Below are 461373 nucleotides of genomic sequence, written 5' to 3'. Positions count from 1 at the left end.
TCCGGCAAATCGATCCGCTCGCTCGCCGCGCCGACGCGGTGCACGGCGAAGCTGCCGCCGTTCAAGGTCTTGCGCAGCCCGGGCCCGGTGCGCGCGACGAACAATTGCCCGCGAAACGGCGACTGCGGATGGGTGGAGACATACCAGTTGCCGACGACGTAATCGATCTCGCTCTGAAGCTGCGCATCGAACACGTACAAGGCCTGCCAGTCCTCGCGGCTGCGCGCGCGCAAGACGTAGCTGTCGCCGCGCGTGTCCAGGCGATACGGCTCATGCGCGGTCGCTTGTTCGCCGCGCTCGTGCAGCGCCAGCGGCGCGGTCGGCACCATGCCGCCGAAACCGACATCGGCGAGGTATTCCACGCCGTCGATGGTCACCAGCACGACCAGATGCGTTCGCGCGGTGATCGCGTCCTCCGGCCCGCCCATCACCACCCGCCCGGTGAGGCCGCGCGCCTGGAAGCCCAGATCCTGCAGCAACGCCAGGAACATGCGATTGAGTTCGTAGCAATAGCCGCCGCGACCTTCGTGCAACAGCTTGCGCTGCAGCGACGGCAGATCCACCGGCACCGGCGCCTGCAGCAGCGTGGCGATGGTTTCGAAGGCGAATACGGCCGTGTGGCGCCGTTGCAACTCGCGCAGGGTATCCAGGTCGGGCGGCGGCGCGCGCTCGAAATCCAGGCGTTGCAGATACGCGGGAAGATGTTGCAGTTGCGCTGACATCGCAGACTCCCAGGCAGGCGGCCGATGCCTACGGTAACGGCTGCGAACCGCGCGGGTCGAGTGCGCGGATTGTCGATCCGGCGTGCGGCGGCTGTGTAAACGCCGCCGCGGCTTCGCGCATCACCAGATCAGATCGTCAGGCACCTGGAATTTCGCGTAGAACGCATCGTCCTCGCTGACCACGGCCTCGCTTTTGGGCTCGGCGTGATCGAGCACGATCATCGACGGATCGCGGCTGCGGACTTTTTCCGCGGCGGCGCGCGGCAGCAGTTCGTAACCGGGCTCGTGCCGGGCGATCACCAGCGCGCCGCTGGCCAACTGCGCGCGCAGCGCGGCGTTGATCAGCACGGTCTTGATCTTGCCTTCGTCGGTGAAGCCGTAGGAGATCTCGCCCTCGCGCTTGACCTTGTTCGTCTCGACGATCTGGCGGATCTGCGCGCGCTGTTCGTGCGCGCGCGCCTGCGCATTGCGCTCGGCCGCCAGCGCGCGGTCGCGCTCGGCGCGCTCCAGGCGCAGCCGCTCGGTTTCCAGTTGTTCCGCGCTGGGCGGCGGCGGCGCCTTGCCCTGGCGCTGCTTGGCCTGCTCGCGCGCGACCTGGGCGACCTGGGACTTCTTGACCAGGCCGGCCTTGAGCAATTGATCTTGTAGGGGATTTCGCATGGGCCCAGTCTAGTACGGGCCGCGGCCGGCTTAAACCGGCCGGGGCGGCCGAACCTGACTTTTTGCGGGTTTCACGGGGCGCCGCCGCTCAGCCGTCGGCCATCTCGACCAGCTTGGCGACCGTATTCAAATTGCGCGCCGTGCCGGCCTTGGCCGCGGGAATGACCAGCCGGGAATCGGCCATGCCGTCGCCGTAGTGCACGTAGATCTCGCGCTCGCCCAGGGCGATCTCTTCGCCGTTAAGGTGCTTGACCGCGGCCAATGCATCGGCCGGCGGGGCCTGATCGAGGAAGATCAGCACCGCGCGATTGGGCGCGGCATGCGCGAACGGCTGCGCCGCCAGCGCCTTGGCCATCTGCGCGCCGGTGCGCACGATCACCCCGACCGGCTTGCCGGCATAGTCCGCCAGCCGCTTCTCCAACGCCGCCTGCGCCGCGCTCGCGCTCAGGGCGCTGCGAAATACCACGTTGCCGCTAGCGATGTAGGTACGCACATCGAGGAAACCGGCGTCCTCGCACATGGCGCGCAGCTCGGCCATCGGCAGTTTGCCGGTGCCGCCGACGTTCACGGCGCGCAGCAGGGCGATATAGGTGGGCATGGCGCAAGGATACGGCAGCCGCGGGGAATTTCGGACACCGCCTGGAAGGACGTCTGCTCTGACGCTTGCGCGCCGGAGTCACTCGGCCTCGTTGACCACCGCCAGCGCGCGGGTACGCTGCGCATCGCTGCGTGCCCAGAAATAAATCAGCAACCCCGCCACGGCCGTGATCGCACCGACCACGCCGGTCGAAGTCCAGCCGTAACCGGCCGTGATCGCCATGCCGCCGAGCCACGGCCCGAGCGCATTGGCCATGTTGAACGCCGAATGGTTGGACGCCGCCGCCAACGTCTGCGCCGACTTGGCCACGTCCATCAGATGCGCCTGCAACACCGTCGCCAACGCGCCCATCGTGCCGACCGCCAGCACCGCCGGCAGCACCGTCCACACCGAGCGCGCGGCCAGCGGGAACAGCAGCAGGATCGCCGCCGACCACACCAGAATCCACGCCGCGGCGCGGAATTGCAGGCGGTCGAACAACCAGCCGCCGCCGAGCGTGCCGAGAATGCCGCCGATGCCGAACGCGATCAGTCCGAAGGGAATGAACGACTCGCGCACGCCGGTCACGTGCACCAGCGTCGGCGCCAGATAACTGAAGACGCAGAACATGCCCGCGAAGCCGATCGCACCGATGCCCAGGGCCAGCCACACCGGCTTGCGATTGAAGTCGCGCAACTCGCGCATCGCGTCCGGGCGCGGCGCATGCATGCCCGGCGGCAACACCCGCGCGGTCATCGTCACCGTCGCCAGCGCGATCAACGACACCAGTCCGAACGCCCAGCGCCAGCCGAAGGTCTGCCCCAGCCACGTCGCCAGCGGATTGCCCACCAGCAACGCCACCGACAAGCCCAACATCACCCGCCCGACCGCGGCGCCGCGCTGCTCGGGCGGACTGATCCGCGCCGCCACCAGGGCCGCGATTCCGAAATACGCGCCATGCGGCAGGCCCGCGACGAAGCGCGCGAACATCAAGGTGTAGTAACCCGGCGCCAGCGCGCTGGCGAGATTGCCGAATGCATAGAAGCCCATCAGCGCCAGCAGCAGACTGCGGCGCGACATGCGCGCGCCAAGGATCGCCAAGGCCGGCGCGCCGACCACCACGCCCAGGGCATACGCGCTGATGACGTGACCAACCGCGGGCTCGTTCACGCCCATCGCGCGGGCGATGTCGGTGATCAGGCCCATGACCACGAACTCGCTGGTGCCGATGGCGAAACCGCCCATGGCCAGGGCGAACAGGATCAGGGCGATCTGGCGGGGAGACAGGATCGGCGCGGGGCTGTCCTGGCGGACGGGGCTGGCGGGGGTCATGGGGCCATTATTGTGCATCGCAGCAACGGGCGCCACTGCGGGGTTTGGCGTTGTTGATCGCCGCGACACTGGCCGGGTTCGGCCTTCTCGTCGGTCACGTTTCGCGGGTGTTGTAGAAGCAAATCCCCCGGCGCAGGCGCATCCGTCTGAAGCACGCAACGCAGGCGCCAGCCCCCTTTTTCAAAGGGGGCAATGGTTTCGTCGGCGGTTGGCGTTGCGGTCGCCGTTATCGTTGTCGTAATCGCTGCTGATCCCCAGTGAAGTTGCCGTTGCTGTTCCCCCCTTTGAAAAAGGGGGCCAGGGGGGATTCGCTTTTCGCTCCAAACATCAAGCAACACCAAGGCGCAAAACGCACGCGGTCAGCACGGCCATTTCGCCGGCATTCCTTTCGGCTTCGCCAAGATCGATACCGCGAAATGGCCATATCGCCCGGCGATGCCGGGCCGCACTGATCGGCGAAACCCGGCTCGGTGAACCCGCAGGCCGACACGCGATTCCGATCTGCAACGCTCTTCGATCCGGATTCGGATCGGCGCGCTGTCGCTCAGTCGCCGATGCCACGAGGCAACGCCAAGCCCGACGCGCCCGCGACCACTTTGCGCACGCTGGACACCGCGGCCGACGACAGCGAACGATGCACCAGGAATGCCGGCGCGCTGCCGCCGATGTCGGTCAGCGAAGCGTAGGTCAAGCGCGTGCCGGTGCCGCTCGGCGTCATCGTCCACTCGCCGCGCGCGCGCAGCGCAATGCAGTCCGGCATCGGTTTCCTGCCGGCATAGTCGAGCGACACGAACTTCACCCGCATCTCGCCGTTGGCCAGCGCATGCCGCTCGAAGCGCATGGAGTAACAGCGATCACTGGTGACCGACGTGCTGAGCACATCCGACCACAGCGCCATGTCCGGCCCTCGCTGGATGAAGGTGCGGCTGATGTTCTTATTCTTCTCGTCCAGATACTTCCCGAGCAGATAATCCGCGACCGTCTTCGGCGAAGCCTTCAGCGACGTGGTGACACGCAGCTCATCGAAACGCTCACCAGGAATGCGCCGCGCCTCCAGCCGGATGCCGTCCTTGTCGCTGACCAACCGCCACTGCGGGGCCGGTTCGCCGGCGAACGCCGGCCAGGCCGCCGGCAAGAACAGAAGACAGGCCAAGTACCAGCCCTGACCGCGTGAAACCGCCGGAACCCGGCATGAGACTGGAATGCGGAACCTGGCCATCGTCGTCTCCCGGCGTTTGAGCCGTACCGCGGATTCGATGCCACGGGGATGACAGGGTCAAGACAACCGGGATTCGATCGGCAGCGCCCGGCTTGGCCAGGCGCAGGAATCCGGGCTTCGGCGCCGATACGACCAGCGCGCGGCCGAACCACGGGGAAGCGGCTCAGACCGCTTCCCGGTGGTTCGGCGAATCGGAAGATTTGGCGTCGGCTACGGCGCGAAACCGCTGTTCAGCCGCGGCTTCACGCAGAGCCGCCGCGCGTGCCCGATCAGCCGCGGACAGCGGCCTCGATCGTGGCGATATCGATCTTCTGCATCTTCATCATGGCGTCGAACGCGCGCTTGGCCACCTTCTTATCCGGATGGGTGAACGCATCCGTCAACGCACGCGGGGTGATCTGCCACGACAGCCCCCACTTGTCCTTGCACCAGCCGCACTCGCTTTCCTTGCCGCCGTTTCCGACGATCGCGTCCCACAAGCGATCGGTCTCGGCCTGATCGTCGGTCGCCACCTGGAACGAGAACGCCTCGCTGTGCTTGAACATGGGCCCGCCGTTCAAACCGATGCACGGAATGCCCATCACCGTGAACTCGACCGTCAGCACATCGCCCTGCTTGCCATCGGGATAATCGCCGGGCGCGTGATGCACCGCCCCCACCGTGCTGTCCGGAAACGTCTGCGCGTAGAACTTCGCCGCATCCAAAGCGCCGCCGTCGTACCACAGACAAATCGTGTTCTTGCTGACCATCGCCGTTCTCCTGTTTTCAGAGCGGATACGTGCATTCAAGTCGCGCAAAGCGCCGGATTACGCGGGCGCGCTGCCGGCCACGAGGCGTATGCACGATCGTCTCATGGCGCCGCTGCATGCCCGATCACATGTTTAAACGGGGCCCAGGCGAGTGCCGGGCAAAAGTATCATCAAGCGCGCGGAAAACAACGGGACAATGTCACCTGCCCGAGCTGACATTTCGACGATGGCGACAGTCGCTTCTTGAAGCCCGCCGTCGTCCGGCGGCGGCAGTCAGGTCGCGCGAGCGAGCAACACGAGGCCTTCGTCCTGCGCCGACCCTTCGGCGTCGTAATGGAACAGTCCGGACGCGGAGAGCTCGATCATGCAGCCGCGCTGCAGATACGCCCACTCCGCCGCAACGTAGCCAGGCAGCGCCGTCTGTTCGGCGATCATGACCACGACCACGCCGCGCGCATCGTTTCCCCAGCGGACGCTGTCGCCCAGTCGGATGTCTTGGCCGTCTTGATAGTGCAGTGCCGTCATCGCCCCATGCCCGGCCCCTTGGGCGTTTCCTCCGGCGTCTGCCCGAGCGCCTGGGCCTGGGCCGTTTGCCGGGCGATACGCTCGTTGATCGCTTCTACCTTTTCGAACGAAGCCGCCTCCGGCGTGCGAGCGGCCTCATCCGTTTTCATATGCGCCCGCAGGTGCGCCGGGTCATCGAGCCGCCCTTGCACGACGAAGACGTTTTCGCCGGCGGCGACGTGTTCGTTTTTGATGCTGAAGACCACGTGATCCACTTGCGATAGGCCATTTTCCTTAGCCAGTGCCAACAGGCTAGCAGTCATACGCTCACTGGCTTCGTCCCAATGGCGTCCGTGCTGTTGATCCTGTTGTCGGACCTGGGTCGCAATCTGGGAGTACAAGCCGTGATCTGGGTGCGCCTGTTGGCCTGGTATCGGCCGACCGCTGTCTATCGTGCTTAAGGAGTCGGCCAGGACGCTCGACTCGATCGGCACATGTTGATTCAATCTAGCCCCGGTCTTGGTGTGCTCGAAATGATGCAACGCCGGCGGTGATTGGCTGGTGTCGTAATAGGCCTGGGGACGTTCGGGGTGCGGATCTATTTGCAGCCCTAGCCGTTCGATCAGCCGCTCGTTCAAGCGTAGCTTGCCCATATCGATATGCATCTTCGGTTCGACACCACCCACCGAATGCGCATATTCGCGATCAAACTGAATCACGCGTTCGATCGCGTTCCTGCCGTAGTAGTTTTGGTAGTCAGACTCCTTGTGTGGCCCCAGCGTGGCCGTCTCGGCTGATTCGATTCCATCTGCTTTGGGCTTACGGTCGAAGTAGTTCTTACCCATGGCCTCGACGTTACCCGGCGTCGGGTCTATGGTCGAATCCGCGTTGAATTTCAAGCCGGATTTTCCGACCAGCTGTTGTGCGGCATCGTCTCGGCCCAAGAACATATAGGAACGAATGCCTTTTGTTCGACTCATTTCACTAAGGCTGACTTCACTGCCGGCTTGGCGCTTCATGCTTACAACCGCGTTCCAACCTGCAATCTCAGCTCGTGCCTCGTCCTCCCGTGATGCCTGAATGAACTTCCCGATGGGTGGCGTGTAGTCGTTGACGGGATTTTTGTCGCGCGCGATCTGCTTTATCTCAGCGTCGAAGGCGGCCCATGCTTCGCGCTTCTTGTCATGATTGAAACCATGCTGCGTCTCATGCGCCAACGTGAAGACCATCGGCGCGACATCGAATCCCGAAGTATTGGCTGAAGATTTGTTCTGCAGCCGATAGGCCGGAATCAGCATGGCCTTTTCGTCGCCATCGTAAGCGGCCCCGGCTCCCTGTCCATGAGGCAGAATTCCGAAGCTCTTCAGATGCGGTTTTGGCTCGGCGTTGATCGCGGCCCCGATACGCTCCACCAGCATCGGCGAGGCATTTATCGCCGACTGCAGGTTGCCCACCATCTCTTGCGACACAGGAACGACATTGCCGGCTTCGTCTTTGTAAGTGCTGTTGCCGAAACGCAGCGACATTTCCTGAATTTTCAGCGCAGCATCCAACCGCCCCTTCGAACCGGCGTCAGACCCCGCCAACGCGCTGATGGGAAGTCCGACCACACCGCTACGAATGTCGATGTCTCCCACCAAGCTTTCTGACGTGGGTGAGATAGAAAAAGACGTTAGCCGCCCCAGCTTGGCGGCTTTGTTCATCTCCTCCAGCAACTCATCGTCCGAGACCAGCGCCTCGCGCAGGTGCCCGACATGAGCGTCGCTCACACCCGGCGAAGTCGCAAACGCCTTGACGGCAGCATCCAGCTGCTTGTTCATCCTTGTCATGTTCAATCCCTCGAAGAGATCGTCAGCTGCTGAATACAGGAACGGGCGGCTTTTCCATCGATCGGCGCGGACTCGGCGGCAGGCACGATCCGCACTTTCATGTGGGAACGTAGAAAGACATATTCCGTCGCCTGTCCTATTTCGTCGGCTTCCACCTTGCCGGAATAGCCAGCGCCTTTAAGTGCTTTGGATGCCGCCGCGAGGTCAACTTCGCACACCGGCGACATCGATGCCTCATTGATGTCTGCATGGCGGTACGCAAGCTCCACCGCTTTGTAGGACCCGTCCTGCTCGTAGGTAACACCGTAGCTCCACCCAGATTCCGGGAGCTTTATGGCGAAGGCGTGCACCTTGCCCAACGGTGCGTACTTGAGCGGCAAGCCGGTACGCTCCGTCACACTTTCAACGGTGACCTCATCCATCGACTGTAGCGCCTCCGCCAACCGGAGCATCCGTCGTGCGACCTCTCCTGGCGTCAGATCGGGATGCTCGCTGGCAGTGCTGATTCTGTACTGGTCGGACGACGTCATGTCATGAGGCTCCTGAGTTGTAGCGGCGTGGCGTGGTGGTGTCGGGCCGTGAGCGCACGCGCTGACGGCGAGGACATTGAGGACGATCAGCGCGGACGCGACTGCGTGCGGCCGAACGGCTGCAGCGACACAGCGAAACTGAAAGTTGCGCATTGCTTGCACCGCAGGCAGAGGGGATTCGTTGAGCATAAGCGAGCTGTCATCTGATGAACAACAACCGCTGCGATCTTTATGCGCTGGCCGCAGACGACCAGGGCAAAGGCGCTGAAAATATGCGGAATTGGTGGATATGCGTGCACGAGAGTTCTGGCGTTCTCCGTCGCAAGCTCGGGAGCCATTTATCCAGTGCGACACTCTCTCCGTAGTCCATGCTGAGAGCACTCTGATGCGTCCTTTCGTCAAGGTCCCGCTGACTCCGACCACCTGATCTTGGTTTTGATTCATGCAGACTTTTGAAGTCCGCATCTTCGCTAAGGCTTGAGGACAGGCAGATTTTTCGCGGGCAGCTCCAGCTTGTTCTTCATAACGAATTCGGCTGCAGTTTGCACATCCACCAAATGGATTTCCGTCAAGCAATTCTCGCCAGCCGTGAACTTCCCAATGTTCACATCAACGCCATTGGCAATCGCTGAGTAAGTGTCGTAATTAGGGCCTTCCACATAGGGATAGCTGACCGCCGACACGGGCTTGGCACCTGTGATCCTGACGGCATCCTTCAACGTAAAGCATCGGGCTTTGTCCACGCCGATGCTGAGGATGCCGGCGCTGGTGTAGTCGACAACGATATTGATCCGGTGACCGTCGGACAGTGTCAACACTCCTTCTTGACGGAATACGCTGAACTGACCTATCGAACGAAGGCCCTTGGATATGCGGTCGTAGCCATCGGCTCCCTGTTCAAGCGGCAGGCGAAGAATGTCCTCGATCGTCAAACTGGGAGCATCGCTCTGCGGCGCTGACTGAATCGCCCAGGGTTTCGTAGACATCTCGCAGCCATAAACTATGGCTTAAGTGGAGGTGGTTATGAGCGCGAAGCGATACACCGATGAGTTCAAGATCGAAGCGGTCCGTCAGATCGTGGAGTACGGGCGGCCGGTGGCCGAAGTAGCCGAGCGCCTGGGCGTGTCGGTGCACAGCCTGTACGGCTGGCGGCGTCAGCAAGGCAAAAGCGATGTGGTTCGTCGTGTGGAAAAAGATCAGAACGCGGACGTGCGACGCCTGAAGGCAGAACTTCGGCGCGTGACTGAAGAACGAGACATCCTAAAAAAAGCCGCCGCGTACTTTGCCAAGGGGTAAAGGTGAAGTACGCCTTCATGAAGCAGCACGCCGACGAGTTCGGCCTGGCCGCAATGTGCCGTGTCTTGGGCATAAACCGCAGCGGTTACTACGCTTGGCTTCACGCGCCGGCCAGTGCGCGTGCACGCGACGACCAACGTCTGTTGGGATTGATCAAGCACAGTTGGTTGGAAAGCGGCTCGATCTACGGCCATCGCAAGATCACCACGGACCTGCGCGAGTTGGGTGAAACGTGCAGCAAACACCGCGTTGCGCGTTTGATGAAGCAAGAAGGGCTGCGCGCCATGGTGGGCTACGGCCGGCGGCCGCGGCCGTTGAGCGGGCCGATCGGCGCCGTCGCCAACAACGTGCTGGCGCGTGAGTTCACAGCGCAAGAACCCAATCGGGCCTGGGTGACCGACATCACCTACATTCGCACCCACGAAGGCTTCTTGTACTTGGCCGTCGTGCTCGATCTGTTCTCCCGCAGGATCGTGGGCTGGGCCACGCGTCCAACGCAGCACTCCGATCTGGTGCTGCAGGCGCTGCTAGCGGCGGTGTGGCGACGCAAGCCCGCGCCTGGTTTGCTCTTGCACTCGGATCAAGGCAGTCAGTTCACGAGCGAAGACTGGCAGAGCTTTTTGAAGGCCCACGGCATCGTGTGCAGCATGAGCCGACGCGGTAACTGTCACGACAACGCCGCGATGGAAAGCTTCTTCCAGTTGCTCAAGCGCGAACGGGTTAAGCAACGGATCTACCATACCCATGACAAAGCACGAGGCGATGTGTTCGATTACATCGAGCTGTTCTACAACCCCAAACGACGGCACAGTTCCAACAATGGCCTGTCCCCGATAGAGTTTGAAAGGCGGTACGCACTAAACGGCTGACGACTGTCTACAAAAACCTGGGCGATTCACATCAAGTTCATGTCACATATGATTTGAACGACACGGCCCCCCCAGTATCAGTAAGAGGATCTGAAGAATTATTGCTCGGAGCTCTAACGAACCTGATCGACAATAGCCTTTATTGGCTCCGAGTCCGATGGCCAGATCTTGATAAAAACGAAGAGCCCGTGCGCCGTATCCACATAGCGATACTGAGGGAAGCTGGGGAAGGCGTTCAGTTGGTAATTGGAGACAACGGACCCGGCTTCTCGGATGATCCAGAAACCCTGGTGAGGCCGTTTTTTACCCGCCGCCCCGACGGCATGGGATTAGGGCTTTACTACGCCTCAATGGCAACACAATTGAACGGCGGGCAGTTGACCTTTCCCGCTCCTGCAGATATCGATATTCCATCGGATATCAGCGGAGCGATTATTTCCTTCACCTTTCCAGAAGGTCGGATAGAAAAATGATTCCTGCGCCGCGAATTGCTGTAATCGACGATGAAAAGGACGCCATCGATGCTATACAGCGGTCATTGGAATCGATGGACACAAGCTGCCTTCCAGTTTTAGTTACCGCCGGCAAACCTTCGACAAAATCATCAGTCAGGGGGATACGACTATTATTTTTAGACATCCATCTGGTCTCAGGCCATCAAGCGGGCGCGGCACTTTATGACACAACCGCGTCGATCCTCGAGCAGGTCATAGCTCAGGACAATGGCCCTTATGTTCTTGTAATCTGGACTAGTGATAAAAACAAGCGCGATGAGTTAGTATCGCATATAAGCGATCACTATCCGAACATCCCGCAGCCGCTCGCCAGCCTCTTAATGGCAAAGGAAGAGTTTCTTGGCGAAAATGGCTTTGATATGCTTAAAGTCGCAGCTGAAATTAAAAAACTGCTCAGCGATCAACCCCAGGCAACCGCGCTTCTCTATTGGGAAAATGCCGTTGATTTAGCTTGTGGAGAGCTGATAGGAAAGCTCTGCGGCTTCGTTAACCGAAAGAAAATGTTTCTTGGGGAATCAGCAAAACATCTGGAACGTCTTTTGACGTCAGTCGCGCAATCCGCTGTCGGCTCAGATAATGTAAAAGACAATGAAATGAAGGCCATAAACGGCGGCCTGACACCGTTTCTTTTCGATCGACTGCATCATCTGCCTGACGAAGATGGGAAACTCAAAGAAATATGGGCCAAAGCAATATCCAATCCTGCCAAGCGCATTACTTTAGATCAGAATGAAAAAGCAGATTTAAATACAATGCATCACTCAGCGCGGGATACACACGCACCTATTAAGCCTGGAACTAGAGGGGCAGTATACGAGCTCCCTGAGGCCACAATGCTCCAACTATTCCAGGGGCATACCTCAGAACAAATATTGGTCAGCTATCTTCAGCCTAAAGAGGAAGTGGAGGCAAAGCTAGTTGAGCTCGCTTCAAAGTATGAATGGCGCCTTGTAGGTTTACGGGCAGCCTGTGACGAAGCGCAGCCAAAAGCGGGGACGCATCGATTGATTTTAGCTGCTGAAATTTTGCAACCCATCGGCGTAAACGCAGTCGGGCCTCGCAAGGCCTCAGAGGCAATCTTTCCAACGACGGAATTTAAATTTGACGAGAAGATATTCAAGCTCATCCTCAATTTTAATTACACAGCCGCACTCTCAGAAAAACAGTTCTCTGAATATAAATTAATTGCAAAATGGCGTTTGCGAGAAAACATGTGCGCCGCAATCGAATTTGCATTCGCCTCACATGCAAGCCGCCCGGGACTTATTAAGATTGATTAATTCAGACATTAAGTTACAAAAAAAAGCAGCCTTTCGGCTGCTTTTTTTTGTTGCGCATTAGAATATCAAACCCCCAACGGATTCGGCTTCTCCACATCAATCTTGTACTGCTTAATAGCCCTCGCCACATCCTTCCCAGTCATCTTCCCTTCCGCCGCCAGCGCCGCAATGGCCGCATGCGCGATGTAGTAGCGATCAACCTCGAAGTGACGACGCAAGTTGGCGCGGGTATCGGAACGGCCGAAGCCGTCGGTGCCCAGCACGGTGTAGCGCATCGGCACGAAGGCGCGGACTTGCTCCGGGTACATGCGGATGTAGTCGGTCGCGGCGATCGCCGGGCCTTGGCGGCCTTCCAGCAGTTCGGTGATGTACGGCTTGCGCGCGGTCTTGGCTTCGGGGTTGAGGCGGTTCCAACGCTCGGCGTCGCTGGCGTCGCGGGCGAGTTCGTTGAAGCTGGGGCAGGACCAGATGTCGGCGGTGACGCCGAAGTCTTTGTCCAGCAGATCGGCGGCGGCGATGGCTTCGCGCAGGATGGTGCCGCTGCCCATCAGCTGTACGCGCAATTCGCCCTTCTTGGGCTTGCCGGCGTCCTTCAACAGATACATGCCCTTGATGATGCCGTCGGCGCTGCCTTCGGGCATGTCGGGGTGGGTGTAGTTTTCGTTCATCAGGGTGAGGTACCAGTACTCATCCTGTTGTTCGGTCAGCATGCGCTGCATGCCGTGTTGCAGCAGGGTCACGACCTCATAGCTGAAGGTCGGGTCGTAGCTGCGGCAGTTCGGGATCAGGCCGGCCTGGACCATGCTGTGGCCGTCTTCGTGTTGCAGGCCTTCGCCGTTTAACGTGGTGCGGCCGGCGGTGGCGCCCAGCAGGAAGCCGCGCGCGCGCATGTCGGCGGCTTGCCAGGCGCTGTCGCCGATGCGCTGGAAGCCGAACATCGAGTAGTAGATGTAGAACGGCAGCATCTGCAGGTCGTTGGTGCTGTAGCTGGTCGCGGCGGCGAGCCACGACGAGAACGCGCCTGCTTCGGTGATGCCTTCTTCCAGCACTTGGCCGGTGGTGTCTTCGCGGTAGTACATCAGCTGGTCGCGGTCGACCGGCTTGTACTTCTGGCCATGCGGGGCGTAGATGCCCAATTGGCGGAACAGACCCTCCATGCCGAAGGTGCGCGCTTCATCGGCCACGATCGGGACGATACGGGGACCGACCTGCTTGTCGCGCAATGCGATGTTGAGGGCCTGCACGAACGACATGGTGGTGCTGATTTCGCGCTCGCCGGTGCTCTTGAGCAGGCGGTCGTAGGTTTCGAGCTTGGGCACGTCCAGCGAGGTGCTGGCCTTGCGGCGGCGCTGCGGCAGGAAGCCGCCGAGGGCCTTGCGGCGCTCGAGCATGTATTCGACTTCCGGCGATTTTTCGCCGGGGTGGTAGAACGGGACGGCGCCGTCTTTCAGCTGTTCGTCGCTGACCGGGATGTTGAAGCGGTCGCGGAACAGGCGGACGGCTTCGTCGTCCATCTTCTTGGTGCCGTGGGTCGGGTTGAGCGATTCGCCCGATGCGCCCATGCCGTAGCCCTTGACCGTCTTGGCCAGGATGACGGTGGGCATGCCCTTGGTGTTGACGGCTTCCTGGTAGGCGGCGAAGACCTTGTGCGGGTCGTGGCCGCCGCGGTTGAGGCGCCAGATGTCGTCGTCGGACAGGTTGGCGACGAGCGCGGCGGTCTCCGGGTATTTGCCGAAGAAATTGTCGCGGGTGTATTTGCCGCCGAAGGCTTTGCAGTTCTGGTATTCGCCGTCGACGGTTTCCATCATCAGCTGACGCAGCTTGCCGGTGGTGTCGCGCGCGAGCAGCGGATCCCAGTAGCTGCCCCAGATGGTCTTGATGACGTTCCAGCCGGCGCCGCGGAACTGGCCTTCCAGCTCTTGAATGATCTTGCCGTTGCCGCGCACCGGGCCGTCGAGCCGCTGCAGGTTGCAGTTGATGACGAAGACCAGGTTGTCGAGGCCTTCGCGGCCGGCGACGGAGATGGCGCCCAGGGATTCGGGTTCGTCGGTTTCGCCGTCGCCGAGGAAGGCCCAGACCTTGCGGTCGGACTTCGGCATCAGGCCGCGGCCTTCGAGGTATTTCCAGTTGCGCGCCTGGTAGATGGCGCTGATGGGGCCCAGGCCCATCGACACGGTCGGGACTTGCCAGTAATCGGGCATCAGCCACGGGTGCGGGTAGGAGCTCAGGCCGCGGCCGTCGACTTCCATGCGGAAGTTGTCGAGCTGGGATTCGCTCATGCGGCCTTCGAGGAAGGAGCGCGCGTAGATGCCGGGGGAGCTGTGGCCTTGCACGCCGATGACGTCGCCGGGGTGGTCGGCCGAGGGCGCGCGCCAGAAGTGGTTGAAGCCGACGTCGTACAGGGTGGCCGCGGAAGCGAAGCTGGCGATGTGGCCGCCGAGGTCGCCGGGCTTGCGGTTGGCGCGCACGACCATGGCCATGGCGTTCCAGCGGATCAGCGAGCGGATGCGCCATTCCATCGCGGCGTCGCCGGGGCTCTTGGCCTCCAGGTGCGGCGGGATGGTGTTGATGTATTCGGTGGTGGGCTGGAACGGCAGGTGGGCGCCGGCGCGGCGGGTGACCTCGACCATGCCTTCGAGCAGTTGGTGGGCGCGCTCGGCGCCGTCGCGGGCGATGACGGCCTGGACGGATTCGACCCATTCCTGGGTTTCGGTCGGGTCGGGGTCGTTCTGCAGGAGGTCGTGCAGGGAGCTGGCAAGCGGCTGGTTCATCTATCTCGCGGCCCCGTGGCCGCGCCTCGAATGTTGGGGGGCGGATTAGAGCGTCGAGTCTAACAAACGGGGGATGGGGTTCGGCTTGCTTTGGGTGGTCGGTGGGGTGGGATAGTTCGTATTGGCTATGGATGAATGGTGCGGGGGCGGGGGATACGGTGGGGTTTGGTTGGGGGTTGGCGGCTGGAAGAGCAAATCCCCCCTGCCCCCCCCCTTTTTCAAAGGGGGGAATCCTTCGGGTTGGGGGCGTGGTGGGTGATGCGGTGATGTGTCCCGGTTATCCGAAGCAGTGCGGTCGCCGCCACTGAAATCCCCGAGATGGATTCCCCCCTTTGAAAAAGGGGGGCCAGGGGGGATTTGCTCTTGCTGTCCAAGCCATCAAGCCGGCGCCCCGCGCAATACCACTATCCCCGCAACGATCAGCCCCACCCCGCCCAGCTTCATCGGCGTGATGGATTCGCCGAACAGCATCGAACCGATCAGCACCGTGCCGGCGGCGCCGATGCCCGTCCACACCGCATACGCGCTGCCGACCGGCAGGGCGGTCAGCGCGCGGCCCAGCAGCCAGACGAAGGCGATCAAGGTGACCACCGAGGCCGCGGTCCACCACGGCCGGGTGTAGCCCTGCGAGAGTTTCATCGACAAGGCCCAGGCCACGTCGATCAAGCCGGCGGCGATCAGCATCATCCATGCGGTCGAGGCTTTCATGCAGGCGCTCGCTCGGGTTGTGCGCGCGCGTCCTCGCGTTCGCGGCGCAGCGCGTCGCGCACGCTGTCGCGCTGGCCGATGCGGTCCAGATAAGCGTCCAGGGCCGGGTACGGATGCAGGTCCATCTTCAGCACGCGAGCCCAGCCGGCGATGGTGTACAGGTACGCGTCGGCGATGCTGAAGCGCTCGCCCAGCACGAAAGCGTTCTTGGCCAGATGGCGGTCCACCAGCGCCAGGCGCGGCTGCAGGCGTTCGCGGGCGATACGCGCCGGGGCTTCGCCGTACTCGGGGTGGAACAGCCACGGGCTGAAGAGTTTGTGCAGTTCCGAGCTGATGAAGGTCAGCCACTGGTTCAACTCGATGCGCTCGGCGCTGCCCGGCGCGGGGGCGAGGCCGCTGTCGGGGTGCTGGTCGGCGAGGTATTGCAGGATCGACACGCCTTCGTGCAGCACGCGGCCGTCGTCGAGTTCCAGCAGCGGGACGTAGCCGAGCGCGCCGAGTTCGCGGAAGTCGCGGCCGTCGGCGACGACGATGGGGTCCGGGCCGATGCGTACGCGGCGCAGTTCGGCCTCGATGCCCAGTTCGCGCAGGACGATATGCGGGGCGAACGAGCAGGTATGCGGGGTGTAGTAGAGCTTCATGAGCGTGTATCCGTGAGGGAGTGGCGCTACTCTCCTCGAACGCCCCGACGCCCGGAATACGGCGCGACCCCAAGGATTGCTTGCGGATGCGACAACCTCGATTGTCCCTGGAAGATTTCGATCTGCTGCGCGCGATCGGCGCGCACGGCAGCCTCAGCGGCGCGGCCAAGGCGTTGGCGCTGGATCATTCCAGCGCGTTCCGGCGGCTGGCGGCGATCGAGGCGCGCGCGGGCGCGGCGCTGTTCCGGCGCAGCCGCAGCGGCTATACCGCGACCGAGGCCGGGGCGATCGCGATCGCCGCGGCGCAGCGGATTCTCGACGATGCCGATCGCCTGCAACGGCAACTGGCCGGGCGCGATGCGCAGGCCGAGGGGCGCTTGCGCATCACCATTCCCGACACCCTGGCCGGGGTCGCGGCGCGGATGTGCGCGGCATTCACTGCCGAGCATCCGCAGGTGCGTTGCGATCTGATCGTCGCCAATGCCTTCGTCAATCTGCAGCAGCCCGACGCCGATGTGGCGCTGCGGGCGAGCGCGTTGATGCCCGACGGGTTGTCGGTGCGGCGAATCGCTTCGATTTCCACCGCGGTGTATGCGGCTGGCGGTGCGAAGGTCGGCAAGCGCTCGGCGTTGTCCGACGGCGAGTGGGTGGGGTTCGACGATGCCTTGTCGCATTTGTCGTCGGCGCATTGGCTGCGCGCGAACGTGGATGAGGCGCGCATCGCGATGCGGGTGAATTCGTTGCCGGCGGCGTTGGCGGCGTGTCAGGCGGGGATCGGACGTGCGTTGCTGCCGTGCTATTTCGCCGACGCCGCGGGCGGGGTGAAACGGTTGTCGGCGCCGATGGCGGAGGTGCCTACGGAGTTGTGGTTTGCGATCCATCCGGATCTGCGGCGCTCGGCTCGGGTGAAGTTGTTGCGGGAGTTTGCGATGGGGTGGTTGCCTGGGCGGGTTGAGGTGGCTTAGGGGATTGGACGGGAGCTGCGCTGGAGGGGCCGGCTGAAGTCGCTGGATTCCCGCGTTCGCGGGAATGACGAGCAAAAACGTTCGCGGCTCCATTTACTACGTCATCTTCCTACCGTCATTCCCGCGAACGCGGGAATCCAGCGACTTCAGCGAGTAGCCACCCGAAAGCCGCCCCACTCACCCCATCTCCCCATCCAACCACCGCAAGAACGCCTTCACCGGCGGATGCCGTTCCCGGCCGGGCACGCACAGCACGTGATAGCGCTCGCCCGGCACCGTGATCTGCGGCCGATACGGCGCCAGCAAGCCGCGCGCTACCGCGCCGGCGGTCACCACCGAACTGGCCAGTACCAGGCCCTGCCCCGCGCTCGCGGCATGCAGCGCGTAGTGCTCTTCGTCGTAAGCGCGCATGACCACGCCGGGTTTCATCCAGTCCAGGCCGGCGCGTTCGCACCAGGTCTCCCAACTGCATTCGTACAGCCGCGAATCGCCCCACGCCACGGTGATCAAGGTCGGCGACGATTTGGCCGCTTCGATTTCGATATGAGCGGGCGCGCCGTAGACGCCGAAGTGTTCCTGCATGCCGCCGTGCCGATGCAGACCGGCCGGCACCGCGCCGCCGTAGCGGATGGCCAGATCGACGCTGGCGTCCTGGTTGAGATCGATCACCTGCGCGCCGGTGTCGATGCGCACGGCGATGTCGGGATGCTGCTGGTAGAAGCCGCCCAGGCGCGGGATCAGCCACAACGCGGCGAACGAGGCAGTGGTGGTCACGGTCAGGCCGCCGCTGCTGCGGCGCGGGCGCAAGGCATCCAGCGACTGGGCGATGTCGAGCATCGCGCCGTGCAGATCGCGGAACAGGCGCCGGCCTTCAGTGGTGAGGGCGACGCCACGCGGCAGACGCTCGAACAGGGCCTGGCCCAGCCAGTGCTCCAGTTGCTTGATCTGGTGCGAGATCGCGGTCGGGGTGACGTGCAGTTCCTCGGCCGCGGCCTTGAAGCTCAGGTGGCGGGCGGCGGATTCGAAACTGCGCAGGGCGGTCAGCGGAAGCTCGGCGAACATGGTCTGGCCTGAATCTGGCTCATGTCGGAGCGATTATCGTCATTTGTGGCAGGCGTAGGCAGCAAATAGATTCATCGCTCCCGCCACGGAACCGCCTCTATGACCGAAGCCCACACCCCTGCCCGCCTGTTGATCCTGGTCGCCAGTCCGCGCCGCGACGGCAACAGCGCCACCTTGGCCGCAGCGGTGGAACGCGGCGCGCGGGCGGGCGGGATCGATGCGGCGGTGCGCTTTATCGACGATCACCTCGACGGGTTGGTCCGCGATTGCCGGCAGTGCCGCGACGACAACGGGCGCTGCCGGATCGACGATGGGTTCGGCGAGTTGTTCGTCGATCAGTTCTTGCCCGCCGACGGCATCGCGCTGTGCACGCCGGTGTATTGGTACGGGATGTCGGGGCAGGCGAAGGTGTTCTTCGACCGGATGTTTTGTTACTTCGCCAAGAGCCATGCCGGCTCGGCGCAGGTGCGCGAGCGGATCAAGCGCAAGCGCGTGGCGCTGCTGACATCGTCGGAAGAAATCTATCCGGCGATCGCGCTGGGGATCGTGCATCAGTTGCAGGAGTACGCGCGCTACACGCATTCGCAGTTCATCGGCGCGGTGCATGGGTGGGGCAATGGGCGCGGCGAGGTTGCGCGCGATCCGCAGGGGTCGGTGGCGGCGGCGGAACGCTTGGGGCGGCAGTTCTTCGAGCGGCCTTATCTGGACTTGCAGATGGATTCGCCGCGTTGAAGTCTCTGTAGGAGGGCCTTCAGGCCCGATGCTTTTCGATCAGGCCGATGTGTTCTGGCTATCTGATCGAAAAGCATCGGGCCTGAAGGCCCTCCCACAAGATCAAGGGCCAAAGCGGCTTCGAAGCGCGATCAAACCGGCCAGACCTGACGCTCTTCGTTTTCTTCGACCGCCCGCCAACGCAGATGCGCCGCGATGCGCGCGGCCATCGCGTCGTACCACTCCGGCGGTTCGGAATAAGGACAGATCAGTTCGATGATGTCGATGCGCGGAATGAACTTGCCGTCGCTGGCGTAGCCGCCGCGGCCGTTGTCCTTGGCCAGGATCATCAGCATCTGCGGCTGGCCGGGCACGGATTCGAATTCGACCGGGCCGATCTGGCGCAGTTCGGGTTGCGCGGTGAGGTAAGCGGTCAGGGCTTCGGTGTCCGCCGGCTCGGGTTGCGATGCGGCGGGGCGCAGGGTGAGGTACCAGCTCATGCGGGGCGGGGCCTTGGGGGATGGCGATCGGAGCGAAAAGCATCGGGCCTGAAGGCCCTCCCACAACAGCGGGCCACTTCGAGCGCGAATCAGCGCAGGCCGAACCACGAGCGCGGCAGCAGCAGCTTCAAGGCGCGCTCAGCGCTCTTGCGGCGCAGGCCGCGCTGGGCCAGGCCGCGCATCACCGGGCCGAGCCAGCGCCAGCGCGGTTGCGCGATGATGGCTTCGCGCGCGTCGGCTTCGATGCGGTACATCGCCAGCACTTGCCGCGCCAGGCGGCGCTTGGGTTCGGGCAGTTCCGGCATCTGCCGCAGGCACGATTCCAGATCGTCGGCGGTGCCGCGGTAGAACTGCACGGTGCGCTCGTAACGGCGGCGGGTGGCGACCGCGCGCGGTTCGTCGCGCGCGAACACGGTGCCGCTGACGCTGCCGGGATGGCGCCGGTATTGAATCAGCGGCTGGCGCAGGCACAGCGATTGGCCCAGCAGCGCGCCGCGCAGGCTCAGGGCGTTGTCTTCGATCGGGCCGAGCAGCGGGCCGAAGCGGTCGTAGACGCAGCGGCGGAACGCCATGGTCGCGCCGAGCAGGCCGATCAGGCGGCCGATGCGCACGTAGTAATCGAGTTCGTACCGCTCCGGACGCACGCGGAAGCTGACCTTGATCGGTTCGCCGCGCGTGCCGATGCCGTCGAAATCGCTGCCGAGCACCATCGCATCGGGCGCTTGGTCGAACGCGCGCACGATGGTGGCGACGCGTTCGGGATAGGCGATGTCGTCGCCGGCCATCATCACGATGATGTCGCCGTGGGCCAGCGTCATTGCATCGTTGAAATGCGCCGACACGCCCAGGTTGCGCTCGGTGCGGCGCACGCTGACGCGGTGCGGGCCGCGATAGGCGGCGACCATCTCCACCGCGATGTCGAAGGTGGCGTCGTCGGAGCAATCGTTGGAGACGATGATCTGGCACGGCACGGTCTGGGCGAAGGCGCTTTCGATCGCGGCGCGGATGTAGTCCGCGTCGCGAAAGCACAGCAGCAGCACGCTGACCTGCGGCCGCGGCTCGGCCACCGGGGCGAACGTGGGGGCCGCCGATGCCGGCAGCGATTCGCTGGCCAGTACGGCGTTCAGCGCGCCCCCTTCGCCCATGCGCGCGGCATCAGACCCCGCCGAGCTCCGACAGCCCCTTGCGATCGGCTTCGCGCAAGGCGCGGATCTGCGCGTCCACGGCCGCGATCGCGGTCATGTTGACGACGCGGCGCGGGGTCGAGGCCGGGGTCAGGATGTGCGCGGGCTTGTCCAGGCCCATCAGGATCGGGCCGATGGCGACGCCGTCGGTCATCACCCGCACCATGTTGTAGGTGATGTTGGCGGCGTCCAGATTCGGCAGCACGAACAGGTTGGCGCGGCCGTGCAGGGTCGCGTTGGGGAAGATGCGCTTGCGCAGCACGTCGTCCCACGCCGTGTCGGCCTGCATTTCGCCGTCGATTTCCAGCTTGGGCTGGCGCTGTTTGACGATCTGGCGGACCTTGCGCATCTTCGCCGCCGACGGATTGTCGTGGCTGCCGTAGTTGGAATGCGACAGCAGCGCGACCTTGGGCTCGACGCCGAACAGCTTGAGGCGATAGGTCGCCTGCAAGGTCGCTTCCGCGATCTGCTCGGCGCTGGGATCGACCTGCACATGGGTGTCGAGGAAGAACCACGCGCCCTGGTCGTTGATCACGCCGGTCATCGCCGAGGTGCCGGACACGCCCGGGTCGAAGTCGAAGATGCTGCGCATGTAGCCCAGCTTCTTGTGGAAGCGGCCGACAAGGCCCGAGATCATCGCGTCGGCTTCGCCGCGTTCGACCATCAGCGCGGCGATCAGCGTCGGACGCGAGCGCAGCAGGTTCTTCGCCGCCGCCGGGGTCACGCCGCGGCGTTCGGTCAGCGCGTGGTACTGCTGCCAGTATTCGTTGAAGCGCGGATCGTCGTTGATGTTGGTCAACTCGAAGTCCACGCCTTCGCGCATGCGCAGGCCCAGGCGCTTGATGCGGGTGTCGATGACGTCCGGGCGGCCGATCAGGATCGGATAGGCCAGTTCTTCGTCGATCACCGTCTGCACCGCGCGCAGCACGGTTTCTTCCTCGCCTTCGGCGTAGACCACGCGCTTGCGGTCGGCGCGGGCGCGGTCGTAGACCGGCTTCATCAACAGGCCGGTGCGGTAGATGTACTGGCTGAGCTTTTCTTCGTAGGCGTCCATGTCCAGGATCGGACGCTGGGCCACGCCCGAATCCATCGCCGCCTTGGCCACGGCCGGGGCCAGCATCACCAGCAGGCGCGGGTCGAACGGACGCGGGATCAGGTATTCGGAACCGAAGGTGGGGACCTCGCCGCCGTAGGCGCCGCCCAGGTCGGACGATTCCATGCGCGCCAGCGCCGCGATCGCGCGCACGCAGGCCAGCTTCATTTCTTCGTTGATGACGGTGGCGCCGACATCGAGCGCGCCGCGGAAGATGTACGGGAAGCACAGCGCGTTGTTGACCTGGTTCGGGTAGTCCGAACGGCCGGTGGCGATGATGCAGTCCGGACGCACGGCCTTGGCGTCTTCGGGCAGGATTTCCGGGTACGGATTGGCCAGGGCGAGGATGATCGGCTTGTCGGCCATCGTCGCGACCATTTCCGGCTTGAGCACGCCGCCGGCGGACAGGCCCAGGAACACGTCGGCGCCGGCGATGATGTCGGCCAGGGTGCGCTTGTCGGTGTCGCGCGCGTAGCGCTGCTTGTCCGGGTCCATGTTGCCGCGGCCGGTGTAGAGCACGCCGTCGCGGTCGACCGCGAGGATGTTCTCCGGCTTCATGCCCAGCGCGACCAGCATGTCCAGGCAGGCGATGCCGGCGGCGCCGGCGCCGCTGGTGGCGAGCTTGACGTCTTCGATCTTCTTGCCGACCACTTCCAGGGCGTTGTAGACCGCGGCGCCAACGATGATCGCGGTGCCGTGCTGATCGTCGTGGAACACCGGGATCTTCATGCGCTCGCGCAGCTTGCGCTCGACGATGAAGCATTCCGGCGCCTTGATGTCCTCGAGGTTGATGCCGCCGAAGGTCGGCTCCAGCGAGGCGATGATGTCCACCAGCTTGTCCGGATCGCGTTCGTCGATTTCGATGTCGAACACGTCGATGCCGGCGAACTTCTGGAACAGCACGCCCTTGCCTTCCATCACCGGCTTGCCGGCCAGCGGGCCGATGTCGCCCAGGCCCAGCACCGCGGTGCCGTTGCTGATGACGGCGACCAGGTTGCCGCGCGCGGTGAGTTCGCTGGCGGCGTTGGGGTCATCGACGATGGCCTCGCAGGCGTAGGCCACGCCCGGCGAATAGGCCAGGGCCAGGTCGCGCTGGGTGACCATCGGCTTGGTCGCGGTGACCTTGATCTTGCCCGGCGGGCTGAGGCGGTGATAGTCGAGCGCGGCGGTTTTCAGATCGTTGTCGGACATCGCTTGGGGGCTACCGTGGCAGGGGCGCGAACATGGCGTGAAGGTGCAGTCTAATGGATCGTCAGGGCGGATTCGCGCGGCCGCCGGGCGTCATTCATTAGTACTTTGGGGTTGTACACAGTTGTAACCGCGACGCTCGCCGCGGTCTTTGCGCCAGTGGCCGGCCGGAGCCGCCGGGCGCCGCGGCGCGCGTAACCGACGCCCGCGTATGGGCGCTCACGGCGCCGCCGCCCCGGCCTTGCGCTGCGGCTGGACCGTGCTGCGCCAGGCGTCGAGGAACTGGCGGCGCTTGAGCGCGTCCAGGTACACCAGCAGGCCCGGCCCCAGCGGGATCGGCCGCAGCGTCCGCACCCGGGCGCCGTCGCGGGCCTGCGGTCCCAGCGGCGTGCCGTCGCCGGCCACGTTCGCGCGCAGCACCGGCTGCAGGCCGACATGCCGGGCCAGCATGCTCTGGCCGCGCGGCGACAGCAGGTAGTCGAGAAAGCGCCCGGCCTCGGCGGCGTTGGCGGCGGTGCGCGGGATCAGCGCGGTGCGCAGCAGCACCAGGGTGTAGTCCTCGGGCAGGACGATGCCCAGCGGCGCGCCGGCGTCGATCCGCGCCTGTGCGTAGGAGCCCAGCACGTTGTAGGCCAGCGCCAGCTCGCCCTTGGCGACCCGGTCGAGCAAGGGCCCGGTGCGTTCCTCCAGCACCACCCGGTTGTCGCCCAGCGCGGCCTGCAAGGCGCCGGCCATGCTGCCGAGTTGGTGATCCTGGGTCGCCAGCAGATAGCCCACGCTGCTGCGGGCGACATCGTAGGTGCCGACCCGCCCGGACAGCTTCGCCGCCGGATCGCGCAGCAGGGCCAGCAACTGGCGGCGCGTGTGCGGCACCTGCGCGGCCGGCAACAGGCGCTTGTTGTAGACGATGACGACCGGTTCGTAGCTGATGCCGAAGGCTTCGTGGCGCCACTGCGACCACGCCGGCAACGCGGCGGTGGCGGGCGAGCGATGGGCCAGGGCGTGGCCGTCGTTGGCCAGCTTGGTCTGCAGGTCCATGCCGCTGCTGATCAGCAGATCGGCGCTGGCGCGCGGCCCGGCCTGGAGATGGCGCGCGTACACGTCCTGGGCGACCAGATCGGTGTACTCGACTTCGGTGCCGGGATTCAGACGCTGGTAGTCGTTGATGACCGCGGCGAAGTTCTCGATATCGGTCGAGCCGTGGATGCGCAGGCTGGCCGTGGCGGGTTGCGGGGATTGGAAGGTGCGGATGTCGCCGGGGGCGGCGCAGGCGCTGGCCGCGAGGAACGAGTGCAGAAGCGTGAGAAATGAGTAGAGGCACAAGCGGCGCACGGCGGATGACCGCCAGCGCCCGGGCCTTTTCTCGTTTCTCACTCCTCCAAACTCGTTCCTCGCTCTCACGACAAAGCCCTCGGCAGCCGCAACGTCACCACCAGCCCGCCGCCGACGCGATTGGACAGGTCGATCCGGCCGCCATGGCTGTCCACGATGCGCTTGACGATCGCCAGCCCCAGGCCGGCGCCGCCGTCGGCGGCATCGCGGCCGCGGGCGAAGCGTTCGAATACGGTCTGCGCATCGGCCGCGGCGATGCCGGGGCCGTGGTCGGCGACGGTCAGCACCGCGGTCGGCACGGCTTCCCCGTCGCTCACGGTCAGCGCGATCTGCAACGGCCCGCCCTCGCCTTGATCCACATGCTTGCGATCCACCGAGTGCGGCTGGCCGTGCTTGAGCGCGTTGTCGATCAGGTTCTTGATCGCCTCGCGCAGCAGCAGCGCGTCGCCGCGCACCAGCACCGGATGATTGGTCGCGGCCAGGCGCAGGTCCGGACGCGGACCCGATTGCGGGATCGATTCGAAGATCGCCTGGTGCAGCAGCTCGGCCAGATCGACGGTTTCGAACTGCTGCAGATGCGAGCGGTGGATCGCGCTGGCGTCGCTGAGCAGCTGATTCAACAGCCGGCTCATGTGGCTGGCGTTGCGCTCGATCATCACCAGGCTGCGGCGCTGTTCGGCCGGATCGTCTTCGTCCAGCGCCAGCTGCGCCTGCGCGCGAAGCGCCGCCAGCGGCGTGCGCATCTGGTGTGCGGCATCGCCCATGAACGCGCGCAGGGTTTCGTTGCTGGCCGACAGCCGCGCCATGAAGCGATTGAGCGCGCCGACGAGTTGATCGAGTTCCAACGGCACCGCGCCGGTCACCGGCCGCAGATCGGACGGCTCGCGCAGCGACAGATCGCGTTCGAGTTTCTGCACCGGGCGCAGCGCGCGGTGCACGCCGACCCACACCAGCGCCAGCGCCGCCAATGAGGCCGCGATGATCGCCACCAGCGCCCGCAACACCACATCGTCGGCCAGCGCTTCGCGGGCGATGCGCGTCTGCCCCACCTGCACGATCGCCTGCCCCTGCGCGAACGGCCCGGCGACCCAGCGCGACACCGCGACGAAGCGGGTGCGCTCGCCCAGATACATCGCATCGAACAACCGCGGCTTGCCGTCCAGCGGCGGCGACGGCGGCGCGGGCAGGTCGCTGTAACCGGTAATGGTGGCGCCTTCGCGGCTGGCGACGCGGTAGTACACGCGGTCCTCCGGCGCCATCGCCAGCAGGTCCAGCGCGGCATAGGGCAGATCCACCTGCCACTGGCCATCGACCAGGGCCACGCTGTCGGCGATCGACAGCGCCGAGGCGATCAGCAGGTGGTCGTAGGAACGATCCGCGGCGGCGCGGCCGTAACTGCGCGCGGCTGCGAACAGCAGCACCGCGCCGATCAGCGACAGCACGCCCAGATAGATCAGCAAGGTCTTGCCGATGGAGTCGCGGCGTTCGGCCGCGGTGCGCGCGGGCTCAGCCATCGGCGGGCTCCGCGCCGGGCGGCTCGGCGCCGGCCGCGTCGGCCGCTTCGATCAGATAACCGGCGCCGCGCACGGTCACGATGCGCAGCGGCGCCGCCGCCAGGCGCTTGCGCAAGCGGCCGACGTACAGCTCGATCGCGTTCGGCCCGGCCTCGTCGTCGAAACCGAACAGGCCGTTGCCGATCTCGTCCTTGCTGACCACGCGCCCGAGTTTGCCGATCAGGATTTCCAGCAGGCGGAATTCGCGATTGGGCACTTCGATCGCTTCGCCGTCGAGGGTGACGCGATGCGCTCCGGCGTCGAAGCTCAGCGCACCGATCTGCACCACGCCCGCGGCCTGGCCGCGGTTGCGCCGCAGCAGCACCCGGCAGCGCGCTTCGAACTCGCGGAAATCGAAGGGTTTGCTGAGGTAATCGTCGGCGCCCGAATCCAGCGCCTTGACCCGGTCCTCGATGCCGTCGCGCGCGGTCAGCATCAGCACCGGCGTGGTGTCGCCGCGTTCGCGCAATCCGGCCAGCAGGCCCAGGCCGTTGAGCCGCGGCAAACCGATGTCGAGCACGATCAGGTCGAAGGACTGGTAGCGCAATACGTTGGCCGCCTGCAGGCCGTCGGACTGCCAGTCCACGGCGTGGCCGTTGCGGCGCATGCGCCTGACGATGGCGTCGGCCAGATCCGCGTTGTCCTCGACCAAAAGAATGCGCATTAAACGGGCTCCGTCGCCCAGTCAGAAGCCGCACTCAGTCAGCGGCCGTAGTAAAGACCCTTCGCGATGACAGGTCGTTGACAGCTTCGACCGCCTAGCCTGCGCTGGAGGGGTTGGGACAGGCCGTCCGGGCCGACCCAACTATAAGCGCAGTGCGCGCCGTGTGTCGCGCGGAAAACTGCGGGAAAAGCAGGGTCGGGAGAAACATCGATGGCTGTTGTCCACCACGCCGGCGCGTGTGTCGCGCTGTGCCTGTTCGCCGGGTCCGGCGTCGTTCATGCCGATGAAGCCGGCGACAAGCCCGTCACCGCCGAACTCGGCGGCCGAGTGCACTGGGACTTCGCCCAGTTCGACAACGACGATCGCGGCACGGCCAATCCCGACGACAGCGAAGTGCGCCGGCTGTGGCTGGACGTGTCGGGCCGGTTCTACGGCTGGGGCTACAAGATCGAAGGCGACTTCGCCGGCCTGCAGGACAAGTTCAGCGGCGACAACGTCGAGGCCAAGGACGTCTATGTCACGAAGGATTTCAAGGCCGGCAAGCTGACCATCGGCCAGTTCAAGCAGTACTTCACCCTGGACGACCGCATCAGTTCGAACTACGGCGCGTTCATGGAGCGCAGCATGTTCGCCAGTTCCGTCGCGCCGTTGTACCGGCTCGGCGCGGCCTGGATCACCGCCGGCGAGGACTACACCATCGGCGGCAGCGTCTACAGCCTGGAAAGCATCGATGTGTGGCAAGTGAAGGGCCGCGCGTTCGGCGCGCGCGGCACCTGGGCGCCGCGCCACGACGACGGCGACACCTTGCACCTGGGCCTGTCGCTGGCGCGCGAGTATTACGACCACCCCGGCCGCGATGGCGCCAACGGCCTGCGCATCGCGCCGCGTCCGGCCGGACACTTGTCCGACAACAGCCGCGCGACCCTGGTGAATTTCAACCGCGGGCTCGATACCGATGTCGATAAATATTCGCTGGAGTTCGGCTTCACCCACGGCCCCTGGTATCTGCAGTCCGAAGTGAGCGGGGCGAATTTCGACGACGGCTCGCAGCGCGGCGAAATCCGTTCGGCCTACGGCCTGGTCGGCTGGTTCATCACCGGCGAGACCACGCCGTACGACAGCAAGTCCGGCCGCTACGGCCGGGTGAAGCCGACGCGCAGCAGCGGCGCGTGGCAGGTGGCGGCGCGCTACGACACGATCCGCGGCAAGCAGCACCTCAACGGCGCGGCGAGCTTCAGCGATGTGTCGATGGATCAGGCCAGCGTCGGGGTGAACTGGCATCTGCGCTCGAATCTTCGCTTCATGCTGGATTGGATCGGCAGCCGCAATCGCGATCGGTTGGCGGATCGCACGCTCGATCGCACGCGTGCGGTGGTGGGGCGGTTTCAGTACGACTTCTGAGAGCCGCGTTCAAAGTTTCTGATTCGGATTTCGAGTCTCTACGCTTTTTTGCTCGTCATTCCCGCGAACGCGGGCTCCGCTTTACTTCGGCGGAGCCGAACATCTAGTGACTTCAAGCGTTCTCGCACGAAAGGCCCTGGATTCCCGCGTTCGCGGGAATGACGGGGTGAGGGTTTCGTTGTTCGACACGGTGAGAGTCTTGTCGCTCGGCGGGATGAAATCTTCGTTGTTTCCGCGCTGCCGCGCCCTGTCGCATCGGTGCATTCAAAAGGAATAACTTCATGTTGACCGCGCTCGGCTTCGGCATGGTCCTGACTTTCATGTATCTGATCATGAGCAAGCGGCTGTCGCCGCTGGTGGCTCTGATCGTGATACCGATCGGTTTCGCCCTGCTCGGCGGTTTCGGCGCCGGCATCGGCGAGATGATGATCGAGGGCATCAAGAAGATCGCGCCGACCGGCGTGATGCTGATGTTCGCGATCCTGTACTTCGGGGTGATGATCGACGCGGGTTTGTTCGATCCGATCGTCAAGCGCATCCTCAAGCTGGTCAAGGGCGATCCGGTCAAGATCGTGGTCGGCACCGCGGTGCTGGCAATGCTGATCTCGCTCGACGGCGACGGCTCGACCACGTACATGATCACCGTCTCGGCGATGCTGCCGCTGTTCCAGCGACTGCGCATGAACGCCTTGAACCTGACCTGCGTGACCATCCTGGCCAGCGGCGTGATGAATCTCACGCCGTGGGGCGGGCCGACCGCGCGCGCGGCCACCGCTTTGCACGTGGACCCCAGCGAAGTGTTCGTGCCGCTGCTGCCGGCGATGGTGGTCTCGCTGCTCGGCATCATCGCGCTGGCGTGGTACCTGGGCCTGCGCGAGCGGCGCCGGCTCGGCATCGTGACCCTCGACGGCCACGCCGCCGACTGGAATCCCGAACTCGACACCGCCAGCGACAATCTGCCGACCCTGGCCGACAGCGAAGACACCAAGCGGCCCAAGCTGCTGTGGGTCAACGCGACGCTGACGGTGGCGCTGATGGCGGCGCTGATCATGGGCCTGCTGCCGCTGCCGGTGTTGTTCATGATCGGCTTCGCCATCGCGCTGGTGATCAACTACCCGGATCTGGCCGAACAACGCCGCCGCATCGGCAACCACGCCGGCAACGTCCTGGCGGTGGTGTCGCTGATCTTCGCCGCCGGCATCTTCACCGGCATCCTGTCCAACACCGGCATGGTCGAAGCGATGTCGCGCAGCTTCCTGGCGGTGATCCCCGACGCCTGGGGCCCGTACCTGGCGGTGATCACCGCGATCGCCAGCATGCCTTTCACCTTCTTCATGTCCAACGACGCGTTCTATTTCGGCGTGCTGCCGATCCTGTCGGAAGCCGCCGGCCATTACGGCATCACCCCGGTGGAGATGGCGCGCGCGTCGCTGGCGGGCCAGCCGGTGCATCTGTTGAGCCCGCTGGTGCCTTCGACCTATCTGCTGGTCGGCATGGCCAACGTGGATTTCGCCGACCACCAAAAGTTCACCTTGAAATGGGCCGTGCTGATCTCTTTGTTGTTGTTGGCCGCCTCGCTGCTGTTCGCCCTCTATCCTTTTGCCGCCTGACGTTGGTGAGGAATGAGTTCAGAGGAGTGAGGAGTGAGGAGTGAGTAGAAGCCAAAGCTCCCCGCCCTTGCTCTTACTCACTCCTCACTCCTCTGAACTCATTCCTCACTCCCCCCACTCATTCCTCGCTCCAAGGTGAAGCCATGACACTCCGTATCGCCTACGTCACCAGCGGCATGGGCAGCCTGGGCACCGCGATCTGCCAGAAACTCGCGCACAGCGGCCACACCGTGGTCGCCGGCTGCGGCCCGAACTCGCCGCGCAAGTCCGGCTGGCTGCGCGAGCAGCGCGAGCTGGGCTTCGACTTCATCGCCTCCGAAGGCAACGCCGCCGACTGGGATTCCACCGTGGCCGCGTTCGCCAAGGTCAAGGCCGAAGTCGGCGAGGTCGATGTCCTGGTCAACAACGCCGGCGGCACCCGCGACGTGCTGTTCCGGCAGATGACGCGCGACGATTGGAACGCGGTCATGGCCGGCAACCTGCACACATTGTTCAACATCACCAAGCAGGTGATCGACGGCATGGCCTCGCGCGGCTGGGGCCGGATCATCAACATCGGTTCGGTCAGCGCGCAGAAGGGCCAGATCGGCCAGGTCAACTACGCCACCGCGAAGTCGGCCATGCACGGCTTCACCCGCTCGCTCGCACTGGAGTTCGCCGCGCGCGCGGTGACGGTCAACACCGTGTCGCCGGGTTACGTCGCCAGCGCCTCGATCAGCGCGTTCCCGCCCGACGTGCTCGACCGCCTCGCCGCATCGGTGCCGGTGCGGCGGCTCGGCAAGCCGGAAGAGATCGCCAGCCTGTGCGCGTGGCTGGCTTCGGACGATGCGGCGTTCGTGACCGGTGCGGATTATGCCGTCAATGGCGGGTTGCAGATGGGGTGAGCCGCGGCCGCCTGCCTCACGAAGTCCCTCTGCGCAGTGCCGCGACGGGGTGATTTGTGCCGCTCAACGTCAGTCCAATTCGCTACTTTTTTTACAGCGACATCCCTGTCCGTTTCGAAGGCAACCTTGCGTTAGGTGAGGTAACGCCCGACGAGGCGCGACCGCTTCTAGGTCATCGCGACAGGGGAAATCAACATGTTCATGCTATGGAAAGCGCCCGTGGCGCTGGCGGTATGTCTTTGCGCGATGGCGGCCGGCGGCTGCGCCACGTTTCGCGGCGCCCCGCAGTCCCTGGTGACGCCCAAGCAGTTGGAGAGCAAGAGCTCGTTCAAGACCGAGAACCTGATCGAGGACTTGGTCGGGGCGACCAGCGAAAGCCAGCGCACGCTCGCCGCCACCAAGCTGATGGCGGTGTGCGACATCCGCTACATGGAGTTCCGTCACGAGATCGTCGCCAACCGCAAGCATTCGCGCGCGGCGTCCAACGCGCTGTCGCTGATGACCGACGTGGCCGCGTCGCTGACCGATTCGGCCGGCGTCAAGAACAACTATATCGCGCTGTCCGTGCTCATCCAGGGCGGCAATAACATCTACGACAAAGACTATATGTTCGACCGGACGCTCGACGCGCTGGTCGCGCAGATGGACGCCAACCGCAAGACCAAGCTGCTGGACATCCGTCGCGCGATGACCAAGGACATCGTCGAGTATCCCGGGCCTTCGGCGCTGGCCGACGTGATCGATTACTACCACGCCGGCACGATCAACGGCGCCATTCTCGGCGTGCAGAAAGCGGCCAACGAGCAAGAACAGCAGAGCATGGTCGAACTGCGCGAGCTCGAACCGGTGACTCAGGCCGAAATCGCCAAGCGCGAGGCCGATACCGATTGGGTCGGCGCCTTCGTGGACAAGCTCGACAAGGCCGATCTCGACAAACTCGATGCCTTCATCAAGGCCAACGGCGATCAGGTCGCCAGCCATAGCGACGACAAGGACCGCTTGGTCAAGACCAAGCAGGCGATGAACCGGGTGCGCAAGAACAACAAGGCCAAGTTCCCGGATATCGAGACGCTGAAGAAAGAGTTGAAGAAGGCCGGATTACCCATCGATACCTGACCCTTATCGCGGAGATCGCCCGGATGTACAGCACCAAGATCGGCGCTAAATTCACCTTCGAAGAGATCACCAACCGGATACAGGGCGAGGAAGCGGAAGGCTTCGTGTTCGTCGGCTGTGTCATCCGCAACGGCGCCAAGCCCAATAACGAAATCAGTTTCAACGACCACCCCAGCGGCGGTCGCCCGGCGCGCTGCACCATACTGGCCGCCACAGCCACCGCGCCTGCGGCTCACCGGGCGGAATGGGTCGGCCAGATGCTGGTGCAGAACAACGTTCGCAACGTGGTTCTGTATCGGCCCAAATGACGACGGCGCCTGGCGCGGATCGCGCCGGCACCTGCGTTCTCAGCCGATCTCGCTGAAATCGCCCTCCGCCATCTGATCCAGCCGGATCCGATTGGCGAACAGCGAAAACGCCAGCATCCCCGCCAGACCGTTGGCGCGGGTGATCCACGGCGGCATCCAGCGCGGCGGCGCGAGCACGCCGTCCTGGAACAGGGGCTCGAAGCGTTGCACGTCGCCCAGGGTCATCTTGCCGGCGAACAGCCAGCGGCACAGATGCAGTTTCTGCTGGCGCAGCGCCCAGCGGAAGAAGGTGTGCACGCCGACCAGGCCGCGCAGGTACACGGTGTCCTTGGTGAAGGCCGCGCCGCCGTGGGTCGGCACGCCGCGGAACACGCGCTGGGCCGAGGCGAAGCTGTCGGCCGGCGATTGGCCGGCGTCGATGAAATAACGGAACACCTGGATGAAGTCGGCGCCGTCCAGCGCCATCGCGACCGCGTCGATGCGCAGGCTCAGGCGCTTCATGCGGCCGATGTCGATGCTGCCGGTGATCTGTTCGGCGAAGGTCGCCAGGCCTTCCTGGGTCGCGGTGCTGCGCGGCGAGGACAGCGCCAGGCTCGGCAGCACCGGTTGTTCGCGGCCGTTGAGCGCGGTGAGCGAATGCACGAAGGCTTCGTGCTGCAGCAACTGGTGGCGGTCGTAATCGCTGAACGCCGCGCCGCTGCGCAGGCGGATGCGGGTGGAACCGGCGGCGGCCTTGGCGATCAGCTCGGGATCGAGCACGACTTCGATCACGCGGGCGTCGAAGTAATCGTCGAGATCGCGCTGCAATTGCAGGCGCAGCGCGGTGGCGGAAATCTCCACGGTTTCGGCCGGCGACATCAGTTCGCGGTCGAGTTCGTTGGCGATGGAGATGAAGTGGTTGGCCGCCTCGCGCGTGCTCGGGCCCTGCCCGGGCAGGGCGGCGTCGGGCTTGCCGAACAACTGCACCGAGTAGTCGGTGACCGCGGTGGTGCCCAGGCATTCGAGCAGTTGCGCGGCCACGCCCCAGGAATGCGCGGATTCGATCAGGTATTCGCCGATCGGATGATCGCGGTCGGCTTCGGCTGCGATCGCGTCGAGTTCGGCGCGCACTTCGGAGAAGTCGTGTTTGGGGTAGTCGATGACCGGCAGCCGCGCGACGCCGCGGGCGTAATCGGCGAGGAACGGCGCTTCCAGACCGGCCGGCCAGCTGGCCATCGTCAACAGCTTGATGCCGCGCGCGGCGCGGACCATGCGCGCGTCGAGCGCGGCGTGGTGCTGGATGTCGGGGCGCAGGTCGCAGCTCAGGACGCTCATGGGGCGGCCTTGGGGGTTGGGTGAGGGGCGGTAAGAGCCAAGAGCGAATCCCCCCTGCCCCCCTTTTTCAAAGGGGGGAACGGCACGGGGTTTTCAAAGGACGCGGTGTGTGGGCGGGGTGCGTTTGCGATTGCCGCGAATGCCGGCGAACGCACCTGCAACCGACAAACCGTTCCGATCGCCTCCCCCCTTTGAAAAAGGGGGGCAGGGGGGATTCGCTCTTCGTCACGCCCCAGCGGCGCAACCGGCAAGACAACGCAAGCGCGCTCAACGCCGCCCATGCTTGTCGTCCGAGCGCTTGCCGGCCGGCTTGCCGGGCGCCTTGATGTCGGCCTTCTGCGCGCGCCGGTTGGCGAGCTTGCTGGCCGCGCCGGAGACTTCGCCGCTCAATTTCAGATAACTGGCGAAACGCTGCGGATCGAGCTTGCCGTTCTCGATCGCCTCGCGCACCGCGCAACCGGGCTCGCTGGCGTGCGAGCAGTCGCGGAACTTGCATTGCTCGGCCAGGGCTTCGATGTCGCTGAAATTCTCCGCCACGTCCTCTTCGCCGGTCGGCTTGAGTTCGCGCATGCCCGGCGTGTCGATCAGGCAGGCGCCCGACGGCAACGGGATCAAGGCGCGATGGGTGGTGGTGTGGCGACCGCGCGCGTCGCTTTCGCGCACCGCGCCGGTCTTCATGCGTTCGATGCCGAGCAGGCTGTTGGTCAGCGTGGACTTGCCGGCGCCGGAGGAACCGACCAGCACCACGGTGCGGCCGGGCTGCAGCCACGGCGACATCGCCGCGACGCTGCCGTCGCGGTCGCGCGCGTTGACCGCGCGGATCGCCACGCCCTGGGCCAGTTCGATCAGAGCGCCGGTGGCTTCGGCGACGGCGTGCTCATTGGCGGCGATCGCTTCGTCGGCCTTGGTCAGCACGATCACCGGCTCGGCGCCGCCGCGCACCAGCAACAGATAGCGCTCGATCCGGCGCGGATTGAAGTCCGCGTCCAGGCCGCAGACCACGAACACGGTGTCGATGTTGGCCGCGATCAGCTGCTGCTTGTAGTGCTCGCCGGCCGCGCCACGCTTGATCGCGCTGTAGCGCGGCAGCAGCGCCACGACTTTTGCGCGCTCGGGATCGCCTTCGACCAGCATCCAGTCGCCGACCCCGGGCCGCTGTTCGGGCGCCAGCGCGCCTTTCTTGTAACTGGCGGTGCGCTGCCATTCGGGCAGGGACTCCACCCGGTAGCCGCTGTCGGGGCCGTCGGATACGACATAGCCGCTGCGATGCTGCTCGGTGACCCGCGCCGGGCGGGCCTGGGGGTGATCGGCCAAGGCCTGGCGCCATACCGGGTCGGCCGGCAGAAGGTCCTCGGCCGTGATCGGCCATCCGATCGCCTGCAAGGCGGCGAGTTCGGGAGTCAAAGGCGCGGGCAAAGTTCAGGCATGGCGCGATTCTACATAGGCTGCCCACCGGTTTCGTCGCAATTCCCGCCGCTGGCGGGATCCGGCGCCCGAATCGGGACCGGCCCGGCCCGCCGCGCGCCGGATACCCGCCGCCACGGGCCGCCGCGGCGAAATCCGGGAAACGTGCGCCCGGCCCGGGCCAGCGTCGCCGAAACCGGGGTTTTTCGCCGCCGCCAAGCTGCTTAGTCGAGCCGATTCAGCTAGTCTGAAGCCCCATCCACCGACCCTGCCCGCTCCAATGTCCCTTCCGCCCCTGAAAACCCGCGAACGCCTGTCCGAAGTCCGTTACGAAATCCGCGGTGAACTGGCCCGGCGAGCCAGGGAGTTGGAAGCCCAGGGACGCAAGCAGATCAAGCTCAATATCGGCAACCCCGGCGCCTTCGGGTTCCGCGCGCCCGAACACCTGCAGCGCGCGATCGCCGACCACATCGCCGATACCGATCCCTACACCCACCAGCAGGGCCTGCCGGCCGCGCGCGAGGCCATCGCCGCCTTCCACAAGCAGCGCGGCACGCCCAACGCCTCGCCCGAGCGCGTGTTCGTCGGCAACGGCGTGAGCGAGCTGATCGACCTGTCGCTGCGCGCGCTGCTCAATCCCGGCGACGAAGTGCTGCTGCCCTCGCCCGACTACCCGCTGTGGTCGGCCGCGACCATCCTCAACGACGGCCGCCCGGTGTATTACCGCTGCCAGCCCGAGAACGGCTTCCTGCCCGATCCGGACGAGATCGAGCAACTGATCTCCAGCCGCACCCGCGCGATCGTGCTGATCAACCCCAACAACCCGACCGGCGCCGCCTACCCGCGCGAGCTGATCGAACGCATCGTCGCCATCGCCGCCAAGCACAAGCTGCTGCTGATGTGCGATGAAATCTACGACTCCATCCTTTACGACGGCGCCCAGTTCACTCCGGTCGCGCCGATCGCCGGCGATCTGCCCTGCCTGAGCTTCGGCGGCCTGTCCAAGGTCCACCGCGCCTGCGGCTGGCGCGTGGGCTGGGCGGTGCTGTCGGGCGACCCGGTGGCCAGCGGCGATTTTCATCACGCCATGGACCTGCTCGGCGCGCTGCGCCTGTGCGCCAACGTGCCGGGCCAGTTCGCGATCGAGGCCGCGCTCAACGGCACCGACACCATCACTCCGCTGTGCGAGCCGGGCGGACGCCTGTTCGAGGCGCGCCGCGCGGTGATCGAATCGGTGCAGGCCAGCCAGCATCTGGAACTGGTCGTGCCGGCCGGCGCGCTGTACGCGTTCCCGGCGGTGACCGGCGCGGCCGCGCAGGGTTTCGACGATCACAAGTTCGCCCTGGAACTGCTGGAAACCGAGGACGTGCTGGTGGTTCCCGGTTCGAGCTTCAACGTGCCGTACCGCAACCACTTCCGCGTGACCCTGCTGCCGGAACCGGCGCAGGTGCGCGAAGTGTTCGGCCGGATCGAGCGCGTGCTCGACCGCTACGCCGCGCGCGCGCAGAGCCAGCGCGTCGCCGTGGCCTGAGGCCGCGATGGCGCTGACCTACCTCGCGCTCGGCGACAGCTACACCATCGGCGAGGCCGTGCCCGAATCCGGCCGCTGGCCGGTGCAGTTGACCGTGCAGTTGCGCGAACACGGCATCGCCGTGGACGCGCCGCGGATCATCGCCACCACCGGCTGGACCACCGATGAGCTCGCGCTCGCGCTGGATCTGGCCGAGCCGCTGGGCCAATGGGATTTCGTCAGCCTGCTGATCGGCGTCAACAACCAATACCGCGGCCGCAGCGCGGTGCAGTACGCGGCCGAATTCCGCGATCTGCTGCGGCGCGCGATCGGCTATGCGCGCGGCCGCGCCGACCGGGTGCTGGTGCTGTCGATTCCCGACTGGGGCGCCACGCCCTTCGGCGCCACCGACCAGCGCGGCCCGGCCGTGATCGGCGCCGAACTGGACGTGTTCAACCGCAGCGCCGCGCAAGTGTGCGCGCAGTTGGGCGTGGCCTTCGTCGATATCACCCCGGTGTCGCGCGAGCGCGCAAGCGAAGCGATCATGCTGGCCGAAGACGGCCTGCATCCGTCGGCGGCGATGTACGCGCAGTGGACCATGCTGGCGCTGCCGGTGGCGCGCGATCTGCTGCGGGAACCGGCGCCGCGGTGACCGCCGTCATCGACGCCACGCGCCCGCTGCCGCGCGAACGCGCCCTCGCCATCGCGCGCGCCTTCCTGCCCGCGCATCCGCTCGGCAATCGCTGGGACTACTACTACAGCCGCGCCAAGCTCGGCAGCGATCCGCTGTATCCAGGCGTGCTGCAGGCGCTGCGCGGCAGCCATGCGCCGGTGCTGGACCTGGGCTGCGGCCTGGGCCTGCTGGTGCACGCGCTGCGCCTGGACGGGCAGACGATGGCGTATCGCGGCGTCGATAACGACGCGGCCAAGATCGGCCGCGCGCGCAAGGTCGCGGGCAAGGTCGAGCTGACCCGGGCGCGCTTCGATCTGGTCGATCTGGCGCAGGGCCCGCCGCCGCATCGCGGCAGCGTGACGATCCTGGACGTCCTGCAATACCTGGACGCGCCGACCCAGCGCGGCCTGATCGATACCGCGGCGGCGATGCTGGAACCCGGCGCGCGCCTGGTCATCCGCACCGCCCTGGCCGACGGCAGCGGCCGCGGCCGGGTCGGCCTGATCTCCGACCGCCTGGCCAAGATGATCGGCTGGATGCAGTCGGCGCCGCGCTGTTATCCGCAGGCGCAAGCGCTGCGCGAGCAGTTGCAGGGGCACGGACTGAGCACCACGCTGACGCCGCTGTACGGCAATACGCCGTTCAACAACTGGCTGATCGTCGCCCGCGCCTGAGCGGCTGAGCGCTCGCGCTTATTCGGGCACGACCGCGACGTAGCCGGCGTCCTTCATCGCCCGCAACACGCCTTCGACGATCGCCACGTTGTTGCCGTGCGGCGCGCCCTCGTGCAGCAGCACGATCGCGCCGGGGCGGAAATCGGCGACGATGCGCGCCACCACCGAATCGGGCTCGCCGCGCACGCCGTCGAAGCCGCGCGCGCTCCACGCCACCCGCGCCAGCGCCAGTTTCTTCAACGACGCCGACACGAACGGATTGGCCATGCCGACCACCGCGCGGAACCAGCGCGGCGTCACCCCGGTCACCGCGCGCAGGCCGGCCTGCGCCTGCTCGATCTCCGCCGCCATGCGCCCCGGCCCCAACGCCCAGAACCAGGCCTGCGGATGCGACTGGCTGTGATTGCCGATGCCGTGGCCGCGGCGAACGATCTCGCGCGCCAGTTGCGGCCGCGCCGCGGCGCGTTCGGCGACCAGGAAGAACGTCGCCTTGGCGCCGTACGCATCGAGCAGGTCGAGCATCGCCGGGGTGTCGTCGGAGGGGCCGTCGTCGATGGTCAGCCACATCGCCCGCGCCTGCGTCGGCAGGCGCGCGAGCACCGGCCCGAACAAGCGCGAGCGCGGCCACAAGGTGCCCCAGAACATGGCGCCGTGGCTGACCAGCATCGCCAGCAGCCCGGCCGCCCAGCCGAAGCGCCACCACAACGCCAGCATGAGCAGCTGCGAGGCGCCGAACAGCCACAGCCAGGCCCAGGGGCGGCGCGGCGGGCGATGGGGGGCGGCGATGCTGGCGATGCTCATGCGCGGGGGAACGGCTCCAGACGGTAATGCGACGGCGGCTGGCACCGCGGATGCGCCATCCTACCTTGCGGCACCCGCCGGCCGCCCCCATGTGGGCTTCATTCCCGCCAGACCAGACCGTCATGTCCCTCGATCCCGCCCTGCGCTCGCGCATCGAAACCCTGCTTCAGTCCAACCGTGTCGTGCTGTTCATGAAAGGCGACCCGACCGCGCCGCAATGCGGTTTCTCGGCCAAGGCCTCCGGCGCGCTGAACGCGCTGCTGCCGCAGGGCTACGCCCATGTGGACGTGCTGGCCGATCCGGACATCCGCGAGGGCATCAAGGCCTACGGCGAGTGGCCGACCATCCCGCAGCTGTACATCGACGCGCAGCTGGTCGGCGGCAGCGACATCATCGAGCAGATGGCCGCCAGCGGCGAGTTGCACAGCGCGCTCGGCCTGCCTGCGCCCGATCGCAGCCCGCCCAAGCTCAGCATCACCCCGGCCGCGGCGCAGATGCTGCGCGACGCGGTCGCCAATGCCGGCGCCGATTACGCCGTGCAGCTGGAAGTCGATGCGCGCCACAACGTGCGCCTGCAGCTGGCGCCGATCGACGCCAATGCCGTCGCGGTGGAAGTCGAGGGCGTGCGCGTGCAGACCGACTGGATCAACGCCCGCCGCGCCGACGGCGTGTCGATCGATTGGGCCGACGACGAACGCGGCCGCGGCCTGGTGATCACCAACCCGAACGCGCCGCCGGCGGTGCGCGCGATCGTTCCGGCCGACGCCCGCGAGCGCGTGCGCGCCGGCTCGCTGCGTCTGGTCGATGTGCGTCCGCCGGACGAACGCGCCATCGCTCAGGTCGAGCTGGCTTTCGACACCTTCGATCACGGCACCAGCGCGCTGGAAACCCTTCCCAAGGACACGCCGCTGGCGTTCCTTTGCCACCACGGCGGCCGCAGCGCGCAGGCGGCGGAGCATTTCCGTCAGCTGGGTTACCGCGAGGTCTACAACGTGGAAGGCGGCATCGACGCCTGGGCCGATCTGGACGGCGCCATCGCCAAGTACTGATCGCCTTCGTTGTTACTGCGAAAGCCGCGACGTTTGCGTCGCGGCTTTCGCGTTTCTGGCGCCGGCGCATCGGCGTGCGTTATCGCCGACGGCGCGAGCTACGCGCGGACGCCCGGCCCACAGCCGCCTCAGCCCTTGAAGCCGCCGCCGTCGAGATAGGCCTGTTCTTCCGCGCTGCTGTCGCGTCCCAGCGCCGCGTTGCGATGCGGGAAGCGGCCGAAGCGCTCGATGATTTCCAGATGCTTGATCGCCCACTGCGCGGCGTCGGTGCCGTCGGCAGCGGCCGGCAGCGCCTGGTGCAGCTCGACCGAGCGGCGTTGATCGAGCAAATCCTCCGAGTGTTCGAACGGCAGATAGAAGAACGAGCGCAGGGCCGGCTCGATGCTGCGGTCGTGGCCGAGTTCCAGCGCGCGCCGCGCGTAGTGCCGCGCCAGCGGATCGGTCGCGTACGAATGCGCGCTGCCGCGGAACACGTTGCGTGGAATCTGGTCGAGCAGGATCAACAGCGCCAGCGCCGACTCGGCGTCGCGCTCGACCCAGTCGTCGTGCTCGCGCCGCGCCGCGGCGTGGTGGGCGTCGAGAAAGCCGCTGCGGCATTGCTGATCGAAATGGTCGTCGCGATCGAACCAGCGGCCGGGACCGGCCTTGCGCCAGAAGTCGACGACGTCTTGTGCGGTGACGGACATGCGGAACCTGCGCTTGGGGGACAGGGAGCGAACCGTAGCAAAACGGGTGCGGGCGTGTCGCGAGCGTGGATGTGCGTCCGGGTGTATGGCGCGATGGCCGACATGACGTAAGGCTCGATGTGGTGTGCGACCGGCGACGCGCGTTGCGTCATGTCGCGTCATGTCGCGTCGCACCACCATACGCCCGTCATCCCCGCGAACGCGGGGATCCAGCGACTTTGCTCTCACGCCGCGACGAAGCCTGGCATCCCCGCCTTCGCGGAAACGCCGAACCAAAGCCAACCTCGCGCACCGCGCGCCATCACCCCGCCTCATCCTCGCCCAACTGCGTCTCCAGCTCGTTGATCCAGGCCACGGTGAGACTTTCCATAGTCACCGCATAGATCAACGGCCGGATCGGCCCGGACGAATACGACTGCGAAACGAAACGCGCATGGCGTTCGCGAAACGCCAGCCAGGCCTGATGCGCCTGTTCGAACGCGGCCAGATCCTCGCCGTCGATCTGCTTGCGCAGATGCGCGACCAGACCGTCCAGGCGCGTCTGCTCGCGACTGAGCTCGGCGATCGCCTGCTGGCCCATGTCGGCCTGGCTGACCCGATCGTCGTCGCTGTCGCGCGCGATCGCCTCGGCCTTGCCGAAATAATTGTCGGCGATGCGCGCGGCGGTTTCGGCCTTGCCGATCAGCTTGTTTTCGAAACGGCGCAGTTCCTCGACGCTGGTGTGCGCGCCGTCGAGTTCCTGCTTCAGCGCGAGCAACTGCTTGCCGCGTTCGATCGCATCGACCGTGCCGCGACGCTCGGCGATTCGCTGGATGAAGTAGAACGCCCAGGTAAGCAGGGCGCCGATGACGGTGAAGATGAGCTGTTCCATGACCTGTCCTCCGGTCGTGGAGCACAGTGTCGTCCGCGCAGGTCTCAGGCCTTCGGATGTCGCGTGTCGGGCGTCGCAAAACCCCTGTAAATCCAGTGGGTTTTTGCTTGATGCGGGCTAAACCGTTCAGCCTTCCCGGGCGCTTACGGCCGCCGGCAGATCGCGCGACGCGGCCGGCCCCATCGCCGCGAGCACCGCGCGCAAGATGTCCTGCGAACGCCGCTGGCCATAACCGCGACCGTAGGCGGAGGAGGTGATCGCGATCACCGCGCGCAGCGACGGCACCACGTAGATCTTGTTGCCGCCGTTGCCGGAGGCGAACGCGACCGGCACGTCGCGGCCGGCGATGCGCTGGGTCCGCAGATACCAGAAGTAGCCGTAGTGATCCGCGAAAGGATCGACCGCGGCGATGGCGATGCTCGGGGCCAGGATGTCGTCCAGGGTCTTGCGCGAGATCAGCCGGCGGCCGTCGTGTTCGCCGCCGTCGAGCACCCACTCGCCGATTGCGGCCATGTCGCGCGCGCTCAGCGACAGGTTGCCCTGGCCCTTGGCATGGCCGGAGGCATCGCGCTGCCATTGCCAATGTTCGATGCCCAAGGGTTGAAACAGATTCGCGCGCGCGAATTCGTCGAGCGGTTGCGCGACCGCCGCCGCGACCACCCATCCGGCCAGATACGCGGTCAGCGAGTTGTACTGATAGCGCATCCCGGCGACCTCGCGGCGCGGCACGCCGAGCGCGAACGCGGCCGGATCGGCGGCCTCATCGAGGCGATCTTCGTTGCCGGGCGATTGTTCCTGCGTGTCGTCGGCGTCGAGTCCCGAGCGCATCGTCAGCAGATCGCGTACCGAAGTGCCGGCGACCGGCTTGCCGCGCGCGGCGGGCAGATAGCGTTCGATCGGATCGTCCAGCGAGCCGATCCGGCCTTGATCGAGGGCGATCCCGGCCAGCAGCGCGGTCACGCTTTTCCCGGCCGAACGCATGTCGTGCAGGCTGCGCGCGTCGTCGCCGTTGTAGTAACGCTCGGCGATGAGTTCGCCGTCGCGCAGCACGACCACAGCCTTTAGATCGGCGCGGGTATCGCCGTCCCAGCGGGCGAGGACGCGTTCGACGGCGGGATCGGCCGCGAACGCCGGCACGGCGAAGCTCAAGCACGCGAGCAGGCACCAGCGAATTCGTCGAGCAGCGATCATGCGGCAGCTTCCGAGTGGCCGTTCATGGGCCGGAGGATCATGCGCCGCGGCGGCTCTCACCCCAACCCCTCTCCCGCTTTGCGGGAGAGGGATGTGAGGCGCGCCGTTTCTTGCCGGCTTCCTTGCGGCTTCGGCCCTTTACCGCCTGAGCGAGGGCCGCGCCCTGGCTTACTCGTCGAAGCGCAAATGCCGCACCGACTTGCCATGCCGGCGGATCAGCTTCAGCGCCTCGATGCCGACCCCGATGTGGGTATCGACGAAGCTCGCGCTGACCTTGGCGTCGGAGGCCTCGGTCTTCACGCCCTCGGGAATCATCGGCTGGTCCGAGACCAGCAACAGCGCGCCGCAGGGAATGCGGTTGGCGAAGCCGGCGGCGAACACGGTCGCGGTTTCCATGTCGATGGCCATGCAGCGCATCGCGCGCAGACGCTCCTTGAAGGCTTCGTCGTGCTCCCAGACCCGGCGATTGGTGGTGTAGACGGTGCCGGTCCAGTAGTCGTGGCCGAGGTCGCGGATCATGGTCGAGACCGCGCGCTGCAAGGCGAACGCCGGCAGCGCCGGCACTTCCGGCAGCAGGTAGTCGTTGGAGGTGCCTTCGCCGCGGATCGCCGCGATCGGCAGGACCAGGTCGCCGAGCTCGTTCTTGCGCTTGAGGCCGCCGCACTTGCCCAGGAACAACACCGCCTGCGGCATGATCGCCGAGAGCAGGTCCATCATGGTCGCCGCGTTCGGGCTGCCCATGCCGAAGTTGATCATGGTGATGCCGTCGGCCGTCGCGCTGGGCATCGGCCGGTCCATGCCGACGATCTGCGCGCCGGTCAGGCGGGCGAAGGTGTGCAGGTAACCGCCGAAGTTGGTCAGCAGGATGTGCTGGCCGAACTGGTCCAGGGGCACGCCGGTGTAGCGCGGCAGCCAGTTTTCGACGATCTGTTCTTTGTCTTTCATGCCTTGGCCTTTTCTTGTTGTTGTACGGCCATTGTGGCACCGCCCATGACGATAGTCAGGGTTGGCAGCGCACAAAGCGGCCGTTACGGTTCCATGGTTACCCGCCGCTCGACATCTGGCTCCGCTTTCCCCGGGGGAAATCATGCTTCGACCGTTCCTGGCCGGCTGCGGCCTGGCGTTGCTCGCCAGCGCCGCGCAGGCGGCCACGGCCGCGCCCGCCGCGCCCGCTTCGACTTCCCGCTACACCCAGGACCCCTATCCCAGCACCTACAAGGCGCTCGGCTCGGGCCCGGTGCTGCTGCAGCACGCCACGGTCCTGACCGGCACCGGCCAGCGCCTGGACAACGCCGACGTGCTGCTGCAGGGCGGCAAGATCGTCGCGGTCGGCAGCGCCCTGGACGCGCCGGCCGACGCGGCGCGCGTGGATGCCACCGGCAAGTGGATCACGCCGGGGATCATCGACGTCCACTCGCACTTGGGCGTGTACCCCAGCCCCGGCGTCGGCGCCCATGCCGACGGCAACGAGATGACCAGCCCGGTCACGCCCAACGTCTGGGCCGAGCACTCGATCTGGCCGCAGGACCCGGGCTTCGAAACCGCGCTGGCCGGCGGCATCACCTCGCTGCAGATCCTGCCCGGCTCGGGCAACCTGATCGGCGGCCGCGGCGTCACCCTCAAGAACGTGCCGGCCACGAGTTACCAGGCGATGAAATTCCCCGGCGCGCCGTGGGGCCTGAAGATGGCCTGCGGCGAGAACCCCAAGCGCGTCTACGGCAGCCGCAACGTCTCGCCGGGCACGCGCATGGGCAACGTCGCCGGTTACCGCGCGGCCTTCATCGACGCCAGCGAATACCTGCGCAAGACCTCGCCCAAGGCCGCCGCGCCGGCGAAGAAGCGCTGGTGGCAGAGTTCCACCCCCGCGTCCAACAACGCCGACAGCGAAAAAGACACCGGCGGCAAGCGCGACCTCAAGCTCGACACCCTGGCCGGCGCGATCAAGGGCGACATCCTGGTCCACATCCACTGCTACCGCGCCGACGAGATGACCACGATGCTCGATCTGGCGAAGGAGTTCGGCTTCAAGATCGCCGCCTTCCACCACGGCGTGGAGGCGTACAAGATCGCCGACCGGCTGGCGCAGGAGAACGTCTGCGGCGCGCTGTGGGCCGACTGGTGGGGCTTCAAGATGGAAGCCTTCGACGGCATCCAGGAAAACCTCGCCATGGTCGATCGCCCGGCCAACAGCTGCGCGATCGTGCACTCCGATTCCGAGGAAGGCATCCAGCGGCTCAACCAGGAAGCGGCCAAGGTGATGGCGCACGCGCGCCTGGCCGGCATCGACATCGCGCCGGAGCGGGCGATCGGCTGGCTTACCCGGAACCCGGCCAAGGCGCTGGGCATCGTCGAGCGCACCGGCACCCTGGAGCCGGGCAAGATGGGCGATGTGGTGGTGTGGAACGGCAATCCCTTCAGCGTCTACGCCAAGGCCGAGCAGGTCTACATCGACGGCGCGCGCGTCTACGACCGCGCCGATCCCTCGCGCCAGCCCAAGTCCGATTTCATGCTCGGGCAACCGGCCGCGCAGACCGCGACGCAAGCCGGAGGTGTGCGATGAGCCGCGTGTCCGTGCTGCGGCATGCGCCGCTGTTCGCCGCCCTGCTGGCATGCGTCAGTTTCGCCGCGTCCGCGCAGAACGTGTTGATCCGCAACGCCACCGTTCACACCGCCACGGCGCAAGGTTCGCTGGAACACGCCGACGTGCTGGTCTCCGGCGGCGTGGTGCGCGCGGTCGGCCGCGGCTTGAGCGCGCCGGCCGGCGCGCAGGTGATCGAGGCCGAGGGCCGGCCGGTCACGCCGACGCTTTTCGGCGGCATCAGCGAAATCGGCCTGGAGGAGGTGTCCGGCGAGAAGGCCACGGTCGATGAAACCCTCGCGCTCGGCGCCGACACCAAGGAAATGACGGTGCGGCCGGAGTTCGACGTGACCCTGGCCTACAACCCGGATTCGGTGGTGATTCCGGTCACCCGCATCGAAGGCATCGGCTGGACCCTGCTCGGCGCCGGCACCGCCACGGGCGGCTCGATCGTCGCTGGCCAGGGCGGGATCGAGCGCCTGGACGGCGGCCCCGACCCGATCGGCCCGCGCGTGCTGTTCGTGCGCCTGGGCAAGGACAGCCTGGGGCTGAGCGGCAGTTCGCGCGCGGCGCAGTGGATGATCCTGGATCAGCTGATCGACGAACTGCGCGGGCGCATCGGCCCGGACAATCACGCCGCGCTGCTGACGCCGGCCGGACGCAGCGCGCTGCAGAAGTATTTCGGCGGCGGCGGGCGAATCGTGTTCGGCGTGGATCGCGCCGCCGACATCCGTCAACTGCTGCGCTGGTCGGCCAGGCATCAACTGCGCATCGCCATCGCCGGCGGCGGCGAGGCCTGGCGTCTGGCGCCGCAATTGGCGGCGGCGAAGGTGCCGGTGTTCGTCAATCCGCTGTCCAACCTGCCGAGCGATTTCGATCAGCTCGGCGCCAGCATGGAAAACGCGGCGCGGCTGCGCGCGGCCGGCGTCGCGGTCGGTTTCAGCGAAGGCGGCGCCTCGCACAACGCGCGCAAGGTGCGGCAGCTGGCCGGCAACGCGGTCGCCGCCGGCTTGCCGTGGGCCGACGGTCTGGCCGGGCTGACCCGGGTGCCGGCGGAAACCTTCGGCGTGGCCGGCGAAGTAGGTTCGATCGCCCCGGGCAAGCGCGCCGATCTGGTGCTGTGGAGCGGCGATCCGCTCGATGTCAGCAGTGTGGCCTTGCAGGTGTGGATGGACGGCCGCGCGATTTCGATGCGCAGCCGTCAGACCGAGTTGCGCGATCGTTACCTGCATCCGGACAACGGCTTGCCGCGCGCGTATCCGACGCCGGCGGGGCGTTGATCCGGCGCTATCCAATCCGATAGCGCATCCCGCCTGCTTCCCCCTTTGAACTCACCTACCGATTCCCCCCCTTTGAAAAAGGGGGCCAGGGGGGATTTGCTTTTGATTTGGCTCCATCGCATTAAAGCGAAAAGCTAAATCCCCCCTGCCCCCCTTTTTCAAAGGGGGGAACAGCAACGGCAACGGCAAAAGCTGCGGCTACGGCTACCGCTGTCTCGCCGCGCTTGACCTCCCCTCATCGCGCCACGGCGTATGCTTGCCGCCATCGCCGCCCGACCGCTTTGGAGTGCCGTCATGACCCTGCCCATCGCACACGTCAACTGGCTGGCGATCATCGCCGCCACCGCCTCGGCCTTCGTGCTCGGCGGCCTGTGGTACGGGCCCTTGTTCAAGAAGGCCTGGTGCCGCGAGGCCGGCATCGACCCGGACGCCAAGCCCGGCCATCCGGGCCTGACCTTCGCCATCGCCATCGTCTGCGCCTTCCTCGCCGCGACCATCTTCGCCGTGCTGATGCCGCCGCAGGCCAGCGCCGCGGACGGCTTCGGCGTGGGCTTCGTGGTCGGGCTGTTCTTCGTCTCGATGAGCTTCGGCATCAACTACGCCTTCGCCCAGCGCAGCCTGAAGCTGTGGATGATCGACAGCGGTTATCACATCATCCAGTTCATTCTCTACGGCGTGATCATCGGCGCGTGGAAATAAGGAGTCCGGCAATGAGCGACCCGCAACCGGCATTGCGCTGGTACTTCGATTTCATCTCGCCGTTTTCGTATCTGCAGTGGCGCAAGCTGCGCGCGATCGCGCGCGAGCGTTCGATCGCGCTGGTGCCGGTGGCGTTCGGCGCGATCCTGGCCGCGCACGGCAACAAGGGCCCGGCGGAAATTCCCGGCAAGCGCGAATTCACCTATCGGCACGTGCTGTGGCAGGCGCGCCGCGAAGGCGTCGAGCTGCGCTTTCCGCCGGCGCATCCGTTCAATCCGCTGGCCGCGCTGCGGCTGTGCGTGGCCGCCGGCAACACGCCCGAGGCGGTGGATGCGATCTTCGATTGGATCTGGACGCAAGGACAGGCCGGCGACAGCATCGAGGCCCTGAACCCGGTCGTCGCCGCGCTGGGAGTCGAAATCGGCGCAATCGGCAGCGATCAGACCAAGGCGGCCCTGCGCGCGAACACTGAATCGGCTTTGTTGGCCGGTGTCTTCGGCGTGCCTACGTTGAGTATTGGTAATGAGTTGTTCTGGGGCAACGACGCACACGATTTCGCCCTTGACGCACTGCAACACCCCGATTGGCTTGAAGATCCTGAAATGCAACGGCTCAAGCAGCTGCCGGTAGGAGTGCAACGCCGGGCCTGAACGAGGCCGGCGCCGGGTAAGCGCATTCTTGCGTGACACACATCGCGAAACGGTATGCTGCGGAAACATTCGATAACCACGCGCCAAGACCCGGGGGGGACCCATGCGCATTGGAATCGTCGTCGACTCCGCTTGCGATCTGCCGTTGGACTACCTGCAACAAAACGACATCCGTCTGTTGCCGGTCACTGTGCGCATCGGTCAGGCCGTACTCGCCGATCACCGTAACGAACAAGCCACGCTGCAGTTCCTGCATGCGCATCTGGCCGATCGCGGCTTCGAGGCCGAGACCATGCCGTTCAGCGTGCAACAAATACGCGACTTGTTCGTCAGCCAGTTGTCGATCGATTACGACTACGTGTTCTGCATGACGATCACCAAGACCCGTAGTCCGATCTACGAGAACGCCAATCAGGCCAGCTTCGCGATCCTCAACGACTACCGCCCGGTGCGCAGCGCGGCCGGCATCAACACGCCGTTCTCGTTGCGGGTGATCGACACGCTGAACCTGTTCGCGGCGCAAGGCATCACCGCGGTCGAAGCGGTGCGGCTGCGCGAGGCCGGCGAAGGCCCGCCGAAGATCCGCGCCCGGCTCGAACATATTGCGTTGCGCACGCATGGTTATTTGATTCCGCGCGATCTCAACTACCTGCGCGCGCGCACTCGCCATCGCGGCGATCGCAGCGTGAGTTTCCTCAGCGCGACCTTGGGCACGGCGCTGGACATCAAGCCGATCCTGCATTGCAACCGCGGCGAGACCGGGCCGGTGGCCAAGGTCAAGGGTTACGAGAATGCGGTAAGGAAGCTGCTGGAATTCGCCGCGCGAAAAGCCGCCGGCAACGGGAACGAGGGATTGCTGACCCCGACCGTGTGCCTGAGCTACGGCGGCGAACTGGCCGAACTGCATAGCCTGCCCGGCTACGAAACCTTGCGCGTGGCCTGTCGCAACAACAACGTCGAACTGTTCGAGAGCGTGATGAGCCTGACCGGCATGGTCAATATCGGCAAGGGCGCGCTGGCGCTGGGCTTTGCGGCGGAGAAGGCGGATTTTGAGGGGTGATTGGGATTCGGGATTCGGGATTCGGGATTCGGGATTCGGGATTCGGGAGTCGGGAGTCGGGATTCGGGATTCGGGAGTCGGGATTCGGGATTCGGGAGTCGGGAGTCGGGAGTCGGAATCGGCAATCGGCAATCGGCAATCGGCAATCGGCAACAGCGTCCTCACCTACCGTCATTCCCGCGAAAGCGGGAATCCAGGGACTTTCGCGCGAGAACGCCTGAAGTCGCTGGATTCCCGCTTTCGCGGGAATGACGTTCTGGAAAGATGATGCTGAAGGCTCTGGATTCTCGCCTTCGCGGGCATGACGTTCTTGAAGGATGACGCTGAAGACTCTGGATTCCCGCCTTCGCGGGAATGACGTTCTTGGAGGATGACGTCGAAGTCTCTGGATTCCCGCTTTCATGGGAATGACGGTCTGGAGGGATGGCGCTGAAGACTCTGGATTCCCGCCTTCGCGGGAATGACGTTCTTGAAGGATGGCGTCGAAGTCCCTGGATTCCCGCTTTCATGGGAATGACGTTCTGGAGGGATGACGCTGAAGACTCTGGATTCCCGCCTTCGCGGGAATGACGTTCTTGAAGGATGACGTCGAAGTCTCTGGATTCCCGCTTTCATGGGAATGACGGTCTGGAGGGATGGCGCTGAAGACTCTGGATTCCCGCCTTCGCGGGAATGACTACCTCGGAAGATCGCGCTGAAGCCTCTGGATATTCGGCTCCGCCGAAGCAAAGCAAAACTCGCCTCGCCGGACTGACGCCCTGGGAAGATCGCCCTGAAGTCTCTCCCCAAACACGACTTCCAGCCCAGGCCCCCGCACCATCGGCCGGGTTAGCCTGCGGACTTTGTCCGTCCAGGTAGCCGCTCCGATGACCCGTCACCGCTTGCTCGTCCTCGCGCTCGCCAGCGCGCTCGCCGCCCCGGCCCTCGCCCAGACTCCGCCGCAGCCCGCGCCGCAGGAAAAGAAAGACGGCGACAAGCCGGCCGCGCAACTCGAGCAGGACGCTCTCAAGCCGGCCGGCACCGATCCGGCCCGCGCCTCGGTCCAGACCGCCAAGGGCGCGAGCAAACCCGGCGACAAGGACGAGAAGAAGTGGGACGTCAGCGCGCCGCACGGCCAGACCAAGACGGTGCGCTTCGACACCGACGAAGGCACCTGGATGGACCTGGACGTCGCCCCCAACGGCCGCGAGATCGCCTTCTCCCTGCTCGGCGACATCTACCTGCTGCCGACCGGCGGCGGCCAGGCGCGCCGCATCACCAGCGGCCCGGCCTGGGACGTGCAGCCGCGCTTCTCGCCCGACGGCCGCGAGATCGCCTTCACCTCCGACCGCGGCGGCGGCAACAACCTGTGGCGCATGCGGGCCGACGGCAGCAATCCCACCGCGGTGACCAAGGAAGACTTCCGCCTGCTCAACAACCCGGCCTGGACGCCCGACGGCCAGTTCCTGGTCGGGCGCAAGCATTTCACCGGCGAACGCTCGCTCGGCGCCGGCGAGCTGTGGATCTATCACGCCGCCGGCGGCGGCGGCGGTCTGCAGCTGACCAAGCAGAAGAACGACCAACAGGACCTGGGCGAACCGGCGGTATCGCCCGACGGCCGCTATGTCTATTACTCCGAAGACGTCACCGCCGGCCCGAGCTTCCAGTACAACAAGAACCCCCACGACACCATCTACGCGATCAAGCGCCTGGAACGCGCCAGCGGCAAGACCGCGACGGTGATCGACACCGCCGGCGGCGCGGTGCGTCCGCAGCCCTCGCCCGACGGCAAGTCGCTGGCCTTCGTCAAGCGCATCCGCGACAAGTCGGTGCTGCACGTGCTCGACCTGGCCAGCGGCGAAGCGCGGCCGGTGTGGGACGGGCTCTCGCACGACATGCAGGAAGCCTGGGCGATCTTCGGCCCGTACGCGAATTTCGCCTGGACGCCGGATTCCAGATCGGTGGTGATCTGGGCCCAGGGCAAGCTGTGGCGGGTGTCGATGGCCGACGGCAAGCACGAGCCGATCGCCTTCACCGCCAACGTCGAACAGACCGTGGCGCAGCCGCTGCGTTTCGAACAGACCCTCGACGCCGGCCGCTTCGATCCGAAGATGATCCGCGATGTCGCCACCAGCGCCGACGGCAAGACCCTGATCTTCCACGCGGTCGGCCAGCTGTGGCGCAAGCGCCTGCCCGACGGCAAGCCCGAGCGCCTGACCGGCAACGACAACCTCTACGAATACCAGCCCAGCTTCAGCGCCGACGGCAGCAAACTGCTGTACACGACCTGGTCCGACGAAGCGCTCAGCATGATCTACGTCACCGGCGCCAACGGCGGCGGCGGCAAGCGGCTGACGCAGGAGAAAGGCTTCTACTACAGCCCGCGCTTCTCGCCCGACGGGCGCCGCATCGTCTATTCCAAGACCGGCGGCGGCGGCCTCACCGGCAGCCTGTGGTCGATGGATCGCGGCATCTACGTGATGAACGCCGACGGTAGTCGCCCGCTGCGCGTGGCCACCAGCGGCGAGTCACCGCAGTTCAGCGCCGACGGCACCCGCGTGTACTACCTCAGCGGCGGCGGCATGAAGAAGAAGCTGATGTCGGTCGGCCTCAACGGCGAGGACGAGCGCGAAGTCTTCAACCTCAAGTACGTCGATTCGGTCAGCATCAGCCCGGACGGCAAGTGGGTGGCGTTCACCGAGTTGTTCAACGCTTACGTCGCGCCGCTGATGACCGCCGGCAGTTCGGTGGAACTGAGCAAGGACAGCAAGGCGCTGCCGGTCGCGCAGGTCAGCGCCGACGTCGGCAGCTATCTGCACTGGGCGGCCGATTCCAAGTCGCTGCACTGGATGGTGGGCGATCGTTACTACTCGCGCCCGCTCAATCAGGCGTTCTCGTTCCTGCCCGGCGCGCCGGCGACGCTGGCCAAGCCCTCGGCCGACGAACCGGGCATCCGGGTCGGCCTGCAGGTGCCGGTCTACACGCCGCAGGACACGGTCGCCTTCACCCATGCGCGCGTGGTGACGATGCGCGATGCGGAGAAGAGCCAGGACGTGATCGAAGACGGCACCGTGGTCGTGCGCGGCGATCAGATCGTCGCCGTCGGCGCCAGCGCCTCGGTGCCCGTGCCGGCCGGCGCGCGCGTGATCGACGCCACCGGCAAGACCATCGTGCCCGGTTACGTGGACGTGCACGCGCACGCCGCGCACTTCGGCCAGGGCGTGGTGCCGCAGCAGAATTGGGCCTACTACACCAACCTGGCCTTCGGCATCACCACCATGCACGATCCCTCGGCGACCACCGAGTTCGTGTTCTCCGAAGCCGAACTGCTCAAGGCCGGCAAGATGGTCGGCCCGCGCGTGTTCTCCACCGGCACGATCCTGTACGGCGCCGACGGCGACTTCAAGGCGGTGATCAACTCGCTCGACGACGCGCGCAGCCATCTGCGCCGGATGAAGGCCAACGGCGCGTTCTCGGTCAAGAGCTACAACCAGCCGCGGCGCGAACAGCACCAGCAGATCAATCAGGCCGCGCGCGAGTTGAACATGCTGGTGGTGGAGGAAGGCGGATCGACCTTCAACCACAACCTGCCAATGATCCTCGACGGCGTCACCGGCATCGAGCACAACATCCCGGTCGCGCCGCTGTACAAGGACGTGGTCGAGTTGTGGAAGCAGACCGACGTGCGCAACACGCCGACGCTGGTGGTCAGCTACGGCGGTCTGTCGGGCGAGTACTGGTGGTATGCGCGCGACAACGTCTGGGAAGACAAGAAGCTCAACCGCTTCTTCCCGCGCGAGACCCTGGATGCGCGCTCGATCCGCCGCGAGACCGCGCCGGACTGGGACTACTGGCATATCCAGGTCGCCAAGTCGGTGAAAAAGCTGCGCGATGCCGGCGTCAAGATCCAGATCGGCGGCCACGGCCAGTTGCAGGGCCTGTCGGCGAACTGGGAAATCTGGATGCTGACCCAGGGCGGCATGAGCAATTTCGAAGCGCTGCGCGCGGCGACCATCGACGGCGCGGATTATCTGGGCCTGTCCAGGCAGCTGGGTTCGCTGGAGACCGGCAAGAAGGCCGATCTGGTCGTGCTCAACAGCAATCCGCTGGAGAACATCCGCGCGACCATCGACACGCGCTATGTGATGGTGGACGGGCGTCTGTTCGACGTCGATGCCGACATGGCCGAACTGGGCAACCGCGCCGAGAAGGCGCCGAAGTTCTATTGGCAGCGTCATCGCGACGGCCAGACCTTCGGCGTGGAATTCGGCCCGACCTCGGTGTGTCACTGCCCCAAGGGCCATGGACCGCATCAGGCGCACGACGGCGAGGAGGATTGACCGCCGGGTTCGACGATGGCCGGCCTGAGCGAGCGAACCGCGACCTCGGCCGGCAGAATTCCGATCCGGCAACGCCGCATTCACGCCCGGCGTATGCTGGGCTTATTACCCTGAACGCCATTCTTTTGCCGAGACATCCGATGGCCACTCGCTATTACCTCAGCATCCCCGACGGCGAACGCGCGCGCGGCAGCGACGCCGACCTGTCGTTCACCGCGGTCAGCGCCGAGGGCTTCGCCTCGCAATTGCAAGCGGCCTTGCGCGGCGACGCGCTGTTCGAACGCTGGCGCGCGAAGCAGCCCGAACCGGACGAAGTCGATGCGAGCCTGGGTGCGACGGATCCGAACGCGACCGTGCAGGGCGAGCAGCGGGACCTGCGCATGGACCTGGTCGCGGTGACGGCGTTGTCGGGCACGGTGCTCAAGCATCGCCTGCGCTTGCTGGCGGGCAGCGGGTGGGAGTTGCGGGATGTGACTGCGGCTTGATGGGACCTTTGCTGTTCCCCCCCTTGAAAAGGGGGCTAGGGAGGGGATTCGCTTTTGACCGCGCAGCTCCAAGCCTCACGCGAGAAGCAAATCCCCCGGCGCATTGAGGGCTCACCTCGAAATCGATCAACGCAGGCGCCAGCCCCCCTTTTTCAAAGGGGGCGAATTTTATCGACCGCTTCGTGTGTTACCGCTCTCGCCCTGCCTTCGCCTTTGCTGTTCCCCCCTTTGAAAAAGGGGGGCAGGGGGGATTCGCTTTTGACCGCGCAGCTTCAAGCCTCACGCGAGAAGCAAATCCCCGGCGCATTGAGGGCTCACTTCAAAACCGATCAACGCAGGCGCCAGCCCCCTTTTTCAAAGGGGGCGAATTTATTGGCGACTTCGTGTGTGTACCGCCCTCACCCTGCCTTTGCTGTTCCCCCCTTTGAAAAAGCGGGGCAGGGGGGATTCGCTTTTGACCGCGCAGCTTCAAGCCTCACGCGAAAAGCAAATCCCCCGGCGCACTAAGCGCTCACTTCGAAACAAATCACCCCAGGCGCCAGCCCCCTTTTTCAAAGGGGGCGAATTTCAAACGCTTCCGGATGCTCGGAAAGATCCAGCAACGTCTCCGCCATCGTCACGATCTGCTCGCGCATCACCAACTTGTCCAGCCACCCGCGCGGAATCGCATCGACGCCGTAGTAAGCGCCAGCCACCTGACCGCAGATCGCCGCGGTGGTATCGGCGTCGTCCCCCAGATTGGCCGCGCGCAGAATCGCCGCCTCGAACGAATCGGTGTGCAGGAAACACCACAACGCCGCTTCCAACGAGGCGACGCTGTAACCCGACCCCACGATCTCGCTCTCGACCTTCCCCGCATAAGCGCGCGCATGAATCGCCGCGACTTTGTCGCTGTCCGGCGGCGTCATCGCCGGCGTAAGCACCGCTTCCTTGCCCGCGCCCATCAGCGCGGCGCGCACTTGGCTGGCGAACAAACGCGAGCAATCCAGGGCTTCCGCGGCGCCGTGGGTAGTGCGGGTGGATTCGGCCGCGTAATGCCGCGCCAGTTCCGCATCGCGTCGCCACAGCATCGGCACCGGCGCCAATCGCATCAGCGCGCCGTTGCCGGCCGCGCGCGGGCCGGGGTCGCCGGCATAGGGATCGTCGCTCCGGCGATAACGGTCCAAGGCCGCGCTCACCGTCGCGCCGATGTCGAAACACTCGCCGTTGCTGCTCAGGTAACCGTGATCGCGCCAGTTGCAGTAGCGATTCATCTGATCGCGCGCGTCGAAACCGCGGCAATGGATCAGGCTCGCCGCCAGGCACAACGCCATCGAGGTGTCGTCGGTCCACTCGCCCACGCGCAGCGAAAACGGCCCGCCGCCGACCATGTCGGTCAGCGGTTCGAAACTGCCGCGGCTGCGGAACTCCACCGTGGTGCCGACCGCGTCGCCGCAGGCCAGGCCGAGCAGGCAGCCCAGGTAACGCTCGCGCAATCCGCTCATGCCGCCTCCGGTTCGAGGTCGTCGTAGCACTCGGGCACGAAGCGCGGGGTGCAGATCGCAAGGAAGATCAGATCGCCGTCGCCGAGATTGGTAATGCGTTGCGACGCGTCGGCGGGAATAAACACCACATCGCCCGGGCCGACTTCGCCCGGCGCGATGTCGCCGACCTGCATGCGCCCGCGGCCTTGCACGATCACATAGCGCTCGGCGGTGCCGCGCAGGCGATGCAGCCGGGTCGTTACGCCCGGCTCGACACGGATGCGGGCGATCGAGGTCTGCGCGTCGTCGGCGCTGTTCCAGCACTCCACGACGTGGCAGCGTTCTTCGAAGTAATACTCGGCGGTGTCGGCGTTGGATTTGATGCGGGCGGCGGTCATCGGCGGTCGCTGCGGTCGGATCGGCGCAGCTTAGCGCAGGCGATGACCCGCGCTCAGGCGCCCACGCCGTGCGGCTGCACCACGCCGGTGGCGATGCCGACGATCACCAGCGCGATCAGCGCGATCGAAAAACCGATGCGCCGGGTCAGCGCGTTGACCGTGCGCTTGCTGGTGCCCTTATCGACCAGCATGTAGTAAAGGCCGGCGCCCAGGTTGTAGAGGATCACGCCGAGGAAGGCGGCGACGAACAGCAGTTTCATGATTCGACCTTGCCCGTGAGCGGGCCTGTGGTGTCGGGAGAGGCAGTGCGGCCGCGCAACCAGCGCCAGCGCAGCGCGATCGCCGTGGTCATGACCAGCAAGAACAGGCCGTAGGCGATCGAGGTGGCCAGCACCTGTTTCCAGATCGCGCCGGCCTGCGGATCGGCGTTGAGCATGCTCCAGTGCATGCCCCAGAACGCGGCCGCGGTGGCCAGGATCAGGCTGGCGCTGTCGAACAGCGTGCGCGCGCCGCCTCGCGGCTGGCGCGGATAGATCCAGAACAGCCAGGCCAGGATCGAAAACCAGGGGATGAACAGGATCAGGGCGAGGTTGAATTCGACTTGCGGGTTCATGGCGATGAGTAGCGGCGATGGCGCAGCTTTGGCTGCGAGATCCATTGTTCGCCTGCCTGCTCAGATTGCGTAGACTCAGATTCTGCAAGAAAAACCAGATCAGTCTCGGTTGGGGCCGAGATTGGAGATTTGGGATTCGAAAGCGCCGGCCACCGGCCCGTGGCAAGACGCTGTCGTAAGAGGGGCTTCAGCCCCGACGCCCTTCGATCAAGCCACCGCGACACCTGCCAAACCCACATGAAGCGCTACCAGGCCCTGGCCGACGACATCGCCCGCTCCATCCGCCAGGGCCTGCTGCGCCCCGGCCAACGCCTGCCCTCGGTGCGCCAGGCCAGCGCGGCGCGCAAGCTCAGCCCGGCCACCGTGTTCCAGGCCTACTACCTGCTCGAATCCCAAGGCCTGGTGCGGCCGCGCGCGCGTTCGGGCTACTACGTCAGCGAACACGTCCACGCGCTGTTGCCCGAACCCGACGCGGCGTCCGCGCCCGACGGCGAATCGCGCGCGGTGGACATCAGCGCGCTGGTGTTCGAAGTGCTGGAATCGGCGATGGCGCGCGACATCGTGCCGCTGGGTTCGGCGTTCATGAGTCCGTCGCTGTTTCCGCTGGCCAAACTCGGCCGGGCGATGGCGCACGAAGCCGTGCATCTGGATCCGCGCAGCACGGTCGACGACCTGACCCCGGGCAACGCCGAACTGCGCCGACATATCGCCCTGCGCTACCGCATCGGCGAGGTGGAGCTGGGCATCAACGATCTGGTCGTCACCAACGGCGCGATCGAAGCGCTGAACCTGTGCATCGCCGCGACCACCCGTCCCGGCGACGCGGTGCTGGTCGAATCGCCGTGCTTCTACGTCGCGCTGCAGACGCTGGAGCGCCACGGCCTGCATGCGGTGGAAGTACCGACCCATCCGCGCGAAGGCGTCGAACTCGGCGCGCTCGACGCCGCGATCCGCCGCCACGCGCCCAAGGCCTGCTGGCTGATGACCAGCTTCCAGAATCCGCTCGGCGCGAGCATGCCCGAGGCGAAGAAACGCGAGCTGGTCGAACTGTTGGCGCGGCACGAGCTGCCGCTGATCGAGGACGACGTCTACGGCGAGCTGCACTTCGGTGCGCGCCGTCCATTGCCGGCCAAGGCCTTCGACACGCGCGGACTGGTGCTGCACTGCTCGTCGTTTTCGAAAACACTGGCGCCGGGCTACCGCATCGGCTGGGCCGCGCCCGGCCGCTACGCCCAGCGCGTGGCGCGGCTCAAACTCACCAACACCCTGGCCACCTGCGTGCCGGCGCAGCTGGCGATCGCGCGTTACCTGCAGCGCGGCGGCTACGAGCGCCATCTGCGCGGCCTGCGCCAGACCTTGCGGCTACAGCAGGCCGCGTACCTGGAAGCGGTGGCGCGCTATTTCCCCAGCGGTACGCGAGTGACGCGGCCGGATGGCGGTTACTTCCTGTGGATCGAACTGCCGCCCGATCGCGACGCACTGGCCTTGCAGCGCCAGGCCGCGCAGCGCGGCATCAGCATCGCGCCGGGGCCGATCTTCTCCGCGCATCGCGGCCACGGCCACTGCCTGCGGCTCAACTACGGCCACGCACTCGATGCACGGGTGGACGCTGCGCTAAAAGTCTTGGGCGAGCTTTCGGCGGCGCGATCGGCGCCAGCCTGAGGCGCTGCGCCTGGCTGGCATCGGCCAGGGCCTCGGCCTGGCGCTTGCGGCTCAGATTGCCGAGCGCGCGCCGGTACGACCAATCGATCAACTCGCGCAGATACTCCGCGGGCAGGCTGCGCACATCGACCACGGTCACCCAGTGATAGCGGCCCATGAAGCGCGCGGTCTTGACCCCGGGGATGCCGGTGAGTTCGAGGAAGCGGTCGGAGGAGGTCTTGAAGCTGAAACGCCAGCGCTCGGGCTCGCTGGTCTTGAAGTAGGCGAAGAATTTTCCGCCCACGCTGTAGACCAGGATGTTCGACGGCGCGCCGTGCAGGCTTTCTTCCGCGCCGGGATAGGCGCGGCAATGTTTCTTTACGGCGTTGGTGTCCATGACGGAAGCGAATCGGAAGTGCGCGCATGTTCGCATGCGGGGCGGTGCCGCGGCCGCGGTCGCCCCGATGCGCCGGCACTCACATATGCGCGGTCACCTTCGGCGTTTCGAACCAGTTGTTGTTCAGACCGTCCATGTACTTGACCGGCGCCGCCGCCCACACCTGGTGATCCACGTCCAGGCAGGCGACATTGACCGAGTAGTACTTGCCGCCGAGCACTTCCAGATCGCCGCTGCCGTAGGCATGCACGCCGCAGTGCTTGCAGAAGTGGTAGGTGCCGCTGAAGGTGCCGAACTGGTAAGTGCCGACATCTTCCGGCTTGGCGCTGAGCAGACGGAACGCATCGGGCTTCACCAGCGCGCCCCACTTGCGCAGCTTGCTGCACATCGAGCAATTGCAGCGCCCGGTGCCGGCCTCCAGGTCGAGATCGACTTCATAACGGATGGCGCCGCAGTGGCAGCTGGCCTGGTAGGTCTGGACGGTCATCTGGGCTCTCTCCGATAGCGGGGGCGGATCGCCCCGGGACGAATACAGGATACGATCCATTGAGGACAGTTTCTGTCCTCAATAGGTTTTAGACTGGGCCCCATGCTCAAGACCTCGACCCGACTGCTGCGTCTGTTGTCGCTGCTGCAATCGCGCCGCCACTGGACCGGCGCCGACCTGTGCGAGCGGCTGGAAGTGGATGCGCGCACCGTGCGCCGCGATGTCGATCGCCTGCGCGAACTCGGCTATCCAGTGCAGGCCTCCACCGGCGTGGGCGGCGGCTACCGGCTGGCCGCGGGCGCCTCGCTGCCGCCGCTGCTGCTCGACGACGACGAGGCGGTGGCGATGGTGGTGGCGCTGCGCAGCGCCACCGCCAGCGTGGCGCGGATCGAAGACACCGCGGTCGGCCTGCTCGGCAAGCTCGACCAACTCCTGCCGGCGCGGCTGCGGCGCCGGGTCAGCGCGCTGTATTCGGTGACCGTGTCGTTGAAGCAGCGCGAGGAAGGCCCCGACGTCGAGACCCTGACCGAACTGGCCGGCGCCTGCCGCGACCACCTGCTGATCGAGATGGACTACAACGATCGCGGCGGCCGCGCCACGCGGCGCACGATCGAACCCTTGCGCCTGGTCAGCAGCGGCCGCCGCTGGTACCTGCTGGCCTGGGACCGCAGCCGCGAGGACTGGCGGTTGTTCCGCGCCGACCGCATCCAGGCCGCGCGTTGCGGCGGCGGCGGGTTCGTCCCGCGCGTGTTCCCGGAAGATGTGGCCGCGTATGTGCAGCGGGCGATCAGCCAGCCTCTGCACGGGCCGACCGTGCGCGCCAGACTGCGCGGCTCGGCCGAGTCGCTGACCGCGTCGCTGCCGCCGTGGTGCGGCGTGCTCGAACACATCGACGAACACTCCTGCCTGCTGCACGTGCGCGGCGAAACCCCGGAGGAAATACTCGCGCTGCTGGCGCTGACCGGAGTGGAGTTCGAACTGGTCGACGCCGGCGAGCGGCGGCCGGAACTGCGCGCGGTGGCCGAGCGGTTGTTGCGCGCGGTGCAGTGAATTTTGCGGAGGAGGCCGTTGTGGGAGGTCTGTTGTGGGAGGAGGCTTTTGTGGGAGGGAGCTTTAGCCCCGATGCCTTTGTCTCGGCCGATTCGAATCCCAACCCCGTTTCCAGGCGCTTTTAAAGCCATCAGGGCTCTGCTGCCGCTGATCGAAAAGCATCGGGGCTAAAGCTCCCTCCCACTGCAACTCCCTCCCACAACACAATCGCGCAGCCGCAAACACAACGAGGCCGCGTCCTCCCCGGACGCGGCCTCCCCTGCCCTCCCTGCAGCATCCTGCGTCCCGGTGGGGTCAGCCGAGGTCGCTGAGGATATGGTCCGCCGCCTGCAAGGCCAGCGCGGCGATGGTCAAGGTCGGGTTGGCGGTGGCGGTGGACGGGAAAACGCCGCTGCCGACCAGGTACAGATTGGAATGGTCCCAGGACTGCTGACGCGCGTTGACCACCGAATGCTTCGAGTCGGTTCCCATGCGATAGGTGCCGATGATGTGGCCCGCGCCGTAGAATTTGTACGTGTTGCCCTGGTACTGGAAGGTGGTCGGCGAGGCGTCCACCCCGCTCAACACCGGCGCCGCCGGCACCTGGGTGTACTCCGTCGCGCCGAGCGCGGCGAATATCCGCGTCGAAGCCTCCTTCGCCGATGCGAATGCCTTGCGCACATAGTCTTCGCGGATGCGGTAAGTCACCTGCGGACGCGGCAGGCCCAGGTGATCCTTGTAGACGCTGGACAACTGCACGCGATTGTCCGGATCGGGCAACTGCTCGATCAGATAGCCCAGGCGCAACTGCCGCGTGTACACGCCGTTGAGCGTGGCCACCAGCCTGGAGCCGTAAAGCTTGCTGAAAGCCGGCAGCGAAGGGTCGAACCGCAGCGTCTTGCCCTGCTGGTTGACCGAATCGCCGTTCAACTGCGTGTTGTTCTGGCCGAACACGAAATCGGCCAGCGTGGTATTGGGATCGTTGGTGGCCCAATTCCAGCCTTCGTTGCCGATCTCGATGCGGTACGCGGCGCGCTGGCTGCGGAAGGCGCCGTCGCGCAGCGACTCGATGCCCGAGGTCGATAGCGGCCCGCGAAAGGCGTAGATCGGGTCCTTGGACATGCCCCAGGCCAGATACATCACGTGGTCCATCAGATTGCGGCCGACCTGATCGGAACTGTTCGCCACGCCGTTGGCGAAGCCGGGATTGCGATTGGACATCAGCAGCAGCTTCGGCGTCTCGATCGCGTGCGCGGCCAGCACGTAGCGCTTGCCGACCGCGGTGCCGCTGCCGGTGGACGGCCCGGTCTGGCTGTCGTAAGTCAGATAGTCGATGCCGCTGACCTGATCGCCCTGCAGGCGGATGTTGTTGGCGACGGTCTGATACTGGATCTGCACGTTGCCGGTCTGCAGCGCCTGGGCCAGGGTCACGGTGCCGTCGTACTTGGCCTGGATCGGGCAGATCGGAATGCAGTTGGTGTTGCCCGCGCATTGGCGGCGCTTGCCCGGACGCGAATTGCGCCCCTGCGGCGTGGGCGTGACGAACAGCCCGATGCCGTCCACGCTCAAGGACGTGACCTTCTGCTGGTACAGCACGTCGTTCAACGACGGCACGATGCCCGGCATCGGATAGTCGTAGTTGGGTCCGTAATCGCCGCCGGGTTCGACATCGAAGGTCTTGTACAGATCGACCATCGGCGGCTTGTCCGACGACACGCCGATCACCTCGGTGGCCAGGCGGTAGTACGGCAGCAGGTTCTGGTAGAACTGCGCGCCGCCGGGCCAGTCCACGCCCTGGCCGTACTTGGTCCTGAGCTGGAAATCGTTCGGCAGATGATTGAGCGAGGTGCCCAGCCAATGCCAGGTGGTGCCGCCGGCGACGCGCTCGTAGGAACTGCCGAAAGCGAACTGCATGTCCGGGTCGTCGGCGCGCCTGGCCGTCTGCGCGCCGTAGACGAAATAGCATTGCAGCGGCTTCTGCCAGGCGTTGATCTGCAGCACGGTGTAGCGCGGGGTGTTGAGCGAAGCCGGATCGGGTTGCCCCAGCGGATTGCCCTTGCCCGCCGGGCCCTGCATGGTCGGCGGATACGGCGACTCGGGCGTCTTCGCGTTGGCGGTGAAGAAGGTCTGCATGTAGGCTTCGCGGCTCTTAGGCACGGGCGGGCCGCCTTCCAGGATCAGCACCTGCTTGCCCTTGAGCGCGAGTTGATAGGCGATGATCGATCCGGAAATGCCCGAACCCACGATCACCACGTCGAAACCGTTCGCGGGGACGGTGATGCTCATGCCGGGTTCTCCAGATAAGCCTGCAGCGGCGGCGGCGGGCTCGCCCAATAGCCGTAGGTGTAGTTGGAGCTGCCCATCGGATGCGACTGCATCACTCGCCATACCAGCCCTTGCGTGTAGCTGGTGGCCGAGACGACGGCGCTGAAGGTCTGGCCGCGGGTCGGCGACTGGTCGTACAGCACCGTCGGCCACGCGCCCATGTACCACAGGTAGATCAACTGGCGCAGAGCCAGCACTTCGTCGGGATCGGTGCCGTCGAGCAAGGCGCCGGCGATGGCTTCCTGGTTCTTGTCCTGGCCGCCCTCGGCCTCGTTCAGGCCGTAATACTTCGCGATGATCTGGTCGGCCATGCCATTGGCCAGATTGTCGCGGAACACCTGCAGGTACACGGTCTTGATGTCGATCTGATCGATCCGCGGCGCGATCGCATCGCGGGTGAACCCGGTCAGCCCGACGCTGAGGCGGATGAAGTACTCCATGTAATCGATCATGCCGTTCTCCTTATTGCGCGCGCTGCAGCAGATAGGTGAAATCCGAGCTCAGGCCGTTGGTCATGGTCGCGTTGTTGTGGCAGGCCGTGCAGCTGGACGAGGTCTGCGGCACCTTGCCCTGGATGTAGGTTTCCAAGGTCGCGTTGGCGAGGAAGCTCGGCGCCGGATTGCCGGTGGGATCGGTTGGATTGCTGGCGTTGGTCGGCCACTGCGTGCTGATCAGCTCGTAGTTGGCCCACACCGTGCCGGGATAGTTCTTCCGCAGCGCCGCCTGATAACGCGCATTGAGCGCCTTGGTCGATGCGGTCAGCGGGATCTCGCGCACCACCTGGGTCGGCTGGGTATAGGCCGCGTTAGGATTCCACGGCCGCGGCGGCGGCTCGTTGGCGTCGCAGTTCTTCGTGCAGTTCTTGTCGTAGAAGTTGTAATGCGGCTTGTCGATCGGCTCGCCCTGGCTGGGCACGTTGTCCACGTGCTCGAACGTCGACCACACCCACTGCGGCTCGTCGGCGGTCTTGTGCGCGATATGCAAGCCGACCAGGCCCACGGTCTGGCGCTTGCACGCGGCGGCGATGCCCTCGTGTTCGCCCGGATTGGTGTAGACCAGCGCCTGGATGGTATGGAAGCGGCTGACATCGTCGTTGGCGCCCATCACCTTCCACGACGACTTGATCATGATCGCGCCGACATTCTTCGAGCCCTTGGGCTGGGCGAAATTGGCCGGCTGGGCGAACCTGGCCTGGCCGGCCTTGCTGTACAGGCCATCGCTGACGATGGTGTTGAACATGTCCTGATTGGCCATGATCGCGAAGCGCACGTACTGGCCGTTCTGGTCGATCAGCGGACCGGTCTCGAACGGCTCGCCGCTTTCGTCGAGTACGTTCGGGGTCTTACCGATCTGGGTCAGGTTCAAGGTGGCGGCGCCCTGGCCCTTGCACACGTCCGGCGGCGGCGGGTCCTGGCCCCACGGCGGCGGCGTGGCGCCGCCGGGCAGGAAGATGTCGCGGCTTTCCTTCCAGTTCTCCCACACCGTCGGCACGTCCGGACCGATGCTCGCGCCCAGCTTGGGATTGCCGTCGGGTCCGGCCGGCCAGTTCACCGCGACGAAGGACTGCCATGAGAACAGATCGAAATCGTCCTGCAGATCCTGCAGATTCGGTTTTTGCTGCGGCACGCTGATTTCGAGCGGAATCGTCGAACTCAACGGCGGCAACGGCAACGCGTCGGCGCTTTGCGCATGGTTGCCGATGTCGGCGCGCGACAGGGTGTCGTGCGGCTCGGGCCGAAGATGGCTGTCGGTGCACGCGGCGAGCGCTAACACCAGCGCTGTCGCGGCCAGCGGTGTGCGCAACGGCGGGCCGGAGCGGTATCGATGATTCATGGCCTGTCCTGTGTTCTGATGGACCGAAGCGAGAGAGTCGCCGGGTCGCGATGCAGGCAGCCGTCCGCGCGAGCGCGGACGCACAAAGGAACGCAGGCCGAAGTACGGTGGCTGGCGATCGAATCGCTGGCTGCTTCGCGTCGGGGTCGGACGCTACCGACCGGCGCGAGGCGAAAATGCGACGCGCATGGCAGAAGGAAAATATCCGGACTTTCTTTGCCTTGCGCGCGAAAACGCTGTCCTGCGGCCCGCGAGGATTGCGTTCTTGGTTCGGGCGGCACGCAACACGCAAGCCGGACCGGCGGCGAAAACGGTTAGCCCGGGTAGTGCGTTCGTGAGCTTGGGTGAGCGCGCGCAAGACTTGTTTGCGCTGCAGCGCGGCATTGCGCGGCGCCATCGGCGATCAACCGCGACCGAGAAAATGAAAACACCGGGCGCAAGGCCCGGTGCATGGGGGAAGCCTTCGCCGCGAGTCCGCGGCGAAGGCCGGGCCGCGTCAGTTCGCGGCGCAGGTAGCGCTGTTGTCGATGCGCAGTTGCTCGTAGCTCTTCTGTCCGGCCGGCAGCGGCGAGGCCTGCGCGGGCAGCAGCGAGCGATACTTCGCATCGTAGGTCGCCGACAGGAAGCACGACTCGGCGTTGGCGTGGAACTTCAGGCGTCCGTTGCCGTAACTGGCGTCGAAGCCGGCATCGCCCAGGTCGTTGCCGCCGGTGCTGGAGACATAGACCAGCGCGTCGTAGGTGGCATCGGCCAGGTTGACGTTGCGCTGCGTGAGCAAGGCCGCGCGTTCGGCCTTCTGCTGCGCGGTGGCATCGGCCGGCAACGGCGCCGGCACGGTGGCGTCGGTCAGCTGACGCTGATGCTGCAGACCCAGCAGCGCGAGCGCGGCCGCATGCGGCGTCGCCGAGGACGTGCCGTTGAAGGCGTTATCGCCGTAAGACACCGTATCGACGTTGGCGAAGTTGGCCAGGTCGGGCTTGGCGTTGCCCGCGGCCTGACCGGCCGGACGCGCGCCGCCGGCGCCGAGGACCGGGCCGCGCGAGCTGTAGGCTTCCAGATTGGAGGTCGCCGCATCCAGCGCCGCCACCGTGATCACGCTGGCCGCATCGGCCGGATGGATCAGCGAACGCGCGGTCTGCGCGTACTGGAAGTTGTAGCCCGAGTTCATCAGGCGCAGGAAGTTGTTCACGCCCGCGGTCTTGCGGGTGATGCGCACGCCGAACTTGCCGCCGCCGGCGAAGCGCGCGGGGTCGAAGCCCTGCGCATTGCAGGCGGTGGTCCTGGTCGCAGCCGGCGCCTGGTAGGAAATGAATTCCAGCGGCTGTTGACCGGCGGCGCCGGTCTGGGCGAAATCCGATTGCGCCACCGCGACCCAGCCGGCCGGCGTGACCACGCGGCCGTTGCGGGTGACCGCGTCGGCCCAGCGCACCAGCTCCAGCCGGTAGTCGGCGTTGGTGGTGTTGTTCGCGCTGGTCCAGTCGTTCCAGCCCAGCCACAGGTTGAACTCGAAGGTGTCGCGGTCCTTCTGGGTTCTGGCGCCGACCGGGATGCAGCCGTCGTAGCGGCCGCCGATGGTCAGCGGATTGATGCTTTCCACGATCGCCGCGCCGTTGGCGCCGACATTGCCGACCAGGAAATCCTGCAGCACGTTGACGCCCGCGCCGGCGGTGCTATCGTCGTCCCAATGCACCTGCGCCTCGTTGCCGGCGGCGTTGAGCACGATCACGCCGTTGTTCTTGGCCGCGTCGATGGCGTCGTACAGGCCCTTGAGATCGCTGCCGGTGCCGGTGCCGTCGCCGGGCGCGGCGAGGTTGAAGCCCAGCGACGCGGTGATGACCTGCGCGCGCGGCTCGCCCTGCGCCACGTTCTGCGCGTTGAGATTGGCCGCGTCCTGGATCGCGCTGACCCAGTCGGCGGCGCCGGTGTTGTCGTACAGGCGGAATTTGGCCGATGGCGCGATGTCGTAGGCGATTTCGGTGACCGCGTTGCCGTGCGCCGCGCCGCGATAACCGAAGGCGCCGCTGGTGGACGCGGTCAGGGTCAGCTTGTCGGCTTCGACGTCGCTGTTCTGCGGCCACTCCGCGGCGTCCTGCAGCGCCTGGACCGCGCCGTTGAGATTGTTGAAGTGATCCACGATGGCGATGGTCAGGCCTTCGCCGTTGAGCTCCCTGCGCAAGCCGGCGGCGAGCTGATCGTAATTGCCGAGCGAGCGCAGCTGATCGATGTTGCTGGCGGTGGCGCCGTCGCTGAAGGCGGTGGTCTGCGACATCGTCATCAACGACACCTGCGCGACCGACTGCAGGCCGGCGACCCATTCCAGGCGCGCCAGCGGCACCGACGCTTCGATGCTCGGCGAGCCGTTGATCTGATGCGCCTGCATGCCGGCGGCAAGCAAGGTCTCGCGCAGCGACGCGGTCGCGCGGTCGAGCAGGCTGGGGTTCTGCACTTGATCGTAGGTCAGCGACAGATCGACGTTGACCTTGACCTTCTCGCCATCGCGAAAGCGCGAGGGAATGCCGGCGCGGTCGAGCGCGGCGATCTGCTCGGCCACCGAAGCGCCGCGATACGCCGGGCCGCGCTGCGAAGACGCCGACGGTGCGGACGCGCCGCCGCTCTGGCTCTGCGATTGCGACAAGGCCTGCACCGCTTGCAACAATTGGCCGGCGCCGAGCTTGCTTTGCGCGGCGTTGCGCGGCGTCGGCGCGTTCATCGCCACCGGCTGCATCGAGGCGTACACCGAACCGGCGGCGACGCTGGCGGCGTTGGCGCCGGCGAGCGCGCCGACCGACGCGGCATCCGGCGCCTGCGTCTGCTGCCGCGACCACACCAACACCGTGGCGCAAGCGGCGGCGAGGCCGAGCACGGCGAATTTCTTCGAAGACATCTTCTTCATTCGTTCATTCCTGATGCTGATTTCAGACATGGTCACCCGCTGCCGCCGGGCGCAGGCGCCCGCCACGGCCAAGGCATACGGACCTTGATGCGGAGAAATGGAACAGCGATGGCGGCGCGCCGATAAGGGTGGGGAGAGAGGCGTTCTCGGCACGCTCAATCCTCAAACGCAAAAAGAACTACACCCCCCCATCACTCAATATGCATTCGTACAGCACGAAATTTCATAAAGATTTCTTACGCGCAGCGCGCATCAACGCAGGTGCGCGCCAGGCTCCCTACCCTGTTTTCGCAGGCGAGATGGATTCGATTCGCGATGGAGATCCGTTATCGACGCGCGCGTGGCGCAAGTGCGGGTTCGAATCCGGTCGAAACGTTTTTCCTGGAACCAGAGGCGCGGAAATGCGCGCTGACGTACCCGATGAATATCGAGTCGATGTGCGGGTCGATAAGTCGATCGCTCGCGGCGGTGCGCGACCCGTCGCCAAGTCGATGATGATGAATGCACTGAACCGAAGTAACGCAATATCGCCAGGCAGAGGCAAGCACGACGCATCACTTACGGCTGTTGGATACCGCCTCGCTTAAAGCGCCATCGCGACAAAGAAAGGCACCGGACCAAAGTCCGGTGCCTTCGAAACGGCCGGATGCGGCCGGGGCCGGCGGACTATGTCGTCAACGCGCCGCGCACGCCTCGCTGCTTTGGGCCAGCAGCTGGCTGTAGCTCTTCTGGTCAGGCGGCAGCGGATTGGCTTGCGCCGGCAACAGCGCGCGGTTGCTCTCGCTGTACAGCACCGACAGGAAGCACGACTTCGACGCCGCATGGAATTTCAAGCGGCCGCTGCCATAGCCACTGTCGAATCCGGCCGGCCCCAGATCGTTTCCGCCCGTGCCTGCGATCGTCAGCAACGATCCATAGGTCGCTTCGGCCAGATCGTTGCGACGTCGCTGCAACGTGACCACGTCGGACGTCGGCGCCGGCTTTGTCGCGTTGGCCAGCTGCATCTGGTGCTGAAGCCCAAGCAAGGCCAGAGCGGCGACGTGCGGTGTCGCCGAGGAGGTGCCGTTGAATGCGTTATTGCCATAGGACACCGTATCGACGTTGGCGAAATTAGCCAGGTCGGGCTTGGCGTTGCCCACCGCCTGGGTGGTCGTGGGCGCGCCGCCGGGGGCGAGTATCGGGCCGCGCGAGCTATAGGCCTCGAGCCCGGACGTCGCCGCGGCCAGCGCCGCCACGCTGATGACGTCGGCGGAATCCGCCGGCGCGATCAACGAGCGATCGGACACCGAATACCTCGGCTGGTAGTCATCGGTGAAAAGGCGCAGGAAGTTGGCCGTATTGGGCGACTTGCGGACGATCCGCACGCCGAACATCCCGCCGCCCGCGTACCGGCTGCCTTCGATGCTCCCCGCGCCCGACAGCACATTGTCGCAACGAGCAGTCCTTGCTGCCACGGGCGCCGCGTAATCGATCCCTTCCGACGGAGTCTGGCCGAACGCGCCGGTCTGCGCGTTGTCGGACTGCGCCGCCACGACCCATCCGGCCGGCATCACCGCGCCTGCGGGTGTGGTGGTCTGGTCGGCCCAGCGCACCAACTCGAGCCGGTAGTCGGCCGTGGTGTTGCCTGCGCCTGTGCTCCAGTTGTTCCACGTCATCCGTAGATTGAACGCGTAACGGTCCGCGACACCGCGATCGGCGATGCCGACAGGAACGCAATCGCCCCAACTGGCATTGCGGCGCAGGATATTGATGTCGTCGATGATCTCCCGGCCGGTGCCGTCGCGATTGCCGCGCACGAAATCCTGCGCGACCGCGTTGCCCGCGCCGGCCGAGCTCTCGCCGTCCCAGTACGACCGGGCCTCGTTGCCCGCGGCGTTGATCACTAGCACGCCGTTTGCATTGGCCGCGCTGATGGCCTCGTAAAGCCCCCTGAGGTCGCTGCCTTCGCCTGTGCCATCCCCGGAAGACGCCCCGTTCACGCCCATCGAGACGCTGATCACCTGCACTCGCGGCTCGCCCTGCACCTGATTGAACGCATTGAGATTGGCCGCGTCCTGGACCGCACGGACCCAGCCGCCGATCCCGCTGCTCGTGTCGTACAAGCGGTATTTCGCGTCCGGCGCGATGTCGTAGACGATCTCGGTCACCGCGTTGCCGTGTTTGCTTCTGCTCGCCCCGAACGTTACGCCGTCCGCGCTCGCGGTCAGCACGAGCTTGTCGGTCACCGTCGCGCTGTTGTTCGGCCACTCGCCCGCGTTCTGCAGGGCGGCGATGTTGGACGAGTCGAACGTGTCGATGATGGCGATGGCCATATTCTCGCCGCGCAGTTCTTTGCCCGAGGATTTGACTATCTGCACGCCGTTGGCGGTGGCCGCGGCAATGGCAGCGGAAAGCCCCGCGATAGTGACGCCGCCGCTCCCTCCAAACGCCTCCAGCGGCAAACCGATCAGCTGCGCGCGCGGCTCGCCGAGCGCCCGGTTAAGCGTGTCGAGATTGGCCGCGTTGCGGACCGCGCCGACCCAGTCGCTCGCCTGCCTTATGTCGTAAACGCGAAACTTCGCGTTCGGCGCCAGACCGTAGACGTCCTCGACCAATTCATTGCCATGCTTGGCCTCGCCGCTTCCGAACACAGCGGTGCCGGCGATCTGCACGAGCTTGTCGGGCACCGCTTCGGTGTTCGTGGGCCACTTGCCGGCAAGTTGCAGCGCTGGGGGATGCGCCGAGCTGAACCGGTCGATGATCGCGACGGTCTTGTCCGTGCCGTCGAACGCCTCCAGGCTTTCGCTGTCGGAGGATTTGATGATCTGCGCGCCGTTGGCGGTGGCCGCGGCGATCGCATCGGAAAGCCCCTCGATAACGCCGGCGCCCGATTCCCCGAGCGCTTCCAGCGGCAAGCCGATCAGCCGCGCACGCGGCGCGCCGAGCACCTGGTTGAGCGCGTCGAGATTGGCCGCGTCCCGGACGGCTTTGCCCCAATCGCTGGCCTGCACTATGTCGTACAGGCGAAACTTCGCCTTCGGCGCCACGCCGTAGACGTACTGGACCACGCCATCGCCATGCTGGAGCGCGTCGCCGCTTCCGAACGCAATGGCGCTGTTGATCTGCACGAGCTTATCGGTTACTTCCTGCGTGTTCTTGGGCCATTTTTTGGCAAGTTGCAGAGCCTGCAGATCGACCGAGCCGAACTTGTCGATGATCGCGACGGTTTTATTCGTATCGCGAAATTCCACGGCCAAATTGCCGTAGTTGGCCAGGGCGCGCAAATTGCTTACCCCGCTGGCATCGAGCCCATCGCTGGTCACCTTGAGATCGGGCAGCGTCATCAGACGGATCTGCGCGACACCGGCCAGCGCCGCGACCGATTCCAGGCGCGCCAGCGGCACCAGCGCTTCCAGCGTCGGCGAGCCGGCGATGGCGCGTGCTTCCAGCCCGGCCGCGAGCATGGTTTCGCGCAGGCCCGAAGTCGCCCGGTCCAGCAGACCGGCATCGGCGATCTGCGCGTACGGCAGCGCCAGGCGGATATTGATCTTGACCTTCTCGCCGTCGCGATACGCCGCCGGCAGGCCGGCCCGGTCGAGAGCCGCGATCTGCGCCGCGACGGAGGTGGCGCTGTAAGCCGCGCCGAGCGCCGGCCCGCCGCTTCCCCCTGCCGCGGACATGGCGTTATGAGCGAACCATTGCACCGCCTGCAGCAACTGGCCGCTGCCCAACTTGGCTTGCGCGGCATTGCGCGGCACCGGCGCGACCGCCGCCGCCAGACGCACCGGCGCATGCGGATCGGCATCGGGCGCGCCGCCCACGCCAGTGGACGATGCATCGCCATCACTCGCGGAAGGAGCTTGCGTCCGCGCGCCCAGAGGCGTCTGTGTCCACAACAATGTAGCGGCGCAGGCGCTGGCCAGCCCGAGCATTGCGATTTTTTTGCAGGGGATCTTCTTCATTTTTGTGAGTTCCTTAGTGCTGATGGCTGCAAGCGCGCATATCCGGCGCCGGGCACGCGCCCACAGCGCTGCCAAGGCCGCGAGAAGGCTTCAGGGATCGGCGAACGGTTACCTCGGGAACGTCGCCGAAACCCCGCGGTTTCGTGCGCCCCGCCGCAATTCAACGCGTTCCGGACGGCGTCCTGCTATCAGACGCGTCGTAATTCCAAAGAACGATTCGCTATGAGCGATGCGGCATCAAGGAATGATTCGCAATGACGAAGCACATGGGGTGTCGCGCCGAGTCTGCGTTGATCATTCGGCTTGGTCGCGCGCGCGCATCCGCATGGCGGAATTTTTCAGCCTTGCCGAGGCGGCCGGCACAACTGGGATAAAACGCAAAAGACGCCGGCGACACGAATACGCGAAGCGCTCACCCCTGTGGCGCCCCCAGAGCCGACACCACTTCCGACCGCGGCGGCGCATCGCTTGCGTCTGCTGGATTCCTTCTCGCTCAACAAGACATCGACTTCCGCCCCTTACGCTCGGAAACCCTCGCCAGAAAGACACTCGACGCTCTCTCTGAAATCCCAACGAGACAACGACTCGAAGCTGCGACCAGCACTCGTCGCATGCGCGATGGCAAATAGCGGATCTGCGAGAGACTCGATGTCCAAAGGCGGATCCGGCACTACGACAAGCTGATATCCCACATCCTCGAACGAGGCTGCATTGGAGAAATCGATCCAGTCGTATACGAAGAACCCCCTCTCGCCCAGCGATACGGAATCAAGCTGAGAGTAAGCGGGCTCAAGGCTGTCAACGCGGGAAACGACCGGCATGGCCCAGATCAAGGGCTCGATATCGACGACGCTCTTCTTTTTGAGAGCGGCCAGGAACGACATGGGAATCGGCCCGCATCCAGCACTGGTAAAAAGCGCAACCCGGCCGTCTTGGTCCGATGCGAGCCACATGCTGTCGAGTCCTTCCGGATAAATCAGTTCCGTCATTTATCACTCTCCGGACGCCGCCGTGGCGGCACCACCACCGAGTTGCCCGAGCGCCGCAAGAACGGGCCACTCAGGATCGAGTGATCGGGATTTCCCTTCCATCAATGTCATTGCATCGCACAAGCTCGCCGTCAGCCACGGCAGATCGCGACGAAGCAACGCAAGCCGCCTCACGCTGCGGCGCGCGGCACTGGTAAAGAGCGCAACCTGATAGGCACTACGCGAACTCCCGAATCAGATAAGACGCAAGGCCTGATCCAGCGGATAGGCACTCGACAACTCCACCACGCCCCTTCTCGTGTTACCAAAATAGGACCATTTCCGACCAGGGATGCCATGTCCTCTCTGGTCCTGACAAACTCTTCCGAGTTGTAGTAGAAGACTCAGCCCTGATCCACGTCCTCCACCTCGTCCTCTAAGAGCACAAAATTCGCCCCGGCCCTTCGCGATAAAACTTCAACATGCTCTTTGGCCAAGGTCGTTGCGTCTTCAATGTCGACAACAGGCATCAGTTGATCCTCAAAAGCCTGAAATAGGCATCCCCTTCCATGACTGCAGATTTTCCAGTCTGACCATCGCCGGCAGGCATTTCGAAACCGAGGGCTCCAGCGCCGAAGCCCGGCAGCCCGCCCCACCTCACCCCTGCGGCGCACCCCGAGCCAACACCACTTCCGACCGCGGCGGCGCGCCGAACAGGCGCTTGTACTCGCGCGAGAACTGCGACGGGCTTTCGTAGCCCACGCGATGGGCCGCGGCGACGGCTTCGATGCCGCCGACCATCATCAGCCGGCGCGCTTCGTGCAGGCGCAGGTGCTTCTGGAACTGCAGCGGCGACATCGTCGTCACCGCCTTGAACTGGTGGTGCAGCGAGGAGGTGCTCATGTGCACTTCGTCGGCCAGGTCTTCGATGCACAGCGGCTGCAGATAGCGCTGGCGCAGCACTGCGACCGCCTTGGCGACGCGGCTGGAGCGGCTGTCGGTGACCGCCAGCGCGCGCAGGCGATGGCCCAGGTCGCCCATCAGCACGCGATAGAAAATCTCGCGCAGCGCCATCGGCGCCAGCACCGGCAGGTCTTGCGGCGTGTCGAGCAATCGCATCAGCCGCAGCACCGCGTCCATCAGTGTCTTGTTGACCTTGGCCGCATACAGGCCCAGGTCGACGCCGTTGCTTTCGCGGCCGGTATCGCTGGCCAGCGGTTGGCCGGCGTCGACGATCAATCGCGCGATCTCGGCCGGATCGATGTCGATGCGCAGGCACAGATACGGTTTGTCCGGCGTGGCTTCGACGATCTGTCCGATCATCGGCAAGGTCACCGACACCACCAGATAGTTGAGCGGATCGTAGTGATAGGTGCGGTCGGACAGGGTCACGACCTTGCGCCCTTGCGCGACCACGCACAGACGCGGCTCGTAGACCGAGGGCGAGCACTCGGTCGGGCCGCTCATGCGGATCAGGTGCAGCGGCCGCACGACGGTGCTGTGGACACCGTCGCCGCCGCCGTCGGTTAATCGGGCAATCCGATCGACCAGTTCGGCCTGCGCGGCGCAACTGCCTCGGTGCGCGATCGATTCAGCAGAAGTATTGGCGTTCATGGCTTCCCGGGGGGAGTCGGGTTGCTGGGATTATCGGTATGAATCTGGCCTGAGACTGTGCCACTTCGGCTGAATTGCAGAAATAGGCAATGATGCGACAGTAATGTACTAACGCGACGGCGGTTCAGGGACTACTTTAATCGCACTCCCCCAGCGACCCGTCACTCCTTGGTAACGGAGGCCGGGCCGATGGGCGGCGACCCGGCCCCGACGTCCCGCCCCGCGCGGCCGCCGGCGGCCGCGGTCGGCGCGCCGGCCCCGGAGCGGTCCGGACGGGCAGGCGCAGCGAGCGCCGCCGCCCTGTCACCCAGCGAGGCCCAAACCCAGCGGGGAACGATCGCCCTCCCCAGGCCGATGCATTCGAGCGCTTGCGCTCGCGACTGACGATTTTGTCAGCCAAGCGACAGCGCCGCGTTTGTCCGCGCCGCCTAAAGTGCCTGTTCTGGCCGCACGGCCATGCATTCAGGCGCCCGCAGCGTTGCGGCACGCATACGAACCTTTCCACGCGGTACGGCTGCAACCCGGACCTTCCGCGCGGACACTTCGCACCACTCATCCAGCCGTCGGAACCCTCTCACGATGTGGATTGTTCAATACGCGCTGAGCCGCCGTTACACCATCGGCGTCCTGGCGATCCTGATCCTGCTGTTCGGCGTGCTGTCGGCGCGCAAGATGCCCACCGACATCCTGCCCGAAGTCGGGATTCCGTCGATCAACCTGGTGTGGACCTACAGCGGCCTGCCGGCGGCCGACGTCGCGGCGAAGATGACCTCGTTCTCCGAGGCGGCGATCCTCAACACGGTCGATGACCTGAAAGAGGTGCGCTCGGAAACGCTCAACGGCGCCAGCATCGTGCGCATCGACTTCCAGCCCACGGTCAGCCTGGACCGCGCGCTGGTGCAGATCACCGCGGTCTCGCAGACGATCCTGCGGCGCATGCCGCCGGGTACCTCGCCGCCGCTGGTGGTGCGCAACAACGTGTCGAGCACGCCGGTGCTGCAACTGGTGCTGTCGTCGGATTCGCTGACCGAGGCGCAGCTGTACGACTACGCGCGCCTGCAACTGCGCTCGCAGATCCAGACCATTCCCGGCATCCGCATGACCCTGCCCTACGGCGGCGCGCCGCGGCAGATCATGGTCGATCTGGACCCGTCCAAGCTGCAGACCTACGGCCTGACCCCGGCCGACGTCACCAGCGCGCTCGAACGCGGCAGCCCGACCCTGCCGTCGGGTTCGATCCGCGAAGGCGGGCGCGAGATGCAGATCTCCATCGACACCAGCCCGGCGAGCGCGGCCGAGTTCCTCGACATCCCGGTCGCCCAGCGCGGCGGCACGGTACTGTACGTGCGCGATGTCGCCTCGGTGCGCGACGGCGGCGCGCTGCAGACCAACGTGGCGCGCATGGACGGTTCCAGCGCGGTGTCGGTGGCGCTGATCAAGCTCGGCGGCGCGTCCGCGGTCGAGATCGTGCGCGCGGTGCGCGAGCGCCTGCCCGAGATCGAGGCCTCGGCGCCGCCGGGCACGCGCATCCACGCGATCTTCGACCAGTCGGTGTTCGTCGATAACGCCATCGGTTCGATCGAGCACGAAGCGGTGCTGGTCGGCCTGCTGGTGGCGCTGGTGGTGCTGGTGTTCATCGGCTCGTGGCGTTCGAGCATGATCGTGCTGTCGGCGATTCCGCTGGCGCTGCTGGCCTCGGTCGCGATGCTGCATCTGCTGGGCTACACCTTCAACGTCATGACCCTGGGCGGCCTGGCGCTGGCGATCGGCATCCTGGTCGATAACGCGGTGGTGGACGTGGAGAACACCAACCGCAACATCGCCCTGGGCAAGGACGTGCGCACCGCGATCCTGGACAGCGCGAAGGAAGTGGTGTTCCCGGAAATGGTCTCGACCATTTCGATCTGCATCGTGCTGACGCCGATCCTGTTGATGACCGGCCTGTCGGCGTGGGTGTTCACCCCGCTGGCGCTGGCGGTGATCTTCGCCATGCTGGCCTCGTTCCTGCTTTCGCGCACGCTGATCCCGGTGCTGTGCTACCTGCTGCTGCCGGCCGACATCCAAAGCCGCGCCAATCCGCGCTGGGCGCCGGAAAAGCTGCTGCTGAAGATCAACCACAAGGTCGAGCACGCGCTGGACTCGCTGCGCGACAAGCACCACGCGCTGCTGGTCAAGCTGGGCCATCACGGCGCGGTGCTGACCATCGTCGCGCTGCTGGTGTTCGGCGTGGGCGCGCTCGCCGCCGCCTCGCTGGGCCGCGAATACTTCCCGCAGGTCGATGCCGGCCAGTTGCGCCTGCAGGTGCGCCTGCCGACCGGAACGCGCCTGGAGGAAACCGCGGCCAAGCTCAGCCAGATCCAGCGCGAGATCCGCAGCATCATCCCGCCGCAGGAACTGCAGACCGTCTACGAACAGATCGGCGTGCCCGACGCGATCAATCTGTCGCTGGTGGACAGCACGGTGGTGGGTTCCTTCGAAGCCGAAATCATGCTGCAGCTGCGCTCGCCGCACGCCAACAGCCACGACTACCTGGTCAAGATCCGCAAGCGCATCGCTGAGCGCTTCCCCGAGGTGAAGCTGTTCGAGCGCCCGCCGGACGCGACCAGCCGCACCCTGGCCGGTTCGGCCGCGGCCGCGTTCGAAGTGCGCCTGATCGGCCGCGACGTGCCCGGCAACATGGCGCTGGCGCGCGAGATCGAAAGCCGCCTGCACCAGGTGCCCGGCGCGGTAGATATCTCGCTGCGGCAGGTGCTGGACCTGCCCGAGTATCAGGTCAAGATCGACCGCACCCGCGCCGCCCAGCTCGGCCTGGACGCGCAGCAGGCCGCGCGCGCGGTGCTGGCGGTGCTCGGTTCGGCCGGCACGGTGTCGCCGGTGTACTGGACCGACACCGTCAACGCCATCGCCTACACCGTGCAGGTGCAGGCGCCGCTCAACAACATGCAGAACATCGATCAGCTGATGAACTCGCCGCTGCGCATCGGCGCCAACGGCGAGGCGGTGCTGCTGCGCAATATCGCCACCGTGACGCCGCGCAACGTGCCGGCCAGCATCGCCCGCACCACGCTGGCGCCGACCATCAGCGTGATCGCCAACGTGGAAGGCACGGATCTGGGTTCGGTCTACGACCAATTGTCGAAGATCACCGCCGAGCTCAACGCCAAGCTCAAGCCCGGCAACCGCATCGAGATCGTCGGCCAGGCCGGCGAGATGCAGAGCGCTTACGGCGAACTCGCCGCGGGCCTGGTGATGTCGGCGATCCTGGTGTTCCTGGTGCTGGTGGTGAACTTCCAGTCGTGGATTCAACCGGCTGTGGCGATGTCGGGCTTGCCGATCGCCATCGCCGGCGCCGCGGTCGGCCTGTGGGTGACCGGCACGCCGCTCAGCGTGCCCGCGCTGATGGGCGTGATGATGGTGATCGGCGTGTCGACCGCGAACTCGGTCTTGGTGACCAGCTTCGCGCGCGGCCTGATCGCCGACGGCCACGACCCGGAACTGGCCGCGTACGAATCGGCCGCGGTGCGCCTGCGCCCGGTGCTGATGACCGCCAGCGCGATGGTCCTGGGCATCATCCCGATGGCCATCGGCCTGGGCGACGGCGGCGAACAGAACGCGCCGCTGGGCCGCGCGGTGATCGGCGGCCTGCTGTTCGGCACGCCGGCTACCTTGATCCTCGTTCCTTCCATCCTGGCCGTCGTCGGCCGCCGTCGCAAACCTGTCGCAGACGTCGACGCCGACGGCGCGACCGAACCGAACGGCACCCCCGCAGGAGTCGCTCCATGAATCGCTCTAAGCCTCAAGCCAAGCTGATCCGCATCGCCCTGGCCCTGGCCGTTTCCACCGCGCTGCTCGCCGTGCTGTCCGGCTGCGGCCGCAGCTCGGCCGAGTCGGCCCCGGCCAGCGCCGTGCCCGATGTCCTGACCGTGCAGGCCAAGGCCGCCGACGCGGCCTACGACCTGTCGCTGCCCGCGCGCGCGCAGGCCGGCGAGTCGGCGCAGCTGTACGCGCGCGCCACCGGTTTCGTCAGCGAGCGCAAGGTCGAACTCGGCGACAAGGTCGCCGCCGGGCAAGTCCTGGCGACGATCTCGGCGCCGGAAATCGATCAGTCGGTGCGCGAAGCGCGCGCGGTGCTGGCGCAGACCAGCGCCGACCAGGAACTGGCCAAGGTCAACTACGACCGCGCGCAGTCGCTGATCGGCTCGGGCGCGGTGTCGAAGGAGTACTTCAGCGATCGCAAGGGCAACTACGACGTCGCCGTCGCCGCGCGCAACGCCGCGCAGGCGCGGCTGACCTCGGCGCTGGAACGGCAGGCGTTCCAGTCGGTGCGCGCGCCGTTCGCGGGCGTGGTGGTGGCGCGCAACGTCGAACGCGGCGATCGCGTGGTCGGCGATTCGGCGTCCTCGACCGTGCCGATGTTCGAGGTGGCGGTGCTCGATCCGTTGCGAGTGGTGGTGGACGTGCCGCAGAACGTGTCGATGCAGATCGAGAACGGCCTGGAAGCGGAAGTCAGTTTCCCGGAACTGCCGGGGCAGAGCTTCAAGGCCCAGGTCGCGCGCAGCGCGCGCAACCTCTCGCGCGACGCCGGCGTGATGCGCACGGAGCTGCGCCTGCCCAACCCCGACAGCCGCATTCCCGCCGGCATGGTCGGCACCGCGCGTCTGCACCTGCCGCGTGCGGCGCCGGCGGTGGTGCTGCCGGTGTCCACGGTGATCCAGCGCGGCAGCGGAACCCAGGTGGTGACGTTGAAGAACGATTCGACCCTGGCCTATCGCGACGTCACCCTGGGCCGCAACCTGGGCAACGAGGTCGAAGTGCTCAGCGGCGTCAACCCGGGCGACACCGTGGTGCTCGCGCCCAATGCGATGCTGGCCGACGGCAACAAGGTCAATGCGAAGGCATTGCCGCCGCCGAAGAAGTCGTAAGGCGGTTACACACGCTTGCAACCGCGAGCATGAGTCACCGCTTCCCTCTCCCTCTCCCTCTCCCGCTTGCGGGAGAGGGCTGGGGTGAGGGCACGTGCAGCCGTCAATAGCGCCGTAGCCGCAATTCGCGGGCCCTCATCCGGCCCTCCGGGCCACCTTCTCCCGCCTCGCGGGAGAAGGAGAGCAATTACGCAACGCTTTGCTCGACCGCGTGCTCCCCTCTTCCGCTTGCCACCCAAGGTGATTTCCTTCGGGGCGCGGGGTGAGTGGACGCTGCTTGCGAGCCATCGGCTCGCGCGTCCGCGAACGCCCAAACGCTATGCGTTTGGGCCGGTGAGGGTTGGGGTGAGGGCACGCGCTGCCGCCAACACCGTCATTGCCGCAATTCGCGCGCCCTCATCCGGCCCTCCGGGCCACCTTCTCCCGCCTCGCGGGAGAAGCAGAGCAATTACGCAACGCTTTGCTCGACCGCGTGTCCTCGTCCGGCCCCCTACCTTCGCGGAGGCACGGCATCACCCACGCAACGCCTTCGCATGATGCGCGATGTGCTCGCCGATAAAGCTGGCGATGAAGTAGTAGCTGTGGTCGTAGCCCGCCCGGATCCGCAGCTCCAGCGGATGCCCGGCCACCTCGCACGCCACCCGCAGCAACTCGGGCTTGAGCTGCGACACCAGGAATTCGTCGTCGCCGCCCTGATCGATCAACAGCGGCAGCTTTTCGCGCGCGGTGGCGACCAGCGCCGTCGCGTCCCACGCCTTCCACGCCTCGCGATCCTCGCCCAGATACGCGGTGAAGGCTTTCTCGCCCCACGGCGAATGCGAGGGCGCGGCGATCGGCGAAAACGCCGACACGCTGCGATATCGCCCCGGATTTTTCAGCGCGATCGTCAGCGCGCCGTGTCCGCCCATCGAGTGCCCGCTGATGGCGCGCGCGCTGGTGGTCGGGAAATGCGCATCGACCAGCGCCGGCAACTCATCGACCACGTAGTCGTACATGCGGAAATTCGCCGCCCACTTGGGCCGAGTCGCGTTGAGATAGAACCCCGCGCCCTGGCCGAGGTCGTACCCGTCCGCATCGGGAATTCCCTTGCCGCGCGGGCTGGTATCGACTGCGACCAGGATCACGCCGTGCTGCGCCGCGAACTGCTGCGCGCCGGCCTTGGTGATGAAGTTCTGCTCGGTGCAAGTCAGGCCCGAGAGCCAATACAGCACCGGACAGTCCGCGCTTTCGGCCTGCGGCGGCAGATACAAGCCGAAGCGCATCGTGCAGCCCAGCGTGGTCGCGTTGTGGCTCCAGACTTGCTGACGGCCGCCGAAGCAGGCGTGGGATTCGATTTTTTCCATTGTGTTCTCTCGGGTTTTCCGATCGGCGCGGCAACGATGCGCGGCTGCCCTCATCCGCCCCTTCGGGGCACCTTCTCCCGCTCGCGGGAGAAGGGAACAGCTGCCGCGCTTAAGCTTCGTCGCACTCGTGAGCGCTCAGTAATGAATCACGGTGCGAATCGACTTGCCCTCGTGCATCAGATCGAAGGCTTCGTTGATCCGCTCCAGCGGCAGCGTATGGGTGATGAACGGGTCCAGATCGATCTCGCCCTTCATCGCCTGCTCGACCATCCCCGGCAACTGCGTGCGGCCCTTGACGCCGCCGAACGCCGAGCCGCGCCAGACGCGCCCGGTCACCAACTGGAACGGACGCGTGCTGATCTCCTGCCCCGCGCCGGCCACGCCGATGATCACCGACTCGCCCCAACCCTTGTGGCAGCACTCCAGCGCCGAACGCATGACGTTGACGTTGCCGATGCATTCGAAACTGAAATCCACGCCGCCGTCGGTCATCTCCACCAATACGTCCTGGATCGGGCGATCGTGGTCCTTCGGATTGACGCAGTCCGTCGCGCCCATCGCCTTGGCCAGTTCGAACTTGCCCGCGTTGGTATCGACGCCGATGATGCGCCCGGCCTCGGCCTGCACCGCGCCCTGGATCACCGCCAGGCCGATGCCGCCCAGGCCGAACACCGCGACGGTATCGCCGGGCTGCACTTTCGCGGTGTTGTGCACCGCGCCGATGCCGGTGGTGACGCCGCAACCGAGCAGGCAGACCTTCTCCAGCGGCGCTTCGGGATTGACCACCGCCAGCGACACTTCGGCGACCACCGTGTATTCGCTGAAGGTGCTGCAGCCCATGTAGTGATGGATCGGCTGGCCCTGGTAGCTGAAGCGCGAGCTGCCGTCGGGCATCAGGCCGCGGCCTTGCGTTGCGCGCACGGCCTGGCAGAGATTGGTTTTGCCCGACAGGCAGAACTTGCACTTGCGGCATTCGGCCGTGTAAAGCGGGATCACATGGTCGCCGGGCTTGACGCTGGTGACGCCTTCGCCGACTTCGACCACGACACCGCCGCCTTCGTGACCCAGCACCGCCGGAAACAGGCCTTCGGGATCGTCACCGCTGAGGGTGAACGCGTCGGTGTGGCATACGCCGGTCGCGGCGATGCGTACCAGCACTTCGCCCGCGCGCGGCGGTTCGACGTCGATCTCGACGATCTGCAAAGGCTGGCCGGCGGCGAAGGCGACGGCGGCGCGGCTTTTGATGACCCGGCTGCTCATGGTGAAACTCTCCTGCGGTGGCGTCCCGTGTGGCGGGAAGGATGCGGTGCGGCGCGTGCCGCGGTTATCGGTGAAACGTCGCGCCGCGCAGTGATGCGCGACGGCTTCATTTGAGGTACGAACGCACCAGCGCGGCGACTTCGTCGATGCTGGCGCTGCGATGTTTTTGCGAAGCCACCGCCTGCCCGAGTTCTTCGCGGATATGGCTTTCGAGCACTTGCGCCATCAGTCCGTTGATCGCGCCGCGGATCGCGGCGATCTGCTGCAGCACGGCCGCGCATTGACTGCCTTGTTCCAGCGCGCGCTCCAGGGCTTCGGTCTGACCCTTGATACGGCGCACGCGGGTGAGGACGATTTTTTTTTCGGCAGGGGTGTGCGGCATTGAGGCGGCCTCGGGCAGTGCGGGCGGCGGGCGCTGGATACTGGGGGATAGTATCAGGATCTGGGGGCTGGGGCTGGCGAGTGCGGAGCCAATCCCCCGCGCTGGGGGATGCTCAGGCTTCGTGCTGCATCGGGCGCTTGCCCCCTTTTTCAAAGGGGGCACCGGTTGGCGGCGCCGGCCTCGACGCCCATCCCAGAAGGGATTCCCCCTTTGAAAAAGGGTGAAGGGCCGCGCTTGCGAACCGCAGGTTCGCGCGGCACTGAACGCCCGCAGGCTATGCCTGCGGGCCGGAAGGCCAGGGGGGATTTGCTCTTGCTCCAAAAGAAAACGGCGCGCCTGTCAAAGGCGCGCCGCTTCCAATCCCAAAGATGCCAAACCCCTCAACCCGTGTTCTGCACCCCAGCCGCGATCCCATTGACCGTAGCCACCAGCGCCTGCAGCAACGCATCCTCCTGCCGCCCCGCCGCGCGCCAGCGCGCGAGCAGATCGACCTGCAACAGACTGATCGGATCGACATACGGATTGCGCAAACGAATCGACTGCCGCAAGCGATGATCCCCGGCCAGCAATTCATCGCTGCCCTTGATCGTCAACACCGCATGTCGGGTGCGTTCGAACTCCTGCGCGATGCCCGGATGGAAGCGCGTATGCAGATCGCCCTCGGCCAGACCGGCGGCGAGCATCGAATAGCGCTCGAAGATCGCCGGGTCGGACTTGGCCAGCACCATTTCCAGATCGTCGATCAAGGTACCGAAGAACGGCCAGTCGCGCGCCATCTCGGCCAGCGTCTCGCGGCCGTGCCGGTCCAGCGCCTGCGCAAGGCCAGTGCCGACGCCGTACCACGCGGTCAGCCCGGCGCGGTTCTGCGACCAGGCGAACACCCATGGAATCGCGCGCAACGAAGAAATATCGCCGGCGCCGGCGCGCTTGGCCGGGCGCGAGCCGATCCGCAGCCGCTCGATCACGTCGATCGGCGTGGCCGCGCGGAAATACGCCGGGAACGCCGCGTCTTCGTGCACCAGCGCGCGGTAGTGAGCGCGCGCGGTGTCGGCCAGATCGCCGGCGATGCTTCGCCAGCCGGCTTCGCGCGGTTCCGGCGGACGCGGCCGCAGGGTCGCGCGCAGCACCGCGCCGGTGGTCTGTTCCAGATTGCGCAGCGCCAATGCGCGGATGCCGTACTTGCGATGGATGACTTCGCCCTGCTCGGTCAGGCGCAGATAGCCATCGACCGAGCCGCGCGGCGCGGCGATCACCGCGCGCTCGGTCTTGCCGCCGCCGCGGCTGATCGAGCCGCCGCGGCCGTGGAAGAAAGCGATGCGCACGCCGCTGTCGTGGGCCAGCGCGGTCAGCGCGATCTGGGTCTGCTGCAGCGCCCAGCGCGAGGCGACCATGCCGCCGTCCTTGGCGCTGTCGGAATAACCGAGCATGACGACCTGGCGATCGCCGCGCGCGCGCAGATGCGCGCGGTACATCGGATCGGCGAACAAGGCGCGCAGGGTATCGGCGGCGGCGTCCAGGTCATCGACGGTTTCGAACAGCGGCGCCACGTCCAGCGGCACGCGGCCGCTGCCGTCGAGGCAGCCGGCGGTCTTGGCCAACGCCAGCACCGCCAGCGCGTCGGCGGCGCTGCGGCTCATGCTGACGATGTACGGCCCGAACGCGCGCTCGCCGTAACGCGGCCGCAGCCGGGCGACGGCGCGGAACACATCGAGCGTCGGCTGCGCGACCGCAGCGGCGGCGCGCGCCGGCGGCGCCTCGCCGTCGAGCAACTCGTGCAGGCGCGCGGCGCGCGCGGCCACGTCCATCTGTTCCCACTGCGGCAGATCCAGCAGCGCGGCGAGCGCGGCGTCGTGCGTGCCCGAATCCTGGCGCAGGTCGAGGCTGGCCAGATGGAAGCCGAAGCATTCCGCGCGACGGCGCAGGCGCCGCACCGCGAAACCGCCGGCGTGTTCGCCCTGGTTCGCGGCCAGACTGCGTTCGATCAGCACGATGTCGGCCAGGAACGCGGCGGCGTCGGGATACCCGTGCACGCTTTCGTCACTGGTCGCCTGCAGGCGCGCGGCCATCAGCCCGAGCAGGTTGCGATACGGCATGTCGGCGTGACGCGGCTTGAGCAGCGCGGCGGCCTTCGGCAGTTGGTAGCGATAGTCTTCCACCCGCGCCAGCACCGCGTCGTCCACGCGCACGCGGGTGACCGACTGGCTCAGCAGCTCAGCCATCGAGGCCAGATCGCGGCGATAGGCGTTGAGCACCAGCGCGCGCTGTCCGGCCAGGGTCGCGGCGATGGTGTCGGCGCCGACGTTGGGATTGCCGTCCATGTCGCCGCCGACCCAGGTGCCGAAGCCGAGCACGTCGGGCAGCGCGGCGGCGCTGCCGTAGGTTTCGCCCAGCGCTTCTTCGAACATTTCGTAGTAGACCGGCAGCACGCGGTAGAGCACGTCGGACAAATAGAACCCGACGTGCTCGAACTCATCCGCGACGCTGGGCTTGGCCGCGGGCGCTTCTGCGGTTTGCCAGCTCGCGGTCAGGGCCAGGCGAATGCGCTCACGGTCGGCGCGGCGTTCGGGTGGGGTACGGCCTCGGTCTATGTCGGCTACTAAACAGCCGACGATCGTCCTTTCTTTTTCAAGCAGTGCGCGTCGCACCGCTTCGGTTGGATGCGCGGTGAACACCGGCTCGATCCGCAGCCGCGGCAGCAAGGCGGCGACTTCCTCCGCGCTGACGCCCAGGCGCGCGAGCGTGGCGATGGCATCGCGCAACCCGCCGGGCTGGGGATCGGCGCCGCGCCGCTCGTAGTCGCGGCGGCGGCGGATGCGGTGCACGCGTTCGGCCAGATTGACCGCCTGGAAATACGTCGCGAACGCGCGCACCAGATCGCTGGCCTGATCCAGGTCGATATCGGCCAGCGCATCGGCCAGCGCGGCGATCGGCGCTTGCGCTTCGCGGCGGCGGATGGCGGCGCGGCGCAGGCGTTCGACGTCGTCGAGAAAGCCGTCGCCGCGTTGCTCGGCGAGGATCTCACCGACCAGCGCGCCGAGCATCTTGACGTCGTCGCGCAGCAGCGCGTCGGTGGAGGCGAAGTCGATCGCGCGCAGGGGTTCGTCGCTGGTGTCGTTCATGACGTTCATCCGGTCAAGGCTATCTCAGTGGCTTGTGCATTGCAGCAAGTTGCTGGTGATGCTTTGGTTGCAGGTGAAACGATAGGAACGAGTGGAGAGGAGTGAGGAGTGAGTAGAAGCGAGCGCAAGCCGCTTCTCGCTTTTACTCACTCCTCACTCCTGCGCACTCGTTTCTACTCCGGCCCCGTCCGCCCCGAGGCGACGAACGGCCGCCCTCCCCTCTGGCGCGGGCGCCGCCAAACCGTGACACTGTCGCCCGTTTTCGCCCCTCCCTTTCGCAAGGAACGCGTCATGCCGTATCTGGGCCTGGGTTTGCACGTCCTGGTCGCGCTGTGTTTCGCCGTGCATGCGGTGCGCAGCGGACAGGATCGTTACTGGTTGATGATTCTCTTCATGTTTCCGCTGCTCGGCAGCGTGGTCTACGCCTTCGCCATCTGGCTGCCCGAGCAGCGCCACACCCAGCACGGCCGCGCCCTGGTCGGCAATGTGCGGCGGATGCTGGACCCGGGCCGCGAGTTGCGCGAAGCCCAGGACGCCTACGACACCTCGGCCACCACCGACAACCGCATGCGCCTGGCCGATGCGCTGCTGGCCGCCGGCCGCGCCGGCGAAGCGCTGCCGATGTACCGCGCCGCGCTCAGCGGCGTGCATCGCGACGATCCGCATCTGCAGGTCAAGCTGGCCCATGCGCTGCTCGAAGCCGGCGATGCGGCGCAGGCGCGGCAGACCCTCGATGAACTGATCGCCAGGCGCGCGGATTTCCGCTCGCCCGAAGGCCATCTGACCTATGCGCGCGCGGTCGCGGCGCTGGGCGAGAAGGCCAAGGCGAAGGAAGAATTCGAAACCCTGGTCGGTTACAGCAGCGGGTTCCAGGCGCATGTGCGCTATGCCGAATGCCTGATCGGCTGGGGCGAACTGGGCCGCGCGCGCGAGTTGTGCGAGCAGGCGCAGGCCAAGGCGAAGCGATTGCCGGCGTATGCGCGCAAGCTGCATAAGCCGGAGCTGGATCAGCTCAAGGAATTGGCTAAGCGCACGCAGACAGTGTGAGGGGCGCGGTGGGCTGAGACGAAAGCATCGGGGCTGAAGCCCCTCCCACAGCAGACTTCGTCGCCACGCGATCTTTTGTGGGAGGGGCTTCAGCCCCGACGCTTTCCGCTCCGACCGCCGCGGCTCAGCCAGCCGCCTCGCCCCGCAACAACCCCAACAACCAATCGCGCACCCACCCCAGCCGCGCGCCGCCGCCGGCTTCGGGCAACCACGCCAGATACAAGCGCTTCACCGGCCCCGGCCGCGGCGAGGCCAGCACCTGCAATTCGCCACTGGCCAGCCGCCCGGCGATCAACCGCGGATACAACAAAGCGATGCCCTGCCCGGCCAGCGCCGCGCTGATCGCCGGCATCGGCGAAGACAGGCTCAGCTGCGGCAGCGGCCACGCCGCGAGGTCGTCGCCGAACCACGCCGGCCAATCCTGACGCCAACCTTCGCTGACCACATGCAACACGCGCACGCCGGGCGCCGGTTCGAGCCACCAGCGTTGCGAATCCATCCGCGCGATCAACTCGGGCGATGCCACCGGCACCAGCGCCTGTTCGAACAGCAACTCGCCCTGCAATCCCTGCGCGCGCGGATCGCCGTGCATCAGCAGCGCGTGCACGCGCGCCTGGGCCAGATCCGGCGCGGAGGCCGGGCAGAACAACTGCAGATCGAAGCCGGCCTGGGCGGAGAATTCGTCGATCCGCGGCAACAGCAGGCTGACGCTGAGGCTGGTCGGCGCGCCCAGCACCAGCCGCCGGCTTTCGTCGCCGCGCAGGCGCAGGCGCGCGGTCGCCGCTTCGATCTGTTCGAAGCCGGCGATCAGCGCCTCGCCGTACTCGCGTCCCAGCGGGGTCGGCCGCGCGCGTCCGCCGCTGCGATCGAGCAGGCGCAGGCCGAAGGCTTCCTCCAGGTGCTGCACGTGCTGGCTCAGCGCGGCGTGGCTGAGGTGCATGCGCTCGGCGGCGCGGCGCATGCCGTCGTAGCGCACGACGGCGGCGAAGGCCTGCAGGGCGCGCAGCGGCGGCAGGCGGCGGGGCGAGGGGGTGTCTGTGGTCATTTTTACTTACCACTAATCCAGAAATTCCAGATTTTTATACATTTATGGCACAGCTACATTTACCACATGCCTGCCGCCCCCATCGCTTCCCCGGATGTCCCGTCGCCCACCCGTCCCTTGGTCCTCCGCGCCGGCCTCATGGCCGCCGCTTCGACCTGCCTGGCCCTGCTCGGCCTGCTCAGCCGCTACACCCGCGGCCTGCCGCCGGAGCTGGTGACCTGGCTGCGCTTCATGATTCCGGGCCTGGCGCTGATCGCGCTGGCGCGGCGCGAGGACTGGCGCGCGGTGTGGTCGCTGGCCGATCGGCCGGGCTGGGTGCGCGCGGTGTGCGTGGTCGTCTCGCAGGGCTGCTTCGTGCTCGCGGCGATGCGCGGCGACCTGCTGCACGCGGTGCTGCTCTACAACACCGGGCCCTTGTTCATTCCGCTGATCGCGTGGCTATGGCTGGGCGAACGCCTGCGTCCGGCGGCGATCGCCGGGCTGATCGCCGGCTTCCTCGGCGTGCTGGTGGTGCTGCGTCCGGATGCGCGCGGCCTCGACGGCAATTCGCTGGTGTCGCTGTTCGGCGGCTTCGCGATGGCGGCCTCGCAGGTGCTGTTTTATCGCAGCGCCCAGCATCAGCCGCCGTTTCGCAATCAGTTCAAGTTGTATCTGCAGGCGTCGCTGGTCGGATTGCCGTTGGCGCTGTTCGGACTGACGCATCTGCCGGCGCAGCCGTTCGCGGCCGAGCCGCCTTGGGTGCTGATCTTGGCCTTGATCGGCATGGCGACGTGCAGCCTGGGCAGTCAGTCGTTGCGCGATCTGGCTTATCGCGGCATGGGCAATGCTTCGACGCTGGCGCCGTTGATGTACGTGGCGGTGCCGGTCAGCGCTGCGCTGGACTGGCTGTTGTTCGGGCACGCGGCGCGTGCTTCGACCTTGATCGGCGCGGCTTTGGTTATTGCGGGCGCGGTGATGGCGCTGCGTAGCGGGGCCAGGACTAAGCTGAGGTGAGTGGCGGCGGGGCGAAGAGCGAATCCCCCCTGCCCCCCTTTTTCAAAGGGGGGGAACAGCCAGCTTTTCTGGGAGAACGGTCGCGTATGGGAAGGGCAACAGCTGCGCATGCGCCCCCTCCTTTGAAAAAGGAGGGTTGGGGAGGATTTGCTTTTTGCCCCCGCACCAATCAGTACGCAAATTCCTTGAACACCGGATCCACGCTCCCGCCCCAAGCGCCATGGAACAGCTCGAGCTTGCGCTCGGCCGGGCTCTTGCCCATCGCCACGAACTCGGTCAACGGTTCCAGGTAGATCGACTCATCGGCGCCGAGGTGGTTCAAGCGCGCGCGGCGCTTCAAGCCGTGCGCGGAAATCTCCAGCGCGCGGCGCGCCAGGTCCAGCACCTTGCCGTCGCGGAACGGCAGCTGGAATCCGTGCCTGGGCACGCCGTCGCGCAAGGCGTGGCGTTCGGCCGGACTGAAGTCCAGCACCAGATCCCAGGCCGCATCCAGCGCATCGGCGTCGTACAACAGACCGACCCAGAACGCAGACAGCGCGCAGATCCGGTTCCACGGGCCCGAGTCGGCGCCGCGCATTTCCAGATACTTCTTCAAACGCACTTCCGGAAACGCGGTGGTGGTGTGGTCGGCCCAGTCCTTCAAGGTCGGGCGCTGGTTCGGATACGCCGGCAGCTTGCCGTCGAGGTAATCGCGGAACGACTGGCCGGCGGCGTCGATGTATTCGCCGTCGCGGTAAACGAAGTACATCGGCACGTCGAGCAGGTAATCGACGTAGCGCTCGTAACCGAAGCCGTCTTCGAACACGAAGTCGAGCAGACCGGTGCGGTCGGCGTCGGTGTCGGTCCAGATGTGCGAGCGGTACGACATGTAGCCGTTCGGCTTGCCTTCGGTGAACGGCGAGTCGGCGAACAGCGCCGTCGCGATCGGCTGCAAGGCCAGCGAGACGCGGAATTTCTTCACCATGTCCGCTTCGTCGCGCACGTCCAGGTTGACCTGCACGGTGCTGGTGCGGGTCATCATGTCCAGGCCGAGGTCGCCGACCTTGGGCATGTACTCGCGCATGATCTTGTAGCGGCCCTTGGGCATCCACGGCATTTCGTCGCGGCGCCACTTGGGCTGGAAGCCCATGCCGAGGAAGCCCAGCCCCATCGGCTCGGCCACGGTGCGCACTTCGCGCAGATGGGTGGCCGCCTCCACGCAGGTGTCGTGCAGGGTCGCCAGCGGGGCGCCGGACAATTCCAGCTGGCCGGCCGGCTCAAGCGATACCGAGGCCTCGTCGCGGGTCAGCGCGATCACCCGGCCCTTTTCTTCCACCGGCGCCCAGCCGAACTGGGTCAGGCCCTTCAGCAAGGCCTCGATGCCGCGCTCGCCGTCGAAGGTGGGCGGACGCAGATCGTCGGTGCGGAAGCCGAACTTCTCGTGCTCGGTACCGATCTTCCAATCCGACTCCGGGCGCGCGCCCGAGGCCAGGTAATCGACCAGCACGGCGCGCGCGCCGCCCTTGATGTCGGGAATTTCTAGATCCTTGACCTGGCTGGGACCGGACACATCCACCTCGCTGATTGAATCGATCGACTGGACCGGAGCCCGGTCGCGGCCGCTTGGCGCGACGCAACGCCCGTAACCGGCGCTCCGTCACACGGGAGCCGGCTCGATGCCCTGAATCCTACCTTGCGTGAGTACACATGGTTTCTCGGTCTGGATATGCGGCGGGTCGCCTACAATCGCAAGACCCAGGCAGTGTAGAGCCCGTCTTGCGCCGAACAACGTCCGTCCTGCAACGCTATGGTTCGGCCCTGCTACTGGCGCTGGTGGCGCCCGCCGTGCCTGCGCAGACGGCCGCGGCGCAACTGGAACGCGGCAACGGCCCGGAACCGAGCACGCTGGACGCGCACCGCTGCCAGGAAGTGGCCTGCGGCAATGTCCTGCGGGATCTGTACGAGGGGCTGGTCACCGAGGACGCGCAAGGGCGGCTGGTGCCGGGCATGGCGCGTAGCTGGACGGTGTCGGCCGACGGCCGCACCTGGACCTTCACCCTGCGCGAGCGCCTGCGCTGGAGCAACGGCGAAGCGCTGGACGCGGCGCAGATCCTGGCCAGCTTCCGCCGCGCGTTCGCGCCGGCCACCGCCGCGCCGTTCGGGGAATTGTTCGATGCGCTCGACAACGCCCAGGCGGTGCAGGCCGGCCGCTTGCCGCCCGAGCGCCTGGGCGTGGCCGCGCCCGACGCGCATACCGTGGTGTTCACCCTCAACCGCGCCGCCTCGCTGCCGGCGCTGCTGACCTTGCCGATCGCCTTCCCGGTGTATCTGCCGGCGGTGACGCAATACGGCGCGCAGCACACGCAGCCGGGCCGGCTGGTGTCCAACGGCGCCTACCGGCTGCGGGCGTGGACGCCGCAGGCGAATCTGCTGGTCGAAAAGAATCCGCAATTCCACGACGCCGCCGCGGTGGCGATCGAACGCGTGCGCTTCCACGTCACCGAGGACGCCGCCGCCGAACTGCAGCGCTTCGCCGCCGGCGATCTGCATATCACCGAAGTCGTGCCGCCGCAGCCGTTGGCCGCGCTGCGCCGGCGCTTCGGCGCGCAGTTGCGGCTGTCGCCGTATGTCGGCGCGTTCTGGCTTGGCCTCAATCTGACCAAGCCGCCGTTCCGCGACGGCGTGTGCGCCGCGCCGCCGTGCGACGACAAGGCGCTGGCGCTGCGCCGCGCGCTGGCGCTGGCGGTCGATCGCGACAAGCTCACCCGCTATGTCACCGGCCTGGGCGAAACCCCGGCCTACGGCATCGTGCCGCCGGGCATCGCCGGCTACACGCCCGCGGCGATGCCGTGGGCGAAGCTGACGCAAGCCCAGCGCGAGCAGCGCGCGCTCGCGCTGTACCGCCATGCCGGTTATTCGAACGACAATCCGTTGGTGATCGAACTGCGCTACAACACCTCCACCCCGCACCGGCGGCTCGCGCTCGCGGTCGCGGCGATGTGGCGGCAGACGCTCGGCGTGCAGGTACGGTTGCGCAACGAGGAATGGAAGGTGTTCGTGCAGAACCGCAAGCAGCGCGCGATCACCCAGGTGTTCCGCGGCGGCTGGATCGGCGATCTGCCCGACGCGCGCAATTTCCTCGCCGCCTTCGGCAGCGACGGCCCGTTGAACTGGATGGGCTACGACGACGCCGGTTATCGCCAGCGCCTGGCCCGGGCCGACGGCGCGCATTCGGAAGCCGCGCGCAACGCCTGGCTGCGCGCCGCCGAGCAGCGCCTGCTCAACGACAACGCGGCGATTCCCTTGTACTTCTACACCTCCAAACACCTGGTTTCCGAACGCGTGCGCGGCTTCCAGGCCAATGCATTGGACCGCCACGCCAGCCGCTGGTTGAGCCTGTCGCCATGACCCCATCTTCGACCCCACCGTCTGCGCGCAGCGGCGATCCGCAGCCGCATCGCTCCGAACGCGTGGGCTGGCTGCGCGCGGCGGTGCTCGGCGCCAACGACGGCATCGTCTCCATCGCCGGCCTGGTGGTCGGCGTCGCCGCGAGCGGCGCCGACAGCGCGGCGATCCTGACCAGCGGCATCGCCGGCACCGTCGCCGGAGCGATGTCGATGGCGGCCGGCGAATACGTCTCGGTGCAATCGCAGGCCGACACCGAGCGCGCCGACATCGCGGTGGAACAGCGCGAACTCGACGACGATCCGCAGAGCGAACTGCAGGAGCTGGCGCGCATCTACGAACAACGCGGCCTCACGCCCGAGCTGGCGCGCGAAGTGGCGCGCCAGCTCAGCGACCACGATGCGCTCGCCAGCCACGCGCGCGACGAACTGGGCATCACCGACACCTTGCGCGCGCGGCCGGTGCAGGCGGCGCTGACCTCGGCGGCGGCGTTCGTCAGCGGCGCGGCGCTGCCGATCGCCGCGGTGCTGCTGGCGCCGGCTGGACAGACCGAAACCGTGGCGATACCGGCCACGTTGATCGGCCTGTCGATCTCCGGCGCGCTCGCGGCCTGGACCGGCGGCGCGCCGGTGCTGCGCGGCGCGTTGCGGGTGGCGTTCTGGGGCGCGCTGGCGATGGCCGCGGCGACCGTGGTCGGACGCTTGTTCGACGTGCAGGTCTGATGCGCGCCCATCCGCTCGCACGCCTGCTCGCTTCGCGCCTGCTGGAAGCGGCGATCACCCTGTGGCTGCTGGCCACGCTGTGCTTCGCGCTGCTGCGCGCGGCGCCGGGCGGGCCGTTCGACACGGAAAAAGCCGCGCCGCCGGAAGTGCAGGCGGTGCTCGATGCGCAGTACCGCCTGGATCAGTCCCTGCCGATGCAATACCTGGGCTGGCTCGGCGACGCGCTGCGCGGCGACCTCGGGCCGTCGTTCCAGTATCCGGACTATACGGTCAATCAGCTGATCGCCAACGCCTTGCCGGTGTCCGCGCTCAACGGCGGCATCGCCCTGCTGCTGGCGCTGCTGTTCGGCGTGAGCCTGGGCGTGTGGGCGGCGTTGCGCGCCGGCGGCTGGACCGACCGATTGCTGATGTTCGTCGCCGGGCTGGGCCTGGCGATCCCGAAATTCGTGGTCGCCCCGCTCCTGGTGCTGCTGTTCGCGGTGACCCTGCACTGGCTGCCGGCCGGCGGCTGGGGCGAATGGGACAACGTGGTGCTGCCGGCGATCGCGCTGGCGCTGCCCAACATCGCCTATTGCGCGCGGCTGACCCGCGCCTCGATGCTCGACGTGCTGTCGGCCGAGTACCTGCAGGCCGCGCGCTCGCGCGGCCTGTCGGAAACCCGGCTGCTGTTCGCGCACGCGCTCAAGCCGGCGCTGTTGCCGGTGGTGGCGTGGCTGTCGCCGGCGCTGATCAACGTCGTCACCGGCTCGGCCGTGGTCGAGCAGGTCTTCGGCATCCCCGGCATGGGCCGCTACTTCGTCCAGGGCGCGCTCAACCGCGACTACACCCTGGTGCTGGGCGTGGTGCTGGTGATCGGCGCGCTGATCGTGGCGATCAACGTGGCGGTGGATGCGTTGCGGGGGTGGATGGATCCCAGGTTGGAGCAGGGAATGGGAAATTAGGGGAATGGGGAATGGTGGGTTCTCGCGCGTTCCAGGTCGCGAGAACCCACCATTCCCCATTCCCCTCATTCCCGCCTCATCGTTCCCGCTTCAAAGCTACACTGGCCCCATGCGCAGAAAGTCGAAAGCGACCTCGGTCGATATCGCCCACCTGGCCGGCGTGTCCCAGGCCACCGTGTCGCGCGTGCTCAGCGGCAGTCCGCTGGTCAACGCCGAAACCCGCAAGCGCGTGGAAGCGGTGGTGCGCGAGCTCAACTACAAGGTCGATCGCCACGCCTCCAGCCTGCGCCGCCAGCGCTCGGGCACCCTGGCGATGCTGTTGTTCGAAGACCCGACACCGGACGAGTCGCACATCAACCCGTTCTTCCTGTCGATGCTCGGCTCGATCACCCGCGCCTGCGCGCGCCACGGCCAGGACCTGCTGATCTCGTTCCAGCAGTTGTCCGACGACTGGGCCGGCGACTACGAGGACAGCATGAAGGCCGACGGCCTGATCCTGCTCGGCTACGGCGATTACCTGGCCTATCAGGGCAAGCTGCAGAAACTGGTCGAGCAAGGCACGCGCTTCGTCCGCTGGGGCGCGGTCCTGCCCGATCAGCCGGGGCTGTCGATCGGCTGCGAAAACATCGGCGGCGGGCATCAGGCCGGATCGCATCTGGTCGCGCTGGGCCGCAAGCGCGTGGCGTTTCTGGGCGACGCTTCCAGCCATTACCCGGAATTCCTCGACCGTTTCATCGGCTGCGAGCGCGCGCTGGCCGGCGCGGGGCTGGTCCTGGACCGCGCATTGCAGGTGGATGCGGAAAGCTCCGAAGACGCCGGCCACGACGCCGCACGCGAATTGATCTCGCGCGGGTTGGCTTTCGATGCGGTCTTCGCCGCCAGCGACTTGATCGCGCTTGGGGCGATGCGTGCGTTGACCGAGCACGGGCTGCGCGTGCCTGAGGATGTCTCGGTAATTGGTTTCGACGATATTCCGATGGCGCGGTTCGCGCATCCGCCGCTGACGACGATTTTTCAGGACACCAAGCAGGCCGGGGAGCTGCTGGTGGATACGCTGATGCGTCTGGTGCGGGGGGAGGAGGCGGAAAGTATTCGGTTGCCTACGGCGTTGGTGGTGCGTAAGTCGTGTGGGGCTGAGTAGGGGTTGTTCGGACCTTCGCGTTGGCGTTCGTCCTCTGCCTTTCGCTTCTGACGCGTCCCGCGCCCACGCACCCACCTACCGTCATTCCCGCGAAGGCGGGCTCCGCTTTACTTCGGCGGAGCCGAACATCCAGCGACTTCAAACGTTCTCGCACGAAAGGCCCTGGATTCCCGCTTTCGCGGGAATGACGGCTTGAGAGAGCGAAGGCGACTGGGTCAGCCCCAGAAAACTCACCGCCTACGCGCGCGAGCCATCGCCCTATCCAACGCCGTAACCAGATCGCCCCGCACCACCGGCGCATCCAGCACGAACACCTCCACCCCATGCGCCGCAACGGTCGCCTTCAGCACGCCGCCAGCGCCCTCGCCGACTTCAACTTCGCTCCCACCCAAGGCCGCGCGCCAGCGCCCGGCCTGCAGATACTCGCGCACCTCGAAGTCCGCCGCCGCATCGCCCTTGTTGAGCAGCACCAGAGCTATCTGGGACTGCCCGCCATGCTCGTAGACCCGATAGAACGCCGCGCGATCGCCCTGCATCACCACGTTCAAATGCAAGCCGCGCTGCAAGGCTGGCGTGGTTTCGCGAACCTTCGCGATGCGCTTGAGCGCGGCGCGAATCGGATGCTCGCGCGCCGCCTCGATGCGCTGCTGGCCGAAGTAATTGCGATTGCCCGCATGCTCGGCCTTGCCGCGCTCGAAACCGACCTCCGAGCCGTAATAGATCACCGGAATGCCGCGCGCGGTGAACAGCCAGTTGTTGGCATCGATGAAACCCGCGTCGCTGGCATCCAGGCGCGGCATGTCGTGATTGTCGTAGAACGTCATCAGCTCGTACGGATTCGCGTACGGCCCGTCGGTCAGATAAAGACGGTCGGACAGCAGCGCGAAGTCGCCGCGGCCGCGGCCGAACACCTCGGCCATGCGCTGCTTCAACGGGAAGTCGAGCACGCTCACACCGCCGTTGCTGGCCCAGGTGAACGGCGCGATGTTCTCCGCCTTGTAGTCGAAGGCTTCGCCGAACATGAAGAACCCGGGACGCTTGGCGCGGATGCGATCGGCGAACTGCTTCCAGAACGCCGGCGGCATATGCCGGATGGTGTCGATCCGAAAAGCGTCGGCGCCTTGGTCGATCCACTGCGAATACGCGCCGACGAAGTAATCCAGCACCGCCGGATGGGTGTCGTCGATATTCGACAGCTGCACCAGATCCTTTTCGTTATGGAAGAACCGGTGCAAGGGGTTGTGCGCTGGGTCGAGCTTTTCCGGCGGCAGATTCTGGTGATCGGCGACCAGCACGCCATCGCGATAGATCTCGCCGTACTTGGGCTGATCCCTGGGCATGGTGAACGAGGGCGAGCCGTGATTGGCGACGATGTCGAGCACGGTCTTCAAGCCGTGCCGCTTCAAACCCGCGGTCAAGCCGGCGAAATCCAGGTCGCGGCTGGGCAGGTGCTCATCGAGGCGATAGAAATCCACGCCCCAGTAACCGTGATAGCCGGTCTTGCCGCGGTCCTGGAACGCGCCGCCCCAGGTCACCGCGTCGCCGCCGGTGAAGGCTTCATCCGGGTTGTCCACGATCGGCGTCAGCCAGACCGCGCCGAAGCCCATGTCGCGGATGTAATCGGCGTTGTCGAGCAGGCCTTTGAAGTCGCCGCCGAGATAACCGATGTTGTCGCTCTCGCCCTTCGGCGCGCCGGGCACGGGCCGGTCGAAGCTGCGCGTGGCCGGATCCGGCCCGCCCTGATCGCGATGATCGTTGCCGGTGTCGCCGTTGACGAAGCGATCGGTGACGACGAAGTACACCGCGTCGCTGGCCATCGGCTCCAGCGTGCCGTAGTAATCGCGCGACGGCGCCGTGCCGCGCGTGGCCTGCGCGCAACCGCACAACGCCAGCGCCAGGGCGACGACCGGCAAAGCCCTCACGCCCGCGTCTCCGTGCCGGGCTCGCGCACCCACAGCACGCACAGGCCGGCGATGAACAGACTGATGCCGCCGATCACCAGCGCCGCCGCCGGATGCCCGCCGAAGGCGTGCTTGACCAGGAACCCGAGCAGACTGGCCGCGACCAATTGCGGGATCACGATGAAGAAATTGAAGATGCCCATGAACACGCCCATCTTCGCCGCCGGCACGCTGTCGGACAGCATCGCGTAGGGCAGCGACAGGATCGAGGCCCAGGCGAAGCCGACGCCCAGCATCGACAGCAGCAACCATTGCGGGTCGCGGATCAGCGCGATCGAGATCAGGCCGGCGCCGCCGAGGGCGACGTTGAACAAATGGCTGCGGCGCAGGCCCCAGCGCCGCGTCATCGGCGGAATCATGATGGCGGCGAGCGCGGCGAAGCCGTTGTAGGCGGCGAACAGCACCCCGACCCAGTTGGCGCCTTCGTTATACGCCGCCGAGGCGGTGTCGCTGCTGTGGTAATGCAGTTGCGTGACCGCCGGCGTGGTGTAGATCCACATCGCGAACAAGGCGAACCACGAGAAGAACTGCACCAGCGCCAGGCGCAGCATGGTCGGCGGCATCGCGCCCAGATCGTCCATGACCGTGGCGAAGCCACCGCCGTCGCGGACCAGGCCGCGGATAACCAAGGCCAGGCCGAACGCGGCGATCAGCGCGGCCAGCACGTACAGCTGGCGATCCAGCGCCATCATCGAGATCGTGGTCGCGCAGATGCCGCCGACCACCATCCACGACGCGCCCAGCAGCAGACAGCGCACGCGGTCGCGGTCGCGCGGCGGCGGCGGCGGCGCTTCGTCGAAGGCGAGCAATTCCCGCGGCGGATACTCGCGCGTGCGCAGCACCGTCCAACCGACCGACAGCAGCAGCACCGCGCCGCCGAAGTAGAACGCGTAGCGCACGGTGTCCGGCACTTCGCCGGGGCCGGCGGTATTGCCCACGCCGAAATGCGCCAGCGCAAACGGCAGCAGGCTCGCGACCACCGAGCCCACGCCGATGAAGAAACTCTGCATCGCGTAGCCGCTCGCGCGCTGCTGTTGCGGCAGTTGGTCGCCGACGAAAGCGCGGAAGGGCTCCATCGAGATGTTGATGGAGGCGTCGAGCATCCACAGCAGGCCGGCGGCGATCCACAGCGAGGGCGAATTGGGCATCGCCAGCAGCGCGAGCGTGGCCAGCGCGGCGCCAACGAGAAAATACGGACGGCGCCGGCCGAGCCCGGTCCAGGTGCGGTCGGACAGATAACCGACGATGGGTTGCACGATCAGGCCGGTCAGCGGCGCGGCGATCCACAGCATCGGGATGTCGTCGATCGGCGCGCCCAGGGTCTGGAAGATGCGGCTGACATTGGCGTTCTGCAGGGCGAAGCCGAACTGGATGCCGAGGAAGCCGAAGCACATGTTCCAGATCTGCCAGAACGACAGTTGCGGCTTGCGGTGCGGGACGGCGGAGTCGCGGCTATCGGTCATGGGTCGATACTGGCATGGAGGGGGGGCGCGGTGGGTGGGGCCGAAAAGCGAATCCCCCTCAATCCCCCTTTTCCAAAGGGGGAAGACAAGCGGCTACGACGTGCTTCCCCGATCACCGCGAACCCGTTCCCCCCTTTGAAAAAGGGGGGGCCAGGGGGGATTTGCTTTTGCCGTTGCGCCGCGTCAAGAGCGAAAAAGCAAATCCCCCTCAATCCCCCCTTTTCAAAGGGGGAAGACAAGCGGGGATTCGCCTGCGCCCTCAGAACTGCGACGAGAACCGCACCCCATACATCCGCGGCGTATTCAAATACCGGATATTGGTCGCGTTGTTGACGAAGCCCTTACCCGAATACACCTCATCGGTCAGGTTCGACACAAAACCATCGATGCGGAACTGATTGTCGGTGCCGAAATTCACGCCGGCCGAAACATTGACCGTCAGGAACCCGTCCACATCGTCGCGCATCGCCAGCCCATTGGCCGGGCCGCCGCCCGCGGCCGGGTTGGAGCCGTTGTTGAACGGCATGTCCTTGAGCGGAATCTCGATCACCCGGCCGTTCGCATCCAAACCGAAGCCGCGGCTGTTGAACGCGGTCAGGTAGTAGTCCGAACGGTAGGTCAGGTTGATCGTCCAATCGAACGAAGACAGCGCGCCGTGGTTGATGTCGATGGTCTGCGACAGACTGACGTTGGCGTTGTACTTCGACGTGTTCGGCAGACGGTTGCCGTCCAGCGGCACGATCAAACCCAGGCCGCCGGAGCGGGTGTCGAGCACCATCGAGTCGTCGAAGGTCGCGTCCAGATAGGTGAAGTTGTAGCCCAGGTTGAAGCCGTGCGGCAGCCCGACCCGGCCTTCCAGTTCCAGACCCAGCACGCTGGCGTTGGCGGCGTTGTCGTTGAACACCTGGCGGCTGGTCGCGTTCGGGTTGGTCGGCGTCGGCGCCGGCACGTCGATCAGGTTCTGCAGCACCTTGTTCTTGTAATCGTAGAAGAACACCGACGCGTTCAGGCGCACCGGCGTCTCGCCCCACAGATAATCGCCCTTGATGCCGGCCTCGTAGGAGGTCAGCTCTTCCGGCTCGAAGCTCGGCGCCAGCGCGCTGCCGTCGTTGAGCGAGAGCGGACGGTTGATGCCGCCCGAACGCGTGCCGGTGGACACGGTGCCGTACAGCATCACCTGCGGATTGACGTCGTACTCGAAGCCCACGCGCCAATCGACGTAGCTGTCCTTGTAGACGTCTTCGCTCTTGCCGCCGGGGAAGTCCGAGCGCGCGATCACCTGGATCTGGTCGCGGTTCTTCTGCAGGAACTGCGCCCAGTTGTCGTTGGCGCCGAAGCTGTCGAAGCCGCCGAGGAAGTAGTCGAGCGTGTTGCCGCCCGGACCGCAACGCAGGTCGGCCGGCGACCAGCCGGTGCAGATGCTCGGATCGCCGCCGCGGCGGTCGCCCGGAGGCGCCAGGCGGAAGCCGGGCGAACCCAGGATCAGACCGGTGGTGTAGGGATTGGTGGAGGTGTCGATCGGCTGGCCGGTGAACTGCTGGAACAGCTCCTCGGGCACGATGAATTGATACTTGATGTTGGATTCGCGCGCGATCTTCTTGTCGCGGGTGTAGCGGATGCCGCCGATCACGCGCAGCGAATCGGTCGCGGCGAAGCTGAAATCGCCGTAGACCGCGTTCGATTCGACCTTGGAGTTGTCGCCGCGGTTCTCGCCGCCCAGGCCGTCCTGATAGCCGCAGACCGTGCCGGGCGTCCACCAGTCGCAATCGCCGAAGTAGCCGTTGCCGACGTCCCACGATACGTAGTCGTACTTCTCTTCGTAGTTGAACAGGCCCGCCGACCAGATCAGGCGGCCGGTGTCGCCGAAGAAGCGCAGCTCATTGATGGTCGAACTGGATTTGTCCGCCTGATAGAAGGTGTCGTACCACTTCAACCGTTCCGGGTTGAAATAGGCCTCGCGCTCGGACCCCGGGTACACCGGGCCGAGCTGCCACTCGCGCGAAGCGTTGCGGTTGTAGAAATCGTACTTGCGGTAGGAGGTGTTGAACTCCACCGAGACCTTGTCGTTGAAGGCATAGGTGAAGGTGCCGGCGACGCCTTCGATGTCGTTGGTGGTCTTGCCCTGGGTGCGGAAGTATTGCTTGAACGGGTCGTTGAGATCCTTGATGTCGTAGCCCGCCGACAGACCGCGCTCGGCGAACAGGCCCGGGTCGCCGGTGCCGCGCTCGGTCACCTTGTCCAGCATCACGAACGCGGAGAACTTGTCGTTGGGCTCCCACAGCATCGACAGGCGCGCGGCCTGGTTGTCGAGCGCGCTCGGGCCTTCGGCGTCGAACAGCGACTTGGGATAGCCGTTGGTGATGTACGAGGAGCGCTCTTCGTCGAACAGCGCCGCGCGCAGGGCGAAGGTCTCGCCGATCGGCAGGTTCAGCACGCCCTCGGCGGTGGTGAAGTCGTAGTTGCCGGCGCCGATCTTCAGACCGCCGCTGGTCACGCCGAGTTCGGGGCGCTTGGAGATGACGTTGATCGAGCCGCCGGTGGCGTTACGGCCGCGCACCGTGCCCTGCGGGCCCTTGTTGACTTCGATGCGGTCCACGTCGAAGAACATCGGGCCGATCGAACGCGGACGCGGCAGGTAGATGCCGTTGTAATAGGTCGCCACCGACGGATCGGAGGAGAAATCCGAATCGGCCGCGCCGATGCCGCGCAGGAAGATTTCGTACTTGCCTTCCTGCTTGGTGATCTGCAATCCCGGCACTACCGCCTGCAGATTGCGGAAGTCGGTGTTGATGCCGAGCTTGGTCAGGTCTTCGCCGCTGAAGGACTGGATGGTGCCGGCGTATTTCTGGATCGACTGCACGCGGCGGTTGCCGGTGACCTGGACCGCGTCGAGCTCGTGCGCGGCGCTTTGCGGCGCGGCTTGCGCGGCGGCGGGCGCGGCGTCCTGCGGCGCGGGCGCCTCGGCGGCCGATGGCAGTTCCGCGCTCCAGGCGGCCCAGGAGCTGCACAGCCCCAGCGAGGCCAGGGCCACCGTCAACAGGTGGCGATTGAATTGGTGTTGCGATGAAGCCGGCTTCGATCTCGACATGCTCCCCTCCAGAAGCGCTGTGTGTCGGCCGCGCGCGCACTGCGTCGCGCTGCGGTTGCCTGGGCGGCGTGCGCCTTCGGTCTGTGGCGCATGTTAGGCAAGCGGCCGCGTCCGCAGCGGGTTCTGCATACGTATTCATGGGATGAAGTCGCATTCATGTCGCACTTCTTCTGGCGATTGGCGGGTGAATACGTATGCACACGCTCGGGCCGCGAGGGGCGGCGGCGGTAAGCTGGCTCGCATCGCGGCAGTGCAGCACGCAGGCCGCCATCGATCAGGGGCCCGTCTTGTCCGCCGTCCGTATTTCCAGCGATCCGCTCCGCAACGACGCTTGGTGGCGCGGCGCGGTCATCTACCAGATCTACCCGCGCAGCTTCCGCGACCTCGACGGCGACGGCGTGGGCGACCTGCCCGGCATCATCGACAAGCTCGGCTACGTGGCCGACCTGGGCGTGGACGCGATCTGGATCTCGCCGTTCTTCAAATCGCCGATGGCCGACTTCGGCTACGACATCGCCGACTACCGCGCGGTCGATCCGCTGTTCGGCGACATCGACGACTTCGACCGGCTGCTGGCCAAGGCGCATGCGCTGGGCCTGCGGGTGATGATCGACCAGGTGCTCAGCCACACCTCCAACGAACACGAATGGTTCAAGCGCAGCCGCGAGAGCCGCGACAACGAGTATTCCGACTGGTACGTGTGGGCCGACGCGCGCGAGGACGGCACCGCGCCGAACAACTGGATGTCGCTGTTCGGCGGCGTCGCCTGGCGCTGGGAACCGCGCCGGCAGCAGTACTACCTGCACAACTTCCTGTCGGCGCAGCCGGACCTGAATTTCCACAACCCGGCGGTGCGCGCGGCGGTGCTGGACAACGTGCGCTTCTGGCTCGATCGCGGCGTCGATGGCCTGCGCCTGGACGCGATCAATTTCTGCTTCCACGACGCGCAGCTGCGCGACAATCCGCCCAAGCCGGCGGCGCAGCGGGTCGGCCGCGGCTTCAGCCCGGACAATCCGTACGCGTTCCAGTATCACCACTACAACAACACCCAGCCGGAAAACCTCGCGTTCCTGGGCGAACTGCGCGCGCTGCTGGACCGCTATCCGGGCGCGGTGGCGCTGGGCGAGATCTCCTCGGAGGACTCGCTGGCGACCATGGACGACTACACCCGCGACGGCCGCCTGCACATGGGTTACAGCTTCGAGTTGCTGACCGAGGACTACAGCGTCGCGCACATCCGCGGCACGGTGCAGCGCCTGGAAGCGACCATGCGCGAAGGCTGGCCGTGCTGGGCGATCTCCAATCACGACGTGCAGCGCGTGGTCACGCGCTGGGGCCGCGGCGAGCGGCCGGCGCACTTCGCCACCCTGCTCAGCGCGCTGGTGTGTTCGCTGCGCGGATCGGTGTGCGTGTACCAGGGCGAGGAATTGGGGCTGCCCGAGGCCGATCTGCCTTTCGACGCCTTGCAGGACCCGTACGGCAAAGCGTTCTGGCCCACCTTCAAGGGCCGCGACGGCTGCCGCACGCCGCTGCCGTGGGACACCAGCGAGCGCGCCGGCTTCACCAGCGGCGAGCCATGGCTGCCGATTCCGGCCAGCCATCGCGCGCTCGACATCGCCAGCCAGCAGGACGACCCGGCCTCCAAGCTCAACGGCTTCCGCCGTTTCCTGAGCTGGCGCAAACATCATGCCGCGCTGCTCGACGGCGCCATCGGTTTCCTCGACAGCGCCGAGCCGGCGATCGCGTTCGTGCGCGGCGAAGGCAGCCAGGCGATGCTGATGGCGTTCAACCTCGGCGACGCGCCGGCGTCGGTGGAACTGGGCGAACGCGCCGACTGGATCGCCGACGACGGCCATGGCCTGCCCTGCGGCCACATCCAGGGCCAGCGTTTGATCCTGCCGGCCTACGGCATGTACGCGGCGCGCGCTCGCGGCTGAGGCCCGATCGCAGACCGCCGCGCCCCGCTCGCCACGCGTACCGGGGCCTGGGCATACTGGACTGAGCCGGCCCGTCGGCCGCGCCCAGGGGGACATCGGTGCAGATCGTTTATCACGCCGCCCATTCGGCGGATGCGCAGCTCGTGCACGGCCTGCTGGCGCAGGAAGGGATTCAATCGTTCGTGTTCGGCGGCGCACTGGAAGCCGGCGCCGGCCTGCTGCCGGTCGGCGGCTCGGTGCGGGTCGAGGTCGCCGACGAAGAGGCCGCGCGAGCGCGCGAAATCATCGAGGAATGGCAGGCCGCGGCGGTGCCGCTGGACGACGACGAGGGCGAGCCGGCCGACCGCGATTTCGGCGACGACGACACGCCCGAGCATGTCGAAAGCGAGAACGTCTACCGTCCGTTGAACCAGCGCAAGCCGCCGCCCAGCGGCTTCGCCATGGCCGGCACCGTCATCGCCCTGGTGATCGGCGCCCTGCTCGGTGCGCTGGTGACCGGCGTTGTGATGCAGCCGGGCGTGAGCGAACAGGACGTGGACTACAACGCCGACGGCGTCGCCGACGAACGCCTGGTCTATGAAGGCCAGCAGTTGATCCGCACCGAGGCCGACCGCAATAGCGACGGCAGCGCCGATCAGGTCATCCAGTACGATCCGCGCGGCTTGCCGACCGCCGCGGAAGAAGACCAGGATTTCAACGGCGTGCGCGAAACCACCACGAGCTATCGCGACGGCCTGTGGGTCGAGCGCAGCGCCGACTACAACGGCGACGGCGCCCCGGAACTGCAGCAGACCGCGCTGCGCGGCGTGCCGCATACCGACCAGTGGCTGGACGCGCAGGGCCGGGTGATCAAGCGCAACCTCTACACCGGCGGACGCCTGACCGGCGGCGAAATCGACAGCGACGGCGACGGGGTGCTGGATACGGTGCGCATCTTCGATGATCGCGGCGAAATCCGTTCTACGCGGCCTGTCCAGGCGCAGTGATCGGCGGCAAGCGCGGGCCGGTTGAGCCGGCGTAACGGGATCGGGCTTGCACGGCGGCCGGCGCAAGCCGCGATACGACGATGGCGTTCGATCGCGGCGCCAGCGGAGCCTCGGCGAGGTTGCGCGCGCGCCTGAAACCACGCGCCAGCCTCTCGTCACGCGGCGCCGGTCGCGGGATACTCGCCCGGACGGACCGACCGGTCGCGTCCATGGAGGACAGCGGTGCAAATCGTGTATGAAGCCGCCCATTCGGCGGATGCGCAGCTCGCGCGCGAGGTGTTGGCGCAGGAAGGGATTCTGGCGCATGTGCTCGACGCCGGCGGTTCGGTGCGGATCGAAGTCGCCGACGACGATGCGCCGCGCGCGCGCCAGCTCATCGGGCAGTGGCGGGGCGCGGGCGCGCCGCCGCCCGGGCGCCAGGACGATGCGCGCGCCGATCGCGATTCCGGCCACAGCGCCGCAGCCGCGCCGCCCGACGACTCCGACGCCTACCAGCCGCTGAAAAAGCGCAAGACAGACGACAGCGGCTACGGCCTTCCCAGCCTGATGTTCGCGTTGATCGTGGGCGGCTTCATCGGCGCGGGCTTGCTCGAAACATTCGCCCATCGCTCGCAGCCCGCGCCGCCGGCCACGCAGACGGTCGAAACCGACTCCAACGGCGACGGCCGGACGGATACGTGGACGACCTATGTGAACGGCGTAGGCACGCAGATGCGCAGCGATCGCAATGGCGACGGCAAGGTCGATGAGATCGTGCGGTTCGAGAACAACCTGCCTCAGTCGAACTCGCAAGACAACGATTTCGACGGCGATTACGAGAGCCAGGCCAGCTACCTTCCCGACAAGAAACGGACCTTGACCTATTCGATCGATCGCGACGGCGACGGGAAGCCCGACTATCGCGTCGTCGGTCCGTTCTCGATCATGCAGAACGAACAGTGGCTGGACTCGCAAGGCCGCGTGGTCAAGCAAGTCCGCCACGATGGCCTGCGCGCGCTCGACGGCAAGTTCGACAGCGACGGCGACGGCGTGCTGGATGTCGAACGCACTTACGACGAACGCGGCGAGATCGTTTCCACCCGTCCGCTTTCATCGCCTTGATCGCGGCCTGCGGCGCGGCCGAAGGGCCGCGACCGCACCGCGGCGGAATCAGTTCTGCGGCCGCCGCTGCAGCTCGCGCACCGGCCGCTCGCGCGGTTCCAACAGGCCCGGTTGCAACACCGGCGTCAGCGGCCGCGGCGGCGTGGTCCCAGGGGTCGCCGCCAGCGTATCCAGGCGCTTTTTCGCGCCGGCGTTGCCCAGGTCGGCGGCGCGCTTGAGCACCACCTTGGCTTCGTCGATGCGGCCCTGGCCGACATAGATTTCGCCCAGGCCGCTGAGCGCGGTGGCCTTGCCCTTGGGGTCGCTGGCCGGCGCGTCCTTCACCGCCTGGGTCAGCGTCGCCTGCGCGCTGGCCAGTTGTCCGTTCGACAATTGCTTCCAGCCGCATAAGGTCGCGTCGCCGCCGCCCGCGCACGGGTCCTGGCCGGCGCTGTCGGCCGCGGCGATTTCCTCCGCCAGTTCCTTGGGCTGGCCGGCCAGCGCGGCGCTGCCCAGCGCGTTCTGCAATTGCTGGTTGTTGTGCTGCAGGCCTTTGACTTTCTCGATGATCGAATCGACCGAGATGTTGATGCTGCTGTTGTTGTCGGCGACCTTGATCGCCGCGTTGGGCGCCAGGGTCTGGCCGCTGTATTCGATCACCGGGTCGGGCAGGTTCACCGCGGCGAAACGCGGCGAGAAGGTCAGGTAGACGTTGGGGACGATGCGTTCGCCGCTGCGCCAGCTCTTGAGCGTGTCGAAACCGATCATCGCCACCACCACCGCCGCGCCGATGCCCAGGTACCAGCGCACGTTCTTGTTCTGTTCGGCGTTCCTGGTCTTGAGCAGCGCGTAGGCGCCGTAGGCGAAGAACAGCAGCGCGGTGCCGTAGGCGCCCGCGGCGAGGATGGTCTGCGGGTCGGAAATCGGGTCCATGTCGTGTCGCTTCCTGGCTGAGCCCGCGCGCGCGGACGGTCACCCAGGAAGTAACGCGAACGACGGTGGGAAAGCGGCCAAGGATCGCGGCGATGGCGACCTGTTCGGCGAAAGCTCGGGCACTCTCAAAGACTTGGCGAAGCCCCGAGGTCTTTTGTAGGAGGGGCTTCAGCCCCGATGCTCTTCGGCCAGAGCCCGGCGGATCTCAACGGGCCGCTTCACCGCGATCTGAGAGGAAAGCATCGGGGCTGAAGCCCCTCCCACCGGAGCTCAAGCCCATTCCGCAACAACGCGGCTTACTCGTCTTCGTCCCGCGCGATCTCGGGAGCGCTCGGCGCCGAGGCCGGCGCATCGCCCATCCCGAGCCAGCCCATCACTTTCTCGCGCGCTTCGTCCACGCCCAGCTTGGACTCGCCGGAGAAGGTCTGCACGCTGACCGTGTCGCCATAGGCCGATTGCAGTTCCTTGCGCACCGCCATCAGTGCCTGCTGCTGCTGGCCGCGCCCGAACTTGTCCGCCTTGGTCAGCAGCGCATGCGCCGGCAGGTCGCGGCTGACCGCGTAGCCGAGCATCTGCTTGTCGTAATCCTTGAGCGGATGACGGATGTCCATCACCACCACCAGGCCGCGCAAGGCCTGGCGGGTCTGGAAGTAGCGGTCGAGGAAGGCCTGCCAGTGCGCCTGCAGGTTCTGCGGCACCTTGGCGTAGCCGTAACCGGGCAGATCGACCAGGAAGCGGTCCGGATCCGGCGCGGGCTCCGGGCCGCGGTACGGCAGGCTGACGTCGAAAAACACCAGCTGCTGAGTGCGTCCGGGCGTCTTGGACACCCGCGCCAGCGCGTTCTGCTGACACATGGCATTGAGCGCGCTGGACTTGCCGGCGTTGGAGCGGCCGGCGAAGGCGACCTCGAATCCGCCGTCGGGCGGCAGCTGTTTGACGTTGTGCGCCGACAACAGGTAACGGGCGCGGGCAAGGTGGTTGATCATGCCCTTAGGATCGCATGCCCCGGCCGGATGCTCGCGTTCTGCGACCTGGCCGGCTGAACCCGCGTTGACCCGATCCGGTCCGGCGGAAGATAATTCCGAGGTTCCGGCGCCCATAGTGGCCGGCCGCACTGTCATCCAGCCAGCCCTTGCACAGCAAGCCAGCAGTAGTTCGGAGCCCAGCTACATGAGCCAAGCCCGCGTCCTGAGCCTCGTCGGCCTCGCCGCCTTCGCGGTCGCCGCCGTTGCGTTCGCCCAGACCACGGTCACGCCGATCCCCGATAAGGAGCCGGTAACGACCGCGCCGCTCACCGCCGGGCCCAAGGCCAGCTGGGGCGACGTCAAGGCCGGCGCGACCAAGGCCGGCACCTGCGCGGCCTGCCACGGTCTCGACGGCAACCCGACCGATCCGCAGTACCCGCGCCTGGCCGGCCAGAGCGAGCGCTACATCGCCCACCAGATCGCCCTGTTCAAGACCGGCGAGCGCAATACCGGCATGTCCGCGGCGATGAAACCCTTCGCCGACGCGCTCAGCGAGCAGGACGCGCGCGACCTGGGCGCCTACTTCGCCACGCAGAAGTCCGGCGCCGGCGTGGCCGACGACACCGTGATCGCGGCTGGCCCCAACAAGGGCAGGAAGTTCTTCGAAGTCGGCGAGCAGCTGTTCCGCAGCGGCGACAAGGCCCGCGGCATCCCGGCCTGCATGGCCTGCCACGGCCCGGGCGGCGCGGGCAATCCGGGTCCGGCCTATCCGCACATCGCCGGCCAGCAGGCGGTTTATTCGCAGCGTCGCCTGGAGGAATACCGCGCCGGCACGACCACGCAGAAGGACCCGCACCTGTTCAACATCATGGCCACGGTGGCCAAGCAGCTCAGCGACGAAGAGATCGGCTCGCTGTCGAGCTATCTGCAGGGCCTGCACGAACGCGCCGACGACGTCGCCGCGGCCGATGCGCCGGCTCCGGCGGCCAAGCCGGCCGTGCCGGCGGCGGCTCCTGCGGCCGCTCCGGCTCCGGCGGCGGCTCCTGCGGCCGCTCCGGCTCCGGCGGCGGCCCAGCCGGCCGCTCCGGCCAAGCCCGCCAAGGGCTGAGCCCACGCCACCCGTGTTCCGACGACGCCGGCCTGGCGACAGGCCGGCGTTTTCGTTTCCGGGCGGTCCTTTCCGGTCAGTCAGGCGGGAGCTGCGCAACCGGAGCCTCTGCCCGCCGCAACTCAGGTTTCGCGGCAGTTCCCGCCCGATACCCAGCCACGCCGCGAGATTTTGGTGATCGCCATCACCGAACGCCCCACCGCGGAACTTCCGCGCACAAGATCAGTCCCATCAGACACTCTTGGTTCAAGACGCCGGCCGTTATCCTTACTGCCGGCGTTTTTTATGCCCGCCCGTCCCGGGCGCGACGGTTTTCCGTGGCGCGACCGGGCCTCACTCCCCACGAGACCTAACGATGAAACGACGTCTGGCCACCTTGCTGCTGCTCGCCGCGCTCCCCTTCGCCGCCTTCGCCGCGCCCAAGGCCGCCGCTCCGGCCGGCCCCGCGCCCGAGCCGGGCGTGGATTACGTCGAAATCGAAGGCGGCAAGCCGTTCGCGCCGGTCGCCGGCAAGATCGAGGTGGTCGAAATCTTCGGCTACACCTGCCCGCACTGCGCGCACTTCGAGCCGCAGATCAGCGCCTGGAAGAACAAGCTCCCCACCGACGTCAACTTCGTCCCGCTGGCGGCGCCGTGGGGCAGCTACTGGACGCCGTACGCGCAGGCCTTCTACACCGCGCAGTCGCTGAAGCTGCTGCCGCAGACCCACGACGCGGTGTTCAAGGCGCTGCACGAAGAACGCACGCTGCCGATCCAGAACGCCAGCGCGGCGCAGATCGGCGCGTTCTACGCCAAGTACGGCGCCAACGCACAGACCTTCGCCGCCACCATGACCAGCCCGGCGATCGAGCAGGCGATGAAGCGCGCGAGCGACTTCATCATGGCCTCCGGCGTGGACGGCACCCCGGCGATGGTGGTCGCGGGCAAGTACCGCATCACCACCCAGAAGGGCTTCGACGACATGCTGCGCGTGGCCGATCACCTGATCGCGCAGGAACGCGGCGCGAAGGCCAAGCCCAAGGCCAAGCGCTGAGGCCCTTGGCCGGAACACCGGCCGCGGGCACGCGGGCATGAGCCGGGCCGCGGCGACGCGGTCGCGGCGCGTCCCCGGTTCCGAAATCACCAATCCCGGCCCCGCGACCGCTATCCTGGCGGCCGCCCTCGACGGCAGCGCGCCGGCGCCTCCCAGCGCCCGCGCCGCCCTCCATTTCATTCGATCGTTTGCGGAGAAGTCCCGATGAATTCGCGTATCGCCACCCTGTCCCGCTATCCGCTGGTCCTGAGCGCGCTGTTCGCGCTGGCCGCCTGCAACAAGACCGAGACCGCCGCGCCGGCCGACGCCGCCGCGACCCCGGCCGCCGGCGAAGCCGCCGCGCCGGCCGCGACCCCGGCCGCGGGCGAAACCCCGGCCCCGGCGCCGGCCCCGGAAGAGCCCGCGATCACGCCGGCCGCCACCGTCACCCCGCCGGCAGGCCCGGCGCCGGTCGCCGGCACCGACTACATCGAAATCCCCGCCGGCCAGGCCTTCGACCCGGTCCCGGGCAAGATCGAAGTCGCGGAAGTCTTCAGCTACACCTGCCCGCACTGCGCGCAGTTCGAGCCGCTGCTGGTCGATTGGCGCAAGAAGCAGACCGCCGACGTGAAGTTCACCCCGATCGCCGGTCCCTTCGGCGGCAACCCGATTCCGTTCGAGAAGGCCTTCTACGCCGCGCAGACCCTGGGCCTGGTCGAGAAGACCCACGAGGCGATGTTCCGCGCCGTGCACATCGACCAGTCGATCCCGTACATGAGCGTCACCGACGAACAACTCGGCGCGTTCTACGCCAAGTACGGCGTCAAGCCGGCCGACTTCATCGGCACCATGAACAGCTTCGCGATCAACGCCAAGGGCAAGCGCGCCGAGCAGTTCATGCAGCGCTCGGGCGTGGATTCCAGCCCGTCGCTGGTGGTCAACGGCAAATACCTGGTCAAGGGCAAGAACTTCGAGGACTACCTGCGCATCGCCGATCACCTGGTCGCGCGCGAGCGCGCCACGCTGCAGGCGACCGCGCCCGCCGCCGCTCCGGCCGCCGCCGCGCCTGCGCCGGCCGCCGAAACCGCGCCGAAGCAGTAACCGACTCGCAGGATTCGACCCGAGCATGACCACACGCCGGCTGCGCCTGCTCAGCGCGAACATACAGGCCGGCTCCAGCACGCGTCGCTACAGCGATTACGCGACGCGCAGCTGGTCGCACGTGCTGCCCGCCGGCAACAAGCGCGGCAGCCTCGACACCATCGCCCAGTTGGCCGGCGAGCACGACATCGTCGGCCTCAACGAAAGCGATCCGGGCAGCCTGCGTTCGGGTTTCACCAACCAGACGCACTACCTCGCCCAGCGCGCCGGCTTCGATTACTGGAGCCATCAGCCCAACCGCCGCGTCGGCAATGTCGCCTCCAGCGCCAACGGCCTGCTGAGCAAGCTGGAACCGCGCGAAGTCGTCGATCATCCGCTGCCCGGCCGCATCTCCGGCCGCGGCGTATTGATCGCCCACTACGGCAACGACGACGACGGCCTGACCGTCGCCGTCGCCCACCTCTCGCTGGGCGCCGCCTCGCGCGCCTCGCAGCTGGCCTTCATCGCCGAACTGCTGCACGACCACCCGCATGCCGTGTTGATGGGCGACTTCAACTGCTCGGCCGATCGCCCCGAGATGCAGGCCTTGTTCCGCAACACCCGCCTGCAACCGCCGAACGACGTGTTCCCGACCTTCCCCAGCTGGCGGCCGCAGCGCGCGATCGACCATATCCTGCTGGGCGATGGCCTGGGTTTTGCGGGTGCGCGCGCGGTGCCCGCGGCGCAGTCGGATCATTTGGCGTTGTCGTTGGAGCTTGATGTGCCTGAGAGCGCATTGGTCTGAAGCGATAAATCGCAATGCGAAAATTCGCCCCCTTTGAAAAAGGGGGCTGGCGCTTGCGTGGCCGCGGTGCTGAGTGGCCTACAGTGCGCCGGGGGATTTGCTTTTCGGCAGAGCAAAAGCGAATCCCCCCTCCCCCCCTTTTTCAAAGGGGGGAACAGCAAAAGCCACTGTCGAATGACCGCCGCTTCATCCGACGCGAACGCCCCATAGAACTCGCCCCCTTTGAAAAGGGTCTTAGGAAGCAAACGCTCCCTCAGAGGGGATTGGATCGTAGCAACTTAAGGGTCGCCCGATAGAGGTCGTCGTGGCGATGGTTGAAGCGAAATTCGCACTCCTTGAGGTGGAGGTAGAAGGTGGTCTTGGCCAAGCCGTTGAACTTGGCCAGGCGGCGCTTGGCGAAGCTCCAGAAGCTCTCGATGCCGTTGATGTGGTTGTCGCCCTCGGCGAAGTGATTGCCGCTGTGGCGGATGCGCCAGTGCTTGGCGTAGCCCAGATCGACCAGTCCGTCATAGCTGGACAAGCAGTCGGAGAGGATTTCGCTCTCCAGGCGAATATGCCCACGAATCAAGGCCTGCAGCGTGGCGGTTTTGCAGTTGGGCACGATCTGGGTGTAGACGTGCTGGCCGCGTTTGAGCATGCCGAAGACAATGGTTTTCTTGCCGGCGCCGCGTCCGCGTTTGCCGCGCACACGCCACGGCCCGAAGAAGGATTCATCGACTTCGACCTGACCGGTGAAAGGCGAATGTTGTTCGCAGTCGTGCGCGATGACGCGCCGCATGGCCAGGAAGATCGTGTTGACCGAACGCACGCTCAAGCCGGTCAACTGGGCGGTGTTGGTGGCGGTGAGATCCAGTGACCAACAGCGCACGAGTGCCCGAAATCGGGCCTCGCTGATTTTCGAACGGCTGTAGCACCTGTTTTTTCTTTGCATTTCAGGAAGATAGCTGCGTTATGGGGCAGCTTTGCTTCCTAAGACCCTTGAAAAAGGGGGCTGGCGCTTGCGCGGCAGCATTACTGAGTGGCTCACAGTGCGCCGGGGGATTTGCTTTTCGGCAGGAGCAAAAGCGAATCCCCCCGGCCCCCCTTTTTCAAAGGGGGGAACAGCAAAGGCGGCTGTCGAATGATCGCCGCTTCGTCCGACGCGAATACCCCATAGAATTCGCCCCCTTTGAAAAAGGGGGCTGGCGCTCGCGCGGCAGCATTACTGAGTGGCCCACAGTGCGCCGGGGGATTTGCTTTTCGGCAGAGCAAAAGCGCCCCCCCCTGCCCCCCCTTTTTCAAAGGGGGGAACGGCAAAGGCGGCTGTCGAATGACCGCCGCTTCATCCGGCGCGAACGCCGGATGAAGCGCTACCGCATGGATCAGAACCGCAGATCCGCCCGCACGTAGTAGTAACCGCCGCCCGGCAGATCGTAGGTCGAGCCGTCGAAGCCGTTGAGGTTGCACGACAGACAGGTCGGCGGGTCCTTGCCGAACACGTTGTTCATGCCCGCCTGCAATTGCAGGCCCTTGAGCACGTCGAAGCGATAGCCGATCTGGAAGTCGTGGAAGGTGGTCGCGCCCAACCGGTTCTGGCCGGTCTTCGGGTCGTTCTTGCACACCGCGAAGTCGGCGGCGTCGCCGCACTCTTCGACCAGCTGGCTGATGTGGCGCGCGGTCCACGATGCGTTCCAGCGGCCGTAGGTCCATTCCAGCGTGGCGTTGGAAGTCCATTCCGGAATCGAACGGGTGACCGGATCGCTGACCAGACGGCCGACCTGCAACGGCTGCAGCGAACCATCGGCGCCGACGGCTTCGTAGTTGCCCACGATGGTGTTCTGCCAGATCACCTTGAACTGGCCGAAGCGGGTTTCCGGCAAGGTCCAGAACACGTCGATGTCCCAGCCGTTGGTCTTGATCACGCTGAGGTTGCCGAGGAAGTTCGCGAAGCCGTCGATCTGGTCGGTAATTGGGTTGCGCTGGATGCCGCCGCAGAATTCCGGCGACAGCGTCTGCACGCACAGGTTGAGCTGGGTCTGCGGGTCGATGGCCTGGATCGCGCCTTCGATGCGATGGCTGTAGAACGTTCCCTCGATGTCCACGCGCTTGGCGATGGCGGTGTCTTCCAGGATCGACGGCGTCCACACGAAGCCGAGCGAGAAACTGGTCGAACGCTCCGGCTCCAGGTTCGGATTGCCGCCGGTCAGCACCGAGATCTGCGGATCGACCTGACGCGTGCCCGGATTGACGCCTTGCACGGCGCAGTTGGCCGCGCTGCCGGTCGGCGGCGCGCCGTTGGAACCGATCAGGCACGGATCGATCATGCCCACGTCGGCGCGGCTCTGCGAGCCGAACAACTCGCCGATCGACGGCGCGCGGAAGCCTTCCGCGTAGGTGCCGCGCAGCAGCAGTTCATCGGCCACCTGCCAGCGCAGGCCGTACTTGGGCGTGAACTCGCCGCCGAAGGTGGAGTAGTCCGAATAGCGGCCGGCGACGCTCAGGTCCAGGCTCTTGCCGAAGGCCGAGTCTTTGAACAGCGGTACGTTGAGTTCGACGTAGACCTCGTTGACGTCGTACTCGCCCTGGGTCGGCAACGACGGCACGCCGTTGTATTCGCCGCGCACGGTGATCGGATCGGGACGGTAGGAGCCTTCGTACTTGCGGTACTCGTAACCGGTCGCGAACGACAGCGGGCCGGCCCACATCTCGAACAGATCGCCGGACAGGTTGAAGGTGGCCAACTGCAGCTTGTTCTCACTGCTGTCGTGCAGGACCGGGCTGATGTACTTCAGCATCGCCGGGGTGATGGTGTTGTAGCCGAAGATGTTCAACGGCGTGCAGCCCGGCGTGGCCGCGCAGATCGCCGGATCGCCCATGGCGATGGCGATGTTCTTCGCGTTGTAGCTGCCGCGGTTGGTCTGCTCGGCCTTGTTGCGGCTGCTGGCGAGGTTGGCGTCCCAGAACCAGGCACGCTCGCCGACATCGAAGGTGCCTTCAAGACCGGTGCCGACGAACCAGGTATCGACTTGCTGCTCGAAGCGGCGCGGGCCGCCTTCCACCGGACGGCGGCGCAGGATGCTCAGGTTGCTCGAATCGAGCTGCACGCCGAACGGATTGAACGGATGGTTGGCCGGCATCACCACATCGGCCGCGAACGCGTTGCCGGCGCCCGGACCCAGATCGATCGGTTCGGGCGCGGCGCGGTTTTCCGATTCGCGACGATTGAGCAGGGCGCGCGCGTACCAACGCACCTTGTCGTTGACGTCGAAGCGGAACTGGCCGAACACGCCGCTGCGCTCGGACGGCGACAGCACGTAGTTGTACGGGGCGAAATTGAACGGATCGTTGGCGCCGAAGCAATGGAAGCCGTCGGTGCGCGGCACGCCGGCCGAACACGGCGCCTGGCCGGGCGTGTAGACCGGATTGCTCTGGCCGGCATTGGCGACCAGATCGTACTTGCGCCCGTCCGGCGCGGTGAAGGCGATGCGGCCGCCGGGCACGCGCGAGCTGCCCAGCGCCAGGCCGGTGCCCGGCACCGGGAAGCGCGAGAGTTCGCGATCGGCCGAGCTGACTTCGTCCTGCTTGGTGTAGCTGGCGCCGAGGAACCAGGTGGCGCGTTCGCTGCTGCCGCCGTAAGCGAAGTCGAGGCCGCGGCTGGTGCCGTCGCCCTTGGTGTACTGGCCGAAGTTGGTGGTCAGCTGGAAGCCGTCGAAATTACGCCGGGTGATGATGTTGACCACGCCGGCGATGGCGTCGGAGCCGTACAGCGAGGACGCGCCGTCCTCCAACACTTCGATGCGCTCGACGATGGCCAGCGGAATGGTGTTGAGGTCGGTCGCCGAACCCACGCCGGAGGCGGAGGATTCGTTGACCCAGCGGATGCCATCGACCAGCACCAGCACGCGCTTGGAACCCAGGTGACGCAGATCGACCGTGGTCGAACCGGCGCCGACGCCGCCGCCGTCGGACGGGAAGCCGTCGTTGCCGGAAGCGTTGCGCTTGCCGTTGAACGAGGAACCCGAACCGGTGAGCTCCTGCACCACGTCGCCGATCGAGGTCAGGCCGGTGCGTTCGATGTCGTCGCGGGTGAGGGTCTGGATCGGGACCTGGCTTTCGATCTCGGCCTTGCGGATACGGGTGCCGGTGACCTGGACAGTGTCCAGGGTGGTGGTGCCTTTCGCGGCGTCGGACTCCTGCGCGGCGGCGAAGCCCGGCAGGGCGACCAGTACGGACAACTGAATGGCTTTCGCCAAGGTATGGCGGCGCAACGCTTTCATCGGTTCTCTCCCTCGAATGATGTGTGGCTTAGCTCTGTTGGCTATCGGCGCGCCGCCCAGTGATTCCCCGCGGACGGCGGCTGTTTTTTGCAGGCAATGGGTGAAACGGTCGCAAAGCGCGCAAAGATCACGCGATATCCGCATCAGCGCCGCTGCGCAGGCAGAAACCTAGCCCAACGGGCTGTTGCGCGTGACTTGCGCGCCGGCGATTTCGTGCGGCGCGAATCGGCATGGCGAACGGCGTGGATAAGAAAACGGCCGGTGGTTTCCCACCGGCCGTTCGTGTTTCAGGGCTGCCGCGGCGCGCGGATCGAAAGCGCCGCGGTCGCGCGAACGCCGACCGCAACGCGTCGATGGAACGCCGCGCCGATCAGAACCGCAGGTCCGCGCGAACGTAGAAGAAGCGGCCGCCCGGGATGTCGTAGGTGGACGCGTCGTAGCCGTTGAGCGAGCACGACAGGCAGACCGGCGGGTCCTTGTCGAACACGTTGTTGACGCCGCCGGTGATCTGCAGGCCCTTGAACATCTCGAAGCGGTAGCCCAGCTGCAGGTCGTGATAGGTGGTCGCGGCCAGCTTGTTCTCGCCGGTGACCGGGTTATCGCAGTACGGCGAGTCCAACGCCGAGGCCTGGCAGATTTCGGTCAGCTCGGAGATGTGGCGCACGGTCCACGACGCGTTCCAGCGATCGAGCTTCCATTCGGCGCTGAGGTTGGAGGTCCATTCCGGGATCGCGCTGTCGTTGACTTCCACGCCGGGCTTGCGCGGCTGGATCTGGCCGGCGGCGCCGACCGCTTCGTACTCGGTGACCCAGGTGTTCTGCCACTTCAGCTTGAACTGGCCCCAGGAGGTTTCCGGCAGCGTCCAGAAGAAGTCCATGTCCCAGCCGGAGGTCTTGATCGAACCCAGGTTGGTCAGCTTGTTCTCGAAGGAGGAGATGCCGCCGATCGAGGAGCGGGTGATGCCGCCGCAGTACAGCGGGTCGAGCGTCTGCACGCACAGGTTGAGCTGGGTCTGCGCGTCGATCGCCTGCACCGCGCCTTCCAGCGAGTGGCGGTAGTAGGTGACTTCGAAGTCGAACTTGTCCGACCACGGCACGCCCGCGGCCCAGGCCGGGCTGTAGACGAAGCCGGCGGTGAAGCTGCGCGCGGTTTCCGGTTCCAGCTCGGCGTTGCCGCCGGTCTGCACCGAGATCTGGCTGTTGGCCTGCGCGGCGCCGGCCGGCACGCCGAGCGCGGCGCAGTTGGCGCGGTTGCCGGTCGGCGGCGCGCCGGTGATCGAGGTCAGGCACGGATCGCTGAGCTGCAGGTCGGCGCGGCTGGCCGAGCCGAACAGTTCGCCGATCGACGGCGCGCGGAAGCCTTCCGCGTAGGTGGTGCGCAGCAGCAGTTCATCGGCGACTTGCCAGCGCAGGCCGTACTTCGGCGTGAACTGGCCGCCGAAGGTCGAGTAATCCGAGTAACGGCCGGCCAGGCTCAGGTCCAGGCTCTTGCCGAACGCGCCTTCCTTGATCAGCGGCAGGTTGAGTTCGACATAGGCTTCGTTGACGTCGTATTCGCCCTTGGTCGGCAGCGACTGAGTGCCGTTGTAGTAACCGGCCACGGTGATCGGATCGGGCTGATAGAAGCCTTCGTACTTGCGGTATTCGTAACCGGCGGCGAACGACAGCGGGCCTGCCCACAAATCGAACAGGTCGCCGGAGAAGTTGGCGGTGAAGGTCGACAGCTTCTGTTCGCTGCGATCGCGCACGACCGGGCTGATCCACTGCAGCATCGCCGGAGTGATCGTGCCCGGGCCACCGAAGATGTTCAGCGGCACGCAGCCCGGAGTGGCGGCGCACAGAGCCGGATCGCCCAGGGCGATGTTGATGTTGCGGACGTTGTAGCTGCCGCGGTTGGTCTGGTCGGCCTCGTTCTTGTTGCTGGCGAGGTTGACGTCCCAGAAGTAGGTGCGGTCGCCGGCGTTGAAGCTGCCTTCCAGGCCGGCGGCGATGTAGGTGGTATCGACCTTCTGTTCGAAGATGCGCGGGCCGCCTTCGATCGGACGGCGCGCGACCGTGTCGAGGTTGGCGTTGGGGCCGATCGAGGTCAGGTCGAAGCCGAACGGGTTGTACGGATTCAGGCGCGAGATCGTGATCTGCTCGGACCAGGGGTTGCCGGTACCGGCGCCGGCGCCGAGGAAGATCGGTTCCGGCGCGGCCTGGTTGGTCGATTCGCGGCGGTTGTACAGCGCCTTGACGTAGCCCTGCAGGTTGTCGTTGAAGTGGAAGCGGAACTGGCCGAACGCACCGGTGCGCTTGGACGGCGTCAGCAGCATGTTCTGCGCGGCGAAGTTGTAGCGGTTGGCGCCGGTGAAGGGAATGAAGTCCTGCGGATAGCGCACGCCGTTGGGGAAGCTGCTGCCGTTGGGCGTGGTCATGTTGCAGAACGGCACCGGCGGCGTCGTCGGATCGTCGTCGGTGTCGGTCAGCGGACAGGCGCTGCTGGCGGTCGGCGGATTGAAGATGAAGCGGCCGTTCGGCGTCGCCGAGCTGCCGGTCTCCACGCCCAGGCCGGGCACCGGCACGCGCGAGATTTCGCGGTCGCGCGAGTACACCGGGTCCTGATCTACATAGCTCAGGCCCAGGAACAGATTGGCGCGATCGGTGTTGTAGCCCCAGGCCGCGTCGAAGCCCTTGAGCTTGCCGTCGCCCTTGCCGTACTGGCCGTAGTTCAAGGTCAGCTGGCCGCCGTCGAAATTGCGCCGGGTGATGATGTTGACCACGCCGGCGATGGCATCGGAGCCGTACAGCGAGGACGCGCCGTCCTCGAGGATTTCGATGCGCTCCACGATCGCCAGCGGAATGGTGTTGAGGTCGGTCGCCGCGCCCACGCCGGAGGCGGAGGATTCGTTGACCCAACGCATGCCGTCTACCAGGACCAGCACGCGCTTGGGGCCGAGGTGGCGCAGATCGACCTGGGCCGAACCCGCGCCGATGCCGTCGCCGTTGGGCGAGAAGCCGAAGTTGCCCGACGAATTGAATTTGGTGTTGAGCGCGGAACCGGCGCCGGTGAGTTCCTGCACCACGTCGCCGATCGAGGTCAGACCGGTGCGCTCGATGTCGTCGCGGCTGAGGGTCTGGACCGGGACCTGGCTTTCGATCTCGGCTTTCTTGATGCGGGTGCCGGTGACCTGGACGGTGTCCAGCGTGGTGGCGTCTTTGGCGGGTGCGGCGTCCTGGGCGGCGGCGAAGCCCGGCAGGGCGACCAACAAGGACAACTGGATGGCTTTCGCCAAGGCATGGCGACGCGACAGCTTCATCGACTTTCTCTCCCTCAAGTTCGTGGCTTAGCTCTATTGGCTATTGGACGCCGTCCGTCCGTGCCGAACGGCATCCAGAGGTTGTAAACAATTCGTGAAGCCGCCACAAGGCGCAAATAGGCCCTACTTGCCAACCCGGTCGCAGTTCTGATTGGCATGCGCCGCGCTGCCGCCGAACGGCGGCTCGCGGCAAGGTCGGAACGCCTGTTCAGGCGTGGCGGGGATGCGGCGGCGGCATGGCCACGGAACGCGATGGGAGTCTCATTCCCTCTCCTGCTTCCCCTCTCCCGCTCGGCGGGAGAGGGCCGGGGTGAGGGGGAGCGCTGCAGCCGCGACTGCGGAGCCCGATCCGCGCGACTCAGCCGCCCAGCAGCAGACTCACCGCGACCAGGATCAGGAAACCGGCGAACACCCGCTTCAAGGTATCGCCGTGCAACTTGTGCGCCAGCCGCGTGCCGTAGGGCGCGGCGATGACCGAGGCGATGGCCACGCCGATCGCCGCCGGCAGGTAGACGTAGCCGATCGCGTAATGCGGCAACGCGCCCGGCGGCGCGTTGAAGGCGTAGCCGATCGCGCTGGCCAGGCCGATCGCCACGCCGCAGGCCGATGACGTGCCGACCGCCCGCACCGGCGCCACGCCGCGCCATACCAGCAGCGGCACGGTCATGCTGCCGCCGCCGATGCCGACCACCGCCGACACCGCGCCGATGCCGATGCCGGCCGCGGTCAGCGGCGTTCCCTGCGGCGCCGGCGCATCGGCGCCGAGCGCGGCGCGGTTCTTGCCGAACAACAGCTGCGCGGCGGCGATGAAGCAATAGCCGGACACGATCAGGCGCAGCCATTCGCCGTCGATGCGCACCGCGACGAAGCTGCCGAGCCAACCGCCGAGCAGCAGCCCCGGCACCATCCAGCGCACCGTCGGCCACAGCACGCTGCCGCGCTGGGCGTGCGCGCGCGCCGAGGCGGTCGCGGTCAGCACGATGCTGGCCAGCGAACTGGCCAGCGCGGTGTGCATCGCCGCTTCCTTGGGAATGCCGAAGGCCGGCGCGATCCAGGCCAGCGCCGCGACCAGCACCAGACCGCCGCCGACGCCGAGCAGGCCGGCCAGGATGCCGGCGATCGCGCCGAGGACGAGGAACACCAACCAGATCGCCATGCGTTTGCTCCGATGATCGGCCGATTCTGCATGCCCCGCGCGCGACATGCGACCTCGATGGCGCGATTGTGCGAAGCAGGCGCGGCGCGGGCGGCGACATCGCGAAGGCCCCTTCATCGATTCGCGCGCGCCGCTCGCCCCTGCCGGCATCGGGCGATGTTCGCGACAGCGTTTGCATTCCGCGCGCATGCACCGCTCGTTCATATAAGACATTCATGCATGCTCGGCTATAGTCCGGCGATGCTTCCGCGCCCCTACTCCCTGCTGTTCGCCGCGCTCGCCGCGACCCTCGCCACCAGCGCCTGCGCGCAGACCACGGCGGCGGCGCCGGCCCTACCCGCGGTCAAGCCCGCGGCGATTCGCAACGCGCTGCCGGCGCCCGCGGTCGATACCCAGTTGCCGCGCGTGCGCGCGGCGATCGAAGCGGCCGAACGCGGCCCGTTCGACGCGGCCCAATACGCCGACATCGCGCGCCATCCCCTGTACGGCTGGGTCGAGTACGCGGCCCTGCGCCGCGGCATCGACACGGTCAACAACGGCCAGGCGCAGGATTTTCTGAGCCGCCGCGGCAACCAGGCCTCCGGCGATGCGTTCCGCGACATCTGGCTGGCCGCGACCGCGCGCCGCGAAGACTGGGCCGCCTTCACCGCGGCATGGACGCCCAAGAGCGGCGCCGGCAAGGAGCGCAGCGTGAGCCTGCGCTGCGCCGAATTGAACGCACGTCAGGCGCTGGGCAAGGCCGATGCGCAATGGACCCGCGATGCGCAGGCGATCTGGCGCAGCAGCGGCAAGTCCCTGCCCGACAGCTGCGATGCGCCGTTCGCGGTGCTCGCCGCGCAGGGCGGGTTGAGCCCGGAGCTGCGTTGGGAACGCATCGATGCGGCGGCGGCGGAGTGGCAGCCGGCGGTGATGCGGGCGGCCGCGCGCGGCTTGCCTGCGGATCAGTTGGCGCAAGCCAACGACTACGCGGCTTTTTTGGATAACGTGAATGAACGCGCACTCGCTTGGCCCAAGACCGAGCGCAGCCGCAAGATCGCCTCCTACGGCCTGGCCAAGCTGGCCAAGTCGCAACCGGCCAGCGCCGAAGCGCAATTGCCCAAGTACGCCAGCGCACTGGGCTTCACCGACGAAGACCGCGGCCGCGTGCTGTATCAGGCCGCGCTGTGGTCGGTCGCCTCCTATGACGCGCAATCCGCGCGCCGCCTCAACGCCGTGCCGGAGGTGTCCTATGACGAACGCCTGCACGAGTGGCGCGCGCGCGAAGCCATGTCGCGTTCGGACTGGGCCGCCGCGCTCGCCGCGATCCGCAAGATGGGGCCCAAGCAGCGCGGCGAATCGCGCTGGGAATATTTCGAAGCGCGCCTGAGCGAACGCGCCGGCGACAAGGCCGGCGCCGCCAGGCTGTATCGCGAATCGGCCAAGAACGCGGATTTCCACGGTTTCATGTCGGCCGACCGGCTCGGCGCGCCGTACACCCTGTGCCCGATCCAGCCCACCGACAGCGCCGCGGCCAAGGCCGCGATCGCGCGCGATCCGGCGCTGATGCGGGCGATGGGCCTGTTCCAGATCGAACGCACCGGCTGGGCGATCCGCGAGTGGGACGACGCGCTGACCCGCTTCGACGACAGCCAGCGCCGCATCGCCATCGAAGTGGCGCAAAGCTACAACTGGTTCGACCGCGCGGTGTTCTCGCTCAACAAGACGCCGCAGGAACAGCGCCTGTACTACCTGCGCTTCCCGCTGCACCACGGCGAGACGATCCGGCGCGAGTCGCTCAACAACGGCATCGACCCAGCCTGGGTCGCCGCCGAAATCCGCGCCGAAAGCATATTCAATCCGACCGCGCGCTCCGGCGCCAACGCCATGGGCCTGATGCAGGTGCTGCCCGGCACCGGCGCCCAGGTCGCCAAGAGCCTGGGCCTGCCCTGGGGCGGCGCCGCCAGCCTGTACGACTCGGACACCAACATCATTCTGGGCACCGCGTACCTGCGCCAGTTGCTCGACAAGTACGGCGGCCAGCCGTATTTCGCCATGGCCGGCTACAACGCCGGGCCGGCGCCGCTGGCGCGCTGGCAGTCGCAGCGCCCGGGCATGGACGCGGACTTCTGGATCGAGACCATCAGCTACAAGGAAACCCGCGAGTACGTCGCGCGCGTGCTGGCTTTCAGCGTGCTCTACGACTGGCGGCTCAACGGCGACGCGCTCAACGTCAGCGATCGTCTGCGCGGGGTGACCAACACCCAGCGCAAATCCTTCGTCTGCCCGGCCGCCGCCGCGTCCGCCGCGTCCGCCGCGACGCCGCTGCCCGCCGAAACCGAGTGAGCCGCGCGCGATGGCCCGTCGTCATGTCCTGATCCTGGGCGGCACCGGATTCGTCGGCCGCCACCTCGTCGAACACCTGCTGCGCGAGCACTGCCGCATCACCGTGCTCAGCCGCGGGGTGGACCCGCACAAGAAGAAGCTGCTTTCGCGCGACGCCAGCATCATCGAAGGCGATGTCGGCAATCCGGATTTCCTGCGCGCGGTGCTCGACGATGTCGACGCCGTGGTCAATCTGGTCGGCATCCTCAACGAGCAGGGCGACAGCGGCGCCGGCTTCGAACACGTCTACGTGGAACTGCTCGAAGCGCTGATTGAAGCCATGCGCGACATGGGCGTGGCGCGGCTGCTGCAGATGAGCGCGCTCAACGCCGGCACCGGCCACAGCCATTACCTGGAATCGCGCGGCCGCGCCGAGCAGCGCGTGCGCGCCAGCAAGCTGGCGTGGACGCTGTTCCGGCCTTCGGTGATCGCCGGTCCCGGCGACGGCCTGTTCTGCCGCTTCGATTCGCTACTGCGCTACGCGCCGCTGCTGCCGATGGGCCGCGCCAACGCGCGCTTCCAGCCGGTGTGGATCGGCGATGTCACCCAGGCCTTCGTCAACGCCTTGAACGACGACAGCCATATCGCGCGCAGCTACAACCTGGTCGGGCCGGACGTGATGACGCTGGCCGAGATCGTGCGCGCCGGCGCCCGCGCCCGTGGCCGCGTGCGCGCGGTGCTGCCGCTGCCGGACGCGCTGGGCAAGCTGCAGGCCGATATCGGCGAATTCCTGCCCGGCAAACCGATCAGCCGCGACAACTGGCGTTCGCTGCAGACCGATTCGACCAGTGTCGAAAATGGCCTGCTCAAGCTCGGCGTGACGCCGACGCCGGTGTTGGCGCATTTGCCGGAAATTCTTGGGATCGGCGCGCGCTAAGCCCCGGGCGGGCGGTTTCGTTGCCGCCGACTCAAACTCACCTGCCGGTCCACGCGCTAGGATGCGAACCGACTCCACGCGACAAGGACATCCCATGGGACTGCTCGACACCCTCCTCGGCCACGCCGGCGAAAAATCCACCGACAAGGTCAACGAAGACTTCGGCCCGCTGCTCGCCGCGGGCGAAACCGTGCAGCGCGCGTTCGGCGAAATCCGCGATCTGATCGTGTTCACCGACCGCCGCCTGATCCTGGTCGACAAGCAGGGCGTGACCGGCCGCAAGACCGAATTCCTCAGCCTGCCCTACCGCAGCATCGTGATGTTCTCGCTCGAAACCGCCGGCCATTTCGATCTGGAATCGGAGCTGCGCCTGTGGGTGTCGGGCCAGCCCAATCCGATCGTGCGCCATCTGGGCCGCAGCGCGGGTTCGGAGGACATCATTGCGCTGTTGGCGCAGAACTCGCCGCGCTAGTGAGCGCGCATCGCAACAGTATTCGAGGAAAGCAAGGATGAAGGTGTACTTGGTCGGCGGCGCGGTGCGTGATTCTCTACTCGGCCTGCCGGCCGGCGATCGCGATTACGTGGTCGTCGGACAAACGCCCGAGGCGATGCTCGCCGCCGGCTACAAGGCCGTGGGTAAGGATTTTCCCGTGTTTTTGCACCCGGACAACGGCGAGGAGTACGCGCTGGCGCGCACCGAACGCAAATCCGGCCGCGGCTATCGCGGCTTCGTGGTCGATGCCGATCCGTCGGTGACGCTGGAAGACGATCTGGGCCGTCGCGATTTCACCATCAACGCCATCGCCCGCGACGAAAGCGACGGCCGTCTGGTCGATCCCTACGGCGGCGCGCGCGACCTGCAGGCGCGGGTGCTGCGCCATGTCGGCCCGGCCTTCGTGGAAGATCCGCTGCGCGTGCTGCGCGCCGGCCGTTTCATGGCGCGCTTCAAGTCGCAGGGGTTCACCGTCGCTGCGGAAACCATGGCGCTGATGCGGCAGATGGCCGAATCCGGCGAACTGGCCGATCTGGTCGCCGAGCGCGTGTGGCAGGAACTGCGCCGCGCGCTGACCTGCGCCACGCCGTCGGCGTTCCTGCGCACCTTGCACGACGCCGGCGCGCTGCAAGTCGTGCTGCCGGAAGTCGATGCGCTGTACGGCGTGCCGCAACGGCCGGAGTACCACCCCGAAGTCGATACCGGCGTGCATACCGAGATGGTGGTCGATCAGGCCGCGAAGCTTGCGCCCGGCGACGACCTGATCGGCTTCGCCGCGCTGACCCACGACCTGGGCAAGGCGCTGACGCCGGCGGATATCCTGCCGCGCCATCACAACCACGAACGCGCCGGGCTGGAACCGCTGGCGCAGTTGTGCGCGCGGCTGAAAGTGCCCACCGACCATCGCCTGCTGGCCGAGGCGGCCTGTCGCGAGCACCTCAACGTGCATCGCCTCGATGAGATGCGGCCGCGGTCGGTGTACGAGTTGATCGCGCGTTGCGACGGGTTTCGTAACCCGAAGCGGATCGAGCAGATGACGGTGGTGTGCGAGGCCGACAAGCGGGGCCGGTTGGGGTTGGAGGACAACGACTATCCGCAAGGCGCGTCGTTGCGGGCGGCCTTGCATGCGGCGCTGAAGGTGCGGGCGAGCGATCTGAAGCCTGGGTTGAGCGGGCCGGCGGTGGGCGAGGCGATGCGGCGGGCGCGGATCGAGGCGATTGCGGTGGTCAAGAGGAATGCTGCGGGTGATGGGGCAGAGTGATTCGGGATTCGGGATTCTTGCTCCGCGATTTTTTTGCTCGTCATTCCCGCGAAGGCGGGAATCCAGAGACTTCAAACGTTCTCGCACGAAAGGCCCTGGATTCCCGCGTTCGCGGGAATGACGGCCTAGAAGGATGACGCTGAAGTCTCTGGATTCCCGCCTTCGCGGGAATGACGTTCTGGAGGGATGACGCTGAAGTCTCTGGATTCCCGCCTTCGCGGGAACGACGACCTGGGAGGATGGCGCTGAACTCTCTGGTTATTCGACTTCGCCGGCGCCCAAAAAAAAACCGCCGCGCGAATTTCGCGCGGCGGTTCCTTGACCCATCAGGCAACGACTCGCATCGTCGCCCTGGCATCGGCACCCAAACTCAGAACCGATAATCGATCCGGGCGTAGTAGCTGCCGCCGTTCATGCCGAACGGAAGAGTTTCCCAACCGTACTTGAAGCCCAGTTGGGGGAACGGCGCGCCGGTGTTCGGGTCCCACTTGTCCGGGTAGGTGTCGAAGATGTTGTTGCCGCCCACCGACACGCTGAGCTTGTCGGTGAACTTGTAGCGCACCGCCAGGTCGGCCAGCCACTTGCCGCTCCAGGTCTGCTTGACGCCCGGGGTGAAGCCTTCGCCGGTCACCGGGCCGTAGTAGTTGGCGCGCGCGGTCCATTCCCACTTGTTGATTTCGTACACGCCCTGCAGCACGTGGTGCTGACGCGGCTGACCCTTCTCGATCAAGGTCACCTGGGTGTCGTCGAACAACACGTTCGGCGGCAGGATCGCCGACTGCGAGCGGCGGTCCTTCACTTCGGTCTTGTTGAAGTGCACCAGCGCGGTCAGGTTCAACTTCGAACCGCCGGCGAACTCGGTGTTGTGGTTGGCGACCAGGTCGATGCCGGTGGTCCGGGTGTCGATGGCGTTGGTGAAGAACAACACCTGGCCCACGCCGATCGGATCGAGGATCGCGCGGATCGGGCAGTTGCCGTTGCCCGGCGCGCACGGCTGGCCGTTATTGCCGACGCTCTCGGGCTGGATGTTGCTGGAGAAGATGATGCGGTCGTCGATGTCGATGCGGAACACGTCCAAGGTCACCGAGAAGCGATCGTTGGGCTTGAGCACGAAGCCGATCGATCCGCTCTTGGAGGTTTCTTCCTTCAACGGCTCGATGCCGAACGCGCGCGTCACCGCGCTGTCCTGACGCGCGGTCAGAGTGTCGGTCAGCACGCCCGCGGCATTGAGGTTGGTCGAGCGCTGGCTGTAGAACAGCTGCTGCACGCCCGGCGCGCGGAAGCCGGTGGACACGGTGCCGCGGATCGCGAACTGCTCGGTCGCGTCGAAGCGCGCCGACAGCTTGCCGGTGGTGGTGTTGCCGAAGTCGGAGTAGTCCTCGTAACGCACCGCGCCGCCGAGCAGGAAGCGATCGGTCAGGTTGGTTTCCGCGTCCAGGTACACCGCGTAGTTGTGGCGGCCGTCGTCCACCGCTTCGTTCGGCGAGAAGCCGGGGAAGCCCTGCATGCCCGGCTGCGCGGTCTCGCCGGCCTGGCCCAGGATCGGGATCGAGCGGTCGTTGTTGCGGCCGTAGGTGTAGGTCACCGGCGCGCCGGGGGTGATCTTGTACTCGTCCTTGCGGTATTCCACGCCGGTGCCCAGGTACAGGGGATGGCTGTTGAAGCCCTGCAGGGTGCCGCGGAAATCCAGGTTGAAGGTGGTCTGATCGGCCTGCAGGGTGCCGGTGTCGGCCTTGGTCGGCGATTGCGCGTAGATGCCGCCGCCGGGCTTGGGCTCGTACCACCAGCTGACGTTGACCGAATTGCTTTCCTCGAAGCCGAACTTGTTGCGGCCGCGATTGATCGAGATATCCCAATCCCAGTTGTCGTTGATCGGCGCCTTGTAGCCGACCGCCAGCGAGGTGTCATCGACCTTGGTCAGGATGTTCGGCAGGAAGCCGTTCGGATACAGCGCCGGCACCGTGCGGTTGTCGCCCGGGCTGCGGAAGAAGCCCGAGGAGTCGCCCTTGCGCTTGGACAGGCCGCCGAACCAGTACAGCTCGCCCTTGCCCACCGGCAGGCCGCCGTTGAACCAGAAATAGGCGTCGGTGGCGTCGGCGTCGCCCAGGCGCTGGGTCACCCGCGGCGGGCTCACGCGCAGGCTATCGGGGCCGGCGCGGTTGGTCTCGGCGCGGTCGCGGTATTCCAGGGACAGATTGAGGAAGCCGCCGTCGTCGCCGAGCTTGACGCCGGTGTTGACCGAGCCCTGGTAGTTGGCGCCGTCGCCGGCGTAGTACTTGCCGGCCTGGAACGACAGCTGGGTTTCCTCGGTCTGCTTCTTGAGGATGATGTTGATCACGCCGGAGATCGCGTCCGAGCCGTACTGCGCCGCGGCGCCGTCGCGCAGCACTTCGATGCGCTCGATCGCCGACAGCGGGATCGCGTTGATGTCGGTGCCGGCCGAACCGCGGCCGATGGTCTGCTGCACGTTCACCAGCGCCTGCTGATGGCGGCGCTTGCCGTTGACCAGCACCAGCACCTGATCGGGGCCGAGCGAGCGCAGCGTCGCCGGACGCAGGATGTCGGTGCCGTCGCTGACGAAGGTGCGCGAGAAGTTGAACGAGGGTTCCAGCATCTGCAGGATCTGGCCGATCTCGGTCGCGCCGGTCGAGGTCAGTTCTTCCTTGCCGATCACGTCCACCGGCGCCGCGGTGTCCTCGGCGGCGCGGCCGCGCGCGCGCGAACCGGTCACCTGGACCGCATCGAGCGTCGTCGCCTCGCGGGTGGCCGGCGCCGGCGCAGCGGCGTCCTGGGCATAAGCGGGAACGAGGGCGCTGGCGGCCATGGCGGCGGCCACGGCCAGCGCCAAACGGTTGCGGTGCACTGAGGGCATGAGTCGTTGTCCTTGCGAAAGTGAGGTGGGCTCCCGTGGCCCGGGCTGAGCCTCACCATTTCTTAACTTTTTCGCAATACGTCGCGTGACTGTGCCGACTATGGCTTTGTGACAGATTTCTTATAACGACGAACCGGCTAAGGGCCGGTTCAGGCCTGAATGGGCGACCGGTCACTGAACAGGGCGGCCGGGACCGGCGCGATGGACCGCCCGCCAGGCACACGAATTACCCAGGCCGCGCGGCGGATTTTCCCCGCCCGCGGCCCGACCGGCTCAGCGTTTGCGCGAAAGCCGGCGATCCACCCACAGCAGCCACAGCGCCACCGGCGTGCGCGCCACGAACAAGCCCGCCAGCGCGCCCAGGCTGTTGGCCAGCGCATCGATCCCGTCGCCGCTGCGCGAATCGGTCAGCGTGGCCTGGGCGAATTCCAGGCCCACGCCCATCGCGATCAGGCCCGCCACCGCGATCGCCTGCGGCCGCAGCCGCGCGAACAACATGCCCGCGTACGACGACAGCGCCAGGTAGGCGCCGAAGTGTTCGATCTTGTCGAAGTTGGAAAACGGCGGCGGCGGCAGATCGTGCGCCGGCAGCAGGCAGGTCGCGATCACCACCGCGATCATCGCCAGCCACAACGCGCACCACAGCAGCGGTCGGTCGAACTGACGCAGCAGCGCGCGCGCGGGCACCGCGCTCACAGGCGATAGCTCAGGTCGCCGGCCATGAAGGCGACGCCGAATTCGACGTCTTTCTCAAGCCCCATCACCTGGAAGCGCTCACCCATCTCGCTGGGCAGGGTCAGCTTCTTGACCTCGCTGATGCGGCGCTGCTTCTCGACTTCGTCGCGCAGGCCCTCGATCCGCTGCAGCACCCCGGCCAGGCCGTTGCCGAGCAGGAAGCTGGCCTGCGAGCAGTAGCCGGCCAGATCGAAGCCCGCCGCCAATCCGGCCTCGGCCAGGGCGGTGAAATCCACCGACGCGGTCAGGTCCTGCAGTCCCGGCCACAGCAACGGATCGCCGTGGATGCGATGGCGGTAGAACGCGCGCAAGGTGCCGTCGCTGCGATCGGGCGAATAGAACTCCGAGCGCGCATAGCCGTAATCGACGAACAGCATCGCGCCGCGGCGCAGGCCGCCGGACACGGCCTGAATCCAGTACGGCAGCTGCGGCAGCAATTCGGAGCGATAGCCTTCCTCGAACCGCCGCTCCAGCCGGCGTTCGGCCTGGCGCACCGCGTTGGCGAGAAAATCGTCGGCCGGGCGCAACTCGCGGGCGAAGCGTTCGCCGTCGATGACGATGTGTTCTTCGAACACTTCGTCGTTGTGGATGGCGAAGCGCGGCGTCGGCAGCGCGTCGATCACCTCGTTGGCGAACAGCACGCCTTCCCACTCGTCGCCGAACGGGCCGTCGGGCCACTCCAGCAGATCGAACAACGGCGGCACCAATCGTTCGCGCAGGCGTTCGCGCTGGCGATGGCGCAGTTCCGCGCTCGGCTCCAGGATGGCGTAGCGATCGGGCAGCGCGTCCAGTTCCAGCAGGCGCTTGAGCGCGACCTCGGCGAACGCGCCGGTGCCGCCGCCCAGTTCCAGCAGCCGCGCCTGCGGCCCGATCTGCTGCAGCACCGGCGCCACCGACTCGGCCACGCAGGCGGCGAAGATCGGCCCCAGTTCCGGCGCGGTGACGAAATCGCCGCTGGCGCCGAACTTGCTCGCGCCGGCGCTGTAGTAGCCCAGGCCCGGCGCGTACAAGGCCAGCTCCATGAAGCGCGAGAACGCGATCGCGCCGCCGTGGGCGGCGATCTGTTCGCGGATCAGCTGGGTCAGGCGCGCGCTGTGGGCCAGGGCGTCGGCGTCGGGGGGCGGCAGATCGAAGGGATTCACGTGGCGGCGTTACGCAGGTCAGGAGCAGGCCGCCAGGATAAAGCAGGCTAGCGCTTTGGTACTAAAAACCGCGGTTTTGCCCGGGGTTTAACTCCGGCTGCACTTTACTTTCAACAATCGCGTGCAAGATGGCCGCGCGCATCCCCAGCGCCGACATGGAACCGTCCGCATGAGCACCGTCGATCCGGCCGCCGAGCGACGCCGGCAACAAATCGAAGCCGGCCCGATGCGCGTGGCGCACCTGCGGCTGTGGAGCTTCGTCGCGGTCTGCGCCGGCTTATGGGGGCTGATGGCTTACGGCATCACCGATGCGATGAACTACGGGCTGACCTCGTCCTATCTCGTGCCCGCCCAGCAGCCGCCCAGCGACACGCCGCCGCTGCTGTGGATGCTGTTCGTCGGCGCGTTCGGCGGCATGATCCTGAGCTTCTTCGTCAATGCCGCGCTGGATTCGGTGTTCGGCCTGTGGGCCGGCACCCAGGCGACCTTCGCCGCCAACCTCACCGGGATGGCATTGGGCTTCTGGCGCGGCGCCGTCGACCGCTGGCAGCCGCCGCAACGAGTGGGTTTCACCGATCCGCTCGACGGCGCCGTGCAGCCCTGGGACGCCATGACCTGGGCCGGCTGGACCTCGCAATACTGGATGCCGACGCTGTTGCTGCTGATCGCCGCGGCGCTGGCGGCGAGCGCGATGCGCGCCTACCGCAAGCACGCGCTGCGCGAGCGGCGCGCCCGCGAGGCCCTGACCCAGGGCGTGCGCGTGCCGGGCACGATCACCGAACTGCACGACACCGGCGTGGAGATCTACAACCAGCCGCGGATCCGCTTCGTGGTCAAGTTCACCGACCATCTGGGCACCGAGCGCTGGGTGACCAAGACCGGCCTGTTCGATCCATTGGCGGTGCCGCGGGTGGGCGATGCAGCGCACGTGTGGTTCATCGCCGACGCGCCGGGCGAGCAGGACCGGATCGCGGTCGGTTTCGGCAGCGACGAAGACGCCGACGTGGCCGAACTCACCGCCGGCCGCTGAGGCGCAAAAGCGAAGGCCGCCCGTGGGCGGCCTCGCAACACCGGTTCGATGACTGCCGCCGGCGACTCAGCGACGCGGCGCTTCCAGCGCCAGGCCTTCGAAACCGCGCGGCACTTCGCCGTCCACCGCATAGCGGTACAGCGCGGCCGAATACACGCTGCCCAGCGCGCTCTGGTACACCGCCAGCGCCAGCAAGGCCAGCACCGTCACCGCGCCGATCAGCACCGCCAGCGCCGAGGACACCAGGCTCAGCACGTAGGCCAGGCCGAACCCGGCCGCGCCCAGCGCCAGCATCGCCACGAAGCAGGCCAGGCCAATGCCGGCCATGCCGGCCGCGCTCTCGCCCCAGGTGCGCTTGAACATCGCCACGCTGCGCTTGAGCGCATCCATCGGCCCGACGTTCTCCGCGACCAGCACCGGCACGACGAGGAAAGTCGCCATCGTCCACGCCGCGCCGAGCGCGCCGCCGATCAGGCGCACGATGAAGTTGTTGTCGCGATCCTTGAGCGCCTTGAGGATCATGCCGACGGTGGCGGCGATGGCCGCGTAGCCGGCGATCGCGCCAATGCGCGAACGCGCGGCGTTGAAACCGTCGGCGACGGTGGGATTGCCGCCTTCCAGCCGGATCATCGCCGCGCTGACCAGCGCGCAGTTGCAGAAGATGATCACGAAGTACTGGCAGAAATAAAACGCGAACGCGAACGCCAGCGAGCCGACGCTGTAACCGTCGGCGAACAGCTTGAAGGCGACCGCCGGGATCATGAAGGTGGCCAGCACCACCAGCACGCAGATCGCCGACACCACCGGGAATACCAACAGCTCCCGATCCGAATTGAGCACCGAGGCGCTGGCCTTGGCCAACTCCCAGCTGCGGGAAATCTTCTCGAACATCGCCTGCCCCCAGGTCATAAGATCGGGGCATCGTCAAACCTGTGACGGGAATTCGCAAGAGGGTGTGATGTTGGGCGGGGGTTGGCGCGGCGATCGGAGCCGAGAGCATCGGGGCTGAAGCCCCTCCCACAAAAGCGTTCCCGAGCCCCTGCCACAAAGGCATTTGCGAGCCGAACGCGAAGCCCCGAAATCTTTTGTGGGAGGGGCTTCAGCCCCGATGCTTTCCGCTCAGACCGCCGCCGCCCTCAGCGACTGCGCTCGATGCACACCCCGACCCCGCGCGCATTGCGGATCGCGCCGGGCTTGCTGAGCTTGAGCCGCACCCGGGCGACCTTGAACTCATCGAGCACGATCGCGGCGACACGCTCGGCCAGGGTTTCGACCAGGCCGAACTCGGACTGCGCCACGAACCGGGTGATGCGCTCGCACACCGCCGCGTAATCGAGGGTGTCGCCGATCGCGTCGCTGGCGGCGGGCACGCGGTTGTCGAAAGCCATCTCCAGATCGAACACCAGCGGCTGGCGGATACGCCGCTCCCAGTCGTAGATGCCGATCACGGCTTCGATTTCGAGGCCTTCGATGAAGACGTGGTCCATGGGGGCGGGATTCGGCATGAGGGATTGGCAACGCGATGCGCAAGAAGTGAAAAGCATGCTACCCGCGACGCCGGTTTTCGTCGCCGCCGCGAGGTCTTTTGCACAAGAGGCTTAAGCCCCGAGGTCTTTTGTGGGAGGGGTTTCAGCCCCGATGCTTTTCTCTCACGTCGCCGCGGGGCTTGGCTCCATGCAACTGTTTCCAGCACGCAGCGGAAAGCATCGGGGCTGAAGCCCCTCCCACAAAAGACCTCGCGACTACACCGGATCGAGCAAGGCCATGTCCCACCGCGGCGTCACCCGCACCGATGCATCGGCATGCTGCCCCGCCTGCAGGCGCAGCGCGCCGGCGTAGGCGATCATCGCGCCGTTGTCGGTGCAGAACATCGGCCGCGGAAACGCCACCCGGCCGCCGCGCTTTTGCGTCATCGCGGCCAGCCTGGCGCGCAGGCGCGTGTTCGCGCCGACGCCGCCGGCGACCACCAGGGTCTTGCAGCCGGAGGCTTCCAGCGCGCGTTCGCACTTGATCGCCAGCGTGTCCACCACCGCATCCTCGAAGGCGCGGGCGATGTCGGCGCGGGTCTGGTCGGTCTTGTCGCTGTTCTGCCAGGCCAGCAGCACCTGGGTCTTGAGGCCGCTGAAACTGAAGTCCAGGCCGGGCCGGTCGGTCATCGGCCGGGCGAACTTGTAGCGGCCGGGAGTGCCAAGCTCGGCCTGTGCCGCCAATTGCGGGCCGCCGGGGTACGGCAGGCCCATCAGCTTGGCGGTCTTGTCGAAGGCCTCGCCGGCGGCATCGTCCAGGGTCTCGCCGAGCAGGCGGTACTGGCCGATGCGGTCCACCGCGACCAGTTGGGTATGCCCGCCGGACACCAGCAGGGCCACGAACGGCGGCTCGGGCCGGCCCAGCGGGTCGTCCTCCATCAGCGGCGCCAGCAGATGGCCTTCCATGTGGTGCACGCCGACCGCCGGCACTTCCAGCGCCCAGGCCAGCGCGCGCGCGACCCCGGCGCCGACCAGCAGCGCGCCGACCAGGCCCGGGCCGGCCGTGTAGGCCACCCCGTCGATGTCGTGGGTGCCCAGGCCGGCCTCGGCCAGGGTCTGGCGGATCAGCGGCAGCAGCTTGCGCACGTGGTCGCGGCTGGCCAGCTCGGGCACCACCCCACCGTATTCGGCGTGCAGGGCGATCTGGCTGTAGAGCGCATGGGCGCGCAGACCGGCATCGGTGTCGTACACCGCCACCCCGGTCTCGTCGCAGCTGGTTTCGATGCCCAAAACCTTCATGGGCGGGCCTGACGGGCTGCATCGGCCGCCGGTTTCTGGGAGAATGTCGCGTTCATGGAGGTGTATGTTGCACCTTCCGCACGAGCATCGCTATAATGCGCGGCTCTCCCGGTCTGCCGGGCCGGTCCCCGTTAACGAGATTACGTATGCCCAGCGTCAAAGTCCGCGAAAACGAGCCTTTCGAATTTGCCCTGCGCCGTTTCAAGCGCACCTGCGAGAAGGCCGGCGTCCTGGCCGAAACCCGCAAGCGCGAGTTCTATGAAAAGCCGACGCAGGAACGCAAGCGCAAGGCCGCCGCTGCGGTGAAGCGTCAGGCGCGCCGCGCCTCGCGCGACGTCACCAAGCGTCAGCGCCTGTACTGATAGCGCGTTCCGCGTCCGCCAGGCCTAACCTGCCGGCTGTCGCGGAACCACCATCAAGCCGGCCGCGCCTCGGGCGCTGCCGGCTTTTTGCGTTTGTGGCGAAGAGCGGGGAGTCGGGATTGGAGATTCGGGATTCGCAACAGCACCCGCCCTCCGCCCCTGCGCCCACCCTTCAATCCCTAATCCCCAATCCCGAATCCCTGCCCCTATGACCCTCAAACAACGCCTCACCGAAGACATGAAGGCCGCGATGAAGAGCGGCGACAAGCAGACCCTGGGCGTGATCCGCCTGATGAACGCGGCGCTCAAGCAGAAGGAAGTCGATGAGCGCATCGAACTCGACGACGCCGCGGTGATCGCGATCCTCGACAAGATGGTCAAGCAGCGCCGCGACTCGGTCAGCCAGTACGAAGCGGCCGCGCGCGAGGATCTGGCCCAGATCGAGCGCGACGAAATCGTCGTGATCGAGCGCTATATCCCGGCCAAGATGGGCGAGGCCGAGATCCTGGCCGTGATCGAGCAGGCCATCGCCGAAGTCGGCGCGACCGGCCCGGCCGATCTGGGCAAGCTGATGGGCCCGCTCAAGGCCAAGCTGGCCGGCAAGGCCGACATGGGCCAGGTGTCGGCGCTGACCAAGAAGCGTCTGGCCGGCTGAGTCCGGCCCGGTCCGCCGGCGGATGCGGCGGACCTCGTTATTCCCCGGCGCCGCCTGGCGGCGACCGGGTTCTCCGCCCGCAAGGGCCGCACAACCGGAGGTGCTCCATGAAACGCCGCAACCCCAACGCCGTCTGCTTTCAGGCCGCTGCCTGATCCACTGATCGAAACGACCGACGCCGGGCTCCAGGCCGCTGCCGCGGACACGCCCGAAGCCGTCGAAACCGTCGCACCCGATCCCTCCGATTTCGACCTCGCGTCCTTCCAGGCCGCGCCCGCGCTCGAACTCACCCGTAAACGCCGCAAGGGCTACCCGTCGGAAACCCGCGTCAAGCGCGGCCGGCGGCTGGTGCATGGCGACAAGGAACTGGTCGAAAAGCTGGGCCGCAACGATCCGTGCCCCTGCGGCTCCGCGCGGAGGTTCAAGGAATTGTTGTCTGCGCGTCGGCCGCCATGACGGCTCGCTGCGCGATGACTACTTTTAGGGACTGATCGCGCGCAATCGTCGATACCCGCGATCTCGCCGCCACGGCGCGATCGCCGCAAAAGCCGGGGCTTGGTCCCGGCTTTTGCGTATCCGCCGGGCCGATCGCGCCTCCCGGTCGCACGTTTGTGCACACATCGCCGACGCATCGCTAACCCGATTTGCGGATACTGAACGCGTCACCCCCGCGACGACGCTCGTACCGCATGCCTTCGAATCCGGATTCCCTGCCCGCGCATCACGACGCTCCACGCTCCGATCCGCCGGCGGCGGACGCCGGCCGCGCGGGCTCGGGCGCGTCCGAATTCGCCCATGACGCGATGCAGCGCATCCACGCCCTGCAGGCCCGCCTGGAGCAGAGCTGGCCCGGCAAGTTCGCGCAGCGCTTCGTCGATTACGACATCCTGGCGCTGGCCGCGGCGCTGTCGTTCTACACCCTGCTGTCGCTGGCGCCGCTGATCCTGATGGTGCTGTGGCTGACCACCGCGCTCTACCCGTCGGCGCAGGAGGAATTCTTCCGCCAGATCGGTCTGCTGGCCGGCAGCCAGGTCGAAAGCACGGCGCGGTTGATCGTGGCCAATGCCGAGAACCGCCCGGGCACCGGCTCGCTCGCGGCGCTGCTGGGCACCATCGCGCTGCTGGTCGGCGCTTCGGCCGTGTTCGGGCAATTGCAGGCCGCGCTCAACCGGGTGTTCCGCAGCGACGCCAAGCGCCTGGGCGGGTTGATGGCATGGCTGCGCAAGCGCCTGCTGTCGTTCGGCATGGTCATCAGCGTCGGCTTCCTGCTGGTGGTGTCGATGGCGGTGCAGGCGGCGCTGCAGTTGTTGATCGCCTATGTACCCGACCTGCTGCCGGTGTTCGCCGCGGTGGCGTCGTTCCTGCTTTATGCGCTGGTGTTCGCGGCGATGTACCGCTGGCTGCCGGACCGTCCGGTCAGCCGGGGCCGCGCCTTGTTCGGCGGCGCGCTGACCTCCGGCATGTTCATGCTCGGCCGCAGCGCGATCGGGCTGTATCTGGGCCAGGCCAGTCTGGGCACGGCATATGGCCCGGCCGGCGGCCTGGTGATCATGTTGGTGTGGATGTACTACTGCGCGGTGGTGTTCCTGGTCGGGGCGCTGATCACGGCGATGCTGGACGAGCATGCGCGGGTGCGGCGGCGCTTGGCGCAGGAGCGCAGTGCGGCGGGGCTGGAGGGGTAGCTTCGGCTGGGGCAAATCCCCGGCGCTGGGGTTTTGCGCGACATCGGTCGGACGTTGGGCGCCGCCCCCTTTTGCAAAGGGGGCACCGATTCTCGCGCGCCTCCGACCTCCGAGCTCCCACCTATCGAGCCCCCCTTTGAAAAAGGGTGAAGGGCCGCGCTTGCGAACCGCAGGTTCGCGCGGCACTGAACGCCCGCAGGCTGTGCCTGCGGGCCGGAGGATAGGGGGGATTTGCTCTTAGCCGCCATCGCGGCCGATCCACCCCGCCTCATGGCATCCTAGTCGCCGATCCGCAACGAGTTCGCGCCGCCCCTCGCAGGCGGCCACCGGCATGGCCCGCATCCCCGACGGCTTCATCGACGACCTCCTCGCCCGCACCGACATCGTCGAGGTGATCGGCGCGCGCGTGCCGTTGAAACGCCAGGGCAAGGAATACTCCGCGCGCTGCCCGTTCCACGACGAGCGCTCGCCCTCGTTCACGGTCTCGCCGACCAAGCAGTTCTATCACTGCTTCGGCTGCGGCGCGCACGGCACCGCGATCAGCTTCCTGATGAACTACGAGCGCCTCGAGTTCCTCGACGCGGTCGATGAGCTGGCCAAGCGCGTCGGCGTGGAAGTCCCGCGCGACACCCGCGCGCGCAACGAAAACTCCGAGACCTCGGACCTGTACGTCGCGGTCGAAGCCGCGCAGCGCTTCTTCCTCAAGCAATACGCCATCAGCGGCAAGGCCCAGGGCTATCTGGACAGCCGCGGCGTCAGCATCGACATCCGCGATCGCTTCGGCATCGGCTACGCCCCGGACGGCTTCAACGGCCTGCGCGATGCGCTGGGCACCGACGAGCGGCGCATGAAACTGCTCGAACGCGCCGGCCTGTTCTCCAAGAACGACAGCGGCCGCGTCTACGACAAATTCCGCGACCGGATCATGTTCCCGATCCACGACCGCCGCGGCCGCGTCATCGCTTTCGGCGGCCGCGTGCTCGACAAGGAAGACGGGCCGAAATACCTCAACTCGCCGGAAACCCCGCTGTTCCACAAAGGCCGCGAACTCTACGGCCTGTGGCAGGTGCGCCAGGCCCACAACAAGATTCCGAAGCTGATCGTGGTCGAGGGCTACATGGACGTGGTCGCGCTGTTCCAGCACGGCGTGGATACGGCGGTGGCGACGCTGGGCACGGCGACCACGCCCGATCATGCCGAGTTGCTGTTCCGCAACGCCGCCGACGTCTATTTCTGTTTCGACGGCGACCGCGCCGGCCGCGGCGCGGCGTGGAAGGCGGTCGAGTCGGTGCTGCCGCGCATGAAGGACGGCCGCCAGGCCTTCTTCCTGTTCCTGCCCGACGGCGAGGACCCCGATTCGCTGGTGCGCAACGAAGGCGCGGAAGGGTTCGACCGCCGCCTGCGCGAAGCCACGCCGCTGTCGCAGTTCCTGTTCGACTCGCTCGCCGCCGACGTCAACTTGAACACGCTCGAAGGCAAGGGCCGGCTGGCCGAACGCGCCAAGCCGCTGCTGGCGCAGATTCCCGACGGCGCCTTCGGCGACCTGATGAAGCAGCGCCTGACCGAGCTGACCGGCGTCGGCGCGCGCGCGTCCTCGCCGGACACGCACGTGCCGACGCAGCGCGCGCACTCGGGCTCGCGTCCGGCGCCGACGCCCAAGCGCTCGCTGGTGCGCAGCGCGATCAGCGTGTTGCTGCAAAAGCCCTCGCTCGCCGCGGTGCTGCAACCGCCCTACCGTTTCGCCGCCTTGCGCCAACCCGGCATCGAACTGCTGATCGAAATCGTCGATGTGGTGCAGCAGCGGCCGGAAATCAGCACCGGCGCGTTGCTGGAACATTTCGCCGAACACGAACAATCCGCCGCGCTGAAGAAACTCGCCAGCCAGACGTTGCCCGGCGGCGAGGAAACGCTGCAACGCGAGTTCCTCGACGCGATCGGCCAACTCGAAACCCAGACCGTGGTGCAGCGCCTGGACGAGTTGCAGGCGCAGCAACGCGAAGTCGGGCTCGACGACGCCGGCAAGCGCGAACTGCTGACCTTGCTGCAGGCGCGGCTGAGCTCTCCTCGCGCGCCGACTTGAAGCCGCGATATGGGGGCGCTTCGATTTTTCTGTCCCCGCGGATCGGAAAATCTTCGCCCGCTTTCGGCAATTCACCAAAACTGCGCCGACACCCGCGCGCAGCCGCAGACAGCCTGCATTCGGGCCACTAGCGTGAACTCCATGCACGGTGCCGCGGCGATCGCCGCCGCGGACCGATCCGACGAGGAGCGCACGCATGGACGTAAAAGAAGCCACCCGGACCATTCAAGGCAAACTCGACGACAGCGGCTTTCTCGACGACGTCACCCACGCCGAATTGCGCGACATCAACGGCGTCTTTCGCGAGTTGTCGAGCCAGGATGCGCGTCAGGTCTACGACGGGCTCAAAGCCCACGGCAAGCTCGACAAATGGGTCGAGGAAATGAACAGCGGCGGCTGGTTCGGCACCGGCGGATTGTCGGCGGGCGAGAAGACCGATTTGTTCAATATGCTGGCGGGAAAGCTGACCGGCGCGCAATTGGCGGATTTTTCCGGGCATTTGAGTTCCGAAGACGTGATCGCCCTGGGCAAGGCCGTGGCCTCGCATGCCGACGCCAACACCGCCGTGGACTACGTCAAGGCGATGGCGCCGCAAACCACCGGTCAATCGGCGCCGCGCAACGACAGTTCCGCCGGCCATGCCAGCCTGGGAGTGGAAAACCCGGCGGCGCGCGCAGTCGGCGAGGTGCTGGCAAGCATGCCGCCGGCCGCGTTCGGCGCGGCGATCGACGGACTCAGGAGCGACCAGTTGGCCGCGGTGATGAAGACCGCCGCGGGCATGACGATCAGCTCGCCCGCCATCGATTTCAACTCCCGCGGCGCGCCTTCCGGCGTGGCCATCGACTACGATCCGCGCCTGCTGACCCGCATTCTCGATAACGCTGCCAAGAGCGGTGACGCCTCGGCACAAGCCAAGACGTTCCAGGCCGCGTCCGGACAGCTCAAGACGATGCGCGAGGACGTGAGCTTTCCATCGACTTATGTCGATCAGGGCAACGACCTGCGCGCGGTCGCCGATGCGATGACCGGCCTGCTGAAGAAGAATCCCTCCGGCATCATGTCCGAACTGGAAAGCAAGCTCGACCGCAACGGCAACAGCCTGATCCCATACACCAGCGAGATGGTCGCGCAGGATCGCGGGCTGGACCTGCGCGAGATCATCGAAGGCCTGAAGACCGGTCCGGTAGCGGGCACGAATTCGGCCGACTACATCGCCGAGCCGGTCGCCGACTCGAGAAAGGCCCTCTACTATCCCCATGCGCAGACGCTCGGGTATTTCGTCGGCGCCATCGAGGTCGGCATGAGCAAGGAAGCCAGCAACGCCAAAGCCGAGGGCGATTTGCTGAAGAACGTGTTCGCCACCACGGCCGGCGCGCTCGGAGCCGTGAATCCCGCCGCCGGCGCGTTCGGCGCCGCAGCCAACGGCGTCTATGTCGTCGCCGACGATGCGCTGGCCGCGGATATCGCCAGCGGTCGGAAGGACGCGCGCGATGAGCTGCGCGACCGGGCCTATCCGCGGGAAAAGAACAATGCTCCGTACGAGGGCGCGGCGGAAAAGGAATACGACACGGCCGCCAGCCGGGTCGTCAACGCCCATCGCGACTGAAGCGCATGTCCGCCGGACTCGCGCGCGATCGCGCGCGAGTCCGGTTGGGCATCTACCAGCGCTTCCTCAACCCCACACCTCGCCCATCACCCGGGCGAAATTACCGCCGAGCACCTTGCCGATGCGCGCATCGCTGTGTCCGCGCTGCGACAACAGCGCGGCGATGATCTCGAAGCGGCGCGGCGTATTGAGGTCGGGGACGAACAGATACACGGTCTCGCTTTCGCCCGGCGCGGAAATGCCGAGCGTGCGGCGCTCGCGGATCGATTCGGCGTGCAGTCGCTTGTATTTTTCGGTGAGCTTGACCGGCGAGACGGTGTTGTCGGTGCCGATGCCGACATGGTCCTCGCCGCAGACCTGCAGCGCGTGTTCGATATGCCGCACCACGTCGGCCGCCATCGGCTGGCCGCTCTCGCGCAGGAACGGCATCAGGTAGATGCCGACCACGCCGCCGCCCTGGGCGACCGCGCGCATTTCCGCGTCGGTCTTGTTGCGCGGACGCTCGACCAGCGCCGCGCAGCCGGTGTGGCTGATCAGCACCGGCGCTTTCGAGGCGGCGATCGCCTCGGTCGCGGTGCGGCGGCCGCTGTGGGCCAGATCGACCAGCACGCGGCGTTCGTTGAGGCGCTCGATCAGGCTGTGGCCGAACTTGCTCAGGCCGGCGTCGCCGGCCTCCATGCAGCCGTCGCCGGCCAGATTTCGCACGTTGTAGGTCAGCTGCACCGTGCGCAGGCCCATGCGCTGGAAGTCGTCGATGCGTTCGAGTTTTTCTCCGATCGGCGCGCTGTCCTGGAACTGATAGACCATGCCGATCTTGTTCTCGCGCCGCGCGCGCTCCAGATCGGCGCCGGTGCGCACCGCCATGAACACGTCCGGATGCAGGACGATTTCGTTTTCCCAATAGGCGATGTCGCGCATCGCCGCCTCGTAGGCGCCTTCGTACTGCGCGACCGGGCCGACCGTGGTCTGCAGCACGCGCAGGCCGCTGGCGCGCGCGTCTTCGATCAGCGTCTTGGACAGCGCTTCGCCGGGTTGCGCGTCCTCGCTGCCGATGAAGCCGCAGCCATCGACCACCATCGCCTGCGCATACGGCGGCCATTGCGACGGCGGCGCGGCCGCGCGCAGCGGTGCGGCCCAGCCTCCGGCCAGCGCGCCGGCGCCGGCCAGCGCGCCTTGAATCAGGAACGTCCTTCGGTCGAGCATCGATATCTCCCTGGATGAAACCGTTGCGCCGCGGCGGTCGCGCGACGCGGCCGCGATCGCGGCGCACTGAATGCAGTCAACGCACTCTAAGCCCCGTAGCGGCCTTGCGAAGCCGTGACTTTCGGGGGAGATCGGCGCGCACCGCGCGCGCTAAGCTCAAGGTCCGTGCGCCGGCGCTGCGGCCGGACACTGTCACCGCACCCTGGGGAGACGACGATGTCGCTGCGCCACGTCCTGACTTTCACCGCGCTGGCGCTGGCCTGCGCCGGCACCGCTCACGCCCGCGACGCCGCTCAGACCGGCAGCGAGGTCGTCCGCCAGGAACAAGGCAACCGGGTCAGCGAGAACGTCCCGACCATTCCTGCCGAGTTGCTGGAACGCCTCAACCGCTACCAGAACACCCGCGGCGCGAGCTTCGGCGGCTGGACCCACGACGGCTGCCTGCTGATCGCCACCCGCTTCGCCGAAACCGCGCAGGCCCATCGCGTCTGCCAGCCGCTGGGCATGCGCGAGCAGCTCACCTTCTATCCCGAACCGGTCAACAATCTGACCGTGGCGCCGGCGCCGGCCAACGGTTTCGTGTTCGGCAAGGACGTGGGCGGCAACGAATTCTGGCAACTGCACTACTTCGATCTGGCCACGCGCCAGGTCAGCCTGCTCACCGACGGCAAGGCGCGCAACCAGAATCCGCTGTTCTCGCACGACGGCAAGCAGTTCGCCTACAGCAGCACCGCGCGCAACGGCCGCGACATCGACGTGTGGGTGATGGACTTCGCCACGCGCAAGGCGCGCGCGGTGGTCACCGACGGCGGCACCTGGAGCGCGCAGGATTTCTCGCCCGACGGCAAGCAGTTGCTGGTGATCAAGTTCGTCTCCGCCGGCGAGTCGTATCCGGGCCTGGTCGATCTGGACAGCGGCAAGCTGAGCATGTTCCCGATCGATGGCGGCAAGGCCTCGATCAGCGATTTCCGTTTCTCGCGCGACGGCCGCGCGGTGTATTTCGTCTCCGACGAGCCGGTGGACGGCAAGCCGCAGGAGTTCCGCACCTTGCGCCGGCATGAGCCGTCCACCGGCAAGTTCGAAGTGCTCAGCGCGAACATTCCCTGGGACGTGGATCAACTGGCGCTGGCCGAAGACGGTAAGCATCTGCTGTTCGTCAGCAACGAAGACGGCGTGGGCAAGCTGCACGTGCTGTCGCTGCCGCAGCACAAGGAGATCAAGCTGCCGGCGTTGCCGGTCGGGGTGATCGGCCGCGCCGATTTCTCGCCCGACGGCAAGCGCATCGCACTGGCGATCAACACCGCGACCTCGCCCAGCGATCTGTACGTGATCGATCTGGCCTCCGCGAAGTTGGCGCGCTGGACCCGCAGCGAAGTCGGCGGACTGGACTCGACCCGCTTCGTCACCCCGAGCCTGATCCGTTATCCGACCTTCGACACCGTGGACGGCGGCGCGCGGCGCACGATTCCGGCGTTCTACTACAAGCCGGCGCAGGTGCCGGCCGGCACGAAGCTGCCGGTGGTGATCAACATCCACGGCGGCCCGGAGGGCCAGTCGCAACCCAGCTTCAACGCCACCGCGCAGTTCCTGGCCAACGAGCTCGGCGTGGCGATGCTGGTGCCGAACGTGCGCGGTTCATCGGGTTACGGCCGCACGTACCTGAGCCTGGACAACGCGGAAAAGCGCGAGGATTCGGTCAAGGACATCGGCGCGCTGCTCGACTGGGTGGGCCAGCAGCCCGAGCTCGATGGGCAGCGGGTCGGCGTGTACGGCGGCAGCTACGGCGGCTACATGGTGCTGGCCTCGCTGACCCATTACAGCGACCGCATCCGCGCCGGCGTCGATGTGGTCGGCATTTCCGACTTCACCACCTTCCTCAACAACACCGAAAGCTATCGCCGCGATCTGCGCCGCGCCGAGTACGGCGATGAGCGCGTTCCGGAAATGAAGGCGGTGTTCGACCGGATTTCGCCGCTGAAGAACGCCGGCAAGATCGCCTCGCCCTTGTTCGTGGCGCAGGGCAAGAACGATCCGCGCGTGCCGTACACCGAGGCCGAGCAGATCGTGAAGGCGGTGCGGGCCAACGGGCAGCCGGTCTGGTTCCTGATGTTCAACGACGAGGGGCATGGGTTCCAGAAGAAGGCCAATACCGATTATTTCGGTGCGGCGATGATGGAGTTCTGGCAGCGGCATTTGATGGGTGGGGAGTGAGGTTCGCGGCGGCTGGTTAAAAGCAAATCCCCCCTGCCCCCCCTTTTTCAAAGGGAGGAATCGATCTGGGAGGTTGGTTGGGTAGCGGTGCTTCACCGCCGGTGGCAATCGGCGCCCCCTTTAGCAAAGGGGGCGAGCGCCCGATGCACTTGGAAGCCGAAACGAACCAACAGCGCGGGGGATTTGCGCGCCACAGCAACAACCGCGCGAAACCTCCGCGATCAACCGATCTCGCCGATACCGTCGGCCAGCCCGATCACTGAGGTAACCCACGATCGCCCGACGCGCGCTCTGGCGGTCCGAGTCGAACGCGGTGAATCCCAGCGCCGCGGCCAGATGGGGCCAACCCTATCCGGTGCCGGCGAAGTCATTGAACCGTCACGAATTACTGGGGTTTTCCCCACTGGGGCGGCGTGCCGATTCTGGATACTTTGAGTGCTTGCTTCGCATCGATCAGGCACACCCATGACCGACCCGATCTCCGCCGGCCTCGCCCCGCCCCTGCCGCCGCCGCTGGAGCCCGTTCAGCCGGTGCCGACGCCGCAGACGCTGCAGCAGTCCGCGCCGCCGCAGGCACGCGCGCAGGTCGATGGCCTGACACTGCCGCAGCTCGACACGCTGCGCGAGCAGGTCGATGCGCTGCCGCTGGCCGAGCGCCAGACGCTGGCCAACGATCTGGCCGGCAAACTCGACGCGCCGCAGCTGCGCAAGCTGGAAGCCGCGTTCGGCCAGGACACCATCGCCGACGCCGTGGACCGACGCAGCAACGCGGACGTGCGCGAGGCCTATGCGGCGTTGCCGCGCGAGGGCGGTCTCATCGACGGCGTGGTCGATACCGTCAAGAATTGGCTGGGTCTGGACGAATCCACCGACACCCACGAGATCTCCGCGACGGTGACCAACCCCGACAGCGGCGAGATCAACGACGCGACCTGGACCGTGGACGAGCAGGGCCGGCCGGTGCATGCCGAGGGCACCTTGCGCACCGTGTTCAGCAAGATCGAGCGCAGCGACGCGGAAACCCAGGCGCAACGCACCGCCGCCGATCGCGGCGTGGAAGGCGACCAGGGCGGGCATGTATTCGGCCATCGCTTCGTCACCGACCAGGGCCTGAAGAACCTGTTCCCGCAGAACGGTAACTTCAACATGGGCGCGTACAAAACCCTCGAAAACGAGTGGGCGGCCTGGGTCGATAAAGGCATGGACGTGCGCATCGACATCGATCTGACGCCGCGCGAGGTCGATCGACCGGACCGGGTTCGCATTTCCTATGACGTGATCGACCCGGCCGACGGCAGCAGGGTTTACGATCAGCGGGTGACGTTCGAAAACCGCGCTGGCCAGCATTACGATCGGGTCGATGGCCCGCAGATGGACGAGTTGATCGCGGCCGGCTCCTAACCGACACGCCCTTAAGGCAGGACATGAACAGAGACGAATTGCTCGGCGAAATCGCGCGTTTGATCGTGGTCGATCCCAAGGCCGGCGAACGCCCCTGGGACGGCTATTCGCTGATCGCCTGGTACGGCGAAGGCATCAGCCGCCTCAACGGCTTCCGCTACGACAAAGGCCAGCCGGGCGAACCGTTGACGCCGGCGAGCGTGGAGATCGAGAACCGCCTGGAAGAGCTGCGCCGCGTCACCCAGACCAAGGACAAGTCGCCGTGGCGGGTGTGCATCGTGCGCATCAACCGCGAGGCGGCGGAAGTGGCGATCGATTTCGAATACGAGGAACCGGGCAAGTGGTATGTCACGCCCGACAGCGCGGCCGACATCGCCGAGCGCGTACGGCCAATTTAAAAGGTGCAATACCACTTAAGCCACCGAAGCGAAGAACTTCGGTGGCTTTTCCGCCTGATGCGCAGAGGCTGACGACCTTCTGCGGTTTTGCCGCCTGATGTGCGCAGGCCCCGGACACGACGCCTGCGTACCTGACTTCGGTTGACCGCGGCCCCTGCAGCCGTCCCTCAAGCCTGCGACGCGATCCGATACGCTCCCGCGCCCGGCATCCTCACGCCCGCGCCGAACTCGCCGCCAGGTTCCGCCATGGACCGGGCCGCGCGCGCCGGCCAGAATGAGGCTCAGGCCCGCATCGCCGCGCGCTCACTCACCGCCGCCGCGGCCCTGCGCCCTTCCCTGTTTGCGAGGCGCCGATCGATGTCGTGGCTCAAACGTCTGCGCGTGGACGCTTTCACCCTGGCCCTGCTGGGCGCGGTCGCCCTGGCCTGGTGGTTTCCGCTGCAGGGCGCGGCGGCGCGCGGGCTGGACGACTTCACCAACATCGCCATCGCCGCGCTGTTTTTCATGCACGGCGCGCGGCTGTCGCGCGAGGCCATCGTGGCCGGCGCCCTGCACTGGCGTTTGCACCTGGTGATTTTCGCCAGCACCTTCATCCTGTTTCCGTTGCTGGGCCTGGCGCTGAAGCCGTTGTCGGGCCAGTGGCTGACGCCGGAGCTGTACCTGGGCCTGCTGTTCCTGTGCACGCTGCCATCGACCGTGCAGTCCTCGATCGCGTTCACCTCGATGGCCGGCGGCAACGTCCCGGCGGCGGTGTGCAGCGCGTCGGCGTCGAGTTTGCTCGGCGTGTTCCTGACCCCGCTGCTGATGAGCGCGCTGGCCGGCTCGCACGGGGCGATGGCCAATCCGGGCGAGGCGATCGGCAAGATCATGCTGCAGCTGCTGGTGCCGTTCGTCGCCGGCCATCTGCTGCGGCGTTGGGTCGGCGGCTGGGTCGAACGCCGGCGCGCGGTGCTGCGTTACACCGACCAGGGCACGGTGCTGCTGGTCGTGTACACCGCGTTCGCCGCCTCGGTCAGCAGCGGCCTGTGGCAGAGCACGCCGGTGCAGGCGTTGTATGTGGTGATCGGCGTTTGCGCACTGCTATTGGCCGTGGTGATGGCGGCGACGACGTTCGCCGCGCGCCGGCTCGGGTTTTCGCGCGAGGACGAAATCGCGATCGTGTTCTGCGGCTCGAAGAAGAGCCTGGCCACGGGCGTGCCGATGGCGAAGATTCTGTTCGCGAGCAGCGCGCTGGGGGCGATCGTGTTGCCGGTGATGATTTTCCATCAGATTCAGTTGATCGTTTGCGCGAGTATTGCCAGGCGCTATGCGCGTCGCGCGGCCACGGCGCCTGCGCTGGAAGAAGCCGCGGACTAACCGCCCGCCAATCCCACCCGAAGGATTCTCCCGTTTGAAAAAGGGGGGCAGGGGGGATTTGCTTTTGCTCTGCGCTTCGCGCAAAAAGCAAATCCCCCGCGCCACAGGCCTTCACTTCGAAACGAAACTGGCGCCGGGCGCTCGCCCCCTTTTTCAAAGGGGGCAAATTTACGTGCGAAGATCAGAAGCAAACGCCCGGCATCACCGCGCGTCCTTCACCACCTCGCCGCCCTTGATCACCACCGGCACCGATTCAAGCAGCTTCACATCCGCGGTCGGATCGCCCGCCACCGCGATCAAATCGCCCCATCGCCCTTTCTCGACGATGCCCACATCGCTGCGCCCCAACGCCTCGGCCGCATTCGAAGTCGCGCTCTGGATCGCCTGCGCCGCGCTCATTCCGTAACGCGTCATCACCGCGAACTGCCGGCCGTTGAGGCCATGCGGATACACGCCCGAGTCGGTGCCGTAAACCATCTTCACCCCGGCGGCATGCGCGCGACGGAAATTCTCGCGCTGAATATCGGCGACCTCGCGGTCCTTGCGCAGATTGTCTTCGAGCACGCCGTTCTTCTTTCCCTCGGCCTGGGTGTAGTCGGTGTTGTAGATATCCATCGACAACCAGGTGCCGTGCTGCCTGGCCAGGCGAATGCCTTCATCGTCGATCAGGCTGGCGTGCTCGATGGTGTCGATGCCGGCGCGGATCGCGTCGCGGATGCCGCTGGCGCCGTGCGCGTGCGCGGCCACGCGCAGCCCCCACTGATGCGCTTCTTCGGCGATCGCTTTCATTTCCTCAAAGCTCAGCTGCTGCTGGCCCGGTTCGGTATTGCGCGAGAACACGCCGCCGGTCGCGCAGATCTTGATCACCGTCGCGCCGTACTTGCGCAGCTCGCGCACGCGCTGGCGGCCCTGCTCGGGCGTGTCGGCGTTGTACGGGCCCTTCTGCGCCATCGACGGCGGGAAGAAGGTCGAGTCGCAATGGCCGCCGGTGGCGCCGAAGGCGTAGCCGGCGCCGACGATGCGCGGGCCGGTCAGCTCGCCTTCGTCGATGGCCTGGCGCAGGCCGATGTCGTTCCAGGCGTCGGAGCCGACGTTGCGGATGGTGGTGAAGCCGGCGTCCAGCGTCTGCCGCGCGTGCTTCACCGCGAGCATCGACCAGAAGCGGTCGCCGAACTGCAGATAGGTGTAGCCGCCGTAATGGGGATCGGCGTCGATATGCGTGTGCATGTCGATCAAGCCCGGCAGCAAGGTCATGCCGGGCAGATCCAGGCGCCTGGCCGCGGCCGGCGCGGCGTCGCCGGCTCGGCCTACTTCGACGATGCGGCCGTCGCGGATCAGCACCTGCGGGCTATCGATGAGTTTGCCGCTGCGCGAATCGAACAGCTTGGCGGCGGTGACCACCAACTCGCGCGGCGACGAGGCCTGCGCGTCTTGCGCCTGCGCCGCGGACACGTTCGCCAGCGGCAGGAGCGCCGCGACGAAATGAAGGATCGGTTTCCCCATCGACAGCCACTCCCCGGATTTTTGGACGACGGTGCCCGGCGCCGTTGCGGCGCGGGCGATCAACGCATCGGCTGCAGTTCGAACGCCGCCGCCGGCTGCAGCGAAGGCAGCAGCCAGTGGTCGATCATCAGAAAAGCGAACAACGCCATCAAGTAGACGATCGAGTAGTTGAAAACCCGCATCGCATACAGTTCGTCCGGCGGATCCATCAGCTTCCAGGCGTAATAGAGGAACACCACGCCCAGCACCAGCGCGCCGCCCAGGTAGAACAGGCCGCTCATGCCCACCGCCCACGGCAGCACGGTCACCGCGACCAGCAGCACGGTGTAGAACAGGATCTGCCAGCGCGTGTACTGCACGCCGTGGGTGACCGGCAGCATCGGCACCATCGCGCGCGCGTAGTCGGCGCGGCGGAAGATCGCCAGCGCCCAGAAATGCGGCGGCGTCCACACGAAGATGATCAGCACCAGCAGCAGCGCATGCGCCCAGTCCCACTCGCCCTGCATGCCGGTGACCGCGGCCCAGCCCAGCAGCGGCGGCGCGGCGCCGGCGACGCCGCCGATGACGATGTTCTGCGGCGTGGCGCGCTTGAGGAAGACGGTGTAGATCACCGCGTAGCCGATCAGCGAAGCGAAGGTCAGCACCGCGGTGACGATGTTGACCCACAGCACCAGGATCAGCATCGAGGCCGCGGCCAGGATCAGCGCGAACACCAGCGCCTGCGTCGGCGTGACTTGGCCGGCGACGATCGGCCGCCACGAGGTGCGCGCCATCTTCGCGTCGATGCGCGAATCCAGCAGCTGGTTGATCGCGGCCGCCGAAGACGCGGCCAGCCAGATGCCGAGGAACCCCAGGATCGCCTCGCGCGCCGGCGGCCAGCCCGGCACGGCCATGAACATGCCGACGATCGCGGTGAACACGATCAGCGCGACCACGCGCGGCTTGGTCAGCGCCCAGTACTGTCTGGCGGTGGGACGGCTGGGTGCGTTCATCACGGCTCCGGTGTGCGCAGGCGCGCGAGCAGGGACACCAGCGCGAACAGCAGCAGCGCGGCGCCGCCGTTGTGGGCGACGGCGACCGCCAGCGGCAGGCTCAGCTTGACGTTGGCGATGCCCAGGCCCACTTGCAGCAAGGTCAGCGCGCCCAGCAGCGTGGCCCAGCCGCGCATGCCCGGCGTGCGCAGCAGCTTGACCGTCAGGCCCAGCAGATAGACGAAGACCACGCCGGCCATGACGCGGTGCGCGAGCTGGATCGCGATGCGCGCCTCGCCGTCGAGAATGCCGCCTTCGTAGTCCACGCCGATGCCGCGCCAGAGCACGAAGGCTTCGCCAAAGTCGTGACGCGGCCACCACTGGCCGACGCAGGTCGGGAAATCGTTGCCGCAGGCCAGCGCGGCGTAGTTGGCGCTGGTCCAGCCGCCGAGCGCGATCTGCACGCCGAGCACGGCGATGCCGAACATGATCAGGCGACGCACGCTGGCCGCGTCGGCGAGCCGGATCGGCTGGTCGGTCGCGCGCCATGCGGTCCACACCAGCAGCGAGAACGTCAGCAGGCCGCCGAGCAGATGGCCCATCACCACGATCGGCTTGAGCAGCCAGGTCACCGTCCACATGCCCAGCAGGGCCTGGAAGATGATCACCGCGAGCGTCAGCGCGGACACCCGCGACAGATCGGTATTGCTCCAGCGCGCGGCGGCGGCCAGCAGGATGCCTTCGCCGAGGATCGCTAACGCCGACGCGGCGACGTGCTGGCCCTTCATGTACAGCGGGATCGCGATCGCCACCACCAGCGCGGCCGCGGCGATCTGCGCCATGCCCTTGCCGCGCCGGCGCGCCGACACCAGCGCCAGGGTCAGCACCAGCACGCCGAGCAGGCCGGCGATCATGCGATGGAATTGCTCGCGCCAGGCCTTGTGCACTTCCACCGGACGGATCGCGGTGGCGGCGTGGTCGGTGATCTCGTGCGCGGTGGTCGGCCACGCCGCGCGGCCGTAGCAGGTCGGCCAGTCCGGACAGCTCAGGCCGGCGTTGGACAGGCGCACGAAGGCGCCGAACACGATCACGCACAGCGCCAGCGCGACGGCCAGCCACGCGATGCGGTGGAAGTTCTTGTACAGGCCCGAGGCGTTCAGGCCGGTCATGCTGGTTACGCTCATTCGAAAACTCTTTCCTGCTCGATGCGTGCGATCCGGCGACGGCGCCGCCGCGCCGGCCCGCCGATCACATCAGTTTCAGCAGCTTGGCGAGGTCCGCGCGCAGGCCGCCCGGATCGAAGCCGGGAGGGTAGCGCAGAATCACGAAGCCGTTCGGGTCGATCACATACACCGGCAGCCCGGCCGGGTCGTCCACCCGCGGCAGGCGGGCGAGCAGTTCGGGCGAGCGCTCCAGCACGCGCAGCGAGGCCGGACGCGCCGCTCCGGCCGGCGGTTCGCCCAGCCACAGCACCTCGACATGGTCCGCGTCCTTGCCGAACAGCTGCCAGACCGTGTCCAGCTGCCGCGACAATCGGACGCACAGACGGGCGCAGCCGGGCTGCGGCGCGACCAGGATGCGCCAGACCCGCGCCTGCGGGTTCCAGGCATACGGCGCGCCGTCGGCGCCGCGCAGTTGCAGCGCGCGCAGGTCGGGCTTGGGATCGAGCAGTTCGCCGTGCTGGCGGGTCACCGCCGGATGGTGATCGGTGAAGCGCATGATTCCGGCGATCAGCATCGGCACGAAGAAGAACGCTGCGATCAGTACCAACACCCACCGATTACGGTTGCGCTGCCGAATAGACTCGGAGTCCAGCGCAGAACCCGCAGAAGCGGCGCCGGGCTCGCGAGGAACTCCGCCGGGGCCCGAAGCGCCGGAACCGGAGTTGGAAGTATCGGGATCGGTCATGGGCGGTCTGACTCGTTGCGGGGCCGCTTGCGGCGGAAGGTGAGGATCAGGGCGGTGACCAGCACCGCGGCGGCGAGCGCGAACCACTGCAGCGAATATCCGCGATGTTGCTGCGGCGGCAGGGTATTGGACAGCAATTCCAGATCGCGGTCATAGCCGAGCTTGAGCGCCGGGTCCAGCCGCAGCACCCGCGGCGCCAGCGGCGCGCTCAGGCCGGTTTCGCGCGCGATCGCGGCGGTATCGACCCGGGTCAGCAGCCAGCCCTCGCCTTCGCGGCCGATGCCGGCGCCCAGGGCGATGCCGGTGGACGGCGGCGCGGTCAGCAGGCCGCTGAGCGCGAGTTCGCCTTCGGGCCGAGCGATCGCCGGCAGCTTGCGGTCGCCGGCCAGCGGCAGCCAGCCCAGATCGACCAGCAGCGGCGCGCCCTGGTTGGGCAGGAAGATGCGATAAACGCGCACGCCGGCGCGGCCGCCGCGCTGCTGGTTGTCCAGCAAAAGCGCGCCGCGCGAATCGAACCGGCCCAGGCCCGCGGCCCAATCGTAGGCGTGCGCGCGCTGGGCATCGGCGGCGATCGACAGCGGGCGGGCGATGCGTTGGCTCATCACCGCCGCGGCGGCATCGAGCATGCCCTGCTTCTCGACCGCGCGCCGCGCCTGCCACAGGCCCAGGTGGACGAACAGCGCGATCACCGCCAGCGCCAGCGCCCAGCCGAACCAGCGTCCGCCGCGGCGGCTCACGGCGCGTGGCCGCCGCAAGCGCGGGCGAACTGCGATAATCCGCGCATCGCATCCGCGCGCCCGCTGCGCGCACCCGAGGAGGCCGCGATGAACGAATCGCTGAAGATCTTGCTGGTTGTCGCCTTCCTGATCGTCATTCTGTGGAACCTGGGTGCCGGGCTGTATTACATGCTGGTGGACAAGGGCCAGAGCAAACGCACCGTCAATGCCCTGACCCGCCGTATCGTCCTGTCGGTCGCGTTGATTCTGCTCGTGATCCTGGCGATCTACATGGGCTGGATCACGCCGCATGGCGTGGGGTCCAATCCGCATTGACGCCGGCTGGCCGGGGTCGGCTGGCTGATGCGTGGATGTGGCGCGGACTGCGGACTACGAGTGGCGGTAGCCGACGCCGGTATTGCGTCCGAGTAACAGCTTACGCGCCCCGAAGTCAGCGACCTGCGATCACGACGCATCTTCCAAATCGTCATTCCCGCGAAGGCGGGAATCCAGTGACTTCAAACGTTCTCGCACGAAAGGCACTGGATTCCCGCCTTCGCGGGAATGACGTCCTTGTAATTACGCGAATGACCTTGTGGCTACCGCGCAAACCCGAGCGTTGTGGCTACGCGCAAACCTAAAGCCCTGTGTGCAACCTCGGCCCAGACCAAGCGTCTGCGCCGCCACCACCCAACCACCCGCCTGAAAAACGAAAGGCCGGCAGCGCCGGCCCTCGTTCTGCTTTGCCGATCCAGTCGCCGCGCTTACAGCACGTACACGAACAGGAACAGGCCCAGCCAGACCACGTCCACGAAGTGCCAGTACCAGGCCACCGCTTCGAACGCGAAATGGTTGTCCTTGTCGAAATGGCCCTTCAGGCAACGGAACCAGATGATCGCCAGCATCAGCGTACCCAGGGTCACGTGCAGACCATGGAAGCCGGTGAGCATGAAGAAGGTCGAACCGTAGATGCCCGAACCCAGGGTCAGGTTCAGCTCGGTGTAGGCGTGGATGTATTCCTCCGCCTGGAAGAACAGGAAGGTGCAGCCCAGCAGCACGGTGATGCCCAGCCAGAACAGCAGCGACTTGCGGTGGCCGCCCTTGAGCGCGTGGTGCGCGGCGGTGACCGTCGAGCCGGAGGTCAGCAGGATCAGGGTGTTGAGCAGCGGCAGGCCCCAGGCCGGGATGGTCTCGTAGCTGCCGCCGACGCCGGCCGGGCCGCTGCTCGGCCAGGCCGCGCTGAAGTCCGGCCACAGCAGGGCGTTGGTCATCACGCCGTCGCCGTCGCCGCCGAGCCACGGCAGCGCGAACTGGCGGGCGTAGAACAGCGCGCCGAAGAACGCCGCGAAGAACATCACTTCCGAGAAGATGAACCAGACCATGCCCATGCGGAAGGACACGTCCACCTGCTTGTTGTAGTGGCCGCGCACCGATTCGCGGATCACATCGCCGAACCAGCCGAACAGCACCGCGACCAGGAACGCGATGCCGACGAAGAAGGTGGGCTTGCCCCAGCTGACTTCGTTGAGCCAGCTGGCGACGCCGATCATGGTCGTGAACAGACCGATCGAACCGAGGAACGGCCAGCGGCTGCTATGCGGGACGTAATAGATGTTGGCGTCTGGCGTGTGAGCGTGGGCCATGGCGGCGTTCCGTAATTAAGTGGTGCTGAGCCAGCTCACGGCGCGGCCAGCGGCGAGGACGGCGTCTTGGAGACCGCGCCTTGCTGCAGCCGTGCGGTGAGCACGTCGTTCTTGAAGAAAGTGTAGGACAAGGTGATGGTTTCCACGTCGGCCGGAAGATTCGGATCGACGATGAAACGCACCGGCATCTCGCGCACTTCACCGGCCTGCAGAGTCTGGGCGGTGAAGCAGAAGCACTCGGTCTTGTTGAAATAGCCCGACGCTCGCGCCGGCGCCACCGAGGGCGAGGCGCTGCCGACGATGGCGCGGTCGGTAGCGTTGCGGGCGTGGTAGGTGGTCTCGTACTGCTCGCCTGGCCGCACCTTCATGCTGAGCTGGTTGGGCTTGAAGTCCCAGGGCAGCTTGGAATTGACGCTGCCGTCGAACTGCACCGTGACCATGCGATCGGATACCGCGTGCCCGCCGCGATCGGCCTCGGCCACGCCACGTTCCAGGCGGATGCCGAACACCTTCTCGCAGGCGATGCGGTACATCGGCACCAGCGCGAACGTGAAACCGAAAGCGCCCAGTGCGACGAAGACCATGATCTTGGTCATCTTCGGGCCGGCCTGCTTGCGCGCCTGGTCGAGGTCGCGCTGCGCGAGCTCGCGCGAAGCGTCGTCGTGCTGCGGGCCGGACGTGCTCACTTGCCCATCCCGCCGATCACGCCGGCGACGATGAACAGCACGTACACCGCCACCGCGGCCAGCCCGAACCACAGCGCGGTGCGGCGCGCGGCCGAACGGCGTTGGACGATATCGTGCTGGTCGCTGGGCTGGTTCATGGTCTCCGTCTCCGGGGCCGCGCCGCGATCGTCACCGACCGCCGCGCGCGCCGCCGCGCCTGGATCAGTGAGTGATGTCGCCGTGGGCCAGATCGCCGTCGCGGATGACCGGCGGCGTGCCGAAGGTGTGGTGCGGCGCCGGGCTCGGCACGGTCCACTCCAGGCCCCTGGCCGATTCCCACGCGCGCGCTTCGGCCTTGGCGCCGTGCTTGAGCGAACGCAGCAGGATGAAGGCCATCATGAACGGCGTCAGGAACATGCCGAACGCGCCGATCGAGCTGACCAGGTTCCAGTCCGCGAACACCACGTTGTAGTCCGGGATGCGGCGCGGCATGCCGGCCAGGCCCAGGAAGTGCTGCGGGAAGAACAGCAGGTTGACGAACACCATCGTCCACCAGAAATGGATCTTGGCCGCCGTCTCGTTGTACATGCGGCCCGACCACTTCGGCCACCAGTAGTACACCGCGGCGATGATGCCGAACAGCGCGCCGGTCACCAGCACGTAGTGGAAGTGCGCGACCACGAAGTAGGTGTCGTGGTACTGGAAGTCGGCCGGCACGATGGCGAGCATCAGGCCGGAGAAACCGCCGATGGTGAACAGGATCACGAACGAGATCGCCCACAGCATCGGCGCCTCGAACGAGATCGAGCCGCGCCACATGGTGGTGACCCAGTTGAACACCTTCACGCCGGTCGGCACCGCGATCAGCATCGTCGCGAACATGAAGTAGATCTCGCCACCGAGCGGCATGCCGACGGTGAACATGTGGTGCGCCCACACGATGAACGACAGGAAGGCGATCGAGGCGGTCGCGTAGACCATCGCCTGATAACCGAACAGCGGCTTGCGGCTGAAGGTCGGGATGATCTCCGACACCACGCCGAAGGCCGGCAGAATCATGATGTAGACCTCGGGGTGACCGAAGAACCAGAAGATGTGCTGGAACATCACCGGGTCGCCGCCGCCGGCCGCGTTGAAGAACGAGGTGGCGAAGAACTTGTCGGTCAGCAGCATCGTCACCGCGCCGGCGAGCACCGGCATCACCGCGATCAGCAGGAAGGCGGTGATCAGCCAGGTCCAGCAGAAGATCGGCATCTTCAACAGGTCCACGCCCGGGGCGCGCATGTTGAGGATGGTGGCGATGACGTTGATCGCGCCCATGATCGAGCTGATGCCCATCATGTGGATGGCGAAGATCGCGAAGGCGACGTTGTTGCCGCCCTGCAGCGACAGCGGCGGATACAGCGTCCAGCCGCCGGCCGGCGCGCCGCCGTCCAGGAACAGCGTCATCAGCAGCAGGGTGAAGGCGAACGGCAGGATCCAGAACGACCAGTTGTTCATGCGCGGCAGCGCCATGTCCGGCGCGCCGATCTGCAGCGGGATCATCCAGTTGGCCAGGCCGACGAAGGCCGGCATCACGCCGCCGAAGATCATCACCAGCGCGTGCATGGTGGTCATCTGGTTGAACAGCTCGGGCTTCAGATGCTGCAGGCCCGGCTCCATCAGCTCCCAGCGGATCATCACCGACATGAAGGCGCCGATGATGAACATCACGAAGCTGAAGATCAGGTACAGCGTGCCGATGTCTTTGTGATTGGTCGAGAAGAACCAACGCTCGATGAAGCCCTGTTTGTGGGCGTGATCATCGTGGTGATCGTGATGATGATCGGCGACGGGATGCGTGGCTGCCATGGCCTACCTCTGATTAATGCTTGACGATCAACCCGCGGTCGCGGCGCCCTTCGGGGCGGCGACCGGGGCGTCGGAATTCGGGGTGCTCGCAGCGGCCGGAGTCGCCGCGGCGGCCTCGGTCGGAGCGGCGGCAGGCGCAGCAGCCGGGGTCGCCGGCGCGGCAGGTGCAGCAGCGGGCGCCGGCGGCGCGTTCTTGGCCTTCTGCTCGGCCAGCCACTGCTGGTATTCGGCCTTGGGCACCGCGCGCACGACGATCGGCATGAAGCCGTGGTCCTTGCCGCACAGCTCGGCGCACTGGCCGCGGTAGATGCCCGGTTCCTTGATGTCGGTCCAGGCCTCGTTGACGATGCCCGGGATCGCATCCTGCTTCCAGCCCAGGGCCGGCACCCACCAGGCGTGGATCACGTCGTCGGCGGTGATCACGAAGCGGATCTTGGTGTCGGTCGGCAGGACCAGGACGTTGTCCACGTCGAGCAGGTAATGCTCATGGTCGGCCTTGGTGACGTGCTTGCCGCTCTGGCGCAGCTGGTCGCTCTTGCGGTCCAGGCGGCTGGTGAAGGTCACGCCCTCGCCCAGATAGTCGTACTTCCACATCCACTGGTAGCCGGTGACCTTGACGGTCATGGCCGAGTCGCGGGTGTCGTACATCTTGATCAGCTTGCTGGTGGCCGGGAACGCCATCAGCACCAGCAGCGCCACCGGCACGACCGTCCAGACGATCTCCAGCTTGGTGCTGTGGGTGAAGTCCTTGTCGGGCACCGCGCCCTTGGACTTGCGGAACTTGAACATGGCCACGGCCATCGCGCCGAAGACCAGGATGCCGATCACCACGCAGATCCACAGCGCGAGCTGGTGAGCCGAGTAGGCGTTCATCGATTGGGCGGTGACACCTTTGCCCATATTCAGCTGCCACGGCTTAGGGTCCGCAGCCTGAGCGAACGCAATGACTGGCAGCGCCATCGAGGCGATGCCTGCTGCCCACTGCTTGAAACGACCGGCTTTCATCAGTTCGAGCCCCGAAAAATCAGTGTGGTGATCTAACGCGCTCCGCGGGCTGCCTCCGCTCCCGGCACTGGCCGCGCCGACCAGGGGCGAGGGGCATGCAGGGAGCTAGAGGTGGCTGGCGAGCCCTGACCGGGCCCATCACGCCGGCATCGGCGCTACGGATAACCGAGAAATGGTAGCGGCCGCCCCGTCCTGCGGCAACCCGCCACTTGCCTCGAGCTTGCCGGAGCGAAAGCGCTCGGTGGCAGAAACAACGCGGTTTTCGCCCGATCGACATCCCTTGTACAGCATGGCGGAGCACGCGTCGCAAACGTGACCGGTGCAAGTTCCGGTGGCGATCGGCGCAGCCTTGGCGCGCCGATGCGACCTTGCCGAGCCGGCCGGTTCGCGTATCGGCGGCCGGTTCCGGGCCGCCCGCGCGCCGGCCCGTCTGCCGCCACCCTACTGCCGCGCACGGCGCGGCCGCCCCGCAGCCGGCCGAAAAAGAGCAGATGGCGCCCGAGATAAAGCTCTAAAATGGCGGACTTCCCACCCCTGTCCCGGGTCCGATGTCCACCAACGCCTCCTCCGCCGTCGCCAGCGACGGCCCGCCGCCGCGTCCTGGCACCCCGCCGCCGCACGCGATGATCAGCCCCGAACTGCCGCCCGCGCCCGAGGGCGCGCGCGCCGCGCTCACCCGCGGCTGGGTGCGCGACGAAGCCGAGCACGTGCGCTATCTGCTCGAACTCGCGCGCCTGCCCGACGCCGATCGCGACGCCGCCCAGGCCACCGCGGCCGATCTGGTCAAGCGCGTGCGCGCCCGCGCCCAGGATCAGGGCGCGATCGAAGCCTTCATGCGCCAGTACGACCTGGGCAGCGACGAAGGCGTGCTGCTGATGTGCGTGGCCGAGGCCCTGCTGCGCATTCCGGACCAGGACACCGCCGACAAGCTGATCCGCGACAAGCTCGGCGAAGCCGACTGGAAGCGGCATCTGGGCCAGTCGGACTCGGTGCTGGTCAACGCCTCGACCTGGGGCCTGATGCTGACCGGCAAGCTGGTCGATCTGGCCGACGACACCAAGCGCGACGTCCACAACGCCTTCAAGCGCCTGGTCGGCCGCGTCGGCGAGCCGGTGATCCGTCTGGCCGTGCGCCAGGCGATGCGGATCATGGGCCACCAGTTCGTCATGGGCCGCACCATCGGCGAGGCCCTGTCGCGTTCGAAGAAGGGCGACAACGCGAATTACCGTTATTCCTTCGACATGCTTGGCGAAGGCGCGCTGACCACCAAGGACGCGCTGCGCTATCTGCAGGCCTATCGCGACGCGATCCACGCGATCGGCAAAAGCGGCAACTACAAGAACGCCGACGTGTTCGCCACGCCGTCGATCTCGGTCAAGCTGTCGGCGCTGCACCCGCGCTATGAGCACGCCAAGCGCGAACGCGTGTTCGCCGAACTCATCCCTCGCGTGCTGGAACTGGCGCAGCTGGCCAAGGGCTACGGCATCGGTTTCACCATCGACGCGGAAGAAGCCGACCGCCTGGAGATGTCGCTGGACGTGATCGCCGCGGCGTACAGCGACAAGTCGCTGGACGGCTGGGAAGGCTACGGCCTGGCGATCCAGGCGTATCAAAAGCGCGCGCCGGAAGCGATCGACTTCATCGCCGAGCTCGCCCGCAAGACCGGCCGCCGCATCCCGGTACGCCTGGTCAAGGGCGCGTACTGGGACAGCGAGGTCAAGCGCGCCCAGGTCGATGGCCAGGCCGGCTATCCGGTGTTCACGCGCAAGCCGAACACCGACGTGTCCTACCTCGCGAACGCGCGGCGCATGCTCGAAGCCAGCGACGCCATCTACCCGATGTTCGCCACGCACAACGCGCAGACCATCGCCACCATCCACCGCCGCGCCAAGGCCATGGGCCGCGAGCAGCACTTCGAATTCCAGAAGCTGCACGGCATGGGCGACGACCTCTACGCCGAAGTGATTCCGGCCGACCGTTTGAACGCGCCCTGCCGCGTGTACGCGCCGGTGGGTTCGCACGAAGACCTGCTGCCGTACCTGGTGCGCCGCCTGCTGGAAAACGGCGCCAACTCCAGCTTCGTCAACCGCATCACCGACGAAGCCATCGCGATCGACGACCTGATCCAGGATCCAGTCGAGACCGTGTCCGCCTTCGACAGCATCCCGCATCCGCGCATTCCGCTTCCGGCCGATCTCTACCGCAGCTTCGGCTTCGACAGGACCAATTCCATGGGCGTCAATCTCGCCAACGATCAACAACTGCAGACCCTCGCCGAGCAAGTCAACGCCGCCGCGACCGCCGACTGGCGCGCCACGCCGCTGGTGCCGGGCGCGAGCCCGACCGGCCCCGACATCGCCGTGACCAATCCCGCCGACCGCCGCGAAATCGTCGGCCAGTGGAAGGCCGCCGACAGCGCCACGGTCGAGCTGGCGCTGAAGAACGCGGTCGCCGCGCAGGAATCGTGGGACACGATGCCGGCCGCCAGCCGTGCCACCATCCTCGAACACGCCGCGACCTTGCTTGAAGAGCGCATGCCGCAGTACATCGCGCTGTGCACGAAGGAAGCCGGCAAGACCATTCCCGACGGCGTCGCCGAAGTGCGCGAAGCGGTCGATTTCCTGCGCTACTACGCGGCCCAGGCGCGCAAGCTGTTCGCGCCCGAAGCCCTGCCCGGCCCGACCGGCGAATCCAACACCCTGCACCTGTCCGGTCGCGGCGTGTTCGTCTGCATCAGCCCGTGGAATTTCCCGCTGGCGATCTTCGCCGGGCAGATCTCCGCCGCGCTCGCCGCCGGCAACAGCGTCATCGCCAAGCCGGCCGAGCAGACCAATCTGATCGGCTACTACGCGGTCAAGCTGCTGCACGAGGCCGGCGTACCCGAAGCGGTGCTGCAGTTCCTGCCCGGCGACGGCGCCACCGTCGGCGCGGCGTTGACCCGCGACCCGCGCGTGGCCGGCGTGGCCTTCACCGGTTCCACCGACACCGCGCGCGCGATCAACCGTTCGCTGGCCGCGCGCGACGCCGCGATCGGCGTGCTGATCGCCGAGACCGGCGGCCAGAACGCGTTGATCGCCGACTCGTCCTCGCTGCCGGAGCAACTGGTCAAGGACGCGATCGGCTCGGCCTTCACCTCGGCCGGCCAGCGCTGCTCGGCCGCGCGCGTGCTGTTCGTGCAGGAAGACATCGCCGACAAGGTCACCACCATGCTCGCCGGCGCCATGGCCGAGCTGAAGGTCGGCGATCCGGGTCTGTTGTCCACCGACGTCGGCCCGGTGATCGACGAAGACGCGCTGAAGATGCTGGTCGATCACGCCGTGCGCATGGACAAGGAGGCGAGCAAGATCGCCGAAGTGCCGGTCGATGCCGACAGCGCCCACGGCAGCTTCTTCGCGCCGCGCGCGTATGCGCTCAAGTCGCTGGATCAACTGCACAAGGAAGTGTTCGGCCCGGTGCTGCACGTGATCCGCTGGAAGGCCGATCAGCTCGATGCGGTGATCGATTCGATCAACGCCACCGGCTACGGCCTGACCCTGGGCATCCACTCGCGCATCGACGAGACCATCGACCGCATCAGCACGCGGGTGAAGGTCGGCAACTGCTACGTCAACCGCAACCAGATCGGCGCGATCGTCGGCGTGCAGCCCTTCGGCGGCCAGAACCTGTCCGGCACCGGCCCCAAGGCCGGCGGCCCGCACTACCTGCCGCGCTTCACCACCGAGAAGACCATCACCGTCAACACCACCGCGGCCGGCGGCAACGCTTCGCTGCTGACCCTGGGCGATTGATCGGCGCGCGCGGCGGGGCATCGCTCCCGTCGCGCAGTTGCAGTGCCGCTTGTGCGACACATCGAAACGGCGCGGCCTTCGGGCGGCGCCGTTTTCGTTTGCGCGCCCTATCAGGGATCACCCTAGCTAGGGTCCGTCCCGGCTTTCCCGACGCGGCGCGGCGCGGAACACTGCGCTGCAAGTGCAGTCAGGGGGCTGCTCTCCGATTACCGGTTTCCTCGAATCCGACGGGAGAGTCTCCAATGATCCACAACATCGTCCGCGGCGACACGCTGTCGGAAATCGCGATGCGTTATCACACCAGCGTCGATCGGCTGATGTCGCTCAATGCGCAGATCAAGGATCCGGACCTGATCTACGCCGGCCGCACGCTCAACATCGACGGCCGCGCGGGGCCCGGCAACACCGGCGTTCAAGGCCCGGAAAAGACCGGCCGCCCCAGCGGCACCGGCAGCGGCAACGCCGCGGCGATCGCCAAACAGTACATCGGCCGCGACGCCAGCGACCTCAAGCGCAGCGGCGAACTGCCGATGAATCCGAACGTGCCCAGCAACGTGTGCTGCGCCAACTTCGTCACCGCCTGCCTGCAAAAGGCCGGCGCGATCAACTGGCATACCGATTCGGTGGCGGTGCTGCGCGACAAACTCAGCGCCGAAGGCTGGAAGCGCGTGGACGTGAGCCAGGCCAAGCCCGGCGACGTGGTCATCATGCAGAACTCGCGGCAGTCGCACACCGTGCTGTTCGCCGGCCTGGATGGCAACGGGCGGCCGCAGTTCATCGGTTCGAACAATCGCAATGCCGACGGCACGCAGGAAATCAGCTGGGGCGGGGCTTCGGGGGATTGGTACATCCTGTCGAAGCCTTGAGTCGCTGCGAGGCTGCTTGCCGTTAAGCAACAGGAACACGCGCGGCCTTCCGATCACACCGCATCTCTCCTACCGTCATTCCCGCGAAGGCAAGCTCCGCTTTACTTCGGCGGAGCCGAACAGCGACTTCAGGCGTTCTCGCACGAAAGGCACTGGATTCCCGCCTTCGCGGGAATGACGGCTGGATGGCTCGTCGGCAATCGCGCCGATGACCGCAGTCAGACAACCTCGACCCGCCAGACGAAACATCGACGCGAACGAAAGCCACGAGCCTCAGGGCAGACCATTCGCTCCGATCAATACCCAAACAAACTAGCCGGCGCACCAAACTGCTGCGGCCACGACTCCCAGACCACATCGCCCGGCGCGACCGCCTCGACCACCAGACTCCACTGATCGCCGTTGCGCTTGAACAAAGCCGCATAGGTATCCGACATCCCGCCCGCCGCGGCTTGCTCGGCATACGCGCTCGCGCTCCAATCCGGCCGGCGCCCGTCGGCACCGCGCATCTGCGAGCGCATGAACGCCCAATCGCCCTGGCGATCGAGTTCGTCGATCTTCAAGTTCAAGGCCAGACCGGTGGCCTTGCGCGCATGCGGCGTGGCCAGGTCCAGCAGGATTGCGTAATCGGCATCGCCGGGTTGCAAGGCCTGCAGGCGGGACTGGGCGAAAGAGGAATTCATGGCGGCTCCCAAGTCGAGGAACACAGCGAGCGACAAAGCCACAATAACAGGGCGCGGCATGAGCGGACTGCACAATCGTGCGGTCGGCGCGCCACGTAACTCGCCAGCGTCGCGGCCGTGCCCGAGCCTAACGCCTGCGCGCCGCGCGAGCCTGCGACGGGTATCGCAGATAAGCTTGACTGCACGCCCGAAACCGCGCCGCGCTTGCTGCGAAAATAAGCCGCCCGCTCGCGTTATCGGCGCGAGCCGTCCACCCGGGAGATACGGATCATGTCCTGCAAATGCTTGTTGTCCGCGGCGCTGCTGTCCGTGCTGACCGCCTGCGCTTCCTTGGCTCCGCTGCCGGTCAAGCCCGACGATCCCTCGGCCTGCGCCGAACGCCGCGCCGACCGCGTGCTGTTCGGCATGAACAGCCCCGACGGCCCGGTCAGCGAAGCGCAGTGGCAGGCCTTTCTCTCCGAATTCGTGACTCCGCGTTTCCCCGCCGGCCTCACCGTGTATCAGGCCAAGGGCCAGTGGCGCGGCGACAGCGGACAGGTCGAACAGGAAGATTCGCGCGCGATCGACCTGATCCACGAGGACAACGCCGAAGAACGCAAGCGCGTGGTCGAGATCGCCGACGAATACAAGCGTCGCTTCAAACAGGAAGCGGTGTTGATCGTGAGCACGCCGGCGCGCGCCTGCTTCGCGCAGCAGTCGGCGAGTACAAAGACGGCGGGCTGATCGGCCATAACGCGGCGATCGGTCCGGACAGCCCCATCGCCGCATCACGACGTCCCTCGCGACATGGGAAGGGCCTGCTTTTGTGGGAGGGGTTTCAGCCCCGACGCTTTCCGATCAGCCCCCCAGCCCCGACTTCACCGACTGAAATCGGTTCGCCGCTCCAACTGCAGCAACTCATCGCCGACCGCTTCGAGCTTGGCCGCCACCAGCGTTTGCGCATCGTAAAGACCGCGGTTGTAGTAGTAGCCGCCGATTTCCTCCGAAATGAAATCGATCAGGAATTCCGCGTCGAACCGGCCGATCTGCTGATTCAGCTCATCGTTGAAATAGCCCTGCAGCTTGGCGACGATCGATGCCTTTTCCGCATCGGTGAACTTGATTTCGGCCATACCCGTGTCTGCTCGTTGCGTGAACCCATACGATAACCGCCGCGCACGCATCACGGCCACGGCCGCCGGCCTCAACCCGCCGCCGGCCCGTCGATGCGCGAGCCCCAATCCTCGACCGCGCCGCGTTCCAGCCGCATCTGCACCAGCTTGCGCCACGACGGCACCAGCGGCAGCGCCTGCGCCGCGCGCAATTCCTCGAAATCCAAGGTACGCGTGTACAGCATCGTCGCGATGCGTTGCAGCGTCCATTGCGGCCATGCGCGTTCGACCAGTTCCAGCGTATCGCCGGCCGCCGCTTCGCCGCTTTCGATCACCCGGTAATACCAGCCGGTGCGGCCGCTGGCCTGCACGCGCCGCGCCATGTCGGCGATGCCGAAGCGGTCGTTGAGTTTCCAGCACGGTTGCCGGCCCTGGCTGACTTCGAGCAGGACGCCACCGATGCGATAGCGATCGCCCAGGCAGACCTGCGCCTCGGTGAGCCCTTCGCCGCTGAAGTTTTCCCCGAACGCGCCGGGCGCGCGCAGCAGCGCGTGATCGCCGATGTCGTCGCGCCAGGCGGAGTAATGCTCGCGCGGATAGTGATGCACGGCCTTGTCGGGCCCGCCGTGCACGCGGCGGTCGCCCTGCTCGTCGCCGTCCACGCCCGCCTCGCCGATATGCACGCGCTCTGCGAACGGCGTCTTGGCGATCGCGCTGACGCTGCCCGGGCGCGTGTACGGCCGCGCGCGGCCGCGCAGCAGCGAGTCGATGACGGTGTGGGTTCGGATCATGGCGAGAGCACTCCCGGATGAGGCCGTGGCCGGCGCGGCCTGTCGCCGGTGCGCCGCGTTCGGGCGGCGTCATCAGGCCGCCGCCGCTCGGATACCGCCATCGTCTCATCGCCGCAAAAGAAAAACCCCGCCGAAGCGGGGTTTTTCGTTCAGCGATACGGCGTTGGATCAGAACTTGTACTGAGCCGAGATGCCGAACAGATCGGCGTGGCCCTTGAACTTGCCGACCAGGGTCGAGCCGCTCGAGGACACCACGTTGACGTCCGGGCTGTCGATCTGGATGCGGGTGTAGGCCGCATCGACGCTCAGGTGTTCGTTCGCGTTCCAGGTCAGGCCGAGCGAGTACAGGGTGCGGTCGTTGTCGGGCAGACGCGGGGTGCGGTGCGTGTCGTTGGTCGGCGACTCGTCCTTGGCCACGCCGCCGCGCAGGGTGAAGGCATCGTTGAAGTCGTACTCGGCGCCGAGTGCGTACATCATCGTGTCTTCCCACTGGAACTGCTCGCTGGTGATCAGCGTGCCGTCGGCGCGCTTGATATCGACGGACTGCAGCGAATGCCAGTCGGTCTTCTGCGCGTCGAACATCATGCGGAACTGGTCGGTGAACTTGTACGACACGCTCAGCGTATCGGTGCTCGGCGTGGTCAACGCCGCGCCGCCGGGGCCGCTGTTGTAGGTGTTGATGCCGCGCGCGGCCAACAACGCCGCCACCGAGCCGGGCTTGGTGAAGGTGATGTTGCCTTCCAGGTCGTGGTCGATCTCCGAGCGGTGCGAGTAACCGATCGCCAGCGCGTCGGTCGGCTTCCACTGGAAGCCCAGGATCCAGCCGATACCGTTGTCGTCGCCCTTGACCTTGGCCAGACCGTCGTTCTTCTGCGGGCCGAACGGTGCGGCGACCGGGTTCGGCGTGATGCAGGCCGCGGCCGAGACGCGGCAGATCGCCGAGCCGAAGTCCACCGCGTTGGTCAGGGTCGCTTCGGCGCGCTCGTAGATGAAGCCGGCGCCGATCGAGAAGCGATCGGTCAGCTTGATCGCGGCCGACAGCGTCAGGTCGATGGTCTTCACTTCCGACTCGATCGCGTTGTAGCGGCCGACCCAGTCGCTGTCGTATTCGGTCTTCAGGCCGAACGGCGCGCTGAGCTGGGCGCCGAGGGTGAGCTTCTCGAAGGCGCCGTGCAGCGGTACGACGATCGACATCGCCGGGACTGCGGTGACGTCGCCCGGGTCGCCGCCGTTGCCGCCGGTCAGCGAACGCGCGAGCGGGGTGCCGGCCGCGGCGCTGCCGCCGCCGGTGAACTTGGCGGTCAGATCGATCGCGGTCACGTCGCCACGGATGGTGACGGTATCCAGGTTGACCATCGCGGCCGGATTATTGGAAACGACCGAGGCGTCGTTTTCCGAAACCGCGCTGCCGGCGAATGCGCGGCCCTGGTTCTTGACGCTGTTCTCGCGAATCTGGAAACCGGTTGCACCGGCCGAACCGAAAGTGATGACGCCAGCGATACCGAGCGCGAGCGCGGTCAGGCGGGTGTAGCGGTGTGAGGGTTGCATGCGTGTAGTCTCCGTTGGAGTATTTTTCGTCTGACTCGGCCGTGTGCACGCAAGCCGCCGAAGCGACCCTCGTGCCGCCGGAAACCCCTCCCGACGTACGACGCCGTATGCACTATAGCGCGGCTATTAACCGAACGCTAACAATACGCCCAACCCTGCAAACCCATCCCGTATCGATGTCGCAAACCCTGGTTTCACAGAGACTTACGCCGTATTTTTGCCTTAACAGGGGCACCGTTCGCGTGCCCGGTCGGCGGGGCTGAACGGTGTTCGTCTCGATCCCCTCGCGCGAGCGCACCCGGCTGCGCTGGGCCACCCCGCTGCTGTTCGCGCTGCTGTGGATGTGCTTCATCGTCTCGGCCGTGGTCCTGCCCGATCCCGAGCAGCGCCGCCTGATGGTCGAATGGGGCGCGCTATCGGGCGGCCTGTCCAACCCGGAGGCATGGTGGGACGCGATCCGCGACGGCAGCCTGCTGCGCCTGTTCAGCGCCTTGTTCCTGCACGCCGACTGGGCGCATCTGCTCGGCAACCTGGTGTTCCTGCTGATCTTCGGCCTGCCGGCCGAGCGCGCGATGGGGCCGTGGCGGCTGCTGGCGCTGTTCCTGTTCGGCGGCGCGGTGGCCAATCTGGCCGCGGTGATCGCCATCGCCACCCCGGACCGGCTGATCATCGGCGCCAGCGGCGCGGTGTCGGCGCTGATCGGTGCGTACCTGGCGCTGTTCCCCAGCGCCAAGCTCGGCGTGGTGGTGCCGCTGGGATTGTTCCTGCAGTTCGTGAAGGTGCCGGCGCCGTTGTTGATCGGGGTGTGGGCGCTGCTGCAGGTCGTGTTCACCTTCATCGGCCCGGCGTTCGGCGCGGTGGCGTGGTCGGCGCATCTGGCCGGATTCGCCTTCGGCGGCGCGTTCGCGCTGATCGCGCGCGCCGGCATCGCGCGGCGGCTGCGGCGCAAGCGTGGATACTGAAAGACCGGGAATCGGGAATGGAGAATCGGGAATCGTAAAAGCAGTGGTGGAACGGCATCACCCCTTGAGTTGAAGCCGCCAACCCCAAGGTAATTTCAGTCAGCGGCGTCGCCGCCTTTACGATTCCCGATTCCCGATTCCCGGCCCCCCATGCCCACTCTCTACAAAGTCACCTTCCTCAACGCCGGCAAGATCTACGAGCTGTACGCGCGCAAGATCGCCTCGGGCACGTTGTGGGGTTTCACCGAGATCAGCGAGCTGGTGTTCGACCTGCACGAGGGCGTGGTGGTCGATCCCACCGAAGAACGCCTGCGCGACGAGTTCGGCACCACCCGGGTGCTGCATCTGCCGATGCAGAGCATCGTGCGGATCGAGGAAGTCGAACGCAAAGGCCAGTCGGCGATCCGCGACGCGGCCACCGGCGAAAAAGTGGTGACGCCGTTTCCGTTCCCGGCCAAGCCGCGCTGAGCGGTTAGCGCGCGTGAGTTCGCATCCGCAACTTCGGGATAGCGACACAATCACAAACAGCGAAGCCACGAAGTCTTTTGTAGGAGGGGCTTCAGCCCCGATGCTTTTCTATCAGATCTCGACAGACTTGCCTTGTCGGAACGAAAAGCATCGGGGCTGAAGCCCCTCCCACAAAAGACTTCATGCATTCACAGTGGCTCGATGTTTTTTCGTGCGGCGAAGCGGATCTGCTTGGACCTGGTCGAAAAGCATCGGGGCTCAAGCTCCTTCCTACAAAAGACTTCGCGCAAACGAAAACACCCGGCCGTAGCCGGGTGTTTTCGTTGCGCGACTAATCACCGAACCGCGACCGCTCAGCGCCGGTTCGCACTCGGCGTCGTGCTCTTGCTTACCGCGGTCGGCACCTTGGCGCCGGCCGGTTTCTTCAGTTCCGCCAGCGCCGAGGCGATCGGCGCGTCGCCTTCGAGCACTTCGCCGGCGTTGCTGCCCGGTGCGTCTTCTTCGTCGCCGTGCAGATGGCCCGGCAGGGTCGCTTCGGTGTAGCTCGGACGGCCGTCGTTGTCGGGCGTCTTCGGCGCGCGGATCACCACGTCCGGGACGATGCCCAGGGCCTGGATCGATTTGCCGCTGGGCGTGTAGTAGCGCGCGGTGGTGAGCTTGACCGAATCGCCGTTGTCCAGCGGCAGTACGGTCTGCACCGAGCCCTTGCCGAAGGTGCGGCTGCCGACCACGCGCGCGCGGCCGTTGTCGCGCAAGGCGCCGGCCAGCACTTCCGAGGCGCTGGCCGAACCGGCATCGACCAACACCACCAGCGGCGCGCCGTCGAGGCGGTCGCCCGGGGTCGCGCCGAATTCGGCGTCGCTGATCGCGATGCGGCCGCGGGTGCTGACGATCTTGCCGCTTTCGAGCATGTCGTCGGCGATCTGCACCGCCGCGGTCAGCAGGCCGCCGGGATTGCTGCGCAGGTCCATGACCAGGCCGCGCAGTTTTCCGCCGGATTGGGTTTTCAGCTTCTCCAGCTGGGTCTCGAAATCGGCGGCGGTGTCGGCCTGGAAGGCGGCGACGCGGATGTAACCGTAACCCGGTTCAAGCATGCGGCTCTTGACGCTGGCCACGCGGATGGTTTCGCGCGCGACGGTGACATCGAACGGTTTGTCGCGGCCTTCGCGGACGATGGTCAACACGACCTTGCTGCCGGCCGGGCCGCGCAGCGGGCCGGAGCTGTCGGCGTCATCGACCTTGAACGGCTTGCCGTCGATGGCGGTGATCAGATCGCCGGCCTTGATGCCGGCGCGGGTGGCGGGCGTGTCGTCGATCGGCGAGATCACGCGCAAGGTGCCGTCGGGCTGGCGCTGCAGTTCCACGCCGATGCCTTCGTAGTTGCCGCGCGACTGTTCGTCGAAATCCTCCGCGGCGACTTTGTCGAAATAGACGCTGTGCGGATCGAGATCGAGCAACAGGCCGCGAATCGCCGAATGCATCAGCTTGGCGTCGTCGACCGGTTCGACATAGGCCTGCTTGACCGCGTTGTAGACGGCGACGTAGCGGCGGATTTCGTCGATCGGCACCTTGGAATCGGCGTCGTCTTCGCCCTTGCCCGGCTTGCTCTTGGCCTTGGCCGTGGCAGGCGCCTGGGCCGGCGGCACCGGCGCGGCCTGATCGTCGATGTCCTCGTCGTCGTTGCCGGGCTTGGCCGCGGGTGCGCTGTCGGCGGGCTTGGGCGGCGACGCCTGGGCCGGCGCCGGACTTGCGGGCGCGACGGCCGGCTTGGGCTCGGGCGCCTGCTGGGCCATGGCCGGAACGGCGCTCAGCGCCAGGACGAGCGGTAGCCAATTACGCAGAGGGTGACGCAAGGACATGCACGGCGCTCCGAAACAGGTAGCGGTTGGACCGCAAGGCGCGGGCCGGGTTCGATGGATTATCTGCGCACGTTAAGCGGGGCGGTTGCAAGCTTTTGTTAAACCCGTCGCGACGCGCCGCGGACGATTCATCCGCGACTGCTTTGGGGCGGCAAACCTTGCCGGATCGGCAGGTTCGGACGGATGCGGCGCGGTCTGAGCCCGGCGCCGCGGTTAGATCAGCGCCGCAGCCAGGTGTTGGGATTCACCGGCTGACCGCCGCGCCGCAGTTCGAAGTACAGCGCCGGCCGGCCGTGGCCGCCGGAACTGCCGACGGTGGCGACCGCATCGCCCTTCTTGACCGTCGCGCCGGCGTCCTTGAGCAAGGCATCGTTGTTCGCGTACAGGCTCATGTAGCCGTTGCCGTGATCGACGATCAGCAGCAGGCCGTAACCGGTCATCCATTCCGAATACACCACGGTGCCGTCGCCGACCGCCTTGACCGTGGCGCCGGCCGGCGCGCCGATCAGCAGGCCTTCGCTGCTGCGGCCGTCGGGCATGGTGCCGCCGAAACCGGCCAGCAAGGCGCCGGACACCGGCCAGCCCAGGCCGCCGACCTGCGGCGCGGGCGCGCTGGCGACCGCGACCGGCGGCTTGCGCACCGGCGCGGGTTTGCCGCTCGCTGCCGCCGCCGCAGCGGCGCGGGCTTCGCGCGCTTCGCGTTCGGCCTTGGCCTTGGCGGCGGCGCGGCGCTGCGCTTCGGCGCGCGCGGCGGCGGCGCGCAGCTTGGCCAGCAGTTGCTCCAGGCCCTTGGCGTCGCGGCCGAGCTCGCGTTCGCGCGTGCTGCGGTCCTGATATTTTTCGTTGATCTGCGCGACCAACGCCGCACGCGCCTTGCGGTCTTTCTGCAACTGGCTGATCTGGCTGCGCTGCTGCTTGCGAGTGCTGTCCAGACTGGCCCGACGCTCGACGATCTGCCGCTCCAGCGTGTCCAGCTCGCGCAGCTGCGCGCTGAGTTCGCTGATGCGCTTGGCGCGGTCGCGCTGCACATAACCGTGATACGTCAGGATGCGGCCGCTGTCGGCGACGCGGTCCTGCGAAAGCAGCAATTTCAGCGGCGCGTCGTTGCCTTGCGCGTAGGCCGCGCGCAACAGCCGCGCCAGCTCCTGGCGTTGCGAACCGAGCTTGGTGTTGAGCGCGTCGCGCTTGGCCTGCAACTGCTTCATCGACGCCTGCTCGCGCGCCAATCGGCTTTCGATGTCGCGCAGGGCGCGGTTGGAATGGCCGACCTGTTCGTCGGCCGCGCGCAGTTGCTGGGTGGCGTCGCCGCGCTGGCCTTCCAGCTTGCGGCGTTCGTCGGCGACCGATTTGAGTTCGGTCTTGATCTTCTCGAGCTTGCGCTCGGCTTCGCGGCTGGTGCTCTGCGCCGCCGCGTGCGCGGACACGGGCGCGGCCAGCGGCATGACCGCCAGCCACGCGATGAGCCACGCGCGCGCGAACCGCATCAGGGCTGCAACAGGCTGCGGCCGGTCATCTCGACCGGTGGCTCGATGCCGAGCAGATCCAGGATGGTCGGCGCGACGTCGCGCAAGGCGCCGCCACTGCGCAGGCTGGCCTTGCGCGGGCCGAGATAGATCAGCGGCACCGGGCCGACGGTGTGCGCGGTATGCGGCTGGCCGGTGGCGGGGTCGCGCATCATTTCCAGATTGCCGTGGTCGGCGGTGATCAGCAGGGCGCCGCCGACTTCGCGCACCGCCGCGACGATCACGCCGATCGCCTTGTCCACCGCCTGCGCGGCCAGGATCGCCGCCTGCAGGTCGCCGGTGTGGCCGACCATGTCGGGATTGGCGATGTTGCAGATCGCCACGTCCACCGATTGCGTGCGGATGGCCTCGGCGAGCTTGGCGGTGACTTCCGGACAGCTCATCTCCGGCTGCAGATCGTAGGTCGCGACCTTCGGGCTCGGCACCAGGATGCGGCTTTCGCCTTCATACGGGTCTTCGCGGCCGCCGCTGAAGAAGAAGGTGACGTGCGCGTATTTTTCCGTCTCGGCGATACGCAGCTGGGTCAGGCGATGGGCCGCCAGCAACTCGCCCAGGGTGTTGTGCAGATCGTCCGGGCCGAAGGCCACCGGCGCCGGCAGACGCGCGTCGTATTCGGTTAGGCAGACAAAGCGCGACAGCTTCGGCCGGCGCGCCGGGTAGCCGTCGAAATTCGGATCGACGAAAGCGGCGGTGAGCTGGCGCGCGCGGTCGGCGCGGAAATTCATGAACACCACCGCGTCGCCGTCGGCCATCGGCCTGGCGTCGCCGATCACGGTGGGGGCGACGAACTCGTCGGTTTCGCCGCGCGCATACGCCGCGTCCAGGCCTTCCTGCGCGGTCGCGGCGCGTTGCTCGCTGTCGGCTTCCACGATCGCGTTCCAGGCGCGCAGTTGGCGATCCCAGCGCTTGTCGCGGTCCATCGCGTAGTAGCGGCCGCTGATCGATGCGATGTGGGCGTTGCCGGCAGCGGCGCAGACTTCTTCCAGCCGTTGCAGGCTCGGCGCGGCCGACTTGGGCGGCATGTCGCGGCCGTCGAGGAAGGCGTGCACGGCGACTCGGGCCACGCCTTCGCGGCGGGCCAGGTCGATCATCGCGAAGATATGGCGTTCATGGCTGTGCACGCCGCCGGGCGAGAGCAGGCCCATCAGGTGCAAGGTCGCGCCGGCCGACTTCGCCGCCGCGCAGGCCGCGCGCAATTCGTCGTTGGCGAAGAAGCTGGCGTCCTCGATGGCGGCATCGATACGGGTCAGATCCTGATAGACGATGCGACCGGCGCCCAGGTTCATGTGGCCGACTTCGGAATTGCCCATCTGCCCGTCCGGCAGGCCGACGTGGCGGCCTTCGGTGTGGATCAGGGTGTGGGCTTCGCTGGCTTCCAGCGCATCCCAGTTCGGCAGGGTCGCCTGAGCCAGGGCATTGTCGGTCGGATCGTCGCGGTGGCCCCAACCGTCCAGGATCAGCAGCACTACGGGCTTGGGTCGGGGAGTCGCTGACACGTGGGGGATTCCTAATATGACGAGGGGCAGGGGCCGCCGCGGGCGGGTTCTGCGATTGTAGCGAAGCGGGCGATGAAGCCTCGGGGAACGGACGATCCGTGCCCGGGCGACGTCACCGGGTGCGACGCAAGTGCTTGATCCGGCAAATCTACGGAACGAATCATCGCTAAAGATGCCTTCGGGTTAAACCGTTTGCGCTCTCACCGCATCTGTTTGCTTGCCCACCCAGACAATGGAACATGCCATGACGCGCACTCGCCTCACCCTCGCCCTGTCGCTGCTGACCGCCCTGAGCCTGGCGGCGCCGCTGGCTTTCGCCGACGACGGCATCAGCAAGGTCAACGGCAGCATCTCGGTAGGCTCCAGCGAACGCCGCGGCGACCTGGAGACCGTCAACGGCAGCATCAAGGTCGGCGACAACGCCCGGGTCGAAGACGTCCAGACCGTCAACGGCGGCATCGTCGTCGGTTCCAGCACCCAGACCGGCGGCCTGGAAACGGTCAACGGCGGCATCCGTGCCGGCACCAACCTGACCGCCACCGCCGACCTGGAAACGGTCAACGGCAGCATCTTCGTCGATCGCGGCGGCACCGTGCGCGGCAAGGTCAGCACCGTCAACGGCGCCATCGGCCTGGTCGATACCGACGTCACGGGCGACATCGAAACGGTCAACGGCGACCTCACCGTCGGCGTGGATTCGCACGTCAGCGGCGGTATCCACTACAGCAAGCCCCAAGGCCTGAATCTGCCCGAGCGCCGCGCCCCGCGCGTGATCATCGGCCCGAACGCCCGCGTGGACGGCAGCCTGGTGTTCGAGCGCGAGGTGGAGCTGTATGTCCACTCCAGCGCGAAGACCGGTTCGATTCGCGGCGCTACGGCGATTGCGTTCAGTACGCCGACGCCGCGGTTCAAGTAAGGGCGGGCTTTTCCCTCGCCTCGATTCTTTTCTTCTGGCTGTTTTTTTGGTCGAGGAAGGGAGTCGGGCGAGGGTGGCCTTACGAACCTTTAGCGCCATCCCGCCAAACCGTCATTCCCGCCGCCAGGGCTCTGCCTTACTTCGGCGGCGCCGAATATCCAGGCTTCAGCGCCGTCCCTCCAGGTCGTCATTCCCGCGAACGCGGGCTCCGCCTTACTTCGGCGGAGCCGAACATCCAGCGACTTCAAACGTTCTGGCACGAAAGGCCCTGGATTCCCGCGTTCGCGGGAATGACGGTAGGTAAGTACGTTGGCGTTGGCGCTGGTGTCTGGTGTCTGGTGTCTGGTGTCTGGGCCTTGGACTCCAGACTCTGGAATCTCGGCTCCGGCCCCATCCCGCCCCCACCGCCGTTCGGCGAACCCGCTCGATCGGACAACACACGCCCGAGCCTGCACCTAGAATGGACCTCCCCCACCCCCGGCCCACGAGCCGCTCCTGGAGGTTCCGCTCTTGTCCCGAACGCCCCTGTCCCGAACCCCCCCGCTGCTGAAAGCCACTTCGCTGGTCGCCGCCGCGCTGGTCCTGTCGGCCTGCAACAAGCCCGCCGGCACCGCCGACGCGCCCAAGCCGGCCGAACCGGCCGCGCAGCAGACCGCCGCGCCCGGCGACCACGCCTTCGACGCGGCCATCAACGCCGCCGACTTCGCCCAACACGTCAAGGTCCTGGCCTCGGACGAATTCGAAGGCCGCGCGCCCGGCAGCGCCGGCGAGGAAAAAACCGTCCAGTACCTGGAAGCGCAGTTCAAGCGCCTGGGACTGAAACCCGGCAACGGCGACAGTTATTTCCAGACCGTGCCGATGGTGGAAACCACGGCCGACGAAACTACCTCGCTCAAGCTCGACGTCAAGGGACAGGCGCGCGAGTTGAAGTTCGGCAGCGACATGGTTGTCGGCACCCGCACCGGCCAGCCGGAAGTGAAGATCGACGGCAGCGACCTGGTCTTCGTCGGCTACGGTGTCAATGCGCCCGAGCAACAGTGGAACGACTACGCCGGCGTCGATGTGAAGGGCAAGACCGTCGTCATGTTCGTCAACGACCCGGGTTTCCACGGCCAGGACGCGACCTTGTTCGAAGGCAAGCGGATGACCTACTACGGCCGCTGGACCTACAAGTTCGAAGAGGCCGCGCGCCAGGGCGCGAAGGCCGCGCTGATCATCCACGACACCGCCGGCGCTTCGTATGGCTGGGAAGTCGTGAAGAACTCGTGGTCCGGCGCGCAGTTCGATCTGCCGGCCAAGGACGATCCGGAACCGCGCCTGCCGGTGCAGGGCTGGATCACCAACGAAGCCGCGCGCAAGCTGCTCGGCGATCTGGGCCAGAACCTCGATCAGCTGTATCAGGCCGCCGGCAAGCGCGGCTTCAAGGCGATCGCGCTGCAGGCCAAGGCCTCGGTGGATCTGAAGAGCAAGATCAGCCAGAAATCCTCGCGCAACGTGATCGCGCGCCTGGACGGCGCCAAGCGTCCGGACGAAGCCATCGTCTACATGGCGCACTGGGATCACCTGGGCAACCACACCGGCGAAGGCGGCCACGAAGGCCACGGCGCCGATGCCAAGACCACCGGTCCGGACACGATCTACAACGGCGCGGTCGATAACGCCTCGGGCGTGGCCGGCATCCTGGAAATCGCCGAGGCCTTCACCAGGCAGACGCCGCCGCCGGATCGCTCGCTGCTGTTCCTGGCGGTGACTTTGGAAGAATCCGGCCTGCTGGGTTCGAAGTACTACGTCGCCCATCCGACCGTGCCGCTCAACAAGACCGTCGCGGTGATCAACCTCGACGCGATGCCGATCATCGGCAAGGCCCGCGACATGACCGTGGTCGGCTACGGCAGCTCGGAGCTGGAGGACATCCTCAAAACCGTCGCCGACGGCCAGCAGCGCGTGCTGCATGCCGAGGGCACGCCGCAGGACGGCTTCTACTTCCGCTCCGATCACTTCAACTTCGCCAAGGCCGGCGTGCCCGCGCTGTACGCCAAGGGCGGCGACGACCTGCTCGACGGCGGCGTGGAAGCCGGTCAGAAAGCGCAGATCGATTACCGCGACAACCGCTATCACAAGCCGGCCGACCAGTTCGACCCGGCCTGGAAGCTCGACGGCGTGGTCCAGGATCTCGACGCCCTGTACGGCGTCGGCAAGGCCCTGGCCGGCAACGAGCAATGGCCGAACTGGTACGAAGGCAACGCTTTCCGCGCCGCGCACGACAAGCTGATGGCGCCGGCGAAGTAAGCCGCCGCCGGCCGCGTCCCTATCGGTTCAGCGATCGGGCCGCCCACGGCCGCAAAGCGATCCGACGACGGCGCCCACGGGCGCCGTCGTTTTTTCCGCTAGGCTGAGCGCACCGCCGAACGCAGTTCGCCCACGAAGGAACGCGCATGCCCATGACCATCGCCTATTGGTGCCTGCTGATCGCCGCGCTGATGCCCTACTTGTGGGTCGCGGTCGCCAAGGCCAACGGCAAGCGTTACGACAATCGCGCCCCGCGCGCCTGGCAGGCGCGCCAGGACGACCCGCGCTCCAACGCCGCCTACGCCGCCCACCTCAACGCCTTCGAAGCGTTCGCTCCGTTCGCGGCCGGCGTACTCGCCGCGCAGATGGCCGGCGTGGACACGAACTGGATCGTGATCCTGTCGATCGTGTTCGTGATCTGCCGCGTGCTGCACGGCGTGTTCTACATCGCCGGCAAGGCGCCGCTGCGCAGCCTGGTCTGGGCGATCGGTTTCCTGTGCGTGGTCGCGCTGCTGACGCTGGCCGCGCTGGCCGCGATCTGATCCAGACCACGGCGCGATCGCCCTAAATATTCCGCAGAGTTCCGCATGCCCCCGGCTCCGATTTTCGATCACGATGAATTCGCGCAATCGTTGCGCGACGACGGCTTTCGTTTCGTCGCCGGCGAGGACATGCGCACGCACTTGCAAGAGCACGGCTCGCTGCAGGACTGGAACGTGTTCGCCGACAGTTGGAACGATCTGGCGCCCGATGCTTACCTAGCCCGCGTCGGCCAGCAACGCCGGCGCCGCCACGCGATATTCCGCGCCGGACGCGAGGGCGCGATCGAACGCCGGCCGCATCAGCCGCATTACCAGAGCCTGAGCTACAACACCCTGCAGGGCGATATCGAACGTTGGTTCGAACCGGTGCGGGACGACATCGCGCAAAGCCAGACGCTGGGCACCGTACTCGCGTTCTGCCGCGATTTCTTTTCCGCGCTGGCGCCGCAGACGCCGGCTTGGCATATCGAACTGCACCAGTTCCGCATCGAGGCGCGCAGCGACCAGGACGGCCAGCCCACGCCCGAAGGCGTGCATCGCGACGGCGTGGACTACGTGCTGGTGCTGCTGATCGACCGTCACAACATCGTCAGCGGCACGACCACCATCCACGACGGCGATCGCCGCCTGCTGGGCAGCTTCACCCTGACCGCGCCGTTGGATGCGGCCTTGGTGGACGATGCCCGCGTGTTTCATGGCGTCACCGCGGTGACGCCGCTGGATCCGGAGCGCGAAGCGCATCGGGATGTGTTGGTGGTGACGTTTCGGGCCGACGGTACGCCTGCTTCGTAGTGACAGGCCTTACCAATCAGACCTTCAGACCTGGCGCGTTCGCAGTTCCGGCGGTTCGGTGCCGGCTGGAGAGGAAGGCGTTTCTTCAACATTCCGATCTGCCGTCGGCCGGCCGATAAAGCAGGCTTGGCTATTTCTGGACAAATTTCACTGTTGAAGAGGAAGCGGCGCTCCGGCTGATTCGCTAACGCCGCCCCACCTTGATTACAACAGTCGAGTTCAGTCGAAACTTCCGCTCAGCCGGCAAAGCTAACGGGATCGTCCGGTCGTTCGCATAATCCGCGGCAGCCTGCATCGCAGGATGCGAGGACTAATCCAGGGATTGCGGGAGCGTGTTCAAGCATTCGACGGCATCGTTTGAATCATCCTTGACGGCCGTGGCTGATTAAGTTCGCGCCGGAACTAACTCCCGAATTAACTCCAAACTCCGACGGAACACCGATGTTGTCTTGATTATTTTTCTCGGGCGCAAAGAAAAACGCCGCAACCAGAAGGTTGCGGCGTTTTAGGGTAAAGCCCCTGGCGATGACCTACTCTTGCATGGCTTAGGCCACACTACCATCGGCGCGTATGCGTTTCACTTCCGAGTTCGGGATGGGATCGGGTGGTTCCACACAGCTATTATCACCAGGGAGAGGGTGGAGGGTCGCAGGTCTCGATGGATTGAGTTGCGCGCACGCTCTCGTGGGATTGCTTCAGACGGAAAGGAGCCCGTCGTCGGCGAATAAGTTGGAATGTAGCGAGTCAGTGTTTGGTTTGGAACGTCTTCGGACGTGTCACATAGAGACCAAGGCAACTTGAGGTTATATGGTCAAGCCACACGGATCATTAGTACAGGTTAGCTCAATGCATTGCTGCACTTACACACCCTGCCTATCAACCACCTAGTCTTGATGGTTCCTTTAGGGGACTTAAAGTCCCGGGAGATCTCATCTTGAGGCGCGCTTCCCGCTTAGATGCTTTCAGCGGTTATCGCTTCCGAACATAGCTACCCGGCAGTGCCACTGGCGTGACAACCGGAACACCAGAGGTTCGTCCACTCCGGTCCTCTCGTACTAGGAGCAGCCCCTCTCAAATCTCCAACGCCCACGACAGATAGGGACCGAACTGTCTCACGACGTTCTGAACCCAGCTCGCGTACCACTTTAAATGGCGAACAGCCATACCCTTGGGACCGACTACAGCCCCAGGATGTGATGAGCCGACATCGAGGTGCCAAACACCGCCGTCGATATGAACTCTTGGGCGGTATCAGCCTGTTATCCCCGGAGTACCTTTTATCCGTTGAGCGATGGCCCTTCCATACAGAACCACCGGATCACTAAGACCTACTTTCGTACCTGCTTGATCCGTCGATCTTGCAGTCAAGCACGCTTATGCCTTTGCACACAGTGCGCGATGTCCGACCGCGCTGAGCGTACCTTCGTGCTCCTCCGTTACACTTTGGGAGGAGACCGCCCCAGTCAAACTACCCACCATACACGGTCCCCGACCCGGATTACGGGCCTAGGTTAGAACGTCAAGCACGACAGGGTGGTATTTCAAGGATGGCTCCACCACAGCTAGCGCCATGGTTTCATAGCCTCCCACCTATCCTACACAGACGAACTCAACGTTCAGTGTAAAGCTATAGTAAAGGTTCACGGGGTCTTTCCGTCTTGCCGCGGGAACGCTGCATCTTCACAGCGATTTCAATTTCACTGAGTCTCGGGTGGAGACAGCGCCGCTGTCGTTACGCCATTCGTGCAGGTCGGAACTTACCCGACAAGGAATTTCGCTACCTTAGGACCGTTATAGTTACGGCCGCCGTTTACTGGGGCTTCGATCAAGAGCTTCGCCTTGCGGCTGACCCCATCAATTAACCTTCCAGCACCGGGCAGGCGTCACACCCTATACGTCCACTTTCGTGTTTGCAGAGTGCTGTGTTTTTGATAAACAGTCGCAGCGGCCTGGTCACTGCGGCCCCCCTCAGCTATTAACCATGGAGGGCGCACCTTCTCCCGAAGTTACGGTGCTATTTTGCCTAGTTCCTTCACCCGAGTTCTCTCAAGCGCCTTAGAATTCTCATCCTGCCCACCTGTGTCGGTTTTCGGTACGGTCTGCGTAAGCTGAAGCTTAGGAGCTTTTCCTGGAAGCGTGATATCAGCAGCCTAGCCCTAATGGGCCGGTCCTTAGTCTCAACGTTGCGCCCCCGGATTTGCCTAAGGGCACCGCCTCAACTCTCTCACCAGGACAACCAACGCCTGGCCTGCTTAACCTTCTCCGTCCCTCCATCGCACTTACGCGAGGTGCAGGAATATTAACCTGCTTCCCATCGACTACGCATTTCTGCCTCGCCTTAGGGGCCGACTCACCCTGCGTCGATTAACGTTGCGCAAGGAAACCTTGGGCTTTCGGCGTGCGGGCTTTTCACCCGCATTATCGTTACTCATGTCAGCATTCGCACTTCCGATACCTCCAGCAGACTTCTCAATCCACCTTCATCGGCTTACGGAACGCTCCTCTACCGCGCATACAAAGTATGCACCCCAAGCTTCGGTTTATCGCTTAGCCCCGTTAAATCTTCCGCGCAGACCGACTCGACCAGTGAGCTATTACGCTTTCTTTAAAGGGTGGCTGCTTCTAAGCCAACCTCCTGGCTGTCTGTGCCTTTCCACATCGTTCACCACTTAGCGATAAATTTGGGACCTTAGCTGTGGGTCTGGGTTGTTTCCCTTTTCACGACGGACGTTAGCACCCGCCGTGTGTCTCCCGGATAGTACGTACTGGTATTCGGAGTTTGCCATGGTTTGGTAAGTCGCAATGACCCCCTAGCCATAACAGTGCTCTACCCCCAGTAGTATTCGTCCGAGGCGCTACCTAAATAGCTTTCGAGGAGAACCAGCTATCTCCGGGTTCGATTAGCTTTTCACTCCTAATCACACCTCATCCCCTACCTTTGCAACGGGAGTGGGTTCGGGCCTCCAGTTGATGTTACTCAACCTTCACCCTGGGCATGACTAGATCACCCGGTTTCGGGTCTACTGCCCGCGACTATGCGCCCTTATCAGACTCGGTTTCCCTTCGCCTCCCCTATACGGTTAAGCTTGCCACGAACAGTAAGTCGCTGACCCATTATACAAAAGGTACGCAGTCACTCTTGCGAGCTCCTACTGCTTGTACGCACACGGTTTCAGGATCTATTTCACTCCCTTCACCAGGGTTCTTTTCGCCTTTCCCTCACGGTACTGGTTCACTATCGGTCGGTCAGGAGTATTTAGCCTTGGAGGATGGTCCCCCCATGTTCAGACAGGGTTTCTCGTGCCCCGCCCTACTCGATTTCATCGCATCAGCCCCTTCGCATACAGGGCTGTCACCTTCTATGGCCGAGCTTTCCAGCTCGTTTTGCTGAAGCTGATGCAACTTAAGGGCTAGTCCCCGTTCGCTCGTCACTACTTAGGGAATCTCGGTTGATTTCTTTTCCTCCGGGTACTTAGATATTTCAGTTCTCCGGGTTCGCTTCCAGCAGCTATGTATTCACTGCAGGATACCTATTGCTAGGTGGGTTTCCCCATTCGGACATTACGGGATCAATGCTTATTGCCAGCTCCCCCGTACTTTTCGCAGGCTGTCACGTCCTTCATCGCCTCTGACCGCCAAGGCATCCACCGTGTGCGCTTATTCGCTTGACCATATAACCCCAAGTTGCCTCAGGATTACACGGGTCCAGGGGTACAAAGCCCGGACTCGAATATAACGACTCAATTAATAAAGTGTCTCTCGACACTCGCCTTAGCCTCTACGACACGTCATGGACATTCCGTCTCAAAACGCTCGCTACATTCCAGTTTTCAAAGAACACGTTAAAGGCTTCAGCGCCTTCGACGTTTCAAATCTTTATGTGTGCGCAATTCAGAAGTTTTGTCGCTTGCTCTAGCCTTCGCCAGGGTGGTGGGTCTGGGAGGACTCGAACCACCGGCCTCACCCTTATCAGGGGTGCGCTCTAACCACCTGAGCTACAGACCCAATTCGTCCCTGCGGACTACTTACTGGCTAGGTGGTGGAGCTTGTCGGGATCGAACCGACGACCCCCTGCTTGCAAAGCAGGTGCTCTCCCAGCTGAGCTAAAGCCCCATCGAAACGGGACGACTCCGCAATCGCCCTGTGGCGATCGGGAACTCTGAATGCAGGTTACTTGTGCGGACGTCCGACGAGCAATTTGCTGTCTTTAGTCTCTAAAGGAGGTGATCCAGCCGCACCTTCCGATACGGCTACCTTGTTACGACTTCACCCCAGTCATCGGCCACACCGTGGCAAGCGCCCTCCCGAAGGTTAAGCTACCTGCTTCTGGTGCAACAAACTCCCATGGTGTGACGGGCGGTGTGTACAAGGCCCGGGAACGTATTCACCGCAGCAATGCTGATCTGCGATTACTAGCGATTCCGACTTCACGGAGTCGAGTTGCAGACTCCGATCCGGACTGAGATAGGGTTTCTGGGATTGGCTTGCCCTCGCGGGTTTGCAGCCCTCTGTCCCTACCATTGTAGTACGTGTGTAGCCCTGGCCGTAAGGGCCATGATGACTTGACGTCATCCCCACCTTCCTCCGGTTTGTCACCGGCGGTCTCCTTAGAGTTCCCACCATTACGTGCTGGCAACTAAGGACAAGGGTTGCGCTCGTTGCGGGACTTAACCCAACATCTCACGACACGAGCTGACGACAGCCATGCAGCACCTGTCTCACGGTTCCCGAAGGCACCAATCCATCTCTGGAAAGTTCCGTGGATGTCAAGGCCAGGTAAGGTTCTTCGCGTTGCATCGAATTAAACCACATACTCCACCGCTTGTGCGGGCCCCCGTCAATTCCTTTGAGTTTCAGTCTTGCGACCGTACTTCCCAGGCGGCGAACTTAACGCGTTAGCTTCGATACTGAGAGCCAAGTTGCTCCCAACATCCAGTTCGCATCGTTTAGGGCGTGGACTACCAGGGTATCTAATCCTGTTTGCTCCCCACGCTTTCGTGCCTCAGTGTCAGTGCTGGTCCAGGTAGTCGCCTTCGCCACAGATGTTCCTCCCGATATCTACGCATTTCACTGCTACACCGGGAATTCCACTACCCTCTACCGCACTCTAGTAAGCCAGTTTCCAATGCCATTCCCAGGTTGAGCCCAGGGCTTTCACATCAGACTTAACAAACCACCTACGCACGCTTTACGCCCAGTAATTCCGAGTAACGCTTGCACCCTTCGTATTACCGCGGCTGCTGGCACGAAGTTAGCCGGTGCTTATTCTTCCGGTACCGTCATGACATCGGGGTATTAACCCAATGCTTTTCTTTCCGGACAAAAGTGCTTTACAACCCGAAGGCCTTCTTCACACACGCGGCATGGCTGGATCAGGCTTGCGCCCATTGTCCAATATTCCCCACTGCTGCCTCCCGTAGGAGTCTGGACCGTGTCTCAGTTCCAGTGTGGCTGATCATCCTCTCAGACCAGCTACGGATCGTCGCCTTGGTGGGCCTTTACCCCGCCAACTAGCTAATCCGACGTCGGCTCATCTATCTGCGCGAAGCCCGAAGGTCCTCCGCTTTCACCCGTAGGTCGTATGCGGTATTAGCGTAAGTTTCCCTACGTTATCCCCCACAAATAGGCAGATTCCGACGTATTCCTCACCCGTCCGCCACTCGCCACCCAAGGAGCAAGCTCCTCTGTGCTGCCGTTCGACTTGCATGTGTTAGGCCTGCCGCCAGCGTTCACTCTGAGCCAGGATCAAACTCTTCACTTAAATGTTTCGATTCCAGCCTTGCGGCCTTCATCAATGCTTTGAGTGCAGACTTCGTTCCAGGCCAATTACTCAATTTGCATTTGCATGCTCTTCAAATCTTTGGACTCTGTTACGAACGTCTGCAAGATGGACAACTATCCACTCGCCAGACGCCCGCACAAGTCACCTGCGCACACTGTCAAAGATCCTTGAAACCGGCCTCAGCGCCTGGTTTCGTACTCGCCACCGAAGTGGCCGAGCGAGCCGCACACTATACAGCAGTTTTCGTGAACGTCAACACCTGTCCGCGAAACTTCTTGCTGCTTCCCGACTCCAACTTCGCTTCGATTTCCGAAGCTTCCGTCTCACCGGGCCGCGCATCTTACAGCATGTTTCCGACTCGTCAACCACCTCGTCGAAACCGCCGTTTTCCGCGCTCCGCAACTCGATAAACCGAACTGCGGGCCGCGCATCCTACAGCATGTTTCCGATGCGTCAACTACCCATCGAAACCGCTGTTTTCTGCGCCCCAACCGCTCGATGAACAGGGCGGCGGGCCGCGCATCTTACAGCATCATCTTCGACCGTCAACTCCTGCCGAAAACGCCGTCTTCCGCGCTTCCCACCGACCGAACAACTTGCCGTTGGGAGCCGCGCATTATGCGGACATGAACTGGCCTTGGGAAGGGGGCGGGGCGAAAAATGAACAGGGAATCATCGGCCGGCGGCCAGACGCCTGATGCGGCAAGGTCTGGGAGGATCTATGTGAACTGGGAGGCCCTCACCCCGCCCCTCTCCCGCAGGCGGGAGAGGGAGTTGGAGCCGCCATTGGTCAGAATGGCACCTCTGAACGGGGTTTCGCGGCTCGCTTAAGTGGTTGCGAGCCTTCCGGGCGGCCCTAGGCCGCCACTGGCCTCTAGCCGCGCGCCCCTTTGCCGCCGATCAGGCCGAAACCAGACGCACCCGGGCGAAATTGCGCTTGCCCACGGCCAGAACCCCCTCGAACCCCGGCGCGAACACCAGTTGCGGGTCTTCGACCACATTGCCATCCACCCGCACCGCCCGCTCCTTGAGCTTGCGGTTGCCTTCGCCGTTGCTGGGCGTCAGCCCGGCGGCCACCAGCAGGGCGGCGATGCGCAGACCTTCGGCCGGGACGGCTACGTCGGTCAGCGGCAGCGAGGTGATGTCGCCCTCGCCTCGCACCGCCGCGTTCCAGCCGGCAACCGCGGTTTCGGCCGCTTCGCTGCCATGGAAACGCGCGGCCAGCTCGCGCGCCAGGCGCAGCTTGAGGTCGCGCGGGTTGAGTTGGCCGGCCTCGATCTCTTTCTTTAGGCTCGCCGCCTCGGCGATACCGATCTCGAAGCTCAGCAGATCGATCCAGCGCCACATCAGCACATCGTCGATCTTCATGGTCTTGGTGACGATGTCGATCGCCGGCTCGTTGATGCCGATGTAATTGCCCAGCGACTTGGACATCTTGTTGACGCCGTCCAGGCCCTCCAGCAGCGGCATGGTCAGCACGATCTGCGGCGGCAGGCCGTGGTGCTCCTGCAGGCCGCGGCCCATCAGCAGATTGAATTTCTGGTCGGTGCCGCCGAGCTCGACGTCGCACTTGAGCGCCACCGAGTCGTAGCCCTGCACCAGCGGATACAGAAATTCGTGGATCGCGATCGACTGCTGGGCGGCGTAGCGCTTGGCGAAGTCGTCGCGCTCGAGCATGCGCGCCACGGTGTGCTGGCCGGCCAGGCGGATCATGTCGGCCGCGCTCATCTGGCTGAACCACTCGGAGTTGAAGCGCACTTCGGTGCGCTCCTTGTCGAGCACCTTGAACACCTGCTCGGCGTAGGTCTCCGCGTTGGCCAGCACGTCTTCGCGGGTCAGCGGCTTGCGGGTGACGTTCTTGCCGCTGGGATCGCCGATCATTCCGGTGAAATCGCCGATCAGGAAGATCACCTGATGGCCCAGGTCCTGGAACTGCCGCATCTTGTTGAGCAGGACGGTGTGGCCGATATGCAGGTCGGGCGCGGTCGGGTCGAAACCGGCCTTGATCCGCAGCGGACGGCCGAGCTTGAGCCGGGCTTCGAGCTCCTCGCGCTTGAGGATTTCGTCGGCGCCACGGGCGATCAGGTCGAGGGCTTCTTGTACGGAGGGGGACGCGCTGTTCAAAGGCTGGACTCGGGTACGGCCGCGACCGGCTTTTGTTAACGCCATCACGGATTCTGGTTAAGTGGAAGTTAAACGAAACTGTACTGGTCGGTGACGAAAAACCCCATTCAGGTCAAGGGTTTGACGCGTACTGCTCGCGTGTCTATGGTAACGCCGCAACGTTGCCTTCACACCTCGCGCGAGGGATCCATCCAATGACAGTACCCGAGCAGGCTTCCAGTGTGGGCGCCGAGCGCCGCGAACGCCTGAAAGCCTTGCGCGAGGCCGCACTGAAACGTCCGGTGCTGGCGCGTCATTTGTCGGATGGATTCAACGGCCGCTGGACCGGCCGCCAGTGGGTGCAGGCCGGTCTGTTCGCGACCCTGGGCATGATGGTCGCCGCGATCGTCCCCGGTTTGAGCCAGTCCACCGCGTCGGTGCGTGCGCATGAGCCGCGACAGTCGCTGGCCCTGGCGTTGCCGCCGCTGACCTTGGCCCGCCTCAAGGGAGAAACCGGCGACAGCTGGCAGCTGGTCCGCGTCAACCGCGGCCAGACCCTGGGCTCGGTGTTCAAGGAAATGGAGATTCCCACCTCCACGATGCACCAGATTCTCGAGCAGCCGGGCGCGAAAGAAGCCCTGATGCGGATGAAGCCCGGCACCGAGCTGGGCTTCGACATGCCGGTCAACGGCGCCCTGCGCACATTCCGCTACGACAAGGACGACAGCCACCGGGTCGAGTTGAGCCTGACCGGCGACAAGATCACCCAGAAGGTGATCAACCGTCCGACCGAAACCCGCACCGTGGTGCTAAGCGGCAAGGTGGGCAAGTCCTTGTTCCGTTCGGCGCGCAAAGTCGGCCTGACCGCGGCCAACATCAACACCCTGACCGACGACATCTTCAAGTACGACATCGACTTCAACGAAGACGTCGGCGCCGAGGACCGCTTCAGCGTGGTGGTCGAGCAGACCTGGCGTGAGGGCGAGTTGCTCAAGACCGGCCCGATCCTGGCGGCGACCTTCACCAGCGAAGGCAAGCTGCACACCGGCTTCCGCTTCGATCGCGGCGGCAAGCCCGAGTACTTCACCGGCGACGGCCGCCCGCTGAAGAAGAGCTTCATCCGCATGCCGATTCCGTATGCGCGCCTGACCTCGGGCTTCGGCTCGCGCCGCCATCCGGTGCTGGGCAATATCCGCATGCACATGGGCGTGGATTACGCCGCCGGCACCGGCACGCCGATCATGGCCGCCGGCGATGCGCGCGTGCAGTTCATCGGCTGGAAGGGCGGTTACGGCCGCGCGGTGATCCTCGATCACGGCCGCGGCTACACCACGCTGTACGGGCACATGTCGAACTTCAGCAAGGTCAAGCCGGGGCAGCGCATCGCTCAGGGCACGGTGATCGGCTACGTCGGCAGCTCGGGCCTGGCGACCGGCCCGCACCTGCATTACGAATTCCGCGTCAACGGCGTGCACCGCAATCCGCTGTCGATCACCATGCCGCCGCCGGAGCCGCTGAGCGGCGTGGCGCTGGCGCAGTTCCGCAATCAGACCGGCGTGGCGCTGGCACGCATCCGTCAGGTCGAGAACGTCATCTACGCCGATGCCAGCCCTGTGCAGACGGCTCCCGCGGCAGCGCCGGCCAAGACGGTTGCGGTGGCGGCGAAGAAGAAGATCCGGCGCGGCTGATTGGTGCGCGATGGGTAGCGAAAAAGGGCCTCTTCGGAGGCCTTTTTTGTTTTTGGGGTGCCGTTGAGAACCGTCGTTTTAGCGCGAGCGGCGGCGCCGGAATCGCGCTTGCTTCGCCTGTGCGATGTCGCGCCGCTCCTGCAATGAGTGTCCGATGCTGGCGCCGATACACCGGATACTGGAGCATCGGTCTTTCAGGACTCAGGGCGCTTGGCAATGATTGAGAACTCTTCGGTCCCGGCGGTTGCTGACGCGGGTAAACCGCCTTCAGGCCTCAGGGAGCTTCGTAATGATTGAGAACTCTTCGGTCCCGGCGGTTGCTGACGCGGGTAAACCGCCTTCAGGCCTCAGGGAGCTTCGCAATGATTGAGAACTCTTCGGTCCCAGCGGCTGGTGACGTGAGTAAACCGTCTTCAGGCCTTTATCTTGGACTGATCTCCGGCACCAGCGCCGACGGCATCGACGCCGCGCTGGTGCGCTTCCAGGCCGGCGCGGAACCAACCCGCTGCGAGCTGGTGCTCGGTCGAACCTACGCGTGGAACGAAGCGCTGCGCGAACGCCTGGTCGCACTCGGCCAGGGCGGCGACGCGCGTTCGCTGGAGGAACTGGGCACGCTGGACATCCAGGTCGCGGAAGCCTTCGCCGATGCCGCCCGCGCGTTGATCGACGAAGCCGGCGTGAGCGCAGGCGACGTGCGGGCGATCGGCTCGCACGGCCAGACCGTGCGCCATCGCCCGGCCGGCGCGCGCTACGACGGCCAGCATCCTTTCACCTGGCAGATCGGCGACGGCGCGGTAATCGCCGAACGCAGCGGCATCGCCACGGTCGCCGATTTCCGTCGCCGCGATGTCGCCGCCGGCGGCCACGGCGCGCCGCTGATGCCGGCGTTCCACGCCGCGCTGCTGCATTCGCCGGACCAAGACCGGGCCGCGTTGAATCTCGGCGGCATCGCCAACTTCACCCTGCTGCCGGCACGCGGCGAGGTGCGCGGTTTCGACACCGGCCCGGCCAACTGCCTGATGGACGCCTGGGCACTGCGCCATCTGGGCCAGGCCTTCGACGCCGACGGCGCGTTCGCGGCGCAGGGACAGATCGACACGGCGCTGCTGGCGCGGCTGCTGGATGAGCCGTGGTTCGCCCAGCCGCCGCCCAAAAGCACCGGCCGCGAACAGTTCCAGCTGGCCTGGGTGGAATCGCGACTGCGCGGCGGCGAGCGGCCGCAGGATGTGCAGGCCAGCCTGCTCGAACTCAGCGCGATCACCATCGCCGATGCGTTGCGCGCGCATCAGCCGGCGACGAAGCGGGTGTTGGTCTGCGGCGGCGGCGTGCGCAATCGCGCCCTGCTCGATCGACTGGCCGCGCAACTGCCGGGCGTGGTCGTGGAATCCACTGCGGCGTTCGGGCTGGATCCGGATTTCGTCGAGGCGATGGGCTTCGCCTGGCTGGCGCGGCAGACCGTGGCCGGGTTGCCGGGGAACCTGCCCAGCGTCACCGGCGCGCGCGGCTTGCGGGTGCTGGGGACGGTGCATCCGGCCGCCTGAGGTCGGGCAGTCGAAGACTGTCCGGCAGCGGGAAGGTGGCGCTCTGGCGCTTCGGGCCTATGGCCTCGGGGCCCGGCGCTGAGGTGCCTCGCCGCGGTTGCTTACGCCGGGTCGCGGCGCGGACGGAATTCTTCCAGCAGCTCCAGGCCGCTCAGGTCGGGCCCGGTCACGCGCTTGGTCGGAGGTTCCTGCGGCTCGGCGCGGCCGATCAGGGAGAAACCCGGGTCGCTGGGGATGTCCTGCAGGGCGGCAATCGCCTCCTGCAACACCCCGGCGTCCTGGTCGCTGAAACGCCCGACCATCTCGGCCTCGACCACGAACAACCCGCTCTCGATCAGGTGCAGCGCGGTGCGTTGCAAACTCCACCCGCGCGCCTCCGCGACCCGACGCAGGCGGTCGGCCAGGATCGAATCCAGGTTGTGCAGGATGATGTCGGTCACTGGCGCCAAATTGCACCGTTCCGATGACGTTCGCAACACGAAAGTGGCGAAAACGCGTTCAGGAACACTACCACCGCTGTCGTCTCCCGCTGTCGCCAAGTAACGCAATCAGCACGTTCATGTCGGCGGCGGCATTACCAGCGGCGGCTTGCGCACCGCCAGGACGATGCACAGCACCAGCGCCGGAATGCCGATGACCGCGGTCGCCACGAAGAACAGCGCGTACGCCTCCAGCAGGCTGCGCCCGGTTTCCAGATGCTCGACCGCGAAGCCGGACAAGCCCTTGAGCATCTTGCCGAGCAAGGCATAGAACGAGCTGAGCAGGGCGTACTGGGTGGCGGTGTAGCCGGCGTTGGTCAGGCTGGACATGTAGCCGACCAGGGCCACGCCGGCATAGCCGTTGCAGAAGTTGTCGATGACCATCGCCGCGGTGAACACGCCGGTGTCGCCGCCGTGCAGGGCCAGGTAGGCGAAGGCCAGGTTCGAGCCCGGGCCGAGCACGGCGCCGGCGATCAGGGTGGCGATGAAGCCGAAGCGCACTGCGCTCAGGCCGGCGACGGCGACGCCGGCGACGGTCGCGATCAGCCCGAACGAGCCGCGCACGGTGCCGACGGTTTCCTTGTCCACGCCCAGGTCGGCGTAGAACGGGTTGGCCATCGGCCCCATCAGGAAATCGGGCAGCCGGAACAGGCTGATGGTCAGCAGGATCAGCAGCGCCCAGCGGCCGTGCTGGCGGAAGAAGGCGATGAACGGGCCGACCAGGGCGTCGAACAGGCCGCGTGCGGTGAACAGCGCCGGATGCGGCGTGGCTGCGGCGAGCACGCTGGCCGCCGGCTCGCGCGCGGCCAGCACCGCCAGCACGCCCACGCCCATCAGCAACGCCATTGCGTCATAGGACAGCGACCAGCCGGCGTGCGCGGCGAGAATCAGGATCAGCGAGTCGGTGACCAACAACGCGCCGCGATACCCCAGCGTGGACGTCGAAGTCAGCAGCCCCTGCTGCTCGGCGCTGTCGGCGCTTTCGATGCGCCAGGCGTCGATCACGATGTCCTGCGTGGACGAGGCGAACGCCACCACCAGCGCCAGCGCGCCGAACACCAGCAGTTGATCCAGCACCAGCCCGCCGATCAGCAACTGGCCCTGGCGCGGTTCGACCCAGGCCATGCCGACCAGGGCGACGGCGGCGACGATCTGCGACAACAGCATCCAGCCGCGGCGCCGGCCGAGCCAGCGGCCGAACAGCGGCGCGTCGAGCTTGTCCACCAGCGGCGCCCACAGGAACTTCAGCGAATAGGCCAGGCCGACCCAGGACAGCACGCCGATCATGGACAACTCGATGCCGTTCTCGCGCATCCAGAAGCCGAGCGTGTTGCCGACCAGATAGATCGGAATGCCCGAGCTGAAGCCCAGCAGCAGCATCACCAGCACCTTGGGCTGGCGCAGGTTGCTCAGCACCAGGCGCCAGCCCGAGCGCGCGGGCTTGGCGGCGGCGACGGGGGAATCCGAGGCGCCGGCCTCAGAGGTCATAGTCGACGCTGAACGGTGCGTGGTCGGAGAAGCGCGGTTCTTTCAGGATCGAACATGCGCGCAGCTTGTCGCGCAGGCCCGGGGTGGCGAGCTGGTAGTCGATGCGCCAACCCACGTCGTTGGCGCGCGCCGCGCCGCGGTTGCTCCACCAGGTGTAGTCCTGGGCGTCGGCCTTGAGCGCGCGGTAGGTATCGACCCAACCCGCATCGTCCGTGCACAGGCCGTTGAGCCAGTCGCGCTCGGGCGGCAGGCAGCCGGAATTCTTCTGGTTGCTGGTCCAGTTCTTGATGTCCAGGCGGCTGCGCACGATGTTCCAGTCGCCGCACAGCACGTACTCGCGACCGCTGGCCAGCCACTGATCGAGGATCGGCTTGAGCCAGTCCATGACCTCGAACTTGAAGCCCTGGCGCAGCTCGCCGGAGGAACCCGACGGGATGTAGAACGAGACCACGCTCAGGTTGCCGAAGCGCGCTTCGATGTAGCGGCCCTCGTCGTCGAACGGCGCCCAGCCCAGGGCGGTGCGGACCTCGTCGGGTTCGCGCTTGGCGTAGATCGCCACGCCGCTGTAGCCCTTCTTGGTGATCGCATCGCGGAAGAAGGCGCGATAGCCGTCGGGCAGAAACGCAGGGCCGGTGAGCTGATGTTCCTGCGCCTTGGTTTCCTGCACGCAGAGCACGTCCGCGTTCTGGGTCTTGAACCAGTCGAAGAAACCCTTGGTCGCGGCCGAGCGCAGACCGTTGGCGTTGAAGCTGATGATGCGCATGCGCGCTCCAGGGCACGAAGTGCGCACGATCATAGCAACGGCCGGGCGCGGGTATCATGCCGGATATGACCGCTGCGACCGACCGACCCATCCCGGCTGCCGAGCCCGCGCCGGTGCGCGTGAGCGTGGTCTCGCCGATGCTGGCGCCGGCCGTGCGCGCGCTGCAGGTCGCGCCGGAGCAGCTGCAGTTCGTCGGCGACACCAGCTACAACCTCGACCAGACCCGGCTCGACCCGAACAGCGAAGCGATGGCGGTGCTGGCCGGCGAGCGCGTGGTCGGCTTCTACCGCCTGGATTTCAGCGTCGCCGCGATCGCCGGACGCGCCCTGGGCGAGCCCAGCGTGGGCCTGCGCGCCTACGTCATCGACCGTCGCGAACAAGGCCGCGGCTACGGCACCGCCGCGATGATCGCCTGCGCGCAGGACCTGCGCCGCCGCTATCCCGAGCGCCGCCTGCTGGCGCTGACGGTGAACCTGCGCAACCGCGCGGCCTACGGCGTCTATCTGAAAGCCGGTTTCGCCGACACCGGCGAGCTCTATCACGGCGGCTCGGCCGGCCCGCAGCACCTGATGCTGCTGCGCCTGACGCCGGCGCCCTCCTCTTCCCCTTCCCCCGACCGTCCGCTTCCATGACCGACCATCGCACCCGCTTCCTGCAACTCGCGCTCAAGGCCAACGCCCTGCGCTTCGGCGAGTTCACCCTCAAGTCCGGGCGCGTCAGCCCGTACTTCTTCAACGCCGGGCGCTTCGACTCCGGCGCCGCCCTGGCCGGCCTGGGCGCGTGCTACGCCGATGCCATCCAGGCCCACGGCCTGGACTTCGACCTGCTGTTCGGCCCGGCCTACAAGGGCATCCCGCTGGCGACGGCGCTGGGTTGCGAGTACGCGCGCCGCGGCCGCGACCTGCCGCTGGCGTTCAACCGCAAGGAAGCCAAGGCCCACGGCGAAGGCGGCATGCTGATCGGCGCGCCGCTGGCCGGGCGCCGGGTTTTGATCGTGGACGACGTCATCACCGCCGGCACCGCCATCCGCGAGGCGCTGGCCCTGATCGGCGAGGCCGGCGGTACCGTGGCCGGGATCGTGATCGCGCTGGACCGGCAGGAAGCCGTGGACCCTGCACAATCCCGACGCTCGGCGGCAGAAACTGTCGCAATCGAACACAGCCTTCCGGTGGTCGCGATCGCCACGCTCGACGATCTGCTTGCCTTCACCGGCGAAAGCGCGGAGTTTTCCACACAGCGCGAGCGCCTGCTGGCCTACCGTGCTGCCTATGGGCGCGACGCGCAGCACTGAGCGCAGCGCGCGATGCGGCCGGCCGGCATCGGCCGCCGCCGCGGCCACAAATCGATTTGTGATAGATCGCACACGCCGGAGGCAGACGATGGCCCGACTCTTGCTTCATGCCTTGTCGCAAACCCTTTGGTTCGACGGCGAGAACGCGACATGAAAGCACTGCACACCCTGATCGCCGGCGCCATCGTATTCGCCCTGGCCGCGCCGCTGGCCCTCGCCCAGGACGGCAAGCCGAGCAAGAAGCTGTATTGCTGGAACGAAGGCGGGCGCAAAGTCTGCGGCGACGCGCTGCCGGCGCATGCGGTGGACAGCGCGCGCACCGAGATCAGCGCCAAGAGCGGCATGGCGACCGCCCGGGTGGACCGCGCCCTCACCGCCGAGGAGCGCGTGGCCGCGCAGCAGGCCGAGCGCGCGGCGCGCAGCGCGGCGATGGCCGAGGAAGCGCGCAAGCGCCGCGACCACGCCATGGCCGAGTCGTACGCGACCGAGCAGGACCTGCGCAATTCCTTCCAGGAGCGCATCGTGCTGCTGGACGAGACCGTCAAGGCCTCGCAACTGGGTATCGAAGGGCGTCGCCAGACCTTGCTGAGCCTGCTGCGCAAGGCCGGCGAAGCCGAGCTGAGCAGTAAGCCGGTCGGCAAGGTCCTGGCCGACAACATCCGCAACCAGCACGACGAACTGCTGCACCAGCAGGCGACGTTGAAGCAGCAGCAGCTCGAACGCAGCACCGCCGACCAGGATCTGGCTTCGGCGCTGGAGCGTTACAACACGATCAAGGCGGCTAAGCCGGGTCGGGGGTGAGGTTGTTGTAGCTGGCTGGTGTCGTCAGTTGTAGGCCGTGCGTCGCAGGTCCTGTCTCGCGGGTCGCGTCTCGCCACAGTCACCAGTCACCCAGTCACCAGTCACCCAGTCAGCAGTCACCAGTCACCAGTCACCAGTCACCAGTCACCAGTCACGACGTTCCCACACCTCGTCATTCCCGCGAACGCGGGAATCCAGGGCCTTTCGTGCGAGAACGCCTGAAGTCGCTGGATTCCCGCGTTCGCGGGAATGACGGCCTGGAGAGATGGCGCTGAAGGCTCTGGATGTTCGGCTCCGCCGAAGTAAAGCGGAGCCCGCCTACGCGGGAATGACGGTCTGGAAGGGTGGCGCTGAAGGCTCTGGATTCCCGCGTTCGCGGGAATGACGGCCTGGAAGGATGACGCTGAAGTCGCTGGATTCCCGCGTTCGCGGGAATGACGGACTGGAGGGATGACGCTGAAGGCTCTGGATTCCCGCGTTCGCGGGAATGACGGTCTGGAGGCATGACGCTGAAGGCTCTGGATTCCCGCTTCCGCGGAGAACAGATACCCAAGCCTCCAGAACACGAGCGCACTCGTCCCCCCATAAAAAACGCCGCGGCAAGCCGCGGCGTTTTCGTGTCTCGCAAGCGCCGTCGGATCAGACCGGTGCCCGCCGCCCAATCAGAACGGCAACTTCAGATCCGGCTTGATCGCATGCAGCTGCGTGCGGAACGCGGTCTGGATGCGGTCCATCGCCTCGTGGCTGTCGGCGTCGAAACGCATGACCAGGATCGGCGTTGTGTTGGACGCGCGCACCAGGCCCCAGCCGTCGGGGTAGTCCACGCGCAGGCCGTCGATGGTGGACAGGCGCGCGCCCTCGAACGAGGCCTCGGTGCGGAAGCGCTCGACGAAGGTGTGCGGGTCGCCGTCGGGCGCATCGACCTTGATTTCCGGGGTCGAGATGCCGTTGGGCAGGCCGTTGAGGGTCTCGGTCGGGGCCTGCGGCTGCGCGGCCAGGATCTCCAGCAGACGCGCGGCCGAGTAGATGCCGTCGTCGAAGCCGTACCAGCGCTCCTTGAAGAAGAAGTGGCCGCTCATCTCGCCGGCCAGCTCGGCGTCGGTTTCGCGCATCTTCGCCTTGATCAGCGAATGGCCTGTCTTCCACATCAACGGGCTGCCGCCGTGACGCAGGATGTGGCCCGGCAGGCGGCCGGTGCACTTCACGTCGTAGATGATCATCGCGCCGGGGTTGCGTTCGAGCACGTCGGCGGCGAACAGCATCAGCAGGCGGTCCGGGAAGATGTTCTGGCCGTCGCGGGTGACCACGCCCAAACGGTCGCCGTCGCCGTCGAAAGCGATGCCCAGGTCCGCGTCCAGGCGCGCCACCATCTTGATCAGATCGGCCAGGTTGTGCGGCTCGCTCGGATCGGGGTGATGGTTGGGGAATTCGCCGTCGATCTCGCAGTACAGCGGGGTGACTTCGGCGCCGATCGCCGCCAGCACGCGCGGGCCGATGTCGCCGGCCACGCCGTTGCCGGCATCGACCACCACCTTGAGCGGGCGGTCGATCTGGATGTCGGAGGCGATGCGCTGGACGTAGTCCTCGGAGATGTCGCGCGGGGTCAGCGTGCCCGGCTCGGCGGCGGTGTGCAGGCGGTTACTGACGATGCGCTGGTACAGATCGGTGATCGCCGCGCCCGACAGGGTCTCGCCGCCGACCACGACCTTGAAGCCGTTGTAGTCCGGCGGATTGTGGCTGCCGGTGACCGACACGCAGGAGCCGGCGCGCAGGTGATAGGCGCCGAAGTAGATCACCGGGGTCGGCGCCATGCCGATGTCGATGACGTTGCGGCCGGCCTTGCGCAGGCCCGAGATCAGGCCCTCGATCATGGCCGGGCCGGACAGGCGGCCGTCGCGGCCGACCACGATCTCGGTCAGGCCCTGATCGTGCATGACCGAACCGATCGCCTGGCCGATCATCTCGGCCACGCCGGGGTCCAGGGACTGGCCGATCACGCCGCGGATGTCGTAGGCGCGGAAGATGCCGCCGTCGATGCTCACCGCGCGGGGCGCGGCGCTGAGGGAGTTATCGGTCACGTTGCCTGCATTGGTATCGAAGGGGGAAGCGATCATGGTCTCAGCCAGCGTCTGAACCGGACCTTCCTCCACGACCGGCGCCTGATGCCCCAGACGTTGACGCACGCGCATCAGCACGAACGCGAGCAGCGCCAGGATCACCGCGGCGATGAAGCACGGCAGCGCGCCCAGGCCGAGCGGGCCGCCGGCGATGTCCGGCACCGCGGCGGCGACGCGCAGGTCGCTGCCGGGGATCTTCGCCGCCATCGCCTCGGCGCCGTTGCTGAGCGCGGCGTCGCCGCGCTCGACCACGTTGTAGCCGCCCTGGCGCAAGGCCATGTAGCTGCTGCCGTCGACGTCGGCCTTGTCGATGCCGTCGCTGATGCGCTGCAACGGCAGTTGCACGTAGGCCACGCCGACCAGTTGCCCGCCGACCCGCGCCGGCGCGGCCAGCGCGAGCACCGGCTTGCCGCCGTCGCGCACGATCGCCGCCATCGGCTTGTCGGCGACGATCGCCGCTTCCATCGCGCCCAGCCGGCCGTAGCCGCTCTTGGGCAGATTCTCGTAATCCAGGCTCAAATCGGCCGGCAGCACCGCGCCGGCGCTGGCGCCGGGCCAGTCCTTGGTCAGTTCCGCGCCGGCGGTCTTGAGATCGCCGGCGGTCAGGGCGGCCTGCATCGCCGGCGCGTCGAGTCGCTCGCGCAGGCGCTTGTGCTCGACCCCGAGCGCGTCGTGCGCGCTGGCGACGGCGGCGTCGCGCTCGCGCGCCAGATCGGAGCGGCGCGAGGAGTCCAGGTGCTGCTGCACGCCGGCCCAGCCCAGCCACAACGCCAGCACGCCGCACAGCAGCGCCAGCGGCAGCATGACGGGCTTGAGTTGCGCCGCCGACATCTGCGGCTTTTCGAATTTCACATCCACCATACCCAGAGCCCTTCCCCAGTGTGTCTCGTGTCGCCGAATGATCTGACCCGGATGATCCGGAGCCGATGGTTCCGACCGTGCAGCGGGCGATACCGCCCAGTTTGCACTGCCGCGCCTTGTCGGTTCCGTCTACTGCGCCTCGCGGCGCCGATCGCGGTTGCGATCGCGTCCGCGGCTTTGCAGCCGACGACTATCAGGCACGTGAATCCCTAGCACGATGCGTGCCAGCCGCCTCCCCTCGGGCCGTCCGGCCAACGGCCGGCGATCAGCGTACGCCGGTATGGCCGAAGCCGCCCTCGCCGCGCTCGCTGGCCTGGAACTCATCGACCACCTGCAAACTCGCGCGCACGATCGGCAACACCATCAGCTGCGCGATGCGATCGCCGGGCTGGATCGTAAAAGCCTCGCGGCCGCGATTCCACACGCTGATCAGCAGCGGGCCCTGGTAGTCGGCGTCGATCAGGCCGGTGCCGTTGCCGAGCACAATGCCGTGTTTGTGACCCAGGCCCGAGCGCGGCAGGATCACCGCGCACAGGGTCGGATCGCCCAGATGGATCGCCAGGCCCGAAGGCACCAGCGCGGCGTCGCCCGGCGCCAGCAGCAGCGGCTGATCGAGCGCCGCGCGCAGGTCCAGGCCGGCGCTGGCCGCGGTGGCGTAGCTCGGCAGCGGCCACTCACCGCCGAAGCGCGGATCGAGGATTTTCAGTTCCAGGGTGTGGTTCATCGGATCGAACGGGTCCAGAGAGACGAAAGGAATCAAAGCGCGGCGGCGCGACGGCGACTCAGCCCGGCGCGGCGGCGTCCAGCGCCACGATCTGCTGCCTGAGCTCGGCCTCGCCGGCCATGAACCGGTTGACGTCGTACACCACATAGACCGAGCCGCGGTTCGGCGCGCTCTCGAAGCCGATCGCCGGCAACACCTTGTCGTGGCGGTGCAGCGCGCGCACGACCCGATGGCAATAGGTCTTCGCCGGGCCCTTGGGCCCCTGCACGGCGACGAAGCCGTCGCGAATGACGGCGTGGACGGCGTCGAGCACGTCGTCGGTGGTGACGAAAATCTTCATCGGCGGGCTCGATCGAAAGGTCCGGCCATCAGGCCGGCCAACGCGTCAGGATCAGGTCGAGCAACTGGTCGGCCAGTTCGGTCTTGGGCCCCGGACCGAGCGCGCGCTCGCCGCCGGCCCAATAAACGGTCAGCGCGTTGTCGTCGCTCTCGAAGCCGCTGCCGGACACGCCGACACGGTTGGCGGCGATCATGTCCACGCGTTTTTTCTCCAACTTGCCGCGCGCATAGAACTCCACGTCGTGGGTCTCGGCGGCGAAACCGACCACCACGGTCGGGCGGCGTTCGTGCACGGCGACCTCGGCCAGGATGTCGGGCGTGCGCACCAGCGCCAGGGTGAGCTGCTCTTCCTTCTTCTTGATCTTGCCCGGCGCGATCACCGCCGGCGCGTAATCGGCCACCGCCGCTGCGCCGACATAGACATCCGCCGGCAATGCCGCGATTACCGCCTCGCGCATCTGCCGCGCCGAACGCACGTCCACGCGCTGCACGCCCGGCGGCGTCTGCAGCGACACGGGACCGGCGACCAGGACGACCTGCGCGCCGCGGCGCGCCGCGGCTTCGGCGACCGCGAAACCCATCTTGCCGCTGCTGCGATTGCCGATGAAGCGCACCGGATCGATGTCTTCGAACGTCGGCCCGGCGCTGACGACGATGCGGCGACCGGCGAGGCTGGCGCCGCTCATGGGTTCACCTGCGCGAGCGCGGCGACGATGTCCAGCGGCTCCAGCAGACGCCCGGGCCCGGACTCGGGTTCGGCCATGCGGCCCTCGCCCGGGCCGAGGAAACCGACCCCGCGGCTGCGCAGCGTGGCGACATTGGCCTGGGTGGCCGGATGGCCCCACATGCGGTGGTTCATGGCCGGGGCGATCGTCACCGGGGCCTCGGACGCCAGGCACAGGGTGCTGATCAGATCGTCGGCGAACCCGTGCGCGAGCTTGGCGATCATGTCGGCGGTGGCCGGCGCGATCAAAATCCGCTGCGCCCAGCGCGCCAGTTCGATATGGCCCATCGCCAGCTCCGCGGCTTCGTCCCACAGCGAGGTGCGCACCGGCTGCCCGGACAGCGCCTGGAAGGTCGCCGCGCCGACGAAGCGGGTGGCGTTTTCGGTCATCGCCACGCGCACCTGCGCGCCGGCGTCCTGCAGTCGGCGCACCAGATCGGCGGCCTTGTAGGCGGCGATGCCGCCGCAGACGCACAGCAAGATGCGTTGGGCGTGCAGCGGCTGGGTTGAGTCTTGCGCCATGTTCGGCCGGGCTCGCTGGTTGCTTCGTGTGCCGGGTGCGGGTCGCCGCCTGCCGCCGCAGGGTCCGGCGCGGCGCGTGATGCGATCGCGACGGCGCCCGGCAATTCCCTACACCCGCTCGGGCCACTAGCTTACCCGATGGGCCGCCCGCTCCCGATTCCGGCCGTGCCGCCCGCGCTTGCACGATGCGGCCATGAGAATCCACGAATGGCCCAGCGCGGAGCGGCCGCGCGAAAAACTCCTCGCCCATGGCGCCGGCTCGCTGTCGGATGCCGAACTGCTGGCGCTGATCCTGGGCTCGGGCCTGCGCGGCCACGACGCGGTCGGCACCGCGCGGCAACTGCTGGCCGAGCACGGCCCGCTGCGCGAGCTGCTGGAGCAATCGCCGGCCAAGCTGATGCGCATGCGCGGCATCGGCACGGCCCGCGCCTGCACGCTCAAATCGGCGCTGGAGCTGGCCGCGCGCTGCCAGCTGGCGGAACTGGAGCGCGGCACCGCGCTGACCGACCCGGAGGCCGCCGGCCGCTATTTCGCCCAGCGCCTGCGCGGCCTGCCGCACGAGGTGTTCGCGGCGATGTTCCTCAACAACCGCCATCGCGTGATCGGCTTCGAGGAAATGTTCCAGGGCACCCTCAGCGGCGCCGAGGTGCATCCGCGCGAGGTGCTGCGGCGCGCGCTGCAGCGCAACGCCGCGGCGGTGATCGTCGGCCACAACCACCCCAGCGGCAACGCCGAGCCCAGCCGGGAGGATCGTGAAGTGACCCAGCGCCTCAAGCAGGCGCTGGCCCTGGTGGAGATCCGCCTGCTCGACCATTTCGTGGTCGGCGACGGCAAGCCGGTGTCGATGGCGGCGCGGGGGTGGCTGTGAGGCGAGGAAAGAGTGCAGAGGAGTGAGGAGTGAGTGAAAAGCGGCGGGTTGGGCTCTACTCACTCCTCACTCCTCTGCACTCTTTCCTCGCCCCCCGGCCCGATCGTCGAAAAAACCGCCTGCCCCAGCCTCGGCGCGGCGCCGCGCAATCGCCCGGGAACCAGGTAAAATGCCCGGTTCCGTAACGCCCTGCGAAAACGCACCCCCCGTGAAAGCCACCCTAAATGCGCTAGTCGCGCAGGCCATCGACGCCCTGCGCGCCGCCGGCACCGTCCCGGCCGACCTTCCGACGCCCGATTACGTGATCGAGCGCCCCAAGAACCGTGGGCAGGGCGACTTCTCGACCAACGCCGCGATGCTGCTGGCCAAGCCGGCGCGCAGCAATCCGCGCGAGATCGCGCAGAAGCTGCTCGACGCGCTGCCGGCCAGCGCCGACATCGCCAAGGTCGAGATCGCCGGCCCGGGCTTCATCAATTTCTATATCGACGAAGCCGCCTGGCGCCGCCAGCTCGGGGAAGTCTTCGCCCGCGGCGCCAACTACGGCCGCAACGGCAGCGGTGCGGGTCATCGCGCCGGCGTGGAATACGTCTCGGCCAATCCGACCGGCCCGCTGCATGTCGGCCACGGCCGCGCGGCGGTGATCGGCGACTGCATCGCGCGCGTGCTCGACGCCAACGGCTGGGACGTGATGCGCGAGTTCTACTACAACGACGCAGGCGTGCAGATCAACAATCTGGCCATCTCCACCCAGTTGCGCGCGCGCGGGCTCGCGCCGGGCGACGAAGGCTGGCCGGAGAACGCCTACAACGGCGACTACATCGCCGATGTGGCCCGCGCCTATCTCGACGGCGCCACGGTCGAATTCGAGAACCACGCCGTCACCGGCAAGGGCGACATCGACGATCTCGATGCGATCCGCCAGTTCGCCGTGGCCTATCTGCGCCGCGAGCAGAACGAGGACCTGGCCGCCTACGGCGTGAGCTTCGACGTCTACTTCCTGGAAAGCTCGCTGTACGAGCAAAACAAGGTCGAGGAAACCGTGCGCGAGCTGATCGCCCACGGCCACACCTACGAGGAAGGCGGCGCGCTGTGGCTGCGCTCGACCGACTTCGGCGACGACAAAGACCGCGTCATGCGCAAGTCCGACGGCACCTACACCTACTTCGTGCCGGACGTGGCCTATCACCTGAGCAAGTGGCAGCGCGGCTACGAGCGCGCGATCACCGAGCTGGGCTCCGATCACCACGGCTCGCTCGCGCGCGTGCGCGCCGGCCTGCAGGCGCTGGACCTCGGCATCCCGCAAGGTTGGCCGGAGTACGTGCTGCACCAGATGGTCACGGTGATGCGCGGCGGCGAGGAAGTGAAGCTGTCCAAGCGCGCAGGCAGTTACCTGACCCTGCGCGACCTCATCGACGAAACCGGCCGCGACGCGGTGCGCTGGTTCCTGGTCGCGCGCAAGCCCGATTCGCAGCTGACCTTCGACATCGACCTCGCCCGTTCGCAGTCGATGGACAATCCGGTCTATTACGTCCAGGTCTCGCATGCGCGCATGCACGGCCTGAGCCGCCAGCTGGCCGAGCGCGGGCTGTCCTACGATCAGGCCGACGGGCTGGCGCAGCCGCTGGACCTGAACGATGTCGCCGCGCACGAGCTGATCGTGACCGTGCTGCGCTTCCCGGACGTGGTCGCGGCCGCCGGACGCGACCTGGAGCCGCACCAGATCGCGGTTTATCTGCTGGAGTTGGCGCAGACCTTCCAGACGTATTACAACGACCACCAGTTCCTGGTCGACGACGCCCCCGTGCGCCACGCGCGCCTGGTGCTGGCGATGGCGACCCGCCAGGTTCTGGCGAACGGTCTGGAGCTATTGGGCGTCCACGCCCCGGAGGTGATGTAAGTGGCAGCACGACGCGGAAAATCGCAGGCCAAGCGCAATACCCAGAGCAACGAAAGCCTGCCCGGCTGGGCCTGGGGCGTGCTCGGACTGCTGCTGGGAGTCGTGGTGATCCTGGTCGCCCCGAAGTTCCTCAAATCCGACGGCGGCGACGGCTTCTTCCGTCCGCAGCCCAATCCCGATGCGCAACCGGCGGCGGTCACCGCCGACGAGGAATCGGTCGCCCCCGAGGGCAACAACGGCGCCAAGCCGGCCTCGCACGCGGACGCGGCCGATCCCAAGCAGGCCAAGGCCGGCAAGGGCAAGGAAAGCTCCGGCTACGACTTCTACACCCTGCTGCCGGGCAAGGAAGTCGAGATGAGCGACGCCGAACTCGCCGCCACCGAGGCCGCCGAGGAACAGCGCCGCGCCACGCAACTGCGCAAGAATCCGCAGACCGCCGCGGCGACGCCGGCCACCGCTCCGGCCACCGTCAGCCTGCCCAAGCCGGTCGATACCATCGCGCCCCCGGCGCAGCCGCCGGCCCAGGTCGCCAGCGCGACGCCGCCGAGCTCGGTCACGCCCAAGCCGCCGGCCGTGGTCGCGACCCAGGGCCCGGCCCCGGCCGCCGCGACGACCGCCAGCGCCACCACGGCGAACGCGGCCGCACCCGCCGCCGCCAATGACAACACTCGTTACCTGCTCCAGGCCGGCGCCTTCCAGGCCTCCGGCCAGGCCGAGGAAATGAAGGCCAAGATCGCCATGCTGGGCCTGGGCGCGCGGGTGGAATCGGCGCAGATCAGCGGCAAGACCGTCTACCGGGTGCGCATGGGGCCCTACGGCACCGCCGGCGACCTCGCCGACGCCAAGCGCAAGCTCGCCGACGGCGGACTGCCGGGAATGGCGATCAAGGTTCAGTAAGCCGGCGCCATCCGCACCATGGCATGACCAAGCTACAGGCCGGGCCGCAAGCCCGGCCTGTTTGTTTTACGGCTCGGGCGCGGACACCCGCGAAAGCGAAGAACGCGTCCTCCACCAGCCGGCCTAGGCGTGCCGCCACACGCACGCCGGCACCCTCGCCGATCCGCTCGGCCGACCCACGCGGATCGCAACCCGTAGTGTCGATCGCCCGCAACCGTGCGTCGGCGCGCGGCCGCCTTCCGGCGCCGCGCCCAGCGACAGCGCGACGACGGTCACCCTGCGCGCAAGCGGCCAGCCTTTAGACTTCGCCCGCTGATAGAAGTCGTTGGGGATGGGATGGACAAGCGCATTCTTCTGGGCTGCCTGAGCGCGGCAGGCATGTTGTTGCTGTTCGGAATCTGCACCAAGCTGTTCGGCCTGGACGCCCGTCAGGCGATCAGCACCGGCTTCGGCCCGATCCCGGCGATCGACGTATTCGCGGCCCTGGTGGCGATGGGCCTGGGCGGCGCGATCGCGCGTCACGCCCACTTCCGCTGGATCGCATTGCTGCTGATGGTGGCGATGTGGACGCTGACCCTGTTCACCGTCGTGTCGATGGCCCTGCCCGACAGCCCCTTGCCGATGCGCTCGATGGCCGGCGCGCTCAAGTACAACGCGGTCGCAATCGTGCTGACCCTGGCCGCGGCCTTCGGAGGCGCCCTGCTCGGCGAACGCCTGGTGCGCCGCCGCGACGGCCTGTCGATGCGCTGAGCCGGCGCAAAGCCCTTTCGCGGCATACCAACCCGCAAAATAAAAACGGCGGCATCTCATCGAGATGCCGCCGTTGTCGTCTTGGCGAAACAGCGGGCGGCGTTCGGCCCGCGCCTGCACTGTCACGCGGCTTACGCCGCGTCGCTCTCCACCGTCGCGCGCGCCCGCTTGAGCGCGATCAAGGCCGAGGTATCGGACTCGCCGAAACCGCGCTCGATCAGCTCGAAGTAATCGGCCACGGCCTGATCGATGGTGTTGGTGCGGATGCCGCTGTCGCGGGCGATGCCCTGGACGATGCGCAGGTCCTTGAGCATGTGCAGACACTTGAAGCCGGGCGCGAACTCGTCGCGCAGCATCGTCGCGCCGCGCTTTTCCAAGAACCAGTTGCTGGCCGCGCCGGCCATCAGCGTCGGCAGCAGGCGCTCGGGTTCCAGGCCGAGCTTCTCGCCCAACGCCAGCCCTTCGCACACCGCTTCGTTGATGCCCGCGACCAGGATCTGGTTGATCGCCTTGGTCGCCTGACCGGCGCCGGTGATGCCCATGTGGGTGATGCGCGCGGCGTAGCTGCCGATGATGTCGTGCACGCGTTCGAGCTGAGCTTCGTCGCCGCCGACCATGATCGACAGCTTGCCGTTGCGCGCGCCTTCCACGCCGCCGGAGACCGGCGCGTCGAGGAAACCGATGTTGTGCGCGGCCAGCATCGCCGCCGCGCGGCGCGCGGTTTCGATCGAGACGGTGGAGTGATCGACCACGATCGCGCCGGGCTTGAGCACCTCGGCCAGCGCCGCCACGTTCTCCAGCACGTCCGCGTCGAGCGACACGCACAGGATCACCACGTCGCAATCGGCGAAGTTGGCCGCCGAGCGCGCCGCACGCACTTCCAGTTCCGACGCCAGCGCGTCGGCCTTGGCCTGGGTCCGGTTGCCGACCGCGGTCAGCACCCCTTTGGCATGCACGTAACGCGCCATCGGCACGCCCATCGCTCCCAGACCGATTACCCCTGCTTTCATTTCGACCTTCTGCCCATCCGGGCGCTAAGTGTTACCCAAGCATGATGCGGCATCGCCGCGCCTGACGCGCGCCGAATACCGCGAACCGCGCCGCATCATCGCGACCGATCCGACGCGCGAACCCGGGCCTGCGCCCGTCCGCGACCGTGAAACCCCTGTTTATCCAGCGCCCCTGGACGCCTCGCCGCTACGTTCCAGGAACGTCGCCGCGCCGGCCGCGTGAGCCGGTTCGCGCCCGGCGGCCAGGGCGGCCGCTCACGCCAGCCATTCGTACACGTCGATCCGCGATGAACCCGTGAGGTGCAGCGGGTCGCCGAACGCCAGCACCCGCGCCTGCTCCAGGTCGCTGGCGCGCAGCACGTAGGCGCCGCCGCTCTTGTCGGCGAAGCCGCCGGCCAGTTCCAGCCGGCCCTGCTCGCGCAGCGCATCGAGGAACTCGCGGTGCGGGCCGATCTGATCGGTGTCGAACTGCGGCAGGCGCATGGCCATGACCAAATAACGATTCATAAGTCCCGTATCCCGGCTCAGGCCAGCGGCGCGTCGCTGAGGTAGGTGTAGCCGGTCAGACCGGTTTCCAACGCGTCTTCCAGGCGCTGCGCCTCATCGGCCGGCAAGTCCGCCGCGGCGACCTTGGAGCGGTAGGCCTCGCGCAGATCGGCCAGCTTGTAGCCGACGTAATCGAGCATGACGTCGGTGGTATCGCCGCGGCGCTGCTGGGCCAGGCGATAGCCGTCGCCGTCCACGCGCACTTCCACCGCATCGGTGTCGCCGAACAGGTTGTGGATGTCGCCGAGGATTTCCTGGTACGCGCCGACCAGGAAAAAGCCCAGCCGGTAGCTTTCGCCGGGCTTGAGCGCATGCAGCGGCAGCGAGCTGTCCAGGCCTTCGGTTTCCACGTAGGTGTCGATCTTGCCGTCGGAATCGCAGGTCAGATCGGCGATCACGCCGCGACGGTCGGGCGCCTCGTTCAAGCGCTCGATCGGCGCGATCGGGAACACCTGATCGATCGCCCACACATCGGGCATGGATTCGAACACGCTGAAATTGACGAAGTACTTATCGACCAGGCGCTCGTTGAGTTCGTCGAGCAGATCGCGATGGCTCTTCTCGCCCACGTCCAGGCGCGCGCGCACCGCGTGCGCGATGGCGTAGAACAGATCGTCGATGCGGGCGCGGTGGGTCAGGTCGATCTGGCCCAGCGCATACAGCGACAGGCCTTCGCCGTGGTGATGCTGGGCTTCGTGGAACAGCTCCACCGCCGGACGCAGGTCCAGTTCGTCGTGGATCTCGCGCAGATGGCGGATCACCGCCGGCTCGTCCTCGTGCGAGGGCGGCACGCGGCCTTCCGGCGCTTCCTCGATCTCCGACACGTTGGCCACCAGCACCGCGTGGTGCGCGGTCATCGCGCGGCCGCATTCGGTGACGATGCGCGGCGGCGTCAGGCCGTATTCCTGGCAGGCTTCCGCCAGAGGTTGAACAATATTCGACGCGTACTGGTTGACGCCGTAGTTGATCGAGCAATAGCTGCGCGAACGGGTGCCTTCGTAATCGATGCCCAGGCCGCCGCCGACGTCCATGTAGCGCACGTTGGCGCCGAGCTTGGACAGTTCGATGAAATAGCGGGTGGCCTCGCGCATGCCGTTGGCGATGTCGCGCACGTTGGAAATCTGCGAGCCCATGTGGAAATGCAGCAGGCCCAGGCAATCCTGCAGGCCGCTGTCGCGCAGCTGCTTCCACAGGTCCAGCACCTGGCGCGGGCTGAGGCCGAACTTGGCCTTGTCGCCGCCGCTGTTCTGCCACTTGCCGGCGCCCAGCGAGGCCAGCCGCATGCGCACGCCCAGGCCGGGCTTGACCCCGAGCGCGCGGGCTTCCTCGAACACCAACTGCAGTTCCGAGGGCTTCTCGACGACGATGTAGGTCTCCATGCCCAGCTTGCGCCCGATCAGGGCCAGGCGGATGTACTCGCGGTCCTTGTAGCCGTTGCAGACGATCAGCCCGCCCGGCCGGCTCAGCGCCAGCACCGCCATCAGCTCGGGCTTGCTGCCCGCTTCCAGGCCGAACCCGTCGCCGGCGTGCGAGGCCAGGGTGCCGGCCACGCCGTGGTGCTGGTTGACCTTGATCGGATACACGGCGGTGTAGCCGCCGGCGTAATCCCAGTCGCGCATGGCCTGGGCGAACGCGCCCTGCAGGTTGCCCAGGCGGTCGCCGAGGATGTCCGGGAAACGCACCAGCATCGGCAGCTTGGCGCCCTGCGCGCGGGCCGCATCCACGACCTCGGGCAGGACCACGGTCGGGCCGCGCTCGCCGCGCGGCTTGACCACGATGCGGCCGGCGTTGTCGATATCGAAGTAGCCCTCGGACCAATGCGGGATCGAATAGGTCTTGCGGGCCTGATCGAGCGACCAGTCGGACATCGGCGCGTTTTCCGGAAAAGTGTGGGGAAGGCGCATTCTACAGGCCGCGTCCGCCGCGGGGGCCGCCACGGCGGCCGGCGCCGGCGGCGTTGCGCGGCTTGGCGGCCGGATCGGCAAAACCGGGCGCTTCCGGGCCCATCGCGCGACGTGTGTTCATATGCGTCCGCTACAATCCGCGCCCCAAGCCCGGCCCTCGCCGGGCCCCGCCGGCCGGGCCCGCCCGCGCCCTCATCCCAGGCTGGCCGACCCAGCGATATCGCTTCGAAGGAGCAAGCGCATGAATGTTGATGCTAAGTGGCACTACGAGAACTTCGAACCCACCGGTTCGTCCATCGGCTATCGCATCACCCGCAAGCTCGATGAGGTGCAGTCGCCGTTCCAGAAGATCGAGATCTTCGAGACGACCGACTGGGGCAATCTGATGCTGATCGACGGCGCGGTGATGCTGACCACGCGCGACAACTTCCTCTATCACGAGATGATGTCGCACCCGGCGCTGTTCACCCACGCCGCGCCCAAGAACGTGGTCATCATCGGCGGCGGCGACTGCGGCACCTTGCGCGAAGTGCTCAAGCACGACGGCGTGGTCGAGGCGGTGCAGTGCGACATCGACGAGCAAGTCACGCGCATGGCCGAGAAGTGGTTCCCGGAGCTGTGCGACCGCAACGACGACCCGCGCGCGCAGCTGTTGTTCGACGACGGCATCGCCTACATGGCCAACCGACCGGCCGGCAGCGTGGACATCGTCATCGTCGATTCCACCGACCCGGTCGGCCCGGCCGAAGGCCTGTTCAACAAGTCCTTCTACGAAAGCTGCTTCCGCGCCCTGCGCGAGGACGGCATCCTGGTCCAGCAGTCCGAGTCGCCGCTGATGCTGCTCAAGCTGATCCAGGAAATGCGCGGCGAGATGGGCAAGGCCGGCTTTGCCACCTTCAAGACCCTGCCGTTCCCGCAGCCGTGCTACCCGACCGGCTGGTGGAGCTGCACCCTGGCGCGCAAGGCCGGCGGTTTCGAATTCCGCGAAGCCGATGCCAAGGGCAAGAGCTTCGACAGCAAGTACTACAACGCCGGCATTCACCACGGCGCGCTGTCGACGCCGGCGTTCGTGGCGCAGGCGTTGGGCGAGTAAATCGTCGCTTGCCGCACCCAACAAAAAGCCCCGCAACCGCGGGGCTTTTTTATCGCCGAAGCCAATTACTCCCAACCCCTCGCAATCCTTCCTCAACGGGTTCCCCCCTTTGAAAAAGGGTGAAGGGCCGCGCTTGCGAACCGCAGATTCGCGCGGCACTGAACGCCCGCAGGCTATGCCTGCGGGCCGGAGGGCCAGGGGGGATTCGCTTTTGCTTCACCAAGATCCCCGCGAGCGCCAGCCAATCCCCCGGCGCAGCCGCTTCATCGCCACCAACGCTTTCGCAAGCGCCAGCCCACTTTTTCAAAGGGGGCGCAATTACGCGGTGCTGGCTTACATCGAGGAACCAAACAACCTCGCCACCCCGACATTGAGCGCATACCCGCCCACCGTCAGCACGCAGAACAAAATCGCCGCCAACACCATAGGCTTCGCCCCAGCCTGCTTGATCGCGCCCACATGCGTGCGCAGCCCCAGCGCGGCCATCGCCATCGCCAACAGCACCGTGTCGATCTGGATAATCGCCGCCTTCCACGCCGCCGGCAGCAGATGCAGCGAATTGAGCCCGCTGACCGCCACGAACAACAGCGCGAACCACGGAATCACGATCTTCGACTTCGCCTCGCCCTCGCCGGCCGGCGCGCCGATGCGCGAAGACAACAGCAGCAGGAACGGCGCCAGCAGCATCACCCGCAGCATCTTCTCGATCACCGCCGCCGAGGCCGCCGATTCGCCGATCGCGCGACCGGCGACGACCACCTGCGCGACTTCGTGAATGGTCGAGCCGGCGTACACGCCGTAAGCGTGCTCGCTCAAGCCCAGGTACGGATACAGCCAGGGATACACGAACATGCCGACCGTGCCGAACACCACCACGGTCGCGACCGCGACCGACACCTTGTGCGCCTGGCCGCGCACCACCGGCTCGGTCGCCATCACCGCCGCCGCGCCGCAGATCGCGCTGCCGGCGCCGATCAGCATCGAGGTCTCGCGGTCCAGCTTGAGCCAGCGCGTGCCGATCCAGGTCGCCAGACCGAACACGCTGGCCACCACCACCACGTCGATCGCCAGCCCGGCGACGCCGACCCCGGCGATCTCCTGGAACGTCACCCGGAAGCCGTACAGCACGATGCCCAGCCGCAGCAGCGTGCTCTTGCTGAAGTCCACGCCGCTGCCGGCGGCCGCCGCGATCGACGGGAACACGGTATTGCCCACCGCGATGCCCAGCACGATCGCCAGGGTCAGCGCGCTGAGTCCGAACGACTGCAGCGCCGGCATCGAGGCCAGGCCCATCGCCGCCGCCGCGATCACCGCCGCCAGGCCCAGCCCGGGCCAGAACCCGCGCTGCTGGTAGGCGCTGCGGGCGACGGGGGCGGGCGAAATCGGGTTCAGGGCGGACATTGGCACATATTCGGTGACGGTGGCGCAGGCAAATTAGGCCCGCGCAGCCAGGGAGTCCAATACATATAATTCAGGTATCCATGAGTTGGACTCATACGATGAACCTGCACCTGCTGCGCGTATTCCTCACTGTGGTCGAGCAACAGGGCTTCTCGCGCGCGGCCGAAACCTTGTTCGTCAGCCAGTCGGCGGTGTCCAAGGCGGTGCGCGAACTCGAACACCAACTGGACCTGCCGCTGATCGAGCGCACCGGCAACGACGGCAAGGCCGTGCGCGGCGGTGCCGGCGGCATCGCCCTGACCGATCACGGCCGCGCCGTGTTCGAGCACGCGCGGGCGATCTTCGCCCTGGAGCGCATCGCCATCGAAGACGTGCGCGACCGCGTCGAACTGCGTCAGGGCCGGCTGCGCATCGGCGCCAGCACCACCGTCGCCGCGTACTGGCTGCCGCAGCAGCTCGGCCCGTTCGTGCGCCGGCATGCGGCGCTGGCGACCGAACTGGTGGTCGGCAACACAGAGGAAATCAGCCGCGCGGTGATCGACTGCGCGGTCGATGTCGGCTTCGTCGAAGGCGCGGTCGCCGACGCGCGCATCGCCGCGACCGTGTGGCGCAGCGAACCGCTGCGGCTGATCGCTTCGGCCGACAATCCCTTGGGCGCCAAGCGCCGCGCCTCGATCGCCGAACTCGGCCGTCAGACCTGGCTGCTGCGCGAACACGGCTCGGGCACGCGCCAGGTCGCGCAATCGCTGTTCGCCTCGCGCGGCATCGCGCCGGCGCGGGTGATCGAGATCGGCAGCAACGAAGCGATCGCGCGCGCGGTCGCCGCCGGCGCGGGCGTCGCCCTGTTGCCGGCGACCGTGGTCGCCGATCTGATCCTGATGCAGCGCGTGCGCGCGATCGCCTTGAGCGACGAAGACACCCTGACCCGGCCGCTGTACCGGCTGGAACTGGTCAACCGCCCGCGCTCGCCGGCGCTGCAGGCGTTTTTGGATGAAGAAGATTGAGCGCGGGCGAGTCTGCCACGCGCTGAAACAAGCGAACGCCAAGCGCAAGCCACGAAATCTGTTGTGAGAGGCAGCTTCAGCCCCGACCGCTAACCATCCGATCGCGCCACAACCGGCAACGATTCACCGCGGCATCCAACGCCCGACCTTACAGCGCATCACCATCAAGCTCGCCGGTACGAATACGCACCGCCCGCTCCAGATCCCACACGAAAATCTTGCCATCGCCGATCTTGCCGGTGCCGGCCGCCTTCATGATCGCCTCGACCACGGTATCGACCAGATCGTCGGTCACCGCCACTTCCAGCTTGATCTTGGGCAGGAAATCGACCACGTACTCGGCGCCGCGATACAACTCGGTGTGCCCCTTCTGGCGGCCGAAGCCCTTGACCTCGGTCGCGGTGATCCCGGCCACGCCGGCCTCGGCCAGCGCCTCGCGCACATCGTCGAGCTTGAACGGCTTGATCACCGCCATGACCATCTTCATTCGTCTGTCTCCGCACCGCCTGTCGATTCGCGCGCAGGATAGCGCGCCGCCCCGCCGCCACCTAGCCGGCACGTTCGCCGCGTCGCTGCCTGCCGCTTGCCGCGCCTGAGCGGACCGCCGGTCGGGCGGCGTTCACATCGTCTGCGCAGCCGGCGTTGGACGATCTTGCAACGCCATATGAAGTACCGACCCGTGCGAAGCCCAGAACGCTTGCGGGCGTCGGCGGCGCCGTGATGTAGTGACCGCGTCATCCACTTCGGACTTTTCCGACAGCGCGCCACGGCCCCAGCCGACGGCGTCGCCCCGGTCCGGCGGTCAAGCTGACCCCAACACCGGAGGAGCTTTCTCTACATGATCGACCTGAACCATATCGACGACCTTGCCCGCCGCCTCAGTTCCCTGCTTCCGCCGGGCCTGCGCGAAGGCCGCGAGGAAATGCAGCAGAACTTCAAGTCCGTACTGCAGACCGGGCTGTCCAAGCTCGACCTGGTCACCCGCGAGGAATTCGAAGTCCAGCGCGCGGTGCTGCTGCGCACGCGCGAGAAACTCGACGAACTGCAGCGCACCGTAGCCGAGCTCGAAGCCCAGCTCGACAACGCCTCCGCGCCCCAGCACTGAGTCCGCCCTCATGAACCTGGCCCTCGTGCACAGCCGTGCGCGATCGGGGGTCCGCGCGCCCGCGGTTCGGGTCGAAGTGCATCTGGCCGGCGGTTTGCCGAGCATGTCCATCGTCGGCTTGCCGGAAGCGGCGGTGCGCGAAGCCAAGGACCGGGTGCGCGCGGCGATCCAATGCGCGCAGTTCGAATTCCCGCAGCGCCGCATCACCGTCAATCTGGCTCCGGCCGATCTGCCCAAGGACGGCGGCCGCTACGACCTGGCGATCGCGCTCGGCATCCTCGCCGCCAGCGGCCAGATTCCGCTGGAACCCTTGCGCGACTGCGAATTCCTCGGCGAACTCGGCCTGACCGGCGAGTTGCGCGCGATCGACGGCGTGTTGCCGGCCGCGCTCGCCGTCGCCGATGCCGGCCGCCGCCTGATCGTCCCGGCCGGCAACGGCGCCGAGGCGGCGCTGGCCAGCCAAGTGGAAGCGCGCACCGGCCGCACCTTGCTGGAAGTCTGCGCGATGCTGTGCGGCCGCAGCGAATTGCCGCTTGCCGTCGCGCCGCCGCTGCAGCGCGCGCCGTGCCCGGACATGGTCGATGTGCGCGGCCAGGCGCAGGCGCGGCGCGCGCTGGAAATCGCCGCGGCCGGCGGCCATCACCTGTTGCTGATCGGCCCGCCCGGCTGCGGCAAGACCTTGCTGGCCTCGCGCCTGCCCGGCTTGTTGCCCGAAGCCAGCGAAGCCGAAGCACTGGAAACCGCCGCGATCGCCTCGGTCAGCGGCGCCGCGCACGGCCGCGGCCTGGACCCTTCGCGCTGGCGCCAACGTCCGTTCCGCGCGCCGCACCACACCGCCAGCGCGGTGGCCCTGGTCGGCGGCGGCGCCGATCCGCGTCCGGGCGAAATCTCGCTCGCGCACCAGGGCGTGCTGTTTCTCGACGAGTTGCCAACTATCCAGAGTTGGAGACAGGCGTCCATATCTCTGGAAATTACCACCTAAGTGGCTTGATTTTGTTGGTGATTCACGCACAAAAAAGGGCTTGAATCCGATCCACACCCTTCATTGGATGAAGGGGCGCGGGAGGGCTCTGATCGAGCGTCCTTCATCGCGCGAAAGTTTGCGTAACTTTGGTCCGGAAGGATCCGTGCTGGGGTGGGTCGCATGAATACGCCCCCTGCGCCCTGCCACCGCTTCCCGAATCTGCCCTGTGCTCGACTCGGGGCTCGCTTCGCCTTCCGCCTTGCCCTCCTGATCAGGAGGCTGTCATGACGGCGCGCATTTACCGATGGCCCGGGGCGCTGGTGCCGCCCCCGTTGGCCCCGAGCCTGGGCCCGCCCACCTCGCCGCCGACCGGGGCCGGTCCAGTAGCGGTGCCCAAGCCACGCCGCAAACCCAAAGCGCCCGCGCTGCCGGCGGTGCCAACGCCTGCCCGCCCGCCCCGTGAACTGACCGAGCAAGAGCAGGCCCTGCAGGACAAGATGCTGCGGGCCTACTACGAGGGCCGGCGCCCGTCCCGCAACCATGCCAAGAGTTCGATCCAGAACGACCAGATCGCCGTGCGCCAGTTGCTGGCCTTCATCGGCCAGCCGCTATGGGAACTCACCGAAAACGACTTCGAGGTTTGGTCGGCCCACTTAGGCCTGACGAAAGGCGATGCGCCGCGTACGCAGCGACGCAAGCAGACCGCCATTGCCACCTTACTGCGCTATCTGAGCCGCAACCTGGCCCTGCAGAACGAGGCGCGAGCCATGGGCGGAGAGCTTCGCGAAATCGCTCACAGCGAAAATCGCGTGGTCCACACCACCGACCAAGCGCCCAAACGCCATCGTCGCTACCTGAGCGCGATGGAGTTTCAAGAAGTGGTGCAGGTGCTGGATGTGGCGATCGAGTTGGCCATTCGCTCTAAACCACGCTGCGTGCGAACCCTGCTTCGCGACAAGGCGATGTTCAACACCTACTACGCTTTCGGTTTACGCATGTCGGAAGGGCACGCTCTCAATGTAACGAGCTTCCGCGCCAACCCGGATATCCGTGAATTGGGTCGGTTCGGGTTTGCCGACGTGTACGGCAAAGGCAGCAACGGCAGCGGGCCACGGTTCCGCTCCATCCCGGCCATCAATCCGTCCATTCGCGAAGTACTGGAATGGTACTTGACTGTGGTGCGGCCGCTGTTCCCGCCGCGGGACCTGGAAGAGCCCGCCATGTGGCTGTCCGAACAGGGCACGCGTCTGTGCCGCTCGGAAATCGACACAAGGTTCAAACAATTGCTGCAGGTGTGCGGCATTGACCCCTCGACTATGTCCACGCACGGGCTGCGTCACATGTCGGTCTCCCACGAAGCCGAGGCCAATGTGCCGTTGCATTTCACTCAGCAACGGCATGGCCACGCCCATGCCTCCACCACTCAGGTCTACACGCATCTCCCCGAGGCCTTCATCCGTGATCGGGCTCGGCAATTGGTCAAGCAACACCTGAAAAAGAAGGAGTCGACATGATAGACCCACCCTCTTCCCTGCCACGTGTGTTCTGGCGACTGCGTGAGGTCATGACCGAACGCGGCGTACCCAGCGTGGCCGCCCTGCGTCGTCTTCTTAAAAACCACTACCCGTTCATCTCCGAGGTGCAGTTGGGACGAGTGGTAAATCACGTGCCCGAACGGATGAACATGGCGCTGTTGATTGCGCTGTGCCATGCACTGGAGTGCACACCGAGCGACCTCTTGCACTGGGGTACCTGCGTACCCGCCTCGCCTAACGACAAGCCGACACGTGCGCATAAACCGGCGCGTGAACCGTCCATGGAAGACATCGCGCGACTCAAGGGTCCGGCCTTCACGGTCTTCACCTCGGAGCGCAAGGAGAACGCATCATGAGTTCGCCTGATCAGTTCCGCGTGTCCTGCGGAAAGTGCCAAGCTCCGTTGGCCAAAGGCCAACGTATCTACTTAGGCGTAGTGTATTGCGGAGGCTGCTACCACAAGCACTTCATCCCCTCGACCTGCACACGGTGCGGCCGCTCTGCGCGCATCTTGAAAGATGAAGCACCGCACGCATGCCCCACGTGTCTACGTCATGCGCGCTGGGAAGGCAAGCCGTGCACCCGCTGCAAGCGGCCCATTCGCACGTTTGGTATCGAACTGGACGATGGGTGTCTGTTCTGTCTGTCCTGTAAGAAGTACGCGGTGCCGCCGCAGCTTTGCCCCGGCTGCAACGAGTTCAAACAGGATCTGGGGCGCGATGTGCGACGGGGCGTCACCGAACCGGTATGCGGGCAGTGTCGTCACCGATTGGGCAAGGCGGAGAACTGCGCAGGCTGTCGCCGTCCGCGCTTCATCGCCGGCGAACGGGACGGCAAGAGGTTGTGCGCCAATTGCCTGCCCACCGGTACGCCGCCGATCGTTACCTGCAGCGATTGCCACAAGCCCAAGTTCCACTTCGGCAGTGGCCGCTGTGAGGACTGCGCGTGGCGCCGGATCCACAGCCGGTTACTCACTCGGTTGTATGCACAGGTTCCCGCGGCCTGGGCGCGCGATCTGATGACCGAATACTACCAATTGCTGCGCGACCAGATCGCGCACGGCACCTTGAGCAAGAGCTTGCGCCATGACGTGGTCTTCTTCGCGGCGCTGTCGCCCCACTTCTCCTCGGCCGACGCCCTGACCGGCGTGCTGGTCGTGCGCAAGCTCGGCCATGAATTCCTGGCCCGGTACGGTCGGGTGATGTCCTTCCTCAACATCACCGGTTACATCACCACCTACCAGGATCCGGACTACGAACTGGAGTGGCACCTAAGCCGTATCCGGTCCTATACCGCTCGCGGTCCTGCGTGGTCGCACGCGGCCATGGACCGGTTCCTGTCCCATATGTTGCACAAGCGGGATCTGTCGCTGGATCGGTCCACACGCCGCACCGTTCCCATCAAACCGAAGTCGATGGAGTCGGCGGTCCGCGCCGCGGTGGCGTTCCTGACCTATGCCGCCGCCGAAGGCGCCACCAGTCTGCCGGAGGTCTCGCAGGAGCATTTGGAGCTTTTCCTGGGACGACACCGCAACTATCGTCTGCGCATCCGCGCCCTGGTGCGCTACCTGCGCCGGCACGAGCGTACGTTCCAGAAGCTGAGCGTGCCGGCAAGCAAGCACGAGTTTTCCCTCAAGCACGCCTTGTCCGATCAGGTCCGGCTTGATCTGATTGACACGTTGGGTCTGAGCACGACCATCGTGGATGTGCGTTGGTCGCTGGTCAGTCTGTTCGCCCTCATCTATGCCCAACCGGCGCACAAGAGCGTGGCGCTGCCTCTGGAAGCGGTTCGCATGGGCGCCGAGGGGCTATACGAGGTGCGCTTTGCCAAGGTCTGGCTTCCCATGGATGAGGTCACGCACCACTTATTGGCGCGCTGGTTGTCGATGCGACGGGAGAATTCCTGCTTTGAGCGCAACGGTGAAAGCCTGTACCTGTTCCCGGGCCGGCAAGCGGGCTCGCACATACGCTCGGACACCTTCACGAAATGGTTGACACCCAAGCGCCTGACCACGCGCGCCCTGGTCACCACGTCCTTGGTGCAATGGGCCATCGCCGATCCCGGCTCTCCCCGGATCCTGGTCGACGCGTTGGGCGTCAGTCGGGTGACGGCCACCACGTACTGCCAGCAACTGGGCATGCAGGTGCGCGCGCACACGCGACATGCCTTCGATACGAGGGCCTGACACATGTGGCACATCTACCTGCTTGAGTGCGTTGATGGCTCAACCTATACGGGTATCGCCACCGACGTCGATGCACGCTACCGTCTGCACGTCCTAGGGAGCGCGGCCCAATACACGCGGAATCACCCGCCTCGTGCTCTCATCGCCGCTCTACCGGTCGGCACGCGCGCGCAGACAAGCCGCCTTGAGAGGCGCATCAAACACTGGTCCAAGGCGCGAAAACTGGCCTTCTTCCAGCCGTATACCACTGATTGGCGATCGTACTGTTCATGCGCTCCGTCTGAACCGCTAGATTCCCCAGCACCCGAGTTGCGCGAACCCCTCAACCGACACACAGAGGCCGTGCAACGCGTTGCTACGACGCAAGCCGAGATATGGGCAATTCTCCGACGGCGCGTGCCTTCGTTGACGCAATCCACGCTCCGCTGTGGACTCAGCGAGGACGATGCAGCGCGTTGGGCGTGCTTCTGGATCGATGAACTAGACGGATCCCCCGCCGATCTGATCGCACATGGCCAAGCCGACAAAGTACTGGCCTATGTCCTGCGGGCAACGCATCGACTGTAGCCGACGTCGCCTGTCGAAGAGCGAGGGTGCGACCGTTTCTTGCCGGCCTTTCTCTTTCTGTCGAGAGTAGGTTGGCTTCATTCCGGAGCCACCATCGGCGTCTCATGAATTCTCCTGAAGAACGGTCATGGCATCTGAGTCAAACCATTTTCGGTCCTTGCGGCCTGGCGCGAGAAGCCACGACTTCTCGGCGTCTGGCACGAACCGGCCAACGTCTTGAATCGCCCAGGTTTTTGTAGACAGTCGTCAGCCGTTTAGTGCGTACCGCCTTTCAAACTCTATCGGGGACAGGCCATTGTTGGAACTGTGCCGTCGTTTGGGGTTGTAGAACAGCTCGATGTAATCGAACACATCGCCTCGTGCTTTGTCATGGGTATGGTAGATCCGTTGCTTAACCCGTTCGCGCTTGAGCAACTGGAAGAAGCTTTCCATCGCGGCGTTGTCGTGACAGTTACCGCGTCGGCTCATGCTGCACACGATGCCGTGGGCCTTCAAAAAGCTCTGCCAGTCTTCGCTCGTGAACTGACTGCCTTGATCCGAGTGCAAGAGCAAACCAGGCGCGGGCTTGCGTCGCCACACCGCCGCTAGCAGCGCCTGCAGCACCAGATCGGAGTGCTGCGTTGGACGCGTGGCCCAGCCCACGATCCTGCGGGAGAACAGATCGAGCACGACGGCCAAGTACAAGAAGCCTTCGTGGGTGCGAATGTAGGTGATGTCGGTCACCCAGGCCCGATTGGGTTCTTGCGCTGTGAACTCACGCGCCAGCACGTTGTTGGCGACGGCGCCGATCGGCCCGCTCAACGGCCGCGGCCGCCGGCCGTAGCCCACCATGGCGCGCAGCCCTTCTTGCTTCATCAAACGCGCAACGCGGTGTTTGCTGCACGTTTCACCCAACTCGCGCAGGTCCGTGGTGATCTTGCGATGGCCGTAGATCGAGCCGCTTTCCAACCAACTGTGCTTGATCAATCCCAACAGACGTTGGTCGTCGCGTGCACGCGCACTGGCCGGCGCGTGAAGCCAAGCGTAGTAACCGCTGCGGTTTATGCCCAAGACACGGCACATTGCGGCCAGGCCGAACTCGTCGGCGTGCTGCTTCATGAAGGCGTACTTCACCTTTACCCCTTGGCAAAGTACGCGGCGGCTTTTTTTAGGATGTCTCGTTCTTCAGTCACGCGCCGAAGTTCTGCCTTCAGGCGTCGCACGTCCGCGTTCTGATCTTTTTCCACACGACGAACCACATCGCTTTTGCCTTGCTGACGCCGCCAGCCGTACAGGCTGTGCACCGACACGCCCAGGCGCTCGGCTACTTCGGCCACCGGCCGCCCGTACTCCACGATCTGACGGACCGCTTCGATCTTGAACTCATCGGTGTATCGCTTCGCGCTCATAACCACCTCCACTTAAGCCATAGTTTATGGCTGCGAGATGTCTACGAAACCCTGGGCGATTCACTTCGGGTTTGGAGGGAATCAGCTGGTTCACTGGGGAGGGCATGTTGAAGCCCGGTTTCCTGCAGCCGGAACTCTCGCAACGCCGTGGCGCTGGCGCCTCGCCGGTGCAGAGAACTTAGGACAGTGGCTTTTGTCCCTGAGGCCTTCGCTCTCTGCTGGCCATGCTATCGATCTTCGCAACGCCCCATCAGAGGCTCGTTGGGTCCAATTGACGCCAGGTAATGAGGTGCAGCAGCGACTAGTTGCTGCGCGTACAAACGCACCCGGCAACGAAGGGACGGTGTTGGTTATCGGTGACTCCATGAATGTCCAAGGCCGGCATCAACTAGCCAGCCAAACACCAGGAGCAATAGCGGTCGAGGCAGTGGATCTTCGCGATCTGGTCAACTTCGCTAGGCGATTCGACCTACAGGCCTCCGACGCACTGCAAAACCTGGCCGAGTTTGCTTCGTCCATGATGACGGGCGTTGGGTCCAGCAACCTTGCCACACGCGTCGGCTCCCTGCGCTCCGGACGCGCGCGAACACCGCCCACACCGATTGAATGGTGTGCTGTCACGTTTGACACAGAGCGAACCATGCATCGCGCCCTTCAGTTGGTGAATGCATTGACTGACCACGCTGGCACGCGCGTGTATCGTCCTGAAATTCTTTATTGCTGTCGGTCCGCCATGCAGGCCGTCATCAACGGCGGGCAAGACTTCCTCTCTGCCGCCCTTCGGGCCCGTGAGCGCAACCGCCACGTTGGACACCCACTCCCACGCCGATCCGTCGGAAGCACGCTGCTCTTGAAGGGGCTTGAAGCAGATATTGCGGTGGTTCTTCAGCCCGAGACAATGACGGCCCAGAACCTCTATGTCGCCTTTACACGGGGAGCCAAAGGGCTGGTTGTCTGTTCGCAGACTCCTGTCTTGAGTGCGGCACGATAGTGCCCGCGACATGCGCGTCTCCGCTCTCCGAGCAAGAAACAGCATGAGCGAAGCGTCGCGATGCTGAGACCAGCTGGCTGGAGATGTCCGCTCTGGGTCGATCCCCACCGGTCAGCCGCTTGGCGGTCGTGGTCAGATCGCCGGGCGACTACGGACAACTTTATTGGCGATCTTGGCCAGATGGCGAGCGGTTTGCAGGTCAGCATCTTGCTGATGCTTGTAAGCTAGTTGTTGAGCCCCTATCGGTTCATTGAACACGATTCGTCGACGCTGCCACGATATCCCGCGACCTCGCGAGACGGCGCAATGCCTAGTCGGCCTTCTTAGGCCCAGCATGTATAGCGACACTCAGCACCATTTCCTGGATTGCCGCTACGAGGTTCACAACGGCAGGCTCGCTACCTGGTGTGTTGGCAACCAGTTCATCCAGCAAGCTCCCGACGCGCGTTGGCGGCAGATTTCCCGTGGTCAGTGGGATTCGCAGGTATGTGCATACTTTTTGCACATTTGTTGACACTGTGACCATTTGACCGCGCTCCAATTTCGAGAGCTGCCCGGCGTCTACGCCGGTTTGCGTCGCGACGTGAACCAGGGTATATCCCTTAATTTTTCGAGCCGAGCGCATTCGTGCGCCAAGTCGCGCTGCGTCGTCTGGAGTCTTGAATCGCTCAGCCATATGTGCTAATTATTTGCATATTATTTGCAAGCTGGCTAGTTATGGCGGTCTACATTGATTCGGAAGCTATTCGCTGGAGGGGCCGCGAGTGGTGCCACATGGTCGCCGACACTTTGGAGGAGCTCCATGACTTCGCGGCCCGCCTCGGTTTGCAGCGACACTGGTTCCAGGATCGCGGTCGCTACCCCCACTACGATGTCACCTCGGCCGCACGTTTAAGGGCGTTGCGCATGGGGGCGATTGACGCTGACCGCGCGACTTTGATTGCCTGCTGTAAGCGGGTTCGATTCATACTGAGCCATCGCACTGAGGGCGTGTTGCCGTAGAACCCATCCTCACAAAGGACTGCAGATGACACCTGCGCTGCCCCAGCCCCAGCCGCTCTCGCTGCCCGAGTACTTGTTGAAGGCACGGCGAACCAACCGGTTCGAGAACAATCCGGAGGAGTTCGACAACCTTCGCTTCGGCTACTTTGGAGAAACCGGCGGGCTGCTGGCGGCGGTCAAGAAGTCCGGCCGGGACCAACTCACTGAACCGCAAAGCGCCTTGGCGGCCGAGGAACTCGGCGACGCCCTGTGGTACCTGGTCAGCACCGCCCATCTGCTCGGAGTTTCTGCTGACGACCTGGGCGAACACTGCCTTCGGCGGCTTCGGCAACGCTTCGGTGACAGCGATCGTCCCGCGGTGTTACCAGTAAGCTTCCGGCAGATTGATGCGCTGCTCGATACCTATAAGGAAGGCTGGGGCCTGGACCGGATCCAGCAATTGGGAGCCCTAGCCCACTCGGCTGGAAACCTAGCCAGCATCACTATCACCAAATTCGAGGCAATGAGCCCTCCCGCGTTGCGCGAGCACTTTGGAATTCTGTTCGCGGAATGGGCTATTACTTGCGGGTGTTTCCATCTGCGCACGGAAGACATTGCACGTAGCAACCTAGAAAAGATCTCCAGCCGTTGGCCGGGCGACGAAAAAGTGTATCCGGCCTTATTTGATTCAGACGAGCGCTTCCCGGAGTACGAGCAGTTCCCCCGCACGTTCGACATTGAGTTCATTGAACGCGACGGCTATGTCGTGCAGAGCCTCAGAGGCGTGTTTATCGGTGATCGGCTGACGGACAACAGCAATGAGGAGGACCACTACCGATACCACGACGTCTTCCACCTCGCCTACATTGCCTACCTTGGATGGTCGCCCGTCATCAGGGGTCTGCTGAAGCGCAAGCGGAAGTCAGACCCACGTATTGATGAGAACGAGGATGGCGCTCGGGCTATGATCATCGAGGAAGGCATTGCGACTTGGATCTTCAATCACGCCCGGCGCTTTGGCTTGTATGAGAACGTCGAGGTCGGCAAGCTGGACTACAGCCTGCTTAAGCAGATCCAGAACATGGTCGAAGGCTATGAGGTCGCGAGTTGCAAGCTCTGGCAATGGGAACTGGCGATCCTCAAGGGCTTCGAGGTGTTTCGTCTGCTGCGACAGCATCGTGGTGGAATAGTCACCGTTGACATGCACCAACATGCACTAACCTTCCGCCCGCACCCGGCTGACCCATGACCCCCGCTGCTTTCGTAAAGGCATTGGCTGCATTCAGCCTAGACAACGTCTTCAATCCTTACGCCGACGTGTGCGCCGTGCATGATCGCGCCGATGCAGCTGAATCGCGTCGGCGAAATCTGCGCACGTACCTGACAGCATCCGCCGACATCGGCGTGGACACAATCTGGATGGGACGGGACCTCGGCTATCGGGGCGGGCGGCGCACGGGACTAGCGCTGACCGATGAATATCACTTGCCGGAACTTGCGAAGCGGTACCCGGGGTGCCAATCACGCCAGGCCACACGCGGGCCCGCGGTTGCGGAGCGCACCGCCGCGGAGATCTGGGCTGTGCTTAGAGTGATCGACACGCCACCGCTGCTGTGGAATGTCTTTCCCTTCCATCCGCATGAGCCCGACAACCCCTTCAGCAATCGGCGCTTCACTGCGCGAGAGCTGGACCAAGTTGATGAGCTTAATAGTGCGCTCATTGCCTGGCTGAAGATCCGTCAGATCGTTGCGATCGGACAGGACGCTGCGCAGTACGCGCAGCGGTTCGGCGTCAACGTGATCACCATCAGGCACCCGAGCTATGGCGGCGTCAGAGAGTTCAGGGAAGGGATGCAGAAGCTGTACCAGCTCCCCGACAACGCCCTGAGACGGGCAACGCAAGCCGCGCTCATCTAGACCGTCGTGGGCGGCAGGCGTGTGAGTAGCGCGTTGGTGGCCGCCACGCCGCCGAATGCCTCCACGTCCAGATGCGCCAAGGTACTAACACAGGTCAGCACGCCAGGTGAGTGTCCGGACTCGATTGCCACGAACGCCTGCAACTGGCTTAGGCCGATCAGATTTCCCAGCGCCCGACGCCCGTAGTGGTGGGACCGATACACGGCAGTGAGGTCGACTGCCTTGCGTGTGCGGTCGAGCTTGAAGCTGAGATGGCTTAGGCAAGGAATATTGGTCGCTTTCCCACCATCGCTGGCAGGCGCGTAAATCGGCAGCTCTCCGCCGACCTCGTTGTCCAGCACATCAGTCACTTCATGCAGGCCCAGTTCGTAGGCCGACTGGTATTTGGTCCCCTCCCCAGTCTTTTGAAGCTTGGTGACAATGACCTCGAGCGGATTGATCGCCTCTCCGGTCCGCGGGTGGGTCCGCTCCATCATGCGCATCGCGTACGTCCCCCAAGTCCCCGGCTTCTTTCCCTTTTTCATAGCTGTGAGGAATTGCGCGTAGAAGTTGGGGCGCCCGTGGCGCAGGTACATCCGTTGCGGAAAGATCGTCGCAGCAATGGTGTACACACCAATCCCGTCATCTGTCTTGCGAAGCTCTGTGTCGACGGCATTGATGGCCGCGACATCGCCATCAGAGAGCATGGTCGGCGAGGCGATCTCGAGAACGAAATTCCTGTCGCTTCGTGCAGGCATCGTGGCCAAGGAGCGCGCTGCGCTCAGCCATACAGGAACAATCCGCTCCGAACAGAACAGCTTTGCCATATGTCAGGCTCCAAAAGCACAGAGTGCAAGCTCGCGTACGTAAGTGGCAGATACCCAGGCAACCCCATCCTGGCCCCAGCCACGCCCCCAACTGTTACGAATCAGAAAATGTACTTCTCCGTCTTCCCAGCCAAAGCCCACGACGGCAACTGCATGGAGGACCGCTGGCACCAAGGGCGCAGCTTCGAACGTGACCAAACCATCGATGGGCCTGTAGAAGCTTTCGGTAAGCCGTAAACCGATCCCTACCGGCCGACCCTGACGCAGCATCGCGCATATGAATTCGGTATCCAACGGCAGCATAGCGACGTCTCCGCCGTGCAGTTCGAAGGTGGTTGGTGGGGCAGGCACCGGAGCGCCCGGCTCTACGGCCCGGTAGGGAAAATCCGACTCTACCGGCTGTCCCTTGGATGACGCGCGTAACGCGGCATCCAAGGGTACGCCGGCGCCCGGCACCCACGATGGAGTAAGGCAGGCTGCGCCCTGATACGCGTACTCCGGACTGAGCGCTTCAACACCTGTCGCGGCATCGAAATTCACTTCAGCCAAGGCGAAGGCAATGCAGGTCGGCCGAAGCCCTTGATCGCGCGAGGGGAACTTGGCTTGCGCAAGAATGACTTCTTCCTTGATCGTCACGCGGCCGAACTCTCCCCGAGCAACTGCTGTTTGGCGATGCTTGTCAGTCCAGGGGAAACGCCCTCAAACAAGGTTTTGGCCTCAAAGGTGCTCGCCGGCTTTTCCTTCGCCCATGGACGCACCTCTTCCATTGCAAGCACGGCAGGGCTGTCGGTGGCTCCGACCATTTCATGCGAGAGCAAGAACTCAGCAGTAGTGAAGCCACCAAACACTGTATCGGTCGGTATTGCTTCCTTGCTTGGTGCAAGAGTCGGCCGGATCTCGAATCCTTCCGACGCCAGTTCGTCCAACGACCAGAGGTAACCCGCACTCGCGTGGCTTTTAAGACGCAAGACCATCCGGTCCTCCGCGCGAGGTTCCAAAACGCTGTCGCGATCACGCTCATCCAGCAGCCAGACCTCCTTGCGCGCATCGAATGCCTGGCCGGCAAGCAGTTCTTCCTTGATGGCCAGCGGCTGGACCTTGAGAAGCCGTTTCACCTCGGTAGGCGCCATCAGTTTGTGGCGGGCCAATGACCAGGCCGCCGCCGTATAGCTGATGCCAAGCCGGAGCGACAGCTGATAGAGGAGCCGCGGGTCGGCTAGAGACTGCATCGTCCAACCTTTGCGGCGCATCACATACGCCAGCAGTGCCCGAGGGACCATAAGCTGGTAAGCGAACCAGTCCGCTTCCTGTTCATGGCGAGCCGCCTGGGGCCCATAGTCCAGTGAATCGTCCGCGGTGGTGCCATGCCCCATGAAGTAGTGGCCCAACTCGTGGGCGCAGGTCATGTGGATCAGCCCAGCGGACCGTTCGGAGTTGATCAGTATTCCGGATACATCGTCCCGGATGAACGCGCCCAGCAGTTTGTCCAGCGGACGCAGCAGGACCGGAATGCGCTCCTTACCGGCAACAAGGAATGGGTCGACACGCGTGTAGCCGCCTTGCTCGACGCGCTCCTTGACTCCCGAATCGCGATACACCTCGGACGCGCGACGTGCAGCAGCCATGATCTGAGGGAGCATTCCTTACTCCTTTCGCGTCGCCTTAGGCGAGTGCTTTAGGAACTCGGCGAACCGGGCCACTTCGTCGAGGTCGCGCTCTGACAATCCCTTGATGGCGCGTGCCAGGAACGCCAGTTGTTCGGGTCCTTTCGGGGCCGGCTCCTTCCCCGTCAATAAGTACTCCATCGTCCGTCGATAGAGACGGGCCAGGATGCTGAGCTCGGTGGACTCGACCTTGCGGGCGCCTGATTCAATCTTGGTGACGGCAGGACGGGAAATTCCTAAAGCCCCGGCGACGTCTTCCTGAGTCAGGCCGACGTACTCCCGCGCCAATCGCAGTCGTTCGGCCATCTCTGCCCGCTGATCGCCCTTCTCCGAACTAGTCATGGGGATGCTCTGCAAGGTAGTCGAGAACCTGGCCGGTCAGCAGTTCGACAAACTGCTCTTTCGACTCGTATCCGCCCTTTTGGATCACGACCTCTGCCGGGATGTTCCGACCCAGCAGCGTGTCGACCTGCAGCAGTACCTCCACCGCCGTCAGGGAGTCCAGCGGCGCGCCCAACAGACCCGAGGTGTCCTGCGGGTCTTCACCAAGTTCAATCGCCATCTCGTCCCAGAACTGGCCCAGAACCGCCTCAATCTCCGCTTTCCTGTCGTCCATCACGCCCCCGCAGAAAATCGCACGTTTATGTTCTAAAAACGTACCACGCCGCGAGAACGAAAGGAACCCTGGAGCTGAACGCTCCGACAGACGGCCCAGCCTGAGGCCAAGAAAATAATTACTCCTGCCAAAGCATTGTTTTTAATAAGAAAAATCGCTTATAACAGTTAGCAAGCACCCGGAAGGAATGAATCCCTGCCCTTGCGGCTGGGCCGGCGACTCCAGCGGCCGCTGTCATTGCGCCACCGACGCCATTCGCCGTTACCGCGCGCGCATCTCCGGCCCGTTGCTGGACCGCATCGATCTGCACATCGACGTGCCGCGTCTGCCGCCGCAGGCCTTGCGTCCGGATCAACCCGGCGGCGAAAGCTCGGCCGACATCCGCGCGCGGGTGACGCTTGCGCGCGAGCGCCAGTTCGCGCGCAGCGGCAAGACCAACGCGCAACTCGATCAGGCCGGCACCGCGGCGATCTGCCGGCTCAGCGAGCGCGATCAAGGCCTGCTCGAACGCGCCGTGGACGCCCTGCAACTGTCGGCGCGCTCGATGCACCGGATCCAGCGCGTCGCCCGCACCATCGCCGATCTGGCCGGCAGCGAGGCGATCACGACGGCGCATCTGACCGAGGCGATCGGTTATCGGCGCAATGATGCCGCTACGAGCGGCGCGCGATAAACGCGGATCCTAGGCCCGCAATCACGGGTCCGCAGTCGTAGAATCGCCGCATCCATGGAGAGGACTGCATGTTTTCGACCAGAACGTTATCGACCGCCGCTGCACTGGTCGCGTTGCTGTCGGCTTGCGCCGGTGGCCCGCCGGCCCTGCCGCCCGCGGCCAGAGATCCGCAATGGGTGGATACCGAGCCGGCCGACTTTCCCTGGGCTTCGGCAGAGAACGTCGCCGGGGCCCGCTATGCGCGGGTCGGAGACAACGAACTGACCCGAGCGATGGAGCGTTTGCGCGCCGCACCCATCGTCGCGCTGTCGAAGCAGCAACTCGACGCCGACTTTCCCGCGACCGCCGCGATCCTGGCCGACAGCGAGCGATACCACCTGGTGAGAGGTTTTTCGGATCCGACCGGAGTGGCGTACTCGCTGCGCTATGCCGATGGGCGACTGAGCCTCTATCACACAGAAATGGGCCCTTGCGCCACGCTGGTCCGATCCGCCTTCATCGTCGCCATCGACGGCCCCGTGCGCGAGATCTATGGCGGCTGTTCCGGGGCCATGTAGACGCACAGGCCGTCGCGGTTCGGATCGCGACGGCGCGGCGGCCCCGTTTCCAGCCGCCAACGCCCGCCGCCCGAGGCGTATAGTCTGCCCGCACAAGCGGCGACCACGGCGGCCCCCGCTGGCCGGCCATGGCCATGTCGCATCCATCGAACCGGCGCGCATGTCCGAATTCAACATCCACACCTTGCTCCAGACGCCGACTGTCACCGTTCGCGACGTCTACTGTCCCGGCCTGTGCCGGCACATGAGCGAGGAAGAGCGCGCCGACGACACCCAACTGGTGTTTCCGTATCGCGGCGTCTACGTGCGCCATGTCGGCGACAACCTGACCGTGGCCGAGGCCAGCCAGGTGTTGTTTTTCAACGCTGGCGAGATCTACCGCATCAGTCACCCGATCGAAGGCGGAGACGCCAGCCTGGCGTTGACCGTGGAAGAATCGATGCTGCGCGAGCTCGCGCCCAAGGAACTGCTGCAAGACGGCCAGGCGGTGCGGTTCAAGCCGCCGCGCCTGCGCATCGATCCGCGCGCGCAGGCGCTGGTGATGCTGCTGCGTCACAGCCTGCGCGAAAACGTCGCCGAAGGGTTGGAAGGCGAAAGCCTGGCGCTGACCCTGGTGCAGCGCGCGCTCGGCCCGCGCACCACGCACGCGGCCGGTTCCAGCGTCGGCCAGCAGCGGTTGGTGGAACGCACCAAGCTGGTCCTGGCCAGCAATCTGTCGCGGCGCTGGGCGCTGGCCGAGATCGCCGGCGAAGTCGGCGTATCGCCGGTCTATCTCACCCAGGTGTTCCAGCGCGTCGAAGGTTTGCCGTTGTATCGCTACCAACTGCGCTTGCGGTTGGCGCGGGCGTTGGATTTGCTCGGCGAGTACGAGGACCTGAGCGCGCTCAGCCAGGACCTGGGGTTTTCCAGCCACAGCCACTTCAGCGCGGCGTTCCAGCAGACTTACGGCCGCTCGCCCACCGAGTTCCGCCAGTCCGCCCTGCATCGCTGAACGCGGGCCCGACCGGCCAAAAGGCGATCGCTAAATTTTCTGACAGCGCCCCCGACCCGGCGATGGCCTACTGAGTTCGCCCAATCACGGGCGTCAGCAGAGAAACCATCATGGCCGAGAAGACTTGCGCAGCTTGCGACTGCCCTTTGGACGAAAACTCTTTCCAGATCAAGATCGGCGGCAAGGCCGTGGAAGTGTGTTGCGATGAATGCGCGCTCAAGCTCAAGGAGGCGTATGCCTCCGCGACCGCATCGGACCAGGGCTGAGACCATGGACGGCAGCGGCTATCAAAACGACGCTCCGCCCTTCGCCCACGGCAGCGTGCTAACCCCTTCCGGGCGCATCGCCTACCGCGAACGCGGCGAAGGCCCGGTCGCCCTGTTCGTGCACGGAGTGCTGTTGAACGGGCATTTGTGGCGGCATCAGCTGCGCCATCTGTCCGATATCCGCCGCTGCATCGCCGTGGACCTGCTCGCTCACGGCGACAGCGAGATCGCCGCGGACCAGGACGTCTCGGTCACCGCCAACGCGCACATGCTCGCGCAGTTTCTCGACGCGATGGGCATCGATCGGGTCGATCTGATCGGCAACGACAGCGGCGGCGGCATCGCGCAGATCTTCGCCGCTCTGTATCCGCAGCGTGTGCGCAGCTTCGCGCTGAGCAATTGCGACACTCACGACAACTGGCCGCCGGAGGCGTTCAAGCCGTTCCTGGCGACGGCCGCGGCCGGCGGTCTGCGCGATGTGCTGCAAGCGATGCTGGCCGACAAGAACGTCTACCGTTCGCCGCAGGCGCTGGGGCTGGCCTACGAGGATCCGGAGCAGGTCAGCGATCAGGACATCGATACGTACCTGACCCCGTTGTTGCGCAGCGAACAGCGGCTGCTGGATTTCCAGCGCTTCCTCGCCGCATTCGATGCCTCGCACACCTTGCGCATCGAACCGCAGTTGCGCGCGCTGGCGGCGCCGACCCTGATCGCCTGGGGCACCGACGACGTGTTCTTCGACGTGAAGTGGTCGCATTGGCTGGCCGAGGCGATCGCCGGCACGCGCAAGCGCGTCGAGTTGGAAGGCGCGCGGATCTTCTTCCCGGAAGAGCGCTGGAGCGAGTTCAACGAGTTGCTGCGCGAGCACTGGCTGGCCAGCGCCTGACCGCGCCACCTCGCCGCTGGCCGTCCCGCGTCCGCGGCGACGGGAGCGGCGGCGCGAGCCGGAACGTTTCGCGACCCGGTCCGCGCAAGTAATCCCGACTCTTTGAAGCAGCAAGGCGGCGCACTCGCGTCGTCGTGGCGGACGGCTGCGCGCGTTTTCGACATTTGCGGGAACCGTAGACACTTCCTGCAATGGAGCGGCGGCCTGCTCGCCGGCGGCGGCGTGCAGGCCAGCTTCGGACACGGGCACGAAGCCGTGTCCGATGAGCCCGCCGACGGACGGAGCGCGGCGCAGTTCCACGCGTGCCGGCGCTATGCGGCGACGACGTTCGGACGCATCGCCTATGTCGAGCGCGGCGCCGGACCGGCGACGCTGCTGCTGCACGGATTTCCGCTCAACGGGTTTCAGTGGCGCGGCGCCTTGCCGCGACTGGCGCCGTATCGCCGCTGCATCGCTCCGAAGCTGGCTGCGGATGGCCTGCGCCGCCAGCGGCACCGAACATCGCGGCGATTTCAGCGTGGTCGTTGGCTCAGCAACTGCAGGGATTCGCGCGCCAGCGTCAAGGTCAACTCGCGCGCGGACAATGCATGCGCACGGCGCGCCTGCCCCGACCACAGCGACATGAAGCCGTCCGAACCGGCCGCCTCGGCTTTCGCCCGCAGCGGCGCCAGCGCGCCGCCGGCCAGCGGAAACGCCGGCGCCAAGTCGGACATCGGCCCGACTTCGCGCATCAACCGATTGACGATGCCGCGCGCGGGACGGCCGGTGAACACGTTGGTCATGGCGGTGTCGTCGCCCTCGCCGGCGTGCAAGGCCTGCCGGTGCAGCGGCGACAACTTGGCTTCCGGGCAGAACAGATACGCGGTGCCGATCTGCGCGGCCGCCGCGCCCAGGGCGAACGCCGCCACGATTCCGCGCGCATCGAAGATGCCGCCGGCGGCGATCACCGGAACCCGCACCGCATCGACCACCCGCGGCAGCAGCGCGAACAGGCCGGCCTGGGTGGTGATGTCCTCGCGCAGAAACACGCCGCGATGGCCGCCGGCTTCCGCGCCCTGCGCGATGATCGCGTCGCAACCGCGCTGTTCCAGCCAGCGCGCTTCATCGACCGTCGTCGCCGACGAAACGATGCGCGCGCCGCTGGCGCGCACGCGCTCGAGCAGCCGCGGTTCGGGCAGGCCGAAGTGAAAGCTCGCCACCTGGGGCCGCAGTTCTTCGAGCAGTTCGCACCACGGCTCGTCGAACGGCGCGCGCGCGCTCGGCGCGACCGGCATCGCCGGGTCGAGGCCGTACTCGCGGTAATACCCGGCCAGGCGTTCGCGCCAGGCCGCTTCGCGCGCCGGATCGGCCGCGCGCGGCTGGTGGCAGAAGAAATTCAGATTCAGCGGCGCATCGGTGACGGCGCGGATCGACGCACATTGCTCGCGTACCTGCTGCGGGCTCAGCATCGCGCATGGCAGCGAACCCAGGGCGCCGGCCTGGGCCGCGCCGATCACCATCTCGGCCTGGGTAGGTCCGGCCATCGGCGCTTGCACGATGGGCAGGTCGATTCCGAACAGCGTCTGGATACGGTTATCGGGCCACATGGCGTTGTCGGCGTCCATCGGGAGGATGAGGGCAGGATGACATCAGCGCGCCGGCGGCGTCTTGATGGGGGTTGGCATGCTGTGTTGCGGGTGGGGTTGAACGAGGTGTTGTCGGGGTCTTTGCGTGGCGGGAGCGATGAGCATATTTCGAAGCGATCTGGAAAAAGCGGGCTACGCTTTACTTTGGCGGAGCCGAACATCCAGTGCCTTTCGTGCGAGAACGTTTGAAGTCGCTGGATGTTCGGCTCCGTCGAAGTAAAGCGGAGCCCGCGTTCGCGGGAATGACGAGCAAAAACGCAGAGGCCCGAAGCCCGAAGCCCGAAGCCCGAAGCGGAGAGTCGCTTGGTTTTTGGCGCGGTTGGTACTGCCTTGTCTTAATCTTGCTCGGGCGTTTTTTTCCAGACCTCTTCGGTTGGGTCGAACTCGCTGATCCGCATGCGCTCGCTGCGCCAACCGAAGCCGCAGATCGCCAGGGGGCCTTCGACCAGCGGGTCAAAGCCGAAGGCCTGCTCGATATCGACCTCGTTGATCGCCGAGGTCACGAACGCGCCCAGACCCTGCTCGGTCGCGCTCAGATACAAGGTCTGCGACAGATGGCCGACGTCCAGCACCAGCGCGCGATAGGCCTTGGCGTGGTCGCGATACTTCCAGAAGCTGCGCGCGTAGCGCGGCGCCAGCACCGCCAGCACCGGCGCGTCGGCGAACCAGTGCTGGCCGGCCAAGGCGCACAAAGCGAATTCGGCCAAGGGCTGCGCCGGCGGCGGCATCGGCTCCAGCGCGTGTTCGGTGGGATGGTAGTGATACAGCCCCGGCGCGACGCCTTCGACGTTGCGCACGATCAGATACGCCTCGGTCGCATGCAGGCCGCCGCCGGATGGGGTGTGTTTCTTCAGAAACACGGTGTCGTCCTCGATCCGCACCTGCGCCTGCGCGGCGAACACCCGCTGCAGCATTCGCGCGAACACCGGCTGCGACAACGCGCGCGCGGCGTCGAAGTTGCGGCAGGTGGCGCGGCGGGCGAGCAGGCGATCGAACTCGTTGTCGTCCACGCGCGGCAAGCGCTGCCGCGATTCCGGGGCGGCGCGTTCGATCACATGCGCCGGCGGCGCGCCGAGCTTGCGACGGATTTCGACGGCGGTGCTCATCTGCCCAGTCTCCATCGCCGCCGCGCTGTCCAGGCCGTGCCAGCGCCCCAGCCGGTGCGCGATCGCCGCCGGCGGCCACCAGTACGCAGCGCGCACGGCCTCGTCGCGTTCGCGATGCGCGGCATGGGCCGGGCCGTCCTGCGCGATCAGCAGCCCCAGCGCCAGCAATCGATCGACCGTCTCCGCGTCGGCCAGTTCGTCGCACTCGCACCAGGCCACCGGACTGAGCCGGCCGAGGCACTCGCGCTGCGCTGCGTCGACTTCGACCTCGCCGTCCAGATGCGCGGCCAGGGCCAGCCAACGTCGCGTCCGGCGCAGGCCGGCGCCGCCGCCGAGCAACGAGTCCAGATCGAAGGCGACCTCTTCGCGCGGTTCCAGAAACACGATCGCGCAACGACGGATTCGCATTCAGCTTTTCCTTGCCGGCCGCTCGGCCGACGGTGGACACACGGAACGCGCATCGCGCGGGCCGAAACGGCGTTCAGAATAACGCGGCGACCGCCGTCGCGATGGGCGGACAGGCACATGAACAACGAAGAATGTGCCGAGACAACACGATCTAAATTCGACGCTGAGCGCGAAAAGGGCCTCCACAGATCATCCGTCGTCACCGATTTGACCTGTTCCGCGTGGTTGTCTCGTTAACCCCTCAGGGTTAGATTCGACGCTCGTCACGCCCCGAGTGGGCATTGCACAGGGGAATGGAACCAAACATGGCAAATTCATCAGGTCACCCGGGGCTCGACCCGGCCGTCGTGGACAAGTTGCTCGAGCTGCTCAGCAGCGACGATCAATTCCGCGATTCCTTCCACAAGAATCCCGGCGCGGCGCTCGCCGAGCTTGGATACAAGGCGCCCGCTCCGGGCGCGCAGGGCAAGACCGCTGCGCCCGCCGGCGACGCCACCACGTCCTTCGCCTGCATGGAGACGCAGAAGATCGCGTCCAAGGAGGAGATCCAGGCCGCGCGCGAGGAGTTGCAGCGCCTGCTCACCGCCGCCGGCAATCACAACAATCCGCATGCCTTCGAAGCCGGCCGGGTCGGCGACTTCCTGAAGAGCGTCTCGGGCGACGGAAACCCGACGGCCTGAAACCCCATTGAGCGCTTCTGACGAAGCCTGGTGGCAAGAGTTTTGATGAATTCACTCACCCCGCCAGCGGGGTGAGTGGATGCTGAGCGCGAGCCATTGGCTCACAAGCGCGGCCTCTCCTCCCCGCCCCGAAAGACGTCACCTTAGGCGGCCAGCGGAGAGGAAAATGATCGGGTTTGTCAGCGACTGTTAGCGACGACTTGGCCGCCCCGGCTCATCGCGCCGGCCGCCAGGTTCGTATCGGCGACGTTGACCGTCTGCAGCGCCAGATCGCCGGCGGCTTCCATATACGCCCGGCCGCGATGACCGGCGATCCATTTCGATTCCAACGCGGCCTGTTCGTCCTGGCCGGCGGCGAGCAGCGCGTCGCGCAGCGCCACCCGGACCTGGAACAGTTCGCGCCCGTCCGCCAGCAGCGGACGCAGCATCTTCACCGCGGCCTCGGGCTGGCCCTGCAGGCGCAGTTGGCCGGCGCGCACCACCTGCAGCAGTTGCCTGGCCATCGGGTCGTCGATGTCCGCCGACACCTTTTCCAGCTCAGGCAGCCAGCGCGCGGCGATCGCGCTGAGGCCCTCGCGCTGGGTCATGTAGGCGGCGGCCAGCGCGTGGAACAACTGAATGTTGCGGTCGCGGTTGCTGACGTCGCGCGCGCCTTCCAGCGAGGAACGCAGCACCGCTTCGAAGCGCGCCGCGTCTACCGAACGCGGCTTTTGCAACGACAGCACCGACAGCCGGATCAGCTCGAATTCGTCCGCGAGCAAGGGCGTGGCCTTGCGCGCCGCCTCGGCGGCGCGATCGGCGACCTCGCGGGCGCGATCCCACTGGCCCTGATCGACCGGCACCGAAATGCGCTCGAACTCGTTGGTGACGTCGGCCTTGAGCAAGGTGCCGGTAGGCAACTGGCTCAGCAGCGTATCGGCCTCCTTGAACCGCTTCATCACCGCCAGCGCGGCGGCGTGGCGACGATTGGGGCCGTAGCGCTCGATCTTCGCGGCCTGCTCGAAACTGCGCAGCGCCGACGCGTACTGTTCCTGCGCCAGCTGCACCCGCGCGCTGAGCTCTACCGCGTTGCCGCGAAACGCGTTCTGCGGCACCGAGGCGGCCTTGGCGAAGCGCAGCGCCTCGCCGAAATCGTTGACCAGGAACGAGGCCCACGCATAGTTGTAGTGGCCGCCGTAGTAATCCGGGTACAAGGTCGCGAGCAGTTTCCATTTCGCCGGCGCCTGCGCGCTCGGATGCGGGCCGAATTCGGCGACCCAGCCGTCCAGATACAGCCCGTCGCGCGGCGGCAGGTGATCGCGCAGCGACACCGCCTTGTCCAGGAACGGCCGGCCCATGCGGCTGTCGACCGCGCCGGTGTGCACGCGCAATGCGCCCAGATAGGCCAGGGCGAACTTCGGATCGATGTCGATCGCGCGTTGGAAATATTGCAACGCCTCGGGGTATTGGCGGCTGGCGTAGGCCTTCAGGCCCAGCGCATAGGCGCGCAGCGCGTCGAGATTGGAAGTGGCGACCTTCGGCAGCGGTTCGGAATCGCGTTCGATCGACTTCATCGCCTCGCCGAGCTTTTCGCGCAGCGCGGCGGTCACGGTGTCGATCGAGCCGAGGGTGGAATTCGCGCCGGTGCCGTCGGCGGATTCGGCGTAGACGGTGGTCTGGGTGTGCGGGTCGATGACTTCCGCGCTGACCCGCACGCGGCCGCCGACTTCGGCCACGGTCGGCAGGATCACCGCGCGCGCGCCGTCGCGCAGGGCGATCTCCGAGGCCACCGCGCGATCGAGCACGGTGTCGGGTTTGCGCTGCATGCGCTCGAGGGTGTCGCGCGCTTTCAGGTCCGACAGCACGTTGACGTAACGCGACTGCTCCAGGCTGATGCGAAAGGCCTGTTCCAGCGAATCGTCGAGCACGCCCTGGCCGGTGAGGTTGCGCAGATCGCCGACCACCACCCAGTCGCGCTGGTTGAAGGCGATCGCCGGCTGCGGCCGGGTCGCGAACCACACGCCGGTGCCGATCATCGCCAGCACCGCGATCTCGGCGGCGAGCGCGGCCGGCCGCCGCCACAGCGGCACATCGCGCCAGGCCTTGGGGCCGTTGGGCGGCGCGCGCAGCGGGGCGATGCCGGGTTCGCCGACTTCATAGATTTCCTGCGGCTCGGGCACGCCCTTGAAGCGCCAGCGCCCGTGCGATTTCCACAGCAGTTGCTGGCCGCGTTCGCCCAGTTCGCGCGCGGCGCGATGCGCCAGCGGCTCGGCCACGGCGGACAGCAGGATCTGGCCGGGGCGCGCGGTCGCCATCAATCGGCCGGCCATCGGCTTGGCCAGGCCTTCGACTTCCACCGGCTTGGCGCCGACCTTCACCGCCTCGTCGCTGTTGCGCCAGGTCAGCACTTCGCCGACGTGCAGTCCGGCGCGCGCCTTGAGGTCGAGTTTGCGCGCCGTGCCCATCTCGCGCAGTCCGCGGGCGTAGTCCAGGGCGAAGCCGAGGCCGTCGATGGGCCGCTCGAACAACAGCAGCAGGCCGTCGGAGCGATCGATCAGGCGGCCGCGCCAGCGCTGCTGCAGGACCAGCACCAGACGGTCGTGTTCGCGGAACAGATCGGCCGCCGGCCCGTCGCCGAGGCGCTCGACCAGGGTAGTCGAGTCGCACAGGTCGGTCAGCAGCAGCGTTCGCAGCTGCGGACCTTCGGCATTGGGTCGGTGAGCGTCGTTCATCGCGGCATCCTTGTCGGCGTGGCTCATGCCGGCGTCAGTTCGGCGTCCTGCCATTGCACGCGATTGCCGCCCAGGCGCTTGGCCTGATAGAGCGCGGCGTCGGCGTGGGCGTACCAGTCGTTCCATTCGTGCTTGGAGCTGATCAGACAGGCGCCGACGCTGACCGGGCAGATGGTCGGCGGCGACTGCGGGATCATCAGCAGCCCGTGCACGGTGTGGACGATGAAGTCGGCGAAGCGCATCACGTCCTGGCGCGTGCGCGCGGCGACCAACAGACAGAATTCATCCCCGCCCAGACGGCAGGCGATGTCTTCCGGCCCGGCCACCGAGCGCAGGATGTTGGCCACGCTCTGCAGCACGCGATCGCCGGCCAGATGGCCGTGGTCGTCGTTGACCTGCTTGAAGCGGTCGCAGTCGATCAGCACCAGCCCCATCGTCTCGGCCATGCCGACCGCGCGCGCTTCCTGCAGGTGCAAGGTCAGGCCGCGGCGGTTGTACAGGCCGGTGAGGTCGTCGGTGCGGATCAGCTCTTCGGTCTGGTTGAGCTGGTGGGTGGTGGCGTAAAGACTGTCGAGCGCGGCTTCCAGATCCTGGTTGCGGCGGCGCAGGCGGCGGATCAGGCTTTGCTCGTTGAGCACCACGCGCATGATCGCGCGGCGCAGGAAGTAGGAAACCAGGGACGGGTCGCGATCGACCAGACGCTGGAATTCTTCATGGCGCAGTTCCACCAGCAGACCGTCGGTGGCCGCGATCGCGTCCGCGCTGCGGGCGTGATCGCCGATCAGCAGGCCGAGCTCGCCGAAGAATTCGCGCACGCCCAGACGCTTGGTGACCAGGTCGTCGCCGAAGTCGAGGATGATCGCGCCGCGCGCGATCACGAACATGGTGGTGCCCAACTCGCCGCGGCGGAACAGCACCTGTCCGGCTTCGATCCGGCGCGGCCGGCCGATCTCGGCGAACAGCTCGAATTCGCCCGGCGTCAGCACCGCCATCGCCACGTCCGTCGGCGCCGCGGTCGCAGTCGAATTGTCGGTCTCGCGGCCCACTGCAGGCGCCGCCGTGTCGCGATTCATTCCGATCTCCCCGCACCCCCACGTCCTGTGGAGCCTTGTCGGCAGGATAGCACCTGGTCTGAGCAGCTAACGCCGCCAGGGGGTCAAAACGGCCACTGTCGGATCGACGCATTCAGCGCCTAATCCACGTGCCGCAAGGGCATTACGATTTTACGAATACGCAGCGTTTCGCACTTGCAACATGGTAATGGCGCGAATGCGGCGGGCGGGACGTTGGCCGATGCGATGCCGACGGACGGAGGTGGCGGGCCGGCGTGCGGAAGAGTGCCGTCGCGGACCATCGACATGCCTATCTTGAGCCCCGCTCCCGCTTGCCACCCAAGGTGACTTCCTTCGGGGCGCGGGAGAGGGAGAGGGAGAGGGAGAGGGAGAAAAACTCCGTTCTAAATGATGAACGCGCCGGTCTCCAAAACGACGAAGGGCTCCTCTCAGAGCCCTTCGCTTCTATGCCGTATCCCGGGGTGGCGATCAGGCCCGGCGCCCACCGCCCCTCGCGGTTAGAGCGCCGGCCTGAACCTGTCCGGGTCAGGCGGAAGGAACCGGCCGACTCAGGCCGCGGCCTTCTTCGCGTCGTGGAACTGTTCTTCCTCGGTCGAGCCCTTCAGCGCCACCGTGGACGATTGCCCACCCTGGATGGTCTGAGTCACCGCGTCGAAATAACCGGTGCCGACCTCGCGCTGATGCTTGACCGCGGTGAAGCCCTTCTCGGCCGCGGCGAACTCGGCTTCCTGCAGTTCCACGAACGCGCTCATCTGCCGGCGCGCATAGCCGTGGGCCAGGTTGAACATGCCGTAATTCAGGCTGTGGAAACCGGCCAGGGTGATGAACTGGAACTTGTAGCCGTAGCTGGCGATTTCCTTCTGGAACTTGGCGATGGTGGCGTCGTCCAGATTCTTCTTCCAGTTGAAGCTCGGCGAGCAGTTGTAGGCCAGCAGCTTGCCCGGGAACTTGGCGTGGATGGCCTGCGCGAACTTGCGCGCGAACTCCAGGTCCGGCTTGCCGGTTTCGCACCAGACCAGATCGGCGTAAGGCGCGTAAGCCAGACCGCGGCTGATCGCCTGATCCAGGCCGTTGCGGGTCTTGTAGAACCCTTCGTTGGTGCGCTCGCCGGTGGTGAAGGGCTGATCGTTGGGATCGATGTCGGCGGTCAGCAGGTCGGCGGCTTCGGCGTCGGTGCGCGCGACGATCAGGGTCGGCACGCCCATGACGTCGGCGGCCAGGCGCGCGGCGACCAGCTTCTCGACCGCTTCGCGCGTGGGCACCAGCACCTTGCCGCCCATGTGGCCGCACTTCTTGACCGAGGCCAGCTGGTCTTCGAAATGCACGCCCGAGGCGCCGGCCTCGATCATGCCCTTCATCAGCTCGAAGGCGTTGAGCACGCCGCCGAAGCCGGCTTCGGCGTCGGCCACGATCGGCTGCAGGAAGTCGATGTCGCCGGTGCCTTCCGCGCACTGGATCTGATCGGCGCGCAGCAGGGTGTTGTTGATGCGGCGCACGACCTGCGGCACCGAGTTGGCCGGGTACAGCGACTGGTCGGGGTACATCTCGCCGGCGATGTTGGCGTCGGCGGCGACCTGCCAGCCCGACAGATAGATCGCCTTGAGCCCGGCCTTGACCTGCTGCATGGCCTGGTTGCCGGTCAGCGCGCCGAGCGCGTTGACGAAGTCCTCCGTGTGCAGCGAGGTCCACAGCTTGTTGGCGCCGAGCTTGGCGATGGTGTGCTCGACCGGCACCGTGCCGCGCAGGCGCACCACGTCTTCGGCCGAATACGGGCGGGTGATGCCGGCCCAGCGCGGATTGGTCGCCCAGTCCTGGCGGAGTTGATCGGCGGTCGGCAGCGTGTGGCTCATGACTTCGATTCCTTAGCGTGTGGGTCGTGTTGGACGTGGGGTAGTGGCGTCAATCGTTTTCGACGGCGGCAGCGGCGTTCAGTCGATGCGTTCGTAAGCCGGCAGGGTCAGGAACTCTTCCAGCGTGTCGGCATGGGTGAGCTGGTCGAGCATCGCGATGGCTTCGTCGAGCTTGGAACCGCCCGGCAGCTTCGAGCGGTCGGCGAGCTTGCTCGGCAGGCCGATCAGCGCGCGTTCGAGCAAAGCGAAATCCAGCGGCGTGCCGTCGTCGAGGAACAGGCCGTCGGCGTGCAGCCACTGCCACAGCTGGGTGCGGGCGATTTCGGCGGTGGCCGCGTCTTCCATCAGCCAGTGGATCGGCACGCAGCCGTTGCCTTCCAGCCACGCCGCCAGATAGCGCACGCACACCTCGACGTTGCCCTCGAAACCGGCGCGGGTGATGGTGCCGAAGGACGGCTTGATCAGATCCTCGCGGATGATCAGCACGTCCTCGCGCAGCACGTGCTGCTGGTGCGGGGTCGGCATGCGCTCGTCGAAGATGCGCATCGCCAGCGGGATCAGCGCCGGATGCGCGACCCAGGTGCCGTCGTGGCCGGCGGTGACTTCGCGCAGCTTGTCGGCGCGGACCTTGGCCAGCGCGGCTTCGTTGGCGGCTTCATCGCCGCTGATCGGAATCTGCGCGGCCATGCCGCCCATCGCGTGGGCGCCGCGCTTGTGGCAGGTCTGGATCAGCAGTTCCGAATAGGCGCGCAGGAACGGCTGGGTCATGGTCACCTGGCCGCGCTCGGGCAGCACCTTGTCGCGGTGCGCGCGGAAGGTCTTGATGTACGAGAACACGTAGTCCCAGCGGCCGCAGTTCAAGCCGGCGATGCGGGTGCGCAGCGCGTGCAGGATTTCGTCCATCTCGAACACGGCGGGCAAGGTCTCGATCAGCACGGTGACCTTGATCTGCCCCGGCGCAAGGCCGAGTTCGGTTTCGACGTGGCCGATGACCTCGTTCCACAGCTGCGCCTCTTCCATCGACTGCAGCTTGGGCAGGTAGAAATACGGGCCGCGGTCGAGCGCGGCGAGCGCCTGCGCGTTGTGGAAGGCGAACAGGCCCAGGTCGAACAGGCTGCCCGACATCGGCGCGCCGTCGATGCGCACGTGCTTCTCGTCCAGGTGCCAGCCGCGCGGGCGCACCATCAGCACGGCCTGCTCTTCGAAGGGCTTGAGGGTGTAGTGCTTGGCGCCGTCGGGCGACGACCAGTCCAGGGTGCCGGCGACGGCCTTGCGCAGCGAGCGCTGGCCGGTCAGCAGGTTGTCCCAGGTCGGCGCGGTGCTGTCCTCGAAATCGGCCATGTACACCTTCGCGCCGGAGTTCAGCGCGTTGATGACCATCTTCGGATCGACCGGGCCGGTGATCTCGACGCGGCGGTCGAGCAGCGCGGTCGGCAGCGGCGCGACGCGCCAGGCGGTATTGCGGATCGCGGCGGTGTCGTCGCGGAAATCGGGCAGGCCGCCGGCGTCGAAGAACGCCTGGCGTTGTTTGCGCGCGGCCAGGCGGGCCTGGCGGGCGGGTTCGAAACGGCGATGCAGTACGGCCAGGAATTCGAGAGCGGCCGGGGTCAGCAGAGCGTCCTGCCCGGCCGACTGGGCCGTGAGCTCGATGCCGCCACCCGGCTGACGTTGCCCGGGATGGTCCTGCCACTGCGCGATCACTGCCGACATGGTGCGACTCCTGTGGGGATGGGGACCGCTCCCAACGAGCGTGTCCCTGGACCCAGACCATGCGGCGCCGTCTTGTATTTGACAATCAAGTTTTTTCAATGCATATCATTTGCTTAGCTTATATATGACTTTCATGTGGCCACGACGCGCTCGCTAAGTCCGCGATTTGCATACAAAGGGGATCGGCTGAAGCCCCTGCGGGCGTTCTGCCAGACCGCGCGGCTGGGCTCAGTCTCACGTGCCGCTGAGGCTCTGTACCTCAGTCAGCCGGCGGTGACCCTGCAGTTGCAGGCGCTGGAGCGCGAAATGGGGGTGCGCCTGCTCGAGCGCAGCGGCCGCCGCCTGACCCTGACCCGCGAGGGCCAGGAGCTGTACGAACTGGCCCGACCCCTGGTCGAGGGCCTGGACAGCCTGGACGGCGCCTTCCGCGAGCGCATCCGCGGCCTGGACGCGGGCGATCTCAACGTCGCCGCCGGCAGCTCGACCATCCTGTATCTGCTGCCGAAGATCGTGGAAGCGTTTCGCGCCGCGCACCCGGAAGTGCGCATGACCCTGCACAACGTCACCGGGGCGGGCGGGCTGGACCTGCTCAGATCGGACGCGGTCGACCTGGCGGTGGGTTCGATGCTCGACGTGCCCGGCGACCTCAGCTACGCGCCGGTCTACCGGTTCGAGCCGATGCTGATCACCCCGCGCGACCATCCGCTGGCCAAGCTCGACCGGGTGACCCTGCAGGACCTGAGTCCGTTCGGCCTGATCCTGCCGCCGCAGCGCTTGACCACCTATCGCATGGTCGATGTGGTGTTCCAGCAGAACCGGGTGCCCTACACCGTCGCGCTGGAAGTCGGCGGCTGGGAAGTGATCAAGCAGTACGTGGCGATGGGCCTGGGGATCAGCATCGTCACCGCGATCTGCCTGACCGATGCCGATCGTTCGCGGTTGTCGGCGCGTTCGCTGGCCGAGTATTTCCCATCGCGCAGTTATGGCGTGGTGGTGCGCAAGGGCAAGTACCTGTCGCCGCAGGCGCGCGCGTTCACCGAGTTGATCCAGCCGGATTTGTTCGTGCGCGGGGATTACTACGCGACCGGGCAGTCGGATCGCTGAGCGCGCCCTCATCCGCCCCTTCGGGGCACCTTCTCCCGCAAGCGGGAGAAGGGAAGCGTGGCGCCCTGCGGGTATGCGCTGAGCCGCTTATAGCCCCTCTCCCGCATAGCGGGGAGAGGGGCCGCTGCTTGCGAGCCATCGGCTCGCGCGGCACCGAACCGCCCGAACGCTATGCGTTCGGGCGGGGTGAGGTTGAGGCAAGGGCCGCTCAGTAGCGCGTAGTCACCCGCACGCCATTGAACGCAGTCACGCCATACAAGCTGACATAGACGTACCCGGCCGACGGCTGCGAAATCGTCACCGACTCGGTGTTGCCCGCATTGGTCGACCGGTACTCATACGACTCGCGCGTCGCCCAGTTGCGGGTGCTGACGTAAAGATTGGCGTTGCCGCTGCCGCCGGCCACGTCGATGCGCAATTGCGCGGTTCCGGCCGGTACGTACAGATAGAAGTAGGTGTAGTTGCCGACCGTGCCCGACACATTGCTGCGCGTGCAGTTCTTGCCCAGCACGCGGATGTCGCTGCCCACGCACTCGGGCAGGCCGGCGTCGCTGACGGTCACCGTGCGCGTGGTGCTGCGGCTGGCGCCGCGATCGTCGGTGACGGTGAGCTGCACGCTGTAGCTGCCGGCCGCGGCATAGGTCTTGCTGGGATTGGCCGCGGTCGAGGTGCTGCCGTCGCCGAAGTTCCAGCTGCGCGCGACGATGCGGCCGTCGGCATCGGTGGAGGTATCGCTGAAGTCCACCCGCAAGCCGCTGGCGGCGAAGTTGAAGCCCGCCACCGGCGGTTGGTTCGGCGTGGTGCCGCAACCCGGCGCATCGGGCTGGGCCACGCACGGCAGCCAGGCGCTGAAGGCCGCGTCGTTGCTCGCGCCGATGCCGCCCATGTAGGTGGCGTAGCCGCTGTAGTTGCCGGGGCGGAAATACCCCAGGATCGCGTTCACCTGATCGCGGCGCTGTTCGAACATGAAGCGCACCGCCAGATAGCCCCAGCGATACACCAGGGTCTGGCCGCTGTTGTAATCGTTCTGGTAGACGCGGCTGAGCGCATAGGTCCCGCGCGCGGCTTCGGCCTGGGCGCCGTCGTTGACCACGCCGCGATAGCGGTAGGACATATATTCCGCGAAGCCTTCGACCCACCACACGGTCTTTTGCTTCATCGCCGCGGCGAAATCGCCCCACATGTCGAAGCGGCCGTCCAGGTAATGCACATACTCGTGGGTCAGGTTCCAGATTTCGAAGGTCTGCGGACGCAGCCACTCGGCCTCGTAGGCGATGAAGCGCGCCTGGTTGCCGGGCAAGGACGGATTGCCTTCCAGGTACATGCCGCCGTTGTTGGTGTCGATGCCGTAGATCGCACCGGCATAGATGGCGTAGTCGTCGCTGCTGTCGAACACAGCCATTTCCAGGCTGGCATTGCCGTCGCCGGCGACCGGCACGCCGCCGGTGGCGAGCTCGCGGTGGAAATAGGTTTCCTGCCCGGCCACCGTGGCGCAGGTCGAGGCCAGTTCGGCCGCGCTCATCGACTGCGCGCGCAGACGCAGCGTCGCGCTGCAGGTGTGCTGGATCGGCAGCGCCGCCGCCTGCACCCGCGCGACGAAATCGCACAGGCCGTACTGCGCGCAGTTGCCAGCGTCGTAGTAGTCGGCCATTTCGCCGACACCCACCCACAGGCGCGCGGTAGGGCCGGTGACCGCGGAGCGGTCGAGCAAGGTCTTGACCCGCGCGCGCGCCAGCGTCTTCAGCGCGCCGTCGTATTGCAGGAACCGCCCCAGCTCGCGGCCGGCGTTGGCGACCAGGTAATCGTTGTCCTGGCCGAGCATGGCGAAGTTGCGGTCGGCGAAGTTGTACAAGGTCTCGACGATCGAACTGTCGGACTGCACCAGGGCGCGGAAGGCCGCATCCTGGTGGCCGCGGAAGGTCACGGTGTAGGCGTTGTTGACCGCCACCTTCATCCAGTAATACGCGTTGTAGCCGCTGTTGTAGCTGTCGAGCAAACGCTTGACCACGTACACATAGCGCGCATTTTCGGTCGAACTGTCGATCAGGGTGACGTACTCGGCCAGCACCTCGCCGTGGACGTCGTTGACCCGGCCGAAGTTGGCGTTGGCGGCGAACGCGTCCAGGGCCGGACGGATCGCGTCGCGCAGCGCGTTGCCGTAGGCGCCGACGCTGCTGTCGTAGTACTGCACGTAATAGCCGGCGCGCAGGAACAACACCAGTTGCAAGGTGCTGTCGGCGTTGCTGCCGTCGTAGCCGCGCGCCGAGGTGGCGAAGGCGCTGGCGATGCTGACCATCTGCGCTTCGCGGAACGTCGCGTAGGCATTGGCGCCGGTGACACCGAACAACTGGTTGATGCAATCCGCGCTGGCAGCCTTGACCGCGCTGACCAGCGCCGCGCCGCTGAGCGCGCCGAAAGCGTTGACGTCGCAGGCCGCGGCCTTGAGCGCCGGCGAGGTGCGCGCGAACGAGGGCCGGCGCAGCAGATCGCGGCGCAATGCGGCGCCGTCGTAGGCGCTGTCGCGGCGATCGACCAGGAACGGTTGCTGCGGCGCGCGGCGCGCCGGGGCCAGCGCGCGATCTTGTTGATGTTCGCCGAACAACTGGCGCTCGGTCGCCGGTTGCCGGCGCGATGCGCCTTGCAGCGAAGGTTGCGCGCGCGGGGCGGAGCCTTGCGAGCTCGCGGCGGTGCCGCCGGCATGCGGGCTTACCGTGGCATGGGCGACGGGCGCGGGCGCGGCGGGTTGTGCCGGCTCGATCATCGACGCCCACGGCAGGGCGTAACTGAGGAAACTCGCGGCGGCGACGGCCAGGCCGAACAACAACGCCTGGGTCGGTTTGGGTACGAAGGACATCGACGATCTCCTTTCAATGCAATGACGGCGCACGGCGGCGCCCGCGCGAATGCGCGGCGCGGCGGGCCGGTGGTGGAGTGGTGTCTCGCCTTGCGGCGGTGAGGCCTTACGAATGCGGCCTTGCGGATGCGGCCTGGCAAGGACGGGCTAGCGATCGGACGGGTTGGATGGCGGTCGGCTCTCCGGCGTCGTACGCGCGTGCGGCGGCCGCGCGGGCCCACGGAGCGACGGCGGTGCAGGAGACCGGCGCGGATCCGCGATCGATGGGACGCGACCCGGCCGGTCGCACCGGCACCGGGCGCGGACACGCGCCGGCGCGGCCGCTGAGCGGCCAGGCTGCGTGAATCCGCTGTCGGCGACGGCCACCCTCATGGCCTGGATCGCCCGATCTGCCGCGGCCTTCCCCCTGCGTGTCATAGCGACGACACGGAAAGCTGCTAATCGGTATAACGTATACGATATAGCGATAAGCCACCGATTCCGTGATTCAGGTCCAGGCTTGGCGTGTCCGGGCGCTGGGCAGGCGCCGCGCCGACGAACGGTCTGCCGGGGCCCGGCGGGGCTCGCGTCGCGACGGGAGTAGAGCGCGGCCGGCGGTTGGGTAGACTGACCGCATGAGCATCGTGCCCCGTTCGCTGTCCGACCAAGCCTTCGAAGTGGTCCGCGAACGGATTCTGTCGACGCAGATTCCGCCGCTCGCGCCGATCCGCCAGGAACTGCTGGCGGAGGAACTGGGGATCAGCAAGATTCCGCTGCGCGAGGCGCTGGGCCGACTGGAACAGCAGGGCCTGCTGGCCTCGCATCCCAATCGCGGTTTCTTCGTTCCGGCGCTGACCTCGAACGAGGCCGAGGAAGTGTTCGCGCTGCGCCTGAAGATCGAACCCGAGGCCGCCGCCGACGCCAGTCTGGCCGCCGACGACAGCGAGCACGCCGCCGCGCGTGCGGCGCTGGCGGCGCTGGAAAACGCCGGCACCGACGACGCCCACGCGGTGGTGCGCTTCAATCGCAGCTTCCATCTGGCGCTGGTGCGCCCGGGCGGACGCCAGATCACCGCGCAACTGGTCGAGCGCCTGCAGGTGCTGGCCGAACGCTATGTGCGCAAGCACCTGGAACCGGCCGGACGCGAAGCGCGCGCGGCCAGCGAGCACCGCGCCATTCTCCAGGCCTGGCTGCAGCGCGATGCGGCCCTGGTGAGCCGGCTGCTGTCGGAACACATCCTCACCACCCTGCACGACCTGCGCGTGCAGTTGGAGCAGATCGGGCCGGATGAGCCGGCGAAGACGCCGCGGCGGCGGCGGCGCGTGGCGGCGGCGGACTGAGCGAAACGGGCTTTTGAATTCCCGCGTTGCGCTTTCGCTCGTCATTCCCGCGAAAGCGGGAATCCAGTGCCTTTCGTGCGAGAACGTTTGAAGTCACTGGATTCCCGCTTTCGCGGGAATGACGAACCTAGTCTTCAAAGACGTCCAGCAAGCCCTCAAACAGTGCCGTGATGCTTGCCCTGCCACGGCTTGTACCAATCGCGAATCCGCCGCATGTCCGCGTCCATGTCCTCGCCCAGATGGAACATGTCGCCGATCCCGATGATCTTGTCCGGGTAGTGGAAATACGCCGGCACCACCGGCACATCGGCGGCCTTGGCGATCTTCCAGAACCCGGCCTTCCAGCGCTCCACCGCCTTGCGCGTGCCTTCCGGGGCGATGCCCAGCCAGAAACGCTCGGCGCCGCGGATCATCGAGGTGGCCTGCTCGATCACCCCATGCGCGGCGCTGCGGTTGATCGGGATCACCCCCATCCGCCGCAACAGCACGCCCAGCAGCGGCACCCGGAACAGCGAATCCTTGGCGATGATCTTCACGTCCAGGCCCATCGCGGCCTTGGCCGCGAAGCCCCACACGCCGTCCCAGTTGGACGAATGCGGCGCGCCGATCAGCACCGCGCGCGGGATGTCGGGAAACTTGCCGACCATGCGCCAGCCGCCGATGCGCAGGATGCTGCGGCCGATCCAGCGGGTCAGGCGGTTGCGCCTGACCTGCGGCACATTGGGCGGCAGCCGCAGCACCACGCCGTCGGCGTCGGGCGGAAGGGAAGGCTTGGCGTTCGGATCAACTGGCATGCACGCTCCGTGTCAGTCCCAATCGGTTTGCGAACGATTGCGCTTGGTCGCGCCGCGTTCTTTCTTGGCCCCGATCCGGCGCTCCTTGGCGGCACGGCTGGGTTTGGTGGCGATGCGCGGCTTGGGCGCGCGCAGGCCGCTGTCTACGAACGCCGCCAGACGCTCGCGCGCATCCTGGCGGTTGCGATCCTGGGTGCGGAAACGCTGCGCGCTGATCACCAGCACGCCCTCGCCGGTCACCCGCCGGTCGCGCTTGGTCAGCAGGCGCTCGCGCACGGCGTCGGGCAGCGAAGGCGACTGCGCGATATCGAAGCGCAGTTCCACCGCTGTTGCGACCTTGTTGACGTTCTGCCCGCCCGGGCCGGTCGAACGTACGAAACGCTCGACCAATTCCTGCTCGGGAATCGTGATAGCCATGCTTTCCTCCGCCTGGGATTGTAGTCGGCGACGGCATTTCGTCCATTACGCACCGTTGACGGCGCGACCGGGCTCACAGCGGCCGGCGCGCGCGATGCGGCAAAACCCGCCGCGGCGCGGCTCCGGGCCGGCCGGCGGCGGCCGTCGTTGACGCGGCTGGGCCACGGGGGGACCATGCCCGGACCGGTCCAAGGAGGAACCCGCATGAAGCGCCTGCCCCCATCGCCGCGACGCAAATCGCCGGCCCTGCCGCTGCTGGCCGCCCTGATCCTGGCCGCGCCGGCGTTGTCTGCGCAGACCATCGATCAGCGCTACGACCCGGCCAACGTCAACAACAACATGCGCAACATCGCCAATCCGCAGTTCCAGCGGCGGATGACGCAGTCGGCGCAGTCGGTCGCCGAATCCCTGGTCGGCCGCCCCGCCAACGCCACCGATCAACGCATCCTGGGCCAGTTCACCGAACAGCAGACCCGCTTGCTGCAGCAGATGCAGAACGCCGCCAACGCCATGCCCGACACCGGCGCCGGCGCGGCCTACAACCGGCCCTCGACGGGCTACGGCAACGACATGCAGTTCGCCACGCCCGAAGAACGCTATCTGTATGAAGAACGGGCCCGCGCGCGCGAAGAGAGCTCGCGCAGCAGCTACCGGCAGAACAGCGACTACCCGCAAGGCGCCTACCCGTCCAACGGCTACCGCCAGAACAACGGCTACCCGGGCAATGCCAGCCCTTACGACGACTATCAGAACAACGGCTACCCGCAGCAGGGCGCGCGCTCCAGCACCGGGCAGGCGCTCGGCGGCGCGGTGCTGCTGGATCTGACCAACGCCGCGATCCAGCGCGCCACCCAGCCGAAGATCATCTACCGGCAGGCGCCGCCTCCGCCGCATCGCTGAACCTCACGCGCGGGGATGAACTCACTCATCCCCGCCGCGGCCGAATCCGGCCGCCTCCGCGTCAATCCAGTTCGACCCGACCGAACAAGGCCAGCGCCTTGGCGAATTCCGCGTCCGGCGGCGCCGTCGCGCGCAAGCGCTCGCCGCTGCCCGGATGGGTGAACGCCAGCCGCTGCGCGTGCAGCAGCATGCGATGGATGCCCATCATGCGGAAGCTGCGGTTATGGCGGCCGTCGCCGTGGCTGGTATCGCCGATCATGTGATGCGACAGGTGCTTGAGGTGGCGGCGGATCTGGCGAAAGCGCCCGGTCTGCGGCTGCGCGCGCAGCAAGGCGTAGCGCGAAGTCTCGAACCCCGCCGACGGCAGCGCCAGCTCGGTGCGCGCCAGTACCTGGAACCGGGTCTGCGCCGGCTTCTTCAACGGCTTGCCCGGGCCGCCGTCGAGATCGTGATCGACCTCGAACGCATCCTCCGCCGGCCAGCCCCGGCACACCGTCAGATAGTCCTTTTGCACTTCGCCCGACATCAGCACCTTGCCCAGCGCCGAGGCGGTTTCGCGATCGAACGCCAGCAGCAGGCAGCCGCTGGTGGCGCGATCGAGCCGGTGCACGAGGAAGATCGGCCGGCCGAACTGCTCGCGCAGGCGGTCGGCGGCGAAGTCGGTTTCCCCGCGCGCCAGCGCGCTGTCGTGAACCATCAGCCCCGCCGGCTTGTCGATAACCGCCAGAGACTGGTCGGCGTACAGCACCGGCAGGCCGAGGCCGGCGATATCCTGCGATGTCTGCGGCGGCGGCGTGTTGGAACTGAACGTCGAGGGCATGCGGTCGGGGCTGGCGCTGGGTGATCGGCCGCTAGTGTCGTCTATTGCCCCGCGTGCTCACAGCCTCATCGTTTTCCCTTTACGCCGCGTTCCCGTTTCCAGGAGTTTCCATGCCGCCACGCCGTCCCGTCGCCATCGCCGCGCTCGCCTTCGCCCTGAGCCTCGCCCTCGGCGGCGCCCATGCGCAGGCGCCGCAACCGCCGCCCGCGGGTTTCCAGGCCGGGCCCTGCGTGGAAGGCATCTGCGAGTACCGCATGAGCAACGGCCTGCGCGTGCTGCTGTTTCCCGACGCCACCCAGCCCACGGTCACGCTCAACCTGATCTACGCGGTCGGCTCGCTGCAGGAGAACTACGGCGAAACCGGCATGGCGCATCTGCTCGAGCACATGCTGTTCAAGGGCACGCCGAGCCATCGCGACATTCCCGGCGAAATGAAGAAGCGCGGCATCGGCTTCAACGCCCAGACCTCGCTGGACCGCACCAACTACTTCGCCTCCTTCCCCGCCAACGACGCCACGCTCGACTGGCTGCTGGGGCTGGAAGCCGATCGCATGGTGCATTCGGACATCGCGCGCAAGGACCTGGACAGCGAGATGACCGTGGTCCGCAACGAAATGGAGAACGGCGAGAACAGCGAAGTCTCGGCGCTGTCCGAACGCGTGCGCTCCACCGCCTATCTGTGGCATCACTACGGCAACAGCACCATCGGCGCGCGCAGCGATGTCGAGCACGTGCCGATCGAGCGCCTGCAAGCCTATTACCGCGCCTGGTACCGGCCCGACAACGCCACCTTGGTGCTCACCGGCCGCATCGATCCGGCCAAGACCCTGGGCACGGTCGCGCGCTATTTCGGCGCGGTGCCCAAGCCGGCCGAACCGATGCGCGCCTTCTACACGCGCGAGCCGGCGCAGGACGGCGAACGCGAGGTCACCGTGCGCCGTGTCGGCGATCTGCGCCTGCTGATGGCGGCGTACCACATCCCCGCCGCCACCCATGCCGACGCCGCGCCGCTGGGCATTCTCGACGACATCCTCGGCCATACCCCGGGCGGCCGCCTGTACAAGGCGCTGGTCGAAACCGGACTGGCCGCCAGCATCGGCGTGGGCGGCGAACAAATGCCCGACCCCGGCCTGCTGACGGCGCTGGCCGCGCTGCCCAAGGACGGCGATGTGGCCAAGGCCGAACAGGTGTTGATCGAGCAGCTCGAACAGATCCAGAAAAAACCGATCAGCGCCGAGGAAGTGGAAGCGGCCAAGCAGCGCGCGCGCAACAGCTTCGAACGCGCCTACACCAACGTCGGCGCCGTGGCGATGGCGCTGTCGGACCCGGTGGTCGCCGGCGACTGGCGCTTGTATTTCCAGTACCGCGACGCCCTGGAGAAAGTCACCGCCGACGACGTCAATCGTGTCGCCCGCGCCTATCTGCAATCGAGCAACCGCACCTTCGGCCGCTTCGTGCCGACCCAGGCGCCGCAACGGGTCACTATCCCCGAGGCGCCGACAGCGGCGAGCGTGCTGCAAGGCTATACCGGCAAACTCGCGCTGGAAGCGGGCGAGCATTTCGATCCCACGCCGGCCAACATCGAAGCGCGCACGCAAACCATCACTCTCGATACCGGCGTGGGCCAGGGGCTCAAGCTCGCCTTGCTGCCGAAGAAAACCCGCGGCGGCACCGTCATCGTTTCGGCCAACTTCCATTTCGCCGACACCGATTCGCTGCGCGGCCGCGACACCGCCGGCAACGTCGCCGGCGCGCTGATGATGCGCGGCAGCCAGGAGCTGAGCCGCGAACAGATCGACGCGCGCTTCGAAGCGCTCAAGACCACCGCGCGCATCGGCGGCGGCCTGCAGTCGGCGCGGATCGGCTTGACCACCCGCCGCGAGCAACTGAGCGATGCGCTCGCGCTGGCGGCGAAAGTGCTGCGCACGCCGACCTATCCGGACAAGGAATTCGAGCAGTACCGCCTGCAGGCGATCACCGGCCTGGAAGCCTCGCGCCAGGAGCCCGGGCAGATCGCCAGCCAGGCGCTGGCGCAGCACTTCGACCCGTGGCCGGCCGGGCACCCGCTGCATTTCAAGTCGCTGGACGAATCGCTGGCGGCGATCAAGGCGCTGAAGGTCGAGGACGTACGCGCCTTCCATCGCGAGTTCTACGGCAGCGCCGAAGGCGAGATCAGCGTGATCGGCGATTTCGATCCGGCCGCGGTCAAGCAGCAGTTGCAGGCGCTGTTCGCCGACTGGAAACCCAGGCACGCCTACGCGCCCATTCCCACGCATTACATCGATGTGGCGGCGGAACAACGCCGCTTCGAGACTCCGGACAAGCCCAATGGCGTGTTGCTGGCCAACGTCAATCTGTCCTTGAAGGACATCGACCCGGATTATCCCGCGCTGGTCGCGGCCAATTACATTCTCGGCGGCGGCACACTCAAATCGCGCCTGGGCGATCGCATCCGCCAGAAGGAAGGCCTGAGCTACGGAGTGGGCAGCGACCTGGACGCCGACGCCAGCCGCGACGGCCGCGACGACGCCGGCAGCTGGTCGGTGCAGGCGATCGCCGCGCCGGAGAACCTGGAGCAGGTCGAGCGCGCGATGCGCGAAGAGCTGGCGCGTCTGGTCAAGGATGGCGTGGGCGCGGAGGAACTGAAGGACGCGGTGTCGGGCCTGCTCACCCAGCGCGAACAGGCGCGCGCCTCAGACCCGGCGGTGGCCGGTGGATGGGTAAGCAATCTGTTCTACGGCCGCACCATGCAGTTCGCCGCCGACCTGGATGCCAAGTTCAAGGCGTTGACGGTGGAGTCGGTGAATGCGGCGATCCGCAGGCACCTTAAGCCGGAGCAATTCAGTGTTTATGCGGCGGGGGATTTTGCCGCGGCGAAGAACAAGGCGCCGGTGAAGGCGAAAGCGGCAGGACCGTAACCGCGCCGCCGCCCCCCCTCCCCCACACACCCACCTACCGAGTTCCCCCCTTTGAAAAAGGGGGGCCAGGGGGGATTTGCTCTTACCGTCCGAAGCCGGAAGATTCACACGTAGGAACAAAAGCAAATCCCCCCTGGCCCCCCTTTTTCAAAGGGGGGAACCCGTCGGGGGGATTCGCAGGGGACTGCGAGGAAGGTTTTCTGTCAGCGCCGGATTACCATCGCCGCATTCGACGTCAACGCACGTCGCGCTTCCGCCGCGGCCACGCCGCCAACAACGCCCACAACCCGCCCAGTCCCGCGATCCACGACGACGCGGGGATCGACCAGAAGCGCGGCCCGCCCGATTCCAGCCCATACAACACCGCCGCCACGATCAGCAGACCAGTGCCGAGAATCGCCGCGACCGTGCGCCGCACCGCATCCTTGATCGTGCGATTAAGGTCGGTGATGTCGCTCGAACGCATCTTCAACTCGTGCTGCCCCGACACCTGCTGGCTCAGCCACGCATGCAGCAGGCGCGGCATTTCCGGCGCGCGGGTCACGAGCTCGGGCAGGCGCTTGCGGAATTCGCTCGCCAGACGCTGCGGGCTGTAGCGATCCAGCAAGATGCGCTGCAGCACCGGCCGCGCCACCGCCCAGATGTCGAGCTTGGGATCGAGCAACCGGCCCACGCCTTCGATATTGAGCAAGGTCTTCTGCAACAAGATCAGCTGCGGCTGCAAGGTCAGCTCATAACGCTGCGCGGTGCGGAACAGCTTGACCAGCACCTCGGCCAGCGAGATTTCGCTGAGCGGACGGGTGAAATACGGCTCGCACACCGCGCGCGTGGCCGCTTCGAGTTCGTCGATGCGGATGTGCGCGGGAATCCAGCCGGCCTGCACGTGCAGTTCGGCGATGCGGCGATAGTCGCGGTTGAAGATCGCCATGAAGTTTTCCGCGAGGTAGTACTGATCCTCGTCGGACAACTGGCCCATGATGCCGAAGTCGAGCGCGATGAAACGCGGGTTGCTGCGCCGGGACGGATCGCTGTCCACCCAGATGTTGCCGGCGTGGGCGTCGGCGTGGAAGAAGTTGTCGCGGAACACCTGCGTGTAGAACACCCGCACGCCCTTGGCGGCGAGCGCGCGGCGGTCGATGCCGGCCTCATCCAGGGCGGCGATGTCGTCGGAGGGAATGCCGTATACGCGCTCCAGGGTCAGCGCGCGTTCGCTGGTATGCGACCAGATCACCTCGGGCACGTACATGTCGTCGCTGTCGGCCCAGAACCGGCGCAGCACGCTGGCGTTGGCGCCTTCGCGCTGCAGGTCCAGCTCGGCGGCCAGGGTGCTTTCGATCTCGGCCACGATCGCGCGCGGACGGATCTTGTCCGCGGCCGGGTGGGCGCGATCGACCAGCGCCGCCAGCGCGTTCAACAGCGCGATGTCGCCGGCGATCTTGCCCTCGATGTCGGGCCGCAGCACCTTGACCACGACTTCGCGCGCCGGCCTGCCGCCTTCGGCCGGCAAGCGCGCGGCGTGCACCTGGGCGATCGAGGCCGAGGCCAGCGGCTCGATGTCGAACCGTTCGAACGCGTCCTCGATCTTGCGTTCCAGCGTGCCCTCGACGATGCGTCGCGCGGTCTCGCCGTCGAACGGCGCGACCCGATCCTGCAGCAGCGCCAGTTCGATGGCGATATCCGGCGGCACCAGATCGCGGCGGGTGGACAGGATCTGGCCGAACTTGACGAAGATCGGCCCGAGTTCCTGCAAGGCCAGGCGCAGGCGCGCGCCGCGCGACATCGCCGCGATCTCGACCGAGGCGCGCGGCACGAACGGACGGGCGAGCTTGAGCCAGCGCTCGGCCGGGGTGTCGTCGAGCAGGTCGTCGAGGCGGTAGCGCAGCAACACGCGGCCGATGCGCCAGGCGCGGATGGCGGACCTCATGCGCGCGCTTCCCGGCAGAGGTTGCGCAAGCGCGAAGCGGTTTGCAGGAGGGGCTTCAGCCCCGATGCTTTTCGATCAGAACCGATGAAGTTGCGCAGCGAGCGGAGCCAAGAGCATCGGGGCTGAAGCCCCTCCCACAGGAGACCTCGAAGGTTCGAAAGGTCTTGCAGGGTCGAATGCCCTCGCAGATTCGAAGCGACCCCGCTCATACGCCGCGCCTCGCGCGATCGCGCAGGCGCCCCACCCGCGCCGCGGCGCGCTCGACATCGTCGCGCAAGGCATCGACATCGTCGTGAAAGGCGTTGAGCTCATCGCGCGGAACGACATCGCGCGATTCCTCGGTGACGTACTCGGCCGCGTTGCCGGCCAAGGCGCCGGCCGCCTCGCGCGCATGGCGCAGCGCACCGGCGACGCCGTTGGCGATCTGCACGCCGGCCACCTCGCCGAACACGGCGACGAAGGGCTGCTGCCAATCCGGATCGAAGCGTTCGGCCAGGCGCTGCAAACGTCGCGCAAGGTCGGCGTCGCCTTCGATGCGCAGCTTGCCGACCGGCGCGGCCTGTTCGTTGCGCGCGGCGCCGAGCAGATTCGGCAGTTGCGACAGGATCGCCCCGAGCGTGCTGCGCACGGACAGGTCGGGCTCGTCGCTGTCGCGCACCGGCCCCACTTCGAGCCGGCCTTCGACCACCAGGATGCGCAACGCCAGCGGCGGCGAGGCCAGATGCAGGGCAACGCTGCGGCCGTCGAGCGCGCGCAGGCTATCGCGGGTATCGGGGTCCAGCGCCAGCGCGCGGTTGAGCGCGGTTTCCAGCGCGCGTCCGGCCAACGGCTTGAGCGAGGACAGGAACGAGGGGTCGGAGGCGGTCATGCCGCCATTGTAGCCCCCCGCTCCGGTCCAGCCACGCGGTCGGCGGCGCTCAAACGGCGGCGTCAGGCGACGCGACGGCCGCGGAACAGCGAGATGATCGCCAGGACCACGAACACGACGAACAGGATCCAGGCGATGTTGCTGGCCGCGCCGGCGATGCCGGTGAAGCCAAGGACCGCGGCGATGATCGCGATGACGAAAAATACGGCGGCGTAATGAAGCATGGGGAACCTCCTGGCATGAGAGAAAGCCGCATCGGGGCAGGTCCCGATGCACGCTTCGATCCTCTGCCAGCGAAGGTTGTCAGACGGTGACGGCGGGCGTCTGCGTCCAGGCGGCCTTCAGGCGGGTGAGCCCTTCGTGAAAACTGACCTTCGGCACGTAGCCGAAATCGCGCGTCGCCGGCGTCATGTCGTACCAGTGCGTGGTCGATAATTGCTCGGCCAGAAATCGCGTCATCGGCGGCTCGCCCTGCAACGGCAGCACATGCCACAAGCCTTCGCAGACCGCGCCGATGGCGTAGGCCGCGCCGAACGGCAGGGTCTTGTCCACCTGCGGCGCGCCGACCGCGCCGAGCAGGCCGTTGAGAGTTTCGCGCAGGGTCTTGGGTTCGCCGTTGCTGATGAAGTAGGCGCGGCCGGCGCAGGCCGCGTTTGGGGCGAGATGTTCGAACGCATCGAAATGCGCCTGCGCGGCGTTGTCGATGTAAGTCGTGTCGATGCGGTTGTTGCCGTCGCCGACGAAGCGCAGGCGGCCGGCGTTGGCGCGCGCGACCAGACGCGGCAGCAACTGGTTGTCGCCCACGCCCCAGATCAGGCGCGGACGCAGCGCGACGGTGGCCAACTCGGCGCCATTGGCGGCGAGCACGGCTTTTTCCGCGATGGTCTTGGTGGTCGCGTAGGCGGCCTTGAAGCCTTCGCCGTAGGGCACGGTGTCGGCGGTGCCGCCTTCGACCGGATGGGTGGCGCGATGGGTGACGCTCGGGGTCGAGGTGTAGACCAGTTTGCCGATGCGGTGGGCGCGGCAGGCGGCCAGCACGTTGTCGGTTCCGACCACGTTGGCCTGGTGATAGCTGTCGTAGCTGCCCCAGGCGCCGGCCTTGGCGGCGTTGTGGAAGATCGCCTCGCAGCCGTGCGCGGCGGCGATCACCGCGTCGCGATCGGCCAGATCGCCCTGGATCTGGATCACGCCGAGCGCGCCCAGCGCCGGGTAATGGCCGCGATTGAAGCTCACCACCTGGTGGCCGCGCGCGATCAGGCCGCGGCACAAGGCCTGGCCGAGGAAACCGCCGCCGCCGGTGACAAGAATTCGCATGGCGCAGGTCCGAAGAAGGGAGAGAGGAATGATAGACGCCGGTGGACGGGGCGGTTTGTCGGGTAGGCGACTATCGCCGGCGCTGAGAGAAGAGCATCGGGGCTGAAGCCCCTCCCACAAAAGACTTCGAAGCCGCGCTGCCTTTTCAGGAAGGGCTGAAGCTTCTTCTGCAAGAGACTTCGAAGCCGCGTTCGCTTTTGTGGGATCGGCTTCAGCCCCGGCGCTCTCGTCCCCGATCGCGCCGCCCCCGCATCAGCGGCTTTCGGTCGCCTGCGCCTGCAGCGCCAGCTTCTCGCGCCCGATCTTGGCGTTATGGCGAATATCCACCGGAAACCCAGGATGGAAGCGGAAGCGCTCGATCCCGGCGGTGTGCGCATGGCGGGCGCCGATCTCGCGCAGTTCCTCGACGATGCGCTTGCGCTCGGTATCGCCGACGCGCGGCTGATGCAGTTCCACCCACAGCAGCGGCACCTGCGCGCCGAACGTGCCGGTGCCGACCAGCGCGGTGCGCCGCACCTTCGGATGCGTGTTGAATACCGGCTCGACCTGCTCGGTGTAGAGCGGGCCGCTCGCGGTTTCCACGCGGTGGGTCTTGCGCCCGCAGAACCACAGCCGGCCTTGTTCGTCGAGATAACCCACATCGCCCATGCGATGGACGATGCGCTCCACGCCGCCGGCGTTCTCGCGGATCTTCGCCAGCCGGGTCATCGAATCGCGATTGAAATAGCTGTCGGTGGCGGTGGGACCGGCGACGGTGATCTCGCCGACCACGCCGGCGCCAACCAGCAGATCGTCCGACCATTGCGCGATCGCCGCGTCGTCGATGCGGATCACCCGCACGTCGTTGCGCTCCACCGCGCGGCCGACGCAGGTGCCAGCGCCGGCTTCGGTGGCCGCGCGCGTGGACTGCAGTTCGCGGCCTTCGATCACCGCCACCGGCAGGCATTCGGTGGCGCCGTAGGGCGTCCAGAACTGCGCGTCGTCGGGCAGCAGTTCGCGCAGGCGCGCGACCGTGTCCGGCGGCACCGGCGCGCCGGCCGAGGTGACGCGCTTGACGGTCGGCATCGGCTGGCCGTGCCGGGCCAGCACCGCCATCAACGCAGGCGAGCCGAACAGTTGATCGCAGCCGAAACGGGTGACGGCTTCGAGCAATTTGACCGGATCGGCCTGCGCCGGCCGGGTCGGGTCCATGTCGGGGATGATGGAAGTCAGCCCCAGCGCCGGATCGAACAAGGCGAACGGCGGGAACGTCGGCAGGTCCACGCCGCCGGGCACCATGCCGAAGGCTTGGCTCATCATTTCGATCTGGGCGACGAAATGGCGATGGCGGAACACCACGCCCTTGGGCACGCCGGTCGAGCCGCTGGTGAAAACGATCGCCGCGACTTCGTCCGGCTGCGTATTGGCCAATTGCGAACCCACGCCGGCGCCGGCGCGCTCGACGCGTTCGAGCGTGTCGTCGGCCAGGAACGCGCGCTTGCCGGTGGTGATGCGGATGCGCGCCGACTTCGCCCAGCCCAGCACCACGCGCGCCACGTGCGCCAGCGGAATGCCAATGAAGGCTTCCGGCGCGGCTTCGTCCAGGCATTGGCGCAGCGCGCGCTTGTCGATGCCCGGATCGATCAGCACCGGCACCGCGCCGGCCTTGAACAAGGCGAACATCAGCAGGAAGAACTCCGGCGACGGCCGCACCATCACCGCGGTGCGGGTGCCGCGGACGATGCCGCGCTTGGCCAGGCCGGCGGCGATGGCGTCGCTGCGCGCATCCAGCTGCGCATAGGTCAGCACGACGTCGTAACTGGCCATGCCGTCGGCGCGGCGCGTGCCGGGGCAGCGCATCGCCACGCGTTCGGGCGATTGCGCGGCCAGCGTCGGCAGTATCGCGGCGATGTTGCAGGTGGGTGCGGCAGCGTCCATGCGTGTCTCAGCCCAGAGGATGGCGGTCGAGGAAGGCGCGGATGTCCGGCACCAGAATCTCGCTCTTGTCTTCCAGCACGTAATGTCCGGCGTCCTTGAACGCCTGCACCTGCGCCTGCGGCAGCGCATCGGTGAAGCCTTTCAGGAAGTGATGATCGAAGACGAAATCGGCCAGGCCCCAGCCGATGAACACCGGCCGGTCGGCGTATTCGGGCAGCTTGCGGCCCATCGCCTGCACCAGCGGCCAGGCCTTGTCGCCCTCGCCCAGCGGAATGTCCTGGACGAAACGCGAAGTGGCGATGCGGTTGGCCCAGGTGTCGTACGGCGCGACATAGGCGCGGCGCACCTGCGCCGGCATCGCCTTGACCACGCCCAGGCGCGAGGCGCCGCCGGCGAAGGCGTTGAAGCCGCGGATCAGGCCGGTGCCGATCGAGGAATCGCGGCCCAGGCGCAGGCGCTTGGGCAGCGGCTTGGCCGCCGGCAGCGGGAACGCGCCGGTGTTGGTGATCACCAGCCGCTTGATCTGATCGGAATGCTTCAGGCCCCAGCCGAAACCGATGCCGCCGCCCCAGTCGTGCACGGCCAGGGTCATCGGCCCGGTGACGCCCAGGTGCTGCAGCAGCCGTTCGACGTCGTCGACCCGCGATTGCAGGGTGTATTCGTAGCGATCGTCGCCGGGCTTGTCCGACAGGCCCATACCGACATGGTCGGGGACGATGCAGCGGTAGCGATCCTTCAGGCCCAGCACCAGCTTGCGCCAGTAATAGCTCCACGACGGGTTGCCGTGCAGCATCACCACGACCTCGCCATCGCGCGGGCCTTCGTCGAGATAGCTCATGCCGATGCCCGGACGGACTTCGAAACGCTGCGGCTGGAAGGGGTAGTCGGGGAAGCTGGAGCTGGACGTCATCGGCGACTCGGTGAGCGGCGCGCGAGCGGGGCGCGGCCTGGACGGAATGGGCGCCATTATCGGGCCGTGCCGGGCCGATGGGGGATTTTGCGCGCGGCGCGGGCCGGGCGGGCCCGAAATTTGGCGGAATCTGGCGGGTTTGGGGGTGGCTCGGTCGAGGGCCGGGCTTGGGTGGGTGATGAGGTGGGTCGGGCCTGCGCGGTTTCGGGGTCGGGGCTGAAGCTCCCTCCCACGGAGACTTCGCGGCCTCGGCGCGGCGGTCGGCTCTTCAGCGCAGCAAACAGCACCCCGCGCTACTGCTCCCTCTCCCTCTCCCTCTCCCTCTCCCTCTCCCTCTCCCTCTCCCTCTCCCTCTCCCGCTCGCGGGAGAGGGCCGGGGTGAGGGAATGAGCGCCGCAGGCGCGAATGCTCTTGCCTGGATTTCCGCGACCGACCGCGCGCTTATCCCAAACCCACCCGCCCCGATCAAAACAAAACCTATCGTTTGAACATGCCACCCCTGTGCGATTGCCACTGTTTGCTTGACGCACACTCCGGGGCCATGACGATTCGCAATCCGCCGCGGTGGCTCCATGCGTAGCAAGTTGTTCGTGCCCGGTACGCGGCCGGAACTGTTCGGCAAGGCGCTGGCCGGTCCGGCGGACGCCTTGTCGTTCGATCTGGAAGACGCGGTCGCCGAGGAGCGCAAGGCGACGGCGCGCATCGCGGTCGCCGGCTTCGTCGGCTCCGAGGCGGCACTGGCCTCGCGCAAGCTGATGATCGTGCGCGTCAACGCGCCGGATTCGCCGCATTTCGCCGCCGACATCGCCGCGGTCGCGCGCGACGGCGTGACCTTGATCAATCTGCCCAAGATCGAATCGGCCGCGTCCTTGCGCGCGGCGGTCGCGCAGATCGAACGCGCCGAGACGCTCAACCAGATTGCCCAGCCGATCGGCGTGCTGGTCAATATCGAAACCCCGCGCGCGCTCGCCAACGCCTCCGAGATCGCCTCCGCGCATCCGCGCGTGGCCGGTCTGCAGCTGGGGCTGGCCGATCTGTTCGAAGCCGCGGGCGTGGAGCGTTACGACATGGCCAACGTGCACGCGGCCATGTTCGCCGTGCGCATGGCCGCCGCCCAGGCCGATGTGTTCGCCATCGACAGCGCCTACGCCGATCTGCACGACGAAGCCGGGTATCTGGCCGAGGCGCGGATGGCGCGGCGGCTGGGTTTCATCGGCAAGAGCTGCCTGCATCCGGTACAGGTCGGGCTGGCGAACAAGATATTCGCCGCGACCGCGGCCGAGCTGGACGCGGCGCGGCGCATCGTCGCCGCGGCGGCGGCCGCGCCGGACGCGGGCCGCGGCGTGTTCGTGGTGGATGGACGCATGATCGATCTGCCGTTTCTCAAGCGCGCACAGGCGCTGCTGGCGGCGGCGGAGCGCGCCTGAGCCGCCGCGATGCGGGCGGCTACAGTGCAGTCGGGATAAAACTGCGAGCCGGGGCGATCCGGTCCGCATCGATGACGGGGCGGTATTCGATGTCGCAATTCTTGTGGGCGCTGGCGCGTGCGGGCCGGACGATCCGGGCGCGCGGTCTGGTCGCGTTGCTGTGCGCCGGCCTGATGCTGACGGCGGTGACGGCGCAGGCCGAGCCGCTGACGCCGCTGCAGGCCGGCACGTTGCCGTCGCTGCAGAACGCTTCGCCGCTGATCGGGCTGGCGACGGTCGATGGCCGCACCCTCGCGATCGGCCGCGACCGCGCGTGGCGGCTGGACAACGATCGCCACGCCTGGCTGCCGCTGCAATGGAGCGCGGCGCCGTGGGCCGGCGCGGTGGTCGGCGACGGCACCCGCGCGTATCTGCTGCCGTCCGATGCCTCTGTCGCGATCGCGCGCATCGACGCCGACGACAGCGGCGCGCGACTGCGTCCCTTGCCGCCACTGCCGACGCCGCTGTCGCAACTGCGCGCGACCTTGTCCGACGACACGCTCTACATCGCCGGCATCGGCGCCGATGGCAAAGCGCATGTGTTCCAGCGTCCCAGCGCCGACGCCGGTATCGCCTGGACTTCGCTCCCCGCCTGGCCCGGCGGCGCCGCGCCGCGTTCGCTGATCGCCCAGACCCGCGCCTTGTTCCTGATCGTCGCCGATCCGCGCGGCGGCGCCGACCGCATGCTGCGCTGGTCGGCGGATAAAGCCTGGACCGACGCCGGCCGCGTACCGGGCCAGGTCGTGCCCGGAACCGGCCGTGCGACCGGCCAGGCGCACGTGCTGTATCCGGTCGCCGATCCCGCCCTCGCCCACGCCGCGGCCAAGCTGATGATCTACCAGACCATCACCGGCTCCTGGGCGACGCTGCCCGGCGCCGAGCTGCCCGCCGGCGCCGGCGCCACCGCGCACTGGCCCGACGGACTGGTCTGGGCCCAGGCCTCCGCCGACGGCGCCCATACCGCCTTCGCCACCGCCCAGGTGCAGTCGAGCAAGCTGCGATTGCACTGGCTGGATTGGGTGGTGATCGTGGTCTACCTAGTCGGCATGATCGGCATCGGCCTGTTCTTCTATCTGCGCGAGAAGCGCGGCTCGACCAGCAGCTTCTTCGTCGGCGGCCGCAGCATCCCGTTCTGGGCCGCCGGCGTGAGCCTGTACGCGGCCAACACCAGCTCGATCAGTTTCATCGCCATCCCGGCCAAGGCCTTCGAAACCAACTGGCAGTACCTGGCCAACAACATCGTCGCGGTGTTCGGGCTGATGTTCGTCGCGGTGTGGATCGTGCCGCTGCTGCGCCGGCTGGATCTGATGTCGGTGTTCTCGTACCTGGAAACGCGCTTCCATCCGGCGATCCGCATGCTCGCCAGCGCCTTGTGCATCGTGGTGCAGATCGGCAGCCGCATGAGCGTGATCCTGTTCCTGCCCGCGCTCGGCATCGCCACCATCACCGGCATCAGCGTGTTCTGGAGCGTGATCCTGATGGGCGGCTTCACCATCGTCTACACCGCGATGGGCGGCATGAAGGCGGTGATCTGGACCGACTTCGTGCAGGTGATCGTCAAGATGGGCGGCGCGCTGTTCGCGATCGGTTTCATGATCTGGCACCTGCGCGGCGGCTTTGGCGAGTATTGGTCCACGGCGATGTCGCTGGGCAAGATGCACACCTTCGACTTCAGCTTCGACATGACCAAGGCCACCGTGTGGGGCTTCATCTTCCTGGTGGTGTTCGAAGTGGTGCTGACCTTCCCGAAGGATCAGGTGCTGATGCAGCGCACCTTGTCCACCAAGTCCGACAAGGAGGCCGGGCGCTCGATCTGGGCGTTCGCCGCCATCACCATTCCCGGCGGCATCATCTTCTACACCATCGGCACTTCGCTGTTCGTCTACTACAAGAACAATCCCGAGCGGATGAATCCGCTGCTGCCGATCGACGCGACCTTCCCGATGTTCATCGCCGCCGAACTGCCGGTGGGCGTGACCGGGTTGATCATCGCCGGCATCTTCGCCGCGGCGATGGCGACCTTGTCCGGCATCATGAATTCGGTGGCGACGCTGATCTCGGTGGATTTCTACGAGAAGCTGGCCAAGGACCGCAGCGCCAAGAAGAGCGTGTTCTTCGCCGAGATCATGACCGTGGTGGTGGGTCTGATCGGCATCGCCACCGCGCTGCTGCTGTCGAAGTTCAATGTACATTCGCTGTTCGATCTGTCGATCGAATTGGCCGGCCTGCTCGGCGGCGGTTTCGCCGGCGCCTACACCCTGGGCATGTTCACCCGCCGCGCCAACTGGCAAGGCGTGGCGATCGGCATCGCCGCCAGCATCGCCCTGACCCTGGTGATCTGGACCTTGCAGATGGTCCATCCGTACTACTACCTGGCGATCTCGATCCTGCTGTGCATCGTGATCGGCTACGCCGCCAGCCTGTTCTTCCCGGCGCCGCAGCAGTCCTTGAAGGGCCTGACCATCTATCGCGACCGGGCCAGCGATTGAAAGCGCGTCGCCGTCGTCGTGCATGCGGATGCGATGGCTTGCGCCGCCGCACGCGTGTTACGGCAAGCGCGCCGCGGCTCAACGATCGCAGCGATCGCGCTGCGCGGATCCAATCAGCGCTGCGGACCGCCCATACCGCCCATACCGCCCATCATCCCCGGATCGTGCGATCCGCCCGGTACCGTGCGCTCGCCGGTGGCCTGGTTGACCTTCACCCGCCACGGATAGTGATCGCCGGAACCGCCGGTGCCGGCGGCCTGCAGATGATTGGTCACCGCCTTGCGCCAGGCCGGGCCGGTGTTGGCGTTGCTCATGTGCGGGGTCTTGGAATGATGGAAGGCGACATCGCCGCGCGCCATCGGACAGGCCACGGCGCGGCCCTCGCCCACCTCGCACACCAGCAGATCGCTCTGCACGCCTTCGACCAGGCGATGAGTCAGCACGCCGTCGCGATGGCCGCCGTCGATGAAATGCATGCAGCCGTTGACGGTGTCCACGTCCTGCAGCGGAATCCAGCCGGTGATGCCGCGATCGAACAGATTGCCGCCCCAATAGCCTTCGTCCTGATGCCAGTAGGTCGGCGCGCTCTTGCCCGGCGGCTTGCCGAGAAACTGGTCGTACCAGAACGCCATCTCGCGCGACATCAGCGCGGAGGCGAAACTCGCCAGCCACGCCCGGTACGGCTGCGCGGCGATGTCCGGCCAGACCAGGGTCGGCGAGGACTGCACGATCCGGAACGAGCGCTGCTCCTTGCTTTCGCTGCGATCCCAGGCCCAGTCGTTGGCCAGGCGCTCCTTGTCGGCCAGCAGCAGATCGCAATGCGCTTCGATCCGGTCCAGCTCCTCCGCCGGCAACGCTTGCCGCACCACCAGATAACCGTGTTCGGCGAAGGCGGCGATGTGTTCCGGGCTGGCGACGGGATACGGCATGACGGCGTTCCGATGGCGGGCGAAGTTCGCGCCGATTGTTCGCCGCCGCGTTCCGAGCGCCAAGGCGCGCGGACTATATTCACACGCAGGCTCCGCTTGACTCCGGGAAAACGCCGTCCGGCGCTCGGCACATGGCGCCGGTGCGCACGCTCGGGTAGCCTGCCGACAACAACCAGCGGGGCGCCGTGGAAACCCAGTTCCTACATACTTTCGTGACCGTGGTCGATCAAGGCTCGATGGCCGCGGCCGCGCGCGTGCTCAACATCACGCCGGCCGCGGTGGCGCAGCAGATCCGCACGCTCGAACGCGAGATCGGCGCGCCGCTGATCGCCCGCGTCGGCCGCACCGTCAGCGTCACCGAGGAAGGCGCGCGCATCCTGCCGCGCACGCGCGAGCTGCTGCGCAATGTCGCCGACCTGCGCAGCGTCGCCAACGAAAGCGAAGTCGCCGGCGAACTGCGCCTGGGCGCCTGCCCGACCGCATTGGCCGGCATGCTGCCCGACGTGCTCGCGCGCATGGTCGAATCGTTCCCGGGCATCAACGTGTTCATCCAGCCTGGGTATTCGGCCGATCTTTACCACTCGGTGGAAAAGGGCGACATCGACGCCGCGGTGGTGCTGCAGGCGCCGTTCCCCTTGCCCAAGACCTGCGAGTGGCAGTTGCTGCGCGAAGAGCCGCTGATCGTGCTGGCGCCGCTGAGCATGGCCGATCGCAATCCGCACGAACTGCTGTCGGCCCAGCCGCTGATCCGCTACGACCGTCACCATTGGGGCGGCCGTCAGGCCGACGAATACCTGCGCCAGGCCAATATCGTTCCGCGCGAGCGCTTCGAACTCAACGCGCTCAACGCCATCGCGGTGATGGTCGACCGCGGCCTGGGCGTGTCGCTGGTGCCCGACTGGGCGCCGCCGTGGCCGGAAGGATTGAAGCTCGCGCGCATTCCGCTGCCCGACGCGTCGGCCAAACGTTGCATCGGCATCGTCTGGTCGCGATCGAGCGTGCGCGTGCGCCTGGTCACCGCCTTCCTGCGCGAAAGCCGCAAAGTGGTCGCGGCGCAGACGCATTGAGCCGCGCGCCGCCGCGACGGCGGCGCGATCCCAGCATCGCTCGCACACCGCGCGGCCACCGCGTGCGTCGCCGAATGCTGCGCCGCGACAAAACTTTCTCTATCGATCCATTCGGCTTAAGCCAACAAAACCTAGTCTGTGAACATACCCCGCATCGGTTCCAACCGTGACGGGGAGCGCATAGGCTCGCGTCGAACCTGCTCAAGACACTCGGTGCGAGAGGGAAGTCGCGATCCGCGACAGCGCCGGCGTCCGCGCACGTCACCGAGCACGCGCCGCAACGGTATGCCCGCGCGATCACCGGCACTCAACGAGACAGACATGGTCAAGCCACTTTCCGCCGCGATCAGCAGCATCTTGCTGCTTTCCACCTTTGCCGGCGCCGCGCAAGCGCAGGACGCCGCCGTCCCCGCGCAGGACGGGCAAAAGCAAGACACGCAGGCCGTCAATCTCGACAACGTCGTGGTCACCGGCACGCGCAGCCCCAAGGCGGTCGACAAGATTCCCGGCGCCATCACTCTGGTATCCAAGGCCGAACTGGCGCGCTCGCTGGTGCTGACCGAAGACGCGACCGCGGTGCTGGCGCGCTCGGTGCCCGGCTACGCCGAATCCTCGCAGGCGATGAGCAACACCGGCGAAAACCTGCGCGGCCGCGTCGCGCTGCGTTTGTTCGACGGCGTGCCGCAGGGCTCGCCGCTGCGCGAAGGCACCCGCAACGGCACCTTCACCGACATGGGCATCGTCGGCCGGATCGAAGTCATCAACGGTCCGTCGGCCTCCGAAGGCATCGGCGCGGCCGGCGGCATCATCAACTACCTGTCCGCGGCGCCGACCAAGGAAGGCAACGAGTTCACCATCACCTCGCGCTATACCACCCAGTTCAAGGACGACAGCGCCGGCTGGAAGCTCGGCGCGACCTTCGCGCGCAAGGCCGGCAATTTCGACATGATCGCCTCGGCCTCGTTCCTGGACCGCGGCATCACCTACGACGGCGACGGCCGCCGCATCGGCATGAACACCAGCGGCTCGCTGGCCGACACCGAATCGCGCAACCTGTTCATCAAGGCCGGGTACAACTTCGGCGAAGACGGCGTGCAGCGCATCGAAGGCTCGGTCAGCCACTTCAACATCGAAGGCAAGGCCAACTACATCCAGGTGCTGGGCTGTCGCCCCGATGAGCGCGCGCTGTGCGGCGAAACCCGCACCAATACCTCCGAGCGCGGCAGCGTCTTCGGCTCGAAGGCCGCGATCAACGATTTCAAGCAGTACCAGCTCAGCTACATCCACTCGGATTTCTTCGGCGGCACGCTGACCGTCAACGGCTACAAGGCCGATCAGGAAATGCGCTACCTGCCGGAGAACACCATCGACCGGCAGGACCCGCTGATCGCGCCGGTCAACACGCTTTACGATCAGTCCGAGATCGTCACCAACAAGAAAGGCCTGCGCACCTCGTGGACGCGGCCGTCGCTGTTCTCGGTCAGCGGCCTGGAACTGCGGGTCGGCCTGGATCTGGTCAAGGACACCGCGCAGCAACGCCTGGCGCTGACCGACCGCCTGTGGGTGCCGCCGATGGAATACAGCAGCCGCGCACCGTGGATGCAGCTGTCCTGGGACATCGGCCCGGTGACGCTGTCCGGCGGCATCCGCCGCGAAGACGGCGAACTGCAGGTGGACAGCTACACCACCACCTGGTATCGCGACCGCCGCAACGTCGGCGGCGGCTCGCTCGACTACCAGGAAAACCTGACCAACTTCGGCGCGGTCTGGCGCATCGACGACAAGTGGTCGGTGTTCGGCTCCTACGGCGAGGGCTTCACCCTGGCCAACGTCGGCATTCCGCTACGCAACATCCAATGTTCCGGCGATGGCGGCACCATTCAAACCAACGGTTGCCCGAACGATCCGCCGATCAGCGTCGAGGATCTGCTGGACCTCAACGCCATCGTCGTTAAGAACACCGAGTTCGGCTTCAACTGGCGCGGCGAGCGCGGCTCGCTGAGCGCCTCGCACTACGATTCAAAGTCCGACTACGGCCAGTCGCTGGCGATCGATCCGGCCACGAACGATTTCGTGCTGCTGCGCGCGCCGGTGCGCATCAAGGGCTACGAACTGTCGGCCGACTGGCGCTTCAACGAAGACTGGCGCATCAGCGCGGTGTATTCGCACACCCGCGGCAAGACCTCGTTCTGGGCCGCCGACGCGGCCGGACGCTACGGCGCCGGCGGCATGAACAAGCCGATGGGCGTGCTCGACATCAACCCGGACAAGTTCGCCTGGACCCTGACCTGGAACTTCATCCCGCGCGGCGACATCAGCCTGGGCGCGACCACGCTGTTCTCGCGCAACCTGTCCGGCGGCGACGTGCGCGGCTTCGACAACCGCAGCTTCAGCTTCAACGAAAGCACCCACGGCTACACCTTGTTCGACCTGGGCATGAACTACGAGACCGAGCGTTACGGCAAGTTCTCGCTCGGCATCGAGAACCTGTTCGACAAGCAATACATCCTGAGCTGGTCGCAGCCGCCGGGCGGATTCCAGAACTACTGGGCCGGACGCGGACGCACCGTCTCGATCAGCCACACCTTCAAGTTCTGAGCCGCCGCACGCGTTCACGAACCGTCCTTTCGACCGCCGCCGGCCCGGACGCCGGTGGCGGTGTTTTTTCCGCTTCCCCAGGACCGCCCTCCTTGCCCGTTTTTCCCGTCCTTCGCCGCTGCCTGTTGATCCTCGGTGCGGGCTGGACGGGCGCGGCATCGGCGAACGATGTTGCGTCCGCTGCGCACGCCGGCTCGATGTCTTTTGTGGGAGGGGCTTCAGCCCCGGCCGCCGAAGCGACGGACGCGCAGCCGGCGCCGCCGCGATCCGAACCGGTATCCACCTCCGCCGTGACATCCGACTTCAGCGCACTGCATGCCTTCATGCGCGAGAGCACCGATGCACGCGGCTACCTCGGCGCGGTCACCCTGATTCTGCGCGATGGCCGCATCGTCGATTTCCAATCCTACGGCCAGCGCGACCTGGCGCGGCGCGAGCCGATGCGCAAGGACGCGATCTTCCGTATCTATTCGATGAGCAAGACCGTCGCCTCGGCGGCGGTGATGCTGCTGGTCGAGCAAGGCCGCGTGCGACTGGACGATCCGATCTCGCGTTACCTGCCCGAACTGGCGCAGCGGCAAGTAACGACCGCCGGCGACGGCGGCAAGCCGGCGCTGCGCCCAGCCGCGAGCGAAATCACCGTGCGCCACCTGTTGACCCACACCGCCGGCTTCGCGGCCGGGCTCAAGGGCGACGACGCGGCGCTGGCGGCGATGCAGCGCAACGATCCGCACGGCGCCTCGGATCTGCGCGGTTTCGTCGAGCGGCTGAGCCACGCGCCGCTCGCCGCAGATCCGGGCACGCGCTTCGGCTACGACGGCGCGGCGATCGAGGTGCTGGCGCGCATGGTCGAAGTCGTATCCGGGCAGCCGTTCGATGCCTTCTTGCGCGAACGCATCTTCCAGCCGCTGGGCATGCGCGACACCGGTTTCGAAGTGCCCGTCGCGCAGCGCGGACGCGTAGTCGATATCACCACGATGGGCGATGACGGCCGTCTGCGCATCGCCGACGGGCCGAGCGCGCGCAAACCCGGGGCCGCCTTGAATGCCTATCCCAGCGGCGCGGGCGGTTTGTATTCCACCGCTTGCGACTATGCGAGGTTCGCGCAGATGTTGCTGGATGGGGGGGCGATCGCGGGTCGGCTTGGCGATAGTGCCTGCGATGATGGTTTGGCGGCGGAGCAGCGCGCGTTGGAAAATTCACCGCAAGGGGAAGACGCTCGGTTGCCGACACACCTCCAACCGTCATTCCCGCGAAGGCGGGAATCCAGAGACTTCAGCGCCATCTCTCAAGTTCGTCATTCCCGCGAACGCGGGCTCCGCTTTACTTCGGCGGCAGCCGAACATCCAGCGACGTCAGGCCTTCTCGCACGAAAAGCCCTGGATTCCCGCGTCCGCGGGAATGACGAAGTGAGGGAACGGCGCGACTTGCCGGCTTCTCATCAACATCGCCGCCTGCTGCGAGCCGAAACCGTCGCCCTGATGCTAAGCAACCAACTGACCATGCTCGACCCGCCCGTCCACCAGTACAGCCCCAACGAAGGCTTCGGCTTCGGCGGATCGGTGGTCATCGACATCGGCCGCGACGGCCGGCCCGGTTCGCTCGGCCGCTTCGGTTGGCCTGGCGCGGCCTCGACCACTTATGCGATCGACCCCGCCCAACACCGCGTAGCCATCGCCCTGCTGCAGCACCTCCCGCGCAGCGACGTCAAAGCCGACCTGCCGCGGATCAGCCGCAACTTCTACCGGCTCGTGGATGAGACGATGAATCAACGCAGCACGTCGAACGCGAAGGCAACGCCATGACCGAACCGACTCGCCGCTTCGTCCTGATCGCCGGCTCAGCCAACCTGGACTTCGTAGTACGCGCCAGCCACGTCCCGGCGCCGGGCGAAACCGTGCTCGGCCGCGAACTGCACACCTTCCCCGGCGGCAAGGGCGCCAATCAGGCAATCGCCTGCGCGCGCGCCGGTGGCGCCGCCACTCGCATGTTGCTCGCGCTCGGCGAGGACGCTTACGCCGAACCGATCGAGCGCTCGCTGCGCGATGCCGGCGTCGAGCTGTTGATCCGCCGCAGCCGCGAACACGCCACCGGCACCGCCTTCATCTGCGTGTCCGACGAAGGCGAGAACGCGATCACCGTCGCGCCCGGCGCCAACGCGACCTTGCGCGGCGAGGATCTGCCCGAGTTGAACGAGGTCAGCCACCTGCTGCTGCAACTGGAATCGCCGCTGGACGCGGTGGAGGCCTGGGCGCGCCGCGCCCGCGCGGCCGGCGTGCGCGTGGTGCTCAACGCGGCGCCGGCGCAGGCCTTGCCGGCGTCGCTGCTGGACTGCGTGGACTTGCTGATCGTCAACGAAGGCGAGCTCGCCGCGATCACCGGCATCGCCGATGACTGCGATGCAGCGCTGGCGCGCGTGGGCGTGGCGAACGTCGTGGTAACCCTCGGCGCGCGCGGCTGCCGCGCGCGCATCGACGGCGAGTATCTGCAGCAGCCCGCATTCACCGTCCAGGCGCTGGACACCACCGCCGCCGGCGACACGTTCTGCGGCACACTGGTCGCGGCGCTGGCCGCCGGCACCGCGTTCGCCGACGCGCTGCGCCGCGCCTGCGCGGCCTCGGCCCTGGCCTGCACCCGGCTCGGCGCGCAGACCAGCGTGCCGGCTCACAATGAAGTCCAGGCGCTGTTGCACACTGCCGATGCACGGGCTGTTGTGGGAGGGGCTTGCGCCCAGACGCCTTCCGGCCAGAACGCCATGATCTGAAACAAGAGCATCGGGGCTGAAGCCCCTCCTACAACAGCCTGCCTTCCGAAAGTTTTCGCGAATCCGAGTCGCCCATGTCCCATTACGATCCCGCCGCCGACGCCGCCCCCGAAGACGAACGCCCGCGCGTGCGCCACGAATACAAGTTCTCGCACGTCACCACCCAGCGCTATCTGCCGCTGCCCGGCAAGGCGCCGGGCTGGCCGTTCGCCGAGATCGGGCACTGGAAGATGGAGGTGGACGCGACCCTCGACGATTGGATCGCCGAGCTCAAGGATTGGCGCCGCGAGCACCTGATCCGCATCGGCTACGACGACGCTCATTACCGCCGTCCCGAGCTGCAATGGGCGCAGCGCAATTTCGTCCACGCCCAGATGATGGCCGAGGACCGCTATTTCTACGATCCGGTCGAAGGCCGCTACACCGTGGACCGTTATCTCGACGATCTGCAGCGCCGCTATGGCGGCATCGACAGCGTGCTGATCTGGCATGTGTATCCGAACATCGGCGTGGACGATCGTAATCAGTTCGATCTGGCCGCCGACCTGCCCGGCGGCCTCGAGGGCCTGCGCGGGGCGATCTCGGATTTCCATCGCCGCGGCGTGCGCGTGTTTCTGCCGACCATGCCGTGGGACCAGGGCACGCGCGACAGCGGCCGCCCGGATTGGGAGTGCGTGGCCGAACTGGTCGCGGCGGTCGGCGCCGATGGCGTCAACGGCGACACCTACAATGGCGTGCCGCGCGCGTTCTTCGATGCCTGCGACCGACTCGGCCACCCGGTGGTGCTGCAGCCCGAGTCCACGATCAGCGCCGAGGAAGCGCTGATCTGGAACGTGCAGAGTTGGGGCAAGAAGGCGCCGAACGAAGTCGTCCCGCCGGTGGCCAAGTTCAAGTGGCTCGAATCGCGGCACATGATCAACTACGAGAACCGCTGGGGCCGCGATCGCAACCACGATCTGCAATACATCTTCTTCAACGGCGTGGGCTACAACGCCTGGGAGAACATCTGGGGCCTGTGGAACCAGCTCACCGACCGCGACGCCGAAAGCCTGCGCCGCATCGCCATGATCGAACGCGAGTTCGCGCCGAACATGGTCAGCCCGGATTGGCGACCGTATGCTCGCACCCTGCAAGCCGGCGTGTTCGCCAGCCGTTTCCCGCACCAGGGCGCGACGGTGTGGACCGTGGTCAATCGCCATGAGTACGAGATCGTCGGCGAACAGATCGCGGTCGATCATCGCGATGGCGCGCGTTACTACGATTTGTGGAACGGCGAAGCGCTGACGCCGCGCATCGACGGCGAACGCGCGGTGCTGGAGTTCGCCGTGGAAGGCCGCGGCTTCGGCGCGCTGCTGGCGCTGTCGGCCGGCACCGAGCATCCGGGGCTGGACGCGTTCCTGGCGCGCATGCGCGAACGTGCGGCGACGCCGCTGCACCGCTACTCGGCGCAATGGCGCTCGCTGCAGCAACGCCTGCTGCCGATCGATCCGGTCGCCGCGGTCGCGTCCGCGCCGCCGGGAATGATCGAAATCCCGGCTGGCGAATTCGACTTCAAGGTCGGCGGCGTGCAGATCGAAGGCCAGACCTGGGACGGCGTGGACGTGCAATACCCGTGGGAAGACAGCGCGCGCCGCAACCATCGCAAGCGCATGCGCCTGCCGCGCTATTTCATCGACCGCACGCCGGTCACCAACGCCGAATATCTGCGCTTCGTCCAGGCCAGCGGCTATCGGCCGCGCGATGCGCACAATTATCTGCGCGACTGGATCGACGGCGCGCCGCGTCCGGGCTGGGAACGGCGTCCGGTCACCTGGGTGTCGATCGAAGACGCGCGCGCTTACGCGCAGTGGGCCGGCAAGCGCCTGCCGCGCGAGTGGGAATGGCAGTACGCCGCGCAAGGCGGCGACGGCCGTCTCTACCCGTGGGGCAACGATTGGCGCGACGACGCCGTGCCCGCGCCGAACCGCGGCCGCCGCCTGCGCGCGCCGGACGAGGTCGATGCGCATCCGGCCGGCGCCAGCCCGTTCGGCGTGCTCGATCTGATCGGCAACGTCTGGCAATGGACCGACGAATACCACGACGAACACACCCGCGCGGCGATCGTGCGCGGCGGCAGTTCCTACCAGCCGCAGACCTCGCACTGGTATTTCCCGCAGGCCTATCGCCTGGATCAGCACGACAAGCTGCTGCTGATGGCGCCCGGCAAGGACCGCTCGGGTTGCATCGGTTTCCGTTGCGTCGCCGATGCGAGCTGACCGATGACACGCGACGACTTCCATCCCGCGATCGATCCGGCCGACATCCATCTGCGCGGCCTGCTCGGCGACGCGCTGGACGCCAACCGCGCCGGCCGCCTGTCGCATTTCATCGTCGATGAAACCAGCCCGGCGATCGCGATCTTCGCGCCGGCGCAGCGCGCGCAGAACCTGGAAGGCGACTGGTACGGCGAACATGCCGGCAAGTGGCTGGTCGCCGCGGCCAAGGCCGCCGCGCGCAGCGGCGATGCGGACTTGCGCGCGCGCGTGCATCGCGTCGCGGATTTCCTGGTCTCCACGCAGGAGGCCGACGGTTATCTGGGCACCTACGCACCCGAGCGCCGCTTCATGCGCAAGCAGGCGCCGGCACCGCTGAGTTGGGACGGCGCGCCGAGCGTGCGCACCTGGGACATCTGGACCCACGCCTATCTGATCCTGGGCCTGCTGGAAGTGCACCGGCATTTTCCGCAGCCGCGCTATCTCGATGCCGCACGCAAGATCGGCGATCTGTGCCTGCGCACCTTGAGCACTGGCGGTATCGACATCACCGAACTGGGCAACCATCACGGCATGTCGGCGACGGTGCTGCTGGACCCGGCGGTGGAGTTGTATGTGGCCTGCGGCGATCGCAGCTATCTGGATCTGGCCCTGACCGTGCTAGGCCAGGCCGATGCGCATCCGCCGCTGGCCTTGCTCACGCGCGCGCTGGCCGGCGTGGACGCGGCCTGGATCGCGACCGGCAAGGCCTATCAGCTGGCGTGGAATCTGGTCGGCCTGGCCAAGCTGTACCGGGTCAGCGGCCACGCCGATTATCTGACCGCGGTCGAGTCGGTGTGGCGCAGCATCCGCGATCATCACCTCACCCTCGGCGGCGGGCCCTGGGGCGGCGTCGCCCACCGTTCGCGCGAAGCCTTCAATCCGGCCGGCGTGTTCAGTCCGCAGGGCTATGTCGAAACCTGTTCGACGCTGGCGTGGATTCAACTCAATCGCGAGCTGCTGGCGATCACCGGACAGGCCTGCTATGCGGAAGAGATCGAACGCTCGGCCTACAACGACCTGCTGGGCGCGCAGGCGCCCAACGGCGAGGACTGGTGCTACTACGTCTTTCCGAACGGACGCCGCGTGCACACCACGTACTGGCGCTGCTGCAAATCCAGCGGCGCGATGGCGCTGGAGGAATTGCCGGGCGTGGCCTATGTGCGCGCCGATCCCGACACCATCGCGGTGAATATTTATGGCGAAGGCTCGGCGCAAATCGCGCTGCCGGCCGCGGGCGGCGTCGCCATCGATCAACGCACGCAGTATCCGTTCACCGGCGACATCCGTTTGCATGTCGAGCCGCAGCGCGAGGCCGGGTTCGCGCTGAAGCTGCGCATTCCGTCATGGGCGCAGGGCGCCCGCGTTACGGTCAACGGCGCGGCCGTCGATGAGGCCGTCGTCGCCGGCGACTATTGCACGCTGCGGCGCCTGTGGCGTCCGGGCGACGAAATCGCCCTGCAACTGCCGATGACGCCGCGCACGCATGTCGCGGTCAACCGCAACGTGCAGGAATCGCGTGCGCCCGACGGCAGCGCGGTCGCGCAGGAAGTGTTGCACTACGAATACCTCGCCGTGACCTGCGGCCCGCTGGTCTACGCCAGCGGCTTGATCGACGGCTTCAAGACGGAAGAAACCCTGCGCCTGCCGCAGGCGCCGCCCGCGCAGTGGCTGCGCTGGTCGCCGCCCGACGCCGGGCATGCGCTGCCGCGCATCGAACTGAGCCCGGGCTATCGCGCGCCGCTGGTGTTTCAACCGTATTACTGCGCCGGCGGACGCGTCGATGGCGCCTGGCGCCTGACCTGGATGTCGTTGTCGCCGCTGGCGGCGGACGCGGCGGCCGATAACGCATGATTTCGCATCCGTTGCACACGCGCCAAGCAAGAATTTGTGGCGCCAGAACATATGCCACCTGCCTGTTTATCCGCGCCCGGCCAGCGCAGAGTTGAACTGCCGCAGGCACCCGCTTCCGGAATGACGCATCGCATGGATTCCAACGCTCCCGACTTCGCCGGCGAACACCGCAGCGGCGCCACGCAAGGCCCGCTCGCCGGTATCCGCGTGCTCGATCTGAGCGCGTATATCGCAGGCCCCTTCGGTTGCACGCTGCTCGCCGACCAGGGCGCGGACGTGATCAAGATCGAACCGCCCGACGGCGACAACCTGCGCCAGTATCCGTCCACCCTGGCCAGCGAGAGCCGCGCCTTCATCGGCGTCAATCGCAGCAAGCGCGGCATCGTGCTGGATCTCAAGCAGGCCGCCGACCACGCCGTGCTGCTGCGGCTGGTGCGCGAGGCCGACGTGCTGGTGCACAACTTCCGCCCCAACGTGCCGCAGCGCCTGGGCATCGATTTCGAACGCCTGCAGCTGATCAACCCGCGCCTGATCTATTGCGCGGTCACCGGCTACGGCGAAACCGGGCCGATGAAGGACAAGGCCGGCTACGACCAGGTGCTGCAGACCATGACCGGCATGTGCGCGCTGCAAGGCCCGCGCGGCGGCCCGCCGGAAATCATCTACGGCTCGGTGGTCGATTACTACGCCGCGGCCCTGCTCGCCGCAGGCGTGTCGTCGGCCTTGTTCGAGCGCGAACGCAGCGGCCTGGGCCAGTTCGTCGGCGTGTCGCTGCTGCGCGCGGCCTTGACCATGCAATCGGCGCGGATGATATGGGCCGAGGGCGAGAGCCTGGACATCGGCCGCGACATGCGCTCCGGCGGCGTCACCGGCATCCATCCGACCCGCGACGGCCACATCTATATTTCCGCCAACACCGCGCGGTTCTGGAAGAGCCTGTGCGAGAAGACCGGCCTGAGCGAACTGGCCGACGATCCGCGCTACGACAGCGTGCGCAAGCGCGCCCAGGCCGCGGCCGAGATCGTGCCGCGCCTGCACGAGGCGCTGGCGGCGCGCACGGCGATGCAGTGGGAGGCCTTGTTCGGCGATGAGGTGCCGTGCGCGGCGGCGCGACGGATCGAGGACATGTTCGAACATCCGCAGGTCGTGGCCGAAGGCATCGTCGGCGTGATCGATCACCCGCAGGTGGGGCCGTATCGCGGGGTCGCGCAGTCGATCAAGTTCGGCCGGACCCCGGGGCCGGCGCCATTCGCGGCGCCGATGCTGGGGCAGGACACCCAGACGGTGAAGGATGAGTTGGCGGAAAGCGGTGGCGTTAGCCGCAGACGGCGCAACCATGGTGGGGATTGATCGGCTGCCTTTGCGGAAGAGCGCTCTGGTGGGAGGGAGCGCTCTGGTGGGAGGGAGCTTTAGCCCCGATGCTTTCCGCTCAAATCGCCGCAATGCCGCAGCACAAGCCCAGCTACTGGCGAACGCTCAATCATCTGAGCCAAAAGCATCGGGGCTGAAGCTCCCTCCCACCAGAGCACTTCCTTCCACAAAAGCGCTCTCTCCCGCACAAGACTTCAGTACCGCGCCGCATTCGCCCCCGGCGCGAACTTCTCCCACAGCTCCTCGAACTGTCCGGAAAAACACCGCACCAGATTCGCATCGTCGGTGACCACGAGGTTTTCTTCGTTGCTGGTGGTCGCGCTGCGGGTCCAGTTGAAACTGCCGTTGGCCAGCACCCGCCCGTCGAACAGGGCGAACTTGTGGTGCATGTGGAACGGGCTGTCGTCGATCCGCATCGCCACGCCCTGTTCGCGCAGACGCAGCACATCGCTGCCTTCGTCGAACTTCTTCTCGTTGTCGCTGATCACCCGCACTTCGATTCCGCGCTTGTGGCAGGCGAGAATCTCCTCGCTCAGCCGATCGTCGGAAATCGTGTAGACGCAGATCGCGACGCTGCGCCTGGCTGCCCGGCACAGCTCGCGCAACTTGCGCAGGCAGGCGTCGCCGGGAGCGAAGTAGGCGCTGGACACCACCGCCGGCGCGGCCGCGACCACGTCCAGGGTCTTGACCACCTGTTCCAGCCAACGCAGCGCATCCATCGTGTGCGGCGGCTCGGCCAACATCAGCTCGCGGGCCATGTCGAAGGCGCGATTGCGCAGATATCGCACGCGGTCGCCGCCGATGCTGCCGCCCAGTTCGCGCAGCTCGAATTTCTCTTCGTTGTCCAGTGCGTAATCGGCAAGGCTGTCGCGCAGCTTCTGATCGAGTTGTCCGAAATCCATCGCCCGCCCCTCAGCGCTGCACGCGGCCGTTGAGCCGGTCGGCGAAATCGTTGAGCGCGCGCTGCAGTTCGCGCTGCTGCTCGGTCATCGCCGCGCGCGTCGGCGCGTCGGCGATTTCGCGCTCACCCAGATGCTTGAACAACTCCACCAGCGCCTCGTTGATCCGGGTCTGGCGTTCGGAGTTGTCGTGCAGGCGATCGACCAGGGGATCGAACGCCTGCTGCAAGGTCGGCCCCAACTGACTCAACAAAGCGCCGAAGTCCGGCGCCGGAGTCGCCACCGGCGCGGCTGCTTGCGGCTTGGCCTGCGTCTTCGCCACGCGTTCGAGCAGCGCCACGATCTGCACCCACGGCGCCGGATTCTCCACCGGCGGCGGCGCGGCCGGCGCGCGGCTGGCGGCGTTGTCGAGCGCGCGCACGCTCTCGACCAGATCGTTGAGTTGCGCCACCACGCGTCCGCCGACATCGGCCTCGCCCGCGCCCATCGCCTTGTTGCGCAGGAAATCGCGCTTGATCTGGGCCCAGCGCGCGTTCTGTTCGGCGTCGAGCACGCCGCGCAGCTCGCCGAGCTTGAGCAGATTCTCTTCCGCGCCGGCCGTCAGCAACTGCGCCTCGCCCAGGTAGTGATCGCCGATCAGCTGCTGCAGCTCGGCCTCGTTCATCACCGGCGAAATCTTCTCGGCCAGCTTGTTCATATTGCGATAGCTGCCCTGCAGCTTGAACGGCGGCTCGGTGCGGTAGCTCTGCGCCTGCGCGGCGCTGGCGATGTACTGCTGGTTGACCTTGTAGACCACGTCGCGGACCTTGATCAGCCGCTCCAGGGTGGCGACGATCTCGTTGATCTCCGCGCCGCTGTAGGCGTGGCGCAGTTCATTGGCCGAGAACGCGCGGCCTTCGGCCTTGTCCACGAAGCGGTACAGATCGGCCATCTCGCGCGTGGCCAGCGGCGCCAGCACCGGGTTAGAGGTCAGGCTGTTCTCGATGTAGCTCAGCAGGAACGAGGCCTCCATGCCGCCGACCACGTCGCCGAGGTTGTAGATGTCGGCGCGGTTGGCGAGCATGTCCGGAATCTTGAACACCTCCCCCGACTCGGTGTACGGGTTGCCGGCCATGACCACGCAGAACTTCTTCCCGCGCATGTCGTAGGTGCGCGTGCGGCCTTTCCACACGCCCTCGATGCGGCGGGTGCCGTCGCACAAGGAAATGAACTTCTGCAGGAATTCGGGATGGGTGTGCTGGATGTCATCGACGTACAGCATCACGTTATTGCCCATTTCCAGGGCCAGGTTGAGTTTTTCCAGTTCCTGGCGCGAGGTCGCGTCCGGCGCCTGGGCCGGATCGAGCGAACGCACCTCGTGGCCGAGCGCGGGGCCGTTGATCTTCATGAAGATCAGGCCCAGCCGGTGCGCCACGTATTCCATCAGCGTGGTTTTGCCGTAGCCCGGCGGCGAGATCATCATCAACAGGCCCATCAGGTCGCTGCGCTTGCTCTCGCCGACCGTGCCCATCTGCTTGGCGAGGTTGTCGCCGATCACCGACAGATAAACATCGTTGATCAGCTTGTTGCGCACGAACGAGCTCAGCGGCCGCGGCTTGAATTCGTCCAGGCGCAGCGCATGGCGCTCGCGCCCGACGATCTGCTGGCGCAGGGCCTGATAGCGCTGGAAACCGGGCACGAAGTGCTCGCGATGGTGACGCAGGCGCGCCGACCAGTCGTCGATCGCCAGCGTCATCCGCCCTTCCTTGACCCGCGGGTGCTCGCCGAGCAAGCCCTGCACGCTGGCGCTGAGTTCGGTCTCGGTGATCTTCTTCGCGAACTCGCCGTCGAGCAGCAACAAGGTCGCGGCCTCGGCGGCGTAAGCGGCGATCGGCGCCAGCTCCGGGCCGCGCGCCATCGCTTCGATCCAGTTCATCGCCAGCGCCCAGCGCGCCGCCGGGCGCTCGCGCAGGCCGTCCAGGGTCTGGGCGAAGCCGTCCCACATGCGCGCGGCGGTCAGTTTCTCGCGCAGCGCGTTCAACAACTGCTGCGCGTATTTGCTGAAGACGAACTGCGGACGCTCGGCCGACAACTCCAGCACCAGGTACTCGGCCGCGCGCGGCGTCAGCGCCGGATCGATCGGCAGGCTCTGCGCCTGCGCATAGGCGTTCATCGCCGCGGCGACTTCGCCACGCAGCGCTTCCAGCCCGGCCGCGCTGCCGAACAGGCGCTCGATATCGGCCGCGGTGCGCGCGTGTTCGGGCCATTGCGCCGCCTCGCCCTGCTCGCCGGTGTGCGACCAGAACAGCGCCGCCCAGGCGCGCGCGGCCGGTTCGAAGGCCAGACTGCCGGCGCTGTCGCGCAGCGGCAGCAAGGCCTGCACGATCAGCGTGGCGTCGTGATCGTGGATGCCCTTCTCGTAGCCTTCGCGGTAGCGCGGCGCGGCGAAGTCGCGCACGCTGCGCGCCAGCGCCTCGGGCTGCGCCAGCTGTTGCCGCAGCAGGTCCATGCTCAGTCCGTCGCGGCTGCCCAGCGCGGCTTCGATGACCAGCCCGGCCAGGTACTCGCCGCGCGAGAGCTGCGGCGATTCGGAATCCATCGACACGCCCCAATAAGCGCGCGCGGCGTCCAGGTCGGGGTTGTCCAGCGGCTCGAAGAAATCCGTGCCGGTCAGATGCAGATTGAGCGTTTCCCCGCGCGGCAGCAGGGTCAGGTCCAGCTCCTGCGTGTTGACGCTGAAGCGATGACGCGGGCCGAGCTTGATCACATTGCCGTCGGCCTCGAACAGCTCGCTGCGGTCGCGCAGCGCGCGTACGGCCTGATCGCGCGCGCCCTTCAGGCGCGCTTCGACGTCGTCGGCCTTGACGCTGTCCTTGAGCGCGCGCAGGCGCTCGGCCAGCTCGCGCAGCTTCAGGATCAGCGCGTCGCCGGCGAAGAAGGCGTTGAGTTCGTCCGCGCTGGCGAAGCGCGCGGTGCGCCGGCCCAGCCCTTCGAGAATGCGCGTGGCCGCGTCCATGACCGCCTGCGCCTTGCGCTGGCGATCGTCGAGCAGGGTCTGCTTGTGCGCTTCGAAGGTTTCCAGCAGTTCTTCGCGCTTGGACAGGATGTCGCCGAGGAAGGCTTCGTGCTCGCCGAACTGGCTCTCCAGTTCCTCCAACTGCACCATCAGCCGCGAGAGTTGTTCGTCGGCCTTTTCCGGGTCCTGCGCCAGCGACAGCGCGCTGGCGATGCTCTGCCCGAACAAGGTGAACTGCGCGCCGAACTGGGCCACCGATTCGGCCGAACCCAGGCTCTTGCGGCGCTGATCGGCGCGCGCCTTGGCCTGATTGAGCTTGGCGTAGATCTGCGAGATCGATTCGACGATGCGGGTGCGCTGGGTCGCGTCCTCCACCTTCAGCGTCGCCATCAGGGCCGAGAGCATGTCCAGGTCGCCGGACATAGCCTGCATCTGCGCCAGCGGTTCGACTAGTTGCGACACCGTGGCCGCCTGCTGCGCCTGCGCGTCCAGCGCCTGCAATCGCTCGGCCAGCGGCGCCAGCGCCTTGTCGCCGGCGAGAAAGGCGCCGGTGGCCGCGCCGATGCGCTCGTGCTCGGCGACCAGCGTCTTTTCCATCGCGTCGATCGCGCCGACATCGATGTAACGGTATTCGCGAATGGTCAGCAGATGCCCGCGTTGCGCGGTCAGGCCGTTGAGCGCGTCGACGAACTCCTGGACCTTCTCCCAGTTCTCCGGCTGCAGGCTGTCGAGCAAGGCTTTCTGCTTGCCCTGGGCCTCGCGCATGGCGCGGTCGGACTGGCTGCGGATGCCTTCGACTTTCTCGTATTCGTCCAGTACCGACTCGGCGGTGGCGGCGATCTCGCGCAGCAGCGGCGCGACATCGCCGCAGTTCGGGTCCGACAGCCAGTGATGCGCGTCGAACAAACGCCGCGTGTTCTGCGCGAGCAGGCCGTAGCGCTGCGCCGACACCTCGGTGGCGTCGATCTCGCGGCTCAGGCTGATCAGCTCGGACACCCCACGCACCAGTTCGGCATTGCCGATCTTGCCCATGAAGGTGTTGCCGGCCGGCTGGCGCGCGGCGTATTCGTCGCTGGCGTACGGCGTCTGCCAGACCTGCATGGGATGCACGCGGGTCGGCTCGTCGCTTTCGGTGGCGAAGATCACCATGCGCCCGTCTTCCAGACGCGCGTAGCCATGGCCGAAGATCGGCGTCTGCAGGCGCCGCTCGATCATGTTGTAGGTGAACATCGCGGTGCGGCCCTGTTCGGGCTCGTAGAACAGATAGAGCACGTCCTCGCCGTTGGGCGAACGGATGCTGCGCTTGTAGCGCATGCCGTCCATCGACTGGTCGAAGCTCTTGTGCTCGCCGCTCTGCAGGTAATAGCCGCCCGGGAAGATGATGCCGTGGTCTTCCGGCAACTGGATGCAGGCCAGGCCGATCGCGTCCAGGCGCAGCACCTTGCGGGTCAGGGTGTTGAACACCAGATAGCGCCACTGCTCTTCGCGATAGGGCAGGATCTTGAGCAGGATCAGGCTGCCGACCTTGGCGAAATCGACCTGCGCGTCGTCCAGCGACTGGGTCTTGTCCGCCACCGGCTCGCGGTAGATGCCCTGGCCGTCCTCGGTGTTGTTCTCGATCTTGACGGTGAGATCGCCGTTGACCGTCTCCACGAACACGCTGTCGAGAATGTTCAGATGCGGATGGCGGCCGTTGACGACCATATCGCGGGTGGCGCGGGTCCATTCGAAATCGAACGGCGCCGGCAGCGCGATGTCGCGCTCGCCGCGGTTGTCGATGTAGCGCACCTCGCCGTCGGGCGAGACCGACCAGCGGAACACGCGCAAATCGGTGATGCGTTCGCCGATCTGAAACGCCGCCAGCAGCTTGCTGTCGCGCACGATCAGCTGGATCAGCCGGGTGTGCTTGTAGTACGCGTACAGCTCGCGGAAATCCTGCACGAAGCTGTCGATGCCGAGGAAGCTGCCCTTCAGATCGACCGGCGTGACGTCATAGCCCTCCGGCCCCTGCACCAGCTTGTACAGGCAGAACACGTCCGCGACCGTGGTTTCCTTCTTCAGGCCCAGGAACACGTTGTAGCCGAACACCAGGTATTCGCCGACCTGGACGATGTCGCGTGCGACGCAGTTGTTCTCGGTGCGAATGCGGAAGCGCCCGATGACCTCCATCTGGCTGCCGCCGAACTCGCTCAGCCGCTGCTTGTTCAAGCCGTCGGCGATGCCGCGCAAGCGCAGGCCCTGTTCGGCCAGGCGCTTGCTCAGCACCTCGTACGCGCCGCCCTGGGCGACGGCCTGATCGACGGCGGCCGCCTTCGCGCTGTCGTTGGAAATCTCGCCCGCAGCCGCGGTCGGCTTGGTCTGCGCCATCAGTGGTTCGTCCTACCGGTCCTGCCCGCGGCGCGAACGCGCGCGCCGCGGACGTCAATCCGATGCGCCGCCGCGAGGGCGGCGCATTCCCTGGTCAGGCGTGCGCTCAGGAATCGAGCGTGGTTTCGCCCGCGGCCTTGCTGTCGCTCTTGCCGTCGGCCTTGGCCAGCAGGCGCTGCAGCACGTCCTGCACGATCGGGCTCTTGCCGGCGACGCCTTCGATGGCCTTGCCGACCGACAGGGCCTTGGCGAAGGAATCGAAGAACGCGCCTTCGCCGCCGACGATGTCGATGTTGGCCTTGCTGAGCGCGGCGGCCAGCACGTCGGACTGTTCCTTGGCGATTTCCTTGTTGGCGGCGATGCCGGCGATGGCCTGCTCGAAGTTCTTTTCCAACTGCATGCGGAACTCTTCGTGGGCGCGGGCCTGATCGCTGAGCGAATCGAGCGCGCCGAACTTCTGCGACAGGCCTTCGGCCTCGGACTTGAACTTCTGCAGCAGCACCTCGGCCTCGGACAAGCCCAGATCGCGGTTGGCCTTGGCCTTGGCCGCGCCCAGCTGTTCTTCGCCGCGCGCCTGCGCGAACAGGTTTTCTTCCAGCACCTTGGCGTCGGACAGGCCCTGCTTCTGCTTGGCGTCGGCCTGCGCTTCCATCACCCGCGCCTGCGCCATGCCCTTTTCCTGATCGCCCTTGGCTTCCGCGCCCATGGTCTCGGCGACCACGCGCGCCTTGGCCATGCCTTCCTTCTCGATCGCCGCGGCGGTGACTTCGCGCACCCGCGCATCGGCCAGGCCCGGCGCCGCGCGCTCGGCCTCGATGCCTTCGGCCATCTTCTTCTTGGCTTCGGAGTGCTTGCCGGCCGATTCCAGCTCGGCCTGGGCCAGCGTGGTGAGCTCCACCGCCTTGTGCCGCGACGCGGTCTCGTCGGCCTCGGCCTGCTTGACCTGACGCACCAGTTCTTCCTCGGCCTTGGCCTGGGCGTGCAGCACCATCACCTGCTTGGCGCGGTCGGCTTCCGACACCTGGCGCACTTCCTTGATCCGCTCTTCTTCCTGGGCCACGGTCTTCTCGACCGCGATGCGGTCGCGGATCACGTTGGCGATTTCCTTGCGCTGTTCTTCCAGCGCCTTTTCCTTCTCGATCCGGTTGAGCTCGACCTCGCGTTCGCGCGCGACGATTTCCAGATCCTTGGCGCGGGTGACCTTCTCGACCTCGATCACCACCGCGCGCTGGCGGTTCTGCTGCGCGACTTCGACCTCGCGCTGACGGTTCTGCTCGCGGATGTCGAGCTGCTCCTGCACCGAGATGCGCGCGTTCTCCGACTTCAGCCGTTCCTCTTCCTGGACCTTGGCGGTCTCGGCCTGCTCGCGCGCCTGGATGGTCTGGATCTCGCGCTTCTGCCGCGCTTCGGCGTCGGCCTGCTGGCGTTCGAGCGCGAGCATGGCTTCGCGGGTCTCGACGTTCTTCTTGGTGATCGCCAGCTGCTCGTTGCGTTCGAGCTCGTTGGTGATGACGTTCTGCGCCGCGGTCAGCTCGGTGATCTTGCGGATGCCTTCGGCGTCGAGGATGTTGGTCGGGTCCAGCGACGACTTCGGGGTCTGCTCCAGATAGTCGATGGCGACGTCTTCCAGCACATAGCCGTTGAGATCGTTGCCGATCACCTCGATGATGCGGTCGCGGAATTCCTGCCGGTTCTCGAACAGCTTGACGAACTCGATCTGCTTGCCGACGGTCTTGAGCGCCTCGGAGAACTTCGCGTTGAACAGCTCGTTGACCGCGGTGCGGTCGGAGGCGCGGTCCACGCCGATCGCCTTGGCGACCTTCAACACGTCCTGCTGGGTCTCGTTGACGCGCAGGTAGAACGCGACGGTGATGTCGGCGCGCATGTTGTCCTTGCAGATCAGTCCGTCCTTGGCGCGGCGATCCACTTCCAGAGTGATCAAGGAGATCTGCATGAACTCCTTCTTGTAGATCACCGGATACACCAGGGCGCCGGTGAAGTGCACCTTCGGCGTGGCGGACATGTCGTTGACGATCAGGGCCGTGCCCTGCGGGACCTTGATGTAGAAGGCCTTGAACATCAGCAACATCACGAACACGATCAGCACGGCGACGCCGATCAGCGTCAGCACCATGATTGCAGTACCCATTTGCATCTCCCTATGACTCGACTACTTGTGTTACGGACGCGGCGGCCGTAACGGTAAGGACGCAATGTCGCCGTGAGGCGTCAGGCGCCGCGGAATTCGTCTTCGCTGACCACGCGGTAGGCGTTCTGGTCTTCGATGTATTCGATGAGCACGACGCGGTCGCCGCGCTTGAAGCGGTCCGGATCGTCTTCGCGGATCTGCAGGATCAACCCCGCGCCGCCGTCTTCGACGCTGGCGGTGCCGGTCACGCGGTTGACCGGCGAGCGGATCACCGCGGTCTGGCCCAGGATCGGCCGCGGCGGGCCGGGCTGCATCTTGCGCAGCAGCTTGCGCACCGGGCGCAGCACGAAGGCCGCCACCGGAATGGCCAGGGCGAAGGCGACGATGATGACCACCGCGCCGCCGACGATGCGCAACAGCGCGGTCGGCAGCAGATTCAGCAGGTACACGTCGGCCAGATAGGTCAGGCCCCAGGACACGCCGACCAGCGTGCTGAGCACGACGGTGATCGGAATGCCGCCCAGGCCCAGGCGCATCAGCGGATCGAACACGCCTTCGTGATGCTGATGGGCGCCGTCGGCGAGGGTGTGATCGCCCAGGCCGTGGCCGTGGCCGTGCAGATCGCCGCCGATCCAGCCGTCGATCATCTCGCCGCCGACCAATCCGAGCGCGGACAGCAGCCAATAGCAGATGACCACGCCGAACAACACCGTGTAGAACGCTGTCGGCAGCGTGAAAATCGTACTGAAGAATTCCAACATTCGCTTCCCTCCCCCGCTCGCCGTCGTCCTGACGGCCCCTGCATCGAACCGGTCAATCCGGCATTTTTTGTCGCAACCTCAGCAGCACCGCCTCGGCGCCGGCGTCGTCGGGCATGATCCCGGCGTCGCGCAATTTGCGTTCCAGCGCGTCGCCGCGATCGCCGCGCGCCAGTTCGGCCGCCGCGCCCATGCGCGCGCCGCGCTCGGCCTGTTTTTGTTTGATACGCGCCAGCGAGTCGATCGCGGTCTGCAGTTTGTTGTTCGGGCCGGTGTAGCGCTGCGCGACCGCGGCTTGGGCGCGCTGGACGCTCTCGGTGGCTTTTACCGTGTCCAGCTGTTGTTTCAGGCGGCGGATGTTGCCTTCGGCCATGGCTACGGACTTGCGCAGTTCGGCTGCGCTGGCGGCCAATTCCTGGACATGACGTTGATCGTCGCTTCGGTTGGATTCGAGCTGCACGATCTTGTCCGCGACTTCGCGCGCCAGGGCCTCGTCGCCGCTTTCCATCGCCTTGATCGCATAGCCTTCGTATTCGCCGACCTTGTCGCGCAGCTCGCTCAGCGCGCGCTCGGCCAGGGTGTGGCGCGCGAGAAGATGCGCGAGCGACTCGCGCGACTGGCGCAGGTCCAGATCGCAATCGCGGATTTCCTGATCCAGGATGCGCAGCGCGCGGCTGTCCACCCAGCCGTCGCCGAGGTCCTGCGCGCCGCCGCGCAGCGAGGTCAGCAGCTTGCTCCAGATATTGCCGCCGCCTTCGGACCTGGACATCAGGCGGCCTCCAGCAACTGCATTTCATAGGCCTCGGTGGCCTTGATGACGTTGTCGGCCAGCGTCTCGATCTCGTACAACACGTTGGACAGCGACGAGGATGCGCTGAGCGAGCCGAACATCATGTACGCGTCCTCGCCGTCGGCCAGGGTTTCGATGCCGATGGTGGACAAGGGAAAGATCACCTTGTGGGTGCGCAGCACTTCTTCGTTGAACGCGGCCGGGTCGCGCACGTGCGAAACCGGCCACAGCAGCGCCTCGACCACGATCTGTTCGCCGACCACGGCCAGGAACAAGGGCAGATCACCGTACTCGGCCATCACCAGATGCAGACTGGCCTGCGCACCGTCGATCAGTTCGATCACCGAATCGCCGTAAACGAATTCCTCCGCCTGCGACAAAGCGTCGTACAGACCGGCGGACGTCCAGACCTTGCCGTCGTTCATGCTGCTCTCCACGCGTCCACGCCCCGGCGCCGCACCGCGCGGCTGCCGCATCCGCTTCTCCACCGCTCCCAGTTCGTCCGCGAACTCGGGCAGTACCCACAGCTCCTTCTTGACCAGCCCCTTATCGCGAAGACGTTCGCGATGGCGGCGCTGGTAGTAAGCGGAGGATCGGCGTTCCATGTCGTTCACGTTAATTCATCACATGTGACATTGGCAACACATGACATGTAAGAGCCGACGAACGGCACGGCGAACCGCGCGACGCGTCATCGATTCTTTAATATTCAATGACTTGAACAGACATGTCCGGTGAACCAACGACGCCCCGTGCGGGCGCGGCACCGGGATCGAAACCGATCCGGCAACCGCAAAGCTCGGGGTTCGCAGCGCGAACGGCTCACGCCCCGCGGGCCGGCCGCCGCGGACGGCGGCGCGGCGGACCCGGGCGATGGCGGCGGCCTTGCGACCGCCGCCCGGGCTCAGGCCGAAATACCGTGCAGGGCGCGCGCTTCGTCGATGCGGTGCTTCACTTGCGCGTCGAGCTGGCCGAGTTCGGCCTGCTTGAAGATGTTGCCGAGCACGCGCTTTTCGTCTTCATCGACGATCTTGTCGCGCAATGCGAGGTCGAGCAGCTTCTGCAGTTCGGCGACGTCGAGCGTGCCGTCGTTGGTGAACACGGGGATCGAGGCCAGGGCGATCTCGAGGTGACTCTTGGGCTGGGCCATGTCGGCAACTCCGTTGCGGGTGATGAATCGGTCCTTGGCGCGGCGGCCGTTGCGGCGCTCGCGCGGATAAGCATCGACTATAGCAAGCGTGAGCCCGACCCCGTATTGCAAAGGCATACCGGTGGTGCCGACAGGCACAGACTTTCTGGGAGAGGGCCGCTCTCGCGGGAGGAGCTTCAGCCCCGATGCCTTTCGTTGCGATCGCGACTATCGCTCAAGCGGATTCGACTCATCTGATCGAAAAGCATCGGGGCTGAAGCCCCTCCCACAAAAAGGGATGAAGCTCCCTGCAAAAATGCGAGAGGTCTTATCGGCCTGAAAGCAAAAGGCCCGATGCTTCCGCACCGGGCCTTCGTAACTTTTATCGTCGCGGCATCGAAGCCGCGCCGATCATGCAGCCTTTACCAGACCACTTCGGCCATCGAGCAGTTCAAGCCCGAACCGATGCCGAGCAGCGCGACCCGGTTGCCCTTCTTCAGGCGGCCCATCTCGCGCAGCTTGCTCAACACGATCGGCACCGAGGCCGGGCCGATGTTGCCGTGCTCGCCGAAGATGGTCATGACCTTCTTCGGGTCGATGCCGAAGGCCTTGAGGAAAGCCTGGGTGTGTGCGCGGCTGACCTGATGGATCACGAATTCGTCCAGCTCTTCCACCGCCCAGCCGAGCGCGGCGCGCGCGGCGGCGAAGGTCTTGTGGCCGAGCTTGAGGCCTTCGATCATCAGCATGCGGCCGTCGGCGATCATGCGGTCGTGGTGCAGATCGCCCACGCACAGATGATTCCACTCGGTCGCCGAACGGGTCACGCCGCCGCGGTAGCGCGGAGCGCCCGGAGCGAGTTCGGAGCGCGCCAGCACCATCGCCGCGGCACCAGAGCCCAGGGTGAGCGTGGCCATCTCGTCGCGCAGTTGCGATTCGGTGACGCCTTCGCCGCTGAGGCGTTCGAGGGTCTTCTCGTAGGCCTTGTTCGCGGTTTCGCCATCGACGATCAGGGCGTAGTCGATCTCGCCGCGCTCGATCATGCGGCTGGCGATGTCCATACCGTTGATGAAGGCCAGGCAGGCGTTGGCGACGTCGAAGTTCTGGCAGTTCTCGCCCAGACGCAGATTGCCGGCGACGATGCTGGCCGTGGACGGTTCCAGGTAGTCGCGGCTGACCGAGGTGTTGACCAGCAGGCCGATACGGTCGGTATCGATGCCCGCGTCGGCGAGCGCCTTGACGCCGGCCAGGGTGGCGGCGTCGGAGGGCTTCATTTCGCCGTCCCACAAACGACGCTCGCGCACGCCGGCGACGTTCTGCAGAACATCGACCTTGATGCCGAGGCGATCGAGCGTCGGCTTGAGCCGGGCATTGATCTCCTCCGAGGTCAGCTTTCGCGGGGCATCGACGTGAGCGAGGCCAGCGATGGCTACGTGTTGGAACAGCATGGGCGACAAACCCTTCGCGGACAGAAAGTGCGACAGATTAGCGCCTTCCCTGACCCCGCGCATTAGCTGATGTCCGGCGCAAACCGGGTCCGCGGCCGCCGTCTAGCCCACAAATGCTTTCAAAAACAATCGATTACTTCGATTAAATCGCTCAGAAAAATCCGTACGGCCGCGTTTGGAAACCCGCTTAACCGCCGATCGGGTAGGTCTGGGCGCTGCCGGAAGCAGGATTTTGCGCAGCCGGGCTTGCCGGAGCGGCACCGGAACCGCATCGATAAGCCGCAAAACGCTGCTGTCCCTGCGAGGGTTCGGCCAGCGGCTGGATGGTGTCGGCCTGCAGGCCGGGGGCTTCGTTGCGGGCCAGGGTTTCCAGTTCCTCGCGCACGCGCAGCGCGTTGCGCTCGTAGAAGGCGACGTTGTGCTTGACCGCCACCGCGACTTCGCCGCGCTTCTCGCACGAAGGCGCCGCGCCGGGGGAGACCACTCGCACCGCTTGCGCGCCGGGCGCCATGTTCACCCAGGTGCATGCCGAAACGCTCAGGGCCAGGACAGTCGCGGCCAGGGACGGAAGTGCGGGTGCGCGCATGAGGACCTCGGATAAGTGAGTTCGATTCGACCGGGCGCATTGTCGCCGGAATCGGCTGCGCGCGGTAGGAATGCGGGGATGTTGCGAGGTTGGAGTTACCGAGCGCGGCGCAGCCGGAAGTCTTTTGTGGGAGGGGCTTCAGCCCCGATGCTCTTCGCTCGGGTCGCGGTGATTCGCATGGAGATTCGGTTCGGCTGATCGGAAAGCATCGGGGCTGAAGCCCCTCCCACAAAAGCTTCCTCCCACAAAAGAGGTCTCGGTCCTGCGATGCGGTCCCACAAACGCGACGGGCCGCATCCGAAGATGCGGCCCGCGATCTTTCGTCATCGATCGATGACGGCCTCACACCATCGGCGCACTCACCGCACCGGCTTGCCGTCGTTGTCGATCACCTGCACCTCGCCGATGCCCAGCGCGCGCACCGGCTGCTCGATCTTGGACAGGTCGCCCACCACCACCCAGGTCAGCGCCTTGGGCTCCAGTCCCTTGGCCGCGGCCTGGGTCAGCGCCGGCGTCATCGCGTCGTTGCGCGCCTTGTACTTGAGGATGAAGTCGCTCGGACGGCCGTAACGCAGGTCCGAGCCGACCTGCGCCATCAGCGCGTCGGTGGTTTCGTACGCGCCCGGCAGGCTCAGGGTGTTGGCGGCGCGGATCTTGACCACTTCGGTTTCGGTGATCGGCTTGCTGCCGCTGGTGAAGGCTTCGATCTCGCGCTTGAGCTCGCCCAGCGATTCGACGGTCTTGTCCGACTGCACCGCCGCCTGCGCGATCCACGGCCGCTGGCCCAGCGCATTGCCCGAGCCGCTGTAGGAGCCGTAGGCCCAGTGCTTGTCTTCGCGCAGATTCATGTTCAGACGCGAGCTGAACTCGCCGCCGAGCACGCCGTTGGCGAAATCGAAGTCGATGGTGCCGGCATCGCCGGTCGGCGCGATCAGTTCGCCGACGTAGATGTTGGACTGGATCGCGCCGGGCTGATCGACCAGGAACACGCGCGGCTTGGCCGGACGCGCCACCTGGGCCAGATTCGGCAGCGCCGGCGCGTCGCTGGCGCCCTTCCAGTCGCCGAAGCGGCGTTCCAGCTGCGGCACGATCTGCGCCAGCGTCGTATCGCCGACCACGATCACCCGCGCGCGCTGCGGCTGCAGCCAGTCGCTATGGAAAGCGAGCAGGTCCTCGCGCTTGAGCGCGGCGATCGAGCCCTCGGTACCGGTGCCGGTGAACGGAATCGCGTAAGCATGGCCTGCGCCGTAAAGCAGCGGCGGCAGCACGCGCAGCGCCGCGGTCTGCGGACGCGCTTTTTCTTGCTTGATGCCGGCCAGCCACTGTGCGCGCACGCGTTCGATTTCGGCGGCGTCGAAACGCGGACGGCGGATCACGTCGGAAAGCAGGTCCAGCGACGGATCGAGTTTGTCCGTCAGCGCCGACAGCGCGACGCTGGCGCTGTCGAGGCTGGCGTTGCTGCTCAGCTCCGCGCCCAGGGCTTCCTTGCGCGCCGACAACTGCAGCGCGCCGTAATCGCCGGCGCCTTCGTCGAGCATGGCCATGGCGAAGCTGGCGGTGCCGGCCTTGCGACCCTGGTCGGCGCTGAAGCCGCCGGGGAATTCCACCTGCAATTGCACGATCGGGGTTTCGTGGCGTTCGACCAGCACCACCTGCATGCCGTTGCTGAGCTGCGCGGTCTGCTGCGCGGGGAACTTCAGCGCGGGGAAGCTCTGCGTCTGCGGCACGCCCAGGCTGCGGTCGAGATCGGACTTCACAGTCTTGAAGCGCGGATCGGCCGCCGGAATCGGCGCGGGCTGCTTGGCCGGCGCCGCGCTCGCCGTTTCCGGCAGCGACGAAGCCGGCTTGTCGCCGGGCTGCACCACGATGGTGTGCGAGCCCACGCCCAGCCATTTGCGCCCGGCCGCCTGCACGCTGGCGATGCTGGCCTTGTCGAGGTCCTTGAGTTCGTCGCGATAGCAATCGGCCTTGCCGAGGAACACCGCGCAACGCGCCAGCACATCGGACTTGCCGCCGAATCCGCCGATGCGCTCGATCCCGCGCACGAACTCGGCGCGGGTGGCGGTCTTGGCCTGTTCCAGCTCCTGCGCGCTCGGGCCCTGCGCGATCAGGCGCTTGATTTCCTCGTCGATGGCCGCGCGCACTTTCGCCGGGTCCACGCCTTGCTTGACGTTGGCCACGACCACCAGCGTGCCGCTGATTTCGGCATCGTTGATCGACACGCTGGCGCTGTCGGCGATCTGGTCGGCATGGACCAGGCGCGCATCCAGGCGCGAAGCCGCGCTGCCGCCGAGCACCTGCGCGAACAACTGCAGGTCCGTGCCGTCGGCCGCGCCGTATTGGGCGACCGGCCAGCCGCGGTACACGCGCGCCTGCGGCACGCGGTCGGGAATGGTTTCTTCCGTGTCGCGATCGCGCTTGGGAATGCGCGTGGCCATGTCGGGCAAGGTCGCGCTGGCGGGAATGTCGCCGAAGAAACGCAGCGCCTTTTCCTTCGCCGTCTTCAGGTCGATGTCGCCGGCCAGCACCAGCACCGCGTTATTGGGGCCGTACCAGCTGCGGAACCAGGTCTTGACGTCGCCGAGCGAGGCCGCGTCGAGGTCGGCCATCGAGCCGATGGTCTGCCAGCTGTAGGGATGATCGGCCGGATACAGCGCCTCGTACAGCCTGGCGCTGATGCGCCGGCCGTAGGGCTGGTTCTCGCCCTGGCGCTTCTCGTTCTGGACCACGCCGCGCTGTTCGTCGAGGGTCTTTTGATCGATCGCGCCGAGCAGGTGGCCCATTCGGTCGGACTCCATCCACAGCGCCATGTCGAGCGCGGTGGTCGGCACGTTCTGGAAATAATTGGTGCGATCGACGTTGGTGGTGCCGTTCTGGTCGGTGGTGCCGACCAGTTCGAACGGCGTGAAGAACTCGCCCTTGTAGTTCTCCGAGCCCTGGAACATCAGGTGTTCGAACAGATGCGCGAAGCCGGTGCGGCCGGGCTGCTCGTTCTTGCTGCCGACGTGATACCACACGTTGACCGCGACGATCGGCGCCTTACGGTCGGTGTGCACGATCACGCGCAGGCCGTTGGGCAGGGTGAATTCGTCGAAGCCGATGCTGACGCTGGCGTTGTCCTTGCTCGCGGCCGCGGCCGGCGCGATCGCCCCGCCGACCAGGGCGACTCCCAAAGCCAGGGCGAGCGCGGCCACGCGCGGACGGGCGCGGCGCGGCGCGAGGGCGGACGACGGGGACTTCGACATGACAACTCCGGCTGGTAAGGCGTCCGCGGACGGACCAAAGCGGCCATCTTAGGCGCCGCCGCCGCGACGGGCATGGGCCGGCGGTCACAGGGGGAGGCCGGGCGCTTTTGCGTTCCCGGCGCCCGGGCGCGGCGCCGGCATCGGGCCCGAGCGCGTGCGCGGGGACCGCGCCGCGGCCAAGCCGCATAATGCGCGCATGTTCAACGTCATCCTCTACCAGCCCGAGATTCCGCCCAACACCGGCAACGTGATCCGCCTGTGCGCGAACACCGGCGCCAGCCTGCACCTGATCGCGCCGCTGGGTTTCACCCTGGAAGACAAACAGCTCAAGCGCGCCGGCCTGGACTATCACGAGTACGCCAGCCTGCGCGTGCACGACAGCCTGGACGCGGCGCTGGCCGCGATCGGCGAAGCGCAAGGCGCCGCGCCGCGCCTGTTCGCCCTGAGCACGCGCAGCCGCACCCGCTTCGACACCCCGCATTACGCCGCCGGCGACGCGTTCGTGTTCGGCCCGGAAACCCGCGGCCTGCCGCAGGAGGTGCTGGAGTCGATCCCGCCCGAACAACGCCTGCGCCTGCCGATGCGCCCGGACAATCGCAGCCTGAATCTGTCCAACACCGTCGCGGTGGTGGTGTTCGAAGCGTGGCGGCAGTTCGGGTTTGCGGGTGGGGAATGATGGCTGCGCCATCGCCGTAAACACGCGGAAAAAGCGCCCTCTGCCTTACGGGATTACGGAGAGGGCGAAGCGGTGTATCGAGTGCGCTGATTGCTCGGCGCTGAATCCTCGCCTCAACGAGGCATGAACCGATACAGGTAATACGGCGGCTTGCCCTTGTCCGCACCGCCGGTAAAGCTCGGCGTGGTGTCGAGCTGGTTGGCCGAGACATAGATCCAGCCGCGCGGGCCGAAGCTGATGTTGTCCGGCCATTGCAGGCGCGGGTCACGAATCAGCGAATGCTCGGATCCGTCGCGGTCGATGCGGACGATCGCATGCGCCTGCACGTCGGTGAAGTAATGCGCGCCGGCCGCGTCGGTCAGGGCGCCGTCGCTGATCGGCTTCTTGCCGGCGGGCTTGATCGCCGCGCCGATGGCGGCGTCGTCGGCGCCCTCGCGCAGCAGCCGCGTCGGCAGCTGGTACCAGGTGGTGCCGTTCATCGCGCCGAAGTACAGGGTGTCGCGATCGGCCGACAAGGTGATCGGATCGATCGCCACGCGCGCCGGCTTGCCGTTGAACTGGACCACGCGGCCGTCGATCACCATGTCGATGTCCTGCGCCTGCAGCGAGGCATGGGCGCCGAAGCGGCGCGCTTTTCCGGTCTTCAGGTTCAGCGCGACGATGCCCGGATTGGCGATGTCGGCCAGATAGGCCCAGCCGCGCTTTTCGTCGATGACGAAGTCCTGCAAGAAGCTGCCCTTGGGCGCGACATCGATGGGCAACTCGATCTTCTCGATCACCGCGTTCTTGCGCAGATCGAAGGCCCACAAGCGGGTCTTGCCGAGGTTGAGGCCCATGTCGATCACCCACAGCCGGTCGCGCCGGTCCACGCTCAGGCCGAGCATGGCGTCGAAGGTCGCATCCGTGGGCGCAGCGCCGTTCTTCTGCAAGGCCAGATTCGGATACGGCACGATGCGGCCGTCCTTGACCTCGCCGAGCTGGATCTTCGGATTGCCCAGTGCGTGGAAGGTGGCGAACACGCGCCCCTTGGCCGAGACGGCGACATTGCCCGGACGCATGTCGGAGGCGGCGACCACTTCCAGATTCGGTTGCGTGCCGGCAAGGATGGAAGAATCGGCGGCATGCGCGGAGAACGTTGCGCACGCCCACGACAGCGCGGCGGCGAGCGACAACACAGTCGGAGTTTTCATTGCGATGTGAATCCTGTGAGAGGGAGAGAGAAGTGCGAATCGGATAGGCCGGCGACGCCGGCCTGGGTGAACTAGGCCGGCGCATCGAGTTCGATCACCAAGCCGCCGGGCAGCGTCACGAAGAACTGCACGCAGCCGGTTTCGGGCACGACCTCGATCTCGAACGCCAGTTCGGCGGCGCGCAGCCGGTCGAGCACGCAGGCGGCGGGCTCATCGGTGCGAAAGGCGATGTGGCCCAATCGCAGTTGGCCTTCCCGCGTGCCGGGCGGCTGTACCAGATGCAGCCAGGCCTCATCGCCGCGATACAGCCATTGGCCCGGAAACCGAAACGGCGGTCGATAGCCCGGCCGCAGTCCCATCACCTCGCCGAACAGGCGCGTCACCGTCGAATCTGGTGGCCCCTGCAGATTGAGGTGATCGAAATGCCACATCGGCGACACGGCGCAATCGGCGGTATGAGCGATGACGGTGGCCATGAGACGGTTCCAGCGAGGCGATGGACACAGCCTGGGCGCTTGCGCGGCCCGGAAAAACCCGGCATAAGCCGGTTCTGTTTCGCCCGGATGTTGAAAATGAAGGCCTTCGCCGACCTCACCGTGTTCGTGCGCGCGGCCGACGCCGGCAGCCTGTCGGCCGCGGCGAGGGCGCTGGACATCAGTCCGGCCGCGGCCAGCGCCACGATCAAGCGGCTGGAGGCGGAACTGCACACGCAGTTGTTCGTGCGCTCCACCCGCAGCCTGCGCCTGACCCTGGAGGGCGAACGATTCCTGGCCCATGCGCGCGAGGCGCTGCGCGCCATCGACGACGCCGAACAGGCGCTGCACGGCGATCAGGCGCAGCTGCGCGGCCAACTGCAGTTGTCGATGCCGTCCGACCTGGGCCGCAGCCTGATTCTGCCGTGGCTGGACCGCTTCATCGCCGAACACCCGCATGTGCAGTTGCGCGCGAACCTGTCGGACTATTTCGCCGACGTCTACCGGCAGCCGGTGGATGTCGCGCTGCGCTACGGGCCGCCGCCGGATTCCAGCCTGATCGCGCTGCCGCTGCGCCCGGACAACCGCCGCGTGCTGTGCGCCTCGCCGCAGTACCTCGCGCGCCACGGCGCGCCGGAGCATCCGGATCGGCTGGTCGAACACAATTGCCTGCGGCAGATGATCCGCGGCGAAATCCACGAGCGCTGGCGCCTGCGCCGCGGCGAGGACGATCGCACCATCCGCGTGCAGGGCGACCGCGTCGCCGACGACGGCCACGCGGTCAAGCAATGGGCGCTGGCCGGGCATGGCATCGCGTACAAGTCCTGGATCGACGTTTCGCAGGAAGTGCTCAGCGGCCGGTTGCAGGTGCTGTGCCGCGACTGGCGCGGCGAAGACGCGCCCTTGAACCTGGTCTGCCCCGACCGCCGCCTGCTGAGCCCGCCTGTGCAACGCCTGCGCGAGTTCCTCAAGCAGTGCTGCGATGAGTTGCCGGCGATTCCGCAGTAGGTTCGGCGGCGCGATGGCTTCGGGTTTGATGACTTTCGCTTTTGCTCGTCATTCCCGCGAAGGCGGGAATGACGTTCGGGAAGAATCCCGCTAAAGGCGCTGGATCTTCGGACTTTCGAAGTAAATGGGCTCAAAAAAAACCCTCTCCCTTGCCGGAGTCCAGGAGAGGGCAACTAAAGCAACGGGGAAAGGATCAGGAGTGCGCGGCGGCGGCCTCGATGCGCCCGCGCACGCGGGTCGTCCAGTGCAGGCCGGCGGCGCTGAGCAGGCCGACGAGGCAGAACACCGACCACGGCAGCCACGGCCATTGCCGCGCCGCCGACAGATCGATCAACCAGCCGCCGGCGACGTTGCCGATGCCGCCGCCGACGGCGAGGCTTAACGAGCTCACGCCGAGAAAAGTGCCGAGCGCGCGCGGATCGGCGAGACCGGCGATCAAGGTCTGTTGCGTCGGTCGGGTCATCAGCGCGCCGATCGAGAAACCCGCGACGCAGACCAGGAAGCCGGCGAAATCCGCGACGAAACCGATCGCGCCCGCGGCCAGCGACATCACCGTCACGCCCAGCACCAGCACCTGCGCGCTGCTCAGGCGTTTTTCCAGCCAGCGCACCAGACCGTACTGCAAGGCCACCGTGAGGCCGGCGCTGAGCGCGAACATCGCGCCGACGCTATCGACGCTGCCGGTCAGGCGCTGCGCCAACAGCGGGAAACTGATGTTGATCTGCACGGCGACGAACCAGTACAGCATCATCAACGCGACCAGACGGATAAACGGCCGATTGCCGCGCACCAGGTCCAGGCCGTGGCGCAGCGGCGGCGGTTGCGGCGGCATCTCGACCTGCGGCAGCAGGCGCAGCGCGATCAGGAAGTTCAGCGCGAAGCACGCCGCCGCGGTCAGGCACACGATGCGGAAATCGAAATGCAGCAGGGCCACGCCGAGCAGCGGGCCCAGGGTCGTGGCCACGCCGCTGACCCAGTTGCTGATCGCGTAGTAACGCGGCCGGCTGCGTTCGTCGGTGAGCGCGGCGATCGAGGCCTGATACGGCGCTTCGAACATCGCCCCGCCCAGCGCCGACAACACCATCGCCGCCAGCAGCAAAGGCAGATCGGCAGCGAAGGCGAGGCTGGCGAAACCGGCCGCGCGCAGCAGCACGCCCAGGCAGATCATCCGCCGCGCGCCATAGCGATCCGAAAGCACGCCGCCGAGCAAGGCCAGACCTTGCTGGGTCAACTGCCGCACCGCCAGCGCCAGGCCGACCGCGGCCGCGGCCAGGCCGACATCGTTGACGTAATGCACCGCGACCAGCGGCATCAGCATGGCGAAGCCGGTCACCATGAAGAAGGTGTAGACCAGCAAGCCGTTGAGCCCGCGCCGGCGCGCGGCCTCGCTCAGGTGCGTGCTTGTGTTCGCCTGCTCGATCGACATCGGCTCGGCTCAGGCCGCCGCGCGCGCATCGGCGCCGGCATCGCGATACAGATGGATCGGCGTCGGGTCGGCGCTGAACTGCGAGAACGGAAACGGTTCGGCCGACACCGCGGCCACGCCGTGGCCCAGGAACTGCGGCACGATCGCGCTGCCGGTCTGCGCGTAGACGATCAGCGGAATGTCGCGCAGGCGCACCGCGGCGAGGATTTCGTCGAACGAGCCGTTGCTCAGGGTCATGCCGGTGGCGATGACCAGATCGGCCTGGGCCAACACCGGCGCCATGTCTCGCGCGACCTCGGTGCCGTCGGCCGTGCGCTGCATGTTGAAGTCGCAGGGCAGGCAGATGCCGCCGCGCGCGCGGATGGCATCCACCAGCGGATTGACCACGCCGATCAGGCCCACGCGCATGCCCGGAGCGATGTCCAGCAAGCCGGCGATGGCCTGATCGCGTGCCTTCGCGCGCTGCAGCGGGGTGCCGTGCGGGAGCATGAACACCTGCGCCTGCTCGGCTTCGCGGTGCGGGCGGGTCAGCGACAGGTAGGCGTCGAGCGCGGCGATGCGCACCGGCGTGCGTTCGTCGCGCAGCAGCTGGGCGACGCTGCTGCCGGAGAGTTCTTCCGCGATCACCGAGTCGAGTTGGTCGCGCTCCACGCAGCAGCCGCCGAAGCCCGACTCCACCCGCAGCACCAGGTAGTAATTGCGGTACTTGGTGTCGGTGCCGGGGAACTGGGTGCTTTGCCGGACCCAGAAGGCGCCGACGGCGTGCAGGCTCTCGGGATCGGGGCCGTAGTCGCCGCGGAGGACGGCGGCGGTGAGGTCGGCGACGCTGGTCAGGGGGGTGGAGGGCATGGCGTGGGTCTCGGTGGGTGTGGTGCCGGGAGGAGCAAGAACAAGAGCGAATCCCCCCTCGCCCCCTTTTTCAAAGGGGGGAATGCATTGCGGGGACTGGAGGGTTAGGCGGCGCTGGAGATGGCGGGAGCTTCGGCGTAGGTCAGGGTCACTCGCGCCAGTGCGCGCTCGGCGTAGTCGCGCGCTTGCTGGCCTTCGCCATCGCTGGCGATCACGTGGCCGATGTAGCAGGCGTTGTCGATCGGCGCGGCGACGTCGGTGCCGGCGACCGCGGCCATGCTCCAGCGTTCGATGTTCAGATCGGCGTCCAGGGTCTGCGCGCCTTCCATCGCCACGACATGGCCGGCGCGCGGCGGCACCAGGAATTTGATCGCCGCGCTGGCGACGCCGGTGTCGCGGCGGCGCAGGTCCGGTTCGCGGCCCAGGGCCAGTTCGATCTGCGCGTCGAGCAGATCGATGCCGGTCACCCGCTGGATCAGTTCGGCGATGTAGTTGCCGCCCGGGCGCGGATTGATTTCGACGATGCGCGGGCCGTCGACGGTCAACTTGACCTCGGTGTGGCTGATGCCGTGATCGTGGCCGACCGCGTCCAGGGCGCCGCGCACCAGCGCTTCGATCTGCGCGGCGATGTCGCCGTCGAGTTTGGCCGGGAACATATGCCCGTCTTCGATGAAGTACGGAAACCCGGTCAGGCTCTTGTCGGTGATGCCGATGATCGTGGTCCGGCCGCGATAGGTGCAGGCCTCGACGCTGACCTCTTCGCCGCGCATGTACTCCTCCAGCAACAGCAGCGGCACCCGCTCCTGCTCGCGGAAGTTGCGCGGGAATTGCTCCAGCGCGTCGAAGGCGGCGCACAGTTCTTCTTCGTCGTGCACCAGCCGCACGAAGGCGCTGGACGCCAGATCGGTGGGCTTGGCGATCAACGGATAACCGATCCGCGCCGCCTGCGCGCGGGTGTCGTCCCAGCCGGAGGTCACGGCGAACTTCGGATTGGGCAGGCCGGCGCGTCCGATCGCCTCGCGCACCTGATCCTTGCGCCGCTCCATCACCACGTTGGCCGAGAACGCCTGCGGCAGATCCAGGGCCTGCGCGACCTCGGCGACGGTGCCGATGTAGTAATCGCAGATCGTCACCACGCCGTCGAACTTCAGCACCGCATGCTGCGCGCGCAGGAACTCGATCAACGCCGGAACATCGTTGGTGTCGAAGCTCAGCACGTGATCGGCGTGTTCGATCACCGGATGGATCTCGCGCGATCGCGGGTCCTGGTAATGGCCGCGATTGCGGGTGACGAAGGTGTAGCGGTGCCCGAGCCGGGCGATCGCGGGCGGGAAGATGCGGCCGGTGCCGCCGACCCAGCTTTCGATCATCAACAGATGCGCCATGGGGAAGTCCTTTGGAGTGCGAAGTTCAGTGCGCCGCGACCGCCGCGCCAAGCGGCGCGCGCGTATCGGCGGAGTCGGCAGTGGGATCGAAGACGGCGCGATTCCAGGCCATCGCCGACCACGGCAAGGCCAGTTCGTCGAGCGACGCGATCGGCGTGGGATGCAGCGCGCGCGGGTCCAGCGCCTGCTCGTAATGGGCGAACACGCCTTCGACGTAGCGATGGCCGGTGTCGGCGGCGAGGAAGACCACCTTGCGCTCGGGATGCAGGCGCGCTTCGCGTTGCGCGACCAGATAGCAGCAGCCGGTGGACAGGCCGGCGAACACCGCGTGCTCGCGCAGCAGCGCCACCGAGCCGGACAGGCCGTAGTCGAAGCTGACCCAGTGCACCTGGTCGTACAGATCGTGGCGCACGTTGCGGAACGGAATCGAGCTGCCGATACCGGCGATGATGATGCCGGGGTCTTCGATGTGTTCGCAGCCGAAGGTCATGCTGCCGAAGGGCTGCACGCCGATCAGTTGCAGCGACGCATCGTCTTCGCGCAAGGCGCAGGCCAGCCCGCCGGTGGAACATCCCGAGCCGACGCCGCCGACCACGCTCAACGGCCCGGCGCCGACCGCGTCGCGGATCTGGTCGGCGACCGGCTGGTAGCCGTGGTAGTGGATATCGTCGTGATACTGCTGCATCCAGTGCAGGTCCGGATCGGCCGCGAGCAGTTCGCGGATGCGCGCCACGCGCAGGCTCTGATCCATCTTCAAGGTCGCCTGCGGCTCGACCTGCTCGATGGTCGCGCCGAGAATCCGCAGCTGCACCATCAAGGTCTTGTCCACCGTCTTGGAGCCGACGATGTGGCAGCGCAGCCCGAACTTGTGGCAGGCCAGCGCCAGCGCGTAGGCGTAGATGCCGCTGGAGCTGTCCATCAATGTCGCGCCGGCGCGGATACGGCCGCTGGCCAGCAGGCGCTCGACCGCGACCAGGGTCGAGTACACCTTCATGGTTTCGAAACGGGCGACGAACAGGTTCTCGCCCAGGCGCACCAGATCGGGCGCCTTGATCGCGTCGGCGATATGCGCATGCACTGGATTCGTCGCGAGCGCCATCACAACCCCGTCTCGGCGAAGCGGCACTGGCGACCCAGCCCGCGGAAGAAGGACGACAGCTCGCTCATGCGCGCCGCGTCCGGGCGCGACACGAACAGATAGCCGAGCAGACTGCCGGTATGGGCGACGACGATGCCGTCGGCGCCGAATTCGCGCCGCCGCTGCGCCAGCGTTTCGAAATGCGCCTTCGGCGTCACCCACTGCGCCAGCTGCGCGCTGTGCGTGGCGCATTCGCAGATCGCCGCCGCATCGCCGCCGTCGAAGGCTTCGATGGCCTGCTGCAGACCGCGCCGGTACGAAGACAGATGGCGCTGGTAGTGACGCAGCAGCGGATCGGCGAGCTTCTCGGTCTCCACCGTGCCGCCTTCGTCGATGTAGCAGGCATGCAGGCGCGGCGAAGTGTCGAAGCTGCGCACGATCTGCTGGCGGCCGCTGAGGTACAGCGCGTAGCGATCCAGGAACACGCTGTCGGAGCGCTCGATGCCGCGCAGCAGATCGGCCACTGTCGGCACCGGCGTATCCAGGCCGAAGATGCGGTCCAGGCAGCGGATGGTCGCGACCAGGTCGGCGGTGGAACTGGCCATGCCCTTGCCCAGCGGCAATTCGGAGTCGTGACTCCAACGCCCCGGCGGCAGGCTTTTGCCGTGATGCTGCAGATACAAGTCGATCGCGCGCCGGCATTTGTCCTTGCCGGCCAGATCTGCGCCGTCCTCGCCATCCTCGCCGGGCAGATAATGCATCCAGCTGTACTTGCGTACCGGCAGCGAGATCAGGCCGATATGCAGTTCGCCGTCCTGTTCGTACGGGCCTTGCCACAACTCGCCCAAGGTCCCGTGACATACGCCGCTGTACACCGTGCGCGCGCTAGACGATTGCGCGGCCGAGAACAACGCGTCGCGCACCAAAGGCGCCGCACCGCTATTCGAAATCCCCATTCGATCCTGCCGCAGCATGGCCGCGTCTCCCCGTTGCGCTTCGGACTCAGCCGTCGAAATCCACCGCGAGCTGCGCCACATAGCGCCGCCCGTCGATCAGGCCGAAACTGTTGTTGCCGTAGATGTTCCAGGTAAACGTGTCGCCGGCATTCGCCACCAACAGACGCAAGGTCGCCGGCGCGGCGCCGAGCTTGAAGCGATAGCGCGCACCGACATCCACCAGCGTGTAGGCCGGAACGCGGTTTAAGCCGTCGCGCGAGGCGACGCGTTCGCCGTAATGGCTCATCGACACATCGAACGACCAGCCCGGCAGCAGCGGCGGCCGGTATTCGACATCGCTGCGAAGCACTCGCTCGGTCTGGCCGATCGGACGATCGCCGACGCGGCCCAGCCGCACCGCTTCGCCGCTGACGCGCGGATGCATCAGCACCGCGCCGGCCACCAGGCTCCAATGCTCGGCCGGCTTGCCGCTCAGGCTCAGCTCGACGCCGCGATGGCGCACTTCGCCGATCGCGCCGTAGACGTTGCGCTCGTCGGTGGTGAAGTACGGCTTGCGCACGTCGAAGGCGCCGGCGACCAGTTTCAGGTCCTGGCTCAGCGACCAGCGCACGCCGGCATCGGTCTGGCGGGTGCGGATCGCCGGCAGCGCCTGATTGCGGTTGGCGGCATCGTCCGGCGCGATCCCGGTTTCCTCCAGTCCGCGCGTGTGGCCGGCGTACAGCGCCAACGTCTTGCTCAGATACACCGAGGCGGTGGCGTTGGGCAGCCACGGATCGTCGCGACTGCGGGTGCGCGCCAAGCCGGGCTGATCCACGTGCTTGCGATAACGGCTGCGCTGGATGCCCAGGCTCAGCTCGCCGACATCGCGCCAGCGCCCTTCATACGCCAGCCCGCCGGTCCATTGCTCGACGTGATCGCGTGTACGCGGGCCGAACTCGAACGACGGCGGCGGCGACACCGGCCGCGGTTCGCCCAGAGGCCGCCAGCCGTAGTCGATCGCCGCCGCCGAACCGCCGTACTCGCTGTCCAGCCCGCGCCCGCGCACGGCCACTTGCAGCACGTGCAGGCGCGGACCTTCGCGGAAGCTGCGGCTCAGGCGCAACTCGCCGCTGGTAGAGGCATAGCGCTGGCGCGGGTCGGCGATGACTTTCTCGCGCGTCATGCCGTCCGCGCGGGTGTCGGTAAACAGCTCGGCGAAGCCGCTGGGCTGGTTGTTGATCGAGCGGAACACGCCGCCGGCCAGCGCCCAGTCGCCACCCAGCCGGGCCTTGCCGAGCACGCCGTAGTTGCGGCTGTCGTATTCGTTGTCCGACCACGATTGGCCGAAATGGCGGCGGCGCTGGATCCGCGGCGGCCGGTACGGCCCGGCGGTGATGATGGTCGGCGCGACCTCTTCGTCGCGGCCGCGCGAGATGCTCCAGAACGGCAGGATCTCGATGTTGTCCGTCGGCCGCCAGCGCGGCACGAAGCCGGCGCGTACATAGCGCGCGTCGGCGCCGTCGTAGTACTCCTCGCGCGCCAGAGCGATGTTGGCGGCGATGCCGAAGCGGCCGTCGACGATCGGCAGCTTGGCGTCGAATTCCAGCGCCGGCGCGCCGTAGGCGTTGATCGCGCCGAGCAGGCTGAGCACGCGTTCGTCGCCGGCTTTCTTCAGGCGGTAATCGACGATGCCGGTCGGCGCCGGGAACGGATAGTTCAGCGCCGACAAACCGACGCGGATGGTCGAGCCTTCGACCAGCGCCGGCGGCACCGTGCCCTGGCGGTCGAAATAGATGCCGTCCATGCGCACGTTGCCGGCATCCACCGGCGAGAAGCCGCGCACCTGCTTGCTGCTGTACAGGCCGATGGTTTCATTGCCCAGGGTCGCGCCGAACGCGTCCTCGGCCGCGGTCACCGCGTTGTCGCCGGCGCGCTGCGCATTGGCGGCAGCGGCGAAAGCGGCCAGGCCGCAGCCCAGGGTCCATGCGAGGCGTGCGCGTGTCATCGCTCAAAGCTCCGTCGGCCAGCGGCGCAGGCGATGCAGAGCGAGCGCGCACAAGCCTGCGGCCAACAACAGCAACCATGCCGCCATCGGCGCGACGCCGGCCGCGCGCGCCAACGGCGGCAACTCGGCGCCGGTGTACACGGGGATGTCCGCATACTCGTTGAAGTTCATCCGGCCGTAGCTGTTGGCGATCGGCCGCGGCGTGGGCGTGGCGATCTGCCGCTGGATGCGCGGATAGAACCATTCGCGTAAACGCAGCTGATGCACCCGCGTCTGATGCTCGAATCGGCGCTGGCGCGGCGCGTCGGTGCCGGCCAGCAGCGACAGCGCCTGCTCCATGCCCAGCGGCGGCGACAGATAGCCGGCCCATTCCGATACCGTTTCGCGCAGATCGCGCGCGTGCTCCTGGCGACGCTGCAAGGGTTGCAGGCGGCGCTCGGTTTCCGGCGCGAGGAAACTCATGCGGGTGGCGTAGTCGATGCTGGCGACCTTGTCGATGGCCGGCGCCAGATCGGCGCGGGCGCGGAACATCGCGCCGACGATCGCGTCGCGCTCGGCGGCGATGGCGTCGTTGGCGCGTCGCGTCGCATCGACATAGGCCACCGGCGTGGGCGCATCGCCGACACGCTGCGACAGCGCGCTGCCGAGCAAGGGCAGGCCGATCGCGAGCAAGGCCCACAACGCGCTCATCAGGCTGATCGCGCCGGCGGCGCCGGGCCACGCGGACACCACGACGAAGCCCAGCGCGGCCCAGAACGACAGGTAGGCCACCACCAGTGCCGCCGACGCGAGCAGTTCCGGGATCGCCGCGGACAGATTCGCGCCGGCGACCGACAAAGACAGACACAGCAGCGCCAGTGTCGCCGGCATCACCCAGGCGAAGATCGCCGCCACGCGCGCGCCCAGCCACGCGCGCGGGCCGACCCGCTGCGCGGCGATCAGGCGCAACATGCCGTGATCGCGTTCGAAGGTGGACAGCAGGCCGATCAACACGATCACCGCGATCGGCAGCAGATACACCAGCACGAAACCCAGATCGAACCGGCCCAGTCCGAGCCCGCGCGGATTCTCGAAATCGTAAGCCGGCTCGACGCCGAACGGCGTTTCCAGTTTCACCGGCAGACGGCTCGGCATCAGATCGCTGCCGCCCACCGCCAGCGGCGACAGCGGCAGGTTCGGCTTGTAGCTGTGCGCGCGCAGGAAATAGCGGCTGAAGCCGGCGATGTCGGTCGGGTCTTGCCAGTACGGCACCGAAGTCGGCGCCGGCTCGGCGTAGCGCTGCGCGCGTTCGCGGATCTGCCGCATCCATTGCGCGTCGCTGGCGCGGCTGCGTTCGATCGCCGCGTCCTGGGCGCGATGCAGCGCCGCGCCGCTGTATGCGCCCCACAGCATCGCCGCGGCCAGCAGGCCGATCACCGTCCACAGCAGCCGGCTGCGGCCGACGTGGCGCAGTTCCCAGGCCAGCAGGGTGGCGAAGCCGACGCGCGCGGGCGCGGCGATTTGTGTTGTTTCCAATGCGATCGCGCTCATGGCCGCAGCCTCCTTGCCGCCAACGCCAGCAAGGCCAGTGCCGCCAGCGACCAGGCCAGCAGCGCGGCCGCGGCCGGCGCGGTGTGGCGCCAGTTCGCGCTCAGCGACGGCGCGGGATGGTGGAATTCGGGAATCTGCGCCCACAGCGACGCATCGTTGGTGTGCTTGGCGCCGCCCTCGCCGGTCGGATGCGCCATCACGTCCTGATTCATGCGATTGACCAGCGCGCGCCGGTAATGCTCGGCGCCGTCGATGAAACGGCGATGATGGACGAAGTCGCTGCCGGCCAGCATCGGCGACAGGCTCTGCATGGCCGCGGTCGGCGACAGCCAGCCGAGCATGGCGTAGGCGCGGTCCTGGGCGACCACGCGATCGTAGAAACCGCCGAGCACGCGATCGAACACTTCGTGCGAATGGCGCTCGCTCAGGTCCAGCTCGGCGCCGCGCAGATCCACGCGCAGATCGGCCGGGTCCTTGGCGCCGTACTTGGCCAGCAGCGTGGCCTGATGTTTCTTCGCGTCCTCCGCGGTCCAGTACGAAGGCGCCTCATCCAGCAACTGCTGCTTGACCGTCTGCGTGGACGGCAGCGGCTGCGCGCTTTCCACCGCGCTGTTGGCCCAGCGCGGCAGCGCCAGGCCGAAGGCGATCCACAGGCCGAACAGAACCGCCAGCGCGCCGCGCACGCTGCCGGCGAGCATCGACACGGCCAGACCGAGCGCGGTCAACACGCCCAGGTACACCGCCATCGCCGCCGCCCACAGCACCAGGCGCAAGGCCGCGGTCGCGTCCAGAGCGCCGAGCACAGCGGTGGCGATAGCAGCGATGGCGGTGACCGGCACCACCAACACCCAGACCAGGGCCAGCCAGATCGCGGCCGCCTTGCTGGCGACGATCTCGCGCGGCCGCAACGCCGCGCCCAAGGCCAATCGCAAAGTGCCGCGCTCGCGATCCATCGCCACCGCGGTGAACGCCAGCAGGAACGCCACCAATGGCGCGAAGCCGATCAACAGGCTGGCGGGACTGCTCAAGCCGGCGCGCTGCAGCGCCGAGGCCTCGCCCTGCGGCCGGTACAGCATGTCGTTCTGCACATGCGCTTCCAGCCACACGGTCTGGCCGACGAAGGGCTCCACGCCCAGGTCCAGCGCCGCCAGCGGCGAAGTCGGCTTGAACGCGAAGATGCTGTAGTGCGCGGCCGAATGCGGATCTTTCTCGCCCTGCCCCAGCCACCGCGCGCGCTCGGCGCGGGCGATGTCGGCCTTGGCCGCGTTGGCATCGACGATCGCCGCCATATCCACCGCGAAGGCGATCAACACCAGCGCGCCCAGGCACAGCAGCGCCCACCACGCGCGGCGGTCGCGGCGCAGCAAGGTCCATTCGAAACCGGTCAGCGATGCGCTCATGCCGCGGCCGCGTCCTGGCTGGCGAGCAATTCCAGATACAGCGACTCGATCTGCGCCGCGGACAGTTCCGCGGTGAGGCGCTGCGCGAGCAATCGGCCCGCGCGCAGGATGCCGAGGCGATGGGCCACGTCCTTGACCCGATATAGATCGTGCGTCGCCATCAACACCGCGATGCCGCGCTGGGCGGCGGCGCGCACGCCTTGCGAGAGATCGTTCGCGGCGCTGGCGTCCAACCCCGAGGTCGGTTCGTCGAGCAGCAGCAGTTGCGCGTTCTTGGCCAGCGCGATCGCCAGCCCGACTTTCTGCCGCATGCCCTTGGAGAAGCCGGCGGCGCGGCGCGCATGCGCCTCGGGTTGCAGGCCGGCTTCGGAAAGCAGATCGCGCGCCTGCGCCGCGTCGATCCTGCGCCCGCCGAGCAAGGCGAAATAAGTGAGATTCTCGATCGCGCTCAGGCTGGGATGCAGCATCACCGTTTCCGGCAAGTAAGCGATCTTGGCGCGCGCGCCCAGCGGATCGCGACCCACGTCGATGCCGGCGACTTCGATGCGCCCCGCTTCGGGCTGCAGGAATCCCAGGATCAGGTTCAAGGTCGTGGTCTTGCCGGCGCCGTTCGGGCCGAGCAGCGCGTAGACCTCGCCGGGCGCGATCGCGATCGACAGTTCGTCCAGCGCATGACGGTCGCCGAAATCCTTGCGCACCGCGTCCAGGCGCAGCGCATCGGTGCGGGTCTGCATCAAGCTCATAGGTTCACCTTGAAAGTCAGCTCGACGCTGCGCGGCGCGCCGATCACCAGTTGATCGGCCGCGCCGCCGGACCAGTCGGCATAGAACGCATCGCCCAGGTTGCGTCCGTACAAGGCGATCTCGCCGAACGGCAGCCGGTAGGCGATCGACGCGTCCCATACCGTATGGCTGTCCACGCGGATGCTGTTGGCGTTGTTGGTGTAGTACGCGCCGACGTAGCGCGCGCCGGCGCCGACGGTAATCGGCACCGGGTCGAAGCGATAACTGGCGTAGAGGTTGGCGATGCGCTCGGGCACGTTCGGCGGCACATTGCCGGCGCGATCGACGCCGCCGGCTTCGCGCAGACGGTCGAAGCGCGCATCCAGCGCGGCGACGCTGGCGTCCAGGCGCAGCGCGCGGGTCAGCGCGGCCGAGGCGGACAACTCGATGCCGCGCGAGGACTGCGTGCCGCCCTGGATCGACAGATTGGCGTTGCGCGGATCGCGGGTGACGATGTCGTCCTGCTCGATCCAGTACGCGCTCGCGCTCAGATCGATGCGGCCGTCCCACAGACTGCTCTTGATGCCCGCATCGGCCGCGCGACCGCGGGTCAGTTCGAAGCGCGAGTTCGCCAACGACAGCAGCGGCAGACTGCCGACCGGCGCGATCGCGACGCTGTACTGCGCGTACAGCTGGGTTTTCGGCGCCAGATCGAACACCGTGCCCAGGCGCCACGACAGCGGCTCGTAGCTGCGTTCGAACCGGGTCCGGCTGCCGGTGTTGTAGTCGCGGATGCTGCGTTCCAGTTCGATACGGTCGTAGCGCAGGCCGGCGAGCAGCAGCCAGCGCGGTGTCAGATTGAGCGCGTCTTCGGCGAACACCGACACCACCCGCGTATTCGAATCGAAATCGACGCGATTGCCGGCGCCGGGAAAGTTCAGCGCGGTATCGGCGAAGGACACGCTGCCGCGGCGCGGCGCGAACGGATCGACCGGCGTGGTGGCGCCGAAGCGGCGCATCACCATGAAATCGCCGTCGCTGATTTCAACGCCAACCGAAGCCCGGTTACGCCGGCCCCCGATCGGGCTGTCGGAAAACAATGTCGCCCGCTCGACCCAGAACTGATGATCGTGCTCGATCCGCGTAGTCCCGCGATCGAGCAAGCCGCTGCGCGCGTTGTAGGTATATGTCTCCGAATTCATCCAGCGCCGATGCGCGTCGTAATAGCTGAACTCATTGCGCAAACGCAGCCCGTCGCTGATCTGCCAGTTGACCCGCGTGCGCAGCCAGTCGCTGTGCGAATCCTGCACGCCGTTATCGACGTTGTAATTGCGCCGGGCGATGGCGCGGTCCAGCACCAGGCCGTTGCCGGTGCGCACCAGATCGCTGGGATCGCGCGCGATCGACGCCGGAATGAGCGGCGTGCCCCAATACGCGGTGTCGTAGTCGTCCTGGTAATGATCCAGGGCGATATCGACATCCAGGGTATCGCTGGGGCGCCAGCGCGCGGCCAACGTGGCCGAGGTCGAATCGCTGCCGGTGCCGTCCACGTAGCCGTCGCTGCTGCGCCGGCTGACCACCGCGCGCACGGCGAAGTCGTCGCTGAGCGGCACATTGGCGTCGATGGCGTAACGCTGGCTGCCGAAGCTGCCCCAGCCGGCCAGGGCTTCGAAGGCGCGGCCGTCGAAGTTCGGCCGCTTGGGCACCAGGTTGATCGCGCCGGACAGCGCGCCTTCGCCGTAGAGCACCGAGGCCGGGCCCTTGAGCACTTCGATGCGGTCGAAGCTCCAGCTGTCGAAGTCGCGCGTGATCAGCGGCGCGGCGGTCTGACGCACGCCGTCGTAGAGCAGCGCGATGGCGCCGCCGGTGAAGCCGCGCATCGAAGTCATGCCCGGCGAGGACGGCAGTTGCCCGGCCAGGACGCCGGGCGCGGCGTTGAGCGCCTCGACGCTGCCGCGCAGGCCGCGCGCCTGGATCTGGTCCTGGCTCAGCACGTCGATCGCGGCCGGAGTCTCGCGCGGGCTCAGGCCCAGGCGCGAAGCGGTGGCGTTGGGCCGGTCCAGCGGCGCTTCCTGGGTCGCCACGCCTTCGACGGTGACCTTGTCGAGCAGCTTGGGCAGCGGTGCGCCGCCGGCGCTTTCCGCGGCCGTTTGTTGGGCGTAGGCGGCCGGTGCCGCGCACAGCGCGAGCAGCAGGGCCATGCCGAGGCGGCTCGGAGTGAGGCCATGCCGGCGGGCGGCAGCCATGCCGGGGCGAGCCGCGCAGGTCGCGCCGTGCCCGGGCCGGTTTCGCCCGGGCCACTGGCGCCCATGAAGCAACGCGCCGCCGTACGACCGCGCGTCTTGGCTGGCTTCCGATCCGGCCGCGCGTGCGCGGCGCCCCTGACTGCGTGTGTCCACTGTGATCCTTGCCCCGGCCGAATGTGAAATGAAACGATATATCATTTCAATGAATCGGCAATGTAAGGCCCAGTGCGCAGGCGCGTCAATACGCGCGGACGAGATTTCGTCTGGGGCAGTCAGCGGCGCGCATCGCGCACCCTTGCTGTGATCTAAAGGCTCAACCAATGCGCACGGCCCGCCCTACCGGCCTTGCGCCGGCAAGCGGGCACTGCTGGAAGGCGAGGACGCGGCTCAGCCCAAGCGGATGAAGTCGTTGGCGCCGGAGCGGCGGGTGCGACGCGCGACCTCGAAGCCGTTGGCCGAACCCTTGTGGTCGGTATTGCCTTCGATGCTCAGGAAACTCTCCGCATCGCCCTCGAAGGCGAAGCCGGTGTGGATCCAGTCGCTGGCGGTCTTGCGCACCAGGAAGATGCCGCAGGCGCCGAGCGCGGCGAAGCCCGGATCGCCGCTGGCCACCGCCTTGCCGGACACGAACCGCCCGGCGTCCTTGGCCTGGCGGGCGAGTTCGTCGCAGCCGAAGCTGCCCGCGATCGGCGCGCTGCGTCCGGCCTTCTCCGCCGCCTGCTGCAGCACGAAGCTGACGAAGCCGGCGCACCACAGCATCGACTCGCCCTCGCTGCCTTTCATGTACATCCGCACCCACGGCCCGCGATTGGCGCCGCCCAGTTCGACCGGATGCGCGGCCAGATGCTGCTCGGCGAACCAGCGCACCAATTGCGGATACGGCTTGCCGGGCGCGACGCCGGGCAAGGCGATGATGCGCGCCATCGGCTCGGTCAGCGCCGCCCACACCGCCGGCGTCATGCTGCCGGCGTAGGCGATCTGCTTGCGCGTGGCGAAGGCCTGGATCGCGCGATCGGTTGCCGGGCCGAACTTGCTGTCGATCGGCGTGCCGTTGCCGTGATAGCCGAGCCATTCCTGGATCCGTTTGACGGCCGCGCCGCCGGCGCCCTGAGTCACCGCGCCGGGGAAATCCAACTCGCGGCGGATGTAGGCCTGATCCTGCAAAGCCATGTGCGTGCTCCTTGATAAACCTTGCGTCCATGGGCGCGCGGACGCGGCGGCGCGACGCAGGCATGCGCGCGCCGCGACGCACTCCGGTCGCGGTATTCGCGGCGCGCTCGCACTCCATCGAGTCGGGCCGCGACTCCATAGCCAACGCCGCGACGGCGCGCGGGCGGTCAGTCCGGATCGATTCGAAATTGAATCAAACGCCGGCGCGCGAAGCCCATGGCCGCGACGCGCGCGCTTCGGCGTTGCGGCGGCGCGCGCTCAACTGGCGTCGTGGAAAATCACCCCGAGCGTATGCCGCTGGCCGGCGTGCAGGCGGCTGACGCCATGGCGCAGATTGACCCGGTAATGCCCGCGCACGCCGCTCACCGGGCGTTGATGCACGGCGAACACCACCGCATCGCCTTGATGCAGCGGCACCACATCCACGCGCGATTGCATGCGCGGCCGCTGTTCGGTCAGCACGAACTCGCCGCCGTCGAAATCGCGGCCGGGCTGCGACAGCAGGATCGCGACCTGCAGCGGGAACACATGCTCGCCGTACAAGTCCTGGTGCAGGCAGTTGTAGTCGCCCTCGCCGTACCGCAACAGCAGCGGCGTCGGCCGGGTCTGGCCGGCGTCATGGCAACGCGCGAGGAATTCATCCAGCCGTTGCGGATACTCCACCGCCACGCCCATCTGCCGGTTCCAGCGCGAAGCGATCGGCGCCAGGCGCGGATACAAGCTCTCGCGCAAGGTCTGCACCGTGTCCGGCAGCGGATAACGGAAGTAACGGTATTCGCCGCGGCCGAAGCCGTGCCGCGCCATCACCACGCGGCTGCGGTAGCGCGCGTCGTCGTGGTAGGCCTGCGCGATCGCCGCGCACGAATCTTCGTTCAGCAATCCGGGCAACAACGCGCGGCCGGACGCATCGAGTTGCGCGGCGACCTCGGTCCAATCGAAGTTTTCGATACGCTCGATGATCGAATCGCACGGTCTTTGCGCGGGCGTGAGCGCGCCGATCGGTTTCGTTGCGTTTGCGTTCATACACAGGCCTGCGCGGAAATTCAGGCCATCATCGACGCAAGCGGTAGTGACAACTATCCGCTTCTTGCGCTGCATCGGGCTTCGCATCGCAATCTTGCCGATCGTGTTCGCTTGAATATTCAGCCGCGAGCAAGACTGCCGCGCATTTCGATTTCGATTGCGGAAAAAATCCGTGACTTCCGGCCTAGAACAAACTCCAGCTACCGTAAACAGAACGTTTAGTTCCTGTAAAAAACTCGGAGAAATTCAGGTTCGATTGAAGCGCGATCACGATACTGCGCTCACCGAATCCACATGGACGCCTTATCCCCGAGGCGCGTGGAGCCGGAATAAGACCAATAAGAGGTTAATAATTTTATGAAGCGTGCATTGCTTGCCCTCACCCTCGCCGCCGCGCTGCCGTTCACTGCTTCGGCCGCGGAAGGCATCTCGTACAACTACGCCGAAGCCGGTTACGCCAAGACCGATGCGAAGTACAGCCAGGCCGATTCCGACGGCTGGGCGATCGGCGGTTCCTACGCGTTCCTGCCGAACTTCCATGTCTTCGGCAACTACAGCAAGCAGGAAACCGATTCGTGGAACTACCCCTTCAACGGCGGCCTGGTTCGCGTTCCGGGCTTCGACGTCGACACCTGGCGCGTGGGCGTGGGCTACAACCACGAGCTGAGCAAGCGCGTGGATCTGGTCACCCGCATCGCCTATGAGCAGGCCAAGTCGGACTACGGTTACGGCTACAGCGACAAGCTCAAGGGCGGCAGCGTCGAAGCCGGCGTGCGCGGCTCGCTGGCGCCGAGCTGGGAAGGCTATGCCTTCGCCGGTTACCAGGATTACGACAAGCACTACGACGGCAAGTTCTACGGCCGCATCGGCACCCTGGTGAAGTTCAACCAGAACTGGGGCATCACCGCCGACGCCAAGTTCATCGACGGCGGCGAGAAGGAGTTCTTCGTCGGCCCGCGCTTCAGCTTCTAAGAAAGCGCTACCGGCAGAACCCGGCAACACCGCGATTGATTCTCTCTCTCCCCCGAAACGTCGCGATCGAGCCCGGCTGAAAAGCCGGGCTCTTTTTTTGCGCGAAGCTCGCGAAGGCGGCGCGGCTCGCCGCGCCGGTCGCGCTCAGGCCCTGGAGAAGGAGGGCTGCGAGGTCTGCTGTTGCTGCTGATCCTGCGCTTGCTGCGCAAGCTGCGGCGCCTGCGCCTGACGATGCGCGGCCAGTTGGGTATCGACTTCGGCCGGCGCCGGAATCGGCTGCTTCATGTCCACCGCGGCGAGGAAGCCCGGAGTTTGTCCGGCGACGAACAACTTGCCGTCGCGCACCGCGACCTCGCCGATGTCGCCCGGCTTGGCCACGCCGGCATCCTGCTGCGCCTTGAGCACGGCATAGGCCACCGCCGCATCGGGCACGTCGCCCGGCGCCTTGGCGCGGATCGCCTGAAAGATGGCGTTGTCCTGCGCGTTGCCCAGGGGACCGGCCGCGGCAAACCAGACAAACCGGCGCAAAAACGCGCGCTTGCGCTTGTTCAGGCGAGGCATGGCCGGCCATGCCGGCGCGGCCGGTCACGGCAGGAAGAAAGCCAGGTGAGGCGGCTCAACCGAACAGGTCGGTCGGATACTCGGGCTTTTGTTCGCGCGAAAGCAGCTTGCGCAGGCCGTCGGACGGGGTGATCTCACCGTGCAGCACGGCGCGCACCGCGTTGGAGATCGGCAGTTCGATGCCGTGGCGTTCGGCCTGGCGCATGACTTCGTCGGCGGTCTGCACCGATTCGACGACCTGGCCGATTTCGCGCACCGCGTCTTCGATCGACTGGCCGCGTCCGAGCGCCAGACCCAGGCGACGGTTGCGAGACAGATCGCCGGTGCAGGTCAGCACCAGATCGCCGAGCCCGGCCAGACCCATCAAGGTTTCCGGCTGGCCGCCGATGGCCTGGTTGAGGCGCAGCATTTCGTTGAGGCCGCGGGTGATGAGGCCGGCGCGCGCATTGAGGCCGAGCTGCATGCCGTCGGCGACGCCGGTGGCGACCGCGAGCACGTTCTTCATCGCGCCGCCGAGTTCGGCGCCGAGCATGTCGTCGCCGGTGTAAGCGCGGAACGCCGGGCCGTGCAGCGCATCGGCCACGGCCTGGGCGAAGTCGGCATTATCGGAATGCACGGTCAACGCGGTCGGCAGGCCTTGCGCGACTTCCTTCGCGAACGACGGGCCGGTGACCACGGCCAGCGGCACGTCGGCGCCGAGCACTTCTTCCGCGACTTCGTGCAGGAAGCGGCCGCTGCCGGGCTCGAAGCCCTTGGTCGCCCAGGCCACGCCGGCATGCGCGGGCCGGTACGGCGCGAGCATGCGCAAGGTCTGGGCGAAAGCGTGCGAGGGCACGACCACCAGCACCAGGTCGGCGTCTTTCAACGCGGTGGCGAGGTCGGTGGTCGCGCGCAACGATTCGGGCAAGGCGATGCCCGGCAGATAACGCGGGTTTTCATGCCGGGTATCGATGGCCGCGGCGCCGTCGGCGTCGCGGCCCCACAGCACGGTCGGATGACCGTGGCGGGCGATCAGGGCCGCAAGCGCGGTGCCCCAGGAACCAGCGCCCAGTACCGCGATGCGCGGCTTGGACGGGGTCGTGGTCTGCGAACTCATGCGCGCTGTATGGCCCTTGGATTCAAGCTCAGGCGTTGCCGGCGGTTTCCGCGTCGGCGAGGCTCTCGCCGTTCTGGCCGCGCTGACGCAGGCCTTCGGCATAGAGCGCATCGAAGTTGATCGGCTGCAGGAAGAACGGCGGGAAGCCGCCGGCCTGGATCAGGTCGCTGACCAGCTGGCGCGCGTAGGGATACAGCACGTTCGGGCAATGGGTGCCGAGCATCGCGTCCAGGGTCTGGCCGTCGAAGCCGATCAGGCCGAACACGCCGGCCTGCTTCACTTCGGCCAGGTACATCGGCTTGTCGTTGGCGGTGCAGGTCAGGGTCACGCCGAGCACGACTTCATACGCGTTGTCGCCCACGCGCTGCACGTTCTGCGACAGGTTGAGCTGCAGCTGCGGCTGCGCGGCTTCGGCGAACACCGCCGGGGCGTTGGGTACCTCGAAGGAGACGTCCTTGACGTAGATCTTTTCGACGGTGAACGCGGGGCCGGTTGCGGCTTCGGCCGGCGCGGTGGCGCCGTTGACGTTTTCTTCGGACATCGGGTAACTCCCCCAGCAAAATGAAATTCGGTAGTAAGGCCGATTATGCCCGCTCGCGCTGGGCCGGACCAAACGGCCCGGCATCAGCGCTTGCAGCGTGGATCGGCCGCGAACGATCTGGATTGAGGCGGGCCGGCGCCCAATCAAGGGCCGGGACGGACCGCCGCACAAAACGGTGTTGCCTGACGCGCCGTGGCGCCGAGTCAGTTTCGCCAAGCGCCGGCGCAAGGCGCGAGATTGGCGGCCCCGGTCACGCTACCGGCCGGCGATGGCGGCGGCGCGACAGGATGGGACTCAGTTGCGGCCCTTCACCAGCGGCAGTTCGGCCTGCTGCCAGGCCTGGATGCCGCCTTCGAGCCAGTAGACCTGCTCGAACCCGGCTTTCTTCAGGCGCTTGGCCGCATCGGCCGAGGCCTGGCCGGTGCGGCAGACCGCCACCACCGGCAGTTGCTTGGCGTTGGCCAGCAGTTTGCTCTCCGGATCGAACTGGCTGATCTGGACCGAACGGCTGCCGGCGATGTGGCCTTTTTCGAACTCGCCGCTGGCCGACAGGTCGATCACCAGGGCGTTGTCGCGGTTGATCAGCGCCGTCAGTTCGGCCGGGCGCAGGGCCTTGTAGCCGCGGAACAGGCTTGCGACCTCGGTGTAGATCAGTGCCACGGTCAGGCCGACGAGGCCCAGCGACAGGTACATGTGGCGGCCGGCGAATGCCAGCAGTTCATCAAAGCTCACGGGATCGGGACTCACGCACAGGGCGAATCGGGGCGGGGCCGGCACGGCCCACGCGGGGCGGCGATTGTCGCCCAGGGCGCGCTGCGGCGCAAAAGAACCGCCGGCGGACCGGGGGCTGGGGGCTAGAAACGAGTTAAGAGGAGTGAGGAGTGAGTAAAAGCCGGAGCCGGGCCCGGCTTTCTCTCGTGCTCACTCCCCTCGACTCACTCCTGAGCCTTTACTGCCCTTCCCAGAAGTCCGGCAAGCCGCTGATGAGCCACCAGGTCTTGACCTCCGGATCCCATTCCCAGGCCTCGGTGTAGCGCACGTTGCGCTCGGCCAGGGTGTGGCGGTTGATCACGCCGATGTTGATCAGGCGCACCGCGGTGCCCTTGGTCTTGTCCATCTCGGTGCCGACGTCGTTGTAGCCGGAGATCTGGATCTGCTTGTAGCGCTCCAGTTGCATCGGCGTCGGCGCCAGCTTGGCGCGCAGCTCGGGCTTGATCATGTTGACCGCGCCCTCGAAATCGCCCCAGCGGATCGCCGCCGAGTAGGCGTATTGCTGCTCGGTGATCTTGTTGTTCTGGGTGCCGGTGGTCTGGCAACCGGCCAGGGCGAGCGCGAACAGGCAGGACAGCAGCACGAATTTCAGCAGACGCATCGCGGACTCCGGCGGAGGGAACGTTCGGCGTGCATCGTACCTGCCGCGTCAGGGCTTAGCGATGGCTACGTAGCGGGCCGTGAACTCGGTCGCGACGCCGCCCTCGGGCAGCAACGCGCGCGCGATCAACGCAGTGCGGGCGCGGCCGCGTTCGCGCAGGGTGGTCAGGAAGCTGCGCCAGTCGGCGTCCGGCGCCAGCTCGGCGTGCACGTCCAGATCGGCGAACAGCGGCGCCAGGTAGCGGATCTGGCTGTCGGCGACGAATACCTCCGCGCGCAGGTCGGCTTGTTCGATCCCCAGCGACATCACCCCCCAGGAGGCCAGGGTCATCATCGAGGCCAGACTGCCGCCGAAGGCGCAGCCCTTGTCGTTGATGTGGTGCGACAGCGGCGCATGCAGTTGCAGGCGCTTGCCGTCGTAGCCGGCGATGCTGACTTGCATCGCCGCCACCGGCGGCATGGATTGGTAATGTTGATGGAGGCGTTGCAGGGCGTCGTGTGGACTCATCGGGAACGGCTGACTGTCAGTGGGGGAATTCGATGGCGAAGGCATGTAACGCAATCTGGATGACACCGCGACCGTTCGCAGCTGCCATCGATGCAGGCGCTGTGCGAAGCTGATCGCATGAGCCGCGAGCCGCTGCGACCGCCGCGATGGTACGTGATCTCGTTGCGACCTAGCGACGAGCACGAAGACTTGCGCCACATCGTTTCGCAATACGGCGGCGCATTGATTGCCTTGTCGCCTTGGTCGATCCGCACGCGCAACACTCAGGACGCGCGCGATGCATTGGCCGCGGCCTTGCAGGCGCCGCACGTGGTCGTCACCAGTCCTAACGCGGTGCGCGCTTTGCGCGATCTGCTCGCACACCAACATCCTCATGCGCATACGCATGCGCATGCATGGCCCGCGTTGCCGTTGCCGGGACAAGCCTGGTACGCGGTCGGCGCCGCGACCGCGGCGGCCTTGCGCGAGTTCGGCATCGCCGAGGCGATCGCGCCCGAACGCATGGACAGCGAAGGTCTGCTCGCGCTGCCGCAGCTGCAACGTTTCGATGGCGCAGCGCTCGGCCTGCTGACCGCGCCCGGCGGACGCGGCGTGCTCGCGCCGGCGTTGCAGGCGCGCGGCGCGCGCGTGTTGCGCGCCGACATCTATGTGCGCGAACCGGCGACGCTGGCGCTCGGCGAAGTCGCGCGGCTGATCGCGCTCGACGCGCCCGCGGTGCTGGCCTTGTCCAGCGCCGAGGCCTTGCAGCGCGTGCTGGCGCAATTGCCGGCGGCGGCGCTCGAACGGTTGCGCGGCGTGCGCGTGAGCGCGGCCAGCCCGCGCCTGGCCGGGCTGGCGCGCGAGATGGGCTTCAGCGACATCGGCGTCGCCGCCGGTCCCGGCGCGGCGCAGTTGCTGGCCGGCTATGGCGACGCGCTGGGAGGATGAGCCGGCGGGTTCGATCCGAAACCGGTCGATCGCCCGCCCCGATCGGGCCCACGCGCGCATCCGCCGCCGACCCGCGCCGGCGCGCGGCCCGGCGCGCCAACGATCGATGCGCGAAAGGGGACCGCGTCAAGACTGTCTTGATGCCTGCATCCGGTAGCATGACCGGGTCATGAGCGAACCATTCGATACCGTGTCCACTCCCCCGTCCGCCTCCCCCGCCCCGCGCCGCGGCTCCAACGCCTGGCTGTGGCTGTTGATCGTGCTGCTGATCGCCGGCGGCGGCGGCTGGTACGGCTGGCGCGAATGGCAGCACCGCCAGATCCGCGAGCGCGAAGCCGCCGCCGACGCCGACCAGCGCCTGGAAGCGCTGGACCAGCGCGTGGACACCCTGCGCACCAACCAGGAGGCGCAGAACCGCCGCATCGTCCAGGCCGACAGCACCAACCGCGTGCTGCGCGACGAGCTGCACGGCATCGGCCAGCGCGCGGCGCTGATCGAGGACAGCGTGTCCAAGCTCGCCGATCCCGACCGCCACGGCGCCCAGGCCATGCGCCTGGACGAAACCGAGCTGCTGCTGACCCTGGGCCAGCAGCGCCTGCTGATCGCCGGCGACCTGGAAGGCGCGCGCCGCGCCTACGCGCTGGCCGGCGGCGTGCTCGACGGCATCGACGATCCGGCTTACCTGAGCCTGCGCCAGACCCTGCTGCAGGAAACCGCCGCGCTCAAGGAACTGGGCATCGAACCGCGCATGCAGGCGATGGCCAAGCTCGACGCGCTCGCGCAGACCCTGACGCTGCCGGAGGAAACCGCGAAACAGGCCGCGCCGGCGCCGGCGCCGTGGTGGCAGCGCGCGTTCGGCAGCCTGATCGAAACCCAGCCGGTCGATCGCACCGTCGCCTCTCATCCCAGCGACCGCGCCGCCGCGCTGGCCGGGCTGCAACTGGAAATCTCGCTGGCGCGCGCCGCCGCCGAACGCCGCGACGTCGCCGGTTACCGCGTCGCGCTCAAGCGCGCCGAGCGCTGGGTGCAGCGCCTGTCGGCGCCGTCGCCGGCGCAGCAGCGCCAGCTCGCCGCGCTGCGCGAGTTGGCCGCGCTGCCGCTTTCACTCTCGGTTCCGACCCTCGGCACCACACTGCAGCAGCTGCGTCAGCTGCGCACGGCCCATTGATCGGGCCATCCCCCTGCGCGCTGATCGGGCCTAAGGAGTCGCCGCGATGAATCTGTTCCGCAATCTGTTGTTCTGGATCGTGCTCGCGCTGGTCGGCGCGCTGGCGGCGCAGCTGCTGGTGCAGGACCCGGGCAAGGTCGTGGTGACCTACGGCGGCGTCAACTATCTGACCAACGTGCCCAAGGCGCTGCTGATGCTGATCGGCGGCCTGCTGGCGTTGTGGCTGGTGTGGAAGGTGCTGAGCCTGCCGTTCGTGGCGATGCGCCGGCGCCGCAAGAAGCAGGCGCGCGCGCGCTTGATCGACGGCCTGGACGCGCTGCACCAGGGCCATTGGAGCCGCGCCGAGAAATCGCTGGCGCTGGCCGCGCGCAATCGCGACGTGGCCGCGATCGCCGGTATCGGCGCCGCCCGCGCCGCCGCCGCGCGCGGCGATGCCGCCGCGCAATCGCAGCATCTGGATGCACTGGCCGACGATCACCCGGTCGCGCGCGCATTGACCGTCGCCGAGCTGGCGCTGTCGGAACAACGTCCCGCCGATGCGTTGGCCGCGCTCGATGCGCCCAACGCACAACCGCTGCCGCCGCGCGGACTGGCGCTGCGCGCGCAGGCCCTGGCCGCGCTCGGCCGCGCCGGCGAGGCCTATGGCCTGCTCGGTTCGCTGCGCCAGCAAAACGCATGGCCGGCCGATCAATTGAGCCGGCTCGAAGCCGCCTGGGCCGAAGCCGCCCTGCGCGAAGCCGCCGACGCCAACGTGCTGGCCGATCATTGGGAACGCCTGCCCAAGCCGTTGAAGACCGATCCGGCCGCGGTCGCCGCCTACGCCGAACGCGCCGCCGCGCTGCGCTGGGAAGAGGCCGCGGCCAAGAGCCTGGAACAGGCCCTGGACGCGCGCTGGGACGAATCGCTGGCCTCGTTGTACGGCCGTCTGCCGATCGGCCGCCTCGACGCGCGCCGCGCCCAGGCCGAACGTTGGCTGGCGACTCATTCGGGCAGCCCCGGCCTGTTGCTGAGCCTGGCGCGCATCGCCCGCGCGCAAGGCCAGTGGCCGCAGGCCGAAGCCTATCTGCACCGCGCGCTGGCCCAAGGCGCCAATAGCGAAGCCTGGGAAGAACTCGGCCACGGCTTCGCCCAGGTCGGCGACGAAAGCCGCGCCCGCCTGAGCTACCTCAACGCCCTGCGCGCCGCGCGCGGCGAAGCGACCACCGAACTGCCGGGCCGCGATCTGCGGCAGAAGCTGTTCGACGAAGCGGTGACGGAAGAGCGCGACGAATTCGGGATGCCGCGCTTGCGCGGTTGAGCCGCGTCCCCCGCTTGCGCGATGACGGCCGCCCTTGAGGCGGCCGTCCGCTATCGGCGCCCGCAAACGGCGCAGCGTCGCGCCGGCGACTCAGGTCTCGACGCCGCGAAACCTCGGCAAGCTGTCGAGAAACGCGCTGCCGCAACCGCTGAAACGCGCATAACGTTCGCAGATCCGCTTGGGATGCACGATGCGCACGCCGACGACGCCGATCACCATCGCCGCCAACAACAGCAGTCCGCTCGGGAGATACAGCGGCGCCGCGGCCTCGTTGCCCAGGGCGTAGACGAACAGCGCCGCGCTGACACCCAGGCAGGTCAGCGAAGCGGCGATCATCCGCGAGCGCCGCCGCGCGTGTTGCACGCACAAGCCGAGCCCCAGGCGGGCGTTCTTGCGCACGATCAACACCGCGACGATGTAGACGAACATGTTGACCGGGATCAGCAGATACCAGGCGCTGTTGTGCCAGTAATAGCGCTTGGATTTCAGCGGCGTGCGCGCGGCCGCGTTGCACTTGACGCAACGATCCGGCAATTGCGAATTCTTGCGCGTCACAAGGTCTTTGCCGTCGCGCCACGGGCCGGACAGATCGTCGGCTTCGACAGTGGAAGCGACGAACGCGCTTTGCGGAGCTTCATAAGGGTTGAACGTCGTCATCGCGTCTCCTGTCGCGAGTGACCACGGCCGGCCCGGACCCCCTGCCCGACGCAGCGTCCGTGGCTGCGCGGGGTCGCGGCCACGACGCGGCGCGGACTCAATATCCGCGCGCAGCGCTACCGTTTTCCCCGCGGCCATCGTATCGCTTGTGCGATCGTGCGCAATAGCTAGCCAAAACAACGACGGCGCCCCGGGGCGCCGTCGTCGCATGCGTTCAAAGCGATAGCTCGATCAGTGCAACGGCACCGTCAACGTCGAGGGATTCGACGCCGGCGAGCTGAAGCTCACCGTGCCGCCGATCGTGCTGGCGCTGGTGTAACGCGGATCGGTGGTATCGACCACCAGCACCAATCGGCGTCCGGCCGGAATGTCCCAGCTGGTCGCTTCCAGGCGCAGGTCCACACTCTGGGCGACGCCGGGGCGGGCGCCGCGCAGCGAGTACGGTTTGTGGCTCAGCAGCGAGCCGTTGCCGAGCAGGTCCACGCTGTACAGATACGCAAACAAGGTGACCTCGCTCTGGCTCGGGGTGACCGTGACGTGCAGCTGCGGCATGCCGCTGAGCTGTTTGCCGGTCCAGTAGATCGGCGTCTGCCAGACACCGGCACCGGCGCGCGCGACCAGCGGAATCGATGCCTGCGGCGCGACCTGCACCGATTGCAGGAAGCCGCTGATGAAGGCCAGGCCGGAATCGGCCAGGGTCGGCAGGCCGGTCAGGATGGTGTGGTTCCAGCCGGTGCTCGGCGCGCTTTGCAGGTCGCCGGTCGGCGCCAGCAGGCCGCTGGGCCGGCTCAACGCGAACACCGTCGCGCCGCGCTGGACCGCGTTCCAGTCGGCGTAGCCGCGCCAGTCGCCGTCCTGCGATTTCAGCCGCACCGCCGGTTCGCGTTCCACGCCGTTGGCCGCGCCCTTGAGGTAACGATCGAACCAGCGTCCGGCCGCGTCGTAGATCTCGTTGGGCAGGCCCAGCGCGCCCGGCGCTTCGACCGTGGCGTGATCGCCATGGCTGAAAAGCAGTTGCTTGGGACCGCTGAGGCCGTTGTAGAAATCGATGTACTGGCCCGGCGGAAACAGGCTGTCGTTGAAGGCGTTGGCCAGCAGCACCGCGGTGCCGTTGCGGTTGAGCGCGGCGGCCTCGGTGGCCGGGCTGCGTTGCGGCACGACCGGCAACAGGCCGGCGACGGCGCCGTCGAAGTCGCCGCGGGCGATACGCGCGGTCGCGGCGGCCAGTTCCGGCCCCGGGCGCCCGGTGAGCGCGCCGGCCACCACCAGCAGAGCCGTGCCCTGTTGGCTGACGGTGCGATTGGCGTACAGCGAGGCCTCCAGATCGGCCCAGCCGCTGAGCGCGGCGACCGCCTTGATGCGCGGATCGCGCTCGGCCGCCAGCAGGCTGATGCCGGCGCCGTAGGAAATGCCGCTGGCGCCGATCTTGCCCGGGTCCGACGGCGTATGCGCCAACGCCCAGTCGATCACCGAGCTGACGTCCTCGACCGTGCCCGGCCCGGCGATGTCGATCTGCCCGGCCGAGTCGTAGAACCCGCGCGAGGTGTAACTGACGACCACATAGCCCTTGCCGGCGAGCGCGGCGCCGCGGCCGACGTATTCCAGATTCGGCGCGCCCCAGCTGGCCGGCATCACCAGCAGCGGGAACGGGCCGGCGCCCTGGTCCTTGGGCACCATCACGAAGGCGCCCATTTCATCGCCGTTCCAGCCGGGAATGCGCTGGTAACTGCCGGTGAATCCGCCCGCGAACGCCGGAGCGGCGGCCACGCACAACAACAGACACGACATCGACCACGAACTGATCTTGCGCATGAGTTCGTCCCCTCCCAAGGACTATCCCGCACGAATGGATACGTTTGCGTATGGTTTGCAGCGAATCGACCGTACCATTGCGAATGGAGGCGCAACAACCGTGCCGGGCGGGCTGCTTGATGAACCTGGACGATGGGGGTCACAGATTGGCGTCGCGGTTTTTGTGAACGCGGGGTGTGCGATGCGGTGGATCGCGGTAGCGGTCGGGTATCGGGTCGATCGGTGCGTTGCGGCGAAGGCGGTCGCTCATCGCGACGGGTCGTGCCGGAGCTGCCTTGAGCGTCAGCGCGCGAGACACGGACCGCACAGCTGAGCGGACCGATCCGACGACCGCCTGTGCCACCATGAGCCGGCCGCCGCACACCGACCCGCACCGCACCCGCGCGCAGGACTCGCGCCCGGCTGGACCGGCACTCACGCGACACCCGGCAACGACGCAACACCATGGAAGGCGAACGCATGATTGGATTGAACGAGCGCGATCTGACCGTTCTCGGGCACTACGTCCGGCAAGGCAATCTCGAACTGTATTGGAACTTCCTCGCCCAGCAGCCCGGCAACGACGGCTACGGTCTGCTCGCGCTCGGCGTGGTGCGCAACGACAACGCGGCGGGAAAAGTCGCCAACCTGCATGCGGACCTGCGCGCACGCGGCGGCGGCCGCTGCCTGAGCGAGCGCGACTGGCAGAACTTCAGCGTCGATCTGATCGGCCGCGATCTGCAACTGCGCCGCGCGCACTGGCGCGCGGGCCGCCCCGAACGCGCCTTGAATCTGCCGGCACGCGATATCCAGCAGGCGCACGACCGCGCCTTCGACCGGGCCGGCATCCATCCCGATGCGTGGACGCCGCGGCGACTGCTCGAAGCCGCACGCGCCAGGGCCGGAGAACCCGAGGCCGCGCGGGTCTGGTCGCACATGCTCGATCACGGCCTGCGCGGCCTGGAACGCAGCTGGGACACCACCGCCGACGCCTATCGCAACATGGGGGTGGTCGCGGGCAGCGCCTACATCGCCGGCCTGGCCGCGATGCGCACGGCGGCGGCGCTGGGCAGTCATCCGCAAACCGATCCGAACACGATCGGCGGACATCCGCTGACCTATGTCTTCGATCAGCGCGAGTGCTGCTGGTTCTCGCTCAACGGCAACGGCGCCGAGGTGGCGCCGCTGCGCAACGCCGGCAAGATCGCCGAACTCGACGACGTGCGCGCGGTGCGGCTGCTGCGGCAGCGGCTGCGCGGGGAATTTCATCCGGACGATCCGTACCGTAGTCGCGCCATCGCCGGTGGGCTGCGGACGATCGAGGGTCACGCGCCGCTGCAAACCTCGCCGGAAGCGATTGCGCACGAACCGCGACGCCAGCCGGCGCACAGCTTGGCCTGACTCGCGGGGGCAATGCTGACGCAGAGCCTCAAAACTCGTTCACGATCTTTGCATCGGGTTTCGGCATCTGAGTTCTTGCTCGTCATTCCCGCGAACGCGGGCGCCGCGGGAATGACGACCCTGTTATTCCGGAGCCTTCGACAGGCTCAGAAATCCACGATCTCGCCATCCTCATCCAGACGCGCATGCGCCGTGCTGCGCGCCCGGATCAACTGCAACTGCGCATCGACCACCTTGCGCATATACGCCGCGGTTTCCGCATCCTCCTGCTTGCCGGGAAACGCGCGATCGGCGCGCAAGCCGTCGAAGGTGGCCCGGGCTTCGTCGAAACGGCCGAGCCGGCGCTGCAGTTCGCCGACCAGCATGCGCGCGGCGTAGGCGCCCTCGCGGCCGGCATCGCGCAGGGCGCGGCGCTGCCATAACGCCAATGCTTCGGCGGCATAGCGCGCATAGCGTGGGCCGGCTTCCCAGGTCGCGGTCAGCACCACGCCGGCGATCTCATCCTCGGACTCGCCCAGGAACGCCTTCTGCTTGGCCAGGCGGTAATACGGCGTGTCGTTGGCGACCCAGCCGCGGTAGTCGGCCGATTCGACGAACGCGCGCAGCCGGGTCAGTTCCTCCTGGCTGTACTTGCGCGTGTCGTCATCGACGATGAAGCCGCTGCCCGGACACGCCGGCAACGGCGCCGGCGAGGCGATCGCGCCGAAACGCTGGCGGTCGAAGTACATGCCGAAGGAGGTGCCCGAACCCATCACCCGCGCGGGGAAGGGCTTGCCGTCGATCGGGCAGGTCACCTGGACATCCATGAAGGTCATCGCCGGGGCCGCCAGCGGCGACAGGCTCAGGGCGAGGGTGAGGGCGAACGCGGCCTGGCGGCGCATGACAGATCCTTGTCGTGACGAAGTGCACATATTGCCTCAAGCCCGGCGCCGACGCGATGCGATCGCAGTCCTCCGCATCGCCCGTTTCGCGTTCGTACCTGCATTCCCACGGAGCGACGTCATGGCCCTGAGCGATCTGTTCGCCGACGGTAACCGGCCCAACCTGCTGCTGATCATTACCGACCAGCAGCGCAGCCTGGCGCAGTGGCCGGCGTCGTACCAGCCGACCCTGGCGGCGGCGATGCCGGCGATGCAGAAACTGGCCGGGCAAGGCCTGGACTTCGCAAATGCCTTCACCGGCGCGTGCATGTGTTCGCCCAGTCGCGCGACCTTCCTGACCAGCCAATACCCCTTCGTCACCGGCTGCACCCAGACCGGCGGGCAACCGCTGCCGTCGCCGTCCAAATTTCCGAATCTGGCCAGCGTGCTGACCGCCGCCGGCTACGGCTGCTACTGGATCGGCAAGTGGCATCTGCTCGGCGGCGAAGAGCCGGGCTCGACCAGCGCCGACCTGCAGCCGTGGGGATTTTCGACCTGGGACCCGGAAGACGCCGGACTGAGCCTGGGCCCGACCTACCTGGGCGGCGGCACCCTCAGCACCGCGCCGGCCGCGACCAATCGCAACGATCAGCGCTACCTCGCCGATGCGCTGGCGTTCCTGGCCGATCCGCCGGCCTCGCCGTATTGCCTGGTGGTGTCGCTGGTGAACCCGCACGACTCGCACCTGGGTTACATGAATCAGGCCTCGACCTTCTACAACGCCGTGGACTACAACGCGACCGGCGCACCGATTCCGGCCAATTCGAACGAAGATTTGTCGAGCAAGCCGCGCGCGCAGGCCAACTACACCTTCGCCAAGATGAGCGGCAGCAGCGGCGCCAGCGAGCAGGACTTCGTCGATTTCTACGCCTACCTGGTCGAATACGTGGACTCGCAGATCCTGCAGATCCTCAACGCGATGAGCACCGAGCAGACGAACCAGACGCTGATCGTGCGTTTCGCCGATCACGGCGAACTGGGCCTGTCGCACGGCATGGTGGAGAAATTCGTCAACGCCTACGACGAAGCGATCCACGTGCCGCTGCTGTTCTCCAACCCGGTCGCGTGGCCGCAGGGCGCGCAGACGCAGGCGTTGGCGAGTTCGGTGGATCTGCTGCCGACCCTGGCGAGCCTGTTGAACGTGAGCTCGCAATTTCCCGACCTGGTCGGCGCCGACTTGAGCGGCGTGCTGGAAGGCAGCAGCGATTCGGTGCAGGACTACGTCCACTACACCTACGACGATATGACCCAGGGCGGCCCGAGCGTGATCCGCGCGATCCGCTCATCGCAATGGCTGTACGCGGTCTACGTGCCCGCCGCCGGCACGCAGAGCCAGGGCGGCGATTGGGAGATGTACGACCTGTCGGCCGATCCCCAGCAGAACACCAATCTGGCCGGCAATCCGGACTACGCCGAGCAGCAGTGGGTGCTGGAAGCGGAGCTGGCGATACAGATGAAGGAGAAGGGCACCACGCCGCCGGGCTGGCCGCCGCAGTACATCGCCGGGCAGAGCCGCGGAGGGCCGGCTACAAGCTGAGCCGAAACGGCTTCTTGTTTTTACTCCCTCTCCCGCTTGCCACCCAAGGTGACTTGCGGGAGAAGGGAACAGATCAACGCTCCAGAATCGCCACCACGCCCATGCCGCCGGCGGTGCAGATCGAAATCAGGCAGCGGCCGCCGCCGCGCTGTTTCAGTTCCTTCGCCGCGGTGGCGACGATGCGCGCTCCCGTCGCGGCGAAGGGATGGCCCGCTGCCAGCGAGGAACCGTTCGGATTGATCTTGGCCGGATCGATGCGCCCCAGCGGCGCGTCCAGGCCCAGGCGGGTCTTGCAGTATTCCTCGCTCTCCCAAGCGCGCAGCGTGCACAGCACTTGCGCGGCGAAGGCTTCGTGGATTTCGTAGATGTCGAAATCCTGCAAGGTCAGGCCGTTGCGCTTGAGCATCTCCGGCACCGCCACGGTCGGCGCCATCAGCAGGCCCTCGCCGTGGACGAAATCGACCGCCGCCACCTGCGCGTCGCGCAGGTAGCACAGCACTTCGTGGTTATGCGCCTGCGCCCATTCTTCCGACGCCAGCAGACAGGCCGCGGCGCCGTCGGTCAACGGCGTGGAGTTGGCCGCGGTCAGGGTGCCGCGGCCGGAGGTCTTGTCGAACGCCGGCTTCAGCGTCGCCAGTTTTTCCAGGCTGCTGTCGGTGCGCAGGATGTTGTCGCGCGCGACGCCGCGGAAGCTCACCACCAGATCGTCGAAGAACCCGCGCTCGTACGCCGCGCCGAGTTTCTGGTGCGAAGACAGCGCCCATTCGTCCTGCGAATCGCGGGAGATGTTCCACTGCTTGGCCATGTCCTCGCAGTGATCGCCCATGCTCTTGCCGGTGCGCGGCTCGGCCACGCCGGGAAACTCGGGCTTGAGCTCGCGCAGGTGGAAGCCCTTGAACGCGGCGATCTTGTCCTTGGTCGTGCGCGCGCGCGCGGCCTGCAGCAGGCGCCGGCGCAAGCTGCGTCCGTAGACGATCGGCACGTCGGAGGTGGTGTCCGAACCGCCGCCGATGCCGGCCTCGATCTGGCCGACCGCGATCTTGTTCGCGATGGTGATGATCGAATCCAGCGACGTGCCGCAGGCGCGCTGCAGGGTGATGCCCGGCGTCAGCGGCGACAGGCCCGAGGACAACGCGGCTTCGCGGCCCAGGTTCCAGTCGCTGCTGTGCTTGATTACCGCGCCCATCGCCACTTCGCCGAGCTGCTGGCCGTGCAGGCCGAACTTCTCGACCAGCGCCCCCAGCGTGCGCACCGACATGCCCAGATTGCCGACGTCCGCATAAGCGGTGTTCTGCCGGCAGAAGGGAATACGCACGCCACCGAGCACGGCGACGGGACGGTTTTGGCGCATCGGCAATCCCTCTTGAGGTTCTCGCACAGGGCCCGTCGCGGCGGAGCGGGCATAATGGGGCTCAGTGTAGCGCCGCACACGCGCTCTACCAAACGCCAGCGTATCCTCGGTGACCATGACCTCTGCCAGCCCCTCCGCCAGCGCGTCCGACGCCCCCCTGCATGTCCTGGGCGCCCTCGCCCTTGAGCTCAAGGGCGACGCCGCGGTGAACCGCAGCGCCCTGTCCCGCCAGGACGCCGGCACGCTGTCGGAAAAGATCGCCCGCGATCTGGCCGGCTTCGCCAAGGACACCGCGGCGCTGGACCTGATCACGGTGGGCGCCCACTACGATCCGGTCGAACTGCTGCGCCCGGGCTGGCCGCTGCACCGCGAACTCGACGATCTGGCCGCGCGCGCGCCGCGCGAACGCGGGGCCGAACAGGCCGGCCGGGTCATCGCCTTCGGCGCTCACGACGAACGCCTGCCCGGCACCCTCACGCCCTCGCCCGACTACGCCGGTGGCCCGCTGCGGCTGGTGCCGTTCGCGCTCAGCGGCGCGCCCGAACTGGTCGCCCGGGTCGGCGAGATTCTCGAATCCAGCCTGCTCGAACGCGGCATGGCCGGCGCCGACACCGCCCTGGCCGCGCAAGAGGCCTTCGGCCTGCAGGTCGAGCACGCGCGTTACCTGACCGTGCACGACCTGACCGCGATGATGGCCATGCAATACGACCACGCCGGCCTGGGCCCGCTGTGGCCGCTGCTGGAAACCGCGCTGCTGCAGCCCGAAGGCGAACAATGGCTGGACGCCCCGCCCGAACCGCTGGTGCATTACGCCGACGGCGAAGCCCGCATCGCCCTGTTCTCGCCGGCCGCCTGGCACGAGCGCTACGCGCCCGAAGCCCCGTGCGGCACGGAGGAATGCCGCGAGAAACTCAACCGTCGCTATCAGCACTTCGAAGCGCGCCTGAAGCAGATCGCCGCGGTGCTGGGCGCGCACGGCGTGCCGGTGACGTTCGTGCATTGCGATGGGGCGCCGGAGCCGGGGCAGCTCTGACTGCGGCGAGCCTGCATATCTCGCCGGCCGAACCTGAGACGCGGGCGGAGACCTTCCGCCCGAACCCGATTACAGACTTACCCGGCCGGCCATCTGGCTGCATTTCTCGAAGAGCTGCGGGTTGCTCCAGGCTTCCATCATCGGCGGCATCTGGACCTTGGCCAGCAACTCGGCCAGCTTGTCGCGATCCTGCGCGTCGCAGGCGAATCGCGCGTAGTTCTGCAGATTCCACTGATCCGGATAGCGCTTCATTACATCCTCGAACCCTTGCTTCATCCGCCCCCAGCGCACGGACGTGGCGTCGAACAGGTTGAAGCGGTAAGGCCCTTGGGCCGCTACCCAATAGATTCGCGCGTACATGCTTTCGCCTTCGGTCTTGCGCGTAGCGTCCACCGCGGCTTCGGCGAAAGCGTCCATATGCTCGACGCTGCCGCCCCATTTCGGCAGCAGCGTTTCCAGCATCTCGAAGTACATCTGATAGTAGCCCGGGAACGCGCGCTGGCCCTGGTCGAACCTCGCCAGCGGATCGCCGCCGTCTTCGCTGCCTCGCATCGCCCGCAGGCTCAGGCTGTAGTACTCGGGCGCGCGCGCGGCGATGGCGCGCTCTTCGTCCAGATACTTCAGCGTGCGCGAGAGCATCGCATGGAAGGGCTTCCACACGTGCTGAGGGGTATCTTTCACATAGCGTGTGCCACGGATTTCCCAAGCGTGCGCATACAGAACTTCGGCATGCATGAGGCGCGGCAGCGGCGAATCGGGTTCTTCGCGCGCCCAGCGCAGAGTCTGCTCCTCCAACCATTCCCATCGACGCGCTTGCGCATCCTCGGGCACGCTGGCGAACAGGCCGGCGCGGATACCGGCGTAGAACACACTGCTCATCCACACGCCACTGGGTGTGCGCCGGCTGCCCGAGATGTAGTCGCCGTAAGCGGCGACCGCATCATGCACGCGCCCTTGTTTGACGAACGCGCGCCCTTGGAAGGTGAGTGCCTCGCGCACTTGCTGCTCGGAACCACTAAGCACCACCCGCGTCTGCGCCGGGTCCAGAAGCTTGCGCTGCTCTTCCTGCTGCGCGGCCAGTTGCGTTGCTTTTCTCGCAGCCTCCTGCTGTTTTATCGCCTGACTCAATGCGTCCAGCCAGGCGCTCTTTTCCCTTGCCGCCTGCAGAATCTGTTCGGCGGAGTCGCTGTCCTGGGGCTTGCGCAGCACCGATGCCGGTGGCGGCGGCAGTGCCGGTACCGATGTCGCGGCCGCCGGCGGCTCGGCGGCGTGCAGCGGCGCCTGCGGCGAAAAAATCAAATACAAACCGAACAGGCCGGCCGCGGCCGAACGCTTTCCATCCATGGCATCTATTCCCTTAGTCAGAATTCGGACTCGTAAAGCAGGTAACCGCTGTCGTCCATAGCCAGCGTGCGATAGGTTTGTTGCGCGGCGATGTTCGCCCGTTCGACATACAGCCGCAAGCCCACCACGCCCGGCGTTGCCTGAGCCAGGGCGGCGACGTGGCTGTGCAGCGCGTTGTAAATGCCTTGCCGGCGATGCTCCGGGGCGACGTACACGCTCTGGATCCACCACCAGTCCCCGTTGCGCCAGTCGCTCCACTCGTGGGTGAACATCAAAGTGCCGGCGGGAACCGCGATGGTTTCACCGCCCGCGACATCGGCTTCGCGCATGGCGACGAAATAGCGCGCCTTGGCGCGATCGGCCAGGCCGGCTTCGACGCCGGCGTGCACGGTCGGCGGGTCGAGGTGTTTGTGTTCGGTTTCCAAGGCCATCGCGATCATCCATTCGGCGATGAGGTCGCGGTCGGTCGGGACGGCGTCGCGGATACGCAGGCGGGTCATGGCGTTGTATGTCTCGCGGGATGTGCGCTCAGCATATGACGCGCGCGCAGGCGGCGATAGTTGGCGCAAACGTGGGCAATGCGCCGCGCGCGCGCGATGAGAGCCACATCGCCAGACGCGGGCGCCGGGTCGAAGCCTGTCGCCGGCGGCGCCTCATCGCGTTGCGTTGCGATGAGGCGCTTGATCGGCTGTCCGGATTATCCCGATCGCGGGATGCCGGCCTGGGCTATCGACCGATCTTGATCACACCGCATGCCAGTCGCCCACCCGCGTTGCCGGTCGGCTGGGTCTTGTAGTCGTCGGCCGAGGCATGGACGATCACGCCGCGGCCGGCGATGTCGTTCGGCGCGCCGCCGCCGAGGGTGACGCCGCTGGCGTGCGCGTTGACCTGGGCCACGCCTTCGGCGTTGGCGACCAGGTTGTCCATGTCGCCGGCGTGATGCGGGCCGCGATCGACCTGCCCGTGCGGCTGCCCGGCCGGATTGAAGTGACCGCCGGCGCTGCTGGCGTCGGCGGCGCTGCAATCGCCTTTCTCGTGGATGTGGATGGCGTGGGTGCTGTTGGGCGCGAGGCCGCCGATTTCGCCGGTCAGATGAACGCCGTCGCCCATCGGACGCAAGCTCAGTTTGCCGCTGACCAGACTGCCGGACGCGGACGCGAGCACCACCGTCGCCGATTGCGCGGTCGAGACCGGCTTGGGTCCGGCCGCCGGCGGCGGCGTGGGCTTGGTGGTCTGTCCGCCGCAAGCGGCGAGCGCGGCGATGGCGGCGGCGATCGTGGCGGTGCGAAGCAACGTCTTCATGCGGAGGCTCCTTGTCGTCGGCGTCGTCCAGCGACGCCCGGAATCGTGGGGTCCGACGCTAGTCCTGCGCAGGTTCAGCGCAGGTGAAACACGCTGTGCGTCGCCGGAGCCGGCGCGGTGGTGGCCGTACGCGAGGATTATGGCGGCGAGCGGGTGCGCGCGTGCGGATCCATGTCGATTCGCCAAGCTGCGCATCGTTGCGATGCGGCGCGATCGGCCGGCGGCGGCGTTGATTTCTTTCCGGCCGATGCAATCGCTCAGCTGCGGCGGCGCCCGGGCCCGAGCTTGCGCGTCAGCGTATTGCGTCCGAGTCCGAGCCGCGCCGCGGCCTCGGTGCGCCGCCCGCCGGTATGCGCCATCGCCGCTTCGAGCAGCGCGCGATCGAAACGCTCGCGCGCATCGGCGTGCAGGTTGGCGCGGCCGTCGGCGAGTTGCGCGCGCGCCCACGCCGACAACTGCGCTTCCCATTCGCCGGCATCGGCGGCGGGCCGCGACACCACGTCGAGCACTTCGTCCAGATCCTCGCGCGTGACCGTCTCGCCCGGCGCCAGCGCGGCCAGGCGCCAGCACACGTTCTCCAGTTCGCGCACGTTGCCCGGCCAGTCGTGCGCCATCAGCCGCTCCAGCGCCGGCTTGGACAAACGCTTGGCCGGCGCGGCGAAACGCGCCGCGGCGGATGCGAGAAAACGTTCGGCCAATTGCGGCACGTCGGCGCGCCGCTCGCGCAGCGGCGGCAGGCGCAGGCGCACCACGTCCAGGCGATGCAGCAGGTCGGCGCGGAAGCGCCCCTGCGCGACCAGGGTTTCCAGGTCCTGGTGCGTGGCGGCGATCACCCGCACATCCACGCGGATCAGCTCGCGCCCGCCGACGCGGAAGAATTCGCCCTCGGCCAGCACACGCAGCAGGCGGGTCTGCAGCGGCAGCGGCATGTCGCCGATTTCGTCGAGAAACAAACTGCCGCCGTCGGCCTGTTCGAAGCGACCGATATGACGCCGCTGCGCGCCGGTGAACGCGCCGGCCTCGTGGCCGAATAATTCGCTCTCCAACAGTTCGGCCGGAATCGCCGCGGTGTTGAGCGCGACGAACGGCCTGGCGGCGCGCGGCGATTCGCGATGCAGCGCGCGCGCGACCAGTTCCTTGCCGGTGCCGGTCTCGCCGGTGACCAGCACCGACAGCGGCGCCTGGGCCAGACGGCCGATGGCGCGGAACAAGGTCAGCATCGCCGGGGTGTCGCCGATCAGGCTGTCGTCGGCGGCGAGTTCGCCGGTCTCGGCAACCTCTTCGGCCGGCGCGGCCGAGGCGAGCGTGCGCGCGGCCAACGCGACCGCATCGTCCAGATCGAAGGGTTTCGACAAGAATTCCTGCGCGCCGCCGCGGAACGCACCAGCGGTGCTGGCCACGTCGGTGTACGCGCTCATCACCACCACCGGCAGCGACGGCGCGCGCGCTTTGAGTTTTTCCAGCAGCACCAGGCCACCGTCGCCGGGCATGCGCACGTCGGTGAACAACAGGTCCGGCGCGCCGCGCTGCTCCAGCGCGAACAGCGCGTCGGCCGCGTTCTCGAAACCTTCCACGTTGTAGCCGGCCTCGCGCAAGGCCGTGGACAGGACGAAACGCACCGAACGATCGTCATCGACGACCCATACCCGCGCCATGCTCATGCGCTGCCCTCTTCGGTTTCGATATGCATCGGCAATAGCAGGGTGAACACGGTGTGGCCGGGACGCGAACGATACGCGAGCGAACCGCGATGCTCGCGCGAGACCTGCTGCGCCAGCGCCAATCCCAGCCCGCTGCCTTCGGCGCGGCCCGACACCAGCGGCAGGAACAATTGCTCGGCCAATTCTTCCGGCACGCCGCGGCCGTCGTCGATGATCTCCAGGCGCAGCGCGATCGGATGCGCCGCATCGGCGATGCGCACGCCGTGTTCGATGCGCGTACGCAGATGCACGTGGGTGGCCCCGGCCTCGATGGCGTTGCGCACCAGATTCCACACCGCCTGCATCAGCCGATCGGCGTCGCCGGCGAATTCGGGCAGGCTGGGATCGTAATCGCGCACCAGCCGCACTGCCCAGCCGGCATCGGCTTCGGCCAGACGCAGCACGCGTTCGAGTACGGCATGAATGTTGAGTGGCGTATGCGGCCGCGGCGGCGCCGGCGTGAGCAGACGATCGACCAGCCCGGTCAGGCGCTCGACTTCGCTGTCGATCAAGCCGATCAACTCGCGCGAATCCGCATCGTCCACCCGCCGCGCCAACAATTGCGAGGCGCCCTTGAGCCCGGCCAGCGGATTGCGCAATTCGTGCGCGAGCCCCTTCAACGACGCCGACAGCGCCGACGGCAGCAGCAGCGCCGGATCGTCGCCGGGAAATTCATCGACCGGATGCGCTTCCAGCAACCAGCCGCCGTTGTCGCGCCGGCTCAGCCACAGATCGGCGAAACGATCTTCGCCGTCGGCGTAACGCAAGCGCATCCGGCGCATGCGCAGCGGCGCTTCGTCGCCGCCCTCGCGCGCCAGCGCCAGCGCCAGCCGGCCGTCGCCCGCATCCAGCCCCGCCAGCGGCCAGCCCAGCAGACGCCGCGCGCCGATCCCGAACCAGCGCGAGAACGCGGTATTGCAGCCGCTCAACACGCCGGTGCCGTCGCTCCAGGCCAGCGGCGTGGTCAGGCTGTCCAGGCTCAGATCGGTCGCGGGCTGGGGGTCGGAGGGCATTGCACCATAGTAGTGCAAAGTGGTTGCCGGTGGCGTCGAAGTGACCAGGACCGAGATCGACTTCCCGGTGGTGACGCCGCGACAGCTCGCGCAGGCCGCGTAAACGATGCAGCCACAATCCGCCGATCATCATCGCGATCGGCGGATTCGTCCTCAACCTGCGCGAGATTCGGCGATGATCAGCGCGCGCGGCGCATCCGGCGCAAGCTGCCGCACCATCGATGTCGGCCGGCGTGGGGGTGGGAGAAGCGCGCCGGGCTTCATGCGGGAGATCTCAGCCAGAAGGCTTGCGCGACGCGGTCAGGAATTCGCGCACCAGCGGTATCACCGTTTCCGGTTCCTCGACATGACCATAACTGCCGCTTCGCTCGAGCATGACGAACGTGGCCTGCGGGCAGTAGCGCTTGAAGTCGAGTTGCAATTGGGGATAGAGCGCGCGGTCGAAGCGGCCGGCCAGGATCAACGTCGGCATCCGCAGTTCATGCAGGCGTGGACGGAAGTCGGGTAGTCCGGCGACTACGCCACCGGTCTCGAAATCGATGTTGTCGCCGACGAACTTCCAGTACAGCGCCTTGTTCACCGAGCCGGGCTCCTTTCTGAGGCGCTGTGCCTTGTCGGGGTTATACCAGCGGATCAACGGGCCATGCACGGCAAACAGCTTCTGCATTTCGGGGCTGGACGAACGCAAACCTCGTGCGCGCAGCGCTTCGATCTGTTGCCACACCTCGGGATACTGCCGCTGTAGTTCGGCATTGATGTTGTCGTGATTGAGCGCCCACATCTGCGCGCTGTAGAGGGTGTTGGCCAGTACGAGACGGCCCACGCGGTCCGGGTGCGCAAGCGCGTAGGCCTGCGCCACCAGTCCGCCGTACGAGAATCCGTAGAGATGAATGCGCTCGAGGCCCAACGACTGGCGTAAGGCTTCGAGATCCTCCACGTCGCGAGCGAACGTGATCTGTTCGGGTGCGGTTGCCGGATCGCTGCGTCCGCGACCCCGGTAGTCGGGATAGATCACCTGGAAGCGATCGGATAGCGCTGAGAACGCGGGATGCATGGAAACGTGCGAGTTTGCCGGCCCGCCCACCAACACTATCAAAGGCTCGCCGCTGCCTTCGGTTTCAACCCACAAGTGAGTACCGTTGACAGAGACCAAGCGTCCTGGCGGATGCTCGCTTTCCAACGTGGCGCTGCCGATGCTCTGCGCCATGCCATCCCCGGAGCCCAGCGCGCCCAATAGCATGCCTATCACCAACAACAATCGCATCGCCGCCCCGGCTCATTTGGAAAGGCCACGATTTTGGCCATCCACTACGAGCGGGAATATCCGATTCTTGCTACGCAATGCGCTTGGCTTGAGCCGAGCCGCGAATCGGCTTCGGCTGAGAGACATCCTTCGGATAGAAGCGCTTCGTCTTGATCAAACCGGGATCGGCCCAGCTCACCGTTCCGAGCCGCAATCCACGGCGACCAGATGCCGGAGAAACCATGGGCGATTCAAGGCTTGAGTGCTTCTTGCCTGGACAGTTGGAATAGCGGCGGCAGCGCTGAACGCACGCGGGTCCCGAATGGGGAAAACCCGGCGAAGCCGTCGCCGATACGAGCGCTGCAGCCCGTCGTGCGATCTCAATTCACCGAAGATCCGGCCAGGGCATCCTCCAACCGTGCGCACTCGGTATTCAGCAAGCACTTCGCAAACAGGTAGAAGCAGTACGCATCGCGAAAGTTCGAGCCCAGGCCGAAGGAAACCCGGATGGCACCGCAATTGCCCTTGTTGACGATGTTGTCGTCGAACGCCTTGCAGTCGAGGATCTTTTCCGTTTTATCGAGTTCGCAATGCTCCGCGCCTGCCGTAGTGTAGGTGGCTTGCTGCACCGCGCCCAAGTTGCAGAAGCATCCGTTTCGCACGACGATGCCGAAGGACTCGGCGACCCGCTTGATCAGCGCGTGCGGGAATATGGCGTTGTAGCAATCGAAGAAATTCAGCATGACCGTAGCGCCCTTGTGCTCCGCCGAAGGGCCGTAGACGCGGCAAAGCGGAGCTTGGCACTTGATGTCGTGGCGCAGTTCCTGGAGCCGCGCTTCGAGCCACCTCGCCAACGCCGCCGAGCGCGCGCCCATGCCCTCGAGCCCAAGCCGGGAGACGAACTGGAACCCCAGGGCGATGGCGTCGAAGGACGCATAGTTCGGCGTACCGATCTCGAACCGCCTCCCGTCTTCGCGATGCAGCAGCCGGTCGGTGGGAGACCAGGGCCCCGAGTAGTAGCACACCGAGCCCCCGGCGAAGGACGGCGGGGTCAGCTCGCGCAGTGCGGACCTGCGGGCGATGAGGCATCCGGCCCCGGTCGGGTGGCCGAAGATCTTGTAGAAAGAGATCGCGACGAAGTCCGGCCGATGCGCCGAGCAGTCCAGCCTGGATTGGGGAACGAACGCGGCCGCATCGCACAGCACCATCGCGCCGCGTTCCTGCGCGAGCCCGATCCATTTCAAGTCGTGCCGGGTGCCCGTGGCGTTGGACTGCGCGGGGTAGGCCAACAGGTGCCGGAATCCCGGGGCGAGCCCGTCGAGCGAACGCTGCATCGAGCTTTCGAGAATCCGAAGTTCGTTGTCCAGCGGAATGTATTTCACCGTCGCGCCCTTGGCTCTCGCGTATTCCCGCAGGCCATGAACCGAAGTGTGGTTGTCCTTGGTGAGCAGGACCTGCGAGCCGCGTTCGAACGGGAAGGACTCCGCCATGAGTCGGATCGCTCCGCTGGCGTTGGGCGTGAAAATTATTTCGTACTCGTCCTGCGTGCAGCGGAAGAACCGGTAGATTTCCGCGCGGGCCTTCTCATGAGCCGCATCGGAGGACTTCGAGCCGCTGTGCGGGTTGCCGAGAATGCTGTTCTTGAGCACCCGATAATCCTGTTCGAGCAGGCTGTCCGGAGCGATCGTGCCGCCCACGTGATCTAGATAGGTGATCTGCAGGGCATCCAGTCGGCGGAACTCGCGCTTGCGCAGCGCTTCGACCTCGGCTTCCGGATAGGCTGGATGCTCGGCCAGGAAAGCCCGCTTCATCGCGTGATAAGGCCGCAGCAAGCGTTCGGCCTGTGGCGAGAGCGGGTTGTCCGCGTCGCTCCCGACGGGCGCCGGCGAGAGTCGGCAAAAGTCGCTCAGTTCGGAAAAATCCGGCGGCGGGCTCGGGGCGACCGACTCCTTGCACGCCTGGTCGACCTCGCCGCGCAAGAGCCAGGCCTTGACTTGGTAGTTCCGGCTGGGAACCTGCGCGTGGAATTCCTGCAGCATCGTGTCCAGGTAGGCCCCTCGGGTGAGCGCGTCGCACTGGTTGAACTCCTCGAGCAGGATGCAGGCGTTGAACAGGAATTCGCGAGTGTCGAGGTCGTCCAGGAAGAAAGGCAGGGCACGCGAGGTCGCCACCTCACCGACGCCCGGGCTGAGGCCTTCGAGGGAGAAGGCGCGAGTGATGGCCGAGGGGTCGGTCAGGCTCAGGGCCGCGCCCATGATGGCCGATGGAGTCCCGAAGTGTTTCTGCGATTGCTTCAGGGCCAGCTCGAACAACTCGTTGTACTGGAAGACGGTGCCGTAGATCTTTCCTCCCGGACGCAGTACGCGCTTGAACTCGCGGGCGACCCGGACCTTGTCCGGCGGAAACATCAATCCGAAGCCGCAGACGACGACATCGAAACTGTTGTCCGCGAACGGCAGATCCGCCATATCCACATCGGAGTGGAACGCGACGTCGCGTTGCAGTTCCTCGCCGAGCACCTTCTTGGCCATCTCGATGGCGATCTTCGACAGATCCGTGGCGACCAACTGCAAGCCCAGCGGCTTGGCCAGGTCTTGATAAAGAGCAGCGGTAATGCGGCCGGTTCCGCAAGCGACCTCGAGAATGCTCGAGGGAGGGGCGTCCGGATCGATGTCCTCGCAGATCTCGCGGACCAGCAATTCTCCGTAGGGCTTGAACAGCCGCGGCCCCAGGACGCGCTCGTAGAACTCCGTGAACGTGCTCAACGACCAGTTCTGTTCCGGTAACGTCTTGCACTCCTGCTTCGCGGAATTTTGCATCGTGGGCTCCAGACCACTTGCTGACCTTCGATGAAGGCTGCCGCTTGAACGTCGAATATTTCGCGATCGTGGCACCGCACGAGCGGCAGCCAGCGGGTTTCGCGGCATAAGCTAGCAGTCCGAAAAAGAGCCGTTGTTGCGGAGCCGCTCAAATAGAACGAGAGCCGCCGTGATTGCCGGTGAGCGAAGCGACATCACAGACGGCGGCAGCATCGCCGGCGCCGAGCCCGAGTTCCTATGCGACAGCAGCGACCGGCTGTACCAAGTCGTCTGCGCGCACGAAGAGGACAGCTGCCCCTTCGCGCAGCGACCCCACTGCCTTCGAGCGTCCGCTACGGGTCGATAGGACATTAGCCGATGCATCTGGCAACCCCGGCCTCACGCCTGCACGCCCCACAACGCCCGCGCCTCTTCGGCGACCAGCCCGGGCATTTCCTCGGGCCAGAACAGCTTCCCACCTTGCACCAGCCGAATGCCACGGGATTCAGGCAGGGTCTTATCGAGCCATGCCGCCCACGAAGTCGGAAAGAGCGGGTCTGCCGTGCCCCATACCATGCGTGTGGGCGCGCTCAACCGACGTAGGGCCGGCTCGATCGCGAGCAAGGGATTGGGGTCGAGCGCCACCAGATACCCATTGAGCTGGGACCTGCGTAGCGAGGATGCGACCAGCGGCTTGAAATAGTACTCAAGCGCTTCGTCTGTGACCTGCATCGGGTTCATGTAGGCCGAGCCGATGATGCCCTTTTCCGAACGGGCATAAACCCGATCGTCCAGATGCCGCTGCATCTTCTGGTCGTAAGTGCCGGCCCTGGCGGCGTTGATCGAATTGCGCATCTGCATGGGCGGGCAGTTCTCGTGCACATCGCAATTGGTCAGAAGCATCGTGCGCACCCGCTGCGGGTGTTGTGTCGCGAGCAGCTGCGCGATCGTGCCGCCGCTGTCGTTGGCGACCAGATCGACCGCCGGAATCGAAAGGCCATCGAGAAACGCCACAAGCATGTCGGCTTGCGCCTGCGGGGAGAGGTTTTGTTTCTCTGAAACCTCCGTATAGCCGAGTCCCATGAAGTCCGGTGCCATGCACCGCCGATGAGAGGAAAGCAGCGCAAGCGATCCACGCCAATGGAAGCCATTCAACGGCAGGCCGTGGAGGAACAGCGCCGCGGGACCGGTGCCCATCTCTACATAGGCGATGCGTCCAAACGGCGTTTCGGCAAAGCGGCGAAGAGCGGCGAACCTCGTCGCATCCAATGCTATCGCAGTCTTGCCCGGCGTCGTGCGGCAGGCGGAAAGGACGGCAGCCCCCGCGATCGACGCGCAGGCGCCTAAAAAGGCCCGTCGTTTCATCTCAGCTCCTATGCCGCAGCGCCAGAGGTTCAATGATTCGGATCGAACCGCGCTTGCGTGGCCGGGACAAGCCATCAGGGACGAACGACTTGAATTCGCGCGTGAGCGGCAATTGCCCGTATGCCGCCGGACCGCCAGCATCTGCGCTCAGGACGGCACCCCAAAACCTCAGAAAGCTTCCGACGCGCCCGGGGCTGAAATTCCCAGCGCCTTTCGCAACCGGTCGCGATAGCTTCGCCCTCCGGATAATTTCTGGCCGTTATGCAGACGAAGCAGATACTGCCCTGACGGCAATAGTTCCATGTCCCGCACCGCGCCGATGCGGACAACGCGCGAGCGATGGATGCGGACGAACTGCGAGGGATCGAGCCTGGCTTCGATGGCCGTCAGCGTTTCCCTGGCCACCAGTCGCTCATGTCCACAGTGCACATGAACATAGTTGGCGCTGGCTATCAGCGAATCTATGGCGTGTACCGGTACCGAGCGTAAGCGAGCACCGGACTGCAACGAAAGACGCTCGGGGAAGGCCGGCCTGCGTGCATTCAAGCGCTCGCGCAGACGCGCCAGCGTGGCCTGCAAGCGGCGCACGGTGAACGGCTTCAGCAAATAGTCGACCGCGCCGGTCTCGAACGCATGCACCGCATGCTCGGAATGAGCGGTCACATACACCACGCACGTGTCGCTGGTAGCGGCGTTGGCGGACAGCCGCAGTCCATCGATTCCGGGCATGCGAATGTCGAGGAAAGCGACGTCAGGGCAGTGAGTGCGAAGCGCCGCCACGGCGGAAATTCCCTCTTCGCATTCCGCGACGACTTCAACCCCATCCTCCTCGCGCAACAGGCGCGACAGGCGAGCCAGCGCCATCGGCTCGTCATCCACCACGATGGCGCGTATAGGCCCAGTCATACCGCCTCCGAAAGCCGCTGCAACGGCAGGTCGATAGCAACGCAGGTGCCACTGGCGGGCGATGTCTCCACCTGGAAGCGGAAGTCATCGCCGAAGAGGCATTGCAATCGCGCACGCGCGCTCGCCAATCCGACGCCTTGCCCCGGCAGCACGATCGCCCCGCCGCTGCCATCATCGCAAACCTTGAGAAGCAGCCGATTCTCGCGGCGCTCGGCGGTGACGCGGATGCTTCCGGGTTCCACGGATGGAGCAATCGCGTAGCGGATCGCATTCTCGACCAGGGGTTGCAATAAAAGCCGCGGCACCATGACGGAATAAAGCGACTCATCCGCATCCAGGTAAAAACGCAGCCGCGCACCCAACCGGACCTGTTCAATGCCTACATAGTCTTCGAGCAATTCGATCTGCTCTCCCAGCGTAGCGTGCTGTGTCGCCGCGCCGTCGATGCTCTGTCGCAGCAAGCCGCCAAGCCCCACCACCATGCGGTCAGCGGCAGCCACGTCGCGATGCATCACCTCGCTGATGGAATGCAGCGCATTGAACAGGAAGTGCGGATCGAGCCGCGCCGCGAGCGCTTCGAAGCGCGCCTGCGACAGTTGCGAATGCAGTTCGGCATGCTGTTGTTGACGCAGCCGTTCGCGCCGCGCGAACAACAGCGCGTGCGCTACGCCAATGATCATCCAGGCGGTAAGCAAGTTGCTGAGAAAGCTAGTGCGCAGCAGTGCGGGCCAACCGGGCAACTGGGCATGCCAGCCGATCCATGGATTGAAAGAAGCCACGCACACGGCGCGCATCACGATGATTCCGGCCACGGCCAGGGCCAGCCATCCAATCGACCGGATCGTGGTGCCGCGCTCTATGGGATGGCGACCCACCCACCAGATAAGAAACATGGTGAGCGGGATCCATAGGACCGCCTTGGCCATCTCCGTGCGCAGCAGGTAGGACGAGGCGACCTGCCCGGAAAAGGCCTCATACATCTGCCCGGTCCATACCAGCCCGGTGAGCAGCCACCAGGCACTCGCCCAAGCCCACGTCAAAGCCGTTTGTCGTTGCATGGCGGATTATTTTCGATCGAACGCGTCAGGACCGGCCGGCTGCGGCGGCTGCGGGGCAGCGGCTCCAGGAGGCGCCATCACCGCCTTCGCGCCAACGCCCGATCCGGTGCGATTTGAAGTCTGCGCTTCCCGTAACGTCCTGCGCCGTTTCCACAGACTGACGACCGCCCAGCCGGCGGCGACGATCGCCACGCAGACGATAATCACCCCTGCGAGCAGGATCGCGACGATTTCGGAGACATCGATCGGCATTCGATTCTCTATCGCGATCATTTCGGCGATTATCGCGGCGACTATTACCGGATCGATCGGCATTCGCTTTCACTCCCTGGGCGGCGTCGCCACCGCTGCTTGGCCCGCGGAGCGGCGACTGTGGCCATGATGGATGGCCCAGCTGAGCATATTCAACGATTCGCGGCCAATAAGCCCGCGGGAGGGGGAATGCGTGCCCCCGCACATGGCGCACGTTGCCCCTGGTCACCCGGCTCGCCAGCGAGCCCGTATTCTTCGCCGAACGACCACGGCGCGGCCGACGGCCGGCCGACGCCCCCGATCGCCGCGGCTAGCGGACGCGTCGGCCGCTGCTGTCGATGACCACTTCGCCGTCTTCCTTCACGAACGGGCCGGTCACCGGCGGCAACAGGTCCAGCACCGCTTCCGACGGACGACACAAGCGAATGCCCTTGTCGGTCTGCACGAACGGACGATTGATCAGTATCGGCGTGCGCAGCATCGCGTCGAGCAAGGCCTCATCGCTCAGGCTCGGATCATCCAGGCCCAGATCCAGATACGGCGTGCCGTTCTGGCGGATGGCCTCGCGCACGCTCAGGCCGGCGCCGGCGATCAGTTCGCGCAGACGCTCGCGGCTGGGCGGATCGCGCAGGTAGTCGATCACCTGCGGCTCGATGCCGGCATGGCGGATCAACGCCAGCGTGTTGCGCGAGGTTCCGCATTGCGCGTTGTGATAGATGACGGCGTGCATGTCGGCCTCAGTTGCAAGCGCCCGCGCAGCAGGGCGTCGGGCGGGTGGGCGCCGGAGCGATCGCGGCGGCGGCGGTTTCGACCGCCGCGGCGGCCATCGCCAGTTGTCGCGCCGCCAAATCGCCCTTGCGTTCGCTGTAGCGGTCGGTGAGGTAATCGGCGCGATCGCGAGTGAGCAGCGTGAACTTCACCAGCTCTTCCATGACATCGACCACGCGGTCGTAGTACGACGACGGCTTCATCCGGCCATGCTCATCGAATTCCTGCCACGCCTTGGCCACCGACGATTGATTCGGGATGGTGATCATGCGCATCCAGCGCCCCAGCAGGCGCAAGGCATTGACCACGTTGAACGACTGCGAGCCACCGCAGACCTGCATCACCGCCAGGGTGCGGCCCTGTGTCGGGCGTACGCTGCCTTCTTCCAGCGGCAACCAGTCGATCTGGTTCTTGAACACCGCGGTCACGCCGCCGTGCCGTTCCGGGCTCACCCACACCTGGCCTTCCGACCACAACGACAGCGCGCGCAGTTCCTGCACTTTGGGATGCGTGGCCGCGACGCTGTCCAGCATCGGCAACTCGTGCGGATCGAACACGCGGGTGTCCGCGCCGAAGCGCTGCAGCAATCGCTCGGCTTCCAGCGCCAGCTTGCGGCTGAAGGACTGGGGACGCAGCGAGCCGTACAGGATCAGGATGCGCGGCGGGTGCGCGGCCGCGCTGAGCCGGATCGGGTCGGGCATCTCCAGCGCGTTCGTATCGATATGGGGCAACTGCGGATCGGTCATAAAGGTTGCTCGCGGCTGTCTATTCCATTATTCTAGATTAATGGAAATGATGAAAGCAACCCAATCCCTGGCCGCGCTCGGGCACGCCTCGCGGCTCGCGATCTTCCGGGAACTGGTCCAGGCCGGCCCTGGCGGCCGCATGGCCGGCGAACTGGCGCAGGCGCTGTCGCTGCCCGGCGCCACCTTGTCGTTTCATCTCAAGGAACTGGCGGCCGCCGGCCTGATCCAGGGCGAAGCCCGGGGCCGCTACGTCAATTACCGCGCCGACTTCGCGGCGATGAACGGCTTGATCGAATTTCTGACCCGCAATTGCTGCGGAGGCGATACCGAGGTCTGCGCGCCCGGCGCGCAGCGTTGTTCGCCGGCACCTGCCAGCGCCGCGTAAGACAGCCCCCTGACGACATCGTGGCCGCCCGGCCAGCGGCCGGTTTGTTCTGGCCGATCTGCCCGGGTCGGCGCGCATGCTCGTCGTGTTCGCGACGGCTTGCTTGTCTGACGAAGCGCCCGCTCCCGCAGGCAAGACCGCCCCGTCCGCCGGCGCCGCATGCCTGGGTCACTGCCCGCCGAAACACACTGCCCGGGCCTCATTCGGCCTCCCCAAGCCGCCAGCCCGGTTATGCGTGACCGGGCTCCCGAAAGCATTGGCGCACCGCAGCATGCTGTTCGCTCCAGGTTTTGTTAGGGTTTTGACCAGCGGTGTCATTTTCATTCAGGGACACCATGACAGGCGCAGAAAGCCCGCCAAGGCCGCGCAAAAGCGGCCTGGCACCTTTGGGAGGGGAGCGGAATGCAAGTGCAGTCAGTGATTGAAAAGACACCGGTTACCATGCTGGCCGGCGCGATCGCGCTGGCCTTGTCGATCGCACCGGTGACCGCCCGCGCGCAGACGACCGCCGCGCCGGCACCGGCCGCGCAAGCGGACGCGGCACCGGTCGAGGACGCGAAGAACCTGGACGCGGTGGTCGTTACCGGCTTCCGCGCCAGCCTGCAGCAGGCGCTGGACATCAAGCGCGAGGAAGTCGGCGTGGTCGATGCGATCGTCGCCGAGGACATCGCGGACTTTCCCGACCTCAATCTGGCCGAATCGCTGCAACGCATCCCGGGCGTATCGATCGCGCGCGATGCCGGCGAAGGCCGGCAGATTTCGGTGCGCGGCCTCGGACCCGACTTCACCCGGGTTCGCATCAACGGCATGGAGGCGCTGACCACCGCCGGCGGCACCGACAGTTCCGGCGGCGCCAACCGCGGCCGCGGCTTCGACTTCAATGTCTTCGCCTCGGAGTTGTTCAACAGCCTCAAGGTTCGCAAGACCGCGTCGGCCGACGTCGAGGAAGGCTCGCTCGGCGCCACCGTGGATCTGCAGACCGCGCGGCCGTTCGACTACGACGGATTGACCTTCGTCGCCGGCGGCCAGCTGGGTTACAACGATTTGTCCAAGGACACCGATCCGCGCGCCACCGCGCTGATCAGCAACACCTGGATGGACGGCCGCTTCGGCGCGCTGCTGTCGGTGGCCTACACCGACCGCCGCCTGACCGAAGAAGGACACAGCACCGTGCGCTGGGACAACGGGCCAAGCAGCGGCGGATTCGCCGCCAGTTCGCCGTTCGCGGCCGCGCGCCTTCCGACCACCTTCCACCCGCGGATTCCGCGTTACGGGGTGATGGAACACGATCAACAACGGCTGGGCGTCACCAGCGCGTTGCAGTTCAAGGTCAGCGACAAGACCGAGTTGGGCCTGGACTTGCTGTACGCCAAGTTCGACGCGACCCGCACGGAGAACTTCCTCAACGGCATTTCCTTCAGCCGCACCGGTACCGGCAAGCCGCAGACCGTGGTGCTCGACGGCGAAGTCGACGAGCACGGCAACCTGGTCTACGGCCGTTTCAACAACGTGGACGTGCGGTCGGAAGCGCGTTACGACGAACTCACCACCAAGTTCACCCAAGCCAACTTCTACGGCGAGCACAAGTTCAGCGACGACTTCGCGCTCAGCGGCCAGATCGGCCGGGCCAAGTCCGAGTTCGACAACCCGATCCAGACCACGGTCACCCTGGATCGCAACAACGTGCAGGGCTACAGCTACGACTACCGCGGCAACAGCCGCCTGCCGGTGATCGACAACGGCTTCGACGTCAACGATCCCAACGCCTGGAGCTTCGCCAACGGCGTATCGGAAATCCGCCTGCGTCCGCAGGCCTCGGAGAACACCTTCGACAATCGGCAACTGGATTTCCGCTGGAACGTAGCTCCGGGCTTCAAGATCAAAGGCGGCGTGCAATCCAAGAAGTACCAGTTCCAGAGCAGCGAGAGCCGGCGCGCATCGGAACTGGCGGTGCCGGCGCTGCCGCCCGGCACGAACCTGGCGGACCTGACTCAACAAGTCGGCCTGCAAGGCACCAGCGTGGGCGGCAACAACGATTCGAGCTGGCTGATTCCGGACATCGACGCGTTCAACCGGTTGTTCGGCATCTACAGCAACAGCGGGATCTTCGCGGTCTCGCCCGATGTCGCCAGCGCGCGCGGCAACAATCGCAGCGTCGAGGAAAAAGACCTGGGCTACTACCTCCAGGCCGATTTCTCCACCCAGGTGGGCCGGATCCCGCTGAGCGGCAATTTCGGCGTGCGCCACGTCAAGACCAAGCAGTCCTCCACCGGTTTCGCCCTGGCCGGCGCCACGCCGGTCCTGACCACGGTGAATCGCGACTACAGCGACACCCTGCCCTCGTTGAATCTGGTCGCCGACATCACGCCGGATTTCCTGATCCGCTTCGGCGCCTCCAAGGTCATGTCGCGACCGGGCTTGGGCAATCTCACCCCGGGCGTGACGGTGAGCGTGAGCGGCGGCAATCGGGTGGTGGCCGGCGGCAATCCGCTGCTCGAACCGTTCCGCGCCAAGACCTACGACCTGGGCCTGGAGTGGTACTTCGCGGAAGAATCCCTGCTGGGACTGGGGTTGTTCTACAAGGACATCGATACCTTCGTGCAGACCTCGCGCGAGATCCGGCCCTACAACACCTCCGGCCTTCCCGACGAGCTGCTGGCCGGAACCGGCGCGCTGCCGACGGACGAATTCCAGTTCAACATTCCGGTCAACACGCCGGGCGGAAAACTGCGCGGCCTGGAGCTGAGCTACCAGCAGCCCTTCACCTTCCTGCCGAGTTTCTGGCACGACTTCGGCGTGCAGTTCAATTACACCTACGTCGATTCGAAGATCCAGTACGTCACCGCGGCCGGCGCCTCGTCGCTCAAGACCGATCTGGTGGGCCTGTCCAAGAACGCCTACAACGCGACGCTCTACTACGAAGGCGAACGCTTCAGCGCACGCGTGTCGGCCGCGTATCGCGACGACTACCTGACCACCGTGCCCGGCCGCAACAACGCCGATGTCGAAGGCACCAAGGGCACGACCACCATCGACATGTCGGCCTCGTGGAAGATCAACGAGCAGTTGGAGCTGACCCTGGAAGGGCTCAACCTCACCGACGAGTACAACGACCAGTGGGTCGATTCGGCTGCCGATCGGGTCTCGGTCTATCACCACACCGGGCGCCAGTATTTCCTTGGTTTGCGATTCAAGTTGTGACGCGCCCGGTGGCGCCCCGGAACCCGCGCCCGGGTTTCCTCGCGCGATGGCCGCAAGCCATCGCGCGGGTGACGGCACACCCCATCGGCTTGGCGCCCATGCGCACGATCGCATTGCTCGCCCTGTGGCTGGGCGGTTTGCCGACTAACGCGATCGCCGTCGATGCGCCGACGCTGCACTTGGCCGGCGACTCCACCATCGCGATAAAGCGCGCGGAAAAACGCCCGGAAACCGGTTGGGGCGAAGCCATCGGCGAGGCTTTCGCCGACGGCCGCGTCCGCATCGACAATCGCGCCATGAACGGACGCAGCACGCGCACGTTCATCGACGAAGGCCGGTGGCAGGCGCTGCTCGATAGCGTAGTGGCCGGCGACTACGTCTTGATCCAGTTCGGCCACAACGACCAATCCCGGAACAAGCTCGACCGCTACACGCCGCCGGCCGACTATCGAAGCAATCTGGAACGCTTCGTCGATCAGGCCCGCGCCCGCGGCGCCACCGCGATCTTGCTCACCCCGGTCGCGCGGCGACGATTCGATCCGGCCGGCGCGGTGGCGCACAGCCACGGCGAGTACCCGGACATCGTGCGTGCGGTCGCGGCCGAGCGCGAGGTGGCCTTGATCGATCTGGAACGGCGCAGCGAGGCCGTGCTGGCCTCGCAGGGCGCGGAGGATTCCAAGCGCCTGTTCCTGTGGCTGCGGCCCGGCGACAGCGCCAACTACCCCGAGGGCCTGCAGGACGACACCCATTTCTCGCCGCTGGGCGCGCGCTGCATGGCCGCCGAAGTCGCCGACGGCTTGCGTTCGCTGCGCCTGCCGCTGAGCCGGATGCTGAAACGGCCGCTGCCGGCGCGATGCCTGCGCGCGCGCGGCGCCGTCACGCCTTCGCCGCGCTAGAACGTTCCGCGCTGGATAAACGGCGCGCGCTCGTAAAGCCGGCGTTCGCCGCCGCGAGGATCGTGCGCCAGCCGCGGCGGGACATCGAACAACAGCGTCTGGCGCTGTTGCAGCGAGTACTGAGGCCATGCGGGCAGCCCGGCGTGGCCCGGGTCGCCATGGCGCGCCAGGGCCAGCAGCGCATCGCTCATCAATCCGGCCATCGTCCGCGCCTGCGCGCCGTCGCCGGTATTCGCACCCGGCTGCGCGGTGTTGTCGAACACCAGCGCGATATCCAGCGTGTGCATGGCGCCGAAGCGGCCTTGATTCAGCGGCGAGCCCCAATCGAGTTGATAGACCCAGGTCGGCGCGCCCTGGCGCGCGCGCGCTTCGGCTTCGAGAATCGCCGCGCGCCACGAACGCCCGGCCGTGGTCGCGGCGAAGAACACCTGCGACGGCGTGTAGTCGGAGTACAGCCGCCGGTATTCGGCGATCACCGTGTGCGGGTCCAGATCGACGTACTGATGATCGCGCAACTTGTCCGGCAACTGCTCCCAGCTCAAGTCGAAGTTGGCCGCCTCGTGGCCGAGGAAGGCGCGGGTTTCGTCGCGGGTGTTGCCGATCAGCATCGGGATCTGCGCCGATTGCCCGGGCGCCTCGGGGTAGAACGGATGACGGTGCAGCGACTTCGCGTCGAGCACCGGGCCGAAGTACAGCGACATGTCTTCGATCGGCGAGGGATCGCGCAGCCGGCTCGCTTCGACCAGACGTTCGAACGGCAGCGTGCAAAGGCGTTGCAGATCCTTCGGCGCGATGCTCAGCTCATCGAGGAAACGCTGCGCGCGCTGGGTCGCCGCGCGCGGACCGGCCGCGGTGACCTGCTGCCCGCTCATGGTCATGGCGCGATGGAACAGGCCGCGCGCGGCCGGCATCGCCATCAGGCTGGCGATCTTGGCGCCGCCGCCGGATTGGCCGAACACGGTGACGTTCGCGGCGTCGCCGCCGAACTCGGCCGCGTGCTCGCGCACCCAGGTCAGCGCCTGGATCAGGTCCAACTGGCCGACGTTGCCGGACCAGGCGAAGCGGTCGTCGCCGAGTTGCGCCAGATACAGATAGCCGAAGGCGTTGAGGCGATGATTGAGCGTGATCACCACCGCATCGCCGCGCCGGCACAGGTTGACGCCGTCGTACAGCGGGCTGCTGCCCGAGCCGCTGTCGTAGCCGCCGCCATGCAGGTAGACCAGAACCGGCCGGCGGGCACCGTCGCGCAATGCCGGCGTGAATACGTTCAAGTACAGGCAGTCTTCGCTGATGCGGCCGTCGGCGCGCTTCTGCGGCGCGGACGCCGCGTATTCGACGGCATCGCGCACGCCCTGCCAGGGGACCTCGCGCAACGCCGGCATGAAGCGGCGCGCGGCGGTGTCGGCGCCGTAGGGCACGCCCTTGAATACCTGAATGCCGCGGTCGCGATAGCCGCGGATACGGCCGCTGCGCGTGTCGGCCAGCGGCGCGGTGCCGCCGCCGCCGGCGAACGCGGCATGCGGCATCCAGCCCGCGGCCGCGGCGCCGCCCGCTATCGCCTTGAGCACATCGCGCCGGTGCATGCGGGCCTCAGCGCAACGGCGCGCGGCGCGGCAGCGGCTTCAACGGCTCCATCGTCGCCAGGTCCCAATCGGCGGGCACGAACGCCTGCCGGGTCGGCTCGACTTTGGGATAGCCGCCGACTTCGTTCTCGCTGTCGATGATCTTGCCGCGGCCCTCGATGGTGTCGGCCAGGATGCGGCGATCGATGTCGTCGCGATCCCAGGGCCGCGCACCGGCGTCGGCCACCACCGCATCCTGCACCTGCGCCGACGGCAGCAACCTCACCCCGAAGGGAAGTTCCGGCGCCTGCGCGAGTTCGTGCAATTTCACCGGCGCGGTGGTGTAGCGTCCGGTCTGCGGCAGCGGTTGGCCGATGCGATCGACGACCAGATTGTCGTCGGCGTAGTAGTCCAGATCGCCCGACCCGCCGATGCTGAAGAACGCCAGCGTCTGCGTCGAGGGACCGGCGCGCATCACATTGCCGCGCACCGCCATCTGCCCGACCGAGTAAGGATGGCCCAGCCATTCCTCGGCGATCAGGTTGTAGTGCACGGCGCGCTGGCCGGGGTTGTAGATCAGGTTGTTGATCACCTGTCCGCGCGCGCCGCCCTTGAACAGCGGGTTGCGCTCGTAGTTGTGCGCGTACAGATTGCCGACGATCAGCACGTCGTTGACGTGGTCGTGGATCAGCGAGCCCTTGGAGTGCTCGCCCTTGCCGTGGGTGGCGTTGGCCAGGCCCTCGGCGATCAGGTTGTTGCTGAAGGTGATCCGCCTGGACGCGGCGCGCATCCAGTCGGCCTGGCTTTCGCCGAAGAAACGCGTGCTGGAGGCCGACAGGTTCTCATCGGTGGCCCAGGTCAACGAGCAGTGGTCGACGATCACGTCGGCCGCGCCGCGCACCGTGTTGATCGCGTCGAAGTCCACGCCGGCGCGCTTGGCCAGACCCGCTTCGCCGGGGCGCACGCGGATATGGCGGATCACCACGTCGTGGGTGGCGATGGTCAGGCCGCCGCGGATGAAGGTGATTCCGGGCTGGGGAGCGGTTTGTCCAGCGATGGTCAAATACGGCTCGCTGATCCGCAGCTCCTTGCGTTCCAGATCGATCACACCGGCGACCTCGAACACCACGATCCGCGGCCCGGGCGAGGCGATGGCTTCGGCGAACGAGCCCGGCCCGGTGGACGCCAACGTGGTCACCCGCAGCAGTTTCCCGCCGCGACCGGCGGGCGTATGCGCCGCCCATCCCTGCGCGCCGGGAAACGCCAATTCGGGGTTCTTCTGCAGTGCAATCCGCTCTTTTGCGATGACGCCGGCCGGCGCGGCCGCCAGCAGGGCGAGCAGAAGTCCTCGCGCGACGCCTTTGCCATGACGAGCCGGGCCCGCGTGCGCGGCAGCGCCGACCAGGCCCCATAGAACGTGTCCGATCCCCATCCCAACCTCCCAGGTCGTGAGCCAAGCATACGAGCGGATTGTCGTATGACACCGGTTTCCTATACAACAGCCAGCGACAGGATTTGCCCGGAATCGACTCGAGGATGGCGGACCGCTTCTTTCGCGATCCTATCGATGCGCTTGCTGCCGCCGGCATCGTGCCGGCACTGCTGATGACGGTCGCGCTGCTGGTCACTGCGCGGGTCTATCGCGACCTGCGCTGGCGCGATTTCCTCGAAACCGTGACAGGCGCGGCGCGCACCGCCGGCATGATCCTGCGCGCTGGCGCCGGCGCGGGGCTCTGCCGGAAACGGGCATTGCGAACCGGCGTGGCGGGCTAAAATCCCTCAACGCTCCCCCGGTTCCATCGCCCATGCCGCGCAAGAAAACTGAAGCGCCTGCTCCGGCCCGGGCGTGGACGGTCCCGGATCGGGCCAAGACCATCAACGACATCGCGCGCCTGGCGGACGTGTCGAAGAAAACCGTGTCGCGGGTGCTTAACCATTCGCCGCTGGTGCACCAGGAAACCCGCGAGCGGGTCGAAGCGGTGATGCGCCAGTTCAACTACACGCCCGATCCGTTCGCGCGCGGGCTGGCGTTCCGGCGTTCGTTCCTGATCGGCATGGTCTACGACAACCCGACCGCGCAGTACATCGTCAACATGCAGTACGGCGCGCTCGACGCGATCCGCGACTCGGGTTTCGAACTGGTCGTGCACCCCTGCGACAGCCGCAACCCGGGCTATATCGACGGCGTGCACCGCTTCGTCCAGCAGCAGAAGCTGCACGGGGTGATGCTGGTGCCGCGCGTGTCGGAAGACCAGGCGCTGGCCGACATGCTCGCCGACATCGGCTGCCGCTATTCGCGCATCGCCTCGGTGTCGCTGGACGAAGCCTCGCGCATGGTCATCACCCACGACCGCGACGGCGCCGCGGAAGCGGCCGATTACCTGCAATCGCTGGGCCATCGCGATATCGCCCTGATCACCGGCCCGTCCAGCTACCGTTCCGCGCACGAACGCACCTCCGGTTTCGTCGAGGCGTTGAGCAAGCGCGGGATCGAACTGCCGGCCGCGCGCATCGTCGAAGCCGGCTACACCTTCGAATCGGGCGTGGCCGCGGCGGAACGGCTGCTCTCGGGCAACCAGCGGCCCAGCGCGATCTTCGCCGGCAACGACGAAATGGCCGCGGGCGTGTACAAGGTCGCGCTGCGCGCCGGCATCAGCATTCCGCAGCAGTTGTCCGTGGTCGGTTTCGACGACAGCCCGCTGGCGTCGCGCTTGTGGCCGGCGTTGAGTTCAGTGCGGCTGCCGGTGCGCGACATGGGCCGGATCGCCGCGTCGATGCTGCTGCAGTCCGAGCCCGGCGCCGCTTCGGTGGCCTCGGCCAGCGTGCGCCCGCATCTGGTCGTGCGCGATTCCTGCCAGCCGCCGGCGTGCTGACGCTTCGCTGAGTCGCGCTGCGGGCCGCCGGGCGCCTCGAAGCTTGAGGCACGACGCGGCCCGCACGGCCGCCGCACTCTTACGCCGCCCAGCCGCCGAATCTTCGCCTTCTGACCGTCCCGCGATGGCATTGCCCGGCAAAATGACACCGGTCGCCATTCGAGACTAGAATCGCTCCAAGCCCCTCGCCCACGCCGCCTGCGAGCGCCATCCGGGAGTTCTTCGATGTTCCAGAAGACCTGTCACGCGCCCCATCCGGACATGTGGGCGGCGCAGCGGTGTTGCTCGCCAGCCGCGCATCGGATTGCGGCAGCGACGCGGTGTTGCCGGTGGTTTGGGGATGGCTGGCTCGCTGATCCGCGATCGGAGCGTTCGCTATGAAATTCACTATCTTCAGGCAAGCTTTCTTCATCGCATCGGCGCTGACGGCGTCCGCCGCCCCGGCCGCCGAACGCGACCTGCCGCCGCGCTTGGATTCCTACATCGAGCGAGCCGCCGACATCGCGGTGCAACAGCCCGGGCCGCACGAAGGCGACGGCACGACCACCGCGTATCCGTTTTTCGAACGCGCGGCCGGCTTCGACATCGTGTTCCGCCAGCGCGCGCTGCATCCCGGCGCGTCGATAGGCGAACATACGAACGACAAGGACGAGATCTACTACATCGTGTCGGGCCAGGGTGAGCTGACTCTGGACGGAAAGCGAAGCAAGGTGGTGAGCGGCGATGCGATTCTGACCAGAAACGGCAGCCGCCACGGCCTGCGCCAGACCGGTTCGCAGGACCTGACCATCATCGTCGTCTACAGGCGCAAGCGCTGACGGTCCCATGCAACGACGCCATCGGCGGAATCAGTACACCTCCGAAGCCCCGCCTGCCGGGACTCCGGTGGAATCGCGGATGGTGAGCCGAGGCGTCACCGCCGCCTGCAATCCGGGCATCGCGCTCGCGGCTCTTTCGGCTGTCGGGCGCCCCAGCAGCGACTGCACCGCCAAACGTCCAACGTCGGAAACCGGCAGATGGATCGTGGTCAGACCGGGCGAAAGCTGGCAGGCCAGCGGGCTGTCGTCGTAACCGACCACCGACAGGTCTTCCGGGATCGACAACCCCAGGCGCATCGCCACTTTGTAGATGCCCGCCGCCATCTCGTCGTTGCAGGCGAAGATCGCGGTCGGCCGCGGCGTCTGCGCCAACAGGTACTCCGCGCCGGCCACGCCGGATTCGAACGTATAGCCGCCCAGGTATACGCATTTCGACGACAGCCCGACGTCGTTCACGGCCAGATGCTGGGCGAAGCCTTCCGCGCGCTCGATCGAGGAACGATAGCGGCGCGGTCCGGTGATCACGCCCAGTCGCCGATGCCCCAGCGACATCAGGTGATGGGCCGCTTCCATGCCGGCCTGGCGATCGCGCGTGAGCACGGTACGCATCGGGTCGTCCAAGGGAATCGAGGCCACGCGGACATAGCGGCATCCCGTCTCGCGCAACGCCGTCGCCAGCAGTTCGTCCTCCGACACGCGCGGGATCAGGACGAGCCCATGCAATTTGTGCTGCAGGGTGAACCGGCGCACGCCGTCGACATAGTCGGATCGGTTGCTGTCGCAGGGATGCACCACCAGTTCGAAACCGCTGCCCTTCAAGGCATCGAGCACGCTGCGCTGGATCTCGATGACGTAATGCGCGGTGGGATTGTCGTAGACCAAGCCGATCAGCTTGCGCCGCGAAGCCGCCGCCGCGGGCGCCCGACTGCCGCGCGGGTCGCGCAGTGCGGCCATGAGCGCGAGGATGCGGTCGCGGGTGTCCGTATTGACCAGCGGCGATTTATTGATCACCCGCGAGACGGTCTTTGTCGAGACATTGGCCATGCGCGCGATGTCGTCCACCGTCGAGGTTCCGGGGATCGTCATGCGATCCGCGCGCGCCGATCCGCTCGGCGTTTCGCCATGAAGCCCGCGTGCGCGTTTCATCCTGGGCATGTCGTTTTGCATCGTCCTGACCGACAGAAAATGACACCGGTAGTCATACGCTAGCAGAGGCGCGGGCCGGGCGCATGCTGCGATGCGGGAAAGACGTTGGCGCCACTTGCGGCCAGGCGCAGAACCGGGAACCGAATTCGTCCCGGTCCGATTCGTCCTTTCCGCTGCGACCTGCACCGGGAAAACAGCGAACGCGATCGCGGCGTGGAGGGCCTGTCCCCGGACAACGCGCTTGTCCGAAGACATCGCGAGGACCGCGATCCGATGCAGGCGTTGTGACTCGCATCATCATGCTGCGCCGCATGAGCTCCCTATAACTGACGCCCGCTGCAGCAACGCGACGACGTCGATGCAGCACCGATGGCATCCCTATCAACTTGCTGAAGGAGTTCGAGCATGAACACGGCACAAGGCTTCCGGCACTGCATCTATCTGGCGCTGCTGTTGGTTTCTCCTTCCTGCTTCGCGCTGGATCTACCTAACGTATGCAAGACCATCGACATAGGCAGCGGCAGCAGCATCAAGACCATCACCGTGGATGGCGAAACCTTCGACGCGGCCCAGCGCAACAACTGCCCCGCCGGTACCGCGGTGCGCTATCTCGGCGACCCCGGCGATCAGACCGAAAAGCAGAAACCGACCTTCATCCTGCGGAACAACGCGGTGCTCAGGAACGTGGTGATCGGCGACGGTTCGAAATCCGGAACCGACCGGAATTATCGCGGCCGCGGCGGCGACGGCATTCACTGTTACGGCACCTGCACGCTCTCGGAAGTGTACTGGGACGATGTCGGCGAAGACGCCGCGACCTTCAAGAACAACAAGGCCTCCGACGTATTCCTCATCCAGAGCGGCGGCGCGCGGCTGGCGAAGGACAAGGTCTTCCAGCACAACGGGCCGGGCACGATGAAGATCGAATACTTCGAGGTCGAGAAAGCCGGCAAGCTGTACCGCTCGTGCGGCAATTGCTCGACGCAGTACAGCCGAACCGTTCAGGTCACCCAGGTCGTCGCCGCCGACACCGGCGCGATCGCCGGGATCAACTCGCGCTACGCCAACGGCGTGGCCGGCGACAAGGCCGTGCTCACCAGCGTTTCGACCTCCGGGCGCAAATGCGTCGAGTATCTCGGGCTGACCAGCGGCGAACCCGACGAGATCTCGCCGGTTCCGGGCGCCTGCACGATCAGGTAAGGCCACGCGGCGTACCCCGATCGCGCCGAGTCATCGCATCGTCCCCGAAGATCAGCCCTACGACCGCGCGTATCGCGCGCGGTCACTGGAGTCCATATGCAGACCCTCGCCAGTCGTCGTGCAACGCACATCGCGCGCGCAGTCGTTCCAGCACCCAGCGCAGGATTTCGCCAGCGGTTCATGGAACGCCGCGGCCTGATCGCGGTATTGATCCTCGGCATCGTGAGCCTCATGCCGGCCGCCGCGTCGGGGATTTCGATGTACAACATCGAAGGCTATGCGGCGGCCAGCGTCACCGGAGGCGGGTACCTCGCCGAATCCGATCCCAAATACCGGCGCGTGACCACGCCGGCGGGCTTCATCGCCGCGCTGCGCGCCGCGCGCACTTCGAGTTCCACTCCGGTCAAGGTCATCGAGATCGCGAACGATCTCGACATGGGCTGGAACGAGGTCGATGACGCGGCCCGCGCCGACGGCCTGCTGCGCCAGAACAAGACGCCCAAGAAGCATCCGGCGTTGATCGCCAGCGGCGTGTCCCTGCTCGATGTGACGAACTTCAACGGGCTGACGATCTATTCCAGGAACGGCGCCGTGCTGCGCCATGTCGAACTCAACATAAAGAGCGGAACCAACCTGGTCCTGCGCAACCTGCGTTTCGACGAGCTGTGGGAATGGGATGAGGGAACGCGCGGGGACTACGACAGCAACGACTGGGATTTCGTCACTCTCGGCGATGGCGGCGGCGTGACCTCCGGCGTCTGGATCGATCACTGCAGCTTCAGCAAGGCCTATGACGGTGTCCTCGACATCAAGAAGGGCGCAAACAACATCACCGTGTCGTGGATCGAAACCCTGCCTCCGGCCAGCGGGCCCGGCAGCTTCGTGGCGCGGCAGTTCGACTACCTCGAGGCCAATCGCGCGGCCAATGCGATGTACGACTTCCTGCGCGGCTTCTTCACCAGACAGCAGATCATCGATATATCGCTGCCGCAGAAGAAAGGACACCTGATCGGCTCGAACGATCTCGAAGGTATTTCGTCCTACACCGTGACCCTGCATCACAACCATTATCGCGATCTGCAGGACCGCATGCCCCGCCTGCGCGGCGGCGACGTGCACGCCTATAACCTGTACGTCGACAGCTCCAATGCGCGGATCATGAAAGCCGTCCGCGATGCCGTCGTCCAGGCGAACCCGGCGTTGCGGTCCAAGGTCGAGGGCAGCTCGCCGACGTACAAGTTCGATGTGGTGTTGAACGGCTCGGTGTCCACCGAAGGCGGCGCGGTCCAGGTCGAGCGCAGCTTGTTCTGGGGCGTATTCACGCCGCTGCGGAACAATCAGACCGATCCCGACGATTCGCGCTACACCGGCGCGATCCGCGCCCTCGGCGTCCGCCATGTGCTGTTCGCGAGCGACATCAACTACATGCCGGCGTCGTCGCAGCAGGCGACGTTCGTCGATCGCGGCATCGTGTGGGCCAGTTGGGAAGGAAACAGCGGTGCGGCGGGCAGCACGCTCGGCCCGGCCCAGGCGGCGCAGGTCCCGTTCGTCTGGCGCAACGGCGTTCCCTCGTACCCGATGACGCTGCATGGGATCGATGAGCTCGGCAACCTGCGCGCCTGGATGGGCGCCGGAAAGGTGAGCATGACCGCGCAGCAATGGATGCGGGTCGTCAACTAGGTTCTCTGGAATACTTGCGGCTCAGCGCTGTAGACGGGGCTGGTTTGCGCTTGCCGTACGGTTTCCTGCATCGCGGGTGCCTGCGCCGTTACGTCCGCCGCCGCGTGAAAGCAGTACCTGCACGCAAGCCTGATCGCCGGGCCCACGATCCGCATGGCGCCGCAACGCGGCACTTACTTCTTCGAACGCGCCGGCGTTTTTTCCACGCGCTTGCGCGCCTTGCCCTGATCGGTCTCGCGCGATTGCGCGTCCTCAATCAGCACCAGCACGTCGGCGATGATGCTCGACATCGCCGCGTGCGCGGCCGCCGCGTCGCCGGCCTTGATCGCGTCGAACACGCGCCGGTGCGCCGGGATGCTGGCGGTGTGGCCCTTGATGCGATTGGTCAGTTGGATCGAAATCCGCAGCGCGGTGTTCACCAGTTCGTGCAGTTGCACGTAGAACGGGTTGCCGGTGGCGTCGAGGATGGCGACGTGGAAGGCGACGTCGGAGATCAGGTGGTCGTCCTCGCCGCGCTCGGCGGCGATCATGCGCTTGAGGCCGCGCTCGATGCCTTCGATGGCCTGCGCGTCGGCGTTGCGCGCGGCCAGCGCCGCGGCGGTGGGCTCGATGCCCAGGCGCATCTCGGTGAACGAGCGCAACAGCTTGTAGGAGAACTTGCGCTCCAGCATCCAGCGCAACACGTCGGCGTCGAGCAGGCTCCAGCTGCGCTCGGGTTGCACCACGATGCCGCTGCGCGGCCGCGCCGACAGCATGCCCTTGGAGGTGAGCATCTTGATCGCTTCGCGAGTGACGCTGCGGCTGGTCGAATAGGCTTCGGAAATTTCCGCTTCGGTGGGAAAGCCGGTTTCGGCGAAACGTCCCAACACGATCTCGCGGCCCAAGGCATCGAGCAGCTGTTCCGTCAGCGTCATGCGGCCGCTCAACTGAGATCGTCCGGCGGACTCGATAGGATGCATCTTCCAAGCTGCTCGATGTTGGGTAAGTACGATTCTTACGGCACGCAGCGGTTCCGGCAAGAACCATCGGACGCGTTCATCGCCACCATAGCACGGGCCTAAACGGCGGCCGGCGCGACCCGCGCGCCGGCCAACAGATTCACACGGCCGGTGTGATCACGGTGGCATCGCGGCGACGGCGCGGATCGGCCCGCCGCGCGGCTGCGGATCGACACTATTATATTTGTATGATAAATACGATAAGAGCTTGAGGGAGAGGTCTGCATGCGTTCGTTCCTGCTTCGCGCCGCCGCCGGCGCGGCTTTGATCGCGCTTTGGTCGATCGCCGACCCGGCCCTGGCCTCGGTGCGCTACGACGCGCAGACGCGGGTGTTCCGCCTGGACGGCGGCCGCGTCACCTACGCCTTCGCCATCAACGACGCCGAGCAATTGCAGGCGGTTTATTTCGGCGGCCAGCTCGGCGACGGCGACCGCCTCGGGCCGATCAAGGCGCTGCCCGGCCATGCCAGCTTCGACCTGTCCGCGTCGGTGACGCCGCAGGAATTCCCGGCCCAGGGCGGCGGCATCTTCAGCGAAGTCGCTCTGAAGGTGGCCTACGCCGACGGCAACCGCGACACCGTCCTGCGCTACGTCTCGCACAAGATCGAAGGCGACGGCGTCGCCGTCGTCATGAAGGACATCAGCGCGCCGCTGCAGGTGACGCTGCGCTACAGCATCGACCCCGGCACCGGTGTGGTCGGCCGTTCGGCCCTGATCGAGAACCTGGGCACGACGCCGCTGCGCATCGACCAGGCCGCCTCCGCGTCCTACACCCTGGCGCCCGAGGACGATTATCGGCTGCGCCACCTCAGCGGCCGCTGGGCCGGCGAGTGGACCTTGCAACAGCGCCCGGTCAGCGAAGGCGCGAGCGTGCTGGAAAGCCGGCGCGGCTCCACCGGCCAGCAGAACGCGCCGTGGTTCGCCATCGACCGCACCAGCGTGTCGACGGAAGAAAGCGGGCCGGTGTGGTTCGGCGCGCTGGCTTGGTCGGGCTCGTGGCGGATCAGCATCGACAAGGATCAGCTGGGCGCGGTGCGCGTGGTCGGCGGCTACAACCCGTACGATTTCGCCTATCGGCTCGCGCCCGGCGAACGCCTCGACACGCCGGTGTTCTACGCCGGCTATTCCGACGCCGGCATGGGCGGCGCATCGCGCCTGTTCCATCGTTTCCAGCGCGAACGGATCCTGCCCGGCCAGGGCAAGCCGCGCCTGCGGCCGGTGCTCTACAACAGTTGGGAAGCGACCGAATTCGCGGTCGATGAAGCCGGGCAGATGGCCCTGGCGGAGAAAGCCGCGCGCATCGGCGTGGAGCGCTTCGTCATGGACGACGGCTGGTTCGGCGCGCGCAACAGCGACAAGGCCGGACTCGGCGACTGGACCGTCAACCCGGCCAAGTTTCCCAACGGCCTCAAGCCGCTGATCGACAAGGTGCACGGCCTGGGCATGGAATTCGGCCTGTGGGTCGAGCCGGAAATGGTCAACCCCGACAGCGATCTGTATCGCGCTCATCCGGATTGGGCGATCCAGTTTCCCGGCCGTCCGCTGACCCAGGCGCGCAATCAGCTGGTGCTCAACCTCGCCCGCCGCGACGTGCGCGATCACTTGTTCCAGATGCTCGACGAACTGGTCACCCGCAACGACATCCAGTTCCTCAAATGGGATTACAACCGCAACTGGTCCGAGCCGGGCTGGGCGCAGCTGGCGCCGGAGGATCAGCCCAAGCTCTATGTCGAGTACGTGCGCAATCTGTACTGGATTCTCGCCGAGTTGCGCCGCAAGCATCCCAAGCTCGAGATCGAATCGTGTTCCGGCGGCGGCGGCCGAGTCGATCTGGGCATCATGGCTTTCACCGATCAGGTGTGGCCGTCGGACAACACCGATCCTTACGATCGCCTGAGCATGCAGGACGGCTTCAGCCACGCCTACGCGCCGGCGGTGATGATGGCCTGGGTCACCGATTCGCCCAATTGGGTCAACAAGCGCGAGACCTCGCTCGACTACCGCTTCCTGTCGTCGATGCAGGGCGGGCTGGGCATCGGCGCCAACCTCAATCATTGGAAGGACGCCGACTTCGCCACCGCCAAGCGCATGGTCGAGGCCTACAAGCAGGTGCGCCGCACGGTCCAGCAAGGCGATCTGTACCGGCTGATCTCGCCCTGGGACGGCGGCCGCCGTTCGGCCACGCTGTCGGTGTCGGCCGACCGGCGCCAGGCGGTGTTGTTCGCGTTCCTGCACAGCGGCACCAAAGCCTTGCCCGATCCGGCGATCCGCCTGCGCGGGCTCGATCCGGCCAAGCGCTATCGCATCTCGCGTCTGGGCGGCGGCGCCGCGCCGGACTCGGTGCCGGCCGAGGCCAGCGGCGCTTATTGGATGAACAACGGTCTGGCCGTCGCCATGCGCGGGGATTTCCAGGCGGCGGGGTTCGTGTTCGAGGCGAAGTGATGGGCGCCGCGCGCGAAGCCGTCGGCGCGTGAAGCGCGCGGCGGCTCAGCCGTCGGCGTGCACTGTGAATCGATAGCGTCGCTGCATGCCCTCGCCCGGCGCGAGCACGGTCATGCCGTGAGCGGCTGCGCCACCGGGCAGGTGAACCGCGTCGATCGCGTGATCGACCGGTTCGAAACAGAAGAAGTTCGCGTCCTGCGGCGTGAACAGCACGAAGTTGCCCGCGTCGGCGGCGAGGTCCAGGCGCAGGCGCCGCCGCGGCCAGTGAACGCTGGCCTCGCCCGGCCAACCGACGAATGCGTGATCGATGCAATCGCGCGGCAACGCGCGTTCCTCGACGAAGCGCCAAGGCTCGGGGATAGCCGCCAACTGCGTCGGCAGCGGCGTGTGGCCGTCGTTGAGCCAGACCTGCCGGGCCGGCGCGCGCAGACGGGTATCGGCATCGCGCACGAAGAACGGATGCAGGCCCAGGCCGAACGGCATCGCCGCCGGGCCGGTGTTGACGACGCTCAGGCGCGCTTCGAAACGGTCCTCGCGCAGGCGGTAATGCTGTTCGGCGCGGTAGCGATAGGCCTGCGAGGCGTCGTCTTCGTCGAGCACCAGGATCGCTTCGCCGGCGTCGGCGTGCGCGACGCGCCACGGCCGTTGCCAGCCGCTGCCGTGGATCGGCCACGGCTCGTCGTCGCGATTGCGCGGCAACTCGATGCGGCGGCCGTCGAACTCGAAACCGTCCGCGGAAATCCGGTTCGACCACGGCACCAGCGGATAGCAGGCGAGCGTATTGGGATCGGGACCGGGCGCCGACGGCGCCGGTCCCGGTTCGAACTCGCACGCGCGCAACAGCGGCACCGCGCCCTGCGGCGTGAGCGCGTCCAGCCGCAACACGCCGCCGCCCCAGACGGGCGCGATCCGCGCTCGCAACGAGGCACTGGCCAGTATCATCCGTGCCGCCCGCGGCTCAGCGTGCGCTGATCCGATACAGCGCGGTCGCATGCGGCGCGAGCGTGACCCGCACCGAGCCGTCGCCTTCGCGTTGATCGTGCTGCCACAGATCGCGCACGGCGTACTTGCCGGCCTTGTCCAGGCCGAGTTCGGCGGCGCTGACCGTCGCCTCCTTGGCCGCGTCGGTTTCGTTGAAGATCGCCAGCGCGCGATCGCCGCCCTGCAGCGGCTTGACGATGACATGGACGCCGCCGGCGTCGCGGATGCGCTTGCCCTGCACGCCCAGCGGGTCCTGGTCGATCGCGATCACGTCCTTGTTGAGCAGGATCTTCAACGGTTCGGGCTTGATCGTGCGCAGGTCGGTGCCGATCAGCAGCGGCGCGGCCATGATCGCCCACAGGCTGAAATGGCTGCGGTATTCGGTATCGGTCATGCCGCCGTTGCCGACTTCGAGCATGTCCGGATCGTTCCAGTGGCCGGGTCCGGCGTACTGGTCCAGCACCACGTTCTTCTTGAAGATCTCCACCATCGAGGCGTAGGTGTCGGTGATGTCGCCGGTGGTGCGCCAGGAGTTGCCGCCGACCTCGCGCTTGCCGGCCCACAGCCAGGGCTGGTTCTCGCCCCATTCGCACACGCTGTAGAAGATCGGCCGGCCGGTCGCGCGCAGCGCATCGCCCATCGCGGTGTAGCGCGGCTGCGCGGGTTTCTTTTCGTTGTTGCAGTTGTCGTACTTGAGGTAGTCGATGCCGTAGGAGGCGAACAAGGCCGCGTCCTGTTTCTCATGGCCCAGGCCGCCGGGGAAGCCGCGGTTCTCCTTCTTCGGCTCGCAGGTGAAGGAGCCGGCGCTGGTGTAGATGCCGAATTTCAGGCCCTTGCTGTGCACGTAGTCGGCGATGGCCTTGATCCCGCCGGGGAAGCGCTTCGGATTGGCTTTCAGGTTGCCGTCCTTGTCGCGCCTCCAGTAGGCCCAGCAGTCGTCGATATTGACGTACTGGTAGCCGGCGTCCTTCAGTCCCGGCTCGATGAATTTATCCACGACGCCGCGGATCATCTTCTCGTCGAACTCGGCGCGGCAATGGGTGGAGTTCCAGTTGTTGAAGCCCATCTGCGGCGTGGCGGCCACTTCGGCGGCGAACACGGGCGAATGCAGGGACGCGATGGCGGCGCACGAGGCGAAGGCGAACGCCGCGGTCTTTCCGGACGAGGTGAAGCTCATGAGAGTTCTCCGTGGAAAATCAGCCGCCATCACCAGAACACGGCGTAGAGCACGGCCACTATCGCGATCACCAGGATCGCGCCGAGGTTGAAACTGAGCGGCGTGCGATAACTCACGTCGTCGGTTCGGATCAGGTCGCTGCCGCTGCGGGTCTTGCTCATCAGCGACACCGCCACCGCCAGCACCAGGGCCAGCAGGAACACCACACCGACGCGGTTCATGAACGGATACTCCGGCCACATCACCCGCACCGCGATCGACAGCACCACCGAACCGATCGCCGCCGCCAGCGCGCCGGCTTCGTTGGCCCGTTTCCAGAACAGGCCGAGCAGGAAGATCACCGTGATGCCCGGAGTGAAGTAACCGGTGAAATCCTGGATGTACTGGAAGGCCTGATCGAAGCTGCCCAGCAAGGGCTTGGCCGCCAGCATGCCCAGCGCGACCGCGACCAGCGAGGCGATGCGTCCCACCCGCACCAGCTTCGCTTCGGCCTGGCCGGGACGCAGCTTGGTGTAGAAATCCAGGGTGAAGATGGTCGCGACCGAATTGATCTTCGACGCCAGCGACGCCATGATCGCGGCGATCAAGGCGGCGAACACCAGGCCCAGCACGCCGGCCGGCAACAGCCCCATCATGGTCGGATAGGCCTGATCGGGCTTGCTCAATCCCGGCGCCAGCACCACCGCGGCGATGCCCGGAATCACCACGATCACCGGCACCAGCAGTTTCAGGAACGCCGCGAACAGCACGCCCTTCTGCGCCTCGCCGATGTCCTTGGCCGCCAGGCCGCGCTGGATGATGTACTGGTTGAAACCCCAGTAACTGAAATTCATGATCCACAGGCCGCCGAGCAGCACGCCCAGGCCGGGCAGATCCTTGTAGTAAGGATTGTCCTTGCTCAGGATCATGTGGAAACGCTCCGGCTGCGTCTGCAACAGGTGCTGGAAGCCGGCGATCACGCCATCGCCGTCGCCGATGCGGTTCAAGGTGAGCGCGGTGATCATCAACCCGCCCAGCACCAGCAATGAAACCTGCACGATGTCGGTCAAGGCCACCGCCTTGAGTCCGCCATAGAACTGATACGCCAGCGCGAACGCGCCCAGCACCAGCAAGGCGTGGGACTGCTCGATGCCGGTCACCTGGCTCACCGCGATCGAACCCAGCCACAGGATCGAGGTCAGGTTGACGAACACGTACAGGATCAGCCAGAACACCGCCATGACCAGGCGGATCTTGCCGCCGTAACGGTTCTCCAGGAACTGCGGCATCGTGTAGATGTCGTTACGCAGGAACACCGGCAGGAAGAACTTGCCGACGATCAACAAGGTCAGCGCCGCCATCCATTCGTAGGAGGCGATCGCCAATCCCAGCGCGTAGCCCGAACCGGACATGCCGATGATCTGCTCGGCGGAAATGTTCGCCGCGATCAGCGAGGCGCCGATCGCCCACCACGGCAGCGCCTTGCCGGCCAGGAAATAATCCTGCGCGGTCTTCTTGTGTCCGCTCTTCTCGCGCGAGACCCATTGCGCCAGGGCGAATATGCCGACCAGGTACGCCAGTACGATCACGATATCCAATACAGACAACATCATTCGCCTCTCTCTTCTTCAGCGCCGGCGATGCATGTCGGCGTCCACCATCGAGACCACGGAAACATCGGATGCGCCCTGGAATGCGGCGCGGTGGATCAAGCCGCCGGCAATCCACGCCTTCGCGCCAGCGCGTACAGGCCGCGCGCGGACACGTCTTCGCCATGCGCCTGCACGCGATGGCCGCGCCGCGTCAGCGCGGCGGTGTAGGGTTCGGCCAGTGAGGGCGCGGCGATCAGGTGCACCGGTTCCGGCCGCGCCGGCAGGCGCCGCAGTTCGTGGCCGATCAGCAGGCCGGACAGGAACGAGCGCAGCGCGGTCGCCGGCAATACGTTGAACAAGCCGTGCGTGCGCACCGCGAACACGTGCTCCAGCAGATCGCCGTCCAGCGCGGCGTGATCCACGCCTTTCAGGAAGGCCGCGGCGTCGTGCGGGCCCGGCTGCATCAGCCGGCCGAGAATGCTGTGCTCGCTCAGCACCTGGAACATCTCGCCGGTCATGGCGGTGGCGAACTCCTGGATGCGGCCGTTCTCGATCAGCACGTGCTTGCAATGGGTTCCGGCCAGGCAGGCGCGGTGCGTGCCCGGACCGAGCCGGTCGATTAGGCCGCAGATCTGGGTTTCCTCGCCGCGCATGACATCGTGCACGCCGTGATCGTGGCGCACGCTCAGGCCCGGCACGATCCAGACCTCGCGATCGCCCAGGCCCGGCGCGTGCACGCGGATCATCCGCGCGGCGATCTCATCCAGCCCGGCCGGGCAATCGAGGTAATTCACTTCCTGCCAGCCCTGGCGGCTGCCGACCATGCCGGCCATCGCCACCACGCGTTCGTCCCAGCTTTGCAGCGTGTCGCGCAAGACCTCTTCGAAACGCCCGGCGCAGGCGAGCGCGCCCTGGTCGGAGCGGCGCGAGTCGATGATCTGTCCCTGCCCGTCCAGACGGAACGCACGCAGGCTGCTGCTGCCCCAATCGATCGCGATCATCGGTCGTCGAACCTCGCTTCGGCCAATCCGCGCACGCCGGCGACACTGGCGCGAAACACGCCGCCGGCATCGGGCTGCGCCCGCCGCTGAGCATCGTCGAGTTCCTCGCGCGCGGTGGTGATGTAGATCTCGTCCAGCGCGGCGCCGGCGAAGCTCAGGCAGCTGACGTTGGAGGTCGGCACCTCGACCACGCGCTCGACGCGGCCGTCGTGCCCGTAGCCGACCACGCGGCCGACGCCCCACTGCGCGCTCCACACCCGGCCTTCGCTGTCCACGGCCGCGCCATCGGGCGAGGCCGGCGCCTGCACCTCGGCGAATACCTCCGGCGCGCCGACCTGAGCGCTGTCGGCGTCGTAGGCGACATGCATGATCCGGCCTTGCCGCGAGTCGCAGTAGTACAGGCCGCGGCCGTCGAGATCGAAACACAGGCTGTTGGCGATCGCCACGCCCGCCAGCGCCAGGGGCCGCAGGCCGTGGCGGCGCGAGTATTGGTAGAAACGTCCCATCGGCGCGCGCCGCAGATCTTCGTTGAGGGTGCCGAAGACGAAATTGCCGGAGCGGTCGCAGCGCCCGTCGTTGATGCGCAGCGTCGGTTGATCGGCTTCGACTGGCGCCAACAGCGTCGGCGCCAATGCATCCAGATCTTCCGCCGCGCCCGGATCGGCGCTGTACACGCCCTTGGCCAGACCGAGCAACAACCGCCCCGATTCGCACAGCGCGAACGATCCGAGCCGATCGGGCAGTCGCCAATAGCGGCTGCGGCGGTCGCCGGGCGTATGCCGCCACAGCCGCGCCGATTGAATGTCGGTCCACCACAGCGCCTGCCGGCGTTCGCACCACAGCACGCCTTCGCCCAGGCGGCAGCGGCTGTCCACGGCCAGTCTCGCCCGGGCGGCATCGATCGCCACGGCCGCGGTCATCACCACTCCGCCACGCTGCCGTCGCGATGCCGCCACAGCGGATTGCGCCAGTCGCCTGCCCGCTTGCTGCGTTCGATCACGTGCGCTTCGTCGATCTCCACGCCCAGCCCGGGCAGGGTGAACGGACGCACGCAGCCGTTCTCCAGATCGAAGGCGTCCTTGTTGATCACGTAATCGAGCAATTCGCCGTCGGCGTTGTAGTGGATGCCGATGCTCTGTTCCTGCAGCATCGCGTTCCAGCTGACGAAGTCCACGTGCAGGCACGAGGCCAGCGCGATCGGTCCCAGCGGGCAATGCGGCGCCAGGGCGACGTCGTAGGCCTCGGCCATCGCCGCGATCTTCATGCATTCGCTGATGCCGCCGGCGTGCGACAGATCCGGCTGCACGATCGCCAGGCCGCCGGCATGCAGCACGTTCTTGAATTCGAAGCGCGAGTACATGCGCTCGCCCGCGGCCAGCGGAATGGCGGTGTGCGCGGCCAGGCGCGGATAGTATTCGGCCTGTTCGGCCAGCACCGGTTCTTCGATGAACAACGGCCGGTACGGCTCCAGTTCGCGGATCAGCGTCTTCGCCATCGGCCAGCCGACGCGGCCATGGAAGTCCAGGCCGAACTCGATGCTGTTGCCGAACACCGAACGGATCTCGGCGACCTTGGCCACCGCGGCATCGATGGCGCGGCTGCTGTCGAGCAGGCTCAGTTCTTCGCAGGCATTCATCTTGAACGTGTCGAAGCCCAATGCGACGCGGCTGCGGATCTGCTCGATGATGTCCGCGGGGCGATCGCCGCCGACCCAGCAATAGGTCTTCATGCGATCGCGCACCAGCCCGCCCAGCAACTGGTACACCGGCACGCCCAGGGCCTTGCCCTTGATGTCCCACAGGGCCTGGTCGATGCCGGCGATGGCGCTCATGAACACCGCGCCGCCGCGATAGAAACCGCCGCGGTACATGGTCTGCCAGTGATCGTTGATGCGCGCCGGGTCCTGGCCGATCAGCAGTTCGCCGATTTCGGCGACCGCCGCCTCGACGCTGCGCGCGCGGCCTTCGACGACCGGCTCGCCCCAGCCGACGATGCCCTCGTCGGTCTCGATCTTGAGGAACATCCAGCGCGGGGCGACGCGGTAGGTGGTGAGTCGGGTGATTTTCAAGGGCGCGCGCTCTGGTAGGCATCGACGAAAAGACCGCCGCGTTCGCGGGTGACCGAAGGCGCCTGGCCGGGCGCGTACAGATCGCTGCCCAGGCCGGCGCCGGCGCAACCCGATTGCAGGTAGCCCGGCAGGTTGTCCGGGGTGACGCCGCCGACCGCGAACACCGGCACCTGCGGCGGCAGCACCGCGCGGATCGCGCGCACGTAGCCGGGGCCGAAGCTGGCCGCCGGAAACAACTTGAGCGCCTGCGCGCCCGCGCCCAGCGCGGCGAAGGCTTCGCTGGGCGTGGAAAAGCCGGCGGCGCAGATCAGGCCGCGATCGACCGCGTGGCGGATCACCGCGACATCGGTGTTGGGCGTGACCATCAGGCGCGCGCCGGTCGCGGCCAGCGCGTCCACGTCGTCGCGATTGAGGACCGTGCCGGCGCCGATCAGCGCGCGCGTTCCGGCCGCGGCGACCGCGAGCTCGACGCTGCGCAGCCATTGCGGCGAGTTGGTGGGAATCTCGATCAGGCTGATGCCGGCGTCGATCAAGGCCTCGACGTGCGCCTCGATCTGCGCCGGCGTGATGCCGCGCAGGATCGCGATCAACGGGCGCTGGGTTCTCCAATCCATAGACGGCTCGATCATTCGTGATACAGCTGGGTGCGGCCGCCATCGATGACGATGTCGGTGGCGTTGATGAAGCGCGCCTCGTCGCTGGCGAGGAACAAGGCGGTGTAGGCGACTTCGTCCGGCTCGCCGATCCGCCGCGGCGGCAGCAGTTCGGTCTGGCGGCGGCGCGCGGCGTCGGGATCGGGTTGCGAGGACAGCCAGCGTTCGATGCGGTCGGTGAGGATCAGGCCCGGCGAGATCGAATTGAAACGCAGGCCTTGCGCCGCGTACTCCAGCCCCAGCGCCTTGGTCAGCCCGATCAACGCGTGCTTGGCGACCGGATACGGAAACGCGCCGGGAATGATCTTGTGCCCGTGCACCGAAGCGATGTTGACCACCGATCCGCGCCCTTGCGCCAGCATCACCGGCAGCGCGGCGCGGCTGAAATTCCACGCGCCGCCGAGGTTGATCGCCAGATTGCGCCACCAGTCGTCCTGCGCCAGGGTCAGTGGATCGCTGAACACATCGACGCCGGCGTTGTTGATCACCGCATCGATGCCTCCCAACCGCTGCGCCGCATCGCGCACGAACGCGGCGACCGCGTCGGCGTCGGCGACATCGCCGGCGGCGAAGAATTCGCATGGCGAGGTTTGTCCGTCCGGTGGCGGCGCGCGGTCGTAACCGGCCACGCGCGCGCCGTGGGCGACGAACAGTTTCGCGATCGCCGCGCCGATGCCGTTGGAGGAGCCCGACACCAGCACGCATTTGCCGGCCAGACGTTGCCCGGGCGCCGCCGCGGGGGAATTGCTGTCGCTCATCGACTCGCCTCGGTGCCGGCCACGGCCGGCGCTATGCGGAATTGGTAGCGCGAAGGCGCCACCGGGATACGGTACTGCGAATGCGGCTGGCCGAACTTGCTCCACTGATCGTCGCCGCCCAGGCCGATCTGGCGCTCGTCGATCATCAGCGAAACGTGCTCGCGCGGGCGGATGTCGCTGCTGTGGGCCTGCCCGACCGGCTTGCGGTCCAGGTCGGCGTAGGGAAACGCCAGCGCGTTCACCGACAGCGGCCGGGCCCCGGTCACCTTCAGGCCGGCGCCGTCGGCGGCGGTCAGGCTGAGCCAGCGCACATCGACCTTGTTGCCGGTTTCCTGTGGGCGGATGTAGTCGTGGTTCTGTTCGGCGATCTTGCCGGCGTACACGCCGATCTCGCCGCTGCCGTAGCGATCGGAGTAGGTCTCGTGCGGGCCGCGGCCGTACCAGCTCAGATCGGTGATGCGGCTGGGCAGGGTGAACATCAGGCCCAGGCGCAGCGGATCGGGCAGGCCGGCGTACAACGGCTTGAACTCACCGCTGACATCCACCGAACCGTCGCGCGCCATCGCGTAGCTGACCGTGTATTGCACGTCCGGGGTGGTATCGCCGCCGATATCGAACTCCACCCGCACGCGGGCGCCGCCGTCGCCGCCGCGTTCGACCTGCACGCTGCGCACGCGCCGGCTCTCCGAGAGCGATTTCCAGATCTGATGGGTGGCATACAGACCGGTGCCGATGTCGTTATCGGTGGGCGCGCGCCAGAAATTCGGCGCGCCGCCCTGCAGCAGGGTCTGGCCTTGATAGGCGTAACGCTCGACCAATCCGCTGCTGCGGCTGACGCTGAGTTCGGCACCGGCGGCGCGCAAGGTCGCCGCTTGCGCGCTGTCGCTCACCGCCACCGCCGCACCCGATGTTGCAGGCGCGGGCAGCGCCGGCGGCGGCGACAAGGCGAACTGCTCCCACGCCACCACTTGTCCGGCCGGCACCAGCGGCACCGTTCCGGCGCGAGCGCGTGCGCGCAAGGTGATCAGGTACTCGGCGCCCGGCCGCTTCGCCAGTGCCGGCAGCGCGTACTCGACCTCCTGGCTGGCATCGGCCGCGGTCGACAGCGACGGGCCCTTGCCTTCCAGCACGATGCGGCCGTTCTCGCGGATCTGCCAGTCGAAATCGAAACCGCTCAGATCGATGAAGTTATGCCGGTTGCGCACGCGGAAACGTCCCGCCGCCGCATCCACCGCTTCGAACTGGATCGGCCCGTAGACCTTCGCCAGTTCGTGCAGATGCGGATTGGGCGTGCGGTCGGCCTGCAGCAGACCGTCGCCGAATTCGATCGCATCCGCGCCGGAGGGATTGGGGCCGTAGTCGGCGCCGTAGGCCCAGAACGGGCGACCGTCGGCGGTGTGCTTGATCATGCTCTGATCGACCCAGTCCCAGATGAAACCGCCCTGCAGGCGGTCGTGGGCGTAGATCGCATCCCAGTACCCCTTGAGGTCGCCCAGGCTGTTGCCCATGGCGTGGGCGTATTCGCATTGGATCAGCGGCTTGTCCGCATACTCCGGATGGGTCGCGTAATCGACGATGCGTTCGATCGAGTCGTACATCGGCGCGTAGAAATCCACGTAAGGCTCGGGCCGATGCTGCGAGTACAGCGTGCCCTGGCCGAGATAACTCACCAGGCGGGTCTTGTCGCGCGCGTGAACCCAGCCGGCGGCCTTGGCGAAGTTGGGTCCGGTGCCGGCCTCGTTGCCCAGCGACCAGAACACGATCGAGGGATGGTTCTTGTCGCGCTCGACCATGCGCTGCACCCGCTGCAGATGCGAGCTTTCCCACTTCGGATCGAAACCCAACTGGACTTTGTCGCGCGGCCGCATGCCGTCGTCGCCCATCTGCATGTAGCGGTGCGACTCGATGTTGGCCTCGTCCATCACGTACAGGCCGTATTCGTCGGCCAGCGCGTACCACAGCTCGGCGTTGGGGTAATGCGAGGTCCGCACCGCGTTGATGTTGTTCTGCTTCATCAGCTCGATGTCGCGGCGCATCGAGGCTTCGGAGATGACGTGGAAACTGACCGGATCGTGCTCATGGCGGTTGACGCCGCGGATCTTGATCGCCTTGCCGTTGATGCGGACCAGGCCGCCGGACACTTCCACGGTGCGGAAACCGATCCGGGTCGAGGTGGCTTGCAACAGGCGGCCGTCGGCGTCGTGCAGTTCCAGCAACAGCGTGTAGAGGTTCGGGGTTTCGGCGCTCCAGTTTTTGACGCCGGCGATCGCGCCGGACAGGCTGAGCGCGCGCTCTTTCGCCGAAGCCGGAACGCTCAGGTTCCGCGTCAACACCACTTGATCGCCGTCGAGCACGCTGGCCTTGATCGCCGCCGCGCGGGCCGCGCCGCTGACGTTCAGATCCAGATCGAGCTGGCCGTTCTTGTACGTCTTGTCGAGCGTGCCGCGAGCGAAGAAGTCGCGGATCCAGGTCTTCGGCGGCGCCATCAGATAGACATCGCGCTCGATGCCGCTGACGCGCCAGAAATCCTGATCTTCCAGATAGCTGCCGTCGGCCCAGCGATACACTTCGATCGAGATGTTGTTGGCGCCGGCGCGCAGGTAAGAGGTGATGTCGAACTCGGCCGGCAGCTTGGAATCTTCGCTGTAGCCGACCTTCTGCCCGTTCACCCACACGTAGTACGCGGCGCCGGCCGCGCCGATATGCAGCAGCACTTCGCGCCCGTCCCAGTCTTTCGGGACGGTGAAGTCGCGCCGATACGATCCGACCGAGTTGATGTCGTGCGGAATGTACGGCTGATTGGCCGGAAACGGATAGGCGATGTTGTTGTACAGCGGTTGGCCGTAGCCCTGCGCCTGCCACATCGACGGCACGGGAATGGTCTTCCACGCCGACACGTCGAAATCGTCGCGATGGAAATCCACCGGGCGCCGATCGACGCTGGGCGAGAAGGCGAAGCGCCAGTCGCCGTTGAGGCTGTGGAAATAGCGCGAATCGGCGAGCTTTCCGGCGCGGGCGAGCTCGACGGATTCGAACGGAAAGCCGGTGGCGCGCATCGGCAGACGGTTGATCTCGTTGACCTCCGGGCGTTCCCACTCCGCGACCGGCACGCGATTCTCGACGGCGAGCGCCGCGCCGGCGCCGCAGCACAGCGCCAACAGCAGCAGCGTGTGGGCGGCGCGCAAGCCGCCCATCGTTCGGCCCGGCGCATTGCGCGCGGGCCGCCGCGGAGCGTGGCGCTTCGCGGCCGGTTCCATCGCAACCTCCATCACCATGAGCCGCGAACCCCGAAGGAGATCGCGCGACCGTTCGCCGCCGTCCACTGCGGACGGCTTTCGTAACGCGAATAGGCTTCTTCGGTCTCATCGTTGAGATTGGTCGCCTCGGCGAACAGCGAGATGTTGTCGTTGAGCTTGTAGTTCGCGCTTACGTCGATCTGGCCGTAAGGCTTTACCGTGGTCGGCTCGCCCTGCGAACCGCGAACCGCGGACAGATATTCGTCGCGCCAGTTGTAGGCCACGCGGAAACCGACCGGGCCCTTCTCGTAGAACACGATCAGGTTGCCCGAGTTGGCCAGGCCCACCACCGCGAACTGGCCGGTGGCGATGGACGGATCGAAGGTCTGCTTGCTATCGACGTAGGTGTAGTTGGCCTGCATGCCCAGGCCGTCGAACGGCGCCGGCAGACGGTCGAAGGTGTACTGGAACGACAGCTCCGCGCCCTTCACCACGGCGGTGTTGGCGTTGACCGGCAGGGTCTCCATGAATGGATAGCCCTGGATCGTGGTCGGACGGGTCACGTTGGTGACGAAGTTTTCGACCTTCTTGTAGAACCCGGCCAGGCCCAGATAGCTGGTGTCGTTGAAGTACCACTCCGCGCCCAGATCGTAGTTGCGCGCCTTGTAGGGCTTCAGGTCGATATTGCCGGTGTTGATCGAACCCGGGCCCGGCGGACGCACGCTGATGTCTTCGCTGATGCGCAGACTGGTCAGGGTCGGACGGGTCAGCGTGTCCGAGGCCGAGGCGCGCAGCACCACGTTCTCGCGCACGTTGATGCGGAAGTTCAACGACGGCAGCCAATCCTGATAGCTGGCGCTGCGCGAGATCGGAATCGGCGGCGTGAAGTGCACCTGGGCATTGGTCGGATCGCCCGGCGTGCCGGTGATCGACTCTACCTGCGAGGACACCGCGCGCGAGACCGCATCGGTCTTGACGAAGCGGATGCCGACGTTGAGCGTCCACGGCATGTCGTGGAAGGTGTTCTCGAAATTGGCCTGGGCGAAGGCCGCGTACGATTTCTCCTCGACCAGCCACTGGCTTTGCGGCACCGGCTGGGCGGTGAAGCCGCCGTACTTCTTCAGCGCATCGGCGATGCGTTGGGCGCGGTCGGGATCGTTCGGGTCGTACAAGGCGCCGCCGGGCGCGAACTGGTTGTACGCGGCCGGGCTCGACAGGAAATCGAAATAGCGCTGCGGATCGAAGGTCAGCCATTGCGTCGGCGCGCCGGGCGAAGCGCCGTTCACCAGCGAACCGGCGTTGAACACGCTGGCCAGTTCGGCCGGCAGCTTCACCGCGTAGCCGCAGTAGGCGCAGTTCAGATCGCTGTCGGAAGTGCGAACGCTCACGCTCTCCTTGGTACGCTTGGATCCGGAGATGCCGAACTGCAATTGCGATAGCGTGCCTTCGAAGAAATTGCGGGTGAGGCTGATCTTGCCTTCGTACAGTTCGTCGCTGCGGTTGTCGCCTTCGCGATCGACGAAGTGGCCGCGCAGATCCGAGGTGTCGGTGGCCGGCAGCAGATTGCTGTAGCTGGGGAACGCGCCCGGGTTGAGGCTCCAGGTGGGATTTACGCCGACGTTGCGCGCGCCCATCACCAGGAAATACCCCTTGCCGCCGCTGCGTTCTTCGGCCTTGGAGTAGGAGCCGTCGAAGTCCAGCGTGGTCTGGTCGCTCAGTTGCCAGGCGACATCCACGCCCAGCTGCTTGTTGGTGGAGTTGCGCGGGTTGGAGGAGACGATGTGATCGTTGGCCAGGCCGCCGGTGCTGTCGCGCACGAACGAGGTCGCGGTGCCGTTGCCGTCGGCGTTGATCTGCTGGACGTCGTTGGGGTCCATGAACAGGCCGAAGGCGTTGATCCTGGAATCGATCTCGTACTTGGAGTACATCGCATCGGCGGTCACGCGCACTTTTTCGGTCGGCAACCAGTCGATCGCCGCGTTGATGCCGGTGCGGGTGCGATCCTCCTCGTTGACCTTGTACTGCAGCGTGCGCGGCACGGCGATGTTGTTCAGCCCGCTCACGCCGTTGACGCCGTTGCTGCCGGTCAGCCAGCCTTCGTCGTCGATGACTTCGCTGGTGTGGCTGCGCTGGTAGCGCACGAATCCGAGCAACGCGCCGAAGGTGCCGTCGGCGTTGGTGTTGCTGATCAGTCCGGAAATCTTCGGCTTGTCCTCGCCCGACATGCTGTCGTGCACACCCGAGACGCTGCCGGCGATGTGGAAGCCCTTGTCGTCCAGCGGCCGGCGGGTCTTGATGTTGACCGTGGCGCCGATGCCGCCTTCGCTGAGGTTGGCTTGCGAAGTCTTGAACACTTCCGCGGTGCTGATCAGCTCCGACGGCAATACGTCGAAGCTGAATTCGCGTCCGGAATTCTCCGTCGCCATGGTGCGGCCGTTGAGCAGCACCGTGTTGAACTCGGGTCCGAAGCCGCGCACGGTGATATAGCGCGACTCGCCGCCGGAGCGGTCCACCGAGACGCCGGCGATGCGCTGCAGGGAGTCGGCGACGTTCTGGTCGGGGAACTTGCCCACGTCCTCGGCCGAAACCGCGTCCACGGTGCCGACCGCGTCCTGCTTGAGCGCCTGCGATTTCTGGATGCTGGCGCGGGTACCGCTGACCACCACCGCACCCAGCGTGGTCGCGTCTTTCTGCGCGGCATCCGCGGCGCCGGCTTCGGCGGCCGGTGAGGATGCGGATCCCGACTCCTGCGCCATCGCGCCTTGAGCGGCGAAGGCCGACATCGCGCACAAAACCATGAGCGCATTGCGAACCGATACAGTCAGTACTGATTGATGCATTACCCTGCCCCTCGCTAACAACTGCGGCTGTTGGTTGACTATCCCCCGGGCCGCCCCTGTTACCGGCCCCCTCCCTGCCGGCGCCGCCCCGCAGGGCCCGCGCCGACTGAATTCCTATTTGTATGATAAATAGTATTTATCAGTTCACGGGCGGCGCAAGCTGCAGCGCAACATAGGTGGAAGGCAGCGGGCTGGGCTGATCATTGCGACGTCGCCATAGGCATCTCGCAGCAGCTATCCAAGCAATTGGACGGGCCCGCACCGAATCCGATCGCGTAAATGGTTGCCCCCTTTGAAAAAGGGGGCCAGCGCCCGGCGATAGCTCGAAGCCTTATCCATTGATGGTGACGCGGGGGATTTGCTTTGCGGGCAGAGCAAAAGCGAATCCCCCTGCCCCCTTTTTCAAAGGGGGAATTGCAAGAGCGAAGGAGTGCGGGTACGGGCGTGGACGCGATGCGCGTTCAAAGGCACGCGCTCAACTCAGCCACACGCAAACACCAAACGCCGCTAAACGACTACTCCATTGATCGTGGAATCAGCGACTTGGGCGGTCGGACCGAGACGTGGCGCTACGAAATACTGCACACATCGATCACAAATATTGCGCTGCAGCGTGCATCGGCCAATTTGATCTGATTAGGCTAACAGCCGTTTCAATTCGGGTATTCAAACCATGAATTGGAGCAACCCATCAGCTGATCGAGCTGGAGCCATCCCCGGATATCGGCCGTGAACAGTCACAGCGCTAGTCCAGGCAATACCCGGGGACGCCTGCTCGAAGCGGCGGAGCTGCTGTTCATCAGGCACGGCTACGAAGGCATGTCGCTGCGCCAGATCACCAGCCACGCCAAGGTCAACCTGGCCGCGGTGAACTACCACTTCGGCAGCAAGGAAGCCCTGGTCCAGGAGCTGCTGTCCGCGCGCCTGGACCGGCTCAATCAGGAACGCCTGCAACTGCTGTCGGTGTGCGAAGCGCGCTACGGCGAGCAGGCCATGGATGCCTCAACGGTGTTCGGCGTGTTGTTCGTCCCGGCCATCCGGCTCAGCCGCGACAGCGCCGGCGGCATCGCCTTCATGCGCTTGCTCGGACGCGTCTACAGCGATCCTTCGCCGTTCATCCGCGACTATCTGCACGAGCACTATCAACCGATCTACGAGCGCTTTTTCGAAGCCTTCGCGCGCGCATTGCCGCATCTGTCGCGCAAGGAACTGGGCATGCGTCTGCATTTCGCCCTCAAGGCGCTGGCCGGCGTGCTCGCCAGCGAAGACATGGATGAGCTGATCTTGGCGATGTGCATGGGCGAGCCGGTCAGCGATTCGCTGATGCTGGCGCGGCTGATCGCGTTCATCTCGCCGATGCTGACCAGCCGCTTCGACAACGGCGAACAGATCCGCGGCGTCGAGCAGGTCATGGCCTTGGCCGCCGCCGCCGCGCAGGCAACCGATTCCAGGATGCAGGCCGAGGGCGATTCCCCCGCGCCGCGCAAGCCGCGTGGAATCCTGCCGCTGTGGGCGGAAAAAGTAGTGGGCGATGCGGACGCGCCCGAACCGGCCGCGGCGATTGGGGGGACCGAGGCCTTGCCGGTGCGATAACTCGGCGATCGATGCCGAACACGTTGCAAGAACGCATCGTCCGGCGGTGATCCGCAGACGCGGTGCGTGATGGTTGGCCGCACCGCCCTGGCTACGCCGGTGCGGAGGATCGCGCCGATACGCGGGCCGCTACGGCCAGCACCATTCCATGCGGTATGGGGATACAGACAATGACCGATCCGGCGTCATGGCCGCAAGAGTCCGCATCGCTAGCCGAGTACGGAGAGGATTGCGTCAAGCAGTGGAATAACGTGTCGCTGCGTTATCGCATGCCCTTGCGCGGTTTCTTCTCCAAGCGCGTGAAGGACGCCGCCGAGGTCGAGGACCTGACCCAGGAAGTCTTCCTGCACCTGATCCGGCGCGCCCGCGGCGGCCCGATCGAGCACGTGGAACAGTATGTATTCCAGGTCGCGGCCAACACCCTGCGCGATTGGGGACGCCGCCGCCGGGCCCGGAACCAGGACGCCCATGAATCTTTCGACGCCGAAATGCATCAGCCTGTTACGGATATTTCGCCCGAGCGCGTCTTACTGGGTAAGGAGGAGATAAAACGGGTCAATGCGGTGCTGCGCGGGCTGCCCGAACGCACCCGGGACGTGTTCGTGCTGCGCGCATTGGAGAAGAAGAAATATGCGGAAATCGCGGTCATGATGGGCATATCGGTGCGGGCGATAGAAAAGCACATGGCCAAGGCGCTGGCGCAGTTGGGCAGCGTCGTGGACAAGGCGGGAGAGCAGGACTGATTGGCGCCGGCCGGGCCGCGACGGCGGGCGCAATGTGTGCGGACGCGCATGCTCGGATTGAGCGATCCGGCACGGATCGACTCGCAGGTCTGATGGGGCTGAAAAAAGTGGACCGGGTCTTGCTGAGAGGTAACACCAGATGAAATGTAAAATCTCGCCAATGTGGGAGGGCTCGGCGGAGCTCGCGCCGGAATGCGTCGATGAAGTCGCCGCCTGGTGGAGCGAGGTGCTGCGCGAGACTCCCAATCAGCAGACCTATGCTTCCTTCGAGGCTTGGCGCGGCCAGTCGCAGGAGCACGCGGCGGCGTTCGAGCGCGTGCAAGCCGCTCACGCCCTCGCGGTTTCGCTCGCCCACACTCCGGAAATGCAGGCCCTGCGCGAGGAAACCATGGCGCGCGTGGCGAAGGCCGGCGCGCGCCGTACGCGCAGCGCGCGCTGGAGCGCGATCGCCGCCTCGCTGCTGGCCGTAGCCGGGCTGGGCGTGCTGGCGATCAACATGGACGCACCGTGGAAGACCGCGCCCGGCAACGACGACGCGATCGCCGGCAACGTTTATCAAACCGGCGTCGGCCAACGCTCGGTGGTGACCCTGGACGACGGCTCGGTGATCACGCTCAACACCGACAGCCGGATCTCGGCGCATTACCGGGCCGGCATCCGCGCGGTCACGCTGGAACGCGGGCAGGCCTTGTTCAAGGTCGCCAAGGACCGTAGCCGCCCGTTCGTGGTCAGCGCCGCCGGCCGCCAGGTGACCGCGCTCGGCACCGAATTCGACGTGTACCTGTCCAAGCGCGCCTTCGAAGTGACCTTGCTGGAAGGCCGCGTCACCGTCACCCGCGACAGCGCGCGCAGCAAGACCCCGGCCGGCGCCGCGCCGCTGCTGGAGGAACTGCAACCGGGCCAGCAATTCATCGCCGTCGCCAAGACCCGCCCACAAGTACGCAGCGCCGACGTCAAGCGCGTGGTCAGCTGGCGCCACGGCCAGATCGTGTTCGAAAACGAGCGCCTTGAAGACGCGATCACCGAGATGAACCGCTATTCGCGCAAACAGATCGTGTTGAGCGATTCGAATCTGGCCTCGCTGAAGATCAGCGGCGCGTTCAACACCGGCGACACCAGCACCTTCGTCGAAGCGCTGACCGCGTATTTTCCGATCGAGCACACCTCGGCGGAGAGCGGCACCATCGTGTTGAAGCCGCTGCCGCCGGTTCGGGGGTAAGGGCCCGGCTGGCGTATCGCCGCTTAGTTGGACGCGATTGGCGTCTGCCCGATATGCCGCGGTAGCGAATGGATCGCCATAGTTGATCCAAGGAGCGTTGAGACCAAGCGCTTGCCACGGTCCTTTACGTAGGTCCCGCAACCCAATCGATCTCGACACCCGCGATCGCGCTCTGCTCGAAAAGATCCGCGACAGCGTGCGGGGCATCGACCCGCAGATCGGCAAGCCGTGGGACGAGCAGAGCGAGCGCATCAGCGCCAGTGTGCTGACACGCGGCGCAGATGAAATTTTCCGCGCACAACGATGTCCGCGTGGCGTTCAATCAGGCCACCGCGAGGCTGGCCCGGGGCGAAGTCGTGCATGTGTACCGCGTCGGCCACACCTCGGCCGATCCGGTCGCACGCCACGCCCACACGCCCACATGACCGCGACCGACGCGCTGCCGATGCCGGCGGAGGAACGTTATCGCCAGGTCGAGTCGATCCGCCAAAGCCAGAACGAAGCGCAACGCCAGCGGCAGCAACTGGGGCGCGGCATGAGGGGGCCGGATCAGCGCGCGCGAAAGTTTGCGATGTAATCCCGCACGATCGTGCTTTCTCGCCGGCCACCGGCTCGTGTGCCGCATCGCCCGTGCTGCAGCGCAACGCGAATCCGCCGATTCGCGCACAGTCGCAACAACGCAATCTGCGTTGCATCGAGCAATGCGCTTGATCCAAGCAGCGCACTGCCAACGATCGCGTCGCGCGGTGTTGCAGCGCAAAAATAAACTACCGGGTTCAACAACGACGCGATGCGAATCCGCGTGCATTCGCAGGTTCGGGTTTTGAAGTCCGTCGCGTCTGTACTTAGGACAGGTCGCAATCAAAGACGACCGGCAACCCGAGGGGAGAGCGAATGCAATTGCAAGATAAGACACGTCCGTGGAAGCGTGCCCTCAGGCCGTGCGTGCTGTTCCTGGCGCTGCTGCCTTGCTTGAGCGCCTACGCCGAAGGCAGCGCCGCCACGGCCAAGTTCGACATTCCGCAGCAGAAGCTCGACACCGCGCTGTCGGAGTACGCGCGCCAGAGCGGTACTCAGTTGCTGTACTCGCCCGAGCTCGCCGCCGGCAAGACCGCGCACGCGGTGCGCGGCGAAAAGAGCGTGCATGAGGCGCTCGACGAATTGCTCGCCGGAACCGGCCTGGACTACGCCACCAGCGCTTCGGGCGCGATCTTGATCAGCGACACCGCCAGCGCCGCCGGCGCGGCCGACAAGTCGATGCCTGGGGAGAAGCAGGGAAACGTCCAAGAGGTCGCCGAAACGCAGCCGACGGCGCCCTCCCAAGAACCCCAGGCAGAACAAACGGCGCCCGAAACGACGACAAACCCCGCTAAGCGCACCAGCGCGACCACTCTTGACACCATCGTGGTGACCGCGCAGAAGAAGGTCGAGAACATCCAGAAGGTGCCGATCGCGATCAGCGCCTTCGGCGGCAAGGACCTGGGCGACCGCCGCATCGAAACCGGCGGCGATCTGGTCACGGCCACGCCCAACGTCACCTTCTCCAAGACCAATTTCGCCAGCTACAACTTCCAGATTCGCGGTATCGGCACCCAGGCGCTGTCGGTGACCACCGACCCGGCCGTGGCGGTGAGCTTCAACAGCACGCCAATGATCCGCAACCGCCTGTTCGAACAGGAATACCTGGACGTGGAACGCGTCGAGGTGCTGCGCGGCCCGCAGGGCACGCTGTACGGGCGCAACGCGACCGCCGGCGTGGTCAACATGATCCCCAACCTGGCCAACCCGGACGGGTTCGAGGCCAACGTCAAGGGCGAGATCGGCAACTACAACACCCGCCGCGTCAACGGCATGCTCAACGTACCGCTCAGCGATACCTTCGCCTTCCGCGTCGCCACCCAGTACACCAAGCGCGACGGCTACGACGAAAACACCGTGACCCACCGCGACGTCAACGATCGCGACCTGCTCTCGATGCGCACCTCGTTCGCCTTCAAGCCCAGCGACAAGTTCAACGCCAGCCTGGTCTGGGAGCATTTCCAGGAAGACGACCGCCGCGCACGCACCGGCAAGCAGCTGTGCCACAACGATCCGGGTCCGGCCAAGATCGGTGCGACCACGGTGTCGTCGATCGACCGCAACTACATGAGCCAGGGCTGCACGGACGGCTCGCTGTACGACAACGGCGCGTTCGGCGTTCCCAACGGCGCGAGTATTCCGTTCGTGCTGGGCGCGCAGAGCACCGCCATCGGCTATCTGCTGGACCCGGACGGCAACTTCCTCGACGTCGCCTCGATGATTCCGCGCGGGCTCGATCCGTATGCCGGCGTGACGCAGTCGCACGACATGCGCAAGATCGCCACCACCTACGATCCGAAGTTCGAAGCCAAGAACGATATCTTCCAGCTCAACTTCGACGCCAACCTGACCGACCATCTCAGCCTGGTCTCGCAAACGATGTATACGCGGGATCAGTACTACTCGACTCAGGATTACGGCCGTTTCCAGTCGCAGCCGATCTTCACCAATACCTCCAACGGCGTGTCGGCGTTCGGTCCGAACGGTCCGGAGCCGGCCTACAACGCGTTTCCCGACGGCAAATACTGCGACCCGCAACTGGGTTGTTCCGACCGCTTGCTGATCGCCGATCTGGTCGATTCCGACAGCAGGCAGTGGTCGCAGGAATTCCGGCTGCAGTCCTCGTTCGACGGCGCGTTCAACTTCAACGTCGGCGCCAACTACCTGGAGTACAAAGTAGACGAAAGCTACTACGTCTTCAGCAACGTGTTCACCTCGCTGGCCGATCTGTTCTTCAACGGCAACGGCGCGGGCGCCGCGCCGGGCAAGTGCCCGGCCGGCGTGGCGACGCGGCTCGACCCCAACACCGGCCAGATCATTCCCTGCGTCTACATCGACCCCAATCCGCTGGGCGCGATCGACGGTCAGGGGCACAACTACTTTCGCAGCCGCAATCTGGCCGAAACCCGCTCCACGGCGATCTTCGGCGAAGGCTACTGGAAGCTCAACGACACCCTGCGCCTGACCGTCGGCCTGCGCTATACCAGCGACCGCAAGACCACCACGCCGTTCCCGACCCAGACCTTGTTGTCGGATTCGACCGGCACCGCCGGCGTCCCGCAGTTGTTCGGCGGCTATGTGGGCTATGGCTATCCTTCGCTGCCCAAGATCCGCCAGAAGTGGAACAAGCCCACCGGCCGCCTGGTGCTGGATTGGTCGCCGGACCTGTCGTTCACCGACAGCACGATGATCTATGCCTCGGCCTCGCGCGGCTACAAGGCCGGCGGCACCAATTCGCCGGGCATCGGCGCCAATCCGCTGGCGCTGAGCTTCGAGCAACGCGATCCAGAGTTCAAGCCGGAATTCGTCAACGCCTTTGAAGTGGGCATGAAGAACGTCATGGCCGGCGGCAGGTTCATCCTCAACGGCACCTTGTTCTACAACGACTACAAGGACTATCAGGTCTCGCAGATCCAGGACCGCGCCACTCTCAACGAGAACTTCGACGCCAAAACCTGGGGCGCCGAGCTGGAAGCGGTGTGGAAGCCGAACGATGCCTTCCAGCTCAGCGGCAATCTCGGCCTGTTGCGCACTCGCATCGGCTCCAATCAGTACTCGATCGACGTGATGGATCGCACCGCGGGCAACTCCGACTGGATCGTGGTCAAGCCCTGGCTGCAGCTGGCATCCAACTGCGTCGCACCGAAGGAGTATGTCGAAGCCGTGCTGGCGGCGACCTATCCGTTGGACCCGCCGTTCAACAACGCCGCCAATATCCTCAACAGCTTCTGCTCGACCAATTTGCCGCTGAACGGGAAAGGATTCTCGTCCGGCGGACCCTACGACGGCCTGTACGGCTTCACCTACGACCCGGCCAAGGACGCGCCCAACGGCGGCGCCGGTTTCGCGAAGAACGTCGGCGGCAACGAGTTGCCCAACGCGCCGCACATCACCGTCAGCCTGAGCCCGCAGTACACCTTCATGACTTCACGCGGCGATCTGATCCTGCGCGCCGACTTGTACTACCAAGGTCCGAGCTGGGCGCGCATCTATCAGGACAAGATCGATCGCCTGCACGACTGGGGCAACGTCAACCTGTCGCTGACCTGGCAGAAGATCGAAAGCGATCTGGCCGTGCAGCTGTACGTCAAGAACGCGTTGGGCGGCAAGGCGATCACCGGCACCTTCGTCAACAGCGACGATACCGGCCTGAGCAGCAACGTCTTCCTGCAAGACCCCCGCATCATCGGCTTGTCGGTGCGCAAGGGGTTTTTCTGAGTTGAGTGTCGCCTCCCGGCCGCGTTCGCGAACGGGATGACGACGAGCAGAGCCTGACGGCTACGGACCGCTCACCGTAGCCGTCAGGCAGCGCAGCCACGGCGCCGGCTTCATCCGTGACAGCCCGTTAGGACACCTTCGTGTCCGTATACCTCGACGCATCACAGGAGAAAACGCAATGTCCAAGCTCAAGAATTCCCTTCTCGCCCTGGCGACCGCCGCGGCCGTCTTCGGCGCGAGCTCGGCTTCGGCCGCTTCGTTCGAGTTGTGGACCGGTACCGGCTGGAGCAACAGCGGCACGTTGAACTTCACCGGCCCGACCACCGCCAGCTACGTCGGCATCGGCGTACCGTGCACCGCCAACTTCGCCGTCAGCTTGAACAGCGGCGTCGCCACGGTGACCAGCGCGACCTTCAGCGGTTCGTCGGCCTGCTCCGGCATCACCGCCTACAACCTGCCGTGGGGCATGACGCCCGGCGCCTACACCGGCCCGAATCCTCCGTTCACCGGTTCCCCGACCCTGACTCCGGACCTGTGGAGCGTGGCCATCAGCGGCGTGCGAATCTTCATTCCCTCGCCGTTGAACGTCTATTGCCCCAGCTCGACCGGCTCGGGCACCGTCAACGGCGTGCTCGATTTCACCTCCCTGCCCGGCGTCAACAACAAGTTCGTGTTCAAGGGCGCGCTCGGCGCTTGCTCCGTGCAGACCCAGAACAACAGCTCGCTGGAAGCCAGCAAGCCGGTACGCGTGGTGGGCCTGTAACCACCCGACGACGTCCGGCACCGGCCGGCGACCCGCGGCGCTTCATGCGTGGCGCGCGGGTCGCGGTCTCGCGTACCCCTCCGGACACGTCGATGAGCCGAGAAGGACTTCGGCGCAGGGGAGGAGATTTTCCTCCCCTTTTTGTCCCCATCAGCGCAGCGCGGCCGTCGCGGCCGCGAGCTGGCCCGGCCGCGTAGACCACGCGCCGGCCGCACTCAACTTTCAGGAGAATCCGAGAATGCGCAAGACTCCGCTTTGCACTGCCGCGGCGGCGGCATTGCTGACGCTCGCAAGCGCGTCGGTGGCCAATGCCGGTACGCCGTCGGGCCCGTATGCGATGTTCAAATACTGCCCGTACACCGATCCGGCGGTCGGCAGCTGCGTCATCAACACCACCAATTCCGGTTCGCTCACCATCGGCAGCACCACCATGCCGATCGACAAGCCGATCGTGCTGCAGGGCGGCATCGAGACCATCGGCGCCTCGCCGCTGTACGACGCGGTCGGCGCGCCGACCTTGAAATCGCCCGCGGCCAAGGTACCCGGCGGCCTGCTCGGCATCGTCAATCCGGCGCCGGACTGGCCGGGGCCGTTGTGGACCGCGTTCTGGGCATTGGTGGCCACCGTCAACGACGTCAACGCCACCATCGAGCCGGTGCAGCAGATCCAGACCAACTTCGGCAACGCGCTGTTCCCGCCCAGCGACGGCAGCGACCCGACCGTGGCGCGGCTGGCGGTGCGCGTGCATCTGCAGAATCCGTTCCTCGGCGACAAGTGCTACATCGGATCGGCGCAGAACCCGGTCGTGCTCAAACTGCAGACCGGCACCACCGCACCGCCGCTGCCGAACCTGCCGATCTCGGGCAATCCGGGCACGGCGACCACGGTATGGACCGACGAGCCGAACTTCATCGGCTACCTGCAGATCGACGGCACCACCCTGGTCGATAACTCCTTCGCTGTACCGGCGGCGAGCGGTTGCGGCAATATCGCGCTGGGTCTGCCGATCCTCACTCCGATCCTGGATGCCCTGGTATCGGGCGCGGTGAATCTGAAAGTGGGCCTGCCGGCCGTCGCGGGCAAGAACACCGCGATCATGACCGGCAACGCGTCGATCGCCGCATCGGCTTACGTTCTCGATAGCGAAAGGTAATCGTTGGTCAGGATGCATCGATCGGGCCATCACCGGTGGGCGAAGCGGTTCGCGCGAACCGCTTCGCCGTGGCCCGCCTGATGCGCGGCCGCGCGCTGGCGACGATCGCCGTCGCGCTGGCCGTCGCGGCCGGCGTGTACGGCTTCGGCCTGATCCAGGGCCGCTCGCCGGGTGCGCCCGCTGCGGCCTCGCCCAGCGCGAGTCCGGCGGCGAGCCAAGCCGCCGCGGTGCCCGGCAAAGCGGCGCGCAAAGCCGCCGCGGACGCCGCCGCCAACTCGCCCAAGCTGACCGTCTCGCTGAAATCCGCCTTCGCCGATCTGCGGGCCCGTGCCGCCGCCGGCGACATCGCCGCGGCGACCCGCCTGTATCGCGACCTCAGCCTGTGCCGGCGCTTCGAACGCCTGGATCGCGACAACGCGCAACTCTCCGATGACCTGCTGGGGCAAACGGTGGCCTCGATGAGCGCGCAACAGTTGAAGAACTACCGTGCCCAGCTCGACGCCATCGAATCGCGCAAGCAGGCGCTGGACGGCATGCGCGCGCTGTGCGACGGCGCCGATCAGGAAATGCTCGACCAGCTGCTGCCCAATCTGCAGCGCGCCGCGCTGGCGGGCGAGCCGTATGCGCGCGCTTGCTATCTCGAGCGCGGGCCGAATTACGACCCGGGCAGTCTGCTCGATCACCCCGAACGCCTGGGATCGTATCGTCGCGATGTCCAGGCGATGATCCAGGCCGGCGTCGAGGACGGCGACTGGCGGGTGATCGGCGTGCTGCGCAACGCCTATCAACCTGGCGCGTCCACGCTGCTCTCGGCCGCTGTTGGAACCGATGCCTACTCGCGTTACCGTTACCTGAAGCTGTTCCGCCTCGGCATGCCGTCGGATCATGGCGAGATCGATCGCGACCTCCAGGCGGCAGCTGGGCGGCTCAGCGCGGCGCAGCTCGCGCAAGCCGACGTGTGGGCGGCGCGAACGTTCGATCATGATTTTCAGGGCAAGCCGATCGATGCGGACGGGCCGTTGTGGGACCCCTGCGTTTTTCCCTACGAATGAACAGGCCGGCGACGGCCGATGGCGAAGCGCGACGATATGCAGACCAAACGCTCACTGTTGATCGCTGTCGCCGTGCTGGCCGCGGTGATCGGCGCATACTTTCTTGGACGCGCGGATACTTCGCAGACGCGCGCCGCGATGCATGTGAAGGTCGCCGACGCCGCCGCGGCACAAGGCACGGAGGACGAGGCCGCGCTCGGATCGAGCCCCCTAGCCTCCAAACGCGGCCTGCTGCCCCCGCCCAACACGCCGTTGAAGAACAGCTTCGCCGAGTTGCGCGCGCGCGCCGCTGGCGGCGATGCCGACGCGGCCAAGCGCCTGCTGCGCGACCTCGACCGCTGCAGCCGCCTGCGCAGCTCGCAATGGAAGAGCGACGGTGCGACCAACGATCTCACCCGCAAGTCCACCGACGGCATGAGCGCGGCGCAGCTGCGCACCTACCAATTGCAACTCGATGCGATGGAGCTGCGCCAGCAGGGCGTGCGCAAGAACCAGGAGCTGTGCTCCGGCGTCAGCGACAAGATGCTCGACGCGCTGGTGCCGAGCATCGCCCAGGCCGCGCGCCTGGGCGATGAGCAGGCGCGCGCGTGCTATCTCGATCGCGGCCCACTTTACGATGCGCGCAGCCTGATCAAGCATCCCGAATCCTTGCGCAACTACGGCAATGCCGCTTCGACGTTGATCGACAGCGGCCTGGCCGCCGGCGACTGGCGCGTGGTCGATCTGCTGCAGCAAGCCTACGAGCCGGGCTCGCAGAGTCTGCTCGCCGGTCTGATCGGCGCCGATCCGGTGCAGCACTATCGCTACCTCAAGCTGTACCGTCTCGGCGCGGAACCCCATCGCGTCGCCCAGCTCGACCGGCAACTCGAGGCGATCGCATCGAACCTGAGCCCGGGGCAGCTGGTCGAAGCCAACGAGTGGGCGCAGACCACGCTGCGGCAGAATTTCAAGAACAGCTCGACCCAGACCACGCCGCCGGGATGGGATTCGTGCGAGTTCTGAGCGCGCTCGGACCGCTGTCCGCACGCGTCGATATGGCGATGCCGTCGTGATCCGATGACATCGCCGCGCGACGGTCAGGGTTGCTTGACCGCGTTCGAAGAACCGTTGCTGACATACAGGCTGGTGCAATTGCCTGTGCCGTCGAAACTGAAATCCACGTACGAATCGGCGCCGACCGATTGCGCGACCGCGACTATCGCCGCGTTGTAGGTCGTGCATTGGACGTAGGTGCCGGCGGCATTGCGCGCTTCGCACGCGGCCACCACTGTCGTCCCGGTCGCGCTGCTCGCACAACCGATGGTCTGGTTGACGCCGGCGCTGGCGCGCGCGCTGGCCAGCATGCCGAACGCGCGGACCGGTTGGCCCTGGGGATTGGTAGAGACGCTGACGGGCACGTCGATCTTCTCGCCCGCCTGAGCCGGATCCGTCGCCGCGATCATCGCCGCCGCGACGACCACCGCAATTGCCAGTGACTTCATTGTGCTTCCTCCTTGAAAGCCTTCCACCATGGAAGGCGCGCATGTAATGAAGCACGTGCCCAAGGCCGAAACCATCACGCGTTGACGCACATGTGAGGGCGATTGCCGCAGTGTCGGGCGCGTCTCGAAAGCGGCGTGCAAATCGTCGCAAGGCACCGTATCGCCGGCGCCTCACGCGTCATTACGCGATGCACGCGGAACCAACCCGCGCGCATCGGGACCTCAACGCTACTGACCAGACGCGCCGCGGTATTGGCCGAGTTCACGCTGATGATTCGATTGGCGGCTGGTGTGCGCAATCGAGCGGCGATGTGGTTCGTATGCCGCTGCGTATGGACCGATGTCGCGGGCTGCGCTTTCGAGATTCACGATGGCGATCGTGCGTATTCCGGCAGGAGACCTTGAGACGTCCGACCACCCACCGATTCCGCCCGCGATTCTGACCCGCCTCAACGCCATCTGCCTCGGGTTACCCGAGGCCTACGAAGAACCCGCCTGGACCGGCACTCGCTAGATGTGGGCGAAAAATAACTTTGCCCATGTGGTGATGATCGACAACGGGTGGCCGCCGGCTTACACCGAAGCCGCTTGCACGTTTGGCGGCACCAAAGTTTTCGAGGCCGCCGCTTTTCAGGCCGATGTGGCTTGCGAACATCGTCGGCGTGATGATCGATATGGCAGCGACTGGGAGGAGATTGCCGACCTGCTAACAGAAAGTTGTCGCGTACTGGCGCCGAAAAATCTTGCCGTACTGCTGGATCAATTTGGCGATTGAAATTCCATGATGAACGTCACTCAAGATTGCGCGCTCGTGCTCTGCGACACGAGCACTATGCTATCCGCCCAGCACTATCTCCAGCCCTTCTCAAGCGCAACATTAAGATCCGTTGCCGAAACGACCTCCATGCCCGCCAGCCTGTCCAATACTTGATGAATTATCGATCGTATATTTGGATCGATACTGCTCATGTACTCAAGCAAAGCCGTGTCGAATACGACGTTAGGGTCCGAGCCAGTCTCGCCTGCTTGGCGTCGGGCCCTGTAAAGAAACTGAGTCCAATGCATCACCTTCTCATCCTCACTCCATCCAGCATATTCCTGGGGGAACATGAGCTTGTCGAGTGCGTCATCGACTACATCGACGATGGCGCGCATGATCGGCACGAACACAATTTGTTCACACTCCAATACTCTCTGCTGACTCTCAGGATCGCAAATCGCATAGGTCTCATAGAGACAATCCGTGCTTTCTTCTAAACGAAAACCTTTTATGATCGAAAAACCGCGAACCATGAATCCAAGTTTTTGCGGGGCTGGGAGCATCTTCTCACGCTCTGCGCGTTCAAGAGACCGCCCAAGCTCCGCTGAAAATTCATTTTCGCGCTGTTTTCCGAGGGATCGATTACGCGTCCAAAAAATATAGTTCCCGGAATCAGGCAAAGCATATGCCTTGATGAAATCGTCGACCTCAACGATCGCCTTGACTTCAGCGGGCAGACTGGCAAAGGGAATTCGTTCGCGCATAGCCATCAGCGCTTTTCCTCCAGAATCATGCGTCCGTTACTATCATAGCCCGTGATTTCAAACCTATTGCCAGGAAGAATCACAGCCTCGCTAGTATACCGAGTCTTGCCGACCTTATCATTGTAATGCACGCCAAACGCTAGATCAGAAATATTCCGAGCTCGCGAGGTATGTATTACAACGTTTCTACTCCCGTTGTAGGCTTCTTTTATATCAGGGCCGGTAGACCAGAAGTCAGACGTCACCGTCCGCCCTTCTTTGAATACATTGTCAAAATCTGCAAGACCCTGAGGCTCGACTCGAAAGCCTCTGAATTCCAAATCAGATGCCGGGGGCATTTTCCTCAGTCCACTTTTGAGAAGATCCGCCAATGCATTCGCTTGCGGCGTTCCTCCCGTACGTATGGCCTTGTTGAGATCCCAATAGAACAAATTCGTCGTGTATCCGAAGATCACGTGACCTTCGTCGGGAGTAAGACCGTATTTCTCAACTGCGTTGCCGATTAAACGCTCGTAGTCAGCGCCTTTCGCCCCGAGATCCGCATAGTAGGCCCCGATGTCATCGGGACTCCTCCCGGTAAAGTTTGCGACCAGATCAACATAGTTTGGGGCTTCAGATAATCCGACCTCAGCGACATGCACAGCTCGTACCGACGATCTGGCAGCACCCGGGGCCTTGCCAGCTTTCGCGAGGCCTGCGGCTTCACCAAGCAAAACGGTGGCGATCTCAAATATGGAACCACCCATCACCTCTTGATTACTGAGCGTAAAGTGCGGGACCTGCGGTGTTCCATAGCCAAAGAAAGACCCAATTTGCCACGTTGGAGCTATGTCAAACCCAAGCTGGGCAAAATCGGCGAGTAAATTGATACCTGCCTTTTGATAGCCCACATACTTGTCGGCAATCGTGCCCGGTTGAGCGCGATCTCCCACAGCCATTGTATATGGGAGCTGACTACGCTTGATCGCGTCAGTATTCCAGTATGGTATGCGCCGTCTATTCGTCGTCATCAGCCTATCACCAAACTCGCTGCTCCCGAATTCGGTATCCGCATAGGCATTCCAAATACTGTCACCAAGCGCGTTGATTCGGTCGGCCCCCATGTCCCAGAGCGCAGTCATATCGCCATTGAGCAACCGTTTCTCGTAAGCGGATAACGGCTCGATGGGCACTGAGCGCCTCGCACTACCAGGAAGTGCCGACGACCTGGGCCTGTACTCATAGTTGCTATGTAGCGTTTTGCCATCCAGCAACCAATTGAAGAGCCTGTTCTCGGCTGCCTGAGCGTCCATACGTGCGGCCGCGGCTCGAGCTCTGGCTTCTGCGGTCGCCCATTTCCGATCAAAATCCCGTTCTATTCGCGCATTACCACGTGCGCGTCCTTGCTCCGACCGAGCCTGCAGCCCCCCATCTAGATTGGCCTGCATCCTCGCCATTGCATAATCACTGGTAGCCGCGAGATTAGCCTCACCAATAGCCGCCATATCGGCTTGTATTCCTAGCTCGCTACGAGCCACCGAAGCGTCGAACTCAGCTTGCTGACGTGCTGCAGCGCTTTCGGCAATGCTATTGCCTATCGTGCTCCCAAGTACGTCCAAGCCCATCTGGGCAAGCGCGCCGCCTGACAGATTGCCGCGGGCAGCAGCACTCACCACACCCGCAATGGCATTGCTGGTGAAACCACGAACAGCGGTCCTACCCCAATCCGCCTTTGTGACACTCCTCATGTAAGCGGGGTCTTGAAGCATGTCACCCCATTGCTGATCGCCATACTGAGCGCGCCCCACTGCTTGACTGATGCCATAGCTCACACCGGCACCGATCGCCGAGATTGCGACGCCCTTCCAGTCGAAGCCTTTCTGCTCGCCAGCAAGAATGTTGACACCCTGGCTTGCAACACTATTGATCGCTCCCGTAGCCATCGCCCCGCCCCACGCGGGCAACTTATCCAGAACCCTAGCCACAGGCCCCAGATTGGTTACGCCTGCGGTGACGAACGCACTCGCCGCGGCAAGCCCGACCTGCTTCCAGCTGAATTTGTCCTGCACTCCACCCGCGATCAAGACGCCCTGGCTTGCGATGGAACCAACCGCCGCGCCCAGCGCCAAGTAACCTGCGCCGGCCTGCAGCCCCACTCCCATCGCGGCGCCGAAGCCGAAAGCACTGCCGCCAGCACCGGCCATCAAACCGCTCGCTGCGCCCGCCGTGTAGATGGTGACCACGACCGCGACGATGATCGCCAGTATTTGTACAAACCCACCACACCCCTTCTTAGCAGCCGGCGGCGGCGGCGGTTCCGGCACGGTCGGGCTGGTATTGCCCATCGCCGAACCCGCGTCATACGGTTTGAACGTACTCGCGTTGTTATGGATGTTGGTGACCTTGTTCGGCACCGTCAGCACGGTGTTCGGAATCAAGGGCTGGTTCGGAGCCAGGCCGTTGGCGTCGGCCAGCAGGTACCACATCGCCGAGTCGCCCCACAGCGCAGCGGCAATGCCTTGCAGTGTGTCGCCGGCCTTGATGATGTAACTGCCCGGCGCCGCGGTCGGGTACAGACTGTTGATCGGCAGGTAGTTCTCATCGAAGTCGGCGCCGGCGACCGGAGTGAAGCGCTTGTGGCGTTCGTCGTTCTGGGCGCCGGACTTAACCTCGTTCTGTGCCAGTTCCTTGGCGTAGTCGATGCGGTCGATACCGTCGTTGCCGACGTTGCCGACTTGGCGGTCGTCGAAGAGGTAGTAGCTGTGGAAGCGGTTCTGGGTGCCGGAGGTGAAGGTGCCGTCCGGGTTCATCTCGGAGCCGAGCAGCTCATCGCGCTGCAGAATGCGGCCTTCGCCATCGGTCTGATAGACGAACGCGCGCTTGCCATCGACGTCGCGGGCGGTCTTGATCCGTCCCTGCGCGTCGTACTCGAACAAGGAGAAGCCCGCGGCCCAGCCCGGCCTGTCCTCGTTACTGGGCTGTACTTCGATCTTTGATTGCTTGGCGCTGTCGAACCACTCGTAGGTATAGGTCGTCTTGAGCGTGGTCGCTTCGCCGTAGGTCTCGGTGAAATCGACCGTGCCGTCGGCCTGACGATACGTGACGGTGCCCTTGTTCTCTAGGTTGTCGTTCTCCTGCATCAGCAGGCTGTCGTTGTCCCAGACGCGACTGGTGCTCGTCTTGAGCACACCGCTGGCGTCGTACTCGTAGTAATCGCCGACCCGGCCGGCCAGATCGTTGACGCGGCGCGCTCGCAACACGTCGTCGATGACGGTGTCGGTGAGGTAGCCGCGCTGGTCGTAGCTGTAGCGTTCGGTATGGCCGTCTCGAGCGTACCGGGCCATGCCGCGCTGGTTGGCCGCGTCGTAGCCCAATGCAACGCCGTCGCCGCCGACGCCCTCCCACACCTTCACGCTTTCGTCGTTGGCGGTGGCGCCGCGCGTTTGATTGTCGGCACCCAGTTGCCCCATGGTGACGATGAACCGGTTCATGTTGTCGTAGCGATACCAGTAGTCCTGCTTGCTGACCGCTCCGTTCAAGCCGTCGTGGTAGACCGACTTCATGTGGATGCGGTTGCCCTGCGCGTCGTATTCGTACTCGATGACGTAGCGCGGGTCGATCACCTTGACCAGGCGATTGAGCTCGTCGTAGGTCGCCTCGGACTGCTGGAAGGCCCAGTCGCCGCCGCGTGTGGTGAAGCCCTCGAAGGTGCGGTTGCCGTTCTTGTCGTACTCGTAATAGGCCTGGATTCCGCTGACCTGATCGGCCATGCGCTTGATCAGGCCGTTGCCGTAGTACTCGTACACGGTCGTGCCCGAGCGCGCCAACAAGCCGGCGAGGTTGTAGTCGTAGACGAAGGTGTTGCCGCCGAAGTCCACGTGCGACAGCTTGCGGCCCGAGACATCGACCACGTCGGTCGACGTCTTGCTGTTGGCGAGCACCGTAACCTTGCGCCACGCGCCGCGGCCGTTGTTGGCCTGCGCGTCCCAGGTGGCCGAGTAAGTGGTGGTGCGTCCGGCCGCGGTGACCACGCGGTTGACTTCGCCTTCGATGTCGAAGTCGGTGGTGGTGGCGCCCAACTGGCTGCTGGTATGGCGGATACGCCGATCGAGTTCATCGTAGGCGTAACTGTCGATGATCTGCGCTTCGTTCTCCGCCTTCGGCCGTTCGATCCAGATCAGACGATTGTTGAGATCGTAGCCATAACCGGTGCGGCGGCCGACTTCGTCGATCACCACGCGTTGATTGCCGAACACGTCCAACTGGAAGCGCTTGGAACCGCCGTCGGCATGCCACTCGCCGATCAAGGTCGGCTTGGCGGCGCCGTAGGTCCAGGCCTGCGTGGTCAGGTTGCCGTTGGCGTCGCGATAGGCGACGACGCTGCCGGCCAGATCGTAGACGTACTGGATGAAGGTGGCATAGCGTTCCTGGAAGCCGTTGGCGCGGGTGATCCAGGCTTCCGGATCGGTCTTGCGCACCATCTTGCCCAGCGTGTTGTAGATCAACGTGGTGGCGTTGCCGCGGCCGTCGGTCTCGTTGGCGATCTCGCCGAAGGCGTTATAGCTCTGGTAGCGATGGATCAGATTCGCCGACGGCTGGATGGTGCCGAACTCCCAGCGCACTTCGCTGGCTGGCCGGTCCAGATCGGGCCAAAAGTAGCCGGTATTACGCACCAAGCTCTGGCCGGCGCCGGGGTTCTGCGCGTCGGCCAAGGTGCGGAATACGTCGTAGAAGTACTCGTAGGTGGACTCCTTGATCAGGTCCAGGCTGTCCCAGCGGAACTTGCCGTCGGCGCCGCGCAGAATCACCACTTCCGTGAAGGCCGCGGCGATGTTGCCCTCGGGCCGATAGTGCAGCACCAGCACTTGGCCTTCGGGCTGCTTCGGATCGAGGTTCAGCGTGAACAGATGCTTGTCGAGCTTGAGGACCGGTTTGAAATTCGTGCGCTGCGGGCCGACCTGGATCGTGCCGGTGATGTCGTAGACGTGCGGCGGAACGACCAGGTTGTCGGTCAGGCTCAACCGCAACGTGTAGTCGCGCACGCCGTCGCCGACTTCGGCAAGAATCTCCGGCGCGATCGCCCAAGCCGGGGTGAGCACGCCGTTGACGATGCTCAGGTTCGAAGCGGATGCGACCACGCGACTGCCGTCGAGCACCTGCAGATTGAGCGAAGAAGCGTTCGGCGGCAGATTGGTCAGGGTAATGACCGCGGCGTTGCTGGCGAAGTCCAGGTTCACCGACGGAGCCGCGCCGATGCTGACATCGCCATCGATGGTCTCGATGACCACGCCATCGCCATCGCGAAGCTTCAACTTGACTTCGTAGTCGCCGCTCATGCCGCTGGTGTTCCAGCGGAAGCTGCCCGGCGTTGCCGACGGCGGCTGGCTCGGCAACGCGGTGGTGCCCGCCCACGGGTCCTGGCTGCCCTTGCGGCGGTACTCGACGATGGCGCTGCTGGGCACGACGCCGTTGCGCGTACGCACGGTGGTCATGTCCAGGCCGTCGGTGGTCCAGATGAAATTGCCCACACCGTTGGCGCGGAAGGCCGCCGAGTAAGCGCCTTCGTTGTCCGGCAAGCGAGTGATGCCGCCGCCGTTGCCGGCGACGAACTGGTAGCGCTCGCGACGGACCAGCACGCCGTTGTTTTGCTCGGCGACGTACAACATTTCGTAGGCCTGTCCCGCCACAAGGCCATTGGGATCGACGAAGACCTTGTCGTTGGTGCGGCTTAGCGGCAGGGTCTGGAAAGCCCCGTTCGAACCCATCGGGCGCACATAGACCTGTGGGCTGATGTCGGTGCGGACCGCCTCGCTCGGTAGCACTACGCCGCCTTGAGTGCCTTCGGGCAACTGCGCGGTTTCTTTGATGAGCTGCGGCAGCAAAGTGAAGTACTTGTCTGAACCAGCGTTGGCAAAAGCGAAGTTCCACCTATGCTCGTCGTAAACCGGCCACTGGATGACGGTGCCATCGACCTCGACCGGGGTATAGCTGACTTTGCTGATCAGTATTTCTTCGTTCGTGGACTTCTTGACCACGTACACCTGCAAATAGGCGCCGATCCGATGCGGATTACGGTCGAAGAACCGCCCAAGCAGCGAGCCTTCGCCATCGATCGCATCCTGGGTGTTAAAATTAAGCGATACCGTGCCAGTGCCAAGGCTGTACACCTCCTTGGGAAAGCCCAGCGGAGGCGGTATAGCCACGACTTTCAGATCGTACTGGCCAAAGATCGCAGTCAAGTCGGGAACATCTACCGTTACGGTGACGTCCATGTACTCGACGTTGTAGGAGTTGCCCAGTCTCAGTGCGCCGGAGGCGTTGTAGCTGAGCTCGACGCCCGTCGTCGACGGCTGCGACACAATACTGCCGTTGACCTCGCCCATCTGCGGCACCTGCCGCTCGCCACCGATGCGGCCACCCACGCCCACGGCGATTTCGCCCGGCCGGGTCGGATTGACGGTGATCGGCTTCAGCCCCAGGCGCTCGCCCTCGGCGCTCATCGCCGCCTGGATCACCTGCACCGCGTTGTTGCGCTTGTCGTACAGCGTCAGAGTGCTGAACAACCCTTGCTTCTGCTCTTGCGCCAGACTCCTGATGGTCTCCAGATTCCACTGGGCTTGCGACAGATCGACCGACGGTGACTCGATCTTGACCACGGCATTGCCGTTGCGATCGTAGGCGAACAAACGGGTGACGCCGCCGTCCATATTGCCCTTGGACATACGACCGGCGCGGTCGTACTCGGCGACCTCCTGCCAACCGCTCGGCCCGGTACCGCGACCGGTCACATCGCCGAACAGGTTGTAACCGGTGCGGCGCTCGACGCTGCGAGTACCGTCGCTGCCGACGGTGACGCGGCTAATTTCACGGTTGTTTTCGTCGAAGCTCAACTGCACGGTCTCAGTGCGTTGCCCGCCGGCCGAGTCGGTACGCAGATAGCTCATGCTGGTCATGTTGCCGACCACGTCGTAACCAAAGCGCGTGGTGTAGTTCATCGCATTGGTCTTGGACAGCAGGCGACCGCCCGAGCCATAGACGTAGCTGGTGACCTGATCGCCATCGTTACCGGCGCCGCGACGAGTCTCCTTCAGCACCAGGTTCAAACCGTTGTAGCTGTACTCGGTGCGCGCGGTCACGTAGCGGCCCGCGTAATCGACGAAGCCCGGCAGGATCGCCGCGGTGTTGCGGCCGATCTTGTCGTACTCCCAACCGAACACACTGCCGTTGGCGTCGGTGCGCTTGAGAAGGTTGCCGGCGGCGTCGTAGGCGTAGACCGTAGTCGCGGTGCCGTTGTCGATCTGCGTCAGCCCGCCAGTACCGGTATCGACGACGCCATAATCGACATTGAGTCGCGATTCGCTCAGGCGCCGGCCCATTTTGTCGTAGGTGTAGACGGTGACGCGATCGTTCTCCGCATCGGTCGGCCAGCCGGCGATGATCTGCTCAGCCGATTCGTTGCCCGCGGGCGTGGCCGGACGCTGGGCATACCGGGTCTCGGTCAGCACATTGCCTTCGGCGTCGCGATCCCACTTGACCGCATAACCTTCGCCGTCGATCTCCAGGCGCTTCTGGCCTAGCGCGTTGTAATAGGTCTGGGTGAGATTGCCGTTGCCGTCGCGGTGCTCGACCAGACGGCCACCCAGATCGTAGGTCCATGTCTCGACGATGTCGCCTGCATCGATGTGGTAAGTCTGCTTGGTCGGATCGCTGGAATCGGGACCGATTCCGCCATACAGCACGTTCATCACCCGCGACCCGATGCGGCGGCCGTTGGCGTCGTAGCTGAATCGCGTCTCGCGCACTTGATCGGGCTTGCCGGTCGCCGGGTTGATCGGCGCCGACGGCAACGCCCAGCCGACCGGCAACGCGACGGGGTTCTCGAACGCGCGCGTGCGAATCAGATTGCCGGCGGCATCGAACTCGTTGAGCGTCAACAGGCCATTGCTGTCAACTTGGCCGACCTGACGGTTATTGGCATCGTAGTAGTAGACCGTGCGCGCGTTGTTGGCGCCGATCTTTTCGATCATATTGCCGCGGGTGTCATATTTTATTTTCTCGACCGCTATGGTTTCACCCCAAACGACCGCCACGTCTACCCTAGTGGATACCTTGCGATTCAAGCCGTCGTAAGAAAAATAGGTATCGCGTGAATCGGCGCTTTCGCCTCCTTCCGACAGGCGAGTCAGGTTGTCATGCGCGTCGTACTGATAGTAGTTGACGACAAAATCCGGCGCCCCCCCGACACGGGCCGCCGCAGTGACCGGAAGCCGTTCGCTAAGAAGGCGACCGAGCCTGTCGTACGAGTAGTGGGTCGTGCCACCCAGCTTGTTGGTAAACCGGGTACGTTTGCCGAAGCCGTAGTGGTCATATGCATACGTTTCGACATGCGACTGTGCATCGGTGACCTGTACCAGTCGGCCGGCGAGGTCATACTCCATCTGCGTAGTTGCCACCGCTCCCGCAGGCGTGGACGGCACACCGTGGGCGGGGAAGTTGTAATCGATCCGCTCGAAGTATCGGTGGACCTTGCTGGCGTTACCTTGGAAATCGTACTCAGTACGGGTCAGGTAGCCTTCCGGATCGACCTGATGGGTTACGCGTCCGAGCGCGTCGTAGAAGAACAAGCCGGCCCGGCCCATCGCGTCGACAACTCGGATCACATTGCCAAAACCGTCGTAATCACGCGCGACCGTGCCGCCATGCGGGTCGATGGATTCGACAAGACGTCCGCTGACGTCGTAGTTCGAACGGCTGGTATACCGCGCCAGTAACGCCGTCTTCTGCGCGGCGCTCAGGTCCGCCGCGCGTAGGGCAGCTCCCGTTTCGTTCCTATAGCCCAGCGAATATCGCTGGTCCAACGCCCACGCCGAATCGGATTCGGCCAACTCTACGCCACGTGGATCGATGCTGGCGACGACTTGACCGAAGGCGTTGTAAACAAAGCGTTTACGCGATGCCTCGGCCGTATCGGCCGCGGAAGCTTCCTCCACCAACTGCCCGACCGCATCGTAGCTGCGGCGCGTCACGACCTGTTCAGCGGTACCCCAAGCCGCGAATTCGGCGATCACCTGGCCTAGGCCGTCACGCTGATAATGGCGCACGCCGCCGATCGCATCGATGGTGTCGGACAAACGGCCCGCCGCGTCGTAGCGATACTGGGTGGTCTTACTCGTGCTGCCCTCTGAAGTGAGGAATACCCGCAAGTCGGCGACGGCGGTGTCCAGCGTTACCGGAGGATTGCTCGCGCCCCACCCTCGATCGTAACGCGAGGAAGATATCGCGCGCCCCACCGCGTCGTATCCAGTTTCGGTGAATCGATCCGAGGCGTCGTAGCTGAGAACATTCCGCCCAGCCGCATCGTAGAACCACATCGTGGTCTGGTTGGTGTAACGCGCTTCTTCGAACCCGTACAAAGCGCTCCAGGCAGCCATTCCCTGCATCGTATAGGCGCTGGGCCGCTTCGATTCCGAAGCCAGATGCAGAAAGAGAGTGCTCATCCGGCGATTACCAGCGGCATCGTAGGTATGACGCGTAGCGCGGCCACCGGAATCCACCTGCCAAATCACCCGGCTGGCTGCATCGTAGATCCAGTGCTCTTCAGCGGTCGCATTTGTGGCTTGGCCTGCAGCCCAGGCGTCCAGCAACTGTAACGTCGTCGCCGACGCAGCCGGATACTCGGTGACAAAGCGAGCACGCTCGATCAAATTGCCATTGGCATCGTACTTGTTGCGGGTGACGAAGCGCCCCGCGTCGATCTGGAACACCGCGCGTCCGGCCGCATCGTAGATCGTCTGGGTCTGACGATCCTTCGCGTGCATCACCGAAGTCTGTTCCGACAGCAGACCGGAAACTGTCTGCGCCGTTATGTTGGTCCAGGAAGATATCGCGAAGGCATAAGCAATCGTGCGGACGATGTTGTTCGAGGCGTCGTAAACAAACTCGGTAACGTAACCCTGACTGTCGATGGCGTAGCGCAGGCGGCCGTCGGCATCGAAGATTTGCTGAGTCGTCCGGTCAACGCCGGTCTGCGGCTGCAATCGAGCCTGGATCTCGGCCAACGTGACCTTCAGGCCCAAACCGGTCAGGTCGATCGGCTTGGCGAATTGGGTGACACCCAGGAAACGTCCCAAGACGCGATCGATATCGCGGCGCTGGACCGCACCTGTCGCGTCGATGGTCAGTAGCAGTTCGCTGTTGCGATCGTAGACATAGCGCGTCACCTGGCCGTTGGCATCGGTGCTCGCCACGACCATGTCGGCCGCATCGTAGGTGTAACGCGTGGTCAGCGCCAAGCCGTTCGGGTCGAGGATCGTCGCCGTGCGGCGGCCGCCCTTGTCGTACTCATAACGGGTAACCACGGCCGCCGCGGTTCCGGCGCCTTCCGTGGTCTGCACCGTCTGACCGAGCGCGTCGTATTCGAACGTGGTGGTCAGGTTCAAGCGGCCGTCGCCGGCATCGACCACGACCGCGACCTTCTGGCCATTGAGGTCGTAACGCGTCTCGGAGACCGTGCCGAGTGGATCGGTGATGCGGACCAGCTGGCCTTTAGCGTCGTACTCGTACTTGGTTTTGATCGCCAGACCGGTCGGATCGAAGGTACGGGTCAACACGCGGCCGACCGCGTCGTACTCGAAAGTGCTCTTGACACCACGGGCATCGGTGGTCTCGATCACCTGCCCGGCCTGGTCGTAACGGGTAGAGACAGTGCCGGCCGGATCGGTGGAGCGAATCAGGCGACCGTCGAGATCGTACTCGTAAGTGGTGCTATTGCCGCGGCCATCGATCAGCTCAACGACTTGGCCGAACTCATTATAGCGGGTCTTGGTCTGTACGCCTTCGGCGGTAGTGACCTGGATCTCGCGATTGAACGCGGTGTAGCTGTAGGTCGTAAAGGTCTGCACGCCCGGCGAGGTGAATTCGCCACGCGTAAGCACATTGCCGAAGGCATCGTAGCTCAGAAAATAGTTGGATGTATCCGAATCACGATCCTTGACATTAAGCACCTGACCTCGGCGGTCGTAGGATTTTGATACGACGTTCTTCAGAGCGCCATCGGCGCCTTGCACATAGCGGGTGACCACCCGGCCGAAAGCATCGTAGTTATTGGTGGTGCGTAGCTTCAGTTGGTTGCCGCTGCCGGCAGAGTCCTCGATGACATTGACTTCGCGGCCGGCGCGATCGTAGTTATGATCGGTCTCGATCAGCTTGGATTGGCTGCGCCCAAAATCGCTCCAACGCGTCACTGTATCGATCGCACCGAAGGTGGTGTATGTGCGATCGGTGTATGCGCCCAACGCATCGATCGTGCGCGACAGCAGTCCGGTCACCGCATAGCTCAGCGTGGTGCGACTGGCCTTGTCGTTGTCCAGCGCGGCGATCGCGTCGCGCTCGCTCTGGCTCATCTGACCGCCGTGCATCTGGCCCAGCGACAGCGAGGTCAGGCGCAAGGCGTAGACGATGCTCTGCGAGACTTCGCCGAAAACGTTGTAGCGCTGTTCGGTCACTTCGCCGGCTGCGCTGACCGTGTGCGTCAAGCGGCCCTGCGCGTCGTAGTAGAACAAGGTCGAGCGATCTAACGCATCGATCATCGCGGTGCGATGGCCGGCGGTATCGTACTGATAACGCACGCCCCAATCGGCCCAGATCGCGTCCACAGCGGACTGCGTCGGATTTGCGCCGAGCGCCTGCAGCGCCTTGACGCCTTCGCCGCTGAGTTGGGCGGTCAGACGGCCCTGCAGATCGAAGCGGTATTGTGCCTTGCGGTCGGCACGGTTCTCCGCGATCAGATTACCCTGACTGTCGTATGCATATCGCGATTCGACATTTCCGCTGGACGAGAATTCGGTCTTGCTCAGCAGACGTCCGTCGGTGTCGTAGGTAAAGCTGGTTTTCTCCAGCACGCCGGGCAATGTGACATCGAGCGAATCGGGGAATACCGGCCATTCGCTCTGCGGATCCGGCGTCGACCAGACGGCCAGCAGATCGCCATACGCTGCCACCTCGCCGGAAGGATACTGCTGCACGGTGGAAGAGCCGGGCGACGTCCAGTTCGAATGCCCGCCCGCATCGAAAGAAACTCCGGAGAATTCAGCCGCATTGATCCATACGCTGCTGCCGGTGGAGATAATGAATTCCAAGCGAACGTCGTGATTTCTTTCACGTGCGACATTAGCGGAAAAGTTGTAAGTCTTGTAGGTGGCGCTGTCCAGGGTGACGGTCGCAGCCAGCGCGTTATCGACCCAAACCTTGACTTGCGGGAAACCACCGAAGGTCTCCATGCGCGCGTTGAACGAGCCATTGAGTGTGCGAGTGCCCTTCAGCGAAGCTTCCGAGACCCGTTCGCCGCGGATTCGCTGAGTTACATGTCCCTGCGCGTCGTATTCGTAGCGGGTGAGGTAACGTTCGCCGTCGATCTGCGAAATCAGCAATCCGCGGCTGTCGTAGTTGAAATAAGTATGGATATCTAGCGCGCTGGTCGTCGGCCGCAACTGATCCAAGGTGCCCGCGTCGAGCAGGTTCTCGTTCGCGGACTGCCAGTAAGTGATGGTTTTGACTTTGCGTCCGGCGCCGTCGTACTTAGTTTCGGTAAAACCGCCCGTGCCGTCCATGACGCCGATCAGAAGTCCATCGGCGCTGTAGTAATAGCGCGTGATCAGATCTGTCGGAGGCGAGGGGAAGGCCGAGACCGCGTTCGCCGAGGTCGGATTCGCACGGAACGTGGTCATATTCACGCGGATGTCGTAAACCCGCGAACGAATCAGCCGCGATGCCGCATCGTAGGTGTACTCGGTCAGTGCGCCGTCGGCGCCGACCGTCTTGAACAGACGACCGGCTGAATCGTAAAACCGCCACTCATTGCGATCATTGACCGCATCCACCGCCGGCTTCACCCCCGCATTCGCCAAGGTCAGCGCAACCGTCTGCCCACTCACCGTCGTGGTCTGCTTCGGCTTGCCGCTGCCGTCGATCAGCGACGCCAGGCCGGCGGCGCTCACCGCATTGGCGTAGCGCGTGGTCTTGATGACCTGATTATTCGCGTCGTAGAGATACTCGGTCAGCGCGCCCGCCGAATCGATCTCTGCCACTCGCCGGCCGGCTTCGTCGTACAGCACATGCGTCTTCGCGCCCAGCGCGTCTTCGGTCATACGCAGACGGCCGTCGGCGTCGTAGTGGTAGCGCACTTGCGACAGCACCGTGCCGCCGCTGCCGGACTCGGCCAGCGCGATCAATTCGCCGGCGTGGTTGTAGGTCGAGGTACGGACCAGTCCGTTGCTGAAGCTGACGATGGTGCGGCGCTGGGCGTCGTCGTATTGGGTGAGCGTGATGCTGTCGTTGAACGCGGTCGCGCTCAGCACGCGGCCCAGGCCGTCGTAGGTGAATTGTTCGACGTCGGGGTTGCCGATCGGGCCGGCGTAGTGCTGCAACAGGCGGCCTTGCTCGTCGTAGACGTAGCGGCTCTGGATCGTCTTGTCGTCGGTCACGCCGCTGCCGTCGGCGGCCAGCGTGCCGTATCGGGTCACGCTGCTGACGTTGCCGCGGAAGTCGTAGGCGGTGTCGGTGCGTTCGCCGATGCGCGCGTTCGCGCCGACCCAGCTGACCACCGCGGCTTCGCTGAAGTCGCTGCCGGTGTACTTTCCTTCGGAATAGGTCAGCAGGCCGGTCTGTTGGCCGGCGGCGTTGTAACGCAGCTCGGTCACCCGGCCTTCGGCGCTGATCTTGAAACGCAGGTGCTGCTCGGCGTCGTAGACGTAACGCGTCGTCGCGGTGACCGTGTTCGGGCCGGACACGGTTTCGCTGAGCAACTGGTTGTCGCTGCCGAAGGTGCGCTCGACGATCGTGCCGATCGCGTCTTCCTGCTTGATCAGGTTGCCGGCCGCATCGTAGGTGTACTTCACCTCGTTATTGAGACCGTCGCGGATGGTCGCGACCTGGCCGTCGGCGTTGTAGGTGAACACCTGGGTCTGGCGCACGCCGGCCACCGCCGGGCTGCTGGTCTGCAGCAAGCGGCCTTGGTCGTCGTAGCTCAGGATCGTGTCCTGGCCCAGCGGATCGGTGATCGTGGTGCGGCGGTTGGCGACGTCGTAGCTCAGCGTGGTCGTGCGCAGCACGCCGGTGTCGCTGGTCTGGGCGATGCTGGCGACGCGGTAATCGCTGCCGACCAGCTGATAGGTGAAAGCGACCTTGGCGCCGTCGGACTGGGTGATCGAGGCGATGCGCGCGCTGCTGCCGTCGTAGGCGTAGGTGCTGGTGAAGACCTTGCCGTCGCTGACGCTGTTGTCGTCCGGGCTCAGGTCCAGGGTCACCGTGCTCAGGCGGCCGCTGCCGTCGTAGCTGTAGCGCACCGCGGTGGAGGTCTGGGGGCCGGCGCCGTTCTGGGTGACGGTGCGGACCTTGCTCAGACGGTTGGAGCCGTCGTAGTCGAGAATCGTCGTCTCGCCGGCGGCGGTCGCCACCTGGCTGAGCGAGCCGGCGGCGTTGTAGCTGTACTGCACGGCGTTGCCGTCGCGATCGACGCTTTCGAACAGCCGGCCGTTCTTCGTGGCGTCATAGCGTTCGATCAGCTGGCTGCCGCCCTGGGTCCAGGTCCAGCGCTGGGTGCCGCCGTCCCAGGCCAGGGTGTCGCGGGTGCCGGCGCCGGAAGTCGCCACGTACAGCGAACGCGCCGTGTCCCAGGCGTAAGTGGTGCGGCTGCCGTCCCAGTCGGTGCGCGTGACCGTGCTGCCGGCCGTGTTGACCGTGCCGGTCAGCCCGTTGACCTGCTTGCTGGTGCCCGAGCGCCAAGCCTCGCCGACCAGCTGCGCCTGGCTGTTGTAGGCCCGGTACAGCTCGGCGTCCACGCCGCGGCCGAGCAGCCATTGGTCGCGGTCGCGCAGGATCAGGTTGCCGGTCGCGGCGTTGACGAACACCTGTTCGCCGCTCTTGCCGAAGCCCGCGCTGCCGACCTGCCCCCTGCCGCCGAGTCCCAGCGCCGAAGACGACTGCAGACCCAGACCATTCCCTGTGACGATCGCGACCATGTGCCTATCCGTTCCGTTGTTGCCGCAGCTCTTGCGGCTCTCAATGGACTTCTCGGCACTTTTTTTGAAAAGTTTAGGGGCTTTCGGGATGAAGCTGAATTTGCTGAACGAGATAGCTGCCGCGCCGGTAGACGGGCGCCGGGGCCATTGGAACCCGGAGGTATCTCAGGGGCTGCGAGCGCCGGGGGAGGCAATTCGTGTCCGGCCCCAAGACAACACCACGGCTCGACAAAATGACTTCGCTCCGCGAGGTCTTTCGACGACATGCGCCGGTTCGAAGTCTCTGCGGGAGGGGCTTCACGTGCTCGCAGGTCCGGCCGACGATGCCACCGGGGTTAATCGCTTCGGTCAGCCGCAGCCTTCCTCTCCTGGATGTATTGGAGCTCCTTCTTGCCGACCTCGCTGTCCGGATCGAGCTTGAGCGAGTCGCGATACGCCTGCGCCGCGCCATCCAGATCGCCGGCCTCGACCAGCGCGTAGCCGATGCCGCGCAGGATCAACGCGCGGGTCTGCGCCGAAGCCGAATACCGCTGCGCCAAGGCCTGGGCCTTGCGATACAGCGCCAATGCGCCCGGCCAGTCGCCTTGGTGGCCGGTCAGATATGCGCGTTCGGCCAGGACATCGGCCCAATGCGGCGCGATCGCCTCGGCGCGGTCGAGCAAGGCCCGCGCGCGTTCGGGCTCGTTCGTATCGATCGCCAGGAACGCCGCCTGCTTGTAGGTCAACGGACAAGCCCAATCGACGAAGGTCACCGTCGTCCCGGGCGGCGCCCGATCGCGCAGTTCGCGCTCTTCGGCCTTGTCGGCGACGCTGTAGAAAATCTCCGTCTCGGTGTTGCGCTTGCCGTCGCAGTACAACATCCCGGGCTGCAGCACGTTCCAGGCCGCGCTGGGCCGTCCCTCGCGGACGTAGGCGGAGGCCTGATCGACGCCGCGGCGATACTCGCTGCCCGGGTATTCGTCGGCCTTGTACGCCAGGTCGGTCACGATCTGCGTGACCTCCGCGGCCGGCAGCACCGGCGCTACGGCCGACAGCGCGAACAGCAAGCTCATTCGAGTCAGCATGGTTCCTCCTTGAAACCCGTCGATGCGGCCGATGCATGCGGCCGAAGTCGATCGTAGTGCGGCGCGCGGCAGCATTCCACCGATGCGCGCGCCTACCGTCGCGACAGCGAACGGCGTACGGCCACGCCGCGCAAACCGCCGCACACGCCGCCTAGACCGGCCGCTCGTATAGTGCCGCGATCGCAGCCTTCGATGGAGCCATCGCATGTGGGATCCCGGCAAATATCTCGACTTCGCCGACCTGCGTGGCCGGCCGTTCTTCGATCTGACCGCGCGCATCGGCATCCAACGTCCGCGCCGCGTGGTCGATCTGGGCTGCGGCCCCGGCAATCTGACGCTCGCGCTGGCGCAGCGCTGGCCCGAGGCGCGACTGGAAGCCAGCGACAACTCGCCGGAGATGGTCGAGGCCGCGCGCAAGGCCGGGATCGCCGCGGAGTTGATCGACGTGCGCGAGTGGACGCCCAAGGTCGATACCGACGTGGTGATCTCCAACGCGGTGCTGCAGTGGGTGCCCGAGCACCGGCAATTGCTGGAACGCTGGGTGCGCGAGTTGCCGCCGGGCGCGTGGATCGCGATCCAGGTGCCGGGCAATTTCGATGCGCCCTCGCATGTGCTCACGCGCGAACTCGCCGCGAGCGCGGCATGGGCCGAGCGACTGCGCGAGGTCGGGCTGCGCGAAGACGACGCGGTCGATTCGCCCAAGCAGTACGCCGAGCGTCTGGCCTCGCTGGGTTGCATGGTCGATGCCTGGGAAACCAGCTACGTGCAGCGCCTGTCGGGCGATAACGCGGTGCTGGAATGGATCACCGGCACCGCGCTGCGGCCGGTCAAGGCGGCGCTGGATGCGGCCGGTTGGCAGCGCTTTCGCGCCGAACTGGCGCCGATGCTGGACCGCGCCTATCCGCCGCGCGGCGACGGCACGACGTGGTTCGAATTCCGCCGCATCTTCGTGGTGGCGCGCACGCCGGGCGGCGAGCGCTGATCCGGCTGTCGCCGCGCGCGGCGACGCCGTCCGTTTTGACCGCCGCGTTGCCGTGAAAGTCGCGCCGCCGCGTCCCTGCGGCGACACGTCAGGCAATCAAAGCGCGCTGCCGCCGAACTTGTGCGTGTATTGCACGAACACCTGGCGGCCGACGGTGTCGAACCAGGACACGTCGTAATACGGGTAGCTGCTGTAGCTGGCGTCTTTCGGCGGCAGCTTGTCGAACAGGTTGGTCACCGATAGCGCCAGCTGGGCGTGATCGGTGAAGCGGTACTGCAGCGACAGGTTGTAGCGGTAGGTCGCGCCGACCCACGGGCTGCCGCCGTCGGCCGGGTCGTAGCTTTCCTGGTAGGAGTCGTAGTTGGGCAACTTGCCCAGGCGCTCGCCGTGCAAGGTCGCGGTCCAGCGGTCCTTGTCCCAGCTCACGCTGGCGCTGGCCTTGTTGCGCGGAATGTCGAAGCCGCTGTTGACCGCGAACTGATCCTCGACCCGGTCGCCGGCGTACTGCTGGCTTTCGTGTTCGCGCACCCAGCTGTAGTTGCCGTTGAAGCGGAACGTGCCGATCGAGGTTTCCAGGCGGTAACGCGCGTTGAAATCCACGCCGTTGGTGCGCTCGCGGGCGATGTTGATCGGATTGACGAAGGCGCTGTAGAGGCTGCCGTCGTCGCTGCGGCCCACGCGCGCCAACGCATCGATACAGGTCGGCGAATTCGCCTCCACCGCGCTGCCGTCCGGGCGCTGGCCGAGGCGGCAGCTGGCTTCGTCCTGCAAGATGCCGTCGATGCGAAGGTCCTGCACCTGGTCGCGCAAGTCGATGTTGAAGTAGTCGAGCGAGAAATCCAGATTGGCCAGCGGCGACCAGACCAGGCCCGCGGTCCAGGCGGTGCTGGTCTCCGGATCGAGCTTGCGGTTGCCGCGCCGGGTCACCACCACGTTTTCGTCCGAGAACGAGCAATCGCTCAACTCGGTGCCCGGCTCCTCGCTGCGACAGCGGTAGTAGTCCACGCCGGAGGATTCCGAATTGCCTTCGCCGGCATACAGGTAATGCAGATCCGGCGCGCGGAACGCGGTGCCGTAGGAACCGCGCAGCAGCAAGGACTCGACCGGGCGCCATTCCAGGCCGGCGCTGTAGGTGAATTTGTCGATGCTGTGGCCGCTGTAGCGGTATTGGTCGTAACGGCCGGCGAGGCTGAAATTCAGGCTGTCGAGCAAAGGCAGGCGCAATTCGCCGGCCGCCGCCCAGCGATCGCGGCTGCCGTGGCCGTCGGCGTCGCGCCAGCTGTAGTAGTAGTACTGCGTGGCCAGCGGATCGGGCCGCAGGTTGTAGCTCTGGTTGCCGACTTCCAGGGTGCCGGCGAAACCGGCGGCGCCGGCCGGCAGGGTGAACAGCTCGGTGTTGGTGAAGGTCAGCGACAGCGCGTCGGTGCGCGACTTGGGCCGGTAGGTGGTGCGCGCGGCGATCGAGTCGTACTCGGCGCGGGTCAACGGGCGATACAGGCGCTCGGGATCGGCATTGAAGATCGCAAAGCCGTCGTCGTCGGTGCCCAGCTGCGGGCCCAGAAACAAATCGTTGGCCTTGGACGCGACGATCTGCGGCCAGCTGATGGTGGATTGATACTGCGAATGGCTCAGCGCGGTTTCCCAATCCCAATGCTCGCCCCAGCGGCCCTTGAAGCCGGTGGTCAGGCTGAAGGTCTTCTGCCGGTTGCGGATGGTGCCGGCGCTCAGGCCGCCCATTTCCTCCGGGGAAAACTGGCGCTGCCAGTACTCGACCTGATCGGTGGCCTGGTTGAAGAAATAGCCTTGTTCGTTGCCATCGGGCGCCTGGTAGCTCCAGTTGCTGACGTCGCGGAACATCGACAGCTTGTGATAGCCCAGCTGCACATCGGCGAACCATTCGGTGTCGTTGTCGAAGCGATAGCTCAGCGATGCGTAGGCGTTCACGCCCTCGCGCTCGCTGATCATGGTGCCGTAGCCGATCGCTTCTTCGCTGCCGCAATAGAAACCGTCCTCGCCGTCGGCGCCCCAGCCCGGACGCGAAGCGCGATGGGTGGTGCCGCCGTTGAGCCGCGCCAGCCCATCGCAGGCAGCGCCGGGGTCGAGGTATTCGTCGTCCCAGTTGGTACGCAGGAACGCGCGCCGCGCCGCGCGCGCGGAATCGGTGGGCGCATCGCGCGTCGAGTCCTGGCGCGCGCGCTCGTAGGCCCACAGCGGATTCTGCGATTGCAGCTCGAAGCCGTAGATCGCGCTGAAACGATCGCGGCTGTAACCGCTGGACACGCTGAGGTTGAACGACTCGCCGCCGCCGCGGGTGGTCTCGCCCATGCGCATATCCACCGTGGTGCCGTCGGCCTGCTTCTTGAGGATGAAGTTGACCACGCCGGAGATCGCGTCGGAGCCATAGATCGCCGACGCGCTGCCGGTCAGGATTTCGATCCGATCGACCATGCCCAGCGGGATATTGGAGATGTCGGTGAAATTGCTGCGGCCCTTGAACGGCATCGGAAAGTCGGCGATGCGGCGGCCGTTGACCAGCACCAGGGTGTGGTTGGGCCCCAGCCCGCGCAGATCGACCTGCTGCGCGCCGGGCGAGAAGTCGGCGCCGCTGGCCGACTGCTGGCTCTGGGTCTCGCCGCCGTTCTGGGTCATCGCGCGCAGCACGTCGGGCACGGTGGTGAAGCCGTTGGCCTTGATCTCCTGCGCGGTCATCACCGTGACCGGCGCCGGGCCTTCGATCTGCGCGCGCGGAATGCGCGAACCGGTGACCTGGATGCTTTCCAGCTCGGTCATCACCGGCATGTCCGCGGCCGCGCCGTCGGGCGTGCGCGGCGTGTTGCGCGGCCGCGGCGGCGCGGCGGGAGCGGCGCTCTTGACGATCACCATCGCCCCGGACGCATCGCGGCGCGCGGCGTAGCCGCTGCCGCGCAGCAGACGGTCGAGCGCGTCGGCCGGCGCCATGCTGCCGTGCACGCCCTGGGTGCGCAGGCCCTTGAGCTGATCGGCCGAGTAGACGAACTGCACGCCCGATTGCCGCGCCAGCGCATCCAGCGCGGTCACCAGATCGCCGGCGGGAATGTTCACCGCCACACCTTGCGCCTGCGCGGACAGGGCGGCGCTACACGCCAGACTCAACAGCAGCACACGAAGACGACCCACCATCGGCTTTCCCCTCCCCAGTCGGCGCTGACCGCGCCCTTGTTATCAGACGAACGAACTCGGCAAATCCCGCACGCGCGCCGGGCAAAGCCGCCGCGCGCGGCGCGCAGTCTGCCTATCGGGATGCGCGTGCGACAGCGCGCACTGGCGCGACTGAGAACCGGCGCGGATAAATACCGCGCGCGGCGCTCAACGGCTGTGCAGCACGATCCGGTCGTGCAAGCGCTCGGCCCGCACCGGCATCGCCTGTTCCAGCAGGCCGACGAAGACCTCGGCATTGGACCAGCGGAAATTGCCGCCCACGCGCAACTCGCCGGCGGCGGCGTCGCCGATCACCAGCTTGCGCGCGTTGTAGCGGTTGAACTCGGCCGCGGCCGCGGCCAGCGGCGTGTCGCGGAACACCAGATAGCCGTTGCGCCAATCCACCACGCGCTCGGCCTCATCGACCGACACGCTGCGCACCAGCACGCCGTTGGGACCGGCCAGGGCGATGCTGCCGGCCGGCAACAGCGTGGTCGGCTGGCGATGGCCGTCGATGGGTTCCGATTCCAGGCGCACCGTGCCCTCGGTCACCACCACGCGCAGATCGCCGCCGTCGCGGCGCACGGAGAAATGCGTGCCCACCGCGACCACGCGGCGGCCGCCGGCTTCGACCGCGAACGGCCGGCCCGGATCTTTCGCGACATCGAAGAAGGCTTCGCCCTGCCGCAGCTCGACCCGGCGCTGCGCGCGCGACAAGGCGACCTCGATGCGGCTGTCGCTGCTGAGCGTGGCGCGCGAGCCGTCGGCCAGCGGCACGGTCGTCAGATCGCCGATGGCGGTGCGATACGAGGCCTGCTCGACCTTGCCGTAAAGCGACCAGCCCCAAAACATCGACAAGGCGACCGCGCCCACCGCAGCGGCCGCGGCCAAACGCGCGCCGTAGCGGCGAGGCGCGCGCGGACGCGGCGCGAACACCAGCGCATCCGCGCGCGCCGGCGATCCCGCCGCCGCGGGTTGAGCGGCGTCGGTATCGCCATCGTCGGCACCGGCCGCGGGTTCGGCGCGCGCCGCGAACGGCGGCGCCGTCCACGCGCCGCGCTCGGGCATCTGCCCCGGTTCGGTTCCCGCCGCCAGCGCCTTGAGCCGGCCACCCTCGCTCCAGGCCGCGCTCAGGCGCAGGAACGCGACCCGGTGCGCGGTCGATTCCGCCAGCCAGGCATCGAGTTGCGCTTGCGCCTGCGCCGACCAATCGCCGCTGTCGCGGCGGGCGAGCCAATCGGCGGCCGCCTGTTCAATCTGTCTGCTTCCTGCCATGTCCGCGATTCCTGTCGTCCGGCGGTTGCCGCGTGTTGTCCTGCCGAACCTGCTGCGCGGCCGCGCGCGGCGATGCCGGCGGCCGCGCTTCGTCCCGCTTCAAGCGCCCCGTCCCCGCGCCCTCGCCTGCCTCGATCGCGCTCGCCGGCGCCATGTCGGCCAGGGCCTGCGCACCGCCGTAGTAGTGCTCGGCGAGCAGGCGCATGCCCTTGGCGATCTGTTTCTCCACGGTCTTCTCGGTAATGCCCATGCGCAGCGCCACCTGTTTCTGCGGCAATTCCTCCACCCGCCGCAGCCACACCACCTGCCGGCAACGTTCGGGCAGGCGGTCGAAGGCTTCCGCCAGGCGCCGCAGGTTCTGCCGCGCGCCGTGCCGGCGTTCGGGAGAGACCTCATCTACCAAGACGTTCAAGGACTCGAAATCACCCACCGGCTCGATCGACACCACCCGCCCGCGGCGCAAGCGGTCGGTCATCAGGTGCCGCGCGGTCGCGAACAGAAACGATTTGGGCTGGCGCGGGCGGGATTTTCCCGCGGCCTCGTAGACCCGCACATAGACTTCCTGGCGCAGGTCGTGGACCTCGTCGCCCTGCGACCACCAGCGCCGCAGGTAATGCACCAGCGCCTCTTCGTGCACGAGGATTTCGCTGGTGAACCAGGCGTCGAGGGCGGTGTCCATGCGCCGACCTTAGCCCAGCGCCGGGGCCGCCGTCATGCCCGCGCGCCGCTCACGGCCGATGCGCGAGCGTCGTGGGGGATCGTTGCGCCCTGCTTCGTCATGGCTAACGATCCGTCCGGAGACTGAGCATGCAGGGTTCGTCGAGGTGGTGTGGGGGCGCGATGGCGCTGATGCTGGCGTGGCTGTGCGCGAGCGGCAGCGCTGCGGCGCAGGTGCCAGCGACGGCGCCCGCGAGCGCGGTGCCCGCCGACGACGCGCAGCGCGATGGCTACCGCTACTACCAGATCGGCGACCTCGCCGCGCCGCGGCCGGCGCCGACGCGCGCCGGGATGATGCTGGTCGGCGGCGGCGATTGGCCGCGCGAGGCCTTCGCCTGGATGATCGAGCGCGCCGGTCACGGCCGCATCGTGATCCTGCGCGCGTCCGGCGCGGCCGAAGCGCAGAACGAATTCTTCCGCGACCTCGGCGGCATCACCGCCGCGCAGACCCTGGTGTTCGAAAATCGCCGCGCCGCCAGCGATCCGCGCGTGCTCGAAATCGTGCGCGGCGCCGACGGCATCTTCATCGCCGGCGGCGATCAATCGCGCTATGTGCGCTACTGGAAAGGCACGCCGCTGGCGCGCGCGCTCGACGCCCACGTGCGCGCGGGCAAGCCGATCGGCGGCACCAGCGCCGGGCTGGCGATCCTGGGCGCCTACGCCTACGGCGCCATGGACGGCGGCAGTCTGGTTTCGCAGACGGCATTGAACGATCCCACCGGGCCGAAGCTGACCTTGGTCGACGATTTCCTGCACCTGCCGTATCTGCAGCGGGTCATCACCGACAGCCACTTCGGCAAGCGCGACCGCCTGGGCCGGCTGATCGCCTTCCTCGCGCGGCTGTCGCAGGATCATCGCCGCAGCGACCTTGTCGGCCTGGGCATCGACGAATACACCGCGCTGTGCATCGACGCGCAGGGCGAAGGCCGCGTGTTCAGCGGCAACGGCGGCAAAGTCTGGCTGGTGCGGCCGAGCCTGCGCGCCGATGTCTACGCGCAGGGCGAGCCGCTGAGCCTGCGCGCGGTGCCGGTGATCGGCGTCGGCGCGGACAGCACATTGCGCATGCGCGACTTCAAGGTCGAACGACCGGCGTTCTCGGAGCTTTATGATGTCGAATCCGGGCAACTGATCCGCCGCGAGCCGACCGCCTGAGCGCGCCGGCCCCGACTGCCCGTCCCGCCCCTGGAGCCGAAAGATGAAGAACCTGTCGCGCCGCCGCTGCTCGAATCGTTTGCTGGGATCGGTCGCATTGTCGGTCGCGTTGTCGCTGGCGATGGCGCCGGCCGCGCTGGCCGCGCAACCGGTGCTGGTGATCCACGGCGGCGCCGGAGTCGAACGCGCCGGCCTGAGCGAGCAGGACGAAAAAGACGCGCGCGCCGCGCTGGAGCAGGCGCTGCGCGCCGGCCATGCGCAGCTGGCCGCCGGCAAGCCGGCGCTGGACGCGGTCACCGCCGCCATCACCGTGCTGGAGGACGCGCCGCAGTTCAACGCCGGCCGCGGCGCGGTGTTCACCCACGACGGCAAGAACGAACTCGACGCGGCGGTGATGGACGGCGCCAGTCTGCGCGCCGGCGCGATCGCCGGCGTGCATCGGGTCAAGAACCCGATCCTGCTCGCGCGCACGGTGATGGAGAAATCCAGGCACGTGATGATGACCGGCGACGGCGCCGAGGCCTTCGCGAAGGAAAACGGCGCGACCCTGGTGGAGCCTTCGTACTTCCGCACCGACAAGCGCTGGCAGCAGCTGCAGAAGGCGCTGAAGGAAGAAGCCTCCGGCCAGGCTCACGAAGACATCGAAACGGCGAAGCATTTCGGCACCGTCGGCGCGGTCGCGCTGGACACGCAAGGCCGTCTAGCCGCGGGCACGTCCACCGGCGGCATGACCAACAAGCGCTACGGCCGTGTCGGCGACGCGCCGATCATCGGCGCCGGCACCTACGCCAACGCGCGCTGCGCGGTCTCGGGCACCGGCTGGGGCGAGTACTACATCCGCGCGGTGGCCGCGCACGAGATCTGCGCGCGCGTGCAGTACGCCGGGCAAAGCATCCGCCAAGCCTCCGAAGGCGTGATCAACACCGACATCCCCAAGGCCGGCGGCGACGGCGGTGCGATCGCGCTCGGCAGCGACGGCAGCTTCGCGCTACCGTTCAACACCGAGGGCATGTACCGCGGCTGGATCGGCGAGGACGGCGTGCCGCATGTGGCGTTGTTCAAGGATGAGAAGCTGGCCGAGCCGGGCGCTAAGGCTCGCTGACACACTACTCGGAAACATCTATTGGAGCCCCTCTCCCGCTCGCCACCCAAGGTGACTTCCTTCGGGGCGCGGGAGAGGGGTTGGGGTGAGGGCCCGGCCGGCGGCAGAACTTCAAGCAACAGCATTCGCGCCTGCGGCGCTCATCCCCTCACCCCAGCCCTCTCCCGCGCCCCGAAGGAAGTCACCTTGGATGGCAAGCGGGAGAGGCAGAGGAAGTTGATCAAGATCTTTTGACGACTCGGGATTTCTTCGCCAATCGCGCCAGCACCGCCGCGCTGCGCAGTTCGCGCAGCGCGTCCTTTCCGACCCAACGCGGCGCGGCGTCTTTCGAGTCCGCCAACCGCGTCGCCACCGCGACCGCGGCGCCATGCAGGGCGAGGTTGCGCTTGCCGATCGAGCGCAGCGCCCAGTTGATCGCCTTCTTGACGAAATTGCGTTCGTCGCCGGCATGCGCTTCGATCAGTTCCAGGCCGCGCAGGAACAGCGCGTCCTCGGCCGCCTTGTCGTGCACGGTCTTGCTGGCCAGCATCGCGAACGCCGCGCGGCGCACGTATTCGTCGCGACACGGCGCCCATTGCTCGATCTTGCGCCAGGCCAGCGGGCTGCGGTCGAACAAGGCGAAGCAGATCGTGTCGCAGACCGCCCAGTTGTCGAAGTCGCGGCTCCACGCGTCCATCTGAGCGGCGGTGACCTGCGCGGGATCGTCGAGGTAGGACGCGAGCAGCCGCGCTTCGTACCAGCCGCTTTTCCACAGCGCGGCGGCGAGTTCGTGGTCGCGGCCCAAACGCTTGGCGATGGCCTGGATCGATCCCATGGGCACGCCGAAGGCGCGGTCGGTTGGAATGGCGTAACGCGCCAAGCCATCGCGATAGGTTTGGCTGGAGGAGGTTCTGAGTTGATGCAGGGCATCGTCGAGACGGTGCGCGAGCGGCGGCGCGGACGCGGCCGGGCGCGGGGCGGCCTTCTTCGCCGGCGCTTTCTTCGCCACGGCTTTCTTCGCGGACGCCTTCTTTACAGGCGCCTGCCTGGACGCGGCTTTCTTCGCCGCGATTTTTGCGATGGTCTGGCTGCTGGTGGTTCGGGCCATGTCGCGACACCGTCGAAGGAGTGGAAACGAAAAACGGACCGCGACGCCAATGTAACCATCGGCGCCGCGGCCCGCCATGTCCCTTTATCGGCGTTTCGGCCGGTCAACCGGCCGCCGCGACGATCAGCTCGCGCCGGCGTCCGGCTTGGCCGGCGCCGGCTTGATCAGGCTGAGCGCCACCGAGCTGCCGATGATCGCCGCCACGCCCAGCAACGAGACCAGGATCGGCACCTTGTAGATATCGATCAGCAGCATCTTCGTACCGATGAACACCAGCACCAGGGCCAGACCGTACGGCAACAGGTGGAAACGGTCCGCCATGCCCTGCAACAGGAAGAACATCGCGCGCAGACCCAGGACGGCGAACACGTTCGAGGTCAGGACGATGAACGGATCGCTGGTGATGGCGAAGATCGCCGGGATCGAATCCACCGCGAAGATCACGTCGGTGACGCCGATCAGCACGATCACCGCGAACAACGGCGTGAACCAGCGCTTGCCTTCGCGCATGATCGACAGCTTGCTGTCGTGATAGTCGTCGGTCAGGCGCAGATGCCCGCGCATCCATTTGAGCACCGGATTGCGGTCCAGGTCCGGCGCCTTGCCGGCGGCGAGCAGCATCTTGATGCCGGTGATGACCAGGAACGCGCCGAACACATAGAGAATCCAGTGGAACTTGGCCAGTAGCAGGGCGCCGGCGAAGATCAGGATCGCGCGCAGCACGATCGCGCCGAGCACGCCGATCACCAGCACGCGCTGGCGCTGTTCCTCGGGCACGGCGAAGTACGAGAACAGCATCAGGAACACGAAGATGTTGTCGATCGCGAGCGACTTTTCGACCAAGTACCCGGTTAAAAATTCAAGCCCGACCCGGTTGCCTACTTCAGCGCCAACTTGCTGGCTCACGTACCACCACAAGCCCGCATTGAACACCAGCGCCAGCGCGATCCACCCCACGCTCCACCAAGCCGCTTCCTTGAAAGTCACCTTGTGCGGCCCGCCGTGGCGCATCAGCACCAGATCGACGAGCAGCGCGACCACGACGAAGGCGGCGAACGCGCCCCATAGCATCGGACTACCGATGGTTTCCATTTGAATCTCCCGGATAAAAAAACGCCTCATGGCCGCGGGCCACGAAGCGTCATCCGGTGGAGATCGGGGACGTGCCTTCGCCGCTTGCGGCGAAGGTCTTGCTCGCATCCGGCCGACGCGTGGCCGGGGGTCGGATGCCTGTCGCACCGGGGTCGTGGACCCGTAATGACGATACGACAGTTGGGAGCTACTCCCCTTCTGGGTGCAACCATAGCACGCGGGAGGCTGAATTGCAGTTCAGAATCACGGACTTAGCGCGACGAGGTCTCTGCAGGAGGGGCTTCAGCCCCGATGCTTTCCGTTCCGATCGTCGCGCCTGATCGGAAGGCATCGGGGCTGAAGCCCCTCCCACAAAAGACTTCGCAAATCCGATCACGCCGGACGGCTGCGATACAAAGCCACCGAACTCAGCGCCGGGGTCGCATAGGCGAACTCGACTTCCAGGCGCAGCCGCTGCGCGCGCACCGGGTCGAAGCGCTCCAGGCGCTTGCAGCCCACGGTCGTGCCCCAGGCGAAGGTCCGCCAGCGCCCGTCGCGCCAGGCGTCGAAGCGGTGATTGGCGATGTGCTGTCCGTGCTCGATCGCCTCGGTCAGGCACAGCGTGTCGAACTCGATCGGCCGGTCGAACTCGAACTCGATCCAACCCGCGCGCGCCGGCGCCGCCGGCATCCAGAATCGCTGCGGATCGCCGTCGAACACGTGCGCGGGCGGATGCGCATCGGCGCTGGAACTGGCGCGCACGCGCGCACCGGCGAGCAGATTGCCGCCGGCGAAGATCGCTTCGCGTTTGCGCGCGAACTGCGCCAGGTTCGCCACGTCGGTGTCGTGGAAGCGGCCGGCGCGGGTCGGCGGCACGTTCAGCAGCAGCTTGCTGTTGCGGCCGACCGAGCTGAAATACAGATCGATCAGACCATCGGCGCTGCGCACCTTGGCGTCTTCGGCCGCGTGCCAGAACCAGCCCGGACGGATCGACACATCGGTTTCGCCCGGCCGCCACACCGCGCCCTGCGGATCGCCCTGCTGCAAGGCTTCGCCGACCCAGGGCCGGTCGAAACCGGCGTGCGGCACGCGCGCGGGATCGACCATCGACCAACAGGTGCTGCCGGCCACGCCACGCTCATTGCCGATCCAACGCAGGTCCGGCCCGGCGTCGGAAAAGATCATCGCCTGCGGCTGCAGTTCGCGCACGGTGCGATGGATGCGCGGCCAGTCGTAGGCCTGGCGCTTGCCGTTGGGGCCTTCGCCGTTGGCGCCGTCGAACCAGACTTCGACCACCGGCCCGTAGTTGCTCAGCAGTTCGGTGAGCTGCGCGATGTAGAAATCGTCGTAGGCCTTGCCGCTGCCGTAGCGCGGCTCGTGCCGGTCCCAGGGCGAGAGATAGAACCCCACACCGAGGTTTTCCGCGCGGCAGGCCTCGACGAACTCGCGCACGACATCGCCCTGGCCGCCGCGCCACGGGCTGCTGCCCACGCTGTGCCTGGTGGTCGCGGTGGGCCACAGGCAGAAGCCGTCGTGATGCTTGGCGGTCAGGATCAGGCTGCGGAAACCGCCGGCCTTGGCCGCGCGCGCCCACTGCCGCGCGTCGAGGTCGGAAGGATCGAACACCCGCGGATCTTCCGTGCCTTCGCCCCATTCGCGATCGGTGAAGGTGTTGACGGTGAAGTGCACGAACATCGCCAGTTCTTCGCGCTGCCAGGTCAGTTGCTGCGGGCTCGGCCGCGGCCGCGATGGCGCCGTGTCGGCATCATTGCGCGCATGCGGCGCCGGAGCGCCGGCCAGCGCGTCGGCCAAAGGCGCCGCGCCCAGCGCGGCGACGGTTGAGGTGGTCACGAGAAAGCGGCGACGATCCATGAAGTTCCTGCGGTCGGGGGACACGGCGATGATGCTCGAAGTCTAGTGCGGATCGGCGCGCGGTTCGCCATCCGCGCAACGATGGCAGCAACATGCGGCGTTTGGATTTATTTTGACGCATGCACACACTTTTGATTTTTCCGCGCATGTCCAAATCGATTCAAACATCGACAAAAACCCGGTCGCCGGATCATCGCGCTCGCAACGGCGCGATGGTTGACTGCATCGCCCCGCATTTGTTCCGATGCGGTTCGCCCTGTGCCGGAGCGCTTCGATGTCCTTCGCGATTGTTCAAAGCTTCACCGCGCGCGCCGTGAGCGCGGCGCTGGCCTGTGCTGTGTTCGCCTCGTCCGCATTCGCCGCCACGCCCGCCGCGGCGGTGCCGAAGCCGGCGGTGACCGCGCCCAGCGAAAGTCAGGCCGCGTTCGACGCGCGCATGCGCTGGTGGCGCGAGGCGCGCTTCGGCTTGTTCGTGCATTGGGGCCTGTACTCGGGCGCGGCCGGACGCTGGAACGGCCAGCCGATGCAGGGCACGGCGGAATGGATCGAGCGCACCGCGCACGTGCCCACCGCCGAATACGCCCGGCAGATGCTGCCGCTGTTCAAGCCCAAGCCCGGCTTCGCCCGGCAGTGGGCGCGGCTGGCCAAACAATCGGGCGCGAGATATCTCGTGTTCACCAGCAAGCATCACGAAGGCTTCGCCCTGCACGACAGCGCGGTCAGCGACTTCGACGCCAAGGACGCCACCGGCCGCGATCTGGTCCGCGAAATCGTCCAAGCGGCGCGCGCCGAAGGCCTGAAGGTGGGCCTGTATCACTCGGTGATCGACTGGCATCACCCGGCCTATCCGTATCGCGATTTCGCCCGCCTGGAACACCCGCTGCCGCATCCCCTGGAGAAGGCCGGCGACAAGGAAGATCCCGACTACGCCAAGCGCGCCGACTTGAAGGCCTATCAGGACTTCCTGCACGCACAGGTGCGCGAGTTGGTCGAACACTACGGCCCGATCGACGTGCTGTGGTGGGACTACTCCAATCCCGGCGCCGAAGGCGAAACCTGGCGCGCGAGCGAACTGATGGCGATGGTGCGCAAGGCGCAGCCGGGCATCGTCATGAACAATCGCCTGTATCGATCGCTCGGTTACGACGATCCGCAGGGCAGCCTGCAGTGGTTCGATCGCGCCCACGGCGATTTCACCACGCCCGAGCAGGCGATTCCCGCGCGCGGCGTGGCCGGCGTGGACTGGGAAGCGTGCATGACGATGAACGGCACCTGGGGCTACAGCGCGCTGGATACGAAGTGGAAATCCACGCGCGAGCTGGTGCGCGATCTGGCCGACACCGCCAGCAAGGGCGGCAATCTGTTGCTCAACATCGGGCCGATGGCCGACGGCACCGTGCCGCCGGCGAGCGTGCAGCGCCTGCGCGAGATCGGCGCGTGGCTCAAGCGCAACGGCGATTCGATCTACGCCACCCAGGCCAGCCCGCTCGATGCGGTGGACTGGGGCCGGATCACCGCCAAGGACGGGCGCTTGTACCTGCACGTGTTCGAGCGCCCGGCCGGCGGCGAGCTGCGGGTGCGCGCGGCCGGCGCGCAGCGCGCGCGATTGCTCGACGGCGGTCGCGAACTGAGCGTTCGCCGCGACGGCGCGGACGCGCTGATCGCATTGCCTGCGACGCTGCCCGATAGCATCGACACGGTGATCGAATTGGCTCCGGCCGAAACTTGAGGCTTTCGGAGCCACGACTCGTTCATGTATCTGATCGACGCTCACCCGCGCGGGTGCCGTAACGCGTACGGCTTGTGTCGCGTCGGGTCAGTTTGTCATGGTTCCGCCGGCTTCCATCACAATTCACACGCGACGAAGCGCAAGAAACAGTCTTTATTTTTCAAATTTTTAGCGCTTCCTTCATCACGCCGTCTTTACGTAATGCCCTCGTAAATAGCAAGGACGTCAGGGGGCGTCATTCATGAAAAACATCGAAGTTTTCAGCATTGCCACTGCTCGGATCTGCGCCGCGGCGTTCGAACAGCATCCCGTGGTAGCGCGCTTCAACGCCGAGGAATCGGCGCGTCACATGCCGGGTGTCGACCCGTCCAATCGCGAGGCCATGGCCGCGGCGGTGCTCGCCTGCGGCGCGACGTTCGAGTGGTTGATGGACGAGGGTTATCTGCGCAGCACCGCCTGCGTCAAGGAGTCGTTGAACGGCGTTCCGTTCGTGCACGTGGCGCTGCGTTATCGCCTGACCGAAAAAGGCCTGGCGATTCTCGGCGCTCACACCAGCACCGCCGACGAAAGCCGGACTATCGGCGAGCGTCTGATCGCCGCGGTCAAGCTCGGCGGCGCCGAACGCATCAAGGAATCGGTCAAGCTCATGCTCGGCACCGGTGCGAATACCAATACGCGTCCGGTTTTGCAGATGAGCTGAATCGAACACGCGGCACTGAACGCTTACCCGTAACACCGGTACAAACGACAACGCCCGCGATTCGCGGGCGTTGTCGTTGCTGCGCGAGGAAGATCGCTGCGTGCGTTTACGGCGTGGTGTAGCTCAGCAGCAGCTGCGGCGCGTTGGCGCCTTCGCGCGAGGACCAGTCCACGCCGTCGGTGACGCCGGAGGCCGGCACCAGGATCACGCCGTTGTTGGCGACCGCGCCGGACGCCCAGTCCTTGACCAGTTGCAGGCCGGCGGCGTTGAGGGTGATGTACTGCGCGCCGGTCGCGTTCGGCGTGACCGAGCCCAGCTTGGTGCCCAACGCGGCGCCGCTGTAGGTCGCGCTCGCTTCGGTCCAGGCAGTGGTGACCTGATACAGATCGTAGCCGCCGGCGGACCTGTCGCTCACCTGCAGCTTGACCTGCGCGCCGGTGAGGTTGAGGCCGCTGGCGCTGGAAACGTTCCAGCCCATCAGGCCGCGCAACACCTGGCCGCCGTCGCTGCCGTCGGCGAACAAGGTCGCGCTGTTGTTGCGGGAGCCGCCGGATTTGACCGTGACGTCGCGCACCGAGTTGAGCGTCAGCGACTGCGACGGGGTGCCGCCCTTGTTGCAGGTGCCGGTGAAGTGATCGGTGTAGCTGCTGCCGGCGCGCGGCACGAAATCGCCGGTATAACCGCTCGCGGTCAAGGTCAGCTTCAACACGCCGAAGGTGCTGGAGTTGCTGGCTTCCAACAGCGGATGGCTGCCGCTGATGCTGTAGAACGCGCGTCCGCCGGTGCCGACCAGCACTTGGCGGATGCCGTCGCTGGCCGCGGCCTGGCTCGGATTCATCTTGCCGTAGCGCTGGTAGTTGTGGTCGTGGCCGACCAGCACCAGATCGGCCTTGGCCGCGTACAGCGCGTCCCAGAACGGCTTGACCTGGGTGTAGCCGCTGTAGCTGCCGCGGCTGACCAGCGGATGGTGGAAGTAGGCCGCGGTGCAGGGCTTGGTGTTCGCCGCCAGATCGCTCTTGAGCCAATTGATCTGCGTGCTCGCGACGGTGCCGCCGCTCATGGTGTTGAGGGCGATGAAATGCCAGTCGCCCACGTCCCAGCTGTAATAGCCCTTGCTGCGATCGCCGGCCGGGCCGGTCTGGTTGCCGACGCCGTTGAAGTAGTCGAAGTAGCCGCTGGCGCCGGAGGTGCTGTAGTCGTGGTTGCCCGGCGTCGGGCTGGTCAGCGCCTTGAAGCGGCCCCAGGTCGGCGCGTAGCGGTTGTTGTACTCGCTCAGCGTGCCGCTGCTGTAGGCGTTGTCGCCGGCGGTGAACACCGCGGTCGGATTGATCGAGACGATCAGATCCGAAGTGCCCTGGCAGGCGTTGCCGCTGGTGTCGCAGATGTCGCCGGCGCCGGCCACGACCACGGTGGCCTTGTCCAGCGGCACCGCGCTGTATTCGTAGCGATCGAGCTGGAAGGCGCTGTCGGGCTGGCTGAAGTAGGGCTTGATGTCCACGCACTCGCCGCGCAGCGCGCGGGTGGTGAAGCTGCGCTGGTTCCAGTGCTGGCCTTCGAACACCAGCTTGTCGCCGCCGCTGCTGGTCAGCACCAGCGAGTCGTAACCCGACAGCTTGAGCTGCTTGAAGCCGACCCGCAGCCACTTGGCGCCGGTTTCGCAGACGCGGTCGGACACGGCCTGGGCCAGCGGCGTGGCGCGCAGCGCGGACGCGGCGGCGATCGGCTTGCTGCGGGTGTCGTCTTCGGACAGTTGCAAGGTGCGCTGGCCGGCCTGCGCGGGGGCGAGCACGGCGGCGCCGATCAACAACGTGGCGATAGCGCCATGGGCGGTCGCGCCCTTGAGCTTGAGGTTCACTGGCTGTCTCCGAAGACGGGGAGTGGCTGGGACGGAATCGCAACGTTGCGGCATGCGATGGCTGCGGAGTGTGGCCGGAAAACTGCTACACGATTGCGACGGATTTCGCGGCCGTTGCTCGCCTGGCTGAGGTTGCGGTCACAAGTTGGGCGCTTGGGCGGGTGGAATGGCGGGTTGTGGCGATCTGAGCGAAAAGCATCGGGGCTGAAGCTCCCTCCCACAACAGACTTCGCGGCATCGCGCGATCGTTCTGAAAAGTGTGCCTGCGCGGTGTGGCTATCGATGTCAGTGTCGATGAATAGTCACAGCGATGATGCCGACAGGCGAGCCGCCTATCGGTGCGACAGAGCAACGAGGTCTGTTGTGGGAGGGAGCTTCAGCCCCGATGCTTTCCGCTCAGATCGCGAAAACCCACCTCACTCATCGTGCACGGGCACACCCTCGCCCGCGATCTCCAACAACTCGATCTCGAAATCCAGCACCGAATTCGGCTCGATCTGCCCGGCCAAACCGCGATCGCCATAAGCCAGCCTGGCCGGAACCCAGAACCGATACTTCGCGCCCGGCGTCATCAACTGCACGCCCTCGGTCCAGCCGGGCATCACCTGCGCCAATACGAATTCGGCCGGATGATCGGTGTCGTAGGTGCTTTCGAACTTGCTGCCGTCGAGCAGCCGACCGAGGTAATTCACCCGCACCGTGTCGCTGGCCTTGGGATGCGCGCCCTTGCCTTCGCGCAGCACCCGATACTGCAGGCCCGAAGCCGTGGTCTTGACCCCGGCGGCCTGCGCGTTCTTCTTCAGGAACGCAGCGCCGGTTTCCAGATTGCGCGCGGCCAGCGCCTTGACCTGCGCATCGTGCGCGGCGCGCAGATGCTCGCTGAAGCCTTCGCGGATCTTCTTGCTCTGCGCCTGATCGAACAAGGACGCGCGGCCGGCCTGGGCGTCGCGGATCGCGCGCAGCACCAGTTCGGTGTCGAGTTCGCCGCGGATCGGCTCGATGCTGGCGGCGAAATCGCGGCCGACGATGTAGCTGATCCGCGCTTTCTCGCTGCTCACCTGCGCCGCGGTCAGCGCCGGCGCTACGGCCGCGTTTTCGGCGCTCTGGCTCGAATCCTTCGGAGCAGTGCAGGCGCTCAGCGCCAGCAACGCCGACAACGACAACGACAGCGCGAGCGAGGACAGGGACGGACGCGGCATACGAAAGCTCCAGGGAACGGCGTGCGGATTATCGGGATCAGTCCGTCACCGCGAACGTCAGCATCATGCCCATGTCCTCGTGTTCGAGGTTGTGGCAATGAAGCATGTAGCGCTGGGTGCCGGTGAAGGGTTGCGAGAAATCGATGGCCAGCCGCACGATCTCGCCGGGCCAGACCACCACGGTGTCGTTGAAGCCCATGTCCTGCGGATTCAGGCCGCCCGGCGCGACCTGGCGGCCGCGGATGTCGGGCGGGCTGATCGCGCGCGACAGCACGCGGAACTGGAAGCCGTGCAGATGGATCGGGTGCGGCATGCTGGTCATGCTGTTGCGGATTTCCCAGACCTCGCGGCTGCCGCGCTTGATCGAGAACGCCGGCTCGTGGCCGTTGATGTGGAAGTTCCAGTCGTTGATGAACCAGCGGCCTTGCTCGTCCATGCGCAGGCGCAGCGCGCGCAGCGGCCAGTCGCCGGTGTCGGGCAGCGGCGCGATCTTCGAGATCGCGCTCAGGTCCGGCAACCGCGCCGGCGGACGGTCGCGCGGCGCGCAATCGATCACGCGCAATTCCATCAGGTCCAGCGCATCGCCCATCGCCGCGGCGCCGGGATGGTCGCCCATCGGATCGGGCAGGAACGCGCCCGACTCGTCTTCGTTTTCCATCGCCACGTATTCCAGGCTGCGCAGCACGACCTTGTCGCCGGGCGCGAGGGCGCTGAAATCGACCAGCACGTCCACACGCTGGGCCGGCGCCAGGAATACGTCGTCGATCGGCCACGCGCGTTCGAGCAGACCGCCGTCGCAACCGATCAACTGCATCGGCAGCACTTTGTCGCCGGCCTGGAAGCACGGCCGCAACAGGCGCGCGTTGGCGACGTTGGCCAGGCGGAAGCGGTACCAGGCCGGGATCACCTCCAGATACGGCTCGGGCGTCCAGTTGACCAGCACGCGGTTGCCGATCCAGTCGTCGGCGCCATCCTTGTAGACGATGGCGTTGTCGGCGGCGACCTGTTTGTCGCTGATCATCAGCGGCAGATCGCGTTCGCCCCAGCGCATGCCCAGGCGCGCGCGCAGGGCGAGTTCTTCTTCGTCCTCGATCAACAGCAATCCGGCCAAGCCGCGCTGCAACTGCACGCCGGTGCGGCCGTGCGGATGAGCGTGATACCAGTACAGGCCGGCGCGGTTGTCGATGCGCAGGCGATAGCGGCGGCGCTGTCCGGCCGCCAGCGCATGCAGGCCGCTGCCGTCGTTGGCTTCATCGACCGACAGGCCGTGCCAGTGGATGGTGGTGGTTTCGCTGAGACGATTGTCCAGGCCGACGTCGATGACATCGCCGCGGCGCGCGCGCAGCAGCGGATTGATCGCCTCGCGTCCGCCGACCTTGCCGACGTAGGACCACAGCGTGGTCGCCGCGCCCGGGAACAGGCCCTGGGCGATGCTCTGCGCGCTCAGGTCGATGGCGTGGTTCAGATCGATCTGCGCCATCAGGCCTTCGCCGCCGGGCAGGCGCAGCGGCTGGACGAAGCGCGCCTGAGGCGGCAGCAATTGCAGATCCGGCGCCGAGGCCAGCGTGTGGCCGTGGCCGCCGGTCCAGCGCCACATCGCCACCGGGCCTGCCACGGTCGCCGCTCCGCCCACGGCGAGGCCGATGAGGAAACGGCGGCGTTGCGGATCGCTCATCGGTACGCGGTCCCCATGGTCTGGCGGGTTTCGGCTGGGCGGGTCGGACGGTTCGCGCATGGCCTGCGCGAGCGACCCGCCATCATCCACGTCGCAGGTTGCAGTTTCCGCCGGCGCGCTGCGCTTCTGTGACGCGGGTCAATGCCGGAGCCTGCCCGGCATTGGCTCAGAGCGAATCGTCGAGCTTGGCCTGCCAGACGCGGTCGCCCATTTCGTGTTCTTCCACGCCGGCGAAGAAGCTTTCGCCCAGGACCTCGTAATCGGGCTCGCTGTCGCCGCGCCAGTCCAGGAACTTGGGCCGGTGCACGGCGAAGCCCTGCGGGTGGGCGGCGTTGCGATAGGGGATGGCCAGGGTCATGGCGAGGTCGTTAACGTAATCGCGCACGGCCAGGATCAGCGCATCGGTGCGGCCCGACGGCAGGGTGATATAGCCGTCGTGGACCATCACCGCGTGGCGGGCCTCGTCGGGATTGAGCGCCAGCCGCGCGCGCGCCTCGCCGACGCCGGTCTCGGGTTCTTCCGTGGCGTAACGGGCCATGTGCCGCGCGCCTTCGGCGGTTTCGAAGGCATACATCGGAATCAGGGTTTCGCCATCGGCGACGCTCCACACGCCATGCGCGGCGAAGAAGCCGGCCAGTCGGATTGCTTGTTGCACTCGTATCCCCTCGACGCGATCGCGATCGTCCCCCCACCGGGCGGACCCGGCGTCGTCACTTTACACGGTGGGGGCGGGGGTTTGCTTCCTGAAAAAGCGGCTGATCTGTTCTTGCCTTGCCTTGCTTGGCCTCGCCTTGCCTTGCTTGGCTTTGCCTTGCTTAGCTTTGGCTGGGCGCCGCTAGTAACTCGCGAGACCGAAGGACACCCGGAGGGCGGCGCACATGGACGTGCGCCGGGTCCCACCTTGGGCAGGATGCCCAATGTGGGACCTGCCTGCGTCGGCATCGCACTCGTGGCTTTTGACTCGAAACAGCCAATGCGTTTTCTTTGGTTACTTTTGACCGAAGGAAATCCCGTGGGACTTTGTCGCTTTGGACAAAGAAAGTGACCCGCCGCTTTATGGCGGAAGCGTTTAGCGTTTGATCTTGCTTGAAGCTTCTAAGGCTTCTAAGGCCTCTAAGGAATCTGTAGTCCCTAATCGAAACAACCAGCCCTACGCACTCCCTCCTACCGTCATTCCCGCGAACGCGGGAATCCAGAGACTTCAAACGTTCTCGCACGAAAGGCCCTGGATTCCCGCCTTCGCGGGAATGACGAGCAAAAGAAGCCTCAAGCAAGAGCAAGGCAGGAGCAGGAGCAGGAGCAGGAGCAAGATCAAACGCCTAAAGCTTCCGCCATGGAGCGGCGGGTCACTTTCTTTGTCCAAAGCCACAAAGAAAGTAACCAAAGAAAAGGCTTTGGGCTGTTTCGAATCAAGAGCCACGAGTGCGTAGCCTGCGCGGGCAGGTCCCACATTGGGCATCCTGCCCAAGGTGGGACCCGGCGCACGTCCATGTGCGCCGCCCTCCGGGTGTCCCTGGTCTCGCGAGTTACTAGCGGCGCCCAGCAACGACAACAGCAAATCCGAAGCACACAGCAAAGCGAAACTGAGGCAAAGCAAGGTCTCGACAACAAAAACAAAGGCAACAGCAACAGCAACGAGCAATGGTTCGCTTAGGCAAGAGGTGGCGTCGCTGCGGGATTTGCAGAGACCGGAAGCTGCATTACTCGCTCCTGCCCCAACGCCCGCCGGCTCACCCACTTACGCAGCGCCACATAAAACACCGGCGTCAGAAACAAGCCGAACAAGGTCACCCCCAACATGCCGGCGAACACCGTCACCCCAGTCGCCGCACGCACCTCACTACCCGCACCCTGCCCGAACAACAGCGGCACAGTGCCGGCGATGAAGGCGATCGAAGTCATCACGATCGGCCGCAAACGCAAACGGCACGCCTCCAACGCCGCCTCGACGACGCCGCGTCCCTGCAGCTCCAACTCGCGCGCGAACTCGACGATCAGGATCGCGTTCTTGCACGCCAACCCCATCAGCACCACCAGCCCGACCTGCACGAACACATTATTGTCGCCGCCGCTCAACCACACCCCAGCCAGCGCCGACAGCAAGGTCACCGGCACGATCAGGATCACCGCTAACGGCAAGGTCCAGCTTTCGTACAACGCCGCCAGCACCAGGAACACCAGCAGCACCGCCAGCGGAAACACGATCAACGCCGCGCGGCTCTGGGTCGCCTGCTGATAACTCAGGTCGGTCCATTCGACCTGCATGCCGTTGGGCAAGGCCTTGCGCGCGAGTTCGGCCAAGGCGTCCATCGCCTGCGTGGACGACAGCAGGCGCGGATCGGCTTCGCCGACCAGGTCCGCGGCCGGGTAGCCGTTGTAGCGGATCACCGGGTCCGGGCCGTAGGTTTCGCCGAAACTCACCATCGATCCCAGCGGCACCATCTCGCCGCGGTCGTTGCGCACTCGCAGTTGCGCGATGTCCTCGACGCTGTCGCGATGCGCGCCGTCGGCCTGGGCGATGACCTGATAGGTGCGGCCGAAACGGTTGAAGTCGTTGACGTAGGCCGAGCCCAGATAAGTCTGCAAGGTATCGAACACCTCGCTCAGCGGTACGCCCTGCGCCTTGGCCTTGAGCCGATCGACGCGGGCATCGAGCTGCGGCACGTTGGCCTGATAGGTGCTGATCGGATAACCCAATCCCGGCACCTGCGCGATCGCCGCGTTGTAGTCGTTTAGCGCGCTCTGCAAGGCGCCGTAGCCTTGGCCGTCGCGATCCTGCACGTACAGCGCATAACCCGAACCGGTGCCCAGGCCGAGGATCGGCGGCGGCATGAACGAGAACGCCAGTCCCTCCTGCAACGCGGAGAATTTTTCGTTGAGCTCGGCGTTGATCGCCTCCGCGCTGCGTCCGCGCCGGACGAAGGGCTGCAGTTCGAAGAACAAGGTGCCGGTGTTGGGCGTGTTGGTGAACTGCAGGGGGTTCAGGCCCGGATACCCTTCCGAAGCGTGCACGCCCTCGGTCTTCATCGCGATCTCGCTCATGCGGCGGATCACCGCGTCGGTGCGCGACAAGGACGCGCCCTCCGGCAGCTTCACGCCGCCGATCAGGCACAGCTTGTCCTGGGTCGGAATAAACCCGCCCGGCACCGCCTGGAACATCACCCCGCTGCCGACCAACAGCGCCAGATACACCGCCAACACCGCGCCGCGACGGCCCAGCAGCCGCGCGATCGCGCCGTGGTAGCGCTGCGAGCCGGTCTTGAACCATCGGTTGAACGGACGGAACAGCCAGCCGAACAGGCGCTCGATCCAGCGCGACGGCGCATCCTTGGCCGCGCCGTGCGGCTTGAGCAGCTTGGCCGCGAGCGCGGGCGACAGGGTCAGCGAATTGATCGCCGAGATCACTGTCGATATGGCGATGGTCACCGCGAACTGCTTGTAGAACTGGCCGGTCACGCCCGACAGGAACGCCATCGGCACGAACACCGCGCACAGCACCAGGGCGATGGCGACGATCGGTCCGGACACTTCGCGCATCGCCTGGTGCGCCGCCTCCAGCGGCGTCAGGCCCTGCTCGATATTGCGCTCGACGTTTTCCACCACCACGATCGCATCGTCCACGACGATGCCGATCGCCAGCACGAGGCCGAACAGGCTCAGAGTGTTGATCGAAAATCCGAGCACGTACAAAGCGGCGAAGGTGCCTACCACCGACACCGGCACCGCGATCAGGGGGATGATCGACGCGCGCCAGGTCTGCAGGAACAAGATCACCACCAGCACCACCAGCAGCACCGCTTCGCCGAGCGTGGTCACCACCGCCTTGATCGAATCGCGCACGAATACGGTCGGGTCGTAGACGATGCGGTACTCCAGCCCGGGCGGAAAACGCTTGGCCAGTTGCGCCATGCGCTCGCGCACCGCGTCCGACAGCGCGATCGAATTGGCGCCGGGCGATTCGAAGATGCCGATGGCGACCGCATCGACGTTGTCGAGCTGCGCGCGCATGGTGTAGTCGCCGGCGTCGAGTTCGACGCGGGCCACGTCCGCCAGCCGCACGATCTGGCCGCCCTCGCCGCTCTTGATCACGATCTGCTCGAACTCGGCCTCGCTCTGCAACCGGCCCTGGCTGTTGATCGGGATCAGGAATTCGTTCGCGCCCGGCATCGGTTCGGCGCCGAGTTGCCCGGCCGAAACCTGCACGTTCTGTTCGCGGATCGCGCGCACCACGTCGCCGGCGCTGAGCCCGCGCGCGGCGATGCGGCCGGGATCGAGCCAGATGCGCATCGCGTAGTCGCCGCTGCCGAACATCTGCGTCTGGCCGACGCCGGGCAGCCGCGCCAGATCGTCCTTGAGCTTCAAGGTCGCGTAATTGCGCAGGTACAGCGAGTCGTACTTGCCCTGCGGCGAGACCAGATGCACCAGCATGGTCAACGTCGGCGATTGTTTCTGCGTGGTCACGCCCTGGCGGCGCACGTCCTCGGGCAATCGCGCCTGCGCCTGGCTGACGCGGTTCTGCACCTGCACCTGGGCTTGGTCGGGATCGGTGCCGGGCTTGAAGGTGACCGTGGTGACCAGCACGCCGTCGGTGCCGGCGACCGACTTCATGTACATCATGTCCTGCACGCCGTTGATCGCCTCCTCCAGCGGCGTGGCCACGGTCTGCGCGATCACCTTGGGGTTGGCGCCGGGATAGACCGCGCGCACCACCACCGTCGGCGGCACCACGTCGGGGTATTCGCTGACCGGCAGCATCGGCAGCGCGATCAGGCCGGCGGCGAAGATCAGGATCGACAGCACCGCGGCGAAGATCGGGCGGTCGATGAAGAAGCGGGAGAAGTCCATGGCGGGTCCGTGGGCGGCGCGAGGCCGCAAGAGGTCGCAACCGGCGTGGCGACGCCGATCGGTGGCAAGGTTCGGTTAGGTGCGGCGATGCGCGGTTTAGACGGAGGAAACGCGGATTTTCATAGGCCGGACACCTGAAGGTTGCGCGGCCGTGGCGCGCTTCCCGGTCGGGTCGCGCCACAAGCTACGATTGGTAAGTTACCAATAGTAAGATACAATTACCCTCGCGCTGTCAAGCGCTTCGTTCCCAAGAGACCGCCCCGCATGACCGAGACTTCCGCCCGCCGCCTGCCCAAGGCCGAGCGCCGCGAACAATTGCTGGAAACCGCGATGACGATCGTGCGCGAGCAAGGCACCGACGCATTGACCCTGGGCTACGTGGCCGAACGCGCGGGCGTCAGCAAGCCGATCGCCTACGAACACTTCGGCACCCGCTCGGGCCTGCTGATCGCGCTGTACAAACAGATCGACGAACGCCAGGCATCGCGGCTGGCGCAGGATTTCGAACGCACGCCCAAGCGCCTGAGCGACGTGGCCAAGCTGATGGGCGACAGCTACATGAGCTGCTTCCGCACCGCCGGCCCGGAATGCCACGCCATCTTCGCCGCGCTCAAGGGCGATGAGCAGATGGAGCGCGTGCAGCAGGAACTGGTGGCCGGTTACGTCGCGTCCTATCGCGATCTGCTCGCGCCGTATTCGAAGGTGGACGAACAAGAACTGCGCCGCCGCTGCATCGCCATCATCGGCGCCGGCGAAGCGCTGTCGCGCGAGATGAGCCATGGCCGGATCGAGGAAGCCGAGGCGGCGGCGACGCTGACGGCGTTGATCCAGGGATTGATGGCGCGCGGTTGAGCGCCGTGCCCGCGGTATTAACCGACCCTGGCAAGTCGCGCCCTCCGCATCGCAATGGGGTTGACCCGGCCGCGGGGCGCGAGGATCATGCGCCCCGCTAACCCCCTTCCCAGCCCACCAGAGGCCAACACCTTGGACAGTCGATCTAGACCTACGCTGCAGCGCACTCGCTGACGGATCGCCACAGGTCTGGGATGTCCCAGGTCGGCACCGTTCGCGAAGAACGGAGCCGCAATCGCCGAACCCCACTCGCCCGCCGGGGTTCGCGCGTCTCTACCCGCACTGCAGTTTCCATCTGAAGACACCTGCCAAGGTGGCCTTTGGCGTTTCCGTTCGTCCGGAGATCGCCGATGTCCACGAAGACCGCATTCGCCCTGATGACGGCGTGCTCGCTCGTGCCCGTGGGCGCGGCGCGCGCCGGCGCCAGCCTGTACGTCGATGACGCCGCCATCGTGCCGGCCGCGCAGTGCCAGCTCGAAAGCTGGCTGCGCGCGTCCGCGCCGGGTCGCGAGCTGACGCTGGTGCCGGCCTGCAATGTCGCCGGCACCGAGTTCGGCCTGGGCCTGAGCGATTACGCCCGGCCTGCTCAGGAACATGTCGCCGCGTTCGGTGCCAAGCGCGTGCTGCATGAGGCGCCGTCGCAACGCTGGGCGCTGGCCGCATCGCTGGGCGCGAACTGGAACCTGTCGCGCGGCGACTTCGACGGCTGGAATTTCAATCTGCCGTTGAGCGTGACCGGCGACGCTGCCGGCCGCACCCGCTGGCATTTCAATCTGGGCTGGAACGCGCCGCGTCAGGGACGCGATATGGCGAGCGCCGGCATCGGCCTGGAACACGCCTTGTCCAGCCGATGGACCGTGCTGGCGGAAATCTTCGCCGAGCGACGCGGCGCCCGCATCGCCCAACTCGGGTTGCGCCGCGGGTTCGGCGCCGATCACAGCGTCGATGTGCTGATCGGCGATCACAGCGACCACGGGCGAAGTCCGTGGCTGACCCTGGGTTTCAACTTCGCATTGCCGCGCTGAGCGCCGGCGCACCTCACTCATCGAGGTCGATCATGATCATCAAGCGTTTCGCTGTTGTGCGCGCCATCCACAGCGCGCCGATTCAACACTTTCTTCAATCGCCCGTTCAACCGGCGATTCAAGCGCCGCGCGTCGAAGCCATGGCGACGAACGTCGCCTCGCATCCGCGCGCGCGGACCCCTTCGGCCGACAACAACCGCAAGTTGATCGCACGCTGGCGACGAAACTCCGTCAGCGGCCGCCTCGAATGCCGCTGGCTCGGCTCGCCCGTCGCCAACGGCGACGACGAACCTCCGCCCGCCGCCCGCACACGCGCAGTTTTCGCTCGCGCCGCCGTCTGCGCAGGCCGCATCGGCGGCGCCGTTCCACTGAGCCGAATCGAGATTCGCCATGAAGTCCGCACTCCGTCCACGTTCGCAGTTCCCGCTCCTGGCCGCGCTCGCGCGCGCCCGGGTGTGGCCCAATGTCTATGACCTGATCGCGTTCGCGCTGTTGATCGCCGCCGCGGCCTTGCTCGCGCACGGCGCGGCCGCGGCGCGCGATCCGCTGGCGCTGCTGTCGCAGCATCCGGTCTCGCTCGATCCCTCGCACCTGCCCGAGTACGCGCTGCGCACCACCTTGCGCATGTTCGCGGCGATGCTGGCCTCGCTGTTGTTCACCTTCCTCATCGCCACCTGGGCGGCGAAGAGCCGGCGCGCGGAACGCATCATCGTGCCCGCGCTCGACATCCTGCAGTCGGTGCCGGTGCTCGGCTTCCTGAGCTTCACCGTGACCTTCTTCCTGGGCCTATTCCCCGGACGCCAGCTCGGCGCCGAATGCGTGGCGGTGTTCGCGATCTTCACCAGCCAGGCCTGGAACATGGCGTTCTCGTTCTATCAGTCGCTGCGCACGGTGCCGCGCGATCTCGACGAGGTCAGCCGCGGCTTCGGCCTGAGCGCATGGCAGCGCTTCTGGCGCCTGGAAGCGCCGTTCGCTGCGCCGGGGCTGGTGTGGAACATGATGATGTCGATGTCCGGCGGCTGGTTCTTCGTGGTCGCTTCCGAGGCGATCACCGTCGGCGACACCACGGTCGAGTTGCCCGGGATCGGTTCGTATCTCGCCACGGCGATCGCTCTCAAGAACTTCGCCGCGGTCGGCTGGGCGGTGGCGGCGATGGCGGTGTTGATCGCGCTCTACGATCAGTTGCTGTTCCGGCCGATCGTCGCCTGGGCGGACAAGTTCCGGGTCGAGACCACCGCCGGCCAGCAGCGGCCGCGTTCGTGGGTGTACGAGGTGGCGCGGCGCACGCGCCTGGTCAAGCGCGCGCTGCGGCCGCTGGCCTGGCTGTGGCAGCGCGCGATGCGGTTGCGCTGGCATCCACGCGCGGTTGCCGCCGCGCCGTCCGCCGCGCGCGCGACGAACTGGATCGATCGCCTGTGGCTGGCCGTGGTGCTGGCGATCGCCGTGTGGGGCGCGTGGTACGCCTTCGACTACGGCCGCCAGACCTTGAACGGCAGCGACGTCGCGCAAGCCTTCGGCGGGGCGCTGGCGACCCTGCTGCGGGTGGCGGTGCTGATCGCGATCGCGAGCCTGATCTGGGTGCCGGTCGGCGTGTGGATCGGATTGCGTCCGCGACTGGCCGCGCGCGTGCAGCCGCTGGCGCAATTCCTGGCCGCGTTTCCGGCCAATGTGCTGTTCCCGGTGGCAGTGATCGCGATCGTCTCCACTGGTGCAAATCCGGACATCTGGCTGTCGCCGCTGATGGTGCTGGGCACGCAGTGGTACATCCTGTTCAACGTGATCGCCGGCGCCAGCGCGTTTCCCACCGACCTGCGCGAAGCCTCCAGCGTCTACCGCCTGCGTTCGTGGACCTGGTGGCGGCGGGCGATCCTGCCGGGAATCTTCCCGTACTACGTCACCGGCGCGCTGACCGCGTCGGGCGGCTCGTGGAACGCGAGCATCGTTGCCGAACTGGTGCATTGGGGCGATCAGCGCGTGCAAGCGCACGGGCTGGGCGCCTACATCGCCCGCGCCACCGAGGCCGGCGACTTCCATCGGGTGATGCTCGGCGTGGCGGTGATGTCGTTGTTCGTGACGCTGTTCAATCGCGCCGTGTGGCGGCCCATGTACGTGTACGCCGAACGCCGGCTGCGCCTGGATTGAACACCCCCCTTCTTTTCGTTCAAAGCGAGCCGCGCGCTCGCGGATTTCATCGGAGTACCGCCATGAGCTTCTCCCACAACCTCAACTCCGCCGCGCTGGTCGAAGTGCGCGGCCTGCGCCAAAGCTACGACAAAGCGGGCGCGGCGCCGCTGCTGGTGCTCGACCGCGTCGACCTGACTTTGCGCGCCGGCGAGATCGTCGGCCTGCTCGGCCGTTCGGGCTCGGGCAAATCCACCTTGCTGCGCGCGATCGCCGGACTGATCCGGCCCAGCGAAGGCGAGGTCGCGTTCTGCGGCACGCCGGTGTCGCAGGCGCCGGCCGACATCGCCATGGTGTTCCAGAGCTTCGCCCTGTTTCCGTGGCTGACGGTGCTGCAGAACGTCGAACTCGGCCTGGAAGCGCGCGGCGTCGCGCCGGCGCTGTGCCGTCAGCGCGCGCTCGCGGCGATCGACCTGATCGGCCTGGACGGCTACGAAAGCGCGTATCCGAAGGAGCTGTCCGGCGGCATGCGCCAGCGTGTGGGCCTGGCGCGCGCGCTGGTGGTGCAGCCCAAGGTGCTGTTGATGGACGAGCCGTTCTCGGCGCTGGACGTGCTGACCGCGGAAACCCTGCGCACCGATCTGCTGGATCTGTGGAGCGAGGGCCGCATGCCGATCCAGGCGATGCTGATGGTCACGCACAACATCGAGGAAGCGGTGCTGATGTGCGACCGCATCGTGATCTTCGGTTCCAATCCGGGCCGGGTGATCGATGAGATCCGGGTCGATCTGGCGCAACCGCGCGACCGCCTGGATCCGGTGTTCCGCGCCTTGGTCGATGCGATCTATGCGCGCATGACCGGCTCGCCCTCGGCGGTGGCGCCGCGCGAAGGCGGCGGCGCGCGCGCCGGCCTGGCCGCGGCCTTGCCGCAGGTGTCCAGCAATCTGATCGCCGGCCTGATCGAAGCCGTCGCCGCCGCGCCCTATCGCGGCCGCGCCGACCTGCCGGCATTGGCCGCGCATCTGCAGATGGAGGTGGACGAACTGTTTCCGATCGCCGAAAGCCTCCAACTGCTGCGGCTGGCCGAACTCGACGACGGCGACCTGCACTTGAGCGAGGCCGGGCAGCGATTCGCGCAGGACGGCATCGACGCGCGCAAGCGGTTGTTCGCCCAGCAGCTGGCGGCGTACGTGCCGCTGGCCGCGCATATCCGCCGCGTGCTCGACGAACGCGCCAGCCATCGCGCTCCGGCCGGGCGCTTTCGCGACGAACTCGAAGACCACATGTCGGCCGACTACGCCGCCTCGACCCTGCGCGCGGTCACGGCGTGGGCACGCTATGCGGAGTATTTCGCTTATGACGAAGACGCCGACCGCTTCAGCCTGGACAACCCCAGCTGAGTCGCGGCGGCCGCCGCTTCGCCTTCATCGCCGCCGTACCGATCGCACCGAACGGAGTCGTCCATGCGTTTCATCCAGACCTTCCAGCTGTATCCGTTTCTCGACACCGTGGTGAGCCTGGCCGCGGCCTTCGTGCTCGGCACCTTGATCGGCGCCGAGCGTCAGTACCGCCAGCGCACCGCGGGATTGCGCACCAACGTGCTGGTCGCGGTCGGCGCGGCGGCGTTCGTCGATCTGGGCATGCGCCTGGCCGGCAGCGTCGAGGCGGTGCGGGTGATTTCCTATGTGGTGTCCGGCATCGGCTTTCTCGGAGCCGGCGTGATCATGAAGGAAGGCATGAACGTGCGCGGGCTCAACACCGCGGCGACGTTATGGTGCTCGGCCGCGGTCGGCGCCTGCACCGGCGCGGACATGATCGCCGAGGGCGCGCTGCTGACCGGGTTCGTGATCGCCGGCAACACCTTGCTGCGGCCGCTGGTCAATGCGATCAACCGCATTCCGATCGATGAGCAGACCTCGGAGGCGACCTATGAGGTGCGTCTGACGGTCGAACCCGAACTCGCGCCGGCCGCGCGCGAGGCCTTGGTCGAGCATCTGGAAGCGGCGAACTATCCGGTCGGCGATGTCGATCTGGACGAGCATGGCGAGACCTCGGTGGAGATCGTCGCGACCTTGATCAGCACCGCGGTCGATGCCGGCGAACTCGATGCCGTGGTGGCGCGATTGCGTCGCCTGCCGGGGGTGACGCATGCGGCTTGGGAGTCGAGTACGCGCGATTGAAGTGCGCGGCGATCGGAGCGGAGAGCGTCGGGGCTGAAGTCCCTCCCACAAAAGTATTCGCGGCCACGAAGCCTGTTGTGGGAGGGGCTTCAGCCCCGATGCTTTCCGCTCAGTTGTCCGGCGCTATCAAAGCGATCTGTTGATTGATTCTTCGGCATCGCGAATTCATTCACTCGCAATGTGAGATGACGGCGATCGGATCGAAGGGCATCGGGCCTGAAGGCCCTCCCACAAAAGACCTCGCGACATCGCCGGCGGTGATGCCGCTCGCTCAACGCGATTCCGCGCTTATACGCTCTGCGCCGCGCGCGCCAGCGGCAGTTCGGGTTCGCACGCTTACACGCTCTGCGCGGCTCGCCCCAACAACAGCTCGCGCTCGCGCGCGTTGCGCGTCAGCGCGGCGGCGCGCTCGAATTCGGCGCGCGCTTCTTCGCGCCGGCCGAGTTTGAACAGCAGGTCGCCGCGCACGGTCGGCAGCAGGTGGTAGTGCTTCATCGAAGGTTCGTCGAGCAAGGTGTCGACGAGGTCCAGGCCGGCCTGCGGGCCGAACGCCATCGACAGCGCCACGGCGCGATTGAGTTCGACCACCGGCGAGGGCGTGCGCAGGGCCAGTTGCTGATACAGCGCGGCGATGCGCGGCCAGGGAGTGTCCTGGGCGGTGACCGCGCGCGCGTGGCAGGCGGCGATCGCGGCCTGCAGCGCATACGGGCCGTTGGAACCGCTCAGCTTCACGGCGCGCTCGAGCGCGCTCAGGCCGCGCTGGATCTGGATGCGGTCCCAGCGCGAGCGGTCCTGGTCCAGCAGCAGGATCGGCTGGCCGTCCGGGGCGGTGCGCGCCTTCGCACGCGAGGCCTGGATTTCCATCAGCGCGACCAGGCCGTGCACCTCGGCCTGGTTCGGCATCAGCCCGGCCAGGATGCGGCCCAGGCGCAAGGCGTCCTCGCACAGACCCGGGCGCATCCAGTCGTCGCCGGCGGTGGCCGAGTAGCCTTCGTTGAAGATCAGGTAGATCACTTCCAGCACCGAGGACAGGCGCTGGGCCAGTTCCTCGCCGCGCGGCACTTCGAACGGCACCTGCGCGTCGGCGAGGGTGCGCTTGGCCCGGACGATGCGCTGGGCGATGGTCGGTTCGCTGGCCAGGAAGGCGCGCGCGATCTCGTCGGTCGTCAGGCCGCCGAGCAGGCGCAGGGTCAGCGCCAGCCGCGCTTCGGTGGACAACACCGGATGGCAGGAGATGAAGACCAGGCGCAGCAGATCGTCGCCGATGTCGTCGTCGAGCTTGTCGAAGAACGCCTCTTCGACTTCGTCCAGGCTGGACTCGATCTCGTAGCCGATTTCCTCGTGCTTGCGGTCGAGCAGCTTCTTGCGCCGCAACCGGTCGATGGCGCGGTTCTTGGCGGTCTGCATCAGCCACGCGCCCGGGTTGTCGGGCACGCCGGTCTCGGGCCATTTCTCCAGGGCCACCACCAGCGCGTCCTGGGCGAGTTCTTCCGCCAGGCCGACGTCGCGCACCATCCGCGTCAGGCCGGCGATGAGTTTGGCCGATTCGATGCGCCATACGGCGTCGATGGCGCGGTGGGTGTCGGTGGCCGTCATGGCGACGGATGACACCACCTCGCGCGCCGGGTCGCAAGGGTCGTGAGCCGTAAGGCGTGTTTATGTTTACGAAAACCGCGCCGACGGCGACCCGCGCGGCGCCCGCGACGGCGGGCGCGACGGCGCGAGACCGCGCGCGCCGCGCCGTCGCCGCGGCAGCGGGTTCAGGCGGCCTGATCGGTCTCGACGCAGCCGACGTGCTCGACGCAGTTGATCATCCACGGCACGCCGAAGCGGTCGGTGACGATGCCGTAGGCCTTGGCCCAGAAGGTTTCCTGCAGCGGCATCTGCACGTTGCCGCCGTCGGCGAAGGCTTCGAACACGCGGCGCGCGATATCGGCATCGCCCAGGGTCAGGGCGACATGGGCGCCGTTGACGCCCTGGTACGGATACTGCGACGTGGCGTCGGTGCCCATCAGGAAGAAGCCGTCGAGCTCGTAGCAGCCGTGCATGATCTTTTCGCGCTCTTCCGCGCTCAGCGATTCGCAGCCGGGGTTGTCGCCGAACGGCATCAGCGCGTGGATCTTGCCGCCCAGGGTCTTGAGGTAGAACTCGAAGGCCTGGCGGCAGTCGCCGTTGAAGGAGAGATAGGTATTGAGTTGCATGGTGGCGGTGTCCTGTTGAATGGGTGGCGGGGAAACGCCGGTTCGTCGGCGGTCGCAGCGGCGCACAGACGGGGGAGGAAAGCGCGGCTGCTGTCCTGACGACGAACCGGAACGGCACGGATCGACAAGGCGCGGCGAATAGTTCCGCGCGCCGTATTCAGGCCGGGCGGCCGGCGACCTGTTCGCGCAGACTGGCTTCGGCCGCGCGCAGCTCCGGAGTGAGTTCCTCGCCGAAATCGGCCGGATCGAACAGCTGGCGCACTTCGATCTGCCCCTGCCCGCCCTGCAGGTTCGGCACGCGCTTGACCCACTCCAGCGCTTCTTCGAGCGAACGCGCCTGGATCAGCCAGAACCCGGCGATCAGTTCCTTGGCCTCGGCGAAGGGCCCGTCCACCACCCGGCGGGCACGGCCGTCGAAATACACCCGCGCGCCGCGCGAGCTGGGATGCAGGCCTTCGCCGGCCAGCAGGACTCCGGCCTTGACCAGTTCTTCGTTATAGGCGCCCATGGCGGTGAGCAATTCCGTGTCGGGCATCACCCCGGCTTCGGTGTCGGCGGTGGCTTTGACTATCAGCATGAATTTCATGGTCGTGGTCCTCGGGCTGGCGGCCACCGCGGCGTCCCGGCGGGACGCGGCGCGGCGGCTTATCAGGACGACGAACGGATCGGCGCCGAATCGACACGGCCGACGCAAGGTCCGCGAACGCAGGGTTCACGATCGCGATCCGAAGGCCGCGGCCGCCGCCGCGTCGGGGCCGGCATCGCCCGCGACCTGGGGCAAAAGCTGCGAACGGGCGTGACCAGCCGTGCGCTACGGATATCAGAACGGGGAATCGGGTCATGCGCGGGCCACAAGTCCAGGCCGCGCACGATTCCCGATTCCCGATTCCCCATTCCCGGCCTTAGTTCGCGCAAACGCAACGGCCCGCCACGCTTGCGCGAGGCGGGCCGTCGGAGCGCCGCGAGCTGTCGCCAGCGCGATTTCGCCCAAGATCAGAACGTGTACTTGACCCCGACGGTGAAGTAACGGCCGATCGCGCCGGAGGAGTGCATGGGGTTGTAGTTGATGGCGCCGTAAGTGAACGCATCCAGCGGAGCGATCCGGTCGGCCAGGTTCTGGATCGAGCCGAACACCTCGATACCGTCCACCGCCTTCCAGCGACCGGACAGATCGAAGGTGGTGAACGACGGCAGGCGGCAGCCGACCGGGGCGTCGCAGGTTTCGCTGTCGTCGAAAACGTTGCGGATACCGGCGACGTAGTTGGCCACGCCGCTCAGGCTCATGCGGCCGTATTCCCAGGTCGCGCCGAGGTTGATGCGGTTCTTCGGCGTGCCGATGCAGTTGGTCGCATCGCAATTGCCGTGGGTACCGACGAACTCGATTGTGTGGCCGTCGGATTCTTCGCGCTCGAATTTGCTCACATGGCTCCACTGCAGATCCAGGCCCAGCTTGCCGTACTCGCCCAGCTCGAAGCTTTGGCGTACGTCCAGATCGACGCCCTGCACGGTGGTCTGGTTGGAGTTGACGTAGGCCGCCTGCGCCGCCAGCAAGGTGCCGGTGCCAGCCACGCCGCCGAGCAGATCGTCGCCGCGCACCACGCGGCCGGCGGCGATCGCCGCGGCGGTGGTTTCCTGGTTGATCTCGTCGCTGCGCACGATCTTCCAGCCGTCCAGGGTGATGGTGGTGGTGGGCGTCGGCTCGAACACCAGCCCCACGGTGTAGCTCTTGGATTGTTCCGGCTTGAGCGCGGGATTGGGGCTGGTAATCACCGCCACCGGCGCGGCGCAATCGCTGGGATTGGCGCCCGGCGCCGGCGTGCCGCCGGGGCAACGCACCGGATCGCGAGCAGTGGTGAACGCGGCCAGACCGCCCTTGCCGGACTCGGCCGGGTTCGGCGCGCGGAAGCCTTCCGCGTAGGTGCCGCGCAGCGACAGCTGCTCAAGCGGCGACCACTTGATGCCGACCTTCGGCGTGGTCGCGCTGTCGCCGTCCTTGTAGCTGTCGTACCGCACCGCGCCGGACAGCTCCAGGCTTTCCAGCACCGGCGCCACGGCTTCGACGTACGCCGCGGCGACTTCCTGCTTGCCCGCGTACGACGAATAGCCCAGGCCGATGATCTGGCCCTGGTCGGTGTAGGACTGCGGAGTCAACTCGACGGTCTGACGGCGGTACTCGGCGCCCAACGCGACGCCGAACGCGCCGCCGGGCAGATCGAACAGGCTGCGCGAACCCTTGATGTCGAACAAGTCGAGCTTGGTTTCCGCATCCGCGTGGATCTGCGGAGAGATGTAGTCGTACAAGGCCTGACTGTTCTTGCCCGCCTGCGCGCCCAAACGCCAGTAGCCGCCGGGATTGGTGCCCTGGGTCAGCGCTTCGCGCACGCGGTCGTAGTGCAGGAAGCCATCGCGCTCGTTGCGCAGCGAGGTCTGCGAATGCAGGTACGCCACGTCCACGTCCCAGCCGCCCAGCGTGCCCTTGATGCCGGCAAGAAAACGGCTGAAACGGTTTTCGTTGCGGGTCACGCGCGGGCCGACGTCCCACGCCGAATAGCGCAGGTTCGGGCGCTGACCCGGGAACGGATTGTCGGGATGATCCGGTCCGAGCACGACCGCACCCGGACCGCTGCTGGCGTTGACCGGACCGCCCGGATAGCCCCAGGCCCCGGACACGCCCGAGGGCGTGTCGATGAAGGTGGTGTTCTTCTTCGAGTAACCGGCCTCGACATAGGCCTCGAAGTTGTCCGACAGCATGAAGGTGCCGCGGCCGAACAGGGTCACGTACTTCTCTTCCGGCGTCAGGCTGCGGAACCTGCCCGCTTCCCACACACAGCCGTTGTTCGGATCGGGCGCGAGCGGCGAGAACTTCGCGCAATCGGCGGCGCCGCCCAGCGGCTGGTAGACCCCGCCCGGCCCGCGTACGTTGCCGAGCGGAGACGAACTCGCCGACGCGCCGCCCGGGGCGATGTAGCCGGCCAGGAACTGGCTGGTGATGTCGTAACCCCAGCGACGGATGTCGCCCGTGCCGATCCACTTGCGATCGGCGCGGTCGGCGACCTGGATTTCGTCGGTCTGGCTGCCCTCGACGTTGAAGAACACGTTGTAGCCGTCGTCGGCGAGCTTGCCGAAGCCGTGCGTGATCGACGCCTTGGCCTGCTGGCCGTCGCCTTCGCCGGAGACGCCGTAGGACATGCGCACGGTGCTGCCGGTGTATTCCTTGCGCAGGATGATGTTGACCACGCCGGCGATGGCGTCCGAGCCGTAGATCGCCGAGGCGCCGTCCTTGAGCACTTCCACGCGCTCCACCGCGTCCATCGGAATCGTGCTCAGATCGGTGAACACTTTCTGGCCGTCGTCGGCCAGACCGAACGGCGCCATGCGACGGCCGTTCAACAGCACCAGGGTCGAGCCCGCGCCCAGGCCGCGCAGCGAAATCGCCGCGCCGCCGCCGGCGAAGCCGTTGCCGAAGCTCTTGGGGATGGAGCCGGCGCCGTCGGAGGTGAGCGTCTGCAGGTATTCGGCGATGCTCGCCTTGCCGGTGCGATCGATCTCCGCGCGCGTCACCACCTGCACCGGCGATGCGGTTTCCATGTCGCCGCGGCTGATGTTGGAACCGGTGACTTCGATCCGGTCCAGCGTCGTCGCGTTGTCCTGCGGCTTAGTCTGCGGTGGCTCCTGAGCCACCGCCATCGCCGGCAGGGCGATCAGACCGGCGGCGATGAGTGCGCGCCGGATGGCGTGGCTGAGCGTTGCGTACTGCATGATCGACTCCATGAGATTGAATTCAACGAACGGACGACAGAGGTTTGGACGAGGCCGTGCCCTTTCGCAGCAGCCACGCGGCTTCGATTCCGGCACGCGGCGCGCCATGAGCGCACGCGGCGGAAGCACCCGTGATCACCGTTGGATTCGCCCCCGCGACGACGCGCCCGATGCACGTCGCGCAACGAAAACTAAACGCTTGCACCGCCACAGTCCATCGACAAAACCCCTTGAAATTCAGGGTCATTTAGTCTTCCGTGCCGGATTTGCTCACGATGTGTGGTGCGATGTTGATGGAAGAAATATTCAGTCCACATCGCCCGTGTTTTTATCGCCGATATTTATTTTTTATATGCGGCTCATAGCGATTCACCGGCACTGGAAGTCCGCATCGCGAGCGCAGGCCGCGACGCGCCGGATTGAAGCCGCGCCCATTCGCTACGCGGATTCATGCATCGGTTGTTCGCGGCGGCGGCGATGCGCGCACCATCGCGATGGCGATCGCGGCGGCGATCAAGGCCGCGATGGTGATGACGAAGCCGTTGCGGCTTCGATCAGACAGGACCATCCGGCCGCGTTGCGCGGCTACGGCCCGGGGAACGATTCAGACGGCGCGTCGCCCGACGCGCCGCCGCGCGCAAAAGAAAACGGCCCGTTCCGCCGCGAGGGGAACGGGCCGGCAAAAGCGCGCCCACGAAGATGAAACGCGCAAAACGCCTTAACGGCTGGAGAGAGGGCTCAGTTGAAGGTGTATTTCACTCCGAGGGTGAAGTAGCGGCCGATCGCGCCGCTGGAGTGCATCGGGTTGTAGTTGATCGCGCCGTAGGTCAGCGGGTCGAGCGGCGCGATCTTGTCGGTCAGGTTCTGGATCGAGCCGAACACTTCCACGCCGTCCTGCGCTTTCCAGCGTCCGGACAGATCGAAGGTGGTGAACGAGGGAATGCGGCAACCGCCCGGGGCCTGCGTGCCGTCGGCGTAACGGCTGGCGCAGGTGCCGCCCTTGGAGCGCACGTTCTTGAAGCTGGAAACGTAGTTGGCGATGCCGCTGAGGCTGAAGTTGCCCACTTCCCAGGTCGCGCCGAAGTTGATCTTGTCCTTGGGCGTGCCGATGCAGTTGGTGACGTCGCAATTGCCGTGGGTGCCGGCGAATTCCAGCTTGCTGCCGTCTTCTTCCTCGCGCTCGAAGCTGCTGACGTGGCTCCACTGCAGATCCAGGTTGAGCTTGCCGTGCGCGTTCAGATCGAAACGCTGGCGCACGTCCAGATCGACGCCGCGCACCGTGGTCGAGGCCGAGTTGACGTAGTTGGCCAGCGCGGCGAGCAAGGTGCCGCTGTTGGGCTGGCCCGGCAGGTTGTTGTCGCTGCGGATCACATGGCCGGCGGCGATCGCCGCGTCGGTGGTTTCCACGTTGATCTCGTTGGTGCGCTCGATCTTCCAGCCGTCCAGGGTCACCGTGGTGTTGGGCGTGGGTTCGAACACCAGGCCGACGGTGTAGCTCTTGGATTCTTCCGGCTTCAGGTCGGGGTTGGGGCTGGTGATCACCGCGATCTGGATGTCGCAATCGCGCACGCTGCCGCCCGGCGCCGGATTGCCGCCGGGGCATCGCAGCGAATCGGCGGCGGCGGCGAAACCGGCCAGGCCGCCCTTGCCCGATTCGGCCGGATTGGGCGCGCGGAAACCTTCCGCGTAGGTCGCGCGCAACGCCAGTTGCTGGATCGGCTGCCACTTCACGCCGAACTTGGGCGTGGTGGCGTTGTCGCCGCCCTTGTAGCTGTCGAAGCGCACCGCGCCGGACAGTTCCAGGCTTTCCAGCACCGGCGCGACCACTTCGGCGTAGGCGGCGGCGACTTCCTGCGTGCCGCTGTAGGACGAATAGCCCAGGCCGATGATGTCGCCGATGTCGGTATAGGTCTGCGGCTTGAGTTCGGCCTTCTGCCGTCGCCATTCCGCGCCCAGGGCGACGCCGAGCGAGCCGCCCTTCAAGTCCATCAGCGAGCGCGAGCCCTTGATGTCGAACAGGTCTAGCGTGGTCTTGCCGTCGGCGTGGATGGTCGGCGAGATGTAGTCGTACAGCGCCTGCGAGTTGAGGTTGGCGTTCTGGCCGATGCGCCAGTAACCGCCGGGACCGGTGCCGTTGGTGAGCGCGTCGCGCACCGCGCTGTAGCGCAGGAAGCCGTCGCGGGTGTTGGTCAGGTCGCTCTGCGAATGCAGATAGGCCACGTCCATGTCCCAGGCGCCGGCGGTGCCCTTGACGCCGGCGAGGATGCGGCTGAATTCGCTGTCGCTGCGGATGATGCGCGGGCCGACGTCGAACGCGGCGTAGCGCAGGTTCGCGCTCTGGCCGGGGAACGGATTGTCGGGATGGTTCGGTCCCAGCACCACCGCGCCGTCGCCGGAATCGGCGTTGACCGGGCCGCCCGGATAGCCCCAGGCGCCGGACACCGTCGATGGCGTGTTGTAGAAGGTGCTCTTCTTCTTCGAATACCCGGCTTCGACGTAGGCCTCGAAATTATCCGACAGGGCGAAGGTGCCGCGGCCGAACAGATTCACGTACTTCTCTTCGGGCGTGAGGCTGTTGAACTGGCCCGACTCCCACAGACAGCCGCCGGCCGGGTCCTGCGGCGTCACCGGCGAGAGCTGCGCGCAGCCGGGCAGGCCCACGTACTGCCCGGTGCCTGGGCTCCTGACGCTGCCGGCCGGCGATTGCGTGGCATCGCCGTCGAGGATGTAGCCGTTCATGAATCGCTTGGTCTGGCTGTAGCCCCAGCGGCGCGCGTCGCCGGTGCCGATCCATTTGCGGTCGCGACGGTCGGCGACCTGGATTTCGTCGGTCTGGCTGCCTTCGATGTTGAAGAACACGTTGTAGCGATCCTCGGCGAGATTGCCGAAGCCGAAGGTGACCGAGGCTTTCGCCTGCTGGCCGTCGCCTTCGCCGGACACGCCGTAGGAACTGCGCACGGTGACGCCGTTGAATTCCTTGCGCAGGATGATGTTGACCACGCCGGCGATGGCGTCGGAGCCGTAAATGGCCGAGGCGCCGTCCTTGAGCACTTCCACGCGTTCCACCGCGTCGAGCGGAATGGTGCTCAGGTCGGTGAATACTTTCTGGCCGTCGTCGGCCAGGCCGTAGGGCGCGGTGCGGCGGCCGTTCAACAGCACCAGGGTCGAACCCGCGCCGAGGCCGCGCAGCGAAATGCCGGTGCCGCCGGCGGCGAAACCGGTGCCGTAGCTGCGCGGCACCGAGCCGGAGCCATCGGTGGTGAGGGTCTGCAGGTATTCGGCGATGGTCGCCTTGCCGGTGCGGTCGATCTCTTCGCGACTGACGACCTGGACCGGCGATGCGGTCTCCATGTCGCCGCGGCTGATGTTGGAACCGGTGACTTCGATGCGGTCGAGCGTGGTGGTGGGCGGCGCATCCTGCGCGTAGGCCACAGCCGGTGCGACGCTGGCAATGGTGGCGGCGAACAGCGCGCGGCGGATAGCGCGGCTGAGGGTGGCGTGCGGCATGGTCGGCTCCTGTGACTGGATTGCCCGGGACGTACTGCAATGACAAGGATCAGTTTCAAAAATACCGGCGCGCGCCGTTGTGCAGCGCGATAAACAACACTGCGCGCGAGCGCGTAACCGGATGTGCATCGGTTGCGAAATCGCGGGAAATACGGTTTTTTTCGTCGATCCCCTGCATCGACGCCGAACAGCGGCGCGCCACGACCACGGCCGCGACGCGCGAACACCGACGTTAATGCTTGGCGGCGAACCCGTACTTGGACGAAGGTCCGTTTCAGCGTCACGCAACTTTGCGGAGTGTGTCGAACGGATGCGCGGCACGATGCGATCGCGTGTCGGCGGTGGCGATGCGCGATGAAGGGTTGCTGGCAGGTGTTGGCGGCTTGCGTGTGGGGCGACGCGTGCGCGGCGGTGCAGGGTTCCAAGCGATGCTGAGCGTGTTGGGCGAGCATCGAAATGCGATCGCTGCAGTTACGCCGACCGTGATGCGGCGATGCGGCATGAGCGCCGCACGGCGATCGCGACAACGCACTCGTATCGTCCTGTACCTACGGCGATGTGCTCGCATTGCGATTGTGGTTGGCTGCGCTTGCGTTCGATGCGATGACACACATCGAGTACAAGGTGCACCAAGCGCATCACATGCGCGGTCACCTCAGGATCGACGAACGCATGCACGCGCCAACGCCGTCAGCATCACGGCGCGCGCCGGCAACAACGGTTGATCGAACCGCGACGCCGCGACTCAGGCGCGCACGGGTTTGCCCGGTTTGGCCGCAACCTCGTTCGCGCCGGCGTTCGCAGGCGTCGCCGGCGCGGCGCGCGCGCCGACGGTCACCCGGATCGCGCTGGCGAGCGGGCTGGGCAAGCCGCAGCACGGCGCGCGCGCGGACGGGTCCGGCGCGCCGCCTGGCTTGCGCGCGGGCGAACCGGCGTCAGCCATGGGCGTGCTCCGGCCGGCGCGCGGCAAGGGCGCGGACGCGGCCCATCGAGAGCCCGCCCATCGGGAACTGGCCGAAACGCAGTCGGCTACTCGGTTTCGTGCCCATGCGATGCCTCTGCGCTGGCCTGCAACTGGATCAGGTAGTCGTCGAGCCGCTGCAGGCGCTGGTCCCAGAACTGCCGGTAGCGGTCCAGCCAGCCTTCGACCTCCTGCAGCCGCGCGGTTTCCAGCCGGCACGGACGCCATTGCGCCTCGCGGCCGCGTGCGATCAGGCCGGCGCGCTCGAGCACCTTGATGTGCTTGGAGATCGCCGGAAGGCTCATCTGGAAAGGTTCGGCCAACTCCGTCACGCCGGCCTCGCCGCTGGCGAGGCGGGCCAGAATCGCGCGCCGGGTCGGATCGGCCAGGGCGGCGAACGTGGTGCTGAGCGAATCGGCGGGCATATGAACTGAACCAATAGGTTAAATAGCTCGGGTAATAAAGGCCCGACCGCCTCAGGGTGTCAAGCGCGTCGTGACGGCGCCGTCAGACGCCGGCCTGAACCAGGGCCCGATTTCGTTCAGCATCTTCATGAACGGACTCAAAGGTGACTGCTTCCATGATGGCCGTTGGTCACATAATAAATGTGACGATGTTCGCACTAATGGAGAGAAGCTGACTCGGCTGCATGTCCCGTTAGTCGTTCTGCCCAGGGCCTGCAGTAACCGATGAAGCTTCCGTATTCCAACGCGATCTTCGCTTCCGCGCGGCCGGGCCTCCCGGCGCCGCTCTCGCCCGCGAGGCCGGCATGCGCATAGGCCTGGACTACCGCGCCGCGACCGCGGCCCCGCACAGCGCGCCCGGCCGCCAGGTGCTGGCGCTGGAACGCGCCCTGCGCCGCCGCGCCGACACCGAGACGGTGCTGTTCACCGAAGCCCCGATCGGCCACCCGCACCGCGCCATCGCGGTCGCCGCCGACCTGTTGCCCGCCTCGCTGGCGGACGAGCCCGGCCTGCGCCGGCGCTGGCGCTACGAGGCCGGCTTCCTGCCCTCGGCGCTGCGCGAGGAGCGCATCGACGTCTACATCGCCACCGCCAACGGCGGCCTGCCGGTCTGGCGCAAGCCGGCGGCGGTGCGCCAGGTGCTGTTGCTGCACGACCTGTTCCGGCTGACCCTGCGCCGCCCGCACACCTCGCGCTGGCGCGCGCTGGCCGCGCGGCTGATCGACGAAGCCCGCATCGGCCGCTCGATCGCCGCCGCCGACGCGATCTGGACGCCCTCGCGCTACACCACCGCCGAATGCGGCCGCCTGTACCCGGCGCATGCGCACAAGCTCTACGTGCTGCCCGATTCGGTGGCGCCGCTGCCGGCGCCGGCCGAGCGCGGCCAGATGGAGCTGCCGCTGCCGCCGCGCTACTGGCTGCTGGTCGGCACGCGCGAGCCGCGCAAGAACGCCGACTTGTTCCTGCGCGCGTGGCTGGACGCGCGTCGCCAGCACTACGACACCCCGGATCTGGTCGTGGTCGGCGCCGCGCACGATGTCGCGCCGGAGCTGCAGCACCTCAACGGCGTGCACTGGTTCTCGATGGTGGACGACGCCGAGCTGGCGCGCCTGTACCTGGATACCGAGCGCCTGTGGCAGCCGTCCTACGCGGAAGGCTTCGGCCTGCCGGTGCTGGAGGCGCTGGCCGCCGGCACGCCGGTCGCGGTGGCCGAAGGCGGCGCGCTGGAAGAAGTCGCGCCGGTGGACATGCCGCGCTTCGATCCGCACGACCGCCACCAGCTGGCCCAGCTGATGATCCGGCTGAGCCGCGAGTCGGTGGTCGGCAGCGCCGAACAGCGCCGCGCCTTCGCGCAACGCTTCGCGCCCAATGCCTACGCGGCGCGGGTGGCGGCGCTGCTGGATGAGTTGCTCAAGAAGTAGAAGTAAGAGCTGACGAAAGCGCTCCCTCTCCCGCTTGCGGGAGAGGGCCGGGGTGAGGGGATGAGCGCCGCAGGCGCGAATGCTCTTGCTTGAAGTTCTGCGACTGCCCGTGCCCTCACCCCAACCCCTCTCCCGCCAGCGGGAGAGGGGCTTATCGGCGCTTGTCGGCCAGGGCGTTTGGGTCAGCGGCTCTACCGCGCTGCTGGATGAGTTGCTCAAGGAGTAGAGCTGACGAAAGCGCTCCCTCTCCCGCTTGCGGGAGAGGGCCGGGGTGAGGGGGTGAGCGCCACAGGCGCGAATGCTCTTGCTTGAAGTTCTGCGACTGCCCGTGCCCTCACCCCAACCCCTCTCCCGCCAGCGGGAGAGGGGCCTATCGGCGCTTGTCGGCCAAGGCGTTTTGGTCAGCGGCTCTAGCGCGAAGCCTCACTCGTAAGGCGCGTGCTGCAGCCCCTGCCTGGCGATCATGCGATTGATGTTGGACACCACATGTCCGCGTTCGGTCCGCGGGGTCACCGTCAGCAGGCGTTCGATCAGGCTGTCCACGCGCGGCCAGAACACCGTGTCGTCGCGCCAATGCCGGCGCCATATCGGCAAGGCGACACTGAGCTGGCATAGATCGCCATCGAGTTCGGCGCGGGTTCGGTGCATGGTCACTCCCCTGGCTGCGGCGGCAAGACCGCCCTTCGGTACGACAGTCGCGGCTCGCGCCGGACGGTTGGATTCACCGTTCCTGCCGGGGGAAGCAGGGCGGACCGATCAGGACGGCAGGCCGCGGACAACGCCGTGTATCACCGGCGTGCCATCCACCTTCCTGGATGCTCACTGACACGAACGCGTTTATGCGCAGCTTGCCCCACCTTAAATCACCAAGTTTTTGTAATAAAAGTGACTGCAGTCACGTATTGCGTGCCTGGTAACGACGCGCTGCACTGGGGAGTAGCGTAACCGGGCACGGTCTGCGCGGCTGCGACGGATCGGCGAGGTGGCTCCGCCCGGGTCGCACCGGCTCGCACTGGAAGGCACCGACACGCCGTGGATCGCACTGTTCCGGCCTCTTGCGTTGACCTGAAGCTTGGTTGAGGTCGCAAGGTGGCCGCCATCGTCCCTACAGCGACCGCGCGCATGAAATCCCTGGCCCTTACCTCTCCCCTCCCCGCCGCTCCCGCTGCCGCGCGCACCGACTGGCTCGCGGTCGCGGCGGTGTTCTTCGGCGGACTGGTCGCCGCGCAGCAAGTCGGCAAGACCGCCATCGCTCTGCCCGCGCTCAGCGCCGATCTGGGCCTGGACCTGCGCTCGGGCGGCTGGGTGATGGCGGTGTTCGGCCTGCTCGGGCTGTTCGCCAGCATGCCGGCCGGCGCGCTGGTCGCGCGGCTCGGCGATCGCAGCCTGCAGGTCGCCGGACTGGCGGCGATGGCGCTGGGCAGCGCGCTCGGCAGCCAGGCCCACAGCCTGCAGGCGCTGCTGGCCACGCGCGTGCTCGAGGGCGCCGGCTTCCTGTTGTTCGCGGTGGCCGGCGCCAGCGTGCTGCAGCGCCTGTCCAAGCCGCAGGACCGCAATACGGTGTTCGCGATCTGGAGTTGCTACATGCCCGCCGGCATGGCTCTGGCGCTGGCCACCGGCGCGGCGCTGGACGGCTGGCGCGGTTACTGGGAACTCAACGCGCTGCTGTGCGCGGCGGCCGCGGCGGTGCTGTGGTTCGGCGTGCGCGGCGCGCAGACGCCGGCCGCGCCGGCGCCGTGGCGGCAGACCGCGCGCGATGCGCTGGCGGTGGCCGGCGCGCGCGGGCCGTTGCTGCTGGCGCTGGTGTTCGCCCTGTATGCCCTGCAGTTCTACGCGATGCTGAGCTTCCTGCCGACCTTGCTGATGCAGCGCATGCAGGTCTCGGCCGCCGACGCCGGCCTGCTCAGCGCGGTCGCGGTGGGTTCCAACGTGATCGGCAATCTCGCCGCCGGCGCGCTGCTGCGTCGCGGCGCGCAGCGCTGGGTACTGATCGCGCTGGCGAGCGCGGCGATGGGCGCCAGCGCGGTGGGCGCGTTCGCGCTGGGCCTGCCGGCGCCGTGGGTGTTCGCGTTGTGCGTGCTGTTCTCGATGGCCGGCGGCCTGCTGCCGGCCAGTACGATCGGCGGCGCCGCGCAGTTGGTGCCCAGCCCGGCTCTGATCGCGGTGGCGGTGGGCCTGCTGATGCAGGGCAGTTACCTGGGCCAGGTGATCGGGCCGTCGTTGTTCGGCAGCGTGGTGCAGGCGGCCGGCTGGCCGGCGGCGTCGATTCCGGTCGCGCTGGCCGCGCTCGGCGCGATCGCCGCGGCGTTCGCGTTGCGGCGCAGCTTCGCCCACGAGGCCGCGCGCGGCTGAGCCGCCACGCTCAGGCGTTCGCGGTCACGGCGGCATCCACCGATTGCGCGCGGCGCCGCACCAGCCGTTCGCGCAGGCGCAGGAACGGCCGCTCCACGGCGTAGTGCAGCAGCGCGCCGCCCAGCAAGGCGGCCGCCGCATACGCGCCGAAGGCGAGCAGGCCGTTGGCCTCCAGCGACTCGCCGTAAGCGCGCGAGACGAAGCCGAACATCGCCTTGTGGGTCAGGTACAGACTGAACGAAGCCGCCGCCAGCCAGCCCGCGCCGGGCACGCGCAGGCGTCCGGTCCAGCGTTGTTCCGATGCGCCCGCCGCGACCAGCAATGCCAGTGCGAACGACACCAGCGGGAATCCGAGCACCGAGGCCAGCAAGCCCAGGCGCTGTTGCGATACCGCGATCGCCGCGGCCACGCCGATCACGCCGAGCAAGGCGAGCCAACCCGAGCGGCGCATCATCGCCGCCCACCAGCGCGGCCGGTACGCGCGTATCGCCGCGAGCACGACACCGAACAGCAAGCCGTCCAGCCGCATCCAGGTCGGGTAATAGACGTTTTCGACCCAGGCGTTGGAGCCGTCGGGCAGGCTGATCCGCCAGACCCAGGCGCGCAGCAGCATGCCGCCGCCGACCAGCAGCGCCACCACCACGCCGGTCTTCCACAGCGCCGGCTTGCGCGTCAGGGCGATCGCCAGCAGCGGAAACACCAGATAGAAATGCTCTTCCACGCACAACGACCACGCGTGCGAGAACGCCTTGTTGTGTTCGTAGTCGATCAGCAGGTTCACGCTGAAGCTCAGGAACTGCCAGGCCGGCTGCATGCCCGGCCGTTCGCGGAAATCCGGCCACAGCAGGTACAAGGCCAGCACCACCCAGAATGCCGGCAGCACGCGGAAGGCGCGGCGCAGATAGAAATCGCCGAACGACAGCCGCCGGCCCTGGCTCAGCGGCCGCAGCACCTGCCAGCCGATCAGATAGCCGCTGAGCGCGAAGAACAGGTCTACGCCCATCCAGCCGAACTGCGACATCGGCATCCACGGCGAACCCAGCCCGGCCATCGCCGCATGAAAGAACATCACCCAAACGATCGCGATCGCGCGCAGCAGATCGAGGCCGGGCAGTCGGCTCATCTTGATTCCAGTAGTGGGGTTACGACAGAGGGCGTGGCTGCGAGACATCGCGATCTTGCGTTGCGAACTTGCGTCGCGAGCGAAGATCGCGGGCACAGTCTCGCGTAAGCACAGCGAGGCGACAAGGGCATTTGCGCGCGCCACGCGTCTGCGTTGCCACCTTTGCGCAGCGTTCTGCGCGGGCGGCGCGCGGCACGCCGGCAAGTTCGATTCGACGAAGATTTTTCATCGCGCGATTCGCGTCGCGATTGCCGGCACGGTCACGACGAAAACGATCCAAGCCCGACCGCCGCGGCACGCACTCATGCGGCGACGCGGTGCATCTCGACCGCCGCCGAGGCGACACGCGCACCTTCATCGCGCCTGTCGCGCAAGCCTTCCTTCGCGATGCTTGAATGACATCGAAGGCATGCCGCAAACCTAGGGTCGGCCCGAGGATGCCGGCGCGCGTGTCCGGCATTACCGTCGAGTGGCACGCCACGCTCTTGGCGGATGTTCCTGCGCACGAGTACGGCCATGTCCGGTATCAACTTCAATCCAGGTTCGGGCAATCCTCTCGGCAACTTGCTGGGCCTGGGCGGCGGCAAGCCCGGGAACCTGCCGGGCGGCCCGCAACCGCCCGGCCTGAACCTTCCCGGCGGCCCCGACCTGGGCGGCCCCGACCTGGGCGTTCCCGGGCCCGAAGGCGGACTGCCGAGCCCGGACGGCAACCTGCCGCTGGATCTGTCCAAGCCCCACGACGGCCTGCCCAACAACTCCCTGCCGAACAACGGCCTGCCCGGCACCGACACCCAGCCCGGCAGCAACCTGAGCAACAACCCGCTGCTCAATCCGGACAACCCGTCCAGCCGCCTGCTGCAGGGCCAGTCGGCGCAGGGCAACAACAACGTCAATCCGTTCAACAACGGCCCGACCCAATACCCGGCGCCGACGCTGTCCGAGCGCGCGCTCAACAACGCCGCGCAGTACGCCCAGCTCGACCGCCCGGTGGTGAACTACGGCGCGGTCCAGGCGAGCGGCGCCAGTGCCCAGAGCGCCAGCGCGCAGACCGCGACGATCGGCACGCCGATGGCTTCCAACGGCGCGGCCTCCGGCGCCGCGGCCGGCTCGGCGGCGGCCGCCGCCAACACGACCACCACCCACGTGGCGCCGACGCTGACCCTGGTCGCCAGCAACACGCCCAACGCGATCCCGGCCGCGCCGATGGCCGGCGCGCTGTCGCAGGACGCGCTGGCCGCGCAGCAGAGCATGTTCGCGCGCATGAACACCCTGCAGCACGCCAACGCGCCGGCCAGCACCGCCGCCAACGCACCGCCGCCGCCGTCGGAAACCTCCGCGACGCTGCAGTCGGTCAGCACCAACACCATCAACAACGACCCGCGCTCGCTGCCGCTCAACGCCAACGACCGCGCGGCCCAGCAGCGCGGCGACAACGCGCCCAACCAGATGACCTACACCGGCGAAGGCGCCACGCGGCGCGCGAGCCGGCGTGGCGGCGGAGTCGATAACGCCACCTTGACCCACTGGCTGTGGAGCTTCGGCCGCGGCGGCACGCACCGCCCGACCCACGACCGCGAACCCGACCGGGAAGTGGTGCGCGCGCTGCAGTGGCTGTTCTGGGTGCTGACCGTGGTCGCCTACGCCTGTCTGGCGTTCGCGGTGATCCTGCTGCTGCCCAGCGGCAGCCTGGTCAGCGAACGCGTCAGCACCGGCGGCAGCGGCATCGCCCTGTTCCTGGGCGTCGCCGTGGCGGCGGGCGCTTGGTGGCTGGGACGGCGCCTCAACCGGCGCTAGCGGCAGAGCCTTGAGCAGGCTCCTGTAAGCAGAAATCCAGTGGGAGCAGGCTCTTGTGGGAGGGGCTTCAGCCCCGACGCTCTTGGCTCAGACAGCGAAGAAGCCCAAGCACTACCGCACCAACCCCTCGGCCGTGAAGCGATAGCCCTGCAGATCGATGCCGAGCGTGCGGCGAATATCGTCGCGCGCCGCTTGCGCGAACAGCGTCTGCGTCTGCGGCTCGGGCTTGCGCGCGAACCCGTCCACCTTCTCGGCCAGGTTCAACGACCGGAACAGGAAATCGTCCGCGACCCACTGTCGCTGATCCGGCGCCAGCTTGGCCAGCACGCCGTTGTCGGCGAAGGAGCCGCGCATCTGATTGCGCAAGGCCAGCAGCGCCTTGCCGGCGGGCATCGGCGCTTGGTGCACCAGCGCCCAGTTGACCGCGACGTGATACGCGGCGATGTCGGCGAGGTTGTCGTTGGACAGGCCCTGGCCCGGCAGGGTGCGGGCGAAACGCTGGCGGTAGTCGGCGCCGGCCGAGCGGCGGGCGAAGTCGTCGGCGACGGTCTTGCTCTGCTGCCGCATCGCCGCGATCAGCGCCGCGCGCACGCGCTCGGTGGTGGCCGGATCGCGGCGGAACGCCAGCTCGGCCGCGGCCTTGGCGCCGGCGGGCTTGGCGCTGCCGGTACTCGCGACCGAAGCGCCGCCGCGCTTGCTCAGCGATCGGTTGATCGCCGCGTTGACCGCGGCGGTACCGGCCACGTTCTGCATCGACTGCATGGATGCATTGAACGCGTCCATCTGCGGCTGATAGTCCTGCGCGAAGGCCGCGCCGGCCGACATCAACATCGCGCAAGCCAGCGCGGAAACGCCGCGCGCAGACGATCGCCAGGACCGCACAAACGCGAAAGGAGCGAAGCCAGGCTTCGCTCCTTTCTTGAGCCGCGGGTAACGCGGCCGCGTCATCAGCCCTTGCGAGCGGTGTTCGCGTTGGTGTCGCCGATGGTCTTCACCACGTTGGTGAAGGTGTTCATCATCAGCTGGAACTCCGACACCAGGGCCTGGGTCTTGAGCATGTCCGAGGGCTTGGCGTCGGCCGGCAGGTTCTCGATCGACTTGGTCATCTCGGCGGCCTTCTTGTCGGCCAGCTTGCCGGTCAGTTCGGCGATCGCCATCAGCCAGCCCTTCGCGCCGCTGGACTTGGCTTCATGGGTCTTGTTCTGGACTTCCTGGTTGGCCAGGGAGTTGACGAACATCGCATTCACGTCGTTGCTCATGATCTTCTCCAATGCAGTGCGTTGTTTGAGATAGAGCAGTTCCGCCGTGTGGTGCGAACCAGCCCCTGCTTTCTGGTGTCCATATTCCGGGGCGCCCGGGGGGCCTACAAGCTATGGCGTACCCTAGGTGCCGCAGTGCGTCAGGACGCGTTTCAGCCGCCGTTTCCCCAGGGATTGCGCGGCGCCGGCTTGCGCGAGGACGCGCGCGAATCCGAATTTGCGACCGGCGTCGCGGCCTGGCTGGCCTTGCGCTGCGCATTGCGCTGATTCAGCCATACCGCGGCGGCTTCCTCGCCCTCGTCGCGCCGGCGGCGCGAGTACTCGACCGCGTCCTTGACCGCGTCGCGGCGCAGCGGCTCCAGGGTGTCGTCGAAGCGGCGGATCTGGAACTCGCGCTCGCTGGCGTCCACGCCGGGCATCAGCACGTCCACGGCGGCGGCCCAGTCGTTGCGCAGGACTTCCGGATCGAGCTCGATCGGCGCGTCCAGATTCTGCCGTTCCAGCGCTTCGTTGAAGTGATGCAGCAGGAAGCTGCGATCGTCAGCGCTGAGCTCGGCCTGTTCCTGCAACAGGTTTTCGAAGGAAGCCCGCAACTGGCGGCGCTGGTCGTCGGCGTTCGGGGTGGTCATGGTGGTGGCGATCCATCGGGTTGGGTGAACGGGGCGTCCGCGCGCGGCGCGCGGACAGTGAGGCCGTCAGCCCGGGCGGAACCGGGCCGGGCGGCGAAGGCGGGACGGTCAATCGTGGAAATGCGGATCGATGCTGAGCTGGCCCAGGTTGCGCGAGGCGAAGCGGCGCATCAGTTCCGGGCCGGCTTCGCGGATTGCGTCGTAGCTGGAGCGCGAACGCGAATCGGCGCGCAGCTGCCAGCCTTCGGCGGTCTTGGTCAGCAGCAGATCGGTGCCGGGCAGGGTCTGGTCCGACAGCCGCAGCAGCACCTGGCCTTTCTCGCCGCCGGCGCCGCCATCGCTGACCGCGAGCTGGCGCACGTGGCGCTCGATCAGGTCGGCGAACGCGGCCGCGTTGGAATTGGGCTGCATCGGCGCGGCCGGGGCGGCATTGTCGGCGCGCATCGCCAACTGCGCCTGCCACATCGCGGAGGCTTCCGAGGTCGGCTGCTGGTTGTTGTCGGGGCGGTCGAAGCCGACGCTATGGCGGGTGTCGTCGCGGTTCTTGCGCTCGGCCACCTGCTGGCGCGCCTGATCGGTCGCGGCCTGGTTGCGGGTTTCGTCCGCGCTCGCCGCGCGCTCGTCGCCGCGCCGGGCCTGGCCCTTGTCGCCGACCAGATCCTTGAGCAGCGATTGCTCGCCCTCGCCTTCGCCGCCGACTTGCCCGTCCAGGCCGGGCTTCTGGCCGAGCGCCTGACGCTGCTGCATCAGCGAGCGGAACTGATCCACCGTCTCGGCCGCAGGCGGCTGGCGCGGCCCGTCCTGGCGCTGGGTCTTGCTCGCCTCTTGCGCCGCTTCGGTGCGTTTGGCCGATTCATGGTTCGAGGAGCTGTTGCGTATCGTGCTCATGGCGACCTCGGTCAGAAAGTGCCGTTGTTGCTGGAGTTCTGGCGCGCGGCCAGCAGCAGATCGGCGGACAGGGCTTCCTCGCGGCGCTGGGTGATCGCGTTTTGTTCCTTGCGCCACACGTCCTTACGTTTTTCCAATGCGTCCAGCCGCGCCTTGGCGCGGAAGAAGGCTTTGCGCGATTCGTCCAGCGCCGCCTCGGCTTCGCGCAGCTTGCCTTGCGCGTCGGCCAGGCGCTGGCGCGCGGCCACCGCCAGTTCGGCCAGATGGTCGATATGCGACTCGCGCTGCGACATCGCCATCGGCCAGGACACGCCCGGCGGCGGCGGGTCGAGCAAGCGCAGGCGCTGGTCGGCGCGCTCTTGCTGCAGCGAAGTGATTTCGCCTTCGATCGCGGTGCAGGCATCGCGCCGCTCCTGCACCTGGCGCTGGCGTTCCAGCACCACCATGCGCGCGGTCTCGACCCGGTGCGCGCGCAGCTGCAGCAATGTATGCAGCGGATAGCGCTTCATCCGAACAACCTGCGCAGCGCGTCGATGGATTGTTTGTAGTCGGCCAGATCGTTGGCCGACTGCTTGAGCAATTTGCGGATCGGCTCGATCTTCTCGATGGCGATATCGGCCTCGGCGTCGCTGCCGCGCTTGTATTCGCCCAGCTGCAGCAGCAGCTCGATGTCCTGGTGCTTGGCCAGGTACTTGCGCAGCTGGCCGGCGGCGCGCTGATGGCCTTCGTCGGCCACCCGCGGCATGGTCCGGCTCAGGCTGGTCAGCACGTCGATGGCCGGGTAGTGATACGCGGCGGCGAGCTTGCGCGACAGCACGATGTGGCCGTCGAGAATCGAGCGCACTTCCTCGGCGACCGGATCGTCGCCGTCCTCGCCTTCCATCAGCACCGTGTAGAACGCGGTGATGCTGCCCTTGTCGTTGTTGCCGGCGCGCTCGAACAGGCGCGGCATGGCGCTGAACACCGACGGCGGAAAGCCGCGCCGCGCCGGCGGTTCGCCGATCGCCAGGCCGACGTCGCGCAAGGCGCGGGCGAATCGCGTCACCGAGTCCACCAGCAGCATCACCCGCTTGCCGCGATCGCGGAAATACTCGGAGATGGCCGTGGCCACCCAGGCCGCGCGGCTGCGTTCGAGCGCGGGCCGGTCGGAGGTGGCGACCACGATGATCGATTTCTTCAGGCCTTCTTCGCCCAGATTGTCGTGGATGAATTCGTTGACTTCGCGGCCGCGCTCGCCGACCAGGGCGATCACGTTGACGTCGGCGTCGCCGCCGCGCGCGAGCATGCCGAGCAAGGTGCTCTTGCCGCCGCCGGCGACGGCGAAGATGCCCAGGCGCTGGCCGACGCCGGCGGTCATCACCGTGTCGATCGCGCGCACGCCGGTCGCGAACGGCCGGTCGATGAGCGTGCGCGCCAGCGGATTGGGCGAGGCGGCGTAGATCGGAATCTGCACGGTCGGGCCGAACGAACCACGGCCGTCGATGGCATCGCCGTTGGCGTCGAGAATGCGCCCGAGCAGGCCGTCGCCGGCGCGCACCGAGGCCTGGCGGCCGGTGGCGATGACTTCGGTGTCGTGCGACAGGCCGTCGAGCGCGCCCAGCGGCGTCAGCAGGGTGTGCTGGCGCGAGACGCCGACCACTTCCGCCATCAGGCGGAAGCTTCGGTCGCGCGGGTTACGCAGCTCGCACAGCTCGCCGATCATCGCCTTCAGGCCGGTGGCGCGGATCATCGTGCCGTAGGCTTCCGCGACCTTGCCCACGCGCACCACGCTGGGCACGCGCGCCAGCGCGGTCAGCAGCGGATCTTGCTGCACCGGCGCGGGCACCGGTTGCAGGATGGTGCGCTGCAGGTTGCTCATCGCCCGCCTCCGCGCGCGCGGCACTCGCACCTTGGCGCGAGCGCGCGAGCGTTCATTCGCCGTGCTCCGCGCCGTATTCGGCGCCCGACAGGGCGATGCGGATCGCTTCGATCTGCTGGGCGACGCCGGCGCGCACTTCGCCGACTTCCGACACCACCACGCAGCTGAGCCGGTCCAGGCTTTCGTCGTCCACCAGTTCGATCACGCCGACCACCGGATGCGCCTGGCGCACCAGGCCCAGGCCCTTGGCGACGTCCTCGCGCACGCTGGGGTGCACGCGGATCAGCAGGAATTGCTCCGCCTGCGCCGATTCCACCGCCTGCATCACCAGCGGCGGCACCACGCTGCGCGCATCGAATTCCGGCGAGATCCGCGCGACGATCGCGCAGGCCAGTTCGGTCACGCGGCTGCCGGCGTCGGCCAGCACGCGCGCGCGGCGTTCGTTGAGGTCGGCCAGCTGCTGCGCCATCTGCTGCTGCGCGCGCGCCAGGCCTTCGGCGAATCCGGCCGCGTAGCCGGCCTCGCGCGCTTGCTTGATTTCATCGCCGGCCAGCGCGTAGAGCTCGTTGACCCGGGCCAGCATCTGGTCGAGTTCGGCGACCGCGTTCCACTGTTTGGCTGGCACCACGGTGCCGGCGAGCGCGCGGTCGAACTGCTTGCGCTCGAACACCGCGACCGTGCCGCCGGCGCGGCCCATATCGCGGCGCGCGCCCGGCTCGGCGGCGCCGCTCACCGACGCACCCACGGCCGCGAGGGCGGCGGCGGACGGATAGTCGGAACGGAGCGGATCGGCGGGCATGGGGATTCCGTTGTCAGGGCGTGCCGTGGAAGGGCGAGCGAGGCGGCGGCGGTCAGGCCGTCAGCGGTCGCGCGCCGTGATGGGTATACAGCCGCTCGACGACTTCCGGCGGCAGGTGCGCGAACAAGGTCGGCGCGTTGTCGTGCAGCTCGCGCGGCAACAGCAGGCGCGACCAGTCGGCCAGGCCGGGATCGCGGCGTTCGGCCCACAGCTGCAGTTCGGCGCGGCCGCGGCGGTCGAGCAGATCGAACAGCGGCTGATCGTCGCCGGCGCGCAGCGCCTGATCGATCTCGGCCGCCAGCTGCGCGCCCAGGTTGGCCTGGACCTTGCCGTCCCAGACCAGACTGTCGAGCGCGAGCAGATAGGAATTATCCAGCGCTACCTTCAGCCGGCGCACCGGCTCGCGGCGCACTTCGGCGCGGATCGCCGGCGCGTAGGCCAGCGCGCCCAGGTCGCGCACCAGACGGGCCATGCGCGCGCGCGGCCAGCGCAGCGCGGCGGCGCCGAATCCGGCGCCCGGTTGCGGCGCCAGCAAGGCCGGCGCGTCGTTGGCGGCGAGCCAGCGCGCCAGCATGCGCCGGCCGATGGCGCTGTCGCGGGCAGCGGCGAGCAGCTCGGGAGCGATCCGGTCGTTACCGGTCCCGTGCCAGCTCGGATCGACCTCGGTGAGGATCGTCCGCAGCGCCGCCGCCGTGCTCATCCGTTCCAGACCCCGCTACGCGCGTTGGACGGCTGCGGCTGTGGCGTCGGCGCGAAGCGCGCGCGCAGGCGACCGAAGAAGAACGCGACGATCGCCAGCAGCACCAACACCACCGCGCCGATGATCACCGCGCTCAGGTCGATCGAGCCGATCACCGCGTTGAGCGGTCCGCCGGCCTGATGTGCCTTCGGCGGCGCGACGACGGTGAAGAACTTCACCGTGACCTTGTTGACGTCGTCCAGGCCCTCGACGCTGTCCTTGACGAAGACTTTGATGTCGGTCTCGCGATCGCGCAGGCTTTGGCCCGGGCGTTCGAAGATCAGCACCGAGGCGGAAGAATCCTGCACGTTGCCGCCGAGCGGATCGCGATCGGGCAGGGCGATGTGCACGCGCGCCTCGACCACGCCGTCGATGCGGGTAAGCGTGCGCGACAGCTCTTGCGACAGGCCGTACAGATAGCGCGCCTTCTCTTCCAGCGCGGAGGAGGCGAAGCCTTCCTTCTTGAACACATCGCCGAGCGAGCGGTACTGCGCGCGCGGCAGGCCGCGCGAGGTCAGCACCTGCATCGCATACGGGATGTCGCCGCGATTGACCATGACCTCCCAGCCGGTCTTGCTCGGCGAGGGGTCTTTTTCCGCTGGAATGCCCGCGTCCAGCAGGGCCGCCATCAGTTCGTTGGCCTGCTGCTCGTCGAGTTGGCTGTACAGCGGTGTGCGCGTGCAGCCGACGATCAGCAGGCAGGCCAGCAGGGCCGCCATGACTCTTACCGCATTGAAGCCTGACGCCCTACCCATGCATCCCCCGTGGTGTTGATGTGCCTTGCCTGTTACGACTGCTGCCGGAACAACTGCTGGATGCCGTCGGAGGTGCGATTGGCGACGTTGGAGGTGAGCGTCGAGGTGAACATGAACTGATGGCAGCGCATGGTCATCTGGATCATCTCGCCCGGCGTCAGCTCGGCGGCGTTGGCGGAAATGTTCTGGCTGGCCGCACCGATCTTGTCGGCGCCGCCGTCGAGGTTGTCGAGCGCCGCCAGCACCGCGCGGGTGCCCTGCGATTGCTCGGCCGGAGCGGTCTGCGCGACCTGGCCGGCACCGCCCGCGTTCTGCGCGCCACCGGCGGGCGCGGCGCCGCGATCGAACGCGGCCGCGAACTCGCGGATGTCGTAGGCAGACGCCTGCGGCGACTGCGCCGGCGATGCGGCGGCCGGCTGCGCGGCTTCGGCCGCGACTTGGATGGCTTCGATCATGGCCCTGGTCTCCTTGAAACGTTAGGTCCGAACGAAAACAAAAACATCGAATGCGCTACTGACGAACTCCTGCGCGATCGGCCGCGTCGCGACGGCGGCCGCCGGCCCGTGGGCACCCGGATCGTTCGATCCGGATGCCGCAACGGCGCAAGGCGGCGGACGTCGGGCCGCGCCAGACCGGTCAGGCCTTCGACGCCAGCTTCTCGATGCCCTGGGCGACGCTGTTGATCGAGGTCGAAGCGCTGTTGGAGATGAACTGCATGCGCAGGCTCTCGGAGGTCAGCGCGATCATGCTCGAAGGCTGATCGTTGCCGCCGCCGATGGAACCGGACAGCTCGGTGATGCGCGAAGCCTGGGCGTCCATGGTGGATCCCCATGCCTTCGCCATCGCTTCGTACCAGCTGCCGCCACCGCCGCCGCCACCGCCCGCGCCGGAAATGCCGCCGCCTGCGCTGCTGCCGCCGGCACGCGAGCTCTTGCCGTTGCCGATAGCGTCGTTCTTGTTCACATCAGCGATGAAGCTGCTGACCAGGCCGGCGGTGCCGCCTGCATTGACTGGGGTACTCATGACGTCTCTCCTGCTCGTTGCGGCGAGGCCGCTGAATGGCGTGGAACAACGGATGGCACAAAACTGACTACGGGATACATACGCTTACGTATGGCGAATTGCAGATGCATGGTGCCGATGTTGGATTTAATCGGTGATGCCGTGGTGAAACCAGCTAGTGCTAACCCGGGGGTGCCCTGTTCACTGACGGTTGCCGGGACGCGCGGACGCCTCGGCGACGGTGGGTGATGCGGCCGGCTTGGCCGCGGGCTTGGCGGCCGGCACCGAAGCCGTCGGCGCCGCGCCCGGGCTGGCCGCGCCGGCCGGCACGGCGGCCGGCGTCGCGGATTTGCCTGCCGGCGTCGCCGGGGTGGCCGCGGTGGCGGCCGGAGTAGCGGTGGTCGTCGCGGCCGGATCGGCCGCCGGCGCGGTGCCGTTGGCGATCGCCAGCTCAGCCGCGGTCAGCGGCTGGGCCTTGAGCTGCTCGGTCAGGCCGGTGAGCTTGTTCAGCGCCCAGGCCTTGTCGCCGATCGCGATCAGGCTGCGGCCGTCGGGCATGACGTCGCCGACCGCGTATTCGACGCCGTCGATGTCGATCACATGCGGATTGGGGCCGCGCACGATCTGCACGATCCGGGTCGGCTCGGTCACCGCCGGCTTGCTCGGCGCTTCCGGCGCGGCCACGGTCGGGCCGGCGACGTGGGTCTCTTCCGACAGGTTGCGCGGAATCACCCGGCGCACGCCGTTGACGTCCTGCATCGCGCGCGAGGCGACCGCGCGCTTGAACACGTTTTCGTCCGCGAAGCGGCCGATGACTTCGACATCGCCGTTGCCCAGGTACTTGGTCTGGGTGCTCAGGCCCTGGCTGCGCAGCACTTCGCGCACGTCGGCGGCGATATCGTCGCCGGTGCGCAGGTCCAGGCGCGCGTCGACCTGATCGGTCGCCAGGCGTTTGCGGATCATTTCGCGAACCGAGGCGTCCTTGACCGTGCCCGACAGCACCAGGCTGCCGTCTTCGTTCTCGACCAGGCGGCCGCCGGCGATCTGGAATTCCTTGATCAGCGGCTGGACCACTTCGGTCGGCGTGGGTTCTTTTTCGAAGCCGGGCATCACCGCCGCGGCGATCGCCACCGACACCAGCGACAGCGCCGCCAGACCGGCGATCAAGGGCAGATGGCGCATCGCCGACTTCGGCGCCTTGGCCACTTCGCCCAGGTTCGGCAGCATCGTCGCCCAGCCCGGATCGTCGGCCGAACCGACCGCGAACGAGGCGCTGCCCAGGTCCACGCGCTGCATCGCGGTGAGCTCGGCCGGGTCGCCGGGATTGAGGTTCTGCCCGTCGATCAGCAGCGGCGCGTCGAGCGCGCGCAGCGACACGGTGCCGCCCATGCGGGTGAGGAACGCGTGGCGCGGGGCGACGCCGGGATCGGACAGGACGATGTCGCAATCGCCGCTGCTGCCGATCAGCACGGTTTCCTGCGCCGACAGCGGCCGGTTGCCGCCGGTGTGCAGGCCCGAGACGATGCGCAACACGCTGATTACCGGCGACACCCGGATCTCGTTGCGCGATTCGGGCTTGGCGTCGGCGGCGGTTACCTCGCCGGGGTTGGTCGGGTTTTCGTCGATGGAGGACATGGCGAACTCCTGTCAGGCGCCGTCGCGAAGGACGGCGTGTACGGTCGGGACGCGCGATACGCGCGGGCCAATCGGCCGATGAATGGGGAGAAATCTGCGAAGTTGTCGGTTCATTCGTCTGGGCTCCTCAGGCGTTGACCTGGCCTGCCTGCACGATGCGCAGATCGGGTGCGAGTTCCTGGTAGGACAACACCGGCAGTTCGAAGAAGTCGATCTCCAGCAGCTTGCGCAAATGACGGCGAACATCCAGTGAACACAGCAGCACCGGCTTAACGCCTTCAGCTTGGCGCGACAGATGCGAACGCACTTCCGCGCCGAGGCGGCCGGCCAGTTCCGGCGAGATCGCCAGCTGGGTCGCGCCGCCCGCCACCCGCACCGACTGGCGCAGGCGGTCTTCCAATTCAGGATGAATCAGCAACACCTGCATGGTGCGTTCGCCGTCGGCGTAGCGATCGGCGATTTCGCGCTTGAGCGCGACGCGCACGTACTCGGTCAGCAGCACCACGTCTTTCTCGCGCCCGCCGACATCGGTGATGGCTTCGAAGGCATCGCGCAGATTGCGGATCGGCACGCCTTCCTCGACCAGCCGGCGCAGCACGTCGGCCACGCGCTGCGGCGCGACCACGCGCAGCATTTCCTTGACCAGGTCCGGATAGTCGCGCTGCATGCGCCCGAACAGGTTGGAGGTTTCCTGGATGCCGATGAAGCTGCCCATGCGCCGCTCCAGCGCGGCGCGGCAGTGCTCGACCACCGTGCCCAGCGCGTCGCGGATGCCGGCGCCGGCCTGGCCGGTCCATTCGCCGGCCAGCGGCGGAAAGAATCCGGGCAGCTTGGGCGCGTTGGCGTCGCCCAGGCGCGCCGGGCGGAATTGCGCGTTCGGCGACAGCCGGCCGAAGGCGATGCGCGCGCCGAACGCGGTCAGCCGATAGCCGCCCAGGCCGTCGCCGCTGTCCAGGTCCGCGGCCAGCTTGAGCACCGGCACCGGCAGCGGCACGCCGTATTCCTCGCGCAGACGGCGCGCGACCTCGATCATGCGTTCGCGCGTGAGCTGCTCGCCGAACACCGCCGCCAGCGACGGCGACAGTTCCAGCTGCAACGCCGCCGGCGGCGCGATCTCGTCTTCGTTGATGACTTTTTCATCGACGCCACGCTCGCCCTCGGGGACCCGGAAGGCGCGGCGCAGCATCACCGAGCCGTGGCGGTAACGCCAGGCGGCGAAGCCCAGCAGCACCACCGACAGCATCAGGAACACCAGCTTCGGAAAGCCCGGCACGAAGACCATCAGGAACGCCAGCACGCCGGTGATCAGCAGCACGCGCGGCTGGCCGGTGACCTGGCGGGTGATCGATTCGCCCAGGTGGCGATCGTCTTCGTCGCCGGCGGTGCGGGTCACCACCAGGCCCGCGGCGATGGTCGCCAGGATCGCCGGAATCTGCGAAACCAGGCCGTCGCCGATGGTCAGGATGCTGTAGGTGTGGGTCGCGTCCGCCAGCGGCATGCCCTTCTGCAGCACGCCGATGGCCAGGCCGCCGAGCAGGTTGATGATGATGATGACGATGCCGGCGATGGCGTCGCCCTTCACGAACTTCATCGCGCCGTCGAGGCTGCCGTGCAGCTGGCTCTCGACTTCCAGCAGGCGGCGTTTGCGCTTGGCCTCGTCCTTGTCGAGCATGCCCGCGCGCAGGTCCGAGTCGATCGACAGCTGCTTGCCGGGCATCGCGTCCAGGGTGAAGCGCGCGGCGACTTCGGCCACGCGCTCGGCGCCCTTGGCGATAACGATGAACTGGACCACGGTGATGATCAGGAACACCACGAAGCCGACCACCAGGTTGCCGCCGGCGACCATGCTGCCGAATGTTTCAACGATGTGACCGCCGTTGGCTTCGAGCAGAATCGAGCGGGTGATGGCGATCGACAGCGCCAGCCGGAACAAGGTGGTCAGCAGCAGCACGCTGGGGAAACTGGAGAACGCCACCGGCGTGGGGATGTACAGCGAGATCAGCAGCAGGCCGAAGCCGATGGCGATGTTGACCGCGACCAGGGTGTCGATGATCGCCAGCGGCAGCGGCAGGATCATCACGCCGATGATGGTGACCGCGGCGACGGCCAGGACCAGATCGCTGTAGCCGGCGCGCCGACGCGGGGTCGTGCCGGGCGAAGCGGCCATCAGGGAACTCAGCAATGCACGCATTCGGTCAGCCCCGGACCCTGGAAATTGACGTCCCGTCGGGGGACTTCGCGGCGGCGAGCGTACGCGCAAAGGCGATCGCGCCGTCCCGCGGGTATCCGCCGCAGGCTGCGATCTTGTGATGGATTGCGCTGTCTCGAACGCTGAAAGCAGTCACTGCTCTGTCACGTACCCCTGAGCACCCACGCATGGCGCTGTCCTCAAACACGATGCCGGTTCGGACGGCCGATACTAAGTGCTAATTGTCACCCGTTGTATGAACAACAACGTTCTTATGCCATATCTGCACAATCACTATTGTCTGCGTTCCATCGCATAACATTCGCGCGCATTCATCATTGTTTTTGTGAACTTGTGCGCAATTGCGTCATCGCATTCGACTAACGTAAGCGCGAAACGCTCACGATTCGCGCTCCGTGGGGGAGGCTGCGACAGACGTGGAAGAAGTTGCTGTTGAAACCGTCGTATCGGCCGCGCCGGGCGCGGGCACCCGCGGCGCCGGTTCGGCCGGCGCGATGTCCGCCGGATCGAGTTCGGCGATGAGATTCAGCGACTGCCCGCCGACGCCGACCGCCAACGCCCGTCCGCTGCGCGTGCGCAGCACGACGATGCGTTCGCGCGGACCCACGGGCAGGATCTGCAGGATCGACAGCGGCGCATCGCGCGCGGTCAGGCCGTGACGCTTGCGCAGATACAACAGCACCGCGACCAGGCCGCCCAGGACTACCACCACCGGCAGCAGGATCGCGACCAGTTCGAAGAACAATGACGGTGGCGACGCGGCCGGAGCCGTCGCCGCGACAGGCGCGGCGGAGGTCGCGGCGGCAGCGAGCGCAGCCAGGGGCGCGCAGGCGGCCAGAGCGCAACAGCGAACGAGAAAACGCAGCAAGGGCAGGGTCGGCATGGCGAGTCAGTGCGATACGCAGGGTCGGAACGGAACGGGCGCCGGGAGCATCTGCGGCCGCGCGGAGGCGACATACCGTAGCAGTACGCGGCCGCTTTCAGGCACCGCCCCGCGTCGCCGGCGGCTTCACGTCGGCGGGCCGGCCCGCATGGCATTGATGTAAGCATGGCCTCCGCGAAATCCACCGCCCACCCGCAAGACGCGCCGGCGCGCGACGCTCAACCGCAATCGGCCGGCCTGCTTGGCGCGGTGCCGTTCGCCTGCGCGATGTTCGACGACGACGGCGTTCTGCGCGGCGGCAACGCGCGCTTTGCGGAAGAATTCGGCGAGCTGCCCGAGCACAGCGAACGCGACGCCCTGCTGGCGCGCCTGCAGGGCGAAGCCGGCGCCGGCGAGCGTCCGCGCGAAGTGCGCGCCCCGCACAGCGGCCGCTGGTACGCATTGCATTGGGGCCGCGCCGAACACGACGGCGCGCCGGTCGATGTGCTGACAGCGGTGGACATCAGCGAGCGCATCGAGACCCTGGACTCGCACAAGACCCGCCAGGAAAAACTCTTGTTCACCTCGCGCCTGATGTCGGTCGGCGAAATGGCCGCGACGCTGGCGCACGAACTCAATCAGCCGCTCGCGGCGATCATGAATTATCTGAACGGCAGTCTGCGTCTGGTCGAGCAGGCCGGCGGTCCGGTGCAGGTCGAACGCGCGCTGCAGGCCGCGCGCACCCAGGCCGAACACGCCGCGGCGGTGATTTCGCGGGTGCGCGAGTTCGTGCGCGCGCGCGAACCGCGGCGCGATGCCCACGAGCTGAGCAAGATCGCCGAAACCGTGCTGGAACTGTTGCGCCTGGAGGCCGAGCGCCTGCAGCTGCGGATCGACCTGGGCCTGCCGACCAACCT

Annotated in this window: 360 protein-coding genes, 2 tRNA genes, 3 rRNA genes and 7 pseudogenes (2 of these 372 only partly in view); 150 read left to right on the top strand and 222 right to left on the bottom strand. The window is 66.5% G+C overall.

The window, feature by feature from the left end:
• The 10 genes from LG3211_RS02735 to LG3211_RS02690 all read right to left on the bottom strand — a co-directional run.
• A protein-coding gene (locus LG3211_RS02735; protein WP_057941489.1) for an arylamine N-acetyltransferase family protein crosses the window boundary here: on the bottom strand, positions 1–722 show its 5' portion. The gene continues 136 nt to the left of window position 1, outside the view; the window shows 722 of its 858 coding nt (coding positions 1–722); it begins with the start codon at positions 720–722; its stop codon lies beyond the left edge, outside the window.
• 120 nt (positions 723–842) lie between these two features.
• Positions 843–1382, bottom strand: a complete 540-nt coding sequence (locus tag LG3211_RS02730) for a DUF2058 domain-containing protein (RefSeq protein ID WP_057941488.1) — start codon at positions 1380–1382, stop codon at positions 843–845.
• An 88-nt stretch (positions 1383–1470) separates the two neighbouring features.
• Positions 1471–1980 (bottom strand): DUF1697 domain-containing protein, encoded by a 510-nt coding sequence (locus LG3211_RS02725; protein ID WP_057941487.1) that lies wholly within the window; start codon positions 1978–1980, stop codon positions 1471–1473.
• Positions 1981–2058: 78 nt separating this feature from the next.
• The gene (locus tag LG3211_RS02720; RefSeq protein WP_057941486.1) at positions 2059–3291 is read right to left on the bottom strand and encodes an MFS transporter; all 1233 of its coding nucleotides are present in this window, start codon (positions 3289–3291) and stop codon (positions 2059–2061) included.
• A gap of 544 nt (positions 3292–3835) precedes the next feature.
• Positions 3836–4444: an SRPBCC family protein gene (locus LG3211_RS02715; RefSeq protein WP_057941485.1), complete on the bottom strand. Its 609-nt coding sequence runs from the start codon at positions 4442–4444 to the stop codon at positions 3836–3838.
• Positions 4445–4779: 335 nt separating this feature from the next.
• Positions 4780–5259 carry a VOC family protein gene (locus LG3211_RS02710; protein ID WP_057941484.1) on the bottom strand — a complete coding sequence of 160 codons (480 nt, stop codon included), beginning with the start codon at positions 5257–5259 and terminating at the stop codon, positions 4780–4782.
• 273 nt (positions 5260–5532) lie between these two features.
• Complete coding sequence (locus tag LG3211_RS02705) at positions 5533–5784, bottom strand: hypothetical protein (protein ID WP_057941483.1); 252 nt, start codon at positions 5782–5784, stop codon at positions 5533–5535.
• Entirely contained in the window at positions 5781–7583 is a 1803-nt protein-coding gene (locus tag LG3211_RS02700) for an XVIPCD domain-containing protein (RefSeq protein ID WP_148648714.1), read from the bottom strand. Before LG3211_RS02700 ends, LG3211_RS02705 begins: the two co-directional genes overlap by 4 nt.
• Before the next feature lie 11 nt (positions 7584–7594).
• Positions 7595–8122: a hypothetical protein gene (locus LG3211_RS02695; RefSeq protein ID WP_148648713.1), complete on the bottom strand. Its 528-nt coding sequence runs from the start codon at positions 8120–8122 to the stop codon at positions 7595–7597.
• 470 nt (positions 8123–8592) lie between these two features.
• A complete protein-coding gene (locus LG3211_RS02690; RefSeq protein WP_148648712.1) occupies positions 8593–9108 on the bottom strand; it encodes a hypothetical protein in 516 nt (171 codons plus the stop codon).
• 37 nt (positions 9109–9145) lie between these two features.
• On the opposite strand from LG3211_RS02690, the gene LG3211_RS02680 reads away from it, so the two are divergent.
• From LG3211_RS02680 to LG3211_RS25345, 3 genes are all read left to right on the top strand, one after another.
• Positions 9146–10287, top strand: a protein-coding gene (locus LG3211_RS02680; protein ID WP_148648703.1) for an IS3 family transposase whose coding sequence is annotated in 2 segments (ribosomal slippage) — positions 9146–9383 and positions 9383–10287 — 1143 coding nt in all. Because the reading frame shifts where the segments join, the coding sequence is not laid out codon by codon here.
• 53 nt (positions 10288–10340) lie between these two features.
• Complete coding sequence (locus LG3211_RS26230) at positions 10341–10760, top strand: ATP-binding protein (RefSeq protein ID WP_338041417.1); 420 nt, start codon at positions 10341–10343, stop codon at positions 10758–10760.
• Complete coding sequence (locus LG3211_RS25345; protein ID WP_148648711.1) at positions 10757–12082, top strand: hypothetical protein; 1326 nt, start codon at positions 10757–10759, stop codon at positions 12080–12082. Before LG3211_RS26230 ends, LG3211_RS25345 begins: the two co-directional genes overlap by 4 nt.
• 65 nt (positions 12083–12147) lie before the next feature.
• On the opposite strand, the gene aceE is transcribed toward LG3211_RS25345, so the two are convergent.
• The 3 genes from aceE to LG3211_RS02665 all read right to left on the bottom strand — a co-directional run bounded on the left by aceE (position 12148) and on the right by LG3211_RS02665 (position 16202).
• A complete protein-coding gene (gene aceE / locus LG3211_RS02675; RefSeq protein ID WP_057941479.1) occupies positions 12148–14853 on the bottom strand; it encodes a pyruvate dehydrogenase (acetyl-transferring), homodimeric type in 2706 nt (901 codons plus the stop codon).
• Positions 14854–15231: 378 nt separating this feature from the next.
• On the bottom strand, positions 15232–15561 hold the full coding sequence (locus tag LG3211_RS02670; RefSeq protein WP_057941478.1) for a DMT family transporter: 330 nt from the start codon (positions 15559–15561) through the stop codon (positions 15232–15234).
• Positions 15558–16202 carry a glutathione binding-like protein gene (locus LG3211_RS02665; RefSeq protein ID WP_057941477.1) on the bottom strand — a complete coding sequence of 215 codons (645 nt, stop codon included), beginning with the start codon at positions 16200–16202 and terminating at the stop codon, positions 15558–15560. The genes LG3211_RS02670 and LG3211_RS02665 overlap by 4 nt, the downstream gene beginning before the upstream one ends.
• 86 nt (positions 16203–16288) lie before the next feature.
• Between LG3211_RS02665 and LG3211_RS02660 the strand changes: the two genes are divergently transcribed.
• Positions 16289–17167 (top strand): LysR family transcriptional regulator, encoded by an 879-nt coding sequence (locus LG3211_RS02660; RefSeq protein ID WP_083512268.1) that lies wholly within the window; start codon positions 16289–16291, stop codon positions 17165–17167.
• Between the two features lie 177 nt (positions 17168–17344).
• Here LG3211_RS02660 and LG3211_RS02655 read toward each other — a convergent pair whose 3' ends face one another.
• A complete protein-coding gene (locus LG3211_RS02655) occupies positions 17345–18229 on the bottom strand; it encodes a LysR substrate-binding domain-containing protein (protein ID WP_057941475.1) in 885 nt (294 codons plus the stop codon).
• A gap of 99 nt (positions 18230–18328) precedes the next feature.
• Between LG3211_RS02655 and LG3211_RS02650 the strand changes: the two genes are divergently transcribed.
• The gene (locus LG3211_RS02650) at positions 18329–18961 is read left to right on the top strand and encodes a flavodoxin family protein (RefSeq protein WP_057941474.1); all 633 of its coding nucleotides are present in this window, start codon (positions 18329–18331) and stop codon (positions 18959–18961) included.
• Here LG3211_RS02650 and LG3211_RS27650 read toward each other — a convergent pair.
• The 7 genes from LG3211_RS27650 to LG3211_RS02620 all read right to left on the bottom strand — a co-directional run bounded on the left by LG3211_RS27650 (position 18928) and on the right by LG3211_RS02620 (position 26454).
• On the bottom strand, positions 18928–19059 hold the full coding sequence (locus tag LG3211_RS27650; protein WP_484502504.1) for a DUF6053 domain-containing protein: 132 nt from the start codon (positions 19057–19059) through the stop codon (positions 18928–18930). The two genes, LG3211_RS02650 and LG3211_RS27650, sit on opposite strands and share 34 nt — an antisense overlap.
• Positions 19060–19092: 33 nt before the next feature.
• The gene (locus tag LG3211_RS02645) at positions 19093–19440 is read right to left on the bottom strand and encodes a hypothetical protein (protein WP_057941473.1); all 348 of its coding nucleotides are present in this window, start codon (positions 19438–19440) and stop codon (positions 19093–19095) included.
• Between the two features lie 89 nt (positions 19441–19529).
• Complete coding sequence (locus tag LG3211_RS02640; RefSeq protein ID WP_057941472.1) at positions 19530–20585, bottom strand: glycosyltransferase; 1056 nt, start codon at positions 20583–20585, stop codon at positions 19530–19532.
• 10 nt (positions 20586–20595) lie between these two features.
• Positions 20596–22908 (bottom strand): NADP-dependent malic enzyme, encoded by a 2313-nt coding sequence (locus LG3211_RS02635; protein ID WP_057941471.1) that lies wholly within the window; start codon positions 22906–22908, stop codon positions 20596–20598.
• 216 nt (positions 22909–23124) lie between these two features.
• The gene (locus LG3211_RS02630) at positions 23125–24237 is read right to left on the bottom strand and encodes an ABC transporter substrate-binding protein (RefSeq protein ID WP_425479933.1); all 1113 of its coding nucleotides are present in this window, start codon (positions 24235–24237) and stop codon (positions 23125–23127) included.
• A gap of 65 nt (positions 24238–24302) precedes the next feature.
• On the bottom strand, positions 24303–25751 hold the full coding sequence (locus LG3211_RS02625; protein ID WP_057941470.1) for a sensor histidine kinase: 1449 nt from the start codon (positions 25749–25751) through the stop codon (positions 24303–24305).
• The gene (locus LG3211_RS02620; RefSeq protein ID WP_057941469.1) at positions 25744–26454 is read right to left on the bottom strand and encodes a response regulator transcription factor; all 711 of its coding nucleotides are present in this window, start codon (positions 26452–26454) and stop codon (positions 25744–25746) included. Before LG3211_RS02620 ends, LG3211_RS02625 begins: the two co-directional genes overlap by 8 nt.
• Positions 26455–26664: 210 nt before the next feature.
• Here LG3211_RS02620 and LG3211_RS02615 point away from each other — a divergent pair, with 210 nt between their 5' ends.
• The 5 genes from LG3211_RS02615 to LG3211_RS02595 all read left to right on the top strand — a co-directional run bounded on the left by LG3211_RS02615 (position 26665) and on the right by LG3211_RS02595 (position 31773).
• Positions 26665–27855, top strand: a complete 1191-nt coding sequence (locus LG3211_RS02615) for an OprO/OprP family phosphate-selective porin (protein WP_057941468.1) — start codon at positions 26665–26667, stop codon at positions 27853–27855.
• Positions 27856–28136: 281 nt separating this feature from the next.
• Positions 28137–29465 carry a CitMHS family transporter gene (locus LG3211_RS02610; protein ID WP_057941467.1) on the top strand — a complete coding sequence of 443 codons (1329 nt, stop codon included), beginning with the start codon at positions 28137–28139 and terminating at the stop codon, positions 29463–29465.
• Positions 29466–29608: 143 nt separating this feature from the next.
• Entirely contained in the window at positions 29609–30349 is a 741-nt protein-coding gene (phbB, locus tag LG3211_RS02605; RefSeq protein WP_057941466.1) for an acetoacetyl-CoA reductase, read from the top strand.
• A 195-nt stretch (positions 30350–30544) separates the two neighbouring features.
• Positions 30545–31465 (top strand): hypothetical protein, encoded by a 921-nt coding sequence (locus LG3211_RS02600; RefSeq protein ID WP_148648710.1) that lies wholly within the window; start codon positions 30545–30547, stop codon positions 31463–31465.
• 23 nt (positions 31466–31488) lie between these two features.
• Positions 31489–31773: a hypothetical protein gene (locus LG3211_RS02595; protein ID WP_057941464.1), complete on the top strand. Its 285-nt coding sequence runs from the start codon at positions 31489–31491 to the stop codon at positions 31771–31773.
• A 39-nt stretch (positions 31774–31812) separates the two neighbouring features.
• Here LG3211_RS02595 and LG3211_RS02590 read toward each other — a convergent pair whose 3' ends face one another.
• On the bottom strand, positions 31813–33087 hold the full coding sequence (locus LG3211_RS02590) for a flavohemoglobin expression-modulating QEGLA motif protein (RefSeq protein WP_057941463.1): 1275 nt from the start codon (positions 33085–33087) through the stop codon (positions 31813–31815).
• Between the two features lie 267 nt (positions 33088–33354).
• The gene (gene rsgA, locus LG3211_RS02585; protein WP_057941462.1) at positions 33355–34503 is read right to left on the bottom strand and encodes a ribosome small subunit-dependent GTPase A; all 1149 of its coding nucleotides are present in this window, start codon (positions 34501–34503) and stop codon (positions 33355–33357) included.
• A 268-nt stretch (positions 34504–34771) separates the two neighbouring features.
• Here rsgA and LG3211_RS02580 point away from each other — a divergent pair, with 268 nt between their 5' ends.
• From LG3211_RS02580 to LG3211_RS02570, 3 genes are read left to right on the top strand one after another with little or no spacing between them, the layout of a single operon-like run.
• Complete coding sequence (locus tag LG3211_RS02580) at positions 34772–36022, top strand: pyridoxal phosphate-dependent aminotransferase (RefSeq protein ID WP_057941461.1); 1251 nt, start codon at positions 34772–34774, stop codon at positions 36020–36022.
• 7 nt (positions 36023–36029) lie between these two features.
• Positions 36030–36653: an SGNH/GDSL hydrolase family protein gene (locus tag LG3211_RS02575; RefSeq protein WP_057941460.1), complete on the top strand. Its 624-nt coding sequence runs from the start codon at positions 36030–36032 to the stop codon at positions 36651–36653.
• Positions 36654–36679: 26 nt separating this feature from the next.
• Complete coding sequence (locus LG3211_RS02570) at positions 36680–37348, top strand: methyltransferase domain-containing protein (protein WP_057945224.1); 669 nt, start codon at positions 36680–36682, stop codon at positions 37346–37348.
• Positions 37349–37366: 18 nt separating this feature from the next.
• Here the strand turns inward: LG3211_RS02570 and LG3211_RS02565 are convergent, their stop codons facing one another.
• Positions 37367–38149: a polysaccharide deacetylase family protein gene (locus LG3211_RS02565; protein ID WP_057941459.1), complete on the bottom strand. Its 783-nt coding sequence runs from the start codon at positions 38147–38149 to the stop codon at positions 37367–37369.
• Between the two features lie 122 nt (positions 38150–38271).
• Here LG3211_RS02565 and grxD point away from each other — a divergent pair, with 122 nt between their 5' ends.
• Entirely contained in the window at positions 38272–39198 is a 927-nt protein-coding gene (gene grxD / locus LG3211_RS02560) for a Grx4 family monothiol glutaredoxin (RefSeq protein WP_057941458.1), read from the top strand.
• A gap of 128 nt (positions 39199–39326) precedes the next feature.
• Here grxD and LG3211_RS02555 read toward each other — a convergent pair whose 3' ends face one another.
• From LG3211_RS02555 to LG3211_RS02540, 4 genes are all read right to left on the bottom strand, one after another.
• Positions 39327–39884 carry a DUF924 family protein gene (locus LG3211_RS02555; RefSeq protein ID WP_057941457.1) on the bottom strand — a complete coding sequence of 186 codons (558 nt, stop codon included), beginning with the start codon at positions 39882–39884 and terminating at the stop codon, positions 39327–39329.
• Between the two features lie 301 nt (positions 39885–40185).
• The gene (locus LG3211_RS02550; protein WP_057941456.1) at positions 40186–40755 is read right to left on the bottom strand and encodes a lysozyme inhibitor LprI family protein; all 570 of its coding nucleotides are present in this window, start codon (positions 40753–40755) and stop codon (positions 40186–40188) included.
• 126 nt (positions 40756–40881) lie between these two features.
• Positions 40882–41946, bottom strand: coding sequence for a serine hydrolase domain-containing protein (locus LG3211_RS02545; RefSeq protein ID WP_083512267.1), 1065 nt, complete (start codon positions 41944–41946; stop codon positions 40882–40884).
• 168 nt (positions 41947–42114) lie between these two features.
• Positions 42115–42891, bottom strand: coding sequence for an AMP nucleosidase (locus tag LG3211_RS02540; RefSeq protein ID WP_057941455.1), 777 nt, complete (start codon positions 42889–42891; stop codon positions 42115–42117).
• Positions 42892–43033: 142 nt separating this feature from the next.
• Here LG3211_RS02540 and LG3211_RS02535 point away from each other — a divergent pair, with 142 nt between their 5' ends.
• The 7 genes from LG3211_RS02535 (at position 43034) to LG3211_RS02505 (ending at position 53017) form a co-directional block, all read left to right on the top strand.
• On the top strand, positions 43034–44506 hold the full coding sequence (locus tag LG3211_RS02535; protein WP_057941454.1) for an amidohydrolase: 1473 nt from the start codon (positions 43034–43036) through the stop codon (positions 44504–44506).
• Positions 44503–45804, top strand: a complete 1302-nt coding sequence (locus tag LG3211_RS02530) for an amidohydrolase family protein (RefSeq protein WP_057941453.1) — start codon at positions 44503–44505, stop codon at positions 45802–45804. Before LG3211_RS02535 ends, LG3211_RS02530 begins: the two co-directional genes overlap by 4 nt.
• Before the next feature lie 294 nt (positions 45805–46098).
• Positions 46099–46503, top strand: coding sequence for a DUF1761 domain-containing protein (locus LG3211_RS02525; protein ID WP_057941452.1), 405 nt, complete (start codon positions 46099–46101; stop codon positions 46501–46503).
• 11 nt (positions 46504–46514) lie between these two features.
• Complete coding sequence (locus tag LG3211_RS02520; protein ID WP_057941451.1) at positions 46515–47153, top strand: 2-hydroxychromene-2-carboxylate isomerase; 639 nt, start codon at positions 46515–46517, stop codon at positions 47151–47153.
• 103 nt (positions 47154–47256) lie between these two features.
• Positions 47257–48213, top strand: coding sequence for a DegV family protein (locus tag LG3211_RS02515; RefSeq protein WP_057941450.1), 957 nt, complete (start codon positions 47257–47259; stop codon positions 48211–48213).
• Positions 48214–49079: 866 nt separating this feature from the next.
• A complete protein-coding gene (locus tag LG3211_RS02510; protein ID WP_083512264.1) occupies positions 49080–52532 on the top strand; it encodes an amidohydrolase family protein in 3453 nt (1150 codons plus the stop codon).
• 140 nt (positions 52533–52672) lie between these two features.
• Entirely contained in the window at positions 52673–53017 is a 345-nt protein-coding gene (locus LG3211_RS02505; protein ID WP_057941449.1) for a hypothetical protein, read from the top strand.
• Positions 53018–53568: 551 nt separating this feature from the next.
• Here LG3211_RS02505 and LG3211_RS02500 read toward each other — a convergent pair.
• The 4 genes from LG3211_RS02500 to LG3211_RS02485 are packed head-to-tail and all read right to left on the bottom strand — an operon-like array spanning position 53569 to position 55491.
• On the bottom strand, positions 53569–54501 hold the full coding sequence (locus LG3211_RS02500) for an ADP-ribosylglycohydrolase family protein (protein WP_057941448.1): 933 nt from the start codon (positions 54499–54501) through the stop codon (positions 53569–53571).
• Positions 54498–54878, bottom strand: coding sequence for a cupin domain-containing protein (locus tag LG3211_RS02495; protein WP_057941447.1), 381 nt, complete (start codon positions 54876–54878; stop codon positions 54498–54500). The genes LG3211_RS02500 and LG3211_RS02495 overlap by 4 nt, the downstream gene beginning before the upstream one ends.
• A gap of 53 nt (positions 54879–54931) precedes the next feature.
• Positions 54932–55138 (bottom strand): twin transmembrane helix small protein, encoded by a 207-nt coding sequence (locus tag LG3211_RS02490; protein WP_057941446.1) that lies wholly within the window; start codon positions 55136–55138, stop codon positions 54932–54934.
• A complete protein-coding gene (locus LG3211_RS02485; RefSeq protein ID WP_057941445.1) occupies positions 55135–55491 on the bottom strand; it encodes a hypothetical protein in 357 nt (118 codons plus the stop codon). The genes LG3211_RS02490 and LG3211_RS02485 overlap by 4 nt, the downstream gene beginning before the upstream one ends.
• 237 nt (positions 55492–55728) lie before the next feature.
• On the opposite strand from LG3211_RS02485, the gene LG3211_RS02480 reads away from it, so the two are divergent.
• The gene (locus tag LG3211_RS02480; protein ID WP_057941444.1) at positions 55729–57153 is read left to right on the top strand and encodes an aminotransferase-like domain-containing protein; all 1425 of its coding nucleotides are present in this window, start codon (positions 55729–55731) and stop codon (positions 57151–57153) included.
• Here LG3211_RS02480 and LG3211_RS02475 read toward each other — a convergent pair.
• Complete coding sequence (locus tag LG3211_RS02475; RefSeq protein WP_083512263.1) at positions 57065–57529, bottom strand: MmcQ/YjbR family DNA-binding protein; 465 nt, start codon at positions 57527–57529, stop codon at positions 57065–57067. The two genes, LG3211_RS02480 and LG3211_RS02475, sit on opposite strands and share 89 nt — an antisense overlap.
• Positions 57530–57608: 79 nt before the next feature.
• Complete coding sequence (locus LG3211_RS02470) at positions 57609–58016, bottom strand: GFA family protein (protein ID WP_057941443.1); 408 nt, start codon at positions 58014–58016, stop codon at positions 57609–57611.
• A gap of 102 nt (positions 58017–58118) precedes the next feature.
• Here LG3211_RS02470 and LG3211_RS02465 point away from each other — a divergent pair, with 102 nt between their 5' ends.
• The gene (locus tag LG3211_RS02465) at positions 58119–59066 is read left to right on the top strand and encodes a helix-turn-helix transcriptional regulator (RefSeq protein WP_057941442.1); all 948 of its coding nucleotides are present in this window, start codon (positions 58119–58121) and stop codon (positions 59064–59066) included.
• 294 nt (positions 59067–59360) lie between these two features.
• Here LG3211_RS02465 and LG3211_RS02460 read toward each other — a convergent pair whose 3' ends face one another.
• The 7 genes from LG3211_RS02460 to LG3211_RS02430 all read right to left on the bottom strand — a co-directional run bounded on the left by LG3211_RS02460 (position 59361) and on the right by LG3211_RS02430 (position 72619).
• Positions 59361–61331, bottom strand: a complete 1971-nt coding sequence (locus LG3211_RS02460; RefSeq protein WP_222837565.1) for a GMC family oxidoreductase — start codon at positions 61329–61331, stop codon at positions 59361–59363.
• Complete coding sequence (locus tag LG3211_RS02455) at positions 61328–61822, bottom strand: hypothetical protein (RefSeq protein ID WP_057941441.1); 495 nt, start codon at positions 61820–61822, stop codon at positions 61328–61330. The genes LG3211_RS02460 and LG3211_RS02455 overlap by 4 nt, the downstream gene beginning before the upstream one ends.
• Positions 61823–61832: 10 nt before the next feature.
• Entirely contained in the window at positions 61833–63203 is a 1371-nt protein-coding gene (locus LG3211_RS02450) for a hypothetical protein (RefSeq protein ID WP_237049821.1), read from the bottom strand.
• 496 nt (positions 63204–63699) lie between these two features.
• Positions 63700–66096: a S8 family serine peptidase gene (locus tag LG3211_RS02445; RefSeq protein WP_057941440.1), complete on the bottom strand. Its 2397-nt coding sequence runs from the start codon at positions 66094–66096 to the stop codon at positions 63700–63702.
• Between the two features lie 674 nt (positions 66097–66770).
• Positions 66771–70037 (bottom strand): S8 family serine peptidase, encoded by a 3267-nt coding sequence (locus LG3211_RS26950; protein WP_148648706.1) that lies wholly within the window; start codon positions 70035–70037, stop codon positions 66771–66773.
• A gap of 518 nt (positions 70038–70555) precedes the next feature.
• Positions 70556–71026: a hypothetical protein gene (locus LG3211_RS02435; RefSeq protein WP_148648705.1), complete on the bottom strand. Its 471-nt coding sequence runs from the start codon at positions 71024–71026 to the stop codon at positions 70556–70558.
• A 636-nt stretch (positions 71027–71662) separates the two neighbouring features.
• The gene (locus tag LG3211_RS02430; RefSeq protein WP_057941437.1) at positions 71663–72619 is read right to left on the bottom strand and encodes an AraC family transcriptional regulator; all 957 of its coding nucleotides are present in this window, start codon (positions 72617–72619) and stop codon (positions 71663–71665) included.
• A gap of 579 nt (positions 72620–73198) precedes the next feature.
• On the opposite strand from LG3211_RS02430, the gene LG3211_RS02425 reads away from it, so the two are divergent.
• Both LG3211_RS02425 and LG3211_RS02420 read left to right on the top strand, forming a co-directional pair.
• A complete protein-coding gene (locus tag LG3211_RS02425) occupies positions 73199–76402 on the top strand; it encodes an efflux RND transporter permease subunit (RefSeq protein WP_083512261.1) in 3204 nt (1067 codons plus the stop codon).
• The gene (locus LG3211_RS02420) at positions 76399–77541 is read left to right on the top strand and encodes an efflux RND transporter periplasmic adaptor subunit (RefSeq protein ID WP_057941436.1); all 1143 of its coding nucleotides are present in this window, start codon (positions 76399–76401) and stop codon (positions 77539–77541) included. Before LG3211_RS02425 ends, LG3211_RS02420 begins: the two co-directional genes overlap by 4 nt.
• Before the next feature lie 512 nt (positions 77542–78053).
• Here the strand turns inward: LG3211_RS02420 and fghA are convergent.
• From fghA to ppc, 4 genes are all read right to left on the bottom strand, one after another.
• Positions 78054–78884, bottom strand: a complete 831-nt coding sequence (gene fghA, locus LG3211_RS02415; protein ID WP_057941435.1) for an S-formylglutathione hydrolase — start codon at positions 78882–78884, stop codon at positions 78054–78056.
• Between the two features lie 135 nt (positions 78885–79019).
• Positions 79020–80129: an S-(hydroxymethyl)glutathione dehydrogenase/class III alcohol dehydrogenase gene (locus tag LG3211_RS02410; protein WP_057945220.1), complete on the bottom strand. Its 1110-nt coding sequence runs from the start codon at positions 80127–80129 to the stop codon at positions 79020–79022.
• Positions 80130–80250: 121 nt separating this feature from the next.
• On the bottom strand, positions 80251–80526 hold the full coding sequence (gene frmR, locus LG3211_RS02405; RefSeq protein WP_057941434.1) for a formaldehyde-responsive transcriptional repressor FrmR: 276 nt from the start codon (positions 80524–80526) through the stop codon (positions 80251–80253).
• A 380-nt stretch (positions 80527–80906) separates the two neighbouring features.
• On the bottom strand, positions 80907–83645 hold the full coding sequence (gene ppc / locus LG3211_RS02400) for a phosphoenolpyruvate carboxylase (RefSeq protein ID WP_057945219.1): 2739 nt from the start codon (positions 83643–83645) through the stop codon (positions 80907–80909).
• Positions 83646–83936: 291 nt separating this feature from the next.
• Here ppc and LG3211_RS02395 point away from each other — a divergent pair, with 291 nt between their 5' ends.
• Entirely contained in the window at positions 83937–84692 is a 756-nt protein-coding gene (locus LG3211_RS02395) for a tetratricopeptide repeat protein (protein ID WP_057941433.1), read from the top strand.
• A gap of 124 nt (positions 84693–84816) precedes the next feature.
• Here the strand turns inward: LG3211_RS02395 and LG3211_RS02390 are convergent, their stop codons facing one another.
• Positions 84817–85737, bottom strand: coding sequence for a LysR family transcriptional regulator (locus LG3211_RS02390; RefSeq protein ID WP_057941432.1), 921 nt, complete (start codon positions 85735–85737; stop codon positions 84817–84819).
• 138 nt (positions 85738–85875) lie between these two features.
• Here LG3211_RS02390 and LG3211_RS02385 point away from each other — a divergent pair, with 138 nt between their 5' ends.
• A complete protein-coding gene (locus LG3211_RS02385) occupies positions 85876–86730 on the top strand; it encodes a DMT family transporter (protein ID WP_187313123.1) in 855 nt (284 codons plus the stop codon).
• A gap of 169 nt (positions 86731–86899) precedes the next feature.
• Here LG3211_RS02385 and LG3211_RS02380 read toward each other — a convergent pair whose 3' ends face one another.
• A complete protein-coding gene (locus LG3211_RS02380; RefSeq protein ID WP_083512838.1) occupies positions 86900–88279 on the bottom strand; it encodes a glutamate--cysteine ligase in 1380 nt (459 codons plus the stop codon).
• 206 nt (positions 88280–88485) lie between these two features.
• Here LG3211_RS02380 and LG3211_RS02375 point away from each other — a divergent pair, with 206 nt between their 5' ends.
• The 4 genes from LG3211_RS02375 (at position 88486) to LG3211_RS02360 (ending at position 92918) form a co-directional block, all read left to right on the top strand.
• Positions 88486–90117, top strand: coding sequence for a peptide ABC transporter substrate-binding protein (locus tag LG3211_RS02375; RefSeq protein ID WP_057941430.1), 1632 nt, complete (start codon positions 88486–88488; stop codon positions 90115–90117).
• Entirely contained in the window at positions 90114–90836 is a 723-nt protein-coding gene (locus LG3211_RS02370) for a VIT1/CCC1 transporter family protein (RefSeq protein WP_057941429.1), read from the top strand. The genes LG3211_RS02375 and LG3211_RS02370 overlap by 4 nt, the downstream gene beginning before the upstream one ends.
• Positions 90836–91777, top strand: coding sequence for an ABC transporter permease subunit (locus LG3211_RS02365; protein ID WP_057941428.1), 942 nt, complete (start codon positions 90836–90838; stop codon positions 91775–91777). Before LG3211_RS02370 ends, LG3211_RS02365 begins: the two co-directional genes overlap by 1 nt.
• 109 nt (positions 91778–91886) lie before the next feature.
• Positions 91887–92918 carry a LacI family DNA-binding transcriptional regulator gene (locus LG3211_RS02360; RefSeq protein ID WP_057941427.1) on the top strand — a complete coding sequence of 344 codons (1032 nt, stop codon included), beginning with the start codon at positions 91887–91889 and terminating at the stop codon, positions 92916–92918.
• 230 nt (positions 92919–93148) lie between these two features.
• Here the strand turns inward: LG3211_RS02360 and LG3211_RS02355 are convergent, their stop codons facing one another.
• The 3 genes from LG3211_RS02355 to LG3211_RS02345 form a co-directional block, all read right to left on the bottom strand.
• On the bottom strand, positions 93149–94840 hold the full coding sequence (locus LG3211_RS02355) for an alpha-amylase family glycosyl hydrolase (protein ID WP_425479931.1): 1692 nt from the start codon (positions 94838–94840) through the stop codon (positions 93149–93151).
• Positions 94837–96342 (bottom strand): MFS transporter, encoded by a 1506-nt coding sequence (locus LG3211_RS02350; RefSeq protein ID WP_057941425.1) that lies wholly within the window; start codon positions 96340–96342, stop codon positions 94837–94839. The genes LG3211_RS02355 and LG3211_RS02350 overlap by 4 nt, the downstream gene beginning before the upstream one ends.
• Positions 96343–96601: 259 nt before the next feature.
• Entirely contained in the window at positions 96602–99430 is a 2829-nt protein-coding gene (locus LG3211_RS02345) for a TonB-dependent receptor (protein ID WP_083512257.1), read from the bottom strand.
• A 287-nt stretch (positions 99431–99717) separates the two neighbouring features.
• On the opposite strand from LG3211_RS02345, the gene LG3211_RS02340 reads away from it, so the two are divergent.
• From LG3211_RS02340 to LG3211_RS02330, 3 genes are all read left to right on the top strand, one after another.
• Complete coding sequence (locus LG3211_RS02340; protein ID WP_237049820.1) at positions 99718–101367, top strand: alpha-amylase family glycosyl hydrolase; 1650 nt, start codon at positions 99718–99720, stop codon at positions 101365–101367.
• 98 nt (positions 101368–101465) lie between these two features.
• A complete protein-coding gene (locus LG3211_RS24655) occupies positions 101466–102353 on the top strand; it encodes a putative signal transducing protein (RefSeq protein ID WP_083512255.1) in 888 nt (295 codons plus the stop codon).
• Positions 102354–102575: 222 nt separating this feature from the next.
• Entirely contained in the window at positions 102576–103454 is an 879-nt protein-coding gene (locus LG3211_RS02330; protein WP_057941423.1) for a putative signal transducing protein, read from the top strand.
• Positions 103455–103502: 48 nt separating this feature from the next.
• On the opposite strand, the gene LG3211_RS02325 is transcribed toward LG3211_RS02330, so the two are convergent.
• Positions 103503–104366 carry a tetratricopeptide repeat protein gene (locus LG3211_RS02325; protein WP_057941422.1) on the bottom strand — a complete coding sequence of 288 codons (864 nt, stop codon included), beginning with the start codon at positions 104364–104366 and terminating at the stop codon, positions 103503–103505.
• A gap of 296 nt (positions 104367–104662) precedes the next feature.
• On the bottom strand, positions 104663–105352 hold the full coding sequence (yihA, locus tag LG3211_RS02320) for a ribosome biogenesis GTP-binding protein YihA/YsxC (RefSeq protein ID WP_057941421.1): 690 nt from the start codon (positions 105350–105352) through the stop codon (positions 104663–104665).
• Positions 105353–105536: 184 nt separating this feature from the next.
• Here yihA and LG3211_RS02315 point away from each other — a divergent pair.
• The 4 genes and pseudogenes from LG3211_RS02315 to LG3211_RS02300 form a co-directional block, all read left to right on the top strand.
• Positions 105537–106316 (top strand): annotated as a pseudogene (locus tag LG3211_RS02315) (c-type cytochrome); the annotation flags it as partial.
• A gap of 478 nt (positions 106317–106794) precedes the next feature.
• On the top strand, positions 106795–107472 hold the full coding sequence (locus LG3211_RS02310) for a thiol:disulfide interchange protein DsbA/DsbL (protein ID WP_057941419.1): 678 nt from the start codon (positions 106795–106797) through the stop codon (positions 107470–107472).
• Positions 107473–107676: 204 nt separating this feature from the next.
• Positions 107677–108552, top strand: a complete 876-nt coding sequence (locus LG3211_RS02305; RefSeq protein WP_083512254.1) for a thiol:disulfide interchange protein DsbA/DsbL — start codon at positions 107677–107679, stop codon at positions 108550–108552.
• Between the two features lie 25 nt (positions 108553–108577).
• Positions 108578–109336, top strand: coding sequence for an endonuclease/exonuclease/phosphatase family protein (locus tag LG3211_RS02300; protein WP_057941418.1), 759 nt, complete (start codon positions 108578–108580; stop codon positions 109334–109336).
• Between the two features lie 253 nt (positions 109337–109589).
• Here LG3211_RS02300 and LG3211_RS02295 read toward each other — a convergent pair whose 3' ends face one another.
• From LG3211_RS02295 to LG3211_RS02280, 4 genes are all read right to left on the bottom strand, one after another.
• Positions 109590–110267, bottom strand: a complete 678-nt coding sequence (locus LG3211_RS02295) for an IS1595-like element ISLgu1 family transposase (protein ID WP_057941417.1) — start codon at positions 110265–110267, stop codon at positions 109590–109592.
• Between the two features lie 430 nt (positions 110268–110697).
• The gene (locus LG3211_RS02290; RefSeq protein WP_057941416.1) at positions 110698–113592 is read right to left on the bottom strand and encodes a TonB-dependent receptor plug domain-containing protein; all 2895 of its coding nucleotides are present in this window, start codon (positions 113590–113592) and stop codon (positions 110698–110700) included.
• A gap of 370 nt (positions 113593–113962) precedes the next feature.
• Positions 113963–116890 carry a TonB-dependent receptor gene (locus tag LG3211_RS02285; RefSeq protein WP_057941415.1) on the bottom strand — a complete coding sequence of 976 codons (2928 nt, stop codon included), beginning with the start codon at positions 116888–116890 and terminating at the stop codon, positions 113963–113965.
• Between the two features lie 358 nt (positions 116891–117248).
• Positions 117249–118046, bottom strand: a complete 798-nt coding sequence (locus LG3211_RS02280; RefSeq protein WP_235111960.1) for a sulfite exporter TauE/SafE family protein — start codon at positions 118044–118046, stop codon at positions 117249–117251.
• A 240-nt stretch (positions 118047–118286) separates the two neighbouring features.
• Here LG3211_RS02280 and LG3211_RS02275 point away from each other — a divergent pair, with 240 nt between their 5' ends.
• From LG3211_RS02275 to LG3211_RS02260, 4 genes are all read left to right on the top strand, one after another.
• On the top strand, positions 118287–120368 hold the full coding sequence (locus LG3211_RS02275) for a lytic transglycosylase domain-containing protein (protein ID WP_083512837.1): 2082 nt from the start codon (positions 118287–118289) through the stop codon (positions 120366–120368).
• A gap of 10 nt (positions 120369–120378) precedes the next feature.
• A complete protein-coding gene (locus tag LG3211_RS02270; protein WP_057941414.1) occupies positions 120379–121284 on the top strand; it encodes a complex I NDUFA9 subunit family protein in 906 nt (301 codons plus the stop codon).
• Positions 121285–121378: 94 nt separating this feature from the next.
• A complete protein-coding gene (locus LG3211_RS02265) occupies positions 121379–121756 on the top strand; it encodes a PH domain-containing protein (RefSeq protein ID WP_057941413.1) in 378 nt (125 codons plus the stop codon).
• Between the two features lie 37 nt (positions 121757–121793).
• Entirely contained in the window at positions 121794–123038 is a 1245-nt protein-coding gene (locus LG3211_RS02260) for a multifunctional CCA addition/repair protein (RefSeq protein WP_057941412.1), read from the top strand.
• 370 nt (positions 123039–123408) lie between these two features.
• Here LG3211_RS02260 and LG3211_RS02255 read toward each other — a convergent pair whose 3' ends face one another.
• The 3 genes from LG3211_RS02255 to LG3211_RS02245 all read right to left on the bottom strand — a co-directional run bounded on the left by LG3211_RS02255 (position 123409) and on the right by LG3211_RS02245 (position 127787).
• Positions 123409–125910, bottom strand: a complete 2502-nt coding sequence (locus LG3211_RS02255; RefSeq protein WP_057941411.1) for a TonB-dependent receptor plug domain-containing protein — start codon at positions 125908–125910, stop codon at positions 123409–123411.
• Positions 125911–126183: 273 nt separating this feature from the next.
• On the bottom strand, positions 126184–126606 hold the full coding sequence (locus LG3211_RS02250; protein ID WP_057941410.1) for a VanZ family protein: 423 nt from the start codon (positions 126604–126606) through the stop codon (positions 126184–126186).
• Positions 126603–127787: a class I SAM-dependent methyltransferase gene (locus LG3211_RS02245; RefSeq protein ID WP_057941409.1), complete on the bottom strand. Its 1185-nt coding sequence runs from the start codon at positions 127785–127787 to the stop codon at positions 126603–126605. The genes LG3211_RS02250 and LG3211_RS02245 overlap by 4 nt, the downstream gene beginning before the upstream one ends.
• A gap of 169 nt (positions 127788–127956) precedes the next feature.
• On the opposite strand from LG3211_RS02245, the gene LG3211_RS02240 reads away from it, so the two are divergent.
• On the top strand, positions 127957–128817 hold the full coding sequence (locus LG3211_RS02240; protein ID WP_057941408.1) for a hypothetical protein: 861 nt from the start codon (positions 127957–127959) through the stop codon (positions 128815–128817).
• Between the two features lie 66 nt (positions 128818–128883).
• Here the strand turns inward: LG3211_RS02240 and LG3211_RS02235 are convergent, their stop codons facing one another.
• The 3 genes from LG3211_RS02235 to tsaD all read right to left on the bottom strand — a co-directional run bounded on the left by LG3211_RS02235 (position 128884) and on the right by tsaD (position 131582).
• Positions 128884–129726 carry a DUF6159 family protein gene (locus tag LG3211_RS02235; RefSeq protein ID WP_237049818.1) on the bottom strand — a complete coding sequence of 281 codons (843 nt, stop codon included), beginning with the start codon at positions 129724–129726 and terminating at the stop codon, positions 128884–128886.
• A 227-nt stretch (positions 129727–129953) separates the two neighbouring features.
• A complete protein-coding gene (gene folB / locus LG3211_RS02230; protein WP_057941407.1) occupies positions 129954–130304 on the bottom strand; it encodes a dihydroneopterin aldolase in 351 nt (116 codons plus the stop codon).
• Between the two features lie 255 nt (positions 130305–130559).
• On the bottom strand, positions 130560–131582 hold the full coding sequence (tsaD, locus tag LG3211_RS02225) for a tRNA (adenosine(37)-N6)-threonylcarbamoyltransferase complex transferase subunit TsaD (RefSeq protein ID WP_057941406.1): 1023 nt from the start codon (positions 131580–131582) through the stop codon (positions 130560–130562).
• 146 nt (positions 131583–131728) lie between these two features.
• Here tsaD and rpsU point away from each other — a divergent pair, with 146 nt between their 5' ends.
• The 6 genes from rpsU (at position 131729) to LG3211_RS02200 (ending at position 137967) form a co-directional block, all read left to right on the top strand.
• Positions 131729–131944, top strand: coding sequence for a 30S ribosomal protein S21 (gene rpsU, locus LG3211_RS02220; protein WP_031371286.1), 216 nt, complete (start codon positions 131729–131731; stop codon positions 131942–131944).
• A gap of 208 nt (positions 131945–132152) precedes the next feature.
• Entirely contained in the window at positions 132153–132599 is a 447-nt protein-coding gene (locus LG3211_RS02215; protein WP_057941405.1) for a GatB/YqeY domain-containing protein, read from the top strand.
• A 348-nt stretch (positions 132600–132947) separates the two neighbouring features.
• Positions 132948–133055 carry an SEC-C metal-binding domain-containing protein gene (locus LG3211_RS27360; protein ID WP_222837564.1) on the top strand — a complete coding sequence of 36 codons (108 nt, stop codon included), beginning with the start codon at positions 132948–132950 and terminating at the stop codon, positions 133053–133055.
• Between the two features lie 347 nt (positions 133056–133402).
• Positions 133403–134281: a YihY/virulence factor BrkB family protein gene (locus LG3211_RS02210; RefSeq protein WP_057945213.1), complete on the top strand. Its 879-nt coding sequence runs from the start codon at positions 133403–133405 to the stop codon at positions 134279–134281.
• Between the two features lie 331 nt (positions 134282–134612).
• Positions 134613–136361, top strand: a complete 1749-nt coding sequence (gene dnaG / locus LG3211_RS02205; RefSeq protein ID WP_057941404.1) for a DNA primase — start codon at positions 134613–134615, stop codon at positions 136359–136361.
• Between the two features lie 196 nt (positions 136362–136557).
• The gene (locus tag LG3211_RS02200; protein ID WP_057941403.1) at positions 136558–137967 is read left to right on the top strand and encodes a hypothetical protein; all 1410 of its coding nucleotides are present in this window, start codon (positions 136558–136560) and stop codon (positions 137965–137967) included.
• Positions 137968–138033: 66 nt separating this feature from the next.
• Here the strand turns inward: LG3211_RS02200 and LG3211_RS02195 are convergent, their stop codons facing one another.
• Positions 138034–139170 carry a dipeptidase gene (locus tag LG3211_RS02195; RefSeq protein ID WP_057941402.1) on the bottom strand — a complete coding sequence of 379 codons (1137 nt, stop codon included), beginning with the start codon at positions 139168–139170 and terminating at the stop codon, positions 138034–138036.
• 216 nt (positions 139171–139386) lie between these two features.
• On the opposite strand from LG3211_RS02195, the gene LG3211_RS02190 reads away from it, so the two are divergent.
• The 4 genes from LG3211_RS02190 (at position 139387) to LG3211_RS02175 (ending at position 144536) form a co-directional block, all read left to right on the top strand.
• A complete protein-coding gene (locus tag LG3211_RS02190) occupies positions 139387–141381 on the top strand; it encodes a S9 family peptidase (protein ID WP_057941401.1) in 1995 nt (664 codons plus the stop codon).
• Between the two features lie 465 nt (positions 141382–141846).
• On the top strand, positions 141847–142782 hold the full coding sequence (locus LG3211_RS02185; protein ID WP_057941400.1) for a DNA/RNA non-specific endonuclease: 936 nt from the start codon (positions 141847–141849) through the stop codon (positions 142780–142782).
• A 23-nt stretch (positions 142783–142805) separates the two neighbouring features.
• Complete coding sequence (locus LG3211_RS02180) at positions 142806–143180, top strand: hypothetical protein (RefSeq protein WP_057941399.1); 375 nt, start codon at positions 142806–142808, stop codon at positions 143178–143180.
• A 357-nt stretch (positions 143181–143537) separates the two neighbouring features.
• Positions 143538–144536, top strand: coding sequence for a bile acid:sodium symporter family protein (locus LG3211_RS02175; RefSeq protein WP_057945212.1), 999 nt, complete (start codon positions 143538–143540; stop codon positions 144534–144536).
• A 201-nt stretch (positions 144537–144737) separates the two neighbouring features.
• Here the strand turns inward: LG3211_RS02175 and LG3211_RS02170 are convergent, their stop codons facing one another.
• The 5 genes from LG3211_RS02170 to LG3211_RS02150 form a co-directional block, all read right to left on the bottom strand.
• Positions 144738–146039, bottom strand: coding sequence for a Xaa-Pro dipeptidase (locus LG3211_RS02170; protein ID WP_057945211.1), 1302 nt, complete (start codon positions 146037–146039; stop codon positions 144738–144740).
• Positions 146040–146098: 59 nt separating this feature from the next.
• The gene (locus LG3211_RS02165; protein WP_057941398.1) at positions 146099–147031 is read right to left on the bottom strand and encodes a heme o synthase; all 933 of its coding nucleotides are present in this window, start codon (positions 147029–147031) and stop codon (positions 146099–146101) included.
• Positions 147031–148179, bottom strand: a complete 1149-nt coding sequence (locus LG3211_RS02160) for a COX15/CtaA family protein (protein WP_057945210.1) — start codon at positions 148177–148179, stop codon at positions 147031–147033. The genes LG3211_RS02165 and LG3211_RS02160 overlap by 1 nt, the downstream gene beginning before the upstream one ends.
• Before the next feature lie 79 nt (positions 148180–148258).
• Positions 148259–148747: a hypothetical protein gene (locus LG3211_RS02155; RefSeq protein ID WP_386794030.1), complete on the bottom strand. Its 489-nt coding sequence runs from the start codon at positions 148745–148747 to the stop codon at positions 148259–148261.
• Positions 148748–148914: 167 nt separating this feature from the next.
• On the bottom strand, positions 148915–149655 hold the full coding sequence (locus LG3211_RS02150) for an SURF1 family protein (protein ID WP_057941397.1): 741 nt from the start codon (positions 149653–149655) through the stop codon (positions 148915–148917).
• Positions 149656–149742: 87 nt separating this feature from the next.
• Here LG3211_RS02150 and LG3211_RS02145 point away from each other — a divergent pair, with 87 nt between their 5' ends.
• Positions 149743–149970 (top strand): twin transmembrane helix small protein, encoded by a 228-nt coding sequence (locus tag LG3211_RS02145; RefSeq protein WP_057941396.1) that lies wholly within the window; start codon positions 149743–149745, stop codon positions 149968–149970.
• Between the two features lie 428 nt (positions 149971–150398).
• Here the strand turns inward: LG3211_RS02145 and LG3211_RS02140 are convergent, their stop codons facing one another.
• The 5 genes from LG3211_RS02140 to coxB form a co-directional block, all read right to left on the bottom strand.
• The gene (locus tag LG3211_RS02140) at positions 150399–151277 is read right to left on the bottom strand and encodes a cytochrome c oxidase subunit 3 (RefSeq protein WP_057941395.1); all 879 of its coding nucleotides are present in this window, start codon (positions 151275–151277) and stop codon (positions 150399–150401) included.
• A gap of 35 nt (positions 151278–151312) precedes the next feature.
• On the bottom strand, positions 151313–151873 hold the full coding sequence (locus LG3211_RS02135) for a cytochrome c oxidase assembly protein (RefSeq protein WP_057945208.1): 561 nt from the start codon (positions 151871–151873) through the stop codon (positions 151313–151315).
• An 86-nt stretch (positions 151874–151959) separates the two neighbouring features.
• Positions 151960–152100 (bottom strand): hypothetical protein, encoded by a 141-nt coding sequence (locus tag LG3211_RS26225; RefSeq protein WP_187313122.1) that lies wholly within the window; start codon positions 152098–152100, stop codon positions 151960–151962.
• 64 nt (positions 152101–152164) lie between these two features.
• Positions 152165–153793: a cytochrome c oxidase subunit I gene (ctaD, locus tag LG3211_RS02130; protein WP_057941394.1), complete on the bottom strand. Its 1629-nt coding sequence runs from the start codon at positions 153791–153793 to the stop codon at positions 152165–152167.
• Between the two features lie 27 nt (positions 153794–153820).
• On the bottom strand, positions 153821–154798 hold the full coding sequence (gene coxB, locus LG3211_RS02125; RefSeq protein WP_057941393.1) for a cytochrome c oxidase subunit II: 978 nt from the start codon (positions 154796–154798) through the stop codon (positions 153821–153823).
• Between the two features lie 623 nt (positions 154799–155421).
• Between coxB and putA the strand changes: the two genes are divergently transcribed.
• On the top strand, positions 155422–158586 hold the full coding sequence (putA, locus tag LG3211_RS02120) for a bifunctional proline dehydrogenase/L-glutamate gamma-semialdehyde dehydrogenase PutA (RefSeq protein ID WP_057945207.1): 3165 nt from the start codon (positions 155422–155424) through the stop codon (positions 158584–158586).
• A gap of 242 nt (positions 158587–158828) precedes the next feature.
• A complete protein-coding gene (locus LG3211_RS02115) occupies positions 158829–159452 on the top strand; it encodes a LysM peptidoglycan-binding domain-containing protein (RefSeq protein WP_057941392.1) in 624 nt (207 codons plus the stop codon).
• Positions 159453–159748: 296 nt separating this feature from the next.
• Here LG3211_RS02115 and LG3211_RS02110 read toward each other — a convergent pair whose 3' ends face one another.
• Positions 159749–160135, bottom strand: coding sequence for a hypothetical protein (locus LG3211_RS02110; RefSeq protein WP_057941391.1), 387 nt, complete (start codon positions 160133–160135; stop codon positions 159749–159751).
• 270 nt (positions 160136–160405) lie between these two features.
• Here LG3211_RS02110 and LG3211_RS02105 point away from each other — a divergent pair, with 270 nt between their 5' ends.
• The gene (locus LG3211_RS02105; protein WP_057941390.1) at positions 160406–160858 is read left to right on the top strand and encodes a DUF3574 domain-containing protein; all 453 of its coding nucleotides are present in this window, start codon (positions 160406–160408) and stop codon (positions 160856–160858) included.
• Between the two features lie 134 nt (positions 160859–160992).
• Here the strand turns inward: LG3211_RS02105 and LG3211_RS02100 are convergent, their stop codons facing one another.
• From LG3211_RS02100 to LG3211_RS02090, 3 genes are all read right to left on the bottom strand, one after another.
• Positions 160993–161247, bottom strand: a complete 255-nt coding sequence (locus LG3211_RS02100) for a DUF2164 domain-containing protein (RefSeq protein ID WP_057941389.1) — start codon at positions 161245–161247, stop codon at positions 160993–160995.
• A 71-nt stretch (positions 161248–161318) separates the two neighbouring features.
• Positions 161319–162017 (bottom strand): MOSC domain-containing protein, encoded by a 699-nt coding sequence (locus LG3211_RS02095; protein WP_057941388.1) that lies wholly within the window; start codon positions 162015–162017, stop codon positions 161319–161321.
• Positions 162018–162185: 168 nt separating this feature from the next.
• Positions 162186–163565, bottom strand: coding sequence for an OmpP1/FadL family transporter (locus LG3211_RS02090; RefSeq protein ID WP_057941387.1), 1380 nt, complete (start codon positions 163563–163565; stop codon positions 162186–162188).
• 266 nt (positions 163566–163831) lie between these two features.
• Between LG3211_RS02090 and LG3211_RS02085 the strand changes: the two genes are divergently transcribed.
• Positions 163832–164527 (top strand): rhomboid family intramembrane serine protease, encoded by a 696-nt coding sequence (locus LG3211_RS02085; protein ID WP_057941386.1) that lies wholly within the window; start codon positions 163832–163834, stop codon positions 164525–164527.
• A 150-nt stretch (positions 164528–164677) separates the two neighbouring features.
• Positions 164678–164995: a DUF1820 family protein gene (locus tag LG3211_RS02080; protein WP_057941385.1), complete on the top strand. Its 318-nt coding sequence runs from the start codon at positions 164678–164680 to the stop codon at positions 164993–164995.
• A gap of 353 nt (positions 164996–165348) precedes the next feature.
• Here LG3211_RS02080 and LG3211_RS02075 read toward each other — a convergent pair whose 3' ends face one another.
• From LG3211_RS02075 to gpmI, 3 genes are all read right to left on the bottom strand, one after another.
• Positions 165349–166854: a S41 family peptidase gene (locus LG3211_RS02075; protein ID WP_338041416.1), complete on the bottom strand. Its 1506-nt coding sequence runs from the start codon at positions 166852–166854 to the stop codon at positions 165349–165351.
• A 218-nt stretch (positions 166855–167072) separates the two neighbouring features.
• Complete coding sequence (locus LG3211_RS02070) at positions 167073–168338, bottom strand: murein hydrolase activator EnvC family protein (RefSeq protein WP_057941384.1); 1266 nt, start codon at positions 168336–168338, stop codon at positions 167073–167075.
• The gene (gene gpmI, locus LG3211_RS02065; protein WP_057941383.1) at positions 168338–169873 is read right to left on the bottom strand and encodes a 2,3-bisphosphoglycerate-independent phosphoglycerate mutase; all 1536 of its coding nucleotides are present in this window, start codon (positions 169871–169873) and stop codon (positions 168338–168340) included. The genes LG3211_RS02070 and gpmI overlap by 1 nt, the downstream gene beginning before the upstream one ends.
• A gap of 244 nt (positions 169874–170117) precedes the next feature.
• On the opposite strand from gpmI, the gene LG3211_RS02060 reads away from it, so the two are divergent.
• The 4 genes from LG3211_RS02060 (at position 170118) to LG3211_RS02045 (ending at position 174412) form a co-directional block, all read left to right on the top strand.
• Positions 170118–170789 carry a DUF4097 family beta strand repeat-containing protein gene (locus LG3211_RS02060; RefSeq protein WP_057945206.1) on the top strand — a complete coding sequence of 224 codons (672 nt, stop codon included), beginning with the start codon at positions 170118–170120 and terminating at the stop codon, positions 170787–170789.
• Between the two features lie 510 nt (positions 170790–171299).
• Positions 171300–173078 (top strand): M28 family metallopeptidase, encoded by a 1779-nt coding sequence (locus tag LG3211_RS02055; RefSeq protein WP_237049817.1) that lies wholly within the window; start codon positions 171300–171302, stop codon positions 173076–173078.
• A 146-nt stretch (positions 173079–173224) separates the two neighbouring features.
• Entirely contained in the window at positions 173225–173620 is a 396-nt protein-coding gene (locus LG3211_RS02050) for an MAPEG family protein (RefSeq protein ID WP_222837563.1), read from the top strand.
• A gap of 45 nt (positions 173621–173665) precedes the next feature.
• The gene (locus LG3211_RS02045) at positions 173666–174412 is read left to right on the top strand and encodes a 2OG-Fe dioxygenase family protein (protein WP_057941381.1); all 747 of its coding nucleotides are present in this window, start codon (positions 173666–173668) and stop codon (positions 174410–174412) included.
• Positions 174413–174929: 517 nt separating this feature from the next.
• On the opposite strand, the gene rrf is transcribed toward LG3211_RS02045, so the two are convergent.
• The 6 genes from rrf to tyrS all read right to left on the bottom strand — a co-directional run bounded on the left by rrf (position 174930) and on the right by tyrS (position 182318).
• Positions 174930–175044 (bottom strand): 5S ribosomal RNA (gene rrf, locus LG3211_RS02040).
• Positions 175045–175219: 175 nt separating this feature from the next.
• Positions 175220–178083, bottom strand: a 23S ribosomal RNA gene (locus LG3211_RS02035).
• Between the two features lie 257 nt (positions 178084–178340).
• Positions 178341–178417 (bottom strand) — tRNA-Ile (locus LG3211_RS02030).
• A gap of 32 nt (positions 178418–178449) precedes the next feature.
• Positions 178450–178525, bottom strand: a tRNA-Ala gene (locus LG3211_RS02025).
• A 103-nt stretch (positions 178526–178628) separates the two neighbouring features.
• A 16S ribosomal RNA gene (locus LG3211_RS02020) occupies positions 178629–180173 on the bottom strand.
• Together the 16S, 23S and 5S rRNA genes with 2 tRNA genes alongside form the textbook arrangement of a ribosomal RNA operon.
• A 921-nt stretch (positions 180174–181094) precedes the next feature.
• The gene (tyrS, locus tag LG3211_RS02015; protein ID WP_057941380.1) at positions 181095–182318 is read right to left on the bottom strand and encodes a tyrosine--tRNA ligase; all 1224 of its coding nucleotides are present in this window, start codon (positions 182316–182318) and stop codon (positions 181095–181097) included.
• A gap of 194 nt (positions 182319–182512) precedes the next feature.
• On the opposite strand from tyrS, the gene LG3211_RS02010 reads away from it, so the two are divergent.
• Together LG3211_RS02010 and LG3211_RS02005 are read left to right on the top strand one after the other, a co-directional pair.
• Positions 182513–183985, top strand: a complete 1473-nt coding sequence (locus tag LG3211_RS02010) for a M23 family metallopeptidase (protein ID WP_057941379.1) — start codon at positions 182513–182515, stop codon at positions 183983–183985.
• A 362-nt stretch (positions 183986–184347) separates the two neighbouring features.
• Positions 184348–185526: an anhydro-N-acetylmuramic acid kinase gene (locus tag LG3211_RS02005; RefSeq protein WP_057941378.1), complete on the top strand. Its 1179-nt coding sequence runs from the start codon at positions 184348–184350 to the stop codon at positions 185524–185526.
• 101 nt (positions 185527–185627) lie between these two features.
• On the opposite strand, the gene LG3211_RS26220 is transcribed toward LG3211_RS02005, so the two are convergent.
• From LG3211_RS26220 to LG3211_RS01990, 3 genes are all read right to left on the bottom strand, one after another.
• The gene (locus tag LG3211_RS26220) at positions 185628–185966 is read right to left on the bottom strand and encodes a hypothetical protein (protein WP_187313120.1); all 339 of its coding nucleotides are present in this window, start codon (positions 185964–185966) and stop codon (positions 185628–185630) included.
• A gap of 117 nt (positions 185967–186083) precedes the next feature.
• Entirely contained in the window at positions 186084–187493 is a 1410-nt protein-coding gene (locus LG3211_RS01995) for an AmpG family muropeptide MFS transporter (protein ID WP_057941377.1), read from the bottom strand.
• Positions 187483–188256 (bottom strand): exodeoxyribonuclease III, encoded by a 774-nt coding sequence (locus LG3211_RS01990; RefSeq protein WP_057941376.1) that lies wholly within the window; start codon positions 188254–188256, stop codon positions 187483–187485. The genes LG3211_RS01995 and LG3211_RS01990 overlap by 11 nt, the downstream gene beginning before the upstream one ends.
• A gap of 56 nt (positions 188257–188312) precedes the next feature.
• Between LG3211_RS01990 and LG3211_RS01985 the strand changes: the two genes are divergently transcribed.
• The 3 genes from LG3211_RS01985 to LG3211_RS01975 all read left to right on the top strand — a co-directional run bounded on the left by LG3211_RS01985 (position 188313) and on the right by LG3211_RS01975 (position 190348).
• Positions 188313–188888, top strand: coding sequence for a GNAT family N-acetyltransferase (locus tag LG3211_RS01985; RefSeq protein WP_083512248.1), 576 nt, complete (start codon positions 188313–188315; stop codon positions 188886–188888).
• Positions 188885–189547 (top strand): orotate phosphoribosyltransferase, encoded by a 663-nt coding sequence (pyrE, locus tag LG3211_RS01980; protein WP_057941374.1) that lies wholly within the window; start codon positions 188885–188887, stop codon positions 189545–189547. Before LG3211_RS01985 ends, pyrE begins: the two co-directional genes overlap by 4 nt.
• A 150-nt stretch (positions 189548–189697) precedes the next feature.
• On the top strand, positions 189698–190348 hold the full coding sequence (locus LG3211_RS01975) for a hypothetical protein (protein WP_057941373.1): 651 nt from the start codon (positions 189698–189700) through the stop codon (positions 190346–190348).
• Between the two features lie 662 nt (positions 190349–191010).
• Here the strand turns inward: LG3211_RS01975 and LG3211_RS01970 are convergent.
• The 4 genes and pseudogenes from LG3211_RS01970 to coaBC form a co-directional block, all read right to left on the bottom strand.
• Positions 191011–193296 carry a phosphomannomutase/phosphoglucomutase gene (locus LG3211_RS01970; RefSeq protein WP_057945204.1) on the bottom strand — a complete coding sequence of 762 codons (2286 nt, stop codon included), beginning with the start codon at positions 193294–193296 and terminating at the stop codon, positions 191011–191013.
• A gap of 295 nt (positions 193297–193591) precedes the next feature.
• Complete coding sequence (gene dut, locus LG3211_RS01965; protein ID WP_057941372.1) at positions 193592–194050, bottom strand: dUTP diphosphatase; 459 nt, start codon at positions 194048–194050, stop codon at positions 193592–193594.
• 58 nt (positions 194051–194108) lie between these two features.
• Entirely contained in the window at positions 194109–194390 is a 282-nt protein-coding gene (locus LG3211_RS01960) for a hypothetical protein (RefSeq protein ID WP_057941371.1), read from the bottom strand.
• A gap of 28 nt (positions 194391–194418) precedes the next feature.
• Positions 194419–195635 (bottom strand): annotated as a pseudogene (gene coaBC / locus LG3211_RS01955) (bifunctional phosphopantothenoylcysteine decarboxylase/phosphopantothenate--cysteine ligase CoaBC).
• Between the two features lie 193 nt (positions 195636–195828).
• Here coaBC and radC point away from each other — a divergent pair.
• The 4 genes from radC to LG3211_RS01935 all read left to right on the top strand — a co-directional run bounded on the left by radC (position 195829) and on the right by LG3211_RS01935 (position 200047).
• Positions 195829–196503: a RadC family protein gene (gene radC, locus LG3211_RS01950; protein WP_057941370.1), complete on the top strand. Its 675-nt coding sequence runs from the start codon at positions 195829–195831 to the stop codon at positions 196501–196503.
• A gap of 208 nt (positions 196504–196711) precedes the next feature.
• A complete protein-coding gene (argS, locus tag LG3211_RS01945) occupies positions 196712–198400 on the top strand; it encodes an arginine--tRNA ligase (RefSeq protein ID WP_057941369.1) in 1689 nt (562 codons plus the stop codon).
• Positions 198401–199297, top strand: coding sequence for an SPOR domain-containing protein (locus LG3211_RS01940; protein WP_057941368.1), 897 nt, complete (start codon positions 198401–198403; stop codon positions 199295–199297).
• Positions 199298–199633: 336 nt separating this feature from the next.
• Positions 199634–200047 carry a hypothetical protein gene (locus tag LG3211_RS01935; RefSeq protein WP_057941367.1) on the top strand — a complete coding sequence of 138 codons (414 nt, stop codon included), beginning with the start codon at positions 199634–199636 and terminating at the stop codon, positions 200045–200047.
• A 131-nt stretch (positions 200048–200178) separates the two neighbouring features.
• Here the strand turns inward: LG3211_RS01935 and LG3211_RS01930 are convergent, their stop codons facing one another.
• The 3 genes from LG3211_RS01930 to speA form a co-directional block, all read right to left on the bottom strand.
• Entirely contained in the window at positions 200179–201057 is an 879-nt protein-coding gene (locus tag LG3211_RS01930) for an NAD(P)-dependent oxidoreductase (RefSeq protein WP_057941366.1), read from the bottom strand.
• 255 nt (positions 201058–201312) lie between these two features.
• On the bottom strand, positions 201313–201564 hold the full coding sequence (locus tag LG3211_RS01925; RefSeq protein ID WP_057941365.1) for a YciI family protein: 252 nt from the start codon (positions 201562–201564) through the stop codon (positions 201313–201315).
• 17 nt (positions 201565–201581) lie between these two features.
• Positions 201582–203471, bottom strand: coding sequence for an arginine decarboxylase (speA, locus tag LG3211_RS01920; protein ID WP_057941364.1), 1890 nt, complete (start codon positions 203469–203471; stop codon positions 201582–201584).
• Between the two features lie 277 nt (positions 203472–203748).
• Between speA and speE the strand changes: the two genes are divergently transcribed.
• Complete coding sequence (speE, locus tag LG3211_RS01915; protein WP_057941363.1) at positions 203749–204600, top strand: polyamine aminopropyltransferase; 852 nt, start codon at positions 203749–203751, stop codon at positions 204598–204600.
• A gap of 333 nt (positions 204601–204933) precedes the next feature.
• Here speE and LG3211_RS01910 read toward each other — a convergent pair whose 3' ends face one another.
• Positions 204934–206001: a YeiH family protein gene (locus tag LG3211_RS01910; RefSeq protein WP_057941362.1), complete on the bottom strand. Its 1068-nt coding sequence runs from the start codon at positions 205999–206001 to the stop codon at positions 204934–204936.
• A gap of 98 nt (positions 206002–206099) precedes the next feature.
• Between LG3211_RS01910 and LG3211_RS01905 the strand changes: the two genes are divergently transcribed.
• On the top strand, positions 206100–207005 hold the full coding sequence (locus LG3211_RS01905; RefSeq protein ID WP_057941361.1) for a LysR substrate-binding domain-containing protein: 906 nt from the start codon (positions 206100–206102) through the stop codon (positions 207003–207005).
• 148 nt (positions 207006–207153) lie between these two features.
• On the opposite strand, the gene LG3211_RS01900 is transcribed toward LG3211_RS01905, so the two are convergent.
• A complete protein-coding gene (locus tag LG3211_RS01900; protein WP_057941360.1) occupies positions 207154–207492 on the bottom strand; it encodes a P-II family nitrogen regulator in 339 nt (112 codons plus the stop codon).
• A gap of 351 nt (positions 207493–207843) precedes the next feature.
• Between LG3211_RS01900 and ubiK the strand changes: the two genes are divergently transcribed.
• The 6 genes and pseudogenes from ubiK (at position 207844) to LG3211_RS27355 (ending at position 213361) form a co-directional block, all read left to right on the top strand.
• Positions 207844–208110, top strand: coding sequence for a ubiquinone biosynthesis accessory factor UbiK (gene ubiK / locus LG3211_RS01895; RefSeq protein ID WP_057941359.1), 267 nt, complete (start codon positions 207844–207846; stop codon positions 208108–208110).
• Between the two features lie 10 nt (positions 208111–208120).
• A pseudogene (locus LG3211_RS01890) lies at positions 208121–209077 on the top strand (YifB family Mg chelatase-like AAA ATPase); the annotation flags it as partial.
• A 281-nt stretch (positions 209078–209358) separates the two neighbouring features.
• Positions 209359–210588, top strand: a complete 1230-nt coding sequence (locus LG3211_RS01885) for a tyrosine-type recombinase/integrase (RefSeq protein ID WP_057941358.1) — start codon at positions 209359–209361, stop codon at positions 210586–210588.
• A gap of 50 nt (positions 210589–210638) precedes the next feature.
• Positions 210639–210965 (top strand): helix-turn-helix domain-containing protein, encoded by a 327-nt coding sequence (locus LG3211_RS24645; protein ID WP_187313119.1) that lies wholly within the window; start codon positions 210639–210641, stop codon positions 210963–210965.
• On the top strand, positions 210962–212794 hold the full coding sequence (locus tag LG3211_RS01880; protein ID WP_148648704.1) for a hypothetical protein: 1833 nt from the start codon (positions 210962–210964) through the stop codon (positions 212792–212794). The genes LG3211_RS24645 and LG3211_RS01880 overlap by 4 nt, the downstream gene beginning before the upstream one ends.
• Positions 212795–212797: 3 nt before the next feature.
• Positions 212798–213361 carry a GIY-YIG nuclease family protein gene (locus LG3211_RS27355; RefSeq protein ID WP_083512246.1) on the top strand — a complete coding sequence of 188 codons (564 nt, stop codon included), beginning with the start codon at positions 212798–212800 and terminating at the stop codon, positions 213359–213361.
• A gap of 246 nt (positions 213362–213607) precedes the next feature.
• Here the strand turns inward: LG3211_RS27355 and LG3211_RS01875 are convergent.
• A protein-coding gene (locus tag LG3211_RS01875; protein WP_148648703.1) for an IS3 family transposase occupies positions 213608–214749 on the bottom strand; the annotation gives its coding sequence in 2 pieces (ribosomal slippage) (positions 213608–214512 and positions 214512–214749; 1143 coding nt in all).
• A gap of 364 nt (positions 214750–215113) precedes the next feature.
• Here LG3211_RS01875 and LG3211_RS25335 point away from each other — a divergent pair.
• The 4 genes from LG3211_RS25335 (at position 215114) to LG3211_RS01855 (ending at position 218638) form a co-directional block, all read left to right on the top strand.
• Complete coding sequence (locus LG3211_RS25335; protein WP_237049815.1) at positions 215114–215740, top strand: ATP-binding domain-containing protein; 627 nt, start codon at positions 215114–215116, stop codon at positions 215738–215740.
• Between the two features lie 717 nt (positions 215741–216457).
• Positions 216458–216742, top strand: a complete 285-nt coding sequence (locus tag LG3211_RS27350; RefSeq protein ID WP_057941355.1) for a DUF4031 domain-containing protein — start codon at positions 216458–216460, stop codon at positions 216740–216742.
• Between the two features lie 25 nt (positions 216743–216767).
• Positions 216768–217970, top strand: coding sequence for a nucleoside triphosphate pyrophosphohydrolase family protein (locus LG3211_RS01860; RefSeq protein ID WP_057941354.1), 1203 nt, complete (start codon positions 216768–216770; stop codon positions 217968–217970).
• The gene (locus LG3211_RS01855; protein WP_057941353.1) at positions 217967–218638 is read left to right on the top strand and encodes a uracil-DNA glycosylase; all 672 of its coding nucleotides are present in this window, start codon (positions 217967–217969) and stop codon (positions 218636–218638) included. The genes LG3211_RS01860 and LG3211_RS01855 overlap by 4 nt, the downstream gene beginning before the upstream one ends.
• Here LG3211_RS01855 and LG3211_RS01850 read toward each other — a convergent pair.
• The 5 genes from LG3211_RS01850 to LG3211_RS01835 are packed head-to-tail and all read right to left on the bottom strand — an operon-like array spanning position 218635 to position 221724.
• Positions 218635–219444 (bottom strand): thymidylate synthase family protein, encoded by an 810-nt coding sequence (locus LG3211_RS01850; protein ID WP_057941352.1) that lies wholly within the window; start codon positions 219442–219444, stop codon positions 218635–218637. The two genes, LG3211_RS01855 and LG3211_RS01850, sit on opposite strands and share 4 nt — an antisense overlap.
• Before the next feature lie 3 nt (positions 219445–219447).
• Positions 219448–220080 (bottom strand): C1 family peptidase, encoded by a 633-nt coding sequence (locus LG3211_RS24635; protein WP_083512245.1) that lies wholly within the window; start codon positions 220078–220080, stop codon positions 219448–219450.
• The gene (locus tag LG3211_RS01845) at positions 220077–221084 is read right to left on the bottom strand and encodes an ImmA/IrrE family metallo-endopeptidase (RefSeq protein WP_057941351.1); all 1008 of its coding nucleotides are present in this window, start codon (positions 221082–221084) and stop codon (positions 220077–220079) included. The genes LG3211_RS24635 and LG3211_RS01845 overlap by 4 nt, the downstream gene beginning before the upstream one ends.
• A 3-nt stretch (positions 221085–221087) precedes the next feature.
• A complete protein-coding gene (locus LG3211_RS01840) occupies positions 221088–221450 on the bottom strand; it encodes a helix-turn-helix domain-containing protein (protein WP_057941350.1) in 363 nt (120 codons plus the stop codon).
• A complete protein-coding gene (locus LG3211_RS01835) occupies positions 221443–221724 on the bottom strand; it encodes a hypothetical protein (RefSeq protein WP_057941349.1) in 282 nt (93 codons plus the stop codon). Before LG3211_RS01835 ends, LG3211_RS01840 begins: the two co-directional genes overlap by 8 nt.
• A gap of 187 nt (positions 221725–221911) precedes the next feature.
• Here LG3211_RS01835 and LG3211_RS01830 point away from each other — a divergent pair.
• The 5 genes and pseudogenes from LG3211_RS01830 to LG3211_RS01815 form a co-directional block, all read left to right on the top strand.
• Positions 221912–222397 (top strand): annotated as a pseudogene (locus LG3211_RS01830) (magnesium chelatase subunit ChlI family protein); the annotation flags it as partial.
• A gap of 68 nt (positions 222398–222465) precedes the next feature.
• A complete protein-coding gene (locus LG3211_RS01825) occupies positions 222466–222954 on the top strand; it encodes a hypothetical protein (RefSeq protein ID WP_057941347.1) in 489 nt (162 codons plus the stop codon).
• A 160-nt stretch (positions 222955–223114) separates the two neighbouring features.
• Positions 223115–223945, top strand: coding sequence for a helix-turn-helix transcriptional regulator (locus LG3211_RS01820; protein WP_057941346.1), 831 nt, complete (start codon positions 223115–223117; stop codon positions 223943–223945).
• 110 nt (positions 223946–224055) lie between these two features.
• On the top strand, positions 224056–224211 hold the full coding sequence (locus LG3211_RS26215; protein ID WP_187313118.1) for a hypothetical protein: 156 nt from the start codon (positions 224056–224058) through the stop codon (positions 224209–224211).
• Between the two features lie 4 nt (positions 224212–224215).
• A complete protein-coding gene (locus LG3211_RS01815; RefSeq protein ID WP_057941345.1) occupies positions 224216–225097 on the top strand; it encodes an alpha/beta fold hydrolase in 882 nt (293 codons plus the stop codon).
• 512 nt (positions 225098–225609) lie between these two features.
• On the opposite strand, the gene LG3211_RS01810 is transcribed toward LG3211_RS01815, so the two are convergent.
• Entirely contained in the window at positions 225610–226701 is a 1092-nt protein-coding gene (locus LG3211_RS01810; protein WP_057941344.1) for an NAD(P)H-dependent flavin oxidoreductase, read from the bottom strand.
• Between the two features lie 356 nt (positions 226702–227057).
• Positions 227058–228236, bottom strand: coding sequence for a putative peptide maturation dehydrogenase (locus tag LG3211_RS01805; RefSeq protein WP_057941343.1), 1179 nt, complete (start codon positions 228234–228236; stop codon positions 227058–227060).
• A gap of 305 nt (positions 228237–228541) precedes the next feature.
• Between LG3211_RS01805 and LG3211_RS01800 the strand changes: the two genes are divergently transcribed.
• The gene (locus LG3211_RS01800; protein ID WP_057941342.1) at positions 228542–228916 is read left to right on the top strand and encodes an NHLP-related RiPP peptide; all 375 of its coding nucleotides are present in this window, start codon (positions 228542–228544) and stop codon (positions 228914–228916) included.
• Positions 228917–229095: 179 nt separating this feature from the next.
• Here the strand turns inward: LG3211_RS01800 and LG3211_RS01795 are convergent, their stop codons facing one another.
• From LG3211_RS01795 to aceB, 4 genes are all read right to left on the bottom strand, one after another.
• Positions 229096–231627 carry a putative peptide modification system cyclase gene (locus tag LG3211_RS01795; RefSeq protein WP_187313117.1) on the bottom strand — a complete coding sequence of 844 codons (2532 nt, stop codon included), beginning with the start codon at positions 231625–231627 and terminating at the stop codon, positions 229096–229098.
• 23 nt (positions 231628–231650) lie between these two features.
• Complete coding sequence (locus LG3211_RS01790) at positions 231651–232700, bottom strand: GGDEF domain-containing protein (protein WP_057941340.1); 1050 nt, start codon at positions 232698–232700, stop codon at positions 231651–231653.
• A gap of 548 nt (positions 232701–233248) precedes the next feature.
• The gene (gene aceA / locus LG3211_RS01785) at positions 233249–234550 is read right to left on the bottom strand and encodes an isocitrate lyase (protein WP_057941339.1); all 1302 of its coding nucleotides are present in this window, start codon (positions 234548–234550) and stop codon (positions 233249–233251) included.
• Between the two features lie 78 nt (positions 234551–234628).
• Positions 234629–236260 (bottom strand): malate synthase A, encoded by a 1632-nt coding sequence (gene aceB, locus LG3211_RS01780; protein WP_057941338.1) that lies wholly within the window; start codon positions 236258–236260, stop codon positions 234629–234631.
• Positions 236261–236395: 135 nt separating this feature from the next.
• Here aceB and LG3211_RS01775 point away from each other — a divergent pair, with 135 nt between their 5' ends.
• Positions 236396–237364 carry a LysR family transcriptional regulator gene (locus LG3211_RS01775; RefSeq protein ID WP_057941337.1) on the top strand — a complete coding sequence of 323 codons (969 nt, stop codon included), beginning with the start codon at positions 236396–236398 and terminating at the stop codon, positions 237362–237364.
• Positions 237365–237572: 208 nt separating this feature from the next.
• Here LG3211_RS01775 and LG3211_RS01770 read toward each other — a convergent pair whose 3' ends face one another.
• The gene (locus LG3211_RS01770) at positions 237573–240218 is read right to left on the bottom strand and encodes a collagenase (RefSeq protein ID WP_083512243.1); all 2646 of its coding nucleotides are present in this window, start codon (positions 240216–240218) and stop codon (positions 237573–237575) included.
• A 614-nt stretch (positions 240219–240832) separates the two neighbouring features.
• Between LG3211_RS01770 and LG3211_RS01765 the strand changes: the two genes are divergently transcribed.
• Positions 240833–241537 (top strand): GntR family transcriptional regulator, encoded by a 705-nt coding sequence (locus tag LG3211_RS01765; protein WP_057941336.1) that lies wholly within the window; start codon positions 240833–240835, stop codon positions 241535–241537.
• A gap of 155 nt (positions 241538–241692) precedes the next feature.
• Here LG3211_RS01765 and LG3211_RS01760 read toward each other — a convergent pair whose 3' ends face one another.
• Together LG3211_RS01760 and arfB are read right to left on the bottom strand one after the other, a co-directional pair.
• Positions 241693–242331 (bottom strand): 1-acyl-sn-glycerol-3-phosphate acyltransferase, encoded by a 639-nt coding sequence (locus LG3211_RS01760; protein WP_083512242.1) that lies wholly within the window; start codon positions 242329–242331, stop codon positions 241693–241695.
• A gap of 12 nt (positions 242332–242343) precedes the next feature.
• Positions 242344–242748, bottom strand: coding sequence for an alternative ribosome rescue aminoacyl-tRNA hydrolase ArfB (gene arfB / locus LG3211_RS01755; RefSeq protein WP_057941335.1), 405 nt, complete (start codon positions 242746–242748; stop codon positions 242344–242346).
• A 204-nt stretch (positions 242749–242952) separates the two neighbouring features.
• Here arfB and LG3211_RS01750 point away from each other — a divergent pair, with 204 nt between their 5' ends.
• Positions 242953–243648 (top strand): hypothetical protein, encoded by a 696-nt coding sequence (locus tag LG3211_RS01750; RefSeq protein ID WP_057941334.1) that lies wholly within the window; start codon positions 242953–242955, stop codon positions 243646–243648.
• A gap of 61 nt (positions 243649–243709) precedes the next feature.
• Here LG3211_RS01750 and LG3211_RS01745 read toward each other — a convergent pair whose 3' ends face one another.
• Positions 243710–244345 carry a pseudouridine synthase gene (locus tag LG3211_RS01745; RefSeq protein WP_237049909.1) on the bottom strand — a complete coding sequence of 212 codons (636 nt, stop codon included), beginning with the start codon at positions 244343–244345 and terminating at the stop codon, positions 243710–243712.
• 233 nt (positions 244346–244578) lie between these two features.
• Between LG3211_RS01745 and LG3211_RS01740 the strand changes: the two genes are divergently transcribed.
• The gene (locus LG3211_RS01740; protein WP_057941332.1) at positions 244579–247386 is read left to right on the top strand and encodes a M16 family metallopeptidase; all 2808 of its coding nucleotides are present in this window, start codon (positions 244579–244581) and stop codon (positions 247384–247386) included.
• A gap of 235 nt (positions 247387–247621) precedes the next feature.
• On the opposite strand, the gene ubiB is transcribed toward LG3211_RS01740, so the two are convergent.
• From ubiB to LG3211_RS01715, 6 genes are all read right to left on the bottom strand, one after another.
• A complete protein-coding gene (ubiB, locus tag LG3211_RS01735) occupies positions 247622–249310 on the bottom strand; it encodes a ubiquinone biosynthesis regulatory protein kinase UbiB (RefSeq protein ID WP_057941331.1) in 1689 nt (562 codons plus the stop codon).
• Positions 249311–249515: 205 nt separating this feature from the next.
• Positions 249516–250178 carry a ubiquinone biosynthesis accessory factor UbiJ gene (locus LG3211_RS01730; protein WP_057941330.1) on the bottom strand — a complete coding sequence of 221 codons (663 nt, stop codon included), beginning with the start codon at positions 250176–250178 and terminating at the stop codon, positions 249516–249518.
• 62 nt (positions 250179–250240) lie between these two features.
• A complete protein-coding gene (locus LG3211_RS24630) occupies positions 250241–250402 on the bottom strand; it encodes a DUF1328 domain-containing protein (RefSeq protein WP_083512241.1) in 162 nt (53 codons plus the stop codon).
• Between the two features lie 79 nt (positions 250403–250481).
• The gene (gene oleD / locus LG3211_RS01725; RefSeq protein ID WP_057941329.1) at positions 250482–251492 is read right to left on the bottom strand and encodes a 2-alkyl-3-oxoalkanoate reductase; all 1011 of its coding nucleotides are present in this window, start codon (positions 251490–251492) and stop codon (positions 250482–250484) included.
• Between the two features lie 252 nt (positions 251493–251744).
• Entirely contained in the window at positions 251745–253409 is a 1665-nt protein-coding gene (gene oleC, locus LG3211_RS01720; RefSeq protein WP_057941328.1) for an olefin beta-lactone synthetase, read from the bottom strand.
• Positions 253410–253416: 7 nt separating this feature from the next.
• On the bottom strand, positions 253417–254319 hold the full coding sequence (locus LG3211_RS01715) for an alpha/beta fold hydrolase (protein ID WP_057945200.1): 903 nt from the start codon (positions 254317–254319) through the stop codon (positions 253417–253419).
• 572 nt (positions 254320–254891) lie between these two features.
• Between LG3211_RS01715 and LG3211_RS01710 the strand changes: the two genes are divergently transcribed.
• Positions 254892–255746 (top strand): HpcH/HpaI aldolase/citrate lyase family protein, encoded by an 855-nt coding sequence (locus LG3211_RS01710; RefSeq protein ID WP_057941327.1) that lies wholly within the window; start codon positions 254892–254894, stop codon positions 255744–255746.
• Positions 255747–255835: 89 nt separating this feature from the next.
• A complete protein-coding gene (locus tag LG3211_RS01705; RefSeq protein ID WP_057941326.1) occupies positions 255836–258274 on the top strand; it encodes a sodium:solute symporter family protein in 2439 nt (812 codons plus the stop codon).
• Positions 258275–258387: 113 nt separating this feature from the next.
• On the opposite strand, the gene LG3211_RS01700 is transcribed toward LG3211_RS01705, so the two are convergent.
• Entirely contained in the window at positions 258388–259203 is an 816-nt protein-coding gene (locus tag LG3211_RS01700) for a phytanoyl-CoA dioxygenase family protein (RefSeq protein ID WP_057941325.1), read from the bottom strand.
• 185 nt (positions 259204–259388) lie between these two features.
• On the opposite strand from LG3211_RS01700, the gene LG3211_RS01695 reads away from it, so the two are divergent.
• From LG3211_RS01695 to LG3211_RS01680, 4 genes are all read left to right on the top strand, one after another.
• Positions 259389–260270 carry a LysR family transcriptional regulator gene (locus LG3211_RS01695; protein ID WP_057941324.1) on the top strand — a complete coding sequence of 294 codons (882 nt, stop codon included), beginning with the start codon at positions 259389–259391 and terminating at the stop codon, positions 260268–260270.
• Positions 260271–260591: 321 nt separating this feature from the next.
• On the top strand, positions 260592–262868 hold the full coding sequence (locus LG3211_RS01690) for a TonB-dependent receptor (RefSeq protein WP_057941323.1): 2277 nt from the start codon (positions 260592–260594) through the stop codon (positions 262866–262868).
• A gap of 92 nt (positions 262869–262960) precedes the next feature.
• Entirely contained in the window at positions 262961–264673 is a 1713-nt protein-coding gene (locus tag LG3211_RS01685) for a serine hydrolase domain-containing protein (protein WP_148648701.1), read from the top strand.
• On the top strand, positions 264670–265632 hold the full coding sequence (locus LG3211_RS01680) for a ribokinase (protein WP_057941321.1): 963 nt from the start codon (positions 264670–264672) through the stop codon (positions 265630–265632). The genes LG3211_RS01685 and LG3211_RS01680 overlap by 4 nt, the downstream gene beginning before the upstream one ends.
• Here LG3211_RS01680 and LG3211_RS27345 read toward each other — a convergent pair.
• Positions 265533–265769, bottom strand: coding sequence for a DUF6053 domain-containing protein (locus LG3211_RS27345; protein ID WP_425479930.1), 237 nt, complete (start codon positions 265767–265769; stop codon positions 265533–265535). The genes LG3211_RS01680 and LG3211_RS27345 overlap by 100 nt on opposite strands.
• Here LG3211_RS27345 and LG3211_RS01675 point away from each other — a divergent pair.
• The 3 genes from LG3211_RS01675 (at position 265707) to LG3211_RS01665 (ending at position 271127) form a co-directional block, all read left to right on the top strand.
• Positions 265707–267887, top strand: coding sequence for a formylglycine-generating enzyme family protein (locus LG3211_RS01675; protein ID WP_057941320.1), 2181 nt, complete (start codon positions 265707–265709; stop codon positions 267885–267887). The two genes, LG3211_RS27345 and LG3211_RS01675, sit on opposite strands and share 63 nt — an antisense overlap.
• 3 nt (positions 267888–267890) lie before the next feature.
• Entirely contained in the window at positions 267891–269777 is a 1887-nt protein-coding gene (locus LG3211_RS01670; protein WP_237049814.1) for a glycoside hydrolase family 127 protein, read from the top strand.
• Positions 269778–269909: 132 nt separating this feature from the next.
• Entirely contained in the window at positions 269910–271127 is a 1218-nt protein-coding gene (locus LG3211_RS01665) for a CaiB/BaiF CoA transferase family protein (RefSeq protein WP_057941319.1), read from the top strand.
• A 215-nt stretch (positions 271128–271342) separates the two neighbouring features.
• On the opposite strand, the gene LG3211_RS01660 is transcribed toward LG3211_RS01665, so the two are convergent.
• The 10 genes and pseudogenes from LG3211_RS01660 to LG3211_RS27645 form a co-directional block, all read right to left on the bottom strand.
• Entirely contained in the window at positions 271343–272050 is a 708-nt protein-coding gene (locus LG3211_RS01660) for a phospholipase D-like domain-containing protein (RefSeq protein WP_057941318.1), read from the bottom strand.
• A gap of 10 nt (positions 272051–272060) precedes the next feature.
• Positions 272061–277409, bottom strand: coding sequence for a DNA repair ATPase (locus LG3211_RS01655; RefSeq protein ID WP_083512239.1), 5349 nt, complete (start codon positions 277407–277409; stop codon positions 272061–272063).
• A gap of 106 nt (positions 277410–277515) precedes the next feature.
• Positions 277516–279558 (bottom strand): flotillin family protein, encoded by a 2043-nt coding sequence (locus LG3211_RS01650; protein WP_222837562.1) that lies wholly within the window; start codon positions 279556–279558, stop codon positions 277516–277518.
• Between the two features lie 80 nt (positions 279559–279638).
• Positions 279639–280319 (bottom strand): hypothetical protein, encoded by a 681-nt coding sequence (locus LG3211_RS01645; RefSeq protein WP_057941316.1) that lies wholly within the window; start codon positions 280317–280319, stop codon positions 279639–279641.
• 52 nt (positions 280320–280371) lie between these two features.
• On the bottom strand, positions 280372–281085 hold the full coding sequence (locus LG3211_RS01640; RefSeq protein ID WP_057941315.1) for a PspA/IM30 family protein: 714 nt from the start codon (positions 281083–281085) through the stop codon (positions 280372–280374).
• Positions 281085–281711, bottom strand: a complete 627-nt coding sequence (gene bacA, locus LG3211_RS01635) for a biofilm formation regulator BacA (protein WP_057941314.1) — start codon at positions 281709–281711, stop codon at positions 281085–281087. Before bacA ends, LG3211_RS01640 begins: the two co-directional genes overlap by 1 nt.
• A gap of 299 nt (positions 281712–282010) precedes the next feature.
• The gene (locus LG3211_RS01630; RefSeq protein ID WP_148648700.1) at positions 282011–282373 is read right to left on the bottom strand and encodes a hypothetical protein; all 363 of its coding nucleotides are present in this window, start codon (positions 282371–282373) and stop codon (positions 282011–282013) included.
• 284 nt (positions 282374–282657) lie between these two features.
• Positions 282658–283680 carry a 3-oxoacyl-ACP synthase III gene (locus LG3211_RS01625; protein WP_057945198.1) on the bottom strand — a complete coding sequence of 341 codons (1023 nt, stop codon included), beginning with the start codon at positions 283678–283680 and terminating at the stop codon, positions 282658–282660.
• Positions 283681–283945: 265 nt separating this feature from the next.
• Positions 283946–284266 (bottom strand): annotated as a pseudogene (locus tag LG3211_RS01620) (DUF4156 domain-containing protein); the annotation flags it as partial.
• A gap of 95 nt (positions 284267–284361) precedes the next feature.
• Positions 284362–284421, bottom strand: a pseudogene (locus LG3211_RS27645) (hypothetical protein); the annotation flags it as partial.
• On the opposite strand from LG3211_RS27645, the gene LG3211_RS27640 reads away from it, so the two are divergent.
• Entirely contained in the window at positions 284414–284464 is a 51-nt protein-coding gene (locus LG3211_RS27640; protein ID WP_484502512.1) for a hypothetical protein, read from the top strand. The pseudogene LG3211_RS27645 and the gene LG3211_RS27640 overlap by 8 nt on opposite strands.
• Positions 284465–284625: 161 nt before the next feature.
• Here LG3211_RS27640 and LG3211_RS01615 read toward each other — a convergent pair whose 3' ends face one another.
• Positions 284626–287511: a M16 family metallopeptidase gene (locus LG3211_RS01615; RefSeq protein ID WP_057941312.1), complete on the bottom strand. Its 2886-nt coding sequence runs from the start codon at positions 287509–287511 to the stop codon at positions 284626–284628.
• 196 nt (positions 287512–287707) lie between these two features.
• On the opposite strand from LG3211_RS01615, the gene LG3211_RS01610 reads away from it, so the two are divergent.
• Positions 287708–288187 (top strand): tRNA (cytidine(34)-2'-O)-methyltransferase, encoded by a 480-nt coding sequence (locus LG3211_RS01610; RefSeq protein ID WP_057945197.1) that lies wholly within the window; start codon positions 287708–287710, stop codon positions 288185–288187.
• 113 nt (positions 288188–288300) lie between these two features.
• Here LG3211_RS01610 and LG3211_RS01605 read toward each other — a convergent pair whose 3' ends face one another.
• Together LG3211_RS01605 and LG3211_RS01600 are read right to left on the bottom strand one after the other, a co-directional pair.
• A complete protein-coding gene (locus tag LG3211_RS01605; RefSeq protein WP_057941311.1) occupies positions 288301–289377 on the bottom strand; it encodes an L-dopachrome tautomerase-related protein in 1077 nt (358 codons plus the stop codon).
• Positions 289378–289448: 71 nt separating this feature from the next.
• Complete coding sequence (locus tag LG3211_RS01600; protein WP_148648699.1) at positions 289449–289853, bottom strand: VOC family protein; 405 nt, start codon at positions 289851–289853, stop codon at positions 289449–289451.
• A gap of 96 nt (positions 289854–289949) precedes the next feature.
• Here LG3211_RS01600 and LG3211_RS01595 point away from each other — a divergent pair, with 96 nt between their 5' ends.
• Positions 289950–290858 carry a LysR family transcriptional regulator gene (locus LG3211_RS01595; RefSeq protein WP_057941310.1) on the top strand — a complete coding sequence of 303 codons (909 nt, stop codon included), beginning with the start codon at positions 289950–289952 and terminating at the stop codon, positions 290856–290858.
• A gap of 193 nt (positions 290859–291051) precedes the next feature.
• Here the strand turns inward: LG3211_RS01595 and LG3211_RS01590 are convergent, their stop codons facing one another.
• From LG3211_RS01590 to LG3211_RS01535, 12 genes are all read right to left on the bottom strand, one after another.
• Positions 291052–292284: an MFS transporter gene (locus tag LG3211_RS01590; RefSeq protein WP_057941309.1), complete on the bottom strand. Its 1233-nt coding sequence runs from the start codon at positions 292282–292284 to the stop codon at positions 291052–291054.
• 9 nt (positions 292285–292293) lie between these two features.
• The gene (locus tag LG3211_RS01585) at positions 292294–293133 is read right to left on the bottom strand and encodes a Rossmann-like domain-containing protein (protein WP_057941308.1); all 840 of its coding nucleotides are present in this window, start codon (positions 293131–293133) and stop codon (positions 292294–292296) included.
• A 104-nt stretch (positions 293134–293237) separates the two neighbouring features.
• A complete protein-coding gene (locus LG3211_RS01580; RefSeq protein WP_057941307.1) occupies positions 293238–294518 on the bottom strand; it encodes an ATP-grasp domain-containing protein in 1281 nt (426 codons plus the stop codon).
• 25 nt (positions 294519–294543) lie between these two features.
• Positions 294544–295617, bottom strand: a complete 1074-nt coding sequence (locus LG3211_RS01575) for a pyridoxal-phosphate dependent enzyme (protein WP_083512237.1) — start codon at positions 295615–295617, stop codon at positions 294544–294546.
• On the bottom strand, positions 295617–296552 hold the full coding sequence (locus LG3211_RS01570; RefSeq protein WP_187313116.1) for a GHMP family kinase ATP-binding protein: 936 nt from the start codon (positions 296550–296552) through the stop codon (positions 295617–295619). The genes LG3211_RS01575 and LG3211_RS01570 overlap by 1 nt, the downstream gene beginning before the upstream one ends.
• A 46-nt stretch (positions 296553–296598) precedes the next feature.
• Positions 296599–298536 carry a TonB-dependent receptor domain-containing protein gene (locus tag LG3211_RS01565; RefSeq protein WP_057941305.1) on the bottom strand — a complete coding sequence of 646 codons (1938 nt, stop codon included), beginning with the start codon at positions 298534–298536 and terminating at the stop codon, positions 296599–296601.
• Positions 298537–298539: 3 nt separating this feature from the next.
• Positions 298540–300066 carry a DUF3526 domain-containing protein gene (locus tag LG3211_RS01560; RefSeq protein ID WP_057941304.1) on the bottom strand — a complete coding sequence of 509 codons (1527 nt, stop codon included), beginning with the start codon at positions 300064–300066 and terminating at the stop codon, positions 298540–298542.
• Entirely contained in the window at positions 300063–301466 is a 1404-nt protein-coding gene (locus LG3211_RS01555; protein WP_057941303.1) for an ABC transporter permease subunit, read from the bottom strand. Before LG3211_RS01555 ends, LG3211_RS01560 begins: the two co-directional genes overlap by 4 nt.
• Positions 301463–302209 (bottom strand): ABC transporter ATP-binding protein, encoded by a 747-nt coding sequence (locus LG3211_RS01550; protein WP_057941302.1) that lies wholly within the window; start codon positions 302207–302209, stop codon positions 301463–301465. The genes LG3211_RS01555 and LG3211_RS01550 overlap by 4 nt, the downstream gene beginning before the upstream one ends.
• Positions 302206–304389, bottom strand: a complete 2184-nt coding sequence (locus LG3211_RS01545) for a TonB-dependent receptor (RefSeq protein WP_057941301.1) — start codon at positions 304387–304389, stop codon at positions 302206–302208. The genes LG3211_RS01550 and LG3211_RS01545 overlap by 4 nt, the downstream gene beginning before the upstream one ends.
• 432 nt (positions 304390–304821) lie before the next feature.
• On the bottom strand, positions 304822–305604 hold the full coding sequence (locus LG3211_RS01540) for a peptidoglycan-binding domain-containing protein (RefSeq protein WP_057941300.1): 783 nt from the start codon (positions 305602–305604) through the stop codon (positions 304822–304824).
• A 258-nt stretch (positions 305605–305862) separates the two neighbouring features.
• Positions 305863–306627 (bottom strand): 2OG-Fe(II) oxygenase, encoded by a 765-nt coding sequence (locus LG3211_RS01535; protein WP_222837560.1) that lies wholly within the window; start codon positions 306625–306627, stop codon positions 305863–305865.
• A gap of 357 nt (positions 306628–306984) precedes the next feature.
• On the opposite strand from LG3211_RS01535, the gene LG3211_RS01530 reads away from it, so the two are divergent.
• Entirely contained in the window at positions 306985–307599 is a 615-nt protein-coding gene (locus LG3211_RS01530; protein WP_057941299.1) for a porin, read from the top strand.
• A 144-nt stretch (positions 307600–307743) separates the two neighbouring features.
• Here LG3211_RS01530 and LG3211_RS01525 read toward each other — a convergent pair whose 3' ends face one another.
• The 6 genes from LG3211_RS01525 to LG3211_RS01500 all read right to left on the bottom strand — a co-directional run bounded on the left by LG3211_RS01525 (position 307744) and on the right by LG3211_RS01500 (position 311610).
• The gene (locus tag LG3211_RS01525; RefSeq protein ID WP_057941298.1) at positions 307744–308160 is read right to left on the bottom strand and encodes a hypothetical protein; all 417 of its coding nucleotides are present in this window, start codon (positions 308158–308160) and stop codon (positions 307744–307746) included.
• Positions 308161–308215: 55 nt separating this feature from the next.
• Positions 308216–309256 carry an NAD(P)H-dependent glycerol-3-phosphate dehydrogenase gene (locus LG3211_RS01520; protein ID WP_057941297.1) on the bottom strand — a complete coding sequence of 347 codons (1041 nt, stop codon included), beginning with the start codon at positions 309254–309256 and terminating at the stop codon, positions 308216–308218.
• Positions 309257–309284: 28 nt separating this feature from the next.
• On the bottom strand, positions 309285–309797 hold the full coding sequence (gene secB / locus LG3211_RS01515) for a protein-export chaperone SecB (protein ID WP_057941296.1): 513 nt from the start codon (positions 309795–309797) through the stop codon (positions 309285–309287).
• A gap of 294 nt (positions 309798–310091) precedes the next feature.
• Positions 310092–310529, bottom strand: a complete 438-nt coding sequence (locus tag LG3211_RS01510) for a rhodanese-like domain-containing protein (RefSeq protein ID WP_057941295.1) — start codon at positions 310527–310529, stop codon at positions 310092–310094.
• A gap of 217 nt (positions 310530–310746) precedes the next feature.
• Positions 310747–311169 (bottom strand): hypothetical protein, encoded by a 423-nt coding sequence (locus LG3211_RS01505; protein WP_057941294.1) that lies wholly within the window; start codon positions 311167–311169, stop codon positions 310747–310749.
• 48 nt (positions 311170–311217) lie between these two features.
• On the bottom strand, positions 311218–311610 hold the full coding sequence (locus LG3211_RS01500) for a YiiD C-terminal domain-containing protein (protein ID WP_237049813.1): 393 nt from the start codon (positions 311608–311610) through the stop codon (positions 311218–311220).
• 183 nt (positions 311611–311793) lie between these two features.
• On the opposite strand from LG3211_RS01500, the gene LG3211_RS01495 reads away from it, so the two are divergent.
• The 3 genes from LG3211_RS01495 to LG3211_RS01485 all read left to right on the top strand — a co-directional run bounded on the left by LG3211_RS01495 (position 311794) and on the right by LG3211_RS01485 (position 315068).
• Positions 311794–312603 carry a uroporphyrinogen-III synthase gene (locus LG3211_RS01495; protein WP_057945193.1) on the top strand — a complete coding sequence of 270 codons (810 nt, stop codon included), beginning with the start codon at positions 311794–311796 and terminating at the stop codon, positions 312601–312603.
• Between the two features lie 169 nt (positions 312604–312772).
• Positions 312773–313771: a uroporphyrinogen-III C-methyltransferase gene (locus LG3211_RS01490; RefSeq protein WP_057941292.1), complete on the top strand. Its 999-nt coding sequence runs from the start codon at positions 312773–312775 to the stop codon at positions 313769–313771.
• 46 nt (positions 313772–313817) lie between these two features.
• The gene (locus LG3211_RS01485) at positions 313818–315068 is read left to right on the top strand and encodes a heme biosynthesis HemY N-terminal domain-containing protein (protein ID WP_057941291.1); all 1251 of its coding nucleotides are present in this window, start codon (positions 313818–313820) and stop codon (positions 315066–315068) included.
• A 90-nt stretch (positions 315069–315158) separates the two neighbouring features.
• Here the strand turns inward: LG3211_RS01485 and LG3211_RS01480 are convergent, their stop codons facing one another.
• On the bottom strand, positions 315159–315725 hold the full coding sequence (locus tag LG3211_RS01480) for a hypothetical protein (protein WP_057941290.1): 567 nt from the start codon (positions 315723–315725) through the stop codon (positions 315159–315161).
• 231 nt (positions 315726–315956) lie between these two features.
• The gene (locus tag LG3211_RS01475; RefSeq protein ID WP_057941289.1) at positions 315957–317537 is read right to left on the bottom strand and encodes a CocE/NonD family hydrolase; all 1581 of its coding nucleotides are present in this window, start codon (positions 317535–317537) and stop codon (positions 315957–315959) included.
• Between the two features lie 459 nt (positions 317538–317996).
• Here LG3211_RS01475 and LG3211_RS01470 point away from each other — a divergent pair, with 459 nt between their 5' ends.
• On the top strand, positions 317997–318917 hold the full coding sequence (locus tag LG3211_RS01470) for a hypothetical protein (protein WP_148648698.1): 921 nt from the start codon (positions 317997–317999) through the stop codon (positions 318915–318917).
• Positions 318918–319063: 146 nt separating this feature from the next.
• Here the strand turns inward: LG3211_RS01470 and LG3211_RS25320 are convergent, their stop codons facing one another.
• The gene (locus tag LG3211_RS25320; RefSeq protein WP_057941287.1) at positions 319064–319798 is read right to left on the bottom strand and encodes a hypothetical protein; all 735 of its coding nucleotides are present in this window, start codon (positions 319796–319798) and stop codon (positions 319064–319066) included.
• 121 nt (positions 319799–319919) lie between these two features.
• On the opposite strand from LG3211_RS25320, the gene LG3211_RS01460 reads away from it, so the two are divergent.
• On the top strand, positions 319920–321374 hold the full coding sequence (locus LG3211_RS01460) for a sulfatase family protein (protein ID WP_057941286.1): 1455 nt from the start codon (positions 319920–319922) through the stop codon (positions 321372–321374).
• Positions 321375–321447: 73 nt separating this feature from the next.
• Here LG3211_RS01460 and LG3211_RS01455 read toward each other — a convergent pair whose 3' ends face one another.
• On the bottom strand, positions 321448–322725 hold the full coding sequence (locus tag LG3211_RS01455; RefSeq protein WP_057941285.1) for an acetyl-CoA C-acetyltransferase: 1278 nt from the start codon (positions 322723–322725) through the stop codon (positions 321448–321450).
• 115 nt (positions 322726–322840) lie between these two features.
• Here LG3211_RS01455 and LG3211_RS01450 point away from each other — a divergent pair, with 115 nt between their 5' ends.
• On the top strand, positions 322841–323758 hold the full coding sequence (locus LG3211_RS01450; protein WP_057941284.1) for a hypothetical protein: 918 nt from the start codon (positions 322841–322843) through the stop codon (positions 323756–323758).
• Between the two features lie 69 nt (positions 323759–323827).
• Here the strand turns inward: LG3211_RS01450 and LG3211_RS01445 are convergent, their stop codons facing one another.
• The 13 genes from LG3211_RS01445 to arsH all read right to left on the bottom strand — a co-directional run bounded on the left by LG3211_RS01445 (position 323828) and on the right by arsH (position 338253).
• On the bottom strand, positions 323828–325102 hold the full coding sequence (locus LG3211_RS01445) for a hypothetical protein (protein WP_057941283.1): 1275 nt from the start codon (positions 325100–325102) through the stop codon (positions 323828–323830).
• Between the two features lie 17 nt (positions 325103–325119).
• Positions 325120–325602 carry a GNAT family N-acetyltransferase gene (locus tag LG3211_RS01440; protein WP_057941282.1) on the bottom strand — a complete coding sequence of 161 codons (483 nt, stop codon included), beginning with the start codon at positions 325600–325602 and terminating at the stop codon, positions 325120–325122.
• Between the two features lie 226 nt (positions 325603–325828).
• A complete protein-coding gene (locus LG3211_RS01435; protein ID WP_057941281.1) occupies positions 325829–326404 on the bottom strand; it encodes a superoxide dismutase family protein in 576 nt (191 codons plus the stop codon).
• A gap of 257 nt (positions 326405–326661) precedes the next feature.
• Entirely contained in the window at positions 326662–328065 is a 1404-nt protein-coding gene (gene ntrC, locus LG3211_RS01430) for a nitrogen regulation protein NR(I) (protein WP_057941280.1), read from the bottom strand.
• Positions 328062–329117 (bottom strand): two-component system sensor histidine kinase NtrB, encoded by a 1056-nt coding sequence (locus tag LG3211_RS01425; RefSeq protein ID WP_057941279.1) that lies wholly within the window; start codon positions 329115–329117, stop codon positions 328062–328064. Before LG3211_RS01425 ends, ntrC begins: the two co-directional genes overlap by 4 nt.
• Positions 329118–329391: 274 nt before the next feature.
• Positions 329392–330381: an alpha/beta fold hydrolase gene (locus LG3211_RS01420; RefSeq protein ID WP_222837559.1), complete on the bottom strand. Its 990-nt coding sequence runs from the start codon at positions 330379–330381 to the stop codon at positions 329392–329394.
• Positions 330382–330740: 359 nt separating this feature from the next.
• Positions 330741–333179, bottom strand: a complete 2439-nt coding sequence (locus LG3211_RS01415; RefSeq protein ID WP_083512231.1) for an aminotransferase class V-fold PLP-dependent enzyme — start codon at positions 333177–333179, stop codon at positions 330741–330743.
• A 378-nt stretch (positions 333180–333557) separates the two neighbouring features.
• Entirely contained in the window at positions 333558–334523 is a 966-nt protein-coding gene (locus LG3211_RS01410) for an alpha/beta fold hydrolase (RefSeq protein ID WP_057941278.1), read from the bottom strand.
• A gap of 168 nt (positions 334524–334691) precedes the next feature.
• A complete protein-coding gene (locus tag LG3211_RS01405) occupies positions 334692–335429 on the bottom strand; it encodes a LytR/AlgR family response regulator transcription factor (protein WP_057941277.1) in 738 nt (245 codons plus the stop codon).
• A complete protein-coding gene (locus tag LG3211_RS01400) occupies positions 335426–336487 on the bottom strand; it encodes a sensor histidine kinase (RefSeq protein WP_083512230.1) in 1062 nt (353 codons plus the stop codon). Before LG3211_RS01400 ends, LG3211_RS01405 begins: the two co-directional genes overlap by 4 nt.
• Positions 336488–336493: 6 nt before the next feature.
• Positions 336494–336802, bottom strand: a complete 309-nt coding sequence (locus LG3211_RS01395; protein ID WP_148648696.1) for a hypothetical protein — start codon at positions 336800–336802, stop codon at positions 336494–336496.
• A gap of 247 nt (positions 336803–337049) precedes the next feature.
• Positions 337050–337469, bottom strand: a complete 420-nt coding sequence (arsC, locus tag LG3211_RS01390) for an arsenate reductase (glutaredoxin) (protein WP_057941274.1) — start codon at positions 337467–337469, stop codon at positions 337050–337052.
• A gap of 7 nt (positions 337470–337476) precedes the next feature.
• A complete protein-coding gene (gene arsH, locus LG3211_RS01385) occupies positions 337477–338253 on the bottom strand; it encodes an arsenical resistance protein ArsH (RefSeq protein WP_057941273.1) in 777 nt (258 codons plus the stop codon).
• A gap of 40 nt (positions 338254–338293) precedes the next feature.
• Here arsH and LG3211_RS01380 point away from each other — a divergent pair, with 40 nt between their 5' ends.
• The 3 genes from LG3211_RS01380 (at position 338294) to LG3211_RS01370 (ending at position 342735) form a co-directional block, all read left to right on the top strand.
• Positions 338294–338638, top strand: a complete 345-nt coding sequence (locus tag LG3211_RS01380; protein WP_057941272.1) for an ArsR/SmtB family transcription factor — start codon at positions 338294–338296, stop codon at positions 338636–338638.
• Between the two features lie 402 nt (positions 338639–339040).
• Positions 339041–341839 (top strand): TonB-dependent receptor, encoded by a 2799-nt coding sequence (locus tag LG3211_RS01375; protein ID WP_057941271.1) that lies wholly within the window; start codon positions 339041–339043, stop codon positions 341837–341839.
• Between the two features lie 98 nt (positions 341840–341937).
• On the top strand, positions 341938–342735 hold the full coding sequence (locus LG3211_RS01370) for a rhamnogalacturonan acetylesterase (RefSeq protein ID WP_057941270.1): 798 nt from the start codon (positions 341938–341940) through the stop codon (positions 342733–342735).
• On the opposite strand, the gene LG3211_RS01365 is transcribed toward LG3211_RS01370, so the two are convergent.
• Both LG3211_RS01365 and LG3211_RS01360 read right to left on the bottom strand, forming a co-directional pair.
• Positions 342732–344318, bottom strand: coding sequence for a carboxylesterase/lipase family protein (locus LG3211_RS01365; protein ID WP_057941269.1), 1587 nt, complete (start codon positions 344316–344318; stop codon positions 342732–342734). The genes LG3211_RS01370 and LG3211_RS01365 overlap by 4 nt on opposite strands.
• Positions 344319–344325: 7 nt before the next feature.
• Complete coding sequence (locus LG3211_RS01360) at positions 344326–345729, bottom strand: pectate lyase family protein (protein WP_083512229.1); 1404 nt, start codon at positions 345727–345729, stop codon at positions 344326–344328.
• 104 nt (positions 345730–345833) lie between these two features.
• Here LG3211_RS01360 and LG3211_RS01355 point away from each other — a divergent pair, with 104 nt between their 5' ends.
• The 3 genes from LG3211_RS01355 to LG3211_RS01345 all read left to right on the top strand — a co-directional run bounded on the left by LG3211_RS01355 (position 345834) and on the right by LG3211_RS01345 (position 347988).
• Positions 345834–346070, top strand: coding sequence for a hypothetical protein (locus tag LG3211_RS01355; protein WP_057941268.1), 237 nt, complete (start codon positions 345834–345836; stop codon positions 346068–346070).
• Positions 346071–346102: 32 nt separating this feature from the next.
• Positions 346103–347170: a LacI family DNA-binding transcriptional regulator gene (locus tag LG3211_RS01350; protein WP_057941267.1), complete on the top strand. Its 1068-nt coding sequence runs from the start codon at positions 346103–346105 to the stop codon at positions 347168–347170.
• Positions 347171–347547: 377 nt separating this feature from the next.
• Positions 347548–347988: a cupin domain-containing protein gene (locus LG3211_RS01345; protein ID WP_057941266.1), complete on the top strand. Its 441-nt coding sequence runs from the start codon at positions 347548–347550 to the stop codon at positions 347986–347988.
• A gap of 30 nt (positions 347989–348018) precedes the next feature.
• Here the strand turns inward: LG3211_RS01345 and LG3211_RS01340 are convergent, their stop codons facing one another.
• Positions 348019–349074 (bottom strand): LacI family DNA-binding transcriptional regulator, encoded by a 1056-nt coding sequence (locus LG3211_RS01340; RefSeq protein ID WP_057941265.1) that lies wholly within the window; start codon positions 349072–349074, stop codon positions 348019–348021.
• Positions 349075–349539: 465 nt separating this feature from the next.
• Between LG3211_RS01340 and LG3211_RS01335 the strand changes: the two genes are divergently transcribed.
• Entirely contained in the window at positions 349540–350334 is a 795-nt protein-coding gene (locus tag LG3211_RS01335) for a pectate lyase (protein WP_057941264.1), read from the top strand.
• 180 nt (positions 350335–350514) lie between these two features.
• Positions 350515–352014 carry a pectate lyase family protein gene (locus LG3211_RS01330; protein ID WP_057941263.1) on the top strand — a complete coding sequence of 500 codons (1500 nt, stop codon included), beginning with the start codon at positions 350515–350517 and terminating at the stop codon, positions 352012–352014.
• 173 nt (positions 352015–352187) lie between these two features.
• Here the strand turns inward: LG3211_RS01330 and LG3211_RS01325 are convergent, their stop codons facing one another.
• Entirely contained in the window at positions 352188–352973 is a 786-nt protein-coding gene (locus LG3211_RS01325; RefSeq protein ID WP_083512227.1) for a FadR/GntR family transcriptional regulator, read from the bottom strand.
• Positions 352974–353237: 264 nt separating this feature from the next.
• Between LG3211_RS01325 and LG3211_RS01320 the strand changes: the two genes are divergently transcribed.
• Positions 353238–355454, top strand: coding sequence for an alpha-galactosidase (locus LG3211_RS01320; RefSeq protein WP_083512226.1), 2217 nt, complete (start codon positions 353238–353240; stop codon positions 355452–355454).
• Positions 355455–355499: 45 nt separating this feature from the next.
• On the opposite strand, the gene LG3211_RS01315 is transcribed toward LG3211_RS01320, so the two are convergent.
• The 10 genes from LG3211_RS01315 to LG3211_RS01275 all read right to left on the bottom strand — a co-directional run bounded on the left by LG3211_RS01315 (position 355500) and on the right by LG3211_RS01275 (position 369682).
• Complete coding sequence (locus LG3211_RS01315; RefSeq protein WP_222837558.1) at positions 355500–356396, bottom strand: aldose 1-epimerase; 897 nt, start codon at positions 356394–356396, stop codon at positions 355500–355502.
• 16 nt (positions 356397–356412) lie between these two features.
• Entirely contained in the window at positions 356413–357612 is a 1200-nt protein-coding gene (locus LG3211_RS24620) for a glycoside hydrolase family 27 protein (RefSeq protein WP_083512224.1), read from the bottom strand.
• A 29-nt stretch (positions 357613–357641) separates the two neighbouring features.
• Entirely contained in the window at positions 357642–359204 is a 1563-nt protein-coding gene (locus LG3211_RS01310) for a sodium/sugar symporter (RefSeq protein WP_057941261.1), read from the bottom strand.
• Positions 359205–359299: 95 nt separating this feature from the next.
• Positions 359300–360184, bottom strand: coding sequence for a 2-dehydro-3-deoxygalactonokinase (locus LG3211_RS01305; RefSeq protein ID WP_057941260.1), 885 nt, complete (start codon positions 360182–360184; stop codon positions 359300–359302).
• Positions 360181–361104: an SMP-30/gluconolactonase/LRE family protein gene (locus LG3211_RS01300; protein WP_057941259.1), complete on the bottom strand. Its 924-nt coding sequence runs from the start codon at positions 361102–361104 to the stop codon at positions 360181–360183. Before LG3211_RS01300 ends, LG3211_RS01305 begins: the two co-directional genes overlap by 4 nt.
• Positions 361104–362252: a galactonate dehydratase gene (dgoD, locus tag LG3211_RS01295; protein ID WP_057941258.1), complete on the bottom strand. Its 1149-nt coding sequence runs from the start codon at positions 362250–362252 to the stop codon at positions 361104–361106. The genes LG3211_RS01300 and dgoD overlap by 1 nt, the downstream gene beginning before the upstream one ends.
• Positions 362249–362866 (bottom strand): 2-dehydro-3-deoxy-6-phosphogalactonate aldolase, encoded by a 618-nt coding sequence (locus LG3211_RS01290; RefSeq protein ID WP_057945188.1) that lies wholly within the window; start codon positions 362864–362866, stop codon positions 362249–362251. Before LG3211_RS01290 ends, dgoD begins: the two co-directional genes overlap by 4 nt.
• A gap of 11 nt (positions 362867–362877) precedes the next feature.
• A complete protein-coding gene (locus tag LG3211_RS01285; protein WP_057941257.1) occupies positions 362878–363663 on the bottom strand; it encodes an SDR family oxidoreductase in 786 nt (261 codons plus the stop codon).
• Positions 363660–366848 carry a glycoside hydrolase family 2 TIM barrel-domain containing protein gene (locus tag LG3211_RS01280; RefSeq protein ID WP_237049811.1) on the bottom strand — a complete coding sequence of 1063 codons (3189 nt, stop codon included), beginning with the start codon at positions 366846–366848 and terminating at the stop codon, positions 363660–363662. The genes LG3211_RS01285 and LG3211_RS01280 overlap by 4 nt, the downstream gene beginning before the upstream one ends.
• Before the next feature lie 83 nt (positions 366849–366931).
• On the bottom strand, positions 366932–369682 hold the full coding sequence (locus LG3211_RS01275) for a TonB-dependent receptor (RefSeq protein WP_057941256.1): 2751 nt from the start codon (positions 369680–369682) through the stop codon (positions 366932–366934).
• 786 nt (positions 369683–370468) lie between these two features.
• Between LG3211_RS01275 and LG3211_RS01270 the strand changes: the two genes are divergently transcribed.
• From LG3211_RS01270 to LG3211_RS01235, 10 genes and pseudogenes are all read left to right on the top strand, one after another.
• The gene (locus LG3211_RS01270) at positions 370469–371332 is read left to right on the top strand and encodes a TetR/AcrR family transcriptional regulator (RefSeq protein ID WP_083512222.1); all 864 of its coding nucleotides are present in this window, start codon (positions 370469–370471) and stop codon (positions 371330–371332) included.
• 170 nt (positions 371333–371502) lie between these two features.
• Positions 371503–372075, top strand: a complete 573-nt coding sequence (locus LG3211_RS01265; RefSeq protein WP_187313115.1) for an RNA polymerase sigma factor — start codon at positions 371503–371505, stop codon at positions 372073–372075.
• Positions 372076–372214: 139 nt separating this feature from the next.
• Complete coding sequence (locus LG3211_RS01260) at positions 372215–373294, top strand: FecR family protein (RefSeq protein ID WP_083512220.1); 1080 nt, start codon at positions 372215–372217, stop codon at positions 373292–373294.
• Between the two features lie 196 nt (positions 373295–373490).
• Positions 373491–373712, top strand: a pseudogene (locus LG3211_RS27635) (hypothetical protein); the annotation flags it as partial.
• Between the two features lie 3 nt (positions 373713–373715).
• The gene (locus LG3211_RS26205; RefSeq protein WP_187313113.1) at positions 373716–373871 is read left to right on the top strand and encodes a hypothetical protein; all 156 of its coding nucleotides are present in this window, start codon (positions 373716–373718) and stop codon (positions 373869–373871) included.
• A gap of 317 nt (positions 373872–374188) precedes the next feature.
• Positions 374189–377590, top strand: coding sequence for a TonB-dependent receptor (locus LG3211_RS01255; RefSeq protein WP_083512219.1), 3402 nt, complete (start codon positions 374189–374191; stop codon positions 377588–377590).
• A gap of 178 nt (positions 377591–377768) precedes the next feature.
• Positions 377769–378353 carry a hypothetical protein gene (locus LG3211_RS01250; protein ID WP_057941254.1) on the top strand — a complete coding sequence of 195 codons (585 nt, stop codon included), beginning with the start codon at positions 377769–377771 and terminating at the stop codon, positions 378351–378353.
• 238 nt (positions 378354–378591) lie between these two features.
• Complete coding sequence (locus tag LG3211_RS01245) at positions 378592–379506, top strand: hypothetical protein (protein WP_057941253.1); 915 nt, start codon at positions 378592–378594, stop codon at positions 379504–379506.
• A gap of 68 nt (positions 379507–379574) precedes the next feature.
• Positions 379575–380558, top strand: coding sequence for a hypothetical protein (locus LG3211_RS01240; RefSeq protein ID WP_148648695.1), 984 nt, complete (start codon positions 379575–379577; stop codon positions 380556–380558).
• 18 nt (positions 380559–380576) lie between these two features.
• Complete coding sequence (locus LG3211_RS01235) at positions 380577–381560, top strand: hypothetical protein (RefSeq protein WP_057941251.1); 984 nt, start codon at positions 380577–380579, stop codon at positions 381558–381560.
• A gap of 74 nt (positions 381561–381634) precedes the next feature.
• On the opposite strand, the gene LG3211_RS01230 is transcribed toward LG3211_RS01235, so the two are convergent.
• Positions 381635–382039 carry a hypothetical protein gene (locus tag LG3211_RS01230; protein ID WP_148648694.1) on the bottom strand — a complete coding sequence of 135 codons (405 nt, stop codon included), beginning with the start codon at positions 382037–382039 and terminating at the stop codon, positions 381635–381637.
• Positions 382040–382553: 514 nt separating this feature from the next.
• Here LG3211_RS01230 and LG3211_RS26660 point away from each other — a divergent pair.
• Complete coding sequence (locus LG3211_RS26660; RefSeq protein ID WP_222837557.1) at positions 382554–382814, top strand: hypothetical protein; 261 nt, start codon at positions 382554–382556, stop codon at positions 382812–382814.
• A gap of 74 nt (positions 382815–382888) precedes the next feature.
• On the opposite strand, the gene LG3211_RS25315 is transcribed toward LG3211_RS26660, so the two are convergent.
• The 3 genes from LG3211_RS25315 to LG3211_RS01215 form a co-directional block, all read right to left on the bottom strand.
• Complete coding sequence (locus tag LG3211_RS25315; protein ID WP_148648693.1) at positions 382889–383569, bottom strand: hypothetical protein; 681 nt, start codon at positions 383567–383569, stop codon at positions 382889–382891.
• Entirely contained in the window at positions 383569–398559 is a 14991-nt protein-coding gene (locus LG3211_RS01220) for a hypothetical protein (protein WP_057941248.1), read from the bottom strand. The genes LG3211_RS25315 and LG3211_RS01220 overlap by 1 nt, the downstream gene beginning before the upstream one ends.
• A 335-nt stretch (positions 398560–398894) precedes the next feature.
• On the bottom strand, positions 398895–399623 hold the full coding sequence (locus LG3211_RS01215; protein WP_148648692.1) for a tetratricopeptide repeat protein: 729 nt from the start codon (positions 399621–399623) through the stop codon (positions 398895–398897).
• Between the two features lie 205 nt (positions 399624–399828).
• Between LG3211_RS01215 and LG3211_RS01210 the strand changes: the two genes are divergently transcribed.
• A complete protein-coding gene (locus tag LG3211_RS01210) occupies positions 399829–400605 on the top strand; it encodes a trans-aconitate 2-methyltransferase (protein ID WP_057941246.1) in 777 nt (258 codons plus the stop codon).
• Between the two features lie 96 nt (positions 400606–400701).
• Here the strand turns inward: LG3211_RS01210 and LG3211_RS01205 are convergent, their stop codons facing one another.
• The 3 genes from LG3211_RS01205 to LG3211_RS01195 form a co-directional block, all read right to left on the bottom strand.
• Positions 400702–403764 carry a TonB-dependent receptor gene (locus LG3211_RS01205; RefSeq protein WP_057941245.1) on the bottom strand — a complete coding sequence of 1021 codons (3063 nt, stop codon included), beginning with the start codon at positions 403762–403764 and terminating at the stop codon, positions 400702–400704.
• Between the two features lie 186 nt (positions 403765–403950).
• The gene (locus LG3211_RS01200) at positions 403951–405057 is read right to left on the bottom strand and encodes a FecR family protein (protein WP_057941244.1); all 1107 of its coding nucleotides are present in this window, start codon (positions 405055–405057) and stop codon (positions 403951–403953) included.
• A complete protein-coding gene (locus tag LG3211_RS01195) occupies positions 405035–405736 on the bottom strand; it encodes an RNA polymerase sigma factor (protein WP_083512218.1) in 702 nt (233 codons plus the stop codon). The genes LG3211_RS01200 and LG3211_RS01195 overlap by 23 nt, the downstream gene beginning before the upstream one ends.
• 128 nt (positions 405737–405864) lie before the next feature.
• Between LG3211_RS01195 and LG3211_RS01190 the strand changes: the two genes are divergently transcribed.
• Both LG3211_RS01190 and LG3211_RS01185 read left to right on the top strand, forming a co-directional pair.
• Positions 405865–406926 carry a cyanophycinase gene (locus tag LG3211_RS01190; protein ID WP_237049810.1) on the top strand — a complete coding sequence of 354 codons (1062 nt, stop codon included), beginning with the start codon at positions 405865–405867 and terminating at the stop codon, positions 406924–406926.
• 121 nt (positions 406927–407047) lie between these two features.
• Positions 407048–408028 (top strand): isoaspartyl peptidase/L-asparaginase family protein, encoded by a 981-nt coding sequence (locus tag LG3211_RS01185; RefSeq protein ID WP_425479989.1) that lies wholly within the window; start codon positions 407048–407050, stop codon positions 408026–408028.
• 220 nt (positions 408029–408248) lie between these two features.
• Here the strand turns inward: LG3211_RS01185 and LG3211_RS01180 are convergent, their stop codons facing one another.
• The 3 genes from LG3211_RS01180 to LG3211_RS01170 all read right to left on the bottom strand — a co-directional run bounded on the left by LG3211_RS01180 (position 408249) and on the right by LG3211_RS01170 (position 412058).
• Positions 408249–409115, bottom strand: a complete 867-nt coding sequence (locus tag LG3211_RS01180; protein ID WP_083512217.1) for a DNA alkylation repair protein — start codon at positions 409113–409115, stop codon at positions 408249–408251.
• Between the two features lie 123 nt (positions 409116–409238).
• Positions 409239–410207, bottom strand: coding sequence for a TerC family protein (locus LG3211_RS01175; RefSeq protein WP_057941242.1), 969 nt, complete (start codon positions 410205–410207; stop codon positions 409239–409241).
• Positions 410208–410579: 372 nt separating this feature from the next.
• Complete coding sequence (locus LG3211_RS01170; protein WP_083512216.1) at positions 410580–412058, bottom strand: alpha-L-fucosidase; 1479 nt, start codon at positions 412056–412058, stop codon at positions 410580–410582.
• Positions 412059–412332: 274 nt separating this feature from the next.
• Here LG3211_RS01170 and LG3211_RS01165 point away from each other — a divergent pair, with 274 nt between their 5' ends.
• Positions 412333–413787, top strand: a complete 1455-nt coding sequence (locus LG3211_RS01165) for an alpha-L-fucosidase (protein WP_187313112.1) — start codon at positions 412333–412335, stop codon at positions 413785–413787.
• A gap of 241 nt (positions 413788–414028) precedes the next feature.
• On the top strand, positions 414029–414487 hold the full coding sequence (locus LG3211_RS01160) for a hypothetical protein (protein WP_057941240.1): 459 nt from the start codon (positions 414029–414031) through the stop codon (positions 414485–414487).
• Positions 414488–414593: 106 nt separating this feature from the next.
• Here LG3211_RS01160 and LG3211_RS01155 read toward each other — a convergent pair whose 3' ends face one another.
• The 5 genes from LG3211_RS01155 to LG3211_RS01135 form a co-directional block, all read right to left on the bottom strand.
• A complete protein-coding gene (locus LG3211_RS01155; protein WP_057941239.1) occupies positions 414594–416342 on the bottom strand; it encodes a DNRLRE domain-containing protein in 1749 nt (582 codons plus the stop codon).
• 416 nt (positions 416343–416758) lie between these two features.
• Complete coding sequence (locus tag LG3211_RS01150) at positions 416759–417541, bottom strand: FKBP-type peptidyl-prolyl cis-trans isomerase (RefSeq protein ID WP_057941238.1); 783 nt, start codon at positions 417539–417541, stop codon at positions 416759–416761.
• 37 nt (positions 417542–417578) lie between these two features.
• The gene (locus tag LG3211_RS01145; protein ID WP_057941237.1) at positions 417579–419216 is read right to left on the bottom strand and encodes a multicopper oxidase family protein; all 1638 of its coding nucleotides are present in this window, start codon (positions 419214–419216) and stop codon (positions 417579–417581) included.
• 166 nt (positions 419217–419382) lie between these two features.
• Positions 419383–419871 (bottom strand): hypothetical protein, encoded by a 489-nt coding sequence (locus LG3211_RS01140; protein WP_057941236.1) that lies wholly within the window; start codon positions 419869–419871, stop codon positions 419383–419385.
• Positions 419872–420866: 995 nt separating this feature from the next.
• Positions 420867–424061, bottom strand: coding sequence for an efflux RND transporter permease subunit (locus LG3211_RS01135; RefSeq protein ID WP_057941235.1), 3195 nt, complete (start codon positions 424059–424061; stop codon positions 420867–420869).
• 264 nt (positions 424062–424325) lie between these two features.
• On the opposite strand from LG3211_RS01135, the gene LG3211_RS01130 reads away from it, so the two are divergent.
• From LG3211_RS01130 to LG3211_RS01110, 6 genes are all read left to right on the top strand, one after another.
• A complete protein-coding gene (locus LG3211_RS01130) occupies positions 424326–424913 on the top strand; it encodes a TetR/AcrR family transcriptional regulator (RefSeq protein ID WP_057941234.1) in 588 nt (195 codons plus the stop codon).
• A 350-nt stretch (positions 424914–425263) separates the two neighbouring features.
• Complete coding sequence (locus LG3211_RS01125) at positions 425264–425938, top strand: hypothetical protein (protein WP_057941233.1); 675 nt, start codon at positions 425264–425266, stop codon at positions 425936–425938.
• 32 nt (positions 425939–425970) lie between these two features.
• On the top strand, positions 425971–426411 hold the full coding sequence (locus tag LG3211_RS26200) for a hypothetical protein (protein WP_187313111.1): 441 nt from the start codon (positions 425971–425973) through the stop codon (positions 426409–426411).
• Positions 426329–428080: an ABC transporter permease gene (locus LG3211_RS01120; protein WP_057941232.1), complete on the top strand. Its 1752-nt coding sequence runs from the start codon at positions 426329–426331 to the stop codon at positions 428078–428080. The genes LG3211_RS26200 and LG3211_RS01120 overlap by 83 nt, the downstream gene beginning before the upstream one ends.
• Positions 428081–428142: 62 nt before the next feature.
• Positions 428143–429459, top strand: a complete 1317-nt coding sequence (locus tag LG3211_RS01115) for an ABC transporter ATP-binding protein (RefSeq protein ID WP_057941231.1) — start codon at positions 428143–428145, stop codon at positions 429457–429459.
• 63 nt (positions 429460–429522) lie between these two features.
• Positions 429523–430239, top strand: coding sequence for an MgtC/SapB family protein (locus tag LG3211_RS01110; protein ID WP_057941230.1), 717 nt, complete (start codon positions 429523–429525; stop codon positions 430237–430239).
• Between the two features lie 336 nt (positions 430240–430575).
• Here LG3211_RS01110 and LG3211_RS01105 read toward each other — a convergent pair whose 3' ends face one another.
• The 3 genes from LG3211_RS01105 to LG3211_RS01095 all read right to left on the bottom strand — a co-directional run bounded on the left by LG3211_RS01105 (position 430576) and on the right by LG3211_RS01095 (position 433026).
• A complete protein-coding gene (locus tag LG3211_RS01105) occupies positions 430576–431835 on the bottom strand; it encodes an RNA polymerase sigma factor (RefSeq protein WP_057941229.1) in 1260 nt (419 codons plus the stop codon).
• A gap of 164 nt (positions 431836–431999) precedes the next feature.
• Entirely contained in the window at positions 432000–432440 is a 441-nt protein-coding gene (locus LG3211_RS01100; RefSeq protein WP_057941228.1) for a VOC family protein, read from the bottom strand.
• Positions 432441–432597: 157 nt separating this feature from the next.
• Positions 432598–433026 carry a YciI family protein gene (locus LG3211_RS01095; RefSeq protein ID WP_057945181.1) on the bottom strand — a complete coding sequence of 143 codons (429 nt, stop codon included), beginning with the start codon at positions 433024–433026 and terminating at the stop codon, positions 432598–432600.
• On the opposite strand from LG3211_RS01095, the gene LG3211_RS25300 reads away from it, so the two are divergent.
• Positions 433016–433240 carry a hypothetical protein gene (locus LG3211_RS25300; protein ID WP_148648689.1) on the top strand — a complete coding sequence of 75 codons (225 nt, stop codon included), beginning with the start codon at positions 433016–433018 and terminating at the stop codon, positions 433238–433240. The genes LG3211_RS01095 and LG3211_RS25300 overlap by 11 nt on opposite strands.
• A gap of 193 nt (positions 433241–433433) precedes the next feature.
• Here the strand turns inward: LG3211_RS25300 and LG3211_RS01090 are convergent, their stop codons facing one another.
• On the bottom strand, positions 433434–436199 hold the full coding sequence (locus LG3211_RS01090) for a TonB-dependent receptor (protein ID WP_237049809.1): 2766 nt from the start codon (positions 436197–436199) through the stop codon (positions 433434–433436).
• A gap of 106 nt (positions 436200–436305) precedes the next feature.
• On the opposite strand from LG3211_RS01090, the gene LG3211_RS25295 reads away from it, so the two are divergent.
• The gene (locus LG3211_RS25295; RefSeq protein WP_148648688.1) at positions 436306–436902 is read left to right on the top strand and encodes a hypothetical protein; all 597 of its coding nucleotides are present in this window, start codon (positions 436306–436308) and stop codon (positions 436900–436902) included.
• A 35-nt stretch (positions 436903–436937) separates the two neighbouring features.
• On the opposite strand, the gene LG3211_RS01085 is transcribed toward LG3211_RS25295, so the two are convergent.
• The 3 genes from LG3211_RS01085 to LG3211_RS01075 all read right to left on the bottom strand — a co-directional run bounded on the left by LG3211_RS01085 (position 436938) and on the right by LG3211_RS01075 (position 441092).
• Positions 436938–439706: a TonB-dependent receptor gene (locus LG3211_RS01085; protein ID WP_057941226.1), complete on the bottom strand. Its 2769-nt coding sequence runs from the start codon at positions 439704–439706 to the stop codon at positions 436938–436940.
• 745 nt (positions 439707–440451) lie between these two features.
• Positions 440452–440649 (bottom strand): hypothetical protein, encoded by a 198-nt coding sequence (locus tag LG3211_RS26195; protein ID WP_057941225.1) that lies wholly within the window; start codon positions 440647–440649, stop codon positions 440452–440454.
• 86 nt (positions 440650–440735) lie between these two features.
• Positions 440736–441092, bottom strand: a complete 357-nt coding sequence (locus LG3211_RS01075) for an ArsR/SmtB family transcription factor (RefSeq protein ID WP_057941224.1) — start codon at positions 441090–441092, stop codon at positions 440736–440738.
• Between the two features lie 344 nt (positions 441093–441436).
• Between LG3211_RS01075 and LG3211_RS01070 the strand changes: the two genes are divergently transcribed.
• Positions 441437–442552 carry a glycosyltransferase family 4 protein gene (locus LG3211_RS01070; RefSeq protein WP_057941223.1) on the top strand — a complete coding sequence of 372 codons (1116 nt, stop codon included), beginning with the start codon at positions 441437–441439 and terminating at the stop codon, positions 442550–442552.
• Positions 442553–442975: 423 nt separating this feature from the next.
• Here the strand turns inward: LG3211_RS01070 and LG3211_RS01065 are convergent, their stop codons facing one another.
• Positions 442976–443200, bottom strand: a complete 225-nt coding sequence (locus LG3211_RS01065) for a hypothetical protein (protein WP_057941222.1) — start codon at positions 443198–443200, stop codon at positions 442976–442978.
• 474 nt (positions 443201–443674) lie between these two features.
• Here LG3211_RS01065 and LG3211_RS01060 point away from each other — a divergent pair, with 474 nt between their 5' ends.
• Positions 443675–444904 (top strand): MFS transporter, encoded by a 1230-nt coding sequence (locus LG3211_RS01060; protein WP_057941221.1) that lies wholly within the window; start codon positions 443675–443677, stop codon positions 444902–444904.
• A gap of 10 nt (positions 444905–444914) precedes the next feature.
• Here LG3211_RS01060 and LG3211_RS01055 read toward each other — a convergent pair whose 3' ends face one another.
• Entirely contained in the window at positions 444915–446027 is a 1113-nt protein-coding gene (locus LG3211_RS01055; RefSeq protein WP_057941220.1) for an acyltransferase family protein, read from the bottom strand.
• 516 nt (positions 446028–446543) lie between these two features.
• Here LG3211_RS01055 and LG3211_RS01050 point away from each other — a divergent pair.
• Complete coding sequence (locus LG3211_RS01050) at positions 446544–447821, top strand: hypothetical protein (protein WP_148648686.1); 1278 nt, start codon at positions 446544–446546, stop codon at positions 447819–447821.
• Between the two features lie 111 nt (positions 447822–447932).
• Here LG3211_RS01050 and LG3211_RS01045 read toward each other — a convergent pair whose 3' ends face one another.
• The 14 genes from LG3211_RS01045 to LG3211_RS00980 form a co-directional block, all read right to left on the bottom strand.
• Entirely contained in the window at positions 447933–448652 is a 720-nt protein-coding gene (locus LG3211_RS01045; RefSeq protein ID WP_057941218.1) for a DUF6683 family protein, read from the bottom strand.
• Between the two features lie 116 nt (positions 448653–448768).
• A complete protein-coding gene (locus tag LG3211_RS01040; protein ID WP_148648685.1) occupies positions 448769–449080 on the bottom strand; it encodes an EscF/YscF/HrpA family type III secretion system needle major subunit in 312 nt (103 codons plus the stop codon).
• Positions 449081–449232: 152 nt separating this feature from the next.
• Positions 449233–449709 carry a hypothetical protein gene (locus LG3211_RS01035; RefSeq protein ID WP_057941216.1) on the bottom strand — a complete coding sequence of 159 codons (477 nt, stop codon included), beginning with the start codon at positions 449707–449709 and terminating at the stop codon, positions 449233–449235.
• A 108-nt stretch (positions 449710–449817) separates the two neighbouring features.
• Positions 449818–450597, bottom strand: a complete 780-nt coding sequence (locus LG3211_RS01030; RefSeq protein WP_057941215.1) for a hypothetical protein — start codon at positions 450595–450597, stop codon at positions 449818–449820.
• 11 nt (positions 450598–450608) lie between these two features.
• Entirely contained in the window at positions 450609–451106 is a 498-nt protein-coding gene (locus LG3211_RS01025) for a hypothetical protein (protein WP_057941214.1), read from the bottom strand.
• On the bottom strand, positions 451103–452455 hold the full coding sequence (locus tag LG3211_RS01020; protein WP_083512213.1) for a FliI/YscN family ATPase: 1353 nt from the start codon (positions 452453–452455) through the stop codon (positions 451103–451105). The genes LG3211_RS01025 and LG3211_RS01020 overlap by 4 nt, the downstream gene beginning before the upstream one ends.
• A gap of 52 nt (positions 452456–452507) precedes the next feature.
• Positions 452508–453254 (bottom strand): FliH/SctL family protein, encoded by a 747-nt coding sequence (locus tag LG3211_RS01015; RefSeq protein WP_057941213.1) that lies wholly within the window; start codon positions 453252–453254, stop codon positions 452508–452510.
• Between the two features lie 52 nt (positions 453255–453306).
• Positions 453307–453954 carry a hypothetical protein gene (locus tag LG3211_RS01010; protein ID WP_057941212.1) on the bottom strand — a complete coding sequence of 216 codons (648 nt, stop codon included), beginning with the start codon at positions 453952–453954 and terminating at the stop codon, positions 453307–453309.
• Complete coding sequence (gene sctJ, locus LG3211_RS01005) at positions 453951–454712, bottom strand: type III secretion system inner membrane ring lipoprotein SctJ (protein WP_057941211.1); 762 nt, start codon at positions 454710–454712, stop codon at positions 453951–453953. The genes LG3211_RS01010 and sctJ overlap by 4 nt, the downstream gene beginning before the upstream one ends.
• A gap of 68 nt (positions 454713–454780) precedes the next feature.
• Positions 454781–455203 (bottom strand): hypothetical protein, encoded by a 423-nt coding sequence (locus tag LG3211_RS01000; protein WP_057941210.1) that lies wholly within the window; start codon positions 455201–455203, stop codon positions 454781–454783.
• A 181-nt stretch (positions 455204–455384) separates the two neighbouring features.
• Positions 455385–455771, bottom strand: coding sequence for a hypothetical protein (locus LG3211_RS00995; RefSeq protein ID WP_222837556.1), 387 nt, complete (start codon positions 455769–455771; stop codon positions 455385–455387).
• A gap of 180 nt (positions 455772–455951) precedes the next feature.
• A complete protein-coding gene (locus LG3211_RS00990) occupies positions 455952–457385 on the bottom strand; it encodes an FHA domain-containing protein (RefSeq protein WP_057941209.1) in 1434 nt (477 codons plus the stop codon).
• Between the two features lie 127 nt (positions 457386–457512).
• On the bottom strand, positions 457513–459552 hold the full coding sequence (locus LG3211_RS00985; RefSeq protein ID WP_057941208.1) for an FHIPEP family type III secretion protein: 2040 nt from the start codon (positions 459550–459552) through the stop codon (positions 457513–457515).
• A gap of 421 nt (positions 459553–459973) precedes the next feature.
• Complete coding sequence (locus LG3211_RS00980; protein WP_057941207.1) at positions 459974–460477, bottom strand: flagellar biosynthetic protein FliO; 504 nt, start codon at positions 460475–460477, stop codon at positions 459974–459976.
• 165 nt (positions 460478–460642) lie between these two features.
• Between LG3211_RS00980 and LG3211_RS00975 the strand changes: the two genes are divergently transcribed.
• Positions 460643–461373, top strand: the 5' portion of a protein-coding gene (locus tag LG3211_RS00975) for a sensor histidine kinase (RefSeq protein WP_057941206.1). The gene runs 361 nt beyond the window's last position; 731 of the gene's 1092 nt are visible here — the first part of the coding sequence; it begins with the start codon at positions 460643–460645; its stop codon lies off the right edge, out of view.

The organism is Lysobacter gummosus, from assembly GCF_001442805.1.
Classification (GTDB): Bacteria; Pseudomonadota; Gammaproteobacteria; order Xanthomonadales; family Xanthomonadaceae; genus Lysobacter; species Lysobacter gummosus.
Note: the sequence above shows the minus strand (reverse complement) of the source record. Positions and strands in the feature narration are given on the sequence as shown.

Excerpts from the sequence above, each read along its gene's own strand:
- LG3211_RS02575 (WP_057941460.1), top strand. The coding sequence starts at position 36,030 with ATGGCGCTGACCTACCTCGCGCTCGGCGACAGCTACACCATCGGCGAG.
- LG3211_RS02520 (WP_057941451.1), top strand. The coding sequence starts at position 46,515 with ATGAGCGACCCGCAACCGGCATTGCGCTGGTACTTCGATTTCATCTCG.
- LG3211_RS01370 (WP_057941270.1), top strand. The coding sequence starts at position 341,938 with ATGCGCACGATCGCATTGCTCGCCCTGTGGCTGGGCGGTTTGCCGACT.
- LG3211_RS02460 (WP_222837565.1), bottom strand. The coding sequence starts at position 61,331 with ATGAGCATCACCGTCCCCGCGAACGGTTTCGACGTGGTGATCGTGGGT.
- LG3211_RS01970 (WP_057945204.1), bottom strand. The coding sequence starts at position 193,296 with ATGTCGGCGGCGCAACTCAAGCCCGTCATGCTGCCGCTGGCGCTGCTG.
- LG3211_RS01900 (WP_057941360.1), bottom strand. The coding sequence starts at position 207,492 with ATGAAGATGGTCATGGCGGTGATCAAGCCGTTCAAGCTCGACGATGTG.
- LG3211_RS02535 (WP_057941454.1), top strand. The coding sequence starts at position 43,034 with ATGCTTCGACCGTTCCTGGCCGGCTGCGGCCTGGCGTTGCTCGCCAGC.
- oleD (WP_057941329.1), bottom strand. The coding sequence starts at position 251,492 with ATGCGAATTCTTGTCACCGGCGGCGGCGGTTTCCTCGGCCAGGCCTTG.
- LG3211_RS02450 (WP_237049821.1), bottom strand. The coding sequence starts at position 63,203 with ATGAATCATCGATACCGCTCCGGCCCGCCGTTGCGCACACCGCTGGCC.
- LG3211_RS01175 (WP_057941242.1), bottom strand. The coding sequence starts at position 410,207 with ATGGAAACCATCGGTAGTCCGATGCTATGGGGCGCGTTCGCCGCCTTC.
- LG3211_RS01215 (WP_148648692.1), bottom strand. The coding sequence starts at position 399,623 with ATGCTGACTCGAATGAGCTTGCTGTTCGCGCTGTCGGCCGTAGCGCCG.
- LG3211_RS01670 (WP_237049814.1), top strand. The coding sequence starts at position 267,891 with ATGACACGCGACGACTTCCATCCCGCGATCGATCCGGCCGACATCCAT.
- LG3211_RS01275 (WP_057941256.1), bottom strand. The coding sequence starts at position 369,682 with ATGTCGGCCTTCGCCGCTCAAGGCGCGATGGCGCAGGAGTCGGGATCC.
- arsC (WP_057941274.1), bottom strand. The coding sequence starts at position 337,469 with ATGCACGCCGTCATCTATCACAACGCGCAATGCGGAACCTCGCGCAAC.
- LG3211_RS02310 (WP_057941419.1), top strand. The coding sequence starts at position 106,795 with ATGAAACGACGTCTGGCCACCTTGCTGCTGCTCGCCGCGCTCCCCTTC.
- LG3211_RS01410 (WP_057941278.1), bottom strand. The coding sequence starts at position 334,523 with ATGAAACGACGGGCCTTTTTAGGCGCCTGCGCGTCGATCGCGGGGGCT.
- LG3211_RS02660 (WP_083512268.1), top strand. The coding sequence starts at position 16,289 with ATGCGACAACCTCGATTGTCCCTGGAAGATTTCGATCTGCTGCGCGCG.
- LG3211_RS01550 (WP_057941302.1), bottom strand. The coding sequence starts at position 302,209 with ATGAGCTTGATGCAGACCCGCACCGATGCGCTGCGCCTGGACGCGGTG.
- LG3211_RS01040 (WP_148648685.1), bottom strand. The coding sequence starts at position 449,080 with ATGAGCAACGACGTGAATGCGATGTTCGTCAACTCCCTGGCCAACCAG.
- LG3211_RS02045 (WP_057941381.1), top strand. The coding sequence starts at position 173,666 with ATGCCCCCGGCTCCGATTTTCGATCACGATGAATTCGCGCAATCGTTG.
- LG3211_RS01025 (WP_057941214.1), bottom strand. The coding sequence starts at position 451,106 with ATGAAGCGCTATCCGCTGCATACATTGCTGCAGCTGCGCGCGCACCGG.
- LG3211_RS01750 (WP_057941334.1), top strand. The coding sequence starts at position 242,953 with ATGAAGCGCCTGCCCCCATCGCCGCGACGCAAATCGCCGGCCCTGCCG.
- oleC (WP_057941328.1), bottom strand. The coding sequence starts at position 253,409 with ATGGACGCTGCCGCACCCACCTGCAACATCGCCGCGATACTGCCGACG.
- LG3211_RS01190 (WP_237049810.1), top strand. The coding sequence starts at position 405,865 with ATGCAGGGTTCGTCGAGGTGGTGTGGGGGCGCGATGGCGCTGATGCTG.
- LG3211_RS27355 (WP_083512246.1), top strand. The coding sequence starts at position 212,798 with ATGTGGCACATCTACCTGCTTGAGTGCGTTGATGGCTCAACCTATACG.
- putA (WP_057945207.1), top strand. The coding sequence starts at position 155,422 with ATGATCAGCCCCGAACTGCCGCCCGCGCCCGAGGGCGCGCGCGCCGCG.
- LG3211_RS02175 (WP_057945212.1), top strand. The coding sequence starts at position 143,538 with ATGTCGTGGCTCAAACGTCTGCGCGTGGACGCTTTCACCCTGGCCCTG.
- LG3211_RS02270 (WP_057941414.1), top strand. The coding sequence starts at position 120,379 with ATGGCCCGTCGTCATGTCCTGATCCTGGGCGGCACCGGATTCGTCGGC.
- grxD (WP_057941458.1), top strand. The coding sequence starts at position 38,272 with ATGTCCCTCGATCCCGCCCTGCGCTCGCGCATCGAAACCCTGCTTCAG.
- LG3211_RS01605 (WP_057941311.1), bottom strand. The coding sequence starts at position 289,377 with ATGAAAACTCCGACTGTGTTGTCGCTCGCCGCCGCGCTGTCGTGGGCG.
- LG3211_RS00980 (WP_057941207.1), bottom strand. The coding sequence starts at position 460,477 with ATGCCGACCCTGCCCTTGCTGCGTTTTCTCGTTCGCTGTTGCGCTCTG.
- LG3211_RS01355 (WP_057941268.1), top strand. The coding sequence starts at position 345,834 with ATGGCGGACCGCTTCTTTCGCGATCCTATCGATGCGCTTGCTGCCGCC.
- LG3211_RS02075 (WP_338041416.1), bottom strand. The coding sequence starts at position 166,854 with ATGTCCTTGCGTCACCCTCTGCGTAATTGGCTACCGCTCGTCCTGGCG.
- LG3211_RS25295 (WP_148648688.1), top strand. The coding sequence starts at position 436,306 with ATGAGCGCACGCGGCGGAAGCACCCGTGATCACCGTTGGATTCGCCCC.
- LG3211_RS02670 (WP_057941478.1), bottom strand. The coding sequence starts at position 15,561 with ATGAAAGCCTCGACCGCATGGATGATGCTGATCGCCGCCGGCTTGATC.
- LG3211_RS01840 (WP_057941350.1), bottom strand. The coding sequence starts at position 221,450 with ATGACTAGTTCGGAGAAGGGCGATCAGCGGGCAGAGATGGCCGAACGA.
- LG3211_RS01645 (WP_057941316.1), bottom strand. The coding sequence starts at position 280,319 with ATGTTGGAATTCTTCAGTACGATTTTCACGCTGCCGACAGCGTTCTAC.
- pyrE (WP_057941374.1), top strand. The coding sequence starts at position 188,885 with ATGACCGACCATCGCACCCGCTTCCTGCAACTCGCGCTCAAGGCCAAC.
- speA (WP_057941364.1), bottom strand. The coding sequence starts at position 203,471 with ATGTCCGACTGGTCGCTCGATCAGGCCCGCAAGACCTATTCGATCCCG.
- LG3211_RS02255 (WP_057941411.1), bottom strand. The coding sequence starts at position 125,910 with ATGCCCTCAGTGCACCGCAACCGTTTGGCGCTGGCCGTGGCCGCCGCC.
- LG3211_RS26215 (WP_187313118.1), top strand. The coding sequence starts at position 224,056 with ATGGCCGAGAAGACTTGCGCAGCTTGCGACTGCCCTTTGGACGAAAAC.
- LG3211_RS01730 (WP_057941330.1), bottom strand. The coding sequence starts at position 250,178 with ATGACCGCCTCCGACCCCTCGTTCCTGTCCTCGCTCAAGCCGTTGGCC.
- LG3211_RS01030 (WP_057941215.1), bottom strand. The coding sequence starts at position 450,597 with ATGAGCACGATACGCAACAGCTCCTCGAACCATGAATCGGCCAAACGC.
- LG3211_RS02370 (WP_057941429.1), top strand. The coding sequence starts at position 90,114 with ATGACCCCATCTTCGACCCCACCGTCTGCGCGCAGCGGCGATCCGCAG.
- LG3211_RS01440 (WP_057941282.1), bottom strand. The coding sequence starts at position 325,602 with ATGACCCGCCTGCGTATCCGCGACGCCGTCCCGACCGACCGCGACCTC.
- LG3211_RS02190 (WP_057941401.1), top strand. The coding sequence starts at position 139,387 with ATGTCGCTGCGCCACGTCCTGACTTTCACCGCGCTGGCGCTGGCCTGC.
- LG3211_RS02635 (WP_057941471.1), bottom strand. The coding sequence starts at position 22,908 with ATGTCCGACAACGATCTGAAAACCGCCGCGCTCGACTATCACCGCCTC.
- LG3211_RS01835 (WP_057941349.1), bottom strand. The coding sequence starts at position 221,724 with ATGGACGACAGGAAAGCGGAGATTGAGGCGGTTCTGGGCCAGTTCTGG.
- LG3211_RS02725 (WP_057941487.1), bottom strand. The coding sequence starts at position 1,980 with ATGCCCACCTATATCGCCCTGCTGCGCGCCGTGAACGTCGGCGGCACC.
- LG3211_RS02240 (WP_057941408.1), top strand. The coding sequence starts at position 127,957 with ATGAGCACCGTCGATCCGGCCGCCGAGCGACGCCGGCAACAAATCGAA.
- LG3211_RS02420 (WP_057941436.1), top strand. The coding sequence starts at position 76,399 with ATGAATCGCTCTAAGCCTCAAGCCAAGCTGATCCGCATCGCCCTGGCC.
- LG3211_RS02345 (WP_083512257.1), bottom strand. The coding sequence starts at position 99,430 with ATGTCGAGATCGAAGCCGGCTTCATCGCAACACCAATTCAATCGCCAC.
- LG3211_RS02195 (WP_057941402.1), bottom strand. The coding sequence starts at position 139,170 with ATGCTCGACCGAAGGACGTTCCTGATTCAAGGCGCGCTGGCCGGCGCC.
- LG3211_RS01220 (WP_057941248.1), bottom strand. The coding sequence starts at position 398,559 with ATGGTCGCGATCGTCACAGGGAATGGTCTGGGTCTGCAGTCGTCTTCG.
- LG3211_RS02705 (WP_057941483.1), bottom strand. The coding sequence starts at position 5,784 with ATGACGGCACTGCACTATCAAGACGGCCAAGACATCCGACTGGGCGAC.
- LG3211_RS02155 (WP_386794030.1), bottom strand. The coding sequence starts at position 148,747 with ATGCTGATCGCCGGAATCATGCGCTTCACCGATCACCATCCGGCGGTG.
- LG3211_RS01420 (WP_222837559.1), bottom strand. The coding sequence starts at position 330,381 with ATGCGATTGTTGTTGGTGATAGGCATGCTATTGGGCGCGCTGGGCTCC.
- LG3211_RS02470 (WP_057941443.1), bottom strand. The coding sequence starts at position 58,016 with ATGACCGTCCAGACCTACCAGGCCAGCTGCCACTGCGGCGCCATCCGT.
- LG3211_RS01700 (WP_057941325.1), bottom strand. The coding sequence starts at position 259,203 with ATGCCGTATCCCGTCGCCAGCCCGGAACACATCGCCGCCTTCGCCGAA.
- LG3211_RS26200 (WP_187313111.1), top strand. The coding sequence starts at position 425,971 with ATGATCATCAAGCGTTTCGCTGTTGTGCGCGCCATCCACAGCGCGCCG.
- LG3211_RS01125 (WP_057941233.1), top strand. The coding sequence starts at position 425,264 with ATGTCCACGAAGACCGCATTCGCCCTGATGACGGCGTGCTCGCTCGTG.
- LG3211_RS01050 (WP_148648686.1), top strand. The coding sequence starts at position 446,544 with ATGTCCGGTATCAACTTCAATCCAGGTTCGGGCAATCCTCTCGGCAAC.
- LG3211_RS02215 (WP_057941405.1), top strand. The coding sequence starts at position 132,153 with ATGACCCTCAAACAACGCCTCACCGAAGACATGAAGGCCGCGATGAAG.
- LG3211_RS02295 (WP_057941417.1), bottom strand. The coding sequence starts at position 110,267 with ATGCAAAGAAAAAACAGGTGCTACAGCCGTTCGAAAATCAGCGAGGCC.
- LG3211_RS02275 (WP_083512837.1), top strand. The coding sequence starts at position 118,287 with ATGCTTCCGCGCCCCTACTCCCTGCTGTTCGCCGCGCTCGCCGCGACC.
- LG3211_RS02490 (WP_057941446.1), bottom strand. The coding sequence starts at position 55,138 with ATGAAACTGCTGTTCGTCGCCGCCTTCCTCGGCGTGATCCTCTACAAC.
- LG3211_RS01810 (WP_057941344.1), bottom strand. The coding sequence starts at position 226,701 with ATGGACGCCGACAACGCCATGTGGCCCGATAACCGTATCCAGACGCTG.
- LG3211_RS01665 (WP_057941319.1), top strand. The coding sequence starts at position 269,910 with ATGGATTCCAACGCTCCCGACTTCGCCGGCGAACACCGCAGCGGCGCC.
- LG3211_RS01545 (WP_057941301.1), bottom strand. The coding sequence starts at position 304,389 with ATGGCCCTGCTGCTCGCGCTGTGCGCGGCACCGGCCGCCTACGCCCAA.
- LG3211_RS02285 (WP_057941415.1), bottom strand. The coding sequence starts at position 116,890 with ATGAAGCTGTCGCGTCGCCATGCCTTGGCGAAAGCCATCCAGTTGTCC.
- rpsU (WP_031371286.1), top strand. The coding sequence starts at position 131,729 with ATGCCCAGCGTCAAAGTCCGCGAAAACGAGCCTTTCGAATTTGCCCTG.
- speE (WP_057941363.1), top strand. The coding sequence starts at position 203,749 with ATGAATGTTGATGCTAAGTGGCACTACGAGAACTTCGAACCCACCGGT.
- folB (WP_057941407.1), bottom strand. The coding sequence starts at position 130,304 with ATGGACCACGTCTTCATCGAAGGCCTCGAAATCGAAGCCGTGATCGGC.
- ntrC (WP_057941280.1), bottom strand. The coding sequence starts at position 328,065 with ATGAGCATGGCGCGGGTATGGGTCGTCGATGACGATCGTTCGGTGCGT.
- LG3211_RS00990 (WP_057941209.1), bottom strand. The coding sequence starts at position 457,385 with ATGTCCTCCATCGACGAAAACCCGACCAACCCCGGCGAGGTAACCGCC.
- LG3211_RS01445 (WP_057941283.1), bottom strand. The coding sequence starts at position 325,102 with ATGGATGGAAAGCGTTCGGCCGCGGCCGGCCTGTTCGGTTTGTATTTG.
- LG3211_RS01990 (WP_057941376.1), bottom strand. The coding sequence starts at position 188,256 with ATGCGCATCATCAGCTTCAACGCCAACGGTCTGCGCTCGGCCGCGACC.
- LG3211_RS02180 (WP_057941399.1), top strand. The coding sequence starts at position 142,806 with ATGAACAGAGACGAATTGCTCGGCGAAATCGCGCGTTTGATCGTGGTC.
- LG3211_RS01365 (WP_057941269.1), bottom strand. The coding sequence starts at position 344,318 with ATGCACCGGCGCGATGTGCTCAAGGCGATAGCGGGCGGCGCCGCGGCC.
- LG3211_RS02710 (WP_057941484.1), bottom strand. The coding sequence starts at position 5,259 with ATGGTCAGCAAGAACACGATTTGTCTGTGGTACGACGGCGGCGCTTTG.
- LG3211_RS01375 (WP_057941271.1), top strand. The coding sequence starts at position 339,041 with ATGCAAGTGCAGTCAGTGATTGAAAAGACACCGGTTACCATGCTGGCC.
- LG3211_RS25345 (WP_148648711.1), top strand. The coding sequence starts at position 10,757 with ATGATTCCTGCGCCGCGAATTGCTGTAATCGACGATGAAAAGGACGCC.
- LG3211_RS00985 (WP_057941208.1), bottom strand. The coding sequence starts at position 459,552 with ATGGCCGCTTCGCCCGGCACGACCCCGCGTCGGCGCGCCGGCTACAGC.
- LG3211_RS01455 (WP_057941285.1), bottom strand. The coding sequence starts at position 322,725 with ATGCGCCAAAACCGTCCCGTCGCCGTGCTCGGTGGCGTGCGTATTCCC.
- LG3211_RS02730 (WP_057941488.1), bottom strand. The coding sequence starts at position 1,382 with ATGCGAAATCCCCTACAAGATCAATTGCTCAAGGCCGGCCTGGTCAAG.
- LG3211_RS01045 (WP_057941218.1), bottom strand. The coding sequence starts at position 448,652 with ATGTTGATGTCGGCCGGCGCGGCCTTCGCGCAGGACTATCAGCCGCAG.
- LG3211_RS02430 (WP_057941437.1), bottom strand. The coding sequence starts at position 72,619 with ATGAACGCCAATACTTCTGCTGAATCGATCGCGCACCGAGGCAGTTGC.
- LG3211_RS02720 (WP_057941486.1), bottom strand. The coding sequence starts at position 3,291 with ATGACCCCCGCCAGCCCCGTCCGCCAGGACAGCCCCGCGCCGATCCTG.
- LG3211_RS01590 (WP_057941309.1), bottom strand. The coding sequence starts at position 292,284 with ATGTCGATCGAGCAGGCGAACACAAGCACGCACCTGAGCGAGGCCGCG.
- LG3211_RS01300 (WP_057941259.1), bottom strand. The coding sequence starts at position 361,104 with ATGACCGCGGCCGTGGCGATCGATGCCGCCCGGGCGAGACTGGCCGTG.
- LG3211_RS02070 (WP_057941384.1), bottom strand. The coding sequence starts at position 168,338 with ATGCGGTTCGCGCGCGCGTGGCTCATCGCGTGGCTGGCGGTCATGCCG.
- LG3211_RS01595 (WP_057941310.1), top strand. The coding sequence starts at position 289,950 with ATGAAGGCCTTCGCCGACCTCACCGTGTTCGTGCGCGCGGCCGACGCC.
- LG3211_RS02645 (WP_057941473.1), bottom strand. The coding sequence starts at position 19,440 with ATGAGCTGGTACCTCACCCTGCGCCCCGCCGCATCGCAACCCGAGCCG.
- LG3211_RS02600 (WP_148648710.1), top strand. The coding sequence starts at position 30,545 with ATGTTCATGCTATGGAAAGCGCCCGTGGCGCTGGCGGTATGTCTTTGC.
- LG3211_RS02005 (WP_057941378.1), top strand. The coding sequence starts at position 184,348 with ATGATTGAGAACTCTTCGGTCCCAGCGGCTGGTGACGTGAGTAAACCG.
- LG3211_RS01745 (WP_237049909.1), bottom strand. The coding sequence starts at position 244,345 with ATGGTTCACGACAGCGCGCTGGCGCGCGGGGAAACCGACTTCGCCGCC.
- LG3211_RS01715 (WP_057945200.1), bottom strand. The coding sequence starts at position 254,319 with ATGACGTCCAGCTCCAGCTTCCCCGACTACCCCTTCCAGCCGCAGCGT.
- LG3211_RS01135 (WP_057941235.1), bottom strand. The coding sequence starts at position 424,061 with ATGGACTTCTCCCGCTTCTTCATCGACCGCCCGATCTTCGCCGCGGTG.
- LG3211_RS02235 (WP_237049818.1), bottom strand. The coding sequence starts at position 129,726 with ATGACCTGGGGGCAGGCGATGTTCGAGAAGATTTCCCGCAGCTGGGAG.
- LG3211_RS01350 (WP_057941267.1), top strand. The coding sequence starts at position 346,103 with ATGCCGCGCAAGAAAACTGAAGCGCCTGCTCCGGCCCGGGCGTGGACG.
- LG3211_RS01345 (WP_057941266.1), top strand. The coding sequence starts at position 347,548 with ATGAAATTCACTATCTTCAGGCAAGCTTTCTTCATCGCATCGGCGCTG.
- LG3211_RS01085 (WP_057941226.1), bottom strand. The coding sequence starts at position 439,706 with ATGCCGCACGCCACCCTCAGCCGCGCTATCCGCCGCGCGCTGTTCGCC.
- LG3211_RS02105 (WP_057941390.1), top strand. The coding sequence starts at position 160,406 with ATGTCCTGCAAATGCTTGTTGTCCGCGGCGCTGCTGTCCGTGCTGACC.
- LG3211_RS01850 (WP_057941352.1), bottom strand. The coding sequence starts at position 219,444 with ATGGCAAAGCTGTTCTGTTCGGAGCGGATTGTTCCTGTATGGCTGAGC.
- LG3211_RS02525 (WP_057941452.1), top strand. The coding sequence starts at position 46,099 with ATGACCCTGCCCATCGCACACGTCAACTGGCTGGCGATCATCGCCGCC.
- LG3211_RS01525 (WP_057941298.1), bottom strand. The coding sequence starts at position 308,160 with ATGCCTCGCCTGAACAAGCGCAAGCGCGCGTTTTTGCGCCGGTTTGTC.
- coxB (WP_057941393.1), bottom strand. The coding sequence starts at position 154,798 with ATGAAAGCCGGTCGTTTCAAGCAGTGGGCAGCAGGCATCGCCTCGATG.
- LG3211_RS24630 (WP_083512241.1), bottom strand. The coding sequence starts at position 250,402 with ATGCTTCATTACGCCGCCGTATTTTTCGTCATCGCGATCATCGCCGCG.
- LG3211_RS01460 (WP_057941286.1), top strand. The coding sequence starts at position 319,920 with ATGGCCCTGAGCGATCTGTTCGCCGACGGTAACCGGCCCAACCTGCTG.
- LG3211_RS01335 (WP_057941264.1), top strand. The coding sequence starts at position 349,540 with ATGAACACGGCACAAGGCTTCCGGCACTGCATCTATCTGGCGCTGCTG.
- LG3211_RS01975 (WP_057941373.1), top strand. The coding sequence starts at position 189,698 with ATGAAAGCACTGCACACCCTGATCGCCGGCGCCATCGTATTCGCCCTG.
- LG3211_RS01530 (WP_057941299.1), top strand. The coding sequence starts at position 306,985 with ATGAAGCGTGCATTGCTTGCCCTCACCCTCGCCGCCGCGCTGCCGTTC.
- LG3211_RS01070 (WP_057941223.1), top strand. The coding sequence starts at position 441,437 with ATGCGCATAGGCCTGGACTACCGCGCCGCGACCGCGGCCCCGCACAGC.
- LG3211_RS01405 (WP_057941277.1), bottom strand. The coding sequence starts at position 335,429 with ATGACTGGGCCTATACGCGCCATCGTGGTGGATGACGAGCCGATGGCG.
- LG3211_RS02505 (WP_057941449.1), top strand. The coding sequence starts at position 52,673 with ATGGCCACTCGCTATTACCTCAGCATCCCCGACGGCGAACGCGCGCGC.
- LG3211_RS01475 (WP_057941289.1), bottom strand. The coding sequence starts at position 317,537 with ATGCGCAAGATCAGTTCGTGGTCGATGTCGTGTCTGTTGTTGTGCGTG.
- LG3211_RS01985 (WP_083512248.1), top strand. The coding sequence starts at position 188,313 with ATGCCGGATATGACCGCTGCGACCGACCGACCCATCCCGGCTGCCGAG.
- LG3211_RS02485 (WP_057941445.1), bottom strand. The coding sequence starts at position 55,491 with ATGAACCCGCAAGTCGAATTCAACCTCGCCCTGATCCTGTTCATCCCC.
- LG3211_RS01660 (WP_057941318.1), bottom strand. The coding sequence starts at position 272,050 with ATGGATTTCGGACAACTCGATCAGAAGCTGCGCGACAGCCTTGCCGAT.
- LG3211_RS02080 (WP_057941385.1), top strand. The coding sequence starts at position 164,678 with ATGCCCACTCTCTACAAAGTCACCTTCCTCAACGCCGGCAAGATCTAC.
- LG3211_RS01435 (WP_057941281.1), bottom strand. The coding sequence starts at position 326,404 with ATGAAGACGTTGCTTCGCACCGCCACGATCGCCGCCGCCATCGCCGCG.
- LG3211_RS01090 (WP_237049809.1), bottom strand. The coding sequence starts at position 436,199 with ATGCAGTACGCAACGCTCAGCCACGCCATCCGGCGCGCACTCATCGCC.
- frmR (WP_057941434.1), bottom strand. The coding sequence starts at position 80,526 with ATGCCGCACACCCCTGCCGAAAAAAAAATCGTCCTCACCCGCGTGCGC.
- LG3211_RS01570 (WP_187313116.1), bottom strand. The coding sequence starts at position 296,552 with ATGGGGATTTCGAATAGCGGTGCGGCGCCTTTGGTGCGCGACGCGTTG.
- LG3211_RS02595 (WP_057941464.1), top strand. The coding sequence starts at position 31,489 with ATGTACAGCACCAAGATCGGCGCTAAATTCACCTTCGAAGAGATCACC.
- LG3211_RS01880 (WP_148648704.1), top strand. The coding sequence starts at position 210,962 with ATGAGTTCGCCTGATCAGTTCCGCGTGTCCTGCGGAAAGTGCCAAGCT.
- LG3211_RS01395 (WP_148648696.1), bottom strand. The coding sequence starts at position 336,802 with ATGCCGATCGATCCGGTAATAGTCGCCGCGATAATCGCCGAAATGATC.
- LG3211_RS01105 (WP_057941229.1), bottom strand. The coding sequence starts at position 431,835 with ATGACGGCCACCGACACCCACCGCGCCATCGACGCCGTATGGCGCATC.
- arfB (WP_057941335.1), bottom strand. The coding sequence starts at position 242,748 with ATGGCTATCACGATTCCCGAGCAGGAATTGGTCGAGCGTTTCGTACGT.
- LG3211_RS02360 (WP_057941427.1), top strand. The coding sequence starts at position 91,887 with ATGCGCAGAAAGTCGAAAGCGACCTCGGTCGATATCGCCCACCTGGCC.
- LG3211_RS01845 (WP_057941351.1), bottom strand. The coding sequence starts at position 221,084 with ATGCTCCCTCAGATCATGGCTGCTGCACGTCGCGCGTCCGAGGTGTAT.
- LG3211_RS01910 (WP_057941362.1), bottom strand. The coding sequence starts at position 206,001 with ATGTCCGCCCTGAACCCGATTTCGCCCGCCCCCGTCGCCCGCAGCGCC.
- LG3211_RS02385 (WP_187313123.1), top strand. The coding sequence starts at position 85,876 with ATGGCCGCCGCTTCGACCTGCCTGGCCCTGCTCGGCCTGCTCAGCCGC.
- ppc (WP_057945219.1), bottom strand. The coding sequence starts at position 83,645 with ATGAACGACACCAGCGACGAACCCCTGCGCGCGATCGACTTCGCCTCC.
- LG3211_RS01075 (WP_057941224.1), bottom strand. The coding sequence starts at position 441,092 with ATGCCCGCCGATTCGCTCAGCACCACGTTCGCCGCCCTGGCCGATCCG.
- LG3211_RS25320 (WP_057941287.1), bottom strand. The coding sequence starts at position 319,798 with ATGCGCCGCCAGGCCGCGTTCGCCCTCACCCTCGCCCTGAGCCTGTCG.
- LG3211_RS02140 (WP_057941395.1), bottom strand. The coding sequence starts at position 151,277 with ATGGCCCACGCTCACACGCCAGACGCCAACATCTATTACGTCCCGCAT.
- LG3211_RS01960 (WP_057941371.1), bottom strand. The coding sequence starts at position 194,390 with ATGAAGATTTTCGTCACCACCGACGACGTGCTCGACGCCGTCCACGCC.
- LG3211_RS01555 (WP_057941303.1), bottom strand. The coding sequence starts at position 301,466 with ATGAGCGCATCGCTGACCGGTTTCGAATGGACCTTGCTGCGCCGCGAC.
- radC (WP_057941370.1), top strand. The coding sequence starts at position 195,829 with ATGAGAATCCACGAATGGCCCAGCGCGGAGCGGCCGCGCGAAAAACTC.
- LG3211_RS02260 (WP_057941412.1), top strand. The coding sequence starts at position 121,794 with ATGAAGGTGTACTTGGTCGGCGGCGCGGTGCGTGATTCTCTACTCGGC.
- LG3211_RS26950 (WP_148648706.1), bottom strand. The coding sequence starts at position 70,037 with ATGAAGAAGATCCCCTGCAAAAAAATCGCAATGCTCGGGCTGGCCAGC.
- LG3211_RS01805 (WP_057941343.1), bottom strand. The coding sequence starts at position 228,236 with ATGCGAATCCGTCGTTGCGCGATCGTGTTTCTGGAACCGCGCGAAGAG.
- LG3211_RS01790 (WP_057941340.1), bottom strand. The coding sequence starts at position 232,700 with ATGAATCGCGACACGGCGGCGCCTGCAGTGGGCCGCGAGACCGACAAT.
- LG3211_RS01245 (WP_057941253.1), top strand. The coding sequence starts at position 378,592 with ATGCGCAAGACTCCGCTTTGCACTGCCGCGGCGGCGGCATTGCTGACG.
- LG3211_RS01935 (WP_057941367.1), top strand. The coding sequence starts at position 199,634 with ATGGACAAGCGCATTCTTCTGGGCTGCCTGAGCGCGGCAGGCATGTTG.
- LG3211_RS02165 (WP_057941398.1), bottom strand. The coding sequence starts at position 147,031 with ATGAACGCACCCAGCCGTCCCACCGCCAGACAGTACTGGGCGCTGACC.
- LG3211_RS01565 (WP_057941305.1), bottom strand. The coding sequence starts at position 298,536 with ATGACACGCGCACGCCTCGCATGGACCCTGGGCTGCGGCCTGGCCGCT.
- LG3211_RS02480 (WP_057941444.1), top strand. The coding sequence starts at position 55,729 with ATGAAGCGCTACCAGGCCCTGGCCGACGACATCGCCCGCTCCATCCGC.
- LG3211_RS01540 (WP_057941300.1), bottom strand. The coding sequence starts at position 305,604 with ATGGCTTTGCAGGATCAGGCCTACATCCGCCGCGAGTTGGATTTCCCC.
- LG3211_RS02100 (WP_057941389.1), bottom strand. The coding sequence starts at position 161,247 with ATGGCCGAAATCAAGTTCACCGATGCGGAAAAGGCATCGATCGTCGCC.
- LG3211_RS01470 (WP_148648698.1), top strand. The coding sequence starts at position 317,997 with ATGATTGGATTGAACGAGCGCGATCTGACCGTTCTCGGGCACTACGTC.
- LG3211_RS01305 (WP_057941260.1), bottom strand. The coding sequence starts at position 360,184 with ATGATCGCGATCGATTGGGGCAGCAGCAGCCTGCGTGCGTTCCGTCTG.
- dut (WP_057941372.1), bottom strand. The coding sequence starts at position 194,050 with ATGAACCACACCCTGGAACTGAAAATCCTCGATCCGCGCTTCGGCGGT.
- LG3211_RS02010 (WP_057941379.1), top strand. The coding sequence starts at position 182,513 with ATGACAGTACCCGAGCAGGCTTCCAGTGTGGGCGCCGAGCGCCGCGAA.
- LG3211_RS02160 (WP_057945210.1), bottom strand. The coding sequence starts at position 148,179 with ATGACCGGCCTGAACGCCTCGGGCCTGTACAAGAACTTCCACCGCATC.
- LG3211_RS02640 (WP_057941472.1), bottom strand. The coding sequence starts at position 20,585 with ATGGGCGAAGGGGGCGCGCTGAACGCCGTACTGGCCAGCGAATCGCTG.
- LG3211_RS01180 (WP_083512217.1), bottom strand. The coding sequence starts at position 409,115 with ATGGCCCGAACCACCAGCAGCCAGACCATCGCAAAAATCGCGGCGAAG.
- LG3211_RS25335 (WP_237049815.1), top strand. The coding sequence starts at position 215,114 with ATGAATGTCCAAGGCCGGCATCAACTAGCCAGCCAAACACCAGGAGCA.
- LG3211_RS02435 (WP_148648705.1), bottom strand. The coding sequence starts at position 71,026 with ATGACGGAACTGATTTATCCGGAAGGACTCGACAGCATGTGGCTCGCA.
- LG3211_RS01010 (WP_057941212.1), bottom strand. The coding sequence starts at position 453,954 with ATGAGCACGGCGGCGGCGCTGCGGACGATCCTCACCGAGGTCGATCCG.
- LG3211_RS02090 (WP_057941387.1), bottom strand. The coding sequence starts at position 163,565 with ATGCAACCCTCACACCGCTACACCCGCCTGACCGCGCTCGCGCTCGGT.
- LG3211_RS02145 (WP_057941396.1), top strand. The coding sequence starts at position 149,743 with ATGAACGAATCGCTGAAGATCTTGCTGGTTGTCGCCTTCCTGATCGTC.
- LG3211_RS01145 (WP_057941237.1), bottom strand. The coding sequence starts at position 419,216 with ATGAGCGATCCGCAACGCCGCCGTTTCCTCATCGGCCTCGCCGTGGGC.
- LG3211_RS01625 (WP_057945198.1), bottom strand. The coding sequence starts at position 283,680 with ATGCTGTTCCAACACGTAGCCATCGCTGGCCTCGCTCACGTCGATGCC.
- LG3211_RS02265 (WP_057941413.1), top strand. The coding sequence starts at position 121,379 with ATGGGACTGCTCGACACCCTCCTCGGCCACGCCGGCGAAAAATCCACC.
- LG3211_RS02170 (WP_057945211.1), bottom strand. The coding sequence starts at position 146,039 with ATGGGGAAACCGATCCTTCATTTCGTCGCGGCGCTCCTGCCGCTGGCG.
- LG3211_RS02700 (WP_148648714.1), bottom strand. The coding sequence starts at position 7,583 with ATGAACAAGCAGCTGGATGCTGCCGTCAAGGCGTTTGCGACTTCGCCG.
- phbB (WP_057941466.1), top strand. The coding sequence starts at position 29,609 with ATGACACTCCGTATCGCCTACGTCACCAGCGGCATGGGCAGCCTGGGC.
- LG3211_RS01020 (WP_083512213.1), bottom strand. The coding sequence starts at position 452,455 with ATGAGCAACCTGCAGCGCACCATCCTGCAACCGGTGCCCGCGCCGGTG.
- LG3211_RS02650 (WP_057941474.1), top strand. The coding sequence starts at position 18,329 with ATGACCGAAGCCCACACCCCTGCCCGCCTGTTGATCCTGGTCGCCAGT.
- arsH (WP_057941273.1), bottom strand. The coding sequence starts at position 338,253 with ATGACCGATCCGCAGTTGCCCCATATCGATACGAACGCGCTGGAGATG.
- LG3211_RS01640 (WP_057941315.1), bottom strand. The coding sequence starts at position 281,085 with ATGTCCAGGTCCGAAGGCGGCGGCAATATCTGGAGCAAGCTGCTGACC.
- LG3211_RS01615 (WP_057941312.1), bottom strand. The coding sequence starts at position 287,511 with ATGTCGAAGTCCCCGTCGTCCGCCCTCGCGCCGCGCCGCGCCCGTCCG.
- fghA (WP_057941435.1), bottom strand. The coding sequence starts at position 78,884 with ATGGAAAAAATCGAATCCCACGCCTGCTTCGGCGGCCGTCAGCAAGTC.
- LG3211_RS26660 (WP_222837557.1), top strand. The coding sequence starts at position 382,554 with ATGTGGGCGAAAAATAACTTTGCCCATGTGGTGATGATCGACAACGGG.
- LG3211_RS02390 (WP_057941432.1), bottom strand. The coding sequence starts at position 85,737 with ATGACCACAGACACCCCCTCGCCCCGCCGCCTGCCGCCGCTGCGCGCC.
- LG3211_RS01170 (WP_083512216.1), bottom strand. The coding sequence starts at position 412,058 with ATGGATCGTCGCCGCTTTCTCGTGACCACCTCAACCGTCGCCGCGCTG.
- LG3211_RS02115 (WP_057941392.1), top strand. The coding sequence starts at position 158,829 with ATGATCCACAACATCGTCCGCGGCGACACGCTGTCGGAAATCGCGATG.
- LG3211_RS01380 (WP_057941272.1), top strand. The coding sequence starts at position 338,294 with ATGGAAATGATGAAAGCAACCCAATCCCTGGCCGCGCTCGGGCACGCC.
- LG3211_RS24645 (WP_187313119.1), top strand. The coding sequence starts at position 210,639 with ATGACCGAACGCGGCGTACCCAGCGTGGCCGCCCTGCGTCGTCTTCTT.
- LG3211_RS01315 (WP_222837558.1), bottom strand. The coding sequence starts at position 356,396 with ATGATACTGGCCAGTGCCTCGTTGCGAGCGCGGATCGCGCCCGTCTGG.
- LG3211_RS01675 (WP_057941320.1), top strand. The coding sequence starts at position 265,707 with ATGTCCCATTACGATCCCGCCGCCGACGCCGCCCCCGAAGACGAACGC.
- LG3211_RS01095 (WP_057945181.1), bottom strand. The coding sequence starts at position 433,026 with ATGAAATTCATGCTGATAGTCAAAGCCACCGCCGACACCGAAGCCGGG.
- LG3211_RS02365 (WP_057941428.1), top strand. The coding sequence starts at position 90,836 with ATGCGCGCCCATCCGCTCGCACGCCTGCTCGCTTCGCGCCTGCTGGAA.
- LG3211_RS01820 (WP_057941346.1), top strand. The coding sequence starts at position 223,115 with ATGTCCGAATTCAACATCCACACCTTGCTCCAGACGCCGACTGTCACC.
- aceA (WP_057941339.1), bottom strand. The coding sequence starts at position 234,550 with ATGAGCCACACGCTGCCGACCGCCGATCAACTCCGCCAGGACTGGGCG.
- LG3211_RS01130 (WP_057941234.1), top strand. The coding sequence starts at position 424,326 with ATGACCGAGACTTCCGCCCGCCGCCTGCCCAAGGCCGAGCGCCGCGAA.
- tsaD (WP_057941406.1), bottom strand. The coding sequence starts at position 131,582 with ATGAAGGTTTTGGGCATCGAAACCAGCTGCGACGAGACCGGGGTGGCG.
- LG3211_RS02580 (WP_057941461.1), top strand. The coding sequence starts at position 34,772 with ATGTCCCTTCCGCCCCTGAAAACCCGCGAACGCCTGTCCGAAGTCCGT.
- LG3211_RS02050 (WP_222837563.1), top strand. The coding sequence starts at position 173,225 with ATGCCCATGACCATCGCCTATTGGTGCCTGCTGATCGCCGCGCTGATG.
- LG3211_RS02620 (WP_057941469.1), bottom strand. The coding sequence starts at position 26,454 with ATGCGCATTCTTTTGGTCGAGGACAACGCGGATCTGGCCGACGCCATC.
- LG3211_RS24620 (WP_083512224.1), bottom strand. The coding sequence starts at position 357,612 with ATGAGCTTCACCTCGTCCGGAAAGACCGCGGCGTTCGCCTTCGCCTCG.
- LG3211_RS01255 (WP_083512219.1), top strand. The coding sequence starts at position 374,189 with ATGCAATTGCAAGATAAGACACGTCCGTGGAAGCGTGCCCTCAGGCCG.
- LG3211_RS01330 (WP_057941263.1), top strand. The coding sequence starts at position 350,515 with ATGGAACGCCGCGGCCTGATCGCGGTATTGATCCTCGGCATCGTGAGC.
- LG3211_RS02545 (WP_083512267.1), bottom strand. The coding sequence starts at position 41,946 with ATGATCGCTGCTCGACGAATTCGCTGGTGCCTGCTCGCGTGCTTGAGC.
- LG3211_RS01770 (WP_083512243.1), bottom strand. The coding sequence starts at position 240,218 with ATGTCCTTCGTACCCAAACCGACCCAGGCGTTGTTGTTCGGCCTGGCC.
- LG3211_RS01495 (WP_057945193.1), top strand. The coding sequence starts at position 311,794 with ATGAGCCGCGAGCCGCTGCGACCGCCGCGATGGTACGTGATCTCGTTG.
- LG3211_RS01450 (WP_057941284.1), top strand. The coding sequence starts at position 322,841 with ATGACCTCTGCCAGCCCCTCCGCCAGCGCGTCCGACGCCCCCCTGCAT.
- LG3211_RS01610 (WP_057945197.1), top strand. The coding sequence starts at position 287,708 with ATGTTCAACGTCATCCTCTACCAGCCCGAGATTCCGCCCAACACCGGC.
- LG3211_RS02555 (WP_057941457.1), bottom strand. The coding sequence starts at position 39,884 with ATGTCCGTCACCGCACAAGACGTCGTCGACTTCTGGCGCAAGGCCGGT.
- LG3211_RS01580 (WP_057941307.1), bottom strand. The coding sequence starts at position 294,518 with ATGGCGCATCTGTTGATGATCGAAAGCTGGGTCGGCGGCACCGGCCGC.
- LG3211_RS01480 (WP_057941290.1), bottom strand. The coding sequence starts at position 315,725 with ATGACGACGTTCAACCCTTATGAAGCTCCGCAAAGCGCGTTCGTCGCT.
- LG3211_RS01260 (WP_083512220.1), top strand. The coding sequence starts at position 372,215 with ATGAAATGTAAAATCTCGCCAATGTGGGAGGGCTCGGCGGAGCTCGCG.
- LG3211_RS02515 (WP_057941450.1), top strand. The coding sequence starts at position 47,257 with ATGCGCATTGGAATCGTCGTCGACTCCGCTTGCGATCTGCCGTTGGAC.
- LG3211_RS00995 (WP_222837556.1), bottom strand. The coding sequence starts at position 455,771 with ATGAGTACCCCAGTCAATGCAGGCGGCACCGCCGGCCTGGTCAGCAGC.
- LG3211_RS01120 (WP_057941232.1), top strand. The coding sequence starts at position 426,329 with ATGAAGTCCGCACTCCGTCCACGTTCGCAGTTCCCGCTCCTGGCCGCG.
- LG3211_RS01815 (WP_057941345.1), top strand. The coding sequence starts at position 224,216 with ATGGACGGCAGCGGCTATCAAAACGACGCTCCGCCCTTCGCCCACGGC.
- LG3211_RS02500 (WP_057941448.1), bottom strand. The coding sequence starts at position 54,501 with ATGAGCGGATTGCGCGAGCGTTACCTGGGCTGCCTGCTCGGCCTGGCC.
- aceE (WP_057941479.1), bottom strand. The coding sequence starts at position 14,853 with ATGAACCAGCCGCTTGCCAGCTCCCTGCACGACCTCCTGCAGAACGAC.
- LG3211_RS01505 (WP_057941294.1), bottom strand. The coding sequence starts at position 311,169 with ATGCGTCTGCTGAAATTCGTGCTGCTGTCCTGCCTGTTCGCGCTCGCC.
- LG3211_RS26225 (WP_187313122.1), bottom strand. The coding sequence starts at position 152,100 with ATGAACCAGCCCAGCGACCAGCACGATATCGTCCAACGCCGTTCGGCC.
- LG3211_RS01885 (WP_057941358.1), top strand. The coding sequence starts at position 209,359 with ATGACGGCGCGCATTTACCGATGGCCCGGGGCGCTGGTGCCGCCCCCG.
- LG3211_RS02610 (WP_057941467.1), top strand. The coding sequence starts at position 28,137 with ATGTTGACCGCGCTCGGCTTCGGCATGGTCCTGACTTTCATGTATCTG.
- LG3211_RS01535 (WP_222837560.1), bottom strand. The coding sequence starts at position 306,627 with ATGAACGCAAACGCAACGAAACCGATCGGCGCGCTCACGCCCGCGCAA.
- LG3211_RS01060 (WP_057941221.1), top strand. The coding sequence starts at position 443,675 with ATGAAATCCCTGGCCCTTACCTCTCCCCTCCCCGCCGCTCCCGCTGCC.
- LG3211_RS01165 (WP_187313112.1), top strand. The coding sequence starts at position 412,333 with ATGTCCTTCGCGATTGTTCAAAGCTTCACCGCGCGCGCCGTGAGCGCG.
- LG3211_RS01015 (WP_057941213.1), bottom strand. The coding sequence starts at position 453,254 with ATGCCCGCCGATCCGCTCCGTTCCGACTATCCGTCCGCCGCCGCCCTC.
- LG3211_RS01195 (WP_083512218.1), bottom strand. The coding sequence starts at position 405,736 with ATGGACACCGCCCTCGACGCCTGGTTCACCAGCGAAATCCTCGTGCAC.
- LG3211_RS01310 (WP_057941261.1), bottom strand. The coding sequence starts at position 359,204 with ATGATGTTGTCTGTATTGGATATCGTGATCGTACTGGCGTACCTGGTC.
- LG3211_RS02530 (WP_057941453.1), top strand. The coding sequence starts at position 44,503 with ATGAGCCGCGTGTCCGTGCTGCGGCATGCGCCGCTGTTCGCCGCCCTG.
- LG3211_RS27350 (WP_057941355.1), top strand. The coding sequence starts at position 216,458 with ATGGCGGTCTACATTGATTCGGAAGCTATTCGCTGGAGGGGCCGCGAG.
- LG3211_RS01325 (WP_083512227.1), bottom strand. The coding sequence starts at position 352,973 with ATGCATCCTATCGAGTCCGCCGGACGATCTCAGTTGAGCGGCCGCATG.
- LG3211_RS01485 (WP_057941291.1), top strand. The coding sequence starts at position 313,818 with ATGAATCTGTTCCGCAATCTGTTGTTCTGGATCGTGCTCGCGCTGGTC.
- LG3211_RS01250 (WP_057941254.1), top strand. The coding sequence starts at position 377,769 with ATGTCCAAGCTCAAGAATTCCCTTCTCGCCCTGGCGACCGCCGCGGCC.
- LG3211_RS01110 (WP_057941230.1), top strand. The coding sequence starts at position 429,523 with ATGCGTTTCATCCAGACCTTCCAGCTGTATCCGTTTCTCGACACCGTG.
- LG3211_RS25315 (WP_148648693.1), bottom strand. The coding sequence starts at position 383,569 with ATGGCTATGCGCGAACGAATTCCCTTTGCCAGTCTGCCCGCTGAAGTC.
- LG3211_RS02665 (WP_057941477.1), bottom strand. The coding sequence starts at position 16,202 with ATGAAGCTCTACTACACCCCGCATACCTGCTCGTTCGCCCCGCATATC.
- LG3211_RS02590 (WP_057941463.1), bottom strand. The coding sequence starts at position 33,087 with ATGAGCGTCCTGAGCTGCGACCTGCGCCCCGACATCCAGCACCACGCC.
- LG3211_RS01000 (WP_057941210.1), bottom strand. The coding sequence starts at position 455,203 with ATGATCGAAGCCATCCAAGTCGCGGCCGAAGCCGCGCAGCCGGCCGCC.
- LG3211_RS01575 (WP_083512237.1), bottom strand. The coding sequence starts at position 295,617 with ATGGCGCTCGCGACGAATCCAGTGCATGCGCATATCGCCGACGCGATC.
- LG3211_RS02305 (WP_083512254.1), top strand. The coding sequence starts at position 107,677 with ATGAATTCGCGTATCGCCACCCTGTCCCGCTATCCGCTGGTCCTGAGC.
- LG3211_RS01630 (WP_148648700.1), bottom strand. The coding sequence starts at position 282,373 with ATGCCTTTGCAATACGGGGTCGGGCTCACGCTTGCTATAGTCGATGCT.
- LG3211_RS02475 (WP_083512263.1), bottom strand. The coding sequence starts at position 57,529 with ATGGACACCAACGCCGTAAAGAAACATTGCCGCGCCTATCCCGGCGCG.
- LG3211_RS01760 (WP_083512242.1), bottom strand. The coding sequence starts at position 242,331 with ATGCCAGTTGATCCGAACGCCAAGCCTTCCCTTCCGCCCGACGCCGAC.
- LG3211_RS01740 (WP_057941332.1), top strand. The coding sequence starts at position 244,579 with ATGCCGCCACGCCGTCCCGTCGCCATCGCCGCGCTCGCCTTCGCCCTG.
- LG3211_RS01055 (WP_057941220.1), bottom strand. The coding sequence starts at position 446,027 with ATGAGCCGACTGCCCGGCCTCGATCTGCTGCGCGCGATCGCGATCGTT.
- LG3211_RS02550 (WP_057941456.1), bottom strand. The coding sequence starts at position 40,755 with ATGGAACAGCTCATCTTCACCGTCATCGGCGCCCTGCTTACCTGGGCG.
- ubiB (WP_057941331.1), bottom strand. The coding sequence starts at position 249,310 with ATGAGGTCCGCCATCCGCGCCTGGCGCATCGGCCGCGTGTTGCTGCGC.
- LG3211_RS02540 (WP_057941455.1), bottom strand. The coding sequence starts at position 42,891 with ATGAAAGACAAAGAACAGATCGTCGAAAACTGGCTGCCGCGCTACACC.
- sctJ (WP_057941211.1), bottom strand. The coding sequence starts at position 454,712 with ATGGCGGCCCTGCTGGCCTGCCTGCTGATCGTCGGCTGCACGCGCACA.
- LG3211_RS02495 (WP_057941447.1), bottom strand. The coding sequence starts at position 54,878 with ATGACCGCCGCCCGCATCAAATCCAACGCCGACACCGCCGAGTATTAC.
- aceB (WP_057941338.1), bottom strand. The coding sequence starts at position 236,260 with ATGTCGGCAGTGATCGCGCAGTGGCAGGACCATCCCGGGCAACGTCAG.
- LG3211_RS02625 (WP_057941470.1), bottom strand. The coding sequence starts at position 25,751 with ATGGCTGAGCCCGCGCGCACCGCGGCCGAACGCCGCGACTCCATCGGC.
- LG3211_RS01600 (WP_148648699.1), bottom strand. The coding sequence starts at position 289,853 with ATGGCCACCGTCATCGCTCATACCGCCGATTGCGCCGTGTCGCCGATG.
- LG3211_RS02615 (WP_057941468.1), top strand. The coding sequence starts at position 26,665 with ATGGCTGTTGTCCACCACGCCGGCGCGTGTGTCGCGCTGTGCCTGTTC.
- ubiK (WP_057941359.1), top strand. The coding sequence starts at position 207,844 with ATGATCGACCTGAACCATATCGACGACCTTGCCCGCCGCCTCAGTTCC.
- dnaG (WP_057941404.1), top strand. The coding sequence starts at position 134,613 with ATGGCCCGCATCCCCGACGGCTTCATCGACGACCTCCTCGCCCGCACC.
- yihA (WP_057941421.1), bottom strand. The coding sequence starts at position 105,352 with ATGATCAACCACCTTGCCCGCGCCCGTTACCTGTTGTCGGCGCACAAC.
- LG3211_RS01205 (WP_057941245.1), bottom strand. The coding sequence starts at position 403,764 with ATGGTGGGTCGTCTTCGTGTGCTGCTGTTGAGTCTGGCGTGTAGCGCC.
- LG3211_RS01265 (WP_187313115.1), top strand. The coding sequence starts at position 371,503 with ATGACCGATCCGGCGTCATGGCCGCAAGAGTCCGCATCGCTAGCCGAG.
- LG3211_RS02655 (WP_057941475.1), bottom strand. The coding sequence starts at position 18,229 with ATGTTCGCCGAGCTTCCGCTGACCGCCCTGCGCAGTTTCGAATCCGCC.
- LG3211_RS01765 (WP_057941336.1), top strand. The coding sequence starts at position 240,833 with ATGAGCATCGTGCCCCGTTCGCTGTCCGACCAAGCCTTCGAAGTGGTC.
- LG3211_RS26205 (WP_187313113.1), top strand. The coding sequence starts at position 373,716 with ATGACCGCGACCGACGCGCTGCCGATGCCGGCGGAGGAACGTTATCGC.
- LG3211_RS01905 (WP_057941361.1), top strand. The coding sequence starts at position 206,100 with ATGAACCTGCACCTGCTGCGCGTATTCCTCACTGTGGTCGAGCAACAG.
- LG3211_RS02095 (WP_057941388.1), bottom strand. The coding sequence starts at position 162,017 with ATGATCCGAACCCACACCGTCATCGACTCGCTGCTGCGCGGCCGCGCG.
- LG3211_RS01360 (WP_083512229.1), bottom strand. The coding sequence starts at position 345,729 with ATGGGGATCGGACACGTTCTATGGGGCCTGGTCGGCGCTGCCGCGCAC.
- LG3211_RS02060 (WP_057945206.1), top strand. The coding sequence starts at position 170,118 with ATGACGCGCACTCGCCTCACCCTCGCCCTGTCGCTGCTGACCGCCCTG.
- LG3211_RS02350 (WP_057941425.1), bottom strand. The coding sequence starts at position 96,342 with ATGACCGATAGCCGCGACTCCGCCGTCCCGCACCGCAAGCCGCAACTG.
- LG3211_RS01690 (WP_057941323.1), top strand. The coding sequence starts at position 260,592 with ATGGTCAAGCCACTTTCCGCCGCGATCAGCAGCATCTTGCTGCTTTCC.
- LG3211_RS01650 (WP_222837562.1), bottom strand. The coding sequence starts at position 279,558 with ATGGGTACTGCAATCATGGTGCTGACGCTGATCGGCGTCGCCGTGCTG.
- LG3211_RS02695 (WP_148648713.1), bottom strand. The coding sequence starts at position 8,122 with ATGACGTCGTCCGACCAGTACAGAATCAGCACTGCCAGCGAGCATCCC.
- LG3211_RS01200 (WP_057941244.1), bottom strand. The coding sequence starts at position 405,057 with ATGGCAGGAAGCAGACAGATTGAACAGGCGGCCGCCGATTGGCTCGCC.
- LG3211_RS01500 (WP_237049813.1), bottom strand. The coding sequence starts at position 311,610 with ATGCAAGTCAGCATCGCCGGCTACGACGGCAAGCGCCTGCAACTGCAT.
- LG3211_RS01320 (WP_083512226.1), top strand. The coding sequence starts at position 353,238 with ATGCGTTCGTTCCTGCTTCGCGCCGCCGCCGGCGCGGCTTTGATCGCG.
- LG3211_RS02510 (WP_083512264.1), top strand. The coding sequence starts at position 49,080 with ATGACCCGTCACCGCTTGCTCGTCCTCGCGCTCGCCAGCGCGCTCGCC.
- LG3211_RS01795 (WP_187313117.1), bottom strand. The coding sequence starts at position 231,627 with ATGAACGACGCTCACCGACCCAATGCCGAAGGTCCGCAGCTGCGAACG.
- bacA (WP_057941314.1), bottom strand. The coding sequence starts at position 281,711 with ATGGAACGCCGATCCTCCGCTTACTACCAGCGCCGCCATCGCGAACGT.
- LG3211_RS01520 (WP_057941297.1), bottom strand. The coding sequence starts at position 309,256 with ATGAGTTCGCAGACCACGACCCCGTCCAAGCCGCGCATCGCGGTACTG.
- LG3211_RS02210 (WP_057945213.1), top strand. The coding sequence starts at position 133,403 with ATGCAGCGCATCCACGCCCTGCAGGCCCGCCTGGAGCAGAGCTGGCCC.
- LG3211_RS01855 (WP_057941353.1), top strand. The coding sequence starts at position 217,967 with ATGACCCCCGCTGCTTTCGTAAAGGCATTGGCTGCATTCAGCCTAGAC.
- LG3211_RS02690 (WP_148648712.1), bottom strand. The coding sequence starts at position 9,108 with ATGTCTACGAAACCCTGGGCGATTCAGTCAGCGCCGCAGAGCGATGCT.
- LG3211_RS01425 (WP_057941279.1), bottom strand. The coding sequence starts at position 329,117 with ATGCCCTCCGACCCCCAGCCCGCGACCGATCTGAGCCTGGACAGCCTG.
- LG3211_RS01710 (WP_057941327.1), top strand. The coding sequence starts at position 254,892 with ATGCGTAGCAAGTTGTTCGTGCCCGGTACGCGGCCGGAACTGTTCGGC.
- LG3211_RS02395 (WP_057941433.1), top strand. The coding sequence starts at position 83,937 with ATGCCGTATCTGGGCCTGGGTTTGCACGTCCTGGTCGCGCTGTGTTTC.
- LG3211_RS02465 (WP_057941442.1), top strand. The coding sequence starts at position 58,119 with ATGCTCAAGACCTCGACCCGACTGCTGCGTCTGTTGTCGCTGCTGCAA.
- LG3211_RS01995 (WP_057941377.1), bottom strand. The coding sequence starts at position 187,493 with ATGACCTCTGAGGCCGGCGCCTCGGATTCCCCCGTCGCCGCCGCCAAG.
- LG3211_RS01340 (WP_057941265.1), bottom strand. The coding sequence starts at position 349,074 with ATGACGATCCCCGGAACCTCGACGGTGGACGACATCGCGCGCATGGCC.
- LG3211_RS01415 (WP_083512231.1), bottom strand. The coding sequence starts at position 333,179 with ATGCAAAATTCCGCGAAGCAGGAGTGCAAGACGTTACCGGAACAGAAC.
- LG3211_RS01290 (WP_057945188.1), bottom strand. The coding sequence starts at position 362,866 with ATGGATTGGAGAACCCAGCGCCCGTTGATCGCGATCCTGCGCGGCATC.
- LG3211_RS01100 (WP_057941228.1), bottom strand. The coding sequence starts at position 432,440 with ATGCAACTCAATACCTATCTCTCCTTCAACGGCGACTGCCGCCAGGCC.
- LG3211_RS02135 (WP_057945208.1), bottom strand. The coding sequence starts at position 151,873 with ATGACCAAGATCATGGTCTTCGTCGCACTGGGCGCTTTCGGTTTCACG.
- LG3211_RS26195 (WP_057941225.1), bottom strand. The coding sequence starts at position 440,649 with ATGGCTGACGCCGGTTCGCCCGCGCGCAAGCCAGGCGGCGCGCCGGAC.
- LG3211_RS01115 (WP_057941231.1), top strand. The coding sequence starts at position 428,143 with ATGAGCTTCTCCCACAACCTCAACTCCGCCGCGCTGGTCGAAGTGCGC.
- LG3211_RS01490 (WP_057941292.1), top strand. The coding sequence starts at position 312,773 with ATGAGCGAACCATTCGATACCGTGTCCACTCCCCCGTCCGCCTCCCCC.
- LG3211_RS01680 (WP_057941321.1), top strand. The coding sequence starts at position 264,670 with ATGACCGAACCGACTCGCCGCTTCGTCCTGATCGCCGGCTCAGCCAAC.
- LG3211_RS02200 (WP_057941403.1), top strand. The coding sequence starts at position 136,558 with ATGGACGTAAAAGAAGCCACCCGGACCATTCAAGGCAAACTCGACGAC.
- LG3211_RS01065 (WP_057941222.1), bottom strand. The coding sequence starts at position 443,200 with ATGCACCGAACCCGCGCCGAACTCGATGGCGATCTATGCCAGCTCAGT.
- LG3211_RS25300 (WP_148648689.1), top strand. The coding sequence starts at position 433,016 with ATGAATTTCATGGTCGTGGTCCTCGGGCTGGCGGCCACCGCGGCGTCC.
- LG3211_RS01235 (WP_057941251.1), top strand. The coding sequence starts at position 380,577 with ATGGCGAAGCGCGACGATATGCAGACCAAACGCTCACTGTTGATCGCT.
- LG3211_RS01800 (WP_057941342.1), top strand. The coding sequence starts at position 228,542 with ATGGCAAATTCATCAGGTCACCCGGGGCTCGACCCGGCCGTCGTGGAC.
- LG3211_RS02110 (WP_057941391.1), bottom strand. The coding sequence starts at position 160,135 with ATGAATTCCTCTTTCGCCCAGTCCCGCCTGCAGGCCTTGCAACCCGGC.
- LG3211_RS02290 (WP_057941416.1), bottom strand. The coding sequence starts at position 113,592 with ATGAAAGCGTTGCGCCGCCATACCTTGGCGAAAGCCATTCAGTTGTCC.
- LG3211_RS01825 (WP_057941347.1), top strand. The coding sequence starts at position 222,466 with ATGTTTTCGACCAGAACGTTATCGACCGCCGCTGCACTGGTCGCGTTG.
- LG3211_RS01150 (WP_057941238.1), bottom strand. The coding sequence starts at position 417,541 with ATGCCGCGTCCGTCCCTGTCCTCGCTCGCGCTGTCGTTGTCGTTGTCG.
- LG3211_RS01285 (WP_057941257.1), bottom strand. The coding sequence starts at position 363,663 with ATGAGCGACAGCAATTCCCCCGCGGCGGCGCCCGGGCAACGTCTGGCC.
- LG3211_RS01400 (WP_083512230.1), bottom strand. The coding sequence starts at position 336,487 with ATGCAACGACAAACGGCTTTGACGTGGGCTTGGGCGAGTGCCTGGTGG.
- LG3211_RS01035 (WP_057941216.1), bottom strand. The coding sequence starts at position 449,709 with ATGACCACCCCGAACGCCGACGACCAGCGCCGCCAGTTGCGGGCTTCC.
- LG3211_RS01160 (WP_057941240.1), top strand. The coding sequence starts at position 414,029 with ATGAAAAACATCGAAGTTTTCAGCATTGCCACTGCTCGGATCTGCGCC.
- LG3211_RS01930 (WP_057941366.1), bottom strand. The coding sequence starts at position 201,057 with ATGAAAGCAGGGGTAATCGGTCTGGGAGCGATGGGCGTGCCGATGGCG.
- LG3211_RS02280 (WP_235111960.1), bottom strand. The coding sequence starts at position 118,046 with ATGGCGATCTGGTTGGTGTTCCTCGTCCTCGGCGCGATCGCCGGCATC.
- LG3211_RS01705 (WP_057941326.1), top strand. The coding sequence starts at position 255,836 with ATGTCGCAATTCTTGTGGGCGCTGGCGCGTGCGGGCCGGACGATCCGG.
- secB (WP_057941296.1), bottom strand. The coding sequence starts at position 309,797 with ATGTCCGAAGAAAACGTCAACGGCGCCACCGCGCCGGCCGAAGCCGCA.
- LG3211_RS01210 (WP_057941246.1), top strand. The coding sequence starts at position 399,829 with ATGTGGGATCCCGGCAAATATCTCGACTTCGCCGACCTGCGTGGCCGG.
- LG3211_RS02445 (WP_057941440.1), bottom strand. The coding sequence starts at position 66,096 with ATGAAGAAGATGTCTTCGAAGAAATTCGCCGTGCTCGGCCTCGCCGCC.
- LG3211_RS02185 (WP_057941400.1), top strand. The coding sequence starts at position 141,847 with ATGACCGACCCGATCTCCGCCGGCCTCGCCCCGCCCCTGCCGCCGCCG.
- LG3211_RS02300 (WP_057941418.1), top strand. The coding sequence starts at position 108,578 with ATGACCACACGCCGGCTGCGCCTGCTCAGCGCGAACATACAGGCCGGC.
- LG3211_RS02325 (WP_057941422.1), bottom strand. The coding sequence starts at position 104,366 with ATGGACCCGATTTCCGACCCGCAGACCATCCTCGCCGCGGGCGCCTAC.
- LG3211_RS01655 (WP_083512239.1), bottom strand. The coding sequence starts at position 277,409 with ATGGCGCAGACCAAGCCGACCGCGGCTGCGGGCGAGATTTCCAACGAC.
- LG3211_RS01560 (WP_057941304.1), bottom strand. The coding sequence starts at position 300,066 with ATGAGCGCGATCGCATTGGAAACAACACAAATCGCCGCGCCCGCGCGC.
- ctaD (WP_057941394.1), bottom strand. The coding sequence starts at position 153,793 with ATGGCAGCCACGCATCCCGTCGCCGATCATCATCACGATCACCACGAT.
- LG3211_RS01925 (WP_057941365.1), bottom strand. The coding sequence starts at position 201,564 with ATGAATCGTTATTTGGTCATGGCCATGCGCCTGCCGCAGTTCGACACC.
- LG3211_RS01230 (WP_148648694.1), bottom strand. The coding sequence starts at position 382,039 with ATGAAGTCACTGGCAATTGCGGTGGTCGTCGCGGCGGCGATGATCGCG.
- LG3211_RS02425 (WP_083512261.1), top strand. The coding sequence starts at position 73,199 with ATGTGGATTGTTCAATACGCGCTGAGCCGCCGTTACACCATCGGCGTC.
- LG3211_RS02455 (WP_057941441.1), bottom strand. The coding sequence starts at position 61,822 with ATGATCGATTACATGGAGTACTTCATCCGCCTCAGCGTCGGGCTGACC.
- LG3211_RS01585 (WP_057941308.1), bottom strand. The coding sequence starts at position 293,133 with ATGCCCTCCACCCCCCTGACCAGCGTCGCCGACCTCACCGCCGCCGTC.
- LG3211_RS02565 (WP_057941459.1), bottom strand. The coding sequence starts at position 38,149 with ATGAGCATCGCCAGCATCGCCGCCCCCCATCGCCCGCCGCGCCGCCCC.
- LG3211_RS01860 (WP_057941354.1), top strand. The coding sequence starts at position 216,768 with ATGACACCTGCGCTGCCCCAGCCCCAGCCGCTCTCGCTGCCCGAGTAC.
- LG3211_RS01185 (WP_425479989.1), top strand. The coding sequence starts at position 407,048 with ATGGCGCCGGCCGCGCTGGCCGCGCAACCGGTGCTGGTGATCCACGGC.